The sequence below is a fragment of the Streptomyces sp. NPDC055955 genome (assembly GCF_042270245.1).
Classification (GTDB): domain Bacteria; phylum Actinomycetota; class Actinomycetes; order Streptomycetales; family Streptomycetaceae; genus Streptomyces.
Genome location: NZ_JBHJYS010000002.1, coordinates 197,115 through 656,944, shown reverse-complemented (window position 1 = coordinate 656,944; position 459,830 = coordinate 197,115). Strand labels below are relative to the sequence as shown.

At 70.7% G+C, this 459,830-nt stretch carries 377 protein-coding genes, 1 tRNA gene, 10 pseudogenes and 3 riboswitches; of the genes and pseudogenes, 250 read left to right on the top strand and 138 right to left on the bottom strand.

Annotation, left to right across the window (positions count from 1 at the left end; translation table 11 throughout):
• From ACFC96_RS06110 to ACFC96_RS06070, 9 genes are all read left to right on the top strand, one after another.
• Nucleotides 1-1,601, top strand: a 1,601-nt coding sequence (locus ACFC96_RS06110) for an amino acid adenylation domain-containing protein (RefSeq protein WP_376610508.1), incomplete at its 5' end; no start/stop codon positions are given.
• Nucleotides 1,602-1,708: 107 nt separating this feature from the next.
• Nucleotides 1,709-1,939: an acyl carrier protein gene (locus ACFC96_RS06105; RefSeq protein ID WP_340457862.1), complete on the top strand. Its 231-nt coding sequence runs from the start codon at nt 1,709-1,711 to the stop codon at nt 1,937-1,939.
• A complete protein-coding gene (locus ACFC96_RS06100) occupies nt 1,936-3,408 on the top strand; it encodes an amino acid adenylation domain-containing protein (protein ID WP_376610506.1) in 1,473 nt (490 codons plus the stop codon). Before ACFC96_RS06105 ends, ACFC96_RS06100 begins: the two co-directional genes overlap by 4 nt.
• Nucleotides 3,409-3,479: 71 nt before the next feature.
• The gene (gene panD, locus ACFC96_RS06095) at nt 3,480-3,899 is read left to right on the top strand and encodes an aspartate 1-decarboxylase (RefSeq protein ID WP_376610504.1); all 420 of its coding nucleotides are present in this window, start codon (nt 3,480-3,482) and stop codon (nt 3,897-3,899) included.
• Nucleotides 3,900-4,064: 165 nt separating this feature from the next.
• Nucleotides 4,065-4,943 (top strand): dimethylargininase, encoded by an 879-nt coding sequence (ddaH, locus tag ACFC96_RS06090; protein ID WP_340457866.1) that lies wholly within the window; start codon nt 4,065-4,067, stop codon nt 4,941-4,943.
• 569 nt (nt 4,944-5,512) lie between these two features.
• A complete protein-coding gene (locus ACFC96_RS06085; protein ID WP_376610502.1) occupies nt 5,513-6,130 on the top strand; it encodes a 4'-phosphopantetheinyl transferase family protein in 618 nt (205 codons plus the stop codon).
• A 759-nt stretch (nt 6,131-6,889) separates the two neighbouring features.
• Complete coding sequence (locus tag ACFC96_RS06080) at nt 6,890-7,084, top strand: DUF6417 family protein (protein WP_376610500.1); 195 nt, start codon at nt 6,890-6,892, stop codon at nt 7,082-7,084.
• Nucleotides 7,085-7,725: 641 nt separating this feature from the next.
• Nucleotides 7,726-8,292 carry an SUKH-4 family immunity protein gene (locus tag ACFC96_RS06075; RefSeq protein WP_376610499.1) on the top strand — a complete coding sequence of 189 codons (567 nt, stop codon included), beginning with the start codon at nt 7,726-7,728 and terminating at the stop codon, nt 8,290-8,292.
• Nucleotides 8,293-8,490: 198 nt separating this feature from the next.
• Nucleotides 8,491-9,261, top strand: a complete 771-nt coding sequence (locus ACFC96_RS06070; protein WP_376610497.1) for a PepSY domain-containing protein — start codon at nt 8,491-8,493, stop codon at nt 9,259-9,261.
• 643 nt (nt 9,262-9,904) lie between these two features.
• Here the strand turns inward: ACFC96_RS06070 and ACFC96_RS06065 are convergent.
• Complete coding sequence (locus tag ACFC96_RS06065; protein WP_376610495.1) at nt 9,905-10,876, bottom strand: hypothetical protein; 972 nt, start codon at nt 10,874-10,876, stop codon at nt 9,905-9,907.
• 1,295 nt (nt 10,877-12,171) lie between these two features.
• On the opposite strand from ACFC96_RS06065, the pseudogene ACFC96_RS06060 reads away from it, so the two are divergent.
• The 3 genes and pseudogenes from ACFC96_RS06060 to ACFC96_RS06050 all read left to right on the top strand — a co-directional run bounded on the left by ACFC96_RS06060 (nt 12,172) and on the right by ACFC96_RS06050 (nt 14,639).
• Nucleotides 12,172-12,962: pseudogene (locus ACFC96_RS06060) on the top strand (IS5 family transposase).
• Between the two features lie 302 nt (nt 12,963-13,264).
• Nucleotides 13,265-13,699, top strand: coding sequence for a signal protein (locus ACFC96_RS06055; RefSeq protein ID WP_340457872.1), 435 nt, complete (start codon nt 13,265-13,267; stop codon nt 13,697-13,699).
• Between the two features lie 379 nt (nt 13,700-14,078).
• A complete protein-coding gene (locus tag ACFC96_RS06050; RefSeq protein ID WP_340457873.1) occupies nt 14,079-14,639 on the top strand; it encodes a DUF6817 domain-containing protein in 561 nt (186 codons plus the stop codon).
• A gap of 79 nt (nt 14,640-14,718) precedes the next feature.
• Here ACFC96_RS06050 and ACFC96_RS06045 read toward each other — a convergent pair whose 3' ends face one another.
• Nucleotides 14,719-15,414, bottom strand: coding sequence for a type 1 glutamine amidotransferase domain-containing protein (locus ACFC96_RS06045; RefSeq protein ID WP_376610493.1), 696 nt, complete (start codon nt 15,412-15,414; stop codon nt 14,719-14,721).
• A gap of 356 nt (nt 15,415-15,770) precedes the next feature.
• Nucleotides 15,771-16,325, bottom strand: coding sequence for a hypothetical protein (locus ACFC96_RS06040; protein WP_376610491.1), 555 nt, complete (start codon nt 16,323-16,325; stop codon nt 15,771-15,773).
• Between the two features lie 493 nt (nt 16,326-16,818).
• Here ACFC96_RS06040 and ACFC96_RS06035 point away from each other — a divergent pair.
• Together ACFC96_RS06035 and ACFC96_RS06030 are read left to right on the top strand one after the other, a co-directional pair.
• Nucleotides 16,819-17,129: pseudogene (locus ACFC96_RS06035) on the top strand (alpha/beta hydrolase fold domain-containing protein); the annotation flags it as partial.
• A gap of 52 nt (nt 17,130-17,181) precedes the next feature.
• Entirely contained in the window at nt 17,182-17,586 is a 405-nt protein-coding gene (locus ACFC96_RS06030) for a nuclear transport factor 2 family protein (RefSeq protein ID WP_376223595.1), read from the top strand.
• A 362-nt stretch (nt 17,587-17,948) separates the two neighbouring features.
• Here ACFC96_RS06030 and ACFC96_RS06025 read toward each other — a convergent pair.
• Nucleotides 17,949-18,244, bottom strand: a pseudogene (locus tag ACFC96_RS06025) (IS5/IS1182 family transposase); the annotation flags it as partial.
• 493 nt (nt 18,245-18,737) lie between these two features.
• On the opposite strand from ACFC96_RS06025, the gene ACFC96_RS06020 reads away from it, so the two are divergent.
• Together ACFC96_RS06020 and ACFC96_RS06015 are read left to right on the top strand one after the other, a co-directional pair.
• Nucleotides 18,738-19,994, top strand: a complete 1,257-nt coding sequence (locus ACFC96_RS06020) for a hypothetical protein (protein ID WP_376610489.1) — start codon at nt 18,738-18,740, stop codon at nt 19,992-19,994.
• Between the two features lie 764 nt (nt 19,995-20,758).
• On the top strand, nt 20,759-22,888 hold the full coding sequence (locus ACFC96_RS06015) for a WD40 repeat domain-containing serine/threonine protein kinase (RefSeq protein WP_376610488.1): 2,130 nt from the start codon (nt 20,759-20,761) through the stop codon (nt 22,886-22,888).
• Between the two features lie 196 nt (nt 22,889-23,084).
• On the opposite strand, the gene ACFC96_RS06010 is transcribed toward ACFC96_RS06015, so the two are convergent.
• A complete protein-coding gene (locus ACFC96_RS06010) occupies nt 23,085-23,657 on the bottom strand; it encodes a GNAT family N-acetyltransferase (protein ID WP_376610486.1) in 573 nt (190 codons plus the stop codon).
• Between the two features lie 606 nt (nt 23,658-24,263).
• Here ACFC96_RS06010 and ACFC96_RS06005 point away from each other — a divergent pair.
• The 3 genes from ACFC96_RS06005 (at nt 24,264) to ACFC96_RS05995 (ending at nt 28,854) form a co-directional block, all read left to right on the top strand.
• Nucleotides 24,264-26,120 (top strand): ABC transporter ATP-binding protein, encoded by a 1,857-nt coding sequence (locus ACFC96_RS06005; protein ID WP_376267041.1) that lies wholly within the window; start codon nt 24,264-24,266, stop codon nt 26,118-26,120.
• 101 nt (nt 26,121-26,221) lie between these two features.
• Nucleotides 26,222-27,697: an NUDIX domain-containing protein gene (locus ACFC96_RS06000; RefSeq protein ID WP_376610484.1), complete on the top strand. Its 1,476-nt coding sequence runs from the start codon at nt 26,222-26,224 to the stop codon at nt 27,695-27,697.
• A gap of 275 nt (nt 27,698-27,972) precedes the next feature.
• Nucleotides 27,973-28,854, top strand: a complete 882-nt coding sequence (locus ACFC96_RS05995; RefSeq protein WP_340458614.1) for an alpha/beta hydrolase — start codon at nt 27,973-27,975, stop codon at nt 28,852-28,854.
• Nucleotides 28,855-28,859: 5 nt separating this feature from the next.
• Here the strand turns inward: ACFC96_RS05995 and ACFC96_RS05990 are convergent, their stop codons facing one another.
• Both ACFC96_RS05990 and ACFC96_RS05985 read right to left on the bottom strand, forming a co-directional pair.
• Nucleotides 28,860-29,315, bottom strand: coding sequence for a hypothetical protein (locus tag ACFC96_RS05990; RefSeq protein ID WP_376610482.1), 456 nt, complete (start codon nt 29,313-29,315; stop codon nt 28,860-28,862).
• Nucleotides 29,312-29,845 carry a sigma-70 family RNA polymerase sigma factor gene (locus tag ACFC96_RS05985; RefSeq protein ID WP_340458611.1) on the bottom strand — a complete coding sequence of 178 codons (534 nt, stop codon included), beginning with the start codon at nt 29,843-29,845 and terminating at the stop codon, nt 29,312-29,314. The genes ACFC96_RS05990 and ACFC96_RS05985 overlap by 4 nt, the downstream gene beginning before the upstream one ends.
• A gap of 319 nt (nt 29,846-30,164) precedes the next feature.
• Here ACFC96_RS05985 and ACFC96_RS05980 point away from each other — a divergent pair, with 319 nt between their 5' ends.
• The 4 genes and pseudogenes from ACFC96_RS05980 (at nt 30,165) to ACFC96_RS05965 (ending at nt 34,825) form a co-directional block, all read left to right on the top strand.
• On the top strand, nt 30,165-30,524 hold the full coding sequence (locus tag ACFC96_RS05980) for a hypothetical protein (protein ID WP_376610480.1): 360 nt from the start codon (nt 30,165-30,167) through the stop codon (nt 30,522-30,524).
• Between the two features lie 585 nt (nt 30,525-31,109).
• A pseudogene (locus ACFC96_RS05975) lies at nt 31,110-31,580 on the top strand (SRPBCC family protein); the annotation flags it as partial.
• A 21-nt stretch (nt 31,581-31,601) separates the two neighbouring features.
• On the top strand, nt 31,602-32,111 hold the full coding sequence (locus ACFC96_RS05970; protein WP_340458618.1) for a DinB family protein: 510 nt from the start codon (nt 31,602-31,604) through the stop codon (nt 32,109-32,111).
• Nucleotides 32,112-32,614: 503 nt separating this feature from the next.
• Nucleotides 32,615-34,825: an N-acetylmuramoyl-L-alanine amidase gene (locus tag ACFC96_RS05965; RefSeq protein ID WP_376610545.1), complete on the top strand. Its 2,211-nt coding sequence runs from the start codon at nt 32,615-32,617 to the stop codon at nt 34,823-34,825.
• A gap of 235 nt (nt 34,826-35,060) precedes the next feature.
• Here ACFC96_RS05965 and ACFC96_RS05960 read toward each other — a convergent pair whose 3' ends face one another.
• Entirely contained in the window at nt 35,061-35,549 is a 489-nt protein-coding gene (locus ACFC96_RS05960) for a DUF1877 family protein (RefSeq protein ID WP_376610478.1), read from the bottom strand.
• Nucleotides 35,550-35,974: 425 nt separating this feature from the next.
• Between ACFC96_RS05960 and ACFC96_RS05955 the strand changes: the two genes are divergently transcribed.
• On the top strand, nt 35,975-36,391 hold the full coding sequence (locus ACFC96_RS05955; protein WP_376610476.1) for a hypothetical protein: 417 nt from the start codon (nt 35,975-35,977) through the stop codon (nt 36,389-36,391).
• 94 nt (nt 36,392-36,485) lie between these two features.
• Here the strand turns inward: ACFC96_RS05955 and ACFC96_RS05950 are convergent, their stop codons facing one another.
• Together ACFC96_RS05950 and ACFC96_RS05945 are read right to left on the bottom strand one after the other, a co-directional pair.
• A complete protein-coding gene (locus ACFC96_RS05950) occupies nt 36,486-36,797 on the bottom strand; it encodes an ArsR family transcriptional regulator (protein ID WP_340457937.1) in 312 nt (103 codons plus the stop codon).
• 667 nt (nt 36,798-37,464) lie between these two features.
• On the bottom strand, nt 37,465-37,731 hold the full coding sequence (locus ACFC96_RS05945) for a hypothetical protein (RefSeq protein WP_376610474.1): 267 nt from the start codon (nt 37,729-37,731) through the stop codon (nt 37,465-37,467).
• Nucleotides 37,732-38,334: 603 nt separating this feature from the next.
• Here ACFC96_RS05945 and ACFC96_RS05940 point away from each other — a divergent pair.
• Nucleotides 38,335-38,760 carry a DUF6281 family protein gene (locus ACFC96_RS05940; RefSeq protein WP_376610473.1) on the top strand — a complete coding sequence of 142 codons (426 nt, stop codon included), beginning with the start codon at nt 38,335-38,337 and terminating at the stop codon, nt 38,758-38,760.
• Nucleotides 38,761-38,827: 67 nt separating this feature from the next.
• Here the strand turns inward: ACFC96_RS05940 and ACFC96_RS05935 are convergent.
• Nucleotides 38,828-39,257: pseudogene (locus ACFC96_RS05935) on the bottom strand (transposase); the annotation flags it as partial.
• A 108-nt stretch (nt 39,258-39,365) separates the two neighbouring features.
• On the opposite strand from ACFC96_RS05935, the gene ACFC96_RS05930 reads away from it, so the two are divergent.
• Nucleotides 39,366-40,730: a glutamate decarboxylase gene (locus tag ACFC96_RS05930; RefSeq protein WP_340457940.1), complete on the top strand. Its 1,365-nt coding sequence runs from the start codon at nt 39,366-39,368 to the stop codon at nt 40,728-40,730.
• Nucleotides 40,731-41,027: 297 nt separating this feature from the next.
• Here ACFC96_RS05930 and ACFC96_RS05925 read toward each other — a convergent pair whose 3' ends face one another.
• From ACFC96_RS05925 to ACFC96_RS05905, 5 genes are all read right to left on the bottom strand, one after another.
• Nucleotides 41,028-43,385, bottom strand: a complete 2,358-nt coding sequence (locus tag ACFC96_RS05925; RefSeq protein WP_376610471.1) for an arylsulfatase — start codon at nt 43,383-43,385, stop codon at nt 41,028-41,030.
• A 166-nt stretch (nt 43,386-43,551) separates the two neighbouring features.
• Nucleotides 43,552-44,484, bottom strand: a complete 933-nt coding sequence (locus ACFC96_RS05920; RefSeq protein ID WP_376610469.1) for an HAD family hydrolase — start codon at nt 44,482-44,484, stop codon at nt 43,552-43,554.
• Between the two features lie 59 nt (nt 44,485-44,543).
• A complete protein-coding gene (locus tag ACFC96_RS05915; RefSeq protein ID WP_376610467.1) occupies nt 44,544-45,452 on the bottom strand; it encodes a formylglycine-generating enzyme family protein in 909 nt (302 codons plus the stop codon).
• A gap of 502 nt (nt 45,453-45,954) precedes the next feature.
• Nucleotides 45,955-47,586, bottom strand: coding sequence for a phosphodiester glycosidase family protein (locus ACFC96_RS05910; protein ID WP_376610465.1), 1,632 nt, complete (start codon nt 47,584-47,586; stop codon nt 45,955-45,957).
• 728 nt (nt 47,587-48,314) lie between these two features.
• Complete coding sequence (locus ACFC96_RS05905; protein ID WP_376610464.1) at nt 48,315-48,506, bottom strand: hypothetical protein; 192 nt, start codon at nt 48,504-48,506, stop codon at nt 48,315-48,317.
• 576 nt (nt 48,507-49,082) lie between these two features.
• On the opposite strand from ACFC96_RS05905, the gene ACFC96_RS05900 reads away from it, so the two are divergent.
• The 3 genes from ACFC96_RS05900 to ACFC96_RS05890 all read left to right on the top strand — a co-directional run bounded on the left by ACFC96_RS05900 (nt 49,083) and on the right by ACFC96_RS05890 (nt 53,477).
• On the top strand, nt 49,083-50,456 hold the full coding sequence (locus tag ACFC96_RS05900) for a purine-cytosine permease family protein (RefSeq protein WP_376610462.1): 1,374 nt from the start codon (nt 49,083-49,085) through the stop codon (nt 50,454-50,456).
• A gap of 269 nt (nt 50,457-50,725) precedes the next feature.
• Entirely contained in the window at nt 50,726-52,063 is a 1,338-nt protein-coding gene (locus ACFC96_RS05895; protein ID WP_376610460.1) for an ArgE/DapE family deacylase, read from the top strand.
• Nucleotides 52,064-52,343: 280 nt separating this feature from the next.
• Nucleotides 52,344-53,477 carry a ricin-type beta-trefoil lectin domain protein gene (locus ACFC96_RS05890; RefSeq protein ID WP_376610459.1) on the top strand — a complete coding sequence of 378 codons (1,134 nt, stop codon included), beginning with the start codon at nt 52,344-52,346 and terminating at the stop codon, nt 53,475-53,477.
• 477 nt (nt 53,478-53,954) lie between these two features.
• Here the strand turns inward: ACFC96_RS05890 and ACFC96_RS05885 are convergent, their stop codons facing one another.
• The 6 genes from ACFC96_RS05885 to ACFC96_RS05860 form a co-directional block, all read right to left on the bottom strand.
• On the bottom strand, nt 53,955-57,800 hold the full coding sequence (locus tag ACFC96_RS05885; protein WP_376610457.1) for a S8 family serine peptidase: 3,846 nt from the start codon (nt 57,798-57,800) through the stop codon (nt 53,955-53,957).
• A gap of 89 nt (nt 57,801-57,889) precedes the next feature.
• The gene (locus ACFC96_RS05880; RefSeq protein WP_376610543.1) at nt 57,890-58,951 is read right to left on the bottom strand and encodes a LuxR C-terminal-related transcriptional regulator; all 1,062 of its coding nucleotides are present in this window, start codon (nt 58,949-58,951) and stop codon (nt 57,890-57,892) included.
• Nucleotides 58,952-59,037: 86 nt separating this feature from the next.
• Entirely contained in the window at nt 59,038-60,516 is a 1,479-nt protein-coding gene (locus ACFC96_RS05875; RefSeq protein WP_376610455.1) for a long-chain fatty acid--CoA ligase, read from the bottom strand.
• A gap of 118 nt (nt 60,517-60,634) precedes the next feature.
• Nucleotides 60,635-62,344: an aldehyde dehydrogenase family protein gene (locus ACFC96_RS05870; RefSeq protein ID WP_376610453.1), complete on the bottom strand. Its 1,710-nt coding sequence runs from the start codon at nt 62,342-62,344 to the stop codon at nt 60,635-60,637.
• A gap of 48 nt (nt 62,345-62,392) precedes the next feature.
• A complete protein-coding gene (locus tag ACFC96_RS05865; RefSeq protein WP_376610451.1) occupies nt 62,393-63,691 on the bottom strand; it encodes an MFS transporter in 1,299 nt (432 codons plus the stop codon).
• A 99-nt stretch (nt 63,692-63,790) separates the two neighbouring features.
• Nucleotides 63,791-64,714: a TauD/TfdA dioxygenase family protein gene (locus ACFC96_RS05860; RefSeq protein WP_376610449.1), complete on the bottom strand. Its 924-nt coding sequence runs from the start codon at nt 64,712-64,714 to the stop codon at nt 63,791-63,793.
• Between the two features lie 337 nt (nt 64,715-65,051).
• Between ACFC96_RS05860 and ACFC96_RS05855 the strand changes: the two genes are divergently transcribed.
• On the top strand, nt 65,052-66,251 hold the full coding sequence (locus ACFC96_RS05855; RefSeq protein WP_376610448.1) for a PucR family transcriptional regulator: 1,200 nt from the start codon (nt 65,052-65,054) through the stop codon (nt 66,249-66,251).
• 142 nt (nt 66,252-66,393) lie between these two features.
• Here the strand turns inward: ACFC96_RS05855 and ACFC96_RS05850 are convergent, their stop codons facing one another.
• On the bottom strand, nt 66,394-67,632 hold the full coding sequence (locus ACFC96_RS05850; protein ID WP_376610446.1) for a PucR family transcriptional regulator: 1,239 nt from the start codon (nt 67,630-67,632) through the stop codon (nt 66,394-66,396).
• Nucleotides 67,633-67,789: 157 nt separating this feature from the next.
• Here ACFC96_RS05850 and ACFC96_RS05845 point away from each other — a divergent pair, with 157 nt between their 5' ends.
• From ACFC96_RS05845 to ACFC96_RS05825, 5 genes are all read left to right on the top strand, one after another.
• Entirely contained in the window at nt 67,790-69,364 is a 1,575-nt protein-coding gene (locus tag ACFC96_RS05845) for a GMC family oxidoreductase (protein ID WP_376610444.1), read from the top strand.
• 354 nt (nt 69,365-69,718) lie between these two features.
• Complete coding sequence (locus ACFC96_RS05840) at nt 69,719-71,017, top strand: ABC transporter substrate-binding protein (protein WP_376610442.1); 1,299 nt, start codon at nt 69,719-69,721, stop codon at nt 71,015-71,017.
• Nucleotides 71,017-71,970 carry a carbohydrate ABC transporter permease gene (locus tag ACFC96_RS05835; protein WP_376610440.1) on the top strand — a complete coding sequence of 318 codons (954 nt, stop codon included), beginning with the start codon at nt 71,017-71,019 and terminating at the stop codon, nt 71,968-71,970. The genes ACFC96_RS05840 and ACFC96_RS05835 overlap by 1 nt, the downstream gene beginning before the upstream one ends.
• A gap of 13 nt (nt 71,971-71,983) precedes the next feature.
• Complete coding sequence (locus ACFC96_RS05830; protein WP_376610438.1) at nt 71,984-72,859, top strand: carbohydrate ABC transporter permease; 876 nt, start codon at nt 71,984-71,986, stop codon at nt 72,857-72,859.
• Nucleotides 72,860-73,379: 520 nt separating this feature from the next.
• Nucleotides 73,380-74,309, top strand: coding sequence for a helix-turn-helix domain-containing protein (locus ACFC96_RS05825; protein ID WP_376610436.1), 930 nt, complete (start codon nt 73,380-73,382; stop codon nt 74,307-74,309).
• Here the strand turns inward: ACFC96_RS05825 and ACFC96_RS05820 are convergent.
• Complete coding sequence (locus ACFC96_RS05820) at nt 74,215-75,681, bottom strand: sulfatase-like hydrolase/transferase (protein ID WP_376610434.1); 1,467 nt, start codon at nt 75,679-75,681, stop codon at nt 74,215-74,217. The two genes, ACFC96_RS05825 and ACFC96_RS05820, sit on opposite strands and share 95 nt — an antisense overlap.
• A gap of 109 nt (nt 75,682-75,790) precedes the next feature.
• The gene (locus ACFC96_RS05815; protein ID WP_376610433.1) at nt 75,791-78,877 is read right to left on the bottom strand and encodes an endo-alpha-N-acetylgalactosaminidase family protein; all 3,087 of its coding nucleotides are present in this window, start codon (nt 78,875-78,877) and stop codon (nt 75,791-75,793) included.
• Between the two features lie 457 nt (nt 78,878-79,334).
• Between ACFC96_RS05815 and ACFC96_RS05810 the strand changes: the two genes are divergently transcribed.
• The 4 genes from ACFC96_RS05810 to ACFC96_RS05795 all read left to right on the top strand — a co-directional run bounded on the left by ACFC96_RS05810 (nt 79,335) and on the right by ACFC96_RS05795 (nt 87,726).
• Nucleotides 79,335-79,769 (top strand): hypothetical protein, encoded by a 435-nt coding sequence (locus ACFC96_RS05810; RefSeq protein ID WP_340457146.1) that lies wholly within the window; start codon nt 79,335-79,337, stop codon nt 79,767-79,769.
• Nucleotides 79,770-79,915: 146 nt separating this feature from the next.
• On the top strand, nt 79,916-81,958 hold the full coding sequence (locus ACFC96_RS05805; protein WP_376610431.1) for a flotillin family protein: 2,043 nt from the start codon (nt 79,916-79,918) through the stop codon (nt 81,956-81,958).
• Between the two features lie 102 nt (nt 81,959-82,060).
• Nucleotides 82,061-86,914 carry a DNA repair ATPase gene (locus tag ACFC96_RS05800; protein ID WP_376610429.1) on the top strand — a complete coding sequence of 1,618 codons (4,854 nt, stop codon included), beginning with the start codon at nt 82,061-82,063 and terminating at the stop codon, nt 86,912-86,914.
• Nucleotides 86,915-87,078: 164 nt separating this feature from the next.
• Nucleotides 87,079-87,726 carry a DUF6226 family protein gene (locus tag ACFC96_RS05795; RefSeq protein WP_376610427.1) on the top strand — a complete coding sequence of 216 codons (648 nt, stop codon included), beginning with the start codon at nt 87,079-87,081 and terminating at the stop codon, nt 87,724-87,726.
• Between the two features lie 33 nt (nt 87,727-87,759).
• Here the strand turns inward: ACFC96_RS05795 and ACFC96_RS05790 are convergent, their stop codons facing one another.
• Nucleotides 87,760-89,352 carry a long-chain-fatty-acid--CoA ligase gene (locus ACFC96_RS05790; RefSeq protein WP_340457152.1) on the bottom strand — a complete coding sequence of 531 codons (1,593 nt, stop codon included), beginning with the start codon at nt 89,350-89,352 and terminating at the stop codon, nt 87,760-87,762.
• Between the two features lie 223 nt (nt 89,353-89,575).
• Here ACFC96_RS05790 and ACFC96_RS05785 point away from each other — a divergent pair, with 223 nt between their 5' ends.
• Nucleotides 89,576-90,739, top strand: a complete 1,164-nt coding sequence (locus ACFC96_RS05785) for a TetR/AcrR family transcriptional regulator (RefSeq protein WP_340457153.1) — start codon at nt 89,576-89,578, stop codon at nt 90,737-90,739.
• A 91-nt stretch (nt 90,740-90,830) separates the two neighbouring features.
• Here the strand turns inward: ACFC96_RS05785 and ACFC96_RS05780 are convergent, their stop codons facing one another.
• Nucleotides 90,831-92,039 carry an oxygenase MpaB family protein gene (locus ACFC96_RS05780; protein ID WP_376610425.1) on the bottom strand — a complete coding sequence of 403 codons (1,209 nt, stop codon included), beginning with the start codon at nt 92,037-92,039 and terminating at the stop codon, nt 90,831-90,833.
• Between the two features lie 266 nt (nt 92,040-92,305).
• Here ACFC96_RS05780 and ACFC96_RS05775 point away from each other — a divergent pair, with 266 nt between their 5' ends.
• From ACFC96_RS05775 to ACFC96_RS05740, 8 genes are all read left to right on the top strand, one after another.
• Nucleotides 92,306-93,982, top strand: a complete 1,677-nt coding sequence (locus ACFC96_RS05775; protein ID WP_376610423.1) for a succinic semialdehyde dehydrogenase — start codon at nt 92,306-92,308, stop codon at nt 93,980-93,982.
• Between the two features lie 280 nt (nt 93,983-94,262).
• Nucleotides 94,263-95,426, top strand: a complete 1,164-nt coding sequence (locus ACFC96_RS05770) for an acyl-CoA dehydrogenase family protein (RefSeq protein ID WP_376610422.1) — start codon at nt 94,263-94,265, stop codon at nt 95,424-95,426.
• Nucleotides 95,427-95,852: 426 nt separating this feature from the next.
• Nucleotides 95,853-96,323 (top strand): hypothetical protein, encoded by a 471-nt coding sequence (locus ACFC96_RS05765; RefSeq protein ID WP_376610421.1) that lies wholly within the window; start codon nt 95,853-95,855, stop codon nt 96,321-96,323.
• A 378-nt stretch (nt 96,324-96,701) separates the two neighbouring features.
• Nucleotides 96,702-97,646, top strand: coding sequence for a TauD/TfdA family dioxygenase (locus ACFC96_RS05760; RefSeq protein ID WP_340457161.1), 945 nt, complete (start codon nt 96,702-96,704; stop codon nt 97,644-97,646).
• A gap of 451 nt (nt 97,647-98,097) precedes the next feature.
• Complete coding sequence (locus ACFC96_RS05755; RefSeq protein ID WP_376225263.1) at nt 98,098-98,703, top strand: muconolactone Delta-isomerase family protein; 606 nt, start codon at nt 98,098-98,100, stop codon at nt 98,701-98,703.
• Between the two features lie 317 nt (nt 98,704-99,020).
• Nucleotides 99,021-102,110 carry an alpha-L-rhamnosidase N-terminal domain-containing protein gene (locus ACFC96_RS05750; protein ID WP_376610420.1) on the top strand — a complete coding sequence of 1,030 codons (3,090 nt, stop codon included), beginning with the start codon at nt 99,021-99,023 and terminating at the stop codon, nt 102,108-102,110.
• 16 nt (nt 102,111-102,126) lie between these two features.
• On the top strand, nt 102,127-104,595 hold the full coding sequence (locus ACFC96_RS05745; protein ID WP_376610418.1) for a glycoside hydrolase family 28 protein: 2,469 nt from the start codon (nt 102,127-102,129) through the stop codon (nt 104,593-104,595).
• Nucleotides 104,592-106,817, top strand: coding sequence for a hypothetical protein (locus ACFC96_RS05740; protein WP_376610416.1), 2,226 nt, complete (start codon nt 104,592-104,594; stop codon nt 106,815-106,817). Before ACFC96_RS05745 ends, ACFC96_RS05740 begins: the two co-directional genes overlap by 4 nt.
• A gap of 16 nt (nt 106,818-106,833) precedes the next feature.
• Here the strand turns inward: ACFC96_RS05740 and ACFC96_RS05735 are convergent, their stop codons facing one another.
• The 3 genes from ACFC96_RS05735 to ACFC96_RS05725 form a co-directional block, all read right to left on the bottom strand.
• Nucleotides 106,834-108,282 (bottom strand): amino acid permease, encoded by a 1,449-nt coding sequence (locus ACFC96_RS05735; protein WP_376610414.1) that lies wholly within the window; start codon nt 108,280-108,282, stop codon nt 106,834-106,836.
• A 163-nt stretch (nt 108,283-108,445) separates the two neighbouring features.
• On the bottom strand, nt 108,446-109,603 hold the full coding sequence (locus ACFC96_RS05730) for an aminotransferase class V-fold PLP-dependent enzyme (RefSeq protein WP_376610413.1): 1,158 nt from the start codon (nt 109,601-109,603) through the stop codon (nt 108,446-108,448).
• A gap of 107 nt (nt 109,604-109,710) precedes the next feature.
• A complete protein-coding gene (locus ACFC96_RS05725; RefSeq protein WP_376254959.1) occupies nt 109,711-110,286 on the bottom strand; it encodes a helix-turn-helix domain-containing protein in 576 nt (191 codons plus the stop codon).
• Between the two features lie 345 nt (nt 110,287-110,631).
• On the opposite strand from ACFC96_RS05725, the gene ACFC96_RS05720 reads away from it, so the two are divergent.
• From ACFC96_RS05720 to ACFC96_RS05695, 6 genes are all read left to right on the top strand, one after another.
• The gene (locus ACFC96_RS05720; RefSeq protein WP_376610411.1) at nt 110,632-111,747 is read left to right on the top strand and encodes an ABC transporter substrate-binding protein; all 1,116 of its coding nucleotides are present in this window, start codon (nt 110,632-110,634) and stop codon (nt 111,745-111,747) included.
• Complete coding sequence (locus ACFC96_RS05715; RefSeq protein WP_340457708.1) at nt 111,744-112,616, top strand: ABC transporter permease; 873 nt, start codon at nt 111,744-111,746, stop codon at nt 112,614-112,616. Before ACFC96_RS05720 ends, ACFC96_RS05715 begins: the two co-directional genes overlap by 4 nt.
• A complete protein-coding gene (locus tag ACFC96_RS05710) occupies nt 112,592-113,335 on the top strand; it encodes an ABC transporter ATP-binding protein (protein ID WP_376254954.1) in 744 nt (247 codons plus the stop codon). Before ACFC96_RS05715 ends, ACFC96_RS05710 begins: the two co-directional genes overlap by 25 nt.
• A gap of 125 nt (nt 113,336-113,460) precedes the next feature.
• Nucleotides 113,461-114,285, top strand: a complete 825-nt coding sequence (locus ACFC96_RS05705) for a TauD/TfdA dioxygenase family protein (protein WP_376610409.1) — start codon at nt 113,461-113,463, stop codon at nt 114,283-114,285.
• Nucleotides 114,286-115,812, top strand: coding sequence for an MFS transporter (locus ACFC96_RS05700; protein ID WP_376610407.1), 1,527 nt, complete (start codon nt 114,286-114,288; stop codon nt 115,810-115,812).
• Nucleotides 115,809-116,882 (top strand): LLM class flavin-dependent oxidoreductase, encoded by a 1,074-nt coding sequence (locus tag ACFC96_RS05695; protein ID WP_376610405.1) that lies wholly within the window; start codon nt 115,809-115,811, stop codon nt 116,880-116,882. The genes ACFC96_RS05700 and ACFC96_RS05695 overlap by 4 nt, the downstream gene beginning before the upstream one ends.
• 53 nt (nt 116,883-116,935) lie before the next feature.
• On the opposite strand, the gene ACFC96_RS05690 is transcribed toward ACFC96_RS05695, so the two are convergent.
• Nucleotides 116,936-117,490 (bottom strand): MarR family transcriptional regulator, encoded by a 555-nt coding sequence (locus ACFC96_RS05690; RefSeq protein ID WP_340457714.1) that lies wholly within the window; start codon nt 117,488-117,490, stop codon nt 116,936-116,938.
• A 245-nt stretch (nt 117,491-117,735) separates the two neighbouring features.
• Between ACFC96_RS05690 and ACFC96_RS05685 the strand changes: the two genes are divergently transcribed.
• The 3 genes from ACFC96_RS05685 to ACFC96_RS05675 are packed head-to-tail and all read left to right on the top strand — an operon-like array spanning nt 117,736 to nt 120,331.
• On the top strand, nt 117,736-119,076 hold the full coding sequence (locus ACFC96_RS05685; protein WP_376610403.1) for an MFS transporter: 1,341 nt from the start codon (nt 117,736-117,738) through the stop codon (nt 119,074-119,076).
• The gene (locus ACFC96_RS05680; RefSeq protein WP_376610401.1) at nt 119,073-119,948 is read left to right on the top strand and encodes an alpha/beta hydrolase; all 876 of its coding nucleotides are present in this window, start codon (nt 119,073-119,075) and stop codon (nt 119,946-119,948) included. Before ACFC96_RS05685 ends, ACFC96_RS05680 begins: the two co-directional genes overlap by 4 nt.
• Nucleotides 119,945-120,331, top strand: coding sequence for a RidA family protein (locus ACFC96_RS05675; protein WP_340457718.1), 387 nt, complete (start codon nt 119,945-119,947; stop codon nt 120,329-120,331). Before ACFC96_RS05680 ends, ACFC96_RS05675 begins: the two co-directional genes overlap by 4 nt.
• Before the next feature lie 378 nt (nt 120,332-120,709).
• On the opposite strand, the gene ACFC96_RS05670 is transcribed toward ACFC96_RS05675, so the two are convergent.
• Entirely contained in the window at nt 120,710-121,267 is a 558-nt protein-coding gene (locus tag ACFC96_RS05670) for a TetR/AcrR family transcriptional regulator (protein ID WP_376610399.1), read from the bottom strand.
• Between the two features lie 77 nt (nt 121,268-121,344).
• Between ACFC96_RS05670 and ACFC96_RS05665 the strand changes: the two genes are divergently transcribed.
• A complete protein-coding gene (locus ACFC96_RS05665; protein ID WP_376610397.1) occupies nt 121,345-122,736 on the top strand; it encodes a carboxypeptidase regulatory-like domain-containing protein in 1,392 nt (463 codons plus the stop codon).
• Nucleotides 122,737-122,879: 143 nt separating this feature from the next.
• Here ACFC96_RS05665 and ACFC96_RS05660 read toward each other — a convergent pair whose 3' ends face one another.
• Nucleotides 122,880-123,551, bottom strand: coding sequence for a FadR/GntR family transcriptional regulator (locus ACFC96_RS05660; RefSeq protein WP_376610395.1), 672 nt, complete (start codon nt 123,549-123,551; stop codon nt 122,880-122,882).
• A 70-nt stretch (nt 123,552-123,621) separates the two neighbouring features.
• Between ACFC96_RS05660 and ACFC96_RS05655 the strand changes: the two genes are divergently transcribed.
• From ACFC96_RS05655 to ACFC96_RS05620, 8 genes are read left to right on the top strand one after another with little or no spacing between them, the layout of a single operon-like run.
• Nucleotides 123,622-124,632: a sugar phosphate isomerase/epimerase family protein gene (locus ACFC96_RS05655; protein WP_376610394.1), complete on the top strand. Its 1,011-nt coding sequence runs from the start codon at nt 123,622-123,624 to the stop codon at nt 124,630-124,632.
• On the top strand, nt 124,616-125,494 hold the full coding sequence (locus ACFC96_RS05650; RefSeq protein ID WP_376610392.1) for an ABC transporter permease: 879 nt from the start codon (nt 124,616-124,618) through the stop codon (nt 125,492-125,494). The genes ACFC96_RS05655 and ACFC96_RS05650 overlap by 17 nt, the downstream gene beginning before the upstream one ends.
• Before the next feature lie 13 nt (nt 125,495-125,507).
• Entirely contained in the window at nt 125,508-126,524 is a 1,017-nt protein-coding gene (locus ACFC96_RS05645; protein WP_376254931.1) for an ABC transporter permease, read from the top strand.
• 1 nt (nt 126,525) lies between these two features.
• Entirely contained in the window at nt 126,526-127,575 is a 1,050-nt protein-coding gene (locus ACFC96_RS05640) for an ABC transporter ATP-binding protein (protein ID WP_376610390.1), read from the top strand.
• Nucleotides 127,572-128,648: an ABC transporter ATP-binding protein gene (locus ACFC96_RS05635; protein ID WP_376610388.1), complete on the top strand. Its 1,077-nt coding sequence runs from the start codon at nt 127,572-127,574 to the stop codon at nt 128,646-128,648. Before ACFC96_RS05640 ends, ACFC96_RS05635 begins: the two co-directional genes overlap by 4 nt.
• Nucleotides 128,649-128,661: 13 nt before the next feature.
• Nucleotides 128,662-130,311 (top strand): ABC transporter substrate-binding protein, encoded by a 1,650-nt coding sequence (locus ACFC96_RS05630; protein ID WP_376610386.1) that lies wholly within the window; start codon nt 128,662-128,664, stop codon nt 130,309-130,311.
• A 55-nt stretch (nt 130,312-130,366) separates the two neighbouring features.
• The gene (locus ACFC96_RS05625; RefSeq protein WP_340457731.1) at nt 130,367-131,401 is read left to right on the top strand and encodes a TIM barrel protein; all 1,035 of its coding nucleotides are present in this window, start codon (nt 130,367-130,369) and stop codon (nt 131,399-131,401) included.
• Complete coding sequence (locus ACFC96_RS05620; RefSeq protein ID WP_376610384.1) at nt 131,398-132,885, top strand: chlorohydrolase family protein; 1,488 nt, start codon at nt 131,398-131,400, stop codon at nt 132,883-132,885. Before ACFC96_RS05625 ends, ACFC96_RS05620 begins: the two co-directional genes overlap by 4 nt.
• A 139-nt stretch (nt 132,886-133,024) precedes the next feature.
• Here the strand turns inward: ACFC96_RS05620 and ACFC96_RS05615 are convergent, their stop codons facing one another.
• Complete coding sequence (locus ACFC96_RS05615; protein WP_376610382.1) at nt 133,025-133,819, bottom strand: IclR family transcriptional regulator; 795 nt, start codon at nt 133,817-133,819, stop codon at nt 133,025-133,027.
• A gap of 374 nt (nt 133,820-134,193) precedes the next feature.
• Here ACFC96_RS05615 and ACFC96_RS05610 point away from each other — a divergent pair, with 374 nt between their 5' ends.
• The 8 genes from ACFC96_RS05610 to ACFC96_RS05575 all read left to right on the top strand — a co-directional run bounded on the left by ACFC96_RS05610 (nt 134,194) and on the right by ACFC96_RS05575 (nt 142,509).
• Nucleotides 134,194-135,447, top strand: a complete 1,254-nt coding sequence (locus tag ACFC96_RS05610; protein ID WP_340457617.1) for a hypothetical protein — start codon at nt 134,194-134,196, stop codon at nt 135,445-135,447.
• The gene (locus ACFC96_RS05605) at nt 135,435-135,863 is read left to right on the top strand and encodes a hypothetical protein (protein WP_340457616.1); all 429 of its coding nucleotides are present in this window, start codon (nt 135,435-135,437) and stop codon (nt 135,861-135,863) included. The genes ACFC96_RS05610 and ACFC96_RS05605 overlap by 13 nt, the downstream gene beginning before the upstream one ends.
• The gene (locus tag ACFC96_RS05600; RefSeq protein ID WP_376610379.1) at nt 135,860-136,315 is read left to right on the top strand and encodes a hypothetical protein; all 456 of its coding nucleotides are present in this window, start codon (nt 135,860-135,862) and stop codon (nt 136,313-136,315) included. The genes ACFC96_RS05605 and ACFC96_RS05600 overlap by 4 nt, the downstream gene beginning before the upstream one ends.
• Complete coding sequence (locus tag ACFC96_RS05595) at nt 136,312-138,273, top strand: hypothetical protein (protein WP_376610378.1); 1,962 nt, start codon at nt 136,312-136,314, stop codon at nt 138,271-138,273. The genes ACFC96_RS05600 and ACFC96_RS05595 overlap by 4 nt, the downstream gene beginning before the upstream one ends.
• Nucleotides 138,270-139,178 (top strand): ABC transporter ATP-binding protein, encoded by a 909-nt coding sequence (locus ACFC96_RS05590; protein ID WP_340457612.1) that lies wholly within the window; start codon nt 138,270-138,272, stop codon nt 139,176-139,178. The genes ACFC96_RS05595 and ACFC96_RS05590 overlap by 4 nt, the downstream gene beginning before the upstream one ends.
• A complete protein-coding gene (locus tag ACFC96_RS05585; protein WP_376227476.1) occupies nt 139,178-139,873 on the top strand; it encodes an ABC transporter ATP-binding protein in 696 nt (231 codons plus the stop codon). Before ACFC96_RS05590 ends, ACFC96_RS05585 begins: the two co-directional genes overlap by 1 nt.
• 63 nt (nt 139,874-139,936) lie before the next feature.
• Nucleotides 139,937-141,331: an ABC transporter substrate-binding protein gene (locus ACFC96_RS05580; RefSeq protein WP_376610376.1), complete on the top strand. Its 1,395-nt coding sequence runs from the start codon at nt 139,937-139,939 to the stop codon at nt 141,329-141,331.
• Between the two features lie 56 nt (nt 141,332-141,387).
• Nucleotides 141,388-142,509, top strand: a complete 1,122-nt coding sequence (locus ACFC96_RS05575) for a lytic murein transglycosylase (RefSeq protein ID WP_376610374.1) — start codon at nt 141,388-141,390, stop codon at nt 142,507-142,509.
• Between the two features lie 45 nt (nt 142,510-142,554).
• On the opposite strand, the gene ACFC96_RS05570 is transcribed toward ACFC96_RS05575, so the two are convergent.
• The gene (locus ACFC96_RS05570; protein ID WP_376610372.1) at nt 142,555-143,685 is read right to left on the bottom strand and encodes an RNA polymerase sigma factor; all 1,131 of its coding nucleotides are present in this window, start codon (nt 143,683-143,685) and stop codon (nt 142,555-142,557) included.
• 283 nt (nt 143,686-143,968) lie between these two features.
• Between ACFC96_RS05570 and ACFC96_RS05565 the strand changes: the two genes are divergently transcribed.
• Entirely contained in the window at nt 143,969-144,223 is a 255-nt protein-coding gene (locus tag ACFC96_RS05565; protein ID WP_340457606.1) for a LapA family protein, read from the top strand.
• Nucleotides 144,224-144,368: 145 nt separating this feature from the next.
• On the opposite strand, the gene ACFC96_RS05560 is transcribed toward ACFC96_RS05565, so the two are convergent.
• A complete protein-coding gene (locus ACFC96_RS05560) occupies nt 144,369-144,734 on the bottom strand; it encodes an amphi-Trp domain-containing protein (RefSeq protein WP_376610370.1) in 366 nt (121 codons plus the stop codon).
• A gap of 406 nt (nt 144,735-145,140) precedes the next feature.
• Here ACFC96_RS05560 and ACFC96_RS05555 point away from each other — a divergent pair, with 406 nt between their 5' ends.
• From ACFC96_RS05555 to ACFC96_RS05515, 9 genes are all read left to right on the top strand, one after another.
• A complete protein-coding gene (locus tag ACFC96_RS05555) occupies nt 145,141-145,467 on the top strand; it encodes a carboxymuconolactone decarboxylase family protein (protein WP_340457604.1) in 327 nt (108 codons plus the stop codon).
• A gap of 78 nt (nt 145,468-145,545) precedes the next feature.
• On the top strand, nt 145,546-146,196 hold the full coding sequence (locus ACFC96_RS05550; RefSeq protein WP_376610368.1) for a DUF2252 family protein: 651 nt from the start codon (nt 145,546-145,548) through the stop codon (nt 146,194-146,196).
• Nucleotides 146,197-146,463: 267 nt separating this feature from the next.
• The gene (locus ACFC96_RS05545; RefSeq protein ID WP_376610366.1) at nt 146,464-146,859 is read left to right on the top strand and encodes a hypothetical protein; all 396 of its coding nucleotides are present in this window, start codon (nt 146,464-146,466) and stop codon (nt 146,857-146,859) included.
• A gap of 112 nt (nt 146,860-146,971) precedes the next feature.
• On the top strand, nt 146,972-147,718 hold the full coding sequence (locus ACFC96_RS05540; protein ID WP_376610365.1) for a type 1 glutamine amidotransferase: 747 nt from the start codon (nt 146,972-146,974) through the stop codon (nt 147,716-147,718).
• Nucleotides 147,719-148,070: 352 nt separating this feature from the next.
• On the top strand, nt 148,071-148,385 hold the full coding sequence (locus ACFC96_RS05535) for a hypothetical protein (protein WP_340457601.1): 315 nt from the start codon (nt 148,071-148,073) through the stop codon (nt 148,383-148,385).
• Between the two features lie 76 nt (nt 148,386-148,461).
• Nucleotides 148,462-148,863, top strand: coding sequence for a hypothetical protein (locus tag ACFC96_RS05530; RefSeq protein WP_376610363.1), 402 nt, complete (start codon nt 148,462-148,464; stop codon nt 148,861-148,863).
• 442 nt (nt 148,864-149,305) lie between these two features.
• A complete protein-coding gene (locus ACFC96_RS05525; RefSeq protein ID WP_340457599.1) occupies nt 149,306-150,640 on the top strand; it encodes a GAF domain-containing SpoIIE family protein phosphatase in 1,335 nt (444 codons plus the stop codon).
• Nucleotides 150,641-150,742: 102 nt separating this feature from the next.
• Complete coding sequence (locus ACFC96_RS05520; RefSeq protein WP_340457598.1) at nt 150,743-151,795, top strand: MASE1 domain-containing protein; 1,053 nt, start codon at nt 150,743-150,745, stop codon at nt 151,793-151,795.
• A 264-nt stretch (nt 151,796-152,059) separates the two neighbouring features.
• On the top strand, nt 152,060-152,722 hold the full coding sequence (locus ACFC96_RS05515; RefSeq protein ID WP_340457597.1) for a histidine phosphatase family protein: 663 nt from the start codon (nt 152,060-152,062) through the stop codon (nt 152,720-152,722).
• A gap of 216 nt (nt 152,723-152,938) precedes the next feature.
• Here the strand turns inward: ACFC96_RS05515 and ACFC96_RS05510 are convergent, their stop codons facing one another.
• The 5 genes from ACFC96_RS05510 to ACFC96_RS05490 all read right to left on the bottom strand — a co-directional run bounded on the left by ACFC96_RS05510 (nt 152,939) and on the right by ACFC96_RS05490 (nt 158,775).
• Nucleotides 152,939-154,537, bottom strand: coding sequence for a sensor histidine kinase (locus ACFC96_RS05510; protein WP_376610360.1), 1,599 nt, complete (start codon nt 154,535-154,537; stop codon nt 152,939-152,941).
• Complete coding sequence (locus ACFC96_RS05505; RefSeq protein ID WP_340457595.1) at nt 154,534-155,286, bottom strand: response regulator transcription factor; 753 nt, start codon at nt 155,284-155,286, stop codon at nt 154,534-154,536. The genes ACFC96_RS05510 and ACFC96_RS05505 overlap by 4 nt, the downstream gene beginning before the upstream one ends.
• 176 nt (nt 155,287-155,462) lie before the next feature.
• The gene (locus ACFC96_RS05500) at nt 155,463-157,274 is read right to left on the bottom strand and encodes a CotH kinase family protein (protein WP_376610358.1); all 1,812 of its coding nucleotides are present in this window, start codon (nt 157,272-157,274) and stop codon (nt 155,463-155,465) included.
• Nucleotides 157,274-157,951: a DUF4956 domain-containing protein gene (locus ACFC96_RS05495; protein WP_116506341.1), complete on the bottom strand. Its 678-nt coding sequence runs from the start codon at nt 157,949-157,951 to the stop codon at nt 157,274-157,276. The genes ACFC96_RS05500 and ACFC96_RS05495 overlap by 1 nt, the downstream gene beginning before the upstream one ends.
• Nucleotides 157,948-158,775, bottom strand: coding sequence for a polyphosphate polymerase domain-containing protein (locus tag ACFC96_RS05490; protein WP_340457621.1), 828 nt, complete (start codon nt 158,773-158,775; stop codon nt 157,948-157,950). Before ACFC96_RS05490 ends, ACFC96_RS05495 begins: the two co-directional genes overlap by 4 nt.
• Before the next feature lie 479 nt (nt 158,776-159,254).
• Here ACFC96_RS05490 and ACFC96_RS05485 point away from each other — a divergent pair, with 479 nt between their 5' ends.
• From ACFC96_RS05485 to ACFC96_RS05465, 5 genes are all read left to right on the top strand, one after another.
• Complete coding sequence (locus tag ACFC96_RS05485) at nt 159,255-160,280, top strand: LacI family DNA-binding transcriptional regulator (RefSeq protein ID WP_376610357.1); 1,026 nt, start codon at nt 159,255-159,257, stop codon at nt 160,278-160,280.
• Nucleotides 160,281-160,751: 471 nt separating this feature from the next.
• Nucleotides 160,752-162,086 (top strand): MFS transporter, encoded by a 1,335-nt coding sequence (locus tag ACFC96_RS05480; RefSeq protein ID WP_376610355.1) that lies wholly within the window; start codon nt 160,752-160,754, stop codon nt 162,084-162,086.
• 128 nt (nt 162,087-162,214) lie between these two features.
• A complete protein-coding gene (locus ACFC96_RS05475; RefSeq protein ID WP_376610353.1) occupies nt 162,215-163,999 on the top strand; it encodes a glycoside hydrolase family 3 protein in 1,785 nt (594 codons plus the stop codon).
• Nucleotides 164,000-164,089: 90 nt separating this feature from the next.
• Nucleotides 164,090-165,181 carry a 5'/3'-nucleotidase SurE gene (locus tag ACFC96_RS05470; RefSeq protein ID WP_340459883.1) on the top strand — a complete coding sequence of 364 codons (1,092 nt, stop codon included), beginning with the start codon at nt 164,090-164,092 and terminating at the stop codon, nt 165,179-165,181.
• Between the two features lie 58 nt (nt 165,182-165,239).
• On the top strand, nt 165,240-166,805 hold the full coding sequence (locus tag ACFC96_RS05465; RefSeq protein ID WP_376610351.1) for a carboxylesterase/lipase family protein: 1,566 nt from the start codon (nt 165,240-165,242) through the stop codon (nt 166,803-166,805).
• Nucleotides 166,806-166,852: 47 nt separating this feature from the next.
• Here the strand turns inward: ACFC96_RS05465 and ACFC96_RS05460 are convergent, their stop codons facing one another.
• Nucleotides 166,853-168,157: an NAD(P)/FAD-dependent oxidoreductase gene (locus tag ACFC96_RS05460; RefSeq protein ID WP_376610349.1), complete on the bottom strand. Its 1,305-nt coding sequence runs from the start codon at nt 168,155-168,157 to the stop codon at nt 166,853-166,855.
• Nucleotides 168,154-169,662, bottom strand: coding sequence for an MFS transporter (locus tag ACFC96_RS05455; protein ID WP_376610348.1), 1,509 nt, complete (start codon nt 169,660-169,662; stop codon nt 168,154-168,156). The genes ACFC96_RS05460 and ACFC96_RS05455 overlap by 4 nt, the downstream gene beginning before the upstream one ends.
• 177 nt (nt 169,663-169,839) lie before the next feature.
• Here ACFC96_RS05455 and ACFC96_RS05450 point away from each other — a divergent pair, with 177 nt between their 5' ends.
• Together ACFC96_RS05450 and ACFC96_RS05445 are read left to right on the top strand one after the other, a co-directional pair.
• Entirely contained in the window at nt 169,840-171,021 is a 1,182-nt protein-coding gene (locus ACFC96_RS05450) for a sugar diacid recognition domain-containing protein (RefSeq protein ID WP_340457080.1), read from the top strand.
• A 185-nt stretch (nt 171,022-171,206) separates the two neighbouring features.
• A complete protein-coding gene (locus tag ACFC96_RS05445) occupies nt 171,207-172,673 on the top strand; it encodes a family 43 glycosylhydrolase (protein ID WP_376610346.1) in 1,467 nt (488 codons plus the stop codon).
• Nucleotides 172,674-172,779: 106 nt separating this feature from the next.
• Here the strand turns inward: ACFC96_RS05445 and ACFC96_RS05440 are convergent, their stop codons facing one another.
• On the bottom strand, nt 172,780-173,646 hold the full coding sequence (locus ACFC96_RS05440; RefSeq protein WP_376610344.1) for an IclR family transcriptional regulator: 867 nt from the start codon (nt 173,644-173,646) through the stop codon (nt 172,780-172,782).
• Nucleotides 173,647-173,780: 134 nt separating this feature from the next.
• Between ACFC96_RS05440 and ACFC96_RS05435 the strand changes: the two genes are divergently transcribed.
• The 9 genes from ACFC96_RS05435 (at nt 173,781) to ACFC96_RS05395 (ending at nt 181,710) form a co-directional block, all read left to right on the top strand.
• Entirely contained in the window at nt 173,781-174,950 is a 1,170-nt protein-coding gene (locus ACFC96_RS05435) for an amidohydrolase/deacetylase family metallohydrolase (RefSeq protein WP_376610343.1), read from the top strand.
• Complete coding sequence (locus tag ACFC96_RS05430; protein ID WP_376610341.1) at nt 174,947-175,357, top strand: hypothetical protein; 411 nt, start codon at nt 174,947-174,949, stop codon at nt 175,355-175,357. Before ACFC96_RS05435 ends, ACFC96_RS05430 begins: the two co-directional genes overlap by 4 nt.
• Nucleotides 175,358-175,412: 55 nt before the next feature.
• Nucleotides 175,413-175,778: an SFCGS family glycine-rich protein gene (locus ACFC96_RS05425; protein WP_100592857.1), complete on the top strand. Its 366-nt coding sequence runs from the start codon at nt 175,413-175,415 to the stop codon at nt 175,776-175,778.
• Nucleotides 175,775-176,110 carry a DUF4312 family protein gene (locus tag ACFC96_RS05420; RefSeq protein ID WP_340457086.1) on the top strand — a complete coding sequence of 112 codons (336 nt, stop codon included), beginning with the start codon at nt 175,775-175,777 and terminating at the stop codon, nt 176,108-176,110. The genes ACFC96_RS05425 and ACFC96_RS05420 overlap by 4 nt, the downstream gene beginning before the upstream one ends.
• 10 nt (nt 176,111-176,120) lie before the next feature.
• On the top strand, nt 176,121-176,912 hold the full coding sequence (locus tag ACFC96_RS05415; protein WP_340457087.1) for a DUF4311 domain-containing protein: 792 nt from the start codon (nt 176,121-176,123) through the stop codon (nt 176,910-176,912).
• Between the two features lie 13 nt (nt 176,913-176,925).
• Nucleotides 176,926-177,642 carry a DUF4310 family protein gene (locus ACFC96_RS05410; protein ID WP_376610339.1) on the top strand — a complete coding sequence of 239 codons (717 nt, stop codon included), beginning with the start codon at nt 176,926-176,928 and terminating at the stop codon, nt 177,640-177,642.
• A gap of 310 nt (nt 177,643-177,952) precedes the next feature.
• Complete coding sequence (locus tag ACFC96_RS05405; protein ID WP_376610338.1) at nt 177,953-179,494, top strand: DgaE family pyridoxal phosphate-dependent ammonia lyase; 1,542 nt, start codon at nt 177,953-177,955, stop codon at nt 179,492-179,494.
• 32 nt (nt 179,495-179,526) lie between these two features.
• A complete protein-coding gene (locus ACFC96_RS05400; protein WP_376610336.1) occupies nt 179,527-180,123 on the top strand; it encodes a bifunctional 4-hydroxy-2-oxoglutarate aldolase/2-dehydro-3-deoxy-phosphogluconate aldolase in 597 nt (198 codons plus the stop codon).
• 141 nt (nt 180,124-180,264) lie between these two features.
• Nucleotides 180,265-181,710: a glyceraldehyde-3-phosphate dehydrogenase gene (locus ACFC96_RS05395; protein WP_340457092.1), complete on the top strand. Its 1,446-nt coding sequence runs from the start codon at nt 180,265-180,267 to the stop codon at nt 181,708-181,710.
• Nucleotides 181,711-181,782: 72 nt separating this feature from the next.
• Here ACFC96_RS05395 and ACFC96_RS05390 read toward each other — a convergent pair whose 3' ends face one another.
• Nucleotides 181,783-183,141: an aminopeptidase P family protein gene (locus tag ACFC96_RS05390; protein WP_340457125.1), complete on the bottom strand. Its 1,359-nt coding sequence runs from the start codon at nt 183,139-183,141 to the stop codon at nt 181,783-181,785.
• 224 nt (nt 183,142-183,365) lie between these two features.
• Between ACFC96_RS05390 and ACFC96_RS05385 the strand changes: the two genes are divergently transcribed.
• The 7 genes from ACFC96_RS05385 to ACFC96_RS05355 all read left to right on the top strand — a co-directional run bounded on the left by ACFC96_RS05385 (nt 183,366) and on the right by ACFC96_RS05355 (nt 190,085).
• Nucleotides 183,366-184,532: an NAD(P)/FAD-dependent oxidoreductase gene (locus tag ACFC96_RS05385; protein ID WP_376610334.1), complete on the top strand. Its 1,167-nt coding sequence runs from the start codon at nt 183,366-183,368 to the stop codon at nt 184,530-184,532.
• Nucleotides 184,529-184,861 (top strand): (2Fe-2S)-binding protein, encoded by a 333-nt coding sequence (locus ACFC96_RS05380; protein WP_340457095.1) that lies wholly within the window; start codon nt 184,529-184,531, stop codon nt 184,859-184,861. Before ACFC96_RS05385 ends, ACFC96_RS05380 begins: the two co-directional genes overlap by 4 nt.
• A complete protein-coding gene (locus ACFC96_RS05375) occupies nt 184,858-186,282 on the top strand; it encodes an NAD(P)/FAD-dependent oxidoreductase (RefSeq protein ID WP_376610332.1) in 1,425 nt (474 codons plus the stop codon). The genes ACFC96_RS05380 and ACFC96_RS05375 overlap by 4 nt, the downstream gene beginning before the upstream one ends.
• Nucleotides 186,283-186,485: 203 nt before the next feature.
• Nucleotides 186,486-187,382 carry a dihydrodipicolinate synthase family protein gene (locus tag ACFC96_RS05370; RefSeq protein WP_376254840.1) on the top strand — a complete coding sequence of 299 codons (897 nt, stop codon included), beginning with the start codon at nt 186,486-186,488 and terminating at the stop codon, nt 187,380-187,382.
• A 59-nt stretch (nt 187,383-187,441) separates the two neighbouring features.
• A complete protein-coding gene (locus ACFC96_RS05365) occupies nt 187,442-188,443 on the top strand; it encodes a proline racemase family protein (RefSeq protein WP_340457099.1) in 1,002 nt (333 codons plus the stop codon).
• Nucleotides 188,444-188,575: 132 nt separating this feature from the next.
• A complete protein-coding gene (locus tag ACFC96_RS05360; RefSeq protein ID WP_340457100.1) occupies nt 188,576-189,259 on the top strand; it encodes a GntR family transcriptional regulator in 684 nt (227 codons plus the stop codon).
• A 142-nt stretch (nt 189,260-189,401) separates the two neighbouring features.
• Nucleotides 189,402-190,085 carry a DUF6629 family protein gene (locus ACFC96_RS05355; RefSeq protein WP_376610541.1) on the top strand — a complete coding sequence of 228 codons (684 nt, stop codon included), beginning with the start codon at nt 189,402-189,404 and terminating at the stop codon, nt 190,083-190,085.
• Here the strand turns inward: ACFC96_RS05355 and ACFC96_RS05350 are convergent.
• Nucleotides 190,027-191,823 carry an acyl-CoA dehydrogenase gene (locus ACFC96_RS05350; RefSeq protein WP_376610329.1) on the bottom strand — a complete coding sequence of 599 codons (1,797 nt, stop codon included), beginning with the start codon at nt 191,821-191,823 and terminating at the stop codon, nt 190,027-190,029. The genes ACFC96_RS05355 and ACFC96_RS05350 overlap by 59 nt on opposite strands.
• 164 nt (nt 191,824-191,987) lie before the next feature.
• Between ACFC96_RS05350 and ACFC96_RS05345 the strand changes: the two genes are divergently transcribed.
• The gene (locus ACFC96_RS05345; RefSeq protein WP_340457102.1) at nt 191,988-192,416 is read left to right on the top strand and encodes a hypothetical protein; all 429 of its coding nucleotides are present in this window, start codon (nt 191,988-191,990) and stop codon (nt 192,414-192,416) included.
• On the opposite strand, the gene ACFC96_RS05340 is transcribed toward ACFC96_RS05345, so the two are convergent.
• The 11 genes from ACFC96_RS05340 to ACFC96_RS05290 all read right to left on the bottom strand — a co-directional run bounded on the left by ACFC96_RS05340 (nt 192,330) and on the right by ACFC96_RS05290 (nt 206,711).
• On the bottom strand, nt 192,330-192,860 hold the full coding sequence (locus tag ACFC96_RS05340) for an HIT family protein (RefSeq protein WP_340457103.1): 531 nt from the start codon (nt 192,858-192,860) through the stop codon (nt 192,330-192,332). The genes ACFC96_RS05345 and ACFC96_RS05340 overlap by 87 nt on opposite strands.
• Entirely contained in the window at nt 192,842-195,094 is a 2,253-nt protein-coding gene (locus ACFC96_RS05335) for a TIR domain-containing protein (RefSeq protein ID WP_376610327.1), read from the bottom strand. The genes ACFC96_RS05340 and ACFC96_RS05335 overlap by 19 nt, the downstream gene beginning before the upstream one ends.
• Nucleotides 195,091-196,176 carry a TIR domain-containing protein gene (locus ACFC96_RS05330; protein ID WP_340457106.1) on the bottom strand — a complete coding sequence of 362 codons (1,086 nt, stop codon included), beginning with the start codon at nt 196,174-196,176 and terminating at the stop codon, nt 195,091-195,093. The genes ACFC96_RS05335 and ACFC96_RS05330 overlap by 4 nt, the downstream gene beginning before the upstream one ends.
• Nucleotides 196,177-196,261: 85 nt before the next feature.
• On the bottom strand, nt 196,262-197,761 hold the full coding sequence (locus ACFC96_RS05325; protein WP_376610325.1) for a branched-chain amino acid ABC transporter substrate-binding protein: 1,500 nt from the start codon (nt 197,759-197,761) through the stop codon (nt 196,262-196,264).
• Nucleotides 197,758-199,743 (bottom strand): hypothetical protein, encoded by a 1,986-nt coding sequence (locus tag ACFC96_RS05320; protein ID WP_340457108.1) that lies wholly within the window; start codon nt 199,741-199,743, stop codon nt 197,758-197,760. The genes ACFC96_RS05325 and ACFC96_RS05320 overlap by 4 nt, the downstream gene beginning before the upstream one ends.
• 191 nt (nt 199,744-199,934) lie before the next feature.
• Entirely contained in the window at nt 199,935-200,411 is a 477-nt protein-coding gene (locus ACFC96_RS05315; protein ID WP_340457109.1) for a thioesterase family protein, read from the bottom strand.
• A complete protein-coding gene (locus ACFC96_RS05310) occupies nt 200,408-201,379 on the bottom strand; it encodes a 3-hydroxyacyl-CoA dehydrogenase NAD-binding domain-containing protein (RefSeq protein ID WP_376254811.1) in 972 nt (323 codons plus the stop codon). The genes ACFC96_RS05315 and ACFC96_RS05310 overlap by 4 nt, the downstream gene beginning before the upstream one ends.
• A complete protein-coding gene (locus ACFC96_RS05305) occupies nt 201,379-202,299 on the bottom strand; it encodes a 3-keto-5-aminohexanoate cleavage protein (RefSeq protein ID WP_376610322.1) in 921 nt (306 codons plus the stop codon). The genes ACFC96_RS05310 and ACFC96_RS05305 overlap by 1 nt, the downstream gene beginning before the upstream one ends.
• Nucleotides 202,300-202,361: 62 nt before the next feature.
• Nucleotides 202,362-203,219: a TetR/AcrR family transcriptional regulator gene (locus ACFC96_RS05300; RefSeq protein WP_340457112.1), complete on the bottom strand. Its 858-nt coding sequence runs from the start codon at nt 203,217-203,219 to the stop codon at nt 202,362-202,364.
• 116 nt (nt 203,220-203,335) lie between these two features.
• The gene (locus ACFC96_RS05295) at nt 203,336-205,381 is read right to left on the bottom strand and encodes a hypothetical protein (RefSeq protein WP_376610320.1); all 2,046 of its coding nucleotides are present in this window, start codon (nt 205,379-205,381) and stop codon (nt 203,336-203,338) included.
• Nucleotides 205,382-205,469: 88 nt separating this feature from the next.
• On the bottom strand, nt 205,470-206,711 hold the full coding sequence (locus ACFC96_RS05290) for a glycosyl hydrolase (RefSeq protein ID WP_376610318.1): 1,242 nt from the start codon (nt 206,709-206,711) through the stop codon (nt 205,470-205,472).
• 197 nt (nt 206,712-206,908) lie between these two features.
• Between ACFC96_RS05290 and ACFC96_RS05285 the strand changes: the two genes are divergently transcribed.
• The 8 genes from ACFC96_RS05285 to ACFC96_RS05250 all read left to right on the top strand — a co-directional run bounded on the left by ACFC96_RS05285 (nt 206,909) and on the right by ACFC96_RS05250 (nt 217,587).
• Nucleotides 206,909-207,958: a LacI family DNA-binding transcriptional regulator gene (locus ACFC96_RS05285; protein ID WP_340457117.1), complete on the top strand. Its 1,050-nt coding sequence runs from the start codon at nt 206,909-206,911 to the stop codon at nt 207,956-207,958.
• A gap of 86 nt (nt 207,959-208,044) precedes the next feature.
• Entirely contained in the window at nt 208,045-209,733 is a 1,689-nt protein-coding gene (locus ACFC96_RS05280; RefSeq protein ID WP_376610316.1) for an ABC transporter substrate-binding protein, read from the top strand.
• 7 nt (nt 209,734-209,740) lie between these two features.
• Nucleotides 209,741-210,817: an ABC transporter permease gene (locus ACFC96_RS05275; protein WP_340457119.1), complete on the top strand. Its 1,077-nt coding sequence runs from the start codon at nt 209,741-209,743 to the stop codon at nt 210,815-210,817.
• Nucleotides 210,814-211,806, top strand: a complete 993-nt coding sequence (locus ACFC96_RS05270; protein WP_376254791.1) for an ABC transporter permease — start codon at nt 210,814-210,816, stop codon at nt 211,804-211,806. The genes ACFC96_RS05275 and ACFC96_RS05270 overlap by 4 nt, the downstream gene beginning before the upstream one ends.
• Complete coding sequence (locus ACFC96_RS05265) at nt 211,803-212,879, top strand: ABC transporter ATP-binding protein (RefSeq protein WP_376610314.1); 1,077 nt, start codon at nt 211,803-211,805, stop codon at nt 212,877-212,879. The genes ACFC96_RS05270 and ACFC96_RS05265 overlap by 4 nt, the downstream gene beginning before the upstream one ends.
• Nucleotides 212,863-213,882 carry an ABC transporter ATP-binding protein gene (locus tag ACFC96_RS05260; RefSeq protein WP_340457122.1) on the top strand — a complete coding sequence of 340 codons (1,020 nt, stop codon included), beginning with the start codon at nt 212,863-212,865 and terminating at the stop codon, nt 213,880-213,882. The genes ACFC96_RS05265 and ACFC96_RS05260 overlap by 17 nt, the downstream gene beginning before the upstream one ends.
• Complete coding sequence (locus tag ACFC96_RS05255; RefSeq protein WP_376610539.1) at nt 213,882-215,141, top strand: alpha-L-fucosidase; 1,260 nt, start codon at nt 213,882-213,884, stop codon at nt 215,139-215,141. Before ACFC96_RS05260 ends, ACFC96_RS05255 begins: the two co-directional genes overlap by 1 nt.
• A 61-nt stretch (nt 215,142-215,202) precedes the next feature.
• Entirely contained in the window at nt 215,203-217,587 is a 2,385-nt protein-coding gene (locus ACFC96_RS05250; protein ID WP_376610312.1) for a beta-N-acetylglucosaminidase domain-containing protein, read from the top strand.
• 1 nt (nt 217,588) lies between these two features.
• On the opposite strand, the gene ACFC96_RS05245 is transcribed toward ACFC96_RS05250, so the two are convergent.
• The gene (locus ACFC96_RS05245) at nt 217,589-220,546 is read right to left on the bottom strand and encodes an NACHT domain-containing protein (protein ID WP_376610311.1); all 2,958 of its coding nucleotides are present in this window, start codon (nt 220,544-220,546) and stop codon (nt 217,589-217,591) included.
• Between the two features lie 158 nt (nt 220,547-220,704).
• Here ACFC96_RS05245 and ACFC96_RS05240 point away from each other — a divergent pair, with 158 nt between their 5' ends.
• Complete coding sequence (locus tag ACFC96_RS05240) at nt 220,705-222,459, top strand: histidine kinase (protein ID WP_340459387.1); 1,755 nt, start codon at nt 220,705-220,707, stop codon at nt 222,457-222,459.
• On the top strand, nt 222,450-223,094 hold the full coding sequence (locus tag ACFC96_RS05235) for a response regulator transcription factor (RefSeq protein ID WP_340459386.1): 645 nt from the start codon (nt 222,450-222,452) through the stop codon (nt 223,092-223,094). Before ACFC96_RS05240 ends, ACFC96_RS05235 begins: the two co-directional genes overlap by 10 nt.
• A gap of 215 nt (nt 223,095-223,309) precedes the next feature.
• On the opposite strand, the gene ACFC96_RS05230 is transcribed toward ACFC96_RS05235, so the two are convergent.
• On the bottom strand, nt 223,310-224,422 hold the full coding sequence (locus ACFC96_RS05230) for a cobalt-precorrin-5B (C(1))-methyltransferase (RefSeq protein WP_376254779.1): 1,113 nt from the start codon (nt 224,420-224,422) through the stop codon (nt 223,310-223,312).
• A gap of 17 nt (nt 224,423-224,439) precedes the next feature.
• Here ACFC96_RS05230 and ACFC96_RS05225 point away from each other — a divergent pair, with 17 nt between their 5' ends.
• A complete protein-coding gene (locus ACFC96_RS05225; protein ID WP_376610309.1) occupies nt 224,440-225,195 on the top strand; it encodes a cobalt-precorrin-6A reductase in 756 nt (251 codons plus the stop codon).
• 42 nt (nt 225,196-225,237) lie between these two features.
• On the opposite strand, the gene ACFC96_RS05220 is transcribed toward ACFC96_RS05225, so the two are convergent.
• Nucleotides 225,238-225,879 (bottom strand): precorrin-8X methylmutase, encoded by a 642-nt coding sequence (locus ACFC96_RS05220; RefSeq protein WP_340458870.1) that lies wholly within the window; start codon nt 225,877-225,879, stop codon nt 225,238-225,240.
• 100 nt (nt 225,880-225,979) lie between these two features.
• Here ACFC96_RS05220 and ACFC96_RS05215 point away from each other — a divergent pair, with 100 nt between their 5' ends.
• Nucleotides 225,980-227,167, top strand: coding sequence for a thiolase family protein (locus tag ACFC96_RS05215; RefSeq protein WP_376610307.1), 1,188 nt, complete (start codon nt 225,980-225,982; stop codon nt 227,165-227,167).
• Between the two features lie 31 nt (nt 227,168-227,198).
• Nucleotides 227,199-227,429: pseudogene (locus ACFC96_RS05210) on the top strand (SDR family oxidoreductase); the annotation flags it as partial.
• A gap of 17 nt (nt 227,430-227,446) precedes the next feature.
• On the opposite strand, the gene ACFC96_RS05205 reads toward ACFC96_RS05210, so the two are convergent.
• A complete protein-coding gene (locus ACFC96_RS05205; RefSeq protein WP_376610305.1) occupies nt 227,447-229,132 on the bottom strand; it encodes an IS200/IS605 family accessory protein TnpB-related protein in 1,686 nt (561 codons plus the stop codon).
• Nucleotides 229,133-229,407: 275 nt separating this feature from the next.
• On the opposite strand from ACFC96_RS05205, the gene ACFC96_RS05200 reads away from it, so the two are divergent.
• The gene (locus ACFC96_RS05200; protein WP_376610303.1) at nt 229,408-230,163 is read left to right on the top strand and encodes a sulfite exporter TauE/SafE family protein; all 756 of its coding nucleotides are present in this window, start codon (nt 229,408-229,410) and stop codon (nt 230,161-230,163) included.
• Between the two features lie 7 nt (nt 230,164-230,170).
• On the opposite strand, the gene ACFC96_RS05195 is transcribed toward ACFC96_RS05200, so the two are convergent.
• Both ACFC96_RS05195 and ACFC96_RS05190 read right to left on the bottom strand, forming a co-directional pair.
• Nucleotides 230,171-232,243 carry an MDR family MFS transporter gene (locus ACFC96_RS05195; protein WP_376610301.1) on the bottom strand — a complete coding sequence of 691 codons (2,073 nt, stop codon included), beginning with the start codon at nt 232,241-232,243 and terminating at the stop codon, nt 230,171-230,173.
• A 217-nt stretch (nt 232,244-232,460) separates the two neighbouring features.
• Complete coding sequence (locus ACFC96_RS05190) at nt 232,461-232,967, bottom strand: DUF309 domain-containing protein (RefSeq protein ID WP_376610299.1); 507 nt, start codon at nt 232,965-232,967, stop codon at nt 232,461-232,463.
• 135 nt (nt 232,968-233,102) lie between these two features.
• Between ACFC96_RS05190 and ACFC96_RS05185 the strand changes: the two genes are divergently transcribed.
• Nucleotides 233,103-233,176: transfer RNA gene (locus ACFC96_RS05185), tRNA-Pro, on the top strand.
• A gap of 428 nt (nt 233,177-233,604) precedes the next feature.
• On the opposite strand, the gene ACFC96_RS05180 is transcribed toward ACFC96_RS05185, so the two are convergent.
• Complete coding sequence (locus ACFC96_RS05180) at nt 233,605-234,651, bottom strand: NAD(P)-dependent alcohol dehydrogenase (RefSeq protein ID WP_376610537.1); 1,047 nt, start codon at nt 234,649-234,651, stop codon at nt 233,605-233,607.
• A gap of 107 nt (nt 234,652-234,758) precedes the next feature.
• On the opposite strand from ACFC96_RS05180, the gene ACFC96_RS05175 reads away from it, so the two are divergent.
• The 6 genes from ACFC96_RS05175 (at nt 234,759) to ACFC96_RS05150 (ending at nt 243,862) form a co-directional block, all read left to right on the top strand.
• Nucleotides 234,759-235,574, top strand: a complete 816-nt coding sequence (locus ACFC96_RS05175) for an SDR family NAD(P)-dependent oxidoreductase (protein WP_376610297.1) — start codon at nt 234,759-234,761, stop codon at nt 235,572-235,574.
• Nucleotides 235,575-235,768: 194 nt separating this feature from the next.
• Nucleotides 235,769-236,638, top strand: a complete 870-nt coding sequence (locus ACFC96_RS05170; RefSeq protein WP_376254754.1) for a branched-chain amino acid ABC transporter permease — start codon at nt 235,769-235,771, stop codon at nt 236,636-236,638.
• Between the two features lie 11 nt (nt 236,639-236,649).
• Entirely contained in the window at nt 236,650-239,151 is a 2,502-nt protein-coding gene (locus ACFC96_RS05165) for an ATP-binding cassette domain-containing protein (RefSeq protein WP_376254751.1), read from the top strand.
• A gap of 69 nt (nt 239,152-239,220) precedes the next feature.
• Entirely contained in the window at nt 239,221-240,561 is a 1,341-nt protein-coding gene (locus ACFC96_RS05160) for an FAD-dependent oxidoreductase (RefSeq protein ID WP_376254748.1), read from the top strand.
• 185 nt (nt 240,562-240,746) lie between these two features.
• A complete protein-coding gene (locus tag ACFC96_RS05155) occupies nt 240,747-241,892 on the top strand; it encodes an acyl-CoA dehydrogenase family protein (RefSeq protein ID WP_376254745.1) in 1,146 nt (381 codons plus the stop codon).
• 17 nt (nt 241,893-241,909) lie between these two features.
• Nucleotides 241,910-243,862, top strand: a complete 1,953-nt coding sequence (locus ACFC96_RS05150) for an FAD-dependent oxidoreductase (RefSeq protein WP_376610295.1) — start codon at nt 241,910-241,912, stop codon at nt 243,860-243,862.
• Between the two features lie 401 nt (nt 243,863-244,263).
• Here the strand turns inward: ACFC96_RS05150 and ACFC96_RS05145 are convergent, their stop codons facing one another.
• The 3 genes from ACFC96_RS05145 to icmF form a co-directional block, all read right to left on the bottom strand.
• The gene (locus ACFC96_RS05145) at nt 244,264-245,127 is read right to left on the bottom strand and encodes a 3-hydroxybutyryl-CoA dehydrogenase (RefSeq protein WP_376610293.1); all 864 of its coding nucleotides are present in this window, start codon (nt 245,125-245,127) and stop codon (nt 244,264-244,266) included.
• Nucleotides 245,128-245,135: 8 nt separating this feature from the next.
• Nucleotides 245,136-245,492, bottom strand: coding sequence for a hypothetical protein (locus ACFC96_RS05140; protein WP_376610292.1), 357 nt, complete (start codon nt 245,490-245,492; stop codon nt 245,136-245,138).
• 181 nt (nt 245,493-245,673) lie between these two features.
• Nucleotides 245,674-248,901 carry a fused isobutyryl-CoA mutase/GTPase IcmF gene (icmF, locus tag ACFC96_RS05135; RefSeq protein ID WP_376610290.1) on the bottom strand — a complete coding sequence of 1,076 codons (3,228 nt, stop codon included), beginning with the start codon at nt 248,899-248,901 and terminating at the stop codon, nt 245,674-245,676.
• Nucleotides 248,902-249,080: 179 nt separating this feature from the next.
• On the opposite strand from icmF, the gene ACFC96_RS05130 reads away from it, so the two are divergent.
• The 18 genes from ACFC96_RS05130 (at nt 249,081) to ACFC96_RS05045 (ending at nt 265,683) form a co-directional block, all read left to right on the top strand.
• Nucleotides 249,081-250,133: an alcohol dehydrogenase catalytic domain-containing protein gene (locus ACFC96_RS05130; RefSeq protein ID WP_376227762.1), complete on the top strand. Its 1,053-nt coding sequence runs from the start codon at nt 249,081-249,083 to the stop codon at nt 250,131-250,133.
• Between the two features lie 98 nt (nt 250,134-250,231).
• Nucleotides 250,232-251,020, top strand: a complete 789-nt coding sequence (locus ACFC96_RS05125) for an enoyl-CoA hydratase/isomerase family protein (RefSeq protein WP_376254730.1) — start codon at nt 250,232-250,234, stop codon at nt 251,018-251,020.
• 5 nt (nt 251,021-251,025) lie between these two features.
• Complete coding sequence (locus tag ACFC96_RS05120) at nt 251,026-251,406, top strand: Zn-ribbon domain-containing OB-fold protein (protein WP_376254727.1); 381 nt, start codon at nt 251,026-251,028, stop codon at nt 251,404-251,406.
• Complete coding sequence (locus tag ACFC96_RS05115) at nt 251,403-252,548, top strand: thiolase family protein (protein ID WP_376254725.1); 1,146 nt, start codon at nt 251,403-251,405, stop codon at nt 252,546-252,548. The genes ACFC96_RS05120 and ACFC96_RS05115 overlap by 4 nt, the downstream gene beginning before the upstream one ends.
• 18 nt (nt 252,549-252,566) lie before the next feature.
• Nucleotides 252,567-253,793 carry an acyl-CoA dehydrogenase family protein gene (locus ACFC96_RS05110; protein WP_376226859.1) on the top strand — a complete coding sequence of 409 codons (1,227 nt, stop codon included), beginning with the start codon at nt 252,567-252,569 and terminating at the stop codon, nt 253,791-253,793.
• Nucleotides 253,790-254,749, top strand: coding sequence for a phosphotransferase family protein (locus ACFC96_RS05105; RefSeq protein ID WP_376226858.1), 960 nt, complete (start codon nt 253,790-253,792; stop codon nt 254,747-254,749). The genes ACFC96_RS05110 and ACFC96_RS05105 overlap by 4 nt, the downstream gene beginning before the upstream one ends.
• 136 nt (nt 254,750-254,885) lie before the next feature.
• Nucleotides 254,886-256,127, top strand: coding sequence for an acyl-CoA dehydrogenase family protein (locus ACFC96_RS05100; RefSeq protein ID WP_376254719.1), 1,242 nt, complete (start codon nt 254,886-254,888; stop codon nt 256,125-256,127).
• Nucleotides 256,124-256,900 carry an SDR family oxidoreductase gene (locus ACFC96_RS05095; RefSeq protein ID WP_376227501.1) on the top strand — a complete coding sequence of 259 codons (777 nt, stop codon included), beginning with the start codon at nt 256,124-256,126 and terminating at the stop codon, nt 256,898-256,900. The genes ACFC96_RS05100 and ACFC96_RS05095 overlap by 4 nt, the downstream gene beginning before the upstream one ends.
• A complete protein-coding gene (locus ACFC96_RS05090) occupies nt 256,897-257,667 on the top strand; it encodes an SDR family NAD(P)-dependent oxidoreductase (RefSeq protein ID WP_376227504.1) in 771 nt (256 codons plus the stop codon). Before ACFC96_RS05095 ends, ACFC96_RS05090 begins: the two co-directional genes overlap by 4 nt.
• The gene (locus ACFC96_RS05085) at nt 257,664-258,461 is read left to right on the top strand and encodes an enoyl-CoA hydratase/isomerase family protein (protein ID WP_376254716.1); all 798 of its coding nucleotides are present in this window, start codon (nt 257,664-257,666) and stop codon (nt 258,459-258,461) included. Before ACFC96_RS05090 ends, ACFC96_RS05085 begins: the two co-directional genes overlap by 4 nt.
• 54 nt (nt 258,462-258,515) lie before the next feature.
• Nucleotides 258,516-259,664: an acetyl-CoA C-acetyltransferase gene (locus ACFC96_RS05080; RefSeq protein WP_376224990.1), complete on the top strand. Its 1,149-nt coding sequence runs from the start codon at nt 258,516-258,518 to the stop codon at nt 259,662-259,664.
• Nucleotides 259,665-259,744: 80 nt separating this feature from the next.
• Nucleotides 259,745-260,365 (top strand): TetR/AcrR family transcriptional regulator, encoded by a 621-nt coding sequence (locus tag ACFC96_RS05075; protein ID WP_340458475.1) that lies wholly within the window; start codon nt 259,745-259,747, stop codon nt 260,363-260,365.
• 155 nt (nt 260,366-260,520) lie between these two features.
• On the top strand, nt 260,521-261,711 hold the full coding sequence (locus tag ACFC96_RS05070) for an ABC transporter substrate-binding protein (protein WP_376224989.1): 1,191 nt from the start codon (nt 260,521-260,523) through the stop codon (nt 261,709-261,711).
• Between the two features lie 46 nt (nt 261,712-261,757).
• Nucleotides 261,758-262,117, top strand: a complete 360-nt coding sequence (locus ACFC96_RS05065) for a nuclear transport factor 2 family protein (protein WP_376224988.1) — start codon at nt 261,758-261,760, stop codon at nt 262,115-262,117.
• A gap of 70 nt (nt 262,118-262,187) precedes the next feature.
• Entirely contained in the window at nt 262,188-262,583 is a 396-nt protein-coding gene (locus tag ACFC96_RS05060) for a hypothetical protein (RefSeq protein WP_376224987.1), read from the top strand.
• A gap of 69 nt (nt 262,584-262,652) precedes the next feature.
• Nucleotides 262,653-262,973: an EthD family reductase gene (locus ACFC96_RS05055; RefSeq protein ID WP_376224986.1), complete on the top strand. Its 321-nt coding sequence runs from the start codon at nt 262,653-262,655 to the stop codon at nt 262,971-262,973.
• Nucleotides 262,974-263,039: 66 nt separating this feature from the next.
• The gene (locus ACFC96_RS05050; protein WP_376610288.1) at nt 263,040-264,530 is read left to right on the top strand and encodes a class I adenylate-forming enzyme family protein; all 1,491 of its coding nucleotides are present in this window, start codon (nt 263,040-263,042) and stop codon (nt 264,528-264,530) included.
• Between the two features lie 112 nt (nt 264,531-264,642).
• Nucleotides 264,643-265,683, top strand: a complete 1,041-nt coding sequence (locus ACFC96_RS05045; protein WP_376254707.1) for an MBL fold metallo-hydrolase — start codon at nt 264,643-264,645, stop codon at nt 265,681-265,683.
• Nucleotides 265,684-265,743: 60 nt separating this feature from the next.
• On the opposite strand, the gene ACFC96_RS05040 is transcribed toward ACFC96_RS05045, so the two are convergent.
• The 3 genes from ACFC96_RS05040 to ACFC96_RS05030 form a co-directional block, all read right to left on the bottom strand.
• On the bottom strand, nt 265,744-266,502 hold the full coding sequence (locus ACFC96_RS05040) for an SDR family NAD(P)-dependent oxidoreductase (protein WP_376255056.1): 759 nt from the start codon (nt 266,500-266,502) through the stop codon (nt 265,744-265,746).
• A 104-nt stretch (nt 266,503-266,606) separates the two neighbouring features.
• Entirely contained in the window at nt 266,607-267,635 is a 1,029-nt protein-coding gene (locus tag ACFC96_RS05035) for a phosphotransferase family protein (protein WP_376254704.1), read from the bottom strand.
• Nucleotides 267,632-268,837 (bottom strand): acyl-CoA dehydrogenase family protein, encoded by a 1,206-nt coding sequence (locus ACFC96_RS05030; protein ID WP_376610286.1) that lies wholly within the window; start codon nt 268,835-268,837, stop codon nt 267,632-267,634. The genes ACFC96_RS05035 and ACFC96_RS05030 overlap by 4 nt, the downstream gene beginning before the upstream one ends.
• A 166-nt stretch (nt 268,838-269,003) precedes the next feature.
• On the opposite strand from ACFC96_RS05030, the gene ACFC96_RS05025 reads away from it, so the two are divergent.
• Nucleotides 269,004-269,666 carry a TetR/AcrR family transcriptional regulator gene (locus tag ACFC96_RS05025; RefSeq protein WP_376610284.1) on the top strand — a complete coding sequence of 221 codons (663 nt, stop codon included), beginning with the start codon at nt 269,004-269,006 and terminating at the stop codon, nt 269,664-269,666.
• A 91-nt stretch (nt 269,667-269,757) separates the two neighbouring features.
• On the opposite strand, the gene ACFC96_RS05020 is transcribed toward ACFC96_RS05025, so the two are convergent.
• The gene (locus ACFC96_RS05020) at nt 269,758-271,173 is read right to left on the bottom strand and encodes an amino acid permease (protein WP_376610535.1); all 1,416 of its coding nucleotides are present in this window, start codon (nt 271,171-271,173) and stop codon (nt 269,758-269,760) included.
• Between the two features lie 256 nt (nt 271,174-271,429).
• On the opposite strand from ACFC96_RS05020, the gene ACFC96_RS05015 reads away from it, so the two are divergent.
• The 5 genes from ACFC96_RS05015 to ACFC96_RS04995 all read left to right on the top strand — a co-directional run bounded on the left by ACFC96_RS05015 (nt 271,430) and on the right by ACFC96_RS04995 (nt 279,057).
• On the top strand, nt 271,430-272,902 hold the full coding sequence (locus ACFC96_RS05015; RefSeq protein ID WP_376610282.1) for an FGGY family carbohydrate kinase: 1,473 nt from the start codon (nt 271,430-271,432) through the stop codon (nt 272,900-272,902).
• The gene (locus tag ACFC96_RS05010) at nt 272,899-274,341 is read left to right on the top strand and encodes an FAD-dependent oxidoreductase (RefSeq protein WP_376610280.1); all 1,443 of its coding nucleotides are present in this window, start codon (nt 272,899-272,901) and stop codon (nt 274,339-274,341) included. The genes ACFC96_RS05015 and ACFC96_RS05010 overlap by 4 nt, the downstream gene beginning before the upstream one ends.
• Nucleotides 274,338-275,597, top strand: a complete 1,260-nt coding sequence (locus tag ACFC96_RS05005; protein ID WP_376610279.1) for an NAD(P)/FAD-dependent oxidoreductase — start codon at nt 274,338-274,340, stop codon at nt 275,595-275,597. The genes ACFC96_RS05010 and ACFC96_RS05005 overlap by 4 nt, the downstream gene beginning before the upstream one ends.
• A gap of 209 nt (nt 275,598-275,806) precedes the next feature.
• Nucleotides 275,807-276,880, top strand: coding sequence for a LamG-like jellyroll fold domain-containing protein (locus tag ACFC96_RS05000; RefSeq protein ID WP_340458061.1), 1,074 nt, complete (start codon nt 275,807-275,809; stop codon nt 276,878-276,880).
• 53 nt (nt 276,881-276,933) lie between these two features.
• Complete coding sequence (locus ACFC96_RS04995; protein ID WP_376610277.1) at nt 276,934-279,057, top strand: PQQ-dependent sugar dehydrogenase; 2,124 nt, start codon at nt 276,934-276,936, stop codon at nt 279,055-279,057.
• Nucleotides 279,058-279,136: 79 nt separating this feature from the next.
• Here the strand turns inward: ACFC96_RS04995 and ACFC96_RS04990 are convergent, their stop codons facing one another.
• From ACFC96_RS04990 to ACFC96_RS04970, 5 genes are all read right to left on the bottom strand, one after another.
• Nucleotides 279,137-280,210, bottom strand: coding sequence for a mechanosensitive ion channel family protein (locus ACFC96_RS04990; protein WP_340458059.1), 1,074 nt, complete (start codon nt 280,208-280,210; stop codon nt 279,137-279,139).
• Nucleotides 280,211-280,445: 235 nt separating this feature from the next.
• Nucleotides 280,446-280,961 (bottom strand): NUDIX domain-containing protein, encoded by a 516-nt coding sequence (locus ACFC96_RS04985; RefSeq protein WP_340458058.1) that lies wholly within the window; start codon nt 280,959-280,961, stop codon nt 280,446-280,448.
• A gap of 29 nt (nt 280,962-280,990) precedes the next feature.
• Nucleotides 280,991-282,001 (bottom strand): Gfo/Idh/MocA family protein, encoded by a 1,011-nt coding sequence (locus tag ACFC96_RS04980; protein WP_376610275.1) that lies wholly within the window; start codon nt 281,999-282,001, stop codon nt 280,991-280,993.
• Nucleotides 281,998-283,014: a Gfo/Idh/MocA family protein gene (locus ACFC96_RS04975; RefSeq protein WP_376610273.1), complete on the bottom strand. Its 1,017-nt coding sequence runs from the start codon at nt 283,012-283,014 to the stop codon at nt 281,998-282,000. The genes ACFC96_RS04980 and ACFC96_RS04975 overlap by 4 nt, the downstream gene beginning before the upstream one ends.
• Nucleotides 283,015-283,100: 86 nt before the next feature.
• The gene (locus tag ACFC96_RS04970) at nt 283,101-284,252 is read right to left on the bottom strand and encodes an ROK family transcriptional regulator (protein ID WP_340457523.1); all 1,152 of its coding nucleotides are present in this window, start codon (nt 284,250-284,252) and stop codon (nt 283,101-283,103) included.
• A gap of 236 nt (nt 284,253-284,488) precedes the next feature.
• Between ACFC96_RS04970 and ACFC96_RS04965 the strand changes: the two genes are divergently transcribed.
• Together ACFC96_RS04965 and ACFC96_RS04960 are read left to right on the top strand one after the other, a co-directional pair.
• Complete coding sequence (locus ACFC96_RS04965; protein WP_376610271.1) at nt 284,489-285,748, top strand: aspartate aminotransferase family protein; 1,260 nt, start codon at nt 284,489-284,491, stop codon at nt 285,746-285,748.
• A gap of 20 nt (nt 285,749-285,768) precedes the next feature.
• Nucleotides 285,769-287,244, top strand: a complete 1,476-nt coding sequence (locus ACFC96_RS04960) for an NAD-dependent succinate-semialdehyde dehydrogenase (protein ID WP_340457521.1) — start codon at nt 285,769-285,771, stop codon at nt 287,242-287,244.
• Between the two features lie 24 nt (nt 287,245-287,268).
• On the opposite strand, the gene ACFC96_RS04955 is transcribed toward ACFC96_RS04960, so the two are convergent.
• Nucleotides 287,269-288,543: a hypothetical protein gene (locus ACFC96_RS04955; RefSeq protein WP_376610269.1), complete on the bottom strand. Its 1,275-nt coding sequence runs from the start codon at nt 288,541-288,543 to the stop codon at nt 287,269-287,271.
• Complete coding sequence (locus tag ACFC96_RS04950) at nt 288,540-289,730, bottom strand: hypothetical protein (RefSeq protein ID WP_376610267.1); 1,191 nt, start codon at nt 289,728-289,730, stop codon at nt 288,540-288,542. Before ACFC96_RS04950 ends, ACFC96_RS04955 begins: the two co-directional genes overlap by 4 nt.
• 370 nt (nt 289,731-290,100) lie before the next feature.
• Between ACFC96_RS04950 and ACFC96_RS04945 the strand changes: the two genes are divergently transcribed.
• Nucleotides 290,101-291,012, top strand: a complete 912-nt coding sequence (locus ACFC96_RS04945) for a YceI family protein (RefSeq protein WP_376254662.1) — start codon at nt 290,101-290,103, stop codon at nt 291,010-291,012.
• Between the two features lie 15 nt (nt 291,013-291,027).
• On the opposite strand, the gene ACFC96_RS04940 is transcribed toward ACFC96_RS04945, so the two are convergent.
• The 3 genes from ACFC96_RS04940 to ACFC96_RS04930 all read right to left on the bottom strand — a co-directional run bounded on the left by ACFC96_RS04940 (nt 291,028) and on the right by ACFC96_RS04930 (nt 293,844).
• Nucleotides 291,028-291,927 (bottom strand): hypothetical protein, encoded by a 900-nt coding sequence (locus ACFC96_RS04940; protein WP_376610266.1) that lies wholly within the window; start codon nt 291,925-291,927, stop codon nt 291,028-291,030.
• Nucleotides 291,924-292,934, bottom strand: coding sequence for an SPFH domain-containing protein (locus ACFC96_RS04935; protein ID WP_340457515.1), 1,011 nt, complete (start codon nt 292,932-292,934; stop codon nt 291,924-291,926). The genes ACFC96_RS04940 and ACFC96_RS04935 overlap by 4 nt, the downstream gene beginning before the upstream one ends.
• 97 nt (nt 292,935-293,031) lie before the next feature.
• Nucleotides 293,032-293,844 (bottom strand): SAM-dependent methyltransferase, encoded by an 813-nt coding sequence (locus ACFC96_RS04930; RefSeq protein WP_376610264.1) that lies wholly within the window; start codon nt 293,842-293,844, stop codon nt 293,032-293,034.
• 154 nt (nt 293,845-293,998) lie between these two features.
• Between ACFC96_RS04930 and ACFC96_RS04925 the strand changes: the two genes are divergently transcribed.
• The gene (locus ACFC96_RS04925; RefSeq protein ID WP_376610262.1) at nt 293,999-294,919 is read left to right on the top strand and encodes a GNAT family N-acetyltransferase; all 921 of its coding nucleotides are present in this window, start codon (nt 293,999-294,001) and stop codon (nt 294,917-294,919) included.
• Nucleotides 294,920-295,087: 168 nt separating this feature from the next.
• Complete coding sequence (locus ACFC96_RS04920) at nt 295,088-296,143, top strand: metallophosphoesterase family protein (RefSeq protein WP_376610260.1); 1,056 nt, start codon at nt 295,088-295,090, stop codon at nt 296,141-296,143.
• Nucleotides 296,144-296,194: 51 nt separating this feature from the next.
• On the opposite strand, the gene ACFC96_RS04915 is transcribed toward ACFC96_RS04920, so the two are convergent.
• The gene (locus ACFC96_RS04915) at nt 296,195-296,956 is read right to left on the bottom strand and encodes a crotonase/enoyl-CoA hydratase family protein (protein WP_340457510.1); all 762 of its coding nucleotides are present in this window, start codon (nt 296,954-296,956) and stop codon (nt 296,195-296,197) included.
• A gap of 138 nt (nt 296,957-297,094) precedes the next feature.
• On the opposite strand from ACFC96_RS04915, the gene ACFC96_RS04910 reads away from it, so the two are divergent.
• A complete protein-coding gene (locus ACFC96_RS04910; protein ID WP_340457509.1) occupies nt 297,095-298,978 on the top strand; it encodes an ABC transporter ATP-binding protein in 1,884 nt (627 codons plus the stop codon).
• 73 nt (nt 298,979-299,051) lie between these two features.
• Here the strand turns inward: ACFC96_RS04910 and argG are convergent, their stop codons facing one another.
• Nucleotides 299,052-300,500, bottom strand: a complete 1,449-nt coding sequence (argG, locus tag ACFC96_RS04905) for an argininosuccinate synthase (RefSeq protein WP_116506170.1) — start codon at nt 300,498-300,500, stop codon at nt 299,052-299,054.
• A 127-nt stretch (nt 300,501-300,627) separates the two neighbouring features.
• Complete coding sequence (locus ACFC96_RS04900; RefSeq protein WP_376610258.1) at nt 300,628-301,218, bottom strand: dihydrofolate reductase family protein; 591 nt, start codon at nt 301,216-301,218, stop codon at nt 300,628-300,630.
• Between the two features lie 243 nt (nt 301,219-301,461).
• Here ACFC96_RS04900 and ACFC96_RS04895 point away from each other — a divergent pair, with 243 nt between their 5' ends.
• On the top strand, nt 301,462-302,844 hold the full coding sequence (locus tag ACFC96_RS04895) for an MFS transporter (protein ID WP_376610256.1): 1,383 nt from the start codon (nt 301,462-301,464) through the stop codon (nt 302,842-302,844).
• Between the two features lie 61 nt (nt 302,845-302,905).
• On the opposite strand, the gene ACFC96_RS04890 is transcribed toward ACFC96_RS04895, so the two are convergent.
• Together ACFC96_RS04890 and ACFC96_RS04885 are read right to left on the bottom strand one after the other, a co-directional pair.
• On the bottom strand, nt 302,906-305,623 hold the full coding sequence (locus ACFC96_RS04890) for a molybdopterin-dependent oxidoreductase (RefSeq protein ID WP_376610254.1): 2,718 nt from the start codon (nt 305,621-305,623) through the stop codon (nt 302,906-302,908).
• Nucleotides 305,620-306,447, bottom strand: a complete 828-nt coding sequence (locus ACFC96_RS04885; protein WP_340457506.1) for an FAD binding domain-containing protein — start codon at nt 306,445-306,447, stop codon at nt 305,620-305,622. The genes ACFC96_RS04890 and ACFC96_RS04885 overlap by 4 nt, the downstream gene beginning before the upstream one ends.
• Nucleotides 306,448-306,641: 194 nt before the next feature.
• On the opposite strand from ACFC96_RS04885, the gene ACFC96_RS04880 reads away from it, so the two are divergent.
• From ACFC96_RS04880 to ACFC96_RS04835, 10 genes are all read left to right on the top strand, one after another.
• Entirely contained in the window at nt 306,642-307,514 is an 873-nt protein-coding gene (locus ACFC96_RS04880; RefSeq protein ID WP_376610252.1) for an antibiotic biosynthesis monooxygenase, read from the top strand.
• 277 nt (nt 307,515-307,791) lie between these two features.
• Nucleotides 307,792-310,218 (top strand): SpoIIE family protein phosphatase, encoded by a 2,427-nt coding sequence (locus tag ACFC96_RS04875; RefSeq protein WP_376610250.1) that lies wholly within the window; start codon nt 307,792-307,794, stop codon nt 310,216-310,218.
• Between the two features lie 306 nt (nt 310,219-310,524).
• On the top strand, nt 310,525-310,896 hold the full coding sequence (locus ACFC96_RS04870) for a hypothetical protein (RefSeq protein ID WP_376254629.1): 372 nt from the start codon (nt 310,525-310,527) through the stop codon (nt 310,894-310,896).
• Between the two features lie 11 nt (nt 310,897-310,907).
• Nucleotides 310,908-312,491 (top strand): peptidoglycan-binding protein, encoded by a 1,584-nt coding sequence (locus ACFC96_RS04865; protein WP_340457503.1) that lies wholly within the window; start codon nt 310,908-310,910, stop codon nt 312,489-312,491.
• Between the two features lie 13 nt (nt 312,492-312,504).
• On the top strand, nt 312,505-313,002 hold the full coding sequence (locus tag ACFC96_RS04860; protein WP_376610248.1) for a protease inhibitor I42 family protein: 498 nt from the start codon (nt 312,505-312,507) through the stop codon (nt 313,000-313,002).
• A 19-nt stretch (nt 313,003-313,021) separates the two neighbouring features.
• Nucleotides 313,022-313,462: a hypothetical protein gene (locus tag ACFC96_RS04855; RefSeq protein WP_376610247.1), complete on the top strand. Its 441-nt coding sequence runs from the start codon at nt 313,022-313,024 to the stop codon at nt 313,460-313,462.
• 199 nt (nt 313,463-313,661) lie between these two features.
• Nucleotides 313,662-314,090, top strand: a complete 429-nt coding sequence (gene panD / locus ACFC96_RS04850) for an aspartate 1-decarboxylase (RefSeq protein ID WP_376254618.1) — start codon at nt 313,662-313,664, stop codon at nt 314,088-314,090.
• A gap of 30 nt (nt 314,091-314,120) precedes the next feature.
• Nucleotides 314,121-314,477, top strand: coding sequence for a GNAT family N-acetyltransferase (locus ACFC96_RS04845; protein WP_376610245.1), 357 nt, complete (start codon nt 314,121-314,123; stop codon nt 314,475-314,477).
• A 4-nt stretch (nt 314,478-314,481) separates the two neighbouring features.
• Entirely contained in the window at nt 314,482-315,153 is a 672-nt protein-coding gene (locus ACFC96_RS04840) for an aspartate/glutamate racemase family protein (protein WP_376610243.1), read from the top strand.
• Between the two features lie 19 nt (nt 315,154-315,172).
• Entirely contained in the window at nt 315,173-315,631 is a 459-nt protein-coding gene (locus ACFC96_RS04835; protein ID WP_340457321.1) for a nitroreductase family deazaflavin-dependent oxidoreductase, read from the top strand.
• 616 nt (nt 315,632-316,247) lie between these two features.
• Here ACFC96_RS04835 and gndA read toward each other — a convergent pair.
• Entirely contained in the window at nt 316,248-317,687 is a 1,440-nt protein-coding gene (gndA, locus tag ACFC96_RS04830; RefSeq protein ID WP_340457320.1) for an NADP-dependent phosphogluconate dehydrogenase, read from the bottom strand.
• 143 nt (nt 317,688-317,830) lie between these two features.
• Here gndA and ACFC96_RS04825 point away from each other — a divergent pair, with 143 nt between their 5' ends.
• Both ACFC96_RS04825 and ACFC96_RS04820 read left to right on the top strand, forming a co-directional pair.
• On the top strand, nt 317,831-318,802 hold the full coding sequence (locus tag ACFC96_RS04825) for an acetylxylan esterase (RefSeq protein WP_376610241.1): 972 nt from the start codon (nt 317,831-317,833) through the stop codon (nt 318,800-318,802).
• A 131-nt stretch (nt 318,803-318,933) separates the two neighbouring features.
• Complete coding sequence (locus ACFC96_RS04820; protein WP_376610240.1) at nt 318,934-320,154, top strand: transglycosylase family protein; 1,221 nt, start codon at nt 318,934-318,936, stop codon at nt 320,152-320,154.
• On the opposite strand, the gene ACFC96_RS04815 is transcribed toward ACFC96_RS04820, so the two are convergent.
• Nucleotides 320,144-321,175 (bottom strand): DMT family transporter, encoded by a 1,032-nt coding sequence (locus ACFC96_RS04815; RefSeq protein WP_376610238.1) that lies wholly within the window; start codon nt 321,173-321,175, stop codon nt 320,144-320,146. The genes ACFC96_RS04820 and ACFC96_RS04815 overlap by 11 nt on opposite strands.
• 221 nt (nt 321,176-321,396) lie before the next feature.
• Here ACFC96_RS04815 and ACFC96_RS04810 point away from each other — a divergent pair, with 221 nt between their 5' ends.
• The 8 genes from ACFC96_RS04810 to ACFC96_RS04775 all read left to right on the top strand — a co-directional run bounded on the left by ACFC96_RS04810 (nt 321,397) and on the right by ACFC96_RS04775 (nt 335,504).
• Nucleotides 321,397-322,131, top strand: coding sequence for a (2Fe-2S)-binding protein (locus tag ACFC96_RS04810; RefSeq protein WP_376610236.1), 735 nt, complete (start codon nt 321,397-321,399; stop codon nt 322,129-322,131).
• 47 nt (nt 322,132-322,178) lie between these two features.
• Complete coding sequence (gene glgA / locus ACFC96_RS04805; protein WP_376254594.1) at nt 322,179-323,342, top strand: glycogen synthase; 1,164 nt, start codon at nt 322,179-322,181, stop codon at nt 323,340-323,342.
• Between the two features lie 69 nt (nt 323,343-323,411).
• Nucleotides 323,412-324,632, top strand: a complete 1,221-nt coding sequence (glgC, locus tag ACFC96_RS04800) for a glucose-1-phosphate adenylyltransferase (RefSeq protein WP_340457314.1) — start codon at nt 323,412-323,414, stop codon at nt 324,630-324,632.
• A gap of 152 nt (nt 324,633-324,784) precedes the next feature.
• Complete coding sequence (locus tag ACFC96_RS04795) at nt 324,785-327,130, top strand: GH92 family glycosyl hydrolase (RefSeq protein ID WP_376610234.1); 2,346 nt, start codon at nt 324,785-324,787, stop codon at nt 327,128-327,130.
• Between the two features lie 158 nt (nt 327,131-327,288).
• Nucleotides 327,289-328,695 carry a wax ester/triacylglycerol synthase family O-acyltransferase gene (locus tag ACFC96_RS04790; RefSeq protein ID WP_340457310.1) on the top strand — a complete coding sequence of 469 codons (1,407 nt, stop codon included), beginning with the start codon at nt 327,289-327,291 and terminating at the stop codon, nt 328,693-328,695.
• A gap of 340 nt (nt 328,696-329,035) precedes the next feature.
• Entirely contained in the window at nt 329,036-332,695 is a 3,660-nt protein-coding gene (locus ACFC96_RS04785; protein WP_376610232.1) for a S8 family peptidase, read from the top strand.
• 46 nt (nt 332,696-332,741) lie between these two features.
• Nucleotides 332,742-333,701 carry a hypothetical protein gene (locus ACFC96_RS04780; RefSeq protein ID WP_340457307.1) on the top strand — a complete coding sequence of 320 codons (960 nt, stop codon included), beginning with the start codon at nt 332,742-332,744 and terminating at the stop codon, nt 333,699-333,701.
• Between the two features lie 291 nt (nt 333,702-333,992).
• Complete coding sequence (locus ACFC96_RS04775) at nt 333,993-335,504, top strand: SDR family NAD(P)-dependent oxidoreductase (protein WP_376610231.1); 1,512 nt, start codon at nt 333,993-333,995, stop codon at nt 335,502-335,504.
• A 72-nt stretch (nt 335,505-335,576) separates the two neighbouring features.
• On the opposite strand, the gene ACFC96_RS04770 is transcribed toward ACFC96_RS04775, so the two are convergent.
• On the bottom strand, nt 335,577-336,410 hold the full coding sequence (locus ACFC96_RS04770; protein WP_376610229.1) for an SDR family oxidoreductase: 834 nt from the start codon (nt 336,408-336,410) through the stop codon (nt 335,577-335,579).
• A gap of 39 nt (nt 336,411-336,449) precedes the next feature.
• Entirely contained in the window at nt 336,450-337,031 is a 582-nt protein-coding gene (locus ACFC96_RS04765; protein ID WP_376610227.1) for an inositol oxygenase family protein, read from the bottom strand.
• A gap of 170 nt (nt 337,032-337,201) precedes the next feature.
• Between ACFC96_RS04765 and ACFC96_RS04760 the strand changes: the two genes are divergently transcribed.
• From ACFC96_RS04760 to ACFC96_RS04715, 10 genes are all read left to right on the top strand, one after another.
• On the top strand, nt 337,202-337,687 hold the full coding sequence (locus ACFC96_RS04760; RefSeq protein WP_340457303.1) for a CrcB family protein: 486 nt from the start codon (nt 337,202-337,204) through the stop codon (nt 337,685-337,687).
• The gene (locus ACFC96_RS04755) at nt 337,684-338,040 is read left to right on the top strand and encodes a DUF190 domain-containing protein (RefSeq protein ID WP_340457302.1); all 357 of its coding nucleotides are present in this window, start codon (nt 337,684-337,686) and stop codon (nt 338,038-338,040) included. The genes ACFC96_RS04760 and ACFC96_RS04755 overlap by 4 nt, the downstream gene beginning before the upstream one ends.
• Complete coding sequence (gene crcB / locus ACFC96_RS04750) at nt 338,037-338,411, top strand: fluoride efflux transporter CrcB (protein ID WP_376610225.1); 375 nt, start codon at nt 338,037-338,039, stop codon at nt 338,409-338,411. Before ACFC96_RS04755 ends, crcB begins: the two co-directional genes overlap by 4 nt.
• Nucleotides 338,412-338,526: 115 nt before the next feature.
• Nucleotides 338,527-339,303 (top strand): DUF4142 domain-containing protein, encoded by a 777-nt coding sequence (locus ACFC96_RS04745; RefSeq protein ID WP_376610224.1) that lies wholly within the window; start codon nt 338,527-338,529, stop codon nt 339,301-339,303.
• Between the two features lie 401 nt (nt 339,304-339,704).
• Entirely contained in the window at nt 339,705-339,878 is a 174-nt protein-coding gene (locus ACFC96_RS04740; RefSeq protein WP_340457299.1) for a hypothetical protein, read from the top strand.
• 54 nt (nt 339,879-339,932) lie between these two features.
• Complete coding sequence (locus ACFC96_RS04735; protein ID WP_376610222.1) at nt 339,933-340,412, top strand: GNAT family N-acetyltransferase; 480 nt, start codon at nt 339,933-339,935, stop codon at nt 340,410-340,412.
• Between the two features lie 246 nt (nt 340,413-340,658).
• Nucleotides 340,659-343,022 carry an alpha-L-fucosidase gene (locus ACFC96_RS04730; protein ID WP_376610220.1) on the top strand — a complete coding sequence of 788 codons (2,364 nt, stop codon included), beginning with the start codon at nt 340,659-340,661 and terminating at the stop codon, nt 343,020-343,022.
• A gap of 182 nt (nt 343,023-343,204) precedes the next feature.
• Nucleotides 343,205-345,091: a family 20 glycosylhydrolase gene (locus ACFC96_RS04725; RefSeq protein ID WP_340457295.1), complete on the top strand. Its 1,887-nt coding sequence runs from the start codon at nt 343,205-343,207 to the stop codon at nt 345,089-345,091.
• A 22-nt stretch (nt 345,092-345,113) separates the two neighbouring features.
• On the top strand, nt 345,114-346,679 hold the full coding sequence (locus ACFC96_RS04720) for an alpha-L-fucosidase (RefSeq protein ID WP_376610218.1): 1,566 nt from the start codon (nt 345,114-345,116) through the stop codon (nt 346,677-346,679).
• Between the two features lie 97 nt (nt 346,680-346,776).
• Complete coding sequence (locus ACFC96_RS04715; protein ID WP_376610216.1) at nt 346,777-347,730, top strand: formylglycine-generating enzyme family protein; 954 nt, start codon at nt 346,777-346,779, stop codon at nt 347,728-347,730.
• 7 nt (nt 347,731-347,737) lie between these two features.
• Here ACFC96_RS04715 and ACFC96_RS04710 read toward each other — a convergent pair whose 3' ends face one another.
• Complete coding sequence (locus tag ACFC96_RS04710; protein WP_376610215.1) at nt 347,738-349,390, bottom strand: amidohydrolase; 1,653 nt, start codon at nt 349,388-349,390, stop codon at nt 347,738-347,740.
• Nucleotides 349,391-349,430: 40 nt separating this feature from the next.
• Nucleotides 349,431-350,909, bottom strand: a complete 1,479-nt coding sequence (locus ACFC96_RS04705) for an APC family permease (protein WP_376610213.1) — start codon at nt 350,907-350,909, stop codon at nt 349,431-349,433.
• 120 nt (nt 350,910-351,029) lie between these two features.
• On the opposite strand from ACFC96_RS04705, the gene ACFC96_RS04700 reads away from it, so the two are divergent.
• Nucleotides 351,030-351,722, top strand: a complete 693-nt coding sequence (locus ACFC96_RS04700; RefSeq protein WP_376610211.1) for a TetR/AcrR family transcriptional regulator — start codon at nt 351,030-351,032, stop codon at nt 351,720-351,722.
• Between the two features lie 22 nt (nt 351,723-351,744).
• Here the strand turns inward: ACFC96_RS04700 and ACFC96_RS04695 are convergent, their stop codons facing one another.
• The gene (locus tag ACFC96_RS04695) at nt 351,745-352,455 is read right to left on the bottom strand and encodes a FadR/GntR family transcriptional regulator (RefSeq protein WP_340457697.1); all 711 of its coding nucleotides are present in this window, start codon (nt 352,453-352,455) and stop codon (nt 351,745-351,747) included.
• 179 nt (nt 352,456-352,634) lie between these two features.
• On the opposite strand from ACFC96_RS04695, the gene ACFC96_RS04690 reads away from it, so the two are divergent.
• Genes ACFC96_RS04690 through ACFC96_RS04655 form a run of 8 tightly spaced genes read left to right on the top strand, consistent with a single transcriptional unit; the run spans nt 352,635 to nt 360,572 of the window.
• Nucleotides 352,635-353,711 (top strand): sugar ABC transporter substrate-binding protein, encoded by a 1,077-nt coding sequence (locus ACFC96_RS04690; protein WP_227298884.1) that lies wholly within the window; start codon nt 352,635-352,637, stop codon nt 353,709-353,711.
• On the top strand, nt 353,708-355,237 hold the full coding sequence (locus ACFC96_RS04685; RefSeq protein ID WP_376610209.1) for a sugar ABC transporter ATP-binding protein: 1,530 nt from the start codon (nt 353,708-353,710) through the stop codon (nt 355,235-355,237). The genes ACFC96_RS04690 and ACFC96_RS04685 overlap by 4 nt, the downstream gene beginning before the upstream one ends.
• Nucleotides 355,230-356,264 carry an ABC transporter permease gene (locus tag ACFC96_RS04680; RefSeq protein ID WP_340457693.1) on the top strand — a complete coding sequence of 345 codons (1,035 nt, stop codon included), beginning with the start codon at nt 355,230-355,232 and terminating at the stop codon, nt 356,262-356,264. Before ACFC96_RS04685 ends, ACFC96_RS04680 begins: the two co-directional genes overlap by 8 nt.
• A 28-nt stretch (nt 356,265-356,292) precedes the next feature.
• On the top strand, nt 356,293-357,648 hold the full coding sequence (locus ACFC96_RS04675; RefSeq protein WP_376610207.1) for an L-fuconate dehydratase: 1,356 nt from the start codon (nt 356,293-356,295) through the stop codon (nt 357,646-357,648).
• A gap of 14 nt (nt 357,649-357,662) precedes the next feature.
• Nucleotides 357,663-358,418: an SDR family NAD(P)-dependent oxidoreductase gene (locus tag ACFC96_RS04670; RefSeq protein WP_376610533.1), complete on the top strand. Its 756-nt coding sequence runs from the start codon at nt 357,663-357,665 to the stop codon at nt 358,416-358,418.
• A gap of 5 nt (nt 358,419-358,423) precedes the next feature.
• Complete coding sequence (locus ACFC96_RS04665) at nt 358,424-359,419, top strand: aldo/keto reductase (protein ID WP_376610205.1); 996 nt, start codon at nt 358,424-358,426, stop codon at nt 359,417-359,419.
• Nucleotides 359,416-359,727, top strand: coding sequence for an L-rhamnose mutarotase (locus ACFC96_RS04660; RefSeq protein ID WP_340457690.1), 312 nt, complete (start codon nt 359,416-359,418; stop codon nt 359,725-359,727). The genes ACFC96_RS04665 and ACFC96_RS04660 overlap by 4 nt, the downstream gene beginning before the upstream one ends.
• Nucleotides 359,727-360,572, top strand: coding sequence for an amidohydrolase family protein (locus ACFC96_RS04655; protein ID WP_376610203.1), 846 nt, complete (start codon nt 359,727-359,729; stop codon nt 360,570-360,572). Before ACFC96_RS04660 ends, ACFC96_RS04655 begins: the two co-directional genes overlap by 1 nt.
• Here the strand turns inward: ACFC96_RS04655 and ACFC96_RS04650 are convergent.
• Nucleotides 360,560-361,990 (bottom strand): lipase maturation factor family protein, encoded by a 1,431-nt coding sequence (locus ACFC96_RS04650; RefSeq protein ID WP_376610201.1) that lies wholly within the window; start codon nt 361,988-361,990, stop codon nt 360,560-360,562. The two genes, ACFC96_RS04655 and ACFC96_RS04650, sit on opposite strands and share 13 nt — an antisense overlap.
• Nucleotides 361,991-362,148: 158 nt before the next feature.
• Here ACFC96_RS04650 and ACFC96_RS04645 point away from each other — a divergent pair, with 158 nt between their 5' ends.
• The 3 genes from ACFC96_RS04645 to ACFC96_RS04635 all read left to right on the top strand — a co-directional run bounded on the left by ACFC96_RS04645 (nt 362,149) and on the right by ACFC96_RS04635 (nt 366,412).
• On the top strand, nt 362,149-363,240 hold the full coding sequence (locus ACFC96_RS04645; RefSeq protein WP_376610199.1) for a DUF6777 domain-containing protein: 1,092 nt from the start codon (nt 362,149-362,151) through the stop codon (nt 363,238-363,240).
• Nucleotides 363,241-363,396: 156 nt separating this feature from the next.
• Complete coding sequence (locus ACFC96_RS04640) at nt 363,397-365,493, top strand: SpoIIE family protein phosphatase (RefSeq protein ID WP_376610197.1); 2,097 nt, start codon at nt 363,397-363,399, stop codon at nt 365,491-365,493.
• A 58-nt stretch (nt 365,494-365,551) separates the two neighbouring features.
• Entirely contained in the window at nt 365,552-366,412 is an 861-nt protein-coding gene (locus tag ACFC96_RS04635) for an Fpg/Nei family DNA glycosylase (RefSeq protein ID WP_376610195.1), read from the top strand.
• Nucleotides 366,413-366,456: 44 nt separating this feature from the next.
• On the opposite strand, the gene ACFC96_RS04630 is transcribed toward ACFC96_RS04635, so the two are convergent.
• Nucleotides 366,457-367,107, bottom strand: a complete 651-nt coding sequence (locus ACFC96_RS04630) for a zf-HC2 domain-containing protein (protein WP_340457681.1) — start codon at nt 367,105-367,107, stop codon at nt 366,457-366,459.
• 139 nt (nt 367,108-367,246) lie between these two features.
• Between ACFC96_RS04630 and ACFC96_RS04625 the strand changes: the two genes are divergently transcribed.
• The 4 genes from ACFC96_RS04625 (at nt 367,247) to ACFC96_RS04610 (ending at nt 371,186) form a co-directional block, all read left to right on the top strand.
• A complete protein-coding gene (locus ACFC96_RS04625) occupies nt 367,247-367,996 on the top strand; it encodes a LytR/AlgR family response regulator transcription factor (protein ID WP_376254527.1) in 750 nt (249 codons plus the stop codon).
• A gap of 114 nt (nt 367,997-368,110) precedes the next feature.
• The gene (locus ACFC96_RS04620; RefSeq protein ID WP_327580358.1) at nt 368,111-368,458 is read left to right on the top strand and encodes a hypothetical protein; all 348 of its coding nucleotides are present in this window, start codon (nt 368,111-368,113) and stop codon (nt 368,456-368,458) included.
• Entirely contained in the window at nt 368,455-369,990 is a 1,536-nt protein-coding gene (locus ACFC96_RS04615) for a cation acetate symporter (protein WP_340457679.1), read from the top strand. The genes ACFC96_RS04620 and ACFC96_RS04615 overlap by 4 nt, the downstream gene beginning before the upstream one ends.
• Nucleotides 369,987-371,186, top strand: a complete 1,200-nt coding sequence (locus tag ACFC96_RS04610; protein ID WP_376610193.1) for a sensor histidine kinase — start codon at nt 369,987-369,989, stop codon at nt 371,184-371,186. Before ACFC96_RS04615 ends, ACFC96_RS04610 begins: the two co-directional genes overlap by 4 nt.
• Before the next feature lie 22 nt (nt 371,187-371,208).
• On the opposite strand, the gene ACFC96_RS04605 is transcribed toward ACFC96_RS04610, so the two are convergent.
• Together ACFC96_RS04605 and ACFC96_RS04600 are read right to left on the bottom strand one after the other, a co-directional pair.
• Nucleotides 371,209-371,727, bottom strand: coding sequence for a hypothetical protein (locus ACFC96_RS04605; protein WP_340457677.1), 519 nt, complete (start codon nt 371,725-371,727; stop codon nt 371,209-371,211).
• 145 nt (nt 371,728-371,872) lie between these two features.
• Nucleotides 371,873-372,415, bottom strand: a complete 543-nt coding sequence (locus tag ACFC96_RS04600; protein ID WP_340457701.1) for a sigma-70 family RNA polymerase sigma factor — start codon at nt 372,413-372,415, stop codon at nt 371,873-371,875.
• A gap of 237 nt (nt 372,416-372,652) precedes the next feature.
• On the opposite strand from ACFC96_RS04600, the gene ACFC96_RS04595 reads away from it, so the two are divergent.
• The gene (locus ACFC96_RS04595; RefSeq protein WP_376610191.1) at nt 372,653-373,894 is read left to right on the top strand and encodes a CapA family protein; all 1,242 of its coding nucleotides are present in this window, start codon (nt 372,653-372,655) and stop codon (nt 373,892-373,894) included.
• 3 nt (nt 373,895-373,897) lie between these two features.
• On the opposite strand, the gene ACFC96_RS04590 is transcribed toward ACFC96_RS04595, so the two are convergent.
• Complete coding sequence (locus ACFC96_RS04590; protein WP_340457675.1) at nt 373,898-375,337, bottom strand: amino acid permease; 1,440 nt, start codon at nt 375,335-375,337, stop codon at nt 373,898-373,900.
• A gap of 107 nt (nt 375,338-375,444) precedes the next feature.
• Nucleotides 375,445-375,906 (bottom strand): universal stress protein, encoded by a 462-nt coding sequence (locus ACFC96_RS04585; protein WP_266677896.1) that lies wholly within the window; start codon nt 375,904-375,906, stop codon nt 375,445-375,447.
• A 158-nt stretch (nt 375,907-376,064) separates the two neighbouring features.
• On the opposite strand from ACFC96_RS04585, the gene ACFC96_RS04580 reads away from it, so the two are divergent.
• Entirely contained in the window at nt 376,065-376,874 is an 810-nt protein-coding gene (locus ACFC96_RS04580; RefSeq protein WP_376610189.1) for a polysaccharide deacetylase family protein, read from the top strand.
• 21 nt (nt 376,875-376,895) lie between these two features.
• Here the strand turns inward: ACFC96_RS04580 and ACFC96_RS04575 are convergent, their stop codons facing one another.
• Both ACFC96_RS04575 and ACFC96_RS04570 read right to left on the bottom strand, forming a co-directional pair.
• Complete coding sequence (locus ACFC96_RS04575; protein ID WP_376610187.1) at nt 376,896-377,549, bottom strand: class F sortase; 654 nt, start codon at nt 377,547-377,549, stop codon at nt 376,896-376,898.
• A 277-nt stretch (nt 377,550-377,826) separates the two neighbouring features.
• Nucleotides 377,827-378,081, bottom strand: coding sequence for a hypothetical protein (locus ACFC96_RS04570; protein ID WP_340459274.1), 255 nt, complete (start codon nt 378,079-378,081; stop codon nt 377,827-377,829).
• Nucleotides 378,082-378,146: 65 nt separating this feature from the next.
• On the opposite strand from ACFC96_RS04570, the gene ACFC96_RS04565 reads away from it, so the two are divergent.
• On the top strand, nt 378,147-378,359 hold the full coding sequence (locus tag ACFC96_RS04565) for a DNA-binding protein (RefSeq protein ID WP_376254505.1): 213 nt from the start codon (nt 378,147-378,149) through the stop codon (nt 378,357-378,359).
• Nucleotides 378,360-378,386: 27 nt separating this feature from the next.
• Here the strand turns inward: ACFC96_RS04565 and ACFC96_RS04560 are convergent, their stop codons facing one another.
• A complete protein-coding gene (locus ACFC96_RS04560) occupies nt 378,387-379,151 on the bottom strand; it encodes a DUF4239 domain-containing protein (protein WP_340459272.1) in 765 nt (254 codons plus the stop codon).
• A gap of 16 nt (nt 379,152-379,167) precedes the next feature.
• A complete protein-coding gene (locus ACFC96_RS04555; protein WP_340459271.1) occupies nt 379,168-379,686 on the bottom strand; it encodes a hypothetical protein in 519 nt (172 codons plus the stop codon).
• A 262-nt stretch (nt 379,687-379,948) separates the two neighbouring features.
• Between ACFC96_RS04555 and ACFC96_RS04550 the strand changes: the two genes are divergently transcribed.
• From ACFC96_RS04550 to ACFC96_RS04535, 4 genes are all read left to right on the top strand, one after another.
• Nucleotides 379,949-380,899 (top strand): SCO0930 family lipoprotein, encoded by a 951-nt coding sequence (locus ACFC96_RS04550; RefSeq protein WP_340459270.1) that lies wholly within the window; start codon nt 379,949-379,951, stop codon nt 380,897-380,899.
• A 255-nt stretch (nt 380,900-381,154) separates the two neighbouring features.
• Nucleotides 381,155-381,967, top strand: coding sequence for an SAM-dependent methyltransferase (locus tag ACFC96_RS04545; RefSeq protein WP_340459269.1), 813 nt, complete (start codon nt 381,155-381,157; stop codon nt 381,965-381,967).
• Nucleotides 381,964-384,108 (top strand): putative bifunctional diguanylate cyclase/phosphodiesterase, encoded by a 2,145-nt coding sequence (locus tag ACFC96_RS04540; protein WP_376610185.1) that lies wholly within the window; start codon nt 381,964-381,966, stop codon nt 384,106-384,108. The genes ACFC96_RS04545 and ACFC96_RS04540 overlap by 4 nt, the downstream gene beginning before the upstream one ends.
• A 7-nt stretch (nt 384,109-384,115) precedes the next feature.
• Complete coding sequence (locus tag ACFC96_RS04535; RefSeq protein ID WP_376610183.1) at nt 384,116-384,841, top strand: VOC family protein; 726 nt, start codon at nt 384,116-384,118, stop codon at nt 384,839-384,841.
• 423 nt (nt 384,842-385,264) lie between these two features.
• Here the strand turns inward: ACFC96_RS04535 and ACFC96_RS04530 are convergent, their stop codons facing one another.
• Nucleotides 385,265-386,146 carry a LysR family transcriptional regulator gene (locus ACFC96_RS04530; RefSeq protein ID WP_116513166.1) on the bottom strand — a complete coding sequence of 294 codons (882 nt, stop codon included), beginning with the start codon at nt 386,144-386,146 and terminating at the stop codon, nt 385,265-385,267.
• Nucleotides 386,147-386,277: 131 nt separating this feature from the next.
• Between ACFC96_RS04530 and ACFC96_RS04525 the strand changes: the two genes are divergently transcribed.
• From ACFC96_RS04525 to ACFC96_RS04505, 5 genes are all read left to right on the top strand, one after another.
• Nucleotides 386,278-386,949: a succinate dehydrogenase gene (locus ACFC96_RS04525; protein ID WP_340458212.1), complete on the top strand. Its 672-nt coding sequence runs from the start codon at nt 386,278-386,280 to the stop codon at nt 386,947-386,949.
• A gap of 3 nt (nt 386,950-386,952) precedes the next feature.
• The gene (locus ACFC96_RS04520) at nt 386,953-388,902 is read left to right on the top strand and encodes a fumarate reductase/succinate dehydrogenase flavoprotein subunit (protein WP_376254493.1); all 1,950 of its coding nucleotides are present in this window, start codon (nt 386,953-386,955) and stop codon (nt 388,900-388,902) included.
• A complete protein-coding gene (locus ACFC96_RS04515; RefSeq protein ID WP_116506030.1) occupies nt 388,899-389,645 on the top strand; it encodes a succinate dehydrogenase/fumarate reductase iron-sulfur subunit in 747 nt (248 codons plus the stop codon). Before ACFC96_RS04520 ends, ACFC96_RS04515 begins: the two co-directional genes overlap by 4 nt.
• 332 nt (nt 389,646-389,977) lie before the next feature.
• On the top strand, nt 389,978-390,121 hold the full coding sequence (locus tag ACFC96_RS04510; protein WP_376610182.1) for a hypothetical protein: 144 nt from the start codon (nt 389,978-389,980) through the stop codon (nt 390,119-390,121).
• A 50-nt stretch (nt 390,122-390,171) separates the two neighbouring features.
• Complete coding sequence (locus ACFC96_RS04505) at nt 390,172-391,683, top strand: acyl-CoA synthetase (protein ID WP_376610180.1); 1,512 nt, start codon at nt 390,172-390,174, stop codon at nt 391,681-391,683.
• On the opposite strand, the gene ACFC96_RS04500 is transcribed toward ACFC96_RS04505, so the two are convergent.
• Both ACFC96_RS04500 and ACFC96_RS04495 read right to left on the bottom strand, forming a co-directional pair.
• Nucleotides 391,669-394,053: an ATP-binding cassette domain-containing protein gene (locus ACFC96_RS04500; protein ID WP_376610178.1), complete on the bottom strand. Its 2,385-nt coding sequence runs from the start codon at nt 394,051-394,053 to the stop codon at nt 391,669-391,671. The two genes, ACFC96_RS04505 and ACFC96_RS04500, sit on opposite strands and share 15 nt — an antisense overlap.
• A 69-nt stretch (nt 394,054-394,122) precedes the next feature.
• On the bottom strand, nt 394,123-395,130 hold the full coding sequence (locus ACFC96_RS04495) for an LLM class flavin-dependent oxidoreductase (protein WP_376610176.1): 1,008 nt from the start codon (nt 395,128-395,130) through the stop codon (nt 394,123-394,125).
• Nucleotides 395,131-395,202: 72 nt separating this feature from the next.
• Here ACFC96_RS04495 and ACFC96_RS04490 point away from each other — a divergent pair, with 72 nt between their 5' ends.
• Nucleotides 395,203-395,691 (top strand): hypothetical protein, encoded by a 489-nt coding sequence (locus ACFC96_RS04490; RefSeq protein WP_376254477.1) that lies wholly within the window; start codon nt 395,203-395,205, stop codon nt 395,689-395,691.
• Between the two features lie 119 nt (nt 395,692-395,810).
• Here the strand turns inward: ACFC96_RS04490 and ACFC96_RS04485 are convergent, their stop codons facing one another.
• On the bottom strand, nt 395,811-396,026 hold the full coding sequence (locus tag ACFC96_RS04485) for a dodecin (protein ID WP_227298938.1): 216 nt from the start codon (nt 396,024-396,026) through the stop codon (nt 395,811-395,813).
• A 213-nt stretch (nt 396,027-396,239) separates the two neighbouring features.
• Between ACFC96_RS04485 and ACFC96_RS04480 the strand changes: the two genes are divergently transcribed.
• Nucleotides 396,240-397,544, top strand: a complete 1,305-nt coding sequence (locus ACFC96_RS04480; protein WP_376610174.1) for an extracellular solute-binding protein — start codon at nt 396,240-396,242, stop codon at nt 397,542-397,544.
• Between the two features lie 27 nt (nt 397,545-397,571).
• Here ACFC96_RS04480 and egtD read toward each other — a convergent pair whose 3' ends face one another.
• From egtD to egtA, 4 genes are read right to left on the bottom strand one after another with little or no spacing between them, the layout of a single operon-like run.
• Complete coding sequence (gene egtD / locus ACFC96_RS04475; RefSeq protein WP_376254471.1) at nt 397,572-398,534, bottom strand: L-histidine N(alpha)-methyltransferase; 963 nt, start codon at nt 398,532-398,534, stop codon at nt 397,572-397,574.
• Nucleotides 398,531-399,283 carry an ergothioneine biosynthesis protein EgtC gene (gene egtC / locus ACFC96_RS04470; RefSeq protein ID WP_376610172.1) on the bottom strand — a complete coding sequence of 251 codons (753 nt, stop codon included), beginning with the start codon at nt 399,281-399,283 and terminating at the stop codon, nt 398,531-398,533. The genes egtD and egtC overlap by 4 nt, the downstream gene beginning before the upstream one ends.
• On the bottom strand, nt 399,283-400,617 hold the full coding sequence (gene egtB / locus ACFC96_RS04465) for an ergothioneine biosynthesis protein EgtB (RefSeq protein ID WP_376610170.1): 1,335 nt from the start codon (nt 400,615-400,617) through the stop codon (nt 399,283-399,285). Before egtB ends, egtC begins: the two co-directional genes overlap by 1 nt.
• Nucleotides 400,614-401,906, bottom strand: a complete 1,293-nt coding sequence (egtA, locus tag ACFC96_RS04460; RefSeq protein WP_376610168.1) for an ergothioneine biosynthesis glutamate--cysteine ligase EgtA — start codon at nt 401,904-401,906, stop codon at nt 400,614-400,616. The genes egtB and egtA overlap by 4 nt, the downstream gene beginning before the upstream one ends.
• Before the next feature lie 216 nt (nt 401,907-402,122).
• Between egtA and ACFC96_RS04455 the strand changes: the two genes are divergently transcribed.
• Complete coding sequence (locus ACFC96_RS04455; RefSeq protein WP_376610167.1) at nt 402,123-402,980, top strand: TIGR02452 family protein; 858 nt, start codon at nt 402,123-402,125, stop codon at nt 402,978-402,980.
• On the opposite strand, the gene ACFC96_RS04450 is transcribed toward ACFC96_RS04455, so the two are convergent.
• Nucleotides 402,955-403,413 (bottom strand): type II toxin-antitoxin system PemK/MazF family toxin, encoded by a 459-nt coding sequence (locus ACFC96_RS04450; protein ID WP_376254459.1) that lies wholly within the window; start codon nt 403,411-403,413, stop codon nt 402,955-402,957. The two genes, ACFC96_RS04455 and ACFC96_RS04450, sit on opposite strands and share 26 nt — an antisense overlap.
• Before the next feature lie 71 nt (nt 403,414-403,484).
• Between ACFC96_RS04450 and ACFC96_RS04445 the strand changes: the two genes are divergently transcribed.
• The gene (locus tag ACFC96_RS04445; RefSeq protein WP_376610165.1) at nt 403,485-404,582 is read left to right on the top strand and encodes a glycosyl hydrolase family 18 protein; all 1,098 of its coding nucleotides are present in this window, start codon (nt 403,485-403,487) and stop codon (nt 404,580-404,582) included.
• A 39-nt stretch (nt 404,583-404,621) separates the two neighbouring features.
• Here ACFC96_RS04445 and ACFC96_RS04440 read toward each other — a convergent pair.
• Nucleotides 404,622-405,022: pseudogene (locus tag ACFC96_RS04440) on the bottom strand (amidase family protein); the annotation flags it as partial.
• Between the two features lie 64 nt (nt 405,023-405,086).
• On the opposite strand from ACFC96_RS04440, the gene ACFC96_RS04435 reads away from it, so the two are divergent.
• Together ACFC96_RS04435 and ACFC96_RS04430 are read left to right on the top strand one after the other, a co-directional pair.
• On the top strand, nt 405,087-406,130 hold the full coding sequence (locus ACFC96_RS04435) for a LacI family DNA-binding transcriptional regulator (protein ID WP_376610163.1): 1,044 nt from the start codon (nt 405,087-405,089) through the stop codon (nt 406,128-406,130).
• Between the two features lie 113 nt (nt 406,131-406,243).
• The gene (locus ACFC96_RS04430) at nt 406,244-407,680 is read left to right on the top strand and encodes an aldehyde dehydrogenase family protein (protein ID WP_340456840.1); all 1,437 of its coding nucleotides are present in this window, start codon (nt 406,244-406,246) and stop codon (nt 407,678-407,680) included.
• A 188-nt stretch (nt 407,681-407,868) separates the two neighbouring features.
• Here the strand turns inward: ACFC96_RS04430 and trxA are convergent, their stop codons facing one another.
• Nucleotides 407,869-408,273, bottom strand: a complete 405-nt coding sequence (gene trxA, locus ACFC96_RS04425) for a thioredoxin (protein ID WP_376254450.1) — start codon at nt 408,271-408,273, stop codon at nt 407,869-407,871.
• A 127-nt stretch (nt 408,274-408,400) separates the two neighbouring features.
• Between trxA and ACFC96_RS04420 the strand changes: the two genes are divergently transcribed.
• Nucleotides 408,401-409,825, top strand: coding sequence for a dihydrolipoyl dehydrogenase family protein (locus ACFC96_RS04420; RefSeq protein ID WP_376610161.1), 1,425 nt, complete (start codon nt 408,401-408,403; stop codon nt 409,823-409,825).
• A 70-nt stretch (nt 409,826-409,895) separates the two neighbouring features.
• Here the strand turns inward: ACFC96_RS04420 and ACFC96_RS04415 are convergent.
• A pseudogene (locus ACFC96_RS04415) lies at nt 409,896-410,048 on the bottom strand (hypothetical protein); the annotation flags it as partial.
• An 11-nt stretch (nt 410,049-410,059) separates the two neighbouring features.
• Nucleotides 410,060-410,293: riboswitch (cobalamin riboswitch) on the bottom strand.
• A 90-nt stretch (nt 410,294-410,383) separates the two neighbouring features.
• Nucleotides 410,384-410,585, top strand: a riboswitch (cobalamin riboswitch).
• A gap of 70 nt (nt 410,586-410,655) precedes the next feature.
• Here ACFC96_RS04415 and ACFC96_RS04410 point away from each other — a divergent pair.
• The 6 genes from ACFC96_RS04410 to ACFC96_RS04385 all read left to right on the top strand — a co-directional run bounded on the left by ACFC96_RS04410 (nt 410,656) and on the right by ACFC96_RS04385 (nt 415,398).
• Nucleotides 410,656-411,720 carry an ABC transporter substrate-binding protein gene (locus ACFC96_RS04410; RefSeq protein ID WP_376254446.1) on the top strand — a complete coding sequence of 355 codons (1,065 nt, stop codon included), beginning with the start codon at nt 410,656-410,658 and terminating at the stop codon, nt 411,718-411,720.
• Nucleotides 411,717-412,823 carry a FecCD family ABC transporter permease gene (locus ACFC96_RS04405; RefSeq protein WP_376610159.1) on the top strand — a complete coding sequence of 369 codons (1,107 nt, stop codon included), beginning with the start codon at nt 411,717-411,719 and terminating at the stop codon, nt 412,821-412,823. The genes ACFC96_RS04410 and ACFC96_RS04405 overlap by 4 nt, the downstream gene beginning before the upstream one ends.
• Nucleotides 412,820-413,632 (top strand): ABC transporter ATP-binding protein, encoded by an 813-nt coding sequence (locus tag ACFC96_RS04400; protein WP_376610157.1) that lies wholly within the window; start codon nt 412,820-412,822, stop codon nt 413,630-413,632. The genes ACFC96_RS04405 and ACFC96_RS04400 overlap by 4 nt, the downstream gene beginning before the upstream one ends.
• A 76-nt stretch (nt 413,633-413,708) precedes the next feature.
• A riboswitch (cobalamin riboswitch) is annotated at nt 413,709-413,865 on the top strand.
• A gap of 39 nt (nt 413,866-413,904) precedes the next feature.
• Entirely contained in the window at nt 413,905-414,126 is a 222-nt protein-coding gene (locus tag ACFC96_RS04395) for a CbtB-domain containing protein (protein ID WP_340456845.1), read from the top strand.
• A gap of 20 nt (nt 414,127-414,146) precedes the next feature.
• The gene (locus ACFC96_RS04390) at nt 414,147-414,905 is read left to right on the top strand and encodes a CbtA family protein (RefSeq protein WP_376610155.1); all 759 of its coding nucleotides are present in this window, start codon (nt 414,147-414,149) and stop codon (nt 414,903-414,905) included.
• Between the two features lie 100 nt (nt 414,906-415,005).
• The gene (locus ACFC96_RS04385; RefSeq protein ID WP_376610153.1) at nt 415,006-415,398 is read left to right on the top strand and encodes a hypothetical protein; all 393 of its coding nucleotides are present in this window, start codon (nt 415,006-415,008) and stop codon (nt 415,396-415,398) included.
• Between the two features lie 55 nt (nt 415,399-415,453).
• Here the strand turns inward: ACFC96_RS04385 and ACFC96_RS04380 are convergent, their stop codons facing one another.
• From ACFC96_RS04380 to ACFC96_RS04370, 3 genes are all read right to left on the bottom strand, one after another.
• On the bottom strand, nt 415,454-416,044 hold the full coding sequence (locus ACFC96_RS04380; RefSeq protein ID WP_376610151.1) for a histidine phosphatase family protein: 591 nt from the start codon (nt 416,042-416,044) through the stop codon (nt 415,454-415,456).
• Between the two features lie 65 nt (nt 416,045-416,109).
• Nucleotides 416,110-417,294, bottom strand: a complete 1,185-nt coding sequence (locus ACFC96_RS04375; RefSeq protein WP_376254429.1) for a methyltransferase — start codon at nt 417,292-417,294, stop codon at nt 416,110-416,112.
• A gap of 151 nt (nt 417,295-417,445) precedes the next feature.
• Nucleotides 417,446-417,799 carry a tetratricopeptide repeat protein gene (locus ACFC96_RS04370; RefSeq protein WP_376254427.1) on the bottom strand — a complete coding sequence of 118 codons (354 nt, stop codon included), beginning with the start codon at nt 417,797-417,799 and terminating at the stop codon, nt 417,446-417,448.
• A gap of 121 nt (nt 417,800-417,920) precedes the next feature.
• On the opposite strand from ACFC96_RS04370, the gene ACFC96_RS04365 reads away from it, so the two are divergent.
• Entirely contained in the window at nt 417,921-418,886 is a 966-nt protein-coding gene (locus ACFC96_RS04365; protein ID WP_340456852.1) for a pirin family protein, read from the top strand.
• A gap of 159 nt (nt 418,887-419,045) precedes the next feature.
• Here the strand turns inward: ACFC96_RS04365 and ACFC96_RS04360 are convergent, their stop codons facing one another.
• Both ACFC96_RS04360 and ACFC96_RS04355 read right to left on the bottom strand, forming a co-directional pair.
• The gene (locus ACFC96_RS04360; protein ID WP_376610149.1) at nt 419,046-419,699 is read right to left on the bottom strand and encodes a CBS domain-containing protein; all 654 of its coding nucleotides are present in this window, start codon (nt 419,697-419,699) and stop codon (nt 419,046-419,048) included.
• Nucleotides 419,700-419,709: 10 nt separating this feature from the next.
• Nucleotides 419,710-420,180 (bottom strand): cyclic nucleotide-binding domain-containing protein, encoded by a 471-nt coding sequence (locus tag ACFC96_RS04355; RefSeq protein ID WP_376610147.1) that lies wholly within the window; start codon nt 420,178-420,180, stop codon nt 419,710-419,712.
• A 593-nt stretch (nt 420,181-420,773) separates the two neighbouring features.
• On the opposite strand from ACFC96_RS04355, the gene ACFC96_RS04350 reads away from it, so the two are divergent.
• The 4 genes from ACFC96_RS04350 to ACFC96_RS04335 are packed head-to-tail and all read left to right on the top strand — an operon-like array spanning nt 420,774 to nt 425,684.
• The gene (locus tag ACFC96_RS04350) at nt 420,774-421,850 is read left to right on the top strand and encodes a zinc-dependent alcohol dehydrogenase family protein (protein ID WP_376610145.1); all 1,077 of its coding nucleotides are present in this window, start codon (nt 420,774-420,776) and stop codon (nt 421,848-421,850) included.
• A gap of 5 nt (nt 421,851-421,855) precedes the next feature.
• A complete protein-coding gene (locus ACFC96_RS04345; RefSeq protein WP_376610143.1) occupies nt 421,856-422,539 on the top strand; it encodes a helix-turn-helix domain-containing protein in 684 nt (227 codons plus the stop codon).
• Entirely contained in the window at nt 422,536-423,288 is a 753-nt protein-coding gene (locus ACFC96_RS04340) for an HAD family hydrolase (RefSeq protein ID WP_376610141.1), read from the top strand. The genes ACFC96_RS04345 and ACFC96_RS04340 overlap by 4 nt, the downstream gene beginning before the upstream one ends.
• The gene (locus ACFC96_RS04335; RefSeq protein ID WP_376610139.1) at nt 423,285-425,684 is read left to right on the top strand and encodes a glycoside hydrolase family 65 protein; all 2,400 of its coding nucleotides are present in this window, start codon (nt 423,285-423,287) and stop codon (nt 425,682-425,684) included. Before ACFC96_RS04340 ends, ACFC96_RS04335 begins: the two co-directional genes overlap by 4 nt.
• Nucleotides 425,685-425,785: 101 nt before the next feature.
• Here the strand turns inward: ACFC96_RS04335 and ACFC96_RS04330 are convergent, their stop codons facing one another.
• Both ACFC96_RS04330 and ACFC96_RS04325 read right to left on the bottom strand, forming a co-directional pair.
• Entirely contained in the window at nt 425,786-426,406 is a 621-nt protein-coding gene (locus tag ACFC96_RS04330) for a CBS domain-containing protein (RefSeq protein ID WP_376610137.1), read from the bottom strand.
• A 10-nt stretch (nt 426,407-426,416) separates the two neighbouring features.
• Nucleotides 426,417-426,989 (bottom strand): CBS domain-containing protein, encoded by a 573-nt coding sequence (locus tag ACFC96_RS04325; protein ID WP_376610531.1) that lies wholly within the window; start codon nt 426,987-426,989, stop codon nt 426,417-426,419.
• Nucleotides 426,990-427,188: 199 nt separating this feature from the next.
• On the opposite strand from ACFC96_RS04325, the gene ACFC96_RS04320 reads away from it, so the two are divergent.
• The 3 genes from ACFC96_RS04320 to ACFC96_RS04310 all read left to right on the top strand — a co-directional run bounded on the left by ACFC96_RS04320 (nt 427,189) and on the right by ACFC96_RS04310 (nt 431,114).
• Nucleotides 427,189-428,235, top strand: coding sequence for a universal stress protein (locus ACFC96_RS04320; RefSeq protein WP_376610135.1), 1,047 nt, complete (start codon nt 427,189-427,191; stop codon nt 428,233-428,235).
• Entirely contained in the window at nt 428,232-429,092 is an 861-nt protein-coding gene (locus tag ACFC96_RS04315) for a universal stress protein (protein ID WP_376610133.1), read from the top strand. Before ACFC96_RS04320 ends, ACFC96_RS04315 begins: the two co-directional genes overlap by 4 nt.
• Before the next feature lie 267 nt (nt 429,093-429,359).
• A complete protein-coding gene (locus tag ACFC96_RS04310; RefSeq protein ID WP_376610131.1) occupies nt 429,360-431,114 on the top strand; it encodes a GAF domain-containing protein in 1,755 nt (584 codons plus the stop codon).
• Here ACFC96_RS04310 and ACFC96_RS04305 read toward each other — a convergent pair.
• Nucleotides 431,108-431,830 carry a response regulator gene (locus ACFC96_RS04305; protein WP_376225253.1) on the bottom strand — a complete coding sequence of 241 codons (723 nt, stop codon included), beginning with the start codon at nt 431,828-431,830 and terminating at the stop codon, nt 431,108-431,110. The two genes, ACFC96_RS04310 and ACFC96_RS04305, sit on opposite strands and share 7 nt — an antisense overlap.
• 156 nt (nt 431,831-431,986) lie before the next feature.
• Nucleotides 431,987-432,637, bottom strand: a complete 651-nt coding sequence (locus ACFC96_RS04300) for a CBS domain-containing protein (protein ID WP_376610129.1) — start codon at nt 432,635-432,637, stop codon at nt 431,987-431,989.
• Nucleotides 432,638-433,210: 573 nt separating this feature from the next.
• Between ACFC96_RS04300 and ACFC96_RS04295 the strand changes: the two genes are divergently transcribed.
• A complete protein-coding gene (locus ACFC96_RS04295) occupies nt 433,211-433,810 on the top strand; it encodes a hypothetical protein (RefSeq protein ID WP_376225247.1) in 600 nt (199 codons plus the stop codon).
• A 641-nt stretch (nt 433,811-434,451) separates the two neighbouring features.
• On the opposite strand, the gene ACFC96_RS04290 is transcribed toward ACFC96_RS04295, so the two are convergent.
• The 3 genes and pseudogenes from ACFC96_RS04290 to ACFC96_RS04280 all read right to left on the bottom strand — a co-directional run bounded on the left by ACFC96_RS04290 (nt 434,452) and on the right by ACFC96_RS04280 (nt 436,725).
• Nucleotides 434,452-435,927: an AAA family ATPase gene (locus tag ACFC96_RS04290; RefSeq protein WP_376610529.1), complete on the bottom strand. Its 1,476-nt coding sequence runs from the start codon at nt 435,925-435,927 to the stop codon at nt 434,452-434,454.
• Between the two features lie 172 nt (nt 435,928-436,099).
• Nucleotides 436,100-436,366 (bottom strand): annotated as a pseudogene (locus tag ACFC96_RS04285) (universal stress protein); the annotation flags it as partial.
• A gap of 173 nt (nt 436,367-436,539) precedes the next feature.
• Nucleotides 436,540-436,725: a hypothetical protein gene (locus ACFC96_RS04280; protein WP_376610127.1), complete on the bottom strand. Its 186-nt coding sequence runs from the start codon at nt 436,723-436,725 to the stop codon at nt 436,540-436,542.
• Between the two features lie 77 nt (nt 436,726-436,802).
• Here ACFC96_RS04280 and ACFC96_RS04275 point away from each other — a divergent pair, with 77 nt between their 5' ends.
• The 3 genes from ACFC96_RS04275 to ACFC96_RS04265 all read left to right on the top strand — a co-directional run bounded on the left by ACFC96_RS04275 (nt 436,803) and on the right by ACFC96_RS04265 (nt 441,649).
• On the top strand, nt 436,803-437,654 hold the full coding sequence (locus tag ACFC96_RS04275; RefSeq protein ID WP_376254382.1) for an acyl-CoA thioesterase: 852 nt from the start codon (nt 436,803-436,805) through the stop codon (nt 437,652-437,654).
• 201 nt (nt 437,655-437,855) lie between these two features.
• Nucleotides 437,856-439,400, top strand: coding sequence for a long-chain-fatty-acid--CoA ligase (locus ACFC96_RS04270; RefSeq protein WP_376610126.1), 1,545 nt, complete (start codon nt 437,856-437,858; stop codon nt 439,398-439,400).
• Between the two features lie 182 nt (nt 439,401-439,582).
• Complete coding sequence (locus ACFC96_RS04265) at nt 439,583-441,649, top strand: SpoIIE family protein phosphatase (RefSeq protein WP_376610124.1); 2,067 nt, start codon at nt 439,583-439,585, stop codon at nt 441,647-441,649.
• Nucleotides 441,650-441,847: 198 nt separating this feature from the next.
• Here ACFC96_RS04265 and ACFC96_RS04260 read toward each other — a convergent pair whose 3' ends face one another.
• Together ACFC96_RS04260 and ACFC96_RS04255 are read right to left on the bottom strand one after the other, a co-directional pair.
• Nucleotides 441,848-442,546 (bottom strand): FCD domain-containing protein, encoded by a 699-nt coding sequence (locus ACFC96_RS04260; protein WP_355694393.1) that lies wholly within the window; start codon nt 442,544-442,546, stop codon nt 441,848-441,850.
• Between the two features lie 64 nt (nt 442,547-442,610).
• Nucleotides 442,611-444,578 carry a hypothetical protein gene (locus ACFC96_RS04255; protein ID WP_376610122.1) on the bottom strand — a complete coding sequence of 656 codons (1,968 nt, stop codon included), beginning with the start codon at nt 444,576-444,578 and terminating at the stop codon, nt 442,611-442,613.
• A gap of 138 nt (nt 444,579-444,716) precedes the next feature.
• Between ACFC96_RS04255 and ACFC96_RS04250 the strand changes: the two genes are divergently transcribed.
• Entirely contained in the window at nt 444,717-445,484 is a 768-nt protein-coding gene (locus ACFC96_RS04250; protein WP_376254371.1) for an SDR family NAD(P)-dependent oxidoreductase, read from the top strand.
• A gap of 200 nt (nt 445,485-445,684) precedes the next feature.
• On the opposite strand, the gene ACFC96_RS04245 is transcribed toward ACFC96_RS04250, so the two are convergent.
• Together ACFC96_RS04245 and ACFC96_RS04240 are read right to left on the bottom strand one after the other, a co-directional pair.
• Nucleotides 445,685-447,172: an arylsulfatase gene (locus tag ACFC96_RS04245; protein WP_340457959.1), complete on the bottom strand. Its 1,488-nt coding sequence runs from the start codon at nt 447,170-447,172 to the stop codon at nt 445,685-445,687.
• 157 nt (nt 447,173-447,329) lie between these two features.
• Nucleotides 447,330-448,313 (bottom strand): helix-turn-helix domain-containing protein, encoded by a 984-nt coding sequence (locus tag ACFC96_RS04240; protein ID WP_376228069.1) that lies wholly within the window; start codon nt 448,311-448,313, stop codon nt 447,330-447,332.
• A gap of 164 nt (nt 448,314-448,477) precedes the next feature.
• On the opposite strand from ACFC96_RS04240, the gene ACFC96_RS04235 reads away from it, so the two are divergent.
• Nucleotides 448,478-449,020 (top strand): FABP family protein, encoded by a 543-nt coding sequence (locus ACFC96_RS04235; protein WP_376610120.1) that lies wholly within the window; start codon nt 448,478-448,480, stop codon nt 449,018-449,020.
• A gap of 173 nt (nt 449,021-449,193) precedes the next feature.
• A complete protein-coding gene (gene sph / locus ACFC96_RS04230) occupies nt 449,194-450,180 on the top strand; it encodes a sphingomyelin phosphodiesterase (protein ID WP_376254366.1) in 987 nt (328 codons plus the stop codon).
• 40 nt (nt 450,181-450,220) lie between these two features.
• On the opposite strand, the gene ACFC96_RS04225 is transcribed toward sph, so the two are convergent.
• Nucleotides 450,221-450,589: a hypothetical protein gene (locus tag ACFC96_RS04225; RefSeq protein WP_376610118.1), complete on the bottom strand. Its 369-nt coding sequence runs from the start codon at nt 450,587-450,589 to the stop codon at nt 450,221-450,223.
• A 202-nt stretch (nt 450,590-450,791) separates the two neighbouring features.
• Here ACFC96_RS04225 and ACFC96_RS04220 point away from each other — a divergent pair, with 202 nt between their 5' ends.
• The 4 genes from ACFC96_RS04220 to ACFC96_RS04205 all read left to right on the top strand — a co-directional run bounded on the left by ACFC96_RS04220 (nt 450,792) and on the right by ACFC96_RS04205 (nt 453,925).
• A complete protein-coding gene (locus ACFC96_RS04220; protein ID WP_376610116.1) occupies nt 450,792-451,496 on the top strand; it encodes a CDGSH iron-sulfur domain-containing protein in 705 nt (234 codons plus the stop codon).
• An 85-nt stretch (nt 451,497-451,581) separates the two neighbouring features.
• Nucleotides 451,582-452,298: an ABC transporter permease gene (locus ACFC96_RS04215; RefSeq protein WP_340457966.1), complete on the top strand. Its 717-nt coding sequence runs from the start codon at nt 451,582-451,584 to the stop codon at nt 452,296-452,298.
• Complete coding sequence (locus tag ACFC96_RS04210; protein WP_376254356.1) at nt 452,295-452,966, top strand: ABC transporter permease; 672 nt, start codon at nt 452,295-452,297, stop codon at nt 452,964-452,966. Before ACFC96_RS04215 ends, ACFC96_RS04210 begins: the two co-directional genes overlap by 4 nt.
• A complete protein-coding gene (locus tag ACFC96_RS04205) occupies nt 452,966-453,925 on the top strand; it encodes an ABC transporter substrate-binding protein (protein ID WP_376610114.1) in 960 nt (319 codons plus the stop codon). Before ACFC96_RS04210 ends, ACFC96_RS04205 begins: the two co-directional genes overlap by 1 nt.
• Before the next feature lie 24 nt (nt 453,926-453,949).
• Here the strand turns inward: ACFC96_RS04205 and ACFC96_RS04200 are convergent, their stop codons facing one another.
• The 6 genes and pseudogenes from ACFC96_RS04200 to rhaI form a co-directional block, all read right to left on the bottom strand.
• On the bottom strand, nt 453,950-455,113 hold the full coding sequence (locus tag ACFC96_RS04200; RefSeq protein WP_376610112.1) for an ABC transporter ATP-binding protein: 1,164 nt from the start codon (nt 455,111-455,113) through the stop codon (nt 453,950-453,952).
• 22 nt (nt 455,114-455,135) lie between these two features.
• Complete coding sequence (locus tag ACFC96_RS04195; protein WP_376610110.1) at nt 455,136-455,792, bottom strand: lactate utilization protein C; 657 nt, start codon at nt 455,790-455,792, stop codon at nt 455,136-455,138.
• Nucleotides 455,789-457,267, bottom strand: coding sequence for a LutB/LldF family L-lactate oxidation iron-sulfur protein (locus tag ACFC96_RS04190; RefSeq protein WP_376610108.1), 1,479 nt, complete (start codon nt 457,265-457,267; stop codon nt 455,789-455,791). The genes ACFC96_RS04195 and ACFC96_RS04190 overlap by 4 nt, the downstream gene beginning before the upstream one ends.
• Complete coding sequence (locus ACFC96_RS04185) at nt 457,264-458,019, bottom strand: (Fe-S)-binding protein (protein ID WP_376610106.1); 756 nt, start codon at nt 458,017-458,019, stop codon at nt 457,264-457,266. The genes ACFC96_RS04190 and ACFC96_RS04185 overlap by 4 nt, the downstream gene beginning before the upstream one ends.
• A 127-nt stretch (nt 458,020-458,146) precedes the next feature.
• Nucleotides 458,147-458,314 (bottom strand): annotated as a pseudogene (locus tag ACFC96_RS04180) (rhamnulokinase); the annotation flags it as partial.
• A 171-nt stretch (nt 458,315-458,485) separates the two neighbouring features.
• Nucleotides 458,486-459,685: an L-rhamnose isomerase gene (rhaI, locus tag ACFC96_RS04175; RefSeq protein ID WP_376610104.1), complete on the bottom strand. Its 1,200-nt coding sequence runs from the start codon at nt 459,683-459,685 to the stop codon at nt 458,486-458,488.
• Nucleotides 459,686-459,830: the final 145 nt, after the last annotated feature.

The window sequence follows — 459,830 nt, the reverse complement described above, 5'->3', positions numbered from 1 at the left end:
GCGCCGCCTACGTGCCGATCGACCTGGAATACCCGGCCGAGCGCATCACCTACATGCTCACCGACGCCCACCCCACCCTCACCCTCACCACCACCAAGGCCGCCCAAGACCTGCCTGCCAGTGGTCGCTACCTCCTCCTGGACGCCCCCGACGTTCAGGACCAGCTGGCCGCCCACACCACCCACAACCCCACCGACGAACACCGACCCACCCCCCTCCACGCCCACCACCCCGCCTACGTCATCTACACCTCCGGATCCACCGGACAACCCAAAGGCGTCGTGATGACCGTCGAAGCGGTCCTCAACGTCCTGGCCTGGCACGACTCCCACTTCCCGACCATGCCGGGTATCACCACGGCCCAGTTCCGGACGATCAGCTTTGACGTGTCGATGCAGGAGATCTTCTCCGCGTTGCTCTTCGGGAAGCGGCTGGCTGTCCCGGCCGGGGACACCCACCGCGATCCGGCACAGCTGGCACGCTGGCTCGATGCCCACCAGGTCAACGAACTCTTCGCACCCAACACCGTGATCGAAGCCGTCACCGAGACCGCACACGAACTCGGCATCGACCTCACCCACCTCACCGACATCGCCCACGCGGGTGAACCGCTCGTGCTGAGTCCGAAGATGCGAGAGTTCTACCAGCGCGAGGGTCGGCGTCTGCACAACCATTACGGGACGACGGAGACGTGTTTCTCCACCGGTTGGGACGGCAGGGGGATCGAGAACGAACTGATCCCTCCCATTGGTACTCCGGTCTGGAACACGCGGATGTACGTTCTGGATGCACGGCTGCGGCCGGTGCCGGTGGGCGTGAGTGGTGAGCTCTACATAGCCGGGCCGGTGCAAGCGCGCGGGTATCTGGGGCGTGCAGGGCTCACGGCGGAGCGCTTCGTGGCCTGCCCGTTCGGCGCTCCTGGTGAACGTATGTACCGCACCGGGGACCTGGCCCGCTGGCGTGCCGACGGCAACTTGGAGCACCTGGGACGCGCGGACCACCAAGTAAAGATCCGCGGCTTCCGCATCGAGCTCAGCGAGGTCGAAGCCGCGCTGGCCGCCCAGCCCGGAGTACGCCAGGCCGCTGTGGTGGTACGTGAGGACCGACCCGGTGACCAACGACTGGTCGGCTACACCATTCCCGCACCGGGACAGGAGCTGGAAGCCCAGGAGCTGCGTCGGGGCACGGCTCGGACTCTCCCGGACTACATGGTGCCCGCCGCGATCGTTGTCCTTGACGCGCTGCCGCTGAGCCCGAACGGCAAACTGGACCGCCGAGCCCTGCCGGCCCCGGATCTGAGCAGCACGACAGGACGCGCCCCGCGCACCCCCCGCGAAGAAACACTGTGCGCCCTGTTCGGCGAGGTGCTGGGCCTGGAGCAGGTCAGCATCGATGACAGCTTCTTCGACCTCGGCGGCCACTCCTTGCTCGCCACCCGCTTGATCAGTCGTATTCGCACCACTGAGGGCGTCGAACTGCCCATCCGTATTCTGTTCGAGGCGCCCACCGTAGCCGAATTGGCGGAACGGCTGGGCCATGACGCGGCGAAGTCGCAACGTCCGAAGCTGCGCCGGATGCCGCGCCCGTCCGACGACGCATAGTGCTCGACATTAATCTCAGAACCATTTAAAGGACGGCGATTTCCGAAGGCGCTGCTTGCGGCGCCTCGGTTCGCCCTTCAGTGAAGAAGCAACGGAGAGCCAAGGTAATGAACAGCTCACTTGATGTGGTGATCGAGGTCTACGGGAAGGTCCTGGGCACATCGGAAGTCGACGCGGAGTCTGACTTTTTCGATATCGGCGGTCACTCCCTGCTGGTCATGGAAGTCATATCCATCCTGCGTACGGAGTACGGGGTGAGCGTCCCCGCGCGCCAGTTCCTCACAGACGCGCGGGCGGAAGCTGTCGCGGCAGCGTGCGTCACCATCGAGGGTGAGTGAGGGCCTTGGTGAGTCCGACTGCCATCAGTTCGGTTCCACAGCTCGTCCTGGACCAGGCGCGGCGACAGCCGCAGGCGTTGGCCGTTGAGTTCGAGGGGGACAGCACTACCTATCGGCAGCTCGTTCTGCGGGCAGGGGGAATCGCCAAAGCTCTGAAGCGGCGCGGGGTTCGGCCCGGTGCGGTGGTCGCGGTGCAGCAGGATCGCGGGAGCAATGTGCTGGCCGCTCAGTTGGGGATCTGGATCATGGGAGGCATCTCTCTCACGCTCCCACTCGACATGCCGAACGGCCGCGTCGGGGCGATCCTCACCGACGCCGAGCCGGAAGCGCTGATCCGGGATGAGTCGGGCTCGCCGGATGCGGGTTCCCTGGACTTGCCCCATGTGATCGACGTCGCCGAGTGTGGCGAGTCCGAGCCGACTCCGCTCGATGTACGCGGCGGCAGTGCGTATCTCATATACACCTCGGGGTCGACCGGGACCCCCAAAGGGGTGCTCGTCGGGCACGACTCCTTCGTGCTGTTGGCGCAGTGGCACGCCGACACCTACGGGGTTACTCCTGCGGACAGGGCTTCTTCGGTAGCGGCCATGTCGTTCGATGCCTTCATGTGGGAGACGTGGCCATATCTCTCCCGTGGTGCGTCCGTTCATTTCGCACCTGCGGAACTGAAGTTGGCTCCCTGGGAACTCGGAGACTGGTACAAGGCACGAGCAATCGACCTGTCGTTCCTGCCCACTCCGCTTGCCGAGGCGTACCTGCGTCATGGCACCCACTTCGGGCAGCTCCGCTGCCTGCTCACCGGAGGGGACCGGCTGCGTCTGCAGGACGGACACCCCCTCCGGCGCTTCGTCAATCACTACGGCCCCACGGAGACGACCGTAGTCGCCACCAGCCACGAAGTGGCACCGAACAGTACCGGCCCCGTCCCGATCGGCCGGGCGATTGGCTCCGCTAGGACCATCGTGTTCGACGGTGAGCGGGAGACCGCGAGTGGGGCCGAGGGCGAACTTCTCGTCAGCGGAGGGTGCCTGGCCTTGGGGTACTGGAGGAACCAGAGCGCGACCGGGAGGAGCTTCGTGCGCGTCACCGGCTCTCCGGACCGGTGGTACCGCACGGGTGATCTCGTTCGCGAGAACGACAAGGGCGACCTGGAGTTCCTCGGGCGGATCGACCGACAGATCAAGATCCGCGGCGTACGGGTTGAGCTGGGGGAGATCGAGGGAGTGCTAGGCCGGCACCCCGGAGTGGACGACGTCCTGGTCGACTGGGACCAGGACGGGGCCCGGCTCACCGCCTACGTGGTCGGTGACGAGGCCAGGGCCGACGCCCGCTCGTCCTCGCTGCTCAACGAATTCGCGCGGCAGCACCTTCCCTCCGAAATGGTTCCCCAGAACTTCACCTTCCTGGACAGCCTTCCCCTGACGGCGCACGGAAAGATCGACCGTGCCGCCCTCCTGCGAACCCTCTGATCGCCGGGTCATCCCGTGCCGTGTGACGCGCGGGAATTCATCTTTCCTTCCTTCAGAAAGGCACACGCCTCATGTTCAGGTCCATGATGAAGTCGAAGATTCACCGGGCGACTGTTACGCAGGCCGATCTCCACTATGTGGGGTCGGTCACGGTCAGTGCCGACCTCATGGAGGCGGCGAATCTCCTGCCCGGCGAGAAGGTCGACATCGTCGACATCAACAATGGAGCAAGGCTGACTACGTATGTCATCGAAGGGCCCCGGGACTCGGGCGTCATAGGTATCAATGGCGCCGCGGCGCGGCTGATCAGCCCCGGGGATCTGGTCATCCTGATCGCATATGCGCTCGTGTCGGAGTCGGACGCCCGGGACTTCACACCCCGTGTGGTCTTCGTCGACGCGGACAATGCCCCCATGACCGTGGGCGCGGATCCCACCGAAGCGCCGGAAGGGTCCGGTCTGATCTCGGGAAGCCAGCTCCAGATGTCCTAGCGCTTCGTGTGCCGGACGAACCCACCGCCTGCCACGGCGCCGAGTGCGCGTCACAAGACGACGCGCCTTCTCTACTCGCGGTCGACCGGGGTCGATCACCTCATGTCAACGATCCGCGAGCGTGACGGCTTGAACGATCGCGCAGCGATCCTCTGGAGGAACCCCATGCCCCACACCGACCCCATCCCGTCGGCCACCGCCTACCCGAGCACCACCGTGCGCCCGCACCCGGTCATGCGCACGGCCACCCTCCGGCGGTACTTGATGTGCCCGCCGAGCCACTTCGACGTCACCTACTCCATCAATCCGTGGATGGAGCCGGAGAAGCCCGTCGACGCGGACAAGGCCCTCGTGCAGTGGGAGAACCTTCGCGCGCTCTATCGCGATCTGGGACATACGGTCGAGGAGATCGAGCCCATACCCGGGCTACCGGACATGGTGTTTGCCGCGAACGGCGCCACTGTGGTCGACGGTAAGGTGCTGGGAGCGCGCTTTCGGCATGTGGAGCGCACCGCCGAAGGACCCGCTTATCTGAACTGGTTCAAGGACCATGGATACGGCGACATTCACTGGCCCGAGCACATCAACGAAGGCGAGGGCGACTACCTCGTCGTCGGACGGCGGCTGCTCGCCGGAACGGGGTTTCGTACCGACGCCCGGTCCCATGCCGAGGCACAGGAGTACTTCGGCTTGCCAGTCACCGGACTTGTTCTGGTCAACCCCAAGCACTACCACTTGGACACGGCGCTGGCAGTGCTCTCGGATCACGAGATCATGTACTACCCGGCGGCCTTCTCGTCCGGAAGTCAGAAAGTGCTGAAGGAAATGTTCCCCGACGCGATCGTCGCCACGGACGAGGACGCGGCCGTGTTCGGTCTCAACGCGCTGTCAGATGGTCGACACGTTCTCCTGCCGGAGACCGCCACGCAGCTCGCGGCTGACCTCCGAAAGCGTGGATTCGAGCCCATCGGCGTCGACTTGACCGAGCTCCTCAAGGCCGGAGGCAGCGTCAAGTGCTGCACCCTTGAGCTGCGCGAAAACTGAGGTTCACGGTACTCGGATGCCGGATGACATCAGCCGGCATCCGAGTGCTCCGCCGAGGCGGACTCGGATCAAGTAGCTTGTCGCCAAGCTGATCCACTTTCGCTGTCAGGATGGCTCGGCGACCGGACGAAGGAGAGCGATCCCGTTCCGTCGCCGTCCGAAACTCATTCGCCTACGGGAGTAGGCCGAAGCGGCCCTATCGAGCCCCTTGCGAGCAGTTCCTGGACGCGGTCACCCTGGCGAGGGCAGCGCTTGGTTCTCGTGGCACCCCAGCGAACAGAACCGCACGTTTCGACAAGCCGGATGGGCCAATTCCTGGACGAGACGGTGGACATTTGTCGGAACCAAGACATGGATCAGAGCCGGCGTCTGGGGCCGGCCGCTGCACCAACTCGACCGCTTCACCATGTAGGAGACGATTCAAATTGGTCGGTACGCGTGCTCTCGTCCTTTCGCCAGCTTGGCTGGACCTGACACGCCCCGACGCCTCGCAGTACGGCCAGGCACTGCCAGGCACCAGGGCGCTGCTCCTAGTCGACGTCGCGGAGCAGGCCGTAACAGCCGCCAGGATGGCGCCGCGACTGTTGGACGCGCGGGAGCGCACCCGGGCCGCAGCGTTCCGCAACGCCGAGGACCGCGCCAGCTATTTGGTCGCGCACGTCGGGCTGCGTCTGCTGCTCGGGCACCTTACCGGCGGTGACCCGGCCCGCCTCCGCATGGGCCGGGCGGCGTGCCCCGGTTGCCGGGGACCGGACGGACGGCCGGTGCTGGTGGGGGACGACCTCTCCTTCTCCCTGTCCCACACTCGGGCGCTCGTGCTGCTGGCCGTCGCCGATGTGCCCATAGGGGTAGACGTGGAAGCGGTGCCATCTGCCTCAGTCGTCGCGGACACGGCCTCGATGTTGCCCTCCGCCGAGCAGCGGGAGTTGGCAGAACTTCCGCTGGCCGCGCGCCCGGATGCGTTTGTGCGCGCCTGGGCGCGCAGGGAGGCATGTGGCAAAGCGACGGGCACGGGTCTGGCCCACGGAGGAATGGAGCGCTTCGTGGGGACGGGCCCTTCCCCTGCCGAGGTGGGGCCGGAGCTGGAGCTGCACGATGTTGCAGCTCCTGACGGATACGCGGCTGCTGCAGCACTGACACTGGGTGAGGAGGGAAAGGCGCGGCGGGGCATCGAACCTGGCCAGTGAGCCCAGCGAGAACCCCTACCACCCGTCGTCGGCCGTGTACGCCCCGACCAGCGCAGGGGACTGTGCTGGCTTGAGGAAATTAGACCCGCAGTGAGCACGGCCCCGGGCGAGAGGTCACACTGCGGCCATGGGGCCCCTAGGGGAGTCCCTTGCCATGGCGGCTACGGCGCTCCGGTAGCGGTCGCTGACGTGAGCCGAGCGCGTCGGCCGGTGACCATGGTGCGCCACCGTTGGCGCACCGCCTGCTGCTCGCCGAGCCACCGTGCACGGGAAGGGGTGTCGAGCGCAAGGTCGGCCATAAAGTGAGCGATGTCGATGTAGTAGGCGTAGTAGCCCTCGCGGGTCAGCTCGCGGAGTCGTCTGATCCTGGAGGTGACGCCGTCCTGATCGTCGCGGATGGCGCGGTTGAAGACGCGTGCCAGTTCCAGCTTGGCCGCGCGAGCAGGCCATCGAGCCGGCGGGCGACTGGCTCGATGCCGCCACCGAATGCCGACAGCGCGGCGGCGACCCGGGTCCCGGGTTCTAAATCACACTCCCTACACCGACGCTTGGCAGCGACTGATGTCAGGGAGTGGCGCCTGGCGCCGTCGGCCTGCGTAACTGGGGGCGGTGCGTTCGTCCTCGGGCCACACGCTCTTGTGGCCTTGGGCGCAAGTGGAGGCGGGAGCGGGCTGAGGCGACAGGCAGCGTTTGTCCTCCATTCGGTTGTGCGGGGCTGCCCGGTCGATGCTCTTGGCGTCGATGGTCGTTAGTACCGGCATGAATCCAGATGCCGTCAGCGTGATCCCCGAGCAGGACACTTCAACCCATCGCCTGGAGTTGCTCACTCTTGAGGAAGCCCACGACTTGATGCGCCTGCTGCAGATGATTGCTGCGGAGGGCCCGGACGAACTGAGCGAGGAAGCACAGTGGTTCGCGCGTGAGATCGCGGAGCGCATCCCCTCGGAGAACTGAGCGTCTGTGTCTCCTTGCAGGCGGGAGCGTCGCTGCCGGGGACATCCACCAGGACTATGTCCAGGCAGGGCAGTACGGAGGGGGCCGGGGCTGTATCGCAGCGCCGTCCCCCTCACAAGTACGAGGGGCTGGTCCTCCTTTGGCGCTTCGACCACCAGCGGGATCCGCACGTCATCGACCATGCGGACGGGGGCCCGCCGTCCACGCCCGCCTTGCGGCGGGGTCATGGGGTCGAGCAGTTCCTTGGGCCGTGCGGCTCACCCGAACGTCCAGGAGCGAGAGGTCTTGGGGTGGTCGTGGATACGGAATCGGCTTGTTTGTCTCGCTATGCAGCTGACCGGAGCCCGGCCGTTGGCGATATGGACCTGCATGGATGAACCCGGCCCCCGGGAACCCCACACGCCCGGCACGGGGTCCCGACTCCAGCTGCCGTTTCACCACGAACGGACCGCCGCCCACGATCAGTGTCACGCCGCCTCGGCACCGACCGCCCTCACCTCACGAATGCGGAAGAAGCCGCGCCAGCCTGCCCAATAGGCAATGGGCCATGTGGCTGCCAAGCGAGTACAACTCCAGTCCGCTCTTTCCAGCAGGGCAAAGGTAGGGTTCGGGCCCGGCCATTGCAGATGACGGGGGCGTCAGTGGCGCTGTTTTATGAAGACTTGAGCCATGACGATCTGACCGATTGGGCCGGTGGGGAGCACGTCCACCGGGCCGACCCTGCGGTCGTCGTCGGCTGGCAGATCCCCGATGAGCACAAGAGGTTGTTGGCGGAGGTCGGAGTGCCCGAAGTCGAAAACCTGATCGACCAGGTGTGCTTTCAGCCCGATCCGCAGCGTACCCTCCTCACTCGTGAGGGCGCCCCGCACTATCGGCTGACAGAGGAAACCAGTCGCACCAGCGGGGGCGCCACTTTGACGTGGACCTTCTGCGCCGAGCCTGGCACCGGTGCGGTGTACTACGTCCTACCCGATGGCGAGGCGTGGTTCGCCAATTCCTCCGTCGCGCTGTGGCTGCAGAGCCTGCACCACTATGGCCTGAGGGTCGACACCTGCGATCTCCTCCTCAATGCGGACTTCCACGAGGAGGACGCGGTGCTCGCCGAGCTCCAAGAACTCACGGCAGAGCTCAAGGAGATCGACCCCGCCGCTTTCGAGGGCTACCGCGGCTTCATATGGGCGGAGTTCCTCGCCCGCTGGCTCTGGTAGCCCGCGCCGCGTAGCCGTGGCTCGGCGTGCACCCTGTCGTCGCCCGCGAGAACATGAAGGGATCGCGAGCCCCTGACCCTCAGCCCGTGGCGGACCTGGCTCGGAGACCGGCCAAGAGCCGGCGCGCCGCATGGACGATCGGGTGACTCCGGCCGTCGGGCAACATGGCCGATCGGTGTGAGGGCTAGGCATGGGGTCATGAGACTTGAGTCCCGCCGCAAGAAGATCGGCATCCCGCGCGCCCGCACCCTTCATGTCGTCGGCGCCGTGTGTGCCGTCGTAGCCTCAGCGGCACTGATGACAGGTTGCGGCGGGGACGGTGGCAAGACGACAGCCGCAGCGAGCAAGGAGGCGGTTCCGATCCCGCCGGCCACACCGTCGGACGGCCCCTCCGGCAGCACGCAGCTCACTGAGGACCAGACTGCCCGCAAGGAGCTGCTCGGTGTCACCAAGGTCACCTTCGACAAGGCCGCTGCCACGGCAGTGGGCGAGGTCTCGGGCAGCAAGCTCGCAGAACTCGACCTGAAGGGCCTCGACGACAACGACAACGACAACGACAAGAGCATGAGCCCCAGTCCCAGCGGGACCCCCAGCCCTAGCCCGAGCGGGAGCTCCGCCGCCCCGGAATGGGTCGCTGAGGTCGTCGAGAAAGACGGGACCACGCACACCGTCCGCATCGACGCCATCTCGGGCAAGGTGATCCAGACCGTCGCGGAGACCGACCAGGATGCCGGCGACAAGCGTGAGATGGCCGACCGGATCGCCCGTGCCACGCAGACGCCGCAGGAGGCGGCCAAGGTCGCCACGGACAAGCAGAAGGGCACGGTCACCTCCATCAACCTGGATGACAACGACAACAAGACCCTTATCTGGTCTGTCGAGGTCGTTTCCAAGGACTGGAACAAGACCGACTTCGAGATCGACGCGGTGAAGGGAACCATCACCCGCGAGGAGGTCGACCGCGACTGACGCGCTGCCGCCGGGGGAGGCAGGAGAGCCGGCCTCCCACGAGCACAACTCCGGGCCGGACCACGGAGATCGGCTGGAAGCACGCGGGACACTACGTGCCAGGACACCACTCGGCAGTGCTCTGGTGGCGAGATTGGCGAGGCTCGGCAACTGCTCTGGGGCACCGCGGCGGTGAACACGTGGGAACTCCCCTGCGGGCGTGCGTGTTGTCAGGCTCGCTGGCGCCGGCAGCGCGGCCCGAGGCCGACGGTCCCGGCCTGGGCGAAGCGGCTGGCTGTGCCGGACTCTGAGGCGCGGGTGTGCTCGGAGGTGGGGGTCGATCGGCTGATCCGCGCGGCGCGAGGTGCATCTGTGAGAGAAGACGCCGCCGTGGCGGATGCGGTGTGAGACAACAGGGCGGGCGGAGGAAATCCTTGGCGTCCACATCGAGGTTCTGGACTTCTCGCCCCAGTGGTAAGTCGCGTGCCTGTTCCTGCGTCATCTCCCGCTGATGGCTACGTCATGATGCTTCGTCACCACTGCAATCGAGGCTGAGCTCGCATGCGTAGCGGTGAAGGCCGCGTCCAGCCCCCGTGCTCCTGCGAGACAAGGGAGGCCGTACCCCGCCACCGCGTGCGGTGGCGGGGCCCAACGTGCGCACATCTCAGGGGTTGGTGACACGCCAGGTGTAGTTCGGGTTGACGACGGCGACGGTTAGGTTCGAGCAGCCGAAGATGATGCCGGGTGTGTACGTGGTGGAGTCAGAGGGGCTGAGCAGGTGCCAGACGCCGTTCTCCATCTGCTGCATGCTAGATGCGCTGAACGTGAGGCCTTGGGTGTCGGCGCAGATGTACGGCTGAGCGGTCGACGGGTCGGTGTCGGAGTACACCTCGAATGCGTCCCAGCCGTGGACGTTTGTGCCGGACGGGTTGTTCGGGTCCTGACCAGAGGAGGTGTAGTAGGAGTCCCAGGCACTGGTGGTGAAGTTGTAGAGGAGCATCTCCCAGGTGTTGGCGGTGGTGTCCGTCTGCCGGATCCACACCCGGTAGCCGCCGTTCTGCACGTAGGTCGACAGGAACGCCGAATCCATCAGCGTAAATTTGCCGACCGTCTGCCCGTTGCACCAGTCCCAGGCCCAGATCTCGGCTTTGCTGGTGAAGTAGGCGGTGGTGTTCTCGATGCAGGCGTTGCCCGCCGGATACAGCGTCGGTGCGTAGATGACGTCCGGTGAGTGCGAGGTGCGGAAGCTCGGCAGGACCGAGTGCGTGGCGTAGGCCCCCGTCGGCGCCGGTGCGCCGGACGGGGAGACCGCCCAGAATTGGTGGCGCGGGATGGCCGCGGCCGCGGTGGACTTGGCCGGCCCCTGCGCGCCCTGAAGGGCGGCGTAGTGGTTCGCACGGTGGGCCTTGGTCTGACGGGCCGACAACTGCGCTGCTGCAGAGCTGCCGGTAATGCCGGGTGCTCTATGCGTGCTGATGAGTTCGTTGGCGGGCGACGCGGCGTGGGTTGCACCGGCCGACTGGGGTGACTGGGTTGCCTGCGCCGGAACGGTGAAGAACGTGAGCGCGGCGGCAAGGAGCGTGACAGCCGATATCGACCAGGTGTGTCTATTCATGAGCCGCTTGAAGTTGCTCATAGAGCTCCCATCGAAAGGATTTCGCTTCAGATGCGCTGTTCAGGTTCCGCCGCGAGCGACAGGCGACAGGACCTGCTCGACGCCCGCGGTGAGGTGCTCAACCGCTGGACGCCCTCACGCCGCGGTCCGGCCGCCGTAGAAAGAGAGGCGGTCAGCGTGGCGTTGAGCGATAGGACGCCCACCAGGCGTGCTGCCTTGGTGAGTCGAGGGAGTGGCCATGACACCTCATTGATCCGCGCGCGGTGAATGGAGGGAGGCTTGCTTCCCGTGACCCTGCTGTCATGACACTCCGTCGAGGACTGGATGAATGATCGGCGCGCGGGAACGTCTGTCGGATGGCCTGTCTCACATCGCGCGGAGGAGCCTTGGCAGCAGCGCTTGAGTGAGCATCAACTAGGTGAGAATGACCGGTCTTGGTGGACCCCCTGTCGCTGCCGTGGGAGGGGCGTGCTGAAGGACGCGATCACACCGGCGCCGGCTGCGGACAGTCGGCGCCAGCGCACGCTCTGCTGAGGGTGGCAACATCATCGCCTCTTCGCCGTCGTGCACCAGTAGGCCAACCGGCCCGCCAGAGACCCGGCACGGCCACCTTCGCAGAATGTTCGCTTGAGCGCGGATACGTGGCCGGGCGGCTTTGCGCCATGGCTGAAACCCGCCACAGTGGGCCATTCCCTTTGTCTGGGTTCAGCGCCACCTGGCACCGAGGGGTAGTCCGAGAAATGCCATAGCGGCAAACGATTTTGAGAACGCGTCGGCCAGCGCCAGCACACTGGGGATCAGCAACGCTGCTGCTGCCCATGGTCACGGTGCCGCTGGCGGGACGCCTGAGCGACATCCGCTTGCGGCCAGGGTCTCCGCTGACTGAAGAGCTCGGCGAATGGTGCGCCGCCAGCGTGCACATGACGGACGAGCCGTGATCGTCGGTCAGGTACAGAGACCGAGCGGGCCGCCGTTCGTGCTCTACGGCTGCACGAGGCACGCCGCTGCCTCACCGAAGGCCGTAATACGTAAGACCCTTCGGGACCGAGTGATCGAGTCCGGCTGACACTCCGCCGTCGGCATGTCGGCACATAGCGGTGACGGGATGGGGCCGCCCCGCTTCATGGCAGGAGCGGGGCCGGAGTCCACATGTCAGACGCTCATTCGCCTCACCTCGCTCATCTGTGTGGGTCCCGGAGAGATCTGGGGCCCTTGCGTTCTCGCGGCGTGCGCAGCGCAGCCACCACTGCCAACCCGGTCTCGCCTCGTGGATAAGACGGTGTCCTACATGGTGAGGCTGGGTAGTGCTCCTCAATATGGTTCAGGGGACGTGGAGTTGGATTGTTCCGGATGGGCTGTGGGAGATCGCCAGGCCGTTGATTCCGGCGGATCGGGTGCGGCCTCAGGGTCGCGGAAAGCAGAACACGCCTGATGAGACGCTGTTCGCCGCGATCACCTACGTACTGGTCAGCGGTTGCGCCTGGCGGGCGTTGCCGCCCTGTTTTGGGGTGTCGAAGTCGACGGTGCACCGGCGGTTCTTGATCTGGTCGAGAGCCGGTGTGTGGGGTCGGCTGCACGAGGCGGTTGTGCACCGGTTGGACGATGCCGGCCTCGTCGACGTCTCGCGAGTCGTGCTGGACTCCGCGCACGTGCGGGCAAAAAAAGGGGGCGAACCCGCAGGTCCGAGCCCCGTGGACCGGGGCAAGCCGGGTTCCAAGATGCACGTCCTGTCGGACGCGAACGGACTGCCCCTCATCGTCGGTCTCTCCGCCGCCAACGTCCACGACAGCCTCGTGCTGAAACCCATGGTCCAGGGTCACCAAACGAGACATGACCCCGCCTTCACGCCGACAAGGCCTACGACATCCCTCACCTGCGGTGACGGCTCTGGGGCAAGCACATCGGGGTCTGCATCGCCCGCAAGGATGTCGAGTCCAGCGAACGATTAGGGCGCCGCAGGTGGGTGATCGAGCGGACGATGTCGTGGCTGACGGGCTACCGCAGACTCAGCCCTCGTTATGAGCGCCAATCTGCCCACTATCTGGCCTTTCTCGGCCTCGCCGCAGCCCTCTGCTGCTATAAACGGCTCCTGAAACTCACCATGTAGGACACCGTCTAAGGTGTCCGCGCATGCCGCGCTTGTCATGAGGACAAGGCGGCGTGCCTGGTGGGGGAGGGGCCCAGATGAGGTTCACGGCTGGAACGGCGGGGCTGGCTGCTGTTGCGCTGGCTGCATTGGCGGGGTGCGGGACGCAGAAGGCCGCAGACCCGGGGGACGCGGGAGGGCGGGCATCGGCAGAGCCCTCTCTCACTGCGTCGTCCGCGACTGCGAACGCTCGCCTGTCTTCTGCGGAACTGCAGGGGCGATGGTGGACATGGGCAGCATCGGAGCCTGAGGAGAGCAACCCTGTGGCTGACGAGGACGGAAGTGAGTGCGAGCGCAACCAGCCGCGAGACGTGTGGTTCTTGGCCGGTACCTTCGGCGGTCACGCCATGCGCGCATGCACCGTTCCCAGCGGTCGTCCGATCGCTTTCCCCGTCGTGAATTTCTTCGGAGAGGGTTCGGACTGTGCCCTCTTCATGAGCAGCGCGCAGGGGACTGTGCTCCTGGACGGCAAAGCGGTCAAGCCGGAGGCCTACCGGGACAACTCGATCACGGTGCAAAGCGCTCCAGGCAACGCAGTCACCGGAGAGGAGGGGAGCTTCACCACTGCAGGATGCGGCTTGTGGGTCCAGTTGCTCTCCCTCGAGCCTGGGGCGCACACACTGAAGATCCGAGGACAGTCAGATGACTTTTCGATCGATGTGGACTACGCGTTGACAGTCGAGGCCTCGTCGAAGTAGGCCAGTCGCACGGCGAAGGCCTCCCGGCGACACTCCTCGGAGTCTTCTGTACCTCGACGGGACCACCCCTCACGTACGCAGCCATGACAGCAAGTGCCTGGCTCCCGCGCGATACGAGTGTCCGTACTTCATCAAGGCTCGCGCAGAGCTGCGTAGTGGCACAGCAAGCGATCGAGAAAGCCGGGATCCTCTGACTTCAACCCATGATGCAAGTCAAAGCTTGGGCACTGCGCAGAAATCCCTAGGATTGACTGGGGTTTTGGGGTCCACAATGATGAGCGCGGGACCCAGGCGACAACCCGTCCGGTGCTTCACGGGTCCGGACCACAGACGAAGGCGCGGGCGGGTGCCGACCTCGTGAGCCAGAAGGACACTGCCCGTGCCTGCTTCTCCTGCCCCGGCCGATCAGGCCATTGCGTTACTGGGCAAGCTCGGTGCTGCGGACATCGCTCATCCGGGTGGCACTCTCGTCGCCCACCTCCAGCGTGTCCAGGACCAACTCACTGTATGGGGAGCCCGTCCCGCCCTCCAGGTCGCGGGTCTGTGCCACGCCTTCTACGGCACCGACGGCTTCCCCACCGCCTTGCTGTCTCTGGACCGGCGCGCCGAACTTGCAGAGGTGATCGGTACCGAGGCTGAAGCCATTGTGTATCTCTACGCATCGTGCGACCGCAGGGCCACGTATCCGACGCTGATGGATGCTACGGGGGCTTTCCGGGATCGGTTCACCGGCCTTCATCATGCTCCGGAACCGCTCCTTCGACGGGACTTCGCTGAGCTGTCCGCCGCCAACGAACTCGACCTTGCCCGGACTGACCCCGCGTTCCGCGAGAAGTGGGGGGCCGAACTCCTGTCTCTGTTTACACGATTCCAGCCCCTGCTGAGCCACCCTGCCTGGTCGGACTGCCGCACGGTGCTTGCGGCGGCAACGCAGGACTGAGCCAGCTCCTTACGTCCGTTGGGGACACCTGTCACTCGACAGGTGACCGAACTCCGTCCCACTACGCCGCGGGACGGGGTCAGTTGAGGATTTCCAGCATCCGCTTTCCCAGGACCGCGGCCGAAGCCGGGTTCTGCCCGGTGACCAGATTGCGGTCCTCGACCATGTACGGCTCCCACATCGGGCCGCGGCTGAAGTTGACCCCGACCTTCTCCTGGACGTCGGTCTCCAGCAGCCACGTCACCCTGGAGGCGAGCCCGACGCCCTCTTCTTCCTCATTGGTGAAGCAGGTGATGTTGTAGTCCTTGAACGGTGACTCGCCGTGGATCACGGTGGCCAGCAATGAGGCGGGGCCGTGGCAGACGATGAACAGCGGGTTGCCCGAGGCCAGCTGCTGCGTCAGCAGCCGTCCCATGTCGGCGTCGAACGCCAGGTCCGACATCGGGCCGTGACCGCCCGGTACGTACACCGCGTCGTAGTCCTCCAGGCGCACGTCCGACAACTGCAGTGGCCGGCGCATCGCCTCCGCGGAACGGATGATGGCCTCCAACTCAAGGGCGCTGTCGTTGCCGCCGACCATCTCGGGGCGCAGACTCATCATGTCGACGGTCGGGATGACGCCGCTCGGCGTCGCGACGATTACCTCGTGACCGGCGTCCGTGAGGATCTTGTACGGGTTCGCGAATTCCTCGGCCCAGTATCCCGTCGCGTACCTCGTGCCGTCCTTCAGCACCCAGTAGGCGGCTCCGCTGACGATGAACAGCACTTTCGCCATGGTTAAAGATCTCCTCTCGGATACACAAGAGGGTTCGGCGAGACGACCCATGAAACCTGTCCGCTCCGCCGAGTTCCACCCTTCTGGGACCCTATGCACGTCTGCCGACCGGCGCACCCGGACGTTCTCTCCGCACGGCTGCCCGCCTGGAGCGAAGCGGGGAGTGGGAAGTGCTCAACCTTCGCAGCCGAGGAGCGCAATCCGGTCACATGTCCAGGACCACGTCGGCACAGCGCGGTCTCGCAGGCGCGACAAACCCCGGTCCGGCTGAGCCAGCGAGTCGATATCCGGACGATCAACGCTGTGCGGACGGTTGTAGGGAGCTGGATCCGGATCCGGGCCGTGGTGGGGCGCACTCACCCGTTCGAATGAGTCCGGACGGAGACGGTGCGTGTCTTGCTCAGGATCCAGAAGACGGTCCCGGTCGCTGCGCCGTAAACCAGGTGGGGGCCGAGGTCGTCCGCGAGGGTCTTGCGGTCGTACTTCCAGATGGGCTCGTAGAGCCCCGCGATCGGCAAGGTGATGTAGCCACTGATCCAAACGGCCGCGCCGAACGGCACACCGTAGACCACAGAGGGCAGCTTGCGCTCCGAGCCGGCGACTACGCCGTAGAGCGCCCCGTAGGCCGCGCCGTACGACCAGTGCATGAGCGTGCTGACCGGCCAGGCCGCGGCATCCGGGAGCTCGCGCTGGGTGAAGCCCTCGATCAGGCGCTTGCCGACCTGCCCGGGATCCGGAGCCTCCTTCCAGGTGCGGACGGGAGCGAACTCCCACCGCAGGGGATTGCGCTCACCACCGGACCGGCGCTGCCGCAGGAACCGCACCGTGTCCATGCACACGGTGCCGACCAGGCCGGCGGCCAGACCCGACGCGATCGCGCTGAGCGGAGTCCACTGCTTCGGAGTGCGCATTCTGCAACGCTCCTGCTGGTCTTGGCGATACGCGGCCGTTAGGCACGACGGCCCGCGACCCGGCGACGCCGATATCTCCCCCCAGGCATGCTTACACGCACACCGTCACGGCACCATTCGGGGTGGGAAGGCCGTGGGCAGGCGGCCGCGTCGCGTCGTACCCCCGAGGATCGCCACTGACTCGTCGCTGTGCGTTTGCGTCCGACGGCGCGCGGTTCGAGTGTTGAGTCGAAAGAGCCGCACGTGGGCGCTGTTGTTGCGTGAGCGGCCCGCGGCCCTGCTCCAGCGCACGCCAGGAGACTTGATCATGGCTGCAGGTGTCCACCCCGCCCGCTCCCGTGCCGGAGGTGGTCGCGAAGCAATTGGCCTAGATCATCTCCCCGCATCCGCGTATCTACGAGATGTTTCTGAACCAGGGCCGGGCCCCTCTCAACCAACTGCAGGCCGGCCAAGGTGTGGGCCAAACCCGAGGTCGACGAAAGGTGGGTGGCTGTTCTGGGACCAGTAACCAGTGCCCCCGCGCAGCGCATCGAGCCGTACGCGGCCCCGCTGCGGGGCGAGCCTGGACCAGTTGCGTGGCCTGCCGACAGCTCGCGCGATCACCGTCGATGCCCGACCTGCTGCGCGATGAGAGAGGAGCCTGGGCCGCCAGGCTGCGCGAAGCGGGGGTGGACGACCACCGCGGTGCGGGTCCTCGGGCTGGTGCGCGACATCCTCATGCTCGACAGCCTGCGTCACACCTACGGCACCAGGGTCGACCGTCACCCGGCCATCGACGCACTCAAGACCGCGCTGGACAACTGAGAAGACGTCGTCGGCGCAGACGGCGAACTCGGCTCCATAAAGGGAGAAAACGATGGATCCCGATAGCCAGACCAGGGCCGCTGTCGAGGAACACTGGCGGGCGTCGGAACGCGGGGATACCGAAGCCGAGCACGCCATCTATGCCGAGGACGCGATCCTCGACTACCCGCAGTCAGGTGAAAGGTTCCGGGGCCGCTCGACGATCGCGGAGCAACGCGGCGGGCACCCTGCCAGTCGGCACTTCACCGTCCACCGAATCGTCGGTGGTGGGGATCTCTGGGTGAGTGAGTGCGTCATCACATACGACGGGGTGCCCAGCTACTCAGTGAGCATCATGGAATTTGCGCACGGGCAGGTGGTACACGAGACGCAGTACTTCGCCGACGCCTTCGGCGCGCCTCAATGGCGGACAGCACTCGCGGAGCCGATGCCGGGCAGGGATATTTCCAAGGCTTGATCCTGGGCCAGGTCGCAAAGCACGCGCTCGCGCGTGCCGATCTGCTCCAGGACGGGTCCAAGACGAGGAGTGCCGGTCCTGCCGCCGCGCCAGGCTCGGCTCACCCCGGCCGCCTCGGCGGCGATGAGTACCGTCTGGGTGGCGCGTACGGTCAAGCCGCTCCCAACAGGCCCGCGCCTCACGCTTCACGCCGGCCGCCGCCACGCGCGTCGGTACTCCCGTGCGAACCTCGCAGATCAGGGAGCATCCAGATAATGTGCTCAATGAGACAGGACGGGAGTTCGCCGACCAGGTTGGTGAGGTCCGCGATTCCGAGACACCGGCCTTCTCGATAACACCTCGTGATGGTTTGTCGTCAAATTTCATGCGGTGCAGCCGTGTTCGAACTGGAGCAGGACAAGGGCGGCGCGGGCGATCCGGGTGATCGCCTCGAGGCCGAGGCTGACCCGGCGCAAGGCCTTGAAGGTGACCTTGAGCAGCGCTGGCGCACTCGGCCGCGCCGCGGACGGCGACGCTGAACGTGCCCTGCTCTTCGGTGAGTTCGCCGCCCTTGGGCCTCTTGACGAGGTGGCGGAGACCGTCGGCAGCGTTCTCGTAGCCGAGGTCGGTCAGGGTGGGGATGGCCAGAGTGAGCGGCGAGCCGGTTCAGGGCGTCGACCGGGGGCCTTACCGATGATCTGGATTTCGTATGCAGGCTGGGGATAGGGCCGAGGCGACAAGTTTCGCTGATTGTCGGCAGAATTAGGGCAAAGCGCCAGCGAGTTCGAGATCGGCGGCCTGGTCATGGGGATGCGACTCAACATGGGTGATGTCTTCGACCAGGCCGATCAACTGCGCGTAATCCTTGCCTATTTGTTGTGTCTCTATGAGGTAGCCCGAGCAAGGTGACAGAGTCGGCGAGGGCAGCGTCCCTGACGGATTCGGGGACGTGGTGGGAAGTTCGGAGGCTCACAGGGTTGCCCCTGTTTCCAGTGGAGTTGGCGCTGCTTGACCACCACCGCCAACAGACGGGTCGTGCTACTGCGGCCGAGGGTGTTCCGACAGCCATGGCACAGAGGTGGGGCGTGTCTGCGTATCCCTGACGTGCGCGGGTGTAAGGGTTCGGCGAACGATCGTCCATGACGACGGGGTGACTCCGACCGATGAACGCGATGCCGACTGTTGTCTCTGCCGAGCCCGCACAACACGACAGCACACTCCCGGGCCCGCCGGTCGACCTGCGCGAGCAGTCGAGCAGGTTGGTGCGGCGCTATGGGCCGGCGGTCGGGTGCTACGCGGCACTGAAGCTGGCCGGCTTCGGGGTCTTCATGTGGCTGGTCGACTACTCCGGCTACCACCTCACGAAGGAACTGCGCCTGGGTGGCGGAGCCCACCCGTGGGACGTGCTCGCTTCCTTTGACGGCTGGTGGTACCAACAGGTCGCGGAGTTCGGGTACAACCCCCAACTGGTGCCGATCATCGGCTCCCCCTGGTACACGTATCAGCCGAACTCGGCCGCGTTCTTCCCGCTCTACCCGGGCCTGATGCGCATGGTCTCGGAGTTCACCGGTCTCGGCCTGTACGGCGCAGGGATGCTGGTATCGGTGGTTGCTTCGCTGTTCGCCGCGGCCGGTATCTTCGCCGTCGCGGAGAGGCTCGGCGGAGTCCGGGCCGGTGTGATCGCGGCGGGCCTGTGGGCGGTCGTCCCGGGATCCGGCGCGGAGTGGGCGGTCTACTCGGACTCCACCTTCACCGCGCTCGCCGCGTGGTCCTGCTACGCCGTGATGACCCGACGGTGGATCGCTGCCGGACTGCTCGCCCTGGTGGCCGGGCTCAACCGGCCGACCTCGGCGACCCTGATCGCGGCGGTGTGCCTGGCGGCGCTCGTCGCTCTTCTGCGGCGCACGGACGGAACCCGGCGTCCTCTTGCCGCGATGGCGCTGGCTCCGATCGGGCTGTTGGGGTACGTGGGCTGGGTGAGCTGGCGTATGGGCGACTGGGGCGGCTACTTCAAGCTCCAGAGAGGAGCCTGGCTGCACTTCTTCGACTGGGGCCAGCACAATGCCACCGTGATGCGAGGCATCCTGCTCGGCCGCAACGATGACTTCTTCGCCGCGCCCATCCCCGATCTGCTGGCGGCACTGATCGTCATGGCGTTGCCCATCCTGATCGTCCTGGTGGTGCGGCTGCGCCCGCCGGCCGTTCTGATGGTGCACACGCTGCTCACCGTCGCTACCGTGCTCGGCAGCCAGCAGATGTTCTGCAACGTCGCGCGCTTTCTGTTGCCCGCCTTCCCGTTGTTCATCCCGCTGGCGATTGCCCTGAGCAGGCTTCGCCGACCTGCCCTGGTGACTGTCCTCGGCACCTGCGCTCTCGCCTCCGGGTGGTTCGCCGGATTCGCGATGTTCGAACTCGGTGGTGCCCCCTAGCAACAGCCGGCCGCACGTTGAACTGCGCGTTTCGTATGGCTGGTTGTGCCCCGGCTGACGGAGTTCGCGGCGGCCTCGGAAGAGGGGTGCCGCAGCCGCGCGCGAGGCCGAGAGTGGCTGGGCCGGGTACCGGCTGGCGCCCCCGGGCCCTGCACGCGGCAACAGACTCACCATGTTCCACTCTGAGTTGGTTCGCAGCTTTCCCGACAGGCCGGAACTTGCCCCGACGAGAGCAGCATCCACCCGCTTCCGCGGCGAGTTCCCACAGGCCGCGCTGCGCATTGATCGGGGTCCTGCTGGGATCCATGCGGCGAGCAGGATGAGGAACACCGCGGCAAACCCCTTCCTCGTCGACTGGGATGCATCAGGTCCGGGCTCCCTCCGAACTCGACCTGTGCGGCGTCGTACAGCAGACTCACCCTTGCGGCCTTGATCTGATCAACAGCGCTCGGCAAAGCGCCTGATCACACCCAGTCCGCACCGCTGTCGTATCGGCTCTCAACATCCGACAGGCATTCAACTGCCCGTATCAGAGGGAACGTTAGGCCGGGTCCGGGCGGCCGGAGCCGGCTGTCGTCGGACCCCCGCTTGTGACAGGGCCGCGACAGACGCCCCGGCCGGGGCTCCATTACGCTGACGCTCGAACCGGCGCGAGCCTCGATGGAGCGCCGGGTTCCGTCCAGTGAGGACGCGTTGTGTCGTGTCCTCGTACGAGGCAGCTGCCCGCGTGGCGCAGGCACGACCAGCTAGGGGTGACAGTCGGCATGTCCCAACCGGACCATGGCCCGCGCGCGGTTCCGCACCTGGCCGGCGCCCCGGGGTGGCCGGCCGATCCGCCGCCGGTCCGCCCGCTGGGATCCGGCGATCCGGCCACCGCGGGCCCGTACCGGCTGGAGGGCCTGCTCGGTTCGGGCGGCATGGGCCGGGTCTACCTGGCGCGCACCCCGGCCGGGAGCGCGGTGGCGATCAAGGTCGTGCACCGCGAGTACGCGGCCGACGCGTCGTTCCGTAAGCGGTTCGAGCAGGAGGTGTCCGCGGCCCGGCGGGTGCAGGGCCTGTACACCGTGCCGGTCGTCGACGCGGATCTGGGCACCGACGAACCGTGGCTGGCCACGGCGTACGTCCCCGGGCCGGCCCTGCACGACGCGGTGGCCGCGCGAGGGCCGCTGGCGGCAGAGGCGGTGCTGGCGCTGACGGCGCAGGTGGCCGAGGCACTGCAGTCCATCCACGCGGCCGGGGTGATCCACCGCGATCTGAAGCCCTCCAACATCCTCCTCAGCGCCGACGGCCCCAAGGTCATCGACTTCGGGATCGCCCGGGCCACAGACGTCACTTCGGTGACGAGCACGGGCATGCTGGCCGGGACGCCCGGCTACATGGCGCCCGAGTACATCAGGGGCGAGAGCCTCACCGAGGCCGTCGACGTCTTCGCGCTCGGCGCCATCGCCGCCTACGCTGCCACCGCGCGACCCGCGTTCGGCGGCAGCGGGCACAGTGTGCTGTACCGCATCCTCGAACAGGCGCCGGATCTCGACGGCTGCCCCGAGCCCGTCCGGACCGTGGCCGCCCGCTGCCTGGCGAAGGATCCAGCGGAACGGCCGGACCTGGCCGAGATCATCCGCCTGTGCCGTACCGGCGGCCCCGACCGGCCGGACCCCGCCGTACCGCCGCAGCCGACCGTCGTCGACCCCGCACCGGACTTCCACAACGCCGCCACCGCGCCCGCGGCGCCACAGGCGCGGAACCCCGAGTCCGGGCAGGCGGGTTCGGCGCAGCCGCCGGACGCCGCCACCGGACCCGATCCGGCGCATCCCGCACCGCCCACGGACACACCGACGATGTCGGTGCCCGCGCTGGTGGGCGGCATCGGGGTGCTGGCCGTGGTCGCCGTACTGGTCGCAGTGCTGCTGCCCGGCAACTCCTCCGACCGCGACACACCCACCGAGTTGAAACCGGCCGCCACGCTCGGGGGTTACCCCAAGGGCAAGGGGCCCGAAGGCGTGGCGTTCAGCCCCGACGGCGCCACCCTCGCGACGGGTGCCGGGGACGGCACGGTGAGGTTGTGGGACGTGGCCGGACGCAAGGTGCGGGCGAGGTTCGGCCCGCGGACGACGCCCGGCAAAACCCCGGTCGCGGTGACCACGGTCGCCTTCAGTCCCGACGGCCGACTGCTCGCCGCCGGAACGGCCGGCAACGTCGTCACGCTGTGGGACGTCGCCGGGCGGCGGCAGGTCGCCTCCATCACCACGACCGACGAGGATTCGGACTCCCTCGACAGCGTGGCGTTCAGTCCCGACGGCCGACTTCTGGCCACCGCGAGCGAGGGCGGCGCGCAGCTCTGGAACGCAAAAAGCGGCTCGGATCTGGGCAAACGGGTCGCCGTTCTCGACGACGACATGTGGGCGCGGCAGGTGGCGTTCAGCCGGGACGGCAGGACGGTGGCCACCGTGGGCTACCCCCACGACCAGGGCTCCGGTTCCGAGTGGACCGTGCAGCTCTGGGACGTGGCCCGGCACAAGGCGCGCAAGGAGCTTTTCCGCGCCGAGGAAATCTACGGCGTCTCGTACAGCGCCGACGGCAAAACCATCGCCACCGCCGCCGAGAACCGGAGGGTCGAGCTGTGGAACGTGTCCGACGGCCGTGCCACGGGCAGCGTCGACGAGACGACCAGCGTGCCGGTCCAGAGCGTGGAGTACAGCCCTCGCGGCTCCACCCTCGCCGTGTTCGACGGCGATGTGGTCCGGCTCTGGGACATGGCCGAGAACAAGCTGACGTACCGGCTGGTCGGCAACCACTGGAACGTCCAGACACTGGCGTTCAGCCCCGACGGCACGAAGGTCGCCACGACAAGCTCCGACGGTGTCGTGTACCTCTGGAAGACCCCGGCGTCCTGACCGGATCCGCACCGGTCGGGCCGCATCCACGCCTCACACACCACAGAGGAGGCACTGGGCGCGGATCGCCTCGTCGGCATGCCTACCGGCGAACCGTCCATCGGCGTCCCCCGGAGCCGCCTTGGAGGCCTCACCCGCCGAGGCTTCCTCACTCGACCCGGACGAGGCCGCTACCAGAGACGTACTCAACGTCCGCTTATCGGGCTGGAATCGGGAGGGTCGATGGCCGCCACTCTCGCCTGATCAACCCGAACACCCACGAGTCGGAAACCTCGCCGTTCACGACGCAGTCTTCCCGCAGCGTCCCTTCGCGGACGAATCCGATCTTCTCCAAGACCCGGGCAGATGCCAGGTTGCGCGTATCGGTCTCCGCCTGAACTCGATTCAGGTCCAGTGTGTCGAATGCCCACTGCAGCAGGGCATGCGCGGTCTCCGTCGCGAAGCCCTGGCCCCACATCGCATCGTCGAGGACATAGCCCAACGATGCGCTGCGGTAGACCGGGTTCCATCCGGTCAGGCCGCACCAGCCGACGAAGGTCCCGTCAGAAGCGCGGTCGATGGCCACGCGCGCCCCGGTACCTTCGTCCGCCATCTTCCGGCACATCGCAATGAAGCGATCGGCGCGAACCCGTTCGCTCCATGGCGGGGAATCCCAATAGCGCATCACGTGGCTGCTGCTGTGCAGCGCGAAGAGGGCGGCCGCGTCGGCGTCGGTGAAGGGGCGCAGTCGCAAGCGGGGGGTGTGCAGTGTGGGAGTGGCCAAAGTCATGCGCACCATGGTGCGTCCTCGCGGGGCGGGCGGAACACCGAATATCCGATCCCGGTCCGGTCCTCAAGGCAGCGTCCACCGCCCCGCCGCCCATGCGGTTCTGCCCACAAGACAAGACCACGTACGAGTGATGAGGGCGTTCGAGAATTCATCGGCCCCCTCGAGCCGCAGCACGACCGGCCACCGCTCCCGAATGGAACATCTGTCCACGATCTGCCCCTGAGGCGGCCGTTACGGACCTCCATCGGCGCCGTTCTTAGAGCACCAGTGCCACCCGAGCGCCCAGATGGAGGACGCCATGAATCCCGTACTCGCCCTCGCGTATCGGCCTCTTGGATTCGAACAACGGCGGCCCGCAGAGGGCATGTTCATCCTCACTGCACGCAGAGTTGACGCCGTCACCCGCCGCGCAGCAACACTGGATACGGGGTGGGCGGTATGAGCAAGTCCACCGATGCGTCAGCTGACGGTGTCCCGGGACCGCGCACCACTCCGGAGGCAGCCCCGCAGGCGATGTCGTCTGGCGGAGCGCGGAACGGCCCGACTGCCGAGTCTTCTTCCGGATCAGAGCCGGGCCCCGCTTCGACGACTGCACCCGAGCCACAGATGCGGTATGTCGACCTGACGGGCAGTCGTGAAGCGGCCGGCCGTTCCATTCGGATGCGCGACATGGCCAAGCGCTTGCCGCAGTTGGTGCACCGCTCACTGGCTCTCGCCTGGCGCGTCGACCGGCGTGCGACCGTCGGCCTTTTGCTGTGCCAGGCAGTCGCCGGCGTCACGCAGGCTCTTGGCCTGGTCGCCATCAGCGGCACCCTGACCGCGCTACTGACCAGCGGAGACGTCTACCACCGGCTCGTTGAAGCCTGGCCATCAGTGGCCCTGCTCGCGGGAGCCTCCGGCGTACGCGCCCTCCTGGGGATCACCGTCAGCTGGCTGTCCTCGAGACTGGGCCCACTCATGTCGCGTGAGGCCGAGCAGATGCTGCTCACCGGCTGCGCCGAGGCGGAGCTGTGCGCCTACGACGAACCCGACTTCAACCGCGATCGTGAAGCCGCCGACCGCGGAGCCCAGGTCACCGGTGACCTGGTCGACGAAGGCCAGGACCTGATCGCATCGAGCGCCAGCTTCCTCGCCGGCGCGATCGTGCTGGCCGGGGTGCACTGGGTCCTGCTCCCGCTTCTGGTGGCGGCCAGTCTGCCGCAGGCCCTGGCTCAGGTCAGCGCCGCCCGGGTGCGCTATCTGGCGAATCTGCGCAGCAACGGCGACAACCGGATGCTTTCGGTCCTGCGGTGGCACATCTACACGAAGGACGCCGCGGACCAGATCCGTGCCGGCACGATGGCAGGCTTCCTGTCCGGCCGCTACCGGCAGACGGTCGCCCGGATCAACCGCGAGGACCGGGACGCAGCCGACACCGGAGCCCGCATGTCCCTGGTCGGCGCACTGTGCGGTGGTCTGGGGTCGGCGGTCGTGTGGGCCGCTGTCGTGTGGCTGCTGGCCACCAACCGCATCACCGTCGGCAATGCCGGGACGGCCGTCTTCGCCCTGCAGACGGTTGGACAGTCCGTGCGCGGCCTGGTGGCCGTCGGGGCGCGCGCCGTGCGCACGGGGCTGTACATGGACGACTGGAGCGGATTCCTGGACAAGGCCGGAGGATTCCGAATGCGCCGGGGCCGGCGCCGTCCAGCGCCGCCGAAGACGATCGAGATCAAGTCGGTCACCCACCGCTACGCGGGCAAGGACCAGGACGCGCTGTCCGACATCTCGCTCACCTTGCGCCGAGGGGAGGTCACTGCCCTGGTCGGTTTCAACGGCTCCGGTAAGTCGACGCTGTCGAAGGTCGTCAGCGGCCTGTACCTGCCCACGGCCGGACAGGTCCTGTGGGACGGCATCCCCACCGGCGATGCCGACCCCCAAGCTCTGTGGCAGCAAGTGGCCCTGGTACCGCAGGACTACGCGCACTGGCCGCTGACCGTGCGCGAGAACATCACTCTCGGACAGCCCTCCGAGCGCGGCGACGCGGCCGTGCGTGAGGCGTGCGAGGCAGCCGGGGCCGACGAAGTCATTGACAAGCTCGGCGCCGGGCTGGACACCCTCCTCGCCCGCGAGTGGCTCAACGGGGAGGAGCTGAGCGGCGGTCAGTGGCAACGCATCGCTCTGGGGAGGGCGTTCTTCCGCGAGGCAGGGCTGCTGGTCCTCGACGAGCCGACAGCGAACTTGGATCCCCGTGCCGAGTTCCGCATTTTCCAACGACTCCGGCACCTGGCTCAGGACCGGGTGGTGCTGCTGGTGACTCACCGGATCACGAACGTCGCCGTGGCCGACAGGATCGTGGTCCTCGACGAGGGAAGGATTGTGCAGGAGGGCACCTACCCACAGCTCGCCCAACAACCAGGCCTGTTCCAGCAGTTGCTGTCCTACCAGGTCACCTCGGAGCCGGAGGGACGCGGAACACACGCATGAGCCGCCCCGATGCCGCTTCAGGAGACCCTGCCGTGGCTCCATACACAGCCACATACCCCAACCGGTCCCTTCCCCGTTCCACGAACTGCCGAGGTGACGACGTGCCGCCCACCCGCTCCCACATCCGCGCGACCGTCGAGGCGTACCTGGCCCGTCATCCTCATGAGCGGGAGGCCCTGGCCGACCTGCCGGCCCTTCTCGATGGCACAGACGACCCGTGCAACCGCGCCACGTTGCCCGCCCACGTCACCTGCAGTGCGGTCGTCATCAACCGTGACCGGCACGTACTGCATATCGGCCACAAGGCATCGGGGAAGCAGCTCGCCCCTGGGGGCCACGTCGAAGATGACCGGACCCTCCTGGCGGCCGCCTTGCGGGAAGTATGCGAGGAAACTGGCATCCTCCCCAAGGACCTGTGCCTGACCCCTCAGTTCCTCGGCGACCCGATCGACATCGACGTCCACGACATCGACGCCAATCCCGCCAAGGACGAGCCAGGCCACCGGCACTTCGACTTCCGCTTCGCGTTCTACCTCACGACCGAACAGCCACCGCTGCTCGCCCTGCAGGACGAAGAGGTCTGCGGCGCCCTATGGCTGCCCTTGGCCGACGTCAGATCGCCGACACTGCGCGCCAAGCTCCTGGACGCCGAGGACGCGGGTCTGACCGGGCAGCCAGAGCCCGTCAACGCATCCGTGCTGATCCACGACGGCCACGGACGATACCTCCTGCACCTGAGGGATCAGCGCGAGGGCATCTGGGAGCCCGGAGCGTTCGCCCTCATGGGAGGCGGCCGTGAGAGGGACGACCGCGACCTCGAGACGACCTTGCTGCGGGAGCTCGCCGAGGAAGCCCCTGGCCTCGACGTCGCAGACCTGACGCCTTACACCACGGAGGAGGAGACAAGCGTCGACGGCCTCGCGCTGCCGGTCCAGGTCTACGCGGGCCGCTGGAACGGTGACCCCGACACGGTGAATCTGCAAGAAGGCGTGCTGCTGCGATGGTTCACCCCCGACATGCTGGACCGGTTGCGCCTGAGTCCGGGAACGGGCGAGCTGATCCACCGGCACGTGGCCCAGCATCCCGCCACGAGCAGCCCACCGGACTGGAGCCGTCCGCTGCGCCACGAGGCACCGGAAGGCACCGAGCTCCACGTCGTCGGTGTCCACCTCTACCTCGAGGACGAGCACGGCCGGATCCTCCTTGGGCTGCGCCACCCCGATTCGGCATACGCGGGTAACCGGTGGCACTTCCTGGCCGGTCACTGCGAGCGGGAGGCGGCGATCAGCTGTCTGGTGAGGGAAGCCAGGGAAGAGGCCGGCCTGATCATCAAGCCCCGTGATGTCGAACTTGTGCACCTGGTCCATCTCGTCGACTCACCGGGTGCACGGCCGCGGATCCAGCTCGTCTTCAAGGCACGGCACTTTGAAGGCGCCGCGGAGGTGCGCGAAGTCGACAAGTGCGTCGCCTGGCGATGGTGGTTCCCTCGGAGCCTCCCGGATCCGATCGTCCACTACACCCGCGCGGCCATCGAGGGGATCCAAGCCGGTCAGCTCTACACCGAGATGGGATGGTGAGCGAGGCGGCCAAGATCCTCGACGAGACCCCGCAGAGCGACATGCCCCGGCCGCGGCTCCGTTCCGTCAAACGTGGTGACCTGCAGAGCTGTTCGACGTGGAACCCCCACCGCTGTCCGAGGCGCGGACGAGTTGTCTGAGGCGCGCTGAACGACGCCATCGCCTGGGCGAGATCTGGGCGTACGTACTCACAAACACGAGGGAACCTTTGCCGGATCGTGCGCCTCCTGGCGGGGTGAACGCGACTTCTCGTATCTGGCGAAGGGATCCCCCTCATGACCAACAGCGAACGTCCCATGCCCTCGCTGGAAGCGGCACAGCACCGGTGGGTGATGGTCCGCGGGGCCCAGCTGCACATCGCCGAGTGCGGCAGCGGCGAGCCCGTGGTGCTGCTGCACGGTTTCCCGCAGCACTGGTACGCGTGGCGCGCGCTCGTCCCGCTGCTCGCCGACGGGCACCGGCTGATCTGCGTCGATCTGCGCGGCTTCGGCTGGTCGGAGCAGACGGAGCGCGGTTACGACACGGACGGGCTCAGTGACGACATACTCGCGCTGCTGGACGCGCTCGGCCTCGACCGGGTGACCCTGGTCGGGCACAACTGGGGTGCCGGGGTGGGCTTCCGGCTCTGCCAGCGGGCCCCGGAGCGGTTCCGTGCCTTCCTCGCGCTGAACATGGCGCACCCGTGGACGCGCCACCGCGACGTTCTGCCGAATCTGTGGCGGATGTGGTTCACCGCCTTCATCGAGTACCCGGTGCTCGGACGGCTGGTCCTGCGGCACTGGCCGTCTTTCACCCGCCATCTGCTGCGACGCGCGGTCGCCGACCCGGCGGCGTGGCGGGACGCGGACCTCGCGGAGTTCACCGAGGCGGCGCAGAGCTCGGCCCATGCCGGGCAGGCGATGTTCTGGCAGTACGTCGTGCGGGACATCCCGGCGGGCTTCCGGGGCACCCACCGCCGACGTCGACTGACCGTCCCGACGCTGGTCCTGGGCGGCGAGCACGACCCGGTGATCCCGCCTGCCCTGCTGCGCGGCGGAGTTCCCAACGCGGACGATCTGACCGTACGGGTGGTGCCGGGAGCGGGGCACCATCTGCACGAGGAGCGGCCGGAGTTGGTGGCCGAGGCCTTGCGGAAACTCATCGCCGAGGCCGGCTGAAGGGGTCACCGCAGGGCGGCGCGGCGCTCCACCTCGCGGAAGAAGGCGTGAGTGCGGCGCTTTCCGAGCAGGCGGCGGTACACGCGCTGCACGGGGCCAAGGGCGGCGGGGCGCGCCGCGCCGCACACGGCGAGCCGCGTCCCCGTGCCATCAGGCGTGGCGGCCATTCCCATCGTCACCAGCCTGGATTGCATCAGGCACCACCCAGGGCTCAGCCGTATGTCGAACGGCCCGCGCAGGCCGAGTACGTCAACGGCCTGAGCCGCTTTGCGCTCGCTGTCGCCGGGCGGAACCTTGAACTCCCGCACGAAGGAGATCAGATGGGGCAGCTCGCCCTCCAGGTCGGCGATGACAGCCCATACCTGGTCGAAGGGCAGCGCGATCCGTGCCTCGGCGTACAGGGGGGCTCGCAGTCCGGCGGCCAGTACGCGCAGCCGGGCGACCGCATCGGGTGCGTTCACCGTGTCCACGCCTTCCGGAAGGAGGAACGGGCCCTGTTAAGTCGTGATTTCACGGTGCCCTCGGGTACGCCGAGCAGTTCGGCCATCGTCCGCTCGTCCAGGCCTTCCAGCTCCCGCAGTACCAGTACGGTGCGGTGCTGGACGGGCAGTCGGGCGAGCAAGTCCCGTATTTCTGTGGTCAGTTCATCGCCGAAGCCGGGCAGTAGATCCCGCAGCCGGGCTATCTCCTCGGGGTCGGCGGGCGTCTCGCCTGCGGTGCGCCGCGCCACCCGGACAGCCTCCCGCACGGTGACCGCACGCACCCACCCGTAGAACGCCTGCGGATCCCGCAGTCCGCGTAGCCCCCGGAACACCGCGAGAAGGGACTCCTGCACGGCGTCCGCGGTGTCGGCCGGGGCGATCGGGGTGCACAGCCGGGTGACGTACGGCGTCACCAGCTTCAGCAGGTCGTCCATGGCAAGGGCGTCGCCACCCCGCGCGGCCCGTACGAGCGGCGCCGCCGCGTCCCAGGGCCGCACGTCGTCATCCATCGCCGCACACCGTATACGTAGCGCCTCGGACGAGGCTGCGGGATTGGCGCATTCCGACCTGAACCATGGCTCGCAAGGCTTCACCGCCGCGTACGGGACGTGGGGCTACGTGCTGGTCGGTGTGCTCGTACAGCATCCCGAGGCCCTGATCGGCTACCGGGAAGGGTCGAATGCCCTTGAGTCTGCCCATGTGGCCGTGCATGTCCTTCGCGACGCCTGGCCGTCGTCTTGTCGGGTGTGGGCGGGCTGTAGCCGAGAGGGGCCGATGAGATCATGGGAGCCGTAGCCAAGCTGTTCCGGTCCGGCGAGAGGGCATGCCATGGCCAGTTCCGTCGTACGGGCCGTTTGGACGTTCACACGGGACGAGGACGAGGACTGGGTCCCGTCCAGGGAGCCCGCTGCAGACGAGAACCTCCGGCGGGCCGTGGAGACCCTGCTCCTGGGGATCGCCTCGGCCCGGGCCGCGCAGACGTACCTGGCTGCTTGGTCCGCCGATTCACAGCGGTGGGAGTCCGGCTTCACTCTGGCGACCGCCTCTGCAGCGGCTGAGCGAGTGAGCCCGGGGACCGTCAGGCTCATCGACCTGTACGGGCAGTTCGAGGACTGTGACATTGCGGCCGGCGAGTTCGACGCGATGCTCCAGGACTATGCGGCGGCAGCGCGTGCCGCCGAGAGCTAGTACTCCGTGGGACTGCGCTACGGGACTGGGGATGTCAGGCCGAGCCGTGAACGGACGGCACCTTTGCGGCTGTCGGCCTGCGCCGTGCGGAACAGGCCGACGAGTCCGGTGTCCTCCCCGCGTGGCGCGTCCTGGACGTAGGTGTCCCGCCGCAGCGAGTGGTTCAGGCATGACTCGACGAATCAGACGGGGTTGTGGTCCTTGTCCTGAGTGCCAGTGATACCGCCGGCTTCCGAGGTGCTGTCAACTGCTTCGTCGACGACCCTTCCTGGGCTGCCACGAGCTCCAGACTCGAGGCTGGTGCTCGTGCTTGGGAACGTCCAGCGGGTCGGCGGGTGCCGGACGATGTGGTGCTGATCGGCTTCGAAGACCCGCCGATGGCGGAGGCGGGCCGCGCGCCGGCGCGTGTGCTGCTGGAGGGGATCTCCCCGCACATGGCGTCATGCGGTTCCGTCGAGAGAACTGGTTCAGTGGGAGTGCGTGCGAGACCGGCCTCGCACGTGGTCGGCCAGGCGTTGTCGTACCCCCGGTGTAGCGTCCGGGCCGGAGTCAGGCTCATGTTCTGCGGTTGACGGAGGCGCGCGGATGACGAGTAGGAAAGGCGAGGCCGTGGTGGCGGTGTCCCGGCGCATCAAGGCCCCGGCGGAGGACGTCTTCCGGATCCTGGCCGACCCCGGACGGCACCCGGACCTCGACGGCTCGGGGATGCTGCGCGGTGGTGCCTCCGACGCCGTGGTCTCGGGTGTCGGGGACGTCTTCATGATGCGGATGCACAACGAGCAGCACGGTGACTACGAGATGCTCAACCACGTCGTCGAGTACGAGCCGGGCTGCCGCATCGGCTGGGAGCCGAGGCCCGGTCGGGGGCACCCGGACGCCACCGCGCCTGGGGCCGCGTGGGGCCACCGATGGATCTTCGACCTGCTACCGGACGGGGCCGGGACGACAGTGGTGACCGAGATCTTCGACGGTTCGCGCATGCCGGAGGACAAACGCGCGGAAGTGGACGGAGGGCGCGCCTGGTGGCAGACGCAGATGACCAGCACCTTGGAACGCCTTGCGGAACTGTGCCGCCCGGTGAACGCCGAACTCGACGCTCTCAAGGGCGCCCTGAAGCGCCAGCGCGAGCACGTCCTTGGGATCCTCGAAGGGCTCTCGGAGGAAGCACTGCGGCGGCCGGTACTGCCCAGCGGCTGGAGCTGCCTGGCACTGCTGCGCCACCTCACCCTGGATGTCGAACGCTTCTGGTTCCCCGGGGTGATCGCGGGCGCGCCGGATGTGGCCGGACAGCTCAAGGCGGGCGCGGAGGCCCACTGGTATGTGCCCGAGGGGATGAGCGCCGAGGAGGTCTTTGCCGACTACCGGGCGGCCATCGCGCGCGCGGACGCCGTGCTCGCTGATGCCGCGCCCGAACAGGAGCCCGCAGCGTGGCCCGTGGAGATCTGGCCGACCTGGCAGCTGCCTGACGTGCGGCACATTCTGATCCACGTGCTCACCGAAGTCGCCTGCCACAGCGGTCACTTGGATGCAGCGCGCGAGCTCATCGACGGCACCACCTGGCTCGGTGGCAACCCGTACGCCGGCTGATTCTGTGACCGGATGAGGTCCGCTGGGTTCTTCAGGCGGCGGTGGAGATGGGTGTCCGCCCCAACGAGTGCCTTTTCTCGATGCGGATGCGGATGCGGATGCGGATGCGGATGCGGGGTGCAGGGTGCGCGCATGCCCTTCGAGTGGGCCCCGGGACCAGGACGAGGTCCAGGGACCAGCTTGAGTCACTCCCGTGCCTGGCGGGCTGGGACGCGCGGGGGTGTCGGGGCGCGCTCGGCGGGCGCGCAACAAGCGGCCGCGGCCAGGCCAGGGAGATCCGCGTGGGCGCGTGCCGTGGACGTGGTCCAGTTACCAGGCAGGCGCCGCCCGCCCGAGAGTGACAGCGGCCGGAGTGACGTTTTCTCGACCTGCTGCGCTGGGACAGTTGGTCATCCCTGCGAGGGATGTGGCGTACGTGACTTCTTTTCTGCGGCCTGTCGGGCCTTTCTTTGGGGTGGAAATTCGTGAGTCCTCGCGTGTCTCATGCGTACAGATCATTGAGCCTGAAGCGAAGGGCGTGGCTGACCCTCGGCGCCGTGGTCCTGGGCGGCGGGGGCGTGGCGGCCTATGCCGTCGCCAGCCCCTCCGACGGCACGGCTCCTGCGGGCCGGGACAAGCGGCCGGTCAAGGTCTACGACCTCGCGCTGCCGGGCGCGGCGGCCGACCGGCGGGAACTGCCGCGCAAGGACGCCAAGCAGTTCTCGATGGTCGGCGTCTCCTGGTCGGGCGCCGCCAAGCGGCTCCACGGGACGGCGCAGGTACGCACCCGCAGCCTGACCACGGGCGAGTGGAGCACCTGGCGGGATCTGGAGCTGAACGTCGATCCATTGGAGCGCCCTGAGCCGGGCGTGCGCGGCGCCTCCGAGCCGTTGTGGGTCGGCCCCTCCGACGGAGTTCAGGTGCAGGTCGTCCGCAAGAGTGGCACGACCACCGCTCTGCCCAAGGGACTTGAGGTCAATCTGGTCGACCCCGGCGTGGTGACCGACGCCGAGGCCCGCCGGCCCGAGACCGTGGCCGAGCCGGCCGCGTTCGTCGCGGAGAGCAGCCCCGCCGCCTCCACGAGCGCGCCCGCGGACACCCCCGCGCCGAGCGACCCCGCCGACGCCACCCCAACGGACCCGGCCACGGCCACCCCCTCGGGGTCCGCATCGGCCTCGGCGAGCGCATCCCCCGCCACGCCCACCGCGCCACCGTCCACGGCACCGAAACCGCCCGTCACCTCGCGCGCCGGTTGGGGCGCCGACGAGTCGATCAGCCCGGACGCACCGGAGTACAACGCGGACGTGAAGGCCGTGTTCGTGCACCACACCGACGGGGCCAACGACTACTCCTGCGCAGACTCGGCCTCGATCGTGCGCGGCATCTACGCCTACCACGTACAGGTCAACGGCTGGAAGGACATCGGCTACAACTTCTTGGTCGACAAGTGCGGCACCGTCTTCGAGGGCCGCAAGGGCGGCACCGACCTGCCGGTGCTCGGCGCCCACACCTACGGCTGGAACCGCGAGTCCGCCGGCATCGCGGTGCTCGGTGAGTACACCTCCACCAGCGCTTCGAACGCCGCGCTGGCCTCCATCGCCCGCGTCGCCGCCTGGAAACTCGGCCAGTACGGCGCCGACCCGGCCGGCACCGTGAAGCTGACCGCCGGCGCGACCCAGACCAACTACTTCGGCACCAGCTTCACCGCCGGCAACACGTACACCTTCCAGCGGATCTCCGCCCACCGCGACGGCTACAACACCCAGTGCCCGGGCGGCACCCTCTACGGCCAGCTGGCGACCATCCGCACCTGGGCGGCCGGACCGGTGCAGGGCCTGAAGACCACCACGGTCGACGGCGCGGGCCTGTCGGGTACGACGTACTACACCAAGGGCGCCCTCACCGTGCACTGGCAGGCCACCACTCCGGCCTCGCTCATCTCCAAGTTCGAGCTGCTCGTCGACGGCAAGTCCGTCACCACCACGTCCGGCAGCGCCACCTCTGCCGCCGCCACCCTGGCACCGGGCAGCCACACCGTCGCCGTACGCGCCACACACCAGTCCGGCAAGGCGACGACCACCACCGCGCTGAACGTCGTCGCCGAGACGACCGCACCGACCTTCACCACCACCCCGAAGATCTCCCTGCGCACCGGCACCGTCAACACCAGCGCCGTCCCCGTCACGCTCGGCTGGAAGGCCACCGACGACAAGGCGCTGCGCTCCGTGAACCTGCTCTCGCCGACCGCCGTCACCTTCGGCCCGACCACCACCAGCTCCAGCCGCACCGCCGCGTCCGGAACCGCCACCACCTGGTCGATGCGGGCCTACGACTGGGCGGGCAACTACCGCACCTCGTCCCCGTCGTACACGCCGGTGATCCAGCAGGAGACCTCGGCCGTCAAGTCCGGGACCTGGACCAGCCGGAGCAGCACCAGCTACCTCGGCGGCAAGTCCTACTCCAGCAGTTCCAAGGGGGCCGCCCTCACCTGGACGTTCACCGGACGCTCCGCCTCCTGGGTGGTCTCCCGCGCCACCAGTTCCGGCCAGGCGTACGTCTACGTGGACGGGGTGAAGGTCAGCACCGTCGACCTCAAGTCCTCGACCACCCAGTACCGGCAGGCGATCTGGACCAAGACCTGGTCGAGCAGTGCCACGCACAAGGTGAAGATCGTCGTGGTCGGCACCAGCGGTCGCCCGACCATCACCACGGACGGCCTCGTCTACATCAAGTAGGCGCCGAGACCCTGTCCGGGCAGGCCGGGCAGTCTCATGCGGCGAAGGCCGGTCAGGCGTGGTGCGGGCTGCTGCCGCGCCTGCCCGTCGCCACCGACGTCGCCCGTGCCCCGTCCCCGAACACGACTGCCGGACCGGTGAGGTTCTTGCTGTCGCGGACGGGGACGGGGACGGGGGCGGGGCAGGGACCGGGCGGTCACCACCACGCTCCCGCATGGTCGGAGTGCTCGGCGATTCAGTACCAGAATGCCTTGACTACCGCAGTGCCCGCTGAGGCAGAGCGGGAGTAGAAGGCACGCAGGTCCGTGTGGTGTCTGAGGAACCAGCCCTTGACCTCGGCTTCGGCGAAGGCCGAGAAGGGGGGAAGGACCTTCGGACCGGCAGCTTCCCAGAGGTCGTCGAAGGAGACCGCAGCCAGGAAGTTCGCTGCCTCGCGGACCTCGGTGGGGCGGGCAATCACGAACGGCGGCCGGCTGTTGGCGGCGTGATGGACAGGGGTGCCGCCGAAGATGGGCAGCTCCCAGTCGTGGGCGCCTCGTGGCGAACGGGCTGCCGCGTAGACCTCATTGAGCGCGTGGAAGTGATAAGGCACAGCTTCGGCGATGCCGGCCCGGCGTTCGGCTCGGAAACGGTCGAGGGCGTCCCCCAAGACCTCCTCCAGCCAAGTCCACTCCTCCCGTATCTCTGACTCAGACATGGCACGCAGCTGCATCTTGATGCTCATGCCGCGCATTCTGGCGGAGGCCACCGACAACACCTCCCGGCATGGGGCTGGACCGTCCGCGCCCGTCTCGGTTTCCGTCCTATTCAGCTCCGGTCACGGTCGTTCAGGCGAGGGTCCGGACGTCAGCCCTGTCGCACGGGCCAGCCGCCCAAGAACACAGATGAACGCCCCTGCACACAGCCGACGCTCCACCAACACAGTCGGAAAGCGTGTTGGGCTCTCAAACGGTGCCGGCCGCTTGCCTCACGGAGGATGAGAGGGTGGGTATCCACGGCCTGCAACGTAGTCCCGAGCCGGCTCCCGGGGACCTTTATGCCCACCCCCTTGACCGCGGACCTCGAAGGTTCTCTGTCCGGTCTCACTCCACCAGGCAAACTAGTGCCGCATCAGGCGACGTTCGCCCTGCCGATGGCTACTCTGGCGACGTGGCCGATGAAAAGGAAAGTGAGAGCGGCTCGATCCGAGGCCCCTCGTGGGACCACCCGGTAGTGGCCACCGTCGCGGCGGAACTGGGCGGCCTTGCTGTCTCCGGGTTGGTCGCTCTGGTGGGGTGGCCGTTCGGGTGGCTGCCCGACACTGGTTTCGTCCTCATCGTGACGGGCTTTATCGCGTTCGAGCCTGCGGCTGAGTTGTACCGCGGGGCGGGCCCGCCGCGTCGGCTTGCTGTTGTCGCCGCTCTCCTTGCGCTGGCAACGGTGAGCCTGCTCGTGGCTGCAGCAGTGAACTGGGCCTTTCCTGCGCTGGCTGATCCGGGCGTCGGTATCCTCGTCGGCTACCTTGTTGCGTTGCCCATCGCCGTGGCTGTGTTGGCTTGGTTCCTCACCAGGGCGAACGATGCCTGATGCGGCACTGGCAAGCGGCACTGACAACGGCCTGGCACCAGAGGCGCGACGGAGACCCCGCCGTTCAGGAGGGGTGGAGCGCTGGCCCAGGGGCCTAGTCAGCGGCTACGACAGCCTGGATCAGACCCGGGAACCTGGCGTCCAAGTCCTCCTTGCGGAGGCGCATGTACAACCCGTTTCCGGCGCTGCGCTGATAGACCAAGCCTGCCTCACGCAGCACTCGCCAATGCCGTGTGCGACTGGATTTGCTCAGCGGCAGGTCGAAAGAGGCGCACAGCCGCTCATCGTCGGGTCGCGCAGCCAGTTCAGCCACCACCCGACGGCGGTTCTCGTCCGCAAGCGCCAGAAGGATGGGGCCCACCTCCAGCTCCTCGACGCCAGGATGCACCAACTGGCCAGCGTCCATCACTCCACCTCTCGACAAGGTACGCACCCACGCGTACCTTACTCCTGGGGGAGTCATGCCCGCATCCGCATCGCCACGTCGCCGCGTCCTCTCACGCATTCGCTCGACGCTACGTAAATTCCTGCTCGTCGAGCACTCACCGTTCATGACTCTCTGACTCCGGCCAGCCCGCGAGGCCCCGAAGCGACCGCGCCCCATCCGTGCTCGATGGACCGGGGGCTCACGGGGAACCGCGGTCACCCATGGGCAGCATGCATGACGATGGCCCCCGACCGATGTTCCGCGTCAGGGACCTTCAACTTGCCCGTTGGGTATGGGATGTGAACCCATGGCGGCTCGCGCCATGACGGTTTTCAAGATCGTGGACTAGAGCTGAGGCAGAGCCGCACGCTCGCATCCAAGGTTGTTGTGAAGCCAATGGTCGAAGTGCTGGCCCTCGGCCTCTCGGTCACCCTCAACGGTTCGACGCAGCGTGGCCGGACCGAACCCGCCCCCGGTCCTCCTCGGCCTGGCGTGATCAAAAATGCGAGGCCGAACCGTGTCGAAGCCCTGGGGGCCCACCCGACACAACAGCCGGATCACTCACCTGCCTGCCTGCCTGCCTGCCTGCCCACGCCCCGACAAGCCAAGCGGTCCGACGGGCGAACCGCCGGACCGCCAAGGAAGATCAAGACGCGAACGTGATGACGTAGACGGGGCTGTGGGAGCTGCCCTCGTTGTGCACCACCGGGCAGGACGTCTTCTGCTCGCTGTCCTTGGTCTTGACCTGAATTCCGCAGAAGGGCGAATCGTCCCAGTCGAGCTGGTTGAAGTTGCTGAGCACGGGGATGTCGTCCCCTCCGTTACGGGTGTCAGCGCTGGCCCCGCCGATGCCTGCGAAGAGGATTCCGCAGGTGGCTACGGCTACCGCGGTAATCTTCCGGACGTTCCTCATGTGTTCTCCTCCGCTGCTCTGCCCCAGATCGGGCAGACACCTGAGGAACGATGCGCAAAAGGGATCAGAGCGTAACGTCGTTCACGCTTTGATCACTCCTACAGCCGTACAAATCACTGAGCTGCTGGGCGAACCGAGCGGGCTGAAGGCGTCGTGCTTGGCATGACGCCAGTCAAGTCGTTGAGGCGTGCGCCTGTCTGCTCGCGATCGATTCCCCGGGCTGCACGTGGATGCCTGCAAGTTGACGACCAATCAGGGCGAGTGCGCGGATACCTCACGATCCACTCACGCGGTTGTGGCCGGTCCCGGCAACCGGCCGCGGTCGAGTGCAGAACTCCGTGAACGACGCCGGGCGGCGAAACGGCTCGGGCTGCCGGAACAGACGACACTCAAGAGCTACGGCCCCTGGTTGGGCCTAGGGTCTCTCGTCCGGATCACGCGAGAAGGGTGAATCACTAGTCACTCAAAGCGGAACGAACCAGTTCGCCTCGAGCTCCGTCATGGTCATGAATGGCTCGGGAGCCGCGCCCGGGGTCCGAACTCCCCATGCGTCATGCGGTACCCGGTGAGACGGAGCGCGCACGCTCCAGAAGGAGCCCACTGATGCGAATCAGCAGCTCAAGCCGACGCAAGGCCGCCAGGTCGACGCGGTTGCGGCGGCTGCCGTGGTACTCGGGCATGGTCGTGGCCGCGCTGACGACCGCCTGCACGGCGCAGGGCGGTGGTGGAGAAGCCGAAGGGTCATGCGCGATCGCGGCTCTGTACAGGGGCCGCACCTACACACAGGTCGCCAACGTCGACTTCACCGTTGGCGAAGCACTCGGCCCCGCCGAGTTCCCGCCCTGCGATGACACGCCGGGCCACGACGATGATGCCGCAGGGCCCGAACCGACCACGGCCTATGCCGTCGACGGCTTGAATCCACGTGTCGCCATTGCGGTGCGGTACACCTCGGACGAGGTCATGCTCCTTGCCGTCCAACCTGGTGGCAGCCTGCCTCCCGAGGTCAAGACCCTGACACGAGGCTAGGGTTGGATCAGCGTGTGGACCTGAGGCAGATGCATGCCTGCGATGTGGAGTCCCGGCCAGGTAGAAGGCTCGCGGTCTTCTCGTAGTGGGTGGCGATGCCTCGCCACTGCTTCAGTTGGGTGATGTACCGCTCGACAGTGTTGCGCTGCTCGCACCCCTCCCGGTCGAAGGCAGGCGTTCTGTCACCGGCCCGCCCGCGCCGCATCCAATTGGTCCGCTGGTCGGCCCGTTCCGGGATCACTGCGCGGATACCGCGTCTGCGCAGTCGGTCCCGGATCTCGCGGGAGGAGTACGTCTTGTCGGCCAGGACCATGTCCGGCCTGGGGCGGGGCCTGTCCAGAGTGGCGGGGAACGCGCAGGCGGGCCATGGCGTCAGTGGATGCGGGTGCGTTCCCGGCTTGTTCGGGGGTGAGGACGAACGCGAGTGGCCGGCAACGGCCGGCCGTCGGCCGCGAGGTGGATCTTCGTGGTCAGACGGCGCGGGAGCGGCCGATGGCGGGAGTGATCACGTCGAGAAGTCGTCAAGGTGCGCCGTTCTCGTGAATCCCAAGCCCTACCCGAGTCCTGAGCATGGCTCCCGCTCGGGAAACTGTTGAATCGTCAGCATGACCAAGAGAGACGCCGCGGACCTGTTCGGAAACCGCTTCCTGACCGAGCCGGCTCCCTCGAAGACCTTCCCCGAGGAGGGCATGACCGCGACGGACACCATGAGGCTTCTGGACGAGGACCTCGTCATGGAGGGCGACCCGCAGCGCAATCTCGCCACGTTCGTCACCACCTGGATGGAGCCGGAGGCGCAACGGGTCATCGCCGAGAACCTCCACCGCAACTTCATCGACCACGCGGAGTACCCCATCTCCGCCGAGATCGAGCAGCGCTGCGTGCGCATGCTCGCCGATCTCTTCAACGCACCGGGCAAGACCATCGGATGCCGGACCCAGGGCTCGTCCGAGGCGATCATGCTCGGCGCGCTGTCGCTGAAGTGGAAGTGGCGGCAGCGCCGCCAGGCGGCCAACCTGTCGGTCGACCGCCCCAACCTGGTCTTCGGCGGCGATGTCCACGTCGTGTGGGAGAAGTTCTGCCGCTACTTCGACGTCGAGCCGCGGATCGTGCCGCTTGCCGAGAACAAGTACACGATCGGCCCGGAGGACGTGGAGCCGCACATCGACGAGAACACGATCGGTGTCGTCGCCGTCGTCGGCACCACGTTCACCGGCCACAAGGACGACGTGGTCGGGATCGACAAGCTCTTGCGGGACATCCGCAAGGAGCGGGACCTCGACATCCCCATCCACGTCGACGGCGCCAGCGGCGGCTTCGTGTGGCCCTTCCTCTATCCGGATTCGAAATGGGACTTCCGGCTCGAGCAGGTCCGCTCGATCAACGTATCGGGACACAAGTACGGTCTGGTCTACCCCGGCATCGGCTGGCTGGTTTTCCGTGAGGAGTCCGACCTGGCCGAGGACCTCGTGTTCTACGAGAACTACCTGGGCAAGACCGACGCGACGTTCACGCTGAATTTCTCGACCGGCGCGTCGATGGTCCTGGCCCAGTACTACAACTTCGTGCGGCTGGGGCGTCAGGGCTACACCTACGTCATGGAGACGATGCAGAAGAACGCCCACGCGTTGGCGGACAACCTGCGTAGCAGCGGCCGCTTCGAAGTGATCGGCAGCGATCTCGAGCAGCTGCCGCTGGTCGCTTTCCGCCTCGCCGGCGAGCACGCCTACGACGAGTCCGACATCGCCTGGCAGCTCTCGGCCGAGCGCGGCTGGATGGTGCCGGCTTACACGCTCCCGCCCAACGCGGAGCGGGTGAAGATCCTGCGTGCCCTGGTCAAGGAGACCCTGAGCCGTGAGCAGATCGAGCGTCTGACGCGCGACATCGCCGACGCGTGCGACACCTTGGACCACAAGGGCGGGACCGCCGAGGCCGAGCGGGCCCAGATCAAGCGCGGCACCGGTTACTGACGCCGCGACCGGGGCCCTCCAGGGGGGCGACGAAGTCGCTCCCGAGCGCGCTTTCGCTGCGGCACACGTGTGCATGGGGATCGTTCGGTACGAGCGTTACGTGGCCCGGGGTCCCGGCCCGGTGACCGAGGACTCATGACCCGCTAGTTTCCTACCGCTTTTCACCGTCCGAATGGCCGACCACATCGTCGCAGGCGTGGACGACCGCGTGATCGAACAGGGCATGCGCGAACAGCGTCTGGTCGCTGCGAAGGGCTACACGGGGCCTCTTCCGCGCGCAAGCCGCTCCCGCCTTCCTCATTCGCGGGCCAGCATGGCTTCGGCTTCGCGTGCGAGGTCGACGTAGGGGTCGCCGCTGACGTCCACGGCCACGCGGCGCAGGTTGCCGCCGGTGAATGCGTAGGGGGCGGTGCCTGGGTAGTCGCGGGTGACGGCGTCGCCGCTGTCACGGCCGACGTTGAGGCCCTCGCCGGCGAGGGTGAACTTGCCGGGCTGGGTCTTGATACGGCCTTCGCCGACCTTGCGGTCACCGTAGTAGAGGCTGAGGATGCCGGTGGCGAAGCCGGGCGTCTCCTCGCCGTCCTTCTCGAAGGCCGCGGCCAGGATGAGATTCTCGCCGGTCGGAAGATCCTCGTCGGCGCTGATGCGCTGTTCCTGGCTGCCGAGGAAGTTGTACACGTAGTGCAGCCGGCCGTCCTTGACGTACAGGGCGTGCCCGCCGAACCGTCCGCCGTGGGCGAAGAGCACGCCGGATGCGCCCGGGCCGGGCAGATCCACCATCGCTCCGATCGCATAGGAGCGGTTGCGGATGTTGACCGCCACTGACTCGGGCACCTCGGAGCCGCCGGGCCGGTAGACGTATCGGTTGCGGGGCGGGGTGAGTTGCGGGCGTTGGGTGGTGAGGATCTCCATCGCGGAGCGGTCGTCCAGCGGGAAGGCCTGGTTGACGCCGGCCTCGTAGAACCACAGGCCGATCAGCTCGGTGAGCTTCTCCGGCTCGGCCTCGGCGAGGTCGTTCAGCTCCGCCCGGTCCACCTCGGTGTGGTACAGCTCCCAGGTGTCCTGCTGGAACTTGCTCCAGCCGCTGATCGCCGGGTGCGTGGTGACGGCCTTCCAGCCGTCGTGCCAGATACCGCGGGTGCCGAGCATGGAGTAGAACTGCGTGCTCTTGGCGGACGGGATGGTGGCCGCGTCGAAGCTGTAGCGCATGCTCACGCCCTGCAGCGGGACCTGTGTGTGGCCCTTGACCGTTTTGGGCAGCTCCAGGCCGAGGCAGTCGAGCACGGTGGGGACGATGTCGACCGCGTGGTGGTATTGATCACGAACCTCACCGTGCGCCTTGATCCCGGCGGGCCAGGAGATGATGCACGGGTCGCAGGTGCCGCCGTTGAAGGAGTAGCGCTTCCACATCTTGAACGGCGTGTTGAAGGCCATCGCCCAGCCGTTCGGGTAGTGGCCGTATGTCTCGACCCCGCCCAGTTTGTCGAGCATGGCGAGGTTCTCCGCCAGGTCGTCGGCGACGTTGTTGAAGAACTTGTTCTCGTTGACCGAGCCGTTTGGCCCTCCCTCGCCGCTGGCCCCGTTGTCCGAGACCACCACGAAGACGGTGTTGTCCAGCTGTTCGATGTCTTCCAGGTAGTCGAGCAGCCGGCCGATCTGGTCGTCGCAGTGCGAGAGAAAGCCCGCGTAGACCTCCGCCATCCGGGCGAACAGCCGCCGTTCCTCTTCGTTCAGCTCACTCCACGGCCGCGTGAAGTCCAGCGGTGGGAACGGCTCGCCGTCCGGGCCGCTGCGGGTCTGCGGTGTGCCGATCGGGTTCACCGGCGGCAGCTCCGTGTTGGCCGGGACCAGACCCAGCTCCTTCTGTCGGGTCAGGGTCTGGGTACGCATGGCTTCGTAGCCCATGTCGAACTTGCCGCGGTAGCGCTCGATCCACTCGGGCGGCGCCTGGTGAGGGGCGTGCGCACAGCCTGGTGCGTAGTACAGGAAGACCGGCCGCTCGGGTGCGATGGCCTTGACGTCGTCGATGTACCGGATGGCCTTGTCGGTGATGTCGACGCCGAAGTGGTAGCCCTCCTCCGGGCTCGCAGGCTGCTCGACCGGGTGCTGGTCGTGCACCAGGTCCGGGTACCACTGGCTGGTCTCGGCGCCGAGGAAGCCGTAGAAGCGCTCGAACCCTCGCCCGGTGGGCCAGTTGCGCTTCGTGGAGGCGAGGTTCATCTCGTCCTCGGGACACAGGTGCCACTTGCCGACCAGGGCCGTGCTGTAGCCCTGGTCGACCAGGATCTCCGCGAGGGTGGCGCACTCCGCGGGGATGTGCCCGTTGGCGTTGGGGAAGCCGACAGCGGCCTCGCTGATGCAGGCCATGCCGTTGGAGGTGTGGTTGCGCCCGGTGAGCAGCGCGGAGCGGGTCGGCGAGCACAGCGCCGTGGTGTGCCACTGGGAGTAGCGCACGCCGGCGGCGGCGATCCGGTCGATGTTCGGCGTCTCGATCGGGCCGCCGTAGCAGCTCATCGCCCCGAACCCGACATCGTCCAGCACGATGTACACGACGTTGGGTGAACCCTCCCGGGCCTTCGGCTGCTCGTACGGAGCCCAGTCCGGCACCGAGTCCCGGATGTCGAGGTTGATCACACCGCGGAATGTGTCGGCCATGGCCCATCCCTTTCGCGCAAGGTTCATGCCCGTACCTCATCGGGGCGCACAGGCGGCTGCTTGCAGTCTGGTCGGGATGGAGGAACCGCGCCTGTCCAGGCGAGCGCCTGAGGGAAGGGGGACTGCTGCGTCCACGACACGCAAGCTGGACGCGGTTGCCGGTGGATCAGGGGACATCGGGGTAGAGGCGGGTCCAGTCGTACTTGACGCTGACGGTGAGCCACGCCCGCCGCGTGGCCTCGGCGAGCGCGCGCTGTGCCCCGGCGTCGTACGGAGGGTCGTCCCGTGTGTCGTCGTCGTGGTGGATCAGGACGGCCAGTCCGTGCGGAGCGTCCGCGGTGTAGGCGAGCATCTCGATGTCCCCGTTGGAGTTGCCGCAGGCCAGTACCGGTCGACGGCCCAGACGGCTCCAGATGCGCACCGGTTTCTCCGGGCCGTCGTCGAGCACGCGGATACGGTCTCCGTAGACGACGGCCCGCCGGGAGGCCGACCAGTGCGCATCGGCGGTAGAGCCGATGACCTGTTCCGGGGGCACGCCGAACAGTTCGGTGGAGATCACCCGCATGAAGTCCCGCCCGCCGCCGGAGACGAGCACGGTGGTGAATCCGTGTTCTCGCAGGAAGGACAGAAGTTCCAGCATGGGCTGGTAGGCACAGGCCGGATACGGACGCCTCAGCACGGGGTGACGCGCGGTACGGAAGAACTCCCCTACCGCCACGGCCAGCTCGTCGGTGTCCATGCCCCGCTGTGTGGCGATCACCGCCTCGGCCAGGGCGGGCAGCCTGGTGTCGTCCCCGGCGTAGTGGTCCTCGAGCACGGAGGCGAGCCATGCCGGATCACCGGAGAGAGCGGATGTGTACGGTTCGCGGTCAGCCAGAGCCGGATCGGCCTTCGCCATCTGCCGCCACCGCTCGGTGAGGTAGTGCAGCTGCACGGGAATCGGTTGCTCCGGCCACAGGGTGCCGTCGTTGTCGAAGACGGCGACCCGGTCGGACGGTACGAGGAAGTGGTCGCCCGGGGTCGTCACCTCCTCGACGAAGCGCAGCAGGGCCGCACGGGCATGTCCGTCGCGCCAGGAAGGAAGCACCGGATGGTTCATCGGCTGGTCCTCGGTAAGTCGATCGGGGCGGTCTCGCCGCTCGCGGGCTGACGAAGCGGTCAGCGAAGGACGCAGCGGAAGCCCAAGTGGCAGGTCGCGGTGTCCTCGGACTGGCCCTGGCGGGCGGCGGGGCGGTAGCGCAGGCAGTAGTTGGGGGCGCACAGATGGGAGCCGCCCTTGATGACGCGGCGGACGAATCGTTCGGCGCCGGCCTCGACCGGTCCGTCCGCTCCGGGGTTGCGCGGGGTGCAGCAGGCCGGGCGGGCGGGATCCGGGTGGCGTGTGGTGAAGTGGTCACAGGTCCACTCCCACACATTGCCGGCCATGTCGAACAGGCCGTATCCGTTGGGCGGATAGGCGCGCGCCGGGGTGGTGCCCGGCGTCGGCCGGGTCTTGCTCTTGCCTGCCGGCAGATACTGCCAAGGGAAGGTGCCGTGCCAGGTGTTGGCCATGCGCCGGCCCTTGGGTGTGAACTCATCGCCCCAGGGGAAGACCGCCGAGTCCAGACCGCCGCGGGCCGCGTACTCCCACTCCGCCTCCGTGGGCAGCTTCTTGCCCGCCCAGGCGGCGAAGGCGGCGGCGTCCTCGTAGGCCACCTGAGTGACCGGGTGCAGCTCCCGGCCGTTGAGGCTGCTGTCGGCCCCCAGCGGGTGGCGCCAGCTGGCGCCCGGGGCGTAGACCCACCACTGCCGCCAGTCGTCCAGATCCACCGGCCCGGCCGTCATCCGGAACACCAGCGCGCCAGGGACGAGCGCGGCGGGGTCGGCATCCGGATAGTCCGCCGCGTCCAGTTCCCGCTCCGCCACGGTGACGTAGCCGGTGGCCTTCACGAACCGCCGGAACGCGGCGACGGTCACCGGGTGTTCGTCCATCCAGAACCCGTCCACCGTGACCGGGTGAACCGGCCGCTCCTCGGGATAGAAGTCGGCCGATCCCATCAGGAACGCACCGCCTGGGATCCGAACCATGCCACGGGTCGAAGACGGCATACGCTGCTGCGCCGTGATGTTCATAGCCCTCACCGTGCCTCAGCCCCACGCCGCCTGAAGGCAACGACGCGCGCGGCCGGGCAATCGCAGTGCACACCTCGGCGCCCCCGCAGGTCTCGGGGGCGTCAACTGCCGATCGCCGCGCAGGGGTGGCCTTCTTCCTCTCCCTCTCCGTCGGCAGGGCGGCGGTCCAGGCCCTTGCCGCGGAACTCACCGCCATCGGCCCGGGCTGGAGCAGCGCGATCGAGGCCGCCGAAGCCCAGTGGCACCGTCCTGGTGCAAGAGTCGGCCCGCAGCGCGCGGTGGCTTCCGGAGCGCGTCGCCGTTGCCTGCGGCGCAATCCGGAGGAAGCGCCGATTTCCTTGGGCGGCGGGAGGCGGAGCCGGGTGGCCGGGGCGGGAGCCCGGCTCCGCGCATGTCATGCCTCGGGCGAGGCCGGGTTCGGCCACCGGTTCCGCGGCGCGGAGGATGTGGGCGGCGGTCAGTCGTCCGCCGGAAGGACCTGGATGGTGTCTCCGACCGCGCGTTCGCCGGTGGAGTCCGAGGGCTGGTTGACCACCGAGCCGTTGACGGCCATGGCAGTGGAGCCGCCGCCGTCGAGGTTCAGGGACTCCACGGCACCGAGCGACTTCATGAACGCGGCGGCCTCCTGGAGGGTGAAGCCCTCGCTGCCGCCCTTCTGCCGTCCGTCGACCGTCACCAGAAGCAGCCTGCCCCGCTTGTCGATACCTGCCATGGTGCGGGGCTGGCGGACGTTGGCCCACGCGTACCCGAACGACGGGTACTCCGGGTCGATGACCCCTTCGTTGGCTGCGTCGATGGCGATGCGCCCGTGCTGAACCAGCGTCGGGGCCGCACTGACGAGCGAGTCGCCACGGTGGAGCTCCACGCGCCTGCCCAGGCTGTCGCGGATGTCCTCGGTCACCTTGATCCGGTGGCCCGGTTCGGCGTGCTCGGTCAGCCAGTCCGCTGCGCGGCCGGTGCCCTGCAGCACGTGTCCGTCCGCGGGCACGTGTCCGCCACGTGTGCCGACCGAGGCGACCCGGCCGGACGGGTCGAGTACGACCTGGACACCGGGGCCGGTCGGCAGGTCGGCCTGGAAGGCCGGGGTGAACTGCACCATGTCGTCGTCCAGTTGACAGGTCACGTCCTGCCAGGGCAGCTCGCTCGGGGTGGTGCCGGGACGGCCGCAGTCGCGCACCGTGCCGGGCCTGCGGTTGATGCCTTGGATCTGGTACGAGTCGTTGCCCGCCCGGGCAGTGACGGTGCTGGTCAGGTCGGCGATCCGGGCGCTGCGGCCTCCGTCGCGGATGAGCAGCGCGGCCCGTGAGCCGACCGCCATCGACTCCAGTTCGCCCTGGTAGGCGCCGATGCCGGACATGGTGCCCGGCACGCCGTCGGCCGATCCGATCACGAAGAAGCCGCCGTTGACGCCGACCAGCGACTTGAGCTTGGCGGCCACCGCCGAGGTGGTCGCGCGGTGTGCGACATTGCCGTCGTGGGTGGCCTCGACGGTCCCGGTGAAGGTCTTCGGGTCGATCACCGCGACGTGGATGTTCTCCCGGTCGGCCGGTTCCTGACTGTCGGCGCCGGTCCAGGAGAGCGTCGGCTGGAAGCCGGCCGCGGTGACCGCCGACGACGTGCTCTGCGCCTCGCTCTGTGTGGCGAAGTTCCCGACCCGTACCCGGTACCCCATCAGCCCGTGGGGACTGTCGGTGTAGGCGGGCCACTGCACGCTCTCCACGCGGGGCCGCAGGCCGGCCGCGGTGAGTTTCTGTGCCGTGCTGTCGGCCCAGTCCCGGGTGGAGACCTCCGCCCAGCTCGCGGGTGCGTCCGGGTCGTTCGAGGACCATCGGGTGGACACCGGGGCCTGGACGGTGACCGTCCAGGAGTGTGTGACGCCGGGGTGCTGGACGACGCCGGTGCGGACCTCGACCCCGGGAGCGGGAGTCTGCGTCGACCACTGTTCGGTCGCCTTTGCGGGCGCGGTGTCGGCCTCCGCGACACCGGGCAGCGTGGACGGGCCCACGACGGCGAGTACGGCGGCCGCAGCGAGTCCGGCGCGGATTCGGGAGGAGCGCAGGGCGGCGCCTCGGGCAAGGGCGTGACGCATGAAGATCCACCTCATGACGGGTACGGGGGCGACCGGCATGGGGGAGGGCGTCTCAGCCGCCGGGTGCACGGGATCGTCATGGTCTACTCCACTTGTCGTGGGTGTCAACGACCGTGCGGTGGACAGTTGATGGCCGATGTCCGACCTGAACCGGGGCCTGCGTGGGGGAGGGCGCGTCGGCGCTGGAAGGCCGATGCAGGGCACGTCGGCCGGAGCAGCACGGGGCAATCACCGAGACCGAGGATCAGCGCCGGCGTCACGCCGAGGATCAGGCTCGAGAAACCAAGAATCACATCCAGGCCGCGCGGCCCCGACCAGCCCGAGGCCGGCAGCCCGTAGCCCGGTGGCGGGGTTTGGCCATGGCGGAAACCCGTCCGGCCACACGCCCCGGTGCGAGCGAACATTCTGCGAAGGTGAGCCCTGCCGGGTCTCCCGGCGGGCCAGTTGTCCTACTGGTCCACGCCATCGGGGCCGTGTCGCCGGTCGGCGAGCGATACGACTCCGATGGCGGTCAGCGCGTCGTTCAACTGCCCTTCCTCCGAATGGAGTCGTGAATGCCGACGTGCGCCGCACCTGCGGTGTCGCAGCCCAGCAGCATCGCCGGAGCCGGCGCCGGCCTTCGGGGCGGCTGATACATGAGCGACGCGATTGTCCCGGCATGACGTCAGTGAGCGCGTCCCAGTTCTGCGGCCCGCAGCGATGCCTTCCGGTCGGCCCAGGACGGTCGCTCACAGGTCCGCGCAGCGCGTCACCGTCCGCGCATATCCGAGGATCGGTCTGCGTGCCTCGTCCGGGGTCGGCTGTGTGTTGCGGCTGACGATGTGCAGGCCGAACCCGTCCTCCAGCTCCACCAGATCGCGGGTCAGGTCGGCGGGCTCCTCGGTGACGAACGTGCCCGCCGCAGCGCCGACTTCGAGCACCGTCGTGTAGGGCGCGATCTCAGTGCGAACGGCGACGCCATCAGCGCGGCATGCCCGGCGCTGCGGTCCGCGCGCCGGTGCAACCCGTACAGCCGGCTGCGCTGAGGGTCGTCCGCTCCGGTACGTAATCCGAGGCCGATCGGTCCGCAGTCGATCGACGGTGTGGCGGGCGGTCAGGTAGCGCTCGACGGCACCCCGGTGCACCTCCTAGGACACAACTCGTCCACTCCGGGCAGTAGTAGACGACCGAGCCTGCCGACATCCCTGTCTCGGCTGCGATGTCCGTGATCCTCAGGCCCTCGAGCCTTCGTGCCGTGATCGCTGGCCGGCCGCGCCGGCAAGGGCTTTGCGGCGTGCCGTCCGGCTCTTCGGTCTCCCCGTGAAGCCAATTTTCTGCCAGCAGGTTCAAGTAATGCAAGTTTCTCAACACAAGCCATTGACGGCCTCGCAGGCGATTGTTTGAATCTGCGCTCAAAGAATAATGGAGGTGGCCAGATGACCCGCAAGAGCGCAGCATCACCCCCGGAACCCCGTCCCGAACCAGTTCTGGAACGCCGCACCATAGACGCTGTTCCCGTGTCGGAGCGGCACGGCCGTACCCGCGACCTCTTCACCATCTGGTTCTCGGCGAACCTGGGCCCGCTCACGGTCGTCACCGGCGCCTTGGCCCCCGCCGCCTTCGGGCTCTCCTTCGGCTGGAGCGTCGCCGCCCTGCTCGTCGGGCACCTCGGAGGCGGCTTCCTGATGGCGCTCCACTCGGCGCAGGGCCCGCAGCTCGGCGTACCACAGATGATCCAGAGCCGCGGCCAGTTCGGATCGGTCGGCGCGCTCGCCGTCATCCTGGTCGTCATCGTCATGTACCAGGGCTTCTTCGCCTCCAACCTGGTCGTCGGCGCTCAGTCCCTGAACCAGGTGGTGCCCGCCGTCGGCCGCGGCGAAGGCGTCGTCCTCGGCGCACTCGTCAGCCTGGCCGTGGCCGTCGTCGGCTACCGGCTCATGCACCGCATCGGCGCGCTGACCAGTTGGGCGTTCGGCGCCGTACAGCTCGCCGGCGCCGCCTGGCTGCTCTTCGGCGGCCTGCCCGACGGCTTCCTCGACCAGGGCGGCTTCAGCCTCGCCGGGTTCCTCGGCATGGTGTCGGTCGGCGCGCTCTGGCAGATCGCGTACGCCCCGTACGTCTCGGACTACTCCCGCTACATGCCCGCCGACAAGGCCGGAATCCGCTCCACCCTGTGGTGTACATACGCCGGCTGCGTACTCGGCAGCCTGCTCCCCATGGTCGTCGGCGCCGCCATCGGCGTGGCCGACGGCGGCGACCCGATCGCGGCGCAGAGCCACCTGCTCGGATCCCCGCTCGGCCAGATCACTCTGTGGAGCTTCGCGCTGGTCACGATGCTCACCAACTCCATGAACCTGTACGGCGCCGTGCTGTGCGCGGTGACCGCCGTGCAGACCTTCGCGCACCGATGGCTGCCGCGCGCCACAGGCCGGTCCGTCATCGGCGGCGTACTCACCGCCCTCTCGGTGGCGCTCGCCCTGGCGTTCGCCGACTCCTTCATGACCAGCTACCTCAACCTGATCTACGTACTCCAGTACGTCCTGATCCCATGGACCGCGATCAACCTCGTCGACTTCTACCTGGTCCGCCACGGCCACTACGACGTGGCGTCGTTCTTCGCCAAGGACGGCGGCATCTACGGCCGCTGGAACGTCGCCGCCCTCGCCGTCTACGCCCTGGGGATCCTCGCCGAGATCCCCTTCATGGCGCAGTCGCTCTACACCGGGCCGCTCGCCCACGCCCTCGGCGACACCGACTTGGGTTGGATCGCGGGGCTGATCGTCACCGTCCCGGCGTACCTGCTCGCGGCCCGCCTGACCGCCCGTAAACCCACGGCAGCGGATGTCAGCGCCACCGCAAGCGTCCCGACCACCGGAGTCCCCGCTCCATGATCACGGAGACATACGCCACCTGGCAGCAGTACGCCGCCGCCTCGACTTCCGTACCCGCGCCTTCATCGACGGCTGCTGGACCGCCGCGGCGGACGGCGCCCTTCGCCACCGTCAACCCCGCCACGAGCAAGGGGATCGCGCGGGCCGGTCGACGCGCTCAGCCCCGCGACGCCCTTCGGCGGCTTCGAGCAGTCCGGCCTCGGGCGTGAACTGTCCCTGCATTCGTTCGACAAGTACACCGGCCTGACGACGACTTGGATCGCATACGCATGACCACTACCTCTCACGTCCTTGCCGAGATCGACCGACGTACGGACGACCTCATCCGCCTCACCGCCGACCTGGTGGGCTTCGACACGACCGTGCGCGGCGCCGCCGCCGAACCCGCCCGCGACGAGGCCGACCTCCAGGAGTACGTGGCCGGCCGCCTGCGCGCCGCCGGAGCCACCGTCGACGTCTTCACGCCCAAGCCCGGGGACCTGCCGGTGTCTCCGCAGACACCTCCGGGCCTGGGCTTCGACGGACGCCCGCAGCTGATCGCGCGGTTTCCCGGTACCGGCGGGGCCGGTGCTCGCTCGCTCCTCTTCAACGGCCACATCGACGTCGTGTCCGCGGAACCGAGGCGGGAATGGACGAGCGATCCCTTCCGAGCGGAGGTGCGCGACGGGCGGCTGTACGGACGCGGCACTTGCGACATGAAGGGCGGCATTGCGGCGGCCGTCGTCGTCGCCGAGGCGCTCGCCGCGCTCGGCATCCGGCTCCCCGGTGACCTGCTGATCAACACGGTGACCGACGAGGAGTGGAACGGAGCGGGCACGCTCGCCTCCGTCGGCTACGGCGTACGCGCCGACGCGGCCGTGGTTCCCGAGCCCACCGACCTGGACGTCGTCGTCGCCCAGCGCGGCATACTCGGCGGAACGGTCACGGTCGCCGGCCGCCCTGGGCACGCGGAGTACCCGCCGGGCGACTGGCGTACGGGTGGAGCGGTCAACGCCATCGAGAAGACCATGCCCGTGCTCACCGCCCTCCGGCGACTGCGCGAACAATGGGCCGAGGATCCAGCCCACGCCCACCCGCTCCTGCCCCCGCCGGCGATCGTACCCACCACCATCAAGGGCGGGGAGTGGTGGGTGACATACCCGGCGTCGTGCGAAGTCGCCCTGGACGTCACCTACTTGCCGGTGCAGGCCGACGGTGGCGGGTGGGCGAGCCGGGTTCGTCACGACATCGAGCGGGCGGTACGGGAAGCGTGCGCCGACGACGGCTGGCTGACCGCCAACCCGCCCCGGTTCACCTGGGACACCGAACTCCCGCCCGCCGAAGTCCCCTCCACGCACCCGTTGGTACGGGCTCTGACCGCGTCCGCCACCGCTGTGGGCCGCACACCGAGGCTACTCGGCGAACCGTCCTGGACGGACGCCGCGACGCTGACCCGCCTCGGCGGCACACCCGCCGTCTGCATCGGCCCCACGGCCACCCGCCCGGACGGCTCCCCGACCCTCCACACCATCGACGAGTACATCGAGATCAGCGACCTGGTCGCCACCGCGAAGGCACTGGCCCTTGCCGCCCTCGACATGACGGCACCCGCAGCCGCCGCCCCCTGAAAGGACATACGGCGATGAACACGCGGTGAAGAGGGCCCCTTTCGCCAGCGCCAACAACGTCCTGTCCGAGCGAATGCCGGCAGCGCGCCGCGGGCGACGGCCGCTTTGCGGAGCCGGCTGTCGGCAGCCTGGGAGGGGAGCGGAAGAAATCCACTCATGGGCTCAGGATGTCCATGTCCCGTGACTTTCCCACGCTGGACTCTGAATGCCGAGCGCATGCCAGATGTGCTTCGCCTGCCCGTCACCTCGGTGTGTGCAGGCTCCCATTGAGGAGGTTTTCTTGCTCCGCTTCAGATCCCTCTGCGTCACCGCGGCCCTGGCCGCCGCCGCGTGTTTCGGCCTCGCCGTGCCGGCACAGGCCGCGGGCGGCCAGACACCCGGCAGCAACACGTACTACTCTGCGCCCGCCGGTACGAGCACACTCACCGACGTCACCTTCGGCACGACTGTCGAGGCGGACCCCGCACAGGGAAATGTCTTCTGGTCCCATCAGTTCCGGTTCACCAACACCGTCCACGGGTACATCGGGCAACAGCGCAAGCGCGCCGGCACCGGTATGTTCCTGTTCTCGCTGTGGGGTTCGACGGCGGCGACACCCGGGTCGACAGGGACGTACTGCCAGACCTTCACCGAGAGCGGCACCGGGTACACCTGCCGCCTTGATCAGAGCTTCGTCGCCGGGCACCACTACACGTACCAGGTCGCGCCGGACACCCAGAACGGCTGGTACAAGGCAACGGTCACCGACACCACCGCGGGCACGTCGTTCGTGCTCGGCAGCATCCAGGTCGGCACGGGCGCACAGGTCGATGCGACCGGAATGCTCGACTGGGTGGAGTACTTCGACTGGAACAACGCCGCCGCCCGCTGCGAGGACGAGCCGTACTCCCGCGCCCGGTTCGACCTACCGCAGGGCACCTCCACCAACGGCTCGACGGTCACCTCGCCCATCAGCAGCACATCGCTCAGCAGCACATGCACCGCCTACTCAAAGGTCACCCAGGTCTCGGGCGCAAGCGTGCACGAGGACGCCATCGGCAACTCGTCGTCCGGGGCGATCACCGGAAGTAGCGGCAAGTGCGCCGACATCACCGGCAGCAGCAGCACGGACGGCACACTGTTGGAACTGTGGACCTGCACCGGCGGTGACAACCAGAACTGGGTGCTCGCCCATGACGGTACGGTGCACGCGCTGTTCAAGTGCATGACAGCCTCGGGCACAGCCGCGGGCAGCAACGTGGTGTTGCAGACGTGCGACGGATCGGCCTCACAGCAATGGCAGCGCAGTGGGTCGACGCTGATGAACCAGGGACAGTGCCTGGACGCACGGGGCGGCAGCAGCGCAAACGGCACGGACCTCATCGTCTACACATGCAACGGCAACACGAACCAGAACTGGACGACACCCGCCTGACCCTCACCCCTCACGTCACACGTGACTGGCGCCTCTCCTTCCGGGTGTGAGTCGCTGTATCTCAACCGGTCAAGGAACGTGCGGTCGAGCAGATTTCCCGCTGGGGGATCCTCCCGTTGTACGCGCATGAAGACAGGGCCTCTCGGCAGCTCGGGAATGCGAATCCAACCGAGCAGCGCCGGGAGGCCCGGTGCCGTTGTTGTACGCGCCCGAGCCCTTGTCGACAACGTCCGTCAGTCTTCGACGCAGGGCTTTCCCCGGAATCTTGGACAAGGGCTATGCGGCTGAGGCCAAGGTAGTTGACGCCTTCTCCATCCACCCTGCCGGCCTGCCCACCACACCTCCGCTATCGCAGTGCACCTGGCCGACGGGGACGTTTCTGGCACCCACTCCGTTCCCACTCCCACAGTGGCGGAGCAGCCATGCACGCCGAGGGGGCCGCGCCCTTGTGGCCGCGGCCCCCGTGGGCAGTGGTGCTTACTTCAGGGTGTAGGCGCGCACCACGGTCTGGCTGACCGTGTTGCCCTCGTCGTCCTTGGCGGTGGCGCGGAGAGACACGTGCTCGGCCGACTTCGGCGCCTTGACGTCCACGGTCCACTGGCCGTCAGCCGTCTTGTGCAGGGCGGCCGGGATCCAGTGCGAGCCGTCGTCGTACGACACCTGAAGGGTCGCCCCGTCGACCTTCCCGGCACCGGTGACCCCGGGCATGTGGGAGGCGGTCAGGGCGAGCGTGGTGCGGCGTGCCGCTGCACCGGTGATGTCGGTGTCCACGCCGTAGTCGAGCTGGATCAGCGGAAGGTTCACCCAGCCGTTCTCGGAGGTGAAGCCCCACTCGGTACGTGTGGTCGGCGAGGTCGGGAAGACCGTCGCCTGGCTGGTCTCGGTGACCAGACGATAGGGCAGCCGCTCCGGGCTGAGGGTGCCGGAGAGGCCGTTCAGCTGCTGGTGGTTGGTGGACTTGATCAGAGTGTCGCCCTGATACAGGGACACTGTCTGGTGCAGCTGGCCCGGGGTGGGCCGCCAGTCGCCGTAGTCGTAGCCGGTGTGGCGGGTGCCTCCGTCGCCCCAGGCGGGGATGTTGAGAGAGAAGGCGCTGCCCTGCCGGTTCGGCAGAATGCTGTCGCCCAGCCGGGGGTGGATCACCGGGGAGAACCACTGGTCGGCGGTCCGGGAGCCCGGCTTCGGGTCGGCCACCGGCGCGCGCTCCTCCACCACGTTGGTGATGCCGGACTTCTCGTACCACCGGAACTTCCCCTTGCCCGCGGTGACCCAGTCGGTGCGGGTGGTGCCGGTCTGCTGGAGGGTGTCGAACCCGACGGCGTACGTGTCGAAGTCCTGCAAGTCGTACCGGCCGTTGTAGCCGTTCGGGTCGGACTTGCCGGCGTACCGGGAGTCGAGCCGGGCCAGCTCGCTCGGCTTGGGACGGTAGACCATGTCGGTGGCCGGGACGTTGCCGTCGTGGCGGTAGACCAGGTCGTAGACGTACGGCGAGGTGCCGGTGCCGGCGGAGGTGACCTTCAGCTCGAAGCCGCGACGCTTGGCCGCCTCGATCAGTGCCGCGCCCTCGTCGGCCTGGAGGGTAGCGACCGGGATCGGGCCGGTGGCTACGGCGTCGGCGGCGCCGTACCAGGTGCTCAGCCGTCCGGCGCCGTCGTTGACGACCAGCAACTGCTCGGCACCCGCGGCGGCGGCCGCGGCGGCCTGGGCCGCATTGGCCTTGACCTGTTCCTGGAAGGAGGCCTTGCGGTCGTACGTCACCACGACGGCCTTGCCCTTGACGTCCAGCCCGGCGTAGTCGGCCTCCGTTCCCTTGCCGGCGTCGACGACGCCGATCCGGCTGGTGCCCGCAGGGAGCTTCGGCGCACCGTTCTGGAGCAGGGGGTCGATGTCGCCCCGGTCGGAGAGCGGCCGCTGCGTGGCCTTGAGCGTGAGCTGCGGCTGGGCCTTGCGCCAGCGGGTGACGAAATTGAAGCTGCCGGTGGTCACCTTGGCCGTGCTCTGCGCCCAGACGCTGGTGTAGGCGACCGGAAGCATGTAGCTCTCGTTGCGGCTGTAGCCGTCGGTGACCCGGTTCCACTCGACCCTGGTGGTCAGGTCCGTCGTGTGCTGCGGTGCCACCGAGGTGACGCGGTGCGCCTCGCGTGCGTCGAGGTCCGCCTCGCGGTCGCCGTCCAGGTTGATCTGCGGGACGGACAGCACGCCGAGACCGAGGTCGTCCGGCACGGCCGCGCCGGGCAGGTTCGCGAACATGACCGCCGAGTACTCGCCCTTCGGTAGGCGCAGCGTGAGCCGGCCGCTCTCCGGGACATCGACCGGCACGGGCCACTGGTCGCCGGTCCGGTAGATCGCCACCCGGCCCGCAATCGGGTCGCCGCTGCGGTCGGTGGCCTTGATCGTGAGGTTGTAGCGCTCGGCCTCGCGGTTGATGCCGAGCAGGGTGTGCGCGACCGCCTTGCCGTCGGTGCCGGTCGCCTCGATCAGGCCGTCGGTGACGCCGTACGGGGCGGCGTCCGGGTCGCCGGTGACGGTCACCTGCGCGGTGCCGTGGGCCGGCACGGTGACGGTGGGCGCGGAGAGGGTGAAGACCTTGCCCGTCACGGGGGCGCCGTCCACGTCGGTGGCCTTCGCGGCCAGGTTCAACGAGATTTCGGTGTCACCGGTGTTGGTGTAGGTGACGGTCTTCGCCGACGGCTGGTCCGCCGTGTGCGGCCAGGCGTAGAAACCGGACCATGCGGTGGCCGACGCATGGACGCTTCCGAGCACCGCGGCCTTGGCGTCGACACGGCCGCTGCCGCCCTTGGGCAGCGGGATGTCCGGGGTCGCCTTGGAAGTGCTGACCAGGGCGTCCTTGATCTGCTGGCCACTCCAGTCCGGGTGCTTCTGAGCGACGAGCGCCGCGGCGCCGGCGACGTGCGGCGTCGCCATCGAGGTGCCGCTCATGGTCGTGTACGAGCCGGTGCCCGAGGCGTACTGGGAGCGGGCGGCCAGGATGTTGACACCGGGTGCGGTGATCTCCGGCTTGAGCGCGCCATCGACGGAGCGAGGGCCCCAGCTGGAGAAGCCGGCGAGGTTGTCACCCGAGTCCACCGCGCCCACGGTCAGTGCGGAGGTCGCCGCGCCGGGTGAACCGATGCCGCCCGAACCGGAGTTGCCGGCGGCGATGACGAACAGCGCGCCGGTGGAGTCGCTCAGGTCGTTGACGGCCTGGGCCATCGGGTCGGTGCCGTCGCTTGGCTGCGAGGAGCCGAGGCTCATGCTGATGACCTTGGCGTGCTTGGTCTGGGCGGCCCACTGCATGCCCGCGATGATCCAGGACTCGTCGCCGGAGCCCTCGTTGCTGAGGACCTTGCCGACCAGCAGGTGCGCGCCGGGGGCGACGCCCTTCTCCTTGCCGCCGGAAGCTGCGCCGGTGCCGGCGATGGTGGAGGCGGTGTGGGTGCCGTGGGCGTGGCGGTCGGTCACGTCCTGGTCGGGCACGAAACTCTGCGAGTCCGCGATCTGCCCAGCGAGGTCGGGGTGTCCCGTGTCGATGCCGGTGTCCAGGACGGCGACGTTCACGCCCTTGCCGTCGGTACCGGTGTTCCACACGTCCGGTGCGCCGATCTGCGCGGTGCTGTCGGCGAGTGTGGCCTTGACCTTGCCGTCCAGCCAGATCCGGCTGATGCCGCTGTCGAAGACCGCGGGGGTGGATGCCGCCCGGCTACGGGCCTGCGGCTTGCCGGAGTTGAGTGCGGCGGAGCGGGCCTGGGCGCGGGTCAGCGAACCGGCTGGGGTGAGGTCCTGCCACATCTCGGCTGTCTTGGACCGGGTGACGCTTGCGGCCTCGCCGTGGATCGCTTGGAGACCACGCCCGGCGGTCAGTCCGGCCGGACGGTCGGAGGACCGGCTGGATGGCGCGCCGCCGTCGTACTGAACGATCAACGGTAGCCCGGCGGTGTGCTTGTCGTCGTATCCGTCGGCGATCAGCCGGGTGACGTCGAAGAGACGATGGTCCAGTACGCCGGCGGCGACGTAGGGCAGTGCCTCGTCCGGGTAGACGTACAGGTCCTTGCCGACCGTCTGCGTCCGCACGCCGCCGGAGAGGTTCTCGGGCCGATCGACGGTGGCCACACTGCGGCCGTCGGCAAGGGCCCTGACGGTGACTTTGTCACCGGTGATCAGAGTGACGACATGCGTGTCCGTGGTGGCAGAGGCATGCTTCGCGGAGGTCGCGGCGGCGACGGCAGGTCCGCCGGCGAAGGCGCTCGACGGGGTCACCGCCATGGCGACCAAGGCCGTGCTGAGGGCTATCAGCCCGCGGCGGCGCGAGGATGATGATGGCAAGAGTGTGCCTTCCGGGTTCTGCGGGGGAACAAGGGGTGGAGTCATTCTTGGCGGTCGGTCAGGGAATGCGGCGCCTTCTGCGCGGCGGCCTACCGTCTCGGCGGAGGACCGCCACCGGATGCCGGGACAGTGACGTCGGCGGCCCCGTTCTCGTCAGCGGGCAGCCAGCCGTGCCGTGCTGCGTACAAGCCCAGCTGGAACCTGGACTGCGCATCCGCGAGCTCCATCAGGGAGCGCAGGCGACGTTCCACCGTCCGCAGGGAGATGTCGAGTTGAGCCGCGATCTTGCGGTCCGAGAGCCCGAGCGCCAGCAGGGAGAGGATCAGCCGGTCCTCGGCGGTCGGACCGACTGCGCCCGGCTCCCCGGCATCGCTGGGCTCGGCCTCGAGCGGCAACCGGTGAGCGCGCCGCCAGTACTGTTCGAACAACACGGCGAGGGCCTGCACGAGCGCGGTGCCGTGGATGACGAGGGAGTCCGCCTCGTTGCAGCCGGCCTCCTGCGAGAGTGACATCAGGGCAGTAGCCCGGTCACACACCAGCATGCGCACGGGAACGTCCTCCGCCACGCGCACCTGCACGCCCGCATCCGAGGACTGTCGTGCGGCAGCCATCGTCCCGTCGGCCTGCAGATGATGACGCGAGATCACGGTGCGGACCGCCACCCCTCGCCGCAGCGCGTCCTCCACCATCGGATCGGCGGATTCCTGGTCCACGGCGACCGCCACCTCGGTCGGGAAGACCAGGATCTCCTGCCGTGCCCCGCCGAGCAGTTGGGTGAAACGATGCCGGGTGGCACCGGCCCCGTGGACCACTTCGACGACTCCGCCCGCTGCCGGCGAGGTCGCATGGCGGTGCTGCTCGGCAAGGGCGAGGACCGCCGCCTCGGTCCGGTCGAGCATGGTGCGACGGTGCAGCAGCATCGGGGTCAGGGCCACGGACGGTGATGCCGCACGGAATCTGGGGGCAGAATCTGCCGACGCCAGGTCACGCACCTCGGCCACCACCAGTCCGCTCGCGATCAGTTCACTGAGCTGCGCCGCGACGGCGTCCTGGACAGCGTCGGCAGAGCCGGTGAGTTCGGCGAGCGAGCTGTCGGGGTGGGCGACGAGCGTGACGTACAGCCGTTCCTGCTCCGGCGGAATTCCGAGCATTCCCAGCAAGGTGTCTCCTTACGAACTCCACGCCGACCCGCGGTGACAACGGGCCGACGTGGACGAGCAGGGCAGGGAAAGGGGTCTCAGGAACTCGGCGCCGCGATCTCGCGCTTGAGGATCTTGCCGGTGGCCCCCTTGGGGAGAGCGTCGACCAGCCAGACCTCGCGGGGGTACTTGTACGGGGCCACCCGCGCCCGTACGAACTCCCGCAGCTCGTCGGCGGTGGCCCCGGAGTCGGGGAGCAGGGCGACGGCGGCGGCGACCTCTTCGCCGAGGGTGGGGTGCAGGACGCCGATCACCGCGGCCTCGGCGACCGCGGGGTGTTCGTAGAGGACTTCCTCGATCTCGCGGGGGTAGACGTTGTAGCCCCCGCGGATGATCAGGTCCTTCTTGCGGTCGACGATGTAGTAGAAGCCGTCCTCGTCGACGCGCGCGAGGTCGCCGGTGCGCAGCCAGCCGTCCTGGATGGTTTCGGCCGTGGCCTCGGGGCGGCCCCAGTAGCCCTTCATGATGTTGTGGCCGCGTACGCACAGTTCGCCGACTCCGTCGTGCTCGTCGAGCAGGCGCATCTCGACCCCTTCGATCGGGGTGCCGACGGAGCCCGGCTTACGGGGACGGTCCGGGTGGTTGAAGGAGGCGACCGGGGAGGTCTCGGACATGCCGAAGCCTTCCAGTACAGGACAGGTGAAGGCGCTCTCGAAGCCGTGCAGGACCTCGACGGGCAGCGAAGCGCCGCCGGAGACACCCACCCGCAAGGTGGGGCAGCTGTAGGTGCCGGGCTGCTGGGTGTGCACGGCGAGCATCGCCGCGTACATGGTGGGCACGCCCACGAAGACGGTGACCTCGCGCTGCTGGACGGTCTGCAGCGCCAGGACCGGGTCGAACCGGGGCAGCAGGGTCAGCCGGGCACCGACGCCGACCGCGGTGTTCATGGAGCAGGTCTGGCCGAAGGCGTGGAAGAGCGGCAGACAGCCCAGCACGGTGTCATCGGGACCCAGCCGGATCAGCGACCGTGCGGTGATGTCGGCGTTGCGGGTGAGGCCGGCGTGGGTGAGCTCGGCTCCCTTGGGGACTCCGGTGGTCCCGGAGGTGTAGAGGATGACCGCGGTGTCGTGGCCGCCGCCGAGCGCTTCCGCGACCGGTTCCGGGTGGGCGGCGAGCAGGTCGGCGAGCGAGCCCGGCCCGACCGGGATCACCTCGGCCGCGGTGCCCTGCGCACCCGTGGCCACTTCGGCCGTGGCCGACTCGTGGGCGAACAGCAGCACCGCACCCGAGTCGCCCAGGTAGTGGGCGATCTCGCGTGCCTTGAGGAGCGGGTTCATCGGAACGACGACGGCGCCGGCGCGCAGGATGCCGTAGTAGAGGGCCGGGAACTCCAGCAGGTTGGGCATCATCAGGGCGACCCGGTCGCCCGGGGCGACACCGCGGGCGGTGAGCAGCGCTGCCACACGGCCGGCGAGGGTGTCGAGTTCGGTGTAGGACAGCGACCGGTCGCCGAGTTCGACGGCGGTGCGGGGGCCGTGCGCGGCGGCGCTGCGGCTGAGGAGATCGGCGACATTCATCGCGGGGCCTTTCGTCTCAGGTACCCGAACAGGGCCCGACCGCACACCACGGGCGGTGACGCCTCGCGGCGGGCGGGGAAGCGGGCCGTGTCTGGCTCGGGTGTGGAGTGTGGGGTGGTCAGCCGCGCAGCGCGGAGGCGAAGATGGCCGGGAGCTTGGCGACACCGGGCGCGGCGGTGAAGCGGGTGACGCGTTCGATGGTCGTACGCGCCGTGCGGTTGGTGACGAAGAACGGCGGGCGTGGGGACAGCGACGGGGAGCCGGTGAACAGGCCGCGCGGAGTGGGGGCGAAGGGGGCGCGCAGCACGGTCTTCTCGATGTCCTCGAGCATGAACGCGTTGTGGACGAAGCCGATGCCGCTGCCGATGTCCTGGCGCGTGTGGCCGGGGTAGGCGCCCCAGGGGGTGTAGCCGAGCAGGAAGCCGATCGCGGACCAGCAGTTGACGCCGAGGGTTCCGTAGCGCAGTTCGGCGACGGCGGTGTCCACTGCGGTGCGGTGGGTCTTCTCGGTCTTGGGGTGGACGATGAGGGTCGCGCCGAGGGTGCCGGGGAGTGTGTCGTTGGCGAAGTCGACTGCGTGGCGCAGGAATTCGGCAGCGGTGGAGCCCGGGAGCCGTACGACGCCGAGGGCGCTGCCGAAGACCTCGCCGGTGATCAGCATGTCGTCGTGGCCGGTGATGTCGGGGACCACGATGCGGCAGTCACCGTCGCCGTGGGTCTCGGCCTGCGGATGGGCGTCGAGTACGGCGGCGAGGCGCCGGTCGGCGCCGGGGTAGTAGTCGGTGCGCGGCGGCAGCTGCCGCAGCACCCGCCTGATCTCCTCCAGCAGCCGCTCGGTGCCGTCCCACTCCCGGGGCAGGACCAGGATCTGGCTGGCGATGCAGTTGTGGCCGGAGTTGTTCATCTTGCTGGTGACGATGTGCTCGGCCTGGAAGCGGAAGTCCGCCGCGCTCCACGGTCCGGGAGCCACGATGCAGGGACTCACCCCGCCCAGTTCGCTGGTGAACGGCTTGCCGATCAGCGGCTTGTCGTCGTGGCGGCGCTCGTCCGCCTGGGCGTCGGTGCCCCACACGATGGCGTCGTGGGTGCGGTCGCTGCCGGTGACGTGGATGGTGTCGACACCCTCGTGTGCGCAGAGGTAGCCGCCCTCGCCCGCGCCGCCGTCGACGAAGCGCACCCAGCCGCGCTCGACGAACTCCGCGAAAACGCGCTCGAAGTGCGGGCGGAGATAGGCGTTGACCGGGTTCATCTTCGCGATGACGACCTGGCCCTCGGCATAGAGCTTGTGGAGGATGTCGAGCGCGGTGATGGCCGCGACATTGCCCGCGCCCAGGACCAGGCCGACGGCCGGGCGTCCGGGCCGGCCGCGGTACTCGCCGGCGGCCCGGTCCCGTACCTGCTGCGCGGTGGTGCCGGCGCGCATCCACACCTGGGCGGTGAACCCGTTGAGCAGGAGAGCGTCCCAGCCGGTTGCGGGGAAGACATCCACCAGGGTGCGGCCGTCGCGGGTGTGCACGGCCCCGGCCTCGACCGGATCCTCGCCCGCCGCGATCCGGCGCAGTACGTGCAGGCAGGCGCTGACGTTCTGCGCGAGTGCCCACGGTGCGCCGATCCAGTCCTCGGCCGCCCACGGGGAGTCGGGTCCGTATCCCTTGGCGCGGGCGCCGGCGGCGGCCATGTCCGCGGCGCCGTCGACGATCCGCGGCATCATCCGCTCCAGCAGAGCGATCCGTTCGGCGATCGGGGTGATGGTCCACGTCGTGGCGCCGTCGCGCAGCTCAGCGAGGGCCCGGTCCAGCAGTTCGGTGTCGACAGCGGTGGAGTGCACGGTTTGCTCCAGGGGGGCAGGGGTGGGCGAGTTGAGGGGGCCGGTGTGTCAGACGCTCGGCCGGGGGGCGTCGCGGGCCGGGTCGATGAGGGTGAAGGCGGCGAGCGCGCCCAGCAGCAGCAAGCCGCCCAAGAGCACGACGGCGGTCTGGTATCCCGCTGCGCCGCGGCTGTCGACCAGCGATCCGACGACTGCGGGGGCGATGAGGCCCGCGGTGGTCACGACGGCGTTCATCGTGCCGAGGGCACCGCCACGCCGCGCGGGCGGGGCCAGTTCGGCGACGGTGGTGACCGCGACGGTGGCGAAGGATCCGCCCAGACCGAAGCCGGCGGCCAGCAGCGCGGTCTTGGCCGCCGCACCGTCCACGAGGGGTATCGCCAGACAGGAGACCGCGCCGAGCAGCAGCAGGCCCGCGCCGACCCGGCCGCGTGCCCAGCGGCTGCCGACTCCACGGCGCATGAGCCACCCGGTGAGCGCCGCCTGTCCGAGCAGGGCGAGGGCGCCGACCGCCCAGGGGAGGACGGTGAGCCTGCCGGCGGCGTCGGAGGAGTGGCCGAGGCCGTTGCGCAGGTAGGAGGGCAGCCATACGACCATCAGCGCCACGGCCCAGTAACTGGTGAAGTAGGCGGCGGTGGTGCCGATCCAGGTGCGGGTGCCCAGGACGCGACGGTAGGTGGGCGTCACCGCAGGCTCACGGGACGGCGTCTCCGCGGCGTCGCTCCGGTATGTCCCGTCGGCGCCGAACACGGACCACAACACGGCCCACAGCGCACCGGCGGCCGCGACCACCCAGAGGGCGGCGCGCCAGCCGTGGTGGTGGATGACCCAGGTCAGGCCGGGGGCGGCGGTCATCACGCCCAGGGTGACGCCGAAGGTGACCAGCGCCCCGGGGAGATTGCGCCGGTGGTTGGGGAACCAGGAGAGCGCGGCCTGCTGCGCGACGGGGAAGGCGGGACCTTCCGCCGCGCCCAGGAGGACGCGAGAGCCGACCAGTACGGCCAGGCCGCCGCCCAGGGCTGCCGGCGTCTGTGCGACGGTCCAGAGCAGGGCCATGGCCAGGAGCAGCCACTTGGGCCGTACGCGGTCGGCGAGCAGTCCCACTGCCCCGGCGGCGACCGAGAACAGCAGGAAGAAGGCGCTGTTGGCGAGCCCGAATTCGGTGGCGGACAGGCCCATGTCCGTACGGATCTCATCGGCCGCGAGGCCGAGCACGGACTTGTCCGCGAAGTTGACCATCATGAAGACCACGAGGAGTCCGGTGACGATCCAGGCGCGGGCGCCTGAGCCGGAGTGACGGCCTGCCGTCTGATTCTCGGTCGGTCTGGGGGCGGTGTCGGCGGCGGTCACGGGGGTCCTCCGGAGAAGGGGCGCTGACGAGGGGGTGGGCACGCAAGGAGGCGGGGCGGCGTCGTGGCCCGTGCGCGGCCCGCCGGGGCGATCGGCGCCTCAGGAGAGCGGGACTCCCGCGATCGCGATGCGCTCCATGACGCGCCGCTGCGGGTAGTAGTCATTGATCGCGTAATGCTGGACCGCGATGTTGTCCCAGATCGCGACGGAGTCCGGCTGCCAGTGGAAACGCACCTGGAACTCGGGGATGCGGGCCTGGAGGACCAGTTCGTCGAGCAGTTCACGGCTCTCGGCGTCGGACAGGCCCACGATCCGCGTGGTGAAGGGCTCGTTGACGTAGAGCACTTTGCGTCCCGACTGCGGGTGGCGGACGACCACCGGGTGCTCCACGGCAGGCAGGGCCCTACGCATCCGGGTGACCTGCTCCTCGGTCATCAGCGCACCCCAGCTGGGCACCCAGTCGTGCACGGCCGTGAGACCGTCGATCCGGGTCTTCATCTCCTCGGAGAGGTTGTCGTAGGCGACCGCCATGTCCGCCCACATCGTGTCGCCGCCGGCCGGTGGCACCTCGACAGCGCGCAGCACGGAACCCAGGGCGGGGGCGGCCATGAAGGAGTGGTCGCTGTGCCAGATGTTCTCGTTGCCGATGGCCATGGCGTCCTTGGCCAGCCGGGAGACGCCGACCGTGTCGCCCTTGGGGAAGAAGGGGTTCACCTCCGGCTCGCCCCACACCGCCGCGAGCGCGACGTGGTGTTCCGAAGCGAAGTGGTGCTGGTCACGGAAGAAGATCACCTTCCACTCCAGCAGCGCCTGCCGCAGCTCCACGGCGAGCTCTTCACCGATCGGCTGTGAGAGGTCGACGCCGCTGATCTCGGCGCCGATGTGGGGAGTGAGCGGGCGGATGCCCAGAAACCGGAACTCTGCCTCAGGGCTGCCGGGGGCGGTGCGGTTCAGGACGCGCTGCCCGTAGCGCATCAAGGGCTTGTCCAGGGTGGGCCGGCGGGTGGTGTCGACTGCAGCCATGGGTGTTGTCTCCTCCAGAGTGCGTACTATTTCGATACCAGGGGTATCGATATTGAGGTATGCCGCGCCCAAGGTCTGCGTCCGTCAATTCCTAGACGGCGGAGAGATCCGGAACGCGGTCAGCGCTACGCCCCAGGGCGCGGGCGACGAGCTCGACGGATGCATCCGGTCTTGCCGATGGCAACCCCGGATGTCGGCTCGTGACGCAAGGAGTCCTGACGCAGGCAAAGATGGCGCACGGGAGGTCCGCTGACTATGGGCGGGCATCCAAGGTGGCCTGTTCCTCTTTATGCCTGGGCACAAGAGCGCTGGTGGGGGAGCGGATACCGTCTTGGCCATGAGCCGGACCGCCACACCTGCCGAGGCGCACGACGCCGACGTCTTCACCGACATGCTCGACTCGGTCGACGACCTCACCGACTCGGCCGTACGCCAGATCGTCTCCGGTGAAGAGGACTTCGCAGAGAACGCCCTTCCTCCGCAGTTGCTCCACGATGTGGTGCGGGCCAACATCGAGGCCATCCTGCGGGTGGTGTCCGGCGAGACGGACGTCGGTGTCGACGCCGCCACCTGGGCCGGACAGGTCAAAGCCGAATACGGCGTGCCGGTCTCCGGCCTGCTCCACGGATTTCGCCTCGGCGGGCTGGAGATCTGGGAATGGGCGATCGCGCGCGCCGCGGACGGCGAGCAGGCGAGCGCTCTGCTGCGCCGGTCGTCCCACTTCTGGGGGACACTCGAACGTTTCACCACCGCCGCGGCGGAGGCGTACCGGCACGTGACCGACGACAGAGCACAGCGGGAGCAGGTCTCCCGGCGGGTCGCTCTGCTGGCCGTCCTGGAGGGTTCGGCCGAAGACCGGGGCCCGAACGGAGTCCCCGCCGCGGGAGTGCCTCGCGCCCTCGGCCTGCCCGAGCGGGCGTCGTACCGTGTCGTGGTCGGCGAGATCGGGGAGCACGGAACGGACCCGCTGCCGGGAGTCGACACGCTGCTGGACAACGCCCATATCCGTTCCGCATGGACAACCGAACTGGGAGAACGGATCGGCCTGGTCGCGGCCGTCAGCGAGGCCGACACCGAAGGAGCGCTGCGGATGGTGGAGAGGGCTGCCACCTCGCGGGTCGGGCTGAGCCGTCCTTTCACCTCGCTCGCGGCGGCACCCGGGGCGGTGAAGGAGGCCCGGATCGCCGTGCGGTGCGTCACGGCACCGGCGGGCATCCACCGCTACGGCAGCGCCCCGATCGACGAATTCGTCGCGACCCACGCCGAGTCCGCGGGCGAACTCACCGAGAACGTCCTCGCGCCCCTGCTGACCGACGAAGCCGGCGACGCGGCGCTCCTGGACACCCTCCACGCATGGTTCGCCGCCGGCGGATCGACCGCCGAGGCGGCACGACAACTCCACTGCCACCGCAACACGGTGCTGTACCGCATGACCCGCGTCGCCGCACTCACCGGACGGGTTCCCACCCGGCCGGTGGACGCCGCGGAACTCTACGTGGCCCTGCGGGCATTGCGGCTCGGCGTGAACGGAGAGTAGGCGCCGACGCCCGCCTGTCCTCTTGACCGCTTGTGCCCGGGCACAAGCACCGACCGCATCTGCCGGACCTCCGCCCATGGCTCCGGTGGCGTCGCGCCCGTGAGTGTCTCCGGCGGCGAGCGTCCGCTCCGGCGCGCGACGGTCAGGGTTCGGGAGGACCGAAGAGGGCGATGTACCGCAGGGCCAGCTCGACCTTCGCGGTGCGGTCGGTCAACGGGTGACCCAAGATCTTCTCGGCACGCGTCAGCCGGTAGCGGACGGTGTTCTTGTGGACGAAGAGCTGCTCGGCCGTGGCCTCCACGTTGTGACTGTTGGAAAAGTACGCGAGGACGGTGTCGCGAAGCTGGGCGAGGTTCCTGTCCGCCCCGCACAGGCCACCGACCTCGCGGAGCACCATGCGGTGAGTCATCTCAGGGCGGTCGGCGACCAGACACAGGAGTTCGACGTCGGCGAATTCCGTGACCGCGCGCGGCGTGACGGCGCTGAGGCTGACTTTCTGGGCCGCTTTGGCCTCGGCGTGCCCGGCGCGGAATCCCTGCAACCCGGGCGACGGCGATCCGGAGGAAAGGTGAATCTGCCATTTCGCGAGGTCGGCCTCCAGATCGGCAAGGAATCCGAGGTCGGGACGTGACGGAGTCGCGACCCAGAACCACCAGTCGCGGCTTCCGGCCACCACGGTCAGCGGGCGCGGGGCGTTGAGATCCCGCGCCACGCGGTGGGCGATATGGAGAACCCGGTCGCTGGCGTCCGCCGCGTCCGGGTTCGCCGTCCACGCGATGAAAGCGCTCTGCCAATGTGTGAGCGGATGGGCCAGTTCGTTCGATGCCTGATCGATGTCGGCCGCGGAACCCCGGAGGATGTCCTCGACCAATCGCGTGCGACGCAGCAGAGCTCCCTCGAGCAGCTGTTGTCGCTCTTCGTAGAAGGTCTCGATGAGGGCTTCCACCGAGTCGTTCATCCACTGCTCGGCGCGGGACCACATGTACTTCAGGGCCTCGTCGCGCGGGGGCGCGGACTCGTCGAGAGTGTCCGTGACCTCGGTGAAGAACGAGAAGACGCTGTGGTGTGCGGCGCGGTAGACCTTGAGCAGGACACCCAGGTCGGCGCCACGGCGGGCGAGCGAGCGGGCGAGATCGGCCGCGGGCCCGGGCAAGGCGAATTGATGCTCGGAGGTCAGGTTCGTCACGAACGACCGCCATTGCGAGCGGGTGCTCCCGTGAAGGATCTCGGCCAGCATCGGATCGGCGGCAATGGTGGGGATCTGATCCATCACGCGGTCGTCGACCTTGCGGACGAACGCGGCGACCACTGTGTCGGTGGCGGCCTCCTCGGCGAATCCACGCATCCACGCCAAAAGGTCGGGGGAACCCGGCACGGTCACGCAGGCACCTCCAGGGCGACGTGGTCCTCGATGAGACAGATGAGACAGGGCTTTGGACACGCACACAATGCAGCAGCCGAATCCTGGACGCAATGCCAAGCGATGTCCCGTCGCGCGATGCGAGATTTCCCGGACCGACGACTCTGGTGAGGAACTGATGGCGGCATTTGACTACATTGTGGTGGGTGCGGGCTCGGCGGGTGCGGTCGTGGCCGGGAGGCTCTCGGAGGATCCGGGCGTACGGGTCCTGCTGATCGAAGCAGGCAGCGCCAAGAAGCCCATGAATGTGCAGATCCCGGCGGCGTTCGCCACGCAGTTCCGCACGAACCTCGACTGGAACTACGACACGGAACCGGAACCCTGTCTGAACAACCGCTCGCTGTACCACCCCCGGGCCAAGTACCTCGGCGGCTGCAGCGGAATGAACGCGATGATCTACATCCGCGGCAGCCGGCACGACTACGACTCCTGGGCGAAGAACGGTGCGCCGGGCTGGTCGTACGACGATGTCCTTCCCCTGTTCAAGAAGTCGGAACGCAACTCGCGCGGCGAGAACGATTACCACGGCGCGACCGGCCCGTTGCACATCGAAGACCTCCGGTCCCCGAACCCTCTCTCCGAGAGCCTCATCGAAGGCATGGTCTCCACGGGCCTTCCCCGGAACGCCGACTTCAACGGCGCGGAACAGGTCGGCGCCGGCCTCAACCAGGTGACGCAGAGGCGGGGACAGCGCTGGACCACCGCGGATGCCTTCGTCGCGCCGGCATCGAAGCGCCGGAACTTCACCGTGCTCACGCAGACACACGTCAATCGTCTGCGCATCGAGGGCGGACGGGTCGTCGGCGTCGAGGTCACTCGTGCCGGGCGGCATGAGTTCCACCAGGCTGACCGCGAGGTCGTCGTGTCCGCGGGCGCTTTCAACACCCCCAAGATCCTGATGCTCTCAGGGATCGGGCCGGCCGATCACCTCGTCCGGCACGGTATCCAGGTGGTCGTCGACAACCCCAATGTCGGATCACACCTGATGGACCACCCGTTCTACCTTGCGAACTTCGAGACCACGGCCCGTGGAACGCTGGCGAACGCGCAGTCGCCGCTACAGCTCGCCAAGTTCGTCGCATCACGACGCGGGCTGCTGACGTCGAACATCGCCGAGGCAGGGGCGTTCTTCCACACGCGGTCGGGAGAGGCCGCGCCCGACATGCAGATGTTCGGCGCGCCCGCGTACTTCTGGAACAACGGATTCACGACGCACGACAAACCGGCGTATGCGATCGCGCTCTCGCTGGTCGGTTCCCGCAGCCGCGGCCAGGTGCGTCTGCGCGGAGGCGACCCGACGGCGAAGCCCGCTCTGACGTTCAACTACCTCTCCGACCCGGCGGAGATGGACTCGATGGTGGCCGGCATCGAGCGGGCACGTGAGGTGGCGCATTCACCGGCCATGCGCGGTCTCACCACACGTGAGCTCCATCCCGGAGGAGGCGCTGCCGGCCGCTCGGAGATCGAGGCCGAGGTCCGACGCAACGTCGCCCACACCTACCACCCCTCCTGCACGGCACGCATAGGGACGGAGGCCGACGGTGTCGTAGACCCGCAGCTGCGCGTGCACGGCGTCGCAGGACTACGCGTGGCCGACGCATCGGTGTTCCCGACGATTCCCCACGGAAACACGCACGCGCCGACGGTCCTCGTGGGAGAGAAGGCGGCACAACTGATCAGGGCGGCCTGCTGATCACCGTGATCTTTGATACGGGAGCGGTGGCCCTCAGCGGTTGAGGCCGTCGTGGGACGAGCTGCGGCGCGCGCCCACCATGGAAAGCGATGCCCGGCCGCGAGCGGACTGGGCCACCCTTCTGTTCGCCGGTGTGTGAACCGGGCTGGAGACGAACACCACAGCTGTCCGGGACCTGAAGGGTTCTTCTTGGACAGACCCTTCGAAGGCGTGGACTATCCGTGCGCATGTGTCCGCCGGATCTTGACTCCCTGTGGCCCTTGGCGGGATCAATGGCTCGTCTCCCCGCAGTTGCCTTGGACCAGGGCACGTCCGCCCTTGGTCCGACGGCCTGCTCTGTCCGTTGAAAGGGACATGATGAAGCGCACCGGAATCCGCTTGGCCGCCGCCGTGGCGGTCGTGGCAGTCGCCGTGACCTCGCTCAGCTCCTGCGGCGACTCGGGCGCAGCTTCCGAAAGCAAAAGCCTGACCTACTGGTCCATGTGGACCGAGAACGAACCCCAGGCGGCCGTTCTGAAGTCCGCCGTCGCCGACTTCGAGAAGGACACGGGCATCAAGGTCGACGTCCAATGGCAGGGGCGTACCGTCCTGGAGAAGGTCGCCCCGACCCTCATCACCGGCAAGGTGCCCGACCTGGTCGACCACACCGACGACAAGCTCTACCCGACGCTCGCCCAGCCGGGCCGTGCCCGCGACCTCTCCGGCGTACTCGCCAGGCCCGCGACCGGCGAAAAGGAGAAGCTGTCGGACACCGGCGTGCAGCGCTACATGGGGCAACTGCGCAAGAGTCCGGACGGCGTCGGCACCTGGATGATCCCGTACGAGGTGCTCTCGGTCGGCCTCTGGTACAACGGCGCCGACAAGGACATGAAGGCACCCGCCACCTGGGACGACCTCATGAACACCTGCGCCGCCCTGAAGAAGGAGAAGCGCGCCTGCATAGCCGTGGACGGCGATCAGGGCGCTTACACGGCCTGGTGGCTGGACTACCTCGTCGACCGCATCGGGGGCGATGGGACCATGGCTCAGGCCATCAAGGACAAGACGGGGGCCGGCTGGAGCGCCCCTGCCGTCAAGGACGCCGCAGCCAAGGTGGCCGAGCTGGTCGACAAGGGCTATCTGATCAAGGGATACGACGCGAGCAAGTACCCCGAGCAGCAGAACCGCTGGGCCGAGGGCAAGGCCGGATTCATCCTCAACGGCAGCTGGCTGCCGGCCGAGACCGGCAAGTTCGCCACGGCGGGCTTCGACGCGCGGTTCGCGCCGTTCCCCTCGGTCGACGGAGGCAAGGGCGGTGCGACGACCGACGTGCGTCTGCTCGGCTTCTGCGTCCCCCGGCAGGCCAAGCATGCCGACGCGGCCGAGAAGCTGATCGCGTACGTCATGGCGAAGAAGCGCCTGAGCGGGATCTCCGAGACCGCGGCCAATCTGACGCCGCGCGACGACATCGAGGCGCCCAAGGGGCTCACCGGTGTCAAGGCGACCCTGGAGTCGACACAGCCGAGGGAGCAACTGGCCGGATCCACACCGGAGTTCAACGAGAAGGTTCTGTTCCCCGCCTACCAGAAGCTGTTCTTCGGCAAGACCGACGCCGACGGCTTCGTGGCCGACGTCAAGGAACTGCACCGGGCCTACGTGAAGGCACAGGGCTGATGGCCGTTCTCATTGCGGGACGCGGCAGGGCAGCGGTACCCGCCGCCGGGAACGGCCGGGGCACACCGCTCGCGGTGCGCAGGCGCCGCCTGTTCTGGCCGTTCGTCACTCCCGCCCTCGCGTGTCTCGTCCTCTTCTACCTCGGACCTCTGCTCTTCGGTGTCTGGACGAGTCTCCACCGCTGGGACGGGTTCACACCGATGACCTGGCGCGGACTGGGCAACTATCGCGCGCTGCTGGACGATCCCTTCTTCCGCACGTCCGTGGCCAACACGTTCAAGATCCTCATCTATGTCGGGGTCATCATGTTCGTGCTGAGCTTCGCGCTCACCATGGTGCTGCGCGACATGAGCGGCAAGAAGTTCGTACGCGCCGTGATCTTCTTCCCGCACATCGTCAACGCGATGGTCTTCGGTGTGCTCGCGGGCTTCCTCTTCAACCCCAACGGTCTCGCCAACTCGGTCCTCGCGGCCATCGGTGTCGACGATCCGCCCAAGTGGCTCTCCGTGGACAACGTCTTCACGCTCATCCTCGCCACCATGGTCTTCACGACCACGGGCTTCTACGTCACGATCATCATGGCCTCGGTCGACAACATCCCGCTCTATCTGTACGAGGACGCGGAGCTCGCCGGCGCCGGGAGCTTCCGCAAGTTCTGGCACATCACGCTGCCGCTCAGCTGGGACGTCATCAGCGTCTGCGCGGTTCTGTGGACCATCAGTTCGGTCAAGGTCTTCGAGCTCGTCCTCGTCTTCGGCGGCAGCAACACCGGAAGCGGCCCACCCGTCGAGACCTGGACGAGCGCGCTGTACATCTACCGCAACGCGTTCACCGGCGACAGCATCCCGCAGTTCGGCATGGTGTGCGCCGCGGGAATCACGAGCCTGGTCCTGGTGGCCGTGTTCACCCTGCTCCTGCGCCGCCTCATGCGCCGTGATCCGATCGAGTACTGAGAAGGGCCCGCTGGTGACCGTTTCCCTGCCCACGACCGCGCGCACGTCGCGGTCCGCCACCCGCCCGCGTCCGCCCTTGCGACGTATCGGTCTGATCCTCGTCTGGGTCTTCGTGGCGACCAACCTGTTCCTGCTGCTCTGGATGGTGCTGTCCTCGCTGCGGACCACGCGCGAGATCTTCGCGTCCCCCTGGTCGCTTCCGACCCGTGTGGAGGTGTCCAACTACGTCACGGCGTTCGACTCCGGCTTCGGCCGAGCCGCGCTCAACAGCGTCCTCGTGAGCTCGACCGCGGCCGTGATCTCCGTGGCGCTGGCCGCTCCGGCGGCCTACGCGCTGAGCCGCCGGCTCAGCGGCGCGGCCGGACCGCTCACCCTGCTGTTCGTCCTCGGCCTCGGAGTGCCCGGCCAGGTCCTGCTCATCCCCGTGTTCCTCATGCTCAGTCGGATCGGACTGGTCGACTCGCTCGTGGGTCTGGGCTTCGCCTACGTCGCTCTGAGCATGCCGTTCACCGTCTTCCTGCTCACCGGGTTCTTCCGGTCGCTCCCCCAGGAGGTGGAGGAGGCAGCCGCCCTCGACGGCGCCTCACCCGCCCGCACGTTCTGGCAGATCGTCCTGCCCCTCGCCCGCTCCGGAATGATCACCGCGTTCCTGCTCCAGTTCATCAACAACTGGAACGAGACGCTCTTCTCACTCGCCCTGGTGCAGAGCGACGACAACTACACCTTGCCCCTCGCGCTGGCCCGGTTCATCGGCGAGCAGCAGTACAAGGGGGCCGACTGGGGCGGGATGTTCGCCGGCCTGTGCCTGATCGTCGCCCCCATGCTCGTCCTGTACGGATGGCTGTCACGACGCATCATCACCGGGATGACACTCGGCATCGGCAAATGACGGATGACCGGCCGCCGCGGGCCGACGCGCGGACGGCTTGGTCAAAAGGCGGCCGGCTGGTACCGGGGCCCAAGGCCCACGCCATCCTGTCGCGGAACGGCGAGAAGGCCGCGGGAGGCGCGAGGTGAGAACGCCACCCCGTCCGAGCGCCGAGCTCCCTGCTCCTGACCGTCGACGTTCCGGCACGTCGGACCCCGACCTGAGGGTGCGGCGGTCTTCCGCCATGGCAGGCATCCGCCGCCCCGCAGGCGACTGACGCCCCGATGAAGCGGCCAGAATGAACCACAGCCCCGATCGGCTCTCACCCGGCCGGCGATCGGACGGCGAGGCCATGGCCACCTTCGCCGACAGCGCCACGCCTGCCCCGCGGTCGCACCCTGGAACCGCACCCGGGACTCTGTGGTGCTGAGACCCCGCATCCAGCCGTGGGCTTCGCGGGCCGTCCGCACGGACGAGGTGCACGCGAGCGCCCCGGACACGTAGGTTTCCGCCGAGCCCATCGAGTCAGGATGTGTCGACCATGGCCCACTACAGCTGGATGCGCTTCCTCACCCCCGATGTCGCGCACCAGGACCTGGGGCTCATGTGCCTCGGCGCAGGGGTGCAGCGCGGGCCGCTGCCCGTCGTCGGTCCACGCACCCTCGACCGGCACGTAGCCGTCGTCGTCACCGCGGGCAGCGGATGGTTCCGGCGCGCCGGCGATCCGCCGCAGCGCGTCGTGGCCCCGGCGCTGCTGTGGCTGACACCGGGCACTCCACACCACTACGGTCCCGAACCCGACACGGGCTGGGACGAAACCTTCGTGGCGTTCACGGGGCCCGCCACGGGGACTTACACCCGGGCCGGTTACATCACACCTCGGCACCCGGTCGTGCCGCTGAAGGGCACGGACGGCATCAGCAAGGTGGTCGCCCGGATCGTGCGGGCGCTCCGTCCGGCCAATCCCCTGGTCGACATCGAGGCCGCCGTCGCCGTGCACGAGCTCCTCCTCGTCCTGCGCACCGCGCGCGACGACTCGGGTGCCGCCGACCGGCCGGTCCTGGAGGCGCTGGCACGCGACGCCTTCCTGCCGATGTCGGTGGACGAGCACGCGGCCCGGCTCGGCATGACGCCGGCCGGGCTGCGGGCCGTCGTGCGCCGCGCCAGCGGCCGCGGCCCCAAGGAGTACCTCCTGTCCGTGCGTCTGGGCCGGGCCCAGGAGCTGCTCGCCGGCACGGACCTGCCGACGACCACGGTGGCCCGCATGGTCGGCTTCGACGACCCGGCCTACTTCAGCCGTCTGTTCAGCCGCAAGCTGGGGATGCCGCCGTCACAGTTCCGCAGGCTGGAGACCAGGACGGCGGCGCTCCCCGAGGTCACTTGCGACGAACCGTCTCCGTCATCTCAAGACCCGTCGTGTAGTCGAGCAGACGGGGCTGATAGCCCGGGTCGTCCGGGCGCTGCCGGGTGAGCCCGTCGTACGACCAGGTGTCCTCGCGCGCGTCGGCACGCCACGGCCGCCTCTCCCAGCAGCTCCCGCGGAACGGGTCGCGCGTCTCGTTCATCCAGGACAGGAGGCGGTCGTGGAGCCGGTTCCGGTGTGCCGAGCACGAGGGGGCGTGAAGGAGATTGCGCAGTTCGCCGGGATCGTCGGCGAGGTCGTAGAGTTCGTCGTCCGACAGGAGATTCACCACCAGTTTGAAGCGCCCGTCGAACACGCCCCGCATCGGCTGGAATCCACCGAACCCGTCGTGGTCGACCTCGTAGCGGCCGAACTCCACGAACACCTCGTCGTTGACACGGCGCGCGGGCTCGGCGAGCACGGGGAGAAGACTCTTGCCGGGCATCAGGGCCGGCACGTGAATGCCCATGTGTTCCAGAACGGTCGGCGCGATGTCGATGTGCGACACCGGGTGCGGGGCCACGGCTCCGGACGCGGCGCCCGGCATCCGCATCAGCAGTGGCACCCTCGCGATCTCGTCGTACATGGCCGGCCCCTTCGCGTACAGCCGGTGCGAGGCGAGCATGTCACCGTGGTCCGACGTGTACACGATGAGCGCCCCCGGCGCGTGTGTCTCCACGGCGGCGAGGACGTGTCCGATCTGCGCGTCCACGAACTCCTGCGCGGCGAAGTAACGCGAGTCGCGCCGCTCGAAGCCGTCATCGCGCTCCTCCGCCAGGCGCGGACCCGCCCAGACCCGTTGGTGCCGGGGCTTGTCCGCGAGATCGTCGAGCACGTTGTCGTCGTGAGGGAAGACGAAGTCCCGGTACTTCTCGGCGTACTGGGGCGGGGTGATTCCCGGATCGTGCGGTTCGTCGTACGACACCACGAGCAGGAAACTGTCGTCCACGTGGTCCTCCAGGAACTCCACGGCGCGCTCGGTGCATCGGTGCGCGTATGTGAACTCCTCCGGCACGCCCGGATCCTCGACCGTCGCCGGATCCCGCGACGCACGCCGCTCCTCGGGCGACAGCTCTTCCAGGTAGGTGCGCATGTCGTACCAGTACTCGGGGTCCCAGCCGTCCGGACAGCGCCCGTTCCCGAAGTAGTCGGTGCCGTCCAGATGCCACTTTCCGATGTACGCGGCGGTGATCGAGCGATCACGCAGCCGCTGCCCCAGCGTCGGCACGTCGAGTCCCGGAGCCAGGTTGTTGGACCAGGTGCCGTTCGTATGCGGCCAGGTTCCCGTGAACAGGGCGGAGCGGGCGGGAGCGCACACCGGCTGCGTGGTGTACGCCCGCTCGAACCGCACCCCGGATCGAGCCAGGCCATCGAGGTGCGGCGTGTCGATGCCTGAGGAGCGGTAACTGCCCAGGAGATCCCAGCGGGTTGCGTCGGTCATCAGCACGACGGTCTGCTGAGGTGGTGCGGGGTGGGACATGGGGTGCGGAAACCCTTCGTGTCAGGAGTGGACGAATCGTGCGAGGAGACAACGGCCCTGTGGGGCGCGCTCAGTCCAGCTCGGTGACCGCGAACTGATCGATGACGATCTCCGTGCTGTTGGCCGCGTCCGAGCGCAGGCCGACCCAGGCCTCACCGGACTCCGGCGCGGTGAACTCGTAGGACCATCGCGTCGTCGAGGACGTCCGGGGCAGGGCGTCCGCCCGAAGGATGCGCGACGTGGGTTCGTCGACGCCGGTGACCCAACTGGCGCTGGTCTCGCTCTGGTAGTCGAACTCGACCCGGTAGCGCTTGCCCGCACGGAACGGGATGGTGCACGGGATCGAACGGTACTGAAGGGCCTTGGACGTCGCGCGGCTCTTGAGAGACCAGCCTCCGCTCAGCACGTCGTCGATCTGCTTGCCGTTCCAGCCCCTCTGGGTGAAGGGGGCGTGCAGTTCGGACAGGTGGGAGCGGATGTTGCAGCCGACGAACGGTCCCATCCCGTACGGCACGTCCTCGAAGTCCTCGTACACGAGGGTGCCCGGCTTGGTGGGCCGGCCACCTCGCGAGACCCGTACGTGGGCCAGGCGCACCTGGGCGGTACCCGCCTCGACACCCAGCTCGACGGTGACGTCGCCTCCGCGGTCGGGCGCCGTGAAGTACACGGGCACCCGCATGAAACGGGTGCCCTTCTTGGGGTCGCTCTCCTGGGAGTTGACCAGCGTGGAGGTGACGAGACGGTTCACCGACCGACCCAGGGGCGTCGTCACGGCCACGGTCACCATGCGGCGCTCACCCGCGGTGGCGCCGATCTCCACCTGCACCGATGCGGTGTAAGAGGCGCCGGGTACGAGCCCGGTCACCCGCTGGCCGAGGGACGCCGGCAGGCCGTCGGTGCCGAGGTGGGCCTCGTAATGGCCGCGGTTCGACAAGCGGACCTGCGCCGCCCCCTCGACCCTCCAGCCCTCCAGGTCACCCGAGTTGAAGTACGGGTTGACCAACCCGCTGCCCTGACCCCAGCGCGGCCGGGGCACCATGGGCGCCTTGCGCCGGTACACCGTGTAGGGCTGCCCGGCCTCGGCCCGGAGCGTGACCACTCCCCGGCGCACCGGAGCCCAGTCCTCGAACACGCGCCCCTGATCGGTGAGCCGGTACACCGCGACCTGGGACTGTCCCGACCATCCGCGGGGCAGCTCCCACTCGCTGACCCCACCGGACTTGCTGAAGTGGTACAGGCGCTCCGGGTCTCGCGCGTTGCGGGGCTCCCACGGCAGAAGGTAGGTGTCGCCGTGAAGGACCGTCCGGCCGTCCGTGACGATGACGCGCGTTCCGTCGGCGTCCGCGGTCACCTCGGTGCCGCTCTCGAAGGTGACGCGGTCGTCGGCCCAGGTGGTGACGGGATGTGCCTGTAGGTACTTCGCCGGAAGGTTGTTCTCCCAGATCCCCGCGTAGAAGGAGTTCCAGTTCGTGCGGTCCTGCCAGGTCTCGAAGTCGTACACGCGCGGGACGGGCAGGAGCGGGGCGCGGTTGCTGAAGACGTCCTTGTAGTGGTTCATCAGGAAGCGGGCGAGTGTGGAGTTGATGCCACGTGAGCTGTCGCCGCCGTAGGTGACGTCGTTGGCCCAGTGGGACCACACCGCCGAACGTTCAAGGCCATGGCCCCATTCGGTCGTCACCACCCAGCCCTGCGCGCGCAGTTCGCACTGAAGCCGGTCGGACGTCCAGCCGGACTCGCGGAACACGTCGATGTACAGCATGTCCAGACCCGCGTCGGCCTCCTCGCGCAGCCGCCGGAAACGCGCCGCGTTGTCGCCCGAGGTCAGATCGCGGCGGGCTTTGATCCGGTACGACTGGTCCTTGCCGTCCCAGCCGAGCCAGGTCTTGTCCACCAGCTCCTCGGAGAAGGCGTGTGCCTCCGGGTACGACTCGGTGCAGTTGACGTGCACGGCGAAGTGGCTGTTCCACTTGCGGCCCTCGTGGAACAGCTTGTTGAGGTGGGCGAGGCCGCCCGCCCGCTCGTTGTAGTGCCCCGCGTAATCGGGGTGGGCGCAGTCGTGGCCTTCGCCCTGATACCCCTTGACCAGAGTGAACTGGCCGAGCCCGTCGGTGGCCAAGGAGATGCGCTTGACGTTGTCGAGCAGCATCAGGAACGTGTTCTCCGCGGCGGAGCTGTTCAGGTACGGAATGTGCGGTACGACCCGCAGGTGCTGCTCGTCCGCTCCGAGGGGACGGGGCAGCAGCTCCCGCAGGGCGATCGCGCCGTCCTGCCAGTCGACCACACCGTCACCGTTCCGGTCCCCGGTGATGATCACCCGCACGTACGGCAGGGCTTCGGTGTCGGTCTCCTTGGCCTGGTCGGCGCGGTACGTCCACTGGCCGGAGGCGAGCGAGCACTTCACATAGCCGTCGCGGCGCTCGATGAGCCGCCACAGGCGGCCGTTCTCCCACGAGCTCCCGGGGACCTTGGAGATCTGGTCGGTGACGCTGTTGGACTCGATGCCCGCCGCCAGCTCCTGCGTGTGCAGTACCGCGTAGGCGCAGCCCTTGCGGGCACTGTCTGCGGGAGTGTCTGCGGACAGTGTGATGACGGTGTCGCCCTCACGGCTCTTGTCCAGGTCGACCAGCGCGGTCCGCACGGTCGCGCCGGCCTGGTCACTGCGCACACTCACCATGCGCAGCCCGGGTATCTCCAGGGTGCCGACGCGGAAGTCCGGGCTCTCCACGATGCGCGTGACACGAAACGTGGCCACGGCGCCGTCGGCGGCGATCTCGGCCTCGATGCGGCCGCCGCCCGCGAAGGACAGCACGTACGCGACGGCGCAATGGTCGGCCCTGTGGCACGTCACGCCGCTCGGGGTGACCTCCGTCCCGTCGATGACGAGAGAGGTGACCGTGTCCTCCTGCCCGTGCAGGACGGCGCCGCTCTCGCGGTGCGTGTAGCGCACGACGCGGGGGAAGGAGGTCGCCACGGTGACGGTCATCTCGCCCGTGACCAGGGTGAGTTCGGTATCGCTTGCTGCAGGGGCAGGCGCGGAGGGGTCGGCTGCCGCCGTGCCCGCCCCCGCGCCGATCAGCAGGGGAACGGCGGCCAGGCCGGCCACGACGGTTCTGCGTGGGGTGAGCGAGGAACGGGCGGCCGAGGTCGGGTGGTCCACGGGGGCCTCCAGGGCGAGAGCGGGCGGGGGACACGATGCGCCCACAGTCTTGGTCGCCCGGAGAACGCGGACCATAGACAAAGGACCCGCTCGTGTGGACATTCCCGCTGCGTGGACGGGTCCGGTGCGCTACGACCGGCCGGGGCGGATGGCGCTGGGGGCGCCCGGGGGGTGGCCGAGGCCCTGGAAAGCGCGGCCGGCCCTTGATTCGCAATGGTGCCACCTTGGAGGCGTACCCGCCGGAGCGGCACAGCCGGGTGCCCGCCGGGGCATCGGGTGTGTCGGACACCGGCATCAAGGAGTCATAAAGACTGCCGGTGTACGGCAATGCGCCGGGCGTCGCGGACGCCTCAGGATGGGTGTGGCAGGAACGGGGGCCAAGCCCTGGTGCCGGACGTCGGATGCGATGTCCGGCACCAGGGCGGAGCCTAGGGGGGCACCGAACGGGGGTCGGGGGATGGGGGAGTTCGTCGCGGCGGTGGTTGGTTTTCCGGGGCTGCTCTTCACCGCTGCGCTCGTTGTCTGCTGCGGGTTCTGGGTGTTGGTCGCGCTGGGCCGGGTCGGGGCCGGGGCGTTCGACGCGGATGTCGAGCTGGACGCGTGGGGGCTCGGGGGAGTGCCTGTTGCCGGCGCCGTGTCGTGGGTGATCGCTGTCGCGTGGTTCATGACGGTGACCGGTTCGATGCTGACCGATCTGGTCGCGCCGGGCGGAATGACGCATGCGGTGCTCGAACTGGTGCTGTTGATCGGCTCGCCCGTGGTCGGCCGGAGGGTGGCCCGCCGCCTCATGGGCTCGCCCACCAGGCTGCCGAGGAACCCGGCCCGCTCCGGCATGGTGTCGGCGCCGCGGCCGGCGGTCGCGAGGGATCCCTCCATGGCGGCAGGGCCTTGAGGGAACAGGGCCGCTGAGGTGCCGGGCAGGGCCCGCTCCGTCGTCCTGTGGTTCCCATCCGGGCAGTGCCGCACCGCTGCCCCGGCATGTCTTTCTCCTCTCTCATCCAGGGGTGCCAACTCCCCCTGAAGCCAAAGGACTTCATCATGGATGCCACCACCGTGGGCATCGGCGTGTCCGTCGTCGTTGTCCTGATCGTCGTCGCCGCGCTGCTGCTCGTGTTCACCCGGCTGTTCCGCAAGGTGGAGCAGGGCAAGGCCCTGATCGTCTCGAAGATCCGCAAGGTGGATGTGACGTTCACCGGGCAGGTCGTGCTGCCGGTGCTGCACAAGGCCGAGGTGATGGACATCTCGGTGAAGGCCATCGAGATCACCCGGACCGGCCGGGACGGGCTGATCTGCCAGGACAACATCCGCGCCGACATCCGCATCTCGTTCTTCGTGAAGGTCAACAAGACCGTCGAGGACGTCATCAAGGTCGCCCAGGCCGTGGGCACCCAGCGGGCGAGCGACCAGAGGACGCTGCAGGAGCTGTTCCACGCGAAGTTCTCCGAGGCGCTCAAGACGGTCGGCAAGCAACTGGACTTCACCGATCTGTACACCAAGCGCGAGGAGCTTCGGTTCCGCATCATCGAGGTCATCGGTGTCGACCTGAACGGCTACCACCTCGAGGACGCGGCGATCGACTACCTGGAGCAGACGCCGCTGTCCCAGCTCGACCCGAACAACGTCCTGGACGCCCAGGGCATCCGGAAGATCACCGAGCTGACGACCATCGAGCACGTCCGCACGAACGAGTTCCAGCGGACGGAGGAGAAGGAGATCACGCGGCAGAACGTCGACGCCCGCGAGACCATCCTGGAGCTGGAGCGCCGCCAGGCCGACGCCGAGATCAAGCAGAAGCGGGAGATCGACACCGTACGGGCGCGTGAGGAGGCCGAGACGGCGCGGGTGGTGGAGGAGGAGCGGCTGCGCTCGCAGGGCGCGTTCCTCGCCACGGAGGAGAAGCTCGGTGTGCAGCGCGAGAACCAGGCCCGCGAGGTCGCCGTGGCGCAGAAGAACCGCGAGCGGGTCATCGCCGTCGAGAACGAGCGCATCGAGAAGGACCGCCTGCTGGAGGTCATCGCGCGGGAGCGGGAGACGCAGCTGACGAAGATCGCCGCCGACAAGGAGGTCGAGGCGGAGAAGCGGGAGATCGCCGAGGTGGTGCGTGAGCGGGTCGCCGTGGACCGCACGGTGGCCGAGCAGGAGGAGTCGATCAAGAAGCTGCGCGCGGTCGAGGAGGCCGAGCGCGGGCGGCAGGCCGTCATCATCGCGGCGGAGGCCGAGGCGCAGGAGAAGCTCGTCAAGGACATCAAGGCCGCGGAGGCGGCCGAACAGGCTGCCACCCACCGGGCGGCCGAACAACTCACCCTCGCTGAAGCCGAGTTGAAGTCCGCCGATCTGCAGGCGCAGGCCAAGCTCAAACTCGCCGCGGGTATTCAGGCGGAGAGCGCGGCCGCCGGGCTCGCCGAGGTCCAGGTGCGCGACAAGGAGGCCGAGGTCACCGAGAAGGCCGGCCGTGCCGAGGCGGAGGCCACCGAGGCCAGGATGCGCGCGGAGGCGGAAGGGGCTCGCGCGAAGGCGCTGTCCGAGGCGACCGCCATCGCGGAGAAGCTGAAGGCGGAGGCCGAGGGCATCAACCAGAAAGCCGTCGCGATGGCCGCCCTGGACGAGGCGTCGCGCGGGCACGAGGAGTACCGGCTGCGCCTGCAGGCCGAGAAGGAGATCCGGCTCGCGGGCCTGGACGTGCAGCGGCAGGTCGCCGAGGCCCAGGCAACCGTCCTTGCGACCGGCCTGGAGAACGCGGACATCAACATCGTCGGCGGCGAGTCCGTCTTCTTCGACCGGCTCGTGTCCTCGATCGCGCTCGGCAAGGGCGTCGACGCCTTCGTCCAGCACTCCGAGACCGCGCAGGCGCTGGCCAAGCCGTGGCTGGACGGCACCGAGAGCTTCACCGAGGACGTGTCGAAGATTCTCGGTTCCCTCTCTTCGCCCGTGCAGAACCTCACCGTCTCCGCACTGCTGATGAAGCTCATGAAGGGCAATGGCGACCGCGCCGGGCAGGTACGTGAACTGCTCGACAAGGCTGCCCAGTTGGGCATCGCGGATCTGCCGCTCGCCGAGTTGAACGGATCACGCAGGAACTGATCCGCCCATGGAATCGCGCCCGGGGCCGTACGGGGATCCGCGGGTCCGGGCGCCCGCAGGCACCCGCACACGTAGCAGCAGAGCCGGAAAGGAAGACCGGGCATGGCCACCGGAACGGAACCGCGGACCGGCCTGGACGCAGGCACGTACGAAGTCCTGCGCGACCGACTCGCCCTCCAGGCACAGGACTTGACCGACCGGTCCACGGCGCTCAACGACCGCCGCGTCGCCGCCTTCGGCTCCACCGGTCTGACGCTCACCGCGAGCCGGGCCGTACGCACCGATGAGCCGCGGCTCGCACGCGACATCGTCGCCGTGGGGGACGTCCTGCTGCTCGGTCTGCGCACCTCGCCGGGCACCCGCACGCCCGACATCGGCGACGTCTTCACCCTGCACGACCGCGACCTGGCCCGGCTGCCCGTCGGGGCCGTCCCGGGCCTCCTCGACGACCCCGCTTTCGTGGCGGAGTTCGCCGCTCTCTTCCGCTACTACCGTCAGACGCGCCTCCTCCAACTGTGCTCTGTCGAGGGCAAGTTCCTCGCCGTCTTCCAGATCGGCGAGAAGCCCGACGACATCCGCGTACTGCGCTGGGAGCGCGACGGCCGGGACGGCGTGCGATTCCTCGACGCGCGCGGCGAACGCGATGACGTACAGCCGCCCGCTCACGACGTCATCTGGCGGCACACGACCCGCGAGGACCACGTTCCGGGGCGCCACCCGCACGTCTCCATCGGCGGCGAGGTGTACGTGTCCACGGTCGGCGGCGCCCTGACCGTCAAAACCGAGGACGACACCGAGACCGGTGACCGCATCCACTCCGAACCGGTCGACGAACCGCTGCAGTCCCTCGCGGACGCCGACATCGCTCACGCCCGTGTCGGCCCTCTGCTCCTGCTGCGCATCCGCCCGTACAAGGAGGACGCCTGGCGCCACCTGGTCTTCAGCACCCTCACCAAGACCGTCGCCCGCCTCGACGGCATCGGCCAGGGCTGCCGTGTCCTCCCCGACGACCAGGGCATCCTCTTCCCCGGCGGCTACTGCCTGGCCACCGGCACGCACAAGACCTTCGACGCGCTCGACAGCACCGGCCTGGCCTACGACAGGACGGTGCGCTCGCCGAACGGCGAGGACGTCCTGTACGTCTTCCGGGCCCGGGCCGCGGGCCGCACCCTGCTGCTCCCGTACAACGTCATCCGCAAGGAGGTCGCCGCCCCGCTCACCTGCCGCGGCCACGCCGTCTTCGACGACGGCACCCTCATGCTGCTCCGGTCCGACGAGGCCGATGAGCCGGCACGCGTGCACCCCGTCCAGACATGGCGCACCCCGTTCACGGCCGACACCTACGCCGCCGAAGTACCCCGTGGCGACAAGACGTTGACCCGCATAGGCAACGCCGATCTCGTACGGGGCATCTCCGACTGCCTCTCCGTCGCCCGCGCCGTCGCCGAGACCGCGCACGCCCCCACCGCGAAGGCCTACGAGACGCTCGCCGCGTCCTGCGAGCGCGCCGCCGACCTCTACCACTGGCTCACCGACCCCGAACTCGGCAGCCTGGACGCCCCGCTGGGGGACATGCGGGCCACGGCCCGCCGGATTCTGACCGAGTACGAGACGGTCCGGACGCTGACACGGCAGGCCGCCGACGCCCTCGCCGACGCGTCCTCACACATCGCGGGCCTGGTACGCAGGATCCGCGGGGAAGCACCGCGAAGCGCCCACGAGTGGGTCGGCCGCATCACCGAACTGCGCCGATCGCAGGGACGGTTGCTCACCCTCAAGGAGCTCAGGTACGCGGACGTCGACCGCATCGACGGTCTCGCCGACGACCTCGCGGGGGACATCGCCGCGGCAGCCGCCCGCGCCGTCACCTTCCTCGCGCGCCCGGACGCCTTCGCCGCCCACCATGCCGACATCGAGCAGCTCACCGCCGAGGCCGCTCAGCTGCAGACGGCCGCCGAGGCGACCCCGCTCGCCGCACGCGTCGCCGGCCTCGCCGAGCAACTGCAGACGGTGACCGACATCGTCACGGGCCTCGACGTCGGCGAAGCGACCGTGCGGACCGGCATCCTGGAGCGCATCGCCGAAGTCCTCGCCGGCGTCAACCGCGCCCGCGCCACACTCGACGCACGCCGCCGCGAGCTGACCGTGAACGAGGCGCGCGCCGAGTTCGCCGCCGAGTTCTCGCTGCTCGGCCAGGCCGTCAGTGGCGCCCTCGCCGTCGCCGACACCCCGCAGTCCTGCGACGACCACCTCGCCCGACTGCTCCTCCAACTGGAGTCACTGGAAGGACGGTTCGCCGACTCCGACGACTTCCTCGCCGACCTCGACGCCCAGCGCACCGAGATCCACGAGGCGTTCGCCGCCCGCAAACAGACCCTCGCCGACGCCCGCGCCCGGCACACCGAACGCCTCGCGCTCTCCGCGCACCGCGTCATGGAGACCGTCACCCGCCGGCTGGCAGCCCTCGCCTCACCCGACGACATCACCACATACCTGGCGTCCGACCCGATGGTCGCCAAGGTCCGCCGCACCATCGACGAACTGCGCGCCCTCGACGACCAGGTACGCGCCGAAGAACTCGACGGCCGCCTGGCCGTCGCCCGCCGGCACGCCCAGCGCACCCTGCGCGACCGCACCGACCTCTACACCGACGGCGGCAGCACCGTCCGACTCGGACGCCACCGCTTCCCGGTCGACACCCAGCCGCAGGAACTGACCCTCGTCCCCCACGGGGACGGCATGGCCCTCGCCCTGGGCGGCACCGACTACCGAGCGCCCGTCACCGACCCCGCCTTCGCCGAACTGCGCCCCTACTGGACCCAGTTGCTCCCCTCGGAGAACGAGACGGTCTACCGCGCCGAGCACCTCGCCGCCCGCCTGCTCGCCGACCACGGCGCGGACGCGCTCCTCGCCGCTGACGACCTGCGCGCCCTGGTGCGCACCGCCGCCGAGAAGGCGTACGACGAAGGCTACGAACGCGGCGTCCACGACCACGACGCGACCCTGATCCTCACCGCCCTGCTGCGCCTGCACTCCGGCGCCGGACTGCTGCGCCACACACCAGCGGCCCGCGCCGCCGCCCAGCAGTTCTGGGCGCTCGGGGCGGACGAGGGCGAGCGCGAGCAGTGGACCCGCCGCGCCGCCTCGCTCGCCCGCGCCCGCGACACCTTCGGCCAGGCCCCGGCCACCACCGACTGGCGCGCCGAACTCGCCGCCCGCATCGAGGACGCCCCGGCCGCCGACTACCTCTTCGAGGAGCTGACGTCCGCACCCGACGGCTTCGTCACATCGGCCGCCACCCGCACCTTCCTCGACAAGTTCCGCCGCGCCGTGGACTGCCCGGCCTACGAGGCCGACCTCGCCGCTGTCACCGACCTCGCCGCCCGCCGCTCCCTGGCCGAGGCCTGGCTGTCCTCGTACGCCGCCGCCACCGGAGAGGGGGACACCGACCTCCCCGAGGCCGTCGCCGTCGAACTCTGCCCCGGCCTCCTCCACTACGACAACGACGCTCCGCTCACCGCGACCGTCGACGGGCTCCTCGGGACCCACCCGCGCCTGAACGGCCGCCGCCTCACCCTCCGCCTCGACGAACTCCTTGCCCGCACCCGTCAATTCCGTGAGCAGGTCGTCCCCGGCTTCCGGGCCTACCAGTCCCGCCGGGCCGCCCTCGTCGCCGCGGAACGCGCCGCCCTGCGCCTGGACGAGCACCGCCCGCACGTCATGCCGTCCTTCGTCCGCAGCCGCCTCATCGACGAGGTGTACCTGCCGCTGATCGGCGACAACCTCACCCGGCAACTCGGCACCGCAGGGGGCCTGTTGCTGCTCATCTCGCCGCCCGGCTACGGCAAGACGACCCTCGTCGAGTACGTCGCCGAACGCCTCGGCATGCTCCTGGTCAAGGTCAACGGCCCCGCCCTCGGACACCAGGTGACCTCCCTCGACCCCGCCCAGGCCCCGGACGCGACGGCACGCCAGGAAGTCGAGAAGATCAACTTCGCCCTGGAGGCCGGCAACAACGTCCTTCTCCACCTCGACGACATCCAGCACACCTCGCCCGAACTCCTCCAGAAGTTCATCGCGCTCTGCGACGCCCAACGCCGCATGGACGGCGTCCGCAACGGCGCATCCCGTACGTACGACCTGCGCGGCAAACGGTTCGCCGTCTGTATGTCCGGCAACCCCTACACCGAGTCCGGTGCCCTCTTCCGCGTCCCCGACATGCTCGCCAACCGCGCCGACGTGTGGAACCTCGGCGATGTCGTGACCGGCAGACAGGACGCCTTCGCGGTCAGCTTCGTCGAGAACGCGCTCACCGCGAACGACCACCTGGCGCCGCTCGCCGGCCGCGACCGTGCCGACCTCGACGTCCTCCTCCGCCACGCCGCCGATGACCTTTCCTCGCGCTCTCGAACCGGCACGCGCATGGAAGGAGGCCCCATCGCCCCTACCGAACGGCTCAGCCACCCGTTCGCCCCGGCCGAGACCGAGCGGATCGTCGCAGTGCTGTGCCACCTGCTCACCGCCCGTACGACCGTCCTGACGGTGAACGCCGCCTACATCGCCTCGGCGGCGCAGTCCGAGGACGCCCGCACCGAACCGCGCTTCCAACTCCAGGGCTCCTACCGCGACATGAACAGGATCGCAGCCCGCATCGACCCGGCGATGAACGACGCCGAACTCTCCGCCGTCCTCGACGACCACTACGCGGCCCAGGCCCAGACACTCACCACGGGCGCCGAGGCCAACCTCCTCAAGCTCGCCGAACTGCGCGGCACCCTCACGCCCCAGCAGGCCGAACGCTGGTCGCAGCTGAAGGCCGCCCACGTCCGCGCCCGCATGCTGGGCGGCGCCGACGGTGACCCGGCCGTCCGCGCGGTCGCCGCGCTGGGACTGGTGGCCGACCGCATCGCCGCCGTCGAGTCCGCGATCACCCGCGTCACCACTCCCCGTGAGTAGGTTGCGGCTGGCATGCGCGGTCCAGCGCCGTACAGGCCGGTTCGCCGAAGGACGCGGCGAGGCCCGCGCTGTCCGGGGAGGCGTGGCGGCGCGCTCACCGCTGCCGATGTGCCCCCCGGCAGGTGGCGACGGGCGCCGCGGCTCCGCGCCATAGGCTTGCCGGCATGGATCCAGTGGGACTTGGCCGGGCTGTCGACGAGGCATTCGCCGTCACCGGGGTGGACACCCCTCCCTGGCCCGACCCGCATCCTCACGGCGACGTGCGGGACGAGGAGTACTCGCGGTGCGCCGAACCGGAGAAGTACCGCGTGCTCGCCGCCCGGGCCGACGCCTGGACACAGGCGTTGTCCCGGCTCGGGCTGGGCGAAGTGGAGACGCTCACGGATCCGGCGGCGATCTGGCGGCGAGGGCCGGGCGCGGCCGTCAGCGGTGCTGTCCGGCTGCGTCCGGTACGCGCGGACGCCGCACCTCTCGTGTTCGGGTTCTCGGCCATCGACGAGGTTCCCCGGACGGTTCTCGTAGTCGGGGCCGGGGAGCCCGCTGTGCGTCTTGAGCGACTTCCCGACTGTGGCTGCGACGCCTGTGACAGCGGTTCCGCCGACCTGCTCGAGACGCTGGACGAGGTGGTGGTCGCCGTGGTCACCGGCACGTTCGTGCACGTCGACGCAGGGGAAGGGCGGGAGATCGTGTGTACGGGGGACAGCTGGTCGGCGAGCAACTGGGATGCGTTGCCGCCGGCCGAGGAGGTGCTTGCCACGGCGCGGGCCGGGCGGTCGCCGTACCGCGTCGTGCGGGGGCAGGCCTGGGGGTGATCACCCGCGCTTCGTGACGTCACGCGGGATCGGTCACCCTTCGCTGACGCCGGCTTTCTCGGCGTCCCGGGTACGCAACAGGGGCTTGACCACCTTTCCGCCCGCGTTACGGGGGAGCTCGGCGAGCAGCACGAGGTCCTTCGGCCACTTGAAGGAGGCGAGTTTTCCTTCGAGGAACTCCGTCAGTTCGCGCAGCGACAGGCGGGCTCCCGGGGTGACGGTGACGTAGGCGACCGGCACCTGGCCCCAGCGCTCGTCGGGCCTGCCGATCACCGCGACCTCCCGTACGCACGGGTGCGCGGCGACGGCGTTCTCCAGCTCGGCGCAGTAGATGTTCTCGCCGCCACTGATGATCATGTCCTTCTTGCGGTCGACCACCCAGACGAAGCCCTCGTCGTCCCGCTTGACCAGGTCACCGGAGTGGAACCATCCGCCGTCGAAGGCCTCCGCGGTCTCCTGCGGCTTGCGCCAGTACCCGCGCGTCAGCGTGGGCCCGCGGTAGACGATCTCACCGACCTCGCCCACGGCGACGTCGTTCATGTCCGCGTCGACGACGCGGTACTGGATGCTCGGGATCGGCCGGCCGACCGAGCCGAGCTTGCGCAGCGCGTCCTCCCCGCGGAGTACGCAGGTGATCGGCGAGGTCTCGGTCTGGCCGAACACCGCCACGTTGAGCGCGCCGGGGAATGTGTCGCCCATGGCGCGCAGGGTCGCGTCGCTCGCGGGGGCGGCGCCCCAGCTGATGATCCGCAGCTTCAGGTCACGCTTGTCGATGTCGGGCTGGGCGCAGATCAGGTCCCACTGCTGCGGAACGTTGAACACGACGGTGGCGCCTTCGCGTTCGTAGGCATCGAGCACCGCCCGCGGGTCGAAGGCGCCCAGCGGGTGGATCACGACCGTGCTGCCGACCACGAAGTTCGCCACGATCGAACCGAGACCCGCGATGTGGAAGAAGGGCGCGGTCAGGAAACCGACGTCGGAGTCGTCGAACATCTCCATCGCGCGGATGCACGTGATCGCCTGTACCTGCATGTTGCGGTGGGACAGCATCACCCCCTTCGGCCGGCCGGTGGTGCCCGAGGTGTACATGATCAGCGCGGTCGACTCCTCGCTGATGTCGGGCAGTTCCATCGGCTCGTGCGCCGTCAGGAACTCCTCGTACGCGAGGTGCGCGATGTCGCCTTCGGTCTCGGCCTCGCCCGATGCGCCGATGACGACGACCGTGCCGATCGACGTGGCGCTCGGCGCGGCCTGGAGCAGCGGCAGGAGATGTGCGTCGACGACGATCGCCGAAGGGGTGCAGTCGGTCAGGATGTGGTCGAGTTCCAGCGGAGCGAGCCGGAAACTGAGTGGGACGGCCATGGCCCCCAGGCTGTTCGCCGCGAACACGCTCTCCACGAACCACGGATGGTTCAGCGTGAGCATGGCCACGCGGTCACCCGTGGCGACGCCTCGGTCGGCGAGTGCGGCAGCCAGTTGCAGCGACCGCCGCGACAGCTGCGCCCAGGTCGTGGTCCTGCCGAGATACCGCAGCGCGGGCTTGTCGGGCCGCATCGCCGCGTGGGTGGCCGCCTGGGACATCCAGTGGTGCCGGAAGGACCAGGCGGGCGCCGTGTCGGTCGGCATGGGTGACTCCTCAGGTGTCGTGTCGATCGGTGGCCGCAGCCGCATTGTGTCGTTCAATGCAGCGGTTCGAGAAGCGTCCTGACGAATTTTGTTAATGGAAAATCACATGGGTGAGGTCTCGGTACCCCATGTCGCACGGCCCGCGCACGGACGCCCCCGGTGCCTGCCCGACGTGTGATTGACTGGGCCGTATGGCCCTGTCTCCCCATGCGTGTGTGCGTTCATGACCGCCGAACCGAGCGCGGCCACCCGCCCCCGCAACCGCAGGCAGCTCATCGTCGAGGCCGCCGGCCGGCTCTTCAGCGAGCGCGGCTACCACGCCGCGTCCATGGAGGAGATCGCCGCCGGCGTGGGCATCACCGCCACGGCCCTGTACCGGCACTTCCCCAACAAGTACGCACTGTTCGCCGAATGCGCGCACGCCATGGTCGACCGGCTCGTCGGCGCGCTCGACGAGACGCCGCCCGAGGCGGCCCCGGCAGACGTGCTCACCGCCCTCATCCGGGTCACCCTCGCGCATCGCGCGTCGGGCGGCGTGTACCGATGGGAGGCCAGGTACCTCGACCGCGAGGATCGCCGGCTCCTCAGGGCCAAGTTCGGGCACGTCGTCGGGCGGGTCACCGAGGCGGTGCGGCGCGAGGAACCGCGGTCCGACGAGCAGCTGCGGGTCGCCGCGGCTCTCGGTGCGATCGGGTCCATCACGATGCATCGCACCTCCATCGCTCAGCGTCGGGCCGAGGAACTGCTGCTGGCGTGCACCTTGCGCGTGATCGCCGGCGACCCCCTTCCGGCCATGAGGAGCACCCACCCCGTCGAGCTGCCGACCCTGCCGGTGCCACGCTCGCGGCGCGCGGAGATCCTCGCCGCCGCCGTCCCGCTGTTCGCCCGGGACGGGTTCGCCAACGTCACCAACGGCCAGATCGCACAGGCGGTGGGGCTGGCGCCGTCCGCGCTCTACCGTCACTACCCCGGCAAGGTCGACATCCTGGCGGCGGCATGCCTGCAGGCGGCGGGCCTGCTGGCCCAGGCGGTGGACCGGAGTCTGCAGAAGGTGGCCGATCCGCACGACGCCGTCGTGGCGCTGGCGGCGACGTACGTGGCCTACAGCTTCGAGCACACCGCACTCACGAGCGTCGCCGAGGCCGAGGTCGCCGGCCTGCCGGCCGATCTGCAGCGCCCCCTGGTCCTCGCGCAGCGTGAGCACATCGCCGTCTGGGAGCAGCAGTTGCGGCTTGCCCGTCCCGAGCTGGACCCGCGTCAGGCCCGCGTGCTGGTGCACGCCGGATTCGGAGTGGTGGTCGAGGCCGGGCGGAGCTTGCGATGGCAGGACAGTCCTGCACACCGGGCCACCGTGACGGGGTTGGTCGTGGGCGCTCTGGGCCTGTGAACGGACCGTGCGGATGCCCGTCCCGTGGCGGATGCCCGTTCCGCGGCGGTGCGCCACGGAACGGGCCTGTGCGCGATCGGTGCAGGAGGGCTCAGGAGGTCGGCCTGTTCCCCGTCGGGATCACGATGGGGGTGCTCGTCCCTGAGGCGCCGTTGTTCAGGAACGCCATGGCCAAGGCGCGCACGAACTGGTCGAACACGTAGAAGGCGCCGGGCGCGACGGGCGACAGCCCCTCGCGGAACAGGATGAAGGCCGGCCACGCGGTGCGGATCAGCGCCGCCGAGGCGTAGTCGCGCTTCAGCCCGAGCCAGTCGCCGATCTCGTTACTGAGGACGTAACGGACGAACTCGTTGAGGAATCCGCGCGTGACCCCCAGGTCGACCTGCGCGGTCAACCCGAGCAGATCCTCGGCCAGTTCGATGCCCTCGGTCGTCGGGGAGAGGATCGGTGTGAGCACCTGACCCGACTGGGCTTCCGCGTCGGCCCACGACTTGGGGATGTACTCGTCCCGCACGCCCAGCAGATGCAGAGCGACCTGCCAACTGTGCAGGAAGGCGTCCTGGTCCTCGGCCGAGAACGGGACCTTCCACTCCAGCAGCTTCCTGCGCACGAAGGTGCCCAGGCTGTGGAAGGTGACCAGGATGTCGGCGTTGCTGATCGGCGTCTTCTCGTCCGTGACCGCCGTCCAATGGGGCGACTGCGGCAGCAGATGGCGCACCGCGGCGTGCACCACACGTGTCTTGTTGGCGGTGACCACGAACTGGCCCGTCGGCTCGAAACCCTTGAGCTGGGCCAGGTCGTAGCCGAACGTGAACGTCTTGGCCGCACGGTCCTTCATGTTGGCGCCGCCCGCGGACCAGTACACGCTCCTGGCCTCACGCGGGATGACGGTGCTCATGATCCCGCTGCCGAGCCCGTAGAGCATGAAGAGGTAGGTGTCCTTGCGCCGGTTGAAGTCCGCGGCGCGGGCCAGCTTGCCGGGATCCGCCCAGGAGGGCAGCTTGTTGACCCTCTGCAGATACGCGGTGAGGTCGGCCGGCAGGCCACTGGGCAGCGGGTCGTCGTTGTTCACCCACGACGCCATCGCAGTGTTGACCGCCGGGACCTGGCCGTTCTCGAAGAGCGAGGCCACCAACTGGTCCACCTCGTCGTCCCACACGTATTCCGGGTCGGTGCCCGAGCCGGTGCCGGCGACCGAGCCCGTCGGCGACCACGCCCACGCGGGTGTGCTGCTCGTCGCGCCCACGAGGCCCAACGCGGCACCGAGGGACAGGACTCTTCTGCGGCTGAGATTTGGCATTGACTTGCTCGCTTTCCTGGTAGGGCGTGCGGCACATCTCGCCTTGTTCAGCGCGGAGTTGGCGTTGCCGACACGATTCAAAGCTTGTTCCAGGATGTGATTTCTGATTAACATAGCGAGGCGCGCTGCCGTCGACAAGGGCATCGACGTGACCGAGAAGCCGCCGCCGGCTCAGGCCCCCGGCCCGCCCGATCCACACCGGGCGAGCCGGACGAAGGGCCCAGGCGTTCCGGATCGAACCAGTCCCGTACGACCGAGGAGCCCGCATGGCCACGGAACAGGACCACATCCCCGCGCCCGACAGTCCAGCGCCTGACGGCTCGACGCCCGACCGGTCTGCGCCCGACAGCCTCGTGGCGAAGACTGCTCGACCCCCGTGGGTGACGGACGAGTTGATTATGCAATGGTGCACGTGGGTGCGCCGCGACGCGACACGTCCCGGGCCCGACCGTGCCGAGCCCGTGACCGCGCTCGCGCCGTACGACCTGGCGCCGATCGCCGCCGTTCCCACGTGCGCCCCAAAGGACGTCGCGGCGGCCGTGGCCCGCGCCCGAGCGGGCCAGCCGCAGTGGGCGGGGACGACGCTGAGGCACCGCGGCGACGTCGTACTCGCCTTCCACGACCTGCTGTTGGAACGGCAGGACCAGGTGATCGACCTGATCCAGTGGGAGACGGGCAAGGCGCGCTATCACGCCTGGCAGGAAGTGGCCCAGGTCGCGGCGATCGCCCGGCACTACGCCCGGCGTGCCCGGCACTACCTGGCCCCCCACCACGTGCGCGGGATGGTGCCCGGCCTGACGAAGGTCAAGGAAGTACGGGTGCCGAAGGGCGTCGTCGGCGTCATCTCCCCGTGGAACTACCCCCTCTACCTCGGTGTCGGCGATGTGCTGCCGGCCCTGCTGGCCGGCAACGCAGTGATCTCCAAGGCGGATCCCCAGACCGCGCTGACCATGCTGTGGACGCGAGCCCTGATGGCGGAGGCCGGGCTGCCGGCCGATCTGTGGCAGATCGTGGCCGGTCCCGGGGCAGTGGTGGGTACCGCCCTGGTCGACGCCGTCGACTTCGTCTGCTTCACCGGGTCGACCGCCACGGGACGCACCGTCGCCGAGCGTGCCGCGAAACGACTGGTCGGAGCCTCTCTCGAACTCGGCGGCAAGAACCCGCTGATCGTGCGTGAGGACGCCGACGTGCCCTCCGCGGCGGCCGGCACCGTGGTGGCGGCCTTCGCCAACACCGGGCAGATGTGCATCCACATCGAACGCGTCTATGTGCACGAAAAGGTCTACGACGCCTTCCGCGCCGAGCTGGTCCGGGCGACGCAGGCCCTCACACTCGGGCGGTCCTACGACTACTCGGCTGACATCGGGTCACTGACGTCGGCGGCGCAGCTCGCGGCCGTCGAGGCACACGTCGACGGCGCGGTGGCCAAGGGGGCGACCGTACTCGCCGGTGGCAGGGCCCGTCCCGACATCGGCCCGCTCTTCTACGAACCGACCGTCCTCGAAGGCGTCACACCCGAGATGGCCGTATGCGACGAGGAGACGTTCGGCCCGGTGCTCTCCCTCTACGCCTACGACGCGGACAACGAAGCAGTGAGCCTGGCCAACCAGGGAACCTACGGACTGTCCGCGTCGATCTGGTCGAGGGACTCCCGCGAAGCCGGCCGGATGGCGTCGCGGATCCGCGCCGGGTCGGTCAACATCAACGACGGCGCCGCCGCGGCGGCCGGCAGCGTCGAGGCCGGAATGGGCGGCGTGGGCGAGAGCGGACTCGGCAGGCGCCACGGCGCCGAGGGAATCCGCAAGTACACCGAGAACCAGACCATCGCCACGCAGCGCCTCATGCCACTCGGACCGCCGAAGCCCGGCCAGAGCGCTGTCGAGAGTTTCGTCCGCCGTACCAACGGACAGCTGGCCCTGCTGCGTCGGCTGCGTGTGCGATGAACGGCACCGCGCCGGCTGCCGTGCGCCAACGACGCGGACATTCCCTCTGAGTGCCTCTGCTTCCGTCCTTTCTCATCTCCCGCCGCATGCACGGCGGGCATCCCCTCTGGGTGCTCCCGCCTCACTCATGCTCATCTCATGCCGCATGCACGAGATCAGTCCAGCCCGCGGGTCAGAGCACGGTGATCCGCCCTGGCGGCGCATCCCAGCCCGCTGCCCTGCCCTGCAGGAGCCCGATTCCTGACCGCCCAGAACGGCGGAGTATCCACGGAGGTATGCGATGACGAGTGCGATCTTCGGTGAACGGTCCCTCTACGACGACGACCACGAACTCCTGCGAGAGACGGTCCGGGCGTTCGTCGACAAGCACGCCGCGCCGCACGCCGACCGCTGGAGGGCCGAGGGCAAAGTCGACCGCGAACTCTTCCAGGAAGCCGCCCGGGCCGGAATCCTCGGCTTCAACATCCCCGAGGAGTACGGCGGCGGCGGGATCACCGACTTCCGCTTCAACGCGGTGATCGGCGAGGAGTTCTCCCGCCACCCCGTGTCGGACGGCCTCGCCGGCGTGGGCCTTTCCAGCGACATCGTCGTGCCCTACTTCACCGACCTGACCGACGACGAGCAGAAAGCCCGCTGGCTGCCGGGAATCGCCGCCGGCAGCCTCATCGTCGCGGTCGCCATGACCGAGCCGGGAACCGGGAGCGACCTGGCCGGCATCGCCACCACCGCCGTCCGGGACGGCGACGACTACGTGGTCAACGGCAGCAAGGTCTTCATCTCCAACGGCCAGAACGCCGACCTGGTCGTCACCGCCGTACGCACCGGCGCGGACCGCCACGGCGGGATCAGCCTGCTGGTCATCGAGGCGGACCGGCCCGGCTTCTCACGGGGGCGCAACCTGGAGAAGGTCGGCCTGCACGCCCAGGACACCAGCGAGCTGTTCTTCCAGGACCTCCGCGTACCCGCCGCCAACCTGCTCGGAGAGGAGGGCTCCGGCTTCAAGGCCCTGATGCGCAACCTGCCCCAGGAGCGGATCTCCATCGCCGCCAACGCCATGGCCTCCATCGAAGGCGTGCTGGAGCGGACCGTGGAGTACGTCAAGGAGCGCAAGGCGTTCGGCCGGACCATCGGCTCCTTCCAGAACACCCGTTTCCAACTGGCCGACATGGTCACCACCGCCCGCGTGGGCCGCACCTACATCGACGACCTGCTCGCCCGGCACTCCCGCGGCGAACTCAGCGCCGTGGACGCCGCGTCGGCGAAGTTCTGGGCCACGGAGAACTACGTCGACATCGTCGGGCGCTGTGTGCAACTGCACGGCGCCTACGGCTACATGCTCGAATACCGCATCGCACACGACTACCTCGACTCGCGCATCAGCACCATCTACGGCGGCACCACCGAGATCATGAAGGAGATCGTCGCCCGGGACCTGGGGCTGTAGTACCTGGCCCACTACCGCGGAGGCACTTCATCAAGTCCGTTCCTGAGCACGGGACTTCTCGCCACGCAGGCCGTCTGCGGGCGCGGGCGCTCGCCGTGCGACGTGTGTGAGGGGAGGGCAGACCGGGCCGACGTTCGCGCTGAGCGTCGGCCATCCGCTCGTGCGGTCGACCGCGGCCATCGCCGAGCGGTGCGGTCGGCACACCCTTCCGCGAGCCGATCGCCGGTCCCGTGCCGACGTGGCCGGGCAGCCACGAGGCAACAACGAGCGTGCAACGGGTGAGTTGCGGCGCCGGGCCCGGCATCGCTCGCCCCTTACCCTCCAGGAGCAGGGGCCCTCGCGCGCGCTCCGGGCAGGGGGAGCCGGATGTGGTCGATCACCTCACGGCGGGTGTTCCGTCGAACCGTCGGTGCCGTCGCGGTGGGCATGGCACTGGCCGCAACCTCGGGGTGCACGGTCCCCGTCGACGCCGTCGCCGGCATCTCCGTCACCGCCGACGGCCGCCTGATCGGTGTCATGATGGTCTGCGGGCACCACATCGACGGCGCGACCCTCTATGTCGACAGCGCCGATACCGACAAGACGGTGAGGGTGGATTCCTGGACGGCCACCCACCGCCTCACCGCAGGTCTCACCACCTGGACCCTTGATCCGCCTTCCGCCGGCTGGACCGCCGACACATCTCTCCCTCCGCTCACCGCCGGAACCACGTATGCCCTCTATGGCTGGACCAAGGACAACTCGTGGTCATCGCGCAGCGTCTCGTTCACGCGGGCCGACAGCGACCGGCTCACTCCGGGCATGGTCCGGTACGACACCGTCTCGGACGACGGTGAAGAGTCCGCGGTCAACGTCCCCACAGCGGAATTCGAAGCCAAGGCCTGCCAGGACGACTGACGTGCGCCGGAGTGCTCGACGACGTGGCGGCTGCCACCCCAGGTGATGCAGTCGGCCCCGAGCACGGCGAGGGGCCTCGTGAGCAGACGCGTGGTGTCGGCCCGCAGGTCTCTGCGTTAGGGTGGCCGACATGCAGACGCACTCGAACTTCCGTGAGGATGAGCCGCAGCACAGCGGCCCCCGCGGTGAGTGCGCGCCCCGCGGATACGGCTTTCTGCGCCGCCGCGGCCGGGTGGGTTCGCCCCCGGCGTCTTCCTGTCGCTGAATCCGCCCTTTAGGCCTCCGTCCTCGGGCCTGAGCTTTCCCGTACCGGTACCCGGAAACGTCGCGTCGCGCCGTCCACCACCGGCCCCTTCTTGAGTTCCGAAGGAGTTCGCCATGTCCCTCACTCATGACGTCGCCCCCGCATCAGCCCTGCGCGACCACCGCATACCCGCCGACGGCCTGTACGAGGGCACCCGCATCCTGAACCGCCTTCCGGACGGTGTACGGGAGAGGCCGTACGAGCGGTTCGAACTCGTTCCGCAAGGCCGCGTCATCGGAGCGGAGATCCGCGGCCTCGACCTCTCACGGCCCGTGTCCGACGCGGTGCGGGAGGAACTCAACCGCGCGCTCCTCGAATGGAAGGTGCTCTTCTTCCGCGGGCAGCATCTGACGTCCGACGCGCAGCGCCAGTTCGCCCGTAACTGGGGTGAGTTGGAGACCAATCCGCTGCTCGCCCCCGGTGACGGCGACGATGTGGTCCGCTTCGACAAGTCGGCCGGTGCCGTTCCCACCTACGAGAACGTCTGGCACACGGACGTCACCTTCCGCGAACGCCCGGCGATGGGTGCCGTGTTGCAGCTGCGGGAAGTGCCGCCGGTGGGCGGCGACACGATGTGGGCGGACATGGCGGCCGCGTACGACAACCTGCCGTCCGATGTCCGCGAGCTGATCGACGGCGCGAGTGCCGTCCACGACTTCCTTCCGGGCTTCGCCCGCTTCTACGCACCGGAGCAACTGGCCCCGTTCCAGGCGCAGTTCCCGCCCGTTCAGCACCCCGTGGTGCGCCGCCACCCGGAGACCGGACGCCGGATGCTGTTCGTCAACACCTCCTTCACCACCCGGATCATCGGCCTCGAGCGCCCGGAGAGCGACCGCCTGCTCCGGCTGCTCTTCCAGCAGGCCCACGTCCCGGAGTTCCAGGTACGGTTCCGTTGGCAGGCGGGCGATGTCGCGTTCTGGGACAATCGCGCGACCCAGCACTACGCCGTCAACGACTACGCGCCGTACCCCCGGGTCGCCGAACGCGTGGCGATCGCCGGGGACCGCCCGTTCGGCTGAGCCGCCGCACGGCAAGAAGCCCGGAGGCGTGTGCCGGATGACCGATGGCCGGTCTCCGGCACCGCGGGCCCCTGTTGTCGGCTGGTGCGCGCCGCAGATGAGCAGCGCGGGCCAGGCCTGCTCAGCGTGGCCGAGTGCTCGGCCTGAGGACCGGTGGTCGGCGGTGCTACGGGGTTGTTGCCGGGCGACGTCGCCTCGGCGCCTCCCGCAAATTTCCCCTTCGGACACTGCACGGGGGCTCTTTGGCTGAGCTCTCGAGCTCAAAGGTTTCCGGGGGCGTCCAGGAGGCCGAGGGCTCCCAACGGATGCGGTCGGCCGCCCCGCGCGAGACGGTGGGTCCAGGTGGCGGTTTCGTCTTCGCGATGCCTGGAACGCCGCTGATCGCTCCAGGCTGTCCGTAACAGGAGTCGTCCCACCCGCACCGCAGCCCCGCCTGAGAGGAGCGTCGGCCATGGAATACCTCGTCACCATGACCACCCATGTCCCGGAGGGAACCTCGCAGGCGGAAGTCGACGAGGTCCGCACCCGCGAGACCGCGCACTCCCGCAGGCTCGCCGAACAGGGGCAGCTGCTGAGGCTGTGGCGCCCGCCTCTGCGTCCGGGGGAGTGGCGCACACTCGGGCTGTTCGACGCGCGGGATGCCGCGCACCTGGAGGATGTCCTGTCCTCGATGCCGTTGCGTGTGTGGCGGAGCGACGAGGTCACACCCCTGACGCCGCATCCGAACGACCCGGGGCCGGCCGCCACCGGTGCATCGGGCGCCGCCGAGGAGTTCTTGGTGACCTTCGCCCCGGCCGCGTCCGAGGACGCCACCACCCAGGCATTGAAGGACGCCACCGCGGCGGAAGCGGTCCGCGCGAAGGAACTGGCCGGACAGGGACACCTGATGCGGCTGTGGAAGACGCCTGGCGAGCGCCGTGCGCTCGGCCTGTGGCGCGCCCGGGACGCCGCCGAGATGCAGACAGTGCTGGACTCACTTCCCCAGGCACCATGGCTCTCCATGGAGATGACGCCGCTGGCTGAGCATCCCAGCGACCCCGGGGCGGTCAGGGGCTGACGGCCGCCTCGTCCGGACGGCGTCGCGTGGAAGGCGCGGAAAACAGGCAAAGCAGCGACAGGCAGTTCGCCCACAGGGCTTCGGGGTGCTGACTTGTGCCACTCCTGTGCACACCCATTGACACTGTCCTCGGCGCCTTCGTAGGGTGCCGAGGTAGAAAAAATTGATACGTTTCAACTCGGCAAGCCAGGCCTGTGGCTTGTGAGTTGACACAATTGCTGCACGTCGCGTCGCTCAAAGTGCGCCTCCTGCTTTCGCTGAAGTGGAAGCAGTCATGTCCGGTTGAATCATTCAAATCCCTTCCTGGGAGCATGTGCATGAGCCTGCGGTGGCCGTTCCTGTTCCGGTCCAGTCTTCGGCCCGGTGTTGTCGCGATGGCCTTCGGGCTGACGCTCGCCCTCGCTCCCCCCGCGGTCGCGGACCGCGCAGGGCCCGACCACAGCCCTCAAGCGCCGGCCGGACTCACGGTCGGTGACCGGGTCGACCCGTCGGCCGTCGAGGGGACACCCTCGTTCGGCTGGCTGCCGCGTGACGTCGACAGCAACGAGGTGCAGTCGGCGTACGAGCTGGTCGTGCGCGACAGCGCGGGGCGCACGGTCTGGGGCAGCGGCAAGGTGACCGGCGCACGGCAGTCCTGGGTTCCCTACGCCGGTCCCGACCTCGCGCCCGGCACGAAATACCGCTGGACGGTGCGGACTTGGGACAGGCAGGGTGCGGTGTCGCCGTACGCGCACTCCGCGACGTTCGTCACCGGCCTGGGCGACGCGGACTGGTCGGGCGCGCAGTGGATCCGCAGGCCCGCAACCGGCAACGACGCGGACAACCAGTGGACCGCCGCCCGCAAGGTCATGAGGGTGTCCGGGGGCAGTCCGGTGACCGGCGCCCGCGTCTACACCGCCGCCGTGGGGGACTGGCAGGTCCAGGCGAACGGGCGCACGGTGCAGCGCGGCTCGTCGTACGAGTACGCGGGTGAGGGCTTCTACGATGTCGCGGAGCTCAAGGGCGTCGAGGCGGGGCAGCAGCTACCGGTCGGCGTCGTCACGCACTACTGGAACTGCAAGTGCCAGGGGCGCGCCAACGGTCCCGCCGGCCCGGAGGGCCCTGACGGCCTGCTCGTCAAGGTCGTGGTCGACCACGCGGACGGCACCCGGGACGTCATGGTCTCCGACGGCTCATGGAAGGTGCGCCGCTACGACCCGCAGGCCATCGACACCGTGACGTTCCGGAACAAGGACGCGGGCGACCGCGTCGAGTACTACGACGCCCGGGCGGAGCTGACGGGCTGGGACAAGACCGGTTACGACGACGGCAGTTGGTCCGGTGCCACGGTGGTGGGTCCACACCCGCGACCGAACCCGGCCGACTGCTCCTCGTATGCGTCCGGTTCATCACCTTGTGCCTTCACCCACCTGTCCGCGACGAGCGCCCATCTCACCCGCACGGTGGTCCACCCGAAGTCCCTGCTCCGCCTCCCGGACGGCACCGTCTTCGCCGACTTCGGCGAGGTCAACTCCGCCGTACCCTCGGTGCGTTTTCAGCATGGAGTCGCAGGGCGGCAGTTGACTTTCACCACCAGCTACCGGCGTAACAACTCCACGCTGGCGGCGGCCGTACATGCCGGGGACACCACGGTGACCCTCGCCAGTACGGGCAACGTGCACGTCGGCGACCGTGTCACCGTCGACGCCCCCGCGACCGGATACGGGGCAGGTGCCCCGGAGACCCGCACCGTGACGGCGGTGAACGAGAAGACCGCCACCCTCGACCAGGCCCTCGGCAAGGACCACGGCGCCGGAAGCTGGGTGGAAAACTCCCGCGCCGGCACGTCGGCCCTCGACACCCAGGGCAGCAACATGCGCTTCTTCCATACTCAGCGGGACGGTGCCCAGGTCGCGCAGCCGTTCACGTACTGGGGCTGGCGCTACCTGCAGATCAGTGACCCCGGCGAGAAGCTGACCACCGACGACGTCACGGCGGTGGTGCAGCACACCGACGCCGACCACCCGGCCACCTTCGCGAGCAGTGACGACACCCTCGACGAAGTCTTCGCGCTCCTGCAGCATTCGGCGCTGCAGTCGGCGCAGAACGTCTTCCTCGACACCCCGACCCGGGAGAAGGGCCAGTTCCTCGGCGACGCCATCGACGAGTCGTACGCGACCATGGCGGCCTCCGGGGAACGGAGCCTGACCCGGCAGGCGATCGTCTCCTTCATGAACTCCCAGGCGCGGTACTGGAAGAACGGCGCCATGAACGCCGTCTACCCCAACGGCGACGGTAAGCGGGACATCCCCGACTACACCGAGATGTTCCCCGAGTGGGTGCTGCGCTACTACCGGATCACCGGCGACCGGGATTTGCTGACGCAGGCCCTGCCGGTGATGAAGAACATTTCCGATTACATCTCGTCCGCCGTCGACAGCCGCGGTCTGGTGGCCGACCTGCCTGGCGGCAGCGGCGCGTATCAGTACGGAATCATCGACTGGCCCGCCCCGATGCGCTACGGCTACGTCACCGACGGGAATGTCAACCGCACCGTCGTCAACGCCCTCGGCGTGGGCGCGCTGCGCTCGACGGCCGAGGCCGCCGACGCCCTCGGCGACGCGGACGCCCGCACCTTGTACGACGGTCGGGCGGATCACCTGACCGCCGCGATGCGTGCGCAGCTGCGTGACCCCGGGAGCGGAGCCTGGTCCGACGGCTTGACCGCCGCCGGTACCCGCATCGACCACGCCGGCCAGCACGCGCAGACCTTCCCCGTCGCCTACGGGGCCGCAACAACCGCCGAATATGCGGCACTTGGCGAGCGCATCTCCGCACTTGGCATGCAGCAGGGGCCGATGACCCTGCGCACGCTGCTTGATGCCCTGCGCATCACCGACCGCCCGGACACCGTGGTGGATCTCCTCACCGACCCGCGCCACGACGGCCCGGCCCAGGTGCTCGCCGAGGGCGGCACCTTCATGTGGGAGCAGTGGACCCCCGGGTGCGCGACCTCCGACTGCACCGGCGCCCAGGTCTCCCAGAGCAGCAGCGAAAGCCTCTCCCACGGCTGGGGTGGAGCCGGAATCACCGGCGTCATCGAGAGCGTCCTCGGCCTGACCGTCACCTCGCCGGGTGCCGCCACGGTCCGTATCGCCCCGGCGGACAAGGGGCTCGACCACGCCTCCGGCACGCAGTGGACCGAGCGCGGCACTGTCGGCGTGGACTGGCGCAGGGGCCGGTACGGCGTGGACACCGACGTCACTGTCCCGGTCAATGTGACGGCGACCGTCGCCCTGCCGGTGGTTCGTGGCGGCATCTACCGAGTCACGGGCCAGGGCGTCCGCTACCTCGGCGTCGAGGACGGCCGGGCCGTCTATCGCGTCGGGTCCGGACATGTGTCGTTCCACGCCCGGTCCACCGACTGAACGCGGAGGCCCCGCCATGAAGCAGCACAGGAGACAGCAGGAACAGAGACACGGTGCGCGCGCACTGGCCCGGGCCGTCGTGGGCCTGTGCACCGTTGTGGCGCTGATCGGCCTGGCGCCGGCCGGCAACCCCGCTGCCGCGCAGACGAGTTCAGGCCATCACGACCGTGCCGTCGCGTCCACGGGCACGGTCGTCGTGGCGAAACCCGGTTCCACGCGCGTGATCCAGAACGTCGGCACGTCCACTGTCACCGTGCGCCCCGGGGCGACGGTGCGGCAGACGCTCGACCGCCTGACCGCATCCGACCGCTCCCGTCAGAGCCGAGAGATCGTCGACGTGTCCGGTGCCGTCCGGCGCGACGGCCCGGTCGTGGAGGGCGACCGGCTCACCGTCCGCGCCGAGGACGGCCGCTCAGAGGGGAGTTACGCGCTGGCCGTGCACGACCCGGGCGCCGCGGGGCGCGACGGTGACTACTGGAACCAGCCGCTCTACGACCGGATCGACTCCACCGTCAACGCCCACGTCCCGGTCTTCCCCGACCGCCGCTGCGACATCACCGACCCCGCCTACCGGTCCCAGGTCCGCCGGGTCACGGAGCGGTACGCCGTCGGGAACGAGGCCGGTGACCCCGCCGTCAAGACCTCACCCCTGGTGTACGACTCGCAGCGGGTGTGGTTCTACGGCGACGCCGTCAACGCGGCGATCAAGGACTGCCACGACGCGGGTGGCGGCTCCGTCGTCGTCCCGCCGCACGGATCCCTGAACGAGAACGGGGCCTACTACTCCGGCGCCATCAACCTGCTCAGCGGCGTGAATCTGCGCGTCGAGACCGGCGCCGTCGTGAAGTTCATGCGGGACAAGAGCAACGAGTTCTACCCGGTCGTGCGCACCAGCTACGAAGGAACCGACCTCTACAGTTACTCGCCCCTCGTCTACGCCCTGCACCAGCACGACATCGCGGTGAGCGGCGGAGGGACGCTCGACGGCCAGGAGGACATGTGGAACTGGCGTCCCTGGAAGAAGGGTTACTGGGGCGAGCCCTCGGTCGAGGACAAGGATCCGAACGGCTCGTACGGGCAGAACGGCGTCCTCAACCGCATGAACTTCGAGGACACACCGGTCGAGCAGCGCCTCTTCAGCGACGACGGCCACGCGCCGGACACGATTCCCGTCGTCGAGGACGGCAAGGTGCGCCACGTTGCCCCGCCGGCCGGAGCCAAGGCCATGAAGTCGACGTTCCGCCCCTCCTTCATCCAGCCCAACGACTCGACCGACGTTCTGATCGAGGACGTACGGATACGTAACACGCCGTTCTGGATCGTCCATCCCCTCAGCTCGTCCAACGTTCTGGTCCGCGGCCTCGACATCTACAGCGACAAGACGAAGGACTTCGAGGTCAAGGGCTGGAACAACGACGACGGCATCGACCCCGAGTCGAGCCATGACGTGGTCATGGAGCACAACCAGGTCACCGTCAGTGACGACGGCGCCGCCGTCAAGGCCGGCCGTAACGTGAACGGGCGCGAGCACCGGGCGCCGAGCGAACGCTTCATCATCCGAGACTCGGACTTTCGCAACGAGGCCGGGAACTCCGCAGCCATCTCCATGGGAAGCGAGATGTCGGGCGGAATCCGCGACGTCTTCATCCACGACAACGTCTTCGGTGGTCACGGCCTTGCCATGGCCCTGAAGATCAAGACGAACTCCACCCGCGGCGGCGCCGTAGAGAACATCTATCTGCGCGACAGCCTGCTGCAGTACGCCGTCCGGTCCCTGGTCGAACTCGACAGCGACTACAACGAAACCGTGCCGTTCCCGAACGCGGACGTCTTCGACCCTCAGGTCCGCAACATCTATGTGGATCGTGTCGACACAGGCCCCGACATGCCGCCCGCCACGACCAGCTTCTCCTTCCGCAGCGCCGCGTCCCGCTCACCGGTGGAGAACGTCCGCTACCGCGACTCCGTCTATCACTCGACCAGCACCCTCGCGGCGGGCTTCGCGGAGAACAAGAACATCAAGGGCCTCGTCGTCGACAACGTCACCTACATCAACCCGCAGACCGGCGCCACCACTCGCTACGACACCACACCGCTACGCCTCCGCGACGCGACACGGGCGGTCCCGGACACCGGTGACGCGACCGGCCTGACCGCGGCGGACACCAACCGCCCCGACACTGTCACCCCGCTACCCGAGCGCACGTTCCGGATCGCCGGCGCGGTGGACCTTTCCACGGCACCCGACTTCCCGTACACCGGCACGCTGCGCATCCTTGTCGACCGCGACGACACACCCGTCCCGGTACGCGTCCGGCCGGACGGCACCTTCCTCAGCGACCCCATCACCCTGGACGACGACCAGAGCTGGTACCGCGACCGGCACTACGTGGCCTTGAACTTCTGGGCGGACAACGGCATCGACATCAACACGACCGTGTACCAGGTGGCCGTGTCCACCCAGCGAGGAAGGGACGGTTCATGACCGACCAGCCGCACGTCTCCCGCAGAGCCTTCGTCGGCGGAGTCGCCGCCCTGACCTCCGCGACGCTGATGTCCCGCGTCCTGCAGGCGGAGTCGGCGGTCGCCGCCGAACCCGGCACGGACGGCAACGGCACCCGCATCGACCGGCACGCCCTGGTGTCCCGGCATCGCGTCGTCCGGCACAGCAGCGACCTCGATCTGCCCGTCCAGGTCGGCAACGGCCGGTTCGCCTTCGGCGCCGACGTGACCGGGCTGCAAACCTTCGTACCGTTCAACACCCTCTCCGACTGGGGCTGGCACGCGGACGCTCTGCCACCCGGCAAGGAAATCGCGGACTACAGAGGCACCGTCTGGGACACGTACGGCCGAGACGTCGCCTACTGGACGGACGACGACAACGAGCCCGAACTCCACAACTGGCTGCGTGAGAACCCCCACCGGGCGAACCTCGGCCGCATCGGCATGCGGCTGCTCAATGCGGACGGGACCGAGGCGGCCGAGGCCGACCTCACGGACACCGTGCAGGAACTCGATCCGTGGACGGGCGTTCTGCGCAGCGCGTTCCGCTTCGAAGGACACCAGGTAACCGTCGAGACCGCCTGCCACCCCGGCCAGGACGTCCTGGGCGTACGCATCGAGTCCGCACTCGTCCGGCTCGGGCGCCTGTCGGTCTTCCTGGACTTCCCATACGCCACCGCGGCCGGGCGCAACAAGTTCGAGGCGCCGTACGTCGGCCTCTGGGACCGCCCCGAGCTGCACGCCACCGTCCTGCGCCACCGCGGCCGCACACCGGTTGTCACCCACACCATGGACGCCACCCGCTACGAGGTCGGCCTGGCGCTGTCGCCGGGCGCCCGCGTCAGCCGCAGTGATCCGGGGCTGCATCGCTACGAAGTCATGGGCAGCGGGGACCAGTTGGAATTGGCCGCCCTCTTCGCGCCCGAGGTGCGAGGTGCCGTGCCGAGGGCCGGCGAGGTGGTGCGCCAGAGCGGGACCTGGTGGCCGCGGTTCTGGCGGACCGGCGGGGCGGTCGACCTCTCGGCGAGCGCGGACCCGCGCTGGCGCGAGCTGGAGCGCCGCATCGTCCTGAGCCAGTACCACCTGGCCGTGAACGACGCGGGCAACGACCCCGCCCAGGAGTCAGGACTGGTCAACAACGGCTGGTACGGCAAGTTCCACATGGAGATGTACTGGTGGCACGCCTTCCAGTACGCGCTCTGGAACCGGTGGCCGCTCCTGGACCGCAGCACCGACATCTACGAACGGTTCCTGCCCACGGCGCGACGCCTCGCCACCTCCCAGGGCTTCCGCGGTGCCCGATGGCCGAAGATGACGACGACATACGGCGACGCGATCGGCCGCGAGTCACCCGGCACCCCGACCTGTCTGCTGATCTGGCAGCAGCCCCACCCCCTCTTCCTCGCGGAACTCGACCGTCAGGCCCACCCGGGACGCGGAACCCTGCTCAAGTGGCGCGAAGTCGTCCACGAGAGCGCGGAGTTCATCGCCTCGTTCGCCCACCGCGAGGAAAGCGGCCGCTACGTCATCGGCCCGCCGATCATGTGCTGCAACGAACGCAACCCGCCCGCCCGGACCCTGAACCCGGCCTTCGAACTGTCCTACTGGCGCTTCGGTCTGCGCATCGCCCAGGAGTGGCGAGAGCGCCTCGGCATGGCGCGTGAGCCGTACTGGGACGAGGTCCTCGACGGCCTGGCGCCGCTGCCCGTCGAGGACGGCGTGTACGTGCTGTACGAGGGCGTGCCAGACATGTGGACCGCGTACAACACCAACCATCCCGATCCCGTCGCGCCGTTCGGGATGCTGCCTGGTGACGGCGTCGACGTGGAAACCATGCGGGCGACGACTCAAAAGGTCCGCGAGACCTGGCCGGTGACCGACCTGTACAGCTGGGACTTCCCGCTCCTGGCGATGAACGCCGCCCGCCTCGGCGACCCGGCCGCGGCCGTGGACCACCTGCTTCATGAGCGGTTCGGGTTCACCGGCACCGGCCTGCCCGCCAGCGGGAAGAGCGGGGTGCCGTCCCCGTATTTTCCGGCCGCGGGAGGCCTGCTCTACGCCGTCGCGATGATGTGCGCCGGCTGGCGCGACTCTCCCGGCGGCCCCGCGGGCGAGCCGGGTCGTCCCGGCGAGCGGGGCCTGGCTCCGGGGTTCCCGGACGAGGGTTGGACGGTCCACTGGGAGGGTCTGACGCCCGCTCTGTGATCGATCGGACGTGGCGTCAGCTCGGCCCGGCCTCCACACCGGACGGCCCTTCCGGGAGCACCGCTTCGCCGTGAGCGCCCGGAAGGCGGGTGCCGGGAAGGCGGGCATCGGACGCTTCCGGCGGCAGTGTGCTGTCCGGCAACGGCTCCGCCGTCTCGTAGCGCCGAGCGCCGAAGCGGTACACGACGATGAGCAGCGCGAAGAACGGCAGGCCGGCCTTCCAGGAGTCCTCCAGGCCCTCGATGAACGCGGTGGAGACCAGGATCGCGGTCAGCGCGAGCGCCGCCGCGACGGTGGTGAACGGAGCGCCGCGCAGCCGGGCCGGGGAGGAGGGGAGGCCGTGGCGGGCGCGGTGGCGGCGGAACATCAGGTGTGTGGCGAGGATGAGGATCCACACGACCAGCGCCCCGAACACCGAGATGCCGAAGAGCAGGACGTACGCGGTGTCCTCGGAGTGGACCGAGAGGATCGTGGCGGCGCCCAGGCCGAGCCCGGAGACGGCGAGGGCTCGGTGGGGGACTCCGCCGCGGCCGACCCGTGCGAACATCCGTGGCGCGTGCCGGTCCACCGCCAGGGAGTGGATCATGCGGGTGGCGAGGTAGGTGTTGGCGTTGGCGCTGGACAGCGCCGCGGTCAGGACCACGAAGTTCATGATGCCCGCGGCGGCCGGGATCCCGGCGACGTCGAAGAGCTGGACGAAGGGGCTCGCCGTGACGTCCCCTCCCGCCGCCGTGCGCGACCACGGCACCACGGTGACCACCACCGCCATGGCCAGCACGTAGAAGAGCGCGAGTCGCGCGACCATGCGCCGGGCGGCGCGCGGGATGTCCCGCACCGGGTTCTCGGACTCTGCGGCGGTCACCGCGATGATCTCGGTCCCGATGTAGCTGAAGATCACGAAGACGAACGCGGTGCCGAGGCCGCTCATGCCGTGGGGGAGGAGACCGCCGGGTCCCGAGAGGTTCGAGGTGCCGACCGCCGTGTGGCCGGGCAGGCCGAGGAAGACGTAGGCGCAACCGAGGAGGACGAAGACGCCGATCGCCGTGATCTTGATGGTGGAGAACCAGTACTCCAGGTGGCCGAACACTCCGACGGTCAGCGCGTTCGCGGCCAAAAGTAGCAGCGAGAACGCCACCACCGGTGCCCACAGCGGCAGTTCGGGCCACCAGAACCGGACGTAGATGCCGCCGGCGATGACCTCGCCGCCGATCGCGATCACCTGGATCGTCCAGTACGTCCAGCGGATCACGAAGCCGACCAGAGGGCCGAGATAGTGGCTGCCGATGGTGCCGAACGAGCCGGTCGCCGGGTGTACGGCGGTCATCTCGGCCAGCGCCCAGCCGATCACCAGGGCGATCAGCGCGCAGAGCACGTACGCGATCACGGCGGCGGGCCCGGCGGCGGAGATGGCGAGGCCCGAGCCGAGGAACAGGCCCGTTCCGATGGCGCCGCCCAGCCCCATCATGCTGAGCTGACGCCCGGTCAGTGCTCGTCTCAGGCCATGCTCTTGGCCCTCTGTGCCAGGGTCTTGGTGCAGGCCGGTGGTGGGGGAGGCGGCGGCCGTTGGGCTGCTTCCGGCATCGTCGGGCATGTCACTCGCTCCGTGGGGTGCGGTGTTCCTGGACGTGCTAGTGGGCGTGCTGCTGGGCGCGTATCTCGCCGAGCGCGTCGATCAGCGCGTCGACGTCGGACGTGTTGTTGTAGTAGTGGAAGGAGACCCGGAGCAGGGTGCCGCGTGGGCTGGTGACGATGCGGCGCTCGGCGAGCGCGGCCGCGAGGGCGTCCGGGGCGGAGTCGGCGATCGCCACCTGCGGGCCTCGCAGGTGCGGCTCGACGGGCGAGGCGAGCGTCTCGCCGGTCTCGGCCAGACGGGCGTGGGCGTACGTGGTGAGCGCGCCGACATGCGCCTCGACGTCCTTCGGGTCGATGTCGGCGAGGGTGCGAAGACCGGCCGCGGCCGCGTACGCGGAGGGGACCGACGGGGTGCCGGTCTCGAAGCGGCGCGCGGTGTCCGGGAAGTCGAGGGAGCGCGGGTCGAAGCCGAAGGGGTCGACCCGACCGAACCAGCCGGTGAGTTGAGGGTCCACGTCGTCGCGCAGGCCACCGCGCACGTAGAGGAACGCGATGCCAGGGACGCCGAGCAGATATTTCAGCGCGCCGCACACCAGGTAGTCGCAGTCCAACTCCCCTACGTCCACCGGGAGTACACCCAGTCCCTGGTACGCGTCGACGAACACCCGGGCGCCGACCGCTCGTGCCGCCCGAACCGTCTCGGCCACCGGCAGCCGGGCGCCGTTGCGGTAGGAGACCAGCGGCACGGAGACCAGGTTGGTCGAGTCGTCGATCGCGGCGGTGTAGTCCTCGGCGGGGACGGTCCCTTCCCGCTCCGGGACATGGTGGACCCGGGCGCCGCGCCGCTCCTGTGCCAGCCAGACGTGGGCGATGGACGGGAACTCCATGTCCGTGGTGACCAGGCGGGGGCGGCGCGACCAGTCCAGTGTGGACGCCACCTGGTACGCGCCCTCGGAGGCGCAGCCGACCACCGCGATCTCGTCGGGCTGCGCGCCGATGCGGGCGGCGAACGCGGCGCGCGCGGCATCCACTTGGGCCATCCACGCGCCCCAGGGCGCACCCTGGCTGCGCATGGACCACTGGAACTCCTGCAGCGCCGTCAGCATGTGCTCGGATGCCGCGCCCTGGCTGCAACTGGCCAGATGGACCGTGTCCTTGAGGGAGGGGAACCGGGCACGGAAACGCTCGGCGGCGTCGAGGGGCGCGATGGGCACGGGCGGCTCGCATTTCAATCACAGTGAAATGGTTCAGTGCGAGTGATCGAAGCAGCCGAGTCATGTGCCCGTCAATGGGTCGGAGGCCGGCCGTCGACCGGGGAGGGTCACCGACTCGGCGGTGTCACGCTCACCAGGAACCGTGCGGGCTCGCCGCCCTCGTTGACGTAGCGGTGCGGGACACGGGAGTCGAAGGTGCAACTGTCCCCGGGCCCCAGCTCGTGGCGGCTCTCGCCCGCCTCGACGACCAGGCTGCCGCTGAGCACCACCACGCACTCCTCGGAGGGGTGGCTGTAGCACGCCTCCGAAGACGCCCCGCCCGGTTCGAGCGCGCCCTCAAGCACTTCGAGGCGTGCTGAGCCGGCCGAGACACGTGTGTACTCGACCCCGCCCTGCGGCGAACGCACCACGATCCGGCGGTCGCGCCGCACCACAGCGACGTCATCCGGATCGTCCTGCCGGAACAGGTCGAAAAGGGGGAGTCCGAGGGCGGCGGAGAGCCTGCGCAGCGTCTCCAGGCTGGGGTCGGTCAGGCCGCGCTCGACCTGACTGACCAGACCGGTCGACACCCCGGCGTGCGAGGCCAGGTCCCGTACGGTCATCTTGCGGGACTGGCGCAGCTCGCGTATCCGGTTGCCGATCACGCGGTGAGGGTAGCTCAGCGCGTACTGCGTGGAGGGCATCGGCCGCGTCCGGCACCCGCAGACCGGCGGCGACGTCCGGTCCGATTCCTCCTGTCGGACGGGGACAGGAACGGGAAGGCTCCAATGCGCACATGGCAGGGCCATGAAGGAGGCATTGCAGCGCGGTGACAGTCAACCCCGCTGTCTTGAAGGCAGTCTGTGCCGCGGATAGCTTCGGTGGCATGAGGATCTGCAGGCGGTTCCGGAAGCGACGGGCCATCGACCTGATGCGCGTCGCCACCGCGGTGTGTAGCTGACCTCCTCTCTGCGCTGATCCGGGCCGCTCGGCGCCCCGCCGCACTGCTCCGCTCGATCCCCTTTCACGCCTCCCCTCCCTTTCGCCCTGTGCTGAGGCGTGCCCCTCATCATCCTGTGAAGGCACGAATGTCCCCACGTACCACCATGCCCGCATCCCTGCGCTTCGGCGCGATGACCGCTGTCGCCCTGTCCCTTCTGCTGACCGCATGCGTGAGCAACACGCAATCCACGGCGGCCAGCGAGAATGTCGCGGCGAAGAAGATCCCGGCCAAGGTCTCCGCCGGAACCTCTTTGACCGTCGGCGCACCCGATCTCAAAGTTGCCCTGGAACTGTCGGGGCAGATCCACAAGCTGCCCTTCAAGGTGAAGTGGGCCAATATCAGCGGCGGCCCGCAGTGCTCCGAAGCGTTCCGGGCCGACGCGCTCGACATCTGCTCGGCGGCGGAGATTCCGTCGATCAACGCCCACTGGACGGGCCTGGACACCAAACTCGTGGCGGCGAAGTTCCGCAAGGATCCGACCGCGTACCCGATCTACGAACTGGGGATCGCTCCGGGCGCTCACATCAAGACCCTCGCCGACCTGCGCGGGAAGAAGATCGCCTACAGCCCCGGGCAGGCGCAGGGGGCTCTCGTGCTGCGGATCCTGAAGAAGGCCGGACTCACCCAGCAGGACGTCGACCTCGTCGAAATGGCCAGTACCGGTGACGTCTACCCCACCGCTCTGGGAAACCGTCAGGTCGATGCCGCGCCTATCGCCGATGTCAACATCAAGCGCTATCTGACGAAATACGGCAGGGACGGCGGCACGACCATCAAGCACGGTCTCCGCGACGACCCGGGGCACTTGTGGGCGCTCACCGATTCCGTGAGCAACGCGCAGAAGTCCGCTGCCGTCAGGGAACTCATCAAATTCTGGGCACGAGCCGAGATCTGGATCGACGACCATCCGAAGCAGTGGATCGAAGGCTATTACGTCAAGGACCAGGGGCTGAGTCGCGAGGACGGCGAATACCTCGTCGAAAGGTCCGGACACCCGGACTTTCCCGCGGACTGGACCGGCGCCATCGAGCGCCAGCAGCAGACCGTGGACCTGTTGGCGAAGGAGCAGAAGCACAAGGCCTTCGATGCGGGGATCCTCTTCGACCGCCGATACGAGCGCGTGGCCGCCGACGCCGTTGCCGGTGAAAGGAAGACGTCATGAGCACCACGGCTTTCGACCGGAGGGCGGCGACCGCGACCGTGGCGGCGACGGACGACGCCGCGGTCGCGTCCCCTCGCCTTCGATCACGGGCACGCAAGAGGCTGGGGCCGGGCCGCCCCGTCCCCTACGGCTGGGCGCTCGGTCCGCTGCTGCTCCTCGCGGTGTGGGCGGCCGGCTCCGGCGCCGGACTCATCGACGCCCGCAGCCTCCCCGCACCCTGGACCATCGCCGGCACCGCGAGCGACCTCATCGCCGACGGCAGGCTGCAGTCCAACTTCTCGACCTCCGCCGGGCGGGCCCTGCTCGGCCTGCTCTTCGGAACGGCCGCGGGTCTGCTGCTCGCGCTCGTCTCCGGACTGAGCCGCCTCGGCGAGGGGATCGTCGACGGGCCGGTGCAGATCAAGCGGGCGATCCCCTCGCTGGCACTGATCCCTCTGCTCGTCCTCTGGTTCGGCATCGGCGAGACGATGAAGGTCATCACGATCGCGCTCGGCGTCTTCGTGCCGATCTACATCCACACCCACAACGGGCTGCGCACCATCGACAACCGCTACTCCGAACTCGCCGAGACGGTGCGGCTGAGCAGGATCCAGTTCGTCCGGCATGTCGTCCTGCCGGGTGCGCTGCCCGGGTTCCTGCTCGGACTGCGGTTCGCGGTGACCGCCGCCTGGCTGGCGCTGGTCGTCGTCGAGCAGGTCAACGCCACCAGCGGCATCGGCTACATGATGGAGCTCGCGCGGACCTACGGACAGACGGACGTGATCATCGTCGGCCTCGTCGTGTACGGACTCCTCGGGATCGTCTCCGACGCCCTGGTACGGCTCGTGGAGAGGAGGACCCTGTCATGGCGGCGGACGCTGGCGGGCTGACCGCGACCGAGGACCGCACGACGGTCCGCATCAAGGATCTGGTACGCACGCTCGGCGGGCGCCGCGTGCTCGACAGCCTCGAACTGAGCATCGCCCCGGGCGAGTTCGTCGCCCTGCTCGGACGCAGCGGCTCCGGCAAGAGCACACTGCTGAGGGCGCTGGCCGGCCTCGACCACGACGTGGCGGGAAGCGGTGAACTGGCCGCCCCCGATGACGTGTCGGTGGTCTTCCAGGACGCGCGGCTGCTGCCGTGGAAGCGGCTGCTCGAGAACGTGATTCTCGGCCTGCCCGGACCGGACGCCGAACAGCGGGGCCGCACCGCCCTCGCCGAAGTCGGCCTCGAAGGCCGCGAGCGGGCCTGGCCCGTCGAGTTGTCCGGCGGCGAACAGCAGCGGGTCTCGCTCGCCCGCTCCCTCGTCCGCGAGCCTCAACTCCTGCTCGCGGACGAACCGTTCGGAGCGCTCGACGCCCTCACCCGTATCCGGATGCACGCCTTGCTGCGGCAGCTGTGCGAGCGGCACCGGCCCGCTGTGCTGCTGGTCACCCACGACGTCGACGAGGCCATCGCCCTGGCCGACCGGGTGGCCGTACTCGACGAGGGACGGATCGCGGTCGACATCCCGGTCGACCTCCCCGCGCCGCGCAACCACGGCAGCGCCCGGTACGCCGCACTGAGGGACCGCCTGCTCGCCCGCCTCGGCGTGGAAGCAGCCGGCTGACCGCCCCGACCGTGGGGGGAGCCCGGCACGTCTCACCCCGGCGGACGGCTGACCCGGCCCCGACCTGGGGACCCAGCACGTCTCACCCCGGTACGACCCGCACCGCACGAAGAGGAGAAGAAGCCATGACCACCGTCGCCCCTTTCGACATCCTCAGGGCAGGACCGCGCTTCGGCGCGGAGATCACCGGCGTCGACCTGACCGCCCCCGTCGACGAGACCACCGCCGACGCACTGCGGCAGGCCTTCCGGGACCACAAGGTGCTGGTCTTCCGCGGCCAGCACCTGACACCCGATCAGCACGTCGCCGCCGTCAGGATCTTCGCCGAACCCTTCGACCACCCCACCGCTGCGAAGGACGACGCCAACCCGCTCGTCTACCCGTACAACGTGCGACAGACCGGCAAGGCCAGCACCTGGCACATCGGCGGCCTGTGGCGTGACCCGGTCTTCGCCATCGAGTCGCTGACGTACGAGGTGGTGCCCGAGCTGGGCGGCCACACACTGTGGGCGGACCTGCAGGCGGCGTACGACGATCTGTCGGAGCCGTTCAAGGAGCTCCTGGAGTCCGTGCGCGCCGTGTACGACGGCAACGCGGAGAACTACGCGCAGGGCAGCAAGAAGACCGCGACCGGACCGACCGTCGAACACCCGGTCGTCCTCGCCCATCCGGCCACCGGCCGCAAGGGCCTGTTCATCAGCACCTCGGCGATCGGCCTCACCGGCGTGACCCCCGCGGAGAGCAAGGCGCTGCTCGACCACCTGCTGCGGCACGCCTCCTCGCCGAACTACACCATCCGCTTCGGCTGGCAGCCTGGCGACTTCGTCCTCTGGGACAACCGCGCCACCTGGCACTACGCCGTCGACGACTACGGCGACGGGGCGCGCGTCTACCGCAAGGTCATCGGCGTGGAGCCGGAGGCGGGCCGCGGGCCGGGGGCGCGTTCCTGAATGCTCCCGGGAGAAGACCGCGCCGCCCGGCGCGTACTGCTCGTCTGCCTGGCCGCGGGCGCGACGACCCTGCTGGACCAGGCAGTCCTGAACATCGCGGTGCCGAGCATGCGCAAGGCCCTCGGGACAGGTGCCGGCGACGTGCAGTGGATCGTGGCCGGATACTCGTTGGCCTTCGGTCTGGCGCTCGTCCCGGGAGGCAGCCTCGGTGACACGCACGGGCGCAAGCGGTTCTTCCTCGCCGGCGTGGCCGTCTTCCTCATCGCGGGGGTGACGGCCACGACCGCCGGTGGGCCCGGCGCGCTGATCGCCGCGCGGCTGGTGCAAGGCGCCGCGGCGGGACTCGTCAACTCCCAGGTGATCGGCACCCTCCAGGACGTCTTCCACGGCCAGGACCGCGGCCGAGCCCTGGGCCTGTACGCGGTGACCGCCGGCGTGGCCACCGCCCTGGGGCCACCACTCGGCGGCGCGCTCGTAGCGGGCCTCGGCCCCCAACTCGGCTGGCGCTGCTGCCTGTTGCTCAGCACGCCGTGTGCGATGCTCACCCTGACCCTGGCGGCGCGGTGGCTGCCGCCGCCCCGGCGCACCGCCCGCGACCCGAGTCTCGACGTCCTCGGCCTCGCGCTGGCCTGCGGCTGCGCGCTGACGCTCATGGTGCCGTTCATCGGCACCCCGGGCAGCGGCGGAGAGGCACTCCTGTGGGGGGCCGCGGTGACCGCCCTGGCGATCGCACTGACCGCCCACCAGCGACTGCGCGCACGACGCGGACGACGCCCCCTGCTGCATCCCGCCCTCAGGACGTCGAGGCCGTACCTGCTGGGTACCGCCGTCGCCATGGCACAGTTCGGCGCCTCACTCGCCTCGGCGCTGGTGCTCACCGTCTTCCTCCAGGAAGGACTCGGCCTCTCCGCCGTGCTCACGGCGGCCGTCACCCTTCCTTCGGCGCTCGCGATGGGCCTCGCATCGGCGCTCGCGTGGCGGGTGGTGCGCCGCATCGGCCCGCGCACGGTGACCCTCGGTCTCGCCCTCGGTATCGGCGCGGCCCTGGCCGGGGCGGCGGTCGCGCTCGCCGTGCCGTCGGCGTGGCTCCCCTTGGCATACGCCGGTGTGCAGGTGCTGACCGGCGCGGCCTCGGGACTCACGGTGTCGCCCAACCAGACCCAGGTCCTGCACCACGCACCCGCCGAAGCGGCCGGGGTGGCCGGCGGCATCCTGCAGATGACGCAGCGGATCGCCGCAGCGGTCTGCCTCAGCGCGGTCTCGGCGGTGTATCTCCACTCCGCGCCGCCATCGCCGGGAGGCAGCGGTCCCCGATCCGCGTACGCCCTCGCCTCGTGTGTCTGCGCCGGACTGCTCGCGGTGGCTCTCGTGCTGTCACGACAGCGCGGGGCGGCGCTGAAAGCAGCCCTCCGCAGCAACCCATCGGTACGTGAACTCGACACCCCTCACGGCCCCTTGCTCCCGCACACCCCTACCGGTAGGCCCCCTGCCGCCCCGTCACCGCCCGAACAACGATCGGAAGCATGATGACCCCGCAATTCCTCTGGTACATCCCCAACACCGTTCAGCCGGGACACCGCGGCGACGACACCACATCCGGCTGGGGGTCCATCGAGCACTCGACCGAACTCGCCCGCACGGCAGAAGCCCACGGCTGGGACGGTGCCCTGCTCGGCACCGGATGGGGACGCCCGGACACCTTCACCGTCGCCACCGCCCTGGCCGCGCGCACCACGACGTTCAAACCCCTGATCGCGGTCCGCCCCGGCTACTGGCAGCCCGCGAACTTCGCCAGTGCGGCCGCCACGCTCGACCAGCTCAGCCGCGGCCGCGTCCTGGTCAACATCGTCAGCGGCCTGGACACCCCCGCCGCCTACGGCGACACCACCGTCGATCCCGCCGCGCGCTACGCCCGCACCCAGGAGTTCCTGCATCTCGTACGCCGCCTGTGGACCGAGGAGAACGTCACCTTCCACGGCGACCACTTCCAGGTCACCGACTCCACGGTCAGCCCGCGCCCCTACGCCACCGCCGAGCGGACCCACCCGACCCTCTACTTCGGCGGCGCGTCCGAAGCCGCCGAACGCGTCGCGGCGGCCGAGGCCGATGTGCAGCTGTTCTGGGGCGAACCGCTCGACGGAGTCGCCGAACGGATCGCCCGCCTGAAGGAATTGAGCGAGCAGGTGGAGCGCCGCCATGTGCCGCTGGAGTACGGCCTGCGGATCACCACGGTGGTACGCGACACCACGGAGGAAGCGTGGCGCGCGGCGGAGGAGAAGGTCGCGAAGATGGCGGCCGACGCGGGCGAGATCGACACCTGGATGGGCAACCGTAAAACAGCGGTCGGCCAGCGGAGGCTGCTCGACCTCACTGAACGCGGCGAAGTCCTCGACACCTGCCTGTACACCGCGCCGGGCCGGTTCGGTGGTGGGGGAGCGGCGACCACGTGGCTCGTCGGCTCGCCCGACGACGTGGCCGCGGCGCTCGACGCCTACCGCGCACTGGGCATCACGCACTTCGTGCTGTCCGACACCCCCTACAGGGAGGAGACCCGCCGCATCGGTGACCAACTGCTGCCCAGGCTGCGGGAGGCGTGAGGGCGGGCAGTCCGTCACTGTCCTGGGGCTCTTCGGGCGAGGCAGCGTGACGGTCAGGAGAGTCGGGCCGGGCCTTCGTGGTCGAGGAGGATCTTCTTCAGGATCTGGGCGGCCGCACTGAACTCCTCTGCCGACAGGGAGCGGATCAGTTCCCGCTGGCAAGAGAGAACTTCGCCGAACGCCTCGTCGATCACCTCGGTGCCCGCTGTGGTGAGTTCGACCACGACGACGCGACGGTCGCCGGGGTCGGGGGTGCGGGTGATCCAGCCCCGGTGCTCCAGGGACTTGAGACGTGTCGTCATCGTCCCGGAGGTCACGAGCATGGCCGCCATCAGATCTCCGGGGGTGAACCGCCGTCGTGGATCCCGTCGCAGTGTCGCCAGCATGTCGAAGGACCAGGGTTCCAGACCGAAGCGGGACAACGTCTTGTCGCGGTCACGGTCGAAGAGCCGGGTGATGCGCAGCATGCGGCTGACCACCTCGAGGCTGCGCACCTCGGCCTCTGGCAGGCAGGCCCGCCAGAGGCCGATCATCTCGTCGATCGCGTCTGGGGGCTCGCCGTGAGGCTTCCCCGCGGTCTGTCCGCCCGCTGCGTGTACCGCTTCCACTGAGTCTCCCTGGTGCCGTCGTCCGGATCGCATTCGAAAGATATCTTGACGCTCAAGAGAAGTCCATGGAAGCTGTCCGGCAGCCGACGTCGGCAACCATCCGCCCCCGGAAGCCCCGGGGCATGGAGCTTGCTGTGCCCTGCCGCCGACCGTCGGTCGTGAACTCTGTGCTGTCCCGCCCCTGATGCGATGCGCCGACCGCCGCTGTGCCGGCGGTGGCTCCCGCACGCCCCGAACGAGAAGTGGTGGTCATCGTGGTAGTCGAGGACTCGGTCCACGCGAAAGTGGGGAGACGCATCATCCCCCTCCTGTTCGCACTGTGGCTGGTCAACTTCCTGGACCGGGCGAACGTCGGCTTCGCCGCCCTGCAGATGAACGAGGAACTGCAGCTGTCGCCCGCCGTCTACGGCTTCGGAGCGGGAGCCTTCTTCTTCGGCTACCTCGCTCTCGAAGTCCCCGCCAACATGCTGCTGTTGCGCTACGGCGCGCGCCGCTGGATCGCCCGCATCGCGATCACGTGGGGGATCGTCTCCATGGCGCAGGCCCTGGTCGTCGGCCCGACCAGCTTTGTCGCGGTCCGTGTCGCCCTGGGCTTCGCGGAGGCCGGATTCCTGCCCGCGATGCTCTACTACCTGACGCTGTGGTTCCCCGCCGAGCGCCGGGCCAAGGCGATCGGCCAGGCCATGTCCGCCAACGTGATCGCCATCGTGGTCGGGGCGCCCTTGTCAGGACTCATGCTCACCTACCTGAACGGCATCGCCGGGCTGGGTGGTTGGCAGTGGCTCTTCGTCGTCGAGGGTGCCCTCGCGGTGGTGCTCGGCTTCGTCACGCTGCGCTCCTTGACCGAGCGGCCGGCCGAGGCCCGCTGGCTCGCCGAGGAGGAGCGCTCCTGGCTGGTGGCACGGATGGCCGAGGATGCCACGGCCGCCGGCACGCAGGGCCACCACTCGCTGAAGGACGCGCTCAGGCTTCCCATCGTCTACCTTCTGGGCGCGCTGTACTTCTGCTGGGGCATCGGCTTCTACGGCGTCACCCTGTGGGCCCCGCAGATCGTCGCGCAACTCTCCAGCGGCTCCCTGCTCCAGACCAGTCTGCTGACGGCGGTCCCCTTCACCCTGGGAGCGGTGGCGGTGATCCTCAACGGCCGGCATTCGGACCGTACCGGGGAACGACGCTGGCACGTGACGATCCCGCTGCTGACCGGTGCACTGGGCCTGGTCGCGGGATCGGTGGTGCCCGGTGCGGCCGCGAGCTTCGCCGCGCTGTGCGTCACCGTGGCCGGCCTCTCCGCGGGCCTGGGCGTGTTCTGGTCCGTACCCTCGCAGTTCCTCGTGGGCCGCGCGGCCGCCGGAGGCCTGGCAGTCATCAACACGATCAGCAGTTTCTCCGGCTTCTGCGGACCGTACCTGGTGGGATTCGTCCGCGGCAGCACCGGCAGCTTCACCGCCGCCATGGTCGTCCTGGGGGCGAGCGCCGGCGTTGCGGCCCTTCTCTCCGTCGTCCTGCTGCGCCGACTCCGTCCGGCCGGAGCTAAGCCACCGATTGCCGCGCAGGCCGGTCTGCCCGAGGGCGACCCGGTCGCATGACACACTCCGCGGATCTCACGCTCTCCGCCATCCACAACCCCGACGGACAGCCCCCGCTCCCGCTGGACGCCGCTGTCGGCTACGCCCGCACGGTGATGGAGTGGGACACCCAGGGCACCGATCCCGCAGTGCGCGCCGCGCGGGACATCGCCTATGGGCCCCACCCGCTGCACCGGTACAACGTCTTCACCCCCCAGGGCGCCGAACGGGCCCCGGTCCTGGTCTTCTGGCACGGCGGCGGCTGGACCAACGGCTACCGGCAGTGGGCGACTTTCATGGGCCGGGCCGCGTGCTCGCTCGGCCTCGTCCTGGTCGCCCCCTCCTACCGGCTCGCCCCCACCCACCCCCTGCCCGCCGGGCTCGAGGACGCGCTCGCCGCGCTCACACACCTCAGGAACGGCATCGCCGCATGGGGTGGGGACCCGGACCGGCTTTTCCTGGCCGGCCACTCCGCCGGGGGCCAGATCGCCGCGCTCACCGCCCTGCTGGCTTCCGACGGCGTCGTGGCCTGTCTGCCGGTCAGTGGAATCATGGATTTGCGGCACCCCGCCCCACCCCCGGGCAGTCCGGAGGAACTCGTCTACACGACGGTGCTCGCCGCACCCGGTCTGGACACCGCGATGAGCCCGGTGTGCAGGGTCACCGGAGCAGGGACGAAGGTCCCCTTCCTGCTGACGTACGGAGAACACGACACCGACCGGGTCATCCGATCCAACCGGGCGCTGGCCGCCCGGTTGGCCGACCATCAGGTGCCGGTGGAACTGGTCGAGACAGCCGGTGCCGACCACTTCGACACTCACACCGCCCTGCATTCCCCCGACCACACGTGGTACCGGCGGCTCGCCGGGATGCTGCGAAGGAGTATGACGTGATCACCCCTGTCGACACCGGACTGCCCAGCCCCGAGCAGCCGTTCTCCTGGGCGGTGGCCGCCGCGGGGACGCTCTTCACCACCCACGGTCCGGTGCTCCCGGACGGCAGCATCGACACCGGTCCCGTGGAGGCACAGACCCGGCTGACGCTGGACAACCTGCGCCGCTCGGCCGAGGCGGCCGGAGCCGGCCTGGGCGACGTCGCCCAAGTCCTGCTCTTCCTGACCGACCCTGCCGACATCCCGCTGGTCGACGCCGTCTACCGGGACTACTTCGACGCCCCTTACCCGAACCGCTGCTGCGTCGTGGTGGCGGCCCTGGCGCTCCCTGGCATGCGGATCGAGCTGATGGCTCAGGTGGCGCTTGTCCGACCGGGACCGTAGGACGAACGGTTTCGACCCGTGAACCGGTGTGAAACGGGTTGTGACCACATGGCATCCGAGACGCCAACTCCCAGGTGCTGACGGCAGTTCCGTCAAGCCGGGCGGTCGTCAGCACCTGGGCGTACGCGCCCAGAATTGCGCCGGGGAGCACAGTGGAGGCGGGGACCGGCGCGGCCAGGCCCTGACACTCGATACGGCGGGCGTTCTCACCGGGCCGGCTCACCGTGCGCGTTGGCATACCCCTGACGCCAACCCGCATTCAGGCCGGAGCCGCGTCGGCTCCGCGAGACCGCGACCTGGGCGTCGTCCGGCATCCGCACGCCTGCGGTCTCGGCGCGGGGCTACTCGACACCTCACACAGACAGCTCGCGCACCGGTTCACCGCCTCGGCTCGACCACCGACTCGATGAGGTGGAAGGCCGCGGCGTCGGTGCGGGCCGCGTCACCTGTCACCAGGCGGTCCTGGCACAGGCCTCGTAGGCCGGAGACGAGGAGCGTCGCCCGTTCACGCGCCACCTTTCGCGGGTGGCCGAGGCGGGCGACGGCGTCCGCGATCGGGCCGATCATGACCTCGACGGTCTCGCGGGCCAGGTCTCCGTACTCGTCCGGATCGGTCGCGGCCAGACTCAGGAGCTGGAGCAGTATCCGAATGGGTCCGGCCTGCTCGCCCACCGTGATCGCCCTCCACAGTGCCCGGGCCGACCGGCGCAGGTCCGCCGCGTCCTCGACCGTGTCGAACATCGCGTGGGCGTCGGGCCGACTCGCCGCCAGGGCCCGGGCCAGCAGGTTCCCCCGGCTGCCGAAGTAGTAGAGCAGCATGCGCTTCGTCGTGCCGATCTCCTCGGCGAGCGGGCTCAGCGACAGGTTCGCGAGGCCGTGGCGTTGCACATACTCCACCACTTGGCCGAGGAGTTCGGCGCGCTTCTCGGTGTTCATGGGGCGGGACACATTTTGAACGTACCGCACGGTACATGTATCGTCCAGTCGGTATTTGTGTGCCGATCGGTACATCTATGGATCCGGGAACGGAGCGCGACACGGTGGAGAACGGCGCACGACCGCGCGCAGCGGTGGCGAAGGCCCTGGCCGAGGCGGCCTGGTTCCCCGCGGTCCTCTTTCTGGGCGTGATCTTCTTCTTCGCGCCCGCCCTGCACGCCCCCGGGCCCCACCACGTGAAGGTGGTCGTGGCCGGAGGCGCCCAGGCGGACCGCGTCGACGCGAAGCTGCGCGCGCAGATCGCCGGCGGATTCGACGTCACGGCCGTGTCAGGCCGCGAGCGGGCACGGCAGGCCGTCCTGGACCGGGACGCCTTCGCGGGCTACGCCGTCGACGAGGGCCACCCGGTGCTCTACGTCGCGAAGGCCAACGGCGCCTCCCTGGAACAGACGTTGATCACGTCCTTCAGCAAGGTCACCGGCACAGCGGACCCGCTCACGGTGCGCGACGTCGCTCCGACCACGGCCAAGGACCCGATGGGCTCGAGCGTGCTCTACTTCGGCATCGCATGGAACATCCCGGCCTACATCCTTGCCACCACGCTGCTGCGCGCGGTCACCCTCAACCGTCGCCGCAAGCTGCTGGCCCTGACGGTCGTCGCCGCGGTGTTCAGCGCCGTCGGCTACGCGGTGGGGGTCGGCCTGGGCTACCTGAACCCCGAACCGTCCGTGATGGCGATCGCCTTCCTGCTCACCACGGCGGTGGCCACGACCGCCTCCGGACTCGCGCCCTTCACCGGCCGCTTCCTGCCCGCTGTCGGCATGACGCTCTTCATCGTCATGTCCATCCCCACGAGCGGAGGCGCGGTGCCCGCTCCACTGCTGCCGGATTTCTATCAGGACGTGCACGCCGTGATGCCGCTGGCGAACGCCATCGACGCGCTGCGCGGCATCTTGTACTTCGGCGGCGCGGGCGTACTCAAGCCGGTCCTCGTGCTGTGCGGCTGGATCGCCGCAGGCGTGGCCCTCCTCGCACTCGACCACGGGCGCCACAAGCGTGCCGCGCTCGCGGAAGCGGTCGCCGAGCCGCCTGCGGACGACCCCGCTGTCGAGACGCCCGTACCCACCGCGCTCCCGGTGCACCGCCACCACTTCGGCGAACCGGTGCCCGCCCTGGCCGGCACGGTCCGCGACGCCGACCAAGAGCCGGTGCGCGGCGCGGTGGTGGTCGTTCTGGACAGCAGGGGGCGGCAACTGGTCAGCACCGTCACCGACGAACAGGGGCGCTACGCCGTCGCGGGTCTACCCGAAGGCCACCTCGGCATCGTGGCGTCGGCACCCGGACGGCATCCTCTGGCGCTGCGCAAGTTGCTGCGGGCGGGCGAGACGGTGGACGCGGACTTCACGCTGCGGGGGCGTGAGGAAGGTGCGGTCGACTCGGGATCCGGAAGGCTCAGGGTCTCGCGCTGAATGTCCCGCTGGCCGCGAGTGTTCGGAGCGGCGTGGACTTCTTCCCTTGACCCGCGCGATCACGGCGACGCCGCACTCGCTCAGAGGGCCGTACCGGTCTCCGGCCCAAGGGGGGACGCAGTGGACGGAGGCGGTCCCGGGCGTCATCCGGCGCCCCCGTCCGACGGGGACTCCATACGGGCGATGATGCCGAGGGCGAGCTCGGTGGCCCGGGCCGTGTCGTGGTGCTCGATCGCGGTGTACAGGGCCTCGTGGTCGCCGGTCCCCTGGCCCATCGCGTGCCCCAGCGTGTTGCGGAAGGGCACGTTGAGGCTCTCGTACAGGTCGGCGAGGAGTCCGTTGTGGGAGGCGCGGGCCACGGCCATGTGGAAGCGCAGGTCCGCCTCCACGAAGGCTTCGACATCGTCGTCGTCCGCGCCGCGCCTGCGCGCGTCCAGGGCCTCGCGCATGGCCTCGAGGTCGGCCTCGGTACGGCGCGCGGCGGCCAGCGGCACCGCGGAGGCGTCCAGTCCGCGGCGGACCTCGAGCACTTCCGAGGTCTCGCTGCTGCTGACCTTGCGGTTGAGCGCGACAGCGGTCTCGTCCACGGCGACGACGTAGGTGCCATCTCCCTGACGTACCGTCAGCAAGCCTGCGTGCACCAGTGCGCGAGTGGCCTCGCGCAGCGAGGCACGGCTGATGCCGAGCGTTCTGGTGAGTTCGGACTCGGAAGGGAGCCGGTCGCCGGGGACCCAGTGGCCCTCATGGATCTGCTTCCTCAGCTCGTTGATGACCGAGTCCACCGCCGAGACCCGGTTCACCTTCGCCATGCTCATGGCCGCTCCTTCTCGAATCGCCGCACCGCGACCCCTTTCGGAAACATCAGACGACTGATAATCCTAACGCATGACGACTCGGCTGAAGTTGGGCGCGATGTGTGGCCGACCGCAGGGGTTCGACGACGGATTCCCCGGCCAGGCACTGCAGTTCGCCCATGATCGGGGACTTGAAGGAGTGCTGTTCGCGACGCCACGGGCGATCAGCCCGGACCTGGATGCGGGGGTGCTCAAGGCGACCGCGGAACGCGCCGCGGAACTCGGACTCTATGTGGAGACGGGCATCGGTTGCCTGGGCCCGTTCGGCGATCCGGACGCCCGGACGGCCGAGCTCACGGCACTGATCAGCGCCGCCCGGACGCTCGGCTGCCGGCAGTTCTTCGGCTACACCCGGACGGTCCGGGACCACACGGAGCTGGCGCACGACCGGCAGTTGGGCCTGGTGCGCAAGACCATCGAGACGCTCGTTCCGCTGCTGCGTGCGCAGGGGCTGCGGCTCAACCTCAAGACACATGAGGACCTTTCCTCGCACGAGGTGCTGCACCTGGTGGAGAGTTGCGGGCCGGACGTCGTGGGCGTGAGTCTGGACGTGGCCAACCTCGTGGTCCGCGGCGAGGATCCGGCTGCCGCGACCGAGCGGCTGGCCCCGCACATCCACCAGACCCACCTGGAGGACGTGGCGCTGTACTTCGTCGAGCGGGGTCTGCGGCGAAAACTGCGGCCGTGCGGGGCGGGCGTTCTCGACTGGCGGCGGATCCTGAGCACGCTGCTGGAGCGGTCGCCGGCCGAGCGTCTGACTCTGGAGCAGCACCTCGGCCAGTTCGACGCGGAGATCTTCGATCCGCGGTGGTTCACCTTCGAACCGCACGTCACGGCAGCCGAATTGGCGGTTCTCGTGTCCGGCGCCGTCACCTGCGAGGCGCGAGCGCGGCAGGGCGCGATGCCCTCGCTCCAGGACCTCGCCGACGACCCGGGCGCCACCGTCCGCCGCACCCAGCTCGACGACAGCGCGGCGTTTGTGCGCCGCACCCTGGCAACGCTCTCAGGCCACGCAGGAGGCTCCAGTGGCAGCGACAGCTGAAGCAGCGATATCCGTCCCCCGATCGCGACGGCGCGCCTCGAAGCGCGATCCGGTGCTCGTCTCGGCAGTGGCCGGGCTCGCCCTGCTGGTGGTGGCCCTGCTGGTCGGGCCGTGGCTGTGGGGGCACAACCCCGACTCGGTCGATCTGGCCACGCAGTTGGCGCCGCCGTCGCCCGCGCATCCGCTCGGTACGGACGACCTCGGCAGGGACATGCTGGCCCGGGTCCTCTCGGGAGCCCGGACGTCTCTGGGAGCCGGACTGATCGTGGTGGCCGCCGGCGCGGTGCTCGGCTGCGTCACCGGTCTGCTCGCCGGGGCACTCGGCGGTTACGTCGACACCGTGCTGACCTGGCTGACCAACTCGATCCTCTGTTTCCCCGCGATCATGCTGGCGATGGCCTTCGTGATGGCGCTCGAGCCAGGCATCACGGCTGTCGTCATCGGCCTGTCGATCCACTCGTTCCCCTGGTACATGCGGACGCTGAGGGGCGAGGTGCTGCGGATCTCCTCGCTGGACTTCGTGAAGTCGACCGACGCCATCGGCGCGACGCGGACGCGGATCCTGACCCGGCACATCCTGCCGCACCTGGTCTCGACCATCGTGCTCCAGATGGCCGCCGTGTTCGGCGCCTCGGTGCTGTCGCTGGCGGCACTGGGCTTCCTGGGGATGGGCGCGCAGCCACCCACCGCAGAGCTGGGCGCGATGATCACCGGCGGCCAGCAGTTCTTCCTCACCGGGCAGTGGTGGATGGCCGCCTTCCCCGGTCTGGTGCTGCTGATCGCCGTCACCTTGACCACGGTCATCGCCGACCGGGCCCGTGAACTGCTCGACCCGCGCGGCGAGTACGTCGCCGCGGACTGACAGGAGTCGCACCATGCTCAACGTGATCGCGAAGCGTTTCGGCGTGGCGCTCGCCACCGTCCTGGGCGCCTCGGTCTTCTCCTTCCTCCTGCTGAGGAAGCTCCCCGGTGATCCGGCGCGGCTGATCGGCGGCGAGCTCGCCGACGCCGCCACCATCGACAAACTGCGGGCCTCGATGGGGCTGAACGAGTCCCTCCCGGTCCAGTTCTGGCACTACCTGTCCGGCTTCGCGCAGGGGAATCTCGGCTTCTCGTTCAGCACCGGGCAGCCCGTGGCGGAACTGGTCCGCACCAGGCTTCCGGCCACCGTCGAGCTCGGCATCGCCGGCGTGCTCGCCGCGATCCTCCTCGCCACGGTCTCCGCCGCCCTCGCGGTCTACAGCCGCAAGCGCAGCGCCGATGTCGCGCTGCGCTCGGCCTCCTCGCTGGCCATGGGATCGCCGCCGTTCTGGCTGGCACTGGTCGCCATCCTGCTGCTCTCCGTCACGTTCGGAGTCTTCCCCGGACCCGAGGGCCGGCTCTCGCCCGGGATCAACCCCCCTCCCGGCGTCACCGGCCTCTACACCGTCGACGCGCTGCTCGACGGGCAGTTCCGAACCTCGCTGAACGCGCTGTGGCATCTGGTCCTCCCCGCGCTGATCATCGCGGTCGGGCCCTTCGCCTTCCTCAGCCGGCTGTTCCGCTCCCAGCTGCGGAACACCCTGCGGGAGCCGTTCATCACGGTGGCGCGCAGCCGTGGCGTCACCCGCCGGAGGGTCTTCCTTCGCCACGCGGTGCCGAACTCGCTGCTGCCGCTGGTGGCGGCCACCTCGATGCTGCTCGCCGAACTCCTCACCGGCAGCGTGCTGGTGGAGAAGGTCTTCGCCTGGCCGGGGGTCGGCGCCCTGACCGTGGACGCGATCCTGCGCAAGGACTTCTCGGTGGTGCAGGGCGTCATCCTGCTCAGCGCCCTGCTCTACGTGGGCGTGAGCCTCCTCGCCGACTTCGTCTACATGTCCGTCGACCCCCGCATCCGAGCAGGAGTGAAGTGACGTGAACGAGACCAGTACGGGCGCAGCCTCGGACACGCTGCTGGACGTGCGCGGCCTGAAGACCGAGTTCGCCACCTCGGCGGGCCGGGTCGCCGCCGTCCGGGACGTGAGCTTCACGATCCGCCGCCGTCAGCGGCTGGCCGTCGTGGGGGAGTCGGGCTCGGGCAAGTCCGCGATGGCCATGTCCATCGTCGGGCTCGTCCAGCCACCGGGCCGGGTGACCGGCGGGGAGATCCTGCTGGACGGCCGGAACCTGCGGGGGATGCCGGACAAGGAGCTCTCCACCGTGCGCGGCCGGCGGATCTCGCTGGTCTTCCAGGACCCGATGAGCGCCTTCGACCCGATCCGGACCATCGGCGCGCAGCTGACCGAGAGCATCCGCGCCCACCAGTCTGTGAACAGGCGGATCGCGCGGAGGCAGGCCGTGGACCTGCTCGGCGAGGTCGGCGTGGTGGACGCCGCACGGCGGCTGTCCGACTATCCGCACCAGTACTCGGGCGGGATGCGGCAGAGGGTGTTGATCGCCATGGCGCTGGCCAACTCGCCCGAGCTGGTCATCGCCGACGAGCCCACCACCGCGCTCGACGTCACCACCCAGGCACAGGTGCTCGAGCTGCTCGACCGGCTGGTCACCGACCGGGGCGCGGCACTGATGCTGATCACCCACAACCTCGGCATCGTGGCGGGCTTCTGCGACAGCGTCAAAGTGATGTACGCGGGCCAGCTGATCGAGGAGAGCCGCAGCGCCGACCTGTTCCGCTCGGCCGCGCATCCCTACTCGCGCGAGTTGCTGAAATGCGTGCTGCGTACGGACCAGCGGCAAGAAGGCCCGCTGTCCACCATCCCCGGCGCCCTGCCCGATCCCACCAAGCCGTTCCGGGGCTGCTCCTTCGAACCGCGCTGCCCCCTGGGCAAGGGGGAGGAGCGGTGCCGCAGCACCGAGCCGGCGCTCATCGAGGTCTCCGTGCCCGACGGCCGGCCGGGCGGCTCGGGCCGGAGGCTCACCAAGTGCCACTTCGCGGGCGCCCATCAACTGGAGGAGGCCAAGTGAGCACCGAAGCGACGGCGGAGAACCCGGCTCCGGCGAGGGCCGAACGGCCCCTGCTCGAGGTCCGGGGCCTGTCGAAGTCCTACCGGGCCAAGGGCGCCGGACTGCGCGGACGCGGCCGGCCGGGGGTGACCGCCCTGCGAGAGGTCTCCTTCGACATCATGCGCGGTGAGACGGTCGGGCTCGTGGGGGAGTCCGGCTCCGGCAAGTCCACCGCGGCCTCCTGCGTGCTCCGCCTGACCGAGCCGGACTCCGGCTCCGTCCGCTTCGACGGAGTCGACGTACGGGCTCTCTCCCGGGCGGACCTCCGGCGGATGCGGGCCCGGATGCAGATGGTCTTCCAGGATCCCTACGGCTCGCTGGATCCCCGGTTCTCGGTGCGGGAGCTGGTCGAGGAGCCCCTGCTGGTGCACGGGGAGCGGGACAAGGAGGCCCGACGTGAGCGGGCCCTGCAGATGCTGGAACGGGTCGGTCTCTCGGCCGCGCAGGCGGAGCGGAACGCCCACGCCTTCTCCGGCGGACAGCGCCAGCGGATCGCGATCGCCCGGGCTCTCGTACTCAACCCTGAGCTGGTCGCCCTGGACGAGCCGGTGACCGCGCTGGACGTGTCGGTGCAGGCGCAGGTCCTCAACCTGCTGACCTCGCTCCAGCGCGAGCTGGACCTGACCTATCTGTTCATCGTCCACGACCTGGCCGTCGCCCAGTACCTGTGCCATCGCATCGCGGTGATGTATCTCGGGGAGATCGTCGAACTCGCCGACTCCGCCGAGCTGTTCGGGAACCCCCTGCACCCCTATACGGTCACCCTGCTGATGGCCGCGCCGGTGCCCGATCCCGACGCGATGGAGATGCGCCGGGCGGCCCTGCAGGGAACGCCGGCCGCCGGCGGCGAGCCGGCCGTGCGCGGGTGCCCGATGCGGCAGCGGTGTCCGGTCGGCAGCGGGCGCGCCGAGTGCGCAGAGAACCGTCCGGCGCTGCGCGAGGTCACCCCGGGCCATCTGGCCGCGTGCCACTTCCCCGGCGAGCTGCGGGCGGCGGCCAAGACGTTCCCCGCCCAGGCTTCCGGCAGCGTCTGAGAGAGGACTGCCCATGTCGCGTCACACCTCGCGCCCCCCGCTGAGAAGCCGGCCGATCCGCCGGCGTAGCCCGCTTGCCGCCGCGGTGGCCGCCCTGACGGTCGTCCTGGCCGGCCTTTCCGGGTGCGGCGCCTCGAACCCGCTCGTCCCGGACGCCGCCCACCGGCCGTTCACCGTGAACTGGGCCGGCAACATCAGCAGCCTGGACCCCGCGTTCGCCTGCCCCGGCGACGACAACACTCTCGCCGCCAACTTCTACGGACGGCTGGTCAAGCTGTCCACCACCGCCGACAGCGAGGGGTTCACCACCGCGAACCCCGACGTCAGCAAGGTCCAGCCGGACCTGGCCACCGGCTGGAAGGTCTCCGACGGCGGGAAGACGTACACCTTCAAGCTTCCCGCCGGAAAGAAGTTCGCCAGCGGCAACCCGCTGGACGCCGCCGCGGTCAAGTACTCGATCGACCGCACGCTGAAGATGGGTGCCTGCGGCTCGCTCTCGCTCCAACTCGGCATGACCGAACCGCCGTTGATCGCCGGTGTCGACGCCCCGGACAGCACCACCGTCGTCCTCCGGCTGCGGCAGCCGTACCCGGCGATCCTGTACAGCCTCGCTCAGAGCAAGGGGTCGATCTACGACCCGAAGGTCGTCGAGGCACATGGCGGAGTGCAGGCCGGCAGCCTCAACCAGTGGATGCAGAGTCACACGGCCGGCAGTAGCGGCCCGTACATCCTCAGCGAGTACGTGCCCAACAACCACGCCGTGCTGAAGCGGAACCCCCACTACTACGGCAAGCCCGCGATCGAGCCGGTGATCCGGGTCAACTTCGTCTCCTCGGTCTCCGGTCTCCTGGTGGAGGCCGAGAACCGGCAGGCCGACGTCACCCTCGGGCTGCCGCCGCAGAGCGTCAGCCAGCTGGGCGGACAGAGTTGCTGCAAGGTCGTCACGGCGGGCAGTGCCAGCCCGGTGACCGTCTCGATGAACCACCGCGGGCAGGTGACCGGCAACGCGCGGTTCCGCGAGGCGCTGACCTACGCGGTGCCCTACGAGGACATCATCAAGAAGGTCGCCTACGGCTACGGTGACTCGTACTACGGGCCGGTGGTGCCCGGAATGGCGGGCTACCGGGCGCAACTCGAGCGCGCCCGCCCGTACGACCCTGCGAAGGCGAAGCGGCTCCTTGCCGCCTCCGGGCTGAAGTCCCCGTCCCTGGAGCTGATGATCGACGCGACAGCGCCCGGGGTCTCCCAGCTCGCGGCCCTGCTGCAGGCGTCCTGGCAGGCCATCGGGGTCAAGGTCACCATTGACTCCAAGCCGCCCGCGGACTTCACCACGCTCTTCAACAACGGCACGTACCAGTCCGCCCTCCTCTTCGAGAACAGCACCCCGATCGGCGGCTACGAGCTGCGGAAGAAGATGACCTGCGGAAGCTCGTTCAACAACCAGCACATCTGCATCCCGGGCACCATGCCGCTGCTGCAGCGGCTGAACACCACGGCGCACGCGGCCGAGCAGCAGCCGATCGTGGACGAACTGGTCGGCAAGTGGCTGGCGCAGTCGCCGACCGTGATCCTCTACCGGGCCCAGTTCACCGCGGTGATCAGCCCGGACGTCAAGCACTTCGGTTACGCGCCCAACCTGCCTTTCTCCGCGTGGGGACGCTGATCCCCGCCATCCGTCCAGAGCGTTCGAACCGTTCAGGCCATGCGAAGGAGCACAGATGAAGATCGGTATTGACGGCCGGAAGATCCCCGGGGCCGCTGAGCACACCCCTCTGGAGATCCTCGACCACGCCGAGCGGCTCGGGATGGAAGGCGTCTACTTCCGCACCGTGCTGGACATCACGCCCACCTTGGACCGTGGCGTCCTGCGCGAAGTCCGGCAGCACGCCGACGAGTTGGGCCTGTACCTCCAGATGGGCCTGGCCAAGGTCAACCCCTACGCCGCCGCCGAGGCGCCGGAGATCCGCGTGCTGGGCGACGGCGACTACACACGCGGCATGCTCAAGATGATCGAGGCCTGCCGGGAGGGCGCCGACTGCGGCGAGCTCTGGGTGGCCTGCGGGAACTACAAGCCCGACCTGCCGGGGTACTACGCCATCGACCGGTTCCGCAGCGATGCGCCGTGGCCGGACCAGCTCGTGGCGATCGAGAAGTTCCTGCGCCAACTCGCACCAGCGGCCCGCGAGTTCGACTGCCACCTCAACATCGAAACCCATGAGGAGATCACCAGTACCGAGGTGGTACGCCTCGTGGAGGCGGTCGGACCGGACGTGCTGGGCATCACCCTGGACACGGCCAATGTGCTGGTGCGCGGGGAGGACGCGGTGGCCGCGGCCCGGCGGGTCGCGCCGTACACACGGGCCACGCATCTGCGGGACTCCATCCTGGCGCCGACCGACTACGGGCTGACCCGCACCTTCTCGCCGTGCGGACTGGGCGTCATCGACTGGGGCGGGGTGCTGGGCGCGCTGCAGGCGGAGAACCCGGACCTGTGCGCGTCCATCGAGCCGGCCGGACCGACGCTCGCGGTGCCGATCGGCCTCTCGGACGACGCCTGGCTGGAGCTCCACCCCGATCTGGTGGAGGAGGAGCGCAAGTCGTTGCTCGCATCGGCCCGGCAGTACGCCGAGCGCGCGGCGCGCGGTGAGGTGCCCAGTGTCGAGGAGTTCCGCGCCGTGCCGTACGACGGCGAGGACTTCATCCTGCGCAGTGCCGCACACCTGCGGGGCGTCCTCGCGGGCGAGCTCTCGTGAGGACGGCGCTTCACGCGCAGTGGGTCCTCGGGTTCGACGGCGGGGACCACGTGCTCCACCGGGACGCCGACGTCGTCTACGAGGACGACAGGATCATCCACGCCGGCCCCGGCTGGAGTGGCCACGCCGACCGGCGGATCGACCTGGGAGCCGCCCTGATCAGTCCGGGCTTCATCGATCTGGACGCCCTGGCCGACATCGACCACGCGCTGCTCGACTCCTGGGCGGGACCGGAGCTCAGGGCCGGACACCAGTGGTCCGAGGCGTACTTCACGGGCGGGCGCCGTGACGTCTTCTCCGCCGGGGAGCGGCGCTTCATCCGCCGGTACGCCCTGACCCAGCTGCTGCTGCACGGCATCACCACGGCGATGCCCATCGCCTCGGAGGTGCACAGCTCCTGGGCCGAGAACTACGAGGACGCGCTCGGCATCGCCGATGCCGCATCGGGGCTCGGCATCCGGACGTACGCAGGCCCCAGCTACCGGTCCGGGGTGAACGTGGTCCGCTCCGACGGCCGGCCGGACGTGCTGTGGGACGAGGAGCGCGGCGCGGAGGGCCTGGCCGGTGCCCGCCGCTTCCTCGACCACGCGGCCGGTTCGGCGGACCCGCTGGTACGGGGGGCGCTGCTGCCGTGCCGGATCGAGACCATGTCACTGGAGCTGCTGCGGGAGACCGCACGGCTGGCACGCGCGTACGACGTGCCGGTCCGGCTGCACTGCATGCAGGGGAAGGCGGAGCTGGGCTTCCTCCGGGAGTGGTACGGAGCGACACCTCTGGAGGTGCTGGAGAGCGCAGGACTGCTGGAGTGCCGACTGTTCGTTCCGCACGCCGTCTTCGGCGCGGGGGAGGGGACCGGATCGCCGCCCACCGACGGTGAGCTGAAGCGGCTCGCCGATGCCGGAGTCACCGTCGTGCACTGCCCCCTGACCTCGCTGCGCTACGGGATGGCTCTGAGGTCCTTCGACCGGTACAGGGACGCCGGGATCAACATCGCCCTCGGCACGGACAGCTTTCCGCCGGACCTGATCCGGGGGATGGACGCGGGGAACAGCATCGCCAAGGTCGTCGACGGCCGGCTGGACGCGGGCGGCGCGGCCGACTACTTCCGGTCCGCGACGCTCAACGCGGCGCGTGCGCTGGGCCGTGACGACCTGGGCAGGCTGGCGCCCGGGGCGCAGGCCGACCTCGTGGTGCTGAACCTCGGGGACTTCCGGCAGGGTGTGGTGGACGATCCCCTGCGCACGCTGATGATGGCGGGTTCGGCCCGGGACGTGACGACGACCGTCGTCGCCGGACGGACGGTCGTGGCCGAGGGGACGGTCCCGGGACTGGACCTGGTGTCCATGAGAGGCCGGGCGCAGGAGCTCTTCGAGCGGATGCGGGCGGCGTACTCGGAACGTGATGTGCGGCGGCGCCCGGCCGAGGTGCTGTTCCCACCGGCCTTTGACGGCCGGCGGCCCGCAGCGGCGGACATGCGGAGTTGACCGCTACGGCGGGCGCCCCCGCGGGGCGCTCGCCGGCGACTCCTTGTCGCGCCCGTCGCCGGTACAGGGATATGGACGGCTCCGGAGAGCCGGGCCGGGCCGGAGCGGTTACGGTGCCCGCATTCCTGCCGTCGGCCCCTTACCGATGCTGGCGCCGGCGCGGGAACAGTGCGCGGCGTGCCTCGCCCGCGAGGTCGTGCACGAGCGGGGCCAACTCCTTGAAATCCACGGCCTTGTGGTCGCCGCAGAGCGACAGGGCGGCCGTCGCCGGGCCGCCGTTGCGCAACGGGGCCGCGACGCAGCGGAAGCCCGTCAGCGTCTCTTCGTTGTCGACGGCGAGGCCGTCCCGCCGGCGAATCCTGGCCAGCTCGTGGTGAAGGTCAGTGGCGGTGCGCAGGGTGCGTGGGGTGCTCATGGGCAGTTGTCCGCGATAGGCCGAGTCGACCAGGCCCGGGTCGAGGGTGGCGAGGATCGCCTTGCCGACCGCCGTGGTGTGGGCGGGCAGTCGGGCGCCGAGCCGGGTGGGCAGCTGGGCGGCGGACCGGCCGCCCGCCTTCTCCAGGAAGACCACCTCGCGTCCGTCGAGAACGGCGAGATGCCCTGCCAGGCCGGTGTGCCGGCACATCTCGTGCAGCAGAGGTGTGACGACGTCCCTGATCTCGTTGTGTCCCGCGGCGCGCCCGCCGAGTTCCAGCGGGCGCATGCCGAGCCGGTAACCGCCCGTGGAGTGGGTGAGCCAGCGCAGCCGGATCATCTGGTCGAGGATGCGGTGCAGGGTGGAGCGCGGCAGGCCGGTGCGTTCGGCGAGGTCGAGCAGGGAGAGGCTGGGCGTGTGGGGGTCGAACGCGTCGAGGATGAGCGTCATCCGTTCGATCATGGAACTCGGGGCGGGGACGTCGCCCGCGTGTGCGCCGACCTTGGCCGGTGTCGTCATGTCCGCCTCCACCGAGTGCGAGAGAGCGAGAGTGCGAGCGGGGGGCGTGCCGTGAGAGGTCCGGGCCGCGCCTCGCGCACCTGTCCGCGGCCGAACTGACCGTGACGCGCACAGTGTTGACCGTCCGCTCGCCGTGATGGGTGTCCCTCGCGAGGCCCCTGCCGCGCACCTACAGAATCCTCACCCTTCGGGTGTGCGCGGCCCGGTTCGGGGAGTCCCGCGTGGTCCGTCGGTGAGTCCCGCTGAGCGGGAGTGGGAGGTCCGTTCACCGGGATGTGGCCATGCGACCCCTTCCGAGTCTCGGTGGCTGCGCAGAGAGTGCGGCGAGTCAGATGTGACGGTCCGTCAAATTCAGTCGAAGGGAGCCGATGTCCGTGCGAGGATCCCCCTGTCTCCCTCTGCGGGCCCGCGCGCTCTGCGGAGCGGGCACGGTCGCGCTCCTGGTGTGCCTGCCGGCGACGGCCCATGCGGCCGATCCGGCGGACTCCGAGGGCGACGACTGCCCGGTGGCCGCGACGGCGCAGGGCGTGCAGGTGACCGTGAGCGCGAGCAACGACACGCTGCTGCAGGCGCCCACCGGAGTGGGCGTTCCGGTGGCTCGGGCCTGCGTGAACTACGCGGTCGGCGAGTCGTCCGGATGGGCCGGCAGCCCCTACCCCGGCGAGACGGTCATCTCCGCACCCGCGCTGATCGGCAGCCAGACCGGGCAGAAGTTCCCCGACTATCCGGCCTACGCGGCCTCCTCGTACCCCTCCGACGAGAGCGCCACCAGCGGCAAGGACCCGCTCGTCATGCGCTCGCACAGCACCAAGACGTCCACGAAGGCCGAGGCCAGCACGGTCCTCGGGCAGGACGCGGCGGCGGCGTCCACCACGGCCACGGCCCACACATCGGTGGACCCGGACGCCCTCACCGGCAAGGCCACGGCCACCTCGGACACCAAGCCGTGGGCCGTCAACGGCGTCCTCGAGATCGGCCGGGTGCTCAGCTCCGCGACCGCCACGGTCGACCGGGACGGCAAGGTCGTACGGGACTCCGAACTCAGCATCGGCCGCACCGAGATCGCCGGCCAGGGTGTGGAGATCACCCCGGACGGGCTCAAGGTCGTCGGGCAGACCGCACCGCTGCCCGACGTCGCCGATCCGGTCAAGGCCCTCGCGGCCGCGGGAATCAAGATCCACTACCTGGAGGAGAAGCGCACCGGGCAGGGCGTCGTGTCGGCCGGTCTGGAAGTACAGGCACGGCAGCAGGACACCCAGTCCGGGGCGGTCTACACGGTGACGTACGTGTTCGGCCGCGCCTCCGCCGACGCCGGACGCATCGAGGCGCCGCCCGGCAGCGCAAGCATGCCTCCCGCCCCGGTGCCGCAGGTGCCGTCCGACGCGGGCGGCGGCGGGGACGCCGCGGACTCCCAGGCACCGGCCGACGACACTCCGGCCGCCCCCAAGACGCCGTCCGACGGCGGCTCGTCAGCACCCAAGGGCACCAGGCCGGTCCAACTGGCCACCAATCCGACCGACATGGGCGTCACCGGCCTCTACATCGTGCTCGCGTTCGGCGCCGTGGCCACGTTCGCCGCCGGCACCCTGCTGCGCCTGTTGGGAGTGAAGACTCGATGGACATCGTGACCCGGATACGCAGTCAGTGGGACCGGCTGACCGCTGCGGTCACCGCACTGGCGGGTGCCGCGATCCTCGTCGTCGGCTGGCGCGGAGTGAGCGGTACGCCTTATCCCGCCGAGCAGTTGCCGTACGTCGTCAGTGCCGGGCTCGGCAGCCTGTTCCTGCTCGGCATCTCGACCGCGTTGTGGCTCTCGGCGGACCTGCGCGACGAGTGGCGCAAACTCGACCGCATCGAGCAGGCACTGCGCGCCGCAGGCGGCGTCGACGGGGCCGCCCTCGCCGGTGACCGGCAGGACAACGGTGCCGTCGTGGCATCCCCCGCACGCGAGCGGACCGCATCGCTCTCCCCGGGCTCGGCGGCCTCCCCGGCCGAGCCCGAGCGGTCCGCTCCGACTCTCCCCGGCGAGGAGGAGGTTCGATGAGCGGCGTGGACGGGCGCACGGTGCCCTGGCGCGACCGGGACGTGGTGACCGTCTGCGGCACCACCCTGGCCGGACTCGCCCTGATCGTGACCGCCTGGTTCGGCGCGGGGGGCACGGTGTCGACGGCGCGGCAGGCGGCCTGGCTGAACCTCGCAGTCGCCGGGTTCGCGGTCTGCGCCGGCGGCCTGTGCCTGTGGCTGCTGAGGGCCCGCCGCGCCCTCGGCGAACGCCGCGTCTCGCTGGTCGCCCTCGCTCCCATGGACGACGACGAGGACGTGCTCCCCGCCACGCGCCCCCACCGCGGCGGGCCGGCGGACACCACCCTCGCCCTGCCGCTGGTGCGGGCCGAGGGCATGGACCGCGCGCACCACCCCGACTGCCCGCTGGTGACGGGCAAGGACGTGACACCCGTCGGCGTCGGCGTCGACCCCTGCGGGGTGTGTGCGGCGTGAACGACCTGCTGCCGTTCCTCGTCGTCGGCATCACCACCGGATCCGTCTACGGCCTCGCCGCCATGGGCCTGGTACTCACCTACAAGACGTCGGGCATCTTCAACTTCGCGCACGGTGCCATCGCCGCCGTGTCCGCGTTCGTCTACTACGACCTGCGCACCCTGCGCGGACTGCCCTGGCCCCTCGCGCTCGCCGTCGCCGTCATCGTCCTACCGCCGCTCATCGCGCTGCTCATGGAACGCGTCACCCGCTCGCTGGCAGCGGGCACCGCGGCCACGAAGATGGTGGCCACCATCGGGCTGCAGCTGATCATCATGAGCGCCCTGCTCGCGGCCTACGGCGGCGCCGCCCTCGACTTCCCCGGCTTCCTGCCCACCGACACCGTCACCGTGATCGGAGTCAACGTCGGCATCGACCAGCTGACCTCGGCCATCGTGGCCGCGGTCTGCGCACTGGGGTTCTTCGCCTTCTTCCGGCTCTCCTCGATGGGCGTGCGGATGCGGGCCGTCGTCGACGACCCGGACCTTCTGGAACTCTCCGGCACCAGCGCGTTCGCCGTGCGCAGCCGCGCCTGGCTGATCGGCTGCTGGTTCGCCGCCGCCTCCGGGGTGCTGCTCGCCCCCCAACTCGGCCTGGACGTCCTCCTGCTGACCCTTCTGGTGGTGCAGGCGTACGGGGCCGCGGCCGTCGGACTCTTCTCCAGCCTCCCGTTGACCTACGCCGGCGGACTGCTCATCGGCGTCCTCGCCGCCCTCGCCACCAAGTGGGTGTCCCACTCCGAGACGTTCTCGGGACTGCCGCCCGCGATGCCGTTCGTGGCGCTTCTCCTGGTCGGCCGCGGCAGACTCGCCGAGATCGGCGGCCACCGTCCCGCGCCGGCGTCCCGGCCGCTGGTCAGCCGTGCCACCACGCGGATCCTGGCAGTCGCCGCGGTCGTGCTCGCGGCGGGCATACCGATCGTGGCCGCGTCCAAACTCCCCGTGTACTCCTCCGCGTTGGTCTTCGTGCTGATCTTCGCCTCGCTGCAGCTCCTGGTCCGCACCTCGGGGCAGGTCTCGCTCGCGCACGCCGCCCTGGTCGCCGTGGGCGCATCGACGTTCTCGCACCTGGCGGCCGGCGCCGGACTGCCGTGGCTGCTCGCCGTGCTGCTCGCCGGGGCGGTCTCCGTGCCGGTCGGCATGCTGGTGGCCATCCCCGCGATCCGGCTCTCCGGCCTGTATCTCGCCCTGGCCACCTTCGGGCTGGGGCTGCTCCTCGAGCGGGCGGTCTACGGCACGTCCTGGATGTTCGGCGCGACCAACACACTGCCCGCGCCACGCCCCGGCCTCTTCGAGAGCGACGAAGCCTTCTACTACGTCCTGCTCGCCTTCGCCGTCACCGGATCCCTCCTCGTCGCACTCGTCGGCCGCAGCCGGCTCGGGCGGCTCCTTCGCGCCATGGCCGACTCACCGACGACGCTGTCCACCCTCGGCCTCGGCGTGAACGTCACCCGTGTCACCGTCTTCGCCATCTCCGCGTTCGTCGCCGGAGTCGCGGGAGCGCTGTACGCGGCCCAGGGCCGGTCGGCGACAGGCGCGCCCTTCCTCTCGTACACCTCACTGACCTGGCTGACCGTCCTGGTCCTGTGTTCCGGCCTGCGCTCGGCGGGCCCGCCGCTGGCGGCGGTACTGGTCGCGGTGGTCCCGGCGTACCTCACCGACGACACCTTCGCCCAGGCGCTGCCCGTGCTCTTCGGCATCGGTGCGCTCCTGGTCGCGCTGTACGAGGCGAGTGCCGCCCGGCGCCGCGGCACCGGGCGGCCGCCCGAGGAGCCGGCGGGTTCGCGGTCCGAGGAGCGCCTCGACGCACCGGGCCCCGCAGCCCAGCGCCTGGTCGCCGCCAGGAAGGCGCGCCGCGCCCAGACCGGGACCACCAGAATCCGGGTCGGCGCGGGACTGACGAAGGAGGCCACGCGATGAACGAAGGTCATGCCTTCATGAAGCCGACGAAGACCGAGAACGCGGCCACCACGCAGGCCACCGACACGGAGGGCATGGCCACCACGATCGACAGCACAGCCACCACGCAGGCCACCGCGGCCGAGAGCGCGGCCGACGCACAGCCGACGGGCCTGCAGATCAAGGACCTGACCATCCGCTTCGGCGGCAACACCGCCGTGGACTCGGCCGCCTTCGACGCACCGCTCGGCCGCGTCACCGGACTGATCGGCCCCAACGGCGCGGGCAAGACCACCACCTTCAACGCCTGCTCAGGGCTGCTGCGCCCCTCCCGAGGGGAGATCCGCCTCTTCGGGAAGGACATCACCCGCCGCCCGCCCGCCGCCCGCGCCCAGCTCGGCCTCGGACGGACCTTCCAGCGGATGGACCTGTTCGACTCCCTCACGGTCGAGCAGAACATCGCCCTCGGGCGCGAAGCGGGACTGGCCCGCAGCCACCCGCTCAAACAGCTCCTGTCCACCCCCGCCGAGACCAAGGCCGTGCGCGCCGCCACCGAGGAGGTCCTCGAACTGTGCGGCCTGCGCGCCCTGCGCCACGAGATCGCGGGCTCCCTCTCCACCGGGCAGCGCCGCCTGGTGGACCTCGGCCGGGTCCTGGCCGGCGACTTCTCGATGCTGCTGCTCGACGAACCGTCGTCCGGTCTCGACACCGCCGAGACCGAGAAGTTCGGCGCCATCGTCACCCAGGTCGTGGCCGAACGCGGCTGCGGCGTCCTGCTCGTCGAGCACGACATGGGCCTCGTCATGTCGGTCTGCGACTACCTGTACGTGCTCGACTTCGGCCAGATGATCTTCGAGGGCACCCCGGCCGAGGTGCGCGCCAGCCCCGCCGTGCGCGCCGCCTACCTGGGATCGGAGGCCGCGTAGTGCTGGAACTCGACCACATCAGCGCCGGATACGGCGGCACTCGCGTCCTGCGCGACGTCAGTCTGTGGCTCCCCCCGCAGTCCGTGGTGGCGCTGCTCGGCACCAACGGCGCCGGAAAGACAACCCTGTTGAGGGTCGCCTCCGGCCTCCTTCCACCGACCTCCGGACGCCTGAGCGTGGACGGAGCGGACCTCACGGGCAAACGCCCCCACACCCTGGCCCGCAACGGTGTCTGCCATGTCCCCGAAGGGCGCGGGGTGTTCCCGACCCTGACCGTGAAGGAGAACATCCTCATCCAGGCGGCGGGCGGCGACCTCGACGAGGCCGTCGAGCGCGCCGTCTCCGCCTTCCCCGTCCTGGGCCACAAGCTCGGCCAGCTCGCCGGATCGCTGAGCGGAGGACAGCAGCAGATGCTGGCGCTCGCCCACGCCTATGTCACCGACGCCGACTACGTGCTGCTCGACGAGGTGTCGATGGGCCTGGCCCCCGTGGTCGTCGACGAGATCTTCGAGTTTCTCGGCAGGCTCGCCGACGACGGCCGCGCCCTGCTCCTCGTCGAGCAGTACGTCGCCCGCGCCCTCGAACTGGCTGACTACGTCTACCTGATGAACCGCGGACGCATCGAATTCGCGGGAGAACCAGGCGAGTTGGACAGCGACCGGCTGGTCGCCCAGTACCTCGGCGCCCACACCTGAGCGCCTGGCCCCGCCACCCGCCCCAGCACCGCACGACTTCGTACCCGCTCCGTGGAGGAGACCATGATCCCAACCCGTACGCGCGCCACCGCGGCGGCTGTGGCGGCGCTGAGCCTGGCGCTCGCCGCCTGCGGCAGCCGGGTCGACCACGACACCGTCGTACGTTCCGTCGGCGGCGGGGGCCAGGTCGCCACCGGGGCCGCCGGCGCGGACACCTCCGTCGGCGCCGACGGAACGTCCGATGCCACCTCGGGCGACGGCGCGTCGGACGACGCGGCGACCGGCAGCGGCGCGGGCACCAGCGGCGGCGGCAGCGGAGGTGGCGGCTCCGCCTCGGGCAGCGGAGGCAAGACGGCCAAGAGCGGCGGCGGGCCCATCGTCATCGGCAGCGTCGGTACGACCTCGGGGCCCGGCGGCGTCGCGTTCGCGCAGGGCCCGCGCGCCCTGCAGGCCTGGGCGGCGACCGTCAACTCCCAGGGCGGGATCAACGGCCGCAGGGTCCAGGTGATCGTCATGGACGACGGCGCCGACGCCTCCAAAGGGCGCAGCCAGATGCAGGAGCTGGTCGAGCAGCGCAAGGTCGTCGCGATCGTGGCCTCGTTCACCACCACGCAGACCATGAACGCCTGGAAGAGCTACGTCGAGAAGATGAAGGTCCCCGTCGTGGGAGGCGACTGCTCGACCACCGCGTGGACCGCGAGCCCGATGCTGTTCAGCGAGTGCCCCGGCACCAACTCCGCGCTCGACGGCCTCGCCCAGGTCGGCGCGAAATACGGCAAGGGCAAGAAGCTCGGCGCTCTCTTCTGTACCGACTCCGACGCGTGCACCCATGTGCAGGACCGGTTCTTCGGCAGCGGCAAGGCGGCCGAGCGCTACGGCCTCGATCCCGTGTACAACGCGAAGATCTCGGTGACCCAGCCGGACTTCACGGCCGAGTGCATCCAGGCACGCAACGCGGGCGTCGACCTGATGCTCGTCACCGGCGACCCCAACACCGTGAACAGGGTCGCCTCGTCCTGCAGCCGGCAGAACTTCACCCCGCAGTTCCTGCAGCCGGGCGCCACGGTCGACGGCGCCACCGCCTCCAAGCCCGGCCTCAAGAACGTACTGGCCGTGACACCCGCGTTCCCCTTCACCGGCTCGACAGCGGCCGGGTTCGGCCAGTTCAACGCCGCCTGGAAGAAGTACGGCGGCGGCAAGGCACCCGGTCCGGCGGCCGCGCAGGGCTGGGCCTCTGCGAAGGTGTTCGAGAAGGCGGCGCGCGGCGCGGGGGAGATCAGCAGGGCCGGTCTGATCAAGGAGCTCACCACCTTCCGCGGGCAGCGCTTCGACGGCCTGACCGTCCCGCTGACCTACGTCGCGGGCAAGGGGACCACCGACACCAAGTGCGCCTTCGGCATGCGGGGTTCGGGCGGCACATGGACGGCGATGTCCGGAGGAAAGGCGTTCTGCTGGTGAGCCGCCCCAGGGACCGCGCCACGGATCGCCCGACGGACCACCGCACGAGTCGGCGTATGCGACATGACGGCCGGGACACAGGCCGCGCCCGCGGCCGCGGCGGGAAGCGCAGAACGCTGCTCTGGCACCAGATCCTCAGCGGAGCGGTCGCCGTCGCCGCGACCGGCGGCATGGCCACCGTCACCCTCTGGCAGCTGGCCGACATGTCACCGGTGGCGGCCCAGAGCCCGTCCGCCGCACCGTCCCAGGCCGGCGGCGGCAGTCCGCCCCTGTATCCCGACGCGCCGGCGCTGATCCCGGGGACACGCCCCGTCCCGTTCGAGGACAAGGGAAAAGGCGACGGCCAGGGCGGCGCCGGCGAGGCGCTGCCGGTCCTGCCGACGGCGTACGGGATCCCGGGCCGGGTCCTCGCGGCATACCGGAGCGCCGCAAAGGAGCTGGCATCCGAAGCACCGAAGTGCGGGATCGCGGTGCCGCTGCTCGCCGCGATCGGCCGGGTGGAGTCCGGACACGCCCGCGGCGGCGCCCTGGACGCGCAGGGCCGTACACGAAGTCCGATACTCGGCCCGCGACTTGACGGCAGCGCAGGCGTGGCAGCCATCCATGACACCGACGACGGCGTATGGGACGGCGACCGCGTCTGGGACCGCGCAGTCGGCCCCGCCCAGTTCATCCCGTCCACCTGGCGGCGCTGGGGCAGCGACGGCAACGGCGACGGCGTACGCGACCCGCACCAGATCGACGACGCCTGGCTGGCCGCCGGGCGCTACCTGTGCACGGCGGGCGGCGACCTGTCGCAGGACGCCGGCATCCGCAAGGCCGTGCTCGCCTACAACCACTCCGATTCCTACCTGGAGTTGGTCCTCAGCTGGATGCGGGTCTACGCGCACCAGGCCGTCGCGACCGCGGGACACCCCGGCAGGAGCGAACCGTCGCACCAGCCGGCACAACGCAGCCACGACCACGATGCGCAGCAACCCACCACCCCGCCCTCGGGGCAGAGCAGCCCTCCGGGTGACGACGGGAAGGAAGGACACGAGTCGAAACCGACGCTGCCCGGCATCCCGACCGGGCGTCCCCCGTCCGACGATCCGAAACCGACCCCGCTGCCCTCCCTGCGGCTGCCGTCACCCGGATACAGCCCATCCCCCCTGTTCCCCTCACCCAAGCCGTCATAGGACACGGGACTCACACGACACCGACCCGCCCGACCTGCTCCTCGCTCAACCCGACGACGGCACTCCATCGTGGGGCACCGCATCGAAGGCTCCTGCATCGGAAGTCGGGGCGGAGGGCAGCGTCGTCGGCACCTCGGACGCCATGGGAACGGAAGGGAGGCGGAGTTCCGCCGCGGACGGCTGCTCAGAAAGCGAGGGCTGCGGAGGGCACGACGGATGCGAGCGATACGAGGGATACGAGGGATACGAGGACGGTGAGGGAAGCGAGGGAAGACGAGGCCCGGACGAGACACCCACTCGGGGCATCACCGACTCCACCGACAGCCCGGAACCCAGGCCCGTGAGTCCCGCCGCAGGACGAACACTGCTGCCACTGCCCGGGCGCGCGCCGCGACCGGAATCGGCGGCGGAACCGGTCGCAGCAGGCACCGCCGTGACGACCTCGTCGACCCTGTGGGGCTCGGGCACGGACGAGGTCGGTACCGGGTGCGCCTGCCGAACGGCGGACGGAGCGGGACGCGGCGGCGCGGGCAGCCGCGACGGCACCGGCACGGCGAGACCGAGAACGGCCACGGCCGCCGTGGTGGAGGCAACCGCCGCTTGACCGGCCGCGCTCAGTCGCCGTACCGGATACACCCACGACCAGACGGCCAGCGTGCCCGCCAGCACGTGACGCAGGGTGCGCCGGGCCCGGGCGAGGAGCGACTCCACCGTGCGACGGCTCAGCCCCATCCGCCGGGCCACCTGACCCACGTCGAGATCCTCGGCCCTCAGCCGCAGGGCCTCGGCCTGCCGGGCCGGCAGCCTCACGCTCCTGCGCGCCAGCCACCTCGCCTCCTCCCGGTCACAGACCACCTCATCGAGCGGGGCCGCACCCGCCGTCGCGGCCAGGGCACGACGGCCCGCCTCCACCTCCCGGCGGACCTGCTGCTGCCGGTCGGCGCAGAGCCGCACGGTGACGGTCCTGAGCCAGTCGCCGAGCCGCTCGTCGTCCAGCCCCGGCCGCTCCAGAGCACGCAGCATCGCCTCGTGCACCGCGTCCTCGGCGTCCTCCGCGCTCACGGATCCGCGCCGCGCCACCTCCAGGAGCTGCTCACGGTGGCTCCAGATGCGCGGCCACGACTCGTGACCGTCGTGTGGGGCCCCTCGCCTCGTACTCCACGGCTCCGTGGCCATCGGATCCCTCGCACTTCACCCTCGCGACCCGGCGACTCCCACCTGGGGCGCAGACCATAGCGCCCAACCGATGCGATCGGGAGACCGCACGCGAAGCCGTTCCGGAGAGCGACGGCTCTGCCGGGCCACGTTCGGTGGCGGTCTGCCTGGCGGGCGACGTGGAGGTGGTCGCCGACGCGGGCGACCCCGGGCGGCCGCCGTACTCGAGGCCGGCTCGCGGCCTGCGAGGACGCGGCGTCGGCCACAAGTCGACCGATCAGCCCAACCATAAGAAAATGAGGTCATGACCCAGAGCTCCACGCAGGGGCATGGCCCGTCAACCGTGACGGTCAAAGGGCGCGCCATGCGGTTGCGCACCATTGCTTTCGTTGTCCTCGCCGCGCTGGCCATCTGGTTCATCGCGGCCAATACGGGATCCGTCACGATCAGGTTGTGGATCCCGAACGTGACGCTCCCCCTCTGGAGTGTCCTCACCGTCACCCTCATCGTGGGCATGCTGCTCGGCCTGTACATCGCGCGCCGTCGCGCCCGTCGCTGACGTAGATCCCGCGGACCCGCTCGAAGGAACGGCCGCCGGGAGCGGCCAGCACTGTGTATCGGCAGCAGAGCGGCCCCGGCCCACCTCGGTGGTGAAGGGGAAGCCGGGGCTCTGTAGCGAAAGAAGCGCGGGGGAGCGGTTCGGCTCAGGACGTCTTCGCAGCCCTCTTGGCAGACCGCTTGGCGCCGGTCGTGCTGCGCCTCGGTCTGGTGGGCGTGCTCCTTTGTCCTGCGGTTGCGGTCTCCCGTGTGGTCGAGGCCGTCCGCGACGACGCTTTGCGGGCCGATGTCGTCGGCCACTTGAGCTCGATCTCCAGCTCGATCTCGCCGTCACCGACCTCGACCTCGACCTCGGTGCGCAAGTCGTCGGGGAGCCGCAGACTCAGCGTTCCGGCACCGAGTTCCAGTTCGGCATCCCCACCCTTCCTCAGCGCGTCTGCGAACGCGGTGAGCTGATCAGCCGCCTCGAGGCGTGACAGCGTGCGCTTCTGCTCGAATTTGAGATCTCTCATGGGTGTCTCCGATCCCGGTACAGCCCGCAGGCCGGGCTGCCTCGCGAGGCGAGAGCGGTGATCACCCTCGCCGGCTCCCTCATGTCGCGGACCCCGCACAGCCGCGCGCTCACGCTCCGCTCATCGGGCTCCCTCCAATCTCGACCCACCGCGATCGCTTCGCACTTCGGGGGTCGTTCGGTGGGCGACCCGGCAGTGCCCGACGGGCAGCTCATGGTCCATCTGTACAGGTCGGATCGGGCACATCGACCAGGCGTGACGGCGGGCCACAAGACCTGTGCGCGGGTCCTGGAAGGGTTTTATCGTTGAGGTGAGCCTGACGCTCCGGACTCGGTTCGTTCCGCCTCATATCTCCCACGGGCTCGTGTCTCCCTCGGGCTCGGAACTCACCAGGAGGTCATGCGGTATGTCCACTGCATCCGACACACCTGTCATGGACACCCTCGCCGCCATGACGGCCGACTCGATCGACCGTTGCGGGCTGGCGCCGGACATGCTCCTTCTCTCGCGTATCGCGGCGCTCGCCGCCTCGGACGCCCCTCCCATCTCTTATGCGGCCCACATCGACCCCGCGCTCAAGAGCGGCCTCACCGCAGACCAGGTGCAGGACGTCCTGGTCGCCATCGCGCCCATCGTGGGCACCGCCCGTGTCATGACGGCAGCGGGCAACATCGCCACGGCGCTCGGCATCGCCATCGCCGTCGCGGACGCCGAGACCGGCACCCTGGGCTGAGAGCAGACGCTCACCCGGGACCGATCGTCCGCGCGAACCGGCATCGGGCGGAGGGCGACGAGTTCGTCTCTCCGTCCGATGCGCCTTGTGTCGGACGTTCCCACGGCTGCAGGGCCGGGCAGGAGAGCCTGTATGTCCCGGAGCGCGACCACGGCGATGCGCGCGTCACCCCACATCCCCCGTACTCGCCGGGCATCTCTGGGAAGGCCGCCACCGCAACCAGGGCGAGCGGGTGGTCTCGGCCAGCGGCTGATGCCGGCCACGAGCGACATCTTCCTCGGACGGGAACGGGCGAACGGCATGGACGGCGGGCAACGCGATTTCGACGTCCGACAGTTGCGCGACGGGAAGGGCATCGCCATGCCGGAGACATGGAGCCCGAAGGGTAGGACCGCCGTCGGTGAACTGTCCGGGGTCACCCTGGCCCGTGCACACGCGCGCTCCGGTGACCGTCGTGATCGCCGGGCGGTGACGCCTTCGACCGCGCCTCGGCGTAGGCCACGTTCGCCGAGGCCTACGCCGACCAGAACGAGCGCGACCACCAAGCCAACTGGTCGACGCGGTGCGCGCGGGCCGGCTCTCCACGGAGGGGCTGCCGACGGCCTGACCCGGGAGAGGCGCACCTCTGACGGCGTGGCCCCTCGCCGCGCGGAAGAGATGACCACGGTCCACGGGATGACGGGCGGACGGCGCGCCCCTGAGCCGACGGCTCCGCATCCGCTGCGCTGACCGGCGCCGATTCGTTCGCGGCGGAGAAGACCTCCACCGGAGTCGCCACGGCACCCCTTCCGCTCTCCGTCGACGGGCGAGGTGATCCGGGCTCTTGTAGCCGGGACGTCCCGGACGTACGCTGCCGTCATCCCGATATCGTTCGGGATCAAACAAACTTCATATCGCCCCTAATCACCCCTGTTCCGCGCACCGTCACCCCGTCATACCCACACGCCGACTTCGGTCCCGCACGGTGCGACCGGCCCTCACCCCGGGAGTCGCTGAATGGCAACACACCCGCAGCGCCCAACTCCAGAAGCCGTCCTGCCGCCCGGTGCCGCACCCTGCTGCTCGTCCGGGCACGGCGACCTGTCCGGGGCCTCCCGCCGCCGCTTCCTCGGCGCTTCGGCCGCCGCCGCAGTCGGCGGCATCGGGGCGGTCCTCGCGGGCTGCGCGAGCCACCGGGCGGGATCCGGGAAGCAGGCGACGGCCACGATGAAGGTGGCCGGGCCGCTGGCCGAGCGCTGCGGAGTCAAGACGCTGGTCCTCAGTCACCTCGTGCCCGCCGACAAGAAGATCGTGTCGGCCGACTCCTGGCGCCGGCGCGCCCAGCAGGTCCGCGTTCGAGTGGTCGTGGGTGACCACCTGGACGAGGTGCCGCTGGGCAGCGGCCACCGCTGAGTACCCCTCCCGGCGGTCCGCGCCCGGCGTCGCCACGGAGCGCGGGCCGCTGCGAGCGTTCCCTGGACGAACGGCCCGCGGACGGCGGGCCCGAAGAAGTGGAGACCCCACGTTGCGCGCCCTCATCATCGGACACGACCACGCGTCACTGCCCGGCCTGATCGGCGAGCGCCTCGCCGAACGAGGCTTCGAACTCGACACGATTACCGTCGTTCCGCTGGATCGCTATCACGCGCCCGGCGTGCACTTCGACTTCCCTTCCCCTCACGGCTACGACCTCGTGGTCCCGCTCGGCTCGCCCTGGTCCGTCGACGACCACGCCACGATCGGCAGCTGGGTCGGCGGCGAACTGGCCCTCCTCCGCGAGGCGCACGACCTGGACGTACCCGTTCTCGGCATCTGCTTCGGAGCCCAGGCGCTCGCCACCGCGCTGGGCGGGGCCGTGGAGCGTGCGCCGTACCCGGAGATCGGGTGGATGAGCGTGGAGAGCGACGCTCCTGAACTGATTCCCGCCGGCCCTTGGTTCCAGACCCACTACGACCGGTTCGTGGTGCCGCCCGGCGCCGAGGAGCTGGCGCGCAGCGTGGCCGGTCCGCAGGCGTTCCGCACCGGCCGCTCGCTCGGCGTCCAGTTCCACCCGGAAATCACCGAGGCGACCCTGCGGATCTGGCTCGACCTGGGCCTGTCCGACCAGGCGCGCGGGCTGGGACTCGATCCTGACGAGCTGATGGACCATACGCGCGAACTGCGCGAGGAAGCGCGCCGCCGGGCCCACGCTCTGGTGGACGCCTTCCTCGACTGCGTGGCCCGGCCACCGGCCGCCACCGGCGCGGTGCCCACCGCATCGGACGCCGGCTGATCCCACGTCAGTTGGCGGCATGTGCGGGGAACGGCTGCGCGTCGCGCGAAACCGACCTCCAACGTGAGCGGCGCCACCCCGACTTGACGGGCCGCGCGATTCCTACTCGTGCGCGCCGGCCTTCTTCCGCGGCGGGTATGGATGGGCCCCGGCCCACCCCTGGGAGCCGCCGTCCGGCCCCGGACCCGGCAAGGTCGTCAGCCGCCGTGACGTCCGCCCGGGCGCGGGGCCGGCACGGCTTCGCGCACCCGAGGCATCTGCGTGGCCGTGTAAGCGAGTTGGCGAGTCGCACACGAGTGAGCCCACGTGCTCCGGTATGCAGGACTCACCCCCCGCTGAGAAGGAGCCCCGCATGTACATCGACGTGAACGCCCTGGATCAGGAGGCTCGCCGCCTGGCCTGCGTGATGGCCGATCTCGCCATGGAGTCCGTCACCCTCCCGCAGGCCCGGTCGCCCGAGCAGGAGGGGGCAGAGATCGAGGAGAGGTTCAGCACCGAACTGGGCGCGTCCCACGCACGGATTGCCGCTGCCGGCTCCGACGAGGAGTGCATCCTGCCGAGCCTGCTGATGGCGATGGCCGGGCAGGTGGCGGCTCTCGCTGCCGAGATTTCGCTGCAGAGCCACCGAGATGTGGCGGAGGTGATCCGCTCTGTCGGCGTCCAGTAGCCGGCGGTGGCATGACGCTCTCCGGGGCGCGGAACTGAGATGTCCTGATCCCGATCACCTACACAGAGAGGGCGACATGCCCCGTTCTCGTCCTGTGCGGCGGCACGTCACACGCATCACCGCCACCGCACTCTGTGCCGTCGCTCTCGCCGTCACCCAGACGACACAGGCCCACGCGGCCGGCCAGACGGTCCGCTTCAGCTTCCAGCATCTATGGCTCACGCCGGAATTCACGACCGGAGCCCGGGGTGCCATCCACTTCACCGTCAAGAAGTGCGACCACCCCAGTCAGAAGATGACGGTGCTGCTGCGGCGCACCGACGGCTTCAACTACGACATCGGCAGCCGGACCCTCACCTGCCGCGCCGGCCGGCGCGCCGTCTTCGCCGACCAGCCGAAGGGGACGTTCGAGTTCGAACTCGGCAAGCTCGACGACGGCAAGTACTTCAAGGGCACCGGCACGTCCTCGTACCGGTAGCCGCGCTCTGCGGCCAGGCCCTTGTGTTCGCCGGTGGGGTGATCAGGCCGGGCTGAGGGGCCGGCTCCTCATGCCCGCACCGGTGAGGCATCGGATCCAGGACGGGCCCCGTCGATGGCGTCCCTGCTCGTCCCTCTGCGCTCACGTTCTCGGCAGATCGTCGACAGCGGTGGGGACCCGTTCGGTGCTGCTCTGCTCCAAGCCGTCAGTCGTGCAGTCGTGGACCTGTACGACGGCGTACCGCGACGCCGTGCTCACACATTTGAAATAATGACTCTATTGCCCTTTCTGTCATGCAACACGACGGTATTGACCGTCGAGGGTCCTGCCGGGAGGCCCGGATGCACTCCTCGATCTTGTGGGCGGCCCAGGCAGCGGTGCGGCGTGACTGCTGCAGACCGAGGGCGACCCAGACCAGCCGCGCCGTCCCCGGGCGCTCGTGATGGTGGGAATCGAGGGACACGCCCACAGGAAGCGGCCGCAGACGCCCGACCTGCACGCGCGTCTGCGTGCCGAGCTCGGCCGGATCGACGAGCAGTTGCGGTCCCTACTGGAAGCCATGGACCGTATTCAGGGACTGCTGGAAGCGGTGGTGTCCATCAGCCGGGAGGTGGAGCTGCCCGCGGTACTGGACCGTATCGTCACCACCGCCATGGAGCTGGTGGGCGCCCGCTACGGGGCAATGGGCGTACTCGACGAGTCCGGAGACCATCTGGAGCAGTTCATCGCCATCGGCCTGTCCGCACAGGAACGCGCCGATCTGGCCGAGACAGGCTTCCCTCGCGGTAAGGGGGTCCTCGGGCACCTGATCCGCCACCCCGAGCCGCTGCGCCTGGAGGGCATCCTGTCTCATCCGTCGTCCACCGGGTTCCCGCCCGGTCACCCGCGTATGCGGACCCTGCTCGGTGTCGCGATCAGCGTGCGCGGCGAGATCTACGGTGATCTCTACCTCTCCGAGCGGAGCGACGGACAGCCTTTCGACGCTCACGACGAGAACGTCGTCGTCGCCCTGGCCGGCGCCGCCGGGATCGCGATCGAGAACGTCCGCCTCTTCGAGCACGTACGCGTCGGAGCCGAGCAGTTCCAGCGGCTTCTCCTGCCGACACTTCCCGACCTGCGCCCTTTCACCGCGGCCGCTATCTACCGTCCCGCAGCCGAGCCCAGTCAGCTCGGCGGTGACTGGTACGACGCGATCCCGCTGCCCGGCAATGTCGTGGCGGTCGTCATCGGTGACGTGGTCGGGCACGATCTGCGGGCCGCGGCCTCCATGGCCTCCACTCGCAACATGCTGCGCGCCCTGTTGTTCGAACAGAGCGATGCACCCGGTGCCGTCCTCACGCAGCTCGACCGCACCCTGCAGGCCATGACCACCAGTCCCATCACGACCACCACGCTCGCGCGGATCGAACCGGCCGGACCGGGGTGGCGCCTCCACTGGAGCACCGCGGGCCACGTCCCGCCCTTGCTGATCGTCCCTGGGCGCAGGGCGGAATCCCTGTTCGCCGAACCGGGTGTGCCTCTCGGGGTCGACATCGAACAACCCCGCCCCGATCACTCCCGGTACCTGCCCCCTGACTCCACGGTCGTCTTCTTCACGGACGGGCTGGTCGAGCACCCCGCCCACTCCATCGAGGAGAGCCTCGACGCGCTCGCCGGCCTCGCCACCCAGTACGTCGCCCTGCCCCTGCCGGAATTCGTTCAGGCGCTGGCCGATCACCACCCCAGCGACGGACACGACGACATGGCCGTCCTCGCCCTGCGCACCCCGCCCGCCTGACCTCGAGTCCGCGCCCGACGCCCGGCTCGACGGTGCCGTGGAGGATCCCGGGGAAGCGGCGGATGATGGATCACGGAGGATGTCGAAGCGGAGGCCGCCCCCATGACTGTCGCCCGGCAGGAACGGCTCCGGCGAGGCGCTGAGGCCGCTCTGGAGATCTGTGTCGTGGCCGCGGTCTACTACGGCTCGGCCAAGCTGGGACTGCTCCAGCAACTGGTGCGCGGCCAGGTCACCCCGCTGTGGCCGCCGACCGGAATCGCCGTCGCCAGCCTGCTCCTGCGCGGCGTGCGGGTCTGGCCCGGAATCGCGCTCGGTGCCCTGCTTGTCAACGCCGCCCTCGGGCCGTCGCCTCCGGCCGTGGTCGCCATCGTGGTCGGGAACACCCTCGCGCCCCTCTGCTCCTACGCACTGCTCCGTCGAGCGGGGTTCCGCATCGAACTGTCCCGTCTGCGGGACGTGCTCGCGCTGATCTTTCTCGGTGCGACCGGGATGCTGATCAGCGCGACGATCGGCAGCGGGACCCTGGCCCTCGCCGGAGTGGTGCACGCCGACGGGTTCTGGCCGACGTGGTCGGTCTGGTGGACCGGTGACGCGATGGGCGTCCTGGTGGTGACGCCGGTCCTGCTGGTGCTCCGCTCGGCCCACTGGCCGAAGGACGTCCGGCTGTCCCGCTGGGTGGAGGGCTTCCTGCTCGTCGTCGCCACCGCCTGCGTCGGAGTCCTCGCTTCCGGCAGCGCACCCCTCATGTTCCTGGGATTCCCGCTGCTGATCTGGGCGGCATTCCGCTTCCAGCTGGCCGGGGCCGCACCGTGTGCCCTGGCGGTGTCCACCTTCGCGATCGTCGCCGCCGCCCGGGGGGCCGGCCCGTTCGCCGGTCACGATCTGCTCATCAACATGATCACCCTGCAGGCTTTCAACGCTTCCTCCGCGCTGACCGCCCTGCTGGTCGCGGCGGCCGTGAGTGAACGCAACCAGTCCGAGCAGGAGATCTCGCGAGCCTGCGGGTATCTCGCCGAGATGGTGGACAAGGTCTCCGAGGATGGCTATCAGCCGACACTCCCCTTCCGTTTCGGCGAAGCGACCACATCGGTGGAGAGAGCGAGCGGGGAGGGCCCGGCGGACGAATCAGAGGTCCGGCGTGATCCGCCGGGATAGCAGGCACATCACCTGGCCACTGTCCTCATGTGACAAGAGCCCACCCCTCGCCTCCGTGTCGTCAGGCCGGCCCTGCGGGACCTCTGACCTGCTCTTCGCCCACGCTGCTACGACCGCGACCGGGAGTAGGCCGTGTCCGCGACCTGACGGAGCCATGTCCGCGGTCGCGGGGCGTGGGTGCGGGACGGCTTCCTCATGCGGTTGGAGGCAGGTTGAGGTGGGAGGGTGGTAGGACGTGTTCCGTTCCGAGGAGGTAGTTCCCGCATGCGCCTGCTGCTCATACGTCATGGCCAGACCCCGTCCAATCTCAAGCACCTGCTGGACACGACGGCGCCGGGCCCGGGACTGACGCCGTTGGGGCAGGACCAGGCGGCCGCGCTGCCGCCGGCGTTGGCGGGGGAGACGATCGATGCCCTGTACGCGTCCACGCTGCTGCGTACCCAGCTGACAGCCGCCCCTCTGGCCGCCGCGACGGGGCTGGAGGTCCAGGTTCGGGACGGGATTCGGGAGCTGGCCGCCGGAGAGCTGGAGATGCGGGGCGACGACGAGGCTGCCGCCCTGTACCTCGCCACCGCGTTCGCCTGGTCCGCGGGCGACGTGGAACGCCGGATGCCTGGGGGCGAAAACGGCGTGGAGGCCCTGGGGCGCTTCGATTCCGTGGTTGCGGAGGCCGCCAGGTCGGGAGCGGAGACGGTGGCGATGGTCAGCCACGGTGCCGCGATCCGGATGTGGGTGGCCGCACGGGCGGCCAACGTGGACGTGGCGTACGCGTCGAGCCGCCCGCTGGCCAACACGGGCGTCGTCGTCCTCTCCGGCTCGCCCGACCAGGGCTGGCGGACGCTTGTGTGGGAAGGCAGCCCGCTCGGGCCGGAGGGAAGCTCGCCGGAGGACGGTGGCCCGGCCGGAGAGGCGATTCAGGCAGCTTGAGCAGAGGGCCGGGCGACGGAATCAGACCCGACATGGTGTGCGCCGAAGCGGCGTGGGGCCGGCTTCGGTGCCGGGCAGTGTCAGGTGTTGCGTGCTGAGTGCCGGCCTGTCGGCGTCGGCACTCTCGGGCGTGTCTTTGGGGTTTCGGGGAGCGTCAGGTGTTGCGTGATGAGTCCCGGTCCATCGGCGTCGGCACCCTCCGGCGCGTCCCTGAAGTCATCGCCTCGGATCGTGGTCAGCCTCGTCGGTGTCGTCCTTCGGTGCGGTGGCCGAATCGGGTAGGAGCAGTCGGAAGGTGCAGCCGTCGCCGGGGCGGTTGTCCAGTTCGAGACGGCCGCCGTGCGCCGTCGCTATGGCGGTGGCGATGGCGAGTCCGAGGCCGGAGCCGGGTTCCGGGGCGGCCGGGGGTGCGGCCGCGGCCTCGGATGCGGCCGGCTGATCGAGAGGTGTCGCGCGGTAGAAGCGCTCGAAGACGTGGGGGGCCTCGTCGGGCTTGATGCCGGGGCCGTTGTCCGCGACCTCGATGACGCAGACGGGTGCGCCGGGTGGCAGCTGTGGGCCGCTGCCGAGGCCCTCGGCCACGTGGACGTGGGTGGCGCCGACCCGGACGTGGATGCGGGTGTCGACGGGGGTGTGGGCGCAGGCGTTGGAGAGCAGGTTGCCGAGGACTTGGGCGAGTTGGTGGGGGTCGCCGGGGGCCTCGATGATGTCGAGGTCGCTGTCGTGGCGGGTCGCGTGGGTTGCCAGGGGCTCCAGGGTGATGCCGCGGTGGGGGTGGCGAATCGCGGTGGTGGCGATGGCGTCGGCTGCGAGAGAGAGCAGGTCGACGGGTTCGCGGTGTGCGGCGGGCGTGCTGCTTTCGCTGTCGACGAGTTTGGCCAGGAGGAAGAGGTCGTCGACGAGGCGGCTCATCCGGTCGGCGTTGTGGGCGATCAGGGTGTGTGCCTCATGACGCCGCCTGTGTGCCATGTCGGGTTCGTCGAAGAGGAGTTCGGCGAAGCCCTGGACGGCGGTGAGCGGGGTGCGCAGTTCGTGGCCGGCGTCGGCGAGGAAGCGGCGCAGTTGCTGTTCGGAGGTCTCCGTGCGGTGCAGGGCCGTGCGCAGGCGGTCGAGCATGGTGTTGAGGGCGAGGCCGAGCCGGCCGACTTCGGTGTCCGGGTCCGCCCCGGGCACGTTGAGTTCCAGGGCGCCTTCGGTGATGTGCTGGGCGGTGCGCTCGACGCGGCTGAGCGGGCGCAGGCCCAGGCGGACGGCGCCGTTGCCCAGGACGACGACTCCGACGGCGACGGCAGCGCCGAGCCCGAGGCTGAGCCAGAGGAGTTTGGTGGTGGCGCCGTCGACGGTGTCCAGCGGCAGGGCGACGACGGCTCGCATGTGGTCGGGGCCGTCGTAGGAGACCACCCGCCAGCCGGACCCGTGGGCACCCTCTTCGGCCGGGAGGGTGCTCGGCCGCCCGGCGGACAGGTTCAGGTCGGCTGCCTGGCGCGGCAGCCGGGGGCCCGGGACGTCGCTGCTTCCCAGATGGGTGCGCAGCAGGCGTCCGCTCCGGTCGTAGAAGAAGACGCGATAGTCCGAGGGCAGCGCGTTGTCCGCGTTCGGCGGCCGCAGCGTTCCGTTCCCGGCGATGTCCTGGTAGGCGCGGTCCGGGGGACGGAAGTGCGAGAGCCGGTCGTCGACCTGGTCGGTGAGCCAGCCGCGGAGCACGGTCAGGCCGGCCAGCTGGCACAGCAGGACGGCGCTGGTGGCCAGCAGTCCGGCGATCAGGACGAGGCGGCTGCGCAGGGAGCGCGGGCGCGGAAGACGTGGCCATTTCATCGTGCTGCGGTGTCGGTCTCGTCGCGCGGCAGGCGCAGGCAGTAGCCGACCCCTCGTACGGTGTGGATCAGCGACGGCGCGTCACGGTCGATCTTCCGGCGCAGGTTCTTGACGTACGTGTCGACGATGCGGGTGTCACCGGAGAAGTCGTACTGCCAGACCTGCTGGAGGATCTCGGCCTTCTCCAGGACACGCTCGGGGTGGGCCAACAGGCAGGCCAGGAGGCGGAATTCGGTCGGTGAGAGTTTCAGCGGACGGTCCGCGCGGCGCACGTCGTGGGTGTTCTCGTCCAGGGTGAGGTCGGCGTAGCGCAGTGGTGGGCGGGCGCCGGTGGTGGAGGCCGGTGCGCCACTGCGGCGCAGGATGGCGCGGATGCGCAGCAGCACTTCCTGGACGTGGAAGGGCTTGGTGACGTAGTCGTCGCCGCCGGAGCTCAGGCCGATGATGCGGTCCTCGAAGCCGGTCCGTGCGGTGAGGAACAGCACCGGTGTGTAGACGCCCTGGGCGCGCAGGTCGCGGGTGAGCTGGAATCCGTCGGTGTCGGGCAGCATGACGTCGAGGACGATCAGGTCGGGTCGGCGGCTTCCTGCCTCGAACATGGCCTCCTGTCCGCCGGCCGCGCTCGCCACGGCGTAGCCGGCGGCGCTGAGAGCGGAGGTGAGCAGGGTGCGGATGCTGGCGTCGTCCTCCACGACCAGGACGGTGTGCCCGGTGACGGGCGTACGCGTAGGGGTGTGCTGGTCGATCACGTTCTGGCACCTCGGAGTACGGGCAGTGTGGCCGCGGCGGGGCGGATCCCCGTCGTGCGGCGCGATGGTAGACAAAGACCCTGTACGTGAAAGGTGTGAATCGGCTTTGAATGGGCGGTTTCCGGCATCCCGGGTGGCGCCTTCGGGGGCAGGGCCGGCCCGGGATGCCGGAGTTCTCAGCCGGTCACGTCCTCGTCCTTGGCCAGGGCCGCGGCGCGGTCGGTGACGGTCTTCTGCAGCTTGGCCACGGCGGTGTCCAGTTCCTTGGAGCCGGCGCCCGCGGAACGGGCCTGCTCCGCGACGGCCTTCAGGTTCTTCGCCGCCGCGCCCGAGCCGTAGAACTTCTCGTACAGCTCGCGGTACGCCTTCTTGTAGACGCCGTCGAAGGCGTCGGAGTCGAGGAACTTGGTCTTCAGGGCGTGCTGCATGAAGCCGCCGCCCTTCGCCTTCCCGCCGTCCTGGCCTCCCTGCGCGTTCCCGCCGCCGGCTGCCCCGCCGGGCATGCCTTCCGGCATCCCTGAAGGCATCGTTGACGGCAGGCCGGAAGGCATACCCTCGGGCATCCCGCTCGGCATGCCCTCGGGGGCATCGCTCGGCATCGCGTCGGGTCGGCCCTGTGGCGCGCCCGACGGTGCGCCGCCGCCTGCGGGCGGCTGCTGCGTGTCGCCCTTGTCGGTGCCGGACTTGCCGGTGTTCCCCGTTCCGCCGGCACCGCCGGGCATCCCGCCACCACCAGGCATCCCGCCACCCATGCTGATCGAGTCGTCGGGCCCGGCCTTCGCGTCACCGCTGAAGGTCAGGTTGTAGTCCCAGCCCAGTACCGAGAACTTCTTGGTGTCCAGGTCGTACCAGAGCAGGTAGTTCTTGCCCGGGCCGGCCATGTCGTCGAAGTTCAGCAGCAGGTTCTGCGCGGCGAGATAGGTGGCGAGGGAGTCGACGTCGACGTACTGGTCGAGGTCGCGGGCGAACTCCTTGTCCGAGGCGCTATTGACCCACTTGATGAGCTTCATCACCGGCTCGAGGTCCTGGCTGCCCTTCTTGTTGAGCTGCTTGAAGGAACTCTCGTAGTCGCTGGGGTCATCCCCGCGGTACTCGAAGCTGCCGCTCGCCTTGGCCTTGTAGAGCACGCCGTTGCCGTCGGCGACGTCGTCGGCGTAGTCGGTGTCGGGAGCCTCGACCATGAGGCGGGTGGCGGTGGGCCGGTTGTTCACCTTCAGCTTGGTGAAGGAGTACCGCTCGGCCTTCTGTCCGCTCTCCTTGGTCAGCGACAGCGACAGCGCTTCGTTGGCCGGGACCTGGCCGTTGCTGCCGGGGCGCAGCGAGATCTCCCGCTCGCCCTGGTAGGCGCGGCCTTCGACGTACTCGTCGATCTTGACGAGCCAGGGCAGTTCCTCGGGCTTCTGTGCGGACAGGTTGTACTGCACCATGCCGCCCATGCCGCCCATGCCGCCCATGCCGCCGGCCGCGCCAGGGGCGCCGCCCGCCTTCTGGCCCTGGCCGCGGTCCCGGCCGCCGGCCCCACCGGCGGCGCCGGCGGGAGCGCCCTGCGCGCCACCGGGCAGGGCCCGGCCGCCACCGGGCATGCCCTTGCTGCCGCGCAGGGACGACAGAGTGGAGTTGCCCTTGAGGCGGATCCCGACGTCGTTGAGGTACACGCCGTCGATGGTGAGGTCGGCCTCGATGTAGTCCTTGGTGCCGTCCTCCTTGAACTCCTTCATCATCTTGTCGAAGTCGGTCTGCTGGTACGCGAGTTGGATGGAGTGAGACACGCTGGTGTCGTACAGGTCCACGGTTCCCTCGACGTCGTCCGTGATGGCGTCCGCCTCGACGCGCGAGGACGACGTGACGTACGGGGAGATCCGCACGTCACCGAGGAAGGCGGCCATCGCGGCGAGGCCGACACCCAGGGAGGCGACCGGCTTCCAGTGGTGGCGCAGGCGGACGGGCAGCCGGTCCCGCAGTCGCCGCTTCACCCTGTCCGAAAGCATCACAGATCCGTCGTGTCGTAACCGGTCAGAACGGTGACCCGCTGGCCGGAGGTGCGTTCCTGCAGGGCGCTGACGAGGTCGCCGGGCTCGGCGCCCTTCTTCAGGCGCACCGTGTAGAAGATCTCGCTGAGCGCACCGCCGCGTATGGACTCCGTGCTCACCAGCTCGAACTCGCTCGTGTACTTGATCAGCACGTCACGGATCTGCGGCGTGTAGTCGTCCCCGGCCGGGACCTGCACCTTGACGACCTGGCGCTGCACGTTCAGCGCGAACCAGTTGAACTTGAACATCACCAGGACGACCGCGCAGATCACGACGGCGCCGACCGCGGCCAGCGTGTAGAACCGGGCACCACAGGCCATGCCGATCGCCATGGCCAGGAAGATGAAGCCGACGTCCCTGGTCTCCTTGACCGCGTTGCGGAAACGGACGACGGACAACGCGCCGACCAGTGAGAACGCGCGGGCGAGGTTGGACCCGACGATCAGCATGATCAGGGCGACGATCATGCCGACGATGACCAGGGTCTGCACGTAGGACTGGCTGTAGGAGACATTGCGGTGCGTGTACCGGTACGTGTACCCGATCACCGTGGACAGGATGAACGACAGCGCCATCGCCGCCACGACGTCGGCCACGCTGAACGTGCCGCTGAGTTCCTGCAGATCGAAATTCACTGTGCTCCTGCTTTCAGCAGTGCGTCCCGCGACTGCTGCTCGATAGGGGTGGGGGTGGGCGGCGGGTAGTCCGCCTCGTTGATGTGGAAGACCGAACGCGGGGCCAGGCCGAACGCCTCGATGGACTGCACGTACTTCGAGATCCGGACGAGGCTGAGATTGCGCCGCGCGGCCAGGTCGGTGATCCAGTGCGGGGTGCGCTCGTTCACCTTGATCTCCATGACCGTCATGTGCGGCGGGATCGTGAACCGGTTCTCAGGCGTGGGGGTGCCGAAGTGGAAGTCCCGGTCCCGGCCGCGGATCCGGCGGTCGAAGGTGACCCTCAGGCCGGTGTCCGCGTCCCGCCCGACGAGCGCCTCGCGCTGATATCCGGTGATCGCGGTGGGCTGCAGATCGAGCCGCACGACCAGTTCGAGTACCTCCTGGATGAAGGCGCTCTCCTTCGCCGAGTGGTCCACCATCTTCCGCTCGTCGCACAACTGCCGTGCGACACCGTAGGGAAGGGTGATGCGGCGCTTCTGTGTGACCCGGTTGACGCGCTGCTTGATCTCCACGCACACCGGCGACTCGTCGGTGACCCCGTCGAGGTTTCCGTAGTGGCGGATACGCAGCTTGCGGCGGAACTTTAGGCCTTCGATCTTCTCCCAGTAGAACCGGAGCTGAGGCGTGTCGTAGTACAGGCTCCACACGCCGTACCCGCCGACCGGGCTGTAGAGGTCGGCGTCCATCCGCTCGGCCAACTCGTCGCGGATCTCGGCCGCTTGATCGACCGGGACCAGGTACTTCAGCTCGAACCGGTTGAACGCGTGCAGCCGACTGGCCACATGCAGGGGCTCTTCGCTCTCCTGATCCCCGCCGTCCGTCACCGGGGCCTTGTCAGCCCGGCCCTCGCGCGCCGCGGCTGCCTTCGACAGGAACACCATGCGCCTCCTTGCTCATACGTTGCGGACCGACCGGCCTCGCACACGCAACCAACGGCACATGAGGAGCCCATGAGAATCACGGGTTGATTGCAGGAGTCTTGGAGGCAACGGGAAGATGAACGAAGCGTGACGGAGGGGGCGGATCCGGTGGGGGCGCGGAAAACGCAGCACCCAAGTGATCGAAATCCCCGACAGGTCGAGCGTTTCGAACGTCGTGGGCGAAGGACTGATTTCGACCGGGCCATTCCTCCGTGCCCGGGTTCGTTCCCCCGGAGCGAGAGGCATGCGGCAGGTGGTGTGGCGGCCGTCCGCCCGGGAGGCGACGTCACCCGGCATCGATCACGTCAGGGCACCGGTCTCTTCTGCGATGATGGGCCATCATGGCCTCGAAGTCCTCGCACAGCCCGGCCGGCACCCCGCCCACCAGTGAAGATGTGGCACGCGCCGCCGGCGTCTCCAGGGCCACCGTCTCGTATGTCCTGAACAACACCCGCGGCGGACGCGTCAGCGAGGCAACCCGGGAGCGGGTGAGGGAAGCGGCCCGGCAGCTGGGCTACGTGCCGCACGCCGTGGCGCGGGCACTGCGCGCGGGGCGAAGCGGGATCGTTCTGCTCACCACCCCGGCCGTGACCGCGGGGCCGCTGTTCGCCCAGTACTTCGCCGAGCTGCAGTCGGCTCTCGCGGAACTCGGCCACACGGCTGTGCTCTACGGCCCGACGGGTCAGCGGGGCGCGGAGGCCGCTCGCCGGTGGGCCGAGTTGAGGCCCGACGCGGTGCTGTCGCTGATGGACGACAGTCTGGACGAGCAGGCCGTCGCCCTGCTGCACCGGGCCGGGATCGGGGTCGTTGTCAGCGCCGGTCCGTCGCCGGTCCCCGGCGCGCACGCGCTGGTGGCGGACCAGGTGCAGGTGGGCGCGATGGCCGTGGAGCACCTGGTGGCGGTCGGACGCAGGAACATCGGTGTGATCGTGCCCGCCGACGTGTCGCTGCGCGGGTTCGCCGAGCCCAGGTTCTCCGGTGCTGAGACCGCCGCGCGAGCACACCCTTCCGTCACCGTCGTCAGGCAGGAACTCTCCCTCGACGACGGCGCGGCGGCGCAGTGGGCCGAGCTGGTGGTCGAGACGAGGGTCGACGGACTGTTCGCCTACAACGACGAACACGCGTCCGTCGCCGTACGCGCCCTGCAGGACGCCGGGCTGCGTGTCCCGGAGGACGTTGCCGTGGTGGGCGCGGACGATCTGCTGATCGGCAGACTCCTCCGTCCGAAGCTGACGACCGTGCGCATGGACTTCACGCCCGCACGTGAGATCGCGGCGATGCTGGACCGCCTGATCGGCACACCCGACACGCCTACGGAGACCCGTTCGTACCTCCGGACAGGTCTGGTGATCCGGGAGACCACGTAGGGCTTTTCGTTCGGATCATGCCGGGTGGTTCGGATCATGCCGGGTGGTTCGGATCATGCCGGATCGTTTGGATCATGCCGGGCTCGCGGAGCCTGGTGACGCGCATCGCGGTGTTGCTGTCGGTCGCCGACGCTCCGCGTGGGTATTTTTCCCCGCCTTGCACTGCACGGCACCAGCCCCGCTCCCTGGGCCGGCCCGGTCCAGACGGAAGACCCTGGCCAGGGCGGTCCGCAGGGTGGCGCAACAGCCGGGTCGCCGCACGTGGTGACCGCGCCGCGGCTGACGGAGACGTCGCTCCCACGTGATCAATGGCTTCAAGTTTTCAACGCTTGAGTGGCTTCACAGTCGATCAGAACACAACTCATGCCGTCAGACCTCTTCCGCTGATTACACGTGTCACCTACTGTCCTCCTCAACGCGCGCCCCCACCGCGTCCGCATTCATCGGCATCGCTCTTCAAGGGGCCTCACCATGACCCATTCACTTCCTGAAAACGTGACGGCGACCGCCGTCGTCGGCGCCGACACCGTCGCCGACGCACCCGCGCCTCCCCGGCGCCTCGCACGGCTCTACGTCACGCTGCCGGCCGCCAACATCGCGCTCTACCTGTTGTGGCTCGGCGTGGGCAGCTTCCTGCTGCCCATCCAGGTCGCCCGGATCACCGGCACGAACGACACATCCGCCCTGTCCACCGCCAGCACCGCGGGGGCCGTCCTCGCGACGATCGGCAACCCGGTGTTCGGGCAGCTGTCCGACCGCACCCGGTCCCGGTTCGGCCGCCGGGCTCCGTGGATCCTTCTCTGCGCGCTGCTCGGCGCACTGGCCCTGGTCGCCCAGGCGCACGCGACGAGCATCGCGCTGCTGGGGCTGAGCTGGGGCGTCGTGCAGTTCATCATGAACGGCTACCAGGCCGCCCTCACCGCCGCGATGCCCGACCGCGTCCCGGCCGCCCGGTACGGGACCTTCTCGGCGCTGGTCGGTCTGGGCGTGCCGCTCGGCACGATCGCGGCGGCACTGATCATCGGCGGGGTGCCCGGCACGAAGTTCGGCCTGGACGGTGTCATCGGCGGATTCGGCGGCCGGTTCGCCGGTGAGAACGGCTACTACCTGACAGCCGCCGTCATCGTCGTCGCCGCGCTCGTGTTCGTCGTCCTGTCCCCGGACCGCGACGCCCGTGACCTGCCGCGCGAGCCGTTCTCACTCAGGGAGTTCCTCGGCGGCTTCTGGGTCAGCCCCCGCCGGCACCCGGACTTCGGCTGGGCGTTCGTCTCACGACTCGGGGTCATGCTGGGCTACTTCATCGTCCTCACCTACAACTTGTACCTGCTCGCCGACTACATCAAGGTCCCGCCCCAGGACCTGCTGCCGACCGTCGGCTTCCTGATGGTCGTCAACGCGCTGTGCACGGTCGCCGCCACCGTCCTCCTCGGACCTCTCGCCGACAAGGTCGGCAGGGTGAAGCCGTTCGTGTTCGCCTCCGGCGTCGTCGCGGCGCTGGCCCTGGCGCTCCCGGTGCTGTGGCCCACGCAGGGCGGCATGCTCACGTACAACATCGTCGGCGGCCTGGCGTTCGGCGCCTACATGGCCGTCGACATGGCCCTGATCACCAAGGTCCTGCCGCGCGCGGCCGACGTGGGCAAGGACATGGGCGTCATCAACATCGCCAACGCCGGACCGCAGATCCTCGCCCCCACCTTCGCCGGCTGGATCGTCGCCGCCGGCGGCTACGAGGCCTTGTTCCCGGTCGCCGCGGCCGTCTCCCTCGTGGGCGCGCTGGGTGTACTGCGCGTCCGGGGCGTTCGCTGATCCGTCCGGCCCGCCACGCCGTCCCCTCCGCGTCCGCGCCGTGACCGCCGCCCTCGGGACGCCGGCCGTGTCCCGATCCGCACCCTGCGCCGCCCCCCGGATTCCGTTCCCTTCGCCCTGGAGCACCCATGACCAGCACCGCACGCGCGCCTCGTAACGAAGGCCACCCCTATCAGGACCCGTCCCGACCCGTCGACGAGCGCGTCGAGGACCTCCTGGCCCGCATGACCCTCGCGGAGAAGGCCGGACAGGTCTTCCACACCGTGCTCCCTCTGCATCCGGACGGACGCACGGTCGAGAACGGTGACGAGGCGATGGTGCCCACGGACACCACCGGACTGATCCGCACACGTCTCCTGAGCCACTTCAACGTCCTGGGCGCCGCGGGCGCCCGGCAGATGGCCGAATGGCACAACGCCCTTCAGGAACTCGCCGCCGGCACCCGCCTCGGCATACCGGTCACGCTCTCCACCGACCCTCGGCACGCCTTCACCGACAACCCGGGTGCGTCCTTCACCGCGGGACCGTTCTCCGCGTGGCCCGAGCCGCTGGGTCTGGCCGCGACCCGCGATCCCCAACTGGTGCACCAGTTCGCCGACACCGTCCGACGCGAGTACCTGGCCGTCGGCCTGCGCGTGGCACTCCACCCGCAGATCGACCTGGCCACCGAGCCGCGCTGGTCCCGCCAGACGGGTACCTTCGGCTCGGACGCCGCCCTCACCGCCGAGCTGGTGCAGGCGTACGTCCACGGGCTGCAGGGGGAGGAGCTGGGCAGCCGCTCCGTCAGCGCCATGGTCAAGCACTTCCCGGGCGGCGGCCCCCAGAAGGACGGTGAGGACCCGCACTTCCCGCACGGCAAGGAGCAGGTGTATCCCGGCGGCATGCGGGACCACCACCTCCTGCCCTTCCGCGCCGCCGTCGCCGCGGGGTGCGCGCAGATCATGCCGTACTACGGCCAGCCGATCGGCACGGACTGGGAGGAGGTGGGCTTCGGCTTCAACCGCGGTGTCGTCACCGACCTGTTGCGCGATCAGCTGGGCTTCACCGGCATCGTGTGCACCGACTGGGGATTGCTCACCGACGCGACGATCCTCGGCGAACTGCACCAGGCGCGCGCCTGGGGAGTGGAACACCTCGGCGTCGCCGAGCGGGCGGCGAAGGCCCTCCACGCCGGAGCCGACCAGTTCGGCGGTGAAGCCTGCCCGGAGGTGATCGTGGAACTGGTCCGCTCGGGCCGCGTCCGGGAGTCCCGGATAGACGCCTCGGTGCGGCGCCTGCTGCGCGACAAGTTCCGGCTGGGACTGTTCGACAACCCCTTCGTCGATCCCGGGAGGGCCGAGGAGACCGTCGGCAACAGTGAGTTCCGCGCGGCGGGCGAGGCCGCACAGCGCCGCTCCCTGACCGTGCTGACCAACCACGAGCGGACACTCCCGGTCACCGGGACCCGGCCGAAGCTGTACGTCCGAGGAGTCTCGGCGGACGCGGCGGCCGCCTATGGCGAGGTGGTCGCCGACCCTGGCGCCGCCGAACTGGCGATCCTGCGGCTGCGCACGCCGTACGAGCCGCGGGAGGGCAGGTTCGAGGCGTTCTTCCACTCCGGGCGACTCGACTTCCCCGACGAGGAACTGCGCGACATCGTGCGCCTCTTGGAGACCGTGCCGACCCTTGTCTGCATCAACCTGGAGCGGCCCGCCGTCATCCCGGAGATCGCCGAGAAGGCGTCCGCGCTGATCGCCGACTACGGCGCGAGCGACACCGCGCTGCTGGACGTCGCCTTCGGCCGGGCCGCCGGCGAGGGGCGCCTGCCCTTCGAGCTGCCCCGCTCCATGGCGGCCGTCGCGGACTCGCGCCCGGACGTACCAGACGACACCGCCGACCCCGTCTTCCCGCACGGACACGGACTGCCCCTCTGACTCCCCGAACCGTTCGGGATGCGCAGACACCAGGTGGCCGGCAGCCGCGCCGGCCACCGCCTCCGACGTGAACAAAGGGAAAAGCCCACCATGCCCACCACCTCCCGCCCCCGCATCGTGCTCGCCACCACCGCCGCCGTACTCACCAGCCTCACCGCGGCGGCCGACGCCCTGCCGCAGGCCACGGAAACCGCCACCCACGCGGAACCCTCGGCCGAACCGCTGGCCGGACTGCGCGTCCTGCTGTCCGACGACGACTCCATGCAAGCCGCCAAGGCCTCCCACGCCGACGGACTGGGCCTCTACGAGATGCGCAAGGCGCTGTGCGCGGCGGGCGCCGACGTCGTCGTCATGGCGCCGTGGCAGGTGCAGTCCGGCAAGGGCACCGCCGTCACCAACGGCGGCGCGCTCACGCTGGCTCGGCGCACACGGCTGCCCGCCGGCTACGAGAACGACTGCGCAGGCGCACCGTCCGGCTCGCCCGTCTACGGAGTCTGCCTGTCGGACGACGCCTGTGGCTCCGGCACGCCGAGCGCGACGCCGGCCGACACCGTCAAGTTCGCCCTCCGCTCGGGCCTCGCCGCCAAGGCCGGCTGGACCGACGGCCCCGACGTGGTCGTGACCGGCATCAACTCCGGGCCCAACGTCAGCGCGCAGGTCAACGACTCCGGTACCGTCGGCGCCGCTGTCGCCGCCATCGACGACGGCGTTCCCGCCCTCGCCTTCTCCTCGTCGTCCGGCGACAGCACCAACACCGACTTCCCCGTCGCCAACTACCGGGCCACCGCCGAGTTCGGCACCCGACTTCTCGCCGGAATGCGCGAACGCTCCCTGCTGACCGGCACATTCGCTGTCAAGGTGGACTACCCAGACGTCAGCACCGGCAGACGGGCCAAGGCGCCCCTGTGGACCGACATCGGCCACGGAAAGGTCGTCTGGCACGACTACGCGGCACGCCGAGGCAGCGGCGACACCTTCGACATCGTCCCCGGCGTCTGTGCGGACAGGCCCGGCGACCCCTGCACGGAAACCGTGCGGCGGGCCGACTCCACCGCGCTGCTCAGCGGCCATGTCGCCGTCGCGCCCGTCACCGCGGACCGCACCTACGGTGCCACCGTCGACGACGGGAAGAACCTGCGGAAGCTGAAGCACTACGTCGAGCATGATGCCCCGCGCCCGTGAGCCGGGGCAGACCCCGACCCCTCCACCTCGACGCCGTACAAGACACCAGGAGCAACCAGTGACCGACCACCCCGCGGAGCGCCCCGTCGTCCGCACCGCCCACGGCCCCGTGCGCGGTGAGCGCCGTGCGAGCGGCGTCCGATTCCTCGGCATCCCCTACGCCCAACCCCCTGTCGGCGAACTCCGGTTCGCCGCGCCCGTTCCTCCCGAGCCCTGGTCAGACGTCCTGGAGGCCACCACCTACGGGCCGACCGCGCAACGACGCCCCCTGGCCGAGGTCACCTTCATCCCTGAGCCCAGCGTTCCGGGCGACGGGACGCTCAATCTCAACGTGTTCACCCCCGACCTCTCTCCGGACGCCGGCCTGCCGGTGATGGTGTGGATCCACGGGGGTGGCTTCGTCGCCGGATCCCAGGCGAGCCCTTGGTACGACGGCGCCGCCTTCAACCGCGACGGGGTGGTCGTCGTCTCGGTCGGCTACCGGCTCGGCTTCGACGGCTTCGGGTGGATCTCCGACGCACCGCACAACCGCGCCGTCCGTGACTGGTTGCTGGCCCTCGAATGGGTGCGGGACAACATCCGGCGCTTCGGCGGAGACCCCGACCGGGTCACCCTCGCCGGTCAGTCGGCGGGCGGCGCGGCCGTACTGACCCTGCTGGGAATGCCCCGCGCACAGCACCTGTTCCAGCGCGTGCACTGCCTGTCCGGCCCGGTTTCGCAGGCATCGACGGCCGGGGCGGAACGTGTGGGCCGAAAGCTGGCCGAACTGGGCGGCGTACAGCCGACCCGATCCGGACTGTCCCGGCTGAGCGAGGAACAGATCCTCGATCTGCAGAAACAGGTGTCATCCCTGCCGACGGACACAGACACGGACACCGACGCAGATACGAATACGAATACGAAGACGAGCACAGGCGCGGACCCGGAAGATGCTCTGTCAGGGATCGCCGGCCTGATCACCAAAAGCCTGCCCTTTGCTCCGATGGCCGATGGCGACTTGATCCCTCAGCCCACCCTGGACGCGCTCGCGGCCGGTGTGGGAGCCGACAAGGAGCTCGTACTCGGGGCCACCGACCACGAGTTCACGATGGCGCTGCACCCCGTGCGGGACCGACTCGCCACGGCGGCGCCGGCCCGGATCCTCACCGGGTGCGGCGTGGACGAGACCGTCGCCACCGCGTACGTCGCCGATCACCCGGACCTGGACACGGCCGACGTCGTCGGCCAGTACGTCACGGACCACGTCTTCCGCACCGCCGTGGCCAGGGTCGCCCGGGCCCGCGGCACCGCCCCCACCTGGCTGTACCGCTTCGCCTGGCGCTCGCCCGTCCTCGGCCTGGCCACGCACTGCCTCGACGTGCCCTTCCACTTCGACTGCCTCGGCACCGAAGGGGTCACCGCCGTGGCCGGTGCCGAGCCGCCCAGGACCCTTGCCACGGATGTCCACGGCGCGGCGGTCGCGTTCATCCGCGACGGCAGGCCGGGATGGACACCCTGGACCTCCAGTGCCCCGGCCACGCGGATCTTCGACACCCGCTCCTCCGACACGGGCGACGGCTATGCCGACGTACGCGCCCTGCTCACCGCCCCCGCAGCACAGTCCGACGACGCCCGGCTGAAGTAGCGGGTGAGGCAGGCGATCAAGAGGAGCGGTGGCCGGTCGGTGCGCTGTCAGGCCCGCTGGGGCTCGCGCTTCGTACGGGGCCGCCGGGCCAGCCGCTCCAGGGCGAACGGGCGGGTTGCCTCGGCCGCCGCGCGGTCCCCGGTCACCAGACCGGCGACCGCGCGCCCGGTCGCCGGGGCGAGCATCAGGCCGAGCATGTTGTGACCGCCCGCCGCGACGATCCGCGAGGTGCCGGGGACCGCCCCGATCAGGGGCAGTCCGTCACGCGTCAGCGGCCGGGCGCCCACCCACTCCTCCTCGCGGTCCGCCCAGTCGGCGCCCTCGAGATAGGGGCGGGCGGCCGCGACGATGGCCCGGACCCGGGCCTCGCGGTAGCGGTCGGCGTCGGCCTCGAACTCCATCGTGCCCGCCACCCGGATCCGTTCGCCGGTCTCGTCCAGCGGGGTGAGCACCACGTGTGCCGTTCCCAGGTGGACGAGCCGGCGCAGCGGCTGCTGGGAACGCACCGAGAAGCTGTAACCCTTGCCGGGGAACAAGCCGGGGTCGACACCGAGGCCCCGCAGCAGCGTCTGCGACCACACACCGGCGGCCACGACGGCACGGTCCGCGCCATATGTGCCGGCCGAGGTCCGCACCCGCACCCCGCCCCGTACCTCGTCGACCGAGGTGACCCGGGCGCCCTCCACGATGTGTACGCCGTTGTCCCGGAGCCGGGCGGTCAGGCCGTCGACGAACCTGGACGGGTCGACCGACCACTGATCCTCGACGACGAATCCCGCCCGGGCGGCGTCCGAGAGCGCCGGCTCCGTCGTGGCCATACCGGCACGGTCCAGCACGCCGTCCGCCGACAGCGGCGCACCCAGCGCGGCGAACGAGGCGTGAGCACGGCCCGCGTCCTCGCGCGACGGGAACGCGAACAGATAGCCCTCCTTGCGCGCCGCGCCGTCCGCACCGAGCTGCTCCAGCTCCTCGAACAGCGCGAAGGTGTCCTGGGCGAACCCGGCGAGAGCCTGTGCGCCGCGCCGGTGGTCGCGGCGGTTCGCCCGCCGGGCGAAGCCGGTGAGGAAGCGGACCAGTTCGGTGGTGGGGCGGGGGTGGACGTGCAGGGCGCTGTCGGGGCGGTGGATGCCGCGCAGGGCCTTCGTGACCACGCCGGGCGCGGGCAGCGGCTCCACGAGGCCGGGGCAGATCTCGCCGGCGTTGCCGCGTGAGGCGCCGCTGCCCACCCGGTCGCGTTCGAGGACCGTGACGTCCAGGCCGGCCTCGCGCAGGTAGTGGGCGCAGGCGAGTCCGATGACGCCCGCACCGATGACGATCACCGACTGGGGGGTGGCGGAGGGGAGGGTGTTCATATGAGGTCCGTGACTTCGGTGGAGGAGGTGGAGGAGGTGGAGGGAGCGGTCGGAGTGGACGAGGTGGAGGGGGCGGACGCGGCTGACGCGGCGGTGCCCGTGGGGGTCGCGAGGGAGCGGTCCGGTGCGTTGAGCGACGAGTCGGGCTCGTCCGAGGCGGCCGCTTCGTCCAGCGACAGGCCGCGGGTCTCCGGAGCGAGCACCAGCGTGGCGAGCCAGCCGGCCGCCGCGATGCCCGCGCCGACGAGCATGGCGAGGCGCGTGCTGTGGCCGAGGAGCACCGGTGCGCCGAAGGTCCCGATCGCCGCGCCGACCCGGCTGACACCGGCAGCGAAACCGTTGGCGGTGGCCCGCACCTCGGTGGGGAACAGCTCCGAGGGGTACAGCGCCTGAAGACACTGGCTCGCGAAGGCCGTCACGCCGAACACGGCGAACAGGAGCACCACCAGCCACACAGGCGGGTCGGCCACCGCGGCGAGCCCGGCCAGCGGCAGCACGGAGGCCCCGAAGCTCCAGAGCAGCAGGGCGCGCCGGCCCCGGTTGACCATCAGCATGCCGGAGAGAGAACCCAGCACGAAGAACAACTGCACGGCGACGGCTCCGAGATAGGAGTCCGTACCCTCGCCCAGCCCGAAGGACGCCAGGATGGTCGGCTCGTACGTCGTGATCGCGTAGATCGGCAGCAGCTGGCAGCACCAGAACAGACAGACGAACAGCGTGCGCCGGCCGTAACCGTTGCGGAAGATGTCGCTGTAGCGCGGCGTGACGGCGGGCCGTACCGGTGCCACCAGGGCGCCGACGTCGCCGCCCATCCTGCGCAGCACGGCCCGCGCCTCCTCGACGCGGCCCTGGCTCAACAGCCACTGGGGCGACTCCGGCGTACGCAGCCTCAACAGGAGAACCACCGCCGCCGGCACGGCGCTGCTCGCGAGCAGCAGACGCCAGTCGTCGAGGCCGCCGCGCAGCATCAGCCAGCCGACGGCGTAGGCCACCGCGGCGCCCGCCGACCACATCGTGACGAGGACGACCATCAAGGGTCCGCGGGAGCGTTCCGGAGCGAACTCCGCGGCGATCGTGCCCGCGATCGCGAAGTCCGCGCCGATCGCCACGCCCATCAGAAAACGCAGGACCACCAGCTGCCAGGCCGCGTCCGCGCCGTACTGCAGGGCCGACAGCACGATGAACGCGGCGATCGCGGCCAGATAGACCTTGCGCCGGCCGATCCGGTCGGTGACGTACCCGAAGGCGAGGCCGCCCGCGAACATGCCGACGAGAGAGGCGGAGCCGATCAACCCGGCGCCGCCGGGGCCCAGTCGGAAGGCCGAGGTCACCAGGGGGAGCGCGACCCCGATGATGCTGAGGATGTAGCCGTCGCAGAACTCACCGCCACCGGCGTACAACGTGATGAGCCAGCCGGCACGCGAGTTCGTGCGGGAACTGTCGGGGGAGGTGCCGCCCGTGGACGGTGCGGCGACGGCGCCCGGGGAACCGGGGGAGGCGGCCATGTGCAGCTCCTGGCAGACAGAGGGGGACGGGAGGGAGAACAGAGGTGAAGGAGATCGGGGACGGACGGCGGCGCCGAACGCTGGAGACGAAGGTAGTCACGGCCCTCCCGCCGGTCATCGTGCGGAGCGTCCAGGACCCTCAGGCCATCAGCGGGTTGCCCTTGTACGATCCGCACGATGAAGTCCGACAGCCTCCCCCTGCCCGTTGCCGCCTCGGCCGTACTGACCCCGAAGCTCGCCCACGAGATCGCCCAGGACATCAGCCGCATCGTCGGCTTCAATGTGCTGATCACCGACGCGGACGCCGTCGTCATCGGCAGCGGCGACCCGGCACGCCTGGGCACGGTGCACGAAGCCTCGCTCGACGTGCTGCGCACCCTGCGGCCCACCGCGCACACGGCCGCCCAGGCGCGCCCGCTGAGCGGGGTGCGCCCGGGCGTCAGCCTTCCGCTGCTCCTCGGGGACGAGGCGGTCGGTACGGTCGGCCTGACCGGGTCGCCCGCCCGTGTGCGCCAGTTCGGCCTGGTGGTCCAGCGGCAGACCGAGATCCTGCTCCAGGAAGCCGCCGCGACCCGCAGCCGGATGCTGCACGCCGGTGCCGTCCACGACCTCCTGCGCGGCATCGCCTACTACGACCCCGATCTCGTCGACGCCGCCACCCTGTCCTCCCGGATGACCGAACTCGGCTTCAGTCCCGCGCTGCCCCGCCGTGCGCTGCTCCTGGGCACCCGTGCCGCCGCGGGCGGGCCCGAGGCGCCCGACGTCTCACCGTCGGCCGTGCTCCGCGCCGCCGGCTCGGTCTTCGGCCACCGGCAGGACCTCCTCGGGCACCTCGACTCCGGTCACGTCTTCGTCCTCCATCACGACCCCGACGGGCGATTCCCGGAACGCTGCGCCCAGTTGTGCGCCCTGCTCGCCGAGCGCGCCGGCGCGCACCCGACGATCGGCCACGCGGAGCCCGCCACCGGCCCGGCCGCACTGCACGCCGCATACCAGGACGCCGCCGCGGCACTCCGTCTCGGACCGCGGCTCGACGCCTCCCGCACGGTCTTCGCCGCCCACGAGGTCCGCGTCCCTCAACTGCTCGCCTCCGTACCGCCGCAGGCGCGAAGCCGCTTCCGGGACGCCGTGCTGGGGACGCTGCCCGAAGCCCCGGACTGGCCGCAGTTGCGCGAGACCCTCATCGCCTGGGCGGAGGGCGGCTTCAGCCTCGTCGGGGCGGCGCGACTGCTGCACATCCACCGCAACACGCTGCTCTACCGCCTGGACAAGATCACCCGCCTCTCGGGCCGCCCGGTCCGCGAGCCGGCCGAGGGCATAGCCCTCTACCTGGCCTGCCGGACGGAGCCGTCGCCGTAGCCGGACCGAGGCGATCGGCCTGCGCCGCGCCCGGCCGGAAAATGACCCGAAGTCCCTTGATTTTGCTGGGTGATTGACAGCTGTCGCAGTCGTCCCTACGGTGACGCCACAGGTTTACATCGATGTAACGACGTCGCGCTCCCGTGCCGGTCTCCCCTCGGGGAGCCGCCTCCGAAGGGCTGCCCATGTCCCTGCCGAGCACTCTCCGCGCCGTCCGCCGGATCGTCGTGTCGTTCGGTGCGCTCCTGGCACTCGTCGGCGGTGTCCTTCCGGCGTCGGCCGACCCGTCGCCCGGCGCGCCGCGCACGGTCGCCGCCGCGTCGGGCGGGTTCCGCAATCCTCTGAACAGTGGCCCGGATCCGTACATGACTTACTGGAACGGCAACTACTACCTGACGACAACGCAGGGCGACAGCATCAGAATGTGGCGATCCCCGTCCCTGAGCACCTTGCTGACGGCCGATCCGATCACGGTGTGGACCGACACGGACAGCTCGCGCAACCGCGACATCTGGGCGCCGGAGTTCTACCGGTTCGGCGACCGCTGGTACATGTACTACACCGCGGACGACGGCGTGGACGACCATCACCGCCTCTACGTCCTGGAGTCGGACCGTGACGACCCGGCGGGCCCCTACCATTTCAAGGCCGAGCTCGCGCCGCCCAACCACGCGAACGACTTCGCCATCGACGCGGGCGTCCTGCAGCACAACGGGCGCCTCTACCTCGCCTACAGCGGCATCAACCAGTACCAGCACAACGGCCTTAACATCGCACCGCTCGCCAACCCCTACACGCTCTCGGGCGACGCGGTGGCCATCAACGCCGCGGGCGGCTGCCCGGAGGTCCGTGAGGGGCCGGAGTTCCTGAACCGCAACGGCCGGACGTGGATGACGTACTCGACGTGCGACACCGGCAAGCCGGACTACCAGATCTGGATGATGTCGCTCCCGGACACGGCCGATCCGCTGGTACCGGGCAACTGGACGCAGCACCAGGGCGCCGTCTTCTCCCGCGCCGACGACCACGGCGTCTTCGGGCCGGGGCACCACGCGTTGTTCAAGTCGCCCGACGGCACCGAGGACTGGATCGTCTACCACGCCAAGACGACGAGCACGTCCACGTACAGCAACCGCACCACGCGCGCCCAGAAGTTCGGCTGGAACGCGGACGGCAGCCCAAACTTCGGCCGACCGCTCGCGATGGGCGCCACGCAGGACCTGCCCTCGGGGGACCCTGGGGCCGGCAATTACTGGATCAACGACGACGGCCGCTCCGACGGTCCAGGGACCGTCGCCTACAGCGGCACCTGGAACTCGGGCACCGGCTGCGGGACCCAGTGTTTCTGGAGCGACGACCACTGGAGCGACCGCGCCGACGCCTCGGCCACCTTCACCTTCGACGGCACCCGCATCGCCCTGCTGTCCGTACGCGACGTGGGGAACGGCTACGCGGACCTGAGCATCGACGGCGGACCGGAACAACGCGTCGACTTCTACGGCGCCGTCCGCACCGGGGAGACGGTCCAGTATCTGAGCCCGAGGCTTTCCCCCGGGCACCACACGCTGCGCGTACGGGTCACGGGTCAGCACAACGCGCAGTCGACCGCGTCGTTCGTGAGCGTCGACCGTGCGGAGGTCTACACCGACTGAACGCGGCGGCGCACGGGCGCAGTTGTCGCCCGCACAGGGGGCGGGCGACAACGCGTACTCATGACTGACGCGCAGGTCGTGCGGGCACCGTGGGCGGGGGTGTGCGTCAGAGTCTGCGGGAGACCTCCTGGGCCGCCTGGCGGACCGCCGGGGCGAACGCGGTGAGCTGGTCCTCGGTGACGAGGGCGGCCAGGGAGGACACCGAGACGGCGCCGACGGGATAGCCGTCGGTGTCGAGTACGGGAGCGGCGAGGGAGCAGATCGCCTCGTCGGCTTCCTCGTAATCCATGGCGAAACCGGTGTGCCGGATCGTGTCCAGCTGGTTGAGCAGCGTGGTGCGGTCGGTGACGGTGTGGGAGGTGCGGGCCGGGAGGCCGGTGCGGTCGAGCAGCGCCTTCGTCTCCGTCTCGGGCAGGTGGGCCAGCAGCACCTTGCCGGCGGCTGAGGCGTGCAGGGGGAGGCGGGTGCCCACTTCGGTGGCGATGCGGTAGGCGAGGCCGGGGTCGACCTTGTGGGTGTAGGTGGCGTGGTCGCCGCTGAGGACCGCCAAGTGGATCGCCTGGCCCAGGCGTTGCTGGAGTGCCCGCAGGACCGCGTCGATCCCGACGGTGTCGTCCGAGAGCACCTGGGCGGCCAGTGCGCGCAGTTGGGTGCCGATGCCGTAGCGCCCCTCGCCGTCGGGGACGGCGTAGCCCTCCTCGATCAGGGTCGCGAGGATGCGGTGGGTGCTGGCCTTGGGGACTCCGGAGCGCTCGGCGATCTCGCCCAGCTTGTGGGGGGCGTCCGGGTGGGCGAGTGCGTGCAGGACGCGCAGTGCCTTGGCCACCGAGTTGACCGGGCCCGAGGTCTCGGACTGTCCCGGGGCGGTTGTGTGCTCGCCCTCGGGCCGGAGTTCCGGCGGTGCCGGTTTACGCGTAGCTGACGAGGCGTTCGTCGGGGCGCCCGTCGATTTCAGCGACTCTTCGCGATCCATTGACCCTCCGAAGGCATCCGGCTAGCGTTCAGTCCGTTCTACGGAACGCGAATCTACCCTACGGAACGCCTCGGTGCTCCGTACGCAGTTGTTCCCCCGCGCCCTATCTCATGCTCCTTGGAAGGCCGCCGTCCATGGCTGTGCAGGCATCCGACACAAACCGATTCGATCTTGTGATTCTCGGCGGGCTGGTGGTCGACCCCGAGCGGGGCGCCGTCGAGCCCGGCGACGTCGCGCTCGCCGGCGGCCGGATCGCCGCGGTCGGCCCGGCCGGGACGCTCGACCCGTCCGGCGCCGAGGTGTACGACGCGGCGGGCCTGCTGGTCACCCCCGGTCTGATCGACCTGCACACGCACATCTACGACGGCGCGACCGGCCTCGGAGTCCCGGCCGATACGGCCGGTGTGAGGCAGGGGGTGACGACGGTCGTCGACGCGGGCAGCTGTGGCAGTGACCACTGGCCGCACTTCACCTCCTCGGTCGTCGCCCCGGCCGCCACCCGGGTGCTGAGCTGGCTCAACATCTCCCGCCACGGCCTCGTCCACGGCACCCGGGAACTCGTCGGCGGTGCGGCCGACATCGATGTCGCGGCCACCGGCCGGATCCTCGCCGACAACCCGGCGGCAGTGCGGGGCATCAAGGTCCGTATGAGCCGGTCGGTCCTCGGCGACAGCGGTCTGGCGCCGCTGCGCACGGCCAGGGAACTCGCCGCGGCGCACGCGCTGCCGGTCATGGTCCACGTCGGCAACGCGCCGCCGGCCTTCGGCGACGTCCTGGACCTGCTCGGGCCCGGCGACGTCGTCACCCACGCCTTCCACGGCAAGCCCGGCGGGCTGTTCGGCGACGGAGCCGAACCCCTGCCGCAGGTCCGGGCGGCACTGGAGCGCGGTGTCCTGTTCGACGTCGGACACGGCAGCGCCAGCTTCGCGTTCGACACCGCGGAACGGGCGCTGGCGGCCGGCATCCGTCCGTACACCATCAGCACCGACCTGCACGCACGCAACATGAACGGGCCGGTGCGGGACCTCTGCCACACCCTGTCCAAAATGCTCGCCCTGGGAATGTCGCTGCCGGAGGTCATCCGGTGTGCCACCACGCACCCGGCCGAAGTCCTCGGCATGGCAGGCGAGTTGGGATCGCTGCGGCCCGGCGCCGCCGGAGACCTGAGTCTGCTCCAGGACCGCGCGACGCCCGACCTGCTCACCGACGCCCAGGGAGCCACCCGCCCGGCAGGAACCTGGCTCGCGCCCGTCGCGACCGTCCGCGCCGGGCGCCCGACGCCTATCCGAAAGGCCACCGCATGACCGACGACCCCCTGATCGAGGCGCTCACCGGCGCCGTGGCGGACACCGCCGAGCCTGTGCGCGACGAGGACCGCCACGCCCTGGCCCGGCTGCTCCCGCTGATCGAGGAACGCGCCGCGGCAGAGAGGATCTTCCTCGACGAGGGCCGCCGGCTCGCGCTCGCCGTCCACGCCCTCGGCTTCGTCCGCCGGGTACGCGCCGGCGAACACCTCGACGCGCTGGACCCCGCGGTGGCCGACGAGATCACGGCGGGCCCGCTGTCCGCCGCCCGCGAGCTGATCGACGCGCACGGCGCATCCCTGGGCCATGCCGCCCGGGACACCGAAGTCGTGCTGCTCGCCCTGCACTTCGAGACGGCGCGACAGCTCCAGGAGAGCTCACCGGCCGCACACGGCACCCACGCATGACCGGCCCGCACACCAGCGGGCCAGCCACATCACCGGACGACAAAGGGAGTGCACCATGGCAGTCAAGATCGTGATCGGACACCGGCTCGGCAAGGGCCAGGCGGTCGCCGACGGCATACGGGCGGCGGGCGGGGAACCCATCCTGATCCCGGGCCCCGGCGCGGACATGAAGGTCGGCGACGTGATGGCCGCCGAGGGCGCGGCCCTCGGCATCTCGTTCTGCGGCAGTGGCGGCGCGGGCGCGGTCACCGCCAAGGCGAAGTACGGCCATGACATCGAGTTCGGCATGCGCTCCCCGCAGGCCGGGATCACCGCTGTGCAGCAGGGCAAGACGGTGCTGGGCTTCGGCTTCCTGGACAGCGAGGAACTCGGCTTCAAGGTGACCGAGGCGCTCCTGAAGAAGCTCGGGGAGTCGGCGTGATCGAGGACCGGCACACGGTCCGGGTCAGCGGCACCGGGCCCACCCGCGAGAAGGCGTTCGCCGCCGCCATGCAGCAGGTCTCCGGTGCCGTAGGCAAGCTGACGGACGGCGTCTGCTTCCGCGTGGAGCCGCTCGCCGTCGAGGTCGCGTCCGCGGTCGAACGCCGCTGGACCGAAAGGTTCCTGGGGCTGCTCTTCGCCCGTGAGCGCCGCAGCTACGAGCTGACCCTGCGGATCGAGGTGCGCACCGCCGCACTCGACCTGGACGCCATCGAATTCTCCGTACGCGAGGAGCAGCTGACGCCGCTCCAGCACGCGCTCCACATGAGGTGAGGACACCCGCATGAACGAGACGCTCACCATCGCACTGGAGTCGATGGTCATCGGCGCCCTGATCGGCTTCGGGGCGAGCGCGGGCGTGGCCCGCATGTTCCACGCGCCCAAGGTGCAAGGCATGGGTGCCTTCCGGACCCTGGGCGAACTCAACGCCTGCGAGAACGACCCGGTCGCGCACTTCTCCTTCGGCCTCGGCTTCTTCTTCAACGCCTGGGCCAGCGCGGTCGGCACCGGTGCGCTGACCTCGGACGTCGATCACCGCATCGTCCCGCACTGGGCCGCCGCGCTGTCGATGACCAAGAACCGCAACCTCGACGAGACGCTGCACAACCCGCGCCGGATGGCGGCCTACGGGGCGTGCGTCGGCCTGGTCCTGGTGACGGTTCTGAACACCACCGCCGCGTCCATTCCGCACTCGCTGCAGAAGGTCGCAGCCGACGTGCTCGGCCCCGCGTCGGAGTGGCTGATCAACCCCGTCATGCCGATCGTCTTCTGGATGGCGGCGGTCGACGCGGGGCGGCGCAGCGGAGGCTGGGCCACCGTGCTCGGCGGTCTGGCGCATGTCGTGATGGGCAACGCGGTTCCCGGCATCGTGCTCGGCATCGTGGTCGGCAAGGGCATCGACGACCTGGGCTGGACCAGGGTCACCAAGTCGCTGGCCGGCGCGGTCGTGATGCTGTTCGTCGGCAGCGCCTTCCTGCGCGGTGTGGACATCCAGCTGCTGCAGCAGATGAAGGCGGACGTGCCGCACTGGCTGAGCCGGCTCCACGACGCGACCGGCACCACCCCGACGAAGTGAGCGAGGCACCGCGATGACCACGAACGACGCCACCACCACCGCGGGAGCCGCGGCACCCGCGGGCAAATCCCGCGGCAAAGTCCCCGTCGAGGGCAGCTTCTGGCTCTCGGAATGGGCCTTCCCGCTCTTCGTGGCGGCCCTGGCGGCCGGCATCTTCGCCGGTACGCACCTGTACTACGTCTACCGCACGGGCACCTTCAGCGACGTCGCCGTCACCGCCATGCTCAAGGGCGGTATGGACAGCGGGAGTTACGGGGCGGCCGCGGCCTTCGGCGCCGGCTTCCTGTTCGCCCGGATCATCGAGGGGCCGATGGTCGGCATCCTCGACATCGGCGGCTCGCTGCAGACCGGTGTCGGCATCGGCATCCCCGCGATGCTGCTGGCTGCAGGGATCACCGCCCCGCTGGAGCACTTCTGGCTGGCCCTGCCCACCGGCGCCCTGCTGGGCGCGCTGATCGGCACCCTGATCCTGGCCATCCGGCGGGCCACGGTGAACTCGGCGGGCGGCACTTCCACCTTCGGCGCCGACGTCATGATGGGCGCCGGAAACTCCGCCGGCCGCTACCTGGGCCCCTTGGTGATCATCGCCGCGGCGACCGCCTCTCTCCCTGTGGGCCTCGGCTCCACCCTCGGCGCCGCCCTCTTCTACTGGTGGAAGAAGCCCCTGACCGGCGGCGCCATCCTCGGCGCCATGCTCTTCGGGCTCTTCTTCCCCATCGCGGGCACCTAGGGCCTGTCGTCACATTCCCGTCTGCCCGGCGGCGTCTGGCCCTAGGGCCCGTCGTCTGGATCACGCCGGGCGCGCGGGCGCCGGCACCGCGCCGCGCGGCGTTGTCGTCCGTCGCCGACGCTCCGCGTGGGCCCCTTCCTCCGCCTCGCGACGCACGGCATCAGCACCCGCTCCCTGATCAGGCTCGATCCACTCCCTGATCCGGCCTGATCAAACGAAAGACCCTGGCCCGCGGCGCCCTCTCTCCCGGCGCGATCCGAAGAAGCAGGCCCCACCCCCCCACATGGATCTGCTCTCCACGAAAGGCACCATGAACACGCTCTACGAGGACCTGGGCCTCACCCACGCCATCAACGCCAGCGGCAAGATGACCGCCCTCGGCGGCAGCCGGCTCGACGACCGGGTGATCGCCGCCATGGGCGAGGCCGCCCGCGGCCATGTGGTGATGGACGACCTGCTCGTCGCCGCGGGCCGGGAACTCGCCCGCGCCACCGGCACCGAGGACGCCTGCCCCACCACCGGCGCCGCGGCCGGCATCGCCATCGCGGTCGCCGCCCTCATCGCCGGCACGGACCCCGCCCGCACGGAGCGACTGCCCGACGCCGGCGGGGCGCCCGACGAGGTGGTGCTGCAGAAGGGGCACGCCGTCCACTTCGGCGCCTCCGTGTGCCAGATGATCGCCATCGGGGGCGGTCGGCCCGTCGAGGTCGGCGCCGTCAACAAGGCGCGGCCCGAGCACTTCACCGCCGCGATCACCGACCGCACCGCGGCTCTCCTGTATGTCCAGTCGCACCACGCCGTACAGAAGGGCCAGGTCCCGCTGGAGACGGTGGTGGCCATCGGGCGCGAGCACGGTATCCCGGTGATCGTGGACGCGGCGGCCGAGGAAGACCTGCGCCGCTGGCCGGCCACCGGCGCCGACCTGGTCGTCTACAGCGGCGGCAAGGCCATCGGGGGCCCCACGTCCGGGCTGATCTGCGGACCGGCCGACCTGATCGCCGCGTGCCGCGCACAGTACGGCGGCATCGGGCGGCCGATGAAGGTCGGCAAGGAAACCGTCCTCGGCCTCGTCCAGGCGGTGCGCGACTACGCAACCTCGGCCGGCGCCGTCGACCCCGAGCAGCAGCACGCCCGCATGACACGGCTCGCCGAGCGCGTCGGCGGACTGCCGGGACTCTCCGCGCGCGTCGTCCGCGACGAGGCGGGCCGGCTCATCCACCGGACGGAACTGACCGTCGACCCCGAGGAGGCGGGCCGCACCGCGGCCGAGCTCGCCGCGGAGCTGGCACAGGGGCAGCCGCCCGTGTTCCTGCGGGACCACCACGCCGCCACCGGCAGGCTGGCCGTCGACCCCCGGCCGCTGACTCCGCAGGAAGAGGAGCAGATCGTGGCCCGGCTCACCGGGATCCTGGGCGGCGAGCGGGTCAGCGCCGGGCCACGCGGTGACGGAGAGCAGACAGAGGCCGGGCGGACACCGGCACCGGACCGGCAGGACGCACAGGCGACCGGAACGCCGGCCGCCGGGACAACGCGCGAGCCGGCGGCGGACGCGGACTGCGCGACGACGCCCTTGGAGCGCCGACTGGTGGTGACCGAGGCGGCAGGGCTGCACGCCCGGCCGGCGGCGGCCTTCGCCCAGGCCGCCGGCCGCAGCTCGGCGGCCGTGACGGTACGCCGAGCCGGCACCGAAGGCTCCGAGGCCGACACCCGCGAGGTCCCCGCCCGCAGTGTGCTGTCCCTGATGTCGCTCAACATCCGCTCCGGCGAGGAGATCGTCCTCACCGCGCGCGGTGAAGGGGCGGCCGAGGCACTCGCCGAGCTGGCGGCCATCGCCGCACCCGAATCCGCCTGACTCCGCCCCGCCCACCGAAGGACCACCCCGCCATGTCTCTCACCCCCGCCGTCCAGAGCGTCGTCGACCACCTCCAGCAGGCCCGTGCCGTGCCGACCGTACGGGCCGCCGACGCCGACACCGCCTACGCACAGGCCCGCGAGCTGCTCGACGCCGGTTTCACCACCTTCGAATTCACGGCCACCACCCCCGGCTGGGAGGGCCTGGTGAAGAGCTGGCACCAGGAGTTCCCGCAGGCGGTGTTCGGGCTCGGCACGGTGACCTCACCGCAGATCGCCGAACAGGCGCTGGCCGCCGGCGCCCAGTTCCTGGTCAGCCCGTTCCAGGTGCCCGACGTCCGCCCCGTCGCGGACGACGCCGACCGGCTGCTGGTCGAGGGCGGTCTGACCTCCTCCGAACTGCGCACCGCCGCCGAACGCGGCGTGGCGAAGCTCTTCCCCGCGCACATCGGGGGCATCGCCTATCTCAAGTCGCTGCTCGCCGTGCTGCCCGGCGCGCGGATCATGGCGACCGGCGGAATCACCGTGGACAACACCGCCGAGTGGCTCGCCGCCGGCGCCTTCACCGTCAGCATCGGCAGCGACATACGGGGCAACGCCACCAGGCTGCGCACGCTCCTCGACGCCTGAGCGACGCCGAGGGACGTGCCAGGCACGACGGGGGATTTCGCTGGGCGGGGCCGTGTGAACGATCAACCCGGGGGACCGTTTGAACGATCAAAACGGGGGCGGGTTAGCATATGAGCGCCGCCTAGCTCGAAAGATAAACCTGTGACTGTCAAAGACGACTCGTTCACCAACTGGAAGAACCGCGAGGAGATCGCGGAGTCGATGATCCCGATCATCGGGAAGATGCACCGGGAGCGGGACGTCACCGTCCTGCTCCACAGCCGCTCCCTGGTGAACAAGTCGGTGGTGAGCATCCTCAAGACCCACCGGTTCGCCCGCCAGATCGCCGGTGAGGAACTGTCGGTCACCGAGACGATGCCGTTCCTGAAGGCGCTGGCCGCGCTCGACCTCGGCCCGTCGCAGATCGACATCGGCCTGCTCGCCGAGGCGCACCGGGCCGACGACCGGGGTCTCTCGGTCGAGGAGTTCACCGCCGAGGCCGTCTCCGGCGCCACGGGTGAGAACAAGATCGAGCGCCGCCAGGCGCGCGACGTCGTCCTCTACGGCTTCGGCCGCATCGGCCGCCTCGTCGCCCGCCTGCTCATCGAGAAGGCCGGCTCCGGCAACGGACTGCGGCTGCGCGCCATCGTCGTCCGCGGCGGTGGCGACCAGGACCTCGTGAAGCGCGCCTCGCTGCTGCGCCGCGACTCCATCCACGGCCAGTTCAACGGCACGATCACGGTCGACGAGGCGAACAGCACGATCGTCGCCAACGGCAACGAGATCAAGGTCATCTACGCCAACGACCCGTCCGAGGTCGACTACACGGCGTACGGCATCAACGACGCCATCCTGATCGACAACACCGGCAAGTGGCGTGACCGCGAGGGCCTGTCGAAGCACCTGCGTCCCGGCATCGAGAAGGTCGTCCTGACCGCTCCGGGCAAGGGCGACGTCCCGAACATCGTGCACGGCGTCAACCACGACATGATCAAGCCGGACGAGCAGATCCTGTCCTGCGCGTCCTGCACCACCAACGCGATCGTCCCGCCGCTGAAGGCGATGGACGACGAGTACGGGGTGCTGCGCGGCCACGTGGAGACCGTCCACTCGTTCACCAACGACCAGAACCTGCTGGACAATTACCACAAGGCCGACCGCCGCGGCCGCTCCGCGCCGCTCAACATGGTCATCACCGAGACCGGCGCCGCCTCGGCCGTCGCCAAGGCGCTGCCCGACCTCAAGGCGCCGATCACCGGCAGCTCGATCCGCGTGCCCGTGCCGGACGTCTCGATCGCGATCCTCAGCCTGCGCCTCGGCCGTGAGACCACCCGTGAGGAAGTCCTCGACCACCTCCGCGACGTCTCGCTGAACTCGCCGCTCAAGCGCCAGATCGACTTCACCACCGCCCCCGACGCGGTCTCCATGGACTTCGTCGGCTCGCGCCACGCCTCCATCGTGGACGCCGGTGCCACCAAGGTCGACGGCGACAACGCGATCCTCTACCTGTGGTACGACAACGAGTTCGGCTACTCGTGCCAGGTCATCCGCGTCGTCCAGCACGTCTCCGGGGTGGAGTACCCGACCTACCCGGTCCCGACCGCGTAAGCCTCGACAGCCCGAGGGGGCCCGGCCGTTGCGACGGCCGGGCCCCCGGGCGTTTGTCGCAGCAGGGGACCCCTACCGGTCGCCCGCGAGCGTGCGCATCCACGCCTCGACCTCGTCCGCCGACCGCGGCAGGCCCGCCGACAGATTCTCCGTGCCCTCGGCCGTGACCAGGAGGTCGTCCTCGATCCGCACGCCGATGCCGCGGTACTCCTGCGGCACCGACAGGTCGTCCGGCTGGAAGTACAGGCCGGGCTCGACCGTCAGCACCATGCCGGGCTCCAGCGGACCGCCCACGTACGACTCCGTGCGCGCGGCAGCACAGTCGTGGACGTCGAGGCCGAGCATGTGGCCGGTGCCCGCCATGGTGAAGCGCCGCTGCAGACCGAGCTCGAAGACCCGCTCCGGGTCACCCTCCAGCAGGCCCCACTCCACCAGTTTGCCCGCCAGGTGACGCTGCGCCGCGTCGTGGAAGTCACGGTAGGCCGCCCCCGGCTTCACCGCGGCGATGCCCGCCTCCTGGGCCTCGTACACCGCGTCGTAGATCTTGCGCTGGAGCGGAGTGAACGTGCCGCTGATCGGGAGCGTGCGCGTCACGTCCGCGGTGTACAGCGTGTGGGTCTCCACGCCCGCGTCGAGGAGCAGGAGCTCACCCGGGCGCACCGGGCCGTCGTTCTGCTCCCAGTGCATGATCGTGGCGTGCTCGCCGGCCGCGCAGATCGAGCCGTAGCCGACGGCGTTGCCCTCCAGGCGGGCGCGGCGGAAGAAGGTGCCCTCGATCCAGCGCTCCGAGGTCGCGATCGCCGTGGCCAGCTCCCGTACGACATCGGTGAATCCGCGCACCGTGGAGTCGACTGCCTTGCGCAGTTCGCCGATCTCCCACTCGTCCTTGACCAGGCGCAGCTCGGACAGCGCCTCCTCCAGTGCGGCGTCGCGCTCCGCCTCCGTCGTCACGGCGGCCTCGAGTGCCGGGTCGTGGCCGCGCACGATACGGGTCGGTGCCTCGGGCGCGGCCGACAGCTCGGCGGCGGCGTCGCGGATGTCGCGGCAGGGCAGGCCGAGGACCAGTTCCGACTCGGCGAGGCTGCGGCGCCGGCCCATCCACAGCTCGGACGTCATGCCGGTCCAGAACTCGTCGCTGTCACGGCTGTCGCGGGGGAGCAGGTAGAGGTGGATGTCGTGCCCGCCGCCCTCGCGCGGCTCGAACACGACGGCGCTGTCGCGCGCCTGATCTCCCGTCAGGTGCACATACGCCGAGTACGGACGGAAGGGGTAGTAGCTGTCGTTCGAGCGGATCTTGAGCCGGCCGGACGGGATCACCAGCCGCTCGCCCGGGAACCGCTCGGACAGGGCGGCGCGGCGACGGGCGGCGTGCGGCGCCTGCTCGTCCGGGCGCAGATCGCGCTGCTCGGTGTCGGCCCAGCCCGTCCGCATCAGGGCGGAGAGCTCGTCGGACAGGCCCGCGTAGAGGCCGTTCTTGCGTCCCTGGGGCCGGGGTTGGGCCTCGGGCTGTGACGTCGCCTGAGTCGTGGGCTGTGGCCTGGGCTCGGAGGAGGACACGGTGCACCCTTCTGCTGTCTTCCGTTGTGGTTTCGGCTGAGCTGACCGTCAGCCTAGTGACCCTTGGCGCACTTGGGAACATGTGACATAGTACTGCCGTGACTACGCGGCTGACCTGCGATGTTGTAGTGGTCGGCGCCGGAATGGTGGGCGCCGCCTGCGCCCTCTACGCGGCGCGGGCGGGACATTCCGTCGCCCTGGTGGACCGGGGCCCCGTGGCCGGAGGCACCACCGGCGCGGGCGAGGGGAACCTGCTCGTCTCCGACAAGGAACCCGGCCCCGAACTCGAACTCGCCCTGCTCTCCTCCCGGTTGTGGTCCGCACTCGTGGCCGAACCGGGGACGGCCGATGCCGTCGAGTTCGAGGCCAAAGGCGGAGTCGTCGTGGCGTCGTCCGCCGAAGGCCTGACGGCACTGGAGAAGTTCGCCGTGCAGCAGCGCGACGCCGGTGTCGACGCGCGCGCCGTCACGGCCGACGAGCTCTACGCACTCGAACCGCAACTCGCCCCCGGGATGCCGGGCGGCGTCCACTATCCGCAGGACGCCCAGGTGATGCCCACCCTGGCCGCCGCGCACCTCGTACGGCTCGCGCGCGCGGCGGGAACACGGCTGCTCACCGGCGCGCCCGTCACCGACGTGCTCCGGTCGGCGGACGGTTCCGTACGAGGCGTCCGCACCGGACGCGGCGAGATCCACGCCCCCGCCGTCGTGAACGCGGCCGGCACCTGGGGCGGAGAGCTGGCCGCACTCGCCGGGGTCCGGCTGCCGGTGCTGCCCCGGCGCGGCTTCGTCCTCGTCACCGAGCCGCTGCCGCGCCTGGTCCGGCACAAGGTGTACGCCGCCGACTACGTGGCCGACGTGGCGAGCGACTCCGCCGCGCTGCAGACCTCACCGGTCGTCGAGGGCACCGCGGCCGGGCCCGTGCTGATCGGCGCGAGCCGCGAACGCGTCGGCTTCGACCGCACGTTCTCGCTGCCCGTCGTGCGATCCCTCGCGGCGGGGGCGGCACGGCTCTTCCCCTTCCTGGAGGACGTCCGCGTGATGCGCTCCTACCTGGGTTTCCGCCCGTACATGCCGGATCATCTGCCCGCGATCGGGCCGGACGCGCGCGTCCCCGGACTCTTCCATGCCTGCGGGCACGAGGGCGCCGGCATCGGACTCGCCACGGGAACAGGGCACTTGATCGCCGCGGCGCTCGGTGGCGGACGGCCGGATCCCGCGCTCGCGCCGTTCCGCCCGGACCGCTTCCCCGAGGAGACCTCGTGAACGGCAAACGCACACCACTGCATCTGGTCAGGGCCGAGCCCGGGCCCGCGTACACCGCCACGTTCGACGGCGCGCAGATCGCGGTGCTGCCCGGGCAGACCGTCGCCGCGGCACTGTGGTCGGCGGGCGTCACCGCCTGGCGGACCACGCGCGGCACGGGCGAGCCGCGAGGCGTTTTCTGCGGCATCGGCGTCTGCTTCGACTGCCTCGTGACCGTCAACGGCCACCCCAACCAACGGGCCTGCCTCGTACGGGCGGAACCCGGCGACGACATCCGCACCCAGCACGGCACGGGCCACGCACACCTGGCGGGCGGGGAGGAACTGTGAGCCGTAGCCCTGATGAAAGCGCGCCGCGCTCGCTCGCGGTGATCGGGGCCGGGCCCGCCGGGCTCGCCGCCGCACTCGCCGCGGCCGTCCGCGGGAGCCGCGTGACGCTGATCGACGCGGGCGCGCAGGCCGGCGGCCAGTTCTACCGCCAGCCCGCCGAGGAACTGGGCGCCCGCCACCCGCAGGCACTGCACCATCAGTGGCGCACCTGGGAGCGGCTGCGGGACGGCCTGGCCGCACAGATCGCCAAGGGCCGCATCACCCACCTGACGGAACATCATGTGTGGTGCGTGGAAAGGCTCGAGGAGCCATCCGGCTTCCTCGTCCACGCGCTGCACGGACCAACCCAGGAAGAGCCGTCCGTGGTGCGCGCGGACGCCGTCGTCCTGGCGACCGGCGCCTACGAAAAGGTGCTGCCCTTCCCCGGCTGGACCCTGCCGGGCGTGATCACCGCGGGCGGCGCCCAAGCCATGCTCAAGGGCGGACTCGTCCTCCAGGGGCGAACGGCCGTCGTGGCGGGCACCGGTCCACTGCTGCTGCCGGTCGCCGCCGGACTGGCCGCGGCCGGTGCGCAGGTCGCCGCGCTGGTCGAGTCCGCCGGGGCGCAGGATGTCGCCCGGCACGCGAGGACGCTCGCCGCCCACCCGGACAAACTCGTCGAAGGCGCCGGGTACATGGCCGAACTGATGCGCCGTCGCGTGCGGTTGAAGGCCCGGCACGCCGTCGTGGAAGCGCGGGGCGACGGTGCGCTCGAAGCCGTCACCGTCGCCGCGCTCGACCGTGACGGGCGCGTGGCACCGGGCTCCGAGCAGGTGATCGCCTGCGACACCCTCGCCGTCGGCCACGGCCTGCTGCCGCAGACCGACCTCGCCGAGACGCTCGGCTGCCGCCTCGAGGGGACGGCCGTGGCCGTGGACGACGAGCAGCGCACCGACGTCCACGGGGTGTGGGCCGTGGGCGAGACCACCGGAGTGGGCGGCGCGGCCCTCTCGCTCGCCGAGGGCCATATCGCGGGGTGCTCCGCCGCGGCACGGCTCGCGGGGCGCGAACCCGACCCGCGCGGGTGGGAGGCCGCCGCCAAGTCCCGTGCCAGGACGAGACAGTTCATCGCCTCCCTCGACGTCGTCTTCGCACCGCGCGCGCACTGGGCCGAGCAGGTCACCGACGACACCGTCGTGTGCCGGTGCGAGGAGGTACCGGCCTCCGCGATCCGTGAGGCGGTCGGCGAGCTCGGGGCCACGGACGCGCGCACGGTGAAACTGCTGACTCGAGCCGGTATGGGCTGGTGCCAGGGCCGCATGTGCGGACCCGCTGTCGCCGGGCTCACGGGCTGCCGACAGGTCGCGTCCGGAAGGCCGTTCGCCCGGCCCGTACCGCTCGGAGTGCTCGCCCGGGCGGGGGAGGACCCGCCCGACGCGTGAGCCCGGCCGCCCCTCCGGCGACCGCAACCATCAGACCGGACACCCCATCAGGCATCAAGCCGGACATCCTCAGCCCTCGGACCGGACATCCTCAGCCCTCGGACCGGACACCCCCAGCCCTTGGACCGGGACATCCCCAGACCTCGGACCGGACACCCGTTTTCATCAGTGCCATGTCACACGCCACAGAGGAGACTCAGCCCATGACCACGTCACAGCGCAGCCCCTGGCACGGCGTCCTCGTCGCCACGCCGCTCCCGCTGAACGACGATCTCTCCGTCAACTACACCAAGTTCGCGGAGCATTGCGCCTGGCTCGTCGAGAACGGCTGCGACGGGGTCGTGCCCAACGGCTCGCTCGGCGAGTACCAGGTGCTCACCCCACAGGAGCGTGCCAAGGTCGTCGAGACGGCCGTCGCCGCGATCGGCGGGCAACGCGTGATGCCCGGCGTCGCCGCCTACGGCTCCGCCGAGGCCCGCCGCTGGGCAGAACAGGCCAAGGACGCCGGCTGCGCCTCCGTGATGCTGCTCCCGCCCAACGCGTACCGCGCCGACGAGCGTTCCGTCCTCGCCCACTACGAGGCGGTCGCCGCGGTGGGCCTCCCCGTCGTCGCCTACAACAACCCCATCGACACCAAGGTCGACCTGGTGCCGGAACTGCTCGCGAAGCTGCACCGCGAGGGGTTCGTCCGCGGGGTCAAGGAGTTCTCGGGAGACGTTCGGCGGGCGTACCGCATCGCCGAACTCGCCCCGGAATTGGACCTGTTGATCGGCGCCGACGACGTCCTGCTCGAACTGGCCCTGGCCGGCGCCAAGGGCTGGATCGCCGGGTACCCCAACATGCTGCCCGCCGCGTCCGTCGAGCTGTACCGCGCCGCCGTGTCCGGCGACCTCGCCACCGCGACCGCCCTCTACCGCCAGCTCCACCCGCTCCTGCGCTGGGACTCGCGCCCCGAGTTCGTTCAGGCCATCAAGCTGTCCATGGACATGATCGGCCGCCACGGAGGCCCCTGCCGCCCGCCGCGCATGCCACTTCTGCCCGAGCAGGAGAAGGCCGTGCGCGCCGCCACCGAACAGATGATCGCCGCCGGCCTCGTCTGAACCACGCGACCGCACCCGCACACGTCCACCGCAGCCACTTCCAGGGAGCAGCTTCCGACATGCGCAGCAAACTCGTCCTGCACGCGGTCGACTCGCACACCGAGGGCATGCCGACACGAGTGATCACCGGCGGCATCGGCACCGTCCCCGGCGCCACGATGAACGAACGCCGCCTGTACTTCCGCGAGCACCGCGACGACATCAAACAGCTCCTGATGAACGAGCCGCGCGGGCACGCCGCGATGAGCGGAGCGATCCTCCAGCCGCCGACCAGGCCCGACTGCGACTACGGCGTCATCTACATCGAGGTCTCCGGCTACCTCCCGATGTGCGGGCACGGGACGATCGGCGTCGCCACCGTCCTCGTGGAGACGGGCATGGTCGAGGTCGTCGAACCGGTCACCACCATCCGCCTCGACACACCCGCCGGGCTCGTCGTCGCAGACGTCGCCGTGGAGAACGGCGCGGCGAAGGCCGTCACCCTGAAGAACGTGCCCTCGTTCTCCGTCGGCCTCGACCGCGAGATCACCCTCGCCGACGGACGCACGATCACGTACGACCTGGCCTACGGCGGCAACTTCTACGCGATCCTGCCGCTCGACCGGTTCGGCCTGCCCTTCGAGCGCGAACGCAAGGACGACATCCTCGCGGCGGGGCTCGCGCTGATGGACGCGATCAACGCCAAGGACGAGCCCGTACACCCCGAGGACCCGTCCATCCGCGGCTGCCATCACGTCCACCTGTACGCGCCCGGGGCCACCGCCCGGTACTCCCGGCACGCGATGGCGATCCACCCCGGCTGGTTCGACCGTTCGCCCTGCGGCACGGGAACGAGCGCGCGCATGGCCCAGCTGCACGCGCGGGGTGAACTGCCGTTGCACACGGAGTTCGTGAACGAGTCGTTCATCGGCACCCAGTTCACCGGACGGCTGCTCGGCACCACCGACGTGGCCGGGATCCCGGCGGTGCTGCCCAGTTTCACCGGCCGCGCGTGGGTGACCGGGACGGCCCAGTACCTGCTCGATCCGGACGACCCCTTCCCGGCGGGCTTCGTCCTGTAGGACCCGTCCCGCGACAGCCACCCGTCCGTAGCACCTTTACCGCCACACCAGTCCCGTGGCACCCGTCCCGCAGTACCTCACCCACCACGGGATACTTGTGGAACGTGACATGTCACCTAGGAGGAACACCCCATGGCCGACCGGCGCAGCGCCCCGTCCGCGGCTCCCGCCCTGCCCAGCCTCGGCGGGACGCGCAGCAGCTACCGCGAGCGGGTCGCCGACGCGCTGCGCGCCGCGCTGATCGCCGGTGAGCTGCGGGCGGGCGAGGTGTACTCGGCGCCGACCCTCGCCGTCCGCTTCGGGGTGTCCGCGACCCCGGTGCGCGAGGCCATGCTCGACCTCGCGAAGGAAGGTCTCGTCGACGCGGTGCCGAACAAGGGCTTCCGGGTCACGGCCGTCTCCGAGAAGCAGCTCGACGAGTACAAGCACATCCGCTCGCTGATCGAGATCCCGACCACGGCGGAACTCGCCGCCACCGCCGACCTCGCGGCGCTGGAGGCACTGCGCCCGGTCGCGCGGGAGATCGTCGACGCGGCGGTGGCCGGCGACCTCATCGCGTACGTCGAGGCGGACATCCGTTTCCACCTGGGGCTGCTCGCTCTCTCCGGCAACGAGCACCTGGTCGAGGTGGTCGGCGACCTGCGCAAGCGCTCCCGGCTCTACGGGCTGAACGCGCTGGTCGAGGCGGGGCGTCTGGAGGCGTCGGCCGAGGAGCACCTGGAGATCCTCGACGCCCTGGTCGCCCGTGACGAGGAGGCGGTGCGTGCCGTGATGACCCGCCACCTCGGGCACGTGCGAGGGCTCTGGGCGCATTAGGCCACCGCCGGGGTGATCGGCCGTGTGACCCCGGCGCTCCCGTGTCGGCGCGGTGGGCTGCGGCGCGTGTCGTCGTAGCGTGGCCGCACTGCGGGCGGCGACGGGCGTCGGCGCGCACGACCGGGAGCCGTGGTGGTGTGGCATGTGCTGGAGTGCGACGGCCGATCTCGTGGCGGGCACCGCGATCGCGGGCGTGGGTGCCGTCTGCGTCGCACGGACGGTTCGCGCGCGACGGCCGCGCGACCTGCCGCTCGTCGCGCTGCCGCTGCTGCTGGGCGCCCATCAGATCGTCGAGTCCGTCCTGTGGCGGTCCGGTGGCGGGACGGGTTCGGCCACCCTCGCCTGGGCCGTGATCGCCCTTCCGGTCCTGGCCCTGTGGGTGCCCGTGGGGGTGGTGTGCGCGGCGCCCCGGTGCGCCCGCGGGCGGCTGCTGATCCCGCTCGCGGCCGGGGCCGTGACCGCGGCCGGACTCGCGTACGCGCTGGCGACCCGCACCGTGACCGCCGAGATCCGTGGGCACACCGTGGGGTACGCCCTGGGTCTGCCGCACGCCGGGCTTCTGGTCGCCGGGTACCTCCTGGCCACGGTCGGCTCCCTGCTCCTGTCCGCCGACCGCGGCCTCGTGCTGCTCGGTGTGCTGGTCGCGGTCGGCGCGGCGGTGTGTGTCGCGCTGTGGCGGTGGGAGTTCGTCTCGACGTGGTGCGCGTTCGCGGCCGTGTGCTCCGTCGTGCTGCTCCGGTGGACGGGCCGCGGCGCCGATCAGCGGATCAGAAGGCGTCCTCCGGCAGATCGACGGCCGTCCGGTCCAGGGACTGAAGAAGGCTGAACTGCGCCTCTGTCCTGGGCAGTTCATGCCGGAAGAAGTAGCGGCACGCGCCGCGCTTGCCCTCGTGGACGGCCTCCGTGCCGGACGCCGCCGCGAGGAGCTGCTCCAGCCACATCCAGGCGACGACGACGTGCCCGACGGCTTCGAGGTAGACGCTCGCGTTGGCCAGGGCGGTCTCCGGGTCGCCGGTCGACCACAGGTGCTGGGTCACGGCGACCGCACGGCGCACGGCGGTGTCGAGGCGGGCGCCGTACTCGGCGGCTTCTCCGCCCGTGTCGGCCGCGCGGGCGGTCGTCGCGGTGACGCGCTCCGCGAGGAGACGGAGCCCGGCCCCGCCGTCCATGACGACCTTGCGGCCGAGCAGGTCGAGACCGTGGATGCCGTGCGTGCCCTCGTGGATGGGGTTGAGACGGTTGTCGCGGTAGAACTGTTCGACGTTGTACTCGCGTGTGTAGCCGTAGCCTCCGTGGACCTGGATCGCGAGGCTGTTGGCCTCCAGGCACCACTGCGAGGGCCAGCTCTTGGCGATGGGGGTGAGTACGTCGAGCAGCAGCCGGGCCTGCGCGCGGGCCTCGGGCGTGGCGCCGGTGTGCTGCTCGTCGAGGAGCCGGCCGCAGTACAGGGTGAGCGCCAACGCCCCCTCCACGTAGGACTTCTGGGCCAGGAGCATCCTGCGGACGTCGGCGTGGGCGAGGATCGGGACCTGCGGCGCGGCCGGGTCCTTGCCCGCGAGAGGGCGGCCCTGCGGGCGCGTGCGGGCGTAGTCGAGAGCGTGCAGATAGCCTGTGTAGCCGAGGGCGGTGGCGCCCAGGCCGACGCCGATGCGGGCCTCGTTCATCATGTGGAACATGTAGGAGAGCCCGCGGTTCTCCTCGCCGACGAGATATCCGACGGCGCCCGGCGCCCCGCCCGGCCGGTGGGCGCCTTCACCGAAGTTGAGGAGGGTGTTCGTCGTGCCCCGGTACCCCATCTTGTGGTTGAGGCCCGCCAGGACCACGTCGTTGCGTTCGCCGAGGGAACCGTCCTCGCGCACCAGGAACTTGGGGACGATGAACAGGGACAGGCCCTTCACGCCGGCCGGCCCGTCCGGGTTCCTGGCGAGGACGAGGTGCACGATGTTCTCCGACAGCTCGTGCTCGCCGCCGGAGATCCACATCTTGTTCCCGAAGAGGCGGTACGTCCCGTCCTCCTGCCGCTCGGCCCGCGTGCGCACGTCGGCGAGCGACGATCCGGCCTGTGGCTCCGAGAGGCACATGGTGCCCAGGAACCGTCCCTCCACCATGGGGCGTACGAAGGTGTCGATCTGTTCCTTCGAGCCGTGTGCGAGGACGAGGTTGGCGTTGCCGATCGTGAGGAACGGGTACGCGGCCGTGCCGACGTTCGCGGCCTGGAACCAGGCGAAGCACGCGTCGGCGACCACCGACGGCAGCTGCCCGCCGCCCACCTCGTGGTCCATGGTGCTCGCGATGAGCCCCGACTCCCCGAAGACCCGCAGGGCCTCCTTCACCTCGGGGATGATGTGGACCCGCTCCCCGTCGAAGGTGGGCTCCTGTGTGTCGTTCTTCTTGTTGTGCGGGGCGAAGTGCCGCGTCGCGATCTGCTCGCTCAGTTCGAGCGCCGCGTCGAAGGTCTCGCGGGAGTGGTCCGCGTACCGCTCGCGGGACGTGAGCGCGCAGACGTCGAGCCACTCGTACAGCAGGAACTCGAGATCGCGGCGGGACAGCAGCAGGGATGCCATGCGTTTACTCCAGGCGCACTGGTCGTGACGGGCGGTACGGAACCGCGGGGCCGGGGGCCCCGCCCCCCTCAGCGTACTAAGCAGTCGCTTATTTCGGCCAGTGGGTGACGGGGGTAACGCTGCCGGGCACCGCTGGGTAGGGTTCCGCCCGAAGGGGGAATGCCGTGACAGGGGAACCTGCGAGCCGGACAGTTCTGGACGACGGGCAGATCAGGCACCTCGAACTGATCCAGGCCGTCGTCGCGCGGATGGGCAACAACTCGTTCCTGATCAAGGGCTGGGCACTGACCCTGATGGGTGCGCTGCTCGCCTTCGCCGCCGGGAACGAGAGCCGGACGGTGGCGGCCACCGGCTTCGTCCCCATCGTGGCGTTCTGGCTGCTCGACGGGTATTTCCTGTACAAGGAGCGGCTGTTTCGACGGCTCTACGACAAGGTGCGGCGGCCGGGGGGCGGTATAGAGCCGTTCAGCCTCGACGCGAGCGCCGGCGCGGAGCGGGCCGGCGCGCTACGCGCGGCGGGTTCCCTGACGGTCGCACTCTTCTACGGCGGCCTCGCCCTGGCCCAGCTCATCGCCCTGGTTGTCCTGTTCTAGGGCCTTGGACAGCCGGCTCGCCGCGTCGTCCAGGGCGAGGGGCGACCCGTCGTCGGGGGCGGGCCAGATGGCGCCCATCCGGTCGTTCGCGAATCGCGGGACGACATGGACGTGGAGGTGCGGCACCGTCTGGGTCGCGACTGCCCCTGACGACTGGATGACGTTGAGCCCGTCGGGCCGGAAGACCGCACGCACGGCGTGCGCGACCCGAAGCACCTCACGGGTCACGGCCGTTGCCGTCTCCTCGTCCAGCTCCCAGATGTCCTCCAGGTGGCGCCGCGGCACGACGAGGACATGGCCTGGATGGACCGGGCGCAGCGGCAGGAAGGCGATGACGTCCGGGCCGGCCGCGACCAGGCGCGCCGGACGCGTACCCGCGGCGATGTGGCAGAACGGGCAGTCGCCCGCCGGTCTTCGGTTCGGTGTCACGTGTGTGGGGGCCATGCCGCGACGATACGGTCCACCAGTTCGTGCACGGCGGTCACGGTCTCGTCGGGAGCGTTGGCGCCGCCGGGGTCGACCAGCGTGAGCGCCCGGGCCATGGCACGGAAAAGGTCGGGCGTGGCCTGGTCGAAGGCGAAGTTCACGAGCAGGTGCACCCGTCTTCTGAGCGGGTCGACGAACTGCGTGACCGCGGGACGGTGCGCCTGGTCGACGTCCCGGAGCACGGCTTCGACCCAGGGCGTGTACCGCGTGGGCTCACGCAGCGGGCCGGTCGTCAGGGCCTCGATCAGCCGCGTCTTGTCGGAGGCCGACGGGTGAGAGGCGGTGGTCGCGAGCGGGGGTTCGGCGGGTCGGGCCGGAGCCTCGGGCGGGTCGGGAGAGACGCGGGGCTCCGGCACGGGGGAGAGCGTGGGGGTGTGCCCGGCCCGCTCGGGTGGTGCCGGATCCGGTTCGGACTCAAGCGTCGGCTGTGGCTGTGGCTGTGGCTGTGGCTGTGGCTGTGGCCGTGGCTCGGGATCGGGGTGCGGCTGGGCATCGCGGCTGTCAGGGCCCGAACCCGAAAGCGACGTGTCCCCCGTGTCCCACTCGCCGAAAGCGAGCGGCAGGTCGCGTACGGCGTCCGCGTCGAGCGCCGGAAGATCACGGTCCGCCGCGTCGATCATGGTGTCGGCGAGCCTGCGGATGAAGGCCGCGGCCTTCTTCTTGTCCTCGCGCAGCAGATCGATCAGGTTGTCCGGGGCCTTGCTCCCCCCGAACAGCGCGGGCGAGCTGTACTGGATCGCGGCCAGGTCCTTGGGGAGCGGGCCGCGCGGCTTGACCCAGAAGAGCGGCAGGATGGCGACCGGCTCGTCCCCCGGCGAACGTCCGGCCCGGCGGGCGCGCTCCGTCATCACGGCCCACTCCCGCCGGCACCACTCGCTCTCGAAGTAGTCCGCGGTGATCAGCGCGACCAGCAGCCGCGTCGAGCGGATCGCCTCGACCATCGGTTCCCGCCAGGTGAGGCCGAGCTGGAGACTGCGGCGGTCCAAGAAGCCCGTACTCGTCACATTGCGGCCGCGCTTGATGCGCAGCTCCTGTTCGAGCTGCTCGTGGAACTCGGCGACATGGTCCTGGTCGTCCTCCCGGTTCGCGTAGCTGGTGAAGAAGAACGGGGCATCGGCGGGGTGTGGGGGCAGCACGGCGCGTATCGGCTCCTTGTTCTCGTTCCAGTTCGCCGCCGCCGGGCCGATCAGCGCCCGGACGAGTTGCGTCTCGTGGCGGCCGGCCCTGTCCTCGAAGGCTTTGGCGAGGGCCAGCAGGACATCGGGGGTGTCCCGGCTGAGGGCGATGGACACCAGGCCGACGACGCGCGTGCGGATGGTCTCCGTCTCCGACGGCAGGCCGGACGACACCGCCGCCCGCCGGTCGATGGCCTCGATCCAGGCACGGTAGCTGCGGAGGTCCCTGCAGACCGGCGAGGACAGCAGGGTGTCGATGAGGGTCTCCCGGTCCTGGGCGCTCATCCGCACATGCCCCGGCGGCTGCGGCGGTGCGGGCCGCGTGGGCGCGGGCGCGAGCCGTACGGCGTCGGCGAGGGTGACGCACGCGGCGGGCGGGGTGCCGCGGCGGATCTGCTCGGCCACCGCGATGATCTGCTGCGGATGTCCCGCGAAGGTGCGGGCGAGATCCTCGGCCACGGGCTGCCGGATCTCGGCCAACTGACGGAAGAGGCTGGCCACTTCGGACGGGTCCAGGTCGCCGACGGGCAGCCGGGCGGCCTCCTCCCAGGCCGTGCCCGGCGGGCGGGAGGTGACCAGGATCCGGGCGTCGCCGGCCGGGAAGAAGTCCTGGATGAGGTCGGGATCGGCCACGTTGTCGTACAGGAGGAGCCACTTGTCGTCGGGCCGTGCGGGGATCTCCGAGACGCGCAGGACCTCGCGGTACCGGGTGTGCAGCTCGTCCGTCCCCCGCTCGACCAACTGCCGCAGCCGACGGGGATCGCTCTCGTGCGAGCAGTTGAACCACCAGGCCACGCGGTAGCGCATGCGGTAGCGGTGGCAGTAGGTGATCGCCGCCTCCGACTTGCCGTACCCGTGCTGCCGGTCGGCCGGGTCGTGGAGGAGGACCGCGCGATGGTCCTCGAACAGGCCCTGGATGGCGGCGATCTCCTCGTCGCGGCCGACGAACGGCGTCGCCTGCACCGGCAGGTTCGAGATCGGCGGCGGATCGGTGGCGGAACGTCTCGACCCGGTCAATGCGCTTCCCCCGCCGGATCGCGGGGCGTCGAACCCGCCGTGTCCATGACTCCTTCGCGCAGCCGTTCGGCCTGGTCGGGTCCTGACCCCTCCAGCGTCAGGACCTTGACGCCGCGTACGAGAACGGGCCGGGGCGCCGCGTCGATCTGCACGGCGACGAGCCAGGACGGGTCGGAGACGGGCGGGTCGAAGGCGGCCTCCCAGTCGGTGGGTGCCGTGTTCCCCGCGTCGAAATAGCTGCGGGAGAAGACGACCACGACGCGGTCGACCCCGTCCCGTGCGCGCTCCACGGCCTGCGACAGGGTCTCGCGCCCGACCCGCCGGCGTCGCTGCCGCACGGTGTGGCCCTCCTCGCGCAGCACCCCGTCCATCCAGTCGGCCCACGCCTGGTCGGCGCCGACGTAGCTGATGGCGACCGAGAGTGGCTCACCGGCGGCGCTCTCGTGCCGGGGGTCGGGCTGCGCGGGCACCCTGAGGTGGGGGCCGCTCGGGCTGGTGGCGCCGTGCGCGGAGCCGAACGCGGGGAGCATGTCGCGTTCTTCGTCGGCCCCGAGCGGTGCCAGCCCGGCGCGTCCGGCCTCCAGGATGCTCTTCGTCAGCTGCTCGACGAACACGTAGTACCGCTCGTCGGCGCCCGGGTCCGACGACGACACCAGGGACTCCAGGCCCTGCTCCCTGAGCCAGTCGAAGGCGCCGGGCCCGGGGAACGACTCGGAGCGGCGCACCTCCTGCGGGATCTGACGCTCGGCCACGGGCTTCCAGCAGACCGGAATGAGACAGCCGGGGACCTGGATGCCCTCGATGCGCGCGCGGCGGCGCATCCGGGACTGGATGACGGCCCACTCCAGTCCGCAGCCGCGGTCCAAGAAGTACTTGGGGGAGTAGAGCGCGATCATCACGCCGGCCTTGGTGATGGCGCCGCTCGGCACCGTGCCGGGGTTCATCGCCGCGCCGAGCGCGCCGCTGATGCCGTAACCCTCCTGCGCCCGCAGCCGGTACTCCAGATCGGCGTGGAAGCGGGTGAGTGCGGGCCAGCCGTCGCCGCGGGTGCAGCTCGTGTAGAAGAAAGCGGATGGATCCACGCGCCCTCACAAACTGCCGCCGGGGTCGGCCGGGTCAACACCTTTGAGAATAGGCCGCGTTCACCGCGGTGGGTAGCGGGACGCGTCACCCGCCCGTGGCCGGCTCGCCCCCCGGCGCCGACACGTCCACCAGCTCCGACTCGCCCTTCGGCGTGAGCCGCAGGATCGGGACCGCCTTGTCGCGCGGGTCCCCGTTGTCCTTGAACGACAGGAAGCCGCTCGCGCCGGGCACCTTGCGGTCCCCGTCGAGCTGGAGGAACATCCGGCCGACCGAGCGCCCCGTCACCTCACCCTGCCAGTTGGACGCCATCCGGATCGCCTGCGCCGCCGTGAGCACCGCGTCGTGACCCATGATGTCCTGGCCGTCGTAACGAGTGTCGTCGGGGAACCACTTGTCGAGAGCGCCGCCCGGCTGGAAGCTGCCGGCCGACGGTCCCGAGACCGCCCCCGGGTCGTTGCGCCACATGTCCGCGTGAGCCAGGCCGGTGTAGAGCATCGTCACGCCGGTGCGCGCGGCGGCATCGAGTTCCTTGGGCGTCAGGTTCGTCGTGTCGTCGCCGGTGAGCACGGTGAAGTTCCGCGACTGGCAGGTGCGATTGGCGAGCGCGTTCAGGAAGTGTGACAAATGGCGTCCACGCCCCGCGAAATAGACCACATCAGGTCGCTCGCCACACAACTGCTCAGCGGTGTAATGGAGTTCGTTGGGCCAGGCCGAGGGCACCGAGGAGTCGTACGTGATCCGGTCCGCGACGAGACGGTGCTTCTTGTCCGGGTACTCCGCGCTGAACGCGTCGCCGAGGGTGGACGCGTAGAGGTCGTCCTTGTCGGCGTCCTGGATGACGACGGCGGTGCGGTACTTGTTCTTCTGCCGCTTGAGGTACGCGGCCCCCGCCCGCGCCTCGTCCGCGTTGGTCGGCGCGACCCGCACGAAGCCCTGTATCCCCTTTATGTCGGTGGCCGTCATGATGCTGGAGACCGTCGCGATGCCGCTCCGCGACAGCTTGCGCAGCGCCGCCACGTCCGGACCGGTGCTCGGGCCGAGGCCCGCCACGGCGACGAGCCGGTCGGGAGCACCCTTGCGGGCGATCAACTCGTCGACGGTGTGCTCCCAATGGCGCGCCCCACTACCGGTGTTGGCGACGAGCAGCCGGATCTTCGGGGAGGCGGCGAGGTCGCCCGTGTTGTGCCGGACCTGCGCGAGATAGGCACCTTCCAGCTCGTGCCGTACGGAGTCCTCGGAGTTGCTGTCGTCGTCGGTGACGGTGAACGAGGTGAGGTAGGCGACGGTGACGTACGGGTCCGTGCCGCGATGCTGGTAGACCCGCTTGTTCTCCTCCTCGATCTTCTTCTCGACCCGCTTGAGATGTCCGGCGAACGTGTACGAGCCGTCGGTGACGCCGACGCACTCGCGGCCCGGGTCCAGATGCGTCACGCCGTCGGCGCAGCGGGCACGGGCGTCCGAGACCTTGCCGACGATCACGAATCCGGCGACGGACAACACCACGGCGAGCGCCACGCCGGCCGCGACCAGCTTCACCGTCCGCCAGGACCACTCGCGCCACCGGGGCCGGGCCAGAGGACTCATGTCCCGCTCCCGAGCACCGGCGACGTACGGGTGGGTGTCGCGAGCCGGTAGCGCTCCGCCTCGTTGACCAGAGCCACGTTGTAGTTCCTCCACAGTCGGGACAGGTGCACGAAGCCGTCGGCGAGCACAGGGCTGAGCTGCCGGCCCGGATCCGTGAGCGGGTCGCTCCACAGCCAGCGCGCCACCACCAGATCGCGGATCACGGCGGGCACCGTGACCTGGTCGCCGGGGTCGGAAGGAGCGAGCCGCGCCCGCAGTTCCAGCGGGCCGCCGGGGTGGGCGAGCCGGTTGGGGGCCGAGGTGATGGCGTGGAAGGCGCTGAGCCACTCCTCCGTCTCCGCCGTGTTGCGCAGGGTCACGAGATACTCGGCGACCTCGTCCACCCTTTCCAGCGCCAGAAGATGGTAGAGCTCCTGAACGCGCTGCTCCCCGTTCGCGTAATGCTCCGCGAGGACCTCGTGCGCGGTGTCCCAGGCGCCGGCCCGCCCGGCCAGGTGCCACAGCAGCATCCGCCGGAGCCAGGGATGGAGGGACAGGGTGCCGGGAGCGCTCAGCAGCCAGCGGCTGCGGATGTCGGTGAACAGCTCCGCCCCGCGCCCGAGCAGCTGCGCGCCCACGAACAGGTCCTCGGCGGCGGCACATTGGGCGAGGCGGTCGCGGTCCGCCGCGTCGAAGTCGGCGAGCAGGTCGTCGAGCGCGGCGTCCACGAGCAACGGCTTGCGCCCCCCGGCCGACACGGTGCGGTGCGGCAGATCGCGCAGCCAGAGGTTCTGCCGCGGGCCGGGCACCTGGGGCACGTTCGGCCCGCCGAGCACCTCGAAGACCTGCTGGACCGCCTTGGGCAGACCGCCCGTCAGCCGGTGGACGAACGGCGCGAGCGTGGTGAACGGCGTGAGTTCGGGGTGGGTGTTGAGCTGCTGCTCGACATGGATGCGCACCTCGTCGCGGTCGAGGTCGCGCATGCGCAGCGGATACCACCACGTGTCCTGGCCGTCCCCGGAGGGGCGGTGCTCGTGCCAGTCGGCGAGCGAGGCCCGGTCGGGCTCGCGCGGCTGCCAGGGCCACTCCTCGCCGGTCGCGGGGCCCCAGCGGGGCAGCCACCGGTTGCAGCCCGCGACGACGGACAGCGGGTCGCACGGACGGCGTCCGAGCGCGGTGTCGTCGTGCCGCGCCTGAAGCAGCAGATCGAGGAACTCACGGCCGTGGTCGGTGTGCGTCTCGTCGAGCAGCAGCAGATACGAGCGCGGCCGGAACAGCCCCTTGACGCTGGTGCGCAGGTCCTCCAGGAAGGCCGAGCAAAGGAGTTGGTCGAGCCGGAGCTTGTCGCGCTCGTCGCCCTGGTGGCGCCAGCGGTTGAGTTCGAGCAGGGACTCCCACGGGTCGGAACTGTGGGTGAGGCGGTGCTGCCCGAACCAGGCCGCGGCCGCGTGGTCCCAGCGCCCGGCCCAGGACCGCGCGGACGTGTCGGTCGCCGCGGAGAGCAGCGCCCGCGCACTCCGGCTCGCCCCTTCGGGCGCGTCGATCGAGGCCTGGGCGACCGTCAGATAGGCGGCCAGATAGTCGCCGTGCCGGTGCTTGGCCTTCTTCTCGAGATCCGTGAGGGCGCCCCGGATACCACGCTGCCCGCCGGTGAGGGCCTGGTGCGGAAGGTCCTGGTCGGAGGCGAGGAGCCCGAGGGCCAGGCGCGGGAACGCCGTGTGCCGGTAGCTCGGCAGATCCCGGGCCAGCTGCCGTGCCAGCAGACCGAGGGCGTAGCGCGGCAGCAACTCCTGGCCCGAGGCGAACTTGACGTATCCGAAGGGGTACTGGCCTCCGAACTGCTCCATCAGGACGCACAGCAGCTCGCTGGTTCCGCTGCCGCGCGGCCCGAGCAGCATCGTCAGCGGACGCTCCGCGGCGCGGTCGAGCGCGAGCGTCGACTCCACGAGCGAGACGATGCCTCCGCGCCCTCGCACGCCGGTGACTGCCGAGTGCTCCGTCACGGCCCCTGCTCCCTCGTCTCTCGGTGATCTGCAGGGCATCAGTGCAGCGAGAATGCCACAGGAGGCACTCCGTGACGTCAAGTATTCCTGTTTCGCGCGGAGTTGGCTGATCTTTACATGTAACAGGCCGCTGCCGGCACCGCGACGACCCGCGCCCGGGGTGGGGCACGGGTCGTCGCGGCACCGCGCGTCTACACCTCCGCGATGCGCCGCCCCGCCCAGTCCGGGGCCGGCTCCGTCAGCTCGTCGAAGCGCTCGCGGACCTCGTCGGGGAACGGCGCCGCGCGCCCCGCCTTCTGATCGACGTGCACCGCGAGCAACTCCGTCGTGGCGACCGGCTGCGCGTCCTCGGCGGGTTCCGCGCCCGGAGCCGCGACGACGTACATCTCGTGGGTGAAGCGCGCCTTCTTGGCGGCGGCGCCCAGGACCCGGCTGCGGACGGCGAGCGCCGACCCCTCCGGGACGTCGCGCAGAAAGCGCAGGTGCGACTCGACCGTGTACAGGGAACAGCCGGTGGACTCGCGGTACCCGGAGTGCAGGCCCGTCTCGATCATCAGCGCGTCGGTGGCGTGCCCGAAGACGAGGACGTAGAACGCCTCGCTCATATGGCCGTTGTAGTCGATCCACTCGGCGCGCACCGTGCGGTGCAGCAGGGGCAGCCCTGTCACTTTCCGGCCTCCTTCCGGGCGCCGGGCAGGCGGCCCGTCGCCCGCAGTACGTCGATGACGCCCTGGTCACGCTCGGCCACGAGATCGGCGATGGTCCGCCCGGCCGCCGCGTCGTCGCAGCCGGCGACCACGGAGTCGTACAGCGCCTTGTCGAGCTCCGGGGCTTCCAGACGGGTCCACGGAGACTTCAGCGAGGGGCCGAAGTGGTCCAGCATGTGCGCCATGCCACCCTCACCGCCCGCGAGCGCGAACGTCAGCATCGGCCCCATGAAAGCCCACCGCAGACCGGGACCCTCCGTGATGGAGTCGTCGATCTCCTTCACCGTGGCCTCGCCGTTGGCGACCATGTGCAGGGCCTCGCGCCACAGGGCCTCCTGAAGGCGGTTGGCGATGAAGCCGGGCACCTCGCGGTCCATCGTGATGACCGACTTGCCCGCCACCTCGTAGAAGCGGGACGCCCACGCCACCGCCTCCGCCGAGGTCCGCTCGCCGCCGACCACCTCGACCAGCGGGATGAGGTACGGCGGGTTGAACGGGTGCCCCACGACGAGGCGGCCCGCACCCTCCGCGTCCGTCTGCATGTCCGTCATCGGATAGCCCGACGTGGACGAGGCGATGACGACCCCGGGCGGCGTCGCCGCGTCCAGACGAGCCAGCAGATCGCGCTTCAGATCCAGCTTCTCCGGGGCGCTCTCCTGCACGAACTCGGCGTCCGCCACGGCCTCTTCGAGAGTGGCCGTCACCCTGAGACGGTCCGTGGACGCCCCGTCGGCGAGGCCCAGCTGCGTGAGCGCGGGCCACGCGGCGTCGACGAGACGGCGCAGCCGCAGCTCCGCGTCGGGCGCCGGGTCCCAGGCCGTGACGTCGTAGCCGCGGGCCAGGAAGTGGGCGACCCAGCCGCCGCCGATCACCCCGGCGCCCACACAGGCGACGCGGCGTACGTTCTCGGGCGCAAGTGACGTCGTCATCAGGCGGCCCCTTCCTGGGCCAGGGCCCGGCCGCGAGGCTTGAGGCCGAGCTTCTGGCGGGCCTCGTCCGGGGTGGCGACGCGCGCGCCCATCGCCTCGACGATCGTCACGGCGCGCTCGACGAGCTGCGCGTTGGTGGCCTTGACACCCTTGCCGAGATAGAGGTTGTCCTCCAGGCCGACGCGGACGTGCCCGCCGAGCACGACGGACTGCGCGACCCACGGCATCTGCATCCGGCCCAGCGCGAAGCTCGCCCACTGCGCGCCCTCGGGCAGCATGTTGACCATCGACTGGAGCACGCCCGGGTCGGCGGGGGCGCCCCACGGGATGCCCATGCAGAGCTGGAACACGGTCGGGTCGTCGAGCAGGCCCTCGGCGAGCAACTGCTTGGCGAACCAGAGGTGACCCGTGTCGAAGATCTCCAACTCGGGCCGCACCCCCAGCTCCTGGATGCGCCGGGCGCCCGCGCGGAGCATGTCCGGAGTGGAGACGTAGAGGTTGCTGCCGTCGCCGAAGTTGAGAGAGCCGCAGTCCAGGGTGCAGATGTCGGGGAGCAGGTCCTCGACGTGCGGGAGCCTTGCGAGGCCGCCGACGAGGTCGGTCCCCGGCAGCTGCTTCAGCGGCTCGTCCGGGTCGATGACCAGGTCACCGCCCATTCCGGCCGTGAGGTTGATGACGACGTCGGTGCCGGTCTCCTTGATCCGCTCGACGACCTCGCGGTACAGCCGCGGGTCGCGCGAGGGCGCTCCGGTCTCGGGGTCGCGCACGTGGATGTGGACCTCGGCCGCGCCCGCGTCCGCCGCCTCCACCGCGGAGCGGGCTATCTGCTCGGGGGTGACCGGTACGTGGGGGCTCTTGCGGACGGTGTCGCCGGCGCCGGTGAGGGCGCAGGTGATGATGACGTCCTGGTTCATGGGCATGCGGACATCGCTCCTTGGGCCCGAAGGCCGTTGGGGGCAGGGAATTGTGAGGGAAAGTCAGGTCAGCTGGGGGCGGGCGCGGTCAGGGTGCTGTCGACGTACGCGAGCAGAGCCGTGTGCATCGCCTCGGCGTCGGTGCCGGGGGCACCGGGAGCCGTGGCGAGCACCTGGGTGGCCAGGCCGTCGATCAGGGCGGTGAGCGCGAGCGCCGCCGCCTCCGGGTCGACGGGTCTGAACGAACCCCGCGCGACGCCGCGCCGCACCACGTCGGCGACGGTCTCGCGCCACTGCCGGTAGTACTCGGCGTGCAGTCCGCCGACCGCCGTGGAGCGGGCCGCCTCGGCCCACAGGTCCAGCCACACCGCCCACTGTCTGCGCTGCTGCGCGGTGCGCGGTGTCTGGAGCGCGATGAGCTGGCGCAGTTCGTCGGCCGGGTCCGCCGCGTCGGCGGTGCGCGCCGCCCGGTGGGCGGTGTCCTCGTCCATGCACCACCGCACGGCGGCCTCGAGGAGTTCCGCGCGGCCGGGGAAGTGGTAGTGGATGGCGGCCGTGCTGGTCGCGCAGGCCTCGGCGATGTCGGAGACCCGTACGGCGTGGAAGCCGCGTTCGGCGATCAGGCGGACCGTCTCGCGCACGATCTGCGAGGGGCGGCCGCCCTCGATCGGGACGGCGGCGCCCACCGGGCGGGCCGGGGGCCGGTGGCGTGTGCCGAGCAGTCGGCCCGCGTCCACCTGCCCCTCGTCGGCGATCCGGGCCAGCTCGGCGGCTGTGAAGCGGCGCGTGCCGCTCAGGGACCGGGAGAGCTTGGAGGGGTCCATGACGATCCGCCGGGCGAACTCGCGCTGGCTCACCCCGGCGGCGGTGATCACCTCCCGCACCCGGGCGGCGACCTCGTCTCGGTTCTCGTCTTCGTGCTCCACGGTCGACGACCCTAGCCCCGCGTTGAGCAGATCTCAACACTGGGCCCTGTATCAGTACAGATCAGTCGGTGTATTGCGCTTCTGACTGGCGCATCAGTCAGAAGCGCAATACGCGCTCAACGGGGCCAGTGGACCTCCGCCGTCGTGGGCGCGCTGCGGGACCCGTCCGGCGCGACGGCCACGAGCCGCAGCCGGGTGACCGCGGCAGATGTGGGCGCGGGCAGGCTCAGGCAGTACACGTCGTCGTAGATCCGGCCGAGCCAGCTCCCGTCGTCGTCGCGCAGCAGGTCGTAGTGGTGGACCCCGTGCCCGGCGAGGCGCCAGGACAGGAAGACATGGACCGACTCTCCGTCCCTGAGCACTTCGTCGACGGTGAAGTCATCGGGCGGGGCGGGAGGTGTGAACTCGGGCCCGAGCAGGGCCAGTTCGCCGACCCGTATGGCGCAGCGGGTCGGCCGGCGGGACGACACGCGCAGGCCGAGGGCCGCGATGGTCCGTCCTTGGAAGGTGTCGAGTCCGTGCGTCGTCGTGTGCCAGCCGGCCGCCGATCCGGCCGCGAGCCAGACGAAGGCGTCGGGCGCGTCCTGGAACAGCAGCCCCACCTCCAGGTCCGCGCTGTCCGTGCCGTGCGCGGTCACGGCGAGGCGCTCGGGCCCGGTGACGGTCAGCGCCGTCTTGTAGAGGCGCACCGTCGTGGCGCCGGCCGGCCCGAGCGGCCCCGACATGAGCAGCGAGGACCCGCCGTCGTACGCGAGCTCGTGGTCGAAGTCGACCGACAGGCGGGCGTCAGCGCGCTCTGGGCCCGCGCCCCCGGAGCCCGTACCTCCTGCACCCGTGCCCTCCGCACGCGTACTTTCCGCACCGGTTCCCTCCGTGCCCGTACCTTCTGCCCGCGTCCAGAACTGCCAGGTCGGCAGCACGTCCTGGACGGACGCGTTGTGCCAGTCGCGGTCCGCGGCCCGGCGTCCGTCGAGGAAGAAGGCGCGTCCGTGGCCGGTGTTGAAGCGGGTGACGAAGGGGAACGAGCCGATGACCGACCGCTCGGTGATGTGGTGCGCCACGCCGTCCCACGCCCGGTGGTCGTCCCGGTCGCGTGGCGTCCGTCGGTCGTGGGGGAGGAGGCGGCCGCTGCGGGTGGGGTCCTCGTGCGGTCCCGACCAGTAGCGGCGCTCGCGCCGGAACACCTCGTCCTGGGCGTCCGGGTCGTCGTGGCCGGGGGCCAGCTCCTTCACGAAGTGCGAACCGAACAGAGCCCAGCTCGTGCGCGCCGCCTGCGCCGGCGGGAACAGCAGCCGCGGGTCGTACTCGGGGTCGAAGCCGAACTGCTCGTTCTCCGTGCCGTGGAAGACCGTCGCGTAGGGGTCGCGGCCCAGCTTCAGGGCCGTCGCACGCGACGTCTCGACGCCCTCCGGTGTCATCCAGTAGTTCGCGAAGAAGCTGTCGGACACGTCGAGCCAGGGGGCGTTGTCCGCGTTGAGGTGGTTGACGTAGTCCAGGTGCCCGTCCGGCGTGATCGTGTCGTACCACTGGAGGTGGAACCCCTCCGGGGCGCGCTCCCGCAGTGCGCGCAGCAGGTCGCGCAGGCGCGCCGCCTGGCCGGGCGGTGTCTCGGCCTCGTGGTTGATGAAGTAGCCGTCGAAGCCGAAGTACGCGGCCATCTCGATCAGCTTGTCCGCGACGGGGAACGAGCCGTCGGGGCGCTGCTCCAGATAGTCCTCGAAGTCGCCGGAGCGCGGCCAGAACCAGCAGCCCAGACTGCGCACACCGTTGCGGTGGGCCGCGTCCGTGTAGGCGGGGTTGGGCAGGTTGACCAGGCCGTGCGCGGGGTCGTCCGTGGGCGAGCCGTCGACGGGCAGCCCGTGCCAGGAGCCGTAGAAGTCGGAGTACTGCCAGTAGCGCAGGAGGCGGCGCGCGAAGGCGTCGCCGTACTTGCGGGCCGTGAAGAAGGCGTCGTCGTAGTCGTAGGTCAGGTTGATGAGCTGGGGGCCCGTCGCCAGGTCCGGGTGCGCCTGTGTGGCGGGGAACGGGGCGATGCGCGGCGCGAGCGGGACGCGTGAGCGGAAGTGGCGCGCCCAGCGGTCGGTGCCGGGGCTCCAGTTCTTGAGTGCGGCGGCGTCGTAGCCGTGCATGTACGGGCGCACGGGGGAGCGGTCGTCAGTCATGGGGGACTCCGGTGAGGCACTTGGGGTAACTCCGGTGGGGCGGAGGCGAGTTCAGCTGCTGGTTCGGGTTCATGTGTGGAGGCGGCGGTCAGGCAACGTTGTCAACCGTCACGACCTCGGTGATCCCGCGCGCCGCGAGATGCCCCGCGTCGTCCGCGAGGCCCGCCAGGACCGTCGTCGGGCGCGCCCCGTCCGCCGTCAGGCGGGTGAACGCCTCGAAGACGGGTCCGCCCGGCGCGCACACCGAGCGGTGCGGGGCCCGGTCCTCGTCGCCGGCGTCCACGACCAGGGCCGTCGTGCGCGGAGCCGGCGCGTGCGCGCGCCCCCGCCACTCGGCGGCGATCGCGGACACGGACTTGCCGGCCGGTTTCACCGCGCCGTCGTTCGTCAACAAGCCCAGCGAGTACTCGAGTTCGGGGAAGTCGGCGAGGTCACGGCTGACGTCGTGCGAGCACCACCACGTGACGCCCCACAGGTCCGGGCAGTCCAGGGCGGCCTCGACGGTGGCCTCCGTGAACTCGGCCGCGTGCTCGGCCGGGATCAGCGGCTGCGGCGCGCCCACCTCCTGGAGCCACACCGGGCGCCGCGCGTCGAGCGCCCACGCCTTCGACAGCTCGACCAGATACGCGGCATGCCCGGTGGTCGCCGGGGCACTGCGGCCGTGCCGCTGCGCCGTGCCGTTGAACACCCACGAGTGCACCGCCGTCATCGCGCCGAGCCGCGCCGCGTGCGCCGGGGTGAACGGCTGGTCGTCCTGGTACCAGGAGGCGTCGTACTCGGCGTGCAGGTGCGGCAGTCCCGGCGCCCCCTCCTCGCACGCGGCGAGCACCCGCTCCAGCCAACTCCCGGCCTGCTCGGGGGTGATGCGGTCCGGATCCGGATGCGGAGGGCCCGCCGCGAACTGCGCGATCTCGTTGCCGATCGTCATTCCGAGGAAGTTCGGCCGATCGGCGAGCGCGGAGGCGAGCGTCCGGAGATAGTCCTCCTGGGCCGAGACGACGTCCGGATCGGTGAAGATGTTGCGGCGGTGCCAGGTGCGCGTCCAGGCGGGCAGGAAGTCGAAACTCGACAGGTGGCCCTGGAGTCCGTCCACGTTGACGTCGAGGCCGCGCTCGCCGGCCGCGTCCGCGAGCGCCACCAGCTGCTCGACGGCCCGCGGTCTGATCAGGGAGCGATTGGGCTGGAAGACGGGCCACAGCGGGAACACGCGCACATGGTCGAGGCCCAGCGCGGCGATCGCGTCCAGGTCCGCGCGCACGGCGTCGAGGTCGAAGTCGAGCCAGTGGTGGAACCATCCCTGGCTGGGCGTGTAGTTGGCGCCGAAACGCATCGCGGACTCCCGGCTATCGGAATCGAATCCCGGGCAGTCTGCCCTCAACTCCTCGCTCGCATCCACCCTTTGCACAGTTCCAGGAGATTTTTACGGGCCCCCTTGCCGAGGCGCCTTTAGCGCTTTAGTCTCCACCGAACTCAAGCGCTTTAGCCAGCCGTGCGAACCGTCCGGCGAAGCGGATCCAGGAGCCAGCCATGCGGCGTACCCCCGCCAGACGCCCCACCATCAAGGACATCGCGCTGCGTTCGGGCGTGTCCGAGAGCGCCGTCTCCTTCGCGCTCAACGGCAGGCCCGGCGTCTCGGAAGCCACCCGGGACCGGGTCCGCCGCGTCGCCGACCAGCTGGGCTGGCGGCCCAGCGCCGCGGCCCGCGCCCTGTCGGGCGAGGGCGCGGCCACGGTCGGCCTCGTGCTGGCCCGCCCGGCCAGCACGCTCGGCGTCGAGTCGTTCTTCCTCCAGCTCGTCTCCGGCATCCAGGAGGTGCTCGCCAGGCGCCGCCTCGGCCTGCTCTTCCAGGTCGTCGAGGACCTGCCCGCGGAAGTCGACGTCTACCGGCGCTGGTGGGCGGAGCGTCGCGTGGACGGTGTCCTTGTCGTCGACCCGCGGGCCGACGACCCCCGGCCGCCGCTCCTGGACGAACTCGGCCTGCCGGCCGTCGTCATCGGCTCCCTGCCGCCTGGCGACGACGGCACCGGACACCCCGGCATCTCCAACCTGTGGGCCGACGACGCCCGCGCCATGGCGTCCATCGTGAGCCACCTGCACGGCCTCGGGCACCGCAGGATCGTGCACATCGCGGGCCTGCCCGAACTCGCCCACACACGGCGCCGCATCCAGTCGCTGCGCACCGAGGCGGAGCGGCGCGGCCTCACCGACGTCCGGTCGATCACCACGGACTACTCGGACGCCGAGGGCGCCGAAGTCACCCGCCGGGTCCTCGACTCCGAGGCCCCGCCGACGGCGATCGTCTACGACAGCGACGTCCTGGCCGTGGCCGGACTCGCCGTCGCCGCCGGGCGCGGCATCCCCGTACCGGACCGACTCTCCCTCGTGGCCTGGGACGACTCCGTCCTGTGCCGCACCACGCACCCGGCGCTGACCGCGCTCGTCCGCGACACGACGGCGTTCGGCCGCCGGGCCGCGCAGGAGCTGCTCGCCCTGCTCGACGGCGGACCGGCCCTGCGCGTCGAGGACGAACTGCCCCATCTCGAACAGCGCGGCAGCACCGCCGCCGCGTCGCCCTGAACCGGACCCACCGTTTGCGCCGCCCCCCACACGCAACGCGCTCGGACAACGATGTCGACCCCTCGTCCCGGAGGTTTCAGGTCCCCATGAACCCCACTGCCCGCACGAATGTCACCAGCCTCACGCGCCGGCCCCGGACCCACGCGATCAGAACCGGCACCCTCGCCGCCCTCACCCTCGCCCTCGCGGCCACCGGCTGCTCGGCCACGCCTACGGCGTCCGGAGGGGCGGGCGCCTCGTCCCTCACCGCGAACCTGGGCTTCTCGGGTACCACCATCACCCGCAACTTCAACCCGTTCTCCCTGGCGGCGACGCAGGGCACCTTCGGCTTCCAGTACGAGGCGCTCTTCGACTTCAACATCCTCAAGGGCGGCGAGTTCAAGCCGTGGCTCGGCACCAAGTACACGTGGTCCGACGGCGGCAAGAAGATCACCATCGACCTCGACAAGCGCGCCAACTGGTCGGACGGCTCCAAGCTCACCGCCGCCGACGTGGTCTTCACCATGGACTACGTACGGGACAACAAGCTGCCCCCGAGCTGGGCCTTCGACTACAAGAAGGCGACGGCCGCCGACGACCACACGCTCGTCATCACCTTCGACAAGCCCGCCTACTCCAAGCTCGACTCCATCGGCGGGATCACCCCCGTACCGAAGAAGGAGTGGCAGGGCAGGAACGGCAAGACCTACACCAACCCGAACCCGGTCGGCTCGGGCCCGTACAAGCTCAGGCAGTACAGCGCCCAGCAGCTCACCTTCCAGGCCCGCGACAACTACTGGAAGCAGAAGAACATCCCGGTCAAGACGGTCAAGGCGCCCGTCATCACCCAGGCCGCCGAGGTGCCCAAGCTGCTCAGCGGGGAGCTGGAGTGGAGCGGCGGGGTCGTGCCCGACGTGCAGAAGCAGTACATCTCCAAGGACCAGAAGAACCACCACGCCTGGTATCCCACCTATGGCGGGCAGTACATGTTCTTCAACCACACGAAGAAGCCGTTCACCGATGTGCATGTGCGCCGGGCCCTCTCCCTGGCCGTCGACCGCACCCAGCTGCTCGACATCACCAACCCGGGCATGTTCAACACGCTCAACCTGACCGGCCTGGACGCCAAGACGCAGGGCAAGTGGATCGACGCGAAGTACCAGGACGCCGAGCAGCCCCGGGCCGAACTCGCCAAGTCGCTGGCCGAGTTCGAGAAGGCCGGTTACACGAGGAAGAACGGCAAGCTGGTCGACGGCAGCGGCAAGCAGCTCTCCTTCACCATCATCGAGGTCTCCACCTGGGGCGACGCCGTCCAGTTCGACAAGGTCGTGGCCAGCCAGCTGGAGAAGGCCGGAGTGAACGTGTCGGTCAAGCCGACCGACGCCTCGCAGCTCGACGTCAAGCGCAAGAAGGGCGACTTCGACGTCCTGATCGGCGGCGCGGTCTACTACTCCACCCCGTACAACTACTTCAAGGACATGCTCTGGAGCGGTAACGCGGGCGTGTGGACCAACTACGGCCACTACAAGAGCGCGAAGGCCGACGCGCTCATCAAGGAGATGGGCGAGACCGGCGACCCGGCCGAGATCAAGAAGATCTCCGCCGAACTCGAGGGCATGATGGTCGACGACGTGCCCGCCGCACCGCTGATCACGATCGGTGTCTCCAGCGAGTACAACAGCAAGAACTGGACCGGCTGGCCGACCGCAAAGAACCCGTACGCGCAGCCCGCTCCCTGGGCCGGCGGTATCGACGCCATGAGCATCCTGCTCAACCTGCGCCCCGCGAAGGGCTGACGGCGCCATGACCGTTCCCGCCCTCGGCCCGGTGGACGCCACCGCCGTCGCACCCCGGCCCGGCCGCCGCCTCCGGAGCGCCAGGCTCGGCACCGCCCGGTACTTCCTGCGGCGACTGGGCTTCTACGCCGTGGCCGCCGCCCTGGCCATCACCCTCAACTTCCTCATCCCACGCCTGATGCCGGGCGACCCCGCCTCCGCGCTCATCGCGCAGATGCAGCAGAAGCAGACGCTCTCCGGCGACCAGGTGCACGCCATCTACCGGCTGTTCGGGACACCGGGGGAGCCGCTCTGGGACCAGTACGTCACGTATCTGAACCAGGTCCTGCACTTCAACTTCGGCATATCCGTGGCCTATTACCCCACCCCCGTGTGGGAAGTGATCCGCACCGGGCTGCCCTGGACGGTCGGCCTGGTCGGCCTCACCTCCGTCCTGTCCTTCGTCCTCGGCACCGCCGCCGGCGTCGTCTCGGGCTCCCGCGTGGGATCACGCTTCGACTCGTTCATGACGCCCGCGTCCATGTTCATGGGGTCGCTGCCGTTCTTCTGGGTCGCCCTCATCCTCGTCCTCGTCTTCGGGGTGCAGCTCAGCTGGCTGCCGACCAGCGGCGGGTACGACGGCGACATGCTGCCCGGCTTCAACGGGCCGTTCCTGGCCAGCGTCGTGCAGCACGGCATCCTTCCCGCCCTCACGATGGTGATGGCATCGGTCGGGGGCTGGCTCGTCGGCATGCGGAACATGATGGTCACGACCGTCTCCGAGGACTATGTGCTCCTCGCCCGCGCCAAGGGACTGTCCAAGGCGCGCGTCATGTTCCAGTACGCCGCCCGCAACGCCGTGCTGCCGAGCGTCGCCGGATTCGCCCTCACCATCGGGACCGTCGTCAGCGGGCAGCTCCTCGTGGAGATCGTCTTCGCCTACCCGGGCGTCGGATACCTCCTCTACCAGTCGGTCTCCAGCGTCGACTACCCGCTGATGCAGGCCCTGTTCCTGATCGTGTCGCTGTCCGTGCTCGCCGCGAACTTCATCGCGGACTCCGTGTACGGGCTCATCGACCCGCGTGCGAGGGAGACCCGCTCATGAGTGCGTCGGTCCGCGGAAGGCTCAGCCTGCGCCGCGTGAAACTGCCCCCGAACCCCAAGGTCCGCGTCGGGATCGCGATCTTCGTCTTCTTCGCGCTCCTCGCCCTGCTCGGCCCGTTCGTCGTACAGAACGTGATGGGCCTCTCGCCCAGCGAGGTCGACACCTCGCAGGCCATGGAACTCCCCTCCGCGAAGCATCTGTTGGGGACCACGGCCACCGGCGAGGACGTCTTCGCGCAGCTCGTCGTCGGCAGCAGGATCTCGCTGCTCGTCGGGCTCGTGGCGGGCGTCATCACCACCACGCTCTCCGTCCTCGTCGGGGTCGCCGGGGGATATCTCGGCGGGCGCGCCGACTCCTTCCTGACCGCCGCCACCAACGTCTGCCTCGTCATCCCCGGCATGCCGCTGCTGATCATCGTGGCGAGCTATGTGCAGGGGCGCGGCGGCTGGCTCACCGTGGCCCTGGTCATCGGGCTCACCGCCTGGCCGTGGGGCGCCCGGCAGAAGCGGGCGCAGACGCTGTCGCTCCGGCACCGGGACTTCGTGTCCGCGGCCGAGATGACAGGGGAGAGCAGGTGGGGCGTCATCACCCGCGAGCTGATCCCCTCGCTCGCCCCGATCATCTCCGTGAGCTTCCTGGGCGCGGTCGTCGGCTCGATGTTCGCGGATGCCGGCCTCTCCTTCATGGGGCTCGGCAACATCAACATCACGAGCTGGGGCTCGATGCTCTACTGGGCGCAGAACGGAGCCGCCCTGACCCGAGGCGCATGGTGGTGGTTCGTGCCACCGGGAGCGTGCATCGCCCTGATCGGGGTCGCCGCCGGCCTGATCAACTTCGGGATCGACGAAATCTCCAATCCCCGGCTCCGCAAGCCCTCCAAGGCGGTACGCGCCCGGGCCCGCGCCGCCCGGCTGCACGCGGCCACCGAGGGCTCCGCGGCCAAGGCCACGGCCGCAAAGCCCGCACCCGTTCAGGAGGCCGCGTCATGACCGGCAGCGGCACGCCGCACGCATCGCTCCCGAAGCAGGACACCGTACGCCGAACTGAGGAACGCACCCCCCTGCTCACCGTCCGCGGCCTGCACGTCGACTACTTCGACAGGGCGGACCCCGTACACGCCGTGAGCGGCGTCGACCTCGACCTGCTCCGCGGCGAGACCCTCGGCATCGTCGGGGAGAGCGGCTGCGGCAAGTCCACCCTCGTCACCGCCCTCACCCGGCTCCAGCGGCCCCCGGCCGTCACCACCGCCGGCTCGGTCGTCTTCCACGGCCGCGACGGCACCGCGAACACCGACGTCCTGCGCCTGACCGAACGCCAACTGGCCGACCTGCGCTGGGAGAACATCGCCATCGTCTTCCAGAGCGCGATGAACGCCCTCAACCCCGTCCTGCGCCTGGGCAACCAGTTCGCCGACGTCCTCCGCCGCCACACCCGCCTGTCCAAGCGCGAGGCATGGGAACGGGCGGGAGAGCTGCTCGGCATGGTCGGCATCCCCGCCGACCGGCTGCGCTCCTACGCCCACGAACTGTCCGGCGGCATGCGGCAGCGCGCCACCATCGCCCTCGCCCTCGCCTGCGAGCCCGACCTCGTCGTCATGGACGAGCCGACCACCGCCGTCGACGTGGTCATGCAGCGCCAGATCCTGCGGCAGGTCTCCCGCCTGAAGAGGGAGCTGGGATTCTCCGTCATCTTCATCACGCACGACCTGTCCCTGCTCATCGAGATCGCCGACCGGATCGCCGTCATGTACGCGGGCAAGGTCGTCGAGACAGGACCCGCGCGACAGCTCTACACCGACCCGCAGCACCCGTACACCGAAGCACTGCGGGGCGCCTTCCCGCCGCTGCACGGGCCGCGCCGAGAGATCACCGGCATCCCCGGCTCCCCGCCCGGACTGCGCACCCTGCCCACGGGATGCGCCTTCCACCCGCGCTGCGCCCGCCGCTTCGCGCCCTGCGACACGGCGACCCCGCCTCTCCTCGCCCTCGGTGACGGCGAGGCCGCCTGCCATCTGCACCAGACCGTACGCGGCGAGGAGGACCACCATGCCCGCACCCGCTGAACCCGTCCTCGAGGCACGCGACGTGGTCAAGCGGTTCCCGCTGCACGGACCGGGCCGGCACGGCACGGAAGTGCACGCCGTCGAGCCGACCAGCCTCGCCCTGCACGCCGGCCGCATCACCGCGCTCGTCGGCGAGAGCGGCAGCGGCAAGTCCACACTCGCCCGCATGCTCGCCCTCGCCTACCCGCCCACCGAGGGCGAGATCCGCCTCGACGGCGCCCCCGTCAAGCAGGCCCGCACGGCCCGCGGCAAACGCGCCTACTACCGCCAGGTCCAGATGATCTTCCAGGACCCGTTCTCCTCGCTCAGCCCCGTGCACCGCCTGCGCTACATCCTCAGCCGCCCCCTCCAGCTGCACGGCCACGCCTCCGGGCGCGCGGAACTCGAACAGCAGATCCTCGAGCTGCTGAACCGCGTCAACCTCACCCCCGCCGACCAGTTCATCGACAAGTTCCCGCACGAGCTGTCCGGCGGTCAGCGCCAGCGCGTCGCCATCGCCCGCGCCCTGGCCGCCCGCCCCAAGGTCCTCCTCGGCGACGAACCCGTCTCCATGCTCGACGTGTCGATCCGCCTCGACATCCTGAACCTCCTCGGCACGCTCCGCGACGACGAGGGCCTCGCGATCCTCTACATCACCCACGACATCGCGGGCGCCCGCTACTTCGCCGACGAGATCAAGGTCCTCTACGCGGGCCAGCTCGTGGAGTCGGGCCCCGCCGACGCCGTCGTGGAACAGCCCCGGCACCCGTACACCCGACTCCTCCTGGAGTCCGCGCCCGACCCCGAGCGCGACGGAGGGCTGCTGGACGAGCCCGAGGTCGTCGACGACGAGGAGACCCTCGGCGAACCACCGAGCCTCGTCGACCCGCCGGCGGGCTGCCGCTTCCACCCACGCTGCCCGCTCGCGAAACCCGTGTGCGCCACGGCGTTCCCCCCGCGCACCCATTTCGACGACGGACAGTGGGTGCACTGCTGGAGCTACGACGAGGAGTACCACCGATGATGCAGCCCTGGTTCACGGACGGAAAGCTCGGCATCTTCCTCCACTGGGGGATCTACAGCGTCGACGGCGTCGCCGAGTCCTGGTCCTTCTTCAACGGACAGGTCCCCTACGACACCTACATGGCACAGCTCGACGGGTTCGACGCACAGAAGTGGGACCCCGACGCCTGGGCCGACCTGTTCGTCGAGGCGGGCGCCACGTACGCGGTCCTCACCGCCAAGCACCACGACGGGGTCGCCCTCTGGGACACGCAGGCCAACGACCTCTCCGTCGCCAGGCGCACCCCCGCCGCACGCGACCTCATCACCCCCTACGTGGACGCGCTGCGCCGCCGCGGTCTCAAGGTCGGCCTCTACTACTCACACCTCGACTGGTCCCACCCCGACTACGCCACGGTCCGGCCGGACGGTCAGGACCCCGACGACCGCGGCAACCCCTACTCGATGCCCGCCGCCGGCGAGGAGGCCCCGGAGCGCTGGGACGCCTTCCTCGCCTTCCACCGCGCCCAGATCCGCGAACTCCTCGGGCTCTTCCAGCCGGACCTGCTCTGGTTCGACGGCGAGTGGGAGCGCAGCCCCGAACAGTGGCGCATGGCAGAACTCGCCCAGTTCATCAAGGAGTTGAGCCCCCACACCGTCGTCAACGGACGCCTCACCGGACACGGCGACTACGCGACACCGGAACAGGGCGTCCCCGTCGAACCGCCGAAGGGCCCCTGGGAGCTCTGCCTCACCGTCAACGACTCGTGGGGCTACCAGCCGCAGGACGACCACCACAAGTCGCCCCGTCAGCTGGTCCGCGTCTTCGCCGAGACCGTCGGCGGCGGAGGAAACCTCCTGCTCGCCGTGGGCCCGAAGGCCGACGGCACGATCCCGCCCGAGCAGGCCGAACGTCTCGAAGCGCTCGGCGAGTGGATCGCCGAACACCGGCCCGCCGTCCGCGACACCGTGCGCGGCCTGCCCCACGGCCACTTCTACGGGCCCTCCACCCTCTCCGCCGACCGCCGCACCCTGTACCTGTTCCTCTTCGACCGTCCCAACGAGTACGTCGTCCTGCGCGGCGTCCGCAACGCCGTCCGCTCGGCGCGGGTCCTCGGGACGGGCACGGACGTCCGCCACGAGCGCGTCGGCGGGCTCGGCGAGGTCCCCGGCTGGGAGTACCTGTACGTCACCGACGACCAGCTCGACCCCCTGTGCACCGTCGTCGCCCTCGAACTCGACGGCGAACTCGACCTGTACCGCGAACACACCCGCGACTGACACCCGCACTCCACCCCCCTCGACCTACCGACACAGACACCGATCTCGGAGGCAGAGCCCCATGACAGCCCGAAGAGCCGTGCACGCCTGTTCCGTCGCCACCCTGCTCGTCGCCGCGTCCGCCGCGGCCATCCCGCCCGTATCGGCGCACGCGACGGACCGGCCCCTGCCCGTCGTCTCCCCGACCCCGCAGCACATGACCCGCGCCGGAGCGGACATCGCCCTGCCCTCGCGCGCCGAACTCGTCGTGGACGACACCACCGACAAGCCGGCCCGCGACCTCCTCACCACCACCCTGCGCGCCCACGGAGTCCGCCACGTCGACGTCCGTACCAAGGCGTCGGGGCACGCCCCCCTGACCGTGCTCCTCGGCCCGGCCACGCGCCCCGACGTGGCCAAGGCCCTGCGCGGCACCGACGTCCCCACCCAGGACGAGGGCTACGCCGTGCGCGTGGCGGGACGCACCGTGGCGCTCGGCGGCACCGACGCGACCGGCCAGTTCTACGCGGCCCAGACGTTCAGGCAGCTCGTCACCAAGGGGAAGATCGCCGGGGCGTCCGTCACCGACTTCCCGTCCATGCGGCTGCGCGGCTCCATCGAGGGCTTCTACGGACCGCCCTGGACGGAGACGGAACGCCTGGACCAGATGGACTTCCTCGGCGAGGTCAAGTCCAACACCTACGTGTACGCGCCCAAGGACGACCCGTACCACCGCGACAAGTGGCGCGAGCCGTACCCGGCGGACAAGCTCGCCCAGCTCGGCACGCTCGTCGACCGGGCCCGCGCCAACCACGTCCGCTTCACCTTCGCCGTGTCGCCCGGCGGCTCGGTCTGCTACTCGGACCCGGCCGACGTGAAGGCCCTCACCGCGAAGCTCCAGGCGCTCTACGACCTGGGCGTGCGCTCCTTCTCGGTACCGCTCGACGACATCAGCTACACCAAGTGGAACTGCGACGCCGACCAGCAGAAGTTCGGCGCCCCCGGGCGCGGCCCCGCCGCCAAGGCCCAGGTCGGTCTGCTCAACACCGTCCAGCAGGACTTCATCGCCACCCACGACGGCGCCAACCCGCTCCAGATGGTGCCCACCGAGTACGGCGACCTCACCGACACCGCGTACAAGCAGGAGCTCCGCGGGAACCTCGACAAGAACATCGAGGTGATGTGGACCGGCACCGACGTCGTTCCGCCGGAGATCACCAACGACCAGGCGCAGAAGGCGTCCGAGCTGTTCGGGCGCAAGGTGTTCGTCTGGGACAACTACCCGGTCAACGACTTCGGCCGGACCTCGGGACGCCTCCTGCTCGCCCCCTACGACAAGCGAGAGCCCGGCCTGTCCGAGCACCTCAGCGGCCTCGTCTCCAACCCGATGAACCAGGAGGCGGCCAGCAAGCTCGCCGTCTTCACCATGTCCGACTTCTCGTGGAACGACCGCGGCTACGACCGCACCCGCTCCGCCCGGCAGTCAGCGCTGCACCTGGCCGGCGGGGACCCGCGCGTCGCCGACGCCGTACAGACCTTCGTCGACCTCAACCACATGGCACCGACGTTCGGCGCCAAGCCGTGGCAGCCCCAGTCGCCGATCCTCAGCGCACAGCTCGAGAAGTTCTGGAAGGCGTACGAGAACGACCCGACGGCCGCCGTCCGTTCCTTCACGCCGACCGCGGCGAACATCGGACGCATACCGGCCGTCCTCCGCGCCGGTGTGCCCGACCAGCAGTTCCTGCACGACGCCGGGCCCTGGCTGGACTCCACCGAGCTGTGGGGCAAGGCCCTCGCGCACGGTCTCACCGCGCTGAAGGCCATCGACGCCCACGACACGGACAAGGCGGCCGACGAGCGCGCCGCGATGGACAAGGCCGCCGACGCCGCCTCGCACATCACCATCGACCCGGCAGAACACCACCAGCCCGGACCTGTGAAGATCGCCGACCCGTTCCTCGGCGACTTCGTCAGCAAAGTCCAGGACCTGCACGACGCCTCGAAGGGCCTCGAGCCGCTGCGGCAGCTCGCCCTGAACAAGGACACGAAGCAGAGCTCGGACTACGCCTCGGGCGGCGAGTTCCCGTACGGCGCGGCCAAGTCGGCCGACGGCGACCGCTTCAACTTCTCGACCACCAGCGGCAAGGAGGCACAGCCCTGGTGGCAGGTCGACCTCGGCTCCGTCGCCGACCTGGAGCGTGTCGACGTCTACAACCGCAGCGACTGCTGTGCGGACCGCACCCAGGACTACTACGTCCTGGTCTCCGACGAGCCTTTCACCGGCACCCTGTCCGACCAGCTGGCCAAGCCCGGAGTGTGGTCCCACCACGAGAGCGCGCAGGCCGGCGGCCCGACGGCGATCCCGGTCACGGCACACGGCCGCTATGTGCGGGTGTGGCTGGCGAGCGAGAAGCCCGTCGAGCTGAACATGGCGGAGGTCGAGGTGTACGGCAGGGCGCGCAGCTGACCTACCGCGTGAACGCGTGGATCTCGCTCCGCAGGTCCGCCGGCAGCCGCGCGTCGTCCCGCCCCGCGACGGTGGCGAGCAGCGCGGTGACACGGTGGACGTGGCTGCCCGGCAGGGCCCCCATGCCCCGCAGCACCCGGCGGTACGTCAACTCCAGCTCGGCGTCGGTCAGTTCCGCGCCGCCGCTGAGCAGGAGGTGCAGCAGGTCGTGCGCGAGCGAGGTGGCCGGCTCCCCTTCCGTGGCCACGAACGTGGTCACGGAAGGGCCCAGCCAGGTGAACACGGGGTCCATGACGTGCCGCACGAGGGAGTCGTTCGTCCCGCCGGACACCTCCATCTTGTGCCAGATCTCGTCCCAGTAGGGCCGGGACCAGCCGGGCCCGCCGTGCCCGCGGGGGTAGCGGTAGAGCCAGTTCGCGTCGACCGGGTCCGGCGGCGCGGGCGCGCCGTACCGCGGCGCGACGTCGAGCGTGCGGCGGCCGTCGGCGTCCCAGGACCGGCGCAGGGTCATCGAGAGGGCGAAGTCCGTCCACTGCTCCTCGTTGAGCGCCGAACGCCACAACAGGGCGTGCCGGTGCCAGGCGCTGACCGGGTTCGCCGAGCCGGGGAACAGCTCGGCGGCCGTGGTGCCGCCCGTCAGGAGCAGAATGACCAGGACGAGATTGGCGCCGTAGAGCCCGTGCCGCGAGGCGACCCTCAGCGTCGCGGGCCGGTAGGCGGGGTGCTGGTCGCCGGTACGGGTCTCGTGCTGGTCCAGTACGCGGATCAGGACACGGCTGAGCCTGTCCCGTTCGGCCGGTTCCATCCGAGCCGTCATCGCGCCGGCGAAGCGCAGCATCTGGCGCCCGGACAGGGGCGCGTACGAGAGCAGCGCGTAAGCCAGGTCGTCGTCCACGCGCTGGTCGCCGAGGGCGAGGGCGGACCGGTTCTGCACGAGGGCGCTCAGCACGTGCAGTGCGAGCCGCACCGCCAGATATTCGCCGAACGTGGCGTGCAGGAACTCGTATGTCGCCAGGACGTGGCCGTCACGCACCGACTGGGCGCGCTGCACGAAGTAGAACCTGCCGAGCGCGACCTCGGCGGCGCCGAGCGGCGTGCGGAAACCGGAGGCCCCGGGGGACGAGCGCCCCAGGAGCGCGGCCAGGTCCTCGTCGAGCTCGGCCGCCGAGACCCACTGGCGGCGCCGGTTGAGCAGGGCGAACGCGACCAGGGACAGGCGTTGCATCTCCAGCTCGGCGCGCTCGCGCAGGACGTCGTCGGACGCCATGTCCCCGCTCGTCTTGCCGACTTCACGGCGCGCGAAGGAGAACAGGAGCTCCTCGTAGAGGTCGGCCTCGTCCAGCGGTTCCCCGCCGTCCCTCTGCAGGCCGTTGCCCGCCACGTCGTACAGCGCCAGCATCGTCAGGAGCAGTGGCTGCGCCGCGAGCGCCGCGTGCCGTGACACCACCTCGTACGACAGCGGGCGCAGGCCCCTCGCCGTGAACCCGGCGGCGTTGGCGTCGTTCCACACCGCGAGCCAGTGCTGGATCTGCGCGGCGCGGAAGGGTTCGAGGCGCAGCGCCACCATGCCGTCGGGGTAGCGCGCGCGGTCGGCGACGGACGTGCGGCTGGTCACCAGGGCCAGCAGTGGACGGCCCTGTTCCGCCTCGCGCTCCTGGAAGCGGGCCACCCGCACCAGGAAGTCGTTGTGGTGCACCCCGGTCGTCTGCAGGAGTTCGTCGAACCCGTCGAGCAGAAGCACCGGGACCGCGCCGCCGGCCGAACGGACCAGATCGGGCCATGTGACGCGCTCGCCGGTCGCGGCCCGCACCGCCTGCTCGATCTGCTCCTGGAGGTCGTCCTCGGCGCGCACGTCGCGCAGCGGCACCCGCACCGGCAGGAATCCGGCCGCCGGCAGCCGCGCCGCGAGCACCCTGGTCAGGACGGACTTGCCCGCGCCGGGCTGCCCGAGCACGAGCAGCGGAGTCCGCTCCTGCCCCGCCGAGGTCAGCGCCCCGGCGAGGTACCGGGTCAGGTCCTCGCGCACCGGGGCCCGCTCCCACCACGCCTCGTCCGCCGGCCCGTGCTGCCCGGCCACCGGCCGCACCCGGAAGTCCGGGTCCAGATACATCTCCTCCAGGGCCGGTACGCGGATGCCGTCGGGAGCTGACGCCGCGTCCAGGACCGGGCGGGAGAGCGCCGCCTCGTGGGATCGGGCCAGGGCCGCAGCGACATCCACGGGCTGCCGCGTGTGCGACGCCGTACCGGCCAGCAGCGCCTCGATGCCCGCGAGGGCCCGCTGCACACCGGCCCGCGTCGCCCGGTGCTCGGTCAGCGTGGCCCAGAACCCGAACTCGGGTGCCTGCTGGGCGAGTTGGATGTAGAGGCTGTCGTAGTGGGCGCAGGCCGCGCCGGGCAGGGAACCCGTCAGGGCCCGCTCCGCCGCGTCGCGCCCGGCCGGCGTGAGCGTGTCCCACACCGCGAGGCCCGACACGAACCGCAGGAACCGTCCGGACAGAGCCGAGTACCAGCCGAGGAGCTCCCGCGCCGCGTCCTGCGGCGCCAGGTGCGGAGCGGGGAACGGCGCGTCCACCGCGGCGAGGGCCCGCGCGAAACCGGCGTCCGCCTCCCCGGCCCCGACCAGCGACAACTGGTCTCCACGGGTCATGCGCACCGCGTCGAGAGAGAACGGAAGGTCCTGCTCCGCGAGCGCCTCGAACCAGCCGAGGACCACGACGACCGTGTGCGCGGCCCGCAGCACCTCGCCCCGCTCGACCCGCCCGTCCGCCGCCCCGAGCCGCGCCCCGACCCCGCGCACCGCGTCACGGCCGAGCCCCAGGATCCGGCCCCGCGCGTCCGCGATCCGCAGGAGTCCGTCGCTCACACCGCCCGTCGCCACGGCCAGCACCCCGCCGAGCGACCGGTCGAGCGCCGCGAGGCGCGGCGGATCCGCACCGAGCAGCACCAGCGCGTCCGACAACGAAAGCAGCCTGCGCGAACCCACCCGAACCCCCCACGGATCATGTGCGGACGGCGGCCACTCTGCCAGGACACGAGGCCGGGGTCCATCGAGCACAGCGCGTACGCCGGGCGACACCGCGTGCACGCCGTTCCCCCGAATGGCTTACCGTGTGGGCCGTGGACAGTCAGGGGAAGCATGCGGTTCGGCTGCGCCTGATGGGGGCCGCGGCGCTCGCCGCCGTATCGGGATCGGTGGGTTCGTGGGCGTATCTGCGGGCCGGCGGGTCCGCGGGCGACGTGGTGCGGGATCTCGCCGTGGGCTGGGCGTACGCGGCCGCGGGACTCGTGGCCTGGCGGCGCCGGCCCGCCAACCGGACCGGCCCTTTGATGATCGCCGAGGGCGTCACCTGGTTCCTCGGGAACCTCCAAGGCACCTCCGTACCCGCCCTGTTCGCGTTCGGCGCCTGGTGGGAGGCGCTGAACATGACGATCCTGCTGCACCTCATCCTCTGCTTCCCCGAGGGCCGCCTCACCACCGTCCTGACCCGGCGTCTGGTCCAGTTCGCCTACGGTCTCGTCGCGGTCGGCGGCCTGGTGCGCACGCTCCTGTTCGACCCGGCACGGGCCACCGGCGCCACCTACCTCGACTGCGCCGGCTGCGGCCCGAACGCCCTGTTCATCCCCGGCACCCACGATCTCTTCGGCCCTGTCGACACCGTGTACCACGCGCTCGGCTGGGTCGTCTCCGCCGTCGCCGCGGTCGCCGTCGTGCAACGCTGGCGGCACGCGTCCGCCGCCCGCAGGCAGGCGCTGCTCCCGGCGTGGGTCGGCATCGGCGTCGCCGTCGTGTTCCTGATGTGGGACATGCTCTTCTACGTCGTGCCGTGGTTCGGCGAGACCGGCGGGACCGGCGAACAGGCCGTCTATCTCCTGTCCGACCTCGCCCAGGTCGCGGTGCCGTTCGCGTTCCTCGCCGGACTGCTGCGCATGCATCTCCAGCGCGCCGAGGTCAGCGGCCTCGTCATCGAGGTCGGCACCGACCCCGACCCGGCCCGCCTGCGTGAGGCCCTGGCCCGCGTCCTGGGCGATCCGACGCTGCGGCTCGGCCTGTGGCGCGAGGAGCGGCGCGCCTACGTCGACGGCTCCGGGCGCGAGGTGACGGCGGACGGCACCGGCCGCACCCCCGTCGGAGCCGCGGACGGCCGCCCGCTCGCGCTGCTGCACCACGACCCCGCCCTCATGGACGACCCGGAACTCCTCGCGTCCGTCGCCGCCGCGCTGCGCCTCGCCCTCGAGAACGTCTGGCTGCGCTCCCGCGCCAGGGACGTGAGCACGCGGATCGTGGAAGCCGCCGACTCCGAACGCAAGCGCCTGGAGCGGGATCTGCACGACGGGGCGCAGGCCAGGCTCGTCTTCGCCCTGATGGCCCTGCGACGCGTCGAACGCGGCCTCGCCGACCATCCCGACGAGTCCCTGCGCGCGTCCGTGACCGAGGCCGAGTCCAGCCTCAGGCTCGCCATCGAGGAGCTGCGCGGTCTCGCCCACGGTCTGCACCCGGCGGTCCTCACGCGCGAGGGACTCGGACCCGCGCTGACGGCTCTGGCCAGGGAGGCGACCCTGCCGGTCGTCGTCGCGGCCGAACCCCGGCGCTACGACGCGGTCGTCGAGTCGACCGCCTACTTCACGGTGTGCGAGGCCCTGTCGAACGCGGCCAAACACGCCGGTGCCCGCGCCGTCAGCGTCTCCGCGACGCACCAGGACGGCCGGCTCGTCATCGAGACCGTCGACGACGGAGTCGGGGGAGCGGACAGCGCGCGCGGCAGTGGCCTGCGCGGCCTCGCGGACCGGCTCGCCGCCGTCGACGGAGTGTTGCATGTACACAGTCCCGCCGGTGGCGGGACCAGAATCAGGGCGGAGCTTCCGTGCGGGTGATCGTTGCCGAGGATTCGGCGCTGCTGCGGCAGGGGATCGTACGACTGCTGTCGGACGAGGGGTTCGAAGTGTCCGCGGAGTGCTCCGACACGGGGCCCCTCCTCGCCCTCGTCGCCGAGCACCGTCCGGACGCCGTGCTCCTCGACATCCGCATGCCGCCGACGCACACCGACGAGGGTCTGGTCGCGGCGGCCGCGATCCGCGCAGCGCACCCCGGCACGGGCGTGCTGCTGCTGTCCCAGTACGTCGAGACGACCGACACCGTCAGGGCCCTGGCGGAGCAGCCCGAGGGATTCGGCTATCTCCTCAAGGAGCGCGTCGCCGACATCGACGAACTCGGCGGCGCGCTCAAGCGTGTGGCGTCCGGCGAGACGGTTCTCGACCCGCTCGTCGTGGCCAAACTCATGAACACCCCCCGCCCCACGAGCCCTCTCGACGAACTCACCGGCAGAGAGCGGGACGTGCTGGCGCTGATGGCCGAGGGCCACTCGAACGAGGCGATAGCCCAGCGTCTCGTCATCGGCGGCAAAACGGTGGAGACGCACGTACGGAACATCTTCGGCAAGCTGCGCCTGGAACAGGATCTGCTCGAACACCGGCGCGTGCGCGCGGTGCTGACCTACCTGCGCGCCTGACCCCGCCCGTGCGCGCGGAGTGAAGAGGTCCCGGCTGACCGCTCCGAAGGCGACGTCGTCCCCCGATTTGCCCCCGTGGCTCCCCCGTACGTCGACTGCGGAGCGGTGCCGGTGAACTCAACTCTAGGCAGCCCGCGCGCCCGGGACATCAGGGCCAGCCCTGAGATCCGGAGTAGTTGCTACCGGAACCGGGCGGCGGGGGTCGAAGTGCGAGCTCACCGGGGTGCGCAGCGCCCGACCACCGCACCCGCTCGGTCGATGCAGAGTACATCGACCTGAACGGGTGCGCCCCGCAACACGCGCAAGGCCTCGTCGCGCGCGGTGGCGGCGACCAGGTCGCCGAGCGGCGGCCACAACCGGAGTGCCGCGAGGCCCGTGTTGGCGTCCGCCACTGCCGCCGCGACCTCCGCGCCCGCGCCCGCCCCGGCCGCCAGGCCGGCCAGGAACGACTTGTCGACCTGCGAGCGCGCCGAGTGGAGATCCAGGTGTCCGGCCGCGAGCTTCGACAACTTGGCGAACCCGCCGCAGATCGTCAGCCGGTCGACGGGGTGACGCCGCACGTACTTGAGCACCGCGCCCGCGAAGTCACCCATGTCGAGGAGCGCGTCCTCGGGCAGCCCGAACTCGGCGACCACGGTCTTCTCCGACGTCGACCCGGTACAGCCCGCCACATGCGTGCGCCCGGCGGCGCGCGCCACGTCCACGCCCCGCCGGATCGAGTCGATCCACGCCGAGCAGGAGTACGGCACCACGATGCCCGTCGTGCCCAGGACGGACAGCCCGCCGAGGATCCCGAGCCGCGGATTCCAGGTCGACCGGGCGATCTCCTCACCGTGGTCGACGGACACGGTTATCTCGACGTCGGCGCTCCCGCCGTGGCGCTCGGCGACAGCCGCGACGTGGTCCCGCATCATCTGCCGCGGCACGGGGTTGATCGCCGGTTCCCCGACGGCGAGGGGCAGCCCCGGACGGGTCACCGTGCCGACGCCCGGCCCGGCCCGGAACACGACGCCGGACCCGGTCGGCAGCAGCCGCACCGACGCCCGCACCAGCGCCCCGTGCGTGACGTCCGGGTCGTCGCCCGCGTCCTTCACGATGCCCGCCATGGCGTGCTCACGGGTCAGCTCCTCGGCCGCCAGCGCGAACGCGGGTGTCTGCCCCTTCGGCAGCGTGATGGTCACCGGGTCGGGGAAGTCGCCGGTCAGGAGCGCGGTGTACGCGGCCGTGGCCGCCCCCGTCGCACACGCGCCGGTCGTCCAGCCGGGCCGCAGGCCGGTGTGCTTGAGTTGGGCGCCGCGTCCGCCCTTGGCGCCGCCCGCCTCACCCATGAAGGGACCACGCACCCGTGCACGTACTGATCCTCGGCGGCACGACCGAGGCCCGCCGCCTCGCGCAGGCCCTGACCGACAGCCACCCCGGGTGGCGCGTGACGAGCTCGCTCGCGGGACGTGTGGCCCGGCCCCTGCTGCCCGCGGGCGAAGTGCGGACGGGCGGTTTCGGGGGAGCCGATGGCCTGGCCCGCGCGCTGCGCGAGCTCCAGGTGGACGCGCTCATCGACGCCACCCATCCTTTCGCCGGGACGATCAGTTTCCACGCGGCGCAGGCCGCCGCCACGGCCCATGTTCCCCTGCTGGCGCTGCGCCGCCCCGGCTGGGTCCCCGTACCGGGCGACGACTGGCACGGCGTCGCTTCGCTGGAGGAGGCCGCGAGGCGTCTGCCGGAGCTGGGCCGACGAGCGTTCCTGACGGTCGGCCGCCTGGGCCTTGCGGCCTTCTCGGGCGTCGGTGACGTGTTCTGCGTCGTGCGCTCGGTGGATGCTCCCGAGCCGCCTCTGCCGCTCCGGTCGGAAGTGCTGCTCGCCCGTGGGCCGTTCACGGTGGAGGGCGAGCGGGCGGTACTGCGGGAGTACGGCATCGATGTACTGGTGACGAAGGACGCCGGGGGAGAGGCGATGGTGGCGAAGCTGGTCGCTGCGCGGGAGGAAGGGATCCCGGTGATCGTTGTGCGGCGGCCGGCGGTACCGGAGGGGGTGGCCGAGGTGGAGTCGGTGGGGGAGGCGGTGACATGGGCGCAGGGCAGCATCAGCCCCTCCGGCGTGTGAGGAGCGGATCCCCAGGACTTCGGGGAGGGGCGGGGTGGGGGGCTACTCAACCTCACAAGCCACGGCATTGACCGCCGCCGCAGCCATGGCGCTGCCCCCCCTGCGCCCCCGCACCACCAGATACTCCAGCCCCAGTTCCCCCGCGTGCTGTGCCAGCGCGTCCTTCGACTCGACCGCGCCCACGAACCCGACCGGAACCCCGATCACGGCGGCGGGCGGCTCGGCGCCCTCGCGCACCAGTTCCAGGAGCCGGAAGAGCGCTGTGGGCGCATTGCCCACGGCGACCACCGCCCCGCCCATCCGCTCCCGCCACAGCTCCAGCGCGGCGGCGGAGCGCGTCGTGCCGAGCCGTTCGGCGAGCGCGGGGACCGACGGGTCCGACAGCGTGCACACCACGTCGTTGTCCGCGGGCAGCCGCTTGCGGGTGATCCCGCTGGCGACCATGGACACGTCGCACAGGACGGGCGCGCCGCCGCGCAGCGCCTCGCGGGCGCGGACCGCGACGTCCGGTGAGTACGCGAGGTCGCCCGCCAGGTCGACCATCCCGCACGCGTGGATCATCCGGACCGCGACCTGGGCCACCTCCGGGGGCAGCCCGCGCAGATCGGCCTCGGCGCGGATCGTGGCGAAGGACCGGCGGTAGATCTCCGCCCCGGACTTCTCGTACTCGAACGCAGTGCTCACGGCGGGGAGCCTATCCAGCGGTACGCACTTCACAGGGTGCGGGGCCCGGGTCTATAGTCCAAAACTAGCAGTGCTAATTAACTTCCCTCAGGAGCCGCACGTGCGTCCCGTCCACTTCGCCGCCGCCCGCCGCACCCCGATCGGAAAGCTGCGCGGGTCCCTGTCCACCGTGCGCCCGGACGACCTCGCGGCCGGCGTCATCCGCGGTCTGCTTGCCGGTGTGCCGGAGCTCGACCCGGCCCGGATCGACGACGTCTACTGGGGCGCCGCGAACCAGGCCGGCGAGGACAACCGCAACATCGCGCGCATGGCCGCCCTCCTCGCGGGCCTGCCCGAGTCCGTCCCCGGCGCGACCGTGAACCGCCTGTGCGCCTCCGGGCTCGAAGCCGTCACCGCCGCCGCCCGCACCATCGCCTCCGGCGAGGCCGACGTCGTCCTCGCCGGAGGCTCCGAGTCGATGAGCCGCGCCCCCTTCGTGCTCCAGCGCCCCGACGAGGCGCTCCCGCACAAGATGGAGACGTACGACACACGCCTGGGCTGGCGACTGGTCAACCCGAAGATGAAGGAGCTGCACGGCGTCCTCGCCATGGGGGAGACCGCCGAGGAGGTCGCCGAGCGCTACGACGTGCCGCGCGAGCGCCAGGACGCCTTCGCGCTGCGCAGCCACCACAACGCCGCCGAGGCCCGCAAGAACGGCCTCTTCGACGCCGAGATCCTCCCCGTCACGCGCCCGGACGGCGTCGTCGTCGAGCAGGACGAGTGCATCCGCCCCGACACCTCCCTGGAGAAGCTGGGCACCCTCAAGCCGGTCTTCCGCAAGGGCGGCACCGTCACCGCGGGCAACGCCTCACCCATGAACGACGGCGCCGCGGGCCTGCTCCTGGTCAGCGAGGACGCCCTGCACGACCTCGGCCTCGAATCCCTCGGCCGGTACGTCGCCGGGGCCTCGGCCGGTGTGCACCCCGACGTCATGGGCATCGGCCCCGTCCCCGCCACGCGGAAGGCCCTCGCCCGCGTCGGCTGGTCCGTCGGCGACATCCAGGAGGCGGAGTTCAACGAGGCGTTCGCCGCGCAGGCCCTCGCGTGCGTCGACGCGCTCGGCATCGACCCCGAGCTGGTGAACCCGACGGGCGGCGCCATCGCGCTCGGTCACCCGCTCGGCTGCTCCGGCGCCCGCATCCTCACCACCCTCCTCCACCGCATGCGCCGCACCCGCGGCTCGCGCGGCCTCGCCACCATGTGCGTCGGCGTCGGCCAGGGCTCCGCCGTCCTCGTCGAGCGCGCCTGAACTCCCGCACAGCGTAAGGAACTCGAAGAAGGTGAGCAGCAGGTTCACCGGCCGCGCGGCCGTCGTGGACCTCACGGCAGAGCGTGCCGAGGCCACCGTCGAGGCGATCTGCTCCAAGGGCGGGCAGGCGTCGTACGGCTGCAACGCCACAGACCAGTACCCGGTCGAGGCCAGCTTCGCATGCGTCGACGACGAACTCGGCGGACTGCACATCCTCGTCAACAACGCGGGCGTCACCCGCGACGGCATGTTCTGCAAGATGCCGAGGCCCGATGCCGGTCAGATCGCGGGGTCGTCCAAGGAGCACCTGGGCCGCCACAAGTACCGTTCCTGGAGGCTGAGTGGGAGCGTGTCCTGTGGCCAGGGCTGCTGCTCAGCCGCGTGCTCCGAACGGTCTTGGGCACGCTGGTCGCCCGCTTTCGTGCCACTGCCGGGCGGCACGCCTCTGGTGCGTGGTCCGGGCGGGTGGGGGCGGGGTTCCTCACGCTGTCGGGACTCCGGTCTGGCCTGGACGGTCCGATGCCCGTACTCATCGCTCTGGTGGGTACGGGGCGGTGCCGTCCGTCGCCTGATCGGATGCCCGAGGGCGCGTCGCCCGATCGCGATGCTTGCCGCATCGTGCCGGGTGGTCTTGCGGGTGGGTGCGGTCAGCGGCTGTTGCCAATGCTGGGCGCCCCACCGGGAGGTGTAGGCCGGATCCACCGCGACGACGGCGATGTCCAGCTCGGCGGCCATGGATACTAGGCGGGCCTTCAGCTTCGCGGTGGGAAAGCGGGAGATGAGACGGCGGAAGCGCTTATTGCGGCCGTGCTTCTCACGGGACTTGCCGTCGGTGAAGTCCAGGTCCTCGATGGCGATCGCGGCAGCTCCACAGCGGCGGGCGTGGTGCAGCAGCCCGGTCAGCGCGTGCCGGATCTGGGCGTCCCGGTGCGCAGCGGTGCCCGACAGGTCGTAGAAGAAGCGCCGGGGTTCGCCGACCGGGTTGCCGTGGGTGTCGAGGTGCCAGGCGGCAAGGTGGTCGTCGTTCATGTCCACCCCGACCACACCCCGTGCCAGGGCTGCCCGCAACGACAGGACCGGAACGGCGGCGCGTTGCCAGGACGCGGTCACATACCAGCGCCCGCATACTTGGTCGTGGTGGAGGCGGTAGGCCACAGCCCGGTTCGCGGTGATGCGGTCCAGCCACTCCGGGCCCCGGTGCTTGAAGGCCACCGTGGCATCCAGGACGTAGCGGCCGTGTGGGGCGTTGGCCAGGTGAGCGAGGGCGGCCGGGAGCCTGATCGAGGTTTCTCCGGTGTCGGTGATGCGGATCGTTTCGTTGCCGAAGCGTTTACCGGACTCACCGTCGGCGGCCAGGAACATTCGCGCCGCCTGCCACCGCTCCCGCCAGGTTCGCTCGTCCAGCCCGGCCTCATCCAGATGGTGACGCAGGTGGGCGAGGCGTTTGCCGCCGCGCACCACGTGCACCCGGCCCGCCGCCCAGTCCGCCTCCACGCGGGCCAACCGGTCTTTGAGCGCGTGCAGGCGACGGGACTTGGCGTGCCACTCGGATCGTGACCCATATCCGCGCGCCAGACCCTCATGCTTGCTCGACTTCGCACCCAGCGGCCGGGCCATGCGTGCCTCGATCTGCCCGATCTGACCCCGCAGCCATGCCATCTCCGCCAGCTGGCCGCGCCTTGCCAGCGCCCACTGGTCGTGCGTGGCCTTGGTGATGCTGCCCGCCCACCGCGCGGATGAGGCCCCTGTGAGCTCCCGCTTGCGGGCCGCCCACCCGGCTCCGTCGTGCGACAGTCCCTGCCGGGAACGGATCGCGAGATCCCCTGCGGCCAGCGAACCGAGGAACACACCGACCTCTCGCAGCACCTCCGCATCCCGATCCGAGATCCGTAGGCGGTCCCGGATGGCCACCCCCGAGGGGCCCGGCACCACGAACGACGCCTTCAACTCCCGCTGCTCGCCCACCTGGTCACCCCTTCAGCGCCGTGTTGAAGATCCCGACACTCCAATCAACGAACCCCGCCCGCAAAGGTCACCCATTCGACCCAAGAACATCCGTGCTCCCCCCGAGGAAATCCCCCGCACCACACAGCTGGGCCATCGGCGCCGCGTTACTCACACACCTTCGAAAGCAGCCCAGCGCATGCAGTTCCCAACCCCCGCCGCCCCGGGGACGCCGTCCCAGCATGCGGCGCCCCCTGCCGCCGACCGGATAGATGGGTCTAGCATCTGTCCCCGGTATGTACTCCATAACCCTCTGGGAATTCGCCGCGCTCGCCGCCGCGGCCGTGCTCGTCGGATTCTCGAAAACGGCCGTCAGCGGCGCCAACACGGTCAGCCTCGCCATCTTCGCGGCGGTCCTGCCCGCCCGTGAGTCCACCGGCATCCTGCTGCCCGTCCTCATCGCCGGCGACGTCCTCGCCGTCCTGACCTACCGCAGACACGCGCACTGGCCCACCCTGTGGCGCCTCTTCCCGGCCGTGGCCGCGGGAGTGGTGCTCGGCACGCTCTTCATGGTGTGGGCCGACGACGCCATGGTGCGTACCTCGATCGGGGCGATCCTGCTGCTGATGGCCGCCGTCACGGTGTGGCGCAGACGCCGGGAGGACGCTCCGGACGTCGAGGAGACCGCGAGCCGCGCCGGCCGCGCCAAGGCACGCTCCTACGGCGTGCTGGGCGGCTTCACCACCATGGTCGCCAACGCCGGCGGGCCCGTCATGTCGATGTACCTGCTGTCGGCGGGCTTCCGCAAGCTCGGCTTCCTCGGCACCTCCGCGTGGTTCTTCCTCATCGTCAACTCGGCCAAGGTGCCCTTCAGCGTGGGCCTCGGCCTGATCAACGGGCGCTCGCTGCTCCTCGACGCGGCCCTCGTCCTGTTCGTCGTACCCGGCGCCTTCCTCGGCAAGGCCTGCGTGCACCGCATCAACCAGCGCCTCTTCGAACGGCTCGTGATCGCGGCGACGGTGGTCGGCGGGGTGCAGCTCCTGCTGCGCTGAGCCACCGTCACGAAGCGGCGAGGACCTTTTCCGGGCCGCGGGACGGCAGGCCGTGCTCCAGGTCCTCGACGAGCAGCCGCTTCGCGATCGCGTCCACGGCGGCCCGCAGGTCCTTGCCCGGCGGCTTGCCGAGGTCGGCCTCCACCTGCCGGCTCAGCCACGCTCCCCAGGCGCGACCGATCACGTCCGCCTCGCGCCGCCCGGCCGCCGTGTGCGAGAAGTAGTAGCCGGTGTGCGTCAGATAGCCCTCCTCGACCATGCGGTCGAAGACGGGCACGAGCACCTCGGGCGGCAGACGGCGGCGGGCCGCGATCATGCCGAGGCTCGCGTGCCCCACCATCCGCGTGAAGAACTCCACCTGCATCACGGCCCACGCGCCCGCGGTGTCGAGCCGCGTGTCCGACTCGTCCAGGATGCGCCGGGCGGTCTCCAGATCCGCCGACTTGACGATGTTCCCGACGGCCCGCTCGAGCAGGATCGCCGAGTCCCCGCCCTGCGGCGACGCGAAGCCCTCGCCCATGTCGGACGACCCCGACCGCGCGCTGTCCCGCAGCTGGACCTGCTTCAGGAACAGAGCCACGACGAAGCCGAGCAGCGCGACCGGGACCGTCCAGAGGAACACGGTGTGCAGCGTGTCGGCGTACGCCTCCACGACCGGCTGACGCGCCGGGGCGGGCAGCCGGTGCAGCCCCTCCGGACTCTGCGCCGCCTTGGCGATCACCACCGGCGGCGCGGCCCCGCTCGCCGCCGCCGCAGCGACCCCGTCGGCGAGGTTCGTCTTGAGCGCGTTGGCGTAGATGGTGCCGAACACGGCCGTACCGAAGGAGCTGCCGAGCGTACGGAAGAAGGTGACGCCCGAGGTGGCCGTGCCCAGATCCGCGTACTCGACGGTGTTCTGCACGGCGATCGTCAGAACCTGCATGCACAGGCCGATGCCGACACCGAGCACGAACATGTACAGCGACTCGAGCCACGCGCTCGTCGAACTGTCCATCAGCGACAACAAGTACAGCCCCACCGCCATGACCAGGGAGCCCACGATGGGGAACAGTCGGTAGTGGCCCGTCTTGCTGACGACGTTGCCGCTGAACACGGACGCGAGGAGCAGACCGATCACCATCGGCAGGGTGCGGACCCCGGAGACCGTGGCCGAGTCACCGTCGACGTACTGGAGGTAGGTGGGCAGGAACGTCATCGCGCCCAGCATCGCGAAACCCACGATGAAGCTGAGCACGGAGCACACCGTGAACACCGGATTGCCGAACAGCCGCATCGGCAGCATGGGTTCCTCGGCGCGGGTCTCCACCCAGCAGAACCCGGCGAGCGCGACGAGGCCCCCCGCGAACAGCCCGATGATGGTGCCCGAACCCCACGCGAACTGGTTCCCGCCCCAGCTCGTCGCCAGGATCAGCGCGCTCGCCCCGACCGCGACGAGCGCGATGCCGAGGTAGTCGATGACGGGACGGACCGCGGACTTCACGACGGGGATCGTGCGGGCCGCGGCGATCACGACGAGGATCGCGATCGGTACGTTGACATAGAACGCCCAGCGCCAGGTGAGGTGGTCCGTGAACAGGCCGCCCAGCAGCGGACCGATCACGGTCGCGACCCCGAAGACGGCACCGATGGCACCCTGGTACTTGCCCCGCTCGCGCAGCGGGATGACATCGGCGATCAGCGCCATCGCCGTCACCATCAGCCCACCCGCGCCGATGCCCTGCACCGCGCGCCACGCGATGAGCAGCGTCATGTTCGTGGCGAGTCCGCACAGGAACGAACCGGTGATGAAGACGATCGCCGAGACCTGGAAGACCACCTTGCGCCCGAACAGGTCACCGAACTTGCCGACCAGCACCGTGGCGACGGTCTCCGCGAGGAGGTACGCCGTCACGACCCACGACATGTGCGCGGCGCCCCCGAGATCCGACACGATCGTCGGCAGCGCCGTGCCGACGATCGTCTGGTCGAGCGCGGCCAGCAGCATGCCCAGCATGATCGTCACGAAGACGACGTTGCGGCGCCGCCGGTCCAGTACGGGCGGCTGCGCCGGGGGCTGCACGGTCTCCGTTGCGGTGGTCACCCGTCCAGCCTCACATCGCGGGCGGCCCGGCGCGTGGTCCTGCGGAGCCCTATGGGTGACGGACGCTGCGTCGGTGCCGGGCGGGGTTTTGCGGGGCTGCCGCCCCGCGCCCCGCTGTCCGGGGACGCGGGGGCGGGATTCTCGCCGCGGGTGGTGGGGGCAGGGTGCGCAGTTCCCCGCGCCCCTCGTGGGGAGCCTGGGCGAGGTACTGCAGGACCTATGGGCGGAGGCGCGGGGCGTTCGTCGCCGCGTCCAGGGTGGGAGCGTGGGTCTCCACCTTCTCGGCCAGCGTTGTCGCCCACGTCTCCAGCGATGACACATCCATCCCGTAGGGAGTGGGACGGGCGGTGGCCTCACGCCACGTGGTGAGGCCCGCCGCGCCGCGGCGCAGGAGACGAGCGCCGCCCGCTGTGTTGCCGCGTGCCGCGTGCGTCAGGCCCACCGCCAGCTGCGCCAGCGCGCGCCACAGGCCCCGCTCTTCGTCCGGACCCGACTTCCACGCGTCCTCGAACACCTCGTGCGCGTGGAAGGGCCGGCCCGCGTCGAGCAGCGCCTGCGCCTCCGTGACCGTCTCCTCGGGGGCCCGCACCACCCCCTCCGGCTGCCGGGCGACCCCCTCCGCGCCGTACGGCAGCGGACGGCCGAGGCCGTCGCGGGGGCGCGCGTTCCTCGCCCGCCCCTCCTCGTCACGGTCGCGGTCCCGGCCCCTGGTCACGTCACTCATGCCTCGATTGTCCCGCGCCGGCGCCCGGCAGTCCCGCCGCGGCCCGCGGCCTCTCCCACCGGCTACGAACCACCCCTGAGCTTGGGGTATTGTTCTTTCTGCGCCGCCAAGCGGAACACCCGCCGGGGGCGCAACCGGGACGTGGCGCAGCTTGGTAGCGCACTTGACTGGGGGTCAAGGGGTCGCAGGTTCAAATCCTGTCGTCCCGACGGTTAGCAGTTTGCATGGCAGGCCAACGGCCGGTTCGAGGTTCTCGAACCGGCCGTTGACTGTTTTGAGCAGCCGAGAGCATGCGTGGCCCGGGATGTCCCGGCCTGGTGGACCACCCCGCGGTCAACCTCCGCCTCGGGAACTGGGTCCTCCTCGATGTGCTCTTCGGCCCCTACTTCTCTGATCCCGATTACTGACGCTCCGGATCCGACCGCCAGGCATGGCCGGCTCCGGGGCATCGAGTTTGTGATGGTCCGCGAGGGCAAGAGGACAGCCCACACACGGGTGCGTGCCCGCGGCCCGGCGCGTGACGCGCCCAAGCCGGCCACGGGACCGTTTCCGGGCGCCGGTCCGCCTTCCCCTTCCGATGGCGACGCCGGCACTGGCACAGAGGTTTCCCCAGGGCGTACCCGCAGTCCACGTTCTCCTAGGTGGGCATCACCAGCACCGCCCGCCCCCGAATCTGCCCCCGGCGAAGCCGGTCGACGGCGTCCGGCGCCGAGGGCAGCGGGAGCTGCTCCGTCTCCACGCGCAGGGCGCCGGAACGCGCGAGGGCGATGACCTCGGTCAGTTCCTGGCGGGTGCCCCAGAAGGGGAGTGAGAGGCGGACGCCCGGAGGCAGGAACCCGGGCTTGCGGACCGTGAGTCGACCTCCGCCGCTGCCCACGATCGCCAATTCGCCCCCGGGCCGCAGGACTTCGGTGGCGAGGTCGAGCGTGGGCTGTGCCCCCGCGAAGTCGAGCACGGCGTCCACGCCGACTCCGCCGGTCGCCTTCCGCAGGGCGGCGGCGGTGTCGGCGTCCATCGGGATGCTCTGATGCGCGCCGGAGCGGGCCGCGAGGGCGAGGGCCTCGGGGCGCAGGTCGACGGCGAGTACGCGGCTCGGGGTGGTCGCCCGCAGGATCTGGACGGCGAGGTGTCCGAGGCCGCCGACGCCGACGACCACCGCGGTGCTGCCCTTGCCGAGTGCCTGCCGCACACCGGCGACGGCGTGATAGGAGGTCAGACCGGCGTCGGAGAGCGGCGCTGCCTGATCGGCCGGGAGGTCGCCGATCGGCACCAGATGGCGGGCGGAGGGGACGAGTACGTACTCGGCCATGCCTCCGTCGCGGCCGAGTCCCGCCCCGTGCCAGCCGAGGGTGTCGCGCCGGTCGCAGTGGTTGTCCTGTCCGGCGGCGCAGCGCGTGCAACTCCCGCATCCCCAGGGGCCGTAGACCACGACACGTTCGCCCGGCCCCGGTCCGCCGTCCGCGCCGGGCCCGAGGGCGGCGACCTGCCCGGCGATCTCGTGGCCGAGTGTGAACGGCGGCCGGTAGGGGAGTGCCCCTGGGGTCGCGTCGAGGACGTGGAGGTCGGAGTGGCAGAGTCCTGCGGCCTCCACGCGTACCAGGACTTCTCCCGGGCCTGGCACCGGCTGGTCGAGGTCGGTGAGTTCCGGTTCCTGTCCCCAGTCCTTCAGTCGCAGCGCCTTCATCTTCACGGTTTCACCGTCCGGGGTCTTGTCAGTGCGGCGGCCGTGACGATAACAGATATGAAGTCAGTTCAATATCGGTCGTGGTCGACCACGCGAAGGGCTGGAACATGAGTGAGCGTACGCGGCAGGGGCGACAGGGGCGGTTCGCGGACAAGGTCGCCTTGGTGACGGGGGCCGGATCGGGCATGGGGGCCGCCGTCGCGCGGGAGTTGGCGGCAGAGGGGGCGGCGCGCGTGGTGCTCGCCGATCTGAACGGCGAGGCGGCCAAGGCCGTGGCCGCCGAACTGCCCGACGGGCGGGCGGTCGCGGTCGCGCTCGACGTGGCGGACGCGGCGGCGGTCGAAGGTGCCGTCGCCGACGTGGTGCGCGAGCACGGCCGGCTCGACGTGGTCGTGCACGCCGCCGGCGTCGACGACCCGGAAGCCAAGCGGCTCATCGCGGACGCGCTGGTCGAGGGGCGGCCGCCGGAGGTCACCGACCGGCTGGACGACGCTTCCTGGAGGCGCGTCATGCGGGTCAATCTCGACGGCACGTTCCACGTGCTACGCGCGGCGGTGCGCGTGATGCGCCCGGCCGGTGCCGGCGCGATCGTCGTCATCGGCTCCTCGTCGGCCTTCGACACTCCGGTCGGCTACCCCCACTACTGCGCCTCGAAGGCCGGTGTGCACGCCCTCAGTCAGGCCGTTGCCAAGGAGGTCATCGCCTCCGGGATCCGGGTCAACGTGGTCGCGCCCGGCCCGACGGAGACCGGCATGGCCGCACGGACACCCGCCGCGCTGCGCAGCGGCTTCGCCGATCCGCGGGTGCGCCCCTACGCGACGCCCGGGGAGATCGCCGACATCGCTCTGTTCCTGGCGAGCGACGCCGCGGCGAACCTGGTCGGAGCGGTGCTGCTCGCCAATGGGGGCCGTTTCACGGCCTGATCCGGGTCCTGATCCGCGGCCTGAATCGCTGCTCGATGCGCAGCCTGGTCGGCTTCGCGGCAAATCAACTCGTGCACGGGTATTGCCCGAGCGGAGCTCGGTGTCTACGGTCCATGAATTGAGTTCAGTTCGTAATTTTGATCGGTGATGCCGAGGCGCCGGACCCGGGCGTACGGCACGAGGAGACGGTCGACGTGGATCAGTTCTTGCTCGTCCTGGTGAGCGGTCTCGCCAGTGGCGCTGTGTACGGCCTGATGGGGCTCGGCCTGGTGATCATTTACCGGGCCACGGACGTGGTGAACTTCGCCCTCGCCAGCCTGGCGACGATCGGGCTGTACGCGGCGCTGACCCTGTACGACGAGGGCCTGCCGCTCGTCCTGGCCGCGGGGGCCGCGGTCGTCGTCACCGCCGCGGTCGGTCTCGCCGCCCGGGAGACGGTCATCAGGCCCCTCGCCCATGGGGAGTTGCTCTCGGCCCTTGTGATGACCATGGGCGTCTCCCTCATCGTGGAGAGCGTCATCAGCACGATCTGGAACGACCAGCCACGGCTCTTCCCGAGCCTGGTGGACGGATCGGTCTCGTTCGGCGACGCCGCGATCCCGACACAGAGCCTGCTGACCATCGGTGTGGCAGCCGTCGCCATGACGCTGGTGGCGTACCTCTTCGGGCGCACCACCATCGGCTCCGCGATGCGCGCCGTCGCCGAGTCCGCCGACACCGCGCAGATCCTCGGTCTCGGCTCGCAGCGCATCGCCCGGGTCGCCTGGGCGCTCGGCCTCGGCTTGGGCGCGCTGGCCGCCATCCTGTACGCACCCCGCGCGGGGCTGGCGCCCACGGTGCTCAGCGCCCCGCTCTTCCGCGCCTTCGCCGGGATGTTCCTCGGAGGCCTGACGAGCATGTACGGCGCCGTCATCGGCGGGCTGACGGTCGGCGTGCTCGACAACCTGGCCGCGAGCTACGTATCGGCCGGATACCGGGACACGTTCGTGTTCACGTTCACCATCGTCGTGCTGCTGATCCGCCCGCAAGGGCTGTTCGGCACGCGCGCGTTCCAGAGGGTCTGAGGGAGCGCCCCATGTCCGTGTTCAGCCGTTCCAACCTTCTGAGGGCCGGGTGCGGGCCGCTCGGCGCGGTCCTCCTCATCCTCGTCCTGCACAGCGGCGTCGTCCCGCCCTACCAGGCCTACTCCGTCGGGCTCGCCGCCGTCTACACCGTGCTCGTGCTCTCGGTGAACCTGCTCGCGGGGTGGGCCGGCATCTGGTCGATCGCGCATCCCGCCTTCTTCGCCCTGGGTGCCTACTTCGCCTCGTACGGCAGTACGCACGGCTGGTCCCTGGAGGTCGTCGTACTGGGGGCGGCCGGGTGCGCCGCGGCCTTCGGGGCGTTCCTCGGCGGAGCGGGCGCGCGGTTCTCCATGCTGTATCTGGCCCTGCTGACCCTCGCGTTCACCATGGTGTCGCTGGAAGTGATGGGCCAGTGGACCGACGTCACCGGCGGTGACCAGGGCATTCCGATGGAGAAGCTGCACAGCGCCCTCGGGCTCGGCACGCTCTCCAGCGCCGGCACACAGGCGCAGTACATCGCCGTGGGAGTGGCCGGAGTCGCCCTCGCCGTGGGCGCGCTGGCCCGGCCGAGCGCCCTGCGCATGCGGCTGGTCGCCGCCAAGTCCCATCCGCTGGCCGCCCGTTCGGTCGGGATCGCGCCCGAAGCCCAGTCGGCCCTCGCCTTCGCCGTCAGCGCCGTGTTCGCCGCGCTCGCCGGTGTGCTCCTCGCCCTGGTCGTCGGATTCGTCAGCCCCGACCCGTTCTCGCTGGCCCTGGCGATCTCGCTGATCGCCGCGTGCGTGCTCGGAGGTGCGGGGACGCTGGTCGGCGCGGTGGTCGGCGGCGCGTATCTGACCTGGGCACCCGCCGCCGCCGAGACCGTCGGCGTCGCGCAGCCGATCCTTCAGGGAGTCGTGCTGATCGTGGCTCTGGTGTTCCTGCCAGGCGGCGTCGTACCGTTCCTCGGCCGCGCCCTGCGCCGGCTCTTCGGGCGCGCCACGGCGAAGCCGCCCACCCTCGTCGAAGCGGCCGAGCAGGTGCCGCCGCCCGTGCCCGCCCCCGCGCCGACCGCCCCCGCGCTGCTGCGCGTCGACGACGTGGGCGTCTCGTTCGGCGGCGTGAAGGCACTCGAAGGCGCGTCGATGACCGTACGGGCCGGTGAGACCGTCGCGATCATCGGCCCCAACGGGGCGGGAAAGACAACGCTGCTGAACGTCCTGTCCGGGCTCGTCGGCGGCGGCCGGGTGACCGGCAGCGCACAGTACGCGGGCAAGCCCCTGCTCAAGAGCCGGGCGACGGCGCGGCGCGGGATCGGCATCGGCCGCACCTTCCAGCACGCCGAGACGTTCCCGGAGCTGACCGTCGCCGAGAACATCCTGTGCACCCACCGCCGCGTCACCGCCCACCACCGGGCCAGGGCTGCCGAACTCCTCGAAAGCGTCGGCCTCGCACCCTTCGCGGACCGCCGCCCCGACGAGCTGCCCTTCGGCCTGCACAAGCGAATCGACCTGGCGCGGGCGCTCGCGGAGGAGCCGCGACTGCTGGTCCTGGACGAGCCGTTCGGCGGGCTCGACGCCGGCGAACGCACCCTCCTCGCGCGGGAGATCGTGCGCCAGCAGCAGCGCGGCACCGCCGTCGTCATCATCGACCACGTCCTCGACGACCTGTTCGCCGTGGCCCACCGGGTCGTCGCCTTCGACTTCGGCCGGCCTGTCGGCGAGGGCCTGCCCGGCAGGATCCTGGACGACCCCCGGGTCCGTACCTCGTATCTCGGTGAGGGCGGCGACCGCGTCGAACTCCCGCCCCGCGACGACCTCGCGGCACCTGCCGTACACCTCGAAGGAGTCGACCACTCCTACGGCGGCGTCGCCGCGCTGCGCGGCATCGACCTGACCGTCCCCCAGGGCAGCGTGGTCGGAGTCGTCGGCGCCAACGGCGCGGGCAAGTCCACCCTGGGCCAGATCCTGCACGGCACCCTCGCCCCCACCCACGGCCGCCGCACGGCCGACGGTGACCTGCGCAGCGCGCTCGTGCCCGAGGGCCGGGCCCTGTTCAAGACCCTCTCCCTGAGGGAGAACCTGGAGGTCGCCGCGTACGCCGCGGGCATCAAGGGCGCGGAGTTGCGCGCCCGCCTCGCGCAGACCGGCGCATGGCTGCCGCCGCGGCTGCGCGAACGCATGGGCATGCCCGCCGCCGGCCTGTCCGGCGGCGAGCAGCAGATCCTGGCCCTCGCCCGCGCCCTGATGGCACGGCCCGATCTGCTGATCGTCGACGAGCCGGCCCTCGGCCTCTCCCCGGCGATGGTCACCGAGGTCTACGCCCGCCTCGGCCGGCTCGCGCACGACGGCATGACCGTCGTTCTCCTCGAACAGTCGCTCACCCGCGCCGCGTCGGCCTGTCACGAGGTCGTCGTCCTGCACGACGGCCGCGTCGCAGCCCAGGGTGAGCCCGGCGACCCCGAGTTCCTCGCCCACGCCGAACGGGCCTACTTCGACGGCGAGGAGGGCGCGTCCGTGGCCGCTGTGCAGGGCTGAGTCCGAACGCGTACCGACAGATCCAGATGGAGGAGAACGACCGTGCAAGCACAAGGTGCCGACCTGCCCGTGAGCGCAGCGGAAGGCGTCGATCTGCTCGTCATCGGAGCGGGCATGGCCGGACTGACGGCCGCCGCCCGAGCCGTCGGAGACGGTCTGTCCGTCGCCGTCGTCGAGAGCGCCCCGGACGTGGGCGGATCCGCGCGCTTCGCGGGCTACGCCTGGACCGCCCCCGACCACGCGACGATGGACGCGCACAACCCGCGCGGCGACCGGCCGCTCAAGCGGGCCCTCGTGGACCGGTTCGCCGACGGCATCGACTGGATCCGGTCCATCGGCGTCGAGGCCAAGGACGCCCAGCCCATTCTCGGCTTCGGGCGAGGCCACCAGTTCGACACGAACCATTACGTCGACACCTGCCGCCGGCTGATCACCGAGGGCGCGGGCGAGCTCCTGCTGAACACCGAGACGGAGCACCTCCTCGTCGAGGACGGGGTCGTGACCGGCGCAGACGTGTGCGGCGCCGACGGCGGACGTCGTCGTATCCGCGCCACGACCACCCTCCTCGCCACCGGCGGTTTCCAGGGTGACCCCGAACTGCGCACCGCCCATGTGCACCCACATGCGGACCGGATGCAGCTGCGCTCCAACCCCCACAGCACCGGTGGCGGGTACCGGCTCGCGACGGCGATCGGCGCGGCGACCGGAACTGAGAACGCGGGGTTCTACGGACACCTCGTTCCCAGGGGCATCCCGTTCGCCGACCCGGCCGACTTCGTCGACATGTCGCTCTACTACAGCGAGCACGCTCTCCTGCTCAACCTGCGCGGCGAGCGGTTCGTCGACGAGACGCTCGGCGACCACCTCAGCACCATGGCCCTCCTCGACCAGCCCGAGAGCCGTGGCCTGCTCATCGCGGACGCCCGCGTCTTCCGTGACTGGATCGTCGGCTCGTACGTCGAAGGGGCGGTCGCCGTCGACAAGTTCGCCCTCGCCAGCAAGCGAGGCGGCCGAGTCGGACTCGCCGAGGACCTCGACGAACTCGCCTACCTGCCCGAGGAGTGGGGGTACGACGCGGAGACCGTCCGGGACGCCGTCCGGCGCTTCAACGAACAGGTCGCCACGGAAGCGGGTCCGGCACCGGGCCGCGCACTGGACCGACTCCCGCTCGACGAGGCGCCGTACTACGTCATCGAGACCGTGCCCGCCATCACGTTCCCCTTCCACGGCCTGCGCATCGACGATCGGGCCCGCGTGCTGGACGGGGACGGAGGCCCGCTGCCGGGGCTCCTCGCAGCCGGGTCAGACACCGGCGGCCTGTGGGACCGCGCGTACGCGGGCGGCATCGCCTCGGCCCTCGTCTTCGGCCTGACGGCGGCGCGGACCGCCGTCGCGGAGGCCCACCCCTGAGTACCCGCATGACGGTGTCGCCCGTCATCAGCCTCGACCACAGCGCCGAGATCGGCCGCGCCCTGCGCACGCGAAATGCACGTCAGTGACCTGTCCCCCCTCGCGGGCCGCTCGGCGGGCGACGGCATCGTCGCCGGCACCGACCACCGAGCCCCCGCCCGATTCAGTAGCAAAGTGGAGACCCCATGCACGACCGGCACCCCGACATCGACCCCCGGCTGCTCTCCGAGACCGATGAACAACGTGAACTCCGCGCAGTCCTGAGGGACTTCTTCGGCGAAGTCGGCGGACCCGACGCCGTCCGTACACACATGGCGGGCCCGCGTGGACACGACGAGCGGCTCTGGGCGCGGCTCGCCGGCGAGATCGGCGTCCAAGGACTCGCGATCCCCGAGGAGTACGGCGGATCCGGCTACACCTTCGCCGAACTCGCCGTCGCCCTGGAGGAGTCGGGCCGCGCCCTGTGCAGCGCGCCGCTGCTGCCCACGGTGGGCCTCGCCGCCCCCGCGCTGCTCGGCAGCGGCGACCGACAGGCGTGCGAGCGGTATCTGCCGGGGATCGCGAACGGCACGCTGACCGCGACCGTGGCGGGCCTTCAGGACGGTGAGCCCGGCATCAGCGCCGAGGCCACGGGCGGAAGCACCCTGCTGCGCGGCGCAGCGGACTTCGTGCTCGACGGTGCGGGTGCCGACCTCATCCTCGTACGGGCCCAGGCACCGGACGGACCACGGCTGTTCGCCGTCGAACCGGACCCGGACACCTGCCTGCGGACTCCTCACCGAGTCCTGGACGAGACCCGGCGCCAAGCGCGGGTGGAGCTCCGGGGCGCGCCCGCCACGCCGGTGGGGGAACCGGACGGGACGACCGGCGTTCTCGACGCGGGGCGGGCCGCGCTCGCCGCCGAGCAGGTCGGCGGCAGCGGCCACGCCCTGGACGCCACCGTCGCATTCGTTGCGCAGCGCCACCAGTTCGGGCGCCCCATCGGCTCGTTCCAGGCCGTCAAACACCGGCTCGCCGACGTGCTCGTCGCGCTGGAGGCCGCCCGATCGGCGTCCGCGTACGCGACCGCCTGCGTCGCGCTCGGCTCGCCCCAGCTGCCGGTGGCCGCCGCTGCCGCCGCCACAGTCTGCTCCGATACCTTCAGCCTGGCCACAGGCGAGTACGTCCAGCTGCACGGCGGGATCGGCTTCACCTGGGAGCACTCCGCGCACCTGTACGTGCGCCGCGCGCGCAGCGGAGCGGTGCTCTTCGGCACGCCCGCGGCCCACCGCGCCCGGCTCGCCGAACTCATCGGTCTCACCCCGAACACTGCCACCGTCACCGCCGCCTGAGCCGAGGGGAGACATCCATGAACGCACCGAGCACCCCAACCCTCGCAGCATCCTTCACGCTCGGCGGGCACACCCTCCGCAACCGTCTCGTCGCCACCGCCCACGCCACCGCGGCCGTCGCCGACGGCGCCCCCACCCAAGCCGACCACGCCTACTGGCACCGTCTGGCGCAAGGCGGCACCGGCCTGGTCATCACCGGCGGCACCGCCGTCGCTCCGGAGTCGACCCTGCCGCGGCGCTATCTCACCGAGGCCTGGCGCCCTGAGATCAAGGACGCCGTGCGCCGCCGCGCCGAGGCCATCACCGAAGGCGGCGCCGTGGCGATCGCGCAGCTCGTGTACCTCGGCCGCGAGACACTCGGCGCGGGAACCTATTACCCGCCGGTCTCCGCGGCCGCCGTCCGCTCGCCCCGCGAGGCGACCGCGCCCCACCCGCTGAGCGCCGAAGAAGTACGCCGCGTCGTCGACGCCTTCCGCGTCTCGGCGGCGAACAGCGTGCAGGCAGGCTTCGACGGAGTCGAACTGCACGCCGGACACGGCTACTTGCTCGCCCAGTTCCTCTCCCGCGCCACCAACACCCGCGACGACGAGTACGGCGACCGCATCACGCTCCTCGCCCAGGTGATCGAAGCCATCCGCAGCGAAATCGGCCAACACCCCATCGGTGTACGGGTGTCGGTCGAACCCGGCGAGAACTCCGGGCTCGGCCTCGACGACCTCGTCGAACTCCTGCCGCGCCTGCACGCCGCCGCCCCCTTCACGTACGTCAATGTCACCACCGGCGTCCGCAACACCTACGTCCCCGGCATGGCCACCACCAGCCCGCCACTCCTCTCGTCCGTGGCCCGGCTGCGCGCCGCGAGCGGGCTGCCCTTGTTGGTCAGCCAGGGCTTCCGGACCACCGCCGACATCGAGCGAGCCCTGGAGGCGGGTGCCGATCTGGTCGGCATGGCGCGCCCGTTCATCGCCGACCCGGACTTCGCCCGGAAGGTCGTCGCCGGGGACGAACGCTCCATCCGCCCCTGCACGAGCTGCAACGAGGGCTGCCGGACCTTCGAACCCACCGGCTCGTGCTCGGTCAACCCCGCGCTGGGACCGCCCGGCATGGCCGCCCGCCCGGCTGTGCCGCTGCTGCTCAGCCGCCCCGGCACCGGCAGCGGCGACGGCCCGGTCGCCGTCGTCGGCGCAGGTCCCGCCGGGATGGAGTGCGCGGCGGCGCTGGCCCGCACCGGCCACGAGGTCGTCGTCTTCGACGGTGCCCCGCACGTCGGCGGGCAGATCCGGCTCGCAGGGCGCGCCGCGCATCGATCCGGGTGGCTGAAGCTCACCGACTACCAGCGCAATCAACTCGTCGACCTGGGAATCGAGTTGCGTCTCGGCGCAGCGCCGGAGCCGGCCGAACTTTCGGAGTACGCCCAGGTGGTGCTCGCCACCGGCGCGCAGGAGGCAGCGGTGTCCGTGCCCGGCACACTGCCCACCCTCCGGAGCACGGAGTTCCTCGACCGCTGCGCCGACTTGGTGCCGAGCGCGCCCCGGGTGGCCGTCCTCGACGACGGGTTCGGCTGGTGGCAGGGCGTCAGCGCCGTGGAGAGCGCCCTGGCGGCCGGTGCCCGCGAGGTCACGCTCCTCACCCCGGGCAACGGCTTCGCGACCGGCATCTCCGCCGAGAACCGCACCCAGTTGACCAACCGGCTGGGCGGCGCGCCGCTCCGCGTCATCGCTCTGACCACCGTGACCGCCACGACGGACGGCGGTATGCGGCTGCGGGGCGTCCTCGACGGACGCGAGACCGACCTCGAAGCCGACGTCCTGGTGACCGTCGGCGAACGGCGCCCGTGGCGCCCGGACTTCACACCCGTGGACGGTCAGACCGTCCACGCGATCGGCGACTGTGTCGTACCCCGCCTGGTGGCCCACGCTGTCGCCGAGGGGCGCGCGGCGGCCGAGGCGATCGCGGACCGCGCATCGTGACCGGCGTACCCGCCCCCCTTGTTCCCCACTGCAGTGCACTGCACTGAGAGGACACGCCCACCGCCGTCGATGACCAGTAAGGGAAGGTGCACGGCGTCGACGGGCGTACGTCATCGGCGCCGCGACCATGCCGGACATCCCGGCCCTGGCGACCCATACGACTCCGATGGTGCCGGCGAGTGGTGCGCCGACGACCTGCCCGGGACGCGGCTGTCGTAGCTGACGCGCACGGTTCTGGCAGTCGGCGCACTCTGCACAGGCGTCAGTGCCCCGCAGGTGACGGTGTCGCCGGGGAGTAGATGTGAGGGGACAGGTGGAAGTCGCCGTCCGGACAGGGCAGCCAGGTGGGAACACCCGAGGGCCGGCCACTGGAGTCCAGTGGCCGGCCCTCGCGCCTGACCTCAGCCCTCGTACACGTAGAACCCGCGCCCGCTCTTACGCCCGAGATGGCCCGCCGCCACCATGCGCTGCAGCAGCGGGGGAGCGGCGTACAGCGGCTCCTTGAATTCCTCGTACAGAGAGTCGGCGACGGCTTGCGCCGTGTCCAAGCCGATCAGGTCGAGCAGGCGCAGTGGGCCCATCGGGTGGGCGCAGCCCAGTTCCATGCCCCGGTCGATGTCGTCGGCGCGGGCGGTTCCGGCCTCCACCATGCGGATCGCGGCGAGCAGATACGGCACCAGCAGCGCGTTGACCACGAAGCCGGAACGGTCGGGCGCCTCGATGGTCTCCTTGCCGAGCCCCTCGACGGCGAACGCGCGGGCGCGCTCCAGGGTTTCGGCGGTGGTGGTGAGCGCGGGCACGACCTCGACGAGCTTCTGGACTGGTACGGGATTGAAGAAGTGCAGCCCGACGACGTGGGAGGCGCGGCCGGTGGTCACGGCGAGGTCGACGACGGGGATCGAGGAGGTGTTGGTGGCGAGCACGGCGGTCGGGTCGGTGAGCACTTTGTCGAGCTGCCGGAACACCTCGGTCTTCACCTCCCGGTTCTCGGCGACGGCCTCGATGACGAATTGGCGGTCGGCCAGTTCGCCCAGGTCGTGGGTGAAGGACAGCCGGGTCTGGGCCTGTTCGCGCTCGGCCTCCGTGAGCTTGCCGCGGCGCAGCCCGCGGTCCAGGGACGCGACGACCCGGGCGCGTCCCGCGGCGGCGAGCTCGGGGGTCGACTCGGCGACGGTGACGTCCAGGCCGCGCAGCGCGGCGACCTCGGCGATGCCGGAGCCCATGAGGCCGCAGCCGACGACGCCGAGCCGGGTGATGACAGACATGAGGATCCTTATCTGAAGAGAGGGGGAGAGGCGGGCGTCCACCGTTCGTGGACCGCGCGGACGGTCATGCCCGCGACCGATCCCGAGGCTCCGGCGCGGTCCCGCAGCAACTCCCGCAGGGCGAATTTCTTGACCTTGCCACTGGTGGTGCGGGGCAAGGTGTCAACGAGGAGGAGGCCTTTGGGGATCTTCTGCGCGGCCACTTCACGGCTGGTCAGATGCTTGCCGACCTCCTTGAGGGGGTGAGGTCCTGCCCCCGGGCCGGTCACGACGCACGCGCAGGCCCGCTCGCGCGTCGTGCGCGCGTCGGGCCCGGCGACGACGGCGACCTCGGCGAACGTCAGTTGGCGCGCCCCGTCGACCACGGCGACCGCGTCCGGTCACTGGGCGGCGGCACGGCGCAGATATCGGCCGACAGGGGTGTCCCGCCAGCCGCCTGTGGCGCGGTAGTGGGCGACGCGTTCGGGTGCGGGGGATGGGTGGGCCACATCGAGGTGTCTCCTCGGATTCAGCTGTCTCAGGTCGCCGGGCGCCGGCGCACGTGCGTCAGACGTTGCGCCGATAGGCGCCGCCGACCTCGAAGAACGCCTCGGTGATCTGCTCCAGCGAGCAGACCCGCGCCGCGTCCATCAGCACGGCGAAGACGTTCCCGCCGCTCGTGGCCGCGTGCCGGAGCGAGGCCAGCGCCTCACCGGCGGCGTCCTCGTGGCGGGCCCGGAAGCCGTGCACCCGGTCGAGCTGGGACTGCTTCTCCTGCTCCGTGGCGCGAGCGAGTTCGACGACCGGCGCCGGCCGCCCCTCCCCGTCGGCGTGCGGGGAACGGAAGGTGTTGACGCCGATGAGCGGCAGCGATCCGTCGTGCTTGCGCTGCTCGTAGAGCATCGACTCGTCCTGGATACGGCCGCGTTGGTAGCCCGTCTCCATCGCGCCCAGCACCCCGCCGCGCTCGCTGATCCGCTCGAACTCGATGAGCACCGCCTCCTCCAGGAGGTCGGTCAGCTCGTCGATGATGTACGAGCCCTGCAGCGGGTTCTCGTTCATCGCGAGCCCCCACTCACGGTTGATGATCAGCTGGATGGCGAGGGCGCGGCGCACCGACTCCTCCGTGGGCGTCGTCACGGCCTCGTCGTAGGCATTGGTGTGCAGGCTGTTGCAGTTGTCGTAGAGGGCGATGAGCGCCTGCAACGTGGTGCGGATGTCGTTGAAGTCCATCTCCTGCGCGTGGAGTGAGCGGCCCGACGTCTGCACGTGGTACTTCAGCTTCTGGCTGCGCTCGTTCGCCCCGTACCGGTCGCGCATCGCCACCGCCCAGACACGGCGGGCCACCCGGCCGAGCACCGAGTACTCCGGGTCCATGCCGTTGGAGAAGAAGAACGACAGGTTCGGCGCGAAGTCGTCGACATTCATGCCGCGTGCCAGGTACGACTCCACGTACGTGAACCCGTTGGCCAGCGTGAACGCGAGTTGGCTGATGGGGTTCGCGCCCGCCTCGGCGATGTGGTAGCCGGAGATGGAGACCGAGTAGAAGTTCCGTACGTCCTGCTCGATGAACCACTCCTGGATGTCGCCCATCATGCGCAGGCTGAACTCCGTGGAGAACAGGCAGGTGTTCTGTCCCTGGTCCTCCTTGAGGATGTCGGCCTGCACGGTGCCGCGCACACTGCGCAGCACTTCGGCCCGGATCTCTCGCGCCTGCCCGTCGTCGGGCGCGTGGCCGTGCTCGGCGGTGTAGGCGTCGAGCTGCTGGTCGATCGCGGTGTTGAGGAAGAACGCGAGGATCGTCGGCGCCGGCCCGTTGATCGTCATCGACACGGAGGTGGTGGGGGCGGTGAGGGCGAAGCCGTCGTACAGCGCCTTCATGTCCTCCAGTGTCGCCACCGAGACACCAGAGGTGCCCACCTTGCCATAGATGTCGGGGCGCAGATCGGGGTCGCGGCCGTACAGCGTGACCGAGTCGAAGGCCGTGGAGAGCCGGGTGGCCGCGCCGCCCTGGGACAGCAGCTTGAAGCGGCGGTTGGTACGGAACGGATCGCCCTCGCCCGCGAACATCCGCGCCGGGTCCTCGCCGTCCCGCTTGAAGGGGAACACCCCGGCCGTGAACGGGAACGAGCCCGGCAGGTTCTCCGCACGCAGAAAACGCACGAGGTCCCCGTGATCCGTCGTCCGCGGCAGCGCCACGCGCCGAACGCGGCTGCCCGACAGGGACTCGCGGACCAGCGGGGTGCGGATCTCGCGCCCGCGCACGGTGAACGCCACCTCGTCGCCGGAATAGGCCTCCACGGTCTTCGGCCACTGCTCCAACGCCTGCCGCGCCTCGTCGTCGAGCGTCCCGCGCGCCTCGTCCAGCAGCCGCTCCACCGCGGCGGTGTCTTCGGCCACTCCCCTCAATTCGTCTCGCACAGCGCCAAGTTGCTGCACTCGGCGGGCGGTGCGAGCCTGGGCGTCGGTGCGCGCGTGGTACATACGCACCGTCTCGGCGATGTCGGCCAGATAGCGCGCCCGCGACGTCGGCACGATCTGAGCGGCCCCGCTGGAGTGACGTACCGATACCGCCGGCAGTGCCCCCGGCCGCAGCGCGAGACCGCGCTCGCCGAGCAGCCCGCGCAGATGCTGGTAGAGCGCGGTGACGCCGTCGTCGTGGAACGTGGCGGCGCTGGTGCCGAACACCGGCATCTCCTCGTGCGGCGTACCGAACGCCTCCCGGTTGCGCACAAGTTGTCGGCCCACGTCACGCAGGGCGTCCGCCGCGCCCCGCCGCTCGAAGTTGTTGACGGCGACGACGTCCGCGAAGTCGAGCATGTCGATCTTCTCCAGCTGTGACGCCGCCCCGAACTCGGGCGTCATGACGTACAGCGACACATCCGCGAACGGCACGATCGCGGCGTCGCCCTGCCCGATGCCGGGCGTCTCGACGACGACCAGGTCGTAGCCGGCCGCCCGGCAGGCGGTGATGGACTCGCCGAGCCCCTCGGGCAGTTCGCCGGTTCCTCGGGTGGCGAGTGAGCGGAAGAAGATCCGGTCGCCGTCGAGCGAGTTCATGCGGATGCGGTCACCGAGCAGGGCGCCGCCGCCCCGTCGTCGCGTCGGGTCCACGGCCAGCACCGCTACCCGCAGCGTGTCCTCCTGGTCGGTACGGATCCGGCGGACCAGCTCGTCGGTGAGCGAGGACTTGCCCGAGCCGCCGGTGCCGGTGATGCCGAGCACCGGCACCTGGCGCGCTCCGGCCGCTTTCTCCAGGCGGCGCAGGTCTGTGGCGGGTACCGTCCCGGCAGCGGCGGCCGACAGCAGCCGGGCCAGCGCCGGGCGTGCACCCGCGAGGACCTGCTCGATGTCTGCGGGCTCGTCCACCCATGGCGCGTGGTCGCACTCCTCGATCATCGTGGCGATCATTCCGGCCAGTCCCAGGCGCTGCCCGTCCTGCGGCGAGAAGATCCGCACCCCGGCCGCCGAGAGCCGCTCGATCTCCTGCGGCACGATGACGCCCCCACCACCGCCGAATACCCGCACATGCCCGGCGCCGCGCTCCTGGAGCAGCTCCACCAGGTACTCGAAGTACTCGATGTGTCCGCCCTGGTAGGAGCTGACAGCCACACCCTGGACGTCTTCCTCCAGGGCGGCGTCCACCACCTCGCTCACGGAGCGGTTGTGCCCGAGGTGGATCACCTCCGCGCCCTGGGCCTGAAGGATGCGCCGCATGATGTTGATCGAGGCGTCATGCCCGTCGAAGAGGCTGGAGGCGGTGACGAAACGGACGGGATGCTGAGCGCGCGGCATGTGCTGCACTCCTGACTGCCCCCGGCCGCGACGGCTTGGGGGCGGATGCTCGCAGAGACCTCCCCATACTGAACCGAAGTAGGTGCAGGTCTCAAGAGAATCATTGAAGTCAATTCAGTTCGGTGGCAGTCTCGGGTGGTCGCAACGATGCGGTCCCAGCGTGATCCCCGGGAGGAACGATGCTCGCCGCCAGGCTGTACGGAACCAAGGATCTGCGGATCGAGGAGATGCCCGAACCCGAGCCGGGGCCCGGCGAGGTGAAGATCCGCGTGGCGCACGCGGGCATCTGCGGCACCGATGTGCACGAGTACTTCGAGATGCCGCGCGCCACGCACGAGCCCAACCCGCTGACCGGCGCCACCCTGCCGCAGACGCTGGGGCACGAGTTCGCCGGGACCGTGGTGGCGTGCGGTCCGGACGTGGACCGCGTCGCGGCCGGCGACCGGGTCTGCGTCCGGCCGATCCGCACGTGCGGAGTGTGCGCCCGCTGCACGTCCGGGCTCTCTCATCTGTGTGCTTCCCTCGCGGCGATCGGCGTCACCTCGCCCGGCGGCGGGCTCGCCGAGTACGTGGTCGTACGTGCCGAGGCCGCACACCGGCTGCCCGATGAAGTGCCGCTGGAGCAGGGCGCGTTGGTGGAACCCATGGCCGTCGGTCTCAATGCGGTCGAGCGGGCCGGAGTGGGTGCGGGCGATACCGCGCTGGTCATGGGGGCCGGCGCGGTCGGCATGGGTGTGCTCTTCGCGCTGAAGGCGCAGGGTGCGCGTGAGGTGATCGTCGTCGAGCCCTCGCCGGCCCGCCGCGCGGCCGCGGCGCGGCACGGCGCCCAGGTCCTCGATCCGGCCGCCGGTGACGTGGTCGCCGAGGTGCTGCGGCGCACCGGAGGGCGGGGCGTGGACGCCGCGATCGAGTGTGCGGGCCGGCCCGAGGTGCTCGACGCCGCGATCCGCTCCGTCGCCGCCCGCGCGCCCGTGGTCCTCGTCGCCCTGTACTCGGGGCCCGTCACCGTGGACGCCTCCGTCGTGCGCCTGGCCGAACTCGCGCTGCTGGGCTGCGAGGCGTACCCCGACGGGGTCTTCGAGAGGGTCATCGCGCACATGGCGGCCGGGCGCTACCCGACCGACGGCTGGCTGGACCACATCCCGCTCGCCGAGACCGTGGCCGGGCTGCACGACGTGCGCGACGCGCGACGGCTCAAGGTTCTCGTCGACCTGCCGGCCCATGACGTCTGATCCGTCCTGAACCAATCTCGGAGTTGGCCTTGACAGTGGATCACCGGCTCCCCAAACTCGTAATGAATTCAGTTCAGTTTGAAGCGGAGGAACCTGAGATGGCAGTGGAAGACGAGATCCAGTTCGAGCGTGACGGCCACGTCGCCCGCGTCTGGCTCAACCGCCCCTGGAAGAAGAACTGCGTCACGGTGCCGATCCTGGACCGGCTCGACGAGATCATCACCGAGGTCGACGAGGACCCCGAGCTGCGCGTCCTGGTCTTCCGGGGGCGCGGCGGCACCTTCTGCTCGGGCTTCGACCTCGACAGCCTCAAGGCCGACTTCGTCGGCAAGTCGAACGCCATCGACGTCGCGGTCAAGTCCGCGAAGGTGTGCGACCGGCTCTACTCGATGAAGACCCCGTCGGTGGCTGTCCTGGAGGGGTACGTCACCGCCGGCGGCTTCGAGATCATGATCTCCTGCGACTTCGCGATCGCCGCCGACGACGCCAAGATCGGCGACTTCCACATCCGCCGCGCGCTGTTCGGCGGAGCGGGCCCGATCTACCGCGTGCCGCGCATGATCGGCATCCGCAAGACCAAGGAGCTCATGCTCACCGGAAAGCTCCTCTCCGGCATCGAGGCCACCGAGTTCGGCCTGATCAACGACCACGCGCCGACCGAGAAGCTCGACGAGACGGTCGAGGAGTTCATCTCCCACCTCACCGACAAGAGCCCCTTCACCATGTGGCTCACCAAGATGACCATCGACCGCAGCCTCGACGCCGACACGCAGTCGCTGATGGTGATGGAGCACCTCGCCGTCGGTGTCGCCCTCAACTCCGAGGACGCCAACGAAGGGGTCTCGGCGTTCCTGGAGAAGCGCGAGCCCAAGTGGCAGGGGCGCTGAGCCGGATGACCACGCATCCGCGGAGTCCGGCCGCCGGGCTCCAAGGCGCACGCTGCCGCGGCTGCTCGGTCGCGGTCTACCCCGCGGACGCGGCGTGCCCGCGCTGCGGGGGCCCGGCCGAGTCGGCCGTCCTCAGTGGTGCGGGCACCCTGTGGACCTGGACCGTGCAGCGGTACGCGCCCAAGTCCCCGCCCTACCAGCCCCCGCCCGGCGGCTTCGAGCCGTTCGCGGTCGGCTATGTCGAGCTGGCCGACGGCGTCCGCGTCGCCGCGGTGATCGAGGTCGACGACCTCGACACGATCCGGATCGGCATGCCGCTCACGGTCGTCGCCGGCGACGGCGTGCCACGGGCCCGGCCCACCACGACAGCGGAGGAGAGCTCATGACCGCGGACGTGCTGATCTGCGGCGCCGCGCGGACCGCGTTCGGGCGCTCGGAGGCGAGCGGCCGGCAGCTCGCCGTCGACGCGGTGCACGCAGCGCTGAAGGACGCCGGAGTCGACTGGTCACGGGTGGGCGCCGCGTTCGGCGGCAGCGACAGCGCCGGGCTCGCCGACACTCTCGTGGCCCAGCTCGGCCTCACCGGAGTGCCCTTCGTCAATGTGAAGAACGGCTGCGCCACCGGCGGCAGCGCACTGATCTCCGCCGTGAACGCGATCCGCTCGGGCATGGCCGACGTCGTCCTCGCCGTCGGCTTCGACAAACACCCGCGCGGCGCCTTCGACCCGAGGCCCGAGGACTGGGGCCTGGGCGAGGAGTACGGCAGCGACGGCCTCATGGTCACCACCCAGTTCTTCGGCATGAAGATCCGGCGATATATGCACGACCACGGGATCACCCCGCAGACGCTGGCTCGAGTGGCGGAAAAGGCCTACAGGAATGGTGAGTTGACACCGCAGGCGTGGCGCCGCAAGCCCGTGTCGGCCGCCGAGATCCTGGACTCCGGCATGGTCAGCGACCCGCTGACCCGGTTCATGTTCTGTTCCCCCGGGGCCGGCGCCGCGGCGCTCGTGCTGTGCTCGCCCGAGGTGGCGCGGACCCTGGAGGGCCCCTCGGTCGCACTGCGGTCGGCGGCCCTGCGCACGCGGCAGTTCGGCTCGTTCGAGGTGTTCAGCCCGTGGGTCGCCGGGGGCGAGCCGACCAGCGTCAGCCGCGCCGCCTCCGCCGCCGCGTTCGAGGAGGCGGGTATCGGCCCGGGCGACATCGACGTCTGCCAGCTGCAGGACACCGAGAGCGGTGCAGAGGTCATGCACATGGCCGAGTGCGGGCTCTGCGAGCATGGCGAGCAGGAACGGCTGATCGCCGCCGGGGTCACCGAGATCGGCGGGGCGCTGCCGGTCAACACCGACGGCGGCTGCATCGCCAACGGCGAACCCATCGGGGCCTCCGGGCTTCGCCAGGTCTACGAGGTCGTCCAGCAGCTGCGCGGCCGCGCCGGCGACCGCCAGGTTCCCGGCGCGTCCCGGACCGGCTTCACCCATGTGTACGGAGCGCCGGGCGTCAGCGCCTGCACGGTCCTGACCCGCTGAACGGAGGTGCACGACCCGATGAACGCCAACCCGGAAGACATCCCCGGACGTGTTCCGGATCCCGAGGAATTCCGCGCCGAGGCCCGGCGCTGGCTCGAGGGCGTCGCCGAGCCGCGCGCCGCCACCGGGGGATGGGGCAGCGGCTCCGACTCCGTCGCCGTGTTCGAGAACTGGACCGAGGAGCAGGAGCGGACCCACACCCGCCGCACCCAGGACTGGGAACGCACCCGCCACGACCAGGGCTGGGGCGCCCTCAACTGGCCTGCCAGGTACGGCGGACGCAACCTGCCCGCGTACTACGAACAGCTCTATCGCGCCGAGGAAGCCGCCTTCGACGTACCGCACCGCACCGAGATCTTCCCGGTCACCCGACAGCTCGTCGCCCCCGCGATCGGCATCTGGGGCACCGAGGGGCAGAAGGCGCGCTGGCTGCGGCCCATGCTGCGCACCGACGAACTCGCCTGCCAGCTCTTCTCCGAGACCGAGGCGGGATCCGACCTCGCCGGAGTACGTACGAAGGCGGTGCGCGACGGCGACGACTGGCTGCTGAGCGGACACAAGGTGTGGACCTCCGGCGCCACCGTCGCCACATGGGGCGTCGCCGTCTGCCGCACCGACCCCGACGTGCCCAAACACGCGGGCATCACCGTCTTCCTGGTCCGCATGGACGCGCCCGGCGTCACCGTGCGGCCCATCCGGCAGATGACCGGTGGCGCGAGCTTCAACGAGGTCTACCTCGACGGCGTCGTCGTCCCCGACACCGACCGGCTCGGACCGGTCGGCGAGGGCTGGCGCGTCACCCTCAGCGTGCTCGCCGCCGAACGCCTCGACTCCGGCAACCTCGGTCTCGACAACGCCGACCACGCGGTGGACCTGGCCGGACACCTGTCCCGCCCGCTCACCGGCGCCGAACAGGACCGGGCCGCCGACCTCTACGTACGGGCCCTCGTCCAGCGCCTCATCGGACTGCGGGTCACCGGCGCCCTCGTCGCCGGACGCGAACCCGGCGCGGAGGCCTCCGTCGGCAAGCTGTACGCCACCGAGACCATGCGCCGCACCGGCGACCTCGTCTCCGAACTCCTCGGTCCGGCGCTCGTCGCCGACACCGGCGAGTGGGGCACGTACGCCTGGACCGAACACCTCCTCGGCGCGCCCGGCTACAGCATCGCGGGCGGCACCGACGAGATCCAGCGCAACATCCTCGCCGAGCGCGTGCTCGGCCTGCCCAAGGAGCCCGTCCGATGAGCACGGCCGTCCAGGAGAAGGAACTGGCCCTGCGAGTGGCCGCCCGTCTCGGCCAAGGCGCGGGGGAGTTGAAGGTCCTGCCCGGCGGTCACTCCGGGCTGACCTACTCCGTCACTGCGGGGGAGGAGAGGTACGTCGTCAAGGCGGTGCCCCCGGGACAGAAACCCGTCGGGCGCAACGACGTGCTGCGCCAGGCCCGGGTCCTCGCCGCGCTCGACGGATCCCCGGTGCCCGTGCCGGGTGTCGCCGCCCTGGACGAGGTCCAACCCGCATGGTTCGCGATGGAGTTCGCCGACGGAGAGGCGCTGGAGCCCGTACTCGACGATCCCGAGGTGCCCGCGGACACCGCGCGGGCCCGCATGCTGGAAATCGCCCAGGTCCTGCGGCGACTGCACGCCACCGACATTCACGCCCCCGGCCTGGACGCCCCACAGCCGCTCGGGGCAGCCGGGGAGCTCGACCGGTGGAGTCGCACCATGCACGCCGTCCCGGAAGAACTCCGGCCGGGTGCACAGGAGTTGCTCGACCGTCTTGCCGACGACGTGCCCGCCGGTCTGCCGTCCGTGCTGCTGCACGGCGACTTCCGGCTCGGCAACGTGCTCTGCGTCGCACAGCGTGCTGTCGCCGTCGTCGACTGGGAGATCTGGAGCGTCGGCGATCCCCGGATCGACCTGGGCTGGTTCCTGCTCTTCGCCGACCACCGCAACTTCCCCGGCATCGGCCGGGCCGTGCCCGGACTGCCCACCGAGGACGAGCTGCTCGCCGCCTATCTCGACGGCGCCCCCGCGCTGCCCGCCATGGACTGGTTCCGGGCGCTCGGCCGCATGAAGATGGCCGCGATCATGGGCCACAACCTGCGCCGGCACCGCGAGGGCAAGCATCACGACCCGGACCAGGAGCGGCTGCCGCCCACCATCGCCGCGATGATCAGCACCGCGCGAGCCATCCTCGGCTGAGCCGCATCGTGCTCACCCTTCCCGGCCGAGCCGCATCGTGCTCGACCTCATCGGCCGAGCCGCCCCGGCCCGCCGCCCACCCACGTCACCACACCGGTGCCCACGCCGACAGGGCACCGGTGGACAGGAGCCCCTCGTGGATTTCGGATTCTCGCCCCGCGCGAGTGAACTCCAGGACCGCATGCGGTCGTTCATGAACGAACACGTCCTGCCGGCCGAAGCGGTCCACGACCGGCAGCTCGCCGAAGCCGCCGACCCGCACGCGCTGCCGCCGGTGATGACCGAGCTGAAGGAGAAGGCCCGCGCCGAAGGCCTGTGGAACCTCTTCATGGCCCACGGCGACTGGGGCGCCGGACTCACCAACCTCGAATACGCGCCCCTCATGGAGCTGGCCGGCCGCTCCATCATGGGCCCCGAGGTGTTCAACTGCTCGGCGCCCGACACCGGCAACATGGAACTCCTCGCCCTCTACGGCACCCCCGAGCAGCAGGAGCGCTGGCTCAAGCCGCTGCTGGAGGCCGAGATCCGCTCCTGCTTCGCCATGACCGAGCCCGAGGTCGCCAGCTCCGACGCGCGCAACATCCGAACACGCATCACCCGCGACGGAGACCACTACGTCGTCAACGGCCGCAAGTGGTACACCTCCGGAATCCTCGACCCCGACTGCGAGCTCATCATCCTGATGGGCAAGTCCGACCCCGACGCGCCCACCTACCGGCAGCAGAGCATGGTGCTCATCCCGCGTCACACCCCAGGCGTCACCGTCGTACGCGACCTGCCGATGTTCGGCTACACGGACCGGTGCGGACACGGCGAGGTGCTCTTCGAGGACGTCCGTGTGCCCATCGACCACATTCTCGGCGGGGAGGGGGAAGGATTCGCGCTCGCGCAGGGGCGGCTCGGGCCGGGGCGTATGCACTACGCGATGCGGGCAGTCGGTTTCGCCGAGCGGGCGCTCCAGCTGATGTGCGAGCGGACCAGCGAACGCGTCGCCTTCGGCGGGCCGCTCGCCGAGCGGGGTGTCGTACGGGAGTGGATCGCCCGCAGCCGCATCGAGATCGAGCAACTGCGGCTCCTCGTCCTCAAGTCGGCCTGGCTGATGGACACCGTCGGCAACGCCGCAGCCCGCATGGAGGTAGCCGCCATCAAGGTGGCGGCCCTGGAGGTCGCCCACAAGGTCGTCGACCGCGCCGTCCAGGCCCACGGCGCGGCCGGCGTCAGCGACGACACCGTGCTCGCCCGGCTGTACGCCATCACCCGGGCACTGCGCATCGCCGACGGCCCCGACGAAGTACATCTGCGGACCGTGGCACGGCAGGAACTCGCCAAGTACTGCAAGCCCGGGAAGAACACCGACACGAAGGCAGGAGCGGCGTGAGCACCGACATCCTCGACGGCAAGGTCGCCGTCATCACCGGCGGATCGCGCGGCATCGGCCTCGGCATCGCCACCGCCTACCGGGCGGCGGGCGCGCACGTCGTGATCGCCGCCCGCAAGGCCGCCGGACTCGCCGAGGCCCGCGAGGAGCTGCTGCGCGTCAAGGGCGACGGCGACGTCCACACCGTCGTCGCCAACGCGGGCGAGCCCGACCAGGCCGAAGCCTGCGTCGAAGTGACCATGACCCGCTTCGGCCGGCTCGACATCCTCGTCAACAACGCCGCGACCAACCCGTACAACGGAGACCTGCTCGACCTGGACCTGCCGCGCGCGGAGAAGACCGTACGCGTCAACCAGTACGGCATGATCGCCTGGACCCGGGCCGCGTGGCGCGCCTGGATCGCCGAGCACGGGGGAGCGGTGATCAACATCGCCTCCGTCGGCGGGCTCGTCGTCGACCCGCACATCGGCTACTACAACGCCACCAAGGCCGCCATGCTCCACATGACCCGGCAGCTCGCCTACGAACTCGGCCCACGGGCCCGCGTGAACGCCATCGCCCCCGGCCTGATCAAGACCGAACTGGCCCGCGCCGTATGGGAGGTGCGCGAGCCCGTCCTCACCGCCAAGCTGCCCATGCGCCGCCTCGGCACGGTCGAGGACGTGGCGAACGCGGCACTGTTCCTCGCGTCCGACGCGTCGTCCTGGATGACCGGGCAGACCCTCGTTCTGGACGGTGGCGCCACCGCACTTCCGATCGGGGTGGACGAGTGAGCGTCCCGTCGTCCGCCGCCGAACTCTTCTCGCTCGAAGGCCGGACGGCGATCGTCACCGGCGCCTCCGCCGGGCTCGGCGCGCGGTTCGCCACCGTCCTCGCGCTGGCAGGCGCGACGGTGTTCGCCGCCGCCCGCAGAATCGACCGGCTCAAGGAACTCGCGGACGACGACGCACGTATCCACCCCGTCGCCTGCGACGTGTCCCTGGAAGCCGACCGGACGCGGCTGGCCGAGACGGCACTGAACGCCACCGGGCATCTCGACATCCTGGTCAACAACGCGGCCACGTCGGGACGGACGCGCGCCGAGGACGAGTCGGCGGACTCCTTCGCGGACGTCCTGGGGGTGAACCTCACGGCGCCCTTCCACCTGGCCCGGCTCACCGCCGAGGCACCCGGCGCCGCGGGCAAGAGCATCATCAACGTCTCCTCCGTCCTCGGACTCGTCTCCGGCGCCCCGCTCGGCGGCGCGAGCTACTCCGCGTCGAAGGCCGGACTGATCGGCCTGACCCGCGAGCTGGCCGGCCAGTGGGGGCGGTCCGGGACGCGCGTCAACGCCCTCGCGCCCGGCTGGTTCCGTACCGAGATGACCGCCGAGCTGTTCGGCGACGAGCACTCGCGGCGGTGGGTCGAACGGGGGACGATGCTGCGGCGCGGCGGGGAGACGCACGAACTCGACGGGGCGCTGCTCTTCCTCGCCTCGGACGCATCCACGTACTGCACCGGGCAGGTCCTGACCGTCGACGGCGGATGGACGGCACGATGAGCGGCGTCGGCATCGACATCCGCGACGACGGTCTGGCCCGCGTCACCCTGCGGCGCGGCGACGTGGGCAACGCCATCGACCTGGCGACGGCCCGGGGCCTGCTGGACGCCGCGACGGCATGCGAACGGTCCGGCGTGCGGGCCGTCCTCCTCAGCGGCGAGGGAAGGTCCTTCTGCGTCGGCGGCGATCTCCGGGAGTTCGCGCGGCTCGAAGGCGAGGCGCTGGAACAGCACCTCCTCGCGGTGACGGGTGCGCTCCACGAGGCGCTGCGTGTCTTCGCGCGGCTCGACGCGCCCATGGTGGCCGCCGTGCAGGGCGCGGTCGCGGGGGCGGGCATCGGTCTCGCGGCCGCCGCGGACGTGACGCTCGCCGCCGCCGACGCCTCCTTCACCGCCGCGTACACCGGGATCGGGTACTCGCCGGACGCAGGGGTGAGCTGGTTCCTGCCCCGCCTCGCCGGGCCCAAGCGCGCGCTCGACCTCCTGCTGACGAACCGGCGGATTCCGGCGTCCGAAGCCGTCGAGATCGGGCTCGTCAGCCGCACCGTCGCCGCCGGGCTGCTGGCCGACGAGGCGGCGCGCACCGCCGAGGCCCTGCGTGACGGCCCCGCGGGCGCGTTCGGGGCGACCCGTCGGCTCGTCGCCGCCGGGCTGACCGCCGATCTCGGCCCGCACCTGGACCGGGAGGCCCGCGCGCTGGCCGCCGCGGCCCGCGGGGAGGAGGGCCGCGAGGGCGTCGCCGCCTTCCTGGGGAAACGCCCGCCCGCCTTCCGGAGCGCAGTGTCCCCGCCCTGAGCTGTGCGTACGAGCTCTGAACTCCCCTCACTCACCAACCCCTCTGGAGCCACCATGCCGGAAGCCTTCATCGTCGAGGCCGTCCGTACCCCTGTCGGTCGTCGCAAGGGCGCGCTCAGCGGTGTGCACCCCGCCGACCTCGGCGCCCATGTGCTGCGCGCTCTCCTGGAGCGTTCCGGCGCCGATCCGGCGGCCGTCGACGACGTGTACTTCGGCTGCGTCGGCCAGATCGGCGCGCAGACCGGCAACGTCGCCCGCACCGCGTGGCTGTCGGCCGGGCTGCCGCAGCACGTGCCCGGCACCACCATCGACCGGCAGTGCGGCTCGTCGCAGCAGGCCGTGCACTTCGCCGCCCAGGCGGTCGGCTCGGGCGCGGCGGACCTGGTGGTGGCCGGCGGCGTCGAGGTGATGAGCCTCGTTCCCATCGCCAGCCCCATGACGGTAGGCGAGCAGGCGGGCCTCGGCAGCCCGTACGCCGGTGACGGCTGGCGCGAGCACTTCGGGGAGCAGGAGGTCTCCCAGTTCCGCGGGGCCGAGCTGATCGCCGAGAAGTGGAGCGTGTCCCGCGAGGACATGGAGCGCTTCGCCCTCACCAGCCATCAGCGGGCGCTGGCCGCCCAGGCCGACGGGGTGTTCGACGCGGAGATCGTTCCGTCCTTCGGCCTCACTGCCGACGAAGGTCCCCGGGCCGACACCACGCTGGAGAAGATGGCGGGTCTGAGGACGCTGACCGAGGACGGCCGGCTGACGGCCGCCGTCTCCAGCCAGATCTCCGACGGAGCCGCCGCTCTGCTGATCGCCTCCGAGGACGCGGTGCGCCGCCACGGGCTGACCCCGCTGGCGCGTGTGCACAGCATGGCCGTGGTCGGCTCGGACCCGATCCAGATGCTGACCGGGCCGATCCCCGCCACACAGAAGGTCCTGGAGCGGGCCGGCCTCACGATCGACGCCATGGACCTCGTCGAGATCAATGAGGCGTTCGCCTCCGTCGTCCTCGCCTGGCAGCGGGAGACCGGAGCGGACCCGCGGCGGGTCAACGCCTTCGGCGGCGCCATCGCCCTGGGACATCCCCTGGGCGCGACCGGCGCGCGGCTGATGACCACGCTCGTTCACCAGTTGCGCAGGACCGGAGGGCGCTACGGTCTGCAGACGATGTGCGAGGGCGGCGGCATGGCCAACGCGACCGTCCTGGAGACCCTGTGAGGCACCGGTTTGGCAACTGAGTTCAAGTTGGGTTTACTCTCGGGTACGGACACGCTGAGTGACGGCCAGGAGAGAGGGTCATGACCAGGATCGTTGAACGGGAGGCGGGGCCGCGGTCCAAGCGCGCGGCCATCCTCGCGGCGGCTGTGGACTGCTTCGGCGAGACCGGCTTCGAGGCCACGAAGTGGTCCACGGTGGCGGAGCGGGTGGGCATCGGCCAGACCGCTCTCTACCACTACTTCGAGTCGAAGACGCACTGCCTGCTCACCATCATGCGGCTCGAACTGGAACGCTCCCACGACCGGTTCGTGGAGGCGACCGAGGGCGCGGAGGACCCCGTGCAGGCCCTGCGGGCGGGCGTCCGCGCCGCCTACGACGTCTCCGAGCACGAGGTCCTGCAGATGCGCATCCTGCAGAACCACATGGACCTGCTCTCCGGGGCGCGCAAGTCCAAGCGCGAAGAGGCCGAGCGGGTCGCCGCCCGCCAGCTGGTCCAGGTCGTCGAGCGGGACTGGACCAACCTGCTGGTGCGCGGGATGTCGCAGGGCGCCTTCCCGCTGCGGGACGCGCAGTTGCTCGGGGCCAGCGTGCTGGGCCTGATCGTCAGCGTATGGCGGTGGTACCGGCCGTCCGGGCCGACGCCGCTGTCCGAGATCAGCGAGCTGATCGAGGGTGCCTGCGTGCGGATGATCGCTTCCTGAGCGCTCCGCGTCGTGTGATCCCCTGACGGGCCTCCCGTCAGGGGATCTTTTCGTTTGCGCCTTGCGCCGGACCATTGCCAGGCGCGTTTGCGCGGGATTAACATCTCTTCAACTGAACTGAACTCAGGTTGAGTTACATCGGCTGAGGAGGGGTCATGCGACGACGCGCGACACGCACGCTGATTGCCGCACTCGCCGCGATGCTCGCCCTGGCGGCGAACGCCTGCGGCACCAAGAGCCCCTCGGCAGGGGACGACAAGATCATCAAGATAGGCGCCTGGTACCCGCTCACGGGACCCCTGGCCTCGTTCGGAATCCCCGAGCGGGCGGGCGCCGACGCGTACTTCAAGTCGGTCAACGCCCGCGGCGGGATCAACGGGCGCACCATCGACTGGGTCGTCAAGGACAACGCGAACGACCCGCAGCAGACCGTCCAGATCGCCCGCCGGCTCGTGGACCAGGACGAGGTCGTGGCGATCGTCGCGACCAACGGCACCTCCCAGACCCAGGCCACCTTCCCCTTCGTGCTCGAGCAGAGGAAGGTGCCGGTCCTCAACACACTGGGCGGCGATGCCTCCTGGTACGAGCCGGCCCGCGACGGCCTGTTCGGTCTGCAGACGCTGTACGAGGACCAGGCGGCCGCGCTCGGGGACTGGGTCACGCGGGACGGGGCGAAAAAGGTACTCGTCGTGCACAGTGACCCGGCGGCGTTCGTGAACGTGGCCAAGGTGATCGGCCCCGCCGCCCGTAAAACCGATCCGTCGGTCCAGGTGAAGCGGCTGTCGGTGAAGTACCAGACCACCGACTACAGCCCGGTGATCAGCAAGGTCAAGGCCGCGAAGCCCGACGCCGTCGTGCTGATCCTGACCGCCGCGGAGACCGCCTCCTACCTCAAGGAGGCGAGGCTGCAGGGCGTCACCGCCCCCGTGTACGGCTACGCGCCCGTCGCGGCACAGGCCACGCTGACGCTGGGGGGCACGGCGACCGAAGGCCTCAAGGCGCTCCAGCTGGTCAAGTCGCCGAACGACGACGACCCGGCCATCAAGGAGTTCCGTACGGCGATGCAGAAGTACGAGCGAGGACAGCCCGCCGACTTCATCACCCTGTGGGGCTGGGAAGCGGCCAAGGCCTTCGTCGAGATCGCCAAGACCATCGACGGGCCCGTGACCAGCGAGTCACTGACGCGGGCCTACCGCACCGCACGCCACGTCGACACGGGCGTGGGCCCGGTCCTCAACTACGGCGCCGGCCGGCACCTCGGCACACGCGACCTGCAGAAGGTCGTCGTCAGGAACGGCCGCTGGGAGTCGCAGGGCGACTTCTTCACACCGCCCACCCGCGACTGACGCGATCTGACTCCTCCGATTCTTGCGACCGGTGAAAGGACCTTCCATGGCCAGTGTGCTGCGCGACTACATGGCACGTATGGACAGCGACGCCCCAGAGCGGGCGCTCGAACTTCTCGCCCCCGACTTCCAGTTCCGCATCGCCCTGCCGGACCGTGAGGCGACGGGACGGTCGAAGGGGGAGTTCGAGGCGTACATCGGGGGACGCAACGCCGTCGAGCGCGTGCACCACATCCTCCGCCACAGCGTCGACGGTGACCTGGAGACCGTGTACGGATACGTCTCCGAGTCGGGGAAGGCCATGGGGTCCTTCCTGTCGGCCGCCGTCGTCACAGCCGAGGGACGCATGGCGCGCTACCAGTCGTACTTCACCACGACCTACGACCTCATCGACCCGCCGCAGTAGCCGCCACCGCGTCGACCGGGCGCCGACTCAGCACAAGGGAAGCCGATATGTCAGTACAAGGGAAGCCGCTATGACCGACACCACCGCCCCCGAGGCCGCCCCCGTCGCGGCCCCCTTTCTCACCGCCTGGTTCGAGATCCTCGACACCGATACGCCGGAGCGGATCCTCGACCTCATCAGCGACGACTTCACGCTGTCCATCCTGTTCTCCACCGGCGACGGCAACGCCACCGACTTCGCCGGCGACCGCACCGCGCTGGTGGGCTATCTCCAGCAGCGCGAGCGGGGCACGCGCACACACCACCGGCTCTCCGCCACCACCCTCGGTCAGGACGAGCTGTTCCTCGGCGAGGTGCGGCGCGAGGGAGTCCCCGAGGCGAGCTTCGTCGCCGCCGGGCGGGTGGACGCGGGCGGTCGGCTCCAGCGGCTGCTGATCGGGCGGTCCTCGCAGATCCGCTTCGAGTGAGCCCTCCCCGGTCCTTTTCCTGCCGGCCCTGTTCCGCCCCTGTTCCCAGATTTCCTACGGAGGATCGTCATGTACAACCTCGTCCTGCTGGCGGCCCGGCCCCCGGAGTGGACCCACGAGCGGTTCATCGACTGGTGGCGCGGTGACCACGCCGAGCTGACCTGCCGGCTGCCCGGTCTGCGCTCCTGGCGGCACACCGAGATCGACCAGGCGCTGGAGCCGCGCTCGGAGGGCTGGGACGGGATGTCCGTGCTCGGCTTCGACTCACCGGAGGACCTGAAGAAGGCCCTCGCCAGCCCCGAGTGGGCGGCCGCCGTCGCGCAGGTCGGGGACATGAAGGGCCGCCGCATCGCGGTCATGGGCACCGAGAAGGAGCTCTACCCCGCCTGAGGCCCCGACGGCCTTGGACACGGGAGCGTTCGACAACGGGTTCGGCACGGCGTAGCGAGGAAGCGGATGCGACAGGTAGTGCGGGAGTTCCGACAGAGGGCCGGGACGGCGGACTTCGTGGCCGTCGTCGACGACGAAGGCAGCCATACGGCACGGGAGTTGCTCGCCGAGGCGGCCCGGCTGAAGGACGCGATGTGCCCCCACGGCGGGGGCGGCACCGTCATGCTCCAGGCCGACAACTCGTGGCGCACGGTGGCCGGTGCCCTGGCCGTGGGCCTGAGCGGCGGCGTCCTCGCCGTCGTCAACCGCCACACGACACGGGGCGAGTTCGCGGCGGCCTTCGAGGACATCCGGCCGGACGCCGTCGTCGCCGAGCCCTCGGCGCTGGCGGAGTGGAACGTGGCCGGACTGCTGCCGGGCCGCGCCGACGACTCGGTGCTCGACGGGTGGCAGACCCATCGCGGCACCGCACGGCCCGACGCGGCACGTTGGTCGGGGGGCGTCCTCATCGGGCTCACCTCCGGTTCGACCGGGCGGCCCAAGGGCGTCGTGCAGTCCGAGCAGGCACTGACCTACGCGGCCGAGAGCACCGTCAGGATCAACGGGCTGCGGCCCGGCGACGCGGTGGCCGCGATCGTGCCGCTGTCGTCGACGGCCGCGTACTGCTTCGGCGTCCACCTCTCCCTCGTCCTCGGCGGCCCGCTCGTCCTGACGGCCAAGTGGGACCGGGCGCTCGCGATGCGCCGGATGGCCGAGAACGACGTTCGCTGGACCATGTGCGTACCGACGATGGCGCTGCAGATGGGAGCCGAGGCCGCGGGCTCCGGCATCCTCTCCGGAGTGCGCGCCATCACGGTCGGCGGCGGGCCGATGGACCGCGGCGCGCTGGCACGGGCCGAGCAGTCCCTCGGCACGAAGATCCTCAGAGTCTTCGGGATGTCCGAGTGCCTCGGGCACACCTCGCCCCGGCCCGACGAGCCCGAGGAGATCCGGCTCGGCCGGGACGGCCGCCCCTTCCCCGGCACGGACCTGCGCGCCCTCACCCCCGACGGCGCCGAGGCCGGGCCGGAGGTGACCGGCCTGGCACAGGTGCGCGGCCCCTCCCTCTTCCTCGGCTACGCCCGTGCCGGCCGGGTCGAACCGCCGACGCTGACCGAGGACGGCTACTTCCCCACCGGCGACCTCCTGATGCCCCACGAGGACGGCACCGTCACCATCATGGGCCGCGAGAAGGACATCATCATCCGCGGCGGCCGCAACATCGACATCACCGAGATCGAACGAGCCGTCGCCGGATACCCGCGTGTCTCCCGGGCCTGTGTGGCGGCGGTGCCCGACGAGGTGCTCGGCGAACGTGTCGCCCTGCTCGTCGTCACCGAGGACGGCGCAGGCATGGACCTCTCGGAGGTCACCGGGCACCTGGAGAGCCTCGGACTCGCCAAGACCAAGTGGCCCGAATTCGTCTACGCCGTCGAGGAGTTGCCCCAGACCAAGGTCGGCAAGCTCGACCGGTCGGCGGCCGGACGCCTGGCGCAGAGCCTGCGGGCCGAGGTCTGAACAGCGGCGTCTGTGCGCGGTCTGTGTGCGGACGCCTGTCCACCGGCGGGCGCTCGCCCCCGACGTCCGCCGGATTCGAAGAGCCACACACCAGCCAGCGAGGGAGAGCACCATGACAGCGCGGTTCGACCAGGGTCCATGGGCCGCGGCCGGAGTCCAGACGGTACGGCCCGGCGTGCACCGTGTTCCCCTGCCGCTGCCGAACGACGGACTCCACGCCGTCAACGTCTATCTGCTGGAGAACCTCGCCGAGGACGACGGCATCGTCATGATCGACGGCGGCTGGGCGATCCCCGAGGCCCGCAAGGCGCTCGAGGAGGCCACCGCCGCCATCGGCCGCGACCTCTGCGACATCAGCCACATCCTCGTCACCCACATCCACCGGGACCACTACACGAACGCCGTGGAACTGCGCCGCCTCCTCGGCTCGCGCGTCTATCTCGGGGCGGGGGAGCGGCCAGGCCTCGAGATGCTCGACCGGCTGCGCAGCGACTCGCCCGCCGGTTCGCTGCGGACCTTGCGTGACGCGGGTGCCGTCGAACTCGCCGACCGCATCGAGCAGTTGGACCACGGCGGCTACGACCCCGCCGTCTGGGAGGCCCCCGACCGCTGGCTGGGCGCCGAGACCATCGGCTTCGGCGCGGGCGAGCTGCGTGTCGTGCCGACCCCCGGACACACCCAGGGACACGTGGTCTTCCTGGACGAACAGCGCGGCCTGCTGTTCTCCGGCGACCACGTCCTGCCGCACATCACCCCGTCCATCGGCTTCGAACTCACCGAGCCTGGCGGCAAACCGCTCGCCGACTACCTGGACTCGCTGCACCTGATGACCCGGTACGCCGACACGCAGCTGCTGCCCGCGCACGGACCGGTCGCCGACAGCGCGCACACGCGCGTCGCCGAACTGCTCACCCACCACGACAACCGCCTGGCACAGAGCCTGAAGGCGCTCGGCGACGCGACCCTCGACGCGCACGAGGTCGCCCGCAAGCTCGGCTGGACACGCCGGGAGGTGCCGTTCGGCGAGCTCAGCGACTTCAACCAGATGCTCGCGATCAACGAGACGGCGGCCCATCTGGACGTCCTGGTGCTGCGGGGGCGGATCTCCGTGGCGCGCGTCGGCGATGTCAATCAGTACACGCGAGTGAACTGACACAGTTCTTCCGGCTCGGGGGGCACGGCAACTGCCGTGCCCCCCCAATGCTTTTGGCTTCTAGCGGGCCGTCCAGCCGCCGTCGACGTACAGCTCGGAACCGGTGACGAAGCTCGCGTCGTCGGAGGCGAGGAACGCCACCGCCCCGCAGACCTCCTCAGGGCTGCCGAGCCGACCCATCGGCGTGCCCTCCACCATGGCCGTGTGCCGGGGCGTGCCCCTCCAGAGTTCACGAGAGCGCGGTGTCTCGATGAACCCCGGATGGATCGAGTTCACCCGCACGCCGCGCGTCGCCCAGTGCAGCGCGGCGTTCTTCGTCATCAGCCGGACCGCACCCTTCGCCGCGTGGTAGGAGAACTGGCTGCCGAAGCCGCCGACGGTCCCGAAGATCGACGCGATGTTCACGATGGAGCCGCCCCCGGTCCGCTCGATCGCGGGCCCACCGTGCTTCATGCCGAGCCATACGCCGGTCTGGGTCACCGCGATGACCTTCTCCCAGGACTCCTGGGTCTCCGTCTCCACGGTCCGAGACTCGGCGATCCCCGCGTTGTTGACGAGCACGGACAGGCCGCCCAGTTCGTCGGCCACCCGCTCGACGGCGCCACGCCACGCCACCTCGTCGGTGACGTCGAGAGCGAGGCCGAGGGCCCGCGCTCCGCCCGCCGTCAACTCCTCGGCGAGCGCCTCGCAGCGGTCCGCGTCCACGTCGGTCACCGCCACCGCGGCGCCCTCGGCGGCGAGACGGTGCGCCACGGCGGTGCCGATGCCGCCCGTGGCACCGGTGATCAGACAGACCTCTCCGGACAGGCGGTTCGACACACGTGCTCCCTCGGTGTGCTGGACATCGGTCTGCCGGTCAGTGGTGCGTCGGTCAGTGGTCTGCCGGACATCGGTGTACTGATCGGCGGAGCGCCGGACCGCGGTCACGACAGCAGCTCCCTTCCTGAGCGCAGAAGCGCCGGAACCGCCGCGCCGACGTGCTCGAAGCCCGTGCCGACGGTCTGTCCGGCGCGATAGCGGGCGTGGATGCCCTCCGCGATCACGGCGAGCTTGAAACAGCCGAGCGCCTGGTACCAGGCGACGGAGGAGATGTCCCGGCCGGACGACTCGGCATACCGTTCAGCGAGTTCGCGGCCGGTGGGGAAGCCCGGGTTGGCCGTCGGGACGTGACGCGCGCCGAGTACCGGTTCGCAGACCGGGTCCCAGTACATGAGGAGCATCCCGAGGTCGGCGAGCGGGTCGCCGAGCGTGGCCATCTCCCAGTCGACGATCGCCGCGATCCGTCCGAGGTCCCCGGGCGCGAGGATCGTGTTGTCCAGGCGGTAGTCGCCGTGTACGACCGTGGGGGCGCCGCTCGCCGGGAGGGAGGCGGCGAGCCGGGCGTGCAGCGCGTCGAGGCCGGGCAGTTCGCGCGTGGCGACCTTGTCCCACTGGCCGCGCCACCGGCGCACCTGGCGTTCCAGATAGCCGTCGGGCCGGCCGAAGTCGCCGAGCCCGACCGCGGCGGCGTCCACCGCGTGCAGTTCCACCAGGGCGTCGACGAGTGCGTCCGCCGCGCGGCGGGCCTCGGCGGGCGGCAGCGCGGCGGCCTGGGTGCCGTCGCGCAGCACCGTGCCGTCGACGAAGTCCACGACGCAGAAGGGCGCGCCGATCACGTCCGGGTCCGTGCACGACAGCACCGCGCGGGCGACCGGCACCCCGGTTGCGCCCAGCGCGGCGACGACCCGGTACTCGCGGTCCATGTCGTGCGCCGTCGGCGTCAGCACCCCGAGCGGCGGCCGGCGCAGCACCCAGCGGTGTGTCCCGTCGGTCACCTCGTACGTGAGGTTGGAGCGCCCTCCGTGCAACAGCTTCAGGCTCAACTTGCCCGTGCACCACGGGACATGATGTTCGAAGTAGGGCTGCAGGGCGGCCATGTCCACGCCGACCACCGCGGCGCGTGCCGGGCTCATCGGGCGTCCCTCCGCTCCGTCGCCGCCCGCACCGCCCGCTTGGCGATCGCCCAGCGGTGGGTCTCGGACGGACCGTCGTAGATACGGAACGGACGCACTTCCCGGTACAGGCGCGACAGCGGGGCGTCGCCCGAGATGCCGAGGGCACCGCACACCTGCACGGCGCGGTCGATGACGCGGTTGACCGCCTCGGAGACGTACGTCTTGGCGATCGAGGTGTGCTGGGCGGCCGTGCGGCCCTGGTCCAGTTCCCAGCAGGCCCGCCACAGGACCACCCGGCCCGTCTCGATGTCGATCTCGGAGTCCGCCAGCATCTGCTGCACCATGCCGAGTTCGGCGAGGCGTCCGCCGAACGCCGTGCGCTCCGCCGCCCGCTCCAGGGCGATGTCCTGCGCCCGGCGCGCCACGCCGAGCCAGCGCATGCAGTGCGTCATGCGCGCGGGGCCGAGCCGCACCTGCGCGTAGCGGAAGCCCTCGTCCACGGCACCGAGCACCGCGCTGTCCGGCACCTCGACGCCGTCGAAGACGACCTCGCTGTGCCCGCCGAACAGGCCGTGGTCCAGCGTGTCGATGTTCCGGACGATCTTCAGGCCCGGCGTGTCGGCGTCGACGAGGAACATCGTCGCGCCGCCCGCGTCTCCCGGAGCGCCGCTGGTGCGGGCCATGCAGATGGCGTACGCGGCGCCGTCGGCACCGCTGATGAACCACTTGCGTCCGTCGATCCGCCAGCCTCCGTCCGTCCGCGTGGCGGTGGTGGCGAGCGCGCGCGGATCGGATCCGGCGCCGGGCGCCGGCTCGGTCATCGCGAAACACGACCGCACCTGCCCGGAGGCGAGTGGCCGCAGATAGCGCTCCTTCTGCTCCTCGGTGGCGACCACTTCGAGGAGATGCATGTTGCCCTCGTCTGGCGCGGCGCAGTTCAGCGCGAGCGGACCGAGCAGCGACTGCCCGGCCGCCTCGAACACGACGGCCTGCCCGCGCAGGTCGAGCCCGAGCCCGCCGAACTCCGCACCCACGTGCGGGGCGAACACCCCCGCCGCCCGCGCCGCCTCCTGAAGCCGTCGCCGCAGCGGCTCGGGACCCGCGTGCACATCACCGCCGTCGCACGCCTGTTCCTCGGGTATCACCACGTCGCGCACGAAGTCCGTGGTGCGCCGCGCGATGCCCGCGACCCGCTCGTCGATCTCGAAGCTGATGGACACTTCTCACCCCTGATCTTGGCTACTGACCATTAGCCATGAGATGACTGAACTGGATTCAATGTCAAGGGGTGGGGCTATGATTACGTCCATTGGGCCCTGGGCTCAGCTAATGTCTGATAGCCGAATCTTCGATGGCTTCATCTCCGACAGCTGCACGGGAGTACATGTGAGTGGATCGCTGCGCGAGGCCTACGAGCGTCCCCACAAGCCACCGCAACCGGAAGGTGCCCTCGCGGCCGACCGCCGGGCGGGAATCCGCGAGGCCGCGCTGACGCTCTTCGCCGCGCAGGGCTATCGGTCCACGACCATGACCGACATCGGCGCCGCCGTCGGTGTCCGCGGGCCGAGCCTGTACAAACACGTGGCGTCCAAGCAGGAACTGCTGGCCGAGATCATGACCGGCACGATGGAGCAGCTCATCGCCGACAACGCGGCGGCCGTCGCGGGCGCCGGCGACGTACGGGAGCAACTGCGCCGCTCCGTCGAGGCGCACATCCGCTACCACGCGCGCCACCGCCTGGAGGCGTTCGTCGGCAACCGCGAGATCGGCAGCCTCGAACAGCCCGACCAGGACCGCGTCCTCGCAGGCCGCAGCGACTACGAGCGCCGCTTCCGCGAACTGATCGAGCGAGGTGTGGTCGAGGGAGCCTTCCGCGTGCAGTCGGCCAGGATCGCCTCGTACTCGATCCTCGACATGGGCATCGGCGTCGCGAGCTGGTTCCGCGAAGGAGGCGAGTTCACCGTCGACCAACTCGCCTACCAGTACGGAGACATCGCGCTGCGCATCGTGGGCGTGGGCAGGCCTCAGGCGCCGGACGGCGGCAACTAGGGCCTTTCGTCTGGATCACGCCTGGCCCGCGGGTACCGGCACCGCGCCTGGTCCGGGGTCACCGGGACGCCCGGTGACCCCTGACGCGTGTTCAGGAGCCAGCGACGACGGCATCCTCGGGCTGGTGTGCCGCGGACGGCGTGCCGTACGAGCCGCGCGCCGCGTACCACCACGCCGTCGCCAGGATCAGCACCACGGCCAAGGCCGCCGACGCGTAGTTCATCGAGTCGACCGTCACCGGTGACGCCTGCGGCAGGCAGAACAGGATCGTCACGAACGCCACCCACGTCACCGCGATCCAGCCGACCGGTCTGCTCCAGCGTCCCAGGTTCCAGGGGCCGGGAGTGAAGCGGTCGCCCGCCCGCAGGCGCAGTAGCACCGGGATCGCGTACGCGGGCGTGATCCCGATGACGTTGATGGCCGTCACCGCTCCGTACGCCGTCGTGGAGTAGAGGGACGGCAGCGCGATCACGGCGGCGAGGCCCACCGACAGCCACACGGCGGGCACGGGTGTGCGGGTGCGGGCGCTCACCTTGCGCCACAGGGCCGAGCCGGGCAGCGCGTTGTCGCGGCTGAACGCGAACACCATGCGGCTGGTCGCCGCCACCTCGGCGTTGCCGCAGAACAGCTGGGCCACGATCACGATCAGGAGCAGCGCCGTGGCGCCGGACGTGCCGAGCGCGTCGATCATGATCTGCGCGGGTGGCACCCCGGTGGCGCTGTCCTGCGCGCCCGCGTAGTCCTGGATCGCGAACGTCAGCCCGGCGAGCAGCACGAACCCGGCGATCCACGAGACCCACACGGCCCGCACGATGCCGCGCGCGGCGGACACCGAGGCGTTCGCCGTCTCCTCCGAGAGATGCGCGGACGCGTCGTAGCCGGAGAACGTGTACTGCGCGAGGAGCAGGCCGATCGCGGCGACGTACAGCGGGTTGTGCCAGCCGGTGTCGTTGACGAACTCGGTGAACACGAAGGACGGCGACCGGTGGTGGTCGGGGACGAACGCGAGGACGCCGACGATCGAGGCCACGCCCGCCAGGTGCCACCACACGCTGATCGAGTTGAGCACACTGACCAGACGGACGCCGAAGAGGTTCAGGGCGGCGTGTACGACGAGGATGGCGAGGAAGATCAGGAAGGTCGATCCCGGCGTCGGTTCGAAGCCGAACCGGAGGTTGAGCAGCGCGCCGGTGAACAGGGCCGCGCCATAGTCGATACCCGCGATCGCGCCGAGCAGACCGAGGAGGTTGAGCCAGCCCGTGTACCAGCCCCAGCGGCGGCCGCCGAGCCGGTCGGCCATGTAGTAGAGGGCCCCGGACGTCGGATACGCGCTGGTGACCTCGGCGAGAGCGAGAGCGACGAGGAGGACGAAGAGCCCGACGCCCGCCCACCCCCACATCATCACGGCCGGTCCGCCCGTGCCGAGTCCGAAGCCGTAGAGCGTCATGCAGCCGGACAGGACGGAGATCACGGAGAAGCTGATCGCGAAGTTCCCGAAGCCGCCCATGCGGCGGGCCAGGACCGGCTGGTAGCCCAGCTCCCGGAGTCTGGCCTCTTCGTCCGGTGGCTGCCCGGCGGGCCCGGAATCGGCGGCGTTCGACGAGGTGGTGCCTGCTTCCGGTGTGGACATGAGCTCCTCTTGCGTGGGGAGAGAGGCCTGAAGTCACATGTGATGCACAGATGTTGACGGTCAGTCAGTGTAGAGGCCAACGGTGAAGGGGGCACCCTTGACGCTCTCGCGGACGCTGTAGCAGGCTTCCGCGGTGATCACGAAACCCGGCGGGCCGCACGAGGAGACCGTCCTCGCCATCGATCAGGGCACCTCGGGGACGAAGGCCCTCGTCATCTGCCCGCGCCGCGGCGTGATCGCCTCGGGAGGCGCGCCCGTACGTCCGCGCCACCTCCCGGGCGGCCTCGTCGAGGTGGATCCGGCCGCGCTGCTCGCCTCCGTGGTCGACGCGGGGCGCCGCGCGCTGGCCGCGGCGGGCGAGCCCGTCGCCGCGGTCGGCCTCGCCAACCAGGGGGAGACGGTCCTCGCCTGGGATCCCGCGTCCGGCAGACCGCTCACGGACGCGATCGTCTGGCAGGACCGCCGGACGGAAGCGCTGTGTGCCGAACTCGCCTCGTGCGGAGATGAGTTGAGGGAGCTCACGGGACTGCCGCTCGACCCCTACTTCGCCGCCCCGAAGATGGCCTGGATCCGGCGTCACCTCACCCGGGACGGCGTCGTCACCACGAGCGACGCGTGGCTCGTGCATCAGCTGACCGGCGCGTTCGTCACCGATGCCGCCACCGCGGGACGCACGCAGCTCCTCGGCCTGGACACCGTCGCGTGGTCGCCGCGCGCCCTGGACATCTTCGGCCTGGGCGGCGAGCGGCTGCCGGACGTCGTGGACGCCGCGGGGCCCGTCGGCACGACGAAGGCGTTCGGCCCCGAACTTCCCCTCACCGGGCTCCTCGTGGACCAGCAGGCCGCGTTGCTCGCCCAGGACGTGACCGAGCGGGGAGCCGCCAAGTGCACGTATGGGACCGGTGCGTTCCTGCTCGCCCCGACCGGCGACCGCCCGCGCCGCGGCGGCTCGGGACTGGTGAGCTGCGTCGCCTGGCGACTGGCCGGGCGGAGCAGCTACTGCCTCGACGGGCAGGTCTACACCGCCGCCTCCGCCGTTCGCTGGCTCACCGACGTCGGGGTGATCGCGGGGGCCGAGGACATCGACCCGGTCGGATCGGCCGTGCCCGACACGGGCGGCGTGACCTTCGTGCCCGCCCTCGCCGGTCTCGCGGCGCCCTGGTGGCGCGGTGACCTGCGCGGCTCCCTCACGGGCCTCGGCCTGGACACGACCTCCGGCCACCTCGTCCGCGCCCTGTGCGAGGGGATCGCCGCGCAGGTCGTCTCGCTCGCGGACGCCGTCGCCGCCGACCTGGGCGAACCGCTGCGCACCCTCCGTGTCGACGGTGGCCTGACCCGGTCGGCCCTGCTGATGCAGACTCAGGCGGACCTGCTCCAACTCCCGGTGGAGGTGGCTGAGTTACCCGACGCGACCGCGCTCGGCGTGGGCGTCGTCGCCCGGCTCGGGCTCGATCCGGCGCTCGCCGTGGGGGACGCCGTCCCGCGCGGGCGGCCCGCCGCCGTGTACGAGCCGCGCATCGACGCCGCGCACGCCGCCGAACGCCTCGAAGGGTTCCGCTCGGCGGTGGCCACACTCCTCGACCGGACGCCGACGGGGTCCCCATGACCGTCACCACCAAAGGGTCACTGTCCCCCAAAGGGCAGATGCCGCCCCGGCCCTACGACGTCGCGGTCGTCGGTGCCGGCGTCGTCGGCACCGCCATCGCCCGCGAACTGGCCCGTCACCCAAGCCTGCGCATCGCTCTCGTGGAGGCGTCCGGCGATGTCGGAGACGGCACCTCCAAGGCCAACACGGCGATCCTGCACACCGGATTCGACGCCGTGCCCGGCTCCCTGGAGTCCCGTCTCGTCAGGGAAGGGCAGCGACTGCTCGCCGCCTACGCGGCCGAGTCGGGCATCCCCGTCGAGCCCGTCGGTGCCCTGCTCGTCGCGTGGGACGAGACGCAACTCACCGCACTCCCAGAGCTGTTGGAAAAAGCCGGGCGCAACGGATACGACGTGGCGCGCATCATCGGCGCCGACGAGGCCCGGGCCCGCGAACCGCACCTCGGTCCCGGCGCGCTCGGTGCCCTGGACGTCCCGGGCGAGAGCATCATCTGCCCCTGGACCACCACGCTCGCCTACGCCACCCAAGCGGTGCGGTCCGGTGTCGACCTGCACCTCAACACCTGTGTGCAGAAGGTGAGTTCAGAAAACGGCGATCACCTCCTGACCACCTCGCGCGGCGCACTCCGGGCGCGGTTCCTCGTCAACGCCGCGGGACTGAACGCCGACGTGCTCGACCGCCTCGTCCTCGGGCGTGGCGACTTCACCGTCACGCCGCGCCGAGGCCAGCTCATCGTCTTCGACAAACTCGCCCGCGACCTGGTCCGGCACATCCTGCTGCCGGTGCCGACCGCGCTCGGCAAGGGCGTCCTCGTGGCGCCGACCGTCTACGGCAACGTACTGCTCGGCCCCACCGCCGAGGACCTCGACGACAAGGCGGCCACCGGCACCACGGCGGCGGGACTCGACGGGCTTCTCACGAAGGGGCGCCGCATCCTGCCGGCCCTGGCCGACGAGGAGGTCACCGCCGTCTACGCGGGCCTGCGCGCCGCCACCGAGCACGACGACTACCGCATCAGCTGCCACGAGGAGCGGCGTTACGTCACGGTGGGCGGTATCCGCTCGACCGGGCTCACCGCGTCGATGGCGATCGCGGCACACGTCGCGGGGCTGATCGCCGAGGCGGACCCCGGCCTCGCTCTCAAGGAGCCCGCCGACCTGACGCCCGTCCGCATGCCCAACCTGGGCGAGGCGTTCCCGCGCCCCTACCAGCGTGCCGACCTCATCGCGACCGATCCCGCCTACGGCAGCATCGTCTGCCACTGCGAGCGCGTGACCCGCGGCGAGATCAGGGACGCTCTGATCAGCACAATCCCGCCCGCTTCCCTGGAGGGCCTGCGCCGCAGGACCCGGGCACGGGGAGGACGGTGTCAGGGGTTCTACTGCGGGGCGGCCGTGCGCGCGCTTCATGAGCAGCGCGCCGAGTGGGGGCCGCAATGACGCGGCGCCGGCGGAACGTCGACGTGGTCGTCGTCGGCGCGGGGCCCGCCGGGCTCGCCGTCGCCCGCGGCCTCGCCGACCACGGGGTGGGCGTCGTGGAGGTCCTGGAGCGTGAGGAGGTGGCGGGCGGTGTGCCGCGGCACTGCCACCACCGCGGGTTCGGGCGGTGGGGCGTGAGCGGGCCGCAGTACGCGGCCAGGAGCGTCGAGGCCGCGCTCGGCTCCGGCGCACGCGTACGGACGGGGGTCACCGCAACCGGATGGGCGGGGCCTCTCACCCTGGACACCACCGGACCGCACGGGCTCGAACGCATCGCCGCGCGCGCCGTCGTCCTCGCCACCGGGGCGCGCGAACGCCCGCGCAGCGCACGCCTCGTCCCCGGCACGCGGCCCGCCGGAGTGTTCACCACCGGCGAGCTCCAGCAGGCCGTCCACCTGTACGGACAGCAGGTCGGCACCCGCGCGGTCGTCGTCGGTGCGCAATCGGTCAGCTACACGGCCCTGTCCGTCCTGCGGCGCGCCGGCGTCACCGTCGCCGCGCTCGCCACCGAGGAGCCGTGCCATCAGCTGGGCCGGGCCCGGGCCGCCGCGGCGCGCCTCGGCCACGGCGTTCCCGTACTTACCGGCGCGACCGTGGCCGAACTGCTGGGCAGGGGGCGGACATCGGGTGTGCGGCTGCGGCATCGGGACGGCCGGGTGACGGCCGTCGACTGCGACACCGTGGTGTTCACCGGTGACTTCGTGCCGGACCACGAGCTGGCGCGGCGCGGGGGAGTGGCACTCGACCCCGGGACGCGGGGGCCGGCGGTCGACGGCGCGTTCCGCACCGGCGTCGAGGGTGTCTTCGCCGTGGGGAACGTGCTGCACGCGGTGGAGCCGGCGCTGTGGGTGGCCCGCGAGGGCGCGCTCGCGGCCGACGCGGTGCGCGGGTTCCTGGACGGCTCGGGCCCGGAGTCGGCCGGCCCCGCGGTCGAGGTCGCGGCGCCCCTGCGCTGGGTGGCGCCGAACCGGGCGGTCCCGCAGGTGCCGGTGGAAGGCTTCGTCCTGCGCACGTCGCGGGCGCTGTCACGGCCGGTGCTCGTCGTCACGCAGGACGGCCGCCGCCTGCACCGCCAGTACGTACCGCGCCGCGCGCTCCCCCATCGCACCCTGCGCCTGGCGGGCCACTGGACGGGAAAGGTCGACGCCGACGGCGGCCCCGTCCGGATCACGGTCGGCGAACTCGGGGGCGGAGTCTTCGGAGCGGCCGCGGAGTGACGCGCGCCCCTCGCTGACCGGCGCGCCTTGCCGGCCGAGCGGCGGCCCGCATCGGCTGCCCAGCGGTGCGCCTTCGAAAAATGGCGCGGACACGCCCATTGTCAGGGTTGCGGTGAGGGAGTTACATGGTGCCCGCACGTGACGAAAGCGCTTTCTGCCGGTCGGGGGAATCCCGGTCGGCAGCCCCTTCGTTGCCGCTCGGAGGCCGCATGAGACTGCCCCGCACCAGACGTACCACGACCGCCCGGACCGCCGTCCGCGCCGGGATCGAACCACGCGCCCGGCGCACCCGATCCGCCGGGAACACCCGCCGTACCGCACTCGCCGCCGTGGCCCTGGCCTCGGTCGCCGTCCTCGCCGCCGCCGCGCTGCCCGCGCAGGCGAGCGGACCCGCCGCCGCGCTCCCCGCGCAGGCCAACGGCCCTGCGGGACATGGTCCGTTGCGCTCCCAGGCCGTGGCCGCCTACGACTTCGGGCACCCCGATCCCGCCGATCCCGCGAGGGAGCGGGACATCGGACGCTCCGGCACCCCGCTCACGCTCATCAACGGCGGCTCCGCCATGCGCGTCGACGACGAGGCGTACCGCGGCAGCTCACCCGCCCTCCAGGTGCGCCAGCAGAACCCGGCCACCGCCGGCAACGACGACTGGAAAGCGGGTACGTGGAACGAGGCCGGGGTCGGCTCCCTCGGAGCCTTCAACAGCGCCAAGGCCGCCACCGTCATGGGCTGGTTCAAGATGACGGGCGACAACCCCACCCTCAACTCCAACACCGCCGCCCCCACCGACCGCTACGGAGCGATCGGACTCGCCGGGGTGCTCTCCGGCACCAGCGACGGCCACGCCGTCCGCGCCCTGCTCGAACTCATCCAGGTGAACGGCGAGTTGAAGCTCGTCGCCCTCGGCCGCCGCCTCGACAGCGGCGCCTCCCAGACCTTCGCCGCCTCCGCCGACTGGCAGAAGGTGCTGCCCCGAGGCGAGTGGGTCCATCTGGCCGCCACCTTCGACTTCCGTGACGGCACGATGGCCCTGTACCGCGACGGCAAGCCCCTCGACGGCTTCTACGTCACGCCGGGCGACCCCTGGGAACTCACCACCACACCGGCGCCGCACCGCGCCTCGCCGACCGACCCGCGCGGCATCAAGATCGGCGGCAGCTTCCCGCAGAACACACGCGAGAACAACGCGTGCGACTGCCGCATGGACGATCTCCTCTTCCTGGACCGCGAGGTGACCGCGGGGCAGGTCAGCGCCGAGTACCGCCGCATGACGACGGGCCACTGACGCCTCGCACCGCCGCTTCCACCCAGCCGTACTCGCCATACGAAGGGACCCGCATGGCAGCACGACGCAAGAACCCGAGACTTTGGGCGGCCTTCGCCGTCACCGCCACCCTGGCGCTCGGCGGGCTGGCCGCGCCGTCACACGCCGACGAGCCCGCTCCCACCGCCGCGACCACGGCGCTCAGCGACCCGATCCCGGAGAAGCCCGCCCAGTCGAGGACCGGCCTCGTCCTCACCGAGTACGCCCAGTTCCCCAAGTCGGAGCCCGTCCCGGCCCCGACGGACCCGCGCCTGATGCGGCACGCCAGGATCAACACCATCAACGAACTCCCCGACGGGTCGGGCCGGATGGCGACCCCGGACCTCAACGGGACGCTCTACCTCACCGACCCCGGTACCGCGGGCAAGGACACCGGCGGCACCCCGCACCCGTACCTCGACGTGAAGGGCACCTTCCCGCACTTCTTCTCGGGCCGCGGTCTCGGCCAGGGCTTCGGATACGCCGCGTTCCACCCGCAGTTCGCGAAGAACGGCCGCTTCTACACCATCCACACCGAACTCGCCTCGCAGGTCACCCAGGCACCCGACTTCAAGCAGGCGGGCACCACCACCTACCACGGCGTCATCACCGAGTGGACCGCCGACGACCCGAAGGCCGCCGTCTTCCACGGCACCCACCGCGAGGTCCTGCGCATCGGCTTCACCGGCCAGGTGCACGGCATCCAGCAGATCGACTTCAACCCGACCGCCAAGCCCCACGACAAGGACTACGGGCTGCTGTACCTCGCCGTCGGCGACGGCGGCCAGGGCGTTGGCAACAGCGAACCGCAGAACATGGCGCTCCCGCACGGCAAGCTCCTGCGCATCGACCCGGCGGGCCGCAACAGCGCCAACGGCAAGTACGGCATCCCGGCCACCAACCCGTTCGTGTCCACACCGGGCGCCCTCGGCGAGATCTACGCCGTCGGCATGCGCGACCCGCACCGCTTCAGCTGGGACACCGGCGGCAGCCACCGCATGTACCTCGGCCACATCGGCGAACACGCCATCGAGTCGGTGTACGAGGTCAAGGCCGGCGACAACTTCGGCTGGAGCGAACGCGAGGGCCCGTTCCTCTTCGACAAGAAGACCACCGACCCGTGCGCCCGCATCGCGCCGCTGCCCGCCGACGACGCCAAGTACGGCTACACGTACCCCGTCGCCGCGTACGACCACGACCCCGGAGCCGACTGGGACTGCCGCTCCGACGTGGGCCGCGCGATCGCCGGAGGCTTCGTGTACCGGGGCAAGGACGCGCCCGAGCTGCGCGGCACGTACATCTTCGGCGACCTCGTCGACGGCCGGATCCTGGCGGCCGACACCCACGACATGCGCCGCGGAGCCGGGCTCGCGCCGCTCAAGTCGCTGATGCTGTACGACCAGGCCACCGGCAAGAAGGTCACCATGCGCGACCTCGCCGGGGACCAGCGCGTCGACCTGCGCTTCGGCACCGACCTCGCCGGTGACCTGTACATCGTCTCCAAGGCGAACGGCAAGGTCTGGAAGGTCACCGGCACCCGCACCTTCGCCGACTGCGAGGTGGGCAATACCCCCACCACGCACACCACCGGCGCGGACAACTGGGCCCCGGTCACCCCCGCCAAGTGGGAGTTCACCCCGCGCGAGACCGTCCTCACCGAGCCGGGCGTCTCCCGCCCCGGCCCGCGCCGCCCCTTCGAGTACGCCGTCCTCACCGCGGGCCCGCGCTACTCGAACGTGACGGTCGAGGCCGAGGTGCGCATCGACACCCCGGTCGACATCACCAACCGGGACGTCATCGTCCTCTGGGACTACAACTCCGACACCCAGTTCCAGTACGCGCACCTGTCCAGCGACAACAGCATCTACCCGCACAACGGCCTGTTCACGGTGAACAACGCGGACCGGCTCCGCATCGACGACCAGTGGAACGGCACCTACGGCGCGCCCCCGGCCATCAAGGACGCCGCCTGGCACAAGGTCCGTCTCACGCACTGCGCGGACACCGGCGAGACGGCCGTCTACATGGACGGCAGCCGCACGCCGCTCATCACCGGAACCGACCCGGTCTTCTCCTCGGGCCGCGTGGGCTTCGGCTCGTTCGACAACAACGGCCGGATCCGGAACCTGAAGGTCACGGGCACGGTGGCACGCGACTGACCCGCCGCAGCCGGAAACACGTCAGGGGGGAGCCGGTCCGCTGTCCGCACGGACCGGCTCCCCCCTGACCACGTTTTTGCTACACGATGGGCGGTGCCGCCTCACGCTGGTGCGGGATGGCCACCGCCCCCTGCTGGAGGGCGACCGTCCGCGTGGGCGCCGGGATCCGGATGCCCTCGTCCCGGTACCGGGCGTGAAGACGCTTGATGAACTCGTGCTTGATCCGGTACTGGTCGCTGAACTCGCCGACGCCCAGGATCACCGTGAAACTGATGCGGGAGTCGCCGAACGTGTGGAAGCGGATGGCCGGTTCGTGCTCGGGGACGGCACCGGTGATGTCGACCATGACGCTCTCGACGACCTCGGCCGTGACCCGCTCGACGTGCTCCAGGTCGCTGTCGTAGCCGACGCCGACCTGGACGAGCAGCGTCATCTGCTGCTCCGGGCGGCTGTAGTTCGTCATGTTGGTGGAGGCGAGCTTGGCGTTCGGGATGATGACCAGGTTGTTGGAGAGCTGACGCACCACCGTGTTGCGCCAGTTGATGTCGACGACATAGCCCTCCTCGGCGCTGCTGAGCCGGATGTAGTCGCCCGGCTGCACGGTTTTGGAGGCCAGGATGTGCACGCCCGCGAAGAGATTCGCGAGCGTGTCCTGGAGCGCGAGCGCCACCGCGAGACCGCCGACGCCGAGGGCGGTCAGCAGCGGGGCGATGGAGATGCCCAGCGTCTGCAGGACCACCAGGAAGCCCATCGCGAGCACCACGACCCTCGTGATGTTCACGAAGATGGTGGCCGACCCGGCGACCGCTGACCGCGACTGCGCCACCGACCGCACGAGCCCGGAGATCACCCGGCCCGCGGTGAACGTGGCGACGAGGATCAGCAGCGCCGTCAGCGTCACGGTGACGTTGTGCCGGGCCCGGGTGGTGAGCGGCAGCGCGGAGGCGGCCACCGCGACACCGGCGGCGACCGCGGCCCACGGCACGAGACTGCGCAGCGCGTCCACGATGACGTCGTCACCGCCCCAGCGCGTCCGGCCCGCGCGCACGCCCAGCCAGCGCAGCATCATGCGCAGAAGCAGACCGGCCGCGAGCCCCGCGGCGACCGCGATCCCGGCCACTATCAGATCGTCGGGCGTCAGGGCACGGTTCACCGGCGGCCTCCCGCGCCGTGACCGAGTTCGTCGTACGCCGCCGTGAGCGGCCGTATGTGATGTGTCGTCACCTTGCTACCTGCTTGTCCGTGAGTGAAGCTGCCGCGCCTGCACCGACGCGCCGGGACATCCTGCCGCACGCGCCGGACGCACGCGCGCGGGGGATGGCGCTCACCTGCGCCTACGGGGCGGCCGAAGGGCCGGGGGCGACTCCCCGGCCCCGCGCTCCCACTCGTCAGCGCGCCGTCCCCGCTCCGCCCTCGCGACCCAGCGCCACGTACCGCGCGTGCGTCTCCAGGGAGTCCGACACGAACGGGTACTGGCGCATCGCGTTCTTCAGCCCGGCCTCGGTGAGCCAGTCGTGCCAGACGATCTCGGAGGGCAGCGGCGCGACCGGCCCTTCGACCGTGGCCTCGTGCACCCCGAGCCAGTACGGGCCGATCTCCCCGCGGCACAGGTACTTGAAGACGAAGCGGACGGGTGCCGTCACCCCGAGTTCCTCCGCCAGCTCGCGCGCCGCCGCGGCCTCGTACGACTCGCCCGCGTCCACACCCCCGCCGATCAGCCAGTTGTACCGCCCGGGAAACCGGGAGACGTGCGGCGCCCTTCGATGCACGAGGATCCGTCCCGCCGGGTCGCGGCACACGACCGTCGCCACCCGGTGCAGCCACCCCTCACGGACGGCCGCGCCCCGGTCCACGGCGGCGAGCACGCGGTCCTGTTCGTCCACCCGGTCCACCAGTTCGCTCATGCCGCCACGATGGCAGAAGCCGCCGGACGTCACCGCACCGGCACCGCCCTTCCTTCCCTCGCGGACCGGTACGCCGCCGTGACGATCCGCAGCGAGCGCAGCCCCGACTCGCCGTCCGTCACGCTCGTCCCGTCACCGCTCCCGTACAGGAACGAGTGGAGCATCAGGGCGTCCAGGTTGACGCCGTAGGGCAGTTCGAAAGGCGCGCGGGACCTCTCGCTGAAGCCGTGGACCTTCTGGTCGAAGGCGTCCATCTCCAGGGTCGCCCGGTCGCCGATCACCTGCATCTGCAACCCGCCCCAGGCCGGATGGTGCTGGGGCTGGCTCCAGCTGCAGTCGATCGTCGCGACGGCGCCGTTCGCGTACTCGACCGTGACGAGCCCCGCGGTGTCCGCGTCCACCTCTCCCTCGTGGAGCACATTGTTGACCTGTGCGTACACGGTGGTCGCGGGCGACGCCTCGAAGAGGTCGTCCAGGAGGTCCGCGATATGCACGGTGTGGTCCATCAGGGCTCCCCCGCCCGCCAGTCGGGGATCGGCGAACCAGCGGCGCCGGGCGGCCGGCAGATACCCGTTGTTGGCGCCGGACACCGCGAGGACACCGCCCGCCGTACCCGACCGTACGGCGGCGCGGACCGCCGTGTACGCCGGGCTGAAACGCACGGGGTGCGCCACCGCGAGCCGCACGCCCGCGGCGCGGCACGCCTCGACCATCGCCGCGCCGTCCTCCTCCGTCGTCGCCAGAGGCTTCTCGCACAGCACGTCCACGCCGTGCGACGCCGCCAGCTCCACGAGGGGCCGGTGGCGGACGTTCTCCGAGCAGACGACGACCTTGTCGGGGCCCCAGGCGAACAGCTCCTCGTACGTGTCGGCGTAGGCCACCCCGAGCCGGTCGGCGAACTCCCGGCCGCGGACCTCGCCCGGCGCCGCCAGATCCGTGTCCGGGTCGGACGCCAGGACCTCGACGCCGTCCATCCCGTCGAGCAGGCGGGCGAACCCTCCCGCGTGGACATGCGCGAACGACAGCACTCCGACCTTCATCGGGCCGCCTCCTCGGAGATCTTGAGTTCCACGGGTTCGCCCGTACGGGCCGAGGCGGCCGCCGCCGCCGCGATGCGCACCGCCTCGACGCCGTCGCGGGCCGTCACGCGGGGAGCTGGTCCGCCGTTCACCGCCCCGGCGAACTCGCGCAGCTCCGTCAGGTACGGGCTCTCCGTCATCGGGCTGCCGGGAATGCCCTCGCCGGGCGGGCGTGTGCCCTGGGCGAGGATGCGGAACCCGGGCAGGGCCGTCGAGTCGTGCTCGAGGATCCCGTCGGGCCCCGCGACACGGAACGTCGTACGGAACTGGAGGTCCGGCAGGCCCCACACGCCGAGGACGTGGCTGATCGCGCCCGACGCGTGGGTCAGGACCGCCGTGCCGACCGCGACGTCACCGGCCTTCGCGCCGGGCTCCTGACGTCCGCGGAGCCTGGCGTGGACGCGTACGACTTCGCCCGCGAGCATGCGGGCGAAGTCGAGGTCGTGGATGATCTGGTCCATCAGGATGCCGCCCGACAGGACCGGGTCGGAGAACCAGGGCGCCCACACCGGGTAGGCGCCCGAGCGGGTGAAGCGCAGCACCGCGGGGGGCCCGACGGCGCCCTTGCCGACGGACTCGGCCATCGCCGCGTACGCGGGGAAGTAGCGGACCACGTGCGCGGGGAACAGCAGGACACCCGCCGCCTCGGCCGCGTCCGCCATCTCGGCGGCCTCGGACGCGGTGAGGGCGAGGGGCTTCTCGCAGATGACGTGCTTGCCGGCGGCGATCGCCTCGAGCGCGAGCTCCCGGTGGGTGAAGGTGGGTGTGCAGATGTCGACGACGGTGGAGCGGTCCAGGAGACCGGCCAGGCTGCGCGTGGCGGTCACGCCGGACTCGGCGTACTTCGCGGCGAGTTTCTCCGCGTTCCCGTCCGTGGACAGGATGGTGACGCGTGCGCCCAGCTCGATCCACGCGGGCAGATGGGCCCGGGCGATGCCGCCCGCGCCGATCAGACCCACATCGAGGCGTGTCATGGCGATCCTTTCGGGAAACGGGGTTCGGGCTGTGTGTGGCTCCGCCCCACGTGCCCTCCGGAGGGTGAGGGGGGACGGTGGAGAGGTCAGGGGACTGGGGACGGGCGCAACGCGCCTGTCCCGTAGGGGAGATGGGGGTCGAGGGCGTCGAGGGCGTGGCGTACCGCGCCCAGGGCCACGCCTTCACGGCCGAGCGCGCTGACCGCGATGCGCGGCACGTGCAGCGTCAGCGGCCGCAGCTGCTCCGTGAGCAGGGGACCGAGTGGTTCGCCGACCGGGGCGAGCGCGCCGGAGAGGACCAGGAGCTCGGGGTCCAGGGCGAGAACGAGCGCGGCGATTCCCGGGGCGACCCCGGCGAGGTAGCCGTCGAGTACGGCGCGCGCCTCGCTGTCCCCGGACCGTACGGCCCGCGCGAGGGCGTCCGTCTCGGACTCGCCCGGGAGGCGCTCGCCGTCCCAGGCCAGCCACTTCTCCGCCGCGTCCAGGCCGAGTTGGGGCAGGATGCCCAGCTCGCCCGCGCCGCCGCGGCGACCGCGGTGCAACTTGCCGTTGATCATCAGGCCGCAGGAGATACGGCGCCCGACGAGCACGCAGGCCACGTCGTCGGCGAGCGTCGCCGCGCCCTGCCAGTGCTCGGAGAGCACCGCGAGGTTCACGTCGTTCTCGACGAGGATCCGGCACGGGAAGTCGTCGGCGAGGCGGCGTGCGAGATCCAGATCGGTCCACTCCGGGACGATCACCGACCGGATCCGGCCCGTGTCGTCGACCATGCCGGGCACACCGATGCCGATGGCCCAGACGGCCTCGGCGCGCAGACCGTGGTCGGCCAGGAAGCGGCGCAGCCGCCCGCGGAGCAGCTCGATACGCTGCGAGCCGCTCAACTCCTCGGCGATGTCCTCCCGTTCACGCGCGACGACCTCGCCGTCGAGCCGGGCGAGCACCAGCACGATCTTGCGCAGTCCGATGTCGACACCGACGACGTGCCCGGCCTCGGCTCTGAAGCGCAGCCGACGGGCCGGCCGGCCGGGAGAGCGCCCGGCGGCCGGAGCGCCGGTCTCGGCGATCCAGCCCTGCGAGACGAGCTCGTCGACCAGCGCCTCGACCGTGGGCCGCGACAGCCCGGTCGCCCCCGTCAGCTGGCTGACGGTCTGCGGACTCTCCCTGCGCAACGCCCGCAGGACGACACCCGTGTTCAGCCCGCGCAACGCAGCGAGGTCATGCCCCCGCGCCCCACCCATGGTGATCCGCTCCCGTCGTGTCGGGTTGCGAAGGACTGTTGCATAACCCGACTCCCTTGGGAACCCTGCTGGTTGAGCGGGTTATGCAGAAGTCTTGCGAATCCGGCGCGCGGCCCTGCAGCCGAGGACGGAGCCGAGAGGCAGTGAGGCCACGCGAGTGACCCGTGGCCCCCAAGGGGCGGATCGGCACACATGGCCCATTGACGCGCTTTCGGCTCAGCGTCGAGGGTGGAGGCATGACGCGACTGTCCGAGCATCTGCGCCAGGCCACCCCCGTCGTCGCCGAACGCGGGGAAGGCGTCCATCTCTACGGCACCGACGGGCGCCGCTATCTGGACTTCACCGCCGGGATCGGCGTCACCAGTACCGGCCACTGCCATCCACGCGTGGTCGCCGCCGCCCAGGAGCAGGTGGCCACCCTCATCCACGGCCAGTACACGACCGTCCTGCACCGTCCCCTTCAGCGCCTCGTCGAGAAGCTGGGATCCGTTCTCCCCGAAGGACTCGACAGCCTCTTCTTCGCCAATTCCGGCAGCGAAGCCGTCGAAGCGGCCATGCGGCTCGCCCGGCAGGCCACCGGCCGGCCCAACATCGTCGTCGCACACGGAGGCTTCCACGGCCGCACCGTCGCCGCCGCCTCCCTCACCACGTCCGGCACGAAGATCCGTACCGGCTTCGGACCGCTGATGGCGGGCGTCGCCATCACCCCCTTCCCGAACGCCTACCACTACGGCTGGGACGAGGAGACCGCGACGCGGTTCGCGCTGCGCGAGTTCGACCACCTCCTCCAGACCGTCTCCGACCCGGACGACACCGCCGCGATCCTCGTCGAACCCGTCCTGGGCGAAGGCGGCTACGTCCCCGCCAACTCCGCCTTCCTGCAAGGACTCCGGGAGCGCGCCGACCGCCACGGCATCCTGCTCGTCCTCGACGAGGTGCAGACCGGCGTCGGCCGCACCGGACGCTTCTGGGGCCACGACCACTTCGGCGTACGCCCCGACATCCTCATCACCGCCAAGGGCCTCGCCAGCGGCTTCCCGCTCTCCGGGATCGCCGCCCCCGAGGCGCTGATGCACAAGGCGCGGCCCGGCTCGCAGGGCGGCACCTACGGCGGCAACGCCGTCGCCTGCGCCGCCGCCGTCGCCACCCTGGAGGTCGTCGAGGAGGAAGGGCTCGTCGCCAACGCGGCCGCCATGGGCGCCCGCCTGCGCTCCGGCCTGGAGGACGTCGCCGCGAAGACGGAGGCCATCGGCGACTTACGCGGACTCGGCCTGATGCTCGCCAGCGAGTTCACCACCCCGGACGGGGAACCCGACACGGCGACCGCCGTACGCGCCCAGCAGGCCGCCGCCGACGAGGGGCTGCTGCTCCTGCTCTGCGGCCCCTGGGGCAACGTCGTACGGATGATCCCCGCGCTCGTCGTCGACGAGGGGCAGATCGACGACGGCCTGCGGGCCTGGGCCGCGGCCGTGGAGACCGCGACGGCGACCCGCTGACCAGCGACGGAGGAACATTCATGACCACGAACCACCCCACACCCGACGTCGTCGAGGACGTCCCCAAGCAGCTCCTCGTCGGCGGCCGCCTCCAGGACGCGGCCGGGGGCCGCACCTTCTCCGTCGACAATCCGGCCACCGGCGAGAGCCTGTGCGAGGTCGCCGACGCCGGCCCCGACGACGGCCGGCGCGCCGCGGAGGCCGCCGCGGCCGCACAGGATTCATGGGCCGCCACCGCGCCCCGCGCCCGCAGCGAGATCCTGCGCCGGGCCTACGAGATCATCATCGCCCGCACCGACGACCTCGCGCTCCTCATGACCCTGGAGATGGGCAAGCCCCTCGCGGAGGCGCGCGGCGAGGTCGCCTACGCAGCCGAGTTCTTCCGCTGGTTCTCCGAGGAGGCCGTACGGATCGAGGGCGGATTCGCACCCTCCCCCGACGGCCGCAGCCGCCACCTGATCATGCGCAGGCCCGTCGGCCCCTGTCTGCTCATCACGCCCTGGAACTTCCCGCTCGCCATGGGCACCCGCAAGATCGGCCCGGCCGTCGCCGCGGGCTGCACCATGGTCCTCAAGCCCGCGCCGCAGACACCCCTGTGCACCCTGGCCCTGGCCGGGATCCTCACCGAGGCGGGACTGCCCGACGGCGTCCTGAACGTCGTCACGACCACGGACGCCGGCGCACTCGTCGAACCCCTGCTGCGCGGCGGAATCATCCGCAAGCTGTCCTTCACCGGGTCCACCCAGGTCGGCCGGATCCTCCTGGCCCAGTGCGCCGACACCGTCGTCCGCACCTCGATGGAACTCGGCGGGAACGCGCCGCTCATCGTCTTCGACGACGCGGACCTCGACACGGCCGTCGAGGGCGCCATGGTGGCGAAGATGCGCAACATGGGAGAAGCGTGCACGGCCGCGAACCGCATCTTCGTGCACAGCTCGGTCGCCGACGAGTTCGCCTCCCGGCTCGCCGCGCGCATGAGCGCCCTCACCGTCGGCCCCGGCACCGAACCCGGGACGAACGTCGGCCCGCTCATCGACGCCGCCGGCCGCGACAAGGTCGACCGGCTCGTACGTGACGCGGTGGACCGCGGCGCGAAGGTCCTCACCGGCGGCGAACTCCCGCAAGGGGAAGGCTACTTCTACCCGCCGACGGTCCTGGCGCGGGTGCCGCGCGACGCCGGCCTCACCGGGACCGAGATCTTCGGACCTGTCGCCGCCCTGTTCACGTTCGACGACGAGGACGAGGTGGTACGCGCGGCCAACGACACCGAGTGGGGCCTCGTCAGTTACCTCTTCACCCGCGATCTCGACCGGGCGCTGCGCGTCGGGGAACGCCTGGAGACGGGCATGGTGGGCCTCAACACCGGCCTCGTCTCCAACCCGGCGGCCCCCTTCGGCGGCGTCAAGCAGTCCGGCATCGGCCGCGAGGGAGGCCGGGTCGGCATCGACGAGTTCCTGGAGTACAAGTACCTGGCGATCCCGGCGCCCGGACAGTGACACAGACGACGGACCGGCGGGGCCTCAGAGCCGCTCCAGCGCGCGGAACGCCGTCAGCTCGGCCAGCAATGCCCGTGCCGCCGGGGCGAGTTCACGGACGGACAGCGATCGTCCTGAGTTGAGGACGCGCAGTACGGCGGCCAGGTCGGCGGCAGGCAGCTCCGTGGCCGCCACGTGGCCGCACGCGGAGTACAGCCGCCGCCCGGCGGCCTCGGTCCACAGCACGCGCTCCGTGGCGCGCACGACGTCGTCGTCACCGAACCTGCCGCGCGGCGCCGGCGGCGGCACGGGCCGGAAACCCCCGGAGGTCCAGTGCCGCAGGGACTGCCGGGCGACCCGCTCCTCCAGCGGCCCGCGCGCGCCCGCCGAACGGAAGTGCGCGAGGGCGCGCTCCAGGGGCGCGGGCAGCTCCGACCCCGCCTCGGCCTCGGGCACGAGCAGACCCTCCTCGCCGTGCGGCCCGGCGCCGGCGGGATCAGGGTCCGGCGTGAGCAGCGTCTCGGGCGTCACATCGTGCAGCAGGTCGTACAGCTCGGCCGCCGCCTGCCGCCCCTCCCGTACGACGCTCACGCGCACGCCCGTCGACGCCCAACCGGCATAGGGCACGGCGACAGGGGAGAGATACGACGGCCAGTACAACAGGTCACCCGGATCGGCCTCGACGGTGAAGGACCCGCCGCCGTCCGCCGCATCGAACCGCATCCGTTGCCGCCCGCCCAGCACGAACAGGAACGTCGCGAGGCGTTGACCGGGCAGCGCCTCGGCCAGGGGCTGCTCGTACGTGCCGTGGACCAGCGTCGTGAAGGCGCTCTGCACGGGCTGCCCGACGCGCGCCCACAGGCCGGCGAAGAAGGCGCGCTCGCGTGCCCACAACGGATGGTGGAACGCGTGAAATGCCTGAAGGGACAGGGAGTACGGCTCGCCGGAGAGCTGTCGCACGAGCCGCTGGTGGTAGCCCTCGAACGAGCCGTCCCTCGGCTGCGGCAGGAAGTCGCCGGAGTCCGCCTGGGGCTCGCCCCCGACCGCGAACCCGGCGTAGGGCGGCACGCCGAATGGGCTCCCGCGGTGGGCCGCGGCGACGGCGGTCTCGAACACCTCGTGCGCGTCGAAGGGGGCGGGCGTGACCGAGGTGAACAACACGGGTCGCCGATCCCAGTACCGCTCGCCGAATTCCCGCCAGCCGAGCCGGTCCAGCCGGTCGAGCCGGACCCGCTGCCCCTGGTCGACCGGGGCGGCGGGGCCGCTCGCGGGCTCGGTGACGGGGCCTGCGGGCTCGGGGGCGCGGGGATCCTCCCTCATGCCGCCCCGTTTCCGTCCACCAGTTCGATGGCGCGTAGGCGATGCAGGTCGGACAGGAGCGGGATCAGTGCCCCCGCGGACATCCGCGAGCCGCTGCCCAACTCCCCTATGGTGAGGGCCACTCCGGACCGCAGCCGCTTCCTGACGCGTTCGGGTCCGGCCCCCTCGACCTCCAAGGTGTGCCCGTTCGCGGCCCAGACGGCGCGCCCAGGGCCGTCCGGGATGCGCAGGAGCTCGGCAGAGGCCCGCACGCGCAGACCGGGCTCCAGCGGTACGGCCGGTCGTGGCGGAGGCGCCGGTTCGAGGCCCGCCGCCGATCTGCGCGCCGCCCAGGACACGCGCAATTCCCTGGCCGTGCTCTGGTCGGCCGCGATCCGGGCGAACAGCCGCCCGGTGCCGGCGACCGGCCCCGCCGCGCCGATCTCACCGTCCGGGCCCGCCGGGGGAGGGAACGGCAGAGTGTCCGGGGTGCCCGCGTAGGCGGGGTTGTCCTGCATACGGTCCGCCACAAACCCCCGTACGTGGGTGAGGGCGGCAGCGCGGCGAGCGGGGACGACGATCCGTAACGTGGTGCAGCGCTCGAGGTAGTGATCGAGGTGGCGGCACCCGGCGGGCCAGTACAGCAAGTCCCCTGCCGCGGCAGCCAGTTGGTACTCGGTCCCGGTGTGCTCGGGCCAGAGCCTGACCGTCATGGTGCCGCCGAGTACCCAGGTGAGCGCGAACGAGCCGGGGCGCGGGGCGGGGGCGTCGCGGCCGGCGCAGCGCTCTCCGAGGGCGAGTTCGGCGCTCACCGGCAGGGTCGGCCAGCCCACCGCCTGCCACAGCCCGGAGACGAGTTCGCGTACCCGAACCCAGAGTTCGAAGTCCCGCCACAGCGGCTGTCGCGCACTCAACAGCCAGCCGGATCCGCCGAGTTGACGGGCCAGTCGGTCCCGGTACGTGTCCGGGTCGGGGTCGTCACCGCCGGGCAGCAGGGGGCCCGCGTCGCGTAATCGGCCCTGCGTCGCGGTGGCGAAGCGGATGCCGGGCGCGTCCTCGGCAGGCGGCGCGCAGGAGGCGGCGACGACCCCGTACACCCGCTCTGGCCCGAGGCCCGGGGCGAACGGAACCGCGGCAGGCTCCCTGCCCCAGTGTGCCTCGGCGAACCGTTTCCACCTGGCGGAGAGGTCGGGCTCTGTCGCATTCATGGCGACGAGAATCTGTCAGAGCGCGATCGGGCGAGTCAACGGTTGACCCGCAATCGGCAGACATATGGCGCGGAAGTGGCGCTGCGTCCCAGTGGTCGCTCCGTGCCCGTCCTGGCTCCGCCCTCGCCAGGGCAGGCTCGGAATCGTCGGGGCGTGGGCGTGGGCGTGGGCGTGGTCGAGTGGCGGGTGAAAGGTGAGGGGAGTGTGGAGTCTCGGGCGTCCGGGCGGCGGTATGTCGGATTCCCGTGTATTCACCACGCAGTTTCCGTCGGTAACCCTTAGCGCCCCTGATCAGCGGAGATCGTGAATATGGGATCGTATGTGCGAGCCCGCTGCGGAGGTTCTGCGGCCGAGTCGGAAGGTGATCTGCATGCCCCTCGCGCTGTTCAGGAGGAGCCGGTCCGGACGTGACCCGCGCGGGGCGGGACTGGTGCACCCCGTGCCGCACGGCGCCGGCGCCTTCCACTGCGAGGTGACCGACCCCATGGGGCAGCCGATGTCGGGGGCGGACGTCACCGTGACGGGGGTCGGCAACGGCCGCGTCGCGGCGAAGGCGGCCAGCGACCCGTACGGCCTCGTCTTCCTCACGCTGCCGCCCGGCCGGTACGGCGTCATGATCGCGGCCGACGGCCTCCAGCCCCACCAGCAGACGGTCGACGTCGTCGCCGGTGAGACGCTCCCGCTGACCTCGGTGCAGCTGCACATGGGGCGCCCGCCGGAGCTGCCGCAGCCGGGCACCTGGCTGTTCGACCCGCCGCACACCGCGATCCGGTTCATCGCCAAGCACGTCGGCATGGCGCACGTCCACGGCCGGTTCACCCGCTTCGACGGCGGCATCCAGGTCGCGAACGACATGGCGGACTCGCGCGTCGAGGTGCGGATCGACGCCGCGAGCATCACGACGGGCAACAAGACCCGGGACAACCACCTGCGTTCGGCCGACTTCCTCGACGTCGAGCGCTACCCGTACATCCACTTCTCCTCCGACCGCTTCCTCTACCGCGGCGGCACCAAGTGGACGATCCAGGGCGCGCTGACCATGCACGGGGTGAGCCGCACGGTGGAACTGGACACCGGCTACCTCGGCATGGTCAACGGCGGCTACGCGGAGGAACTGCGCTGCGCGGCCCTCGCCACGGCCGAACTCCACCGCGAGGACTACACGCTGGACTGGCGAAGCATGCTGGCCCGCGGCATCGCGGTGGTCGGACCCACGGTGAAGCTGGAGCTCGACATCCAGGCGATGTACCGCAGCCACGACACACCGACGCCGCCGGAGTAGTCGCCAGGGTCCCCGTCAGGTCACCAGTCGTAGCCGTTCCCGGGCCCGGCCCACGCGTACCGTCTGGCCCCAGGTCAGTTCCAGCGCGTCGCTCTCCACGCCGTCGCCGAAGGCCACCAGGCGGTCGGACTCGACCGTGACGCGCAGGCGGTCGGTGGGGCCGAGGGAGCCCTGGACCTGGGACGTTCCGGTGGCGGGGGAGGGCCAGGCCTCCCGCACGAACCAGAGCAGCCGGGGCTCCGCCGGGCCCGGCAGCGGCAGCGTGCTCGCGTGCTGCTGCCACAGGGAACGCAGCCAGCCGGTGGCGCCGGTCCCGGTGCCGACCAGGACGCCCGAGGAGGCCTGGGGCTCGGGCGTGTGCGTGTCGTCGTCGGGGCCGATCCGGTAGCGCGCCGTCTGGTGCGACGGCGGGCCGAGGTAGATCTCGTTGAGCGCGAGCAGCCGCTGTGTGTCGTCGGCGACCGCCTCCACCATGGTGAGTTCGTCGGCGGACGCCCGGTCGGACACCGCGGCCGGCAGCAGTTTCGCCGCGTCGGCCGCTCGGTGCCGCACCAGAACCCCCGGATTGCGCCCCGGATCCGCGTCGACGCCGACGACCGGCTGGCCCGACAGATACTTGGCCGCGTTCGCGACCAGGCCGTCCTGCCCGACGACGATCACCACGTCCTCCGGGCCGAACAGGAACCGGTCCAGATCCGCCCGCTCGAGACGGGTCCTGCGCCACGCCAGCGGCACGGCCGCCGCGACCTCCGCGAGGGCGCGCACCGTACGGTGATGGCGCTCGGCCACCGCCTCGAGGGAGCGCCCGCGCGAGGAGAGGAAGAAGGCCGCCTGGCCGTGCGTGCCGTGCCGTGCCAGCAACTCCTCGTACTCCGTCCTCCGGTGGACGAGCACCGCGCGCGGGGCCAGCGTCACGACCGCTCACCCCGGTCCTGGCCGAGCCGGGCGAGCAGGCCCGTGAGGACGTCGGGGGAGAGGGTCAGGTTCTCGATCCGCGGCACGTTCTGTGCCAGTTGAGTGGCGGCCAGGGCGTGCAGGGTCGCGGCGTCGACCTCGGAGTGGACCCGCAGCCATGCCTCCTGCGCATGCGCCCGCGCCTCACCGACCGCGCGCGCCGCCTCCGCCTCGCCGCCCGCCAGGCGCACCGCCCGCGCGGCCTCCGCCTCGGCGCGCACCGCGTCCGCCGCCGCGTTCTCCTCGGCCTCGCGGCGCGCGTTCGTGCCGCGCTGCTCCACCAACTGCTCCTCCTGCCGGGCCAGTTCGATACGGCTGCCCAGCTCGTTCTCGGCGATGGCGCGCTCCCGCTCGACCGCCACCGCGCGCCGCTCGTACGTCGCCCGGTCCGCTTCCTGCTGGATCCGCTCCCTCGCCGGCGTGCGCAGCGCCCGCTCCACCTCGGGCTCGGGGCGCAGCGCCACGACGCGTACGGTGACGACCTCCACGCCGGTGGCGGGCAGCCGGGGCTCGGCGGCGAGACCCGCCGCGACCCGTTCGCGCACCGCCGTCACACCGTCGGCGAGGGCCTCCGCGAGCGGGGTGCGCGCCAGGACGTCCAGCGCGTGCTGCTGCGCCGTCTCCGTGAGCAGCGCGGACAGCTGCTCCAGGGGCGTGCCTCGCCAGGCGCCGGTGTCCGGGTCGAGCGAGAAGTCGAGCCGGGCTGCGGCGAGCGCGGGGTCGCTGATGCGGTACGTCACCGAGGCCTGCACGGCGACGTCCTGGAAATCGGCGGTCCGCGCGTGGAACGTGACGGCCAACTCTCGGTCGTCCACGGGGACTTCGGACAGTGCCGCACTCAGCGCCCGGAACCAGAAGCTCAGGCCCGTGCCGTCGTGGGCGAGCGCGCCGCGCTTGTGGTGACGGATGTGGGCGGTGGGCGCGGAGCGCAGGTGGTGCAGTCCGAAGCGGCGCTTGATGTCGGCCATGACAGGAACCCCCTGGTCGTTTTCGTCATAGCGACGGTATGGCGCACCATGAATATAGTCAAGGCGACCATAAAGATTTAGGAAGTCCGGCGGAGGGTTACGGCTTGCGCGCCACCCCCGCGTACAGCGGCACCGGCGAACCGTTCCTGACCTCGTCCACGCCGAGCTTCGCGTGCCAGTCCGGCAGCCACACGATCCCGGGTTCCAGCAGGTCTAGCCCGTCGAAGAAGCGGCCCACCTCCTCGCGCGAGCGCGGTACGAGCGTCACCCCGCCCGCCGCGTACATCGCCACGGCCTCCCTCGTCCGCTCCGGATCGAAGTCGCCGGCGAGCTGTGACAGCACCAGATGGCTCCCCGACGGCAACGCGTCCACCAGAGTGCGTACGAGCTCGTGGGCGCCGTCCGAGTCCGGGACGAAGTGGAGCAGCGCGATGAGTGACAGCGTCACCGGGCGGTCGAACTCCAGGATGTCCGCGGCGAGTTCAAGGATCCTCTCGGGTTCCCGTACGTCCGCCGAGAGGTACTCGGTGCGGCCCTCCGGGGTGCCGCGCAGGAGCGCCCCCGCGTGGGCGAGCACGATCGGGTCGTTGTCCACGTACACGACACGGGCGTCGGGCGCGGCGCCCTGGGCGATGCGGTGGAGGTTGGGCTCGGTGGGGATGCCGCTGCCGATGTCCAGGAACTGGCGCGCCCCGGCCGCCCCGGCGAGATGCCGTGTCGCGCGCTGCATGAACCAGCGGTTGTGCTGGGCCGCGTATTTCGACTGCGGTTCGAGGGCCACGATCTGCCGGCCGAGCTCCTCGTCGACCGGATAGTTGTCCTTGCCGCCCAGGAACCAGTCGTAGACCCGTGCGGGATGGGGCTTGCTGGTGTCGATCCGGTCGGCGGACGGCGGAGTGATCTCCCCCATGCGGCAACTCCCTTGTGAAGAGGCTCGGTTCGGCCAGGTGTCCGATCATCGTGCCTCAGTGGTCGCGGCGGAGGGAGGTGATCGGGAAGGATGGGATCGGCATGGATCAAGGGCGGCGGGCAAGGGTGCGCCGCGCAGGAACGGAGAGGCGACGATGACGCGACCGGACCCCCACACCTCCGGCGACCACCCGACCGCCGGCACCCCCGAGGTGCCCGAGCGGCTCGACATCACCCGGGCCACGCTCGACGACTGGGCCGTCGTCAGCGGCTGGGCGGCGGAAGAGGGCTGGAACCCGGGCCTCGCCGACGCCCGCAGCTTCTTCGCCCAGGATCCCGACGGCTTCTTCATCGGCCGGATCGGCGGCGAGCCGGTCTCCGCTATCTCCGTGGTCAACTACGGCGACGACTACGCCTTCCTCGGCTTCTACCTCGTACGGCCCGACCTGCGCGGCCGCGGCTACGGCATCGCCACCTGGAAGGCGGGTCTCGCGCACGCCGGCAGCAGGACGGTCGGCCTCGACGGCGTCCCCGCCCAGCAGGACAACTACCGCAAGTCCGGCTTCGAGCTCGCCCACGCGACCGTCCGCTACACGGGAGTGCCGGAGGCCCCGCGCCCGGCCCCTGGCGATGTCGCGCCGGGCACCGTCATCCCCGTCGCCGAGGCGGGCGGCCTCAAGTCCATCGCCCTGTACGACAGTGCCTGTTACCCCGCGGAGCGCCCCCGCTTCCTCGCCTCCTGGCTCGCCGGTGACGGGCATCGCGCGCTCGCCCGCGTCGTGGACGGACGGGTCACCGGCTATGGCGTCATCCGCCCGGGCCGCGAGACCTTCCGTGTCGGCCCGCTGTTCGCGGACACCCCGCAGGACGCCCGCGCGCTCTTCGACGCCCTGCTCGCCACGGTCGGCCGGGCCCCGGTCGCCGTGGACGTGCCCGAATCCAACCCGGCCGCCGTAGCGCTCGCCGAGGCGTACGGCCTGACCCCAGGGTTCGCCACGGCCCGCATGTACACCGGCCCCGTCCGGCCGCTCGCCCAGGAAAGGATCTTCGGCGTCACCACCCTCGAACTGGGCTGAAGCGACGTCAAGGCGCCTGGACCGCGGTCATGTCTCGAAAAGATAACTGGGCTAGACCAGTCTTAAGGTGCCGGTCATCTCCGGTACGTCGGCAGGCCATGGCGACCCGCGACGCTCGGGGCGACCAACCACCCGTAGACGGGGGCAGTCGTTTTGGAGGCAATACCGATGGATCGCAGATCGTTCATGGCCACGACCGGGCGCGCGACGCTCGCCGGCGGCGCGCTCGCCGCGACCGGTTCCCTGGTGTCCGCGCCCGTGGCCGACGCCGCACCCGCCGCCGAGCCCGCGGCCCAGCGCCAGGGCGACGGCGGGATCGTGCGGTTCAACATCATCAGTGACATCCAGGGTGACCTGACGGACTTCGGCAAGGCGCTCGACGACCTGCACTCGGTCAACCCCGGCAGCGCGGGCCTCGGCATAGCCGGCGACATCACCCCGCGCGGCTACGACTTCGAGTACGCGGCCGTCCGCCAGACCCTGGACAAGCACCCGCACCCCAAGAACGTGGCGTGGGCCATCGGCAACCACGAGTTCTACGTGCCGAAGTACAGCGACCCGAACACCCTCGCCCAGGCGACCTGGCCCAACGGCACCACCGAGGACTCCCTCTTCCGCAGCTTCTACACGTTCGCGCAGCGGGGCAAGGTCTACTCGGAGACCTCGTTCGGCGGCGTGCCGGTCCTCAGCCTCGGCACCGAGCGCTACTCCCACTACCACGACGCGAAGCTGTGGGACGAGGTGTGGATCAGCGACGAGCAGTTCGCGTGGCTCGAGGACCGGCTCGCGTACTGGGCTCGGCGCCGCCGTCCCGTCATGGTCCTGACCCACCACCCGCTGCCCAACACCGTTTCGGGCACGCACAACAAGCTCTACATGAGCGACTACCTCCAGCCCGACCGGCTCCTGTCGATCCTGGGCCGCCACAAGGACGTGTTCCTGTTCTCCGGGCACACCCACTGGGACCTCAACCTGTCCGACTGGGTGGTGCGCCGCGTCGTCCCCGGCACCGGAAACCTCGAAGGGTTCACGGTCGTCAACACCGCCGCCGTACAGGTCGGGTGGATGGACGACGGCAAGGGCGGCGAGGTCTCGCTCGGCGGCGCCTTCAACCAGGGCCTCCAGGTCGAGGTGGGCCTCCGCTCGGTCGTCATCAAGGCGCGCGACTTCACCACCGGCACATGGCTGAAGCAGCTGACGGTGCCGCTGCACACCTCCGGCTGACCGTTCGCCGGGTGCGGGTGCGGGTGCGGGTGCGGGTGCGGCGTCGGGTCGCTATTCGGTGAACGACCCGTGCCGCCCCGCCCCCGACGCGAACCGCGCGGCCCCCTTCAGGCTCTCCTCCAGCACTGCTGTCCCGTAGCGCAGTTCACCCGCCATGGCTGCCTCCTCGCCCTGGCCCGCCTGGTCCAGAACGGAGGCGCGGTCGCCGCGCATGCACGCCTGAGGGAATCCCGCGATCTGCTCCGCGAGCTCCTCGGCCTCGGCACGCGCCCGGCCCGGCGGCACGAGCCGGTTGGCGAGCCCCATCGCGTAGGCCTCCGGGGCGGGCACCGGGCGGCCCGTCAGGATCAGGTCCATGGCGCGGCTCTCGCCGATGAGCCGCGGCAGTCGCACCGTGCCGCCGTCGATGAGGGGCACGCCCCAGCGCCGGCAGAACACCCCGAACACGGCGTCCTCCTCGGCGACCCGCAGATCGCACCAGAGCGCCAGTTCGAGACCGCCGGCCACCGCGTGCCCGCTCACGGCGGCGATCACCGGCTTGGACAGCCGCAGGCGGGTCGGGCCCATCGGCCCGTCGCCCTCCTCGGCGACCCGGTTGCCGCGCTCCGTGCCGATGGCCTTGAGGTCGGCGCCCGCGCAGAACGTGCCTCCCTCGCCCCAGAGCACCGCCACGCGGGCGGATGCGTCGGCGTCGAACTCCTTGAACGCGGCAGCGAGTTCGGCGGCCGTGGGCCCGTCGACCGCGTTGCGGACCTCGGGGCGGGACAGTACGACCGTGGTGACATGCCCTCGGCGCTCGACGCGGACCGGCATCCCGGGTCCTCCTAAGTGATCGTCATTGAGTGGCGATCACTGTGGCACGTCGGACGCGCCCCTCCCAGGGGGTCCGCGGGCATCGAAAAATCCATCCGTGTTGACCTCAACTTTGCTTGAGGTCTTACCGTCTACTCCATGAGCATGGAGACCACGGCGTGGACGCAGCTGCACAGCGTCATGAACGCCCAGCAGGACACCAGACCTTTCGCCCCCGCCACCCTCCGCCGCATCGCCGCCTTCGCGCGACCGCACCGGCGCCGGATCGCCCAGTTCGTCGTCCTGAGCGTGGTCACCGCGCTGACCGCCGTGGCGACCCCGGTCCTCGCGGGGAGCGTCGTCAACACCATCGTCGCCGGCAAGGACGACGGCAAAGTCGTCCGCCTCGCCCTCCTCATCGCCGTGATCGCGGTCGCGGAGGCGGGCCTCGGCATCCTCGCCCGCTGGCTCTCGGCCAACCTCGGCGAGGGCCTGATCCTCGACCTGCGCACGGCCGTCTTCGACCACGTGCAGCGCATGCCGGTCGCCTTCTTCACGCGGACGCGCACCGGAGCCCTCGTCAGCCGACTCAACAACGATGTGATCGGCGCCCAGAGAGCGTTCAGCAACACGCTCTCCGGCGTCGTCGGCAACGTCGTGACCCTGCTCCTGACCCTCGTCGTCATGCTCACGCTGTCCTGGCAGATCACCCTCCTCGCCCTGGTGCTCCTGCCCGTGTTCGTGGTGCCCGCGCGGCGCATGGGCACGCGCATGGCCCGGCTCCAGCGCGAGGCGGCCGCCCACAACGCGGCCATGGGCACCCGGATGACCGAGCGGTTCTCGGCGCCCGGCGCCACGCTGATCAAGCTGTTCGGCCGACCCGGAGACGAGTCCGCCGAGTTCGCCGCCCGCGCATCCCGCGTCCGCGACATCGGCGTCCGCACGGCCATGGCGCAGTCCGCGTTCATCACCGCCCTCACGCTTGTCTCGGCCCTGGCCCTCGCGCTCGTCTACGGCCTGGGCGGTTACTTCGCCATCGAGGGCACCCTCGACGCGGGCGCCGTCGTCTCCCTCGCCCTGCTCCTCACCCGCCTCTACGCGCCCCTGACCTCCCTGGCCGGGGCCCGCGTCGAGGTCATGAGCGCCCTCGTCAGCTTCGAGCGGGTCTTCGAGGTGCTCGACCTCAAGCCGCTGATCGACGAGAAGCCGGACGCCCGGGAAGTGCCCGAGGGGCCGGTCGCCGTGGAGTTCGAGGACGTCCGCTTCGGCTACCCGTCCGCCGACAAGGTCTCCCTCGCCTCCCTCGAGGAGGTCGCCTCGCTCGACACCCGCGGGGGCGCAGAGGTCCTGCACGGCATCTCGTTCCGCGCCGAACCCGGCCAGACCGTCGCCCTCGTCGGCACCTCCGGAGCCGGCAAGTCGACCGTCGCCCAGCTCATGCCCCGCCTCTACGACACCGACGAGGGCGCCGTACGCATCGGAGGGGTCGACGTCCGCGACCTGACCGCCGTATCCCTGCGCGAGACCCTCGGCATGGTCACCCAGGACGGACACCTCTTCCACGACACGGTCCGCGCCAACCTCCTCCTGGCCAGGCCCGGCGCGAGCGAGGACGACCTGTGGGACGTCCTGCGCCGCTCCCGCCTGGAGGACCTGGTCCACTCACTGCCCGACGGCCTCGACACCGTCGTCGGCGAGCGCGGCTACCGCCTCTCCGGCGGCGAGCGCCAGCGCATGACGATCGCCCGCCTCCTCCTCGCCCGGCAGCGCGTCGTCATCCTCGACGAGGCGACCGCCCACCTGGACAACACGTCCGAAGCAGCCGTGCAGGAAGCGCTCGCCGAGGCGCTCGAAGGCCGTACCGCTGTCGTGATCGCCCACCGCCTGTCCACGATCAGGTCCGCCGACCAGATCCTGGTGGTCGAGGACGGCCACATCGTGGAGCGCGGCACCCACGAGACGCTCCTGGCCGAGGAGGGCCGGTACGCGGAGCTGTACCGCACACAGTTCGCGAACCCGGCGGACGTGGTGGAAGCCGCCTAGGAAATCAGCGAGGAGGAGGGGGTGGCCGCCAGCGGCCACCCCCTCCTCCTCACATACGCCCTGTCCGTCGGGGCTAGTCGGTGCCGGACTCCATCGCGGCGCGGTCCAGGAGCTCGTCGTCCTCGGAGACCTCGCCACGGGAGGCGATGACCTCGGCGCCACCCTCCGGCATCGCGCCGATCAGGCCGGTCGCCGCCGCCTGCGCGGCGCCGATCAGCTCGGGGTGCGTCGTGCCGACGATGCCGAGGCCCGCGTACTGCTCGAGGCGGGCGCGCGAGTCGGCGATGTCGAGGTTGCGCATGGTGAGCTGGCCGATCCGGTCCACCGGGCCGAACGCCGAGTCCTCGGTGCGCTCCATCGACAGCTTGTCCGGGTGGTAGCTGAACGCCGGGCCGGTGGTGTTGAGGATCGAGTAGTCCTCACCGCGCCGCAGCCGCAGCGTCACCTCGCCGGTGACGGCCGAGCCGACCCAGCGCTGGAGCGACTCGCGGACCATCAGCGCCTGCGGGTCCAGCCAGCGGCCCTCGTACATGAGGCGCCCGAGGCGCCGGCCCTCATTGTGGTACTGGGCGAGGGTGTCCTCGTTGTGGATCGCGTTCACGAGACGCTCGTACGCGGCGTGCAGCAGCGCCATGCCCGGGGCCTCGTAGATGCCGCGGCTCTTCGCCTCGATGATCCGGTTCTCGATCTGGTCGGACATGCCCATGCCGTGGCGGCCGCCGATCGCGTTCGCCTCCATGACCAGGTCGACGGCGGAGGCGAACGCCTTGCCGTTGATCGTCACCGGGCGGCCCTGCTCGAAGCCGATCGTCACGTCCTCGGCGGCGATCTCCACCGACGGGTCCCAGAACCGCACGCCCATGATCGGCTGAACGGTCTCGACGCCGGTGTCGAGGTGCTCCAGCGTCTTGGCCTCGTGGGTGGCGCCCCAGATGTTGGCGTCGGTCGAGTACGCCTTCTCCGTGCTGTCGCGGTACGGCAGGTCGTGGGAGACCAGCCACTCCGACATCTCCTTGCGGCCGCCCAGCTCCGTCACGAAGTCGGCGTCGAGCCACGGCTTGTAGATGCGCAGGTGCGGGTTGGCCAGCAGGCCGTAACGGTAGAACCGCTCGATGTCGTTGCCCTTGAACGTCGAGCCGTCGCCCCAGATCTGGACGTTGTCCTCGAGCATCGCCCGTACCAGCAGGGTGCCGGTGACGGCACGGCCCAGCGGCGTCGTGTTGAAGTAGGCGCGGCCGCCCGAGCGGATGTGGAACGCGCCGCACGCGAGCGCGGCCAGGCCCTCCTCCACGAGCGCCGCACGGCAGTCGACCAGGCGCGCGATCTCGGCACCGTAGGTCTTGGCACGGCCGGGCACCGACGCGATGTCGGGCTCGTCGTACTGGCCGATGTCGGCGGTGTAGGTGCACGGGACGGCACCCTTGTCGCGCATCCACGCGACCGCGACGGAGGTGTCGAGGCCGCCCGAGAAGGCGATGCCGACGCGCTCGCCGGCGGGAAGGGAGGTAAGAACCTTAGACATAGGAAGAGTATGCATCCAAGAGAATGATTATGCAAAGGGGGAGGGTCCCTTTGTGACGCCGTCTTCTGTGACGCCTCCCTCATCGTGACCGCGGAGGTGGCGCGGCGCACCGCGGGGCGCCCCGGACTCAGCCCGCGTCCTGGGCTTCCCGCACGATCCCGTACGTGAGCGCCGCGAGGCCGTCGCCGACGGCGCGGGTGTCGACCAGGCGCAGCGACAGCTCGGGGCCCGTCTCGCCGAAGAGGCGCTCGCCGGCCCCCAGCACGACCGGGTGGACGATCAGCCGCAGCTCGTCGGCCAGACCGTGCTCGAGCAGGGTGCGCACGAGCCGGCGGCTGGCATAGACGACGATGTCCCCGTCCAGCTCCTCCTTCAGCTTCGAGACCGCGTCGACCACCTCGCCGTCGAGGACCGTGGAGTTGTTCCACTCGGGGTCGACGAGGGTCGAGGACACGACGTACTTGGGCAGGGCGTTCAGCCGCTCCGCCCACGCGCCGGTCCGGGACGGCCACCGGGCCGCGAACCACTCGTAGGTCCGCCGGCCGAGCAGCAGTGCCTGCGTGGCGAGTGCCTCGTCGAACTCGACCTTGGTCCACTCCACCCGGTCCCTGTCCGCCATCCGGTCGAACCAGCCCCCGCGCCTGAAGCCCTCGTCGCCGGTCGGGTCCTGGACGACCCCGTCGAGCGAGACGTTCTCGCTGATCACGATTTTTCCCATGTGGCTCTCCCTCGGTACGGGCTAGTGTCGGGGCGGCGAGCAACTCAAGAGGAGTGGCGAGCAACCCAAGGAGTGAGGCATGCCCGGTCGTACGCGCACGCTGTGACGCCGCAGGCCATGATCGGCCCGTCATCGCGTGCTGCCCTTGTCACGTGGCACAGCGAGCTCTCTCCTGCCTGAACGCCGGTGCGCCTTCCGCGCGTCCGGTGGCGGGCCTCGTCGTCCTCACCACAAGGGATCGCTGTGCCCTCCACGTCCTCCGCTTCGTCTGCGTCTCCTGATTCCTCCGGTGTCTCCGCGGGACCCGCTTCCGGCCGACCCGCTTCCCCCAGCCTGTGGCGGGACCCCGACTTCCGCCGACTCTGGGTGGGCCAGACGGTCTCCCAACTCGGCGAACACACCACTCTGGTGGTGCTGCCGCTCTGTGCCGTGCTGACGCTCGGCGCCGGCGCCGGTGAGCTCGGCGTCCTGCGCGCGGTCGGCCAGGCGCCGGTCCTGCTGCTCTCGCTCCTGGTGGGCGCGTGGGTGGACAGATGGCGCACCCGCACGGTGATGGTGCTGGCGGACATGGGCCGGGCCCTGGCCCTGGGCGCCGCCGCCGCGGCAGGGCTCCTCGGCGCGCTCGGCCTGCCCGCTCTGCTCGTGACCGCCTTCGCCGTCGGGACCCTCTCCGTGTTCTTCGACGTCGCCTACCAGGCCTCTCTCGTACGGCTCGCAGCACGCGATCAGCTGGTGCGGGGCAACAGCGCGCTGGAGGGCAGCCGCTCCGCAGCCCAGATCGCCGGCCCCGCACTCGGCGGGGCGCTGGTCTCCCTCCTGACGGCGCCGATCGCCGCCGCGTCCGGCGCCCTCCTCTTCGCGCTGTCGTTCCTGTCGATCCGACGGATCCGCCGCGACGAGCCGGTCCAAGAGCCCCTGCGAGAGCGATCGGATCGACGAGAACTCCAGGAGCCCGCTCAACCGTCCTCGCAACGCCCCCCGAGGGTCTGGCGGCGGATCCGCGAGGGCCTCAGCTTCGTCACCGGCGACACCTCGCTGCGGGCCGTGTGCCTCGCCTCGGCCGCCTTCCAGTTCTCGCTGGCGGCGACGATGACCGTCTATCTGCTCTTCCTGCCACGGGAACTGCACCTGTCCGGCACGGAGGTCGGTCTCGCGCTCGCGGCCACGGGGCCGGGTGCGCTCCTCGGCTCGCTGCTGGCCGCCCGCCTGCCGGGCCGGTTCGGACACGGCGTGGTGCTCGTGTCCGCGGCGGCACTCGGGGACGGCGCGTTCCTGTTCGTGCCCGCGCTGCACGGGTCCTCCGCGGGTACGGTCATCGCCCTCGTCGCGGTCAGCCTCGTGTTCGGGACCTTCGGCCAGTTGGTGAACGTCACCGTGATGGGTGTCCGGCAGGCCCTGACCCCGGACGGCATGCAGGGCCGGGCAGCGGCGACCATCACCTTCGTCGGCATGGGCCTGACCCCGCTCGGCTCCCTGGTCGGCGGATTCCTCGCGGCCGAGTGGGGGCTGCGCCTCAGCCTCGCGGTGACGGCGGCGGGGATGCTGCTGTCACCGCTGCTGATGGCGCTGTCCCCGCTGGCCCGCCTGGGACGGACGCTTCCGGCCCCCCGGCCTCGTGGGGACTGATGCTGCCGCCGGGGTTCCATGAGCGCGGGATGCTGCCCCGGTTCCTGGATGAAGGCGGGCCTCAGGTCGCCCGGATCGACCGGTTCTCCTTGAGCCGGCTGTAGATGCGCTCCGGCGTCAGGGGCAGTGCGCGGAAGCGGACGCCGGTGGCGTCGTGGAGCGCGTTCGCCAGTGCGGGGGCCACCGGGTTGATGCAGCATTCCGCCATACCCTTCGACCCCATGGGGCCGAAGGAATCCGCCGACTTCACCAGGAGCAGTTCCGTGCGCGGGACGTCGGCGTAGGTGGGGATGCGGTAGTTGCGCAGATTCGGGTTGGCCATGGCTCCGCCCGCGTCGACCTGGTAGTTCTCGGTCAGCGCGAAGCCGATGCCCTGGGCCACCCCGCCCTCCACCTGACCCCGGACCTGCGCCGGGTTGATCACGACGGCCGCGTCGGTGGCCTGAACGCTGTGGAGGATGCGGATCTCGCCCGTCACCTGGTGCACCGCGATCTTGAAGCCCTGCGTGTTGGACACGACGCTTCGAGGCGACCCGTAGGCCTTGCGCGCGGCGGTGAACCGGATTCCGCGCGCGCGGGCCAGCGCGACGAGTTCGGCCAGCGGCACGTGCTGGTCCCCGCAGACGACCTCCCCGTCGCCCAACGAGCACATGACCACGTGGACGCCGGTGCGCGCGGCGGCGAATTCGAGGATGCGGTCGCGTACGGCGTTGGCCGCCCGGAGCACGGCGTTGCCCGCCACGAAGAGTCCCGCGCTCGCGAACGCGCCGGTGTCGAATCCCGTGCGGTCGGTGTCCGACTGCACGAGGCGAATGCGCGAAGGCGTCGTCCCCAGTTGGTTGGCCGCGATCTGGACGTGCGCGGTCGACGTGCCCTCGCCGAACTCGACCGTGCCGACGGCCAGTTCGTACACGAGGTCGTCGCCGAGCGTGACCCAGGCCTCGGAGAGGTGCTCGGTCGGGGGCGCGGTCTCGTGCAGGGAACTCGCGACCCCGGTCCCCACCAGCCAACCGGGTCCGGGCGGCGGGTCGTTGCCCGTACGGGCCAGGGCGTGACCCACGAGATCGATGCACTTGCCGAGACCGTCCTCGTTGAACATCACGTCGTCGGGGCCGTCGTGCAGGGCGACGAGCGGGTCGCCCGGCCGTACGATGTTGCGCCGTCGCAGTTCGAGCGGGTCGAGGTGCAGGGCGCGGGCCAGTTCGTCCATCGCCGATTCCACGGCGAACGCCGGCTGCGTCATCCCGTAACCGCGCAGCGCGCCGCTCGGCACGGTGTTGGTGTAGACGGAGTACCCGTCGTACTTCTTGTTGGGGCATCGGTAGATCATGACGGCGGCACCGCCCGCGTACAGGGTCTCGCCGCCGTGGTTGCCGTAGGCGCCCGTGTTCGACACATTGCGGACCTGGAGGGACGTCAGCGTGCCGTCCGCCTTCGCGCCGAGTCTGACCGTCAGCTTCATCGGGTGCCGCGGCGAAGCCGTCGTGAACTCCTCCTCGCGGGTGTACTCGAAGCAGACGGGCCGCCCGGTGTCCAGGGCGGCGAGCGCCGCCAGGTCCTCCGAGATGACCTCCTGCTTGCCGCCGAATCCGCCACCGACCCGCTTGCAGAACACGCGGAGCTGGTCCGGGCGCAGCGCGAAGAGATGCGCGAGCTTGACCTTCGCGATCGACGGCGACTGCGAACTGGTGCGCACGTTCAACCGGCCGTTCTCCACCCAGGCGATGGAGCCGTGCGTCTCGAGATGCGCGTGCTGCACACGGGGTGACGTATACGTTCCTTCATGGATCACGTCCGCCTCGGCGAACCCCGCTTCGACGTCACCGATGTCCGAATGGATCTCCAGCAGGATGTTGTGGGCGCAATCGCGGACGAACGGGTCGTCCGTACGGTGCAGTTGGGGAGCACCGTCGGCCATCGCGGCCTCGGGGTCGAACACCGCCGGCAGCTCCTCGTACTCCACCTCGACCCTTCGGCAGCCCTCCTCCGCCGCGCCGACCGTGTCGGCCACGACCGCGGCGACGCGCTGGCCTCTGAAGCGGACCGTGTCGTCGAGGATGTAGGTGTCGTCCGGATCGACGAGGTGGTCGGTGTGGATCGCCGTGGAGAACCGCCTGCGCGGCACGTCCTGCCAGGTGTAGACGCGATGGACGCCCGGCACCGCCAGCGCGGCACTTTTGTCGATCGACACGATCCGTGCGTGCGCGTACGGCGAGTGCACCACTTTGAGGTGCAGCAGCCCTTCGATGTGGGTGTCCATCGTGAACTCGGCGCGCCCGGTCACCACGTCGTCGCCCGCCGGCGCGCCGACGCTCGTCCCGACGGCCTTTCCCGGCGCGGCGGCCTCGATGCCGACGACGCCCTTCACCGCGTCCTCGGTGGCCCGGTAGCCGGTGCAGCGGCAGAGGTTGCCCTTCAGCGCGCGAGGCAGATCCGCCTTCTGCGCCTCGGTGAAGGTCGCCGAGGTCATGATCATCCCCGCGGTGCAGAAACCGCACTGGAACCCCGGCGCATCACGGAACTGCCGCTGCACGGGATGCAGCCGACCCGGCGACCCGAGCCCCTCGATCGTGGTCACCTCATGGCCCTGCGCGCGGAACGCGGGAGTGATGCAACTGTGCACCGGATTGCCGTCCAGCCACACCGTGCACGCGCCGCAATCGCCCGCGTCGCACCCCTTCTTGACGCCGGTGTGCCCGAGCGAGCGCAGGAAAGTCCGCAGGCACTGCCCGGCGCCCGGCTCCTCGTCGAAACTCCTGCCGTTCACGACGTACGTCATGGCAGGTCACCGGCCGACAGTTCGCGCCGAATCTCTTCGGCGAAGTGCTTCGTCAGATGGCGGCGGTGATCCGGGGTCCCATTGGCATCCGCGAACCAGAGGCCGGCGGGGACGGCGTCGATGCTCTGCCGCAGCGTCGAGGCATCGGGCATGGCACTGAACGCCATGCGCACAGGCCGTGTCGTGCCGGCGGTGACGGTGAGCAACAGGTCGCTCGTGCCCGGTGTCTGCGTACCGACGAGGAAGACCGTCGAGCGGCCGAGACGGGTCAGTGTGAAACGGCGGTGTACGGCGCGTTTCCTCAGGGCGTGGACCGGAATGTCGATGCGCCGCAGGATCTCGCCGGGGCCGAGCACGTTCTCATGGTCGCCGGTCACGAAGTCGAGAGCGTCGACGGTGCGCGGGGACCCGTCGGGGGCCCACAGCTCGTAGCGGGCCTCCAGCGCGACCGTCAGCGTGATCATGGGGCCGGCGGGCAGAGAAAGGCAGATATTTCCGCCGACGGTCGCGGAATTCCATACCTTGAACGAGGACAAGAAGGCTTCGCAGCTTTTCGAGAAAAGAGCGCCCGCGATCCAGTCCTTCGGATAAGCAAAGGAATAGAGCTCGCGAATGGTGCACGTCGCACCGATCTCGAGCCCCGCGTGGCTCGGAACGAGGGGATCCCAGCCCAACGCCGTCAGGTCGACCAGTCGACGCAGGTCCGGCTGCTCCACGGAGAAGAGCCACGTACCACCCGCGAGCCACGCGTCGCCCTCACGCCAGTCCGCACCGGGCCGGTCGAGCGGGCGCCGGACGACTTCCGTGATGGTGTTGAGGTCCATGGGCGACTGACCTCTCGCGCGGTGATCGTGCGACGGACATCCCCCGAGCGTCGTGAGAATTCAAGTGTCGTCGGAATTCCCTGTGAACTAGACTACGCCGTATGGGTATCCGTGCAAGCGGCACTGCCACCGTCGTGACCTCCCAGAAGGTACGGGAAGGTTTCGATGAGGAGTACGACCGGTGGCAGGAGAAGGTGAACCGGGCCGTTCGGGACTTCGACGGATTCGAGGGGACGGAAACCTATCCCCCCGGATTGGGCGAGGAACACGAATGGGTCGTGGTGTTCCGCTTCGCCGGCACGGACCAGCTCGCCGCGTGGCTGGATTCGACCGCACGCCGGGACCTACTGGCCGAAGGCCGTGGGCTGCTGGACGGCGCCCCGACCCATGAGGTCCTCGCCGGCGGCCGCATCGACGAGCCCGACCGGGTAAAGGGGGTCACGGCCGTCATCTCTCACGACGTGCGTTCGGGCAGGGAAGAGGAATTCGAGCGCTGGCAGGAAAAGGTACTTAAAGAGCAGGAGAAATTCCCCGGCTTCATGGGAACCGAATTCTTCCGGCCCGTCGAGGGAATCCAGGACCATTGGGTGGTCGTTTTCCGCTACGACACCCGTGAACATCTGGACGCCTGGCTGGACTCAAGCCGCAGGGAACAGCTCCTGAAAGAAGGCCGTGAGTACTTCGCGTCCTACGACGTCCGCAAGGTGGGGACGGCGTTCGGCGGCTGGTTCCGATTCGGCTCGGACGAGGGCGAGGAGGTCCCACCCAACTGGAAACAGGCCATGACCGTCGTGCTGGCGCTCTATCCCACCGTCATGGTCCTGAATCTGACCGTCGGTCATGAATTCAACGTCCTGGGCATCCCCGGATACCTCGGCCTGTTCTTCAGCAACATACTGAGCGTCAGCATTCTGACCTGGCTGCTCATGCCCCTCGTGAACCGCGCCCTGGCCTTCTGGCTCCGCCCCGGCCGGACCCGCACCGTGAGCGTCGACGTGGCGGGCGCCGCACTCGTGGCCCTGTGCTGGGGTCTGACCATCCTCATCTTCGCCCTGACGACGGGCTGACGCCCGCGTTCCTTCCCGGGGGACAGGGGACAGGGGACAGGGGACAGGGGACAGGGGGCCGGGTGGGGCCTGTCACGCTCATTCGGCGAACTCTCGCCGACGATGTTCCGGGCAGTGATCCACTTCTGGATCCGCCTCAGACGGAGACGGCGTTCCCCAGCCGGCAAACACACGGGCTCGACATCGCGTGGTCGTGGTCACGGTCGACGTCGCGGTGGCGGTCGCGGTGACGGCGACCGGGACCAAGGCGTGCCGCGGAGGCCGGGCGTAGCCTGGAATGCAGACGTTCCCGTACTGGGCAGGTCGCATGGCCACGATGCACGCATCATGCGAGACCGGTCATCAGAACCCTTTCGACACGACCACAGCAGCGATGATCGTGCTGGATGCGCAGGGGCGAGTGACCGGCTGGAATCCTGGAGCCCGCAATCTCTACGGCGCCGACACCCGAGAAGTGCTCGGTCGCCCGGTGAGCGAGGTGCTGCGGGACGTTCGGACCCCGAGTGACACGCTGCACGGCTTCGAGGCAGCGGGGGTGACGGCGTCCGGGAACGCCCGGACCGAGCGACGCACCGTTCGACGCCCGGACGGGGCGCTCGTGGAGTCCGTCCTGCGCGTCTTTCCGGTGGAGCAGGACCGAGGGAGACCGGCCTGGGTCGTGATGGCGGCGGCGAGCGACCGCTATCAGGAGTGGGTGACCGACCAGTCCATGCTGTCCGGGCTCTTCACACAGGCTCCCGTGGGGCTCAGCGTCTACGGCCCCGACGCCCACCTCAACTGGGCCAACGACGTCGTGCAGCAGGTCATGGGCTGGCACGCCGGTGCATGGGAGGGCCAAGCCAACAGCGTGCTCTATCCGCACGGCACCATCCTGTCCCCTCCGGGTTACCACGAGACCGAGGAAGTACTGGAGGAAGTGCTGCGCACCGGCCAAGCCGTGCTCGACGTCCACTGGCGCGGCCCCACCCCCGCCACCTGCGCGTACCACCGGGTCTACTCGTGCTCGTACTTCCGCCTGCAGGACGAGGCGGGCCACCCCCTCGGCGTCTGCGAGGCGTCCGTCGATGTCACCGATCGCTACGAGGCACAGACGCGCCTGGCACTGCTCAGCCGGGCCAGCGGGATCGGCACCACGCTCGACGTCGCGAAAACGGCGGAGGAACTCGCCGGGCTCGTGGTCCCGGATCTCGCCGACTCCGTACGCATCGAGGTCGCGGACTCGGTCCTGGCCGGCGAAGTGGCCCCGCCCTCCACCTCCGGCGCGCCGACGGGACTGCGGCTCATGGCGGAGCGCACCAGGAGCGCCCCGTCCGTCGCGCACAGTGACGCGCTGCTGGGTGTCATCGACAGTGGGCAGACGACCGGGCAGCAACGCCTGCTGGCCGTGCCGCTGCTCCTGGGTGGCACCACACTCGGCACGGTCACCCTCCTGCGGCAGCCGCCCCGTGCACCGTTCGCCGAAGAGGACCGCGCCCTCGCCGAAGAACTGGCATCGCGCACCGCCGTGTGCGTGGACAACGCACGCCGCTACGTCCGCGAGCACACCACCGCACTGAAACTGCAGCGCGACCTCCTCCCGCGAGAACTGCCGCAGCCGAGTGGCATCGAGCTCGCGCACCGCTACATCCCCACCACCGGCCCGCTCGGAGTCGGCGGCGACTGGTACGACGTGATTCCGCTGTCGGGCGCCCGCGTCGGCCTGGTGGTCGGCGACGTGGTGGGGCACGGGGTGGACGCCGCGGCCACCATGGGACGGCTGCGCACGAGCGTGAGGGCGCTTGCCGCCCTGGACCTGCCACCGGACGAACTCCTGACCCGGCTGGACGACTTGGTGGGTCAGGCACGAGTCGGCATCCACCGGACGCCCGGCGAAGAGGGGACGGACAGGGCGCTCGGGGCGACCTGCCTCTACGCCGTGTACGACCCCACCTCCCGCACCTGCGCGATGGCCGGCGCGGGCCACCTCCCGCCGGTCGCCACCGGCCGCGGGCCAGGCGCCCGGCAGGCCGAACCGCTCGACCTGCCCACCGGCCCCCCGCTGGGCGTCGGCGGGCTGCCCTTCGAGAGCGTGGAGTTCGAGTTCGCCGAGGGCACGGTGCTCGCCCTGTTCACCGACGGAATCGTCAAGGCGCGCGGCCGCGACGTGGACGAGGGAATCGCGGACTTGTGCGGCGCCCTGGACGCCTCGGCCGGATCCCTGCAGAAAGCGTGCGACGAGGTCGTCTCCCTGTGTGCCCAGGGATGCGCCGACGACGATGCCGCGCTGCTGCTGGTGCGCGTCCACGCCTTCCCCGTCGACAGCGTGGCCACCTGGGATGTCGCCTCCGACCCGGCCGAAGTGGCCAAAGTCCGGGCACTCGTCCGGGAGAAGCTGGAGGACTGGGGGCTGCACGAGGCGACGTTCGTCTTGGAACTGGTCGTGAGCGAACTCGTCACCAACGCCATCCGACACGGCCGCCCCCCTGTCTCCCTGCGCCTGCTCCGGGACGTCGACCGCACACTGATCTGCGAGATCTCGGACGGGCGCCACACCTCTCCACATCTCCGCAACGCCGGCGAAGAGGACGAAGGAGGGCGGGGCCTCTTCCTGGTGGCGCAGCTGACCACCATGTGGGGCACGCGCTACGACCGCCAGGGCAAGACGATCTGGGCCGAGATCGGACTGGGGCAGGACGTACCGCTGGACCTGTTCCCGGAGCCGTGAGTTCGGTCCCTCGCCCGGCCAGGGGTGCGCAGCCCTCTGCGTGGTGCAGGCCCCACGCCTGACGACATCGTGACGCGAGTCAAGGCGACGGAGTACGTCCGCGAAAGGGTGGTCGTCCGCTCCCCCGAACACGCCGCACACGAGGACGAGTTGCCACCGATCGCCCGGTCCGGGATGAGTACCCAGGCATGCCGCAGCACGGGTGATGTGGAGGAGGTGTGTGTGGCGGACGTCGTGTGATCGTTCGTATAAACGTGCGTGTTAGCCTGCCCGCGGTCGCGATCGCACGCATACGGGGGAGGCGCGGTGGGCTCGGACGGCTACCAGGTCAAGGCGGGTATGACCGGCCAGGCCCAGCAACTCGACGACGCCGGGACGGACATGGACGGCGTCAGCTCGGCGGTCAAGTCCCGCACGAGTTACTCGTACGACGATGTCGGCGGCGACGACGCCGCGTCGGCGCTGAACGCGTTCGTCAAGGCCTGGGAGGCGGAGGCCAAGACACTCGCGTCGGCGTTGCACGAACTTGGCAGCAAGGTGCAGTTGGCCAAGAAGACGTACCACGGCACCGACGGCCTGGTGAAGACGCGCGCGGACAGTGTCCCCGTCGCCGGCGCGAGCAGCCTCACCGACACCGCGACGCAGGGCGGGCGCGCCTCGGCCCTGTCGGGTTACTGAGGGACGGGCCGGTGTCTTTCTTCACTTCTCCCCTCAACTCTCCTTCTTTCCGCCTCGCGTGGCTCGCCGGGCTGTCCAAGAAGATCCTCGGCGCCGGAAGCAAGAACGAGCTGCTCGACCTGCTCGACGATGCCCTCTCGGTGCCTGAACCGGGCGGCGACCAGGGCGTGTTGGAGGGTCTGGCAAGTCTCTACCGCGGCCAGCTCGACCAGGTCGGCAGTGTCTTCGATCAGGTCGACCGGGTGGCCCGCAAGGGTCTTCCGGAGGTGTGGGTCGGCGACACGAGCGTCCTCGCCTCCGACGTGGTGAACGCCGCCGGGCGGTCCGTGACCCAGATGAGCGAGGCGTTCCAGGGGTGCGCGTCGGTGCTGCTGACGCTGGCCGACGCGATCGGTGCCGCGCAGCGCAAGGACGAGCAGGGGCGCGGTCAGCTGCTGGAGCAGAAGAAGATGCTCGGCGGCAAGGACGGTTTCTTCGACGACCTGCACGAGAACGACGAGGAGGAGTGGGACCGCAAGAACGCCGCCCACTTCGGCTCGTACGCGGTCGACCTGATGCACGCCGCCGTCTCCGACGCCCAGGAGGCCACCCGTGTCGCGGCCCGGGACCTGAACAAGTGGGCCGCCGAGGCACGGGCCGGGAAGATGGAGACCAGCGAACTCACCGCAGTCGACAAGCTGATGCTCGCCGACACCGGCGTCGCGGGCGCCGACACCGAGCTGAACGAGATCCTCACGGCCGGGGACCTGGCGCGCGCGTCGACCCGCATGGACCAGCTGAACCTCGACGACGAGACCGCCATGGAGCGGATGCTGGCGAAGTCGGACAGCCCGCAGGAGCGGGCCTACCTGATGAAGGCGCTGGCCGCCGGCCACAGCGTCGCCGAGATAGAGACGTTCCAGGGCAAGATCCACGGCAAGGACCCCGACTGGCTGCGCCGGCACCTGACTCCCGTGGTCACCGAAGCCGACAGCATGAACGACGAGGGCCTGGCACCGGACGGCTCCAACAACAACAAGGACTACGTCACCTTCGACGGCCAGCGGTGGATCCAGGGCGGCGACGGCTCCGAGGGCACGTGCGTGGCCTCGTCCACCGTCACCTCCCGGGCCATGGTCGACCCCCTCTACGCGCTCGACCTCACCGGCGGCCCCGACGGACAGCAGGACGACCCCGATGCCTTCAAGCAGCGCCTGGTGGCCGAACAGCACAGGCTGCACACCGAGGGCGACGGCGGCAAGAACTGGGGCGGCATGGGGCCCGAGGGGCAGGAACGGATCAACGACACCGCCGTCGGCAGCGCCACCGGCACCGACTACCAGCGCCAGGACCTGAACAGTGCCGACGACCGCAGGGCGGTCCTCACCGAAGTCGAGAAGTCGGTGGCGGAGGGGCGTCCGGTGCCGGTCGACGTCTCGGGCAAGGAGGGCGCCCACGCGATGACCATCATTGCCCAGGAGGGTGACAAGCTTCAGGTGTACAACCCCTGGGGTCAGACCACCTGGGTCAGCGAGGACGACTTCATCAACGGCCACATGGGCAAGGCTTCCACCAGTGATCTCCCCAATGCGTACAGCGTCTATCTTCCGCGGTAGCGGGGGCGGTGCCGTGATCGCGGCGACCGCGCTCCTCGCTCTCGCCACGGGCTGCGGCTCGGGCACCGGCGAACCGGCCGGCGGTTCCACGAGCACCGCGAGCCACCCGTCGGGCGCCACGCGCCACTCGGTGAAGGACACCAGCATCACGGCCGAGCCGGGCGAGCGCTTCACGCTCACCGTCGACCAGAACGCCTCCACCCGCGAGTACTGGTATCTGGTCGACCCCGAGCCCGACAGCTCGGTGCTGGTCAGCCGCGGCCGGGACTACGCGTCGGACTCCGGCGACGAACCGGCGGCCGGCGCCGGCGGCAGACTCACCTTCACCTTCGAGGCCAAGGGCAAAGGGTCCACCCGGTTCACGCTGCTGCACTGCACCTTCACCACCTGCCAGGGCAACACCTCCACCCGGCCCCCCGAAACAACGGGACCCTCCGCCGGCCCGACCACGGGGACGGCCACCCCCTCCAAAGCTCCCGAGCGCATCACCTACACCGTCACCGTCGACTGAGCCGCAGCGGACCGGTCAGATGAGACGAGACACCCGAGGCCCCGCCATGAACGACGACGCCCCGTACCCCCCTGACCGCACGGACGACGAGCTGGCCCAGCTCGACATCACCGTCCTGCTGCGTTACGGCCTCACGGCCCCGCCCGGCACCCGGCGCACCGCCCTGTTCGGCGACGGCGCCGCGGCCGCAGCGGTCGTCCTCGACCGCCTCGGCACCGAGCCGCGTTCCGTCGCCTTCCTCGCCGACACCGTGCGCGCCGGCGGACTCGCCCGCGCCGCGGAGCTGCCCGAGCCCCTGCCCCGCCGGGAGGCGGCCGTCCTCGCGCAGGACTGGCTGCGGGCCGGCACCGAACTCGCGGGCGGCATCGCCGCCGACGACACCGCGGCCGATTGGCTGCGCGCCGTCGCGACCATCATCGAACTGAAGCAGCTGACCCGGGCGCGGGGCCGGAACACGTGATCTGAGCGCCCGATCCGCGTGCGGCGGCGGGCGAGGGGCCACCGGGCGGCTGCCTGCCGTGAGTTGGACGGAGAAGACCCGTCCCGCCCCCGAACTCGGCGCGGGACGAGCCCCTTCGAGTCCGACGCGTGCCGGTGTAGAGTGCAGCAGGCCCTTGACCTGCAAAAAGCGGGCAGGGAGCGAATTTCGGGAGTGCTGAATGCTGCGCACCATGTTCAAGTCCAAGATCCACCGCGCCACCGTCACCCAGGCCGACCTGCACTACGTCGGGTCCGTCACCATCGACCGTGACCTTCTCGACGCCGCAGACCTGCTGCCCGGCGAGCTCGTTCACATCGTCGACATCGACAACGGCGCCCGCCTGGAGACGTACGTCATCGAGGGTGAGCGGGGGAGCGGTGTCATCGGGATCAACGGGGCCGCGGCCCATCTCGTGCATCCCGGGGACCTCGTGATCATCATCAGTTACGCTCAGGTCGACGACGCCGAGGCGCGTGCGCTGCGGCCCCAGGTCGTGCACGTGGACCGGGAGAACCGGATCGTGGCCCTGGGCGCCGACCCGTCCGAGCCGGTTCCCGGCGGGGACACGGAGCGCAGCCCCCAAGCGGTGCCGGCGGCCAGCGGCTGACCGTCCCGCAGCAGACGCGAGGAGACCCCCATGAGCGACATCGAGATCCGCGACGAACGGGACAAGGGTCTCCTCGTGGCCGGTGCGGCGGGAGAGCCCGAAGGCGCCGTCTTCGGGTACATCGAGTACTTCGTCCTCGACACACCCGAGAGGGCCCTCGTGCCGGTGCACACCGTCGTGGAGCACGAGTACGAGGGCCGGGGCATCGCGGGATCGATGGCCCGTGAGCTGTACGCCATCGCCGCCCGCGAGAGCGTCGCCGTCGCGCCCCTGTGCCCGTTCGTGGTGGAGTGGGCCGCGCGTCACCCCGGAGAGGCCCCCGTCGCCTCGCCCGAGCTGATGGACGCCGCGCGGCGCGCGCTCGCCGACGACCCGTCGAAGTGGTGACCGCATGAGCCTCGCTCTTCTGCACACCTCACCGGTCCACGTCCCGGTCTTCGACGCCCTGCGCGACAGCGACCACCCCGGCCTCGCCCTGGTCCACCTCGTGGACGAGAGTCTGCTGGAACGGGCCAGGGACGCCGGGCCCGACGCCGTCGAGGACGACGTGCGCGCCCTGCTCGAAACCGCCGTGGCCGACGGGGCGGACGCCGTGCTCTGCACCTGCTCGACCATCGGTGGCGTCGCCGAGGCCCAGTCCGCCGTCGTCGGCGTCCCCGTCCTGCGCGTGGACCGGCCGATGGCCGCCGCCGCGGTCGAGGCGGGACGGACCGTCGCCGTGGTCGCCGCGCTGGAGAGCACCATCGCGCCGACCGTCGCTCTCGTCGAGGAGGAGGCCGCCCGCGCCGGCCGCCCCGTCGACGTACGCACGGTGCTGGTGGCAGGGGCCTGGGAGCGTTTCGAGGCCGGTGACAGGGACGGTTACCGGGACCTCGTGGCCGCCGCCGTGGACGCCCTCACCGAGGTCGACGTCGTCGTGCTCGCCCAGGCCTCCATGGCGCCCGCCGCCGACCGGACCACCGCGACGGTCCCCGTCCTCGCCAGTCCCCGCCCCGGCTTGCGCGCGGCGGCGGACAACACGGCCTACGCTGAGCCGAGTCCGTACCGAGAGACACCGGCTTGAGCGGAACGAGGAGAGCCAGATGGCCCAGGACGAGACCGGCACCGACGTCGTGATCAGCCCCACGGGCTGGGTCGCCGAGCAGGCGCGCCTCTACGAGGAGTCCGGCGGCACGGAGGGCACCACGATCCCGGGCCCGATGAGCGCGCCCTGCCTGTTGCTCGACTACCAGGGGCGTCGCACCGGGCAGTGGCGCCGCACGGTCCTGATCTACGACCGTGACGGCGACGACTACCTGATCGTCGCCTCGAAGGGCGGCGCCGACCAGCACCCCGAGTGGTACCTGAATCTGGAGGCCAACCCGGACGTGCGGCTGCGCGTCGAGACGGAGCGGTTCACCGCGCGCGCCGAGACCCTCTCCCCGGAGGAAAAGGCCAGGGTGTGGCCCCACCTCGTGGAGATCTTCGCCCCGTACGCGGACTACCAGAAGAAGACCGACCGGGACATTCCCGTCGTACGCCTCACTCGTACCAAGGGCTGAGGAGCCGGCCGGGGCGGTGTGTGGACCCGGCGGGCGTGGGCACGCGTGCCGGGAGACAGTGGCAGGGACCGGCCGCGTCCCCTCTGGAGCGCGGTCGGCCTCCGACCCCCCAGGAGGAATCGATGACGCATCCCTTCCCCGATCCCGTCACCCCGCCGACGCCGGGGCCCGACGTCCCCGATCCCGGGCCGTTCCCGGCCCCGGTCCCGACGCCTCCGTCGCCCGGCCCGGGTCCCACGCCGCGGCCCTCGCCGCCTCCGCCGTCCCCGGGCCCGCCGAACCCCGACCCGGATCCGGCGCCGCCCGAGCCGGAGCCTTCACCCATTTGACGTCCCCCTGCCCGAGGGCAGGGAATTCCGGTCCGTACTGCTACGCCGTACCACCTTGGGTTCCTGTTTCACGGGCCTCTGCCGACCGGTGAGGGCCGGTCCTGCAAGGCCTCCGCAGAGCTGACTTCCGCCCGTCCGGAGGCAGGTCCGACAACTCCGTTGTCGGACAAGGCGATCCTGGCCGTGCCACTGCGCCCCGGCCCCTCCGGGCCGCAACGGGCCGGATGCCCTACGCCTCCACCCTGAAGGGCGGAGGCGTAGGGCACATGTTCGGCAGCGGCAAGGCCTTATGCCGACACCTCGGACCGGTCGCCGCCCCACAGCGTGTGGAACGCGCCCTCGCGGTCCGTGCGGCGGTAGGTGTGGGCGCCGAAGAAGTCCCGCTGGCCCTGCGTGAGCGCGGCCGGGAGGCGGTCGGCGCGCAGCGCGTCGTAGTACGCGAGTGCGGCGGCGAAGCCGGGTGCGGGGACGCCCTCGACCGTCGCGGCGACCAGGACGGCACGCCAGTCGTCCTGCGCCGCGCCGATCTCCTGCGCGAACGTCTTGTCCGCCAGGAGGCTCGGCAGGTCGGGCCGGGCGTCGTACGCGGCGGTGATCCGGTCCAGGAACGCGGCCCGGATGATGCAGCCGCCGCGCCAGATCGAGGCGACGGCACCCAGGTCGATGTCCCAGCCGTACGCCTCGCTGCCCGCCGCGATCTCGTGGAAGCCCTGCGTGTACGACACGATCTTCGACGCGTACAGGGCCTGCTCGACCCGGTCGGCGAACGCCGCCGCCTCCGGCTCGCTCAGTGCCGTCGGCGTCGGGCCCGCCAGGTCCTTCGAGGCGGCGCGCAGGTCCGCGTGGCCGGAGAGCGAGCGCGCGAAGACGGCCTCGGCGATGCCCGACACCGGGACGCCCAGGTCGAGGGCGATCTGCACCGTCCAGCGTCCCGTGCCCTTCTGCTCCGCCTCGTCGACGACGACGTCCACGAAGGGCTTGCCCGTCGCGGCGTCCACGTGCGACAGGACCTCGGCCGTGATCTCGATCAGATACGAGTCGAGCCGGCCCGTGTTCCACTTCCGGAAGATGTCGGCGATCTGCGCGGGGGAGTAGCCCGCCACGTCGCGCAGGAGCTGGTAGGCCTCGCCGATGAGCTGCATGTCGGCGTACTCGATGCCGTTGTGGACCATCTTCACGAAGTGGCCGGCGCCGTCCGGGCCCACGTGCGTCACGCACGGGGCGCCGTCCTTGGCCTTCGCGGAGATCTTCTCCAGCATGGGGCCGAGCGCCGCGTACGACTCCTTGCTGCCGCCCGGCATGATGCTCGGCCCGTTCAGCGCGCCCTCCTCGCCGCCGGAGACGCCCGTACCGACGAAGTGGATGCCGCGCTCACGCAGTTCGCGCTCGCGGCGCCGGGTGTCCGCGAAGTGCGCGTTACCGCCGTCGACGATCATGTCGCCGGGCTCCAGGAGCGGCGCGAACTCCTCAATCACCGCGTCCGTGGGGTCACCGGCCTTGACCATGATCACCAGGCGGCGCGGCCGTTCCAGCGCCGCCACGAACTCCTCCGCGGTCTCGGTGGGGACGAACTCGCCCTCGCCGCCGAACTCCGCCACGAGGTCGTGCGTGCGGGACGCGGTGCGGTTGTGCAGGGCGACCGTGTAGCCGTTCCTGGCGAAGTTCCGGGCGAGATTGCGCCCCATGACAGCGAGCCCCGTGACACCGATCTGGGCTGACTTGCTCATGCCTGTCGCTCCTGACGTAGGGAGGTGATCGTTCTTGTTCATTTGTAGCGCGGTGAGGCGTACCGTGACGCTGCGACGCCCTGTCGAGCCCGCAGGACGCGCTGCGGAAGCCGACGGATGTCTCTACGGAGAAGGAGCTGCCCGTGCCTCATTTCGACCTGCCGCTCGACGAACTGCGGTCCTACCGGCCGACGTTGCCGCAGCCCGAGGACTTCGACGCGTTCTGGGAGAAGACCCTGGCCGAGGCGCGTGAGTACGACCTCGACGCGCGCTTCGTCCCGGTCGACGTGCCGCTGTCCGCGGTGGACGTCTTCGATGTTACGTACGCCGGGTTCGGCGGGCATCCGGTCAAGGGCTGGCTCGTCCTGCCGGCGGGGACGGCCGGGCCGCTGCCCGCGGTCGTCGAGTACATCGGGTACGGAGGCGGGCGCGGCCTGCCCCACACGAACCTGATGTGGGCCGCGGCCGGCTTCGCGCACTTCATCATGGACACCCGCGGCCAGGGCTCCGGCGGCCGGGTGGGCGACACCCCCGACCCCGTCGGCAGCGGACCCGCGCACTCCGGCTTCATGACGCGCGGCATCGAGGACCCGCACGAGTACTTCTACCGGCGCGTCTTCACCGACGCCGTGCGCGCCGTCGAGGCGGCCCGTTCGCACCCCCTGGTCGACGCGTCGCGCGTGGCCGCCCTCGGCGGCAGCCAGGGCGGCGGCATCACGATCGCGGTCGGCGGCCTCGTGCCCGACCTCGTCGCCATCGCACCCGACGTGCCGTTCCTGTGCCAGTTCCCCCGCGCGGCCACCCTCACCGAACGCCACCCGTACCGCGAGATAGCCCTGTACCTGAAGGCGCACATAGGCGCCGACGAGCAGGTCTTCCGCACGCTGTCCTATTTCGACGGCGTGCACTTCGCGGCGCGCGGCACCGCGCCCGCCCTCTTCTCCGTGGCGCTGGAGGACCAGACCTGCCCGCCCTCCACGGTCTTCGCAGCGTTCAACTCCTACGCCGGCCAGGACAAGAAGATCGAGGTGTACTCCTTCAACGACCACGAGGGCGGCGGTCCCTTCCAGCAGGCCGCCCAACTCGACTGGCTGCCCGCGCGGTTGCGCGGCTGATCCGCGAACTGCGCCTGGAAAACGCCCCCTTGGCCCCTCTTGGCGGCCCGTGTCGACCCTGTGCGGGTCTTGTCACGAGTGTGCCGGAGCGGCTAGCTTGCCGCTTCTGACGTGTGTCTGAGGGGGCTTCCATGGCCGTACGCGGTCGGCATCGCCGGTATCAGCCGAACCGGATCAACCGGGCGTCGCTCACCGTCACGGCGGGCAGCGCGGGGATGGCGATCCCACTCATCGGCGCGGGCCCGGCGCACGCCGCCGACGCGGACACCTGGAACAAGGTCGCGGCCTGCGAGTCGAGCGGCAACTGGAGCATCAACTCCGGCAACGGCTACTTCGGCGGGCTCCAGTTCACGCAGTCCACCTGGGAGGCGTACGGCGGCACCGCCTACGCGGCTCGCGCCGACCGCGCCACCAGGAACCAGCAGATCGCCGTCGCCGAGAAAGTCCTCGACGGGCAGGGTCCCGGCGCCTGGCCGGACTGCTCGGCCCGCGCCGGCCTCACCCGCGACGGCGACACCCCCGGACCGCACACCGAAACCGTCCGCCAAAAGCCCCAGCGGACCGTGAAAGACGTCAAGCCCGAGGTCACACCCCAGTCGACGGCGGGCACGGCCCAGATGTACACGGTGATCGGCGGCGACACCCTTTCCGGCATCGCCGACGCCCGCGAAGTACCGGGCGGCTGGCGGACGTTGTACGAGGACAACCGCCGCACCATCGGCTCGGACCCCGACCTCATCCTCCCGGGACAGCGGCTCGTCCTGCACCCGTCGGCGAAGCCCGGCGGTCCGACCGCCCCGCAGAAGCGCGAACGGCACGCCGAGAAGCCCACCCAGAAACACGAGAAGACCGGCAGCAGGAGCGACCAGAAACGGGACACCGCCCCCGCCGAGAAGACCGGTACGGCCACCGCCACCCGGCCACGGACCGAGAAGCCGGTCACGTCCCACGACGTCACCGCCCCCGTCTCGGCCAGCATCGGCACCCCCTACCACGCCGCCGGTTCCTCCTGGTCGAAGGGCTACCACACGGGCGTCGACTTCGCCGTGTCCACCGGAACCACCGTCAAGGCCATCGCCGCGGGCCACGTCGTCTCCGCGGGCTGGGGCGGCCCTTACGGGTACGAGGTCGTGATCCGGCACGCGGACGGCAAGTACAGCCAGTACGGCCATCTCTCGGCGCTCAGCGTGAAGGCGGGACAGCGGGTCGTGGCCGGCCAGCGCATCGCCCGCTCCGGCTCCACCGGCAACAGCACGGGCCCGCATCTGCACTTCGAGGTGCGGACGGGGCCCGGCTTCGGTTCCGACATCGACCCGCTGGCGTATCTGCGGGCGCACGGCGTCAGGATTTGATGCGTTCGTCGCGAGGGCTGTACCACTCGTCATAGGGGCCGGCCTTGCCCTTCCGGCCTCGGGGACCGGCCTCCAGCGCGGGCGCCTCGACGCGCCGGACCAGCGGCTCGCCGTCGGTGAGGACGCGCGGTGACGTGGGCGCGGGCTGAGAGGGCAGCGCAGCGACGACCGACTCGCCGGCCACCTTGCGCGACCCGCTGATCCGCTCCGTCGTCAGCAGGATCAGGCCGCCCGCGGCGACGACACCGCACGCGAGCGCGAGGACGGTCCCCGTCGTGCCGTACCGGAACGACTCGCCGAACAGGGTGAGACCGACCGCCGCCGCGACCACCGGGTTCACGACGGTCACCGTGGCGAGCGGAGCCGCGAGCCCCGCACCGCGGTACGACGCCTGGGACAAAAGCATCCCGGACGTGGCGAGCGCCGCTATCACCAGGAAGCTCGAGAACTGGGCGAACGTCCCGTCCTCCGCCCACTCCACCGCCACGGACTTCGTGAACACGGATGCGATGCCGAACGCGACACCGGCCCCGCCCGCGAGCAGGATGCTGCGCACGACGGGGTGCCGGTGCACGGCATGGGCGAGCATCATCAGAGCGAGGACCGTACCGGCCGTCACGAGAGCGACCATCAGCCGCTCCGCGCCTTCGAGGGACTGCTCGGACGCCGACCCCGTGAGAGAGAGCAGACCGGCCAGACCCACCGCGGCCATGATCGCACCACGCCAGGCAGTCGCCCCGGCCTTGCGATGCACGAAGAGCGCCGCCATCGGCAGCGCGAACACGATCGTCAGCGCGCCCAAGGGCTGGACCAAGCTCAGCGGACCGTACGCCAAGGCCGCCACATGCAGGAGCGCGCCCAGACCGTTGAGCGCCACCGCGCACCACCACGCCGGGCGGCGCAGCGGCGCGTACGCGTGCTGGGGCGTGGAGACCGCGACCCGCTCCTGGAGGATCGCGCCGCCCGCGTACGCGACCGCGGAGACGAGGGAGAGGAGCACGGCCAGCGTGAGTGCGCTCATCGGCCGCTCCTCACAGTGCGGCAGCGCATCCCGTGGCGCGGCGAACGGTCGGTTTCCATACCTCTACGATCTCTCTTTCCGGCGCCCACGTCGTCGTACCTGAGCACGCATTGGGTCCTACTGCCGATGGAGTACGACCCGCCCCGAGGTCTCCACCCGGTGGGGGACACGAGGTGCACCCCGCCCGTGACCTGCGGACGCCTACTTGCTGTACTGAGGCCGTGACAGCCCACATCGACCTGCGCGAACTCGGTTCCCTCGGCGGTTTCTTCGCTCTGCGCGACAAGAAGGACGAGGAGAGTGATCTACCGACGCTGGCGCGCGCCTATCAGAGCGGCGCACCGGTCCGCGACCCTCTCGCGTACCGCGTCGAGAAGGTCGCGCGGGCACTCTCCGTGCCCGAACCACGCGTCGCCGTGTCCGTCACCCAACTCGGACTCGCGGCGCGCCTGTGGTCGCTGTCACTCGGCAGCGCCGCCCTCTTCGAGCGCGTCCCGGACCTCGACCCCGCGCTGCTGCACTGGAACCCCGACGCCAGTGCGCCCGACGACCTGTTCCTCGCCGGTACCGGACAGCTCCCCGCCGACAGCACACACATCGCGGAGCTCGTACTCGACCGCCACCTGGCACCGCTGTCGGCCGCACTGCGCGCCCGCTACCGCGTAGCGGCCCCGCTGCTGCGCGGCAACGCCGGATCCGCGCTCACCGGCGCGTCCCGCGAGATCAGCCGCTGGGCGCGCCGCGCGGGGCGCCCCGACGTCGCCGCCCGCGCCCGCCTCCTGACCACGGAACTCTTCGAGGACCCCCGCCTCGCCGCGACCGGCACCCGCACCGGCACCGCCTTCCGCCGCACGAGCTGCTGCCTCATCTACCGCACCCCGGGCGGCGGCCTCTGCGGCGACTGCTGCTTCGAGCGGCCGCCGCAGCACTCTTCCCCACCGGCCGCTTCTGAGTGACCATGAAGGTGCGCGGCCGGGCACGCTACGGACGACGGGGGTGCTGCATGAGAGTGGGGCTGCTGACCCGGGAGTACCCGCCGGACGTCTACGGCGGCGCGGGCGTCCATGTCGAGTTCCTCGCAAGGGAGTTACGCTCCCTCGTCGACCTCGATGTGCACACCTGGGGCGAGGGCGGAGCCGAGGGGCTGCGCAGGCACCGCGCCTGGCAGGCGCTCGACGGGGCGAACGACGCCCTGCGCACCTTCTCCGTGGACCTGTCCATCGCCGCCGCGCTCGAAGGCCGCGAACTCGTCCACTCCCACACCTGGTACGCCAATCTGGCGGGCCATCTGGGCAAGCTGCTCCACGGCGTCCCGCACATCGTGACCGCGCACTCGCTCGAACCGCTGCGCCCCTGGAAGGCCGAGCAACTCGGGGGCGGATACGCCCTGTCGAGCTGGGCCGAGCGCACCGCCGTGGAGGCGGCCGACGCGGTCATCGCCGTCTCAGGAGCCATGCGCGACGACATCCTGGCCTGCTATCCGGCGATCGACCCGGCGAGGGTCCGCGTCGTCCACAACGGCATCGACTCCGCCCTCTACCGTCCCGACCCCGCCACGGACGTCCTCGCCCGCATCGGTGTCGACCAGGAGCGCCCGTACATCGTCTTCGTCGGACGCATCACCCGGCAGAAGGGCGTTCCCCATCTGCTGAGGGCGGCCAAGGAGTTGGACCCGTCGGCGCAGCTGGTCCTGTGCGCAGGGGCCCCCGACACTCCTGCCATCGGGCGTGAATTCCGCACCCTCGTGGACGAGTTGCGCACCCTGAGGAACGGTGTCCACTGGATCCCGCAGATGCTGCCCCGCACCGAGGTGGTCCAACTCCTCACTCACGCGAGGGCGTTCGTGTGCCCATCGGTGTACGAACCCCTCGGCATCGTGAACCTGGAGGCGATGGCGTGCGGCACCGCGGTCGTTGCCTCCGCCGTCGGCGGCATCCCCGAGGTCGTCGCCGACGGGACGACCGGCCTTCTCGTGCCCTACGAGGAGCGGGATCCGCGGGCGTTCGAGAGCGGGCTCGCGCAGGCCCTGAACCGGCTGGTGGCCGACCCCGCGGAGGCGTCGCGCATGGGCGCCGCCGGACGTGAGCGCTCGGAGCGCGAGTTCGGCTGGGACACCGTGGCCCGGCGCACGGTCGATGTGTACGACGAGATCCTCAAGGCGAAGTAGTCCGTCCAGAAGGTGAAGTAGTCCGTCAACAAGGCCAATTGGATCCTCAAGGCGAAGCTGGGGGCTGGGATGCGCGGTGGACCTTCGGTGCTCGGGATCGTACTGGCGGGCGGGGAGGGCAAGCGCCTGCTGCCACTCACCGCCGACCGGGCGAAACCGGCGGTCACCTTCGGCGGCACGTACCGCCTCGTCGACTTCGTCCTGTCCAACCTCGTCAACGCCGACATCCTGCGCATCTGCGTCCTGACCCAGTACAAGTCGCACTCGCTCGACCGGCACGTCACGACGACCTGGCGCATGTCGAGCCTGCTCGGCAACTACGTCACGCCCGTCCCGGCCCAGCAGCGCCTCGGCCCGCGCTGGTACCTCGGCAGCGCGGACGCCATTCTCCAGTCCCTGAATCTGGTTCAGGACGAACAGCCCGACTACATAGCGGTGTTCGGCGCCGATCACGTCTATCGCATGGATCCGCGGCAGATGCTCCAGCAGCACATCGAGAGCGGCGCGGGTGTCACGGTGGCGGGCATCCGTGTACCCCGTGTGGACGCCTCGTCGTTCGGGATCATCACGCCGGCCGGTGACGGCACGCGCGTGGACCGGTTCCTGGAGAAGCCTGCCGACCCGCCGGGCATCCCCGGCTCGCCGCATCAGGTGTTCGCCTCCATGGGCAACTACGTCTTCACCACGAAGACACTCATCGACGCGTTGCAGCAGGATTCCGAGACGCCCGACTCGGTGCATGACATGGGTGGTTCGATCCTGCCGATGCTCACCGAGCGCGGCGTCGCCCAGCTCTACGACTTCGACGGCAACCACGTCCCCGGTGAGACGCCCCACGAGCACGGCTACTGGCGGGACGTCGGCACCCTCGACGCGTACTACGAGGCTCACCTCGACCTGCTCTCGGACAAGCCCGCCTTCAACCTCGACAACCGGCGCTGGCCCATCTACACGCACCCCGGGCAGCTGCCGCCCGCGAAGTTCTGTGCGGGCGGCATCGCGGGCCAGTCGATCGTCAGCCCGGGCTGCGTGATCCGCGGCCAGGTGACGCGTTCCGTCCTGTCGCCGGGCGTGACCGTCGAGGAGGGCGCCGTCGTCCAGGGTTCGGTCCTGCACGACAACGTCCGGATCGGCCGGGGTGCCGTGGTGCGTGGAGCCGTACTCGACAAGAACGTGGACGTCCCGCCCGGTGCGACCATCGGCGTCAATCCGGAGCGGGACGCCGAGCTGTACACCGTGTCGAAGGGCGGGGTGATCGCGCTGGGCAAGGGCCGACAGGTCCTGGCCTGAACGTCCCTGACATCGCGTCGGCGGGTGCCTGTGCCGTGCCTCGGCCGCAGGCTCCCGCTGTCATGTCCCTTGACGAGTACACGCAAGCGACAGAAGAATGACCGCGCTGCGATTTGACAACGTTGTCTATGACTCGAGGAGGCGGTCTCGCCATGAGATGGACCCAACGGCTGCGCGGAGCGGGGACGGCGGTGGCGGCGGCCGCGCTCCTGGGTGGTGCGCTCGCCGTGCCCTCGGCCCAGGCGGCCGCGGCCTCCGACGAGGGCCGGCTCACCGATCTGGTCAACCCGTTCATCGGCACCGAGAACGAGGGCAATACCTACCCGGGCGCGGCCGTGCCCTTCGGCATGGTGCAGTTCTCGCCCGACACGGGGCACAACACGGGCTACGACTACTCCCAGAACCACATCCGCGGCTTCTCCACCGTGCACCTGTCCGGCGTCGGCTGCGGCCTCGGCGGCGACCTGCCGGTGCTGCCCACGACCGGCGACATCACGTCGACCGACTACGCGAAGTACGCGGCCGAGTTCAGCCACGACGACGAGAAGGCGAGCCCGGGCTCGTACAAGGTCGCCCTGAAGACGGGCATCGAGGCCGAGCTGACCGCGACGAAGCGGACGGGCGTGCAGCGCTACACGTTCCCCGCCACCGACAAGGCCAATGTCCTCATCAACGCCGGCCAGTCGCTGCACAAGACCCTGAACACCAAGGTCGAGATCCTCGACAACCGCACCGTCCGCACGGCCATCACGGGCAGTGGCTTCTGCCAGGACACCAAGCCGTACACGGTCTACACGATCACCCGTTTCGACCGGCCGTTCACGACCTCGGGCACGTGGAAGGGCGACGCGGTCACCGAGGGCTCGAAGGAGTCGACGGCCGGCGGTGAGCGCAGCGGCGCGTTCGTGCGCTTCGACACCTCCAAGGACCGCAGCGTCGAGGCGACCACGGCGATATCGTATGTCGACGCGAAGGGCGCGGCGCTCAACCTCCGTTCCGAGGGCGGCCGTTCCTACGACCGCGTCGAGCACGCCGCGCAGGCCGCGTGGGAGGACCGGCTCGACGACGTCGCGGCCCAGGGCGGCAGCGACACGCTCCGCCGCACCTTCTACTCGTCCCTGTACCGCTCGTTCCTCGCGCCGAACATCGGCAGCGACGTCGACGGCCGCTACACCGGCTGGGACCAGAAGATCCACCGGGCCAAGGGCTACACGTACTACCAGAACTGGTCCCTGTGGGACACCTACCGCACGCAGGCCCAGCTGCTTTCGCTGCTCGCGCCGAGTGAGTCCCGCGACATGGCGATCTCCGTCATCAAGATCGACGAGGAGAGCGGCTGGCTGCCCAAGTGGGGCTACGGCACGGTCGAGACGAACATCATGACCGGTGACCCGGTCACCCCGTTCTTGACCAACGCCTACCAGCAGCGTCTGCTCAAGGGCTACGAGGAGCAGGCGTACCGCGCGCTGAAGAAGAACGCCGACGGGGTCCCGCCCGCCGACTCCGCGCCGGTCGGCCGTGAGGCCAACAAGGAGTACATCGCGGACGGCTTCGCGCCGTACATCAAGGACCGCGCGCATGTGAAGCCGGGCGACTCCGACTACGACCACGGCGCCTCCGCGACCCTGGAGTACGCGCTGTCCGACGCGATGCTCGGTCAGATGGCGAAGGACCTGGGCCACAAGGACGACGCGGCACGGTACACGCAGCGGGCGCAGAACTACCGGAAGATCTTCGACAGTTCGACCGGCTTCTTCCGGGCGCGGGACGCGGCGGGCGCCTTCACCGGCCCGGCCGACCCCGCCCAGAGCGAGGGCTTCCACGAGGGCACGTCCTGGCAGTACCAGTGGCTCGTCCCGCAGGACCTGCCCGGCATGGTCGGCCTGATCGGCGGCACCAAGGCGGCCAACGACCGGCTCGACTCGTTCTTCGCGTACGACCAGCTGGTGCAGGACCCCGCGAAGACCGCCCGTGAGGTGTGGGTCAACGGTCCGTACGCCTACTACAACGCGGACAAGTACAACCCGCAGAACGAGCCCGACCTGATCGCGCCCTACACGTACCTCTCGACCGGTCAGCCCTGGAAGACGACCGACGTCGTGCACGCGGCGCTCACGCTCTTCACCGACGCCCCCACCGGCATGACCGGAAACGACGACCTCGGGACCATGTCCGCCTGGAACGTCCTGTCGTCGATCGGAATCTTCCCGGTCCAGCCCGGCACGGACACCTGGGGCCTGTCGACCCCGGTCTTCGAACGGGTGGACGTGACGCTCGACCGGCGCTACTACCCGAAGGGCCGCCTCACGGTGAAGGCTCCGGGGACGTCGGACTCGGCGCGGTACATCCAGTCGGCGCACACCGACGGAACCGCTTTGGGCAAGACGTATCTGACGACGGACGACATCCGAGGGCTGCGGGAGCTGTCCTTCACGGTCGGCGACAAGCCCTCCACCTGGGGCACTTCGGCGGACGCGGCGCCGCCGGCGCTGAAGTAGCGGCACCACACGCCCCACCCGCACCACGAGACCCGCCCCTTCATTGAAGGGGCGGGTCTTAATCTGTTGTTTACTGTGTGTAGCTTGATCGTACTTGACCGTAATCACCGGAGAGCGGTTGACTGCTTTTCCCCGTCGTCGATGCGAGAGCGGCCCCAGTGAACTCTCAGCAGTCCCAGCACTCCCGGCCCGCGCCGAGCCCGGACCTCCTCGCCCCACTGGACCTGGCGTTCTGGAACATCGAGACCGCCGAACACCCGATGCACCTGGGCGCGTTGGGGGTGTTCGCCGCGGGGTCGCCGGGCGACGCCCAGCACGCGCTGGAGCTTCTCGCCGCCCGGGCCCCCGCCGTCCCCGGACTGCGGATGCGCATCCAAGGGGTACGGATCCCCGTGGGCGGCGCGGCGCGTGTGCCCGTACCCGACTTCGACCCGCTCGACCACGTACGGCTCAACGAGCCCACCGCGGACTTCCACGCGGCGGCCGGTGCCCTGATGGAGCGGCCCCTCGACCGGGCGAGGCCCCCGTGGGAGGCACATGTCCTGCCCGGCGCGGACGGCACCTCGTTCGCCGTCCTGTTCAAGTTCCACCACGCGCTGGCCGACGGACTGCGGGCGCTGACGCTCGCCGCCGGGGTGATGGACCCGATGGACCTGCCTGTCTCCCGGACGACGCCCGCCGCCGAGCCGCCCCGCGGGCTCCGGCTGCCGTTTCCCGGCATGCGTGACGTCCGGCTCGGCGACCTCGACCCGCGCAAGCTGCCCGGCCTCCTGCGGGACAGCGCCTCCAGCGCCGTCACCGCCCTCGACATCGGCACCTCCGTCGTCCGCGCCACGTGGGACGTGCACACCTCGGCCGCCTTCTCCTCGAACGCCACGGGCACCCGCCGCACGGAGGGCGTCGTCCTGGAACTCGACGATGTGCACCGGGTCCGCAAGACGGTCGGAGGCACCGTCAACGACGTCCTCATCGCCGTCGTGGCCGGGGCCCTGCGGCGCTGGCTCGACGAGCGCGGCAACGGCAGCGACGGAGTGCGCCCGCGAGCCTTGATCCCCGTCTCGCGGCGCCGTCCCCGTACGGCCCATCCCCAGGGCAACCGGCTCTCCGGCTACCTGGTGAAGCTGCCGGTCGACGAGGGCGACCCGCTTGCCCGGCTGCGCTCCGTCCGCACGGCCATGGACCACAACAAGGACGCGGGCCCCCAGCGCGGCGCCGGTGCCGTGGCCCTGCTCGCCGACCATGTGCCGCCGCTCGGTCATCTGATCGGCGGGCCCGTCGTCGCCCACGCGGCCCGGCTCCTGTTCGACATCCTGGTCACCAGCGTGCCGCTGCCGAGTCTCGGCCTGCGGCTCGGCGGCTGCCCGCTCACCGAGGTCTACCCGCTCGCTCCGCTGGCCCAGGGCCAGTCCCTCGCCGTGGCCGTGTCCACGTACCGGGGGCGTGTGCACTACGGCCTGGTCGCCGACGCGGCCGCGGTCCCCGACCTGGAGGTACTCGCGACCGGCATCCGAGAGGAACTCGCGGCCCTCGTGCGGGCCTGCGAGGTGGAGGAGCGGCCCGTCTGACACGGGCGGGGCGCCCGGCGCGTGGCGGCTTGGCGCCACGGCGCCTTTCCGCCCGCTCCGGGCGCCCCGCACGGGCCCACGCGCTGCCATCCTTCCGTCCATCCGACCAGGTGGACAAGGGAGTTGGACAGTGCCCTCTTCGTGGCAAGTGCCCTCTGCGCGGCCCCCGATACCCAGCTCGACGCAAAGACCCGGTTCCACAGACAGGCCCGTATCGGCACAAAGACCCGGTTCCGCAGACAGGCCCGGATCGGCAGACGGAGCCGGCTCCACGGCCGGTTCGCCACGCGGCGCGAAGCGGTCCGCACGGCGCGGCAGATGGTCGGCGGCGGGCGCCTCGGTGCTCGCCGCCCTGCTCGTCGGCGCGGCGATACCCGCGACCGCCGCCGGGGACGCGCCCGTCTTCGCCGACCCGGGCGCCCGGGCGACCCCGACCGGCGGCCGCACCGTCACTCTCCTCACCGGCGACGTCGTCACCTACAGCGGCAGCGGCAACTCGCTCCAGATCGAGCGGATCGTGCCCGGCGAGGGGCGCGAGGGCATGGGCTTCACGCGCCACCACGTCGACGGCCACGAGTACGCCGTCCCGATCGACGCCGCCGAGCAGATCGAGCGCGGACACGTCGACCAGCGGCTCTTCGACGTGACCGAGCTCGTGGCGTCGGGGTACGGCGACGGCGACACGAGCGCACTGCGCCTTGTCGTCGGCGACGCGCCGTCCGTCGCGGGCGGGCCCCGGGCGCCCGAGCACGCGCGCGTGGCCGACCGGTTCGACACCGCGCGGGCCGCCGTGCTCTCCGTACCGAAGAAGAACGCGGGCGCCGTCTGGGAGCAGCTCGCCACCACCTCGACCGCCGCCCGGTCCGCCGGCATCGGCAAGGTGTGGCTCGACGGACGGGTGAAGGCCGACCTCGACGAGTCCGTGCCGCAGATCGGTGCCGACGAGGCCCACCGGCGCGGCGCCACCGGCAAGGGCGTCAAAGTCGCGGTCCTGGACACCGGCTACGACAAGGGACACCCCGACCTCAAGGGCCGGGTGGTCGCCGAACAGGACTTCACCGAGGACGGTGAGGGCGTTCAGGACCACCATGGCCACGGCACCCACGTCTCGTCGATCGTCGCAGGGACGGGCGCGGCATCGAGCGGCCGGTACGCGGGCGTCGCCCCCGGCGCCGACCTCGTCGAGGGCAAGGTCCTCGACAACAGCGGCCGCGGCTACGACTCCTGGATCATCGCCGGCATGGAGTGGGCGGCCGACCAGGGCGCCGGCATCGTCTCCATGAGCCTCGGCGCGAACAGCGCTTCGGACGGCACCGACGCGATGTCCGCGGCCGTCGACCGCATCTCCCGCGAGCACGGCACCCTCTTCGTCATCGCCGCGGGCAACACCGGCGACCGCACGATCGGCGCGCCCGGCGCCGCGGACGAGGCCCTCACCGTGGGCTCCGTCACCAAGTCCGGGGCCCTGTCGTCCTTCTCGTCGCGCGGCCCCCGCGAGGGCCGCTGGGCGGTCAAGCCGGAGATCGCCGCGCCGGGCAGCTCCATCGTCGCGGCCCGCGCCGCCGGCACCCTCGGCGACGCCGCGGTCAGCTCCTCGTACGCGTCCCTGTCCGGCACGTCGATGGCGACGCCCCATGTCGCGGGCGCGGCGGCGCTGCTCAAGCAGAAGCACCCGTCCTGGACCGGACAGCAGCTGAAGTCGGCCCTGGTCGGCGCGGCGTCCGACGTGCGGGGCACCACCGTCGACGAGACGGGCGGCGGGCTCGTCGACGTACCCGCGTCCCTGGACGCCGAGGTGACGGCCGCACCCGCCACGCTCGCGGCCCGCGCGTCGGGCAGTGACGAGACCCGCGAGATCACCTGGACGAACACGACCGGCAAAGCGGTCCGCCTCCACGTCACCTCCGACAGCGACCTGGTGAGTCCCGGTCAGGGGAGCGTCACCGTCCCGGCCCGCGGCACCGCCACCACCACGGTGCGCCTCGCCCTCGCGCAGGTGGGCGCGGGTGCCTCGTTCGGCGGGCACGTCGTCGCCGACTGGCCCGGCAAGGGGCAGGTGAGCGTCCCCGTGTCCGTGACGGCCGCGGACGAGTCCGGAGTCCTCACCCTCACCGGGCCCGCCCCGCGCGAGGGCGCCGAAGACACCTCGACCACCGTCGTCGTCCAGAACGAGAAGACCGGCGACTCCCTGCTCACCGGCGTCAGTGGCACCGGATCGCGCAACGAGACGCTCCCGCGCGGCAGTTACCGACTTCTCGTCAGCACCTGGGAGTACGACAAGGTCGGCAGGACCGTCGTCGGCCTGACCGCGATTCACTCCGTCCGGCACGTCACCCTCGGCGAGAGCGCCACCGTGCGGCTGTCGACCGACGGCGCCAAGCCCGTACGCATGGGCGTCGACGACGCGGGAGTGCGCACCACCACCAGCGGCGCGACCGGCCTCGTCTCCTCGCTCGGCGGCGCCGACACCGGCCTTGTCGCCACCAGCGCCGCGGGACCGTACGCGGTGCAGGTGGTGCCGACCCCTGAAGGGGAGACCTACGACGGACTGATGCTGTTCGGCGGCACATCCTGGCAGCAGCGTGAGATCGACGCGCACGAACCCGGCGGAAAGCCCGGGGACCTCGGGCTCCAGCTGTCGCAGTACAGCATCTACCGCTGGACGGGAAGCGTCACCGGCACGGTGACCGACATCGGCGGCGGCACGGACGAGGAGCTCGCCGGCAAGGACCTCAAGGGCGCGATCGTGCTGTGGCAGCCCACGAAGTCCTCGCCCTCGGTCAACAACCCGATCTACCAGAAGCTCACCGACGCGGGCGTCGCCCTGATCCTGTACCAGGGCTACGGCCTGTCGGTGTACAAACCGACGCCGATCGCAGCCGTGAACGCGGAGTCGATGCCGTTGCTGAAGGACCGGCTCGCCCAGGGCCCGCTGACGCTGACCGTCGACGGCGTCGACACCTCGCCGACCGCGTACTTCCTCTTCCACAAGAGCGACGGTGCGATCCCCGCGGGCGCCGACTGGTACGACCGCCGGGCGGACCTCGCCCGTATCCGCACCACCGAGCGCACCCACGGCTACCCGGGCGACCCCAAGGGCCTGTACGCCTGGACGACCTGGCACGGCCTGCGGCTCGTGCAGCAGATGGCGCGCTACCGGGTGCCCGCCACGCAGGACGTCTACGTCACGCCGGGCGTGCCGTGGACCACGGCGACCTTCCACTACCAGTACGACGTCGGCGACGCCGTGTTCCCGCTGGGCACCCTGCTGACCGCGCCCACCGTGTACGCAGCGGGCCGCACCTACGCCGACGACTGGATGTCGGCGCCCTTCAACCCGGCGCCCGGCGACAGCTCCGTCGTGCGTGACGGCGACAAACTCCGGGTCGCCCTCCCGGTGTTCTCCGACGCGGCCGGGCACCAGTCCGAGTACGCGCCCCAGGCCGACCAGGGAACCACGGTCCTCGCCGCCGACGACGGCACCGTCGTCGACAGGAACGACCGCCCGGGCCAGGCCGTGTTCGACCTGCCGCGCGGCGACCGCTGGTACCGCCTCACCGTCGACGCCCGGCGGGACGGCGGCGACCCTGTCACCTGGCAGCTCGGCACCCGCGTCACCAGCGAGTGGCGTCTGCGCTCGGGCCATGCGGCACGAGCCACGCCCGCCCGGCTCGTCGACCTCGACTACGACCTGCCGCTCAGCGGTACCGACTCGGTGGGAGCGAAGGACGACTTGACCTACACGGTCGGCGCCGCGAAGGGGGCCAGGCCCGTCACCTCGCTCAAGGTCTGGTACGCCACCGACGGCGCCACCTGGCACCGGGCCGCCGTGGTGCGCGGTGACCAAGGGCGCTGGAAGGTGACGGTCCCGGCCGCCGGTACGGCCAAGGTGTCGCTGCGCACCACAGCCACGGACACTTCCGGGGCCGCACTCACCGAAACCCTGACCGACGCCTACAACTCGGGCTGCCCCGACATGTGGTGCGGTGAGCAGGGCTGATTCCGGCCCTTGATCAGGACCGGGCCCGCTGAGCGATGATCGGTGCATGACCGACGCACCAGGATCGCTCGGCGGGCTCGGCCTCGACGCCGACGAGGAGAAGCTCTACCGGCGCCTCGTCGAAGAAGGGCCCGCGGACGCGGGCCCCGACCCGGCCGCCGTCCGGCTCCGCGCCCTCGGACTCGCCGACGAGGCCGACGGTCTGCTCACGGCCGTATCACCCCAACTCGCCCTCACCGAACTGGTGCTGACCCAGGAGCGCGCCGTACTCCGGGCCAGGGCCGGGGTGGAGGAGCTCACCGAGATCTTCCGCAGGCGCACCGCGACCGCCGGCCCGGCCCTCGAAGTGGTGCGGGGACGCGAGCGCGTCGGGCGCCTCATCCAGCACCGGCTGCGCGGGGCCCGCGGCGACGTCCGCTTCTTCGCCAAGCCGCCCTTCGCCGTCATCGGTGTCCAGGACACCAGCGACGCCGACGAGGCGGATCTCAGCCGGCGCGGCGTCCGCGAACGTCTGGTCATCGAGCGCGCCGTCCTCAACGAAGCCGGGGCGCCCCAGGAGATCCGGGCCTCCCTCGACCGGGGCCAGGAGATCCGGTTCACACCCGAGCTGCCCTGCAAGCTGCTCATCACCGACGACGACCTCGCCGTCGTCCAGCTCGACGCGAGCGGGGGCGACGGGGACGGGGTCCTGCTAGTGCGCCCCGGCGGGCTGCTCACCTCCCTGATCACACTCTTCGAGCTGCAGTGGGAGCGTGCGGTGCGCCTGCGCGAAGACGGCGCGGGCCGGCTCACGCCGAGCCCCGCCACGGCCGACGAACTCCCCGACGAGGAGGACCGCAGACTGCTCGCCCTGCTGCTCGCCGGGCACACGGACGCCTCCGCCGCCCACCACACGGGCCTCGGCCGCCGCACCGTGCAGCGCCGCATCCGCCGCCTGATGGACCTGGCGGGCACCGACTCACGCATCCAGCTGGGGTGGTACGCCCGGGACAGGGGATGGTTGTAGGAGGCAAGGGGTGGCTGCCAGGGCGGCGGGCGCGATGCCCCCGCTCAACGGTCACGTGTCTTCCGCCACACGGGCGTCGCGCCCTGGTCGTGGCCCTGTCCCGGTTCGCCCTGCGTGAGCCGCCGTACCGGACCGAGGCCCAGGACCGGCGTTCCCGGCCCGGTCCCGGAGCGGGATAAACTACCCACTTGGCGGAGTGTCGACAGCACGCTGTAAGGTTCCGCCTTTTGGGAGTATCCGCGGTCACTCACAGCACGCCGCGGTCCGAGTGACGCGAGGAACGCAGCGGCGATGACGACGACAGAGGACAGCCCGATGGGCGCCACCGACGCCACGGTGGTGTCGCAGGATTCGTTCGGCCCCGGGATCGACCCCGAGCGGCTCGCCGTCTGCCTGAGCGTGCTCGACGAACTCGACAAGCTGGATGTCGACCACCCCGACGCGATCCAGGTCCGACGGGCCACGGCCGGTGTCTACCGCACCGTGAAGCAGCGCCGTCGCCAGGAGCGCCGCGCCGCGAAGACCGCCCACGACAAGGCCGTCACCGAGGCGACCGCGACCGGCTCCGCCGAGCGCATCGACGACGAGACCGAGGGCCTCCTGCCGTCCTCGCAGGTCCAGGAAGGCAAGCTCGCGGGGATACTCCAGCGCCCCCGCTCCTGCTACACCTGCAAGGCCCGCTACGTCGAGGTCGACTACTTCTACCACCAGCTCTGTCCCGAGTGCGCCACCGTGAACCGCGCCAAGCGCGACATCCGCGCCGACCTCTCCGGCAAGCGCGCCCTGCTCACCGGCGGCCGCGCCAAGATCGGCATGTACATCGCGCTGCGCCTGCTGCGTGACGGCGCGCACACGACGATCACGACGCGGTTCCCCAAGGACGCCATCCGCCGCTTCAAGGCGATGGACGACTCGGCGGACTGGATGGACCGCCTCGAGGTCGTCGGCATCGACCTGCGGGACCCGGCCCAGGCCGTGGCCCTGGCCGAGCAGGTCGCCGAGCAGGGCCCGCTGGACATCCTCATCAACAACGCGACGCAGACCGTGCGCCGGCTGCCCTCCGCGTACGCGGCCCTCGTCGAGGGCGAGAGCGCCCCGCTGCCGGCCGGTGAGCTGCCCGCCCACCACGTCATCGGCGCGTTCAACTCCGGCGCGGTCGACGGTCTGACCGCGCTGCCCGCCGGTATCTCCGGCATCGACGCCCAGAAGGTCGCCGACCTCGCCCTGGTCGCGGGCAACGCCAGCATCGCCCGGCACCGCGACGGCAGCGCCATCGACGCGGGCGGCCTCGTCCCGGACGTCGTCGAGAGCAACACCTGGGTGCAGACCATCGAGCAGATCTCCCCGGTGGAACTCCTCGAGACCCAGCTGTGCAACTACACGGCGCCGTTCATCCTGATCAGCGCGCTGCGCCCGGCGATGGCCGACGCCGCGAAGAAGGCGTCGAGCGGACGCGCCTACGTCGTGAACGTCTCGGCGATGGAAGGCGTCTTCGGCCGCGGCTACAAGGGCGCGGGCCACCCGAACACGAACGCCGCGAAGGCCGCCATGAACATGGTGACGCGGACCAGCGCCCAGGAGATGTTCCAGTCCGACGGCATCCTCATGACCTCGGTCGACACGGGCTGGATCACCGACGAGCGCCCGCACTACGACAAGCTGCGCCTCGCCGACGAGGGCTTCCACGCCCCCCTCGACCTGATCGACGGCGCCGCCCGCGTCTACGACCCGGTCGTCCGCGGCGAGGCCGGCGAGGACCTGTACGGCGTCTTCCTGAAGGACTACGCGCCCGGCAAGTGGTAACGCCCCACAGGGCCTGTCTTCACCTTCCCGACCGACCCATGGGGCCCGCCCTCCGGGCGGACGACGGGAAGATCAAGAAAGGTCCTCGGGCATGCCCGGCAGCCGCTGACGGAGCTGCTGGTGGACGGCATCGGTCAGGCCCGGCGACGCGGCTCTGACCCTGGTTCCGCCGTCCACCAGGAGGTCGGCGCCCGTCACCCAGGCCGCCTCGTCCGACACCAGCCAGCGCACCGCCCGGGCCACGTCCTCAGGCTCCCCGATCCGGCCCAGCGGCAGCCCCGTCGCCACGGACTCCTCGGCGTGCTCCCACACGAAGCGCGCCATCTCCGTGCGGACGAGCCCGGGCGAGACGGAGTTGACCCGCACCAGCGGGGCCAGTTCGCCCGCGAGTTGCTGCGTCAGATGCAGCAGCGCCGCCTTGCTGGTGCCGTAGGCGCCGACGCGGGGGCCGACGTGCCCGGCGCCCTCGGTGCAGATGTTCACCACGGCTCCGCCGTGCTCCGACATCCAGGCCCGCCAGGCGCACTGCACCAGCCGTAGCGGCGCTTCCACGTTGACGGTGAACGCCTCGCGCCAGGCCTTCGGATCCGCCTCCATCAGCGGCCCGTACGGTTCGTTGGTGGCGGCGTTGTTCACCAGGATGTCGAGCCGGCCGTACGCGTCGAGCGCCCGCTCCGTCAGCTCCCACAGATGCGCGGGATCCGCGACGGACCCGGCCAGCCCCGTGGCGTCGGCGCCGCTCTTCGTCAGCGCGGCGACGGTCTCGCGGACCCCGTCCGGATCGCGCGCCGTCACACACACCCGCGCCCCGGCACCCGCGAGCGCCACGGCGACGGCCCGGCCGATGCCCCGCGACCCCCCGGTCACGACGGCGACCCTGCCTTCCAGCGAGAGCTCCGAAGTCATGGGCCGTACCGTCTCATGACGGAGCGTCAGTCAGACATGTCAACCATGTAGGGATGGTGTGAAGTTGGTGGACCGATGCGCCTGCGCCACCAGCTCCATCACCGGCCGCCAGTCCTCCATGACCCCGGCGTCGAGGCCCACCACCTTGCCCGCGTCGTCCGCCTGACGTAGCGTCACCGCATCGTCGGCCAGCGGGTCATGGGCGAACGCCGCCGCCTCCTCGGGCGTCATGGGCCCGCCCTGCGTCTGCAGCGTCAGCGCGCTCTGCGGCGACAGACCGCGCGCCGGGTCCGATGCCGCCAGGTAGCGCTTGGCCGGGACGTGCAGCTGCACCAGGCGCGCGACCCGCTCCCCGAGCAGCCCCCGCACCGCGGCCGCCGCCGTGTCCGCGTGACCCGCGTCGTCGCCGGGGCGCAGCAGGTGGCCTATGTCGTGGACGAGCCCGGCGAGCTGGAGCTCCTTGTCGCTGGGGTGGCCGCGACGCAGCAGCGCGGCGGTCTGCAGCGCGTGGTCGTGCAGGTCGACGGGGTCGCCGCTGCGGTCGGGGGTGTCCCACGCGCCGCGGCAGGCGTGCAGGAGATCCATCAGCTCGTCGACGCTGCGCAGCTCGACCCGTGTCATGCGCGACTCCTCCCTGGGACCGTATGCCGGTGTTCCGGCAGGAGACCATGGCCATCTTTCGCCGCGGACAACGGGACATTAACGGCGCGTCCGGACCGGCGATAGGCTGACCGCAGACAGTGATCTTCAGTGGTGGCGCGGCGCCGGGGCCGAGAAGGAGACGGGTACGGATGGCAGGTGGGCAGTCCCCGGCGGTGGACGAACCCCGTGATCCGGACGTCGATCTGCGCGCACCGGCCCGCAGGCGTGCGACCCTGCGCGCACAGGGCCCGATCGTGGCGGTCGTCTCGCTCGGCGGCGCCGTGGGTGCCTGCGCCCGCTACGGCGCCGCGCTCCTGTGGCCCACGTCGCCCGGGGCGTTTCCCTGGACGACGATGTGGGTGAACGCGCTCGGCTGTTTCGTGATCGGCGTGTTCATGGTGATCATCACCGATGTGTGGGCGGCGCACCGCCTGGTGCGGCCGTTCTTCGGCACCGGCGTCCTGGGCGGCTTCACCACGTTCTCGACGTACGCGGTGGACATCCAGCGCCTGGTGGACGGCGGCCGGGTCCGCACGGGCCTGGCCTGTCTCGCGGCGACGCTCCTGGCGGCGTTCGCGGCCGTGGGGCTCGGAGTGGCGCTGACGCGCCGCGTACTGGCGTGGAGGAAGCGATGACACGACTGACCGGGCGTGCCCTGCGACTGACGGTCTTCGTCGGGGAGAGCCACACGTGGCATCGCAAGCCCCTGTACAGCGAGATCGTGCACCGGGCGCACAAGGCGGGGCTCGCGGGGGCGAGCGTCTTCCGTGGCATCGAGGGGTTCGGGGCGTCGTCCCTGATTCACACCTCGCGGCTGCTCTCGCTCAGCGAGGACCTGCCGGTGGCCGTCGTGATCGTCGACACCGAGGCGCGGGTCCGGGCGTTCCTGCCGGAGCTGGACGAGCTGGTGTCGCAGGGTCTGGTCATGCTCGACGACTGCGAGGTCATCCGGTACGTGGGCCGGGAGAAGGGCGAAGCGCGAGCGTGAACTGGCTCCTGGTGATCGCCGGCGCGATGGTCGGCGCACCCTTGCGCTATCTCACCGACCGGGCCGTGCAGACCCGTCACGACAGTGTCTTCCCGTGGGGGACGTTCACGGTGAACGTCTGCGGCTGCCTAGTGCTCGGCCTGCTCACCGGCGCCGTCGCCGCGGGGGCCGCTTCGTCGCGGGTGCAACTGCTCATCGGTACGGGTCTGTGCGGGGCACTGACCACGTACTCGACGTTCTCGTACGAGACCCTCCGCCTCGGCGAGGACGGGGCGCGGCTCTACGCCGTGGCCAACGTGGCCGCGAGCGTCGCCGCCGGTCTGGGCGCCGCCTTCACGGGAGCCGCACTCGCCGACGCCCTCTGGGGGTAGGTCCAAAAAAAGGGGGCGCGAAAGTCTGAACGCCACGCCCATCACGTCCGTACCCTCCCGTACCAACAAGTAGCTCGCCCCCGCGGCGAGTTGACGCCGGTATCGGGAGGACTGCTTGCGACGCATCAACGGGACCGCGCTCATCTTCGCCGCCCTGGTCGCCACCCTGGGCGCACTCGCCTTTCCGATCTGGTCGTACGCCGACCGCTCGGGCACCGGGGCGGCCAACCTGAACGCGGGCAGCGTGGCCACCCAGTGGGGTCCCCTGTCGGCCACCGACCGGGACTTCCTGGTCAAGGTGCGGCTCGCCGGGCTCTGGGAGATACCGGCCGGCCAGCAGGCCCTGGAGCGGGCGCCGACGCAGGCGATCAGGATGGCGGGCGACCACCTCGTCGTCGGCCACACCGACCTCGACAAGCGTGTCCGCTCGGTCGCGGGCCGGCTCGGGGTGGAGCTGCCGAACCAGCCCAACCCGCAGCAGCAGGGCTGGCTCAACGAGCTGACCGCCGCGAGCGGCAAGGACTACGAGAACAAGTTCGCCAACCTGCTGCGCGACTCCCACGGCAAGGTCTTCGCCCTGATCGCCCAGGTCCGCCACACCACGCGCAACACGCTTGTCCGGGAGCTGGCCACCGACGCCAACCAGACCGTCCTCGACCACATCACGATGCTGGAGAACACGGGCGACGTGGACTTCGACGCCATCGCGAACGAGGCCGCGGGGAGCGCCACCGCCAGCCCCACCGGACCGCCGCCCCCGGGAGGCGTGCTGCCGCCCGCTCCGAGGCCCGCCGAGCCTTCCGGTTCGCCCGATGTGACCTCGCAGCCGTCGGCCGAGTCGACCGACGATCCGGGGCGAACGATCAACACGGCCCGGCCGGACCCCACCTAGAGCATTTTGTTCGGATCATGCCGGGCTCGGGTCCCTGTCACCGCTCTCAGGTCCGGCCTGATCCGAACGAGAGGCCCTCGTCGTCGCCCAGTCGGGTGTCATGTCGCCGGTGGCCGAATGAATCCCCGGCGACTCCCAGCCGTCTCTCTGGTTTCGGCCCCATCGAGCAGGACCCTGCTCATATGGTTACTCTGTCTGTAGCCGACGTACAGCACAACGTGGTCCTACCAGTACCCGTGGTCCGTCGCGGGACGGCCTCATCCAGGGTCGCCCATGCAGAAAACCGGCGCCACCGCGCCCGAACCGGTATCGAAACCAGGCCCGACCGGGCGCCGGACGCCCGACGGGAACGCCGGGGCGGACGCGCCGGCCAGGGTTACCCGACACACAAGGAGTGCGCGGTGACACCAGAGAAGACGAAGAGCGAGCAGCGCCCCCGGGAACGCGCGGAGCGCGCGGGACGGCGGCCCGAGAAGCTGGGCAGCCTCGACGTCTGGGCCCGCTCGGCCCCGATCAGGCTCGCGGGCTACGAGGACGACCTCGCGGAGCCCCATATCCTCCCCAGCGTGGACTGACCGGCCGCCGGCCCCGTATCCGTCCCTGAGCGGCCTCGTGCCAGACTCACGTACATGCTGATCAGGGACGCGGAGGACAAGGACTGGGCGCAGATCTGGCCGTTCTGGCGGCAGATCGTCGGATCCCGCGAGACGTACGCCTGGGATCCGGGCACCCCCGAGGCGCAGGCCCGGACCCTGTGGATGGGTCCGGGCAAGCGTGTGTATGTCGCCGAGGTGGACGGCGCTGTTGTCAGCTCGGCCTACGTCGCGCCGAACTACGGCGGTCCCGCCGCCGGCATCGCGAACGCGGGCTTCATGGTCGACCCCGCCCACGGTGGCCGCGGCATCGGCCGCGCCCTCGCCGAGCACGTCCTGGAGCGCGCGAAGGCGGACGGCTACCGCGCCATGGTGTTCAACGCGGTCGTCGAGACCAACCCCGCCGTCGGCCTGTGGACCTCCCTCGGTTTCACGATCCTGGGCACGGTTCCGGACGCGTACGAGCACGCCCGGCACGGCCGGGTGGGGCTGCACATCATGTACCGCGCGCTGTGACGCGTCGGCCCCCGGCGGCGCCAGGGGCCCGGAGACCGGTTTCGCGCCTTCTTCGCACGCGCTGACAGACGGCCGTTTTCGGACATTCGTTGCGGGCGTCGCTCCGAGCCCGGCGTCGACGCGCGGTCATCGGATCACTCTCTCAACTACCGCCTCTGCGCGGCCCATTGACGCGCTCACGGACCCCCACCATCATCAGACCTCCGATGAATGCCCAGCCTTGAGCCGCATCAGGGAGTGCTGAGTATGAGTTCGTACCCAAGACGCCAGGTCCTCGGGACGGCCGCGGCCGTGGCAGCCGCGGCCGCAGTACCGCTCGCCGCCGCAGGCCCCGCGGCCGCGTCCGGCGCGGCGGCCACCGCCGGGACCGCGCCCGCGGACACCGTCTGGGGACCCGTCCCCGACCCGGTGCCCGTTCCGCTCGACGCCCACTTCGACAACGACGGTGTCGACACCTCGGCCGCCCGCGGAGGCGACTTCGACGGCAGCGGCTACACCTTCCCCGGCGAGGAACTGCCCGCAGGGCCGGTCGAACTCGACGGGATCGCCTACGCCTTCCCGTCGTCGGCGGCGGGCGCGAAGAACAACATCGTGGCCATGGGCCAGCGCGTCGACCTCCCCAAGGGCCGCTATCTGTCCGCTCTGTTCCTGACCGCCGGCAGCTACGGCAACGCGTCCGGCAGCGCGACCGTCCACTACGCCGACGGCTCCACCACGAGCGCCGGACTCGGTGGGGCGGACTGGTACTCCTCCGGCGGGCAGCTCTCCGCCCCCTACCGTTACAAGCCCGACGGCACCAAGGACGGCAACCGCGTCGGCATCGGCACCAGTGAGGTCCCCCTCGACCCGCAGCGCGAGGCCGTCGCGATCACCCTGCCGAAGCTCAACCCGGCCGAGGCCGGCAAGACCGCCCTGCACGTCTTCGCGCTCTCGCTCCAGCCGGCCGCGCAGGGCCGGGCGCTGGCGCTGCGCGACGCGCACTCCACGTTCTCGCTCCTGGAGTCGACCGGCGCGCAGAGCGTCGAGGCGACCGTCGTGAACGCGGGCACCGTCGGCATCGTCACCGCCGACGCCCTCACCGTCAGCGTCGACGTGCCCGGCGCGCGCACCGTCGAGCCCGCCCGCGTCACGCGCCTCGCCCCGGGGGAGCAGGCCCGCGTCCGCGTCGGCATCCGCAACCGCGCGGGCACCGCGCCCGGCACCGTCCAGGACGGCAAGGTCGTCGCCACCGGGCGCGGGCGCCGGGCCGCGGCCAGCTCCAGGAAGCTCACGCTCGGCGTCCCCGACTACGAGCCGACCGACGCGTCGCTCTCCGGCCACCAGGCCCCGTACTGGTTCCACTCCGCGAAGTTCGGCATCTTCATCCACTGGGGCGTCTACTCGGTGCCCGCGTGGGCGCCGGTCGGCAAGCAGTACGCCGAGTGGTACTGGGACCAGATGCAGGACCCGAACAACCCGACGTACGCCCACCACAAGGCCGCGTACGGCGAGGACTTCGCGTACGACGACTTCATCCCGATGTTCACCGCGAAGAAGTGGGACCCGCGCGCGTGGGTCGAGCTGTTCCGGGACGCGGGCGCCCAGTACCACGTCCTCACCTCCAAGCACCACGAGGGCTTCGCGCTCTGGGACACCAAGCTGTCGGACCGCAACTCCGTGAAGATGGGCCCCGAGCGGGACATCATCAAGGAGCTCTTCGACGCGTCCCGCCGCTACACACCCGAGCTGCACCGCGGCCTGTACTTCTCCATGCCCGAGTGGTTCAACCCGGACAACCCGTGGATGGGGCACGCCCCGCGCAACCCGTACACGCTGGAGCCCGTCCCCTACACCGGCTACACGTCCGGCAAGGACTATGTGAAGGGTTTCCAGGCCCCGCAGATGCTGGAGCTGATCCACGACTACGACCCGCAGCTCCTGTGGTGCGACATCGGCGGCGTCAACGACTCGCACCACGTTCTCGCCGAGTTCTTCAACCACGGCAAGAACCGCCCGAAGCCCTACGAGGTCGCCGTCAACAACCGCTCCGGGATCGGCTTCCACGACTTCACGACGCCCGAGTACACGACGTACGACAACACCGTCGTCGCGAAGTGGGAGTCGAGCCGCGGACTCGACCCGTACAGCTACGGCTACAACGCCGAGACGCCCGACGACCGCTACATGAGCACCGAAGAGGTGGTGCACAGCCTCGTCGACATCGTGTCGAAGAACGGCAACTTCCTCCTCGACATCGGACCGCGTGCCGACGGCACCATCCCGGAGATCATGCAGACCCGGCTGCGCGAGACGGGCCACTGGCTCAAGACCAACGGTGAGGCCATCTACGACACCACCTACTGGTCGCGGATGGCCCAGCTCGGCGAGGACCTGCGGTTCACGGTCAGGCCGAACAAGGCGTTCTACATCCACTCGCTCGCCGAGCCGGGCGCGCAGCTCACCGTCGAAGCGGCCGTCCCGGTCCGGCCCGGCGACAAGGTCACGCTGCTCGGCCACGACCGACCGCTCAACTGGCGTACCACGGGCGGCTCGTTCGTCGTGGACGTGCCGGCGGCGGCGCGCGCGGCGGGCGAGCACGTGTGGGTGTTCAAGGTGGAGTGGAAGGGCTGAGACCTGCCCGGGTGACCCGTGCGCGAGCAGCGGCGGGCGGTGGGCCTGAGGGTCCGCCGCCCGCCGTGTGTTCGGCAGCGCCCAGACCGCTGATTCATCCGATGAGTTTTGCGAGATGTCCAAGCAGTTGCTGGGAAGGATCCATTGACACCCCCGCCGAAGGGCTTGAATCATCGGATCTCATGACGGATCCGAGCTCCACCACGGCGCCCCGGCGTCGCAGACACCGACTGATCGGCACCGTAGCGGCCTTCCTGCTGCTCGCGGCACCGGCCCCCCTGGCGCGGGCGGCATCCCAGGACCCCGTGCCCCAGACCTTGCCGAGCCTCACCAACTGGACCCCTGGGCACGGCACTTACTCCTACGGCCCCGGAGCGCGCCTGGTCGCGCACGACGCCGCCTCGCGCCGCGTCGCCGCCACCCTCGCCGATGACCTGCACGCCGCGGGCAAGGGCACCGTGCCGGTCACCGGCGGTCCGTCCCGTACCGGCGACATCGTGGTCGACGTCGAGCCGTCACGGAGCGGATCCCTGGGCGCCGAGGGCTACGAACTCCGCGCCGGGCAGCGGCTGGAGATCACCGGAGCGGCCGAGGCGGGAGCGTTCTACGGCACCCGCACCCTCCTCCAACTCCTCGCCCAGAACGACCGGGTGCCGGCCGGACGCACCGTCGACGTGCCCCGGTACAAGGAACGCGGCGTCGGCGTCTGCGCCTGCTACGTGCACATCTCCACGGACTGGATGGAGAACCTGGTGCGCGACATGGCGTACCACAAGCTCAACCAGCTGCTCGTCGAACTGAAGGTGAAGAGCGACCGCCACCCCGAGGCCAACACCTGGGGGTACTACACCAAGAGCGAGATCCGCCGCCTCGTCGCGCTCGGCGAGAAGTACCACGTCACCATCGTTCCGGAGATCAACTCCCCGGGCCACATGGACCCCTGGATCGAGAACCGCCCCGACCTCCAGCTCACCGACTCCGACGGCAAGCCGCAGCCGTCCCGCCTCGACATCACCGCACCCGCGGCCTTCGACTACTACAAGAGCCTCATCGACGAGTACGGCGAGGTGTTCCCCGCCAAGTGGTGGCACATGGGCGCCGACGAGTACATGCTCGGCTCGGACTTCGCCAAGTACCCGCAGATCGCCGCGTACGCGAAGAAGAAGTACGGCGAGAACGCCACGCCCCAGGACGCGTTCATCGACTTCGTCAACCGCGTCGACGCCTACGCGGCGAGCAAGGGCAAGCGGCTGCGCATCTGGAACGACGGCCTGACCGGCGCCAACACCGTCCCGGTGACGGCCGGTACGACCGTCGAGCACTGGCTCGGCGTCAAGGTGAAGCCCAGTGAGCTGATCGCGCAGGGGTACCCCGTGATGAACGCCGCCTACTCCCTCTACCTCGTGCGCGGCGGCTTCCACACCGATACGCACAAGCTCTACGACGAGCAGTGGGACCCGCGCAGCTTCGAGGGCGAGAAGCTCGCCTCGCGCGAGGGCATCACCGGCGCCAAGATCAGCCTGTGGCCCGACAACGGGCGCGGCGAGACGGAGAACGAGGTCGCGCAGGCGGCCCGGCTGCCCCTGAGCCACATCGCGCAGACGACGTGGAGCGACCCGCACCCCGACGCGACGTACGCCGGCTTCACCGCACGGGCGGAGGCCGTCGGCCGGGCACCCGGACAGCGGGACCTGACACGGCAGCCCGTCGCCGACGGCAACTACACCCTCGCCGACACGCGCCACCGCACTCAGGCGGCCGGCTTCGAGGTCACCCGCACCCCGGACGGCTATCTGACCCTCCGGTCGACCGAGACCGGCAGCTGCCTGGAGACCCGCAGCGGAAAGCTCACCCTGAACGTGCCGCTGCAGCCCGGCTCCGCGGTCACGCAGGAGACCTGCGACGCGAAGAACACCCTTCAGCGCTGGCAGGCCTCCCGCTCCGGCCATGGCTACGTGCTCACCAACGCACTCACCCGCATGACCCTGGACGCGACATCCGACGGACGTCTCGTGCAGAACCCGCCCGACCAGCAGACGCCGACCATCTGGACGCTGACCCAGCGCTGACCCGAAGGGACCCCACCCGCAGATGACCGTCAGCAGACGACTCTTCCTGGCCGCCGCCACGACCACGGCCGTGGCAGCCTCGAGCAACTCCCTCGCCCTGGCCGCCCCGGCGGCGACCGCCGCCACCGCGGCAGAACCCCATTACCGCATCCCCGTCAGCGCCACGGACTCCCCGCAGGAACTGGTCGCCAAAGCCTCCCGTGTGCGCCCGACGAAGCGTCAGATCGCCTGGCAGAGCCTGGAGAAGACCGCCTTCCTGCACTTCGGCGTGAACACCTTCACCGGCCTCGAATGGGGCACCGGCGACGAGGACCCGAACGTCTTCCAGCCGACGGGCCTCGACACCGACCAGTGGGCACGCGCGCTGCGCGACGGCGGATTCAAGCTCGCCATCCTCACGGTCAAGCACCACGACGGCTTCGTCCTCTACCCGTCCCGCTACACCAAGCACAGTGTCGCGTCGAGCAGTTGGCGCGGCGGTGACGGGGACGTGCTGCGCTCCTTCGCCGACTCCATGCGCAAGCACGGCATCAAGGTCGGCGTCTACATCTCGCCCGCGGACGAGAACCAGTATCTCGACGGCGTCTACGCCAACGGCAGCGAGCGGTCCGCCCGTACCATCCCCACGCTCGTGGACGGCGACGACCGGGCAGGCGGCGACCCGCGCACGTTCACGCTCGACGCGACGGACTACGGCGCCCACATGCTCAACCAGCTCTACGAGGTGCTCACCGAGTACGGCCCCGTCGACGAGGTGTGGTTCGACGGCGCGCAGGGCCGCATCCCGCCGGAGAAGGTCGAGACGTACGACTGGGACAGCTGGTACACGGTGATCCGCGCGCTCGCCCCCGGCGCCACCATGGCCGTGCGCGGACCGGACGTGCGCTGGGTGGGCAACGAGGGCGGACTGGCGCGCGAGGACGAGTGGAGCGTCGTCCCGGTCAAGGACTCGGGCAACGGAAGCGTCGACTACGCCCTGCGCTACGACGCGCCGGACCAGGGCAGCCGGGACGCGCTCGCGCAGTCGCGCTCCGTGGCCCAGTACCTCCAGTGGTGGCCCGCCGAGTGCGACGTGTCCATCAGGCCCGGCTGGTTCTACCACGCGGACCAACAGCCCAAGACCGTCGACCAGTTGGCCGACATCTGGTTCCGGTCCGTGGGGCGCAACTCCGTGCTGCTGCTCAACATCCCGCCGGACACCGACGGGCTGCTGCCCGCGGCGGACGTGGCGCGGCTCAAGGAGTTCCGCGAGCGCATCGACCGCGAGCTGCCCGAGGACCTGGCGGACGGCGCCCGCGTGCGCGACGATGGCGCGGGCACCCGCACCGTCGACCTGCGCACCGCCCGGCAGGTCGACCGGATCCGGCTTGCCGAGGACATCCGGCACGGCCAGCAGGTGGAGCAGTTCGTCGTCGAGGCGAAGTCCGCCGGTGCCTGGACGGAGGTGGCGCGGGCCGGGACGATCGGCGCGAGCCGCGTCCTGGTCCTGCCCGCACCGGTGACGGCCCGTGAGTGGCGCCTGCGGGTCACCCAGGCACGCACCGGACCGCATATCGCCCGGTTCGGGCTGTACCGCTCCCGGGTCTGAGCCGGGAGAAGGTGCGTGGGGCGGCCCGCCGGACGCGGGCCGCCCCACGCGTGCGAGGATCGGCCGGATCGGTCCAGTGCGTGTACGAGGCGGAATCATGACTGCGGAAGACGTGACCCCGAAGGCTTGCTGCGCCGCGCGCCGCGAAGACGGCGGCGAGCCGCGGCCCGTGCCGCTCGCCCCGACGGCCCGGCGCGCCTCCGGCAAGGGCATGGTGACCCTGCCCGGCGGCACGTTCCGCATGGGCAACGAGGACGACCGGGCCAACCCCGGCGACGGTGAGAGCCCGGTCCGTGAGGTCACCGTCGGCCCCTTCCGGATCGACGAGCACGCCGTCACGAACGCCCAGTTCGCTACGTTCGTCAAGGACACCGGCTTCGTGACCGCCGCCGAGCGGTTCGGCTGGTCGTACGTCTTCGCCGGCTTCCTCGACCCGCGCCTCGCCCGTGCCACACCCGCACCCGCCGGCACCCCCTGGTGGCGGGGTGTCGAGGGCGCGACCTGGCGCGCGCCCGAGGGACCCGGCTCCGGGATCGGGGACCGGTCGCGGCACCCGGTGATCCACGTCAGCTGGGACGACGCGAGCGCCTACGCCGCCTGGGCGGGCAAGCGGCTGCCCACCGAGGCCGAGTGGGAGTACGCGGCCCGCGGCGGCCTCGACCAGGCCCGCTATCCGTGGGGCGACGAGCTGACCCCGCGCGGCCACTGGCGCTGCAACATCTGGCAGGGCGAGTTCCCCGTCGTGAACACGGGCGAGGACGGCCACACCGGCACGGCGCCCGTCGACGCCTACCGGCCCAACGCCTACGGCCTGCACAACACCGTCGGCAACGTGTGGGAGTGGGTCGCCGACCGGTTCACCACGGACCACCCGGCCGCGCCCCTCATCGATCCGCGCGGCCCCGCCGAGGGCGACACGCGCGTGATGCGCGGCGGCTCGTACATGTGCCACGACTCGTACTGCAACCGCTACCGCGTGGCCGCCCGCACCGCCAACACACCGGACTCCAGCAGCGGGAACTGCGGTTTCCGGTGTGCGGCGGACGTGTAGGAAGCGGTCACCGGGCGGCGTACACCCGCTCGCCGCCCACGAACGTCTCCAGGACGCGCGTCGCGCCGATCTCTTCCGTGGGCGCCGCGAACGGGTCCCGGTCGAGCACCACCAGGTCGGCGAGGCGCCCCGCCGTGATCGAGCCCGTCACGTCGTCCAGGTGGTTCACGTACGCGCTGCCCGCCGTGTACGCAGTGAGCGCCGCGTCCAGGCCGATCCTCTGCTGCGGCAGGAACACCGGCGTGCCGGGCGCCGCGTCGGGCAGGACGCGGTTGACCGCGACATGGATGGCCTCGATCGGGTCCGGGCTGCTGACCGGCCAGTCGCTGCCCGCCGCGAGCGTCGCCCCCGAACGCTGGAGATCACCGAACGGGTACTGCCACGCGCTGCGCTCGGGGCCGAGGAACGGGATCGTCAGATCGTCCATCTGAGGCTCGTGCGCCGCCCACAGCGCCTGCATGTTCGCCGTCGCGCCCAGCTCCCTGAACCGGCCGATGTCGTCGGGGTGGACCACCTGGAGATGGGCGAGGTGCGGACGCGTGTCGGTGCGCCCGTTGGCGGCGCGCGCCGCCTCGACGGCGTCGAGTGCCTCGCGCACCGCCCGGTCGCCGAGGGCGTGGAAGTGCACCTGGAAGCCGCGCGCGTCGAGCTCGGTCACGTACTTCTGGAGGTCGAGCGGCGGGACGAAGCTGATGCCGCTGTTGTCGGAGGCGCAGCCGCAGCCGTCCAGGTAGGGGCCGAGGAGGGCCGCCGTCCCGTTCTCGGCCACGCCGTCCTGCATGATCTTCACCGTCGTGCAGCGCAGCCGCCCGCGCGTGCCGGCCGCGCGACGCGCCACGAGCTCGTCGATCTGCTCGGTGCCGCGCGCACGGTCCCACCACAGCGAGCCGACGACCCGCGCGGTGAGGCGCCCGTCCGCGGCGGTCGCGAGATACGCGTCCGTGGGGTCGGTGAGGTTGGCGTGCTCGCCGAGGAGGGCGTCCTGCCACGCGGTGACGCCGAGGGAGTGCATCAGGGCCTGGGCCCGCAGCAGGCCCGTGATCCGCTGCTCCAGCGTGACGGGCGGCAGCAGCCGTCCGATCAGGTTGGCCGCGCCCTCCTGGAGCATGCCCGTCGGCGCCCCGTCGGCGTCGCGCTCGATGCGGCCGTCGGCGGGGTCGGGGGTGCCGGAGTCGATCCCGGCGGCTCGCAGGGCGCGGGAGTTGACCCAGGCGCCGTGGTGGTCGCGGTTGACGAGGTAGGCCGGGCGGTCGGGCACGAGGGCGTCCAGCTCGGCGGCCGTGGGCAGGCCGCCGGGGAACGCCTCCATGGACCAGCCGCCGCCGGTGATCCACTCGGTGTCTGGGTGCGCCTGCGCGTAGTCGGAGATGCGGCGCCGGTACTCGTCGAGGGTCGTCGCGCCGCTCAGGTCGCACTGGCCGAGCTCCAGGCCGCCGCCGACCGGGTGCGCGTGCGCGTCCTGGAAGCCGGGGATGAGCAACTTGCCCTTCAGGTCCACCACTTCGGTGGCCGGACCGACGAGTTCGCGTACCTCGTCGTGGCCCACGGCGACGATCCGCTCGCCGCGTACGGCGACCGAGGTCGCGCGTGACCGGGCGGGGGAGAGGGTGTGGACCGGGCCGCCGGTGAAGACCAGGTCGGCGGGGGCGGTGTCGGGCATGGGACGTGACTCCTTGCGGTGAGTGAGGGAACGGGCCTTGTCAGGAAGGTTCGGCGGTCAGGGTGACGGTCTCGGGAGCGGTGGCACCGCCCTTGACGAAGTACGGGGAGCGGCGCACGTACTTGGCGTACGCGGCCATCACCAGGCCGGACGCGACGATGGCGAGCGGTACGGACAGCATGAACCACCCGTTGTCGGGGCTGAGTTCGAAGCTGTCGCTCATCGTCACGTACGAGCGGGCGAGGTAGACGCCGATCCCGAGGAGCGCGAGGGCGCTGACCCCGGGCGCCACGACCGCGCGCAGCGCACCGGACAGCGGGCCGCGCAGGGCGGCGCGGAAGCGGACCGCGCAGGCGAGTGCCGTCAGGCCGTAGTACAAGGCGACGACCAGGCCGATGGAGTTGACGGCGGCGAGGATCATCTCGTTGAGCTTGGGGATGGCCAGTGCCAGTGCGGAGACCGCGGCGGAGATCGACATGATGAGGACGGTGCCCAGGGCGGGGGACCCGTAACGCGGGCTGACGCGGGTCCATACCTGGCCCATCGTGCGGTCGCGGCCCATGGCGAGGAGGCCGCGGGCCGTCGGGATGACGCTCGACTGGAGCGAGGCCACCGCGGAGAACATCAGCGCGAGCAGCGGAAGCGTCGCCCACGGCTCGTCGGCCAGCTTCGCGCCCAGATACGTCAGGCCCTGCGGGCCCTGGGCGACCAGCTCGGGCAGGCTCATCTCGCGCTGGAAGGCCACGGCGCCGTAGAGGAACATCGCGAGCATCGTGAACAGCGCGATGAAGCCGCCCCGGCCGGCGTCGCGCACGTTCTTCGTCTCCTCCGTGACGCTGAACGCCGCGTCCCAGCCCCAGAAGAAGAACACCGCGAGGACGAGACCCTGGGCGAAGGCCGTGCCGTCGTGGATCGCGAAGGGGTTCAGCCACGACCAGTGGAAGGCGTGGCTGCCCGAGATCAGGGCCCAGCCGCAGAACGCCAGCAGGACCGCGTATTCGAAGACGAGCAGCCAGGTCTGGAGCCGGGTGGCCTTGCGGACGCCGGTGATCGCCGTGTACGTCACGACGGCCAGCACCAGGAGGCCGACCACTGTGCTCAGGGCCGTCGAGTTCGGGTCCAGCGTGAATCCGAGGGCGTGGTGCCAGCCGGCCTTGTTCGCGAACTGGAGGAAGACCGATCCGGTCACGGCGCTGGTGTACGCCATGAAGATCACCGTGCCGACCAGGGTGACCCAGCCCGTGATGAAGCCGGGCCACGGGCCGAGCGACTTGCCGACCCACACATAGCCGCTGCCCATGTTCGGCTCGGAGCGGTTGAGGCGGGCGTAGGCGGAGGCGATGCCCAGGATGGGGAGGAACGCCACCAGCAGGATCGCCGGGGCCTGGAGGCCCACCGTCGCGGCGAGCGCGCCCATGCCGATCCCGATGCTGGTGGTGGCCGCGGTACTGGACGCGGCGATGGCGACGCCGTCGACGACACCGAGGGAACGGCGCAGGCCAGGGGGTTCGCTGCTCATTCGGACACTCCTGAAACCGGAGGAGGGGAGGGAGGGTGCGATCAAACAGGCCTTGTCAATGTTGCGTCAATGGTGTTGACATAAGGCGAACGGGCCGCGCGCACGGAAGGGGATCGGGGTATGACCGAAGGACGGATTCCGGTGGAGCGGCGGCGCCGCAAGCCGACCAAGTCGGGGGTGCTGCTCTCCGGTGAGCTGATCGTCGACTGCGCCCTGCGCCTGGTCGGCCAGCACGGGCCCGACGCGCTGAGCGTGCGCAGGCTGGGCACCGCGCTCGGCTGCGACCCGAGCGCGGTCTACCGCTACTTCCACAACACGGACGACCTGCTCCTCGCCGTCGCCGACCGGATCATCGGCGAGAGCATGGCCGGCTTCACGCCTGGCGGCGACTGGGTCGCGGACCTGCGGAGCATGGGGCGACGGATCCATCGGGCCTACAGCGAGCACCCCCGGATCGCCGCCATGGCGGCGTACCGGGTGACGCGTCGCATCAACGAGGTCAGAGCGGTGGAGACGGGCATCGGGCTGCTGCGGAGCGCGGGCTTCGACGCGGCCACGGCCGTGCGGTTCTACGCGGCGTTCGTGGACACGGCGCTCGGGCACGCGGCCCTGGACGCCTCCCATCTGGCACTGCCGCCCGAGCGGCGCGCCCAGGACCACGGCGCCTGGACGGACACGTACCAGTCGCTCCCGGCGGAGACGTACCCCCAACTCGACGCCGTCCGCCAGCACTTGCCCCTCATGGCGCAGAGCTCCTTCGGGACGGCGCTGGAACTGCTCCTCTCCGCGCTCGCGGCACAGGCGCCGCGCTGACCCTCCCTCGTGCGGGGCGTGGTCAGGCCGGTTCGGCGTCGAGCTGGCTGCGCATCCAAGCCTCGACCTCGCCCACATGGGCCGCCGCCGCGGCGCGCGCCGCCTCCGGATCACGGGCGACCAGCGCGCGGTGGATGCGGGCGTGCTCGCGGCCCGTGCGCTCGAAGGCGCCCTCTTCCTGGTAACCGCGCCACACGCGGGCCCGGAAGGTCCGTGACGACAGCCCCTCCAGGATCGCGGCCATCGTGTCGTTGCCCGCGGCCGTGGCGATCGCCCGGTGGAAGGCGAGGTCGTGGGAGAGGATCTCCTCGGGGTCGTCCGTCGCCGCCATCGCCGCCAGGTGCAGCTCCACCTCGGCGAGTTGCTCCGGTGTGATGCGCGCGGCAGCCAGCGCGGTCGCGGTCGACTCGAGCACGCGGCGCACCTCCATCAGCTCCACGAGACGCGCGCCGCGCGAGAGATCCGCGACGACGCCGAAGGTCTCCAGGAGATCCCCGGCGTTCAGCTGCGTGACGTAGATACCGGATCCGTGCCGCGCCTCCAGCACGCCGAGGACCGTGAGTGCCCTGATCGCCTCGCGCATGGAGCTGCGCGAGATGCCGAGCTGGGTGGCCAGGTCGCGCTCCGTGGGCAGCCGCTGGCCCGGCTCGAGCAGTCCCTCGCCGATCATCGCCTTGATCTGCTCGATGGCCCGCTGCGTCACGGTGCCCTTCTGCGGGGCGGTCTGTTCCACGGACGCTCCTCAATATGCCGGATGCGCCGCAGTCTAGCCAGAGATGTGGTCCGACCACTACGGCTTGAAACACGGAAAAGTTGGCGACGAGGGGTGTTGTGGCCGCCAAGTGGTCTGATAAATATTTCCGCCATCAGGTACCAGAAGTCGCTCGATCTCGCTCGATGAGGAGCCGTCAGATGGCCGGCAGAACAGTGCGCAAGCGGAACAGGTCGCGGATCGTCGGCGCGGCGGCGGTCGCCGCTTGCGCCGCCCTGGTGCTCTCCGCGTGCGGCAGCACGAAGGACGACGTCGCCTCCGGCGGCAAGGGCGGCGGCGACGGAAAGGGCAAGGTCGGGGTCATCCTGCCCCTGCTCACCTCGCCGTTCTGGCAGTCGTACAACGACTACGTGCCGAAGATGGCGAAGTCCGAGAGCGTGGACGCGCTCAAGACCGTCAACTCCAACAGTGACCCCTCGCAGCAGATCACGGACATCAACAACCAGCTCAACCAGGGCGTCAAGGGCCTCGTCGTCGCGCCCCTCGACAGCGCCGCGATCTCCGCCGGCCTCGACCAGGCCGAGCGCAAGGGCGTCCCCGTCGTCGCCGTGGACGTCGCGCCCGAGAAGGGCAAGGTCGCCATGGTCGTACGCGCCAACAACGTCGCGTACGGCGAGAAGGCCTGCGAGTACCTCGGCCAGCAGGTCAAGACGGGCAAGGTCGTCCAGATCATGGGCGACCTCGCCTCCGTCAACGGCCGCGAGCGCTCGCAGGCCTTCCGCGACTGCGTCAAGAAGAAGTACCCGGACCTCAAGGTCCTGGAGATCCCCGCCAAGTGGGAGTCCGACACCGCCGCGTCCAAGCTGGACACCCTCCTCAACGCCAACCCCGACATCAAGGGCATCTACATGCAGGCGGGCGGCGTCTACCTCGCGCCCACCCTGCAGACCCTCAAGTCCAAGGGCCTGCTGAAGAAGACCGGCGAGAAGGGCCACATCACGATCGTCTCGAACGACGGCATCCCGCAGGAGTTCGCCGCCATCCGCAAGGGCCAGATCGACGCGACCGTCTCCCAGCCCGCCGACGCCTACGCCAAGTACGGCATGTACTACATCAAGGCGGCGATGCAGGGGAAGACGTTCAAGCCCGGTCCCACCGACCACGACTCGGAGATCGTCAAGCTGCCCAGCGGCATCCTCGAGGACCAGCTGCCCGCGCCGCTCGTCACCAAGGACAACGTCGACGACCCGAAGCTCTGGGGAAACACGGTCAAATGAGCACCTCGACGACAACCACGCCGGCGGTCAGGCCGCTGGTCGAGGCGTCGGGCATCGCCAAGCGGTACGGTCCCACGGTCGCCCTGCAGGACGGTCGCCTGACCGTCCTGCCCGGCGAGTCCCACGCCCTCGTGGGCCGCAACGGCGCCGGCAAGTCCACCCTGGTCACGGTTCTCACCGGCCTCCAGGCACCGGACGCCGGCACCCTCCTGTTCGACGGCGAGCCCGCGCCCCCGCTCAGCGACCGCGACGCCTGGCGCGCCAAGGTCGCCTGCGTCTACCAGAAGCCGACCGTCGTACCCGAACTCACCGTCGCCGAGAACCTCTTCATCAACCGGCAGCCCGGCAGCCGCCGCGGCTTCTTCTCCTGGCGCAAGCTCCAGGAGGAGGCCGCGCAGGTCCTCGACACCTGGGACATCCACGTAGACCCCGACGCCAGGACCGCCGAGCTCAAGGTCGAGGACCGCCAAATGGTGGAGATCGCCCGGGCGTTGAGCGGCGGCGCCCGCTTCATCGTCCTCGACGAGCCCACCGCGCAGCTCGACAACCGGGAGATCGAGCGCCTCTTCACGCGCATGCGGGCCCTCCAGGAATCCGGCGTCACGTTCCTGTTCATCTCGCACCACCTCCAGGAGGTGTACGAGGTCTGCCAGACGGTCACCGTGCTGCGCGACGCCCGCTGGATCACCACGGCACCCGTCGCGGAACTTCCGCGCGCCGCCCTGGTGGAGGCGATGGCCGGCGAGGTCATCGCGGAGGAACGCGCGGCCGCCCGCGCCGCCGTGGAACACGAGCCCGACGCCACCGTCCTCCTCGACGCGCGCGGCCTCACCTCGGAGGCCTACCACGACGTCGACCTGACCATCCGCAGCGGCGAGGTCGTCGGACTCGCCGGATCCAGCGGCAGCGGCAAGATCCAGCTCGCCGAGGCGTTCGCCGGACTGCACACGCCGACCGCCGGAACGGCCCGACTCGACGGCAGCAAGCTGCCGTTCGGCGATGTCGGCGCCGCCCTCGCCGCCGGCGTCGGCTGCGTGCCGCGCGACCGGCACGACCAAGGACTCGTCACCGGCATGACCATCGGCGACAACGCCACCATGAGCGTCCTGGGGCGCCTGGGCCGCCACGGCTTCGTCGGCACCGACCGCAAGCGCCGCTTCGCCGCCGACCTGATCGACCGCCTCGACATCCACGCGGAGGGCCCCGACCAGCCCGTGTCCGACCTCTCCGGCGGCAACGCCCAGAAGGTCGTCATGGCCCGCGCCCTCGCCTCCGACCCCCGCCTCCTCGTCCTCATCAACCCCACCGCGGGCGTCGACGTGAAGTCCAAGGAGTCCCTGCTGTCCCGCATGGACAGCGCACGCGAGGACGGCACCGCGGTCCTCGTCGTCTCCGACGAGCTCGACGACCTGCGCCGCTGCGACCGGGTCCTCGTCCTCTTCCACGGGAAGGTCGTCGCCGAGCACGCGGCCGGCTGGAACGACCACGAGCTGATCGCCTCCATCGAAGGAGTGGACCATGGCTGACACCAAGGCCCCGTCGGCCTCACCAGCCACCCCCGTACGGCTGCCCGGCAAGGGCTCCGCGAAGAACGTCCTGCTGCGCCGGGCACGCGAACTCGCCCTCGTGCCAGCCCTGTTGCTACTCATGGTTCTCGGAGCGGTCGTCAACGACTCGTTCCTCACCGAACGCAACCTGATCTCCATCCTCGGCGCGTCCGCCGCCCTCGCGATGGTCGTCCTCGCCGAGTCGCTCGTCCTGATCACGGGCAAGTTCGACCTGTCCCTGGAGTCGGTGGTCGGCATCGCGCCCGCCGTCGGCGCCCTGCTCGTCCTGCCGGTCTCCCAGTCCGGATTCGGCACCGAGTTCCCGACCGTGCTCGCCCTGCTCGCGATCCTCGTCGTGGGCGCGGCGATCGGGGCCTTCAACGGCATCCTCGTTGTGAAGTTCAAGCTCAACGCCTTCATCGTGACGCTGGCGATGCTGATCGTCCTGCGCGGACTGCTCGTCGGCGCGACCAAGGGCAAGACGCTGTTCGGGATGCCCGACGCGTTCTTCTCCCTCGCCACCACGACGTTCCTGCGCATCCCGATGTCCGTATGGCTGGCCGCCGTCGCCTTCGGCGTGGTGGGCCTCATCCTGAAGTACCACCGGATCGGCCGCGCCCTGTACGCGATCGGCGGCAACGCCGACGCCGCACGCGCGGCGGGAATCCGCGTCGAGCGCGTGATGCTCGGCGTGTTCGTCGTCGCGGGCGTCCTCGCCTCGGTCGGCGGGATCATGCAGACCGGCTACGTCGGCGCGATCAGCGCCAACCAGGGCAACAACATGATCTTCACCGTGTTCGCGGCGGCGGTCATCGGCGGCATCAGCCTCGACGGCGGCAAGGGCACCATGTTCGGCGCGCTCACCGGCGTCCTGCTGCTCGGTGTCGTCCAGAACCTGCTGACCCTCGCCCAGGTTCCGTCGTTCTGGATCCAGGCCATCTACGGCGGCATCATCCTCCTCGCCCTGATGATCGCCCGTGTGACGACCGGCCGCGCCCAGGACTGACCCCCCGCCTCAGCAAGAAAGGCCACCCGTGTCTCCAACTGCCGCCCGAATCACCGCGGTCGACACCTACGACATCCGGTTCCCCACCTCAAGGGAGCTGGACGGATCCGACGCCATGAACCCGGACCCCGACTACTCCGCCGCCTACGTCGTGCTCCGCACCGACGCCGCCGACGGAGTCGAGGGACACGGATTCACGTTCACCATCGGTCGTGGCAACGATGTCCAGGTCGCCGCGATCGACGCCCTGCGGCACCATGTCGTCGGCCGGGAGACCGACGAACTGTGCGCCGACCCGGGGACGTTGAACCGTGACCTGATCGGCGACAGCCAGCTCCGCTGGCTCGGCCCCGAGAAGGGCGTGATGCACATGGCGATCGGTGCCGTCGTCAACGCCGTGTGGGACCTGGCGGCCAAGCGCGCCCGCAAACCACTGTGGCAGTTCCTGGCCGACGCGACGCCCGAGTGGCTCGTCTCGCAGATCGACTTCCGCTACATCGCCGACGCGCTCACCCCCGACGACGCCCTCGCGCTCCTCAGATCGGGCCGTGAGGGCGCGGCGGAGCGCGAGAGCGCCCTGCGCGAGCGCGGCTTCCCCGGCTACACCACCTCACCCGGCTGGCTCGGCTACTCCGACGAGAAGCTCGGCCGACTCGCTCGGCAGGCCGTCGCCGACGGCTTTCGGCAGATCAAGCTGAAGGTCGGCGCGGACCTCGCCGACGACATCCGGCGCTGCCGCACCGCCCGCTCGGTGATCGGCCCGGACATCCGCATGGCGATCGACGCCAACCAGCGCTGGAACGTCGGCGAGGCCATCGAGTGGACCAAGGCGCTCGCCGAGTTCGACCCGTACTGGGTGGAGGAGCCCACCAGCCCCGACGACGTCCTCGGCCACGCCGCGATCCGCAGGGCCGTAGCGCCCGTGAAGGTCGCCACCGGCGAGCACGTCCAGAACCGCATCATCTTCAAGCAGCTCCTCCAGGCCGGCGCCATCGACATCCTGCAGATCGACGCGGCCCGCGTCGGCGGCGTCAACGAGAACCTCGCCATCCTGCTGCTCGCCGCGAAGTTCGGGGTCCCCGTCTGCCCGCACGCGGGCGGCGTCGGCCTGTGCGAACTCGTCCAGCACCTCTCGATGTTCGACTACGTCGCCGTCGCGGGCACCACGCAGGACCGCGTGATCGAGTACGTCGACCATCTGCACGGCCACTTCATCGACCCCGTCGTGATGCGCGACGGCCACTACACGGCGCCCACCGCGCCCGGCTTCTCCGCCGCGATGCGACCCGAGTCCATCGCGCAGTACACCTACCCCGACGGCTCCTTCTGGGCCGCCGACCTCGCCCGGCAGGGCGCCACCGACCAGAAGGGTGCAGCGGCATGACCGACGCCAGCGACGTGCAGGACTTCGCGGGGCTCAAGGCCCTCGTCACCGGCGGAGCGTCCGGGATCGGCCGGGCCACCGCCGAACTCCTCGCCGCCCGCGGCGCGAGCGTCGCCGTGCTCGACCTCGACCCGGGCAGCGTCGACAAGCCGCTGCGCGGCTACACCGCCGACGTCAGCGACGACGCCTCCGTCCGCGCCGCCGTGGCCGCCGCCGTGGCGGACCTCGGCGGCCTCGACGTCCTCGTCAACAACGCGGGCATCGGCGCCCAGGGCACCGTCGAGGACAACGACGACGACCAGTGGCACCGCGTCCTCGACGTCAACGTCCTCGGCATCGTCCGCACCACACGCGCCGCCCTGCCCCACCTGAGGGACTCCGCGAACGCGGCGATCGTCAACACCTGCTCCATCGCCGCGACGGCCGGCCTCCCGCAGCGCGCCCTGTACTCGGCGTCGAAGGGCGCCGTGCACTCCCTGACGCTCGCCATGGCCGCCGACCACGTCCGCGAAGGGATACGGGTCAACTGCGTCAACCCGGGGACCGTGGACACCCCATGGGTCGGCCGGCTGCTGTCCGCCGCCGCAGACCCGGCCGCCGAGCGCGCGGCCCTCGCATCCCGTCAGCCCACGGGCCGCCTCGTCACCGCGGTCGAAGTCGCGGGCGCCGTCGCGTACTTGGCGAGCCCACTGTCCGGCGCCACCACGGGCACCGCCCTGGCCGTCGACGGCGGGATGCAGGGACTGCGGCTGCGCCCCGCGGGCCAGTGAGCGCCATGCGTACCCGCACCCTGGGCCGAAGCGGCGTCGACGTCACCGAGCTGTCCTTCGGCGCCGCCGGCATCGGCAACCTGTACACGCCCGTCACCGACGAACAGGCCCGGGCCGCCGTCGACGCGGCCTGGGACGCGGGCATCCGCTACTTCGACACGGCACCCCACTACGGCATCGGCCTGTCCGAGCGGCGCCTCGGCGAGGCACTCGCGGCCCGGGACCGGTCGGCGTACACCGTCTCCACCAAGGCGGGACGCCTCCTCGTACCGGCCGGGGAGAGCGGGGGCGACGACCTGGAGAACGGGTTCGCCGTGCCCGCCACACACCGCCGGGTCTGGGACTTCAGCGCGGACGGGGTGCGCCGCTCCCTGGAGGACAGCCTGACGCGGCTGGGCCTCGACCGCGTCGACGTCGTCCACCTGCACGACCCGGACGACCACGGCGAGCAGGCGTTCCGCGAGGCCTACCCGGCGCTCGAGCGACTGCGCGCCGAGGGCGTCGTCGGGGCGATCGGCGCCGGGATGAACCAGGCGGCGATGCTCACCCGGTTCGTCCGTGACACTGACGTGGACGCCGTCCTGTGCGCGGGCCGCTACACCCTGCTCGACCAAGGGGCGCTGACGGAACTGCTGCCCGAGGCACAGGCGCGCGGCACGTCGGTCGTCGTCGGCGGCGTGTTCAACTCCGGCCTCCTCGCCGACCCGCGGCCCGGCGCGACGTACGACTACGCGGCGGCACCCCGCGAAGTCCTCGACCGGGCCTACCGGTTGAAGGGCATGGCGCAGCGACACGGCATCACCCTGCGGGCGGCCGCCCTCGCCTTCCCCTTCGGGCACCCGGCGGTGGCTAGCGTGCTGGTCGGCACCCGTTCGCCGCACGAAGTCCACGACGCCGCACGGCAGTTCGGCGTCACCGTGCCGACCGCGTTCTGGAAGGACGCCCGCGCCGCGGGACTCCTTGCCGACGACGTCCCCGTACCCGGAGAGGAGCACGCATGAGAATCGCCCTGCACACCAAGGTCCGCGCCGACCGCGTCGAGGCGTACGAGGCCGCCCATCGCGAGGTCCCGGACGAACTGCGAAACGCCATCCGCGCGGCCGGTGCCACGTCATGGACCATATGGCGCAGCGGGACCGACCTGTTCCACGTCCTGGAGTGCGAGGACTACGCCCGCATGCTCGCCGAGCTGGACAAGCTGCCGGTGAACATCGCCTGGCAGGCCCGCATGGCCGAACTCCTCGACGTCGTCCACGACTACTCGGCCGACGGCGCCGACGCGGGCCTGCCCGTCGTCTGGGAGCTGTGATGCCCGCGATCGTCGACGCGCACCACCACGTCTGGGACCTCTCCGTGCGCGACCAGGACTGGATCACCGGCGAGCAACTCGCCCCGATCCACCGGAACTTCACGCTGGACGACCTGACCCCCCTGGCGCGCAAGTCCGGTGTCACGGCCACCGTCCTCGTACAGACCGTCACCGTCGAGGAGGAGACCCCGGAGTTCCTCGCCCTCGCGCACGACAGCGAACTCGTGGCCGCAGTGGTCGGCTGGGCCGACCTCACGCGCCCGGACATCGACGACGCCCTTGCCCGGCTCGCCGCACTCCCGGGCGGGCGACACCTGAAGGGCATCCGCCACCAGGTCCAGGGCGAACCCGACCCCGAGTGGCTCCTGCGGCCCGACGTGCGCCGGGGCCTCGAGGCCGTCGCCGACGCCGGCCTGGTCTACGACCTCGTGGTCCTGCCGCACCAGCTCCCCGCCTGCGCCGCGGCGGCCGCCGCTCTGCCCGGCCTCACCTTCGTCCTCGACCACTGCGGCAAGCCGCCCATCGCGTCGGGCGCGACCGAGCCCTGGGCCGACGACGTGCGCGCGCTGGCGGCCCTCCCCAACACGGTCTGCAAACTCTCCGGCCTGGTCACCGAGGCCGACTGGGCGACCTGGACGCCGGGGGCGCTGCGGCCGTACGCCGACACGGTCCTGGAGGCGTTCGGTCCCGACCGTCTCATGTTCGGCTCGGACTGGCCGGTGTGCAGCCTCGCCGCGACCTACGAACAGGTCATGGAAGCGGCGAAGGAATTGACCGGGTCGCTGACGGCTGCGGAGCGTGACGCGGTCTTCGGCGGTACGGCGACCCGCGTCTACGGACTCTGAATCCGGGAGCCGGCGAGCCGCGTCGGCCCCAGGAACTGGCGTACGTACGTCCGCTCCCAGCAGGCTCCCGTCGCCCGCAACTCGCGCCACGTGGTGAAGCGATAGCGGTAGAGCCGGGCCCGGACGTACAAGGGCGGGGCATCGGCGGGGAAGGGGGAGCGGCGCAGGAGCCGCAGCGTGTCACGGTCGCCGGTCAGGAGGCGCTCCACCAGGCCTCCGAACCAGGACTCCGCGTACATGGGGGAGAGCGCCGCGAACCACATCAGCCAGTCGAGCCGCAGATGGTAGGGGGCGAACTGGCGTGGCCAGTGCCGCGGATCGCCCGGTTTGCCCCTGAACTCGTAGACCAGCCAGAGAGAGTCCTCGCGCGGCACCGGGTCGGCCGTGCCCTCGATGACGATCTCGTGCCGGATGCGCCCGACGGATCCGAAGGCGCCGTACGCGTTGACGAGGTGCAGGGAATCGTAGGTGCGGTTCATGGACTGGCGCCGGGTCAGCAGGTTGCGTGCCGGGTGGTAGCTGAGCGCGACGACGAGTGCGGTGAGGGCGATGACGACGCACTCGTACCAGAGCGGGGCGGCGGCCGGGTGCGGCGGCTCGCGCAGGAGGGAGAAGTCCACCGCTGTCACGGCGAGCAGGATCGTCAGCCAGTTCAGCCACGAGAAGTTGCCCGACAGGACGAGCCACAGCTGGGTGAGGATCATCAGGCAGGCGGCGACCGTCGCGATGGGCTGCGGGGTGAACAGGAGCACGGGCACGACGAGTTGGGTCACGTGGTTGGCCCCGGCCTCGACGCGGTGCAGGGGGCGCGGAAGCCGGTGGAAGAACCAGCTCAGCGGCCCCGGCATCGGCTGTGTCTCATGGTGGTAGTAGAGGCACGTCAGCTTCCGCCAGCACTCGTCGCCGCGCATCTTGATCATGCCCGCCCCGAATTCGACGCGGAAGAGGACCCAGCGCAGGAGCAGCAGTACGAGCAGCGGTGGGGCCACCCGTTCGTTGCCGAGGAAGACGGCGAGGAAGCCGACCTCCAGCAGGAGTGACTCCCAGCCGAACGCGTACCAGGTCTGCCCGACGTTCACGATCGACAGATAGAGCACCCATGGCACCACCCACAGCGCCATGGCCGCTCCCAGGGGCACCCGGTCGGCGAGGCCCGCGACGAGCGCGGCCGACACCGCGGCCCCGCCCCAGGCGACACCCGCGAAGAACCGGTCCGAGTAGTACGCCCTGAACAGCGTCGGCGCCTGTCGCCACGGCATCCGTGCCAGATAGCGCGGAATGGGCAGCATCCCGCGCTCGCCGATCAGCGCCCGGAACTGCAGAGCCGCCCCGACGAAGGCCACGAGGTACAGCGCCGCCAGACCGCGCTGGAAGATCAGGCGGCCGAGCCAGTACCCGGGCGAGCTGAACCACTCCACCCCTCCAGTGTGACGGAGGGTGAGCGCAATGCGCGTGCGGGACGGTATTGCGCTTGCGAGATGCCCGATTTCTCCGCAAACAATGAGGCAAAGTGCCCATCTGCAGGCGGGAGAACACGGTGCGCTCAGTCACCAGGACCTTCGTCACTGCCTCTGCGATGTCCGCCGTGCTCCTGATCGCCGGATGCTCGGGGGGCAACGGCAACAGCGCGTCGGAGGGCAAGGGGGAGCTGTTCCTCCAGCCCGTGGCCGAGACGGGTCCCGACCCGTTCACCGACTCCACCGCCCAGACCACCGAGACCCCCGCACCCGTCACCCGAACGCCGCAGCCGCCGTCCCCGACCGGCACCGCCACCGCGGGTACGCAGGGCATGCACTCCGTCGACGGCGCGACCCCGGGCCTCTACGGCGGCACGCGGTCCGCCGGAAGCTGCGACGTAGAGAAGCAGGTCACCTACCTCACCTCGGACCAGGCCAAGGAACGCGCCTTCGCCGACGCCGAAGGCATCTCCACTGCTTCCGTCCCCGGCTTCCTGCGCGGTCTCACGCCCGTCGTCCTGCGCACCGACACCCGCGTCACCAACCACGGCTACCGCTCCGGGGAGGCGACGAGCTACCAGTCGGTGCTCCAGGCCGGAACCGCCGTCCTCGTCGACGACCGGGGGATGCCCCGGGTGCGGTGTGCGTGCGGCAACCCGCTGGGCCCGCCCGTCGCGTTCAAGGGGACGCCGAACACCCAGGGAGAGCAGTGGTCCGGCTACCGGCCCACGGAGGTCGTGGTCGTCACGCCGGCCCCGCAGGTCATCAAGAACATCGTCATCGTGAACATCACCGACAACACCTGGATCGAGCGGAAGGTCGGTGACGACGGGCAGCACGACAAGCGCGTACCGCCGCCCCCGATGCCGAAGCCCCAGCCCTCCGGGAGCACCACGTCGCCCCCGCAGTCGTCCACGTCGCCGAGCTCGAGCAGCAGCACGAGCAGCACCGGCCCGTCGGAGTCCTCCGGCAGCGCCAGCCCCGCGCCGTCGCAGCCGCCCTCCTCACAGGAGTCGGCACCGGCCTCCGAGCCCGCCGGTCCGCCGACCACCGCGCCCGGCGGCACCGACACCGGCGCCCCCACACAGGCGCCTCCCAGCGACGGCTCCAGCGACCTCGGCCCGGACACCGTCCCCGACAGCCCCGACCAGCCCGACGGCAACGGCCTCATCCCCGACGTGCCGGCCGCCACCAACGTCATCGCCGGCTGACGGGCCCTCTCCCGGCGAAGCGCGCCGGTGGCGGCCGCGCAGGCGGCCACCGGCGCGCTCCCGGATGCTCCGAGGACGGCCGAGGCGCGCCCGAGCCCGTGCGGAGTACGCACTGCCCCGCATGCGAGTGATTCCCGCTGCGCCTAGCGTGGCCCCATGGAAGCCGCTGGTACGGGGGGCGGGGAGCCGATCGACTGCACGCACTGCGGCAGGGCGACAGGGGGCGCCGCCTGCTGCTTCCTCGCCGAGTTCGGGGACCACCTGGGCATCGGCAGCTTCGACTGGGACCTCGACACCGGCCTGATGCACATGGACGCCAAGGCCCACGAGATCTTCGACGTGCGCCCCGACGAGTACGACGGGCGCCCCGAGTCGCTCGACATCCGCATCCCCCCGACCGAGGCCACCCGCCTCGACGAAATCGTCTCCACGGCCCTCAAGGGCAGCGACGAGAACTACGGCGCCTACTTCCGGATCAAATGCCGCGACGGCAGGATGCGCTGGACCCACACCCAGGGCTACGTCAGGCGCGACGACACCGGCCGCCCGCGCCGCATCGTCGGCATCGTCCGCGACGCCACCCAGGAACTCGGCGACAGCACGGCCCGCCGCGAACAGGACGCCCTGCGCCGCCGCCAGACCAGCGTCGTCCAGGGCACCACCGCCGCCCTGGCGCACGCCCGCACCGTCCAGGACGTCATCGACGTCCTCAAGGACAGTCACGGCCTGCAGCACCTCGGCGCGACCAGCCTCGTCATGGGCCTCGTCAAGGCGGGCCGCATCCACCTGGTCGCCGACGGCCCCGAGGGCAGCTTCGTGCCCGGCACCAAGGTCACGCGGATCGACGAGCCCTACCCCATGGGCGACGTCGTGCGCACCCTCAATCCCCGCTTCATCGATTCCCCCGGCGACTTCGCCCGGTCCTACCCGCTGCTGTGGCCGCACATCACCCAGCTCGAGATCACGGCCGCGGCGTACCTGCCGCTCATCGCCCAGGCCCGCCCCATCGGTGCGCTCGGCCTGCTCTACACCGACAAACGCGGCTTCACCGAAGACGAGCGCAACGTCCTGGTCGCCCTCGGCAGCAGCATCGCCCAGAGCCTGCAGCGCGCGATGTTCTACGAGCAGGAGAAGGACCTCGCCCAGGGACTCCAGCAGGCCATGCTGCCCCGCACCATCCCCGCCGTCTCCGGGGCCGACATCGCCGTCCGCTACCGCTCGGCCGCCCTCGGTCGCGACATCGGAGGCGACTGGTACGACGTGATCCCGCTGCCCGGCGGCCGCGTCGGCGCCGTCATCGGCGACGTCCAGGGACACGACACCCACGCCGCCGCCGTCATGGGACAGCTGCGCATCGTGCTGCGCGCGTACGCCGCCGAGGGCCACACGCCCGCCACCGTCATGGCCCGCGCCTCCGTCTTCCTCCACGAACTCGACACCGAGCGGTTCGCGACCTGCCTGTACGCGGAGGCCGACCTGTCGACCGGGGTCGTCCAGCTCGTGCGCGCCGGACACCTGGACCCGCTGCTGCGCCTCACCGACGGGACCTGCCGCAGACTGCCCGTCGACGGCGGCCTGCCGCTCGGCCTCTCCGCCGAGTTCGGCCGGCTCGAATACCCGGTCGGGACGGTCGAACTCGACCCCGGCCAGGCGCTGGTCCTGTGCACCGACGGCCTGGTCGAGCAGCCCGGCACCGACCTCGACGACGGACTGCAGGCCCTCACGGCCCTCGTCGGCACCGGCCCCCACGACCTGGGAGACCTCGGCGACCTGCTGTGCGAGAGCGTCGACGAACGCGGCGGCGACGACGACGTCGCCCTGCTCCTGCTGCGCCGCCGCGGCATCGGCGCGCCCCAGTCCGGCGGCCGCCTCCAGCAGCACGTCGCGCCGAACGACCCCGAGGCCCTGAGAGAGGCCCGGCACATGATCAGGGCCGCCGTCCGGGCCTGGGGCGCGGGCGGGCGGGCGGACGAGATCGAGCTCGTCGCCGACGAGATGATCACCAACGCGCTGATGCACACCGACGGCCCCGCGATCGTCACCCTCCGCGTGATCACCGCGTCCGACCGCAGGCTGCGCGTGGACGTCGAGGACACCTCCAGCGCGCTCCCGCGCCGGCGCGAGGCGGGCGAGGAGGGTGTCTCCGGGCGCGGCCTGCTCCTCGTGGACCGGCTCGCGGACGTGTGGGGCGTGGAGGCGCGGGGGAGCGGCAAGTGCGTGTGGTGCGAGTTCGTGGTGCCGGCCAGGGACTGACCTCAGACGCGGTGGCGGCTCACCTGGCGCTGTCGGTGCCCGGTGGCACTCTGGACGTATGCCGGAACTTCCCGAGGTCGAAGCGCTGACGGACTTCCTCACCGAGCATCTGGTGGGGCACGAGATCGTCCGCGTCCTGCCCGTCGCCGTGAGCGTCCTGAAGACGTACGACCCGCCGCCCGCCGCCCTGGAGGGCCGCACGGTCACGGGCGTGACGCGGCACGGCAAGTTCCTCGACCTCGACGCGGACGGACTGCACCTCGTCACGCACCTCGCCCGCGCGGGCTGGCTCCACTGGAAGGACCGGCTCCCCGACGGGCTGCCGCGCCCCGGCAAAGGACCGCTCGCCCTGCGTGTCGCCCTGGAGGACGGGGAGGGCTTCGACCTCACCGAGGCGGGCACCCAGAAGAGCCTCGCGGTGTACGTCGTCCACGACCCGGCCGAGGTCCCCGGCATCGCGAGACTCGGCCCCGACCCGCTCGCCGACGGCTTCGACGAGGCGCGTCTGGCGGCCCTCCTGAACGGCGAGCGTCGGCAGATCAAGGGGGCGCTTCGCGACCAGAGCCTCATCGCGGGCATCGGGAACGCTTACAGCGACGAGATCCTGCACGCCGCGAAGATGTCCCCCTTCAAGCTCGCGTCGAGCCTGACCGCCGACGACGTGTCCGTCCTGTACAAGGCCCTGCGCGACACGCTGACCGAGGCCGTCGAGCGCTCCCGCGGCGTCGCGGCCGGGCGGCTCAAGGCCGAGAAGAAGAGCGGGCTGCGGGTACACGGCAGAGCGGGCGAGAAGTGCCCGGTGTGCGGCGACACGATCCGTGAGGTCTCCTTCCACGACTCGTCGCTCCAGTACTGCGCGACCTGTCAGACGGGCGGCAAGCCGCTCGCGGACCGCAGGATGTCGAAGCTCCTGAAGTGACCGCCCGTGGGGGCCGTGGCAAGTCGCTCACCAGGAATGGGGTTTCATCGCATAGGGATGGTCACCAGACGCGTTCCGTCCGTGGTCCGCACCTCGAAGCGGGCGATCTCCTGCGGACGGAGCGCCACCGCGCTCTGTGTCGTGGTCGCCGTGGCGTCATGGGCCCGCGCGGCCCACGTCGTCACCGTCTGCCGTGAACCGTCCTTGCCGACGGCCACCAGCTCGCACACACGGGGACCACCCGCGTCACGGACCTCGATCCCCACCGCGGTGCCCCACTCGCGGCCGGACGCCGTCACCGACGCCGAGACCCCGCTCCGCGCGTCCCGTGCGTCCAGGCGCACGGCGCCGTCGCCGGATCCGCCCAGGACCACGACACCCGGCCCCGCCACGGCGAGCACGACCGCCGCCGCGGTCGCGCACAGCCACCGCCTGCGCCCCGCCCGGCGCACCCGCTCCATCCGCGAGAGCAGTCCGTCCAGGAGCAGGGGACCCGCCTCGGCCACGGTCTCCACGGCGGGCGGCGTCGCCCGCGCGTACAGCGCGAGCGCCGCCGTGGTGGACCCGAATTCACCGACCCGCGCCACGCACCGGGGACACTGCCCGAGATGGTCCTCGAAGCGGAACCGGTCCGCCTCGTCGAGGACGCCCAGCGCGTAGGCGCCGACGTCGCGATGCCGATCCAGGGACCTCATGCCGTTCCTCGCGTCGTACGTGTCTGACCTCTGACCGGACGGTGTGTGCCGCTCGCCCTCCCGTACGCAACCGGCCGCCGAATCACTCAAGTCCCACCAGGATTGGCCACCACGGGACAACCACCTACACTCCAGCCGCATGCTGCGCGTACTGGCCGTCGACGACGAGGAACCCGCACTCGCCGAGCTGCTCTACCTGTTGCGGGCCGACCCACGGGTGCGCGCCGCCGAGGGAGCCACCGACGCGAACGAGGCACTGCGCCGCATCGGCCGCGCCCTCGACGCGGGAGGCGACGACGCCAACGCCATCGACGTGCTCTTCCTCGACATCCAGATGGCCGGGCTCACGGGCCTCGACGTGGCGCGGCTCCTCGCCGGGTTCGCCAAGCCGCCGATGATCGTCTTCGTCACCGCCCACGAGGACTTCGCCGTGCAGGCCTTCGACCTGAAAGCCGTCGACTACGTCCTCAAGCCCGTACGCAGGGAACGCCTCGCGGAGGCCGTGCGGCGCGTCGCCGAACAGGCCGCCGTCGCCAGGCCCGCGCTGGACCTCTCCGCCGACCGGATCCCCGTCGAACTCGGCGGTGTCACCCGCCTCGTGGCCGTCGCCGACATCGCCTACGCCGAGGCCCAGGGCGACTACGCGCGCCTGCACACCGCCGACGCCAGCCACCTCGTGCGCATACCGCTGACCACCCTGGAGGAACGCTGGCAGCCGTACGGGTTCGTCCGGATCCACCGCAGCCACCTCGTCGCCCTGCACCGCATCGACGAACTCCGCCTCGACGGAGGAGGCATGAGCGTGCGGATAGGCGACGCCGAACTCGCCGTGAGCCGCCGCCACGCGAGCCGTGTGCGCGAACTGCTCATGCGGCGCGCGGGCGGCTGACCGCAAACCGCGTGACCTGGGCCGATACCCGCCGACCCCTTCCGCTCGGCAGGAACCCCCGCCTACACTCCGGCCGTGTCCGCCAGCGCTGAGCCCGCACCCCGCCGCGAGGTCGTGACCGGCGAGCCGCGCGCGGTGCGCCGGCTGCCCGGCCACCCCACCCAGTGGGAGATCGACGAACAGACGACGCTGGGCGCGGCCTACGTCCGCTCCCTGATGCGCAGTCAACTGCGCACGGGACTCACCGCGTTCGCGGTCCTCGCGCTGCCCGTGGTGACCCTGCCCCTCTTCTTCGACGCCCTGCGCAACACCACCGTCGTCTGGATCGTCCTCGGCTTCGGCTGCTACCCGGTCCTCGTCCTCATCGCCTGGTGGTACGTACGCAGAGCCGAGCGCAACGAACGCGACTTCGCGCGCCTCGTGCACGGCCGGGCCGTGCGCGACCGCCACGGGGCGCCGTGAACGAGGCGTACGCGATATCCGCCGTGACCGTGGTCGTCCTGGCCACGGTCCTCATCGGCGGTTTCGGCCTGCGCATCTCCCGCACCACCTCCGACTTCTACGTCGCCTCACGCACCGTGGGACCCGGCCTCAACGCCGCCGCCATCAGCGGCGAGTACCTCTCCGCCGCCTCCTTCCTCGGCGTCGCCGGACTCCTGCTCGTGCACGGCCCCGACATGCTCTGGTACCCCGTGGGGTACACCGCCGGATACCTCGTCCTGCTCGTGTTCGTCGCGGCCCCGCTGCGCCGCTCCGGCGCCTACACACTGCCCGACTTCGCCGAGGGCCGCCTGGAGTCCCGCAGCGTCCGCAGGGTCGTCAGCATGCTCGTGGTCGGCGCGGGCTGGCTCTACCTCCTGCCCCAACTCCAGGGCGCGGGACTCACGTTGCAGATCCTCACGGGGGCACCGCGCTGGTTCGGCGGGGCGCTCGTCGCCGCCGTCGTCGTCCTCGCCGTCGCCGCGGGCGGCATGCGCTCCATCACCTTCGTCCAGGCCTTCCAGTACTGGCTGAAGCTGACCGCGCTGCTCGTACCCGCGTTCTTCCTGGTCCTCGCCTGGCACGGCGACGGCGGCGCCCCGCCGGCCGCGGACGGCCTGCCCTGGTCCGGCGCGGGCTCCGGGCAGCCCCTCGCCACCAGCCGCGCGGACCACCCGCTGTACGCGACGTACGGCCTGATCGTCGCCACGTTCCTCGGCACGATGGGCCTGCCCCACGTCGTTGTCCGCTTCTACACCAGCCCGAACGGCCGCGCGGCCCGCCGCACCACGGTCGCCGTGCTCGCCCTCATCGGTCTCTTCTACTGCCTGCCGCCCGTCTACGGCTGGCTCGGCAGCCTGTACGCGCCCGAGCTGAGCGCCACCCAGGACGCCGACGCCGCCGTCCTGCTCCTGCCGGGGCGGGCCGTCGGCGGGCTCGGCGGGGACCTGCTCGGCGCGCTGGTGGCGGGCGGCGCCTTCGCCGCGTTCCTGTCGACCGCCTCGGGTCTGACGATGGCCGTCGCCGGCGTGCTCAGCCAGGACGTCCTGCCGGCCCGCGGCGTACGGCACTTCCGCCTGGCGACACTCCTCGCGATGACCGTGCCGCTGGGCGGGGCGCTCCTGGTCAGCGGGGTGCCGGTGGCGGACGCCGTCGGGATGGCGTTCGCGGTGTCCGCGTCCTCGTTCTGCCCCCTGCTCGTCCTCGGGATCTGGTGGCGGCGGCTCACCCCGCCCGGCGCGCGGGCCGGACTGCTCCTCGGCGGCGGCTCCGCACTCGTCGCGGTCACCCTGACCGTCGCCGGCGTCGCGCAAGGCGGCTGGCTGCACACCCTGCTCGCCTGGCCCGCCGTGTGGTCGGTGCCGGTCGGCTTCCTCGCCATGATCCTCGTGTCGCTCGCCACCCAGGACTCCGTGCCGCCGCACACCAGCGCCACGATGACGCGACTGCACCTCCCGGAGTCGCTCAGCACACGCGGGACGATCACCACGAGCGAGCCGGGAGCCCGCCCGTGACCGCCACCGCCGTGCTCCTCGCCCTGTGCCCCCTCCTCCTCGCCGGAGGCTTCGTCCTCGGCCGGCGCACCGCGCACCCCGGCGGCCGCAGCGACGTGGGCACGCCCGTGGAGCGGGCCACCTTCGACACCCTGCACACCGCCTCGCTCGCCGCGCCGCCCCTGCGGGCCGGACTCACCGAGGAATCGGCCCGCAGATCGGCCCGCAGGCTGCGCACGCTCCTCGGCACCGACGCGCTCTGCCTCACCAACCGCACCGCCGTCCTCGCCTGGGACGGCGCGGGGGATCAGCACGGCAAGCAGGTCATGGGACATCTGGAGGGGCTGCTCACCACCGGGCGCAGCGCCGCGTTCGGCTGCGGATGCGGTGCCGTCGACTGCCCGCTGCGCTGGGCCGTGGCCGCGCCGATCGTCACCGACGGACGCGTGCTCGGCGCCCTCGTCGCCTACGCGCCCCGCGAGTCGGCCGTCCTCGCCCGGGCCGCCGACGAGGTCGCCCGCTGGATCTCCGTACAGCTGGAGCTGGCCGAACTCGACCGCTCCCGCACCCGGCTCATCGAGGCGGAGATCAAGGCGCTGCGCGCGCAGATCTCGCCGCACTTCATCTTCAACTCGCTCGCAGCCATCGCCTCGTTCGTCCGCACCGACCCCGAGCGGGCCCGTGAACTCCTCCTGGAGTTCGCCGACTTCATCCGCTACTCGTTCCGCCGGCACGGTGACTTCACCACGCTCGCCGACGAGCTGCACTCGATCGACCAGTACCTGGCCCTGGTCCGGGCCCGGTTCGGCGACCGGCTCTCGGTCACGCTCCAGATCGCGCCCGAGGTACTGCCGGTGGCGCTGCCCTTCCTGTGCCTGCAGCCCCTGGTCGAGAACGCCGTGAAACACGGCCTGGAGGGCGCCGTCACCGGCAGCCGCATCACGATCGGCGCCCGGGACGCGGGCGCCGAGGCGGAGGTCGTCATCGAGGACGACGGGGTCGGCATGGACCCGGGCGAGCTGCGCGCGATCCTGCGCGGCGAGGGCGGCACCTCGACCGGGATCGGCCTGTCGAACGTCGACGAGCGGCTCAGACAGGTGTTCGGCGACGACTACGGCCTCGTCATCGAGACCGGCACCGGCGCGGGCATGAAGATCACCGTGCGGATCCCCAAGTACCGCGCGGGCGTGCACTCCTCGGGTGTCGAGGTGGAGTAGGGGCGCAGCGGCCGCAGGGGCCTCAGAACAGATGGATCGCCAGATGGCCCAGCGGCAGCCCCAGCTGCCACGCCGGGGTCCACACCTGCGGCCCGTCGTCGTCCTGCTCGGGCAGGCGCCCGCGGCCCGGCACGGAGTCCAGATCGGGCGCGAGCAACTCCGTCTCCTCCAGCCACCGCCACGCGGCCTCGGCCAGTTCGAGGTCCGGCGAAGGTCTGTTCTCATCGCGCGCCTGCGCGGCGAGGCGCGCCATGTGCTCCCGCACCCAGTACTGCCACGGCTGGTCGTACGCGGTCAGCGACAGCCAGGTCTCCAGCTGGGACACGACCCGGATGCCGGACAGCTCGCCGTCCGTGTCCGACAGGAAGATCGTCAGTGCGAGTGCGTCGCGCCCGGCCCGGAACTCGAAGGACGTGGGCGGCATCAGATCACCGGTGCGCAGCAGCTCATCGGCGATGTACTCGGCGTACAGCCATGCCATCGGCACCGTCAGTTCGCCGCCGCCGGCGCCCGATGTGCCCTCCTTGCTCCCGTGCAACATCCCTTCCTGCCTTCCTCCGGTCCGTGCGCTTCGCCCGCCCCCGGGCCCTCGCGCCCGACGGGGCAGGGGAGGACAGCGGATTACTCAATCGAGGACCGGGGCGCCGGGCAAGGCGCTTTGCCGAGGCTTGACCTGTTGTCCGGTTTCAATGCGGGCCGGCCGTGTCGGCCTCATAGCCCGGGAGCACCCTGCGCAGCGCGCGCAGCGCATAGTACGCGCGGGACTTCACGGTACCGGGCGGGATTCCGAGCGCCGCGGCGGCCTCGGCCACGGAGGCGCCCCGGAAGTACACGTGGAGGAGCACCGCCCGGTGCTCCGGGCTGAGCGTCGCCACGGCCTCGCGGACATCGAGCGCGGCCGCCGAGCGCTCCGCGTGGTCGGCGCAGATCCGCGCGCTCTCCACGACCGCGCCGCCTATCTCCGGGGGCCGGGCGAGCCGCGCGCGCCGGGCGTCTATGGCGAGCCTGCGGCCGACGGTGAACAGCCACGGCCGCACGGACTCGTAGTCGGCGCGCAGCGCCTCCGGATGCTGCCAGGCGCGTACGAACGTCTCCTGGACCAGGTCTTCCGCCCGCTGCCGGTCGCCGTCGCACAGCCGCAGGAGGAAGGAGAGAAGCGGCCTGCCGTGCTCGCGCTGGAGCTCGGCCAGCACATGTTCTGCCGTGCGGTCGGGTCCTTCGGTCTTCATGGCGGTCGTCATGGCCGTATGGCAGCGCAGCGTGCGGCTCACGCCCAGAGCGTGGGCAGCGGTCTGCGACGGGCGGTCGATGCGGTCGGCGAGCGGTGCGGTGAACGGGGCCGACTGCCACGGGAGGTGCCGCCGTTCCGGGGACTGCGGCGGTATGGAGCCTTGACTCGACCGGATGCCCGTACGTCTATGCCTATGTCAAAAATGACCTTATGCACCGAATCGGGAGCTTGATCGATGACGCACCGCAGACGCGGCACAAGGCACACGGGGCCCACCCGGAGCGCGCATCGCGCACGGCACGCACGGCAGGGCGCGGCGGTCCTGGCCATCGCCCTGATCGCGGCGGGCGCGGGCTGCTCCGCGCCCGAGGACGGCACCCGCCGCGCGGCCCCTCACCGCACCGGCACCCCGGCGCCGTCGGCCGCCGGCGGCGCCACCGACGGGCAGCGCGGCTTCACGCTGGTCGCCTCCGGTGACGTACTGCCGCACGCGTCGATCATCAAGCAGGCGAAGACCGACGCGAGCGGCGACGGATACGACTTCGCGCCGATGCTGTCCGCCGTGAAGCCGGTCGTCTCCAAGGCGGATCTCGCGATCTGTCACATGGAGACGATCTACGGCGCCGGCGGCCACTACACCGGCGCCCCGGCCTTCAAGTCCCCGCCCGAGGTCGCCGAGGGGCTGCGCGACACGGGCTACGACGCCTGCTCCACGGCCTCGGACCACGCCCTCGACGACGGCGCCGCCGGTATCGACCGCACGCTCGACGCCATGGACGGCGTGGGCCTGCGCCACACGGGCTCGGCCCGCACCGCCGCCGAGAGCAGCAGCCCCGCGTGGCTGCGCGCCGGTGGCGCCAAGGTCGCCCACCTCGCGTACACGTACGACACCAACGGCCTCCCGCTGCCCAAAGGACGCCCGTGGGCCGTGAACATGATCGACCGTCAGAGGATCGTGAAGGACGCGCGGGCGGCCCGGAAGGCGGGCGCGGACGTGGTCGTCCTCTCCCTGAACTGGGGCACCGAGTGGCAGGAGGAGCCGGACGAGGACCAGCTGCGCCTCGGCGACGAGCTCACCGCGTCGCGCACGGGCGGCCGCCCCGACATCGACCTGATTCTCGGCACGCGCACGCACGTCCCGCAGGCGTACGAGAAGGTCAACGGCACCTGGGTGGTCTACGGCATGGGCGACCAGATCGCCGGCGAGATGGTCAACGACGAGGGCGCCCAGGACGTGCGCGGCAACGAGGGCACCATCGGCCGCTTCACCTTCGCGCCGCCCGAGCGGCCCGGCGGGCGCTGGGAGGTGCGCAAGGCCGAGTTCATCCCGCAGTGGTTCAACCTCGGCTCGCGTCGCGTGATCAACGTCAGCCAGTCCATCCACGACGGCCTCGGCCTGGCCGACGTCCGCGACCGGATCAGTGAGGCCGTCCTCAGCCGCGGTGCGGCCAAGGACGGCCTGACGATGGGCCGGTAGCGGTCAGGACTTCGGCAGCGGCTCCGTCTTCGCCAGCTCCGACCGCTTGTACGAGTAGCCGAAGTAGATGACGAGCCCGACGGCGAACCACACGGCGAACCGCACCCAGGTCTGCCACTGCAGGAAGGTGATGAGCCAGATCGAGAAGACGACCCCGAGCGCGGGCACCAGCGGCATGGCGGGCGTGCGGAACGTGCGGGGCAGGTCGGGCTGCCTGTAGCGCAGCACGATCACCGCGATGCACACCACGACGAACGCGAGCAGGATGCCGATGTTGGTCAGCTCGGCCGCCTCCCCGATCGGCAGGAAGCCGGCGATGACGGCCGACGCGCACCCGACGATCCACGTCACGCGCGTCGGCACGTGCCGGGTCGGGTGGGTCTTCGCGAACCACTTGGGCAGCAGCCCGTCGCGGCTCATCGAGAACCACACGCGGGTGACACCCAGCATGAAGGTGAACATCACCGTGAGGATGCCGATGATCGCGCCCACCGCGATGACATTGGCGAGACCGCTCAGACCCACCGACTTGAACGCCGTCGAGAAGCCGCTCTCCGGGTCGATGTGCTGATAGTTCTGCATGCCGGTCAGGACCAGGCAGGCCAGCACGTACAGGACCATCGAGATCGCGAGCGAGTAGAGGATCGCCTTCGGCATGTGGTGCTGCGCGTCCTTGGACTCCTCGGCGGCCGTCGACATGGCGTCGTACCCGAAGACCGCGAAGAAGACGGTGGCCGCGCCGGTGAACGTGCCGCTGATGCCGAACGGGAAGAACGGCGTGTAGTTGTCCGTGTCGATGTGGAAGAAGCCCACGCCGATGACGAGGAGCACCACCAGGACCTTCAGGACCACCACGACGGTCTCGAAGCGCGCCGCGTTCTTGATGCCGAGCGTCAGCAGATACGCGATGAGCAGGCACAGCAGCGCGGCGAACAGGTCGACCTTGTGGCCGTCGCCGGTGCCCGGCGCGCCCAGCATCCAGTGCGGCAGATCGAGCCCCATCTCGCCGAGCAGGAAGCTGAAGTAGCCCGAGATGCCGATGGCGACGACCGCGACGATCGCCGTGTACTCCAGGAGCAGGTCCCAGCCGATGAACCAGCCGACCAGCTCGCCGAGGACCGCGTACCCGTACGTGTAGGCGGATCCGGCCTTCGGGATGAGGCCGGCGAACTCCGCGTACGACAGCGCGGCGCACGCGCTCGCGACGCCCGCGATGAGGAACGAGACCAGGACCGAGGGCCCCGCCGTTTCGTTGGCGACCGTGCCCGCGAGGGTGAAGATGCCGGCGCCGATGATGCCGCCGACACCGATCGCGGTCAGCTGCCACAGACCGAGGGAGCGGGTGAGCTGCTGCGCGCCGCCGCCCTCCGTCTCCTCGATCCTTTCGATGGGTTTGCGGCGCAGTACGCCTTGCCCCATCCGAAGCCCTCTGAGACCGGCCATGGGATCCACCTCTTCGCGGACGGCGATCGGCTGACGGTCGATCATGATGGCCCAGTCGCGACGGCTGAGGAAGACGGCGCGCCCCGTGGAGTGTGCGGGTCGGGTGGTTACGGGACCACGGTGACGGGCCAGCGTCCGGCTTTCACCAGCCGGATCGCGACCGACCCGACGATGCGGTGTCCCGCCTGCTCGGACGCGCCGACGACCACGGCGTCCGCCTTCAGTTCGTCGGCGGCGGTCACCAGGCCGTTGTACGGGTCGCCTCGGAAGGTGTGGAACTCCCAGCGCACCTCGTATATGTCCTTCACCCGCTCCGCCGCCTCCCTGATCTCGGCGATCAGACCCTCGGCGATCTCGTCCGTGGTGTCGGCCACGGGGACGCCGAGCGCGGCGCCGGCGGCCATGACGGGCTGGATGTAGACGACGGCGAGGAGTGCGCGCTGACGGCGCGCGAGGCCTCCGGCGTAGGACGCGGCGCGCAGCGAGGAGTCGGAGCCGTCCACCCCGACCACGATCACCTTGGGGCCGTCCGTACCGCGTTCGAACTGGTGTGGCTGCTGTGCGTTCACAGCGGTGAGGCTAGCGGAAACCCCAGGTCCCGCAGGCGCTGGGGGCGAGCGAATCCGTGCCGGCCCGCCTCGGGCGTCGCTGGTCCCATCGGGTGCTTGCGCCAGGCGGCGCGGTGTTGGAATACGACCCGCCTCGGGCGCCGTGCGACGCATTGGTCATGAAACCGGACCAGAGCAATCCAGGGCGGCGGGCACTGTTCCACGGTGCGGCGCTCCTCGGCCTCGGCGCCGGCTGCACCGGCCGCGCCCCGAGCGCGCCTGCCGCGGGATCACAGGCCGCGAAGGCGACGCGGCCGTCCACGGACCGCCTCCAGCCCTTGGCCGGATACGGTCCGCCACCCGCGGTGTCCACCCGGTTGCCGGTACGGCACGAGCCGATCCTGCGGATGGACGCCCACGACGGGAGCATGGTCCTCACCTTCGACGACGGACCCGATCCGCTCTACACCCCGCACATCCTGCGGACGTTGCGTGAGCACGACGTCCGGGTCATGTTCTTCGTCTGTGGGGAACAGGTCGAGTGGAACAAGGACCTGCTGCGCGAGATGGCCGACGACGGGCACATCATCGGCAACCACACCTGGACGCACCCGCTCCTGACCAAGATGCCGTGCTCGGCTGTGCGCTCCGAGATCGGGCGGACCTGCGAGATCGTCGACGACACGATCGGCGAGTCGCCCGCCTGGTTCCGCGCGCCGTACGGCGCCTGGAACCGCAACGTGTTCCGCATCGGCGCCGACCTCGGCATGGAACCCCTCGCGTGGACCGTCGACAGCAACGACTGGGCCGAGCCGGGCACCCGCTCCATCGTCCGGGCGGTCCGGGACGGGGCGGCCCCCGGCGTGGTGGTCCTCGGCCATGACGCGGGCGGCAACCGCTCCCAGGTTGTTGCCGCCCTGCGCACCTGTCTGCCGGAACTCCTCGACTCGGGCTACCGCATCACGCTGCCCAGGCGCCCGGGAGTCTGAGCCGGGCTTTCGCCCGCCGGGTCAGCGCACCTCGACCAGGCGGGCGAAGACGACGACATTCCCGTCGTAGCCGTTCTCCTTGGAGAATCCGCCGCCGCACGTGATCACCCGCAGTTCGGGTGCTCCCTTACTGCCGTACACGCGGGTTCCCGGGAAATTCGCCTTCTTGAAGACCTCGATGCCGTAGATCTCGAACACGGCGGTCTTCTTGTCCTTGCGCACGACCTGGACGCGATTTCCCTTTTTGAGCGAGCCGAGGCCGTAGAAGACCGCGGGACCCTGCGCGTTGTCGACATGGCCGACGATGACGGCGGTGCCCTTCTCGCCCGGCGTCACTCCACCGGTGAACCAGCCCGCGAGATTCGGGTCCTCGGGCGGCGGGGCGTCCACCCAGCCGTCCCGATCGACCCCTACGGGCATGACCGGGGCATCCACCTGGATCGCCGGGATCCGCACCCGGTCCGCCACGGAGAACGGCAACGGCTTCGGCGCCTTCGCGCCGGACGGGGTGAGATCCCCTGCCGCCGCGGAGGCAGGCTGCGGGGGACCGAGGTCGAATTCCCCCGCTCCATTGCGGATCAGGGCGATTCCGGTGAGCATTACGAGCGCGATCACGCCCCACGGCGCGCGCTTCTTCTGCTGGCCCTCCTCGTCGGCCGGCTGGGACGAAGACATTCGTTCACCCCTCTCGACGCGGCGGCGAGACCGCGACAGTTGCGCTTACGAAAACGCTAAGCGCGACGCACGCGGCGGGCGACAGCGCAAGTGCAAACGGGTGGCGGCCAGGAATGCGGTACACCGTACGGGTCAGTGGCGTCAAGAAATCCTGACAGTGCGAGACCTGCGGAAGTGTCAGCCCCTGCGGAATTCCATCGGCGATGCCAAAAAGATGGGGTGCGGACCGGGCCGGCCGCGAACTGGGCGGGGCGAACGGGGCGTCGGTGTGCGCCGGTCAGGCGACAGGGTGGTGCGGTGACGGCTTGTCGGGTCCCGCCGTGTGCCATACGTGTGGGCCCGCGCCGCGCCATTCGACCAGATGGGGATCGTCGAGCGTCATGTCGGACTCGCCGAGCCCCGCCGAGCGCAGCAGCCGGATCAGGTCATGGTCGCTGTGCGCGAGCCCGACGGCCCGCCCCCGCACGGTGACGTGCCGCCCTCCCTCGGGTGCGGGAGGGTGTACGACGATAGGGGTGTGCCAGGCAGTCATGGCACCAGAGTGCGTCGCGGGGACGCCGGGCGCAGCCCGCGCCCCACCGGGAGAGGCAGGCAGCGATGACGGACGGCACGGCGTCCACCGGATTTCCGCGCGGGATCGGCGCTCCGGCGCTGCGTGCGCTGAACGGGGCCGGATACACGGAACTCGCCCAGCTCGCGGACGTGCCCGTGAACGAGTTGCGGGCGCTGCACGGGATGGGTCCCAAGGCGTTGCGGGTCCTCGGCGAGGCGCTGGCCGAGCAGGGGCTGGCGCTCGGCGGGCCGCGCTGACCCGGGGGTGAGCGCGGCCCGCCGGCGTCATCCCCCGGCGTGCGGGAACAGCATGAGGAACGGCTCCACGGTGGCCGCGACCCCACGGCTGTAGGGCGCGTCGAGGTCCCAGACCAGGAAGAGCAGGAACGCGATCAGCGCCGAGAAGAGCCCGGCGAGGATCAGCTCGCGTGCCGTCCGGCGGATCTGGAGGGCGAAGACCATGCCGATCGTGACGAGTCCTCCCGTGATGAGGCCGAACCACACGACGCCCGGCATCGTGGCGCCGGTGGAGTCCGCGCGCGCGTTGCGGGCGTCGTCCGCGGCGGTGATCTGGTCGAGCAGCGGCTGGTAGGCCTGCGCCTCGAAGTCGGTCTTCGGCTGGTAGTCGGTGACGTCGTGGCGCACCTTGTCGAGGAGCCGGGTTCCCTCGGCGGTGAGATGGCCCTGGTTCTTCATCGTGCGCCACTCGGTGGTGACGACATGGCTGACATAGGTGTCGACATCCGCGCGGATGCGGTCCCTGACCGCGGTCGGGTAGACGCGGACGCGTTCATGGACCTCGTGCAGGGCCTGCGCCTCGTTGCGCACATGGTCCTGGGCGGCGCTGCGGCCCTCCCAGACACCCGCGATGGCGAGACCCAGGACGATCGCGTACACCACACCGATCATCATCGTCATGTACTCGATGACGTCCGGGGTCTCGCTCGGATCGTCGTCGTCACCGATCCTGCGCTGCTGAAGGACCGTCACGGCGAGCACGACCGCGCACACGACCACCATCGCGAGGGTGAGAACAAGCCATTCCGACATCGGTACCTCCGGGCGGTCAGCGCGGGCGCAGCGCGGCTACGGCGAGCACCGCGGGCGCGGTGATGAGCAGGGTGAGCGAGACCAGGGACGGCCCGCCGCGCGGCGGCGCCTTGCGGGGCGCGGGGCGGTAGGCGGGGTAACTCACCGGCGTCGGCGAGGGTTTGGGGCGCACCGTCGGCTTCGGCGCGGGCGGCGGCGGTGCCTTCACGGGCGGCGGAGGTGGTGGCGGAGGAGGAGGGGGTGGGGGAGGTGGCGGTGGGGGAGGAGGCGGCGGTGGGGGCGGTGGCTTGGGGGCCGGGGGTGGCGCGGGCTTGCGCGGCGGTGGCTTGACGGGGCCCGCCCGGCACACGACGCCGTCCCCGGCGCGGGCTGTCACGTCGCCGCCCTTGCCGATCGAGGCGTACGCGCAGTTGTCGGCCGGGGTCAGCGCGGCCGCGGTGGCGCCGGCCGCGGGCGAGCCCATCAGCCAGGCCAGCGCGAGCACCGCCACCACCCGTGTGACCAGGGTCGACCTGGCCCCTCTGGATCCGTACACGACGGAGATCATGGGCGGCGGGAGGCGCCGTCACGCCACGGCCGAAGGGGATTGGTCCGAAGGTGGGGAGATGGGGGGCGCCAGGTTTGCCCGCGGCCACCGGAGCGCACGCGTGCTCCGCGCCGGATGCGTCCCGCGCCCCCGCCGCCCGAAAGAATTTTCCGGCCCCGTTGAACACATCCGCCGTCGCCGCGCGTACCTAGGGCCATGTGCGGCCCCTTCCGGGATCGCGCAACACCCAAGCAGACAGCGGGAGTTGGCAATGAATACCTGGCGGAACGCCTCACTCGTAGCGACAGCTGCGGCCCTGCTGGCGCTGACGACGGCGTGCGGTCAGGACCAGGGCTATCAGTCCCAGGGCCAGTCCGTGGGCAAGGCCGCCCCGGCGCAGGGCGGATACGGCAACGGCGACGCGTACGGCAGCGGGGACGGCTACGGGGACGCGAAGGACGCGGGGGCGACCAAGGCGAAGCCGGCGGGGCAGCTCGCCACCTGGGACAGCAAGAAGCTCGGCCAGGTCCTCACGGACAGCGCGGGCTTCACGATGTACCGCTTCGACAAGGACACCGCGCAGCCGCCCAAGTCGAACTGCGACGAGGCCTGCCTCAAGGCCTGGCCCGTGGTGCCCGCGGACGGCGCCGAGCCCGCGCCCGGAGTCGACCAGTCGCTGCTCGGTGAGGTGACCGCGGCCGACGGCACCAAGCAGCTCACGGTCGACGGCTGGCCCATGTACCGGTACGCCATGGACACCAAGCCGGGCGACGCGAAGGGGCAGGGGGTCGGGGGTGTCTGGTACGCCGCCGGACCCGACGGCAAGAAGGCGAGTCCCGCCGCCGCGCAGCCCGCCGACCTGGCAGGTCTGTCCACGCGCAAGGACCCGAAACTCGGCGAGATCGTCGTCGACAAGAACGGAATGACTGTCTACCGGTTCCTCAAGGACTCGGCCTGGCCCATCAAGTCGAACTGCGTCGACACCTGCGCGGAGAACTGGCCGGCCGTCGCGCCCGTGGCGAAGAACGACACCAAGGGCATCCTCAAGAAGGGCTTCATGACGTACAACCGCCCCGACGGCGGCAAGCAGCAGACGATCAACTGCTGGCCGGTCTACACCTACTCCGGCGACAAGAAGCCCGGCGACACCAATGGGCAGGGTGTGGGTGGAACTTGGTACGCCGCTTCGCCCGAGGGAAAGCCCGTGGGAGCGCCCAAGTAGGGGCACCGCGTAGAGTCTGCGACGGATTTGGCGAATCGCCGGTCTGTTCCCTCCGTGATCACGCGGAGGGAACAGGCCGGTTCTTTTCCGTTGCAACAGAGAGGGTTTCGGGGTGATTTCGGATCATTGCCATTCGGCACTTGCCGGAGGCAGTGACCGAGAACGGACGGTCAATTTCCGTTTTGACTCGCTCCATTGGCGGGCGATCAGTAGCCTCAGCTCGAACACCGGCTCGCCTACGCCTTGGAGACATTGATGGAGCGTCCCGCCTGGGCCCCTCAGGGCATCGACATCTCGGTGCCCAGCGTGTCCCGGATCTACGACTACTACCTGGGCGGTTCGCACAACTTCGAGGTGGACCGGGAGGCGGCCCGCAAGGCGATGGAGTTCCTGCCGGGGCTCCCGAAGATCATGCAGGCGAATCGCGCCTTCATGCGCCGGGCGGTGCGTTACGCGGTTCAGGAGGGCGTCACCCAGTTCCTGGACATCGGCTCCGGAATCCCCACCTTTGGCAACGTCCACGAGGTGGCCCAGGCAGCCGATCCCGAAGCGCGCGTCGTGTACGTCGACCACGACCCGGTCGCCGTCGCGCACAGCCGGGCCGTCCTGGACGGCAACGACCGCGCGGCCGTCGTGACCGCCGACCTGCGCAAGCCCCGGGAGATCCTCGCGGCACCCGAGGTCGGTGAACTCCTCGACCTGGACAAGCCGGTCGCCCTGCTCCTCGTCGCCGTCCTGCACTTCGTCGAGGACGCCGACGACCCGCAGAGCGCCGTCGCCGAACTGCGGGACGCCCTCGCGCCCGGCAGCCTCCTGATCGTCACGCACGCCGCGTACGAGGGCATCCCCGTCCCCGCCGCGCGCGCCGCCGGCACGGTCGACGTGTACAAGAACATCCGCAACCCGCTGATCATGCGCTCGCGCGAGGAGATCGCGCGGTTCTTCGAGGGATACGAGATGGTGGAGCCCGGACTCGTGCAGATGCCCGACTGGCGGCCGGAGAGCGCGCCCTCGGACGAGGATCCATATGCCTTCTCGGGCTGCGCCGGCGTGGGGCGCAAGGCGTGAGCGGCGAAGCGGACGGGCCCGAGGGCAGACTCCGCAGGTTCGCCACCATCTGGAGCCGGGCGATCTTCCCGGTGACGGCGACCTCCCTGACCCGGGTCGAGTTCGAGCAGGAACTCATGCCGCTCGCACGGCGGTTGCGGGACGCGCTCGGCGAGCGGAACCTGGACGCTCCCGCGGCCCAGGCCGTCGGCGCGGCCCTCATCGGCGTGCACTGCACCGACCCCGAGGCGCTCACCCGCACCCTCGACGTCGTCGACGCCTACCTCGTCCTGTACTGCCGTCCCGACGAGGACCGGCGCGAGGAAGAGCTGCGGGCCCGCTGCGCCCGGCTCCAGCACTCCGTCGCGGCCGGCTTCGCCCAGGCCCTGCGCGAGCGGACCCTCGTCGAGCAGGAGGCCATCTCCCGGGCGGCGCTCAGCGCGCGCAGCGCCGTCGCCGAGGCGCTTCACGCGAGCGAGGCCCGGTTCCGCGCGGTCTTCCACGGCGCGGCCATCGGCATCGGCATAGCCGACCTCGAGGGCACGGTCCTCGAGGCCAACGACGCGCTGGTGCGCATGTTCGGCGGCGCCGAGAACCTGGTGCGCGGCCGCAACGTCGTCGAGTGGACCCACCCCGACGACGCCCCGCACGTGTGGCGCCTGTACGAGGAGCTGGTCCGCGGCGAGCGCGAGCACTACCGCGTGGAGAAGGCGTTCTACCGCCCCGACGGCACCGCCCTGTGGACGAACCTGACCGTCTCCCTCCTGCGGGACGCCGACGGAGTGCCGCAGTACCAGCTGGCACTGGTGGAGGACACCACCGAGCGCCGCCTCCTGAACCTGCGGCTGCGCTACGAGGCGACCCACGACGCGCTCACCGGGCTCCCCAACAGGACGCTGTTCTTCGAGCGCCTGGAGAAGGCGCTCGCGGCCGGCGACGGCATGCGCTTCGGCCTGTGCTACCTCGACCTCGACGGCTTCAAGACCATCAACGACAGCCTCGGACACGCGGCGGGCGACCGGCTCCTCGTCGAGGTCGCCGACCGGCTCCAGGGCTGCGCCACCGCGCCCGGCGAGATGGTGGCGAGGCTCGGCGGCGACGAGTTCGTCGCGCTGACCACCGGCCGTGACACCGCGGCCGAGGTCGACGAGCTCGCCGGACGCATCATGCACGCGCTGGCGACCCCCATCCGCATCGACGGGCGCGAGCTGACCGTGCGCGGCTCCATCGGCATCGTGGAAGGGCCCGCGGCGGGCGAGCGCAGCCCCGCGGAGGTGCTGCGCAGCGCCGACATCACCATGTACCGGGCCAAGTCGGCGGGCGGCAACCGCTACGAACTCGCCGACCCCGAGGCCGACGCGCGCGCCATCACGCGCCACGGCCTCACGAACGCGCTGCCCGCGGCCCTGGAGCGCGCCGAGTTCTTCATCGAGTACCAGCCGCTCGTGCATCTCGGCGACGGCATCGTGCGGGGCGCCGAGGCGCTCGTGAGGTGGCTGCATCCGCAGCACGGTGTGCTCGGGCCCGACCAGTTCATCCCGCTCGCCGAGGACACCGGCCTCATCGTGCCGCTCGGGCGCTGGGTCCTGGAGGAGTCCGTGCGCCAGGCCCGGGTCTGGCAGGAGCGTCACGAGGACGCCGGCCCCCTGCGCATCAATGTGAACCTGTCGCCGATGCAGCTCACCCACCCGGGCCTCGTCTCCGACACCGTCGACATCCTGGAGCGCTTCGGACTCGAACCCGGCGCGCTCTGCCTCGAAGTCACCGAGTCCGCCCTGATCGGCGCGGACGACGACCTCCTGAAGCCGCTGCGGCGGCTCGCCGAGATGGGCGTGGACATCGCGCTCGACGACTTCGGCACGGGCTACTCGAACCTCGCGAACCTGCGCCGGCTCCCGGTGAGCGTCCTCAAGCTGGACCGCTCCTTCACACAGGGCATGCAGCGGTTCCCCGCCGACCCCGTCGACCTGAAGATCGTCGAGGGCATCGTCGGGCTCGCGCACAGCCTCGACCTCTCGGTCACGGTGGAGGGCGTGGAGACGGGCGCACAGGCCGAGCAGCTGCGCGACCTGGGCTGCGACACCGCGCAGGGCTGGTACTACGCCCGCCCGGGCCCGCCGGACCGTCTGCACGAGCTCGCCCTGTGCGACGCGACGGGGTGAGGGCCGGGTGATCCGCTGGGTGTACGCCTTCGTCGACCGGCCGGAGGCCCACTTCGGGGCGACCTGCGACTTCTGGACGCGGGTCACGGGGACGCGGCTGTCCGCGCACCGGGGCGACCGCGACGAGTTCGCGACGCTGCTGCCGGACGACTCGGCCGATCCGTACCTGAAGGCGCAGGCGGTCACCGGCCCGGCAGGCGCCCACCTGGACTTCGCGGTGGACGACCTCGCTCGGACGGCGGGCCTGGCGCGCCGCCTCGGGGCGACACCCGTCCACGCGGAGGACGGCCTGGAGGTCCTGCGCTCACCCGGCGGCCAGCCGTTCTGCCTGGTCCCGTGGTCCGGCGAGCACCGGCGCCCCGCCCCCGTCACGGCCCCCGACGGGTCGACGAGCCGCCTGGACCAGGTGTGCGTGGACCTGGCCCCGGCGGTGTACGACGCGGAGATCGACTTCTGGACGGTCTTCACCGGATGGACCGCGGCGCCGGGCACGCTCCCGGAATTCCACACGATCCGCCCCCCGGCGGAACTCCCGGTACGCATCTTGCTGCAACGCCTCACGACCCCCCGCCCCACAGGCGCCCACCTGGACTTGGCCTGCACGGACATCGAGGCAACGCGCACCTGGCACGAATCGCTGGGCGCGACGCTCCGGTCGAGGGGCACCCACTGGCTGGTCCTACAGGACCCATCGGCCACGACGTACTGCCTGACATCAAGACGCCCCGAGTAACCAAGGCCCCTCAGCCCCACGCTCAGGGGCGCGGGGAGCGGCGCGGACGTTCAGAGGCGCGGGGGGTGGACGATCAGGGGGCGGACGTTCAGGGGGCGGATGTTCAGGGGCGCGGGGAACGGCGCGGACGTTCAGGGGGCGGATGTTCAGGGGCGCGGGGAACTGCGCAATAAGCGACGACATGCCGCACTCGGAATCCGGCCTCAGCCCCCACGGCCAGGGGCGCGGGGAACGGCGCAAAATACGACGGCATGCCGCACCTGGAATCCGGCCTCAGCCCCCACGATCAGGGGCGCGGGGAACGGCGCAAAAAGCGACGGCATGCCGCACCTGGAATCCGGCCTCAGCCCCCACGATCAGGGGCGCGGGGAACTGCGCGATCCCCCAAAGACGACCCGCACACAACAACCCGGCACCGACACGTCACCTCTCCAACAACATCCGCTGAAGCTCCCGCGCGGCCCGAGGCGGAGCCACATCGCTGCGATGGGCCAGCGCAATGGTCCGGTGCAGCCCGGGACGGGCCAGCGGAGTCACTCGCAGATCGGCCCCCACCCGCGTCGCGACCATGTGCGGCACGACCGCCACCCCGAGCCCCGCCCGCACGAACCCCAGCACCGCGTCCATCTCGCCGCCCTCCACGGCGAAATCCGGCTCGAACCCCTCCGCCCGGCAAGCGGCGACGGTCAGTTCCCGCAGGTCGTAGCCGTGCCGGAACATCACAAGTCGCTCACCCTCAAGATCGGAAATGCGTACGGACCGCCCCCGTCCGGGCCGCGGAGCGTCCGGCGACGAGACCACCACCAGGTCCTCACGCAGCAGCTCCACGGTCGTCAGCGCGGGCGCCGGCGCGGGCAGCGGCAGCACCACGAGCGCCAGATCGAGCGCTCCGCGCGCGAGTTCGCGTACGAGGTCGTGGGAGCCGCCCTCCTCGATCATGAGGCGGATGCCGGGATACCGGTCGTGGAAGGTGCGCAGCACGTCGGGCAGCAGGCCCGTGCACAGTGAGGGCGTGGCGCCGAGGCGGACCCGGCCGCTCTTGAGCTGCGCCAGCTCGTGCACCTCCTGCCGGGCCGTGTCCGCGTCGGCGAGGATGCGGCGGGCCAGCGGAAGGAGCGCCTCACCCGCGTCGGTGAGCGTGATGTTCCCGCGGGCCCGCAGGAAGAGATCGGCGCCCAGCTCCCGCTCCAGGGACCGGATCTGCTGGGACAGCGACGGCTGGGCGACATGGACCACTTCGGCCGCCCGGGTGAAGTGCCGGGTCTCGGCGACCGCGACAAAGTACTGGAGCTGCTGGAACTGCATGACCCTCACAGTAGTCGGTCGATAGTCCATGCCTATGGAAATGAGCCGTACCATGTCTTGGACCGATCGGGCCCTTCGGCCCTAGCGTGCAGGACATGGCTCTGGCAACACGGACGGACCGACGGCCGTCCATGACGCGTACGCTCTGGGACTCGTCCGTCGGCAAGAAGACAGTGATGGCCGTGAGCGGCCTGATCATGCTGCTCTACTTGGTCGTCCACATGATCGGCAACCTGAAGATCTTCTTCGGGTCGGGCGAGTTCAACCACTACGCCCACTGGCTGCGCACCGTCGGTGAGCCGTTCATGCACTACGAGTGGACGCTGTGGCTCGTCCGCGTCGTGCTCGTGGCCGCCGTCGTCGCGCACGCCACGTCCGCGTACCAGCTGAGCCGCCGCGACATCAAGGCCCGCCCGGCCAAGTACGTGCACAAGAAGGCCCGTTCGAGCTACGCCACGCGCACCATGCGCTGGGGCGGCATCATCCTCGCGCTGTTCATCGTGTGGCACATCCTCGACCTGACGACCGGCACCGCGCACCCGGGAGGCTTCCAGCCGGGCCACCCGTACCAGAACGTGATCGACACCTTCTCCACCTGGTACGGCAACGTCGTCTACATCGCCGCGATGCTCGCACTCGGCCTGCACGTCCAGCACGGCTTCTGGAGCGCGGCCCAGACCCTCGGCGTGGGCAACGCGACCCGCGACCGCGTCCTGAAGACCATCGCCAATGTTCTCGCGCTGCTGCTCACGGCCGGCTTCATCGCCGTACCCGTGGGCGTCATGACCGGAGTGGTGAGCTGACCCATGAATTCCTACGCGGAGTACGCGACCGGTGAGCCGGTCGTCGACACCAAGGCCCCCGAGGGCCCCGTCAACGAGCGCTGGGACACCCGCCGCTTCGAGGCGAAGCTGGTCAACCCGGCCAACCGCCGCAAGCACACCGTGATCGTGGTCGGCACCGGCCTGGCCGGCGGCTCCGCGGGCGCCACGCTCGCCGAACAGGGCTACCACGTCGTCCAGTTCTGCTATCAGGACTCCCCGCGCCGCGCCCACTCGATCGCCGCGCAGGGCGGCATCAACGCCGCGAAGAACTACCGCAACGACGGCGACTCCGTCCACCGCCTGTTCTACGACACGGTCAAGGGCGGCGACTTCCGCGCCCGCGAGTCGAACGTCCACCGCCTCGCGCAGATCTCCGTCGAGATCATCGACCAGTGCGTCGCGCAGGGCGTCCCGTTCGCCCGCGAGTACGGCGGCCTCCTCGACACCCGCTCCTTCGGCGGCGTCCAGGTCTCCCGCACGTTCTACGCCCGCGGCCAGACGGGCCAGCAGCTCCTCCTCGGCGCCTACCAGGCGCTGTCCCGGCAGATCGCCGCCGGGAACATCGAGATGCACGCGCGCACCGAGATGCTCGACGTGATCGTCGTCGACGGCAAGGCCCGCGGCATCGTCGCCCGCGACCTGATCACCGGGAAGATCGACACGTACTTCGCCGACGCCGTCGTCCTCGCGTCCGGCGGCTACGGCAACGTCTTCTACCTGTCGACGAACGCCATGAACTCCAACGCGACCGCCGTGTGGCGGGCGCACCGGCGCGGCGCCTACTTCGCCAACCCCTGCTTCACCCAGATCCACCCCACCTGCATCCCGCGCACCGGCGACCACCAGTCGAAGCTGACGCTGATGAGTGAGTCGCTGCGCAACGACGGCCGGATCTGGGTCCCCAAGGCCAAGGGCGACGACCGCCCGCCGAACAAGATCCCCGAGGACGAGCGCGACTACTACCTGGAGCGCATCTACCCCTCCTTCGGCAACCTCGTGCCCCGTGACATCGCCTCGCGCGCCGCGAAGAACGTGTGCGACGAGGGCAGGGGCGTGGGCCCCGGCGGCCAGGGCGTGTACCTGGACTTCGCCGACGCCATCAGCCGCATGGGCAAGAAGGCCGTCGAGGAGAAGTACGGCAACCTCTTCGACATGTACGCGCGGATCACCGCGGAGAACCCGTACGAGGTGCCCATGCGCATCTACCCCGCCGTGCACTACACGATGGGCGGCCTGTGGGTCGACTACGACCTCCAGACCACGATCCCGGGCCTGTTCGCGGTCGGCGAGGCCAACTTCTCCGACCACGGCGCCAACCGCCTGGGCGCGAGCGCGCTCATGCAGGGCCTGGCCGACGGCTACTTCGTGCTTCCGTCGACCATCAACGACTACCTCGCGCGCAACCCGCACCGCGACGAGGTGAGCGCCGGACACCCCGTCGTCCAGGAGGTGCTGGCCGAGACCGAGGACCGGATCAACCTCCTCCTCGCCGTCGACGGCGACCGCACCCCCGACTCCTTCCACCGTGAACTCGGCGAACTCATGTGGGAGTTCTGCGGCATGGCCCGTACGGAAGAAGGCCTGCGCAAGGCCCTCGACCGGATCCCGCAGATCCGCGAGGAGTTCTGGCGCCGCATCAAGGTGCCGGGCACCGGCGAGGAGTTCAACCAGTCGCTGGAGAAGGCCAACCGCATCGTCGACTACCTGGAGCTCGCCGAGCTCATGTGCCTCGACGCCCTGCACCGCGCCGAGTCCTGCGGAGGCCACTTCCGCGAGGAGTCCCAGACCCCGGACGGCGAGGCCGCCCGCCGTGACGAGGAGTTCTCCTACGCGGCCGCCTGGGAGTTCACCGCCACCGGCGACGCCCCCGTCCTGCACAAGGAAGACCTCGTCTTCGAGTACGTCCACCCCACTCAGCGGAGCTACGCATGAAGCTCACCCTGCGCGTCTGGCGCCAGAAGAACGCCGACGCCGAAGGCGCCATGTCCACGTACGACGTGGACGGAATCTCGCAGGACATGTCGTTCCTGGAGATGCTCGACACGCTCAACGAGGAGCTCATCCTCAAGGGCGACGACCCCGTCGCGTTCGACCACGACTGCCGTGAGGGCATCTGCGGGGCCTGCTCCCTCGTCATCAACGGCGACGCGCACGGCCCCGAGCGGACCACGACCTGCCAGCTGCACATGCGGTCCTTCCAGGACGGCGACACCATCGACATCGAGCCGTGGCGCGCCTCCGCCTTCCCCGTGGTGAAGGACCTCGTCGTCGACCGCACCGCCTTCGACCGGATCATCCAGGCCGGCGGCTACATCAGCGCGCCGACCGGGGCCGCGCCCGAGGCACACGCGACACCCGTGCCCAAGCCCGACGCGGACTTCGCGTTCGAGCACGCCGAGTGCATCGGCTGCGGCGCGTGCGTGGCGGCCTGCCCGAACGGCTCCGCGATGCTGTTCACCTCGGCGAAGGTCAACCATCTCAACGTCCTGCCGCAGGGCGCGCCCGAGCGCGAGACCCGCGTCCTCGACATGGTCGGGCAGATGGACGCCGAGGGCTTCGGCGGCTGCACGCTGACCGGCGAGTGCGCGACGGCGTGCCCGAAGGGGATCCCGCTGCCGTCGATCGCGGCCATGAACAAGGAGTGGCTGCGCGCGACGCGCAAGGTGAGCCGCTGATCCACCGATCGATGCGGCGATAGGCGTCCCGCGACCAGCGCGGGGTGGGCGGGACCGGGAGTGGTGCTCAAACCCTCGGTCCCGTCATCGCGTTGCCGGAGCCCCCTTGTACGCTTCCCGGCATGATCGTGACCCGCGACGGGGAGGCGCGTGGCGCCGCACCGCGAGAGCGGCACCCGCGCTGAGCGCGATGCCGAAGCCCCGGCGTACGACCGCTGGGCACGCTGGCTCGCGCCGCTCGTGGAGCGGGTCGGCGCCTCGGATCCGATCGCGCCCGCGGCGGCTGTGGGCACTTGTCGTCGGCCGGTCTGGTGGGCCTGCGGGCCGCGGTCGTGACCGTTCGCGAGGTGCTCGGCAGGGATGCCGTGACACCGGCGCAGGCACTGACCGCTGTCGTCGAGGCCGACGAGCGCTGGAGCTACTGGCGTCCGCACGCGCAGAGCGGCGCGGACCTGCTGGACGGCGTGCCCGACTGATCGCCGCACGCCCCTGACGCACTGTCACGTCGGCGGCGTAACGTCGCTACATGTATCCGGGAGCGTACGACCCAGCCAGGCCGGCCGTCGTCATGGCTGACGGCGACACCGCACTCACCTATGGGCAGTTGGAAGAGAATTCGCTGCGGCTCGCCGATCATCTGCGCGGCGTGGGGCTGCGCAGAGGTGATCATGTGGCGCTGCTCGCCGACAATGACCCGCGGGTCATGGAGGTCTACTGGGCAGCCATGCGTTCGGGCCTGTACCTGACCGCCGTCAATCACCATCTGACCGCCGAGGAAGCCGCGTACATCGTGCGGGACTGCGGCGCTCGCGCGCTGATCGTCGCCGATGGGACGCTCGGGGAACTCGCTCGCCGGGTTGCCGAGTCGGTGCCCGAGGTGACGCACCGGCTCGGCTTCGACGACGGCACGTACGACGCAGCGCTGCGGGCCGCGTCCGCCGAGCCGCCGCCCGTCCAGCCGCGCGGCGCCGACATGCTCTACTCGTCCGGCACGACCGGTCGCCCCAAGGGCATCGAACCCACGCTGCCCGACGGGGACATCCGGACCGACCCGAGCACGTACCAGCTGCTCTTCCAGCCCATGTACGGCTTCGGTGAGGACACGGTGTACCTGTGCCCGGCGCCCCTCTACCATGCCGCGCCGCTGCGGTTCTGCGGCACGGTCACGGCGACCGGCGGGACGGTCGTGCTGATGAAGTCCTTCGACGCGCAGAAGGCGTTGGAGGCGATCGAGCGGCATCGTGTCACGCACAGCCAGTGGGTGCCGACCATGTTCGTGCGCATGCTCAAGCTGCCGGAGGCGGTGCGGGAGAGCGCCGACACCTCGTCGATGAAGGTCGCCATCCACGCCGCCGCGCCCTGCCCGGCCGAGGTGAAGCGGCGGATGATGGAGTGGTGGGGGCCGGTGCTGTACGAGTACTACTCGTCGACCGAGGGGAACGGGATCACCTTCATCGGCCCGGAGGAATGGCTGCGCAAGCCGGGTTCGGTCGGGTGCGCCGGGCTCCTGGGGGAGCTGCGCATCTGTGACGGGGAGGGGAAGGTGCTGCCTCCCGGCGAGACCGGCGTCGTCTACTTCGAGCGCGACGAGCTGCCCTTCCGGTACCACCGCGACGACGACCGGACCCGCGAGGCCCAGCACCCCGACCACCCCAACTGGACCACCACCGGCGACATCGGTCACGTCGACGAGGACGGCTACCTGTATCTCACCGACCGCACGGCGTTCACGATCATCTCCGGCGGTGTCAACATCTACCCCCAGGAGATCGAGGACTGTCTCGTCCTGCACCCCTCGGTCGCCGATGTGGCCGTCATCGGTGTGCCCGACGAGGAGATGGGGGAGTCCGTGCGCGCCGTGGTGCAGCGGGCCGAAGGAGCCTTGGGGGAAGAGGAGCTGGGACGTGAGCTGATCGCGTACGTGCGCGAGCGCATCGCGCACTACAAGGTGCCCCGGGAGGTGGTGTTCGTGGACGAACTGCCGCGCACGCCGACCGGGAAGCTGGCCAAGGGCCGGCTCCGGTCAGCGGCTCAGTAGCCGCGCCAGATAGGGGGCGGTGCGGCTGCCGGGCGCGTCGGCCACGGCGCGCGGCGGGCCCGCGACGACGACCTGCCCGCCCTCGTCGCCGCCCCCGGGCCCCATGTCCACGACCCAGTCGGCGCCGGCCACCACTGCCATGTCGTGCTCGACGACCACGACCGTGTGGCCCGCGTCGACCAGGCCGTGCAGCTGGCGCAGCAGCACCTCCACGTCGGCCGGGTGCAGGCCGGTCGTCGGCTCGTCGAGGAGATAGAGGGTGTGGCCGCGCCGCACCCGCTGCAACTCGCTCGCCAGCTTGATGCGCTGGGCCTCGCCGCCGGAGAGCTCGGTGGCCGGCTGGCCGAGCCGGAGGTAGCCGAGGCCCACGTCGAGCAGCGTGTCCAGACTGCGCAGCACGGGCCGGGCCGCGTCGTCGTCCGCCGCCGTGAAGAACCCGGCCGCGGCCTCCACGGTCAGGTCGAGCACTTCCGCGACGGTGCGCCCTCGGTACGTCACTTCGAGCGTCTCGGGGTTGTAGCGCGCGCCCGCGCAGTCCGGGCACGGCGCGTACGTGCTCGGCAGGAAGAGGAGTTCGACACTGACGAAGCCCTCGCCCTGGCACGTCTCGCAGCGCCCGCCGGCCACGTTGAACGAGAACCGGCCCACGCCGTATCCGCGTGCCCGCGCTTCCTCGGTGCCCGCGAAGACCTTCCGCACGACGTCGAACAGGCCGGTGTACGTGGCCAGGTTGGAGCGGGGCGTGCGTCCGATCGGCCTCTGGTCCACGACCACGAGACGCCCGACCCCCTCGACCTCCTCCGAGATCTCGCCGATCAGGGTGGACTTGCCGGACCCGGAGACGCCCGTGACGGCCGTGAACGCGCCGAGCGGGAACTGTGCGTGCACGTCCCGCAAGTTGTGCCGTGTCACCGGACCGACCTTCAACCAGCCCTGGGGTGCGCGCACCCGACGCTCGGGCGCGGGGGAGTCGTCGAAGAGGAAGCGGGCCGTCGCCGAGTCCGCGACGTCGCGCAGGCCGTCCACGGGGCCGCTGTGCAGCACCTGCCCGCCGTGCTCCCCGGCCCGCGGGCCCACGTCGACCAGCCAGTCCGCTCGTCGCATCACGTCCAGGTGGTGCTCGACCACGAACACCGAGTTGCCCGCAGACTTCAGCCGGTCGAGGACGGTCAGCAGTGACTCGGTGTCCGCCGGATGCAGCCCCGCCGACGGCTCGTCCAGCACGTACACGACACCGAACAGGCCGGACCTCAACTGCGTGGCCAGGCGCAGGCGTTGCAGCTCGCCCGCCGAGAGGGTCGGGGTCGGCCGGTCGAGGCCGAGATAGCCGAGGCCGAGCTCCGTGACCGTCGCGATCCGCGCCCGCAGGTCGTCCGTGAGCACCCGGGCCGTCTGTGAGGCGTCCTCGCCGGCGGCGAGGATCCCGGCCAGCTCCGCCAGTGGCAGCCGGGCCAGCTCCGCGATCGTGCGGCCCTCGAACGTCACCGCCAGGGCCTCCGCCCGCAGCCGCGCACCCCCGCACGCGGGGCACGGGGCGCTGTCCAGGAACTTCTCCGCCTTCGCGCGCAGCGTCTGGCTCTTCGAGTCGGAGAACGTCTTCAGCACATAGCGGTTCGCGCTCATGTACGTGCCCTGGTAGGGGCGTTGGATGCGCTCCGCGTCGCGCACCGGGTGCACCGTGACCACGGGCTGCTCGTCCGTGAACAGGATCCAGTCGCGGTCCGCCTGTGCCAGTTCCCGCCAGGGGCGGTCCACGTCGTGTCCGAGCGCGTCGAGGATGTCGCGCAGGTTCTTGCCCTGCCAGGCGCCGGGCCAGGCGGCGATCGCGCCGTCGCGGATCGACAGCGACGGATCGGGGACGAGGAGTTCCTCGGTGGTGCGGTGGACCCGGCCCAGGCCGTGACATTCGGGGCAGGCGCCCGCCGCCGTGTTCGGCGAGAACGCGTCCGAGTCGAGCCGCTCGGCGCCCTGCGGATAGGTGCCCGCGCGTGAGAAGAGCATCCGCAGGGAGTTCGACAGTGTCGTCACCGTGCCGACCGACGACCGGGACGTCGGCGCCGAACGGCTCTGCTGCAGCGACACCGCCGGCGGCAGACCCGTGATCCCGGAGACCTTGGGGGCGCCGATCTGGTGGATGAGGCGGCGCGCGTACGGAGCCACCGACTCGAAGTAGCGGCGCTGCGCCTCCGCGTAGATCGTGCCGAACGCGAGCGAGGACTTGCCCGAGCCGGACACCCCCGTGAACACCGCGAGGACGTCCCGGGGGATGTCCACGTCGACCCCGCGCAGATTGTGCTCGCGGGCCCCGCGCACCCGCACGAAGCCGTCGTGGCGGGGGTCGGGCGTGGCGGTGTCGGACACAGGGGGCATGCGATGCGGCTCCAGGGTGTACGGCGGTGAGGGCCCGGCCAGCCGGCGGCCGGGGCAAACCCCACGATTCTAGGCCGCGGTCAGGTGCGCGACCCGGGCCAGCCTCCGGTACGACTCCAACAGCCCCTCGCGGTCGTACGTACTGGTCGTGACCAGTACTTCCTGCGCCCCGCTGTCATTGATCACGGTCTCCAGGCCGGCCGTGACCTGCTGCTCCGTGCCCACGATGTGCCCCTGCAGCCCGGACTCGTACAGCTCGCGCTCCTTGGCGGTCATCTCCCCGGCCGTGACGCGTTCGGCGGGCGGCAGTGGAGGGAACGTGCCGTGGGTGCGCGCGTACGCCATCGACCAGGCCTCGGGCATCAGCAGCCGGCGGGCCTCCGGCTCGCTGCCGGCCACGGCGACGGTCCCGGAGATCACCACGTACGGCTCTGCGGCCCAGGCCGACGGGCGGAACTCGGCGCGGTATCGGTCGATGCCGCGCAGCATCTTCTCCCGGTTCCGGAAGTCGCCGATCACCATGGGCAGGCCCGCGTGTGCGGCGATCGAGGCGCCCTCGCCCATCGCGAGCACGAACGGCGGCACCGTGAGGCCTTCCGACGGGCGGGCGTGGACGCGCGTGGCCGACGTACCGGTGAAGAACGCGAGGAGTTCGTCGAGCTGTGCCGCGAAGTCGTCCGCATCGTCCTTGTCCCGGCCCAGCGCCTTGCGGACGCCGTCGGTGAACCCGACGGAACGGCCCAGGCCCATGTCGATCCGGCCCGGGAACAGGGACTCCAGGACCCCGAACTGCTCGGCCACGAGCAGAGGCTGGTGGTTGGGCAGCATCACGCCGCCGGTGCCCACGCGGATCGTCCGCGTGGCCGACGCGATCGCCGCCGCGAGCACGGTGGGCGCGGAGCCGGCGACGCCCGGCACGCCGTGGTGCTCGGAGACCCAGACCCGGTGGTAGCCCAGGCGCTCCAGGTCCTGGGCGAGCGCGACGGTGTCACGCAGCGCGTCCGGACCGGTGTGGCCCTCTCGGGTGCGGGAGCGGTCCAGGACGGAGAAGCGGGTCGTTGCGATCACGGTGCTCACGCCTTGGTTCAACGTCGTGGCGATGTCAGGATTCCCGCACCGCTGGGCCGGGCCGTCCTTAGGCTGGAATCCATGGCCCAGGACACACGACCTCTCGCGGTCTTCGACCTCGACAACACCCTCGCCGACACGGCTCACCGCCAGCGCTTCCTGGAGCGCAGCCCGCGCGACTGGCCGGCGTTCTTCGCGGCCGCGCCGGACGATCCGCCGCTCGCGCGCGGCGTCGAGCTGGCGCGGGAGAGCGCCCTCGAGTGCGAGGTCGTCTACCTCACGGGCAGGCCGGAGCGCTGCCGCGCCGACACCGTGGCCTGGCTGGCCGAACAGGGCCTGCCCGAAGGGCGCGTCCGGATGCGCCGCAACGACGACCGCAGGCCCGCGCGCCGCACCAAACTGGAGATGTTGCGCACGCTCTCCCGCGACCGCGAGGTCCGCATGCTGGTCGACGACGACGAGCTCGTGTGCGACGAGGCCGAACGGGCGGGCTTCACCGTCGTACGCGCCCGGTGGGCGAGCGGGTCCGAGGCGCTGAAGGACGCCCAGGAGCGCGAGGGCCGGACCTGAGCGGGCCCCCACGCGGGTTCGGGACCGGACCTGAGGGGGCCCGCCACGCGGGTCGGACCGGACCTGGGCGGGCCCGCCACGCGGGTCGGACCGGACCTGAGGGGGCCCGGCGCGCGCCGTCAGGCCTCGTCCTCCAGCCGGAAGCCGACCTTCAGGCCGACCTGGTAGTGCTCGATCTGCCCGTTCTCGATGTGGCCGCGTACCTGGCACACCTCGAACCAGTCCAGGCCGCGCAGGGTCTGGGAGGCGCGGGCGATGCCGTTGCGGATGGCCTGGTCGACCCCCTCCTGGGAGGTGCCGACGATCTCTGTGACCCGGTACGTGTGATCGGACATGGAGGCCTCCTCGGCCCGTGCGGTGGACGTCCTCTCCACGGTGCCTCAGGTCACCGCGGACCGCGAGCGAGAGGGCAGATGTTCGACTTACCTGCCGTCACCCCCTTGACCGCCAGAATGGTCCATACCAAAATCCAGCCACACCCGTGCGAGCGTCACGCTCACCCCCACGTCGGGCCGCCCCTCCCTGTCCGCAGGCAGAAAGTGACCTACGTGAAGCACCGCCGCACCGCCGCGTCCCTCATCCCCCTCGCCCTCGTGTCCGCCTCGCTGCTCTCGGGCTGCGCCTATCTGCCGGGCGGGGGCGACGAGCAGCGCACGGTGACCGTCTGGCTGATGAAGGACAGCGCCTCGGACGCGTTCCTGAAGCGGTTCACGAAGAGCTTCGAGGACAAGAACCCCGGCCTGCGCCTGGACATCCGCATCCAGGAGTGGACCGGCATCGGCGAGAAGGTGAGCGCGGCCCTGGGCCGGGCGCAGGGCGACCCGGCGAGCAAGGACGCGGCGGACGGACCGGCTCCCGACGTCATCGAGGTCGGCAACACCCAGGTCCCCCAGTACGTCGACGAGGGCGGACTGCTCGACCTCAGCCTGGAGTCCGCGCGCGACTTCGGCATGGAGGACTGGCTGCCCGGACTCGCCGAACCCGGCATGTTCCACTCACGCCAGTACGGCATCCCCTGGTACGCGGCCAACCGGGTGGTGATCTACAACAAGGACCTGTTCGCGAAGGCGGGCATCAAGCGGCCACCCCGCACCCGCGCCGAGTGGCTCGACGTCACGCGGCGCCTGAACACCCGCGGTGACCAGGGCATCTACCTCGCCGGCCAGGACTGGTACACACTCGCCGGATTCATCTGGGACGAGGGCGGCGACCTCGCCACGGAGGACGGCGGCATCTGGGAGGGCAGCCTCCAGTCACCGGCGGCGCTGCGCGGCATGGAGTTCTACCGGCAGCTCCAGGCCCTCGGCCGGGGTCCCAAGGACGCCGACGAGGAACACCCGCCGCAGTCGGGGGAGTTCGCGAAGGGCGACGTCGGCCAGATCGTCGCCGTGCCGGGCGTCGCCCAGGCCGTCGAGGAGCAGAACCCCGAACTCAAGGGAAAGCTGGGCTTCTTCCCGATCCCGGGCAAGACAGCGGCCAAGCCGGGGTCCGTCTTCACCGGCGGCTCCGACCTGGTCGTGCCCGAGAACACCGACGACCGCGACGGAGCCGTCGCGGTCGTCAAGGCTCTGGCCGGCGAGAAATGGCAGAAGGACCTCGCCAGGACCATGAACTACGTGCCCAACAAGACGACGCTGAGCGACGCCGTCGCCGACGAGCCGGGCGTGGCCGCCATGGCGGCCGGCGCCGCACGCGGCCGGGCCACGCCCGTGTCCCCGCTGTGGGCGAAGGTCGAGGCCGACAACCCGATCAAGGCGTACATGTCGAAGGTGCTCGCCGGGGCCGCCCCGGCCGAGGAGGCCAGGGCGGCTTCCCGCCGGATCACCAAGGAGCTGGACGCCAGCGGGCCGTGACCCGCCCCGCCCCGGGCACCCCGGCCGTCAGTCGACGCGGCTGAGGGAGAGCGCGAAGCGGTTCTGCGCGTCCGTCCACCAGTGCGTCATACGCAGCCCCGCGCCCGCCAGTTCGGCCCGCACGCCGTCCTCGCGGAACTTCGCCGAGATCTCCGTGCGGATCTCCTCCCCGTCCTCGAAGTCGACCGCGAGGCCGAGCGCCGGGATCTTGACGGTCTGCGCGGCCGTCGAGCGCAGCCGCATCTCGATCCACTCGTTGTCCGCGTCCCACAGGGCGACATGCTCGAAGGCGCCCGGGTCGAAGTCGGCGCCCAGGTCGCGGTTGATGACGCCGAGCACGTTCTTGTTGAACGCGGCAGTCACGCCCGCCGCGTCGTCGTACGCCGCGACGAGGACCGACTCGTCCTTCACCAGGTCCGTGCCGAGCAGCAGCATGTCCCCGGGCCGCAGCAGGGCGCGTACGGCGGTCAGGAACGTGGCCCGCTCGGCCGGCAGGAGGTTGCCGATGGTGCCGCCGAGGAACGCGGCCAGGCGCGGCCCCGGGGCGTCCGGCAGGGTGAGCGCCAGCGTGAAGTCGGCGATCAGCGCATGGATGCGCAACCCTGGCCGCTCGGCGCCGAGCGCCTCGGCGGCGCCCCGCAGCGCGCTCTCGCTGACGTCCACAGGGATGTACGTCTCCAGGTCCGGCAGATCGTCGAGCAGGTGGCGGGTCTTGTCCGACGAGCCGGATCCCAGCTCGACGAGCGTGCGGGCGCCGGTGGCGTCGGCGATCTCCTGCGAGCGGGCCAGCAGGATCTCCCGCTCGGCGCGCGTCGGGTAGTACTCGGGCAGGGTCGTGATCTCGTCGAACAGCTCGCTGCCGCGCGCGTCGTAGAACCACTTGGGCGGCAGCGTCTTCGGCGTGCCGGTCAGGCCGGTGAGGACATCGGAGCGCAGGGCGGCGCCGGTGGCGTCCTCGGGCAGGGTGCGGGTCAGCTGGTACGGGCTCACGCGGAGGGCTCCTTGAGCGGGGTCAGCAGGACGTCGGTGCGGCTCGCGGCGAGCAGGGTGCGGTCCGGCACCTCGTGCCAGTGCGGATCGTCGTCGTAGGGCTCGGAGGCGACGACGGTGCGGCCGGGTTCGGCGAGACACCAGAGGCTGTCGCCCCAGGCGGTCGCGGTGACCGTCTCGCCGTCGGTCAGCAGGAGGTTGAGGCGGGATCCCGGCGCGGCCTCGGCGACCTCCAGGACGGTGTCGGCGAGGGCCTGCCCCTGGTCGTCGCCCGAGCGCAGCCGGTACAGCAGCAGCGCCCACACGAACGCCGAGTCGCAGCGGGCCTCCAGGGACAGCAGGTCGACGGGCGGCACCGACGTGGTCAGCGCGGCGAGCGAGCGGGGCCAGCCGGTCACCGCGCCGTTGTGGGAGAACAGCCACGGGCCACAGGCGAACGGTGCCGCCGCGGCCTCACCGTCCGCACCGCCGAGCGTGGCGTCACGGACCGCGGCGAGCACGGCCCCCGAGCGCACGACCCGCGCGAGGTCGGCGAACGACTGGTCGCCCCAGATGGGCCCGGCCCTGCGATAGCGCGCGGGCACCGGGTCCGTGTCCGCGTACCAGCCCACGCCGAAGCCGTCGGCGTTCACGGTCCCGTGCCGCTGGCGCCGCGGCTCCCAGGACTGGCGCAGCAGGCTGTGGGGCGGCGCCACGAGCACGTCGCCGAGGGGCACCGCAGGGCCCAGGTAGGCCAGATGGCGGCACATCAGGCACCCTCCCCGTCACGCGCGGTGCGGAAGCCGGCGAAGATCTGCCGGCGCACCGGGTAGTCCCAGTTGCGGAACGTGCCGCGGCACGCCACCGCGTCCACGGCGAACGAGCCGCCGCGCAGCACCTTGTGGTCCGGGCCGAAGAACACCTCCGAGTACTCCCGGTACGGGAAGGCCACGAACCCCGGGTAGGGCAGAAAATCGCTCGACGTCCACTCCCACACGTCGCCGATCAACTGCCGCACGCCCAGCGGGGACTCCCCCGCCGGATAGCTGCCCGCCGGGGCCGGGCGCAGATGGCGCTGGCCGAGGTTGGCGCGCTCCGGCGTCGGGTCCGCGTCCCCCCACGGGTAGCGCATCGACCGCCCCGACGCGGGATCGAAACGGGCCGCCTTCTCCCACTCGGCCTCGCTGGGCAGGCGTCGGCCCGCCCAGCGTGCGTACGCGTCGGCCTCGTACCAGCTGACGTGCACGACGGGCTCGTCCGGCGGGACCACCTCGGTCACCCCGAAGCGGCGCCGCAGCCACTGACCGGCCTCACGCCGCCAGAACAGCGGCGACCGCAGCCCGTTGTCCCGCACCAGCGCCCAGCCCTCGGGCGTCCACCAGCGGGAGTCGTCGTAGCCGCCGTCGTCCATGAAGGCCAGATACGCGCCGTTCGTGACCGGCGCCGTGTCGATGTGGAACGGCGGGACCAGACGCGCGTGCGCGGGGCGCTCGTTGTCCAGCGACCACGGCTCGGTGGTCGTCCCCATCGTGAACGGACCGCCGGGCACCAGGACTTCGGACGGCCCGCGAAACGCCGGAGCGACGGGGTCGGGATCCGGCGCCGTCAGCACCGGAGCACCCGCCCGGAGCTGGTGGGTGATCAGCATCGTCTCGTCGTGCTGCTGCTCGTGCTGGGCGATCATCCCGAACGCGAAACCCGCCTCGGTGAGCCGCGTGCCGTGGAACGGTGTGCTCTCCAGGACGTCGAGCGCGCGCCCGCGCACCTCGGCCGCGTAACCACGGGCCTCCTTGGGCGCCAGCAACGGCAGCTTCGGCCGCTCGGACCGCGGGTGCTCGAAGGCGTCGTACAGCGGGTCGATCTCCGGGCGCATCGCCTCGCGGCCCGCGACCGCGCGCAGGAGCCACTGCTCCTCCTGGTTGCCGATGTGGGCCAGGTCCCACACCAGCGGAGACATCAACGGAGAGTGCTGCGCGGTCAGTTCGGGCCCCTCGACACAGCTCGTGAGCAGCGTCGTGCGGTCCCGCGCGGTGAGCAGCGCGGTCCGCGCGCGCTCCCGCAGCGCCGCGGGGTCCGGGGCGGTGTCTTCGCTCTGTGCGGTCATGAGGTGACGGTCCTCCCGGGGGCGGGGGCATCGATGTGGTCGAGCACGTCGTCGGCGGGGCACCGGCCCCGCACGACATAGCGGTCCATGAAGGCGGAGACGGTGGCGAGCACCCCGGGGGATGCGCCGAGCCTCGGCAGCGCGTCGAGCGCCGCCGCGAAACAGGTCACGGCCGCCTCGCCGAGCTCGGGGTCCGAAGGGCCGAGCAGCGCAGCGTCGCGCCACAGCTGATTGTGCGGCGCGGGCAGCGGACCCGCTCGTTCGGACAGCGGCTTCACGGTGCGGTACGCGGTCTCGGCGGCCTCCGGGTCGTCGAACAGCGCGGTCGTCACGGCGAGCGGCACGATCCAGCCGTCGTCGCCGGGCTGGGCGTCGATCATGCGCAGTTCGAGGTGGCCGCGCGGGCGCACCGGCGGGAAGAGGGTGGAGATGTGGTACTCGACGTCGCCGAGCGTGGCGGGCCGCGGCCCACCGGTACGCAGCCACGTCCGCAGGGACATGCCGTCCGGCACGGCCCACGGACCGCTGTCCTGGCGGACGCACATCACCGGCGCGTCCAGGACGTGCCGGACCCAGGCCTCGCGCGGCTCCGCGTCGAGAGGCGGCGCCCCGGACCTGCCGCGGTCGATCTCCTCCCACACGGCCTGGCGGGTGGAACGCCAGCCGGTCGGACGCCCCCACAGCAGCGGTGAGTTGGCGAACGCCGAGACCAGGACGGCGCCCAGCAGATGCGAGAGCCGCCAGCGCCTGCCGTGGCCGAGCGGACCCGGTTCCTCGTACCCGGCGTCGAGGCACACCTGCACCGACGCCGACGAGCACATCATGGCGCGGCCCGCGGGCCCGGCCCGGTCGAGCCAGGTCTCCATGGCGTCGTAGCGCGGCTCGTGGAGCAGCCGTCGCGGCGGGCGCCAGGGATCGGTGCCGAGGCCGGTCAGCGCGAGACCACGGGCGGCGAGTGCGGTGCGGACCGCTGTCAGATCCGCCGAGACGGCCGACACACAGTCCATGAGCGAAGCGGCGGGCAGGGAGCTCAGCTCCAGCTGGCCGCCGGGTTCGACGGTGAGCGCCGAGCTGAGAGGCAGGGCGCCCAGCGCGGCGTACGCCGCGTCGAGCCGTTCGGGTGGTAGGGAGAGCCGCGGCCTGCGCGGCTCGTGGACGAGCCATTCCACTTCGACACCCACAGTGCGAGGCGGTCCGGTCTTGAAGCAGATCCCGCGGACCAGCGCCTCCACCTCGGCCTCGGTGACCAGGGCCGCCGTGCCGAGCTCCGTACAGTCTCCTTCGGGCATGTTCAGGATCCTCCTGATCCGTACGCCTTCATAGTCCCTGGTAGGGGCCGAGCCGTCGACTCGACGGGGATGGGCCGGGCCGGGGCAGTGCTCGTACCACCCAAAACCCTCACAGCGAATCGCACAAGAGTGCCCCTCGGAGAGTGAAAATCTGTTGCTCGCGGTGTCGCCCGGCGCACATCATGCGTTCATGAGAACGACCACGGGGGAGCGGGCGTGAGCGCCCGCCTGCGGGGGATCGCGCAGCAGACGGAGGAGATCGTCGCGGCGGGGCGCTACACGGCGCCGGGCGGAGCGGTCGTGCCGATCGCGGCGGCGGTGGCCGCCGCGCGGGACGCGACACGCACGTACGGACCGGCTCCGGTCGAGGTGCCCGAGCCCGGCTGGCACGCGGACACGGCCGTCGAAGTCACCGCCGAGTCCAGCCTGGAGGCCGCACGCCGCCTGGTCACCGCCGGGCAGGACCCCGTCGCCGTCCTGAACTTCGCCTCGGCCCGCAACCCCGGCGGCGGCTATCTCAACGGCGCGCAGGCCCAGGAGGAAGCCCTGTGCCGGGCCTCGGCTCTCTACACGTGCCTGCTGCGGGCCCGCGATTTCTACGACCACCACCGCGAGAACCGCGACGCCTTCTACACGGACCGGGTCATCCACTCACCCGGCGTCCCCGTCTTCCGGGACGACCGCGGACGGCTGCTGGACGAGCCCTACACCGCGGGCTTCCTCACCTCACCCGCGCCGAACGCGGGCGTCATACGCCGCCGCACCCCGGAGCGGGCGGGCGAGATCGCGGGTGCTCTCGCGTCACGGGCGGAGCGGGTCCTGGAGACGGCCGCGGCCCACGGCTACCGGTGCCTCGTGCTCGGCGCCTGGGGCTGCGGGGTCTTCCAGAACGACCCGGCGCAGGTCGCCGCCGCGTTCCGGGCGCTCCTCGGCGAAGGCGGCCGGTTCGCGGGCCGTTTCGACCACATCGTGTTCGGCGTCCTGGACCGCACGCCGCACGCGCGGACCAGGACGGCCTTCGAGCGGGCCTTCGCGGCCCCGCCGGCGGTCAGCGCCAGCCGTACCGCTCCCTGAGGCGCAGCACCACGAGGTTGAACCGCATCCGGTCCAGGGCGCAGGCCTCGCGCCGCATGCCCCGCTCATGGACCCGCAGGACACGGTCGATCGCCACCCACGACTCGCGGCCCGCGGCGTCCCACGGCCCGGTGCCGATCGGCACCCACTCCCTGTCGTGGTCGTGCCGCTTGCTCGACAGCTGGACGGCGAGCAGCGTGCCGGCGGCCTCCCTGGCGACGACGAGCACGGGGCGGTCCTTGCCGCGGCCGTCGTTCTCCTCGAACGGCACCCACGTCCAGACGATCTCACCGGGATCCGGATCGCCGTCATGGGCGGGCGCGTACTCGGTGCGCACCCGGCCCACCTCGCGCGGCGCGGCCTCGACCGTGGCGGTGGCGCCGGCACGGCCGGGCTGCTCGTGGGCATGCGGGTCATCGATGAAGGCAGTCACGCGGGTCACGTTAGGCCCTGACTGGCCCAACCCGCAGAGCGGGCCCGGCCGGTGGGACACAGGCTCGGCGCATGAAGACCCACATATCCGCCCGAGCCGTACGACGCATACGTCGCCTGCGCCCGCGCCCCCTGCCCCTCCTCGCGCTCACGGGTGCCGCCGTCCTCGCTCTGTGCGGAGCCGCCCTCATCCCCGCCCGGGGCGGCGGCGCGCCACCACCCCGCACCGTCTCCGCCTGGCTTCCGTACTGGGATCAGGAAGGCGCCTACCAGGACGCCCTCGCGCACGCCGACCAGCTCCGCACCGTCAGCCCCTTCTGGTACGAGGCGAAGTCCGCGACCCGCGTCGACGGTCACCCCGGAGCGGGCGAGCGACGCATCATCGACGGGCTGCACGCCGCCGGCATCCAGGTCGTACCGACCGTGATGGAACAGATGAAGCCCGGCGCCCTCGCGGCGCTCCTCACCAGCCCGGACCGCCGCGCCGAACACATCGACGCACTCCTCGACCTCGTCGGCAGCCGCGCCTACGACGGGGTCGACCTCGACTACGAGTCCATCGCGTCGACCGGCGAAGCCGCCTACCGGGCCGTGGGCGCGGGCTACACCGCGCTCGTGAGCGACTTGTGCTCCCGGCTGCACGCGCTGGGCAAGCTGTGCTTCGCCACCGTCAACCCCAAGACGGCCACGACGGGACGCGTCTGGGACTATCGAAGCCTCGGCCAAGTGGCCGACAGCGTACGCATCATGGCCTACAACCTGCACTACGCCACGGGCACCCCGGGCCCGCTCTCCTCCACCTCCTGGTACGACGAGATCCTGCGCCGCGCCACGGCCGAGATCCCCGTGGAGAAGATCGAGATGGGCCTGCCCGCGTACGGCTGCGACTGGGCCGTGGGCAGCGACGCGGGCGCCCGGAACGTCACCTCGAGGGGCGCGGAGGTCCTGCGCGAGGCGGTCTACGCGCCCTACGGGCTCGACCCCGACTCGCAGACTCCGCATTTCACGTACGTGGAGGGCGACACCCTGCGCACGGTCTGGTACCAGGACGCGCGCGGCACCGAGGCGCACCTGCCCGTGCTGCGGCGCTACGGGGTCCACCACACGGTGCTGTGGGCCCTCGACTTCGAGGACCCGGGCTTGTGGGCGGTGCTCGCCCGTGGGGCCTGATCCGTTCCACGAACCGGCGCGCGACCCCGTGTGGTTCCGGGGCCACTTCTCGAACCAGCGCCGATCCGCTGCGAGTTGGGCCGTCGGCGAGATGGGCCGCGGCTCACTGGTCCCCGGCCCGAGCAACTGCGCGCCGACGGGGAGCGCCTCGCCGGTGCAGCCCGCGGGCACGTTCCGCCGGGCCGGCCGAGGACGTTCCACGGCCACGCGTTCGGGCGCGCCGCGATCATCGCCCGGTCGGTGCGCCGGCCGTTGAGTGGCGCCATCGTGCCGATACGGGGCGGGTGGGGCGGGGGAGCGGCCGTCGTCGGGGCGAGGACCACGTCGTACGTGCCGAAGACCGCGCCGACCCGGCGCTGCGGCGAGACCTCGGCGCGCCGGACGCGCCGCAGCGGAGCACCGCCCAGGACCCCTCCCGTCGTGGCGGACGCGGGCGGTCGCGGGCCCCACCGGTATGCCCGGCCGGGAACACGGCCGTAGCCGTCTGGAAGGATGCGGTGCGTCATGGTGCAGATACCGAAGCCGCAGTCCGCCCGCACATCACGGGAGTCCGCCGCGCCGAGCCCGGCGCCGACGAGCGCCGACGTCGCCCGCCTCGCCGGGGTCTCGCGCGCCACCGTCAGCTACGTCCTGAACAACACCAGCGCCGTCAGAATCAGCGAACCCACCCGGCGTCGCGTCCACGAGGCCGCGAAGGAGCTCGGCTATGTGCCGCACGCGGCGGCGCGCAGCCTGCGCGCCGGACACACCCGCATCGTCCTGATGCCCTCCCCGAGCGTCCCGGCCGGACCGCTCTACAACGCGTTCTTCAACGACCTCCAGTGGGCGCTGAGCCGTCTCGACTACACGGTCGTGCAGTACGGCAGCGTTGCTCTGCGCGGCGACGACGCGGCGCGCGCCTGGGCCGAGCTGCGCCCTGTCGCCGTCCTCACCCCTCCTGATCTGGGCACCGGGGGCATCGAGGTGCTCCGCCGCTCCGGCGCCAGGGCCGTCATCACGCTCGGCCCGGAGCGCGCGGAGGGCGCCCACGCGCTGCTCATGGACCACCGTGAGGTCGGCCGGAGCGCGGGCACCCACCTCGTCGAACGCGGCCGGCGCCGTATCGGCGTCGTCCTGCCGACGGAGCAGGGCCTCGACCACTTCGCGCGGCCGCGCCTCGACGGCGTACGCGACGCGGTCCTCGGCGCCGGCGCCGAGGTCTTCGAGCTGCCGCTCACGTACGACGAGGAGTCGGCGGCCCGACTGGTTCCGGAAATGGGCGAGTTGGGGCTCGACGCCGTGTTCGCGTACAACGACGAGTACGCGATGCTCCTGATGCGGGCGCTCCAGGACGCGGGCGTGGGCATCCCGGAGGAGACTGCTGTCATCGGGGCCGACGATCTGATGCTGGGGCGGCTGCTGCGGCCCCGACTGAGCACGGTCCGTATCGAGCTGCCGTCCGGGCGGGAACTCGCCGAGCTCGTCGACCGCCTGGTGCGCGAGCCGGGCGTCGTCACCGAGTCGCACGACATGCTCCGGGCTCGCGTCGTGGCCCGGCAGTCGACGTGAGGGCCGGGGCCGCACGGGGCCCACGCGACTAGGATGTTGCGTGCTCAACAACATGGGTCGGCGCACGGCCCCGCGCGCCGACCCAAAGATCAGTGACCGATCGGAGATCCGGCATGTCCCTGCTCGACCCGAAGACCTGGCAGGCCCGCCCGCTGTCGGGCGCTGAGCACGTGGTCACGGAGCCCGCCACGGGCGAGCGCCTCGCCACCGTCACACTCGCCTCCCCCGACGACGTCCGCGCCGCGGCGAGGGCCGCAGCGGCGGCCCAGGGCGACTGGGCCCGGCAGCCCCACTTCGCGCGCGCCGCCGTCCTGCGCCGCGCGGGCGACCTGTTCACCGAACACGCCGACGAGCTGCGCACCTGGCTCGTGCGCGAGTCGGGGTCCATCCCGGGCAAGGCCGACTTCGAGCTGCACGTCGCCGCGCAGGAGTGCTACGAGGCCGCCGCCCTCGCGTCCCGGCCCACCGGCCAGGTTCTGCCCAGCGAGGCGCCGCGCCTGTCGTACACACGCCGGGTCCCGGCCGGTGTCGTCGGTGTCATCGCCCCGTTCAACGCCCCGCTGATTCTCTCCATCCGCTCCGTCGCCCCGGCCCTCGCGCTCGGCAACGCCGTCGTCCTCAAGCCGGACCCGCGCACCGCGGTCTGCGGCGGGCTCGCCCTGGCGGCCGTCCTCGCCGCCGCGGGCCTGCCACAGGACGTCCTCCACGTCCTGCCCGGCGGGGCCGACGCCGGGCAGGCGCTCGTCGCCGACCCGGACGTCCCCGTCATCTCCTTCACCGGCTCCACCGGCGCGGGACGGGCCGTCGGCGAGGCCGCGGGGCGCCACCTCAAGCGGGCGCACCTGGAACTGGGCGGCAACTCCGCCCTGATCGTCCTGGCGGACGCCGACCTCGACGCCGTCATCTCCACCGCGGCCTGGGGCTCCTTCTTCCACCAGGGCCAGATCTGCATGACGACCGGCCGCCACCTCGTCCACGCCTCGCTCTACGAGGAGTATGTCGAACGCCTCGCCGCGAAGGCCGATTCCCTCGCCGTCGGCGACCCGCACCGCGACCAGGTCCACCTCGGCCCCGTCATCGACGCGGCCCAACTCGCCAAGATCCACGGCCTGGTGGAGGCCAGCACCGCCGCGGGGGCGAAGCTCGCCGCGGGCGGCACGCACCGCGACCTCTTCTACCGGCCGACGGTCCTCGCCGGCGTCGACGACAGCACCCCGGCGTACGCCGAGGAGGTCTTCGGCCCCGTCGCGCCCGTCCGGTCCTTCACCGACACCGACGAGGCGGCCGCGCTGGCCGCCGCGAGCCCGTACGGGCTCTCCCTCGGCATCGTCACCCGCGACCCGGCGCGCGGCCTCGACCTCGCCGAGCGCATCCCCACCGGCATCGTCCACATCAACGACCAGACGGTGAACGACGAGGCGGTCGCCCCGTTCGGCGGGGTCGCGGCGTCCGGCACGGGCGCCCGCTTCGGCGGCGAGGCGAACATCGAGGCGTTCACCGAGACCCGGTGGACGACGGTGCGCGGCGACGTGGCCGGCTATCCGTTCTGACTCCCACACGCGACCCGTTCCGCCCTCGCGCACGCGACCGGCTCGGGCCTTGCGCACGGATCGGCTCGGGCCTCGCGCACACGACCCGCTCTGCCCCCGCCCCCGCCCCCTGCCTGTGACCGTGAAACGGCCGCCGGGCCCGTACGGAGAGTACGGGCCCGGCGGCCGTCGGTATGGGGGTGGTGGCGTCAGGCCTGCTCGCCGCCCGCGCCCTCCTCGCCCGCCTTGGCCTGCTGCTCGGCGATCGACTTGCGCACCTCGTCCATGTCCAGCTTCCGGGCCTGGCCGATCACGTCGTCCAGGGCCTCCTGCGGAAGCGCCCCGGGCTGGGCGAACACGGCGACCTGGTCACGGACGATCATCAGCGTCGGGATCGACTGGATACCGAACGCCGACGCGAGCTCCGGCTGCGCCTCCGTGTCGATCTTCCCGAAGACCAGGTCCGGGTTGGCTTCCGCGGCCTTCTCGTAGACGGGCGCGAACTGCTTGCACGGCCCGCACCACGACGCCCAGAAATCGATCAGCACGAACCCGTTGTCCGTGACCGTCTGGTCGAAGTTCTCCTTGGTGAGCTCAACGGTGGTGCTGCTCATGATGTGCCCTCTTCCTGCTTCCTGGTTGCGGTGCTGAAGCCGCTGTACACAACGGTCCCGGTAATGGACGTATTCCGCGCGCGTACCCGTGTGGCCCCGGCGCACACCTGCGACCACACTGGGGCCCATGACGGATGAGAACACATACGACGTGGTGGTTCTGGGCGCCGGGCCGGTCGGGGAGAACGTCGCGGACCGGGCACGCGCGGCGGGCCTCAGCGCCGCGGTGGTGGAGAGCGAACTGGTCGGGGGCGAGTGCTCGTACTGGGCGTGCATGCCGAGCAAGGCACTGCTGCGCCCGGTCATCGCCCAGGCCGACGCGAGACGCCTGCCGGGCCTGAGGGAGTCCGTGCAGGGTCCTCTGGACGCGCCCGCCGTCCTCGCCCGCCGTGATGAGTACACCTCACACTGGAAGGACGACGGCCAGGTGAGCTGGCTGGAGTCCATCGGCGCCGACCTCTACCGGGGCAAGGGCCGCCTCGCGGGCCCCCGCCGGGTCACCGTCACCGGGCCCGACGGCACCGAGCACGTCCTCACCGCCCGCCACGCCGTCGCGGTCTGCACGGGCACGCGCGCCGCGGTGCCCGACCTCCCCGGCCTGGCCGACGTCGAGCCGTGGACGAGCCGCGAGGCCACCAGCGCGCAGAAGGCGCCGGGCCGCCTCGTCGTCGTGGGCGGCGGAGTCGTCGCCGCGGAGATGGCCACGGCCTGGCAGGCCCTCGGCTCGCAGGTCACGGTGCTCGTACGGGGACCGGGCCTGCTGCCCCGGATGGAACCCTTCGCCGGTGAGCTGGTCAGGCAGGCCCTCGTCGAGGCGGGCGCGGAGGTGCGGACCGGCGTTTCCGTCAAGGGAGTCACCCGTGAGGGCGGCACCGTCGTCACCACGTTGGACGACGGCTCGACCCTGGAGTCCGACGAGATCCTTTTCGCCACGGGCCGCGCGCCGCGCACGGACGACATCGGCTTGGAGACGGTCGGCCTCGAACCCGGCTCGTGGCTCACCGTCGACGACAGCCTCCGGGTCGAGGGCAGCACCTGGCTGTACGCGGTCGGGGACGTGAACCGTCGCGCGCTCCTCACCCACCAGGGCAAGTACCAGGCCCGTATCGCGGGCGCGGCCATCGCCGCCCGCGCCCAGGGCGTCCCGCTCCTGGAGACGGACCGCTGGGGTGCCCACGCGGCGACCGCCGACCACTCCGCTGTCCCGCAGGTCGTCTTCACCGACCCCGAGGCGGGCTCGGCCGGGCTCACCCTCGCGGAGGCCGAGGCGGCGGGCCACCGCGTCCGCGCCGTCGACTACGACATCGCCTCGGTGGCGGGCGCCGGGCTGTACGGCGACGGCTACCGCGGCCGCGCCCGCATGATCGTCGACCTCGACCGAGAGATCCTTCTGGGCGTCACCTTCGTCGGTCCGGGCGTCGGCGAACTCGTCCACTCGGCGACGGTCGCCGTCGCGGGAGAGGTCCCCATCGACCGCCTGTGGCACGTGGTCCCGTCCTATCCGACGGTGAGCGAGGTGTGGCTGAGGCTGCTGGAGACGTACCGCGGCTGAGGGACGTCCCCCTGCACGTGGCTGTCCGGGCGAGACACGATGCCCCCCGCCCGGACAGTCTCATCCAGAGTCAGGACGCGGAGAGTTCGCCGCGGACCGCGCGGGCCGCCGCGACCCGGTTATCCGGAGAAGCACGGGTCTCGGGCCGGCCGCGGAACTTCAGGCTGCAGTCGGGGTCGACCCACAGCCGCTCGGCGGGGATCGCCTCAAGTCCCTTGCGCACGCGCACGAATGGTTCACGCACGGGCAACGGGCAGGTCTTCGGACTCGCGGGCCCGTCCGTCCGGTGTCGGGCGGACACCTGCCGGCCGTCGCTTCCCAGCCCGATTCATCGGGCCGGTGTGTGTGACGGTGGTCGTTCCAGCTCACCGCTGCGGGGCAGTCCCGGATTCCCACCGGGTTCCCTCCTACGACGCTCCCGTCTGGTGGACGGGTGGAACCAGCCGCACCGGTCGCCCTACGCACGCGGTGCGGTCCGGCGCGAGCCCGCCCCGCACCGCGGACACCGGACGAGAAGGGGCCGCCCTCTGCATGCGGGTGCCGTGGTAGCTTTCCAAGGCCAGTCGAACTCATGCCCGTCTGCCCCGCATTGCGGGAACTCGGACAGGTATGTGTCAGGGAATCCGGTGCGAATCCGGAGCTGACGCGCAGCGGTGAGGGTGACGGGCGGAGCATCGGCCACTGGACGCACGCGGTCCGGGAAGGCGCCCCGTCCGGGTGATCCCGAGTCCGAAGACCTGCTGGCAGCCTTCGCGGGCTCCGGTCGGGGCGGCGGGGGAGACCGTGCGACCGGGCTCCGCGCATGAGCCCTCGACATCGAGGAAGTCCCCGTGCCCTTCGCGCACCCCGCCACGCGCCGTGGCTCCGCCCGCCTCATACCCCGTGCCGCGCTCACTCTCGCAGGGATGCTCGTCCTGGCCGCCTGCGGCGGCGAATCCGCCCGCACGCCCGCGGCCCAGGAGGGCGCCGCCGGCCATTCCGTCGTACTCGACAACTGCGGTGCACGGGTCGAGGTGAAAGCGGCGCCCGAGCGTGCCGTCTCTCTCGACCAGGGCTCGACCGAGATCCTGCTCGCCCTCGGCCTCGGCGACCGTATGGCCGGCACGGGAACCTGGACGGACCCGGTGATGAAGGGACTGGAGAAGGAGAACGCGAAGGTCGAGCGGCTCGCCGACCGTTATCCGTCCTTCGAGAAGGTCCTGGACGCCGAACCCGACTTCGTCGCCGCCTCGTTCGGCGCCACGCTGAGCAAGGGTGGAGTGGCGCCACGCGACCAGTTCGCGAAGCTGGGCGTTCCGGCCTACCTCTCGCCCTCCGACTGTGTCGGCAAGGACAACAGCGGTGGCGGCGACGGCGCCCGCACGAAGACCCTCGGGATGGAGACCGTCTACGGCGAAATCCGCGACCTCGCCGCCGTCTTCGACGTACGTGAACGGGGCGAGCGGCTCGTCTCCGCGCTCAAGGCCCGCGTGAAGAAGGCGACCGGCGGCATCGACGCCTCCCGCACGACCCTCCTGTACTGGTTCGCCAACTCCGACTCCCCCTACATGGCGGGCTGTTGCGGAGCGCCCGGCGTCATCACCCGTGAGGTGGGGGCGAAGAACGTCTTCGACGACACCCGCGACGAATGGCCCCAGATCAACTGGGAGACGGTCGCCGACCGGGACCCGGACGTCCTCGTCATCGGCGATCTCACGCGCCGCTCGCAGACCGCCGAATCCGCCGCCAAGAAGATCGAGTTCCTCGAGTCCAACGCCGTGACCAAGAACATGACCGCCGTGAAGAAGAAGCGGTACGTGCTGCTCAGTGGGCAGGCCATGAACCCGACGATCCGAACGGTGGAGGGCGTGGAGCAAGTCGCCGCGAAACTGCGGGCGTTCGGCCTCGCCGGATGAGCGTGGAAGCGTCGTCCCCACCCCTCGAGGCGCCCTCCGAGGTGCCCCCTGAGGCCGTGCCGTCACCCGCCGTCGGGAAGCCGCTTCATGCGGTGCGTGGCGTGCTCGCCTGGCCGACCGGTTTCGCGGTGCTCATCGTGTCCGTGGCCCTGGCCATCACCATCGGCCCGGCCGACATCGGGATGACCGATGTCTGGTCGGCCGTGGCCGCCCATTTCGGCCTGGCCGAACCGGAGTTGACCCCCATCCGCGACGGCATCGTGTGGAACCTGCGGCTGCCGCGCACGTTGCTGGCCGCCGTGTGCGGCGCGGGGCTCGCGGTGTGCGGCGCCGTGATGCAGTCGCTGCTGCGCAACCCGCTCGCCGACCCCTTCGTCCTCGGCGTCTCCTCCGGCGCCTCGACCGGCGCGGTCCTGGTCGTCGTACTCGGCGTCGGCGGCGGCGCCCTGTCGGTCTCGGGCGGCGCCTTCCTCGGCGCGGTCGTCTCCTTCGCGCTGGTACTGGCGCTCAGCCAGGTTCTCGGCGGTTCCACCGACCGTGTGGTGCTGTCCGGGGTGGCCGCCATGCAGCTGTTCTCCGCGCTCACCTCCGTCGTCGTACTGACCGCGGCGGATGCCGAGACGACGCGCGGCGTCCTGTTCTGGCTGCTCGGCTCGCTCAGCGGGGCGGGCTGGACCGACGTGCGGATGTGCCTGGCGCTGCTCGTGGCGGCGCTCGTGATCTGCGTCGCACACGCTCGTACGCTCGACGCCTTCGCGTTCGGGCGGGACGCCGCGGCGTCGCTCGGCGTGAACGTGGCCCGCACCCGCCTGCTCCTGCTGTGCACGACCGCCCTGCTCACGGCGGCACTGGTCAGCTCGGCCGGCGCGATCGGTTTCGTCGGCCTGGTGCTGCCGCATGCGGCGCGGGCCCTGGCGGGTCCGGGTCACGCGCGGCTGCTGCCGGTGACGGCGCTGGCGGGCGCGGTCTTCCTCGTGTGGGTGGACACGCTCGCCCGCACCGTCCTCGACCCGCAGGAGGTGCCGGTCGGCGTGGTGACCTCGCTGATCGGCGTACCGGCCTTCGTGCTCGTCCTTCACCGCACCCGGAGTCTGCGCCGATGACCGTTCCGACGATGCGCACCCACGGAACCGCCGACGGGCTGCGGGCCGACCGGGTCCGCCGTGAAACCGGCGGACACCTCATCCTGGACGGTGTGAGCGTGCACCCGGCGCCCGGAGGTGTCACGGGCCTCATCGGACCCAACGGCTCGGGCAAGACCACGCTCCTGCGCCTGCTCGCCGGCATCATCTCTCCCCAGGCCGGAGTCGTGACCCTGGACGGCGCACCGCTGAGCGCCGTCGGCCGCAGGGACTTCGCGCGCCGCGTCGCCGTGGTCGAGCAACAGGCCGACACGCAGGTCGAGTTGACGGTCGAGGACGTCGTACGTCTGGGCCGCGTCCCGCACCGCAGGGCATGGATGCCACCGTCGGCGCAGGACGAGGAGGCTGTGCGTTCCGCGCTCGCCCGCACGGATCTCACCGACCGGGCGCACCGGCACTGGCACACCCTCTCCGGCGGTGAGCGCCAGCGTGTCCAGATCGCCCGCGCCCTCGCGCAGCGGCCCCGCGAACTCCTCTTGGACGAACCGACCAACCACCTCGACATCCAGCACCAGTTGGACCTCCTCGACCTCCTCACGGAACTCCGGCTCACCAGCGTCATCGCCCTGCACGACCTCAACCTGGCCGCGATGTACTGCGATCAGCTCGTCGTGCTCCGTCAGGGGTGTGTGATCGCGGCCGGCGCCCCCGGTGACGTACTCACCGAGGAGCTCATAGAGCGGGTCTACGGAGTGCGCGCGACCGTCTTCCCGGCCGCCGAGCCGGGCGAGCGCCCGTACATCCGGTTCCTGAGGGCGTCCGACCCCTGAGACGGCACTGCCATACCGAGCACCAGGCCTCCTGGTGGCGAGCATGAGCAAGATCACGGCGAGCGGCCCGGTCTTGGCCGTGCGCCCCTTACGCGGTACGGTCTGACCGATATTGACGACGGCAACGCGGAAGCCGGTGGGAATCCGGCACGGTCGCGCCACTGTGAGTCGAGTCACCAGCCCGGACGGGCGGGGCCTCGAGAGTCAGACCCGCAGCTGTCGTATTTGTGCACCACCGAGATGGGACGCGAACTCCCAGAGGAGGTCCTGCCATGGCGCAGACCGTCGCGCAGCCGACAGCCACCACCCCCGTTCTTCCCGCAGCCCTGCCCCTGAAGGCGATTGCCCCTTGGGCTGCCTTCTTCGGCATCCTGATGCTGGTCCTGCTCTACTTCGTCGGCGCCGAACAGGGCGCCACCGCCGTCGTCTCCGGCGAGGGTGTTCATGAATGGGTGCACGACGCCCGCCACCTGCTCGGCTTCCCCTGCCACTGACGAGGGACGCCGCACAGCTCATGAACTCCACAACAGTGAGAAACCTCCTCGTACGGGGCATGCTCGCCGGCCTGGCCGCCGGTCTGCTCGCCCTGGCCGTCGCCTACCTCCTCGGCGAACCCAGTGTCGACAGCGCCATCGGCTACGAGGAGGCCCACGCACCCGCGCACCATCACGAGGTCGAACTCGTCAGCCGCAGCATGCAGTCCACCGCGGGCCTCGCCACCGGCATCCTGCTCTACGGGGTCGCCTTCGGCGGAATCGCCGCCCTCGCGTACTGCTTCGCGCTCGGCCGCGTCGGCCGCTTCACCCCGCGCGCCACGGCCCTCCTGCTCTCCGGCACGGCCCTGCTCGCCGTGTACGTCGTGCCGTTCCTGAAGTACCCCGCCAACCCGCCGTCCGTCGGCGATCCCGGCACCATCAGCGAGCGCACGACGCTGTACTTCCTGATGATGCTGCTCAGCGCGCTCCTCGCCGTCGCCGCGGTGATCATCGGGAAACGTCTCGCTCCCCGTCTGGGCACCTGGTACGCCACCGTGGCAGCGGTCGCGTGCTTCGTCCTCGCGATCGGGCTCGCGTACGCGTTCCTGCCGGTCGTCAACGAGGTACCGAGGGAGTTCCCCGCGGCGCTGCTGTGGCGGTTCCGCACCTCGGCCCTCGCCATCCAGCTCACTCTGTGGACCGGATTCGGCCTGATCTTCGGCGAGTTGGCGCAGCGTCAGCTCGCCCCGCGCACCGGGACGGTCCCGTCCGGCAACGCAACTCCCGTACCCCACTGAGAGAACCCGCGCCACCAGACCCGAGCAGGCGATCACGTGCGGAGGGCCGCCGGAAGTGTCCGGTCGGCCCTCTCGCTTTCTTCCGAGGGCGGAGACCCGCGTGGCCAGACACCCCCAACCGCGCCACATCACACTCGGCGGCCGCGAGGCGGTCGCGCTGACCCTGGAGGAGTACGAGCAACTGATCGCCGGCAGACGGCAGATCGGCGGCCAGAGCGCCCGTGTACGTGTCCTTGCGCAGCGGGTGAAGGAGAGTGAGGAGCTGCTGCGGGAGATCGAGGCACTGGTCGGCTGTCCGTCGCACGGCTGCCACGGCCTGCGGGACCGAGGGGGGAGCGAGGGGCGCGGCGGTGAGGTGGGCGAACGCGCGGGAGCGACAGACACCGACTGTCTGCGGTGTGCGCTCTCGGCTCTGCTCCTGCGCCATCGCAAGTCGACGGGCCTTCCTCCGGGAGCCGACGGCGAGAGTTGCTGCTCACCGCCGAGCCGGTAGGGGCAGAGAGTTGCTGCTCACCGCTGAGCCGGTAGAGGGCGAGACCCGGTGGAAGTCAGTCCTCGACGCCGTCCTCGGCAGAGCCCAGCGCCCGCCCGAGCCGAAGGTTCCACCGCCCGGAGCGCCCGCTGACGTCGGTCGCCGTCAGCGGCGGTACGTCGAGCCGCCAGAACGCCGGCCCGGGCGCGTCGAGGATCTCGACGGCCACGGCCCGCGCGACCTCCGGCTCCACCACGGCGAGCGTCCGCCCGTCGAACTCCGCCGACGCCTCCAGCCAGCGCGCGACCCGTTCGCACAGAGCCCTTACGGACTCCCCACCGTGCGGCGCGGCACCGAGGTCGGAGAGCCACAGGGCGATGCCGGCCGGGTCCTCGGCGCTCACCTCGTCGAGTGTCAGGCCCCGCCAACGGCCCACGTCGAGCCCGGCCAGCTCCGGCGCCTCGACGGCATCGAGGCCGAGCGCCTTCGCCGTCTCCCGGCAGCGCACGGTGGGGGACACCCACACCCGGTCGGCCGCGGGCAGGGCGCCGCCCGCCGCCCGCGCTCGTGCGGCGGCGCTCGCGTCGAGCGAGCACCCGTGGTCGAACCGGGCCTCCCGCAGAGCCCGGCTCGTGGCGGCAGAGATCAAGGTGACGCGACTGGTCACGGGCTGAGCCCCTCCTCGATGTGTGGGGCGACGCGCCATGCCCGCCCGGTCCGCTCCCGGCGCGCCTAAGAACGCGGCTCGCGTTCCTTCTTGACGGCGCGCAGGACCACGAACTTCGGGTCGCTGGCGATGAGTTCGCTGTTGCCGAACAGGCGCCGCAGCTTCACGTGGTAGCCGAGGTGGCGGTTGCCGATGACCCACAGCTCACCGCCCGGACGCAGCGCGTCCCGCGCGTCGGAGAACATGCGCATGGCCGTGGCGGCGGTCGTCGCCTGGTGCGAGTGGAACGGCGGATTGTTCAGGACGAGGTCCGCGCTGCCCGCCGGGAACTCCGCGAGACCGTCGCCCACGAGGAACTCCGCCCTCGCCTCGGGGTGTTCGGAGGGGTCGATGTTCGCCCGGTAGGTCGCCTCGGCCGACGCCACCGCCTGGAACGACTCGTCGGTGAACACGATCTCGGCGCGCGGGTTCTCCAGCGCCATGGCCGTACCGACGACGCCGTTGCCGCAGCCCAGGTCCACGACGCGCTCGGCGCCCTCGCTGCGGGGCAGGTGCTGGAGCAGGAACCGGGTGCCGATGTCGAGACGCTCCGCGCAGAACACACCGGCGTGGTTGGTGACGGTCCGGCCCGACACGGGGCCGACCTCGTCGGGCAGGGCGTAGGTGTGCGGCCACGGGTTCCGCGGCCGGGCGAGCGCCGGGTACGGCGTCGTGAAGATGAGCCGCGCCTTCTTCTCGGCGAGGGAGGTGCGGGTCGGGCCGATGATCCGCTCGAACAGCTTCAGCGTTGAGGTGTGGATCTCCTTGACCATGCCGGTGCCGATCACCACGGTGTCGTCGTGGACGGCGGGCGCGATGCGGTGCAGCTGGTCCTCGAGAAGCGCCAGGCTCTTGGGGACGCGTACGAGCAGCACGTCCACCCGCTCCGGCGGGGTGTCCTGGGTGGTCAGCAGGCGTACCGCGTTCTCGCCGAAGCCGGCCCGGTCGAGGTTGGCGCGCGTCGCGCGCTGCCCGAGGTACGAGTCGGAGATCGCGGTCGGCCGGTCGCAGTGCCCGGCCAGAGCCGTGGCCAGGGCGCCCCACCGGTCGCCGATCACGACCACCGACCCCGACAGATCGGCGGCGCTGTCGGCGAGATGCCGCAGCAGGTACTCGTCCGCGGCATCCCATGCGCGCAGCGTGTCGCGGGGATCCTCGGGGAAGCGGGCGAGGTCGAACTCGCCCCATGACGTCTCGAAACGGTTGCTCATCGTCCCGCCAGGCTAGCGGAGGTGCAGATCAGCGAGGCCGGGGGCGGGGCCGTGGCGAGGCCGATCCGGGGCCGACCGACCCAGCGGCCGGCCCCTGCCGTACGGCTCACGCGTCCTGGGTGTACGGCTCGGGCGTCCCCGGCCGTACGGCTCACGCGTCGCCGAAGTCGCCCGCGAACGCGGCCGCCATCCGCAGATGCGGTCCCGCCTCCTCGTGACGTCCCTGGCGCTCCAGGGTGCGGCCCAGCATGAGACGGGCGTAGTGCTCGACGGGATCACGCTCGACGACCGTGCGCAGCTCGGCCTCGGCGCGGCCCAGTTGAGCCGAGTGGTAGTACGCGCGGGCCAGCAGCAGCCGCGCAGCCACCTGCTCGGGAATCTCGGCGACGAGGTCGTCGAGGATCTGCGCCGCGAGCGTGTACTCCTTGGCGTCGAAGAACTTCCGGGCGCGCTCCCAGCGCTCCGCCGGGGTGCCCTGCGTGTAGTAGTCGGTCGTGTTCACCACTGGTGCCTCCTCGATCGCTCCCAACGGCACGGACCCGGCGCATATTCCTTCCCGGTGAGCGCGCGGGTCCACCCGTACGCGGGCCTGACGGGACGGCCCGGACGGGTCTAGGTTGTGAGCCATGAGCAATCTTGATCGCGAGGCGGAGCCGACCGTGTGCGGGGGCCGGGGCTTCGTCGTGGCGGAGCCCGTACGAGAACTTCTCTCCCCCCGGCGCGTGAAGCTCGGCGAGTCCACCGAGGTCCGCAGGCTCCTTCCGAACCTGGGCCGCCGCATGGTGGGAGCCTGGGCCTTCGTCGATCACTACGGGCCCGACGACATCGCCGACGAACCCGGCATGCAGGTGCCGCCGCACCCCCACATGGGACTGCAGACGGTGAGCTGGCTGCACGAGGGGGAGGTCCTGCACCGCGACTCCACGGGCAGCCTCCAGACGATCAGGCCCCGCGAGCTGGGACTCATGACGTCCGGGCGTGCCATCAGTCACTCGGAGGAGAGCCCGCGCCCGCACGCCCGCCTTCTGCACGGGGCGCAGCTGTGGGTCGCCCTGCCCGACAGCCACCGCCACACGGAGCCCCGCTTCGAGCACCACGCCGACCTGCCCAGGGTCACGGCCCCCGGTCTGAGCGCGACGCTGATCCTCGGCGAGCTCGACGGCGCCGTGTCGCCCGGCAGCACGTACACGCCCATCGTCGGAGCGGACCTCAGCCTCACGCGCGGCGCGGATCTCAGCGTCCCCCTCGAGCCGGACTTCGAGTACGCGGTCCTGTCCATGTCGGGCGAGGCCCACATCGACGGCGTCCCGGTCCTGCCCGGCTCCATGCTCTACCTGGGCTGCGGCCGCGGCGAACTCCCCCTGCGCGCCGAGTCGGACGCGTCCCTCATGCTCCTCGGCGGCGAGCCGTTCGACGAGGAGCTCATCATGTGGTGGAACTTCATCGGCCGGTCGCAGGACGACATCACCCAGGCCCGGGAGGACTGGATGAGCGGGTCGAGGTTCGGAGAGGTGAAGGGGTACGACGGGGAGCCACTGGCTGCGCCTCAGTTGCCGCCTGTGCCGCTGAAACCCCGAGGCCGGGTGCGTTGAACGGCCTCTTTGCGGCGTGAACCACGCGGGGCCGGGCAGACGGCGAAGTCGATCGGCACAGTGACCCGGTCGGCGCCCGACCGTCTGAGCTGACGTTTCGGGGCTCCCGGCCGGGAGCCCCGACCAGGACGGGCCGGCAACCCCTGTGTCACCGGCCGATCACGCGGACGCTTCGGTCTCCAGTCGGCAGCGCACGTCGACGACGCCCTCCACAGCACGGGTGAGACGTGCTGCCACGGGGATCAGACGGCCGTCCCGAACCTGCCCCGTCAGGGTCGCGATGCCATGGGTGACGGTGACCTTGATGTGGTGGTGGGACATCGGAAAGAGGTGGTTCACCACCGTGCGGCGAATTTCGTCTGCAAGTTCGTCGTCGGAGCGGAGGAAGACCTTGAGGAGGTCGGCGCGGCTGACGATGCCCTTCAACGTGCCGCCGGCGTCGACCACAGGAAGGCGCTTGACGCGGTGGTCGGCCATGAGCCGTGCTGCCTGAGGGAGGGCCGTGTCCGGATGGACCGTGATCGCGGGAGCGGTCATGAGGTCCTCGGCACGTGTGGATCCCGCCTTGGCGGTCGCGCTGAGATTCCGCATCTGTTCGACAAGGCCGGGGCGATGTCCGTGGAACTCCTCCTTCGGAAGGAGATCCGCCTCCGAGACCACACCGACGACGCGGCCCTCGCCCTTGACGACCGGCAAGGCGGTGATCTTCCACCGTTCCATGGCGGTCACGATCTCCTTGAACGTGGCGTCGAGGGCTACGGCGATGACTTTCCTGGTCATGACGTCGTCGACGGTGTACGGGGTGGAGGGCATCGCTCTGTCCTCAGGAAGCGTCGGCGAGCGGCCGGCCGCTGGCGTAGGGGCCGAACATGTCCAGCAGACGGCTTCGAGATGCGGACAGCCGGTCGGCGATCACCGCGGCGACACCCGTCGCAACGGAGCGCCCCACTACGGGGTCCGCGGCGCACAGTTCGCGCACGGCCCGAGCGTCGAATTCCAGGGCTCCGACGGCGTGGGTGGCGGTGGCGCCGAGGTGCCAGGTGTAGGGCGGGAGCATCCAGGACCAGCCGAGCAGGTCGCCGGGTCCGAGTGCTGCCACGACGGCTGCCTTGCGCCCGGGGACATGCATGTCGAGCGCGACGGTGCCGTACTCGATGATCCAGAACCGGTCGGCGCGCATGTGCTCCTCGAAGATGCGGCTCCCCGCGGGGAAGTCCACATGGTGCGAGTGGGCGAGCAGGGCCTCGCGTACCTCCGGTGACATGTCGGTCAGCAGATTCCTCATCGTGCTCATGTCGTCCTCCAGCCCTTTCCCTCCTCAGATTGGGCTTGCCGCTGCGGCTTCGGGAGGGCCTCGCGGTACCTACCGCAGGGACCGTTCGGCCCTGGTCGGCGGACCGTGACGCCTTTGCCCGAGCGGGGTACGACGGCGACCCGGCCCGGTTTTCGGACGGTGCGGTCACGGAGCGTGCGGGCTGCCGTCTCCGGGATCGACGCACGGCGGCCGGCATCCCGGTTGCGGCGGCGCAGATCGGCGAAACCCTGGGAGAAGCCGCAGTCGACAAGGATCCTCGCGTGATCGCCCTCGACCACGAGCATGCCGCCGGGGACGGTCCGCACCCCACCCAGGAACCGCGGTGAGGCGGGGCGGGCGGAAGGGGCCGATGCGGAGTCGGCCGCATCGGACAGGGAGGTGCCGCTTTCCGGCAGGCGCGGATTCCGCCGTCCCAGGGCGCACAGCGCTCGGGATGGGCCGGGCCGTCCCAGGCGGGGGACCGTCCGGCCCATGCGCGTCGGGCCGCGGGCAGTCAGGCTGGCTGTGACCCGAACCGGACGGGGCGAAGAGGCCCGTACCGGACGAGGAGAGCAAGAAGGGAAGGGCCCGTCATGAAGGCACTCGTCTTCCACGGACCGGGACAGACGTCCTGGCAGGACGTTCCGGACCCGGGCATCAAGGACCGCACCGACGCGGTGGTCCGCGTGGACGCCGTCACCATCTGCGGCACTGACCTTCACATCGTCAAGGGCGATCTGCCCGAGGTGACCCCGGGCCGCATCCTGGGCCACGAGGCGGTCGGCACGGTCGTCGAGACCGGTGACGACGTGGGCACCCTCCGCCCCGGCGACAGGGTGCTGATGTCCTGCATCTCCTCCTGCGGCCGCTGCCGGTTCTGCCGCGAACAGCGCTACGGCCAGTGCCGGGGAGGCGGGGGCTGGGTGCTGGGCCACACCATCGACGGCACCCAGGCGGAATACGTCCGGGTCCCCTTCGCCGATCTGTCCGTGTACCCGCTGCCCGCCGCCGTCGACAGCTACGACGCGGTACTTCTTGCCGACATCTTTCCCACGTCGTACGAGGTGGGTGTCCTGAACGCGGGAGTGCGGCCCGCAGACACGGTGGTCGTGGTCGGCGCGGGGCCCATCGGACTGGCTGCTGTCGTCACCGCCCAGCTGTACAGCCCCGGGCGGATCATCGCGATCGACCTTGCCGATTCCCGGCTGGCTGCGGCCCGGTCCCTCGGAGCGGACGCGACGGTCAGCGCGGACGAAGAGCCAGAAGGCCTCGTCGAGGACCTGACCGACGGGCTCGGAGCCGATGTCGTCATGGAGGCCGTCGGCGTGCCGGAGGCCTTCGAGATGTGCACGCGCATGGTCCGTCCTGGTGGCCGCGTCGCCAACATCGGTGTCCACGGCAAGCCGGCCACCCTCCACCTCGAAGACCTGTGGATCAAGGACGTCACCCTCACCACCGGACTCGTCGACACCTCCTCGACCCCGATGCTGCTGAAGATGATGGCGGCCGAGCGGCTGCCGGCCGCCCCACTGATCACGCACCGCTTCGAACTCGGACAGATGGAGGAGGCGTACGACGTCTTCTCCCACGCCGCCGAGACCGGGGCCCTCAAAGTGGCGCTGGGCGGCCCCCAGCACAACACCGTCACCCTGCCGAACGAGGGGATGTGAACCTCATGCCCAGCACCACGCCCAAGCCCGTCCGTGCCGAGGTCCAGGAAGCCGGACACACCGACCTGGGCCGACGGATAGCGGCCCGGCGCAAGGAACTCGGACTCACCCGCCAGCAGGTCGGCAGCCGCAGTGGAGTGGACGCCGGCTTCATCGCCTACCTGGAGGAGCATTCCGCGGCGCCCGGCAGCGGGTCACTCGTACGGATCGCCGACGCGCTCGGAACGACCGTCGCCGAACTGACCGGAGCGACGACCGAGCAACCGCCCGGCCAGGGGCCGGCTCCACGTGACTCCGAACTCGTCGCGCTCAGCGAGGCGGAGTGCCGCCGTCTGCTGTCGACGCACGGCATCGGTCGCGTGGCGGTGTTCACCCGTGACGGTCCGGTCATCTTTCCGGTCAACTACGTCGTCTCCGGGAGCGAGATCGCGTTCCGTACCTCGTGGGAATCACTGCTGGCCGGTGCCGCCGGCGCCCGTGTGGCCTTCGAGGTCGACCACATCGACGACGCGATGGAACAGGGCTGGAGCGTCCTGGCCGTCGGTGAGGCCGCCGGGGTCACCGACGAGCAGGCGATCCGGCGGCTGAACGCGACAGCACGCTCTCTGCCGTGGGCGGGCGGTGACCGCAAGTACTGGATGTCGGTCGTCCCCAGCCGGATCACCGGCCGCCGCGTGGTGCATCGATGATTTCGATACGCGCCGTGGTCTTCGACACCGACGGGGTCCTGCTCGACTCCGCGGTACTGCACGCGGAGGCCTGGAAAGCCGCCTTCGACGCCTGCCTGGACGCATGGGCTTCGCGCGGCGCGAAGCAGCGGCCCTTCGACGCCGATCGTGAATACCGTGAACTGGTCGACGGCAAGCCCCGTTTCGACGGCGCGCTCGCCTTCCTGACCGCCCGCGGGCTGGACCTTCCCCGGGGCACCCCCGATGACCTGCCGGGCTTCGACACGGTGTGGGCGGTCGCCGCCTACAAGGAGCGGCTCTTCACCCAGGCGATCGGCGTCCGGGCCGTCGCCCCCTTCCCCGAGGCCGCCCCGGTGCTGAACGAGCTGCGGCACAAGGGCATCCGGTGCGCGGCCGTCTCCGCCTCCCGGCACGCGCGCGCCCTGCTGAAAGCGGCCCGGTTGGACGATCTCTTCGACGCGTCGGTGGACGGCGGGGACGCCGCCCGGCTCGCCCTGGCCGGCAAACCGGATCCCGCGCTCTTCCTCGAAGCGGCGGCGCGGCTGGGCACGGCCGCCCGGAGCACGGCGGTCGTGGAGGACGCCGCAGCCGGGGTCGAGGCGGGGAGCCGCGGAAGGTTCGGCCTGGTCGTGGGCATCGACCGGTCGCCCGACGGACACATGTCAGACAGCCTCACCGCGCGCGGGGCAGACCTCGTGCTCGCGGATCTCACGTCGCTGCCGACCGTTCTGCGCGGGTACAAGCCGTGACGGCCTCGTGGACGTGGGAGTTCGGCGAGTACGACCCCAAGCAGGAAAAGCTCGTCGAGGCCCTGTGCACACTCGGCAACGGCCGCTTCGCCACGCGGGGTTCGGCACCCGAGACGGTGGCCGACGCCGTTCACTCCCCGGGAACGTATCTCGCGGGCTGCTACAACCGGCTCGTCTCGTCCGTGGGAGGCACCACGGTCGCCAATGAGGACATGGTCAACCTGCCGGACTGGACGGCCCTGCGCTATCGCTGCGTGCCGGAGGGAGCATCGCCGGGTGAGTGGCTGACACCCGACCACTCCACCGTTCGTCACTGCCGGGTATCCCTCGACATGCGGCGCGGCACCCTCACACGGCGCATGCTCCTCCAGGACTCGCAGGGCCGCCGGACCGGTGTCACACACACGAGACTCGTCCACATGGGTGACCCGTACCTCGCCGCTCAGCGCACGGTGTTCCGCGCGTACGGATGGAGCGGCACGCTCGTCGTCGAGTCCGTCCTCGACGGAGACGTGGCGAACACGGGCGTGGAGCGCTACCGCGCCCTCGCCGGCCGTCATCTCACCGACCATCACGTCGGCGTCGAACCGGAAGGTGTGGCGTGGCTGGGCTGTACGACATCGTCGTCCCGGATCCGGATCGGACTGGCGGTACGCACCTTCTCACTGCCCGTCGGAGCCAGGGCGGTGTCCTGCACCGACAGAGCCACCGTCCAGACCTTCACACTGCCGATCTCCCGGGAACGACCCGTCATGGTGGTGAAAGCCGCGGCTCTGTACACATCCCTCGACCGTCCCGCGGCGGATCCGCTGCGCGAGTCCGTGGACCATGCCACACAAGCACCGGGATTCCCCGCGCTGCTCACCACACATCACGCCGCCTGGGAACGGCTGTGGACCGAGGGGGAGTTGGAGACCCCGGGAGAGACGGGACACATCGTGCGCCTGCACGCCTTCCACCTCCTGCAGACGCTGTCCCCGCTCACCGCGGACCTGGACGTGGGAGTGCCGGCCCGGGGCCTGCACGGAGAGGCCTACCGGGGGCACATCTTCTGGGACGAGCTCTTCGTCCTGCCCTACCTCTCTCTGCACTTTCCGGAGGTGGCCCGCTCGCTGCTCATGTACCGGCACCGCCGACTGCCCGCGGCCCGTGACGCGGCACGGCGATCCGGGTTCGCCGGTGCGATGTTTCCTTGGCAGAGCGCCGGTTCGGGCCGCGAAGAGACACAGACGATGCACCTCAACCCCCGCTCCGGGAGGTGGCTGCCCGACCACTCCCACCTTCAGCGCCACGTCGGATCCGCCATCGCGTGGAATGTCTGGCGTTACGGTCAGGCGACCGGCGACACCGGGTTCATGCACGGACCCGGTGCCGACCTCCTGCTCGACATCGCCCGCTACTGGGCTGACGCCGCCGTCTACGATCCCGCGTCGCGACGCTACCGGATCAGGGGTGTCCTGGGGCCGGACGAGTACCACGATGCCTACCCGAAGGCCGATGGCCCGGGAATCGACGACAACGCCTACACGAACGTGGCGGCCGCGTGGGTCCTCGCTCGCGCACTCGAACTCACCGCTGAACTGCCCGGTGCCCGCCGCGCTGAACTGCTGGGGCAGCTCGGCATCGACGGCGAGGGCCTGGAGCGCTGGCGGGACATCACCCACCGTCTCCACGTGCCGTTCCACAGCGGTGTCATCAGCCAGTTCGAGGGATACGGAAGCCTGGAGGAACTGGACTGGGAGTCCTACCGGGCCCGCTACTCCGACATCCGCCGGCTCGACCGGATCCTCGAAGCCGAGGGAGACACGGTCAACCGCTACAAGGCGTCGAAACAGGCAGACACCCTCATGCTCGGCTATCTCTTCCGTCCAGCGGAGCTGTACGACCTCTTCACCCGGCTCGGCTACCGCCTGGACGACGACACCTGGCGGGCAACCGTCTCCTACTACCTCGACCGGACCAGCCATGGTTCGACGCTGAGCAGCGTGGTGCACGGCTGGGTGCTCGCCCGCCAACAAGGCCGGAAAGCCTGGGAGTTCTGCCGGGAGGCCCTGCTGAGTGACGTCACCGACATCCAGGGCGGCACGACGGGCGAAGGGATCCACCTGGGCGCCATGGGAGGAACGCTCGACCTCGTCGAGCGGGGCGTGGTCGGACTGGAGGCCTGTGCGACGGGTCTTCGCATGGACCCTGTCCCACTCGGTGACGTATCTCCCGCTGCCTTCACCTTCTGCTATCGGGGGCACCGCGGTGTACGCGTCAGGTTCCTGCCCGGACGGTGCGGCATCAGTGTGCCCCCGTCGTCGTCGAGCCCCCTCCACCTCGTCCTGCCGGACGGGCGCGAGATGGACGTGGCTCCGGGAACGCAAGGGTGGTTCCGCCTGCCCCGGCACTGACCGAGTGCGTCATCGTGGCGCTCCGGGGGGCGTGGTCATGCTCGTTGAGTGTGGATTCCCGGTGGGGTCATCAGCGCGCCTGCTTCTCGGCGTCTCATGGCTCACTCCTCCTCAGCCGGGCGGGCGTCGACCGGCAGGTCGTCCTGCTCGTACGCGAGCCGATCGACCACGTCGACCACTCCGTCGACGCTCTGGCACAACCGCAGGACGATGGGGACGAGGCTCGATCGGGGCACGCTGCCGCTGAGGGTCACCACACCGTCGGCCACGTCGACGGTCAGGGCGGACGGGCTCAGCTGCAGCGTCCGGGTAAGGATGTCTTCGAGGATCTCCTCCTGGATCGCGCGGTCGCGGCGGAGGAAGAGCTGGATCAGATCGCTGCGGCTGACGATGCCGATGACGTGGTTCCCGCTGTCGACCACGGGAAGGCGTTTGATCTGGTTCCTGCGCATCAGCCGGGCCGCACGCACCACGCTCCAGCCGGGGCGGGCGGTGACGGCCGGAGCGCTCATGAGATCGGCGGCCGTAGCGGTGCCGCTGCCGTGTTTTTGCAGCAGGTCGGCCTCGGAGACGACCCCCACGGGGCGTCCGGCCTCATCCACGACGGGCAGAGCGGTGATGCCGAACTCGTCCAGCAGGCGGGCGACTTCCTTGAACGCGGTACCAGGCTGGACGGTGATGGCGCTGGGCGTCATCAGGTCCGCGACGCAGCGGTGCCTCATGGTGCCCCCTTCACGCGGACATCGCCGCGCCCGGCCGGGGCACGACGTCGACGACCCCCGGCACGGTGCGTGCGACACGCACCAGCATGTCCTGGAGTTTCGGGTCGGGGACGGAGCCTTCGAGCCGGACGATGCCGTCGGACACGTGGACGTGGACGAGTGGCGCGCCCGCCGGTACGAGGTGTGCGGTGATCATCTCGCGCAGTTCGGCCGCGATGTCCTCGTCCGGCCGGAGATAGGTCTTCAGGAGATCGCCCCGGCTGACGATCCCGATCAGGGCGCCGTCCTCGTCGGTCACCGGAAGCCGCTTGAGGTGGCCGTGCGCCATGAGGCGGGCGGCACTGGCGATGGTGGCGTCCTGGGGCACGGTGACCGCCGGCTCGGTCATCAGTTGTCCGGCTGTCACCGCGCGGGTCTCGTCCATGTCCTGCGCGTCGAGCAGCAGGTCGGCCTCGGAGACCACGCCCGCGACCCGTTCGTCCGTGGACAGGACCGGCAGGGCGCTGACTCGTGATCGGCGCATGGTTTGCACGATGTCCTTGAGCGGAGATCCTTTCCTGACGGAGATGACGGATCGCGTCATGACGTCGCCGACGGTGCGCAGGTGCTTCATGAGTCCTCCAGAGCTCCGGCGCGGATGCGCGCGCCATACGTCCAGTGTCGTCCCGGACAGGTGGCGGACAGGAGGGGCCGGGCGTCCCCATCCGGGGCCGACCGGCCCTGCCTCGCCGCATCCCGCCGAGGTCGGGCATACCGGTGACTCTCTGTGTACGGCGAGCGAGGTGGAGGCCCCGGGCCGTGGCCTCGCGGACACGTTGCGGGCCAATAGGACCTTCGGCCCCGAAGAGGCCCTGAGCGGCCCTCTCGAAGCGAGCAACTCGGTGCCAGTCTGGGAGCTGTCGCCACCGTTCGGCGAGGAGGAACCCATGGAAGGGACCATCCGCGATCCGGACACCAGCTCGGTCGTCGTCGGCGTCGACGGATCGCAGTCGGCCCGCGACGCGGTGCGGTGGGCCTCCGCGGAGGCCGCACGCCGCGGTCGGCCGCTGCACCTCGTGCACGCGGCCGACACCGACGGCCGACGGTTTCATCTGTCCGCGGCCAGTGTCGAACGGGTTCGTCGTGCCGGGAGCGAACTGCTCGAGGAAACCGCCGGGGCGATCGCCACCGAGCATCCCGACCTGCACGTCACGACCGAATTCAGCCGACGTGACCCGGTGACCGCTCTGCACAGGGCCGCCGGCCTCCACGGCACGATCGTCGTGGGCAACAGGGGCCTGGGCGGGTTCAATTCCCTGATGCTCGGGTCCGTCGGCCTCAAGACCGCGGCAGGAGCCAGGACCCCGCTCATCGTCGTCCGGGGGGTTGAGGACGGGACCGAGGCCGGCGTCGTCCTCGCCGCCGTCCGGGATGAGCTGGACCTCGAGTGCACGCGGTACGCGGCGCGTGAGGCCGAACTGCGCAAGGCGTCATTGCGGCTGCTCCACGTGTGGAACGCTCTCCAGTCCGTCGGGAACGTCGTGAGCATGCTCGACAACATCGAGGAGATCGCCGACGAGTACGTCGAGAGGCTGAAAGCCATTACGGACGAGATCCGAGGGGAACACCCGGGACTCGGAGTCCATGCGGACGCGGAGAAGAGTATGTCCGTGGCCGGCGTCCTCGTCGAGGCGTCGCACCATGCGGACCTGCTGGTCATGGGGGGTCGCCGCTCGCCCGGATACATCGGTCCCTCTCTCGGGCACATCGCACACAGCCTCGTGCACCACGCGCACTGTCCCGTGCTCCTCTTTCCCCGCCACGGTCAGGACCTCAGGAGGAAGCCGTGAAAAGGACCGGCGAAGGCCGTGAACTCGTCGTCGGCCTCGACCCGGCCAGGGACTGGCGTCTGCCCCTTTCCTGGGCTGCCGACGAGGCACACCGGCGGAGGCTGGTACTCCACCTGGTCGTTGCGGTGCCCTCGCAACGAGACAGCCACCGTGCCGGTGGCACGCTGCACCAGATGGCTCAGCGGCAGGCCGGGGAAGGAGCGCTGGAAGCAGCGCTCAACTGGGCCCGGAGCCGTCACCCGACGCTGGAGGCGACCGGCGCTCTCCTGGAAGGCCCGCCCGCCTCTGTCCTGCGCGGGCTCTCGCAGGGAGCCCGCATGCTGGTGCTCGGCTCTCGTCACTTGAGCCGTACCGAGGAGTTTCTCAGCGCAGGTGCTCTCGTCGTTCCCGTGGCGGCCCAGGCCGCCTGCCCGGTGGTGGTCGTCGGAGACGCCGAACACGTCACCCAGCGGCCCCCCTACCTGGTCGTGGGGATCGACGGCAGCGAATGCTCCAGGGCCGCACTGGCCTTCGCCTACGAGGAGGCCGACGTCCGGGGCGCACAGTTGCGCGCGATCTCCGTGTGGCAGCCACCGGCGTTGCGCCTCCACGACGCGCAGGCCGCCCCGCAGTCCCAGGGGCGGATGCTGGACGAGACCACCGCGGGTTGGCCGGAGAAGTATCCGGACGTCGTGCTCAAGCACGAGGTCCTTGTCGGACATCCGGTGGAGGAGCTGGCGACGGCCGCTGAGCACGCTCTGGCCGTGGTCGTGGGCCGCCGGGGAACGGGCGGCTACAGCGGGATGCATCTCGGTTCTGTCGTCCACGGGCTCCTGCACCGGGCGCACTGCCCGGTCGTCACCGTCCCCGTGGTGTGACGGCCGAGCAGCGCCCAGGCCCCCGGTCCAACGGGCGTGCACGGAGGGCAGGGCCCCCTCAGGTCTGAGACCGAAGCCGAGCGGTACGCCGGCTAAAGGGACACGGACGTAGCGGTACGCCGACGCCGGTGACAAGGACGTAGTGGTCGGGCCCACGGCGGGTTGGGGCCGCCTGCCTGCGGCGGTGCTGTCACCGCAGGGCGCCTGCCCGTGCGCGTACTACGGTGAAAGTGCGAAGCAAGCCCCCGTGCGCGGCTGGAGGTGCCGATGAGTGCGGACAACCCAGAGGCCGCGCCCATCAGGGTCCCCCGGCTCCGGTTGGACGAGCTGCTCGAGGAACTGCAGGTGCGCATCGACGACATCCGCGGTATCCGCGATCGTCTGAACGGGCTTCTTGAGGCGGTCATGTCAGTGGGGCAGGAGTTGGACCTGCCCCAGGTGTTGCGCGGCATCGTCGAGGCAGCCGTGGTCCTCGTGGACGCGGAGTACGGAGCCCTCGGTGTCATCGGTGAAGGCAAGACGCTCGCCGAATTCCTGCCCGTGGGCATCGACGACGAGCGGAGGGCCCGTATCGGCGACCTGCCCTCCGGACACGGCATCCTCGGCGAACTGATCCGACACCCGGAGCCGCTGCGCCTGTCGGAACTCTCGGAGCACCCTGCGTCGTACGGCTTCCCGCCCAACCACCCGCCGATGCATTCGTTCCTCGGCGTTCCGATCAGGGTCCGGGACGACGTCTTCGGCAACCTCTACCTGACCGAGAAGCGCGGTGGCGCGGAATTCGACGCCGACGACGAGGCGGTCCTGTCGACGCTGGCCGTGGCGGCCGGAATCGCCATCGAGAACGCCCGCCTGTTCGAAGATGTCCAGCTCAGGGAACGCTGGCTGGCTGCCCGCTCCGACGTCACCAGCGCGCTGCTGTCCGGATCGGGGGAGCACCAGGTGCTCGAAGGCATGCTGGAGCGGGCCTGTGCCATCACCAGAGCCGATATGGGCGCCTTTTACGTGGTCGGCCGGGGCGGGGAACTGCGTGGATCCCTGGCGCGTGGTGAGGGTGCGGAAGCGCACCGAGGCCTCGTTCTGCCCAGCAGCGAAGGCACTCTCGCGGCGGTCGCCCTGGCTGCCGACGGGCTGGTCTCCGTCCCGGACGTCCAGAACGACAGCCGTGTCACCGCGCAGGCGGAGCGCTGGGACGGTTTCGGCCCCGTGGTTGCCGTGACCGTCGGGACCAAGGAGAAGCTGAGCGGCGTCCTGATGCTGGCACGGACGAGCGAGCGTGCTCCGTTCGCGGCGGCGGAGGTCGCCGCGCTGCCCGGTTTCGTGGACCAGGCCGCCCTCGCCCTGGAGCTGGCCGACCGCCGACGGGACGCGGAGCAGATGAGCCTGTTGGAGGACCACGACAGAATCGCCCGTGACCTGCACGATCTTGCTATCCAACGACTCTTCGCCACCGGCATGACCCTGCAGAGCGCTCAGCGGTTCGTCGAGCACCCGCAGGCCTCGGAGCGTCTGGCCCGCGCGATCGAGGACCTGGACGCCACCATCAAGATCATCCGTTCGACCATCTTCGGCCTCCGGGAGCACGAGGTTCCGGGCGTACCGGCCTCGCTCAGGCTTCGAGTGGTGCAGGCGATGGACCAGGCCGCGGGCATGCTGGGTTTCTCACCGGCACTGCGGATGGAGGGGCTGATCGAGACCGACGTGCCGCACGCCGTGGCCGACGAAGTCATCGCCGTCATCGGCGAAGCGCTGACCAACGTCGCCCGTCACGCGCAGGCAGCGCACGCCGAGGTGCTGGTCCGGGCGGAAAAGGGGGTGGTGACGGTCGAGGTCGGCGACGACGGCATCGGAATGCCCGCTGACGGCCGGCGCAGCGGCCTGCTCAACCTTGCGGAGAGAGCCGAGCGACTGGGCGGAGAAATACAGGCCGGGCGGGGGACCGACGGCGGAACCCGGCTCGTGTGGCGGGTGCCTGTCGGTCCGGGCGCCGGCGCTGGTGAGGCGTCCGCTTCAGGTCAGTGAGTGCCCTCGTTCTGCTGGTGTGCCTCGGCATGCTCGTGCGCCTGGGCCGCGATGACGGCTGCCTGGACGCGGCGTTCGACGCCCAGCTTGCCCAGCAGCCTGGAGATGTGGTTCTTGACCGTCTTCTCCGAGAGGAAGAGCCGCTTGGCGATCTGGCGGTTCGTGAGGCCCTCGCCGATCAGTTCCAACACGGCGTGCTCCCGTTCGGAAAGGGTCGCCAGCCGAACGTCCTCGGGTGACTGCGCGGTGTTCGGGTCGCGGAGCGAGTGCATGAGGCGGGCGGTCGTCGCGGGATCGAGCATCGACTGGCCCGTCGCCACGGTGCGCACCGCCGTGACGAGGTCGGACCCCTTGACCTGCTTGAGAACGTACCCCGCGGCGCCGGCCATGATCGCGTCGAGGAGAGCGTCCTCGTCGTCGAACGACGTGAGCATCAGACAGGCGAGCTCGGGCATGCGGGTGCGCAGTTCGCGGCAGACGGTGACGCCGTCGCCGTCGGGCAGCCGCACGTCGAGCACCGCCACGTCCGGACGCAGCGCGGGCCCGCGCGCCAGCGCCTGCTCGGCCGTGGACGCCTCGCCCACGACGCTGATGTCGGGCTCGGCGTCCAGAAGGTCGTGGAGCCCCCTTCGGACGACCTCGTGGTCGTCGAGAAGGAACACCCTGACGGGTCCGTCGACGGTTTCGTCCGTGGTGGCAGCCTGCACGTCGGACATGTGTGTCCCAGGGTCGGTCTGCTTCGTCCCATGCCTTGCAGCCATTGTCTCAGCAAGGCCGAGGAGGCACCCGTTCGATGAGGCAGCATGCCACCTCGTCGTCAGGGACGTCGTCAGGGACGTCGTCAGGGACGTCGTCAGGGACAAGGAGCCCCCTCAGCTCCCGAGCTCGGTGGCCTTCGGAGCCTCGAGATCCATCCGGACGTCCACAACTCCCTCCACGGCCCGGATCGCCCGGGCGAGCAACGGCACCCGGGCGCGGTCACCGACGAGGCCGTGCAGGGTGGCGACGCCTTCGAGCACGGTGACATCCCATCGTGCGGGTGGCGCCGGCCCTCCGCGCACGACCTGGCGGATCTCCTCCTCGATCTCCTGGTCCGGGCGCAGAAACACCTTGAGGAGGTCGCCCCGGCTCACGACGCCTTCCAGCATGCCGACGCTGTTGACGACGGGCAGTCGCTTGACGCCCCCGCGGGCCATGATGCGGGCGGCTTCAGCGAGGGTGGCGTTGGGACGGACAGTGACGGCTGGGCTCGACATGAGCTCCCCTGCCCGCACGGCACCGGCCTTGGACGCCTGGTCCCGCGGGTCCGACAGCTTCGGGTCCTCCCGTCGGAACTCCTCCTTGGGAAGGAGGTCGGCTTCCGAGACGACTCCCACCACGCGGCCCTCGCCTTCCAGCACGGGCAGCGCACTGACCTTCCATTGGTGCATCAGCTCGACGATCTCCTTGTACGAGGCGTCGTTACCGACGGCGACGGCGGTGTGCGACATGACGTCACTTACGGTGGCCTGGGATGCGGGCATGATCGGCTCCGGGGCGGTGGGCCTTCCGTGGCTGTGCGGTTCGGGTGCCGTGTCCCGTGGGCAGGGCGGTGATGCGCCTGAAGAACGGTGTGCGCAAGGTCGGCCTCCGTTCGTCCTCTTCAGTCTGTGGTGGCGCCGGAGCTTCCGGGATGGGCCGACCGGCCCCCGGCGCGCTCCGACCGGCTCATTTCAGAAACAGCAGAAGCCCTGGCCGAGGCGGCGGACGCCGCGGTAAGGGACCGACGGGGTAGCGTCCCGGGACCGTTCGGCCCATGACTCGCACGGCACGAAACCGCAGCCTGAAAGAGTCCGATGGCGGCAGCCGAGCCCTTGGAGGACGCTATGAACGGGGCACTGCGGCCGTCGTGCACGATGTGATGCTCCATCGGGTTGTGGCCTCGCGTACCCCATCCCGCTTGCCGCACGGCTCGCGCGAGCCCTGGTGGGCGTGGAGTACGTCGGGCGTGCCCTGACCGGACCGCGCCGGCGCCCGAACCTCGACCCCGACCTTCCGGACACCGACCACACTCGCGACACAGAGCGTCGGCCGGCACCGGACCAGAGGCGGCGACGATGACACGGACACTTCCTGTAAAAGCCTCCTCACTGACGTGGCGCTGGCGACGCAACTCGCTGCGCCGGCACAGCGATGTGGTCGAGGCTTGGCTTGTGCTCGTCATCTGGCTGCTCGTGGTCGCCGCCGGAGTTCTGGCGGGTGTACTGGTGGTCCGGGCCGTCGGATCGGCCTTCTCGGCGCAGGCGGCCAGGGCCCATGCCGTACCTGCTGTCCTCACTGGTCACGCGGCGGGGACCGGGGCCACTACCGGGGGATACGACGACGGCCGGGTATGGGCGGCCGTGCGCTGGACGGACGCGGACGGCGCGGTGCACACCGGCCGGGCGAAGGTCTCGCCGAAGGCTCCGGCAGGCACGCGGGTCACGGTGTGGACGGACGGGCGGGGCCGGGTGGTGCCTGCACCTGCCACGGGCGCCGAGGTGGCGCTGCAGGAGGCATTGGCCTGCGCCCTTGTCGCGCCACCGGTCGCTGCCGCCGTCTGGGGCGCCGGCTGGGTGGCCCGTAACCGGCTCATCCGGCGGCGCATGGCCGAATGGGGCGAGGAGTGGAAGCAGATCGGACCGCAGTGGGGGAACCTCAGCGGAGGAAGAGGCTGAGCACCACACCTTTGTGGCTGCCGGCGCTGAGCCTGGTGCGGCACGATGCTCCCGCCTGTCGGTTCGCGCACGCCGCGGAATGGTCCACTCTCACCGGTGGTGGCCCCTCCCCGTGGCCCCTCCCCGTGGCCCCTCCCTGTGGCCGGTGGCCCTGTGGCCGGTGGCCCCGTGGCCGGGGCCCGGTGCCGTGCCGATCCGAGCGAGTCGGCCGAGCTCGTCACCAAGCGACGGTCCAGGCGGCCGAGGCAGGTGTCGGCGCCACTCTTCCCCCGCCTCCATGGCGCCGCGGTGTCGCAGGCGGCGCCAGAACGTGGCCGATGAAGGCCGTGGTGCTGGACGGCGGTGCGAGGATGCAAGCGGTGACGCCCATGCGGCCGATGCGGGTGACCGACGCGAAGTGGCGGTCGCTGCCACGTAATTCAGCGTCGCCGGACGTGGTTCGATGTGCCGGAGTGCCGGAGTGCCGGAGTGCCGGAGTGCCGGAGTGCCGGAGTGCCGGAGTGCCGGAGTGCCGGAGTGCCGGAGTGCCGGACCGCCGGGTGAGGATGAACCCTGTGCCCACCGGCTCGCCGGCGCGTACGTCACGGGCGTAGACGGTCTTGGCATGCACGAGTCGCGATCTGGTCCGGCTCCATGAAGATCTAGTCCGGCTCCATGTAAGGGCGGAGCAAGACCCGGGCCTGGCTGTGGGCGTGCGGGCGGATGGCTGACAACGCCTGGGTGACCGCTGCGTCCAAGGGGCCGCTGGTGTCGATCCTGACGGCCTCCGGCCAGGGGGACTCCGCGGCAGCCATGGCGGCGGCCACATCGCGGTCGGCGTCGGATGCGCCGCGGCCGCGGGTGGCCAGGCGGTCGGCCGTCATGTCGTCCGGGACATGGCAGTGGAGGGCCACCAGGTCCGCGTGCGTGCGCTCGGCCATGCGCAGGGCGGCTTCCCGCTGCTGCGCGTCGTGCCAGGTGGCGTCCAGGACCACTGATTCGCCGCGGGACAGCAGAGTTGCCGAGCGGTCGAGCAGGGCCTTGTACGTCATGTCGCTCCACTCAGGTGAGTAGATGCCTTCCCCGTAGGCGGCGGCCGCCTGTTGCTCGGCCGGGATGCCCGCGAGTTCCTTGCGGAGGCGGTCGCTGCTGAGCAACGTGACACCGAGGCGATCGGAGAGGGCGCCGGCGAGCGTCGACTTCCCACTGCCGGGGAGCCCGCCGACGAGGGTCAGGCCCACGGCAGAGGTGCGCAGGTGGTGCAGGGCGGTGGTGACCAACCGGCGAGCGGCCGCCTCGGCGCCGGGTATGCCCTGGCGGGCCTGGATCAAGGAGACTTTGGCGCGGACGAAAGCGCGGTAGGCGACATAGTGGTGTCGTAGGGACGGCGGCGCCGGGTCGCCCGAGTACGCGCCGTACGCGGCGAGGAAGAACGCCGCGGCCCGTGGGGCGCCGAGTTGTTCCAGGTCCATGGCCAGGAAGGCGGCGTCGTCGAGACCGTCGACGTACCGCAGGGCGTCGTCGAACTCCAGGCAGTCCAGGACGCGCGGGCCGTCGTCGAGGCAGAAGATGTCGTCGGCGAGCAGGTCACCGTGGCCGTCGACCATCCGGCCTTGCTCGATGCGCATGGCGAACAGCGGTTCCCGGCCCGCGAGATAGCGGCGTACCAGCCGCTCGGTCTCCGCCACGCCGTCGGGCACCGTGCCGTCGGCAGACAGGGCACGGACCTCGCCGAAACTGGCCTCCCAGCGCGAGGACAGCGCGTCGCGGGTGCCCTGCTCGTCCACTTCCCGACCGCGTGGCGCACTCGCGTGGTGGGTGGCGAGCAGGCGGGCGACCGCGCGCAGTTCGTCGGTGACGTCCACGCCTTTCCTCACGAGTTCGGCGAGGCGGCGCCCGGTGGGCATGCGACGCATCACGACGAGAGGTTCGGACTCGTCCGAGTCCGGGCTGCGGAATGCCCCTACGCCGAGGTAGACGTCGGGGGCGAAGCGCCGGTTGAGGGCGACCTCCCGCTCGCATGCGGCCTGTCGCCCAGCCACGGTCGTGTGGTCGAGGAACGCCAGGTCGACAGGCTTCTTCACTTTGTAGGCGCGGTCGCCGATGAAGAACAGCACCGCGGTGTGCGTCTCGCGCACTTCCGCGGGCGGGAGCGGTGGAGCCCCGGAGGCGGTGTCCGGCCCGGGTGCGGATCTGTCGGACGGCGGCGGCGCCGGCGGCTGCGCGCGTCGGTTCGGGTCAGTCATGAGGGACGACGTCTACGGGACGGTGCGCGTGGTGGACGGCTGCCCGGGCCACGGGGCCCAGGGTCCTGGTGTCCTCGGCGACCAGGTTGCCGACGACGGTGAGGCCCGGGTTGCGGGCCTGGATTTCCGCCCGGGCGTGGTGCACGGGCCGCTTTGCCCGGTTGTTCTGGGCTCCTTCCGCCAGGGCGTGTGCCGGTTCAGGCGCCGGCAGGGGCCACGCGTGTACCGGGCGCAGAGTGAGCTTGCGCTGCTCGGCTTCGTCGGCTGCCCGGCGGGCGGTGGCGAGGCTCTCGGGTGAGCCGACGAGGCTCACGGTGACGGCTCGGTCCATGGCGACTTCCTCGCTGTCGGTGGAAGACGGGAATGAGCGGTAGGTGCGGTCGCCGTCCGGCGCGTGCAGGTCGGTGGCCCTGCAGGTCGGCCGTGGAGCGTGCTCTCGCGGTGCGAGAGCGTGGGCAGACGCCTCGTACGTCGATGACTACCTCTCTCACATCGATGACTACCTCAAATGTCGTCTCGGCGCATGTGCTCCTTGTGGACAAGCGAGAGGGGCGGCCGCCTCCCGGCGTTCGACCTCGCGACGATCTGGTGGAGGCGGGCGCGGCTGACCAGCCGGAGCATGTCGATGTCGTCGACGAAGGCGATCCGGTCGCCGAACCTGCCCCTGGCGCGTGCCGGACGGCCGGTCATGGCCGGGCGCCGATGGTGCGGGCTGGAGAGGATCACGGAGGCTGGACAGGCAGGTGTATGGCCTACACACTTAACGAATGATCAACGGAGTTCCGGACCAGGCACAGCCCTTCGGCCCCCTCGGCAAGGGCGAGCGCCTTGCCCTGGAGGACGTCGGGGCGGGCGTCTTCGAGGGGTACTGCCACGGTGGCCGCGCGCAGGAGCGCGCCTATGGAGGGGCCGTAGTGGGCCAGGCGCTGGCCGCGGCGTACCGCACCGTCGAGGAGGACCGGTCCGTGCACTCCCTGCACGCCTACTTCCTGCGCGCCGTCACGCCCGAACGTCCCACGAGGTACGTGTCCGACGCGGTCCGGGACGGGCGCAGCTACTCCGTGCGCCAGGTGACCGCCACGCAGGGCGGCAAGGAGGCGCTCACGATGAGCGTGTCCTTCAAACTGCCGCAGCCGCAGGGAAGTCGGCGGCAGCCGGGCATGCCGGACGTCCCGGGCCCCGAAGGTCTCGACGACGGCTTCGCGTTCCGTCCGGCGACGCATCCGCTGCGCACGGCGGTGGAGTGCCGGCAGGTGCCGGACGCTGTCGGTCCGCACGAGGGGGAGATCGAACGCTTCGCCTGGTTCCGCTCGGTCGGAGCGCTTCCCGACGACCCCGCGCTGCACGCCTGCGCCCTCGCGTACATCTCCGACGCGCCGCTCGCCCCCACGGCCCTCGTGCCGTACGGCGAACCGCGGCCGGTCGGTGTCGTCCTCGCCTCGCTGGACCACGCCATGTGGTTCCACCGTCCGTTCCGTGCCGACGAGTGGCTCCTGTACGCCTGCCGCAGTCGCCTCGCGGGAGACGGGCGCACTCTGGCGTACGGCGAGTTCTGGGACCGGGGCGGGCAGCTCGTCGCGTCGGTCGTCCAGGAGGCGCTGCTGCGGACAAGGGAGTAGTCCTGGCCTGCGTCGCCGGCGGGCGCCTCCAGCTACCGCTTCGAGAGGCCGATGCGCAGGGCGTCGAGGAGGCCGTCACCCGGACGGCGCCCGCTCGCGTGCGCTCAATGCATTGACGCCGTGCTGCGGGGCCGCGATGCTCACGGTCCGCGCCTGTCCTGTGACCACTCGCCGAAGCCGACGCCGATGGAGGTCTCCCGCATGGGCCCGTTCCTGCCCGACGCCGTACGACAGCACGCCGCGCTCACGCCTGGCGCCCCTGCTGTGACAGAAGGTTCCCGGACGCTGACCTACGCCGAGCTCGACCGGCGCGGCAACCGTGTCGCGCAGGCGCTGCTCGCGGCGGGCCTTCCGCAGGGCGCCCATGTCGGCTACCTCGTCCGGCCCGGGGTGCTCTCGGCCGAGCTCCTGATGGGCTGCGCCAAGGCGGGGTTCGTCGCCACGCCGTTGAACTGGCGCCTGACCGGGCCCGAGCTGGTCGCGGTCGCCCAGGACGCCGAACTCGGGATCGTCCTGACCCAGACCGAATTCCTGCCCGGCGCACGCGCCGTGCGGGCCGCCTTGCCGGGGATCATCCTCGTGACCGAGAGCGGGGCTGACGCGGATGAGTGCACGTACGAGAAGTGGCTGGCCGCGGCCGGTGACGTCGATCCGGGTGCCGGGAGCGAGGACGCGGTCTTCCTTCAGCTGTACACCTCCGGCACCACGGGGCTGCCCAAGGGTGTCCAGCTCACGCTGAACAACTGCACCGCGGGCGAAGCCCAATTGCGCGAGATGGGCTGGACGACCGCGTCCGTCTCCCTCAACGTCATGCCCGTCTTTCACATCGCCGGGACCGGCTGGCTCGTGAACGCGCTCGCCGCGGGCGCCCATACGGTGCTGGTCCCCGACCTCGTGCCGTCCGCCGTGGTCGAGCTCATGGAGCGCCACCGCGTCACGCACACGTTCTTCGTGCCCGCCATACTCCACATCCTCACGACACTGCCCGACATCCGCGAACGTGACTTCTCCGCGCTCCAGTTGATCGTCTATGGGGCCTCGCCCATCACGCCCGCCCTGCTGCGCCGCTCCATGGAGGTCTTCGGCTGCGGCTTCTACCAGAAATACGGTCTGACCGAGACGACCGGCTCCGCCGTGCGGCTGCTGCCCGAGGATCACGTCGTGGACGGACCGCGCTCCGCGCTGCTGCGCTCGGCGGGCAACGTGTGGCCCGAGGTCGAGGTGGCCATCGCGGATCCGGTCACCGGCGATCATGTGGCGCCTGGGGTGGTGGGGGAGATCCTCACCCGGTCCCACCAGGTCACCCCGGGCTACTGGAAGCGGCCCGAGGAGAACGAGGCGCTGTTCACCGCCGACGGCTGGCTCAGGACCGGTGACGCGGGCTATCTCGACAAGGACGGCTACCTGTTCATCACCGACCGGATGAAGGACATGGTGATCACGGGCGGTGAGAACGTGTACCCGATCGAGGTCGAGTCGGTGCTCGCCGACCACCCGGCCGTGCTGGACGTCGCCGTCTTCGGCACGCCGGACGACAAGTGGGGCGAGGCCGTCACTGCCGCCGTCGTGCTGCGGCCCGCTACGGGCCCGGTCACCGCGCAGGACCTCATCGACTTCACACGTGAGCGCATCGCCTCGTACAAGAAGCCGCGGATCGTCCACTTCGTGGAAGAGCTGCCCCGCAATCCCAGTGGCAAGATCCTCAAGCGGGTTCTGCGCCAGGAACTCGCCCCTCGCGCCGATTGAACGACCGTTAAGCCGGTGAGCAGGTGCGGGCCTCAGGGTCCGCTCCGGACATGCGTGACAAAGGCCCCAAAGTTATGCTCGGAGGGTTCCCGTCGTTGACGGCACGGGGCTGGACGGAGCGCGGGAGGCGACCGGCCCGGCCGGCTGACCGGGGTCCCTGCTCACTTCTCCGGAGCGAACGCATGGCAGGACGGCGCAGGGCGGAGATCGGCCTGGGGGAGCGCCTTGCCCTGAACCGCGTGGGCACCTTCGAGTGGGACCTGGCGGCGGGGACCTTCGAGCTCGACGCGGCGGGCCTCGCCGTGTACGACATCGGGCCCGACGAGTACGACGGCCGGCCCGAGTCCCTGCTGTCGCGCGTCTCGCCCGAGGAGGGTGCCCGCCTGGGCGCCGCCGCCATGGCGGCGATCCACGCGGGACGCTCCTCCTACGGCGCCTACTTCCGCGTACGGCGCCGCGACGGCCGGGAGCAGTGGACCCATCTGCGGGGCCGGGTCGTCCGAGACGAGCACGGCAGACCCCGGCATGTGGTCGGCATCGTGCGGGACGCCGACGCGGACCGCGCCCAGCTCGCCATGACCAGCCCCGCACAGCTCGCGGGATGGCAGCGGATGACCACCGTCCTCCAGAGCACCGCCGACGCCTTCTCCCGGGCCATGACCGTCGCCGACGTGACCGCCGTCCTCACCGGCGGGCGCGGCCTCGAACTCTTCGGGGCCGACGGACTCGTCCTCGGCCTCGTCGAGGGCGACACCCTCCAACTCGTCGCCCTGGCAGGCGACTCGACGCCCGAGCTCGACGAGCTCAAGCTGCACCGCCTCGACGAGTCGCTGCCCCTCGCCGAGGCGGTGATCACCCAGCGCCCGCGCTTCGTGACCTCCCTGCGCGAACTCGCCGACACCTTCCCGCGTCTCGGCCCGTACGCGCGACGCTTGGAACTGGACGCCGCCGCGTTCCTGCCGCTGGTCGCCCAGGCCCGCTCCGTCGGGGGGCTCGCGCTGCTGTTCCGCGGGCGCGAGGAGTTCACGGCCGAGGACCGCGACCTGTGCCTCGGCCTCGCGGGCATCGTCGCCCAGTCCCTCCAGCGGGCCATCCTCTTCGACGGCGAACGCGACTTCGCCACGGGCCTCCAGTCGACCATGCTGCCCCAGCACATCCCCAAGTTCCCGGGCGTCGAGATCGCCGCCCGCTACCACGCCGCTGGCAGCGGCCGGGAGGTGGGCGGCGACTGGTACGACGTGATTCCGCTGCCCCGGCGCAGGATCGGGATAGTCGTCGGTGACGTCGAGGGCCACGACACCCAGGCCGCCGCCGTCATGGGGCAGTTGCGCATCGCGCTGCGCGCCTTCGCGGGCGAGGGCCACCCGCCGTCCACGGTCATCGCGCGAGCCTCACGCTTCCTCGCCGAGCTCGACACCGACCGCTTCGCCACGTGCACGTACGCCCAGGTCGACCCCGCCACCGGAGACGTACGGGCCATCAGGGCCGGTCATATGGAACCGGTGCTCCGGCACGCGGACGGCCGCGTCAGCACCCCGCCCGTGCGCGGTGGTCTCCCGCTGGGCCTGGCCACGGAGTTCGAGGAGGAGGAGTACCCGGAGACGCGGCTCGACCTGCTGCCCGGCGAGGCGTTCGTCCTGTTCACCGACGGCCTCGTCAATCATCCGGGGCGCGACATCGCGGCAGGCGTGAGGGCTCTGACCGAAGCGGTGCGCAACGGGCCCGTCGGGGCGTCCGCCATCGCCGAGCACCTGTCGGAGCGGGTGTCGCAGATCAGGCCGACCTCCGATGACGCGGCGCTGCTCGTCCTGTGCCGGGACCGCGACCCGGGCACCCCGCTCGCGCCGCGCATCCACCAGTACCTCCACACCGCGGACCCCCAGGGGCTCGCCGAGACCCGCACAGCGCTGCGAAGCGCCCTGGAGGACTGGGGATTCGGCGCGGTGGTGGACGACGTGGAACTCGCCGCCGGTGAGCTGATGGTGAACGCGCTCCTGCACACGGAGGCCGGCGCCGTCATCACCCTCGAAGTGCTGCCGGGCCAGGCCCGGCGCGTCCGGCTCTGGGTCAAGGACCGGTCGAGCGTGTTCCCGCGCCGCCGCACACCGGGCGAGGCCGCGACATCCGGTCGTGGGCTGCTGCTCGTCGACGCGGTCGCGGACTGCTGGGGCGTCGAACCGCGGGGTGAAGGGAAGGCAGTGTGGTGCGAGTTCGTGAAGACGGAGCCGGAGCCGCCCGTGGGTATGTGAGGCGCCGGGTGTGCGGCCGTGCCTAGGGCCTGTCGTCAAATTCCCGTCTGCCCGGCGGCGTCTGGCACGCACGCTCGCGGCGTTGCCGAAAAGCCCTGGTAGCTCCGCTACAAGGGCTCTCCGGCGCCTTGCGATCGCACGCACCAGACGCCGCCGGGCCCGCCCCTCGGGCGGACGACGGGAATGTGACGACAGACCCTAGGACACGGCGAGATCCTCGCCCGTCTCGTCGAGGTGGGCCGCCATGGCGGCGACCGCTTCCTGCGGCGCGCCCGAGGCGATGGCGGCCAGGATCCGCCGGTGGGCCGTGATCGTCGCCCGCTGGCTGTCGCCCCGGCGGGACCGCCCCTCGTAGCTGGCGAGCCGGTGTGCGGTGAGGATGTCCGAGAGCGATTCCAGGACGAGTTCCAGCATGCCGTTCCCGGCCATGCGGGCGATCTCGTGGTGGAAGGCGAGGTCGAGGGCCACGAAACGGTCGCGGTCCTCGACGGCGTCCTCCATCTCGTCGAGCAGGGCGCCGGCCGCGTCCGCCGAGGCCTCGCCGGACGCGACCCGGGCCGCCGCCCGGGATGCCAGCGCCCCCTCGATCGCGCCGCGCGCGTCCAGGACGTCGGCGACCTCCAACGACTGCTGGCGCAGACGGAATTGGAGGATCTGCCCGAACACCCGCGCCGAGGGGACGTTGACCCGGGCCGGGCGGCCCTGGCTCGACACGAGGATCTCGCGGGCGGACAGCACGCGGATCGCCTCGCGCACCGCGAGCCGGTTGACTCCGAACCTGGCCGCGAGTTCGCCCTCCGAGGGCACGTCGTCGCCGGGCTCGAGCCCCGACTCCTCGATCAGATCGACGATCTCACCGGCGACCTGATCGAACAGCGTGGTGCGGCGCACTGCCACGTGGGAACTCCTTCGAGGGATGTGCCGGGCGGGCCCCAGCGTACCGTCGGTCTCACGGCGGGAATCAGGCGTGTGTGCTGCTCAGCACCACGTACTCCCACTGCCCGAGCGGACGCGACAGCAGGGGGCGGCCGTCGCGCCAGGCCGCGGTGAGGCGTTCGCCCCGGGCCGTCACCTGGACCACCGAGCGTGGTTCCGGCATGCCCTGCGGCAGCCGGAGCCGGAAGTCGTCGGCCTCGTCCGGCGAGGAGTTCCACACCACGACGCGCCAGTCCGTGCCGTCCGTCAGCGCCTGTGTGACGAGCCACGGATGCCCGGTGGCCCGCGCGTGCGCACACCGCGACAGCCAGTCGAGCACGGCGCTCAACTGGGCCTCGCGCTGCGCGTTCATCAAGGTCATGCCGGGGGTGTGGGCGGGCCAGGGCGTGACGGCGACCCGGCCGGCCAGCGCGTTCTCGTACAGGACGAGTCCGCTGCCCCTCTCGCGGTCGAGCTGGTCTCGGACGACGCTGGCGACGCGCGCGTCCGGCGCGGGGTCGAACGCGACGACGGCGGAGCGGTCGTAGCTCTCGGTGTCCAGGGAGATCGCGCAGCCGGGGCGCAGGGAGAACGCGGGGTCGGTGCAGATCTCGCGGGCGTGCCCCTCGGGGGACCGCCTCGCTCCGGTCACGCCGATCAGCGGGCCGTAGCCGCGCTCGAAGAGGATCCGGGCCGCGACCGAGTCGAGCAGCAACCCCTGGCTGAGCCACTCGCGCAGTTCGGCGTCGCTGAAGGCCCAAGTCGCCTCCCCGGAAAGGGCGTTGACGCTCGCTCCGCCCCGGGCGGTGACGGCGTGGCCCGCGGCGCCGAGCAGTCCGGCCCATGAGCCGTGCGGCACGACGAGGGACTGCCAGCCCGCACGCTCCGTGTGGGTGCGCCTGCCGGTCCGCTCCGACCAGGGCAGCCCGACGCCGACCGTACGGAAGGCTCTGGGGAACGTCTCCGAGAGCCAGTCGAAGGTGTCCCGCCACTCGGCGAGGAAGACCGCGCGGCGGGGTTCGTCGTCGGGGTGGTTGCCGAGGAAGTCGTAGAGGCTGATCGCGAGGCCGTCGCTGCCGAGGATGTGGGCCAGCGACATCTGCGCGCCCGTCTGGCGGAAGGACTTGTTCCACTGCCCGTACGGCCAGCACTCGATCTCGGGGAAGCTGCGCAGACCCGCGGGCTGTACCGCGCGCTGCATGTCCAACTGCTGGATCGCACGCGGCAGTTCGGGCCCGGCGCCGTCGGAGTAGCCCCAGAAGTGCGGGCGGTGTACGGCGGGGAGGTCGAGCCAGGCCGCCCAGTCGCGGCCCTCGGCGGCGTGGGAGTCCGTACGCGAGGACATGAGGCCGAGCCGGTCCCCGAGTATCTCCCGCCAGGAACCGAGGAGTTCGCGCTGGGTGGTGTCCCAGAAGTCCAGCCACTGCTCCCGCCAGGGATGCGGGTCGCCGGGCGCGGTGCAGGCCGCGACGAGTTCCTCGCGCGTCACCGTGATCCCGGTGCGGCGGGCGAACTCGGCCAGGTGGAGCGGGCAGAAGCAGCCGCCCCAGTCGAGCGGGCGGTGGTTGTGCAGCCGGATGTCGTCCTCGATCCACACCGTGTCGACGTCCTCGGCTGCGTAGAGACGCAGGGTCTGTGCGAAGTGCGCGCGCCAGTCCGGGTCCAGCGGGCACACCTGCACGGCGGCGGCCGTCCCGTGCTGGTCGGTCATCGTCTGCCACGTCTGGCCCGGCTCCAGGGAGCGGGCCCAGTCGCCGTGGCCCACGGTGTGGCCGGGGTTGAGGCTCACGGCGACGCCTTCGGCCCGCAGCCGGGTGCGCCACGGACGCGTGGCGGTCAGCCAGTGCGCGACGCGGTCGAGACTCTCGTGGCCGTCGTTGAACTCCATGCCGAAGAGGAATACGCAGATCTCCTCGGCCCGCGCGACCCGCGCCAGGGCCAGCAGCCTGTCGCCGGCCTGCTTCGGATCGTCGGCCGGATCCACCTGGAGGCGGAGCACATAGCGTGAGGTCACTCGTTCGCACCTTCGGTCTCGGGGCCCGGCCGGGGAGCGCGGGACGACACCTAGCGTCGCCACTTAGCAGCTAAGCTGTCAAGGGTAGAGCGAGAGCCGGGTGAGCGTCCGGGCAAGCGGAGCGAACGAGGAGTGGCGATGGGGCGGTTGGCGGACCGGGTGGTCCTGGTGACGGGCGGGGCGCACGGCATCGGCCGGGCGATCGTCGAGACGGCCGTGCGCGAGGGCGCGGCCGTGGCGTTCCTCGACCTGGACGAGGAGGCCGGAGCGGCGCTGCGCGACGAACTCACCGGCAGGGGCGCCCGCGTGGCCTTCCGCCGGGTCGACGTCACGGACGGGCAGTCGGTCGCGGTCGCGGTGAACGACGTGGCCGACGCGCTCGGACCGATCGACATCCTGGTCAACAACGCCGGGCGCAACGTCTACGCCGACCCGGTCGCGATGAGCGAGGCCGAGTGGGACCAGGTCTTCGACGTCGACCTGAAGGCGGCCTTCCTGTGCGCGAAGCACACCCTGCCGTCGATGATCGAGCGGGGCGGCGGGGCGATCGTGAACATCGCGTCCCTGCACGCCAAGCTGACCTGCGCCGGCATGTACCCGTACGCGGCGGCCAAGTCCGGTCTCGTCGGGCTGACCCGCTCGATGGCCCTGGAGGTCGCGCGTCACGGCGTACGGGTCAACGCGGTCAGCCCGGGTTACATCAGGACGGCCCTGGTCGACGAGTACTTCGACCAGAACCCGGACCGGGACGCCGAGCGCAAGGCGCTCGACGTCCATCCGCTCGGCCGGATCGGCACCCCCGAGGAGGTCGCCGAAGTGGTGTGCTTCCTCGCGTCCGACGCCGCGTCCTTCGTCACCGGGGCGGAGTGGGCCGTGGACGGCGGGCTCGGGGTGCGGTTCGCCTGACCCCCGCCAGGGCCTTTCGTTCGGGTCAGGCCGGATCAGGGAGCGGGTGCCGGCGCCGTGCATCGGTCGGAGGAAGGAGTCGACGCGGAGCGTCGGCGACTGACGACAACGCCGCGAGGCGCGGTGCCGGCACCCGCGAGCCCGGCGTGATCCGAACGAACGGCCCTACGGGGGAGTCGCCGTGAGCGCTCGGCCGGGGATCAGCCGACCCCGGTCGCGGCGGCGATGCGCTCCCGGGTGTGCCGCAGTTCGGTGACCACCGGCCGGCCCGTCACCAGTTCGCCGCCGTCCACGAAGCCCTCCTCGCGGCCGCGCAGCGCGTCGATCAGCCGTCCGCGCCAGCGCTCCAGCAGCGCGGCGTGCTCGGGCAGCCGCGCCAGGTTCACCAACTCCTTCGGATCCCCGACGAGGTCGAAGAGCTGCTCGTGCCCGTCGCCCGACATCCACAGATACTTGTGCCGGCCGTCGGTCACCCACTGCAGCGACTGCCCCAGATAGGTGTGCTCGCCGTGCAGATACTCCCGCCAGTCGTCCGGCCGTTCGCCGCGCAGGAACGGCAGCAGGCTGCGCCCGTCCACACTGTCCGGCACCGGAAGTCCCGCCGCCTCCAGCAGCGTCGGCATCACGTCACGCAGTTCCACGACCTCGTCGGCCACCGAACCGCCCGCGTCCCCGCGCATCGACGGCGCGAGGTTCATCAGGATCGGGACCCGCGCCGAGCCCTCGAAACCGAGTGCCTTACGGAACATGTGGTGGTCGCCCATCATCTCGCCGTGGTCCGACACGAAACAGAACATCGTGTCGTCACCGAGACCCGCCTCGACCAGGGCCTCGCGGAACCGCTTGATCTGCAGGTCGATGTGCGCCATGTGCCCGTAGTAGCCCGCCCGCGCCCGGTGGACCAGACGCGGATCGATCACGCCGACGGCGGCCTCGTGATACCCGTCCTTGCGGTACGGCGCGTAGTCGTCGACCCAGTCACCGACCACGGGTTCGTACGGGTCGAGCGCCATGTACTGGTCGAAGGCCCACTCGGGCGGGTCGTACGGATGGTGCGGCCGGTGGAAGGACAGGTAGAGGAAGAACGGCTTGGTGGGGTCCCGGCGCGGCAGCCACTCGATCGCCTCGGTCACCGCCCACGTCGTCGGATGGAGCGCCTCGGGCTTGTCCCAGGGGCGCGCGACGATGGAGTTGCAGCTGACGCCGTGGTCCGCGTAGTCGGCGGCCGGCGTCATCCCGGGCTGGCGGCGCAGCCAGGGCACGTAGTCGTCGAAGAACTCGAAGTTACGGCTGTGACGCCTGCGCGCGTAGTGCAGATAGCCGTCGTGCAGCCGCACGTCGTCGAAGCCGAGGCGGGCGCGCTCAGGGAAGACGTGCATCTTGCCGACGGCCTGAGTCTGGTAGCCGCCGCGCCGGAACTCGCCCGGCAGCGTCACCGGGTGGACCTGCTCGAAGGGCACCCCCTCGCGGTAACCGACCCGGCCGTGCCGCTCCTGCGACTGGCCGGTGAAGAGGGCCACGCGGGCGGGGACACAGGTCGGCGTCGCGGAGTAGGCGCGGTCGAAACGCACGCCTTCGCCCGCGAGTTCGTCCAGGTGAGGGGTGTGGACGTCGGGGTGGCCCGCAGCGGAGAGGCAGTCGCCCCTCCACTGGTCCACACAGATCAGTACGACATTGGGCTGGCGCAAGAGGAGCTCCGGGTCAGGAAATCCCGTCGGCCCCGGTCACCGCCGACGGGTGGGCGACGGTGACGATCATGCCTGGAGCGAGCCGACCCGAACAGGGTGCGCGGGCGATTACGCCGAGCGGGCATTGTCGACTCGGCGACAAGGGGACATAACTCGCTCAGCAACGCGGCGACGTGTCCGCGGCCGCCCGGCTCCGGTACTCCGTCGGCGTGATGTCGTACGCGGTGCGGAACGCGCGGCTGAAGTCGGCCGCCCGGGGAAAGCCCCAGCGGGCCGCGACGGCGTGGACGGGGGAGGAGCGCAGCGCCGGATCGACGAGGTCGCGACGGGCCGCTTCCAGGCGCTGGCGGCGGATCCACGCGGCGACCGTGGCCTCCTCGTTCTCGAACAGCCGGTGCAGATAGCTGGTGGAGATGTGATGCGCGGCCGCGACGTTCGCGGGCGTGAGCCGCGGGTCGTGCAAGCGCTCCTGGGCGAACTTCTTGATACGCAGCAGCAGGGCACGCCGGTGCGTGTCCGGGGGAAGGCTGTTCTCGGCCTCCAGGGCATGGGCGAACAGCGCGGTGACCAGATCGGCCACGACCCCGCCGAACCGGGGCCCGTCGGAGGGCCGGTAGCAGGCGGTGTCCCTGATCAGCTGTGACAGGAACTGCGCGAGCAGCGCACCGATCCCCGTCCCGGCCGGCACCCGCCTCGGGACCGAGCGGCAGTCGGCCCCTCGGGGCAGCGGCACCAGTGCCTTGGGCAGTTCGAGGCCCACGGCCGTGACCGGGTCCCTGCCCGTGCGGATCTCCCATGGCACCGAGGAGTCGTTGATGTCCAGGTCGGACGGCTGGTACACGGCCTCCTGGCCGTCCCAGCTGCCGGTTCCCGTCCCGCCCACCAGGAGCGAGAGGTGGAACAGCTCCGGGTCGGAGCGGCGGATCAGCTTCGGCGTGCGCCGGATGACCAACTGCTGGAACGTGGCCGGCCACACGGACACGGCCCCGAGGTCGAGGACCCGCTGGGCGGCCCGGAAGTCGTCGGCGTGGTCGCTGGTCATGCGCACCGGCGCGTGGGTCCGCCCCACCCGCTCCGCCCAGTACGCCAGACGGTCCGCCGCCGGCACTTCCTCACTCCGGAAAACCGTCTCGTTCAGCACGCGTCCTTCTCCCCGTTCCGTGTGCGTCAGAAGATCAAACACGGCGACGATAAACGTCCGATGGACGGCTCCGGTGGACGGCGCCGGCGGACGGCTCCGGGTCTCACCCGGGGCGACGCCCTAGGCTGCACGAGGCACAGGCCACGACCTCAGGAGCGCGCACCGTGTACGACCCCGCACCGGCCCACCCGTACCCCGACAGCACCGGCCCGGAGGAGGCCCCCGTCCCGCACCCGCTGCTGGCGCCCGTGCTGGGCCTCCTGGGCACCTGGCGTGGACAAGGACAGGGCGGATACCCCACGCTCGACGGGGACTTCGCCTACGGGCAGGAAATCGTCCTCAGCCATGACGGCCGGCCGTTCCTGCGCTTCGAGGCCCGGGCCTGGCTGCTCGACGCCGACGGTGCGCCGCTGCGGCCGTCGGCCCGGGAGAGCGGCTGGTGGCGGCTCCAGCCCGACGGCCGGGTGGAGGCGCTGATCACGCAGCCGACCGGCATCGCGGAGATCGCCGTCGGTACCGCGGACGGCACCACGGTCGACCTCGCCACCGATCAGGTGGCGCTCACCCCCACCGCCAAGGAGGTCAAGGCCACGCGCCGCCGCTACACGCTGACCGACGACGGCACGCTCACGTTCACCCACGACCTCGAGGCCGTCGGCATGCCGCTCCAGCACCACCTGTCGGCACGGCTGCGGCGCGAGGCCTAGCTCACGGACCCCTGGGCAACGGCCGTGGCCGACAAGGGACTTCGAGCAAGGGCATTGAGGTGAAAGGTTTGGCGGAAAGTGGCCACCCGGTGGTTACCCGGAAGTAACTGTGGCTGCTTTGATGTGGCGTGCTCACGTCCGTCACCACACCCCCACAAGAATCGGGAGACCACGTGTCCCGCGTTGCCCGCCGCACGACCGGTACCGCCCTCGCCGTGACCCTCGCCGCCGCCTCCGCCGTCCTGACCGCGCCGCAGGCCTCGGCGGCAGCGTCCGCCGACACGCCCCGGCTCAAGGTCCTGACGTACAACACGTTCCTGATGAGCACGAATCTCTACCCCAACTGGGGTCAGGCGCACCGGGCGGCGGCCATCCCGGCCGCGCCGTTCTTCCAGGGCAACGACGTCGTCGTACTCCAGGAGGCGTTCGACAACACCACGTCCGACGCGCTGAAGAGCAACGCGGCGGCGCAGTACCCGTACCAGACCCCCGTCGTGGGGCGGTCCAAGGACGGCTGGGACGCCACCGGGGGCTCCTACTCGTCGACGACGCCCGAGGACGGCGGCGTGACCCTGCTCAGCAAGTGGCCGATCGTGCACAAGGAGCAGTACGTCTACAAGGACGCGTGCGGCTCCGACTGGTGGTCCAACAAGGGCTTCGTCTACGCCGTCCTCGACGTGAACGGCGCGAAGGTGCACGTGGTCGGGACGCACACCCAGTCCACGGACTCCGGGTGTGGGGCGGGTGAGGCGGTCAAGGACCGCAGCCTCCAGTTCAAGGCCATCAAGTCGTTCCTGGACGCCAAGCACATCCCGGCCGGCGAGCAGGTCATGGTGGCGGGCGACCTCAACGTCGACTCGCACGGCGGGGAGTACGCCTCCATGCTCGCCGACGGCGGATTCGTCGGGGCCGACTCGCGGACCGGGCACCCGTACTCGTTCGACACCGAGACCAACTCGATCGCGAGCTACCGCTACCCGGGCGAGCCCAAGGAGGACCTCGACTACGTCCTGCACGTCCAGGGCCACGCCCGGCCGGCCGGATGGGTCAACAACGTGGTCGAGGAGACCACCGCGCCCTGGACCGTGAGCAGTTGGGGCACCAGCTACACGTACACCAACCTGTCGGACCACTACCCCCTCCAGGCCGGCCGCCCGTGACCCGAGCCCGGCGCCCGGAGCGGGCTCAGAACGCGCGGGGTCAGAACGCGTCCGCGAGGAACGCCAGGCCCGCGATCAGGCCGATGTAGGCGAGCACGGCCAAGACGCACACGAACAGCAGCAGCCAGCCGACCGTGATGCCGAGGAGCGCCGTCCGCCGCCCCTCGCCGTCGAGGCGGCGCCCGCGGAAGCGGCCGACATGGCCGGCCGGGACGGCGATCAGGGCGCTCAGCACGGCCATGCCGACGAAGATGCCGGGGTTCAGCCAGGCGATGCCGGTGGAGAAGCCGGCGAGCGACGCGACGCCGAAGCCCGCGAAGGAAATACTCACCTTCGCGGGCCGGTTCCGGCCGCCGAGGCCGCGCCCGGACCCCGTCCGGGCCTGCGTGCTCCGCGATCCGCTGCTCACGGTCCGCCCCCCTGGGCTCGTGTCTGTTGCAAAACGTGAATCTTACGGGGGCGCCGTGGCAGGACCGCCTCGTACCCGAGGCAGCGGACCGTCCGGGACCGAGGCCGAGGTCCCACCGGCGCGGTCCCCCTCCTGTGGCGCCCCGCGACCCCCTCCGCAAGGCTGGGGGAGGGGCCGCCGCACAGATCAGGAAGGGCCCCACATGCCGGACGCGCAGGACCCCGCCCCGCACTCCGCCTCGGCGTGCGGCGTACGCGTCTCGGAGAACGGGCCGTACCTCGTCACCGGCAGAGTCCCCCTCACCCAGCTGGTCATCGTCACCGACGCGCGGGGCCAGTCCGTCGAGTGGTGGCAGCAGCGCACCTACGACACCGAGGAGACGTACGCGCTCTGCCGCTGCGGACAGTCCGCGAACAAGCCGTTCTGCGACGGCAGGCATGAGCGGGCACGGTTCGACGGCACCGAGACCGCCAGCCGGCTGCCCTACCTGGAACAGGCCGACGAACAGGACGGACCCGAGCTCACCCTCACCGACGCCCAGCCCCTGTGCGCCTTCGCGCGGTTCTGCGACGCGGACGGACAGGTGTGGAACCTCGTCGAGGAGCAGGGCACCGCCGACGTCGTGAAACGCGAGACGGGCGACTGCCCCTCAGGGCGCCTCGTCGCCTGGAACCTCGCCGAGCGGCGCCCCGTCGAGCCCGAACTCCCACCGTCCATCGGCATCATCGAGGACCCGCAGGAGGGCGTCAGCGGAGGGATCTGGGTGCGCGGCGGCATCCCGGTCACCGCCGCCGACGGCACGCCGTACGAGGTCCGCAACCGCGTGACCCTGTGCCGCTGCGGAGCCTCGCGCAACAAGCCCTTCTGCGACGGCACCCACGCGTCGATCGGCTTCAAGGACACCTGACCTCACCGCGCTCCGGGCCCGGAGGCCGTACGCCGTACGGGTCATCCAGCGCGCCGTCGTCCGCGCCTGCCACTGCAATGGACGAGTGCCCCCATGGAGCGGACCCCTCACCCAGAGCGCCGGCAGCGCGCCCCCCGACGACTGTCTGGCGCGCAACGACTGGATCTGCGGCGAGTACCTGAGCACCCGCCGTCACATCCTCCTCGACGCGATCGTCCAGCACCTCCAGCTCACCGTGCTCGCCGTCCTGATCGCGCTGGTGCTCGCCGTGCCGCTCGCCGTCGTCGCCCGCCGCTGGTCCCTCGCCTCGGGCCCGGTCCTCGCCCTGACGACGATCCTCTACACGATCCCGTCGCTCGCCATGTTCTCGCTGCTGCTGCCCGCGTACGGCCTGTCCGCGTCCCTCGTCGTCGCGGGGCTCGTGCTGTACTCGCTCACCCTCCTCGTGCGGAACATCCTCGCGGGCCTGCGCGCGGTCCCCGAAGACACCCGACAAGCCGCGCGCGGCATGGGATACGGGCCGGTCAGACTGCTGCTCACGGTGGAGCTGCCCCTCGCCCTGCCGGCCGCGATGGCGGGCCTGCGCATCGCCATGGTCTCCGCCGTCTCCCTCGTCACGGTGGGCGCCATCGTCGGCTACGGCGGCCTCGGCAACCTCATCTACGCGGGCATGAACACGTTCTTCAAGGCGCAGGTCCTCACCGCGTCCGTGCTGTGCGTCGTCATCGCGGTCGCCGCCGACCTGCTGCTGCTCGGCGTACAGCGGATCCTCACGCCCTGGACGAGAGCGAGCCACGCGTGAAGACCCTCACCGACGCCTGGGACTGGCTCGCCGACGCCGCGCACTGGACCGGCGACGACGGCATCTGGCACCGGCTCGCCCAGCACCTCGTCCTCACCGTCGTCTGCCTCGCCATCAGCTGCCTGGTCGCCCTGCCCGTCGCGCTCGTCCTCGGCCACCTGGGCAAGGGCGGCGCGCTCGCCGTGAACATCTCCAACGTCGGCCGCGCCGTCCCCACCTTCGCGGTCCTCGTGCTGCTCCTGCTCACCCCCCTCGGCAGGTTCGGAGAGGGGCCCACGGTCGTCGCTCTGGTCCTTTTCGCGGTCCCGCCGCTGCTCACGAACGCCTACGTCGGGATGCGCGGAGTCGACCGTGACATCGTCCAGGCCGCTCGCGGCATGGGGATGACGGGACGGCAGATGCTCTTCCAGGTCGAGGTGCCCCTCGCCCTGCCGATGATCATGAACGGGGTGCGGATCGCCGCGGTGCAGCTCGTCGCCACCGCGACGATCGCGGCCCTCGCGGGCGGCGGAGGCCTCGGCCGGATCATCACCGCCGGATTCAACCTGGCGAGCACCCCGCAGGTCGTCGCGGGCGCCGTCCTCGTCGCCGCCTTCGCGCTGCTCGTCGAGGGAGCCTTCGAACTCGCCGAACGGTACGCGCCCGCCCTGGCCCGGAAGAGGGCCTGATGGCGGCTTCACGACTTCGGGCCGCGGCGGCAGCCGTACTCCTGCCGCTCCTCCTGCTCGGCGCCTGCGCCGGCGGCCCCTCCCTGGAGAACCAGGGCGCCGTCACCGCCACACCCGGCGACAGCAAACACCTCACCATCGGCACGGCCGGCTTCACCGAGAGCGACCTGCTCGCCCAGATGTACGCCCTGCTCTTGAAGCAGGCCGGCTACCGCACCGACATCCTGTCCGTCGCCAACCGCGAACTGTACGAACCCGCCCTGGAATCCGGCCAGATCGATGTCGTACCCGAATACGCGGCGACCTTCGCCGACTGGCTCAACGCCAAGACGAACGGCGCCAAGGCTCCGCCCGTCGGATCGCCCGACCTCGACACCACCATGAAGGCCCTGCACGGACTCGCCGCCCCGCGCGGACTCGCCGTCCTCGACCCCGGCAAGGCCGTCGACCAGAACGCCTTCGCCGTGACCACCGCCTACGCGAAGCAGCACCGCCTCAAGACCCTCAGCGACCTCGGCGCGTCCGGCCTGAAGGTACGCCTCGCCGCGGGCGACGAATGCGTCCAACGGCCCTACTGCGAGCCGGGCCTGAGGAAGACGTACGGCATCGACGTCACCGGCGTCGACCCCAAGGGCGTCGGCACCACCCAGTCGAAGAAGGCGGTGCAGGACGGCAAGGACCAGATGATGCTCACCACGACGACCGACGCGACCCTGTCCGACTTCGGCCTCGTGCTGCTCGCCGACGACAGGCATCTGCAGAACGCCGACTACATCGTGCCGGTGGTCAACCGGGCGCGCGCGGGCAGTGAGCGCGTCGTCGACGCCCTCGGCGCGCTGAACTCCGTACTGACCACGCAGGACCTGGCGTCCATGAACCAGCAGGTGGACAGCTGGCGCAGGCTCCCGCAGGACGTGGCGCGCTCGTACCTGGAGTCGAAAGGGCTGCTCAAGAGCTGACCTTCCGTGAGAGGCGCGGGCCGATCACGCGTCGGCGACCGAGTCGAAACTCACCTCGTCCCGCGCCACGCCCCGGGCGTCCGCGTCCACCGAGCGGCGCAGCGCCTCGTGGAGTTTCGCCGGGGTCAGCACGCCGAGAAAGCGGGCGCCTTCGAGGACCGCGACCCAGCCCGCGTCGTGCTGGAGCATCACACCGAACGCCTGCTTGAGCGGGGCGCCCACGGGCACCCAGGCGTTCATGCGGTGGGCCAGGTCGCCGACCAGCCCCTCCTCGCCCGCGAGGGACAACTCGTCGATGCCGACCCAGCCGTGCAGATCGCCGTCCGCGTCGAGGACGACGGCCCAGCGCGTGTCCTCGTCACGCAGACGCGCGGCGGCCTGCCGGGCGGGCTCGCCGGTGCGGGCCACAGCGGGCTGGTCCAGGTCGTCCGGCTCGATCTCCGTCACGGAGAGCCGCTTCAGACCACGGTCGGCCCCGACGAACTCGGCGACGTAAGGCGTCGCGGGCGTGCCGAGCACCGCACCCGGAGTGTCGAACTGCTCGATACGGCCCTGCCCGTACACCGCGATACGGTCGCCCAGCCTGACGGCCTCCTCGATGTCGTGCGTGACCAGGAGAACCGTCTTGCGCACGGCGGCCTGCATCCGCAGGAACTCGTCCTGCAACTGCTCGCGGACCACCGGGTCGACGGCGCCGAACGGCTCGTCCATCAGGAGGACCGGCGGGTCGGCGGCGAGCGCGCGGGCCACACCGACGCGCTGGCGCTGGCCGCCCGACAGCTGTTCCGGGTAGCGGGAGCCGTACTGCTTCGGGTCGAGCCCGACCAGGTCCAGCAGCTCGGCCGCCCGGGCGCGCGCCGTGGACTTCTTCCAGCCGATCAGCGCGGGCACGGTCGCCGTGTTGTCGAGGATCGTGCGGTGCGGGAAGAGGCCGACCTGCTGGATGACGTATCCGATGCGGCGGCGCAGCTTGACGGGGTCGACCTTCGAGATGTCCTCGCCGTCGACGAGGATCCGTCCGGACGTGGGCTCGATGAGGCGGTTGACCATCATCATCGTGGTGGTCTTCCCGCAGCCCGACGGGCCGACCAGGGTGACCAGTTCGCCCTCGCCGACCTCGAAGGACAGATCGTCCACGGCCGTCGTGCCGTCCGCGTACCGCTTGGTGACTTGGTCGAACCGGATCATTCCCTCACGCTAACCGTGACGGTCACTCCCCGCTCAGCAGCACCACCTCCAGGGTGCGCGGGCCGTGCACGCCCTCGACCCGGTCGAGTTCGATGTCGCTGGTCGCGGAGGGTCCCGAGATCCAGGTCAGCGGGCGTGTCGGGTCGAGCCGCTCGAGGGCTTGGGGAACGGAGGAGACGACCTGGTCGGGGACGCGGACGACGCAGATGTGGTGGTCTGGGATCAGGGTGATGCGGCGGCGGCCTTGGTCCGGGCTGCCGTCGAGGACGATGGTGCCGGTCTCGGCGACCGCGACCGCGCAGCCGGTGACCACGCTCCCCACCTTGTCCAAGTCGTGCGTGGTGCTCACGGCACGGTCGTGCACCCGGGTGGGATCGGCGGCGGACATCCACCCCGGCGGCAGGCCTGGGGGCACGAGCACATACTGCGGTCCCTGCGCGGCGAGCAGCCTCATGATCAGGTCCGAGAGCTCCTCCTCGCCCCGGCAGCGGTGCACGATCGCCCGGTAGTCCGCCAGGTTCTCGGCGAGCAGGTCGACGGTCTCCTCCGTGTTCCGCGAGCCGTGCTCACGCCGGTACTCCCGGTCTACGGCCGTCTCGTACGACGCCTGTGCGTCGCCCCGGGGTGCCTCGCCGAGCGCGCGCCGGACCCGGCCCAGGATGATGTCCCTGCTGCTCACTTGCCGTTCTCCTTCGTGCCGTGGGTGCGCTGCCACCAGTCGCGGAAGGATTCCGCCGGGACCTGTGGCAGATCCCGGGTCGCGGTCCAGGCCTTGCCGGGGCCGGGGAGCGTACGGGGATGGAAGCGGCGCGTGCGCGAGGCCACGCGCTGGCCGGCGCGCAGCGCCGCGGGGTGGACGAACGCCCAGCCGGCCGCGCGCATGGCCGCCCGCTCCGCCGCGTGGCCCTTCGCCGGCTTCAGGACCACCCTGTTGCCCTGCCGGGTGGCCGGTCCGCCTTGCACCACTCGCTCGCGCAGGTGGACGAGGACTTCGGGGATGTCGATGGCGACGGGGCAGACTTCGTAGCAGGCGCCGCAGAGGCTGGAGGCGTAGGGGAGTGAGGCGTCGATCTCGCTTGCTGTGCCGCGCAGTTGGGGGCTGAGGATGGCGCCGATGGGGCCAGGGTAGACGGAGCCGTAGGCGTGGCCGCCGGCCCGCTCGTAGACGGGGCAGACATTCAGGCAGGCGGAGCAGCGGATGCAGCGCAGGGCCTGGCGGCCGACCTCGTCGGCGAGGGTGTCGGTGCGCCCGTTGTCGATCAGGACCAGGTGGAAGGTCTGGGGTCCGTCGGTGTCGGTGGTGCCGGTCCACATGGACGTGTAGGGGTTCATGCGTTCGGCGGTCGAGGAGCGGGGCAGGGTCTGGAGAAAGACTTCGAGGTCGCGCCAGGTGGGGACGATCTTCTCGATGCCGACGACGGAGATGAGGGTCTCGGGCAGGGTCAGGCACATGCGGCCGTTGCCCTCGGACTCGACGACGACCAGGGTGCCGGTCTCGGCGACCATGAAGTTCGCGCCGGAGATGCCGACCTTGGCGCGCAGGAACTTCTCACGCAGATGCAGGCGCGCTGCCTCGGCCAGCTCCGCCGGGGTGTCGGTCAGACCCTCGGGGGCGGGACGGCCCCATGCGGCCATTTCTTGGGTGAAGATGTCGCGGATCTCGCCGCGGTTGCGGTGGATGGCCGGGACGAGGATGTGGGAGGGGCGGTCGTGGCCGAGCTGGACGATGAGTTCGGCGAGGTCGGTCTCGTAGGCGGCGATCCCGGCTGCTTCGAGTGCTTCGTTGAGGCCGATCTCCTGGGTGGCCATCGACTTGACCTTGACCACCTCGGACTCGCCGCTCTCCCGCACCAGGCGCGTCACGATCCGGTTGGCCTCGTCCGCGTCGGTGGCCCAGTGCACGGTGCCGCCCGCCGCCGTCACCGTCTCCTCCACCTGCACGAGGTAGGTGTCGAGATGGCGCAGGGTGTGGTCCTTGATCTGCTTGCCGGCCTCGCGCAGAGCGGCCCAGTCGTCGAGTTCCGCCACGGCCCTGGCCCGCTTGTCGCGGATGGTGTGGGTGGCGTGCTTCAGGTTGGCGCGCAGGGTCGCATCACCGACGGCCTGGCGGGCGGCCCTCGGGAACGCGGGCATACCGACGAACGTGCCGCTCATGACCAGGGCTCCTCTTGCGTGCTCGCCAGGATTTCCGCGATGTGGACGGGGCGCATGCCGACCGTGAGGCGCGACATCGTGCCGCCGAGGTGCATCAGGCACGAGTTGTCCGCCGCGCACAGCACGTCGGCGCCGGTCGAGGCGGCGTTGCGGACCTTGTCCTCGCCCATCGCCGCCGACACGTCCGCGTTCTTCACGGCGAACGTGCCGCCGAACCCGCAGCACTCCGCCGCACCCGGCAACTCGATCAGCTCAAGTCCCCTGACCTGCTTGAGCAGTTGATAGGGGCGGTCGCCGAGGCCGAGGGAGCGCAGGCCGTGGCAGGTCGGGTGGTAGGTGACCGTGTGCGGGTAGGAGGCGCCCACGTCCGTCACACCGAGTACGTCCACGAGGAACTCGGTCAGCTCGTACGTCTTCGGTACGACCGGCGCGAGAGCGGCCGCGAGCCCGTCGCCGCGGCCCTCCGCGCGGGCCCGCTCGCCCATGCGCGGGTACAGCTCGCGCACCATCGCCCCGCACGACCCCGACGGCGTCACGATCGCGTCGTACTCCCCGAATACATCGGAGAACTTCCGGGCGAGCGGCTCCGCCTCATGCCGGTAGCCGGTGTTGTAGTGCGCCTGCCCGCAACAGGTCTGCCCCATCGGGAAGTCGATGTCCACACCCAGTCTGGTCAGCAGTTTCACCACCGCACGACCGGTGTCCGGATAGAGCGTGTCGTTGACACACGTCAGGAACAGTGCGACACGCATCGCGGCCCCTTCGTATCGATCATCGGATGGGTGCAGGGTACGCGGCAGGAGGCCTTGAGGGGAGACACCTGGCCTCACCGTTCGGCGAGGCGCCGCTCGACGGCCGCCCACGCGGTGGTGTTCCCCCGCGGCTCGCCTCGCTCAGGACGGGGGCGTCGAGTTCGAGACCGGTCGGCGACCAGGTGCCGGTGCAGATGGAGGCGAACCGCTCGCCGGGAGCGGACGGGACGGCGGCGACCGCGGGCGCCGTGTCGTGCGAGCCGACGGCCGTCACCGGAACCGGACCCGTCAGCCCCCTCCAGCGGGCGCGTCACCAGTTCGACGTCATCTCTCGTCACCGGGTCGGTCGACGCGCCTTTCGCCGAGGTGGTGCCGCCCGCGTAGTGCGTGTTGCGCGCATCCGCGCCCAACCGGTGTGAACGGGCCAGGAGTTCGCTCACGCACGCGCGCTGCTCCGTCATGCCTTTCACGCCCCCCATCCGGCCTGTACGCCTCCGACGCGGTCCTTCACGATCCGCTCCTGCCATCCTGACCGCCGGTAGGCCCCCAGGGGATCCGGGTCGAGCCCCCGTTCTTCCCTGACCTCCTCCAGTAGGGGACGCACGTCCGTGTTGTACGCGTCCATCAGCACTCCGTTGGCCGCCAGCACATCGCCCTCCCGCTGGGCCGCGGCGAGTGCCTCGGTGTCGACGAGCAGCGCCTTGGCCGTGGCCTCCTGGACGTTCATCACCGAGCGGATGATCGCGGGGATCTTGGCCTCGATGTTGTGGCACTGGTCGAGCATGAACGCGATATCGGAGTCGGTCTCCAGACCGCCGCCCCGCCGCACCTCGTACAGGATCCGGAACAACTGGAAGGGGTCCGCCGCGCCGACCATCAGGTCGTCGTCTGCGTAGAAGCGCGAGTTGAAGTCGAACGCGCCGAGGCGTTGCTCGCGCAGCAGGAACGCGACGATGAACTCGATGTTGGTCCCCGGCGCGTGATGCCCGGTGTCCACACACACCTGCGCCTTCTCGCCGAGCTTGAGGCAGTGCGCGTACGACGTGCCCCAGTCCGGCACGTCGGTGGCGTAGAAGGCGGGCTCGAAGAGCTTGTACTCGAGCACCATGCGCTGGTCGTCGCCCAGCCGGTCGTACACGGTCCGCAGCGCCTCGGCGAGCCGGTCCTGGCGGTCCCGGAGGTCGTCCTGGCCGGGGTAGTTGGTGCCGTCGGAGAACCACAGCTTCAGATCGCGCGAGCCGGTGGCGTCCATGATGTCGACGCACTCCAGGAGGTGGCCGACGGCCTTGCGCCGCACCGCTGGGTCCGGGTTGGTGACGCTGCCCAGCTTGTAGTCGTCGTCCTGGAAGACATTGGAGTTGACCGCGCCCAGCTTCACACCGCGTTCCTCGGCGTACGCGGCGAGCTGCGCGTATCCCTCGGGTCCGCCCTCGACGCGGTCCCACGGTATGTGCAGCGCCACGGTCGGCGCGGCGCCGGTGAACGCGTGGACCTGCGCGGCGTCGTCGAGCTTCTCCCGCGGGGTGCGGGGCACGCCGGCCTGGGGGAACACCTTGAAGCGGGTGCCCGAGTTCCCGTAGGCCCAGGAGGGTGTCTCGATCGACTGGCGCTTCAGGACGGCCTTGGCAGCGGCTGTCCGCGCCGGGTGTGCTGTGGACCCGGTCATGTCTCTCCCTGGACGAGCGATCGTTGTGAAACGATTCAAAGCCCGACGCTAGAGGGCCGTGGGGGGGGGGGCGGAGCGCCCCCCCCCGCGCGGGGGGTGGGGTGCCCCCGGCGCCGGCCCGCCGCGCCGCCGAGCGCGTCGCGGC

Coding starts and splice junctions, on each gene's coding strand:
- ACFC96_RS06105 (WP_340457862.1), top strand. CDS start 1,709: ATGAACAGCTCACTTGATGTGGTGATCGAGGTCTACGGGAAGGTCCTG.
- panD (WP_376610504.1), top strand. CDS start 3,480: ATGTTCAGGTCCATGATGAAGTCGAAGATTCACCGGGCGACTGTTACG.
- ddaH (WP_340457866.1), top strand. CDS start 4,065: ATGCCCCACACCGACCCCATCCCGTCGGCCACCGCCTACCCGAGCACC.
- ACFC96_RS06085 (WP_376610502.1), top strand. CDS start 5,513: ATGGCGCCGCGACTGTTGGACGCGCGGGAGCGCACCCGGGCCGCAGCG.
- ACFC96_RS06080 (WP_376610500.1), top strand. CDS start 6,890: ATGAATCCAGATGCCGTCAGCGTGATCCCCGAGCAGGACACTTCAACC.
- ACFC96_RS06070 (WP_376610497.1), top strand. CDS start 8,491: ATGAGACTTGAGTCCCGCCGCAAGAAGATCGGCATCCCGCGCGCCCGC.
- ACFC96_RS06065 (WP_376610495.1), bottom strand. CDS start 10,876: ATGAGCAACTTCAAGCGGCTCATGAATAGACACACCTGGTCGATATCG.
- ACFC96_RS06045 (WP_376610493.1), bottom strand. CDS start 15,414: ATGGCGAAAGTGCTGTTCATCGTCAGCGGAGCCGCCTACTGGGTGCTG.
- ACFC96_RS06040 (WP_376610491.1), bottom strand. CDS start 16,325: ATGCGCACTCCGAAGCAGTGGACTCCGCTCAGCGCGATCGCGTCGGGT.
- ACFC96_RS06030 (WP_376223595.1), top strand. CDS start 17,182: ATGGATCCCGATAGCCAGACCAGGGCCGCTGTCGAGGAACACTGGCGG.
- ACFC96_RS06020 (WP_376610489.1), top strand. CDS start 18,738: ATGCCGACTGTTGTCTCTGCCGAGCCCGCACAACACGACAGCACACTC.
- ACFC96_RS06015 (WP_376610488.1), top strand. CDS start 20,759: ATGTCCCAACCGGACCATGGCCCGCGCGCGGTTCCGCACCTGGCCGGC.
- ACFC96_RS06010 (WP_376610486.1), bottom strand. CDS start 23,657: ATGACTTTGGCCACTCCCACACTGCACACCCCCCGCTTGCGACTGCGC.
- ACFC96_RS06005 (WP_376267041.1), top strand. CDS start 24,264: ATGCGGTATGTCGACCTGACGGGCAGTCGTGAAGCGGCCGGCCGTTCC.
- ACFC96_RS05995 (WP_340458614.1), top strand. CDS start 27,973: ATGACCAACAGCGAACGTCCCATGCCCTCGCTGGAAGCGGCACAGCAC.
- ACFC96_RS05985 (WP_340458611.1), bottom strand. CDS start 29,845: ATGGATGACGACGTGCGGCCCTGGGACGCGGCGGCGCCGCTCGTACGG.
- ACFC96_RS05980 (WP_376610480.1), top strand. CDS start 30,165: ATGGCCAGTTCCGTCGTACGGGCCGTTTGGACGTTCACACGGGACGAG.
- ACFC96_RS05960 (WP_376610478.1), bottom strand. CDS start 35,549: ATGAGCATCAAGATGCAGCTGCGTGCCATGTCTGAGTCAGAGATACGG.
- ACFC96_RS05950 (WP_340457937.1), bottom strand. CDS start 36,797: ATGGACGCTGGCCAGTTGGTGCATCCTGGCGTCGAGGAGCTGGAGGTG.
- ACFC96_RS05945 (WP_376610474.1), bottom strand. CDS start 37,731: ATGAGGAACGTCCGGAAGATTACCGCGGTAGCCGTAGCCACCTGCGGA.
- ACFC96_RS05940 (WP_376610473.1), top strand. CDS start 38,335: ATGCGAATCAGCAGCTCAAGCCGACGCAAGGCCGCCAGGTCGACGCGG.
- ACFC96_RS05930 (WP_340457940.1), top strand. CDS start 39,366: ATGACCAAGAGAGACGCCGCGGACCTGTTCGGAAACCGCTTCCTGACC.
- ACFC96_RS05925 (WP_376610471.1), bottom strand. CDS start 43,385: ATGGCCGACACATTCCGCGGTGTGATCAACCTCGACATCCGGGACTCG.
- ACFC96_RS05920 (WP_376610469.1), bottom strand. CDS start 44,484: ATGAACCATCCGGTGCTTCCTTCCTGGCGCGACGGACATGCCCGTGCG.
- ACFC96_RS05915 (WP_376610467.1), bottom strand. CDS start 45,452: ATGGTTCGGATCCCAGGCGGTGCGTTCCTGATGGGATCGGCCGACTTC.
- ACFC96_RS05910 (WP_376610465.1), bottom strand. CDS start 47,586: ATGCGTCACGCCCTTGCCCGAGGCGCCGCCCTGCGCTCCTCCCGAATC.
- ACFC96_RS05895 (WP_376610460.1), top strand. CDS start 50,726: ATGACCACTACCTCTCACGTCCTTGCCGAGATCGACCGACGTACGGAC.
- ACFC96_RS05880 (WP_376610543.1), bottom strand. CDS start 58,951: ATGCTCGGAATTCCGCCGGAGCAGGAACGGCTGTACGTCACGCTCGTC.
- ACFC96_RS05875 (WP_376610455.1), bottom strand. CDS start 60,516: ATGAATGTCGCCGATCTCCTCAGCCGCAGCGCCGCCGCGCACGGCCCC.
- ACFC96_RS05860 (WP_376610449.1), bottom strand. CDS start 64,714: ATGGCTGCAGTCGACACCACCCGCCGGCCCACCCTGGACAAGCCCTTG.
- ACFC96_RS05855 (WP_376610448.1), top strand. CDS start 65,052: ATGAGCCGGACCGCCACACCTGCCGAGGCGCACGACGCCGACGTCTTC.
- ACFC96_RS05845 (WP_376610444.1), top strand. CDS start 67,790: ATGGCGGCATTTGACTACATTGTGGTGGGTGCGGGCTCGGCGGGTGCG.
- ACFC96_RS05840 (WP_376610442.1), top strand. CDS start 69,719: ATGATGAAGCGCACCGGAATCCGCTTGGCCGCCGCCGTGGCGGTCGTG.
- ACFC96_RS05835 (WP_376610440.1), top strand. CDS start 71,017: ATGGCCGTTCTCATTGCGGGACGCGGCAGGGCAGCGGTACCCGCCGCC.
- ACFC96_RS05825 (WP_376610436.1), top strand. CDS start 73,380: ATGGCCCACTACAGCTGGATGCGCTTCCTCACCCCCGATGTCGCGCAC.
- ACFC96_RS05820 (WP_376610434.1), bottom strand. CDS start 75,681: ATGACCGACGCAACCCGCTGGGATCTCCTGGGCAGTTACCGCTCCTCA.
- ACFC96_RS05810 (WP_340457146.1), top strand. CDS start 79,335: ATGGGGGAGTTCGTCGCGGCGGTGGTTGGTTTTCCGGGGCTGCTCTTC.
- ACFC96_RS05805 (WP_376610431.1), top strand. CDS start 79,916: ATGGATGCCACCACCGTGGGCATCGGCGTGTCCGTCGTCGTTGTCCTG.
- ACFC96_RS05800 (WP_376610429.1), top strand. CDS start 82,061: ATGGCCACCGGAACGGAACCGCGGACCGGCCTGGACGCAGGCACGTAC.
- ACFC96_RS05795 (WP_376610427.1), top strand. CDS start 87,079: ATGGATCCAGTGGGACTTGGCCGGGCTGTCGACGAGGCATTCGCCGTC.
- ACFC96_RS05790 (WP_340457152.1), bottom strand. CDS start 89,352: ATGCCGACCGACACGGCGCCCGCCTGGTCCTTCCGGCACCACTGGATG.
- ACFC96_RS05785 (WP_340457153.1), top strand. CDS start 89,576: ATGACCGCCGAACCGAGCGCGGCCACCCGCCCCCGCAACCGCAGGCAG.
- ACFC96_RS05780 (WP_376610425.1), bottom strand. CDS start 92,039: ATGCCAAATCTCAGCCGCAGAAGAGTCCTGTCCCTCGGTGCCGCGTTG.
- ACFC96_RS05775 (WP_376610423.1), top strand. CDS start 92,306: ATGGCCACGGAACAGGACCACATCCCCGCGCCCGACAGTCCAGCGCCT.
- ACFC96_RS05770 (WP_376610422.1), top strand. CDS start 94,263: ATGACGAGTGCGATCTTCGGTGAACGGTCCCTCTACGACGACGACCAC.
- ACFC96_RS05765 (WP_376610421.1), top strand. CDS start 95,853: ATGGCACTGGCCGCAACCTCGGGGTGCACGGTCCCCGTCGACGCCGTC.
- ACFC96_RS05760 (WP_340457161.1), top strand. CDS start 96,702: ATGTCCCTCACTCATGACGTCGCCCCCGCATCAGCCCTGCGCGACCAC.
- ACFC96_RS05755 (WP_376225263.1), top strand. CDS start 98,098: ATGGAATACCTCGTCACCATGACCACCCATGTCCCGGAGGGAACCTCG.
- ACFC96_RS05750 (WP_376610420.1), top strand. CDS start 99,021: ATGAGCCTGCGGTGGCCGTTCCTGTTCCGGTCCAGTCTTCGGCCCGGT.
- ACFC96_RS05745 (WP_376610418.1), top strand. CDS start 102,127: ATGAAGCAGCACAGGAGACAGCAGGAACAGAGACACGGTGCGCGCGCA.
- ACFC96_RS05740 (WP_376610416.1), top strand. CDS start 104,592: ATGACCGACCAGCCGCACGTCTCCCGCAGAGCCTTCGTCGGCGGAGTC.
- ACFC96_RS05735 (WP_376610414.1), bottom strand. CDS start 108,282: ATGATGGGGCTGGGCGGCGCCATCGGAACGGGCCTGTTCCTCGGCTCG.
- ACFC96_RS05725 (WP_376254959.1), bottom strand. CDS start 110,286: ATGCCCTCCACGCAGTACGCGCTGAGCTACCCTCACCGCGTGATCGGC.
- ACFC96_RS05715 (WP_340457708.1), top strand. CDS start 111,744: ATGAGCACCACGGCTTTCGACCGGAGGGCGGCGACCGCGACCGTGGCG.
- ACFC96_RS05710 (WP_376254954.1), top strand. CDS start 112,592: ATGGCGGCGGACGCTGGCGGGCTGACCGCGACCGAGGACCGCACGACG.
- ACFC96_RS05705 (WP_376610409.1), top strand. CDS start 113,461: ATGACCACCGTCGCCCCTTTCGACATCCTCAGGGCAGGACCGCGCTTC.
- ACFC96_RS05700 (WP_376610407.1), top strand. CDS start 114,286: ATGCTCCCGGGAGAAGACCGCGCCGCCCGGCGCGTACTGCTCGTCTGC.
- ACFC96_RS05695 (WP_376610405.1), top strand. CDS start 115,809: ATGATGACCCCGCAATTCCTCTGGTACATCCCCAACACCGTTCAGCCG.
- ACFC96_RS05680 (WP_376610401.1), top strand. CDS start 119,073: ATGACACACTCCGCGGATCTCACGCTCTCCGCCATCCACAACCCCGAC.
- ACFC96_RS05670 (WP_376610399.1), bottom strand. CDS start 121,267: ATGAACACCGAGAAGCGCGCCGAACTCCTCGGCCAAGTGGTGGAGTAT.
- ACFC96_RS05665 (WP_376610397.1), top strand. CDS start 121,345: ATGGATCCGGGAACGGAGCGCGACACGGTGGAGAACGGCGCACGACCG.
- ACFC96_RS05660 (WP_376610395.1), bottom strand. CDS start 123,551: ATGAGCATGGCGAAGGTGAACCGGGTCTCGGCGGTGGACTCGGTCATC.
- ACFC96_RS05655 (WP_376610394.1), top strand. CDS start 123,622: ATGACGACTCGGCTGAAGTTGGGCGCGATGTGTGGCCGACCGCAGGGG.
- ACFC96_RS05645 (WP_376254931.1), top strand. CDS start 125,508: ATGCTCAACGTGATCGCGAAGCGTTTCGGCGTGGCGCTCGCCACCGTC.
- ACFC96_RS05630 (WP_376610386.1), top strand. CDS start 128,662: ATGTCGCGTCACACCTCGCGCCCCCCGCTGAGAAGCCGGCCGATCCGC.
- ACFC96_RS05625 (WP_340457731.1), top strand. CDS start 130,367: ATGAAGATCGGTATTGACGGCCGGAAGATCCCCGGGGCCGCTGAGCAC.
- ACFC96_RS05615 (WP_376610382.1), bottom strand. CDS start 133,819: ATGACGACACCGGCCAAGGTCGGCGCACACGCGGGCGACGTCCCCGCC.
- ACFC96_RS05605 (WP_340457616.1), top strand. CDS start 135,435: ATGGACATCGTGACCCGGATACGCAGTCAGTGGGACCGGCTGACCGCT.
- ACFC96_RS05600 (WP_376610379.1), top strand. CDS start 135,860: ATGAGCGGCGTGGACGGGCGCACGGTGCCCTGGCGCGACCGGGACGTG.
- ACFC96_RS05590 (WP_340457612.1), top strand. CDS start 138,270: ATGAACGAAGGTCATGCCTTCATGAAGCCGACGAAGACCGAGAACGCG.
- ACFC96_RS05580 (WP_376610376.1), top strand. CDS start 139,937: ATGATCCCAACCCGTACGCGCGCCACCGCGGCGGCTGTGGCGGCGCTG.
- ACFC96_RS05575 (WP_376610374.1), top strand. CDS start 141,388: ATGCGACATGACGGCCGGGACACAGGCCGCGCCCGCGGCCGCGGCGGG.
- ACFC96_RS05570 (WP_376610372.1), bottom strand. CDS start 143,685: ATGGCCACGGAGCCGTGGAGTACGAGGCGAGGGGCCCCACACGACGGT.
- ACFC96_RS05565 (WP_340457606.1), top strand. CDS start 143,969: ATGACCCAGAGCTCCACGCAGGGGCATGGCCCGTCAACCGTGACGGTC.
- ACFC96_RS05560 (WP_376610370.1), bottom strand. CDS start 144,734: ATGAGAGATCTCAAATTCGAGCAGAAGCGCACGCTGTCACGCCTCGAG.
- ACFC96_RS05555 (WP_340457604.1), top strand. CDS start 145,141: ATGTCCACTGCATCCGACACACCTGTCATGGACACCCTCGCCGCCATG.
- ACFC96_RS05550 (WP_376610368.1), top strand. CDS start 145,546: ATGCGCCTTGTGTCGGACGTTCCCACGGCTGCAGGGCCGGGCAGGAGA.
- ACFC96_RS05545 (WP_376610366.1), top strand. CDS start 146,464: ATGGCAACACACCCGCAGCGCCCAACTCCAGAAGCCGTCCTGCCGCCC.
- ACFC96_RS05535 (WP_340457601.1), top strand. CDS start 148,071: ATGTACATCGACGTGAACGCCCTGGATCAGGAGGCTCGCCGCCTGGCC.
- ACFC96_RS05530 (WP_376610363.1), top strand. CDS start 148,462: ATGCCCCGTTCTCGTCCTGTGCGGCGGCACGTCACACGCATCACCGCC.
- ACFC96_RS05525 (WP_340457599.1), top strand. CDS start 149,306: ATGGTGGGAATCGAGGGACACGCCCACAGGAAGCGGCCGCAGACGCCC.
- ACFC96_RS05520 (WP_340457598.1), top strand. CDS start 150,743: ATGACTGTCGCCCGGCAGGAACGGCTCCGGCGAGGCGCTGAGGCCGCT.
- ACFC96_RS05515 (WP_340457597.1), top strand. CDS start 152,060: ATGCGCCTGCTGCTCATACGTCATGGCCAGACCCCGTCCAATCTCAAG.
- ACFC96_RS05510 (WP_376610360.1), bottom strand. CDS start 154,537: ATGAAATGGCCACGTCTTCCGCGCCCGCGCTCCCTGCGCAGCCGCCTC.
- ACFC96_RS05500 (WP_376610358.1), bottom strand. CDS start 157,274: ATGCTTTCGGACAGGGTGAAGCGGCGACTGCGGGACCGGCTGCCCGTC.
- ACFC96_RS05485 (WP_376610357.1), top strand. CDS start 159,255: ATGGCCTCGAAGTCCTCGCACAGCCCGGCCGGCACCCCGCCCACCAGT.
- ACFC96_RS05480 (WP_376610355.1), top strand. CDS start 160,752: ATGACCCATTCACTTCCTGAAAACGTGACGGCGACCGCCGTCGTCGGC.
- ACFC96_RS05475 (WP_376610353.1), top strand. CDS start 162,215: ATGACCAGCACCGCACGCGCGCCTCGTAACGAAGGCCACCCCTATCAG.
- ACFC96_RS05470 (WP_340459883.1), top strand. CDS start 164,090: ATGCCCACCACCTCCCGCCCCCGCATCGTGCTCGCCACCACCGCCGCC.
- ACFC96_RS05460 (WP_376610349.1), bottom strand. CDS start 168,157: ATGAACACCCTCCCCTCCGCCACCCCCCAGTCGGTGATCGTCATCGGT.
- ACFC96_RS05455 (WP_376610348.1), bottom strand. CDS start 169,662: ATGGCCGCCTCCCCCGGTTCCCCGGGCGCCGTCGCCGCACCGTCCACG.
- ACFC96_RS05450 (WP_340457080.1), top strand. CDS start 169,840: ATGAAGTCCGACAGCCTCCCCCTGCCCGTTGCCGCCTCGGCCGTACTG.
- ACFC96_RS05445 (WP_376610346.1), top strand. CDS start 171,207: ATGTCCCTGCCGAGCACTCTCCGCGCCGTCCGCCGGATCGTCGTGTCG.
- ACFC96_RS05440 (WP_376610344.1), bottom strand. CDS start 173,646: ATGGATCGCGAAGAGTCGCTGAAATCGACGGGCGCCCCGACGAACGCC.
- ACFC96_RS05435 (WP_376610343.1), top strand. CDS start 173,781: ATGGCTGTGCAGGCATCCGACACAAACCGATTCGATCTTGTGATTCTC.
- ACFC96_RS05430 (WP_376610341.1), top strand. CDS start 174,947: ATGACCGACGACCCCCTGATCGAGGCGCTCACCGGCGCCGTGGCGGAC.
- ACFC96_RS05425 (WP_100592857.1), top strand. CDS start 175,413: ATGGCAGTCAAGATCGTGATCGGACACCGGCTCGGCAAGGGCCAGGCG.
- ACFC96_RS05415 (WP_340457087.1), top strand. CDS start 176,121: ATGAACGAGACGCTCACCATCGCACTGGAGTCGATGGTCATCGGCGCC.
- ACFC96_RS05410 (WP_376610339.1), top strand. CDS start 176,926: ATGACCACGAACGACGCCACCACCACCGCGGGAGCCGCGGCACCCGCG.
- ACFC96_RS05405 (WP_376610338.1), top strand. CDS start 177,953: ATGAACACGCTCTACGAGGACCTGGGCCTCACCCACGCCATCAACGCC.
- ACFC96_RS05400 (WP_376610336.1), top strand. CDS start 179,527: ATGTCTCTCACCCCCGCCGTCCAGAGCGTCGTCGACCACCTCCAGCAG.
- ACFC96_RS05390 (WP_340457125.1), bottom strand. CDS start 183,141: ATGCGGACGGGCTGGGCCGACACCGAGCAGCGCGATCTGCGCCCGGAC.
- ACFC96_RS05370 (WP_376254840.1), top strand. CDS start 186,486: ATGACCACGTCACAGCGCAGCCCCTGGCACGGCGTCCTCGTCGCCACG.
- ACFC96_RS05365 (WP_340457099.1), top strand. CDS start 187,442: ATGCGCAGCAAACTCGTCCTGCACGCGGTCGACTCGCACACCGAGGGC.
- ACFC96_RS05360 (WP_340457100.1), top strand. CDS start 188,576: ATGGCCGACCGGCGCAGCGCCCCGTCCGCGGCTCCCGCCCTGCCCAGC.
- ACFC96_RS05355 (WP_376610541.1), top strand. CDS start 189,402: ATGTGCTGGAGTGCGACGGCCGATCTCGTGGCGGGCACCGCGATCGCG.
- ACFC96_RS05350 (WP_376610329.1), bottom strand. CDS start 191,823: ATGGCATCCCTGCTGCTGTCCCGCCGCGATCTCGAGTTCCTGCTGTAC.
- ACFC96_RS05340 (WP_340457103.1), bottom strand. CDS start 192,860: ATGGCCCCCACACACGTGACACCGAACCGAAGACCGGCGGGCGACTGC.
- ACFC96_RS05325 (WP_376610325.1), bottom strand. CDS start 197,761: ATGAGTCCTCTGGCCCGGCCCCGGTGGCGCGAGTGGTCCTGGCGGACG.
- ACFC96_RS05310 (WP_376254811.1), bottom strand. CDS start 201,379: ATGACGACGTCACTTGCGCCCGAGAACGTACGCCGCGTCGCCTGTGTG.
- ACFC96_RS05305 (WP_376610322.1), bottom strand. CDS start 202,299: ATGCCCATGAACCAGGACGTCATCATCACCTGCGCCCTCACCGGCGCC.
- ACFC96_RS05295 (WP_376610320.1), bottom strand. CDS start 205,381: ATGACTGACGACCGCTCCCCCGTGCGCCCGTACATGCACGGCTACGAC.
- ACFC96_RS05290 (WP_376610318.1), bottom strand. CDS start 206,711: ATGCGTTTCGGCGCCAACTACACGCCCAGCCAGGGATGGTTCCACCAC.
- ACFC96_RS05285 (WP_340457117.1), top strand. CDS start 206,909: ATGCGGCGTACCCCCGCCAGACGCCCCACCATCAAGGACATCGCGCTG.
- ACFC96_RS05280 (WP_376610316.1), top strand. CDS start 208,045: ATGAACCCCACTGCCCGCACGAATGTCACCAGCCTCACGCGCCGGCCC.
- ACFC96_RS05275 (WP_340457119.1), top strand. CDS start 209,741: ATGACCGTTCCCGCCCTCGGCCCGGTGGACGCCACCGCCGTCGCACCC.
- ACFC96_RS05270 (WP_376254791.1), top strand. CDS start 210,814: ATGAGTGCGTCGGTCCGCGGAAGGCTCAGCCTGCGCCGCGTGAAACTG.
- ACFC96_RS05265 (WP_376610314.1), top strand. CDS start 211,803: ATGACCGGCAGCGGCACGCCGCACGCATCGCTCCCGAAGCAGGACACC.
- ACFC96_RS05260 (WP_340457122.1), top strand. CDS start 212,863: ATGCCCGCACCCGCTGAACCCGTCCTCGAGGCACGCGACGTGGTCAAG.
- ACFC96_RS05255 (WP_376610539.1), top strand. CDS start 213,882: ATGCAGCCCTGGTTCACGGACGGAAAGCTCGGCATCTTCCTCCACTGG.
- ACFC96_RS05250 (WP_376610312.1), top strand. CDS start 215,203: ATGACAGCCCGAAGAGCCGTGCACGCCTGTTCCGTCGCCACCCTGCTC.
- ACFC96_RS05230 (WP_376254779.1), bottom strand. CDS start 224,422: ATGGGTGAGGCGGGCGGCGCCAAGGGCGGACGCGGCGCCCAACTCAAG.
- ACFC96_RS05200 (WP_376610303.1), top strand. CDS start 229,408: ATGTACTCCATAACCCTCTGGGAATTCGCCGCGCTCGCCGCCGCGGCC.
- ACFC96_RS05190 (WP_376610299.1), bottom strand. CDS start 232,967: ATGAGTGACGTGACCAGGGGCCGGGACCGCGACCGTGACGAGGAGGGG.
- ACFC96_RS05180 (WP_376610537.1), bottom strand. CDS start 234,651: ATGAAGGCGCTGCGACTGAAGGACTGGGGACAGGAACCGGAACTCACC.
- ACFC96_RS05175 (WP_376610297.1), top strand. CDS start 234,759: ATGAGTGAGCGTACGCGGCAGGGGCGACAGGGGCGGTTCGCGGACAAG.
- ACFC96_RS05165 (WP_376254751.1), top strand. CDS start 236,650: ATGTCCGTGTTCAGCCGTTCCAACCTTCTGAGGGCCGGGTGCGGGCCG.
- ACFC96_RS05155 (WP_376254745.1), top strand. CDS start 240,747: ATGCACGACCGGCACCCCGACATCGACCCCCGGCTGCTCTCCGAGACC.
- ACFC96_RS05150 (WP_376610295.1), top strand. CDS start 241,910: ATGAACGCACCGAGCACCCCAACCCTCGCAGCATCCTTCACGCTCGGC.
- ACFC96_RS05145 (WP_376610293.1), bottom strand. CDS start 245,127: ATGTCTGTCATCACCCGGCTCGGCGTCGTCGGCTGCGGCCTCATGGGC.
- icmF (WP_376610290.1), bottom strand. CDS start 248,901: ATGCCGCGCGCTCAGCATCCCGTCCGTTTCGTCACCGCCTCCAGCCTC.
- ACFC96_RS05130 (WP_376227762.1), top strand. CDS start 249,081: ATGCTCGCCGCCAGGCTGTACGGAACCAAGGATCTGCGGATCGAGGAG.
- ACFC96_RS05125 (WP_376254730.1), top strand. CDS start 250,232: ATGGCAGTGGAAGACGAGATCCAGTTCGAGCGTGACGGCCACGTCGCC.
- ACFC96_RS05120 (WP_376254727.1), top strand. CDS start 251,026: ATGACCACGCATCCGCGGAGTCCGGCCGCCGGGCTCCAAGGCGCACGC.
- ACFC96_RS05115 (WP_376254725.1), top strand. CDS start 251,403: ATGACCGCGGACGTGCTGATCTGCGGCGCCGCGCGGACCGCGTTCGGG.
- ACFC96_RS05110 (WP_376226859.1), top strand. CDS start 252,567: ATGAACGCCAACCCGGAAGACATCCCCGGACGTGTTCCGGATCCCGAG.
- ACFC96_RS05105 (WP_376226858.1), top strand. CDS start 253,790: ATGAGCACGGCCGTCCAGGAGAAGGAACTGGCCCTGCGAGTGGCCGCC.
- ACFC96_RS05085 (WP_376254716.1), top strand. CDS start 257,664: ATGAGCGGCGTCGGCATCGACATCCGCGACGACGGTCTGGCCCGCGTC.
- ACFC96_RS05080 (WP_376224990.1), top strand. CDS start 258,516: ATGCCGGAAGCCTTCATCGTCGAGGCCGTCCGTACCCCTGTCGGTCGT.
- ACFC96_RS05075 (WP_340458475.1), top strand. CDS start 259,745: ATGACCAGGATCGTTGAACGGGAGGCGGGGCCGCGGTCCAAGCGCGCG.
- ACFC96_RS05070 (WP_376224989.1), top strand. CDS start 260,521: ATGCGACGACGCGCGACACGCACGCTGATTGCCGCACTCGCCGCGATG.
- ACFC96_RS05065 (WP_376224988.1), top strand. CDS start 261,758: ATGGCCAGTGTGCTGCGCGACTACATGGCACGTATGGACAGCGACGCC.
- ACFC96_RS05060 (WP_376224987.1), top strand. CDS start 262,188: ATGACCGACACCACCGCCCCCGAGGCCGCCCCCGTCGCGGCCCCCTTT.
- ACFC96_RS05055 (WP_376224986.1), top strand. CDS start 262,653: ATGTACAACCTCGTCCTGCTGGCGGCCCGGCCCCCGGAGTGGACCCAC.
- ACFC96_RS05050 (WP_376610288.1), top strand. CDS start 263,040: ATGCGACAGGTAGTGCGGGAGTTCCGACAGAGGGCCGGGACGGCGGAC.
- ACFC96_RS05045 (WP_376254707.1), top strand. CDS start 264,643: ATGACAGCGCGGTTCGACCAGGGTCCATGGGCCGCGGCCGGAGTCCAG.
- ACFC96_RS05035 (WP_376254704.1), bottom strand. CDS start 267,635: ATGAGCCCGGCACGCGCCGCGGTGGTCGGCGTGGACATGGCCGCCCTG.
- ACFC96_RS05020 (WP_376610535.1), bottom strand. CDS start 271,173: ATGGGCGGCTTCGGGAACTTCGCGATCAGCTTCTCCGTGATCTCCGTC.
- ACFC96_RS05010 (WP_376610280.1), top strand. CDS start 272,899: ATGACCGTCACCACCAAAGGGTCACTGTCCCCCAAAGGGCAGATGCCG.
- ACFC96_RS05005 (WP_376610279.1), top strand. CDS start 274,338: ATGACGCGGCGCCGGCGGAACGTCGACGTGGTCGTCGTCGGCGCGGGG.
- ACFC96_RS05000 (WP_340458061.1), top strand. CDS start 275,807: ATGAGACTGCCCCGCACCAGACGTACCACGACCGCCCGGACCGCCGTC.
- ACFC96_RS04995 (WP_376610277.1), top strand. CDS start 276,934: ATGGCAGCACGACGCAAGAACCCGAGACTTTGGGCGGCCTTCGCCGTC.
- ACFC96_RS04985 (WP_340458058.1), bottom strand. CDS start 280,961: ATGAGCGAACTGGTGGACCGGGTGGACGAACAGGACCGCGTGCTCGCC.
- ACFC96_RS04980 (WP_376610275.1), bottom strand. CDS start 282,001: ATGAAGGTCGGAGTGCTGTCGTTCGCGCATGTCCACGCGGGAGGGTTC.
- ACFC96_RS04975 (WP_376610273.1), bottom strand. CDS start 283,014: ATGACACGCCTCGATGTGGGTCTGATCGGCGCGGGCGGCATCGCCCGG.
- ACFC96_RS04970 (WP_340457523.1), bottom strand. CDS start 284,252: ATGGGTGGGGCGCGGGGGCATGACCTCGCTGCGTTGCGCGGGCTGAAC.
- ACFC96_RS04965 (WP_376610271.1), top strand. CDS start 284,489: ATGACGCGACTGTCCGAGCATCTGCGCCAGGCCACCCCCGTCGTCGCC.
- ACFC96_RS04960 (WP_340457521.1), top strand. CDS start 285,769: ATGACCACGAACCACCCCACACCCGACGTCGTCGAGGACGTCCCCAAG.
- ACFC96_RS04955 (WP_376610269.1), bottom strand. CDS start 288,543: ATGAGGGAGGATCCCCGCGCCCCCGAGCCCGCAGGCCCCGTCACCGAG.
- ACFC96_RS04950 (WP_376610267.1), bottom strand. CDS start 289,730: ATGAATGCGACAGAGCCCGACCTCTCCGCCAGGTGGAAACGGTTCGCC.
- ACFC96_RS04945 (WP_376254662.1), top strand. CDS start 290,101: ATGCCCCTCGCGCTGTTCAGGAGGAGCCGGTCCGGACGTGACCCGCGC.
- ACFC96_RS04935 (WP_340457515.1), bottom strand. CDS start 292,934: ATGGCCGACATCAAGCGCCGCTTCGGACTGCACCACCTGCGCTCCGCG.
- ACFC96_RS04930 (WP_376610264.1), bottom strand. CDS start 293,844: ATGGGGGAGATCACTCCGCCGTCCGCCGACCGGATCGACACCAGCAAG.
- ACFC96_RS04925 (WP_376610262.1), top strand. CDS start 293,999: ATGACGCGACCGGACCCCCACACCTCCGGCGACCACCCGACCGCCGGC.
- ACFC96_RS04920 (WP_376610260.1), top strand. CDS start 295,088: ATGGATCGCAGATCGTTCATGGCCACGACCGGGCGCGCGACGCTCGCC.
- ACFC96_RS04915 (WP_340457510.1), bottom strand. CDS start 296,956: ATGCCGGTCCGCGTCGAGCGCCGAGGGCATGTCACCACGGTCGTACTG.
- ACFC96_RS04910 (WP_340457509.1), top strand. CDS start 297,095: ATGAGCATGGAGACCACGGCGTGGACGCAGCTGCACAGCGTCATGAAC.
- argG (WP_116506170.1), bottom strand. CDS start 300,500: ATGTCTAAGGTTCTTACCTCCCTTCCCGCCGGCGAGCGCGTCGGCATC.
- ACFC96_RS04900 (WP_376610258.1), bottom strand. CDS start 301,218: ATGGGAAAAATCGTGATCAGCGAGAACGTCTCGCTCGACGGGGTCGTC.
- ACFC96_RS04890 (WP_376610254.1), bottom strand. CDS start 305,623: ATGACGTACGTCGTGAACGGCAGGAGTTTCGACGAGGAGCCGGGCGCC.
- ACFC96_RS04885 (WP_340457506.1), bottom strand. CDS start 306,447: ATGGACCTCAACACCATCACGGAAGTCGTCCGGCGCCCGCTCGACCGG.
- ACFC96_RS04875 (WP_376610250.1), top strand. CDS start 307,792: ATGCAGACGTTCCCGTACTGGGCAGGTCGCATGGCCACGATGCACGCA.
- ACFC96_RS04855 (WP_376610247.1), top strand. CDS start 313,022: ATGAGACGAGACACCCGAGGCCCCGCCATGAACGACGACGCCCCGTAC.
- panD (WP_376254618.1), top strand. CDS start 313,662: ATGCTGCGCACCATGTTCAAGTCCAAGATCCACCGCGCCACCGTCACC.
- ACFC96_RS04845 (WP_376610245.1), top strand. CDS start 314,121: ATGAGCGACATCGAGATCCGCGACGAACGGGACAAGGGTCTCCTCGTG.
- ACFC96_RS04840 (WP_376610243.1), top strand. CDS start 314,482: ATGAGCCTCGCTCTTCTGCACACCTCACCGGTCCACGTCCCGGTCTTC.
- ACFC96_RS04835 (WP_340457321.1), top strand. CDS start 315,173: ATGGCCCAGGACGAGACCGGCACCGACGTCGTGATCAGCCCCACGGGC.
- gndA (WP_340457320.1), bottom strand. CDS start 317,687: ATGAGCAAGTCAGCCCAGATCGGTGTCACGGGGCTCGCTGTCATGGGG.
- ACFC96_RS04820 (WP_376610240.1), top strand. CDS start 318,934: ATGGCCGTACGCGGTCGGCATCGCCGGTATCAGCCGAACCGGATCAAC.
- ACFC96_RS04815 (WP_376610238.1), bottom strand. CDS start 321,175: ATGAGCGCACTCACGCTGGCCGTGCTCCTCTCCCTCGTCTCCGCGGTC.
- glgA (WP_376254594.1), top strand. CDS start 322,179: ATGAGAGTGGGGCTGCTGACCCGGGAGTACCCGCCGGACGTCTACGGC.
- glgC (WP_340457314.1), top strand. CDS start 323,412: ATGCGCGGTGGACCTTCGGTGCTCGGGATCGTACTGGCGGGCGGGGAG.
- ACFC96_RS04795 (WP_376610234.1), top strand. CDS start 324,785: ATGAGATGGACCCAACGGCTGCGCGGAGCGGGGACGGCGGTGGCGGCG.
- ACFC96_RS04780 (WP_340457307.1), top strand. CDS start 332,742: ATGACCGACGCACCAGGATCGCTCGGCGGGCTCGGCCTCGACGCCGAC.
- ACFC96_RS04775 (WP_376610231.1), top strand. CDS start 333,993: ATGACGACGACAGAGGACAGCCCGATGGGCGCCACCGACGCCACGGTG.
- ACFC96_RS04770 (WP_376610229.1), bottom strand. CDS start 336,410: ATGACTTCGGAGCTCTCGCTGGAAGGCAGGGTCGCCGTCGTGACCGGG.
- ACFC96_RS04765 (WP_376610227.1), bottom strand. CDS start 337,031: ATGACACGGGTCGAGCTGCGCAGCGTCGACGAGCTGATGGATCTCCTG.
- ACFC96_RS04760 (WP_340457303.1), top strand. CDS start 337,202: ATGGCAGGTGGGCAGTCCCCGGCGGTGGACGAACCCCGTGATCCGGAC.
- ACFC96_RS04755 (WP_340457302.1), top strand. CDS start 337,684: ATGACACGACTGACCGGGCGTGCCCTGCGACTGACGGTCTTCGTCGGG.
- ACFC96_RS04735 (WP_376610222.1), top strand. CDS start 339,933: ATGCTGATCAGGGACGCGGAGGACAAGGACTGGGCGCAGATCTGGCCG.
- ACFC96_RS04730 (WP_376610220.1), top strand. CDS start 340,659: ATGAGTTCGTACCCAAGACGCCAGGTCCTCGGGACGGCCGCGGCCGTG.
- ACFC96_RS04725 (WP_340457295.1), top strand. CDS start 343,205: ATGACGGATCCGAGCTCCACCACGGCGCCCCGGCGTCGCAGACACCGA.
- ACFC96_RS04720 (WP_376610218.1), top strand. CDS start 345,114: ATGACCGTCAGCAGACGACTCTTCCTGGCCGCCGCCACGACCACGGCC.
- ACFC96_RS04715 (WP_376610216.1), top strand. CDS start 346,777: ATGACTGCGGAAGACGTGACCCCGAAGGCTTGCTGCGCCGCGCGCCGC.
- ACFC96_RS04710 (WP_376610215.1), bottom strand. CDS start 349,390: ATGCCCGACACCGCCCCCGCCGACCTGGTCTTCACCGGCGGCCCGGTC.
- ACFC96_RS04705 (WP_376610213.1), bottom strand. CDS start 350,909: ATGAGCAGCGAACCCCCTGGCCTGCGCCGTTCCCTCGGTGTCGTCGAC.
- ACFC96_RS04700 (WP_376610211.1), top strand. CDS start 351,030: ATGACCGAAGGACGGATTCCGGTGGAGCGGCGGCGCCGCAAGCCGACC.
- ACFC96_RS04690 (WP_227298884.1), top strand. CDS start 352,635: ATGGCCGGCAGAACAGTGCGCAAGCGGAACAGGTCGCGGATCGTCGGC.
- ACFC96_RS04685 (WP_376610209.1), top strand. CDS start 353,708: ATGAGCACCTCGACGACAACCACGCCGGCGGTCAGGCCGCTGGTCGAG.
- ACFC96_RS04680 (WP_340457693.1), top strand. CDS start 355,230: ATGGCTGACACCAAGGCCCCGTCGGCCTCACCAGCCACCCCCGTACGG.
- ACFC96_RS04665 (WP_376610205.1), top strand. CDS start 358,424: ATGCGTACCCGCACCCTGGGCCGAAGCGGCGTCGACGTCACCGAGCTG.
- ACFC96_RS04660 (WP_340457690.1), top strand. CDS start 359,416: ATGAGAATCGCCCTGCACACCAAGGTCCGCGCCGACCGCGTCGAGGCG.
- ACFC96_RS04655 (WP_376610203.1), top strand. CDS start 359,727: ATGCCCGCGATCGTCGACGCGCACCACCACGTCTGGGACCTCTCCGTG.
- ACFC96_RS04645 (WP_376610199.1), top strand. CDS start 362,149: ATGTCCGCCGTGCTCCTGATCGCCGGATGCTCGGGGGGCAACGGCAAC.
- ACFC96_RS04640 (WP_376610197.1), top strand. CDS start 363,397: ATGGAAGCCGCTGGTACGGGGGGCGGGGAGCCGATCGACTGCACGCAC.
- ACFC96_RS04635 (WP_376610195.1), top strand. CDS start 365,552: ATGCCGGAACTTCCCGAGGTCGAAGCGCTGACGGACTTCCTCACCGAG.
- ACFC96_RS04630 (WP_340457681.1), bottom strand. CDS start 367,107: ATGAGGTCCCTGGATCGGCATCGCGACGTCGGCGCCTACGCGCTGGGC.
- ACFC96_RS04625 (WP_376254527.1), top strand. CDS start 367,247: ATGCTGCGCGTACTGGCCGTCGACGACGAGGAACCCGCACTCGCCGAG.
- ACFC96_RS04605 (WP_340457677.1), bottom strand. CDS start 371,727: ATGTTGCACGGGAGCAAGGAGGGCACATCGGGCGCCGGCGGCGGCGAA.
- ACFC96_RS04600 (WP_340457701.1), bottom strand. CDS start 372,415: ATGAAGACCGAAGGACCCGACCGCACGGCAGAACATGTGCTGGCCGAG.
- ACFC96_RS04595 (WP_376610191.1), top strand. CDS start 372,653: ATGACGCACCGCAGACGCGGCACAAGGCACACGGGGCCCACCCGGAGC.
- ACFC96_RS04590 (WP_340457675.1), bottom strand. CDS start 375,337: ATGGCCGGTCTCAGAGGGCTTCGGATGGGGCAAGGCGTACTGCGCCGC.
- ACFC96_RS04580 (WP_376610189.1), top strand. CDS start 376,065: ATGAAACCGGACCAGAGCAATCCAGGGCGGCGGGCACTGTTCCACGGT.
- ACFC96_RS04575 (WP_376610187.1), bottom strand. CDS start 377,549: ATGTCTTCGTCCCAGCCGGCCGACGAGGAGGGCCAGCAGAAGAAGCGC.
- ACFC96_RS04570 (WP_340459274.1), bottom strand. CDS start 378,081: ATGACTGCCTGGCACACCCCTATCGTCGTACACCCTCCCGCACCCGAG.
- ACFC96_RS04565 (WP_376254505.1), top strand. CDS start 378,147: ATGACGGACGGCACGGCGTCCACCGGATTTCCGCGCGGGATCGGCGCT.
- ACFC96_RS04560 (WP_340459272.1), bottom strand. CDS start 379,151: ATGTCGGAATGGCTTGTTCTCACCCTCGCGATGGTGGTCGTGTGCGCG.
- ACFC96_RS04550 (WP_340459270.1), top strand. CDS start 379,949: ATGAATACCTGGCGGAACGCCTCACTCGTAGCGACAGCTGCGGCCCTG.
- ACFC96_RS04545 (WP_340459269.1), top strand. CDS start 381,155: ATGGAGCGTCCCGCCTGGGCCCCTCAGGGCATCGACATCTCGGTGCCC.
- ACFC96_RS04530 (WP_116513166.1), bottom strand. CDS start 386,146: ATGCAGTTCCAGCAGCTCCAGTACTTTGTCGCGGTCGCCGAGACCCGG.
- ACFC96_RS04525 (WP_340458212.1), top strand. CDS start 386,278: ATGACGCGTACGCTCTGGGACTCGTCCGTCGGCAAGAAGACAGTGATG.
- ACFC96_RS04520 (WP_376254493.1), top strand. CDS start 386,953: ATGAATTCCTACGCGGAGTACGCGACCGGTGAGCCGGTCGTCGACACC.
- ACFC96_RS04515 (WP_116506030.1), top strand. CDS start 388,899: ATGAAGCTCACCCTGCGCGTCTGGCGCCAGAAGAACGCCGACGCCGAA.
- ACFC96_RS04505 (WP_376610180.1), top strand. CDS start 390,172: ATGTATCCGGGAGCGTACGACCCAGCCAGGCCGGCCGTCGTCATGGCT.
- ACFC96_RS04500 (WP_376610178.1), bottom strand. CDS start 394,053: ATGCCCCCTGTGTCCGACACCGCCACGCCCGACCCCCGCCACGACGGC.
- ACFC96_RS04490 (WP_376254477.1), top strand. CDS start 395,203: ATGGCCCAGGACACACGACCTCTCGCGGTCTTCGACCTCGACAACACC.
- ACFC96_RS04485 (WP_227298938.1), bottom strand. CDS start 396,026: ATGTCCGATCACACGTACCGGGTCACAGAGATCGTCGGCACCTCCCAG.
- egtC (WP_376610172.1), bottom strand. CDS start 399,283: ATGTGCCGCCATCTGGCCTACCTGGGCCCTGCGGTGCCCCTCGGCGAC.
- egtB (WP_376610170.1), bottom strand. CDS start 400,617: ATGACCGCACAGAGCGAAGACACCGCCCCGGACCCCGCGGCGCTGCGG.
- egtA (WP_376610168.1), bottom strand. CDS start 401,906: ATGCCCGAAGGAGACTGTACGGAGCTCGGCACGGCGGCCCTGGTCACC.
- ACFC96_RS04445 (WP_376610165.1), top strand. CDS start 403,485: ATGAAGACCCACATATCCGCCCGAGCCGTACGACGCATACGTCGCCTG.
- ACFC96_RS04435 (WP_376610163.1), top strand. CDS start 405,087: ATGGTGCAGATACCGAAGCCGCAGTCCGCCCGCACATCACGGGAGTCC.
- ACFC96_RS04430 (WP_340456840.1), top strand. CDS start 406,244: ATGTCCCTGCTCGACCCGAAGACCTGGCAGGCCCGCCCGCTGTCGGGC.
- trxA (WP_376254450.1), bottom strand. CDS start 408,273: ATGAGCAGCACCACCGTTGAGCTCACCAAGGAGAACTTCGACCAGACG.
- ACFC96_RS04420 (WP_376610161.1), top strand. CDS start 408,401: ATGACGGATGAGAACACATACGACGTGGTGGTTCTGGGCGCCGGGCCG.
- ACFC96_RS04405 (WP_376610159.1), top strand. CDS start 411,717: ATGAGCGTGGAAGCGTCGTCCCCACCCCTCGAGGCGCCCTCCGAGGTG.
- ACFC96_RS04400 (WP_376610157.1), top strand. CDS start 412,820: ATGACCGTTCCGACGATGCGCACCCACGGAACCGCCGACGGGCTGCGG.
- ACFC96_RS04395 (WP_340456845.1), top strand. CDS start 413,905: ATGGCGCAGACCGTCGCGCAGCCGACAGCCACCACCCCCGTTCTTCCC.
- ACFC96_RS04390 (WP_376610155.1), top strand. CDS start 414,147: ATGAACTCCACAACAGTGAGAAACCTCCTCGTACGGGGCATGCTCGCC.
- ACFC96_RS04375 (WP_376254429.1), bottom strand. CDS start 417,294: ATGAGCAACCGTTTCGAGACGTCATGGGGCGAGTTCGACCTCGCCCGC.
- ACFC96_RS04365 (WP_340456852.1), top strand. CDS start 417,921: ATGAGCAATCTTGATCGCGAGGCGGAGCCGACCGTGTGCGGGGGCCGG.
- ACFC96_RS04360 (WP_376610149.1), bottom strand. CDS start 419,699: ATGCCCTCCACCCCGTACACCGTCGACGACGTCATGACCAGGAAAGTC.
- ACFC96_RS04355 (WP_376610147.1), bottom strand. CDS start 420,180: ATGAGCACGATGAGGAATCTGCTGACCGACATGTCACCGGAGGTACGC.
- ACFC96_RS04350 (WP_376610145.1), top strand. CDS start 420,774: ATGAAGGCACTCGTCTTCCACGGACCGGGACAGACGTCCTGGCAGGAC.
- ACFC96_RS04345 (WP_376610143.1), top strand. CDS start 421,856: ATGCCCAGCACCACGCCCAAGCCCGTCCGTGCCGAGGTCCAGGAAGCC.
- ACFC96_RS04340 (WP_376610141.1), top strand. CDS start 422,536: ATGATTTCGATACGCGCCGTGGTCTTCGACACCGACGGGGTCCTGCTC.
- ACFC96_RS04330 (WP_376610137.1), bottom strand. CDS start 426,406: ATGAGGCACCGCTGCGTCGCGGACCTGATGACGCCCAGCGCCATCACC.
- ACFC96_RS04325 (WP_376610531.1), bottom strand. CDS start 426,989: ATGACGCGATCCGTCATCTCCGTCAGGAAAGGATCTCCGCTCAAGGAC.
- ACFC96_RS04310 (WP_376610131.1), top strand. CDS start 429,360: ATGAGTGCGGACAACCCAGAGGCCGCGCCCATCAGGGTCCCCCGGCTC.
- ACFC96_RS04305 (WP_376225253.1), bottom strand. CDS start 431,830: ATGTCCGACGTGCAGGCTGCCACCACGGACGAAACCGTCGACGGACCC.
- ACFC96_RS04300 (WP_376610129.1), bottom strand. CDS start 432,637: ATGCCCGCATCCCAGGCCACCGTAAGTGACGTCATGTCGCACACCGCC.
- ACFC96_RS04295 (WP_376225247.1), top strand. CDS start 433,211: ATGACACGGACACTTCCTGTAAAAGCCTCCTCACTGACGTGGCGCTGG.
- ACFC96_RS04280 (WP_376610127.1), bottom strand. CDS start 436,725: ATGACCGGCCGTCCGGCACGCGCCAGGGGCAGGTTCGGCGACCGGATC.
- ACFC96_RS04275 (WP_376254382.1), top strand. CDS start 436,803: ATGATCAACGGAGTTCCGGACCAGGCACAGCCCTTCGGCCCCCTCGGC.
- ACFC96_RS04270 (WP_376610126.1), top strand. CDS start 437,856: ATGGGCCCGTTCCTGCCCGACGCCGTACGACAGCACGCCGCGCTCACG.
- ACFC96_RS04265 (WP_376610124.1), top strand. CDS start 439,583: ATGGCAGGACGGCGCAGGGCGGAGATCGGCCTGGGGGAGCGCCTTGCC.
- ACFC96_RS04250 (WP_376254371.1), top strand. CDS start 444,717: ATGGGGCGGTTGGCGGACCGGGTGGTCCTGGTGACGGGCGGGGCGCAC.
- ACFC96_RS04220 (WP_376610116.1), top strand. CDS start 450,792: ATGCCGGACGCGCAGGACCCCGCCCCGCACTCCGCCTCGGCGTGCGGC.
- ACFC96_RS04205 (WP_376610114.1), top strand. CDS start 452,966: ATGGCGGCTTCACGACTTCGGGCCGCGGCGGCAGCCGTACTCCTGCCG.
- ACFC96_RS04200 (WP_376610112.1), bottom strand. CDS start 455,113: ATGATCCGGTTCGACCAAGTCACCAAGCGGTACGCGGACGGCACGACG.
- ACFC96_RS04190 (WP_376610108.1), bottom strand. CDS start 457,267: ATGAGCGGCACGTTCGTCGGTATGCCCGCGTTCCCGAGGGCCGCCCGC.
- ACFC96_RS04185 (WP_376610106.1), bottom strand. CDS start 458,019: ATGCGTGTCGCACTGTTCCTGACGTGTGTCAACGACACGCTCTATCCG.
- rhaI (WP_376610104.1), bottom strand. CDS start 459,685: ATGACCGGGTCCACAGCACACCCGGCGCGGACAGCCGCTGCCAAGGCC.